Below are 461373 nucleotides of genomic sequence, written 5' to 3' on the forward strand. Positions count from 1 at the left end.
TGGGTTCGTCGTCCGCCATGGGCCCGAAGGTAGGCTGCCAGATCGTTTCTCGGCAACCGAGAACGGCCACGGGGAGAGGTGGGTGTCCTGCACGTGCCCGAGACGATGCGCGGCAAGCTCAGGTCGGTTCCGGTCTTCGCGGGCGTGGGCGGCGGCCGTTTCCAGGAGCACGCCCTCCCGGACAACCCGTTGTCCGCGATCGGCGAGTGGATCCTGGCAGCCGGCGCGGCGGGCCGGCCGGAACCGCACGCCATGAGCCTGTGCACGGTCGATGTGTCGGGGGTGCCGTCCAGCCGGGTCCTGATCGTCAAGGACATCGATGACGACCGCCTGTTCTTCGCGACCCCGCCCGACAGCCGCAAGGGCCTCGACATCGCCGCGAATCCGCACGTGGCGGCCCATTTCCACTGGCCGGTGACCGGTCGGCAGGTACGGATCGTGGGCACCGCGGCCGGCCAGGGCCGCACCGCTTCGGAGACGGACTTCGCCGAGCGGGGGCGCGGTTCCCGGCTCGCCGCCCACCTCCACCGACCCGGTCCACCCCGGACCGGCAGGCGGCGCCGGACGAGTTCGAACGGCTCGACGCGCTCTACCCGGGCGAGGTCCCGTGCCCCCCGGCCTGGACCCTCTACGCCATCACCCCCACCGAGGTGGAGTTCTGGGAGGCGAGCGTCGACCGGGTCCATCACCGGGTGATGTACCGCAGGGACACCACCGGCACCGGCTGGCGGCACGAGCTGCTCCGGCCCTGAAAGACGAGGCCAGGGGCTCAGGAGAGCAGGATCAGCGGCACCGGGTCGCCGGCGCTCCAGTGCGGGGGTACGGCGGCCAGCGCGTCGGCGAGGGCGGCGCCGTGCAGGAAGGCGGGGCGGTGGCCGCCGACGGGGCGTGCGGTGGCGCCGTCCCAGGTGACCGGGAGGAGGCGGGTGCGCCCGGAGGCGGTGCGGATGTCGCCGGTCAGTGGGATGCGGGGCAGGGCGGGCAACGGGCGTCCCGTCAGGCCCGCGAGGAGCGGGGCGAGCAGGGTGTGTGCGGCGGTCAGGGCGGCGTACGGGTTGCCGGGCAGGCCCAGGATCCAGTGGCCGTCCGGGAGTTGGGCGAGCAGCTGCGGATGACCGGGGCGACAGGCAACCGCGTCCACGATCCACCGGGCGCCGCTCTCTCCCAGCAGCACCCGCAGGTGGTCGGTGGCACCGACCGAGGTGGAACCGGTCACCACCGTGACGTCGGCGCCTGGCGTGGCGTGGACGGTGGTGGCCAGTGACCCGGCGGGATGGTCGGGCACATGGCGTACGTCGGTCGTCTCGCCACCCATCGTGTCGATCAGCGGGGGCAGCAGTGGGCCCAGTGCGTCGCGTACCCGGCCGGGGTCAGGACGGCCGGTGTGGACGAGTTCGTCGCCGGTGACCAGGACACGCACGCGGGGGCGGGGCCGTACCGGAAGGGTGTCGTGGCCGCAGGCGGCGGCCAGGCCGATGAGGGCGGGGCCGATCCTGGTCCCGGGCGGTGCCAGGCACGCCCCGGCCGGAGCGTCCTCGCCCGCCCGCCGGATGTGCTTGCCCTCGCCCGGAGCCGGGCCGCGCACCCTCGCCGCGTTGCGCAGGGCATGCTCCAGCGGCAGCACGGCTCGCGCACCGGGCGGCACAGGCGCGCCGGTGGAGATCTCGACGGCCTCTCCCGCGGCCAGCGCCCCGCCCTCCCAGGCGGCACCCGCGCGCACCACGCCCTCCAGCCGCCAGGGACCAGGACCGGGGCCGACTGCGTAGCCGTCCATCGCCGCGGTGTCGAAGCCGGGCAATGGCTGCGGCGTGCACAGACCCTCGGCCAGCGTCAGTCCGGCGGCGTCCGCGAACGGGACCTGTCGTACGGGCAGCGGGTGAGGGGCCGCATGGGCCAGTTCGCGTGCCCGCGCCCACGGCACGTCACGGCACGAGACGGTGGCAACCGGTTCTGCGGCAAGGAGGGTCATGCCACCCACCGTGCAGGCGTGGCTTTTCTCCCGACGGCACCTCAGGTTGCCGATGTGCTCCCGTCCGCTCACCGGTGACCGCATCCGGCGGTGAGGGCCGGCGACGCACCATCGGGCGCGCACCGGCGGTGGTACCCGCGTCGCACGCGTGGGCCCCTGCCTGGGGGACGCTGGGCGCGTACCGCCGGCGACGGTTCCACCGGAAGGACGTGCGGGTCGAAATTCGGCACGCCGCAACCCCTCCGCGAGGTTCCCATGAGCCTGAGCATCCGCAACCAAATCGCCGGCAGGGTCACCGCCGTCACTGGTCTCCCTCTCCACCGCCTGACTCTCACCTGGGGACCTGCCGTCAGCATCGCCCTGCATGAGCACATACGCTGCTCAAGGAGGAAGTACCGATGGGGCGAGAGGGAGTGGACAGTGGCAGGTGAGCGTTCCGGCCCGACCGGCACACCCCACCACGTTCCTCCCGGCCAGCGTCGCGTGAACGGCTGGCCCGTCTCCCACTACGGGCCCGTCCCACGGTTCCGCCCCGACCGCTGGAATCTCCGTGTCCACGGCGCCACCGCCGCCGGCACCGAGCACAGCTGGACCTTCGACGACCTCACCACGCTCCCCCACCTCACGGTCGTCGCCGACCTGCACTGCGCGACCGGGCCCACCTCCACCGACCACGAGTGGTACGGGATCCCCGCCGCTGCCGTACTGGACCTGATCCCGCCTCGTCCGGAGGTCACGCACGTCATGGCCTGGGCGGAGTACGGCTACTCCGCGAATCTCCGCCTCTCCGACTTCGCCGCCCCCGACACCCTCCTGGCCACCCACCACAACGGCGAGCCCCTCACCGCCGAACACGGCTTCCCGCTCCGCCTGGTCGTGCCCCACCTGTACGGCTACAAGAGCCCCAAGTGGCTGCGCGCCATCGAGTACCTCACCGAGGACCGCCGCGGCTTCTGGGAGGAACGCGGCTACCACAACGTCGGTGACCCGTGGAAGCAACAGCGTTACTCCCACCAGGAACACGAAGGCGACGGTCCTGCGCTGTAGCCGTCCTTGCCGAGTGTGGCGCGAGTGCTGCGGTGCTGGTCCTCGGGCCCGTTCTCATGATCCGGGGCGCTTACGGGCTGCCCCGCGATTGATCTCGGGGCGGGCCGGCCTGGCGGTCCGGCTGGCCAGCGGTTCAGCAATCGCAGGTCGGCCCGTTACTCGTACCGGTACTTCAGCGAGTCCGCCTCCGCCTGCTCGATGTCGGCGATCGTCAGCTCCGGCATCCGCAGTTGGGCCAGCGTCACCTCGGCCGAGGCCGGCTGGGCGTCCGCCGACAGCCACTCCTCCGGCTTCCAGGCCCCGCTGCGCAGCAGCGACTTGGGGCAGTGCGGGTAGACCTCCTCGATCCCCAGCACCAGCGCACTGGCCGGCGGCTTGCCCACGGCGGTCAGCCGCGACAGGAGCTCCGGGCGGGTGGAGACGCAGGCCCGGCCGTTCACCCTGAGCGTCGTGGTGCGCCCCGGGATGACGAACAGCAGCCCGGCCCGTCCGGTGGCGACGACGTTCTGCAGGGTGTCCAGACGCTTGTTGCCGGTCGCGTCCGGTATCGCCACCGTCCGTGCGTCCAGGACGGCGACGAACCCGGCGGGGCCGCCGCGCGGGGAGACGTCACAGTTGCCCTCGGCATCCGCGCTGGCGACCAGGACCAGTGATGAGCAGCCGATCAACCGCCGGGTCTGCTCGGTGAGTTCGGTCATCTGCTTGCGCACGGCCGCGTCGCCGGGGAGTTCGTAGACCCGGCGCAACGCCTCCTGGTCGGGCACGGCGTCGAGGCGGAGCGCGTCGAAGGCACTGCCGGCAAAGGGTGTCGTCATGCCTCCGACCCTATTGGGCCGACCAGCGATTGATCTTGGCCGGTGAGTGTGGGGACATGGAGACGGCCTCGCGAGTTGTCTGATGCGTGAAGATCAAACAGGTCTGCGCGGCCATGTCCCATCCTGCCTTACATCCACATACCGCCTGCATGCCGTACTCGCCCGCGATGAGGATCATCGGAGTCACCGCGCTGAAGGTCGCACCGGCGACAACCGGTAGCCGCTCACCCAGCACCTTGCCCATGCCGAGCGCCTGCAACAGCGTCACCAGGCCTGCCACCAGCAGCTCAGCGTTGATCAGCAGGCCGATGGTGGACGTGTCCAGCCTGGCCGCAGCTCCGAAGACCAACGGACGGTGAGGCAGCCGGTGTACATGACCAGCACATGCCGGATGCGTCGTGCTCGCAGCGACAGTGACGCACCACCGCGACGTCGGCATTCCATGGCTGGTAGCAACAGCCCATTGCCCCGCATGGTGCCGAAACGTGTCGGAACTGGGCAAGCCCCAGGAGGTACGCAGTTCTTCCCGATCACGCGGATGAGGATCCACTGCGGCGCGCGGTGTGGCTCGCGCCGCACCTCCCCTGAGCTCCGCCCGTCCCCTCGGCACGCGAGCGGAATCCGCTGCCGCGGCGCAGGTACACGTTCCCGATGTGGTGCTCTTCGCACGAACGGACTCATTGGGGACTCAACCCGGCTGAATGGCAGCAGGCACCGAGGACCTGCCCTACCAGGACGCCCCTCCCGGATGATCCCCGTCCGAGGCCAGAAGGGTTGTCTCCTCGGTCCAGCTCCCTGGGCACGCAGCCGCCATGCCGTGTGAGCCGTCTCGGCGCACCCCGAGTGTCCCTCGGGCAGTTTCCTGTACGGGCCGTTTTCCCCGCACTGCGGTCGGCGCTTGCCCCTGAGGGAAGGAACGCTTCATGGGTGTCGTCGAGTGCTTTCCGTGGATTTGCAGATAGCGGAACCGGTGGATTCCAGCTCCACGCGCCAACGTTGTGCCCTGCTCGGTACAACAGCGGGCGATCAGCGACTTCCAGGTCCCAGACCGGGCAGCGGTACTCATCCTGGTTGCAACTGCGATCGCTCAGCGCCATGTCCGGATCAGAGGCATGTCCGCGCCGAAAACGGTGTATCGGGGCGCCGTCGCGCTGTGATACTGCTCCGATGATCAATCTTCCAACAGCTGCGCTGGATTCGTTGCAGGGGCTTGCCTTCGGTGACGCCTTCGGTGACCGCTGGTTCGGCATCCTGCGCGGGGACGGTTCGGCAGCCTTGGAGGCGCGGACACTGCCCCCGGAGCCGCTGTGGCAGTGGAGTGACGACACCGTCCAGGCGCTTGTTCTCGTCCGGGAACTCGCCGAGGGGGGCGGCACCGTGGACCAGGACCGCCTCGCCCTGGGCCTCGCGACGGCCTACGCCGAGGACACGCACCGCGGCTACGGAGCCTCGATGCATGACGTGCTCCGTCGGATCGGCGCGGGCGAGCCCTGGCGGGAGGTGGTCGCCGGACAGTTCGGCAGCCAGGGCTCCTGGGGCAACGGCGCGGCCATGCGCGCCGCCCCGCTCGGCGCCTGGCACGCCGTCGACCTCGACGTCGTCGCCGAGCAGGCCGCCTGCCAGGGCGCGGTCTCGCACCACCACCCGGAGGCGATCGCCGCGGCGGTGGCGGTCGCCCTTGCCGCGGCGCTGGCAACACGCAGCCGGGGCGGGCCTGCCCCAGCACGCCCGGACTTCCTTCAGGCAGTCGCCGAACGACTCCCCGAAAGCGACGTCCGGTCGGGAGTGCGGATCGCGGCCCGGATGCCGGAGCACACCTCGGTTCGGCACGCTGCGGAGGTCCTGGGCTCCGGCTACAGGATGTCTGGGCCTGACACCGCCCCTTACGCCCTGTGGTGCGCGGCGGGGCACCTCGGCGACCTGCACGAGGGCCTGTGGCTCACGGTCGCCGGGCGCGGTGACATCGACACCACCTGCGCTATCGCGGGCGGGGTGATCGCCGCTCGCACGGGCGTCGCTGCCCTCCCCCCTGCCTGGCACGCAGCTCGTGAACCGCTGCCACCAGTCGTGCCGGAGAAAGAACCTCTATCCGGATGAGTTCAGGCGTCTCCAGCAGATCAGTGCGCATCCGAGGGTGAGGAAGGCTTCGTGGATGTCGTCGCGGATCTCCCAGCGGATCCGCAGGCGGCGGAACCAGTGCAGGTGGGCGAATGTGCGCTCGACGACCCAGCGTTGGGTGCCAAGTCCGGAGCCGTTCGGTGCCTCGGTGGGCGATCACCGGTTTCACTCCGAGATCCCCGGCCAGACGGCGGTACTTGTCGTGGTCGTAGCCACGGTCGCCCAGCACGATGTCCGGGCGGCACCGGGGCCGGCCTCGCTTGCCCCGCACCGGTGGTACCGCCTGGAGTAGTGGGATCAACTGGGTGACGTCGTTGCGGTTTCCGCCGGACAGGGTGGCGGCGAGCGGGATGCCGGTGGCAGCGGTGATCAGGTGATGCTTGCTGCCGGTTCTGCCTCGGTCCACTCGGCCAGGCGGCGCCAGCAAGTCGTGCCCGAGCCGAAGCCGAGTTCCTGCGGCAGGTGTTCCCAGGAGATCCCGGTGTGCAGCACGAACAGGATGCCCTGGAAAACCAGCCGGTCTGGATGCCGCTTGCGCCCGGGATTCCGGGCCCGACGCCCCACCTTGGGCAACAGCGGCTCGACCACCGCCCGCAACTCGTCAACTTCCCACGGCTTCGGCCGCGCCACCCCAGATCGCCAGGCCCAGAGCGATCCAACCATTTCGAAGATCATTTCGTTAGGAGTTCTAAGCCGCCAAGGTCCCTTGGGGGATCTTGGCGGGCCTTGCCGATCCACGTTCTTCCTTGACGTTTTCGCTGGTCGGACTGGCCGCAGAGGCTCTACCCCCGGATGAGTAGAGCCTCTGCGGCCGTTTTCGCGGGCAAGGACGTCTACGTACAGGTCACCAACCGGTGACAGACCACGCCAGGGCGGGGCCGCCCCGGGGAGCCGTTCGCGGTGATGGTGATCTGATCTGACAGCTGCTGGACCACGCGCGGCCCAGGGCATCCAGTACCGCATGACCGTCCGTGCTCTGCGCCAGCCGCCGGCGCGTCCAGTCCCTGCGGGCCGAGGCTGAGGATCTCGGAAGGGAGATCCTCAGCCTCGGCCCGATCACCACGGCACAGGTTCTGGTCGGCTGCCGCCGAAGGCGGTGCTCAGTCCGCCTGTCACCGCTCCGTGCCGGTCGTCGGCGGGACCACTCGGAGGTTCGCCATGGGCTGCACCCAGGACAGGTCCATGCCCTCGAGTTCGACGACGGCGCTCCAGCCGGGGGTCAGTTCGGTGAACTCCCCGAAGGGCTGTCTGTATATCCGGAGCACCCGGGCCGGGGAAGTCCGGTCATCCGGTGGGCTGTCCTCCGGAAGCACTGAATCGCCGGGGAAGACGCTCTTCCCCACACTGATGCAGCGGGCGTGACAGACCACCTTGTGCGCCGAGGGCCGCTCGTACACGATCGCCACTTGCAGTAGTCCGACAGGCTCGGTGCTACTCATGCTGAGGATGCCTCCATCCAGGGTCAGAACCAATTCATGACCTTGTCGGCCACGTCGGACGCCGCACCGCTGCCGATGATGCCTCCGACGACACCCCCGACGACACCGCCCACGACGGTACCCACACCAGGAAATGCCGAGCCGATCGACGCACCCACCTCCGCGCCGTAGGCGGCGCCCGCGAGGCCGCCCGCAAGGCCCGCGGCGTCCCGCGTGGCGGTGTGGAGCCTCTGGGCCGGCGGCGCCTTGGCGACGTCGTAGGCGGAGAGAGCCACCGCGCCGACGAAGAGGCTGCCCTTCAACGCGCCTCCGACCGTGATGAAGCCCGCGTCGCTGCCCGCCGAGTCCGCCAGCTTGCTCGCGGTCGAGGCGGCCCCGCTGCCCGAACCACCGGTGGCCCCGGCGCTCTTGGCGAACTCCTCGATCTGATCGGGAGTCATTTTGGGGGTCATTTTAAGGTTGCCGTTCAGGTCCGCGAGCCTGGTGGACGGATCGACGTCGACACCCATCTTGGACAGCATGCTGCGCGCCTGCTCGACCGGAATCGTCACCCGGGCCCGCTTGGCGATATCGGTGGCGGACCCCCCGACCAACACCTCGCTCTCCTGCGGGAGCGATTGGTAGTAGTTGTCTACCACTTCCAGATCGACGAGGTCCTGCCTGTTCAGGATGTGGAGCACACCCTGCCCGTGATAGTCGTTCGCGGCCTGGGTGGCGAAGTGGGTGGAGACACCGGGGTCCGAAGAGGTCGGTGTGAATCCGGTGGACTGAATGTTCTCCGAACCGCCGAAGCCCACGGTGGAGCCGCGGAAGAGCCAGTCCGTCGCGTCCGTCGGCGGGCGGTAGGACGGCCCGGGGCCCATGTCCGCCGGGTACATCTGGCCACTGGGGTCGGCGTTGGTGACGGGGTTGTCACCGGAGTAGGCGTAGCCGCCGAGCTGCTGCGGGTCGGTGGCCTCGAACTTGGGGTCGACGCTGATGAAACGTCCCAGCGCCGGGTCGTACTTGCGGACGCCGACGTCGGTGTAACCCGTGGCGGCTTCCTGGGACTTGCCGAGGTACGAGTGGGTGGGGTCGGGCCACGCGGTGTCGTTGGCGTTGGCCCGCTGCTGCCCGTACGGCGTGTACTGCTGACGGGACACCTTCTGTGTGGTGGTGTCCATGGCAATGGTGCCGGTGCCGTGCGGGTCGTCGAAGAGGTAGTCGATGCCTCCGCCGGGCAGGCTGGAACGGACCGCCACCGCGCTGCCGGCGCCACCGTGCGAGTAGGTGCGAACGGCGCCGAGCAGGACGTTCGGAGTGACGCCGGTGTTGACGACGATCTCGGTGTCGCCCGCGAACAGCGTGGTCTTCCCGGGATCGCGGCGTATCAGTTGGTTGCCGTCGGCGTCGTAGACGTATTTGGTGGTGGTGGGGCTGCTTCCGGTGGTGTCGACCTGGGCCAGATGGCCTTCGTCGTCCCAGGTCAGGTTCTGGCCCGCGCCGCTGCCGGTGGGGGTGCGAGTGAGCAGGTTGCCCGCGGCGTCGTAGACGAAGTCGGCCGGGTTGCTGCCGCCGGTGGTCTTGGTGAGGGTGTGCGGCTGGGTGCCGGTGGCATTGCAACCGGTGGTGCAGCCTTCGACGTAGCCGGTGGTGACGTCCGCCCCACCGGTGGTGGAGTGATCGACCACCTGGGTACGGTCACCGATGGTGTTGTAGTTGTAGGACTGCCAGTACGACCCGGCCGTGCCGGCGACGGTCGCGGCGGTGGGGTCGGTGCCCTGCGCCGGGCAGGCGGCCTTCGCGGTCCATGCCTGGGACAGTCGGTCCAGTGCGTCGTACTGGTAGCACTGGGTGTCCGTGGCCGTGTTGCCGGTCTACGGGAGGGTGTCCTACGAGGTGGCCTACGCCACCGTCCTCGGCGCCGACTTCGTCTTCGACCGCTGGCAGGCACACGCAGCCGCCTGACCGGACGTCTACGGCCCCGCTCTTCATCGGAGGGCGGGGCCGCCTTCGTCATGTCCGGGGTCAGTGCAGCGCCTCGATGGCCCGGAGGATCAGGGCGCGCGCCTCCGCCCCGTACACCGCCAGCTCCGTTAGCCGTGCGAACGCCCGGAGATAGATGTCCAGTTCGCCGGGGGCCGTGACGGTCACCTTCGCGGCGAGCAGCTCCACGTGGATGCGCACGTCGTCGAAGACGGTGAACTGCTCCAGCGGCCACATGATCTGTTCCCGGGGCGCTGCTGCGGGGATGATCCCGATCGACATCGCCGGCAGTGCCATCGCGGCGAGGAGACTGCCGAGCTGGCCGGCCATCACGTCCGTGTCGCCGACCTGGTGGTGCAGGACGTTCTCCTCGATGAGCGTCGCGAACCTGTGGTCGCCTTCGTGGACGACGCGGGAGCGGCGCATGCGGGCCTCGACTGCCTCGCTCACGTCGTCCGGGGTGCCGCGGAAGCTCGCGATCGTAATCATGAGGGCGGTCGCGTAGCCGGGCGTCTGCAGGTAGCCGGGGATCACGTGGGAGGCGTACACGCGAAACAGGCGGGTCTGCTCGTACCGCGGGGTGGACGCCTCCTGCAACTGCTTCATGCCCGTGCGCTGAAGCCGCTTCCACTGGACGTACATGGAGTCGGCCTGCCGGTTGGCAGCGACCAGATCCGCCGCCTGACCGTCTGCGCCGCAAGCCGTGCACCAAGCGCGGATGTCCGCGTCGGACGGGGCGGTGTGCGCGTTCTCGATGCGGGACGACTTGGCGACGGACCAGCCGCAGCGCCCCGCGAGTTCCTTGCCGGTGATGCCCGCGTCCAGGCGCAGCTCTCGCAGGCGTGCGGCGAGAGCTGCGCGTGCTTCCTGCACGCTGGACGTCGGGAAGGAGGGCATGTCGGGCTACTTGATCTCGTACTCGTCGTGCGGGATGGCGCGGCTCCAGACCCGCTCGAACGCTGCGGCGTGCTGCGTGACTACGGCTGGATCGTCGCACAGCTCTTTGCTGTTCCACTCGCCGTCGCCGGAGAAGTGATGGACGCGCATCATCTGACCGTCGAACACCCACAGGTCGCTGCCCGGCAGCAGGAGATCCCACGCCTGGTGCCGGGGCAGCCACCGCACCTGTTCGCCCGCCTCGACGTTGGCGCGGGTCTGGTAGTGCTCCCAAGCGATGTAGTCGGTGACCGGCTCCGAGATCACACGGGCCCTGCGGACCTGGACGCCGCGGGCCACAGCGTCTGCGATGTCCTGGTGGTACGGACGCCACCAGGCCGACCGGTCGTCCCAGTTGATGCGCTCATCGTTCTGCCAGGCCTCGAAGCGGGGGTTGCTGAAGTAGGCGTCCCGCATCTCCAGGTGGACTGCCGTCTTCGCAGCGCCGGCGAGGAGTTCAGCGAACTCCGGGGTCGAGCTCATCGCACGCCTTCCTGATGATCGGGACCAGACGGGCCGGAATCCTGATCACGGTCTCGCCGGGCGGGATCGGTGCCCTGGCCGGAGAGAGTCCGTCGCACATCGCGGTCGTCTCCTCGTCGGCCCGGTAGCTCTGGATCAGCAGGTCTGCTGTGTCCGCGTCCACCCAGACTGTCGGGCATCCGTCCTCGTCCGTGTCGGGGTCGATCCCAACGAAGTGAATGCTCATGGGTGCTGGCCTTCCGCGCTAGTCGGTTGCAGCGATTTACACCCCCGTCATGCCCACGGGTCACGGGGTCAAGAGGGCATGCCAACCACACCCCGGACGGGTAACTGCCATGTAATTCGGTGCAACTTCGTGGCGCTTGCGCGGTGCGCCTTCCTAGCGTCGGGAGACACGACAAACCCCGGCGACCGCGTGAACGGCCCCGGGGCGCGGCCAACGCTTCGAGGAGCGCCGACGTGAGAACTTCTACCACCCCACCGCCGACTCCGGCAGACCGGGACCAGCCGCCGTCTGACCCCGGCTCATACGAGCCTCGCATCGACGACATTGCCGTCGATGCGGGAGCGAACAAGACCGGCCGGGTGGTGGACTTCGTCGGCTCCCGCGTCTGGCTCCGCCCGGTCGGGGGCGGCATCGAATGGAACGCCCGCCCCGAAGACCTCCGGCCCGCCACCACGGCGGAGACCCTCAGCAAGGACGTGGCCGCCGCCAACGCCCGCTCGAGGGGCGAGTGCCCGTGACAACCGCCGCCGACACTCTGTCGGCCGAGTGCGCGGTGGCACGCAGGCCCGGCTGGGAAGACCTGCACGACCGGTGTCGGCAGACCCGGGACATTCCTCTGCCGTATTCCAGTGGCGTGGTGCTCATGCCCCGCTGCCGCTGCACCTGCCACCAGCGCTCGGAAAGGACACAGTCGTGAGGAACCACGTCGACCGCCTGTTCCCGCCCCAGCCGCCCGAGCCCGCGCCCGAGTGTGCGATCTGCGCCGACCTGGACCGTAAGCGGGCCACGGCGAACGCCGAGGGCGACTACTCACGGGCGTCCGACTGCAACGTCCTGCTGCGCCAGCACGGGAAACACGCCCGATAGCCCACTGATCTCCCGCCCGCCCCGTACCCCGTACTTTCGGGGGCGGGCGGGATCCTGGCCCCGGTCGTAGCGCGTCGCGACCGGGGCCAACCCGTGCCACTCTCCGGGAGATGGGCCAGTGTCTTACTGGTCCATCCCCCTGACCAGTGCTTTCGGTTGACCCTCTTCCGCCAAGTTGGCGGCAGAGGTGCGCGGAGGACGCCCCGTCGCCGGCCGGGGCCGCATCACGTCTACTCCGGTTCGTACTCTCGGCCAAGGTGAGGGTCGTCGAACACGCGGACTTCCCACCACTCCTGGAAGACGTAGGGATCGCTGTGCCCCACCGGGATTGCGACCCGTCGCACCTGGAGGCCGGTGCCGAGCATCTCGGCGCCTTCCATGAAACGGGTAACGTCCTCGACGCTCTGGGTCATGAGGAGCTTGGTCTCTCGCGGGTTAGTGACGTAGCCGCCGGTGGGGTCTTCGGGCATCAGTGCCTCCTGATCGTGAGCCGAGCTCGCCAGGCTGCCAGAACGGCGTACCCGCGGCGGGCAGCTTCGGGTGATCAACTGCACCTCGGTTGAGCCCCGGCTGAGCTAACGATCTTCGGAGACGAAGAAAGCCCCTCCGCTCGGAGGGGCTTGATGCTCTGCCGCAGGTGAGAACGTTCCTGCACTCGACCGTGAAAGTGGGGCGGGTGGGACTCGAACCCACGGCCGACGGATTATGAGTCCTTTGGAGATCTTGGCGGGCCTTGCCGATCATTGCCGATTCACGCCGTTCTTGCAGGTCAGACGTGCTGATCTGTGTCAGCCTTGTGCAGTGCTTGTCGGTCTGTTCCTGTCCTTGTGGCCCCTCAATGGCCCCTGGGGGGGCGATGAGTTGGACGCTTACCACACCAGCAGCCGCGTCCGCCCAGTTCAGCCAAGAGGATGGAACCCTCGCACAGCGGAGTCCTCTACCGACGCGACGATGCTCCGTCCCAGGTACCGGGGCGGAGCATCATCCCTGCCTTCAAGAGGCGAGCTTGTCCATCAGAGACGCATGGACCTGGGTCCCAACCTGTCGATCAGGTCAGCCGAGGACGTAGGTCTCATCACCGAAGTCAGCGACGATCTTCAGCTTGCCGCCGAGCGCCTTGACGTAGGCAGCGAGGGCGTCGACCTCGCTGCGCTCCAGTTGGCCCTTCTCGATGCGTGAGACGCGGGCCTGGGTGACGCCCATCGCTTCGGCAACCTGGACCTGTGAGCGGGTACCTCGCCCAGATCGCGGGGGCAACGCCAGCTGGATTGTCTACGCCCACGTCCGACTCCAGCGCGACGCCATTGACCTGCCGTCGGCGTCGTACAGGTAAGTGAGGGCCTTGCAGCTGGATCGGCATTGCCCCCTATTAGCCCATCTTCAACGAAAGGAACTTTTCTACTTCACTAATATCGGTTGACCACTCAGAAATTCGATCGCCATACTCACTCACTGCGCGACGTGGGCCAACAAAGCGCCACGGCTCCTCGACGTTAAATGTCTCGACTAGTTCATCGAGAAATATGACTGAATTCTGAACAAATACCTTTTCCCCTTCACGGTAGAGCGGCCAACAAAAGAGAAAATTACTCACCTCTGGGTCCGTTATGGACGCGACAAGGCATGAAGTCACTGCCGTTCCACTGCCAAGCTCCCGAAGAGCGCGGCACCACGACTGGAGGTAATCTGACTCACTCCAGAATCCCAAGGCCATGCGGAAGGTCTCATTGAAGTCACCAACTACGATCCGGCCAACCGCCTCGGAGGAATCGGTACCACCCTCCGAGGCCGGGGCCACCATCTCAATCGCGAAGGACTCACTCCTTGAGGTACTTGAGACCCTCGTCATAGGTTCCAATTCGACTCAAATCACATCCAAAGGCGGAACTCGCCCGCACTTACCCAGCTGCCGCGGAGCGCCAATCCCAAAGACGTTCACGACGAAAGCGCGCCAAAACCTCCTCATACTCAATGATTTCACCGTAATTTGTATCCATCAAGCCCGACACTCCCTGAATCACCTCACCCAAGAGATCGCGAATACAGAAAACTCCGGAATATTCGAGTAGAATCGCCTGAAATTCGCCAATCCGGCGGCCGATTTCATCCAATTCCTCTTCGTCGAATTCACCTAGAACGCCCCCGGACACGTCTACCCCGAAGCTGCATTCCCCTCGATCGAGCCGATCGAGGATCGCCTCCTTTTTATAGGTCCCAACTTGTTGAAGTCGGGCCACAATCCGCTGATGATCCTCCGGGGGGCTGAGGAGAACGATGGTAGGTCGCATGGGTCCTTCCTATCTCGATAGACAACTAGACCCCAACTTGAGCTATGGGGCCAGAACGTCCAGCAGAACATTTTTGTCGCGAGTAACCATGATGCCATTCTCTTCCAAGCTCTTGATCACACTTCCGCGACCTTGCGGGAGGTAGACAATTACCGGATAACCCGTCAATTCCTCAGTCCTTTGGGCCTGTTTCAATGCACCCTTGCCGGAGCCCGACTTGACCTGAACCACCGCGTTCCGAGTCACAATATCGAAATCTGTGAGCACCCGCCCATCTGCTCCGAAGATATCAATACCCTGAGCCCGGACGTGCCCGGGGTATCTGGCATTGATATCGTCAACCAATCCAGGAACCAGGGGGTCGTCCCCCTTCCCGACCGCGTGCCCAGAAGCGCCCGGCCCCTCGCCGCCGCCCCCGGTGAGGGCGAATATCGCCGCTGCGGCCACCCCGACGGAGGTACCTGTCTTGCCCAGGCATCCGGTTCCGTGGCCGAGTGCCATGCAGGTGAGGAACTTCAGATGGGTAATGATGTGTTGGTCGGCCTCAGCCTCTGAAGCGTCCTGCGGGTCAGCCAGGCAGTCCCAACCGAAGTCCCGGCACGCGGTGTCGGTCTCTTGGTTGAAGATCTTGGCGAACTGGTTGGCGTATTTCCATTTGCGAGGGATGAAGACCTGCGGGTAGATCTCCACGTATTTCTTGTGGAAAGCGGGGCTGAGAACGTTGCCCTGGCCCAGGGCTGCCTGGTAATTCTGGGAGTTCCTCCTGGGGCCCGGTGCGTGTCCCGGTGTGGTGTTCTCGGCGTTCGGGTCGGGGCGGGTCGGGCAGTCGATGTCAGGGCACAGTCCGGTGGGATCTGAAGTGGTGACAGGGTTGTCGTCGGCGTAGGTGTAGCCGCCGAGTGACTGCGGGCTGGTCGGCTGGAGGATTGGGTCGGCGCTGATGAAGCGGCCCAGGGTGGGGTCGTACTTGCGGGCGCCGATGTCGGTGTAGCCGGTGGTGGTGTCCTGGGGTTTGCCGAGGAATGAGCGGGTGGGGTCGGGCCAGGTGGTGGTGTTGGCGCTGGCTCGTTGCTGGCCGTAGGGGGTGTACTGCTGGCGGGCGACTTTCTGGGTGGTGGTGTCCATCGAGAGGGTCGCGGTGCCGTGCGGGTCGTTGAACAGGTACTTCAGTCCCCCGCCCGTAAGGCTGGAGCGGACGGCCACGGGGGTCCCGGCGCCGCCGTGGGTGTAGGTGCGGACGGCGCCGAGGAGGACGTTGGGGGTGACGCCGGTGTTGGCGACGATCTCGGTGTCGCCGGCGAAGAAGGTGGTCTGTCCGGGGTCGCGGCGGATGAGCTGGTTGCCGTCGGCGTCGTAGAGGTATTTGGTGGTCGTGGGGCTGGAGCCGCCCGTGTCCACCTGGGCCAGGTGGCCTTCGTCGTCCCAGGTCAGGGTCTGGCCAGGTCCGGTGGTGGGGGTGCGGGTGTGCAGGTTGCCGTTTTCGTCGTAGCCGAAGGTCGTGGGGTTGGTGCCGCCGGTGGTGGCGGTGAGGGTGTGGGGCTGGACGCCGGTGGCGTTGCAGTTGGCGGTGCACCCGTTGGTGTAGGTGGTGGCGGTGGTGCCTGAGCTGCCGATGGCGTGGTCGACGCTCTGGTGGCGGTTGCCTATGGCGTCGTAGCTGAAGGACTGCCAGTAGGAGCCGGGCGTTGTGGTGAGGGTACCGGCCGTGGGCGGGTTGGCGGAGCAGTTGTCATTGGCCGTCCAGGCGTCGGTGAGCCGGTCGAGGGCGTCGTAGTTGTAGCACTGCTGGTCGGTGACGGTGTTGCCGGTTTCCGACTGCTGGTCTGTGGTGGAGGTCGGATTGCCGGAGGCGTCGTAGGCGTACTTGGTGTCATCGACTGTCGGGCCGGGCGCCTGGGTCCGGCTGATGACGCGTTCCTTCAGCCGGAGGGTCTGGTCGTCGTAGTCGTAAACGGTCGTGGCCGGGTTGGTCGAGGCGCCCTGAGTGACCCGGGACAGCGCACCGAAGTCCGTGTAGACGGTCGCGGCGACGTAGATGTTGGCGCTGCTGCTCGTTTCCGTCGGGTTGCCCAGCACGTCGTGGTCGTAGGTGATGCCCTCGCTCGTCAGCCCCTGGGTACGTGGGTCGCTCTGGGTCTGCAGCAGCTGGTTGTTGATGGTGTAGGTGTAGGTCGTCGTGTAGGTCGACGGCAGCGGCGCCTCGGAGGCCGGCAGGGTGATCGTCGTGCCGGTCGGCTTGCCGAGGGCGGTGTAGCCGGTGGCGGCGACCGTGTAACCGCCAGTGGTGCCCTGGACGTAGCGGGTCGATGAGGTCGGCAGGCCGATGCGCTTCGTGTCGTACAGCCAGGAGGCGAACTGGAAGTTGCCCTTCGACTTGTCACTGCCGGTGAGTTTGCGGCCCAGGAGGTCGTAGGTGTAGTCGAGTTCGGTCTGCTTTGCGTCGTCGGTGGTGGACACGAGGTTGCCGGCGTCGTCGTAGCCGTAGCTGCTCTTGCCCACGTCCGGGTCGTTCTGCGACGTCTTGCGCCCGAGCAGGTCGTAGTTGAACGTCCATACCGTCTGATCGGGGCCGGTGACCTGGTGCTGCTGTCCGGCAGCGTCGAAGCCGTAGGCGGTGGATGAGGTGGTGCCGCCGGTGACGGTGAACCCGTTGGCCGCGGTGCCGGAGAGGGCGGGGGCGGCGGTGTACTGGTCGAGTTCGGTGCTCTGGCCGCGTGCGTTGACGACTGTGGTGGTGGCCACGCCGCCCTTGGGGGGCAGGACGGTGGTCTTGTCCCCGGTGTAGGCGGTGGTCGTGGTCCAGGTCTTGAGGCCGTTGTGCTCCTCGGTGACCAGGTCTGCGCGGCCCATTCCGTCGTGGTCGGTGACGGTGGTGTCGGGGATGGTCACCTGGGAGACGGGGACCGGGACGCTGCGAGGGCTGCCTGCGACGTTGTAGGCGTTGTTGGTGACAACGGTCCAGCCGTGCGAATCGTACTGGGTATCACTGACCGTCATGCTCGAGTTCTCTGCGGTCGCCTGCGTCTGCAAGGGGCGCAGCATGGCGTCGTACAGAGTTTCGCTGGTCGCGTAGCTGCCGTTGTCCAGGAGGGAGTTGGCGGCAACGAACGAGGGCCCTGTCTGGGACAGGCTGTAGGTGTAGGTCGTGTTCGCGGGGGCGCCGTTGATCTTGCTCTCGTTGGGTAGCCATGCCCCATTGAGGCGGCCGAGCGCGTCGTATGTAAGTGAGGTGAGTCGGCCGGCCGCATTTGTCTGGGTGGTGGGCTGGGCGCGAGCCGGGTCCATGGTGCTGCTGGCGACCTGGCAGTCCTTGGAGCTGGTGGTGGCGGTGGTGCAGGTGGCTCCGGGGGTGACCTGAGTGGCTGTGACGATGCCCGTCGGGAGCTCTCCCGTGGCCGGCGTGTAACCGGTGGCAGTGTTTTGGGACAGGCTGGCGCCGTTGGGGGCGGTGGAGTGGGGCGTGCGTGTGGTCAGTGTGACGCGGCCGTAGCCGTCATAGGTGACCGAGGACTCGTCGACGAACGCGGTCGCGGTGGCGCCGGTGGAAGCGGACGCTTTCTGGACCAGGGTGACGTCACCGTTGTTGGGAAGCGCCGGGTTGTGCTGGCCGTCCCCGTCGTAGGTGAAGGCGTTGCTGTCGTAGGAGGTGCGGACGTCGGAGATCAGTGTGCTGCCGGGAGTCGCTCCGGCTGCGGAACAGTCCTGGTCGGTGGCGATGGTCTCGGCAGGCAGCACGAGGGTGTCCACGCTGCCGGTGACGTAGCGGTTGTACGTGCAATTGGTGACGTTGTTGCTGTCCGCGGTTTCGCCGCGGTCGTCGACCTGTACGGGCATGCCGGTCGTCAGCTTGCCCAGGGTGGTGTTGTAGAAGGTGTCGGTCTCGGTCTTGCGCCAGCCGGAGGAGACCGCCTGCCGAGTGAGGCTTTTGGCGGTGCGGACCATCTGCCCGGTGAGGTCCGGTAGGCCGCTGCGGGACCGGGAGGCCGTGGGCCCGAGGATCGTGGGCACGGTGACGGTGGCTGTGTTCAGGCTGCCGGTGGCGCTGGCGTAGGTGTCGGACTCGAAGACCCGCCCGGCCAGCGCGTTGTTGTCCGCCACACTGACGGTGCTGTCCTGGCTGGTCAGCGCCGGCACTGAGCGTGTCTTGCCGCCGGGCAGGGTGTCGCCGTTCATGCCCAGGAAGTAGTAGGTCTTGCTCAGGGTCTTCTGGTCGTAGACGTTGGCGCCGTTGGTCTTGTGGAACACGCTCGGGTCACCGGTGGTGACGTCCACTTCGGGGTAGCCCCGGAACTGGCCCCAGGTGCGGTTCTTCGCTTTGACGACCTCGCTGTCGTCGTAGTGCCAGCCGGGGTTGCCCTTGTAGGCGTAGTCCGTTTCCAGCTTGGGCTCGGTGCCGTCCTGGTAGGAGTTGTGCGTATCTTCGGTCACGACCGCGGTGACCTTGTACTTGTAGAACCAGTCCATCCACGGCGCCGGCTGTCCGTCGGGTGTCCAGTACACGGGGAAGCAGGACAGCGTATTGGTCGACGCAAACGTCTTGGCGGCGGCGTCCGACGGGTCGTTGGGGTCGCTGGCCGGGGCACTGGAGCAGTTGGGCCGGTCGTAGGTGACGGTGGTCTGGGCGCCGGTTTCGCTGGTGACCGTCTGGATGCGGTCGTGGTACATCAGCGGCATCTGGGGGATGGTGCCGACGCGGTTGGGCAGTTGCAGCGGCGGGTCGAAGCTCACCGCGGGCGTGGAGGTGCTGCTCGACGCGCCGCCCAGGGTGTCCAGGCCGGTGCGCTTGATGGAGTCCAGCCACAGGGTGGGGGCGTGGTCTCCGCCGTCGGGGAAGGACTGGGTGAAGGTGTACTTGTCGACCTGCTTGGTTGTGCCGCCCGTCTGGATCTGGGTGGTGATCGCCGTGAGGCGTTTGCGTGACCAGAAGCTCGGACCGTGGTTGGTGCAGCTCGACGAGCCAGAGGTGCAGTTGAGGTCGACCGGCACATCCGGCCAGTACGCGGCATTGGCGGTGGTGAACTGGCTGTCCGCGCAGGTGTTGCCGGAGGGGGTGCCGGCGATGCAGCGTTCGGCGGAGGCGTCGAACACGATCTGTTCCGGCGCAGTGCCGGAGTAGATCGTTGTGGCGGTCATGCCGTAGTCGATGCGGGACAGGGTGCCGCCTCGGGTGTAGGACACCGCGGTGTCCTTCATGTCCGCGCCGTAGTAGCCGGTTTCCGGCGTGTAATACCAGGCGGTGGCGTTGCCGTGCAGGTCAACGGCGTAGTCCAGGTTGAAGCGGTAGCCCAGTGTGCAGGAGGTGGAGGCGAAGTCGGTGTTGTCCGGGCAGTCCGACACGGCGCTGTGCGCGTGGTACACCGGGACAGTCCACACGGACTTGGTCTCGTCTTTACCGCTGGACCAGCCCGGCAGGCGGTTGAGGCCGAAGAAGTACTGCACTCCGCCCTCAGTGACCTTGAAGTACTCCCCGTTCTTGGTGCCGTTCGTGCCGTTGCTCAGGTCCTCGATCTTGGTGGTGGAGTTGTCGTCGGCTGGACGGAAGGTCTTGGTCGCGTCGTCATAGACGATGTCGGTGGAGCTGCCGTTCAGTGACAGGGTCAGGATCTGTCCCGCCCAGCACTCGTCGCCGTCATTCTTCGGAGCGCCGGACGAGGAGTCGTCGTTGCACGACTTGTAGGTGCGTTCGACGAAGTTCTCCGTCGAGGCCCAGCCGTCACCCAGCCACGAGGACTGGTTGTTCGTCCCCTCGGTGCGCGCGTCCTGGCCGGCGGAGTTGTACGACAGGTCCACATTCGGGGCCGCTCCGCCAAGCGCCGACGGCACCGCGATCGGGTAGCTGTAGGTGAACGAGCCGGTGTTCCCCGAGGTCGACCAGGAGCCACCCGGCGTCAGGCTGGTCGCCGAGTAGTCACCGGACGAGCCGGAGGCGCCCGCGGTCGCAGCCAGAACAACCATGGCACCGGACGACGCCGTCACCAGCCGGGCAGAGCCGACGGCACCCGACGCCGCCGCACTCGGGCCCGGAACAGCGACCTGCGCGGACAGCGGCGTTCCAGGGACGGTGCGCACCGCAGTCTGAGCCTGGCACTTGGCCAGCTCTGGCGTGGTCAGCGCACAGACGGGCAGCTGAACCAGGTGCAGGCGCGAGGCGAAGTCACCGCCGAAGGCGTAGCGGAACGACGAGTCGTCCACTCGCAACGCGACCTCACCGCTCCCGAGGCTGATGCGCTGCAGCGTGAACAGCACACCGTGGACACCGGCCACGCGCGCGGACTTCTGGGCCAGCATCGTCACCCGTACCCGCTGCGACCGGGGGACAGCGGCTGACCGGGGCTGCGGACCCGCGGCAGCACCGAGCAGGACGGGCAGGCTTCCGGCCCGCACCTGAGTCGCCTTGGCGCTCAGGCTCGCGGAGGCAGCCGCGTTGGGCAGGGTCACCAGGGCGCTGCCCGGCGCGGGGAGCTTCATGTGCCCGCTGGGGTCAAAGTGCTTGAAATGCTTGGGAGATGAACTCCGCTTGGGCCAGGGCCGGGCCAAGGAAACCCGTTTGTTGTGCGGAGCGGCGGGAACCGCCACCTGCGGCTTCACCGGAGAGGCTGCCGTGGCCACACCGAAAGGCAGCAGGCCCACCACCAAGGCACCGGCCATCACCACTGCCGTGCGACGAACCCTCTGGGCAGCCCAGGCCGCTCGACCGCGTCTCCACCCCGAAATCCGCGCCATGCTGTGCGTCCCCTCCCCCGGCCCCAAACCGCCCAAGTTGCCTTGAAATACGGCTATTTGAGTGCACGTCAAAACGAGGGCACACGTCGATCAAGTCCCCCCGCCGGGTGATCACGCTACGGCCTGATATCGACCCCATACGCAAAGTGTCTCCACAGGAAGAACAAAGGCATTACCCAAACTGGAGCGCAAGTTGGCGCCAATGCGTCAAAAGCGAACTGCAGATGGGCGCTTGGCGATCCATTGACGATGGACCCCGCACACACCGGCCACACAGAATGCACAGCGGCGCGGGGCCCACGGGGGGAACCGCATGAACCCGCGAAGGACCCCAACCCCGATGTCCGCTCCTCACAAAACCGTGCGCGCGCCCAGACGCCCCGCCTCGAGGCCGATCGCCGCCGCCGTCGCCGCCACCCTGACTGCCGGATCACTGGCCGCTACGGCACCGGCGCACGCCGTATCCGGCGCGCCGGCCCCATCACACCAGGCCACTTCGCCTGGCGACGGAGCCCAGTCCGCCGCCAGGCCCCTCAACCCCACAGAGTCGGCCTCCGTGAAGGCGAAGGCGACCGGCAAGCCGGTGACCATCGACCAACTCACCGACACCGGCACCCAGGTGGTCGCCAACCCGGACGGCACCTTCACGCGGACCGACTCCTCGATGCCACAGCGTGTGCAACAGCAAGGAAAGTGGGTCCCCATCGACACCTCCCTGGTGCGGCGCGGGGACGGGACCTGGGCGCCCAAGGCCGCAGTTACGGACGTGGCGTTCTCCGGCGGCGGCTCCGGCGCGCTGGTCACGCTGCGCAGCGGGCCGGACAGGCTGGGATTCTCCTGGCCAGGCGCGTTGCCCGATCCAGTGGTCTCCGGTGACACCGCCACCTACCCGGAGGTGTATCCCGGAGTCGACCTCCAGCTGACCGCGGACGCCTCCGGCTACTCCTCGATCCTGGTGGTCAAGACCCCCAAGAGCGCGTCCGATCCACGACTGCAAAGCCTCGCGTGGAACACCACCTCGGCCAACCTCAAGCTGGCCACCACCTCGAACGGCGGTGTACAGGCCACTGACAAGGGCACCGGCAAGACGGTGTTCCACAGTGACACCGCGTTGATGTGGGACAGCACCGGCAGCGGGCAGAAGGCCGGCGCCACTGCCCTCGCCCGCACGGCAACCACCCCCACCGCCCTGGCCGAACACGCGGCAGCCGCCAAAGTCGGCAAGCACCGCGCCCAGGTCCATGTGACCCTCAAAGACGGCAAGCAACTGCTCGGCCTGGACAAGTCCCTGCTCACCGCGAAGACCACCACATACCCCGTCTACGTGGACCCGGAGTGGAGCGGCAGGCCCTCCCAGCTCGACTGGGCCCGGATCTCTGACAACGGGTGGAACGTCTACAACTCCACATCCACCACCGGTGCCACCAACGCCCGGGAAGGGTGGGACAACAACACCCCCGGCAATGGGGAACGGGCCCGCACCTACTACCAGATCAACACCAGCGGCATCAAAGGCGCTGTGGTCAGCCACGCCTCGCTGTATGTGAAGCAACTCTCCGCCGCCTCCTGCTCCGACACCCCGGCCGCCGTCTACGGCACCGACCGCCCCGCGGGATGGAGCTCCTCCTCGCTGTACTGGGGCCATGAACCCGGCGGGCGCACCGGCGCACTCGGCACCAACCCGATCAGTCACGAGGCCGGCACCTGCCCGGTCACCAACGGTGCCAACTCCTGGGTCAGCCCGCCGTCACTCGAATTCAACGTCACCTCCCGGGCGGTGAGCGCCGCGGCAGGCAGTTGGAGCAGCATGACGCTGATGGTCCAGTCGCCCAACATGAACGACGCCACCCAGTGGAAGCAGCTCGCCTACGGCGGCGGTGCCACACTCTCGGTCACCTACAGCTACCGCCCCAAGCTCAAGAACGGAACCGGCACACCCGCCATCAAGCCCTCCATCGTCAGCTCGGGCAAGACGATGACCACCACCCACACCCCGACTCTCTCCGCCCGCGCGGTCGACCCCGACCTCGCCGGCGGCAGCGAGCTCCTGCGCATCGAGTACAACGTCTACAACTCATCGGGCACCCTGGTGCACCAAGGCTTCGGCCCGAACCTCGACTCCAAGAAACGCGCCCGGTACAACACCAACGGAAGCGACTGGACGACACCGAGCCTGCCGGACGGCACCTACACCTGGAAAGCCACAGCCCAGAACGCCGCAGGCTACTGGGCCGGCACCGGCTCCGGCATCTGGACCAAGACCCAGACCTTCACCGTGGACACCAGCGCCCCGCCCTCCCCCACAGTGGCGTCCAGTCAGTTCCCCGCCAAGCAGATCGGCGCCGCCTTCGGCGACCAGGGCACCTTCGTTCTGGGCAACAACCGCACCAACAACATCACCGGCTACCTGTTCTCCCTGGACGCCACACTCGGCAGCACGGTGTACACCAGCAGCGGCGTCATCCACCTGGCAGCAGGCACGAAGATCGCACAGGGCAAGATCTACTACGCCACCTCCGACAACGGCCCCGGCACCGGCACTTCGGTCATCAACGGAAGCGCCTCCCCTGCCTTCGCCCCTGGCGTGGTGGGGCCCCACACGCTGTATGCCAAGGCGGTGGACCAGGCAGGTTCGACGTCCATCTCCCAGACGGCCTACGCCTTCTACGCCGGGACCAGCACCCCGACGTACGCCTACGGCGACAAGATGATCAGCGGCTGGACCGCGACCAACACCGACGGCACCACCAACGCCGTGCCCAAGGCGACGACCACCAGCACGGGCGGCCAGCTGGTCAGCCAGGCCGCCGGCAGCGGCTACGAGTTCGCCGACGGCTACCAGGCCGTGATCGGCAACAAGAGCACCACCTCGAAGGCCGTCAGCGGTGACAGCGCCACCTTCAGTTTCGACGTCCCCAAGGACGGCCCCTGGAGCTTCGGGGCCAACCTCACCAAGGCCAAGGACTACGGTATCTACGGCCTGGTCCTGGACGCGGGCAAGAGCACCCAGTCCACCCTGATCGGCGGCTTCGACGCCTACAACTCCTACACGACCACCCAGTTCGTCAACCTCGGCATCCCCAAGGACGCCGGCGGGCACCTGCTCACCCTCAATCAGGGCGTACACACCGTCACTCTGACCCTGGACGGCAAGAACCCCAGCTCGACCGGCTACCAGGCGGGCATCGACGTGCTGCGCCTCGGGCCGGCGCTGACCTGCGCGATCAACGCCACCAGCGCCTGCCAGAACAACACGGCCACCAGCACGTTCACCACCACGACCAGTCCGGCCGACGCCGACGGCTCCGGCAGCAGCATCAACTCCGCCGACCTGACGAGCACGGCCGGCTGGCAAAGCAACAAGACAGTCACCGTCAACGGCGCCACCATCACGTTGCCGAAGTTCGGCACCGGCACCTACGACAACATGCTGGCCTCCGGGCAGACCATCACCCTGCCGGGCAGCGGCGTGGTGAACACCGGCGACGCCCTGGTCTTCCTCGCCTTCGCCACCGGCGGCGCCGCCAAGGGCGCCAAGGGCGCCCTCACGTACGCCAAGAACAACTGCCTGAGCAGCGATCCCGCCGACCAGGACTACCAGCTGGACACCGTGCCCGACTGGCTCTCCGGCCCGACCTCCGCGGCCTCGGTCACCCTCGTCCACGAGAACCACAGCAACAACACCCAGACCAGCCCGGCCTCCGGACCGAAGCTCTACGCCATCAGCGTCCCGCTGCAATGCCCCGGCTCGGTCATCAGCAGCATCTCCCTGCCGCTGTTCACCAACGGCGTCCAGACCGGCCAGCCCGCCCTGCACGTCCTCGGACTGGGCGTGCGGCCGATGACCCTCACGGGCAGCGGATCGAGCGCCAAGCACTGGGTCGGCACCTGGGCCTCGGTCCAGGACACCGCCAAAGTGCAGCTGTCCAGCGGCAGCACCGCCACAGTCAACGGACAGACGCTCCGTGTCCCCGCGCACGTCAGTGTCGGTACCGATGACGGCAACGGGGTGCGTATCCACCTGTCCAACGCCATGGGCACCAACCCGGTGACCTTCGACGCGGCATCCGTCGCACTGCAGGACACCACGGCGGGCGGCGCCACCGCAGCCGCGGCACCCACAGCACTGGCCTTCGGCGGTTCCGCCTCCGTCACCATCCCTGCAGGCGGCGACGCCACCAGCGACCCGGTGACCCTGGCCGTCGCGCAGCAGGCGACCGTCCTGGTCAGCCTGCAGGTGCACGGCGCAGTGTCCGCCATGCCCGGCCACGCCACGGCCCAGACCCCCGTCTGGACCAGCGACGCCGCCAACCGAACCGGCGACACCGCCGCCACCAACTACACGCAGACCACCTACACCGGTCTGCCCTACCTCGCCGGCATCGACGTCACCACCCCCACCGCCGCGCCCACCGGCTCGCTCGTCCTCTACGGCGACCAGACCGTCAACGGGGACACGGCAAGCGGCGACGGCCAGCACCACCTCAGCGACGCCATCACAGGCGCCCTGGTCAGCGACTCCAACGGGGACAACTCCGTCGACTACGGGGTCCTCAACGCGGGCACCAACAGCACCAGCCTGAGCAACAACCTGCTGCCCCAGATCACCAACAGCGCCACCCCGAAAAACGCGCTCAACCCCGTGGACCACAACGTGCTGGCCCAGGGCAACGTACGCACCGTCCTCATCTCCACCGGCGCCGCCGACCTGCTCAACTGCACCAGCGACGCCGGCACCTGCGCCACCAACGTGGAGAACGGACTGGGCTCCCTCAACAGCCAGTTGAGCTGGTACTTCACCGACGACAGCCAGACCTACGACGCCTCCGGCCAGCCGATCACCCAGAACTCCAACATCACCGTCTACCTCGCCACCATCCCGCCCTTCACCGCCGCCCACCCGGGCACGGCAACCCAGGAATCCGCGCGCGAGCAGGTGAACAGCTACCTGCTCGACAACTTCCCCAGCCAGGTCATCGACTTCGCCGCCGCGGTCTCCACGGACGGCACAGCCACCTCCTCGACCGTGAAAGCGGCCGACCTGTCCGGCGGCAACCCGTCCAACGCCTACTACACCGACCTCGCCGGCCGGTACCTCAACGACACCAACACCGTGGTCGGCATCGCGCCGAACCTGATCGTCCCGCTCGCCACGGGCAGTGACACCCCCGAGGACGATTGGGAGCTGGCCACCGACGGCACCGACAGCAATGGAGACAACCCGCTCACCGCGGTCGGCGGTACGACCTTCGGCTCCGACGGCCCGGACGCGGTCAACGCCGGTGCCGGCACAGCGTCCTTCGACGGCAGCACCGGATTCCTGGAGAGCGACCACACCGCCGTCAACACCTCAGGGGACTACACCATCTCCGCCTGGGTGAAAATCAACTCGTCCGTCGACGCCACCGCCATCTGCCAAGGCACCAGCCAGCACCAGGCGTTCTACATCGGCTACGACAGCGCCAACCAGGGCTGGATGTTCCAGACCACCACAACCAACGACGCCAGCTCCGGCTTCCCCACCGCGGAAGGCGACAGCAACACCGGCGCCGTTGGCACCTGGGCCCACCTTCTGGTCACCTACACGGCCCCGGTCGACGGGGACACGAGCACAGGCGTGATGTCGATCTACCAGAACGGCAGCCTGATGGGAACGGCCACCAACCTCACCCCTCAGTACGACTCTTCCCTCCCGCTGACCATTGGCGGCTGCGTCAACAGCGTCGATGCGACCAGTCCGTACGCCGCCTTCCCCGGCTCCGTGGCCGACGTCCACACCTACCCGTACGCGATGCAGGCGAGCCAGGCCGGCGCAGACAGCGTGATCGTTCCCATGGGCTGGAACAACGGCATGCCCGAGGACGAATGGAAGCTCGCCGCCAACGGGGCCGACACCGCCGCCCTCAACCCGCTCACCGCTTCCGGCAGCGCCGCCTTCGGCACCGACGCACCGAGTGGGGCCGCCGGCAGCGTGGCCTTCGACGGCAGCACCGGCTTCCTCAAGAGCAAGCAGAGCGCGGTGAACACAGCCGGTGACTACACGGTCTCGGCCTGGGTGAAGATCAACTCAGCTCTCGGCACCACCGCCGTCTGCCAGGGCACCACCCAACATCAGGCGTTCTACCTCTCGTACGACAAGCCCAGTAGGGCCTGGATGTTCCAGACCACCACCACCAACGACGAGAACTCCGACTTCCCCACCGCAGAAGGAGACCCCGACACCGGCCCCATCGGCACCTGGACCCACCTCGTCGCCGCCTACCGGGCACCCATCGCCGGAAAGTCCGGCACCGGCTCGATGGCCCTCTACCAAAACGGAACCCTGATGGGGACCGCCACCAACCTCAGCCCCCAGTACGACTCCTCACTCCCCCTGACCATCGGCGGCTGCATCAACAGCGCAGCAGCCGCCAGCCCGTACCTGGCCTTCCCCGGCTCCGTGGCCGACGTCCACGTCTACCCACGGACACTCTCGGCGACCGAAGTCGGCGCGCTGCACTGACCCCATCGCCGACCAGGGCCCCGCCGCACCCGCCAGTTGCGGCGGGGCCCTGCCGAAGGGCCGGGAAGACCTTGCGCCCTACGGCAGGCGCGAGCCGCATCGGCCTCCTCGTACGCCGAAGGGCCGCTTTCTGTTCGGGCCGTTTCGGGACAGCCCAAAACGCTCTACGCGGGGATAGCTCCGGGACCGTCAGGGTCTTCATCGGGATCAAGTGATCGGCCCCGCGCACGCGGGGCACCTCAGGACCAGTGAGCACGGATGGACTGCTGCCGCCGGACACCACGGTCCTGCTGCACCTGGACTGACGGACGGCGACGGGATCGCCCCAGCTGATCTCCCCCGCAACCAGTGGACCCCGAATACGCCAGGGCCTGTCCGGTGTCATCCCCGCTGACCGGATGGGCCCTGGTCTCCATCTACAGGAGCCCATTGGATGTGTCGAAGCCGAGGGCGCGGAGCGCAGCCACGAGAACGGTCGCCGCGTAGGGTCCGCAACCTCGTCGTACCTCGCGGCCACGACTCGAGCCCCGTGACACGACTCATCGAGAAGTCTCTGGACCGTCTCCAGTACGGGCTGTAAACCCTCGCTCCGGCCGACCTCAGCAGCGGCTCTGTGATCAGGAAAGCCCAGACACAACGTCCTGCCACCCGCCATTCCAATGCCCCTGCCTACCCCTGGCAGGGGTTGAAGGCACGCAGCGGATCAGTGGCTTCCGTTTCCTTGCGTCCTGCGAGCGTCCCGAATTCGACATCCAACCGCCCGCACCAGCCGCACTCGGCGCCTTCCCGAACCGCGACGCCAGCGCATCTCTGCAGGTCAGGCCAGCTCGGCCGCCCACAGACGGCAACGACACCAAACCCACGAGCAGCGGATTCAGTCCGTTCAGGCAAAGTTGACGCCCCGACACCCAAAAACGAACGTTTCCGCAGGTCAGAAGCCTGCACAGGTGGGGCGGGTGGGACTCGAACCCACGGCCGACGGATTATGAGTCCTTTGAGGATCTTGGCGGCCCTTGCCGATCATTGCCGATTCACGCCGTTCTTGCAGGTCAGGCGTGCTGATCAGTGTCAGACCTGTGCAGTGCTTGTCGGTCTGTTCCTGTCCTTGTGGCCCCTCAATGGCCCCTGGGGGTTGATGAGTTGGACGCTTAGCACAGCAGCAGCTGCGTCCGCCCAGTTCAGCCAAGGGGATAGAACCCTCGCACAGCGGATTTCCCTTCCAACGCGCAGAGGCTCCGCCCCTGAGTCGGGGCGGAGCCTCACGGCCGTTTTCGCAGGCCAGCACGTCCGGCTTCAGCCTATCTCTCCCAGCCCTCCGCAACAGCGTCGGATTGTCAGCCGCTGATCATCCCTGCGATGTTCGTCAGCCCGGCGAGGATCGCCTCGACTCCGACGGCAGTGCCGCCCTGGATGAGCGCAGCCTTGATGCGCTGTCCGGCGCTGAGCCGTTCCTGCGGATCCTGGTCCGAGTCTTCCAAGACCTCGACATCTTGCAGGAACTCATCCCGCGCCGGCTGAGCCAACTCAAGCCGAGGAGCTACGTCCCGGAGCTGACGGACCAGGTCGGCCAGTTGTGCGGGTTGGACACCCACATTCTGGGTGACGCTCATCCCCTGAGCCCCAGCCCCGCCTGCCGAGATGTACTGGTTGAAGGTCGGCCCTGTCGCCGACGTATTTTGATCACTCACGAACTTCCTCACTTTCGTACCAGCCAGCGCACAGTCGATACCGCGCGATGTCAGGGTCAACGTCTCCGGCTGGCCGCCGGCACCCGAACCGATCACTGCCAAACCGTGGTCGTGCAGGTAGCGGGCTGCGCGCAAGACCTCGTCGATCTTCAAGTGCTCGCCCAGGAACATTGCGGTGGCAACGAAAAGGCCCAGCCGGAGTCCGTCGGCCGGGTCGGCATACGCCGTCTTCACCAACCCGCCGAGTGCGTGGTCGAGCCGGGCCACGGGATCGGCGCGCTCCGCAACAATCCGCTCCGCCTCCGACACTCCCTCCGCGGTCAGCCGGGCATCGATGGTGGGGCCGGAAGCTACATACAGCGTGACGTAACCACGGGCTTCGAGGAGCTGCGCAGCGCCCTCCAAGAGTCGAGCGGCTCGCTCTTCTTGCGCCACGGGCAGATTCTCCACAGCAGCGAATTCGACAATGTTGACCACCTGGTAGGTGTCCCGACCGGTGTGGTCAGCGAGCCAGACTAGAAGCCGGTACGCGTAGATCTCGGTCGTCACGATGCCCCTGCTCCTTGGTCCCCTGAGTGCTGGTGGACGTCGAGGCCCTGGGCTCCGACTCCGCCAGAGTGGATGTTCTGGATCAGCTGAGTGCCCTGGGGACGCATGTACTCCCGCACGGGCTGGCCGGACATCACGCAGGCGCGGCCTTCCGGCGCCAGCCAGACTCCGGTGAGCGGCCCGCCGGTGGTGGTGAGCATCTTCAGCTCGACCAAGCTGGTCGCGGCCTCGGTAACTTCCTCTGCGGTGAGCTTGCTGGCGTAGAAGTAGCCCGCCGGGGAGCCGATGAAGTCGATGAGTTCCACCGGACGACTGGGCAAGACCGTCTCGAACACCCAGGCCAGGATGGCGTTCTCGGCGTATGCCAATCGCTCCCGGCGACTGCGGACCGCTTCGAATCGGCGTCCCGCTTCCCGTACCCCGACAGGGGTCAGTGCAAATTCCACGACCTCGTGGGTAATCGCCCGCTTCCCGACAACCAGCTCCTGCCCCATCAGGATGGAGACAGCCCGTTGGCCGGCGTCCTCCGAAGCATCAAGAGTCGAAGGCACCCACGATTGGATCCTCATCCAGTACGTGGTGTCACCTTCGCTCGACTCCAACGCCCAGAACAGCAGCTCGTCGACGAGCCAGTCCGTTGCCATGGCGAGAGCCTAGTGGGCAACATGCCCTACTTCTTGGCGCTCCGGAGGGGCGCGGAAGTTGTCCGCGCCCCTCAGCCGGTTCAGGACTCAGGTTCGGTGGCCGTGGCTGTTGCCGGGCGCTTCGGGCTTCGCCTGCGGGGGCGCCGACCGAGGGCGGGACTCGGCTCGGGGGCGGGCTGATCTTCCATGCCGATGTCAGCGCCTTCGCGTGTCGGTTCCGGGGCGACTTCGATGTCGGAGACCGCCTCGGGGCTCGGCGGCTCCTCGGGGGCGGCATCCAGCTCCTGCGGCGCAGATTCCTCGAGGTCCTGGTCGTGGCCATCAAGGGCCAGCGGGGCTTCCCGTTCGGCGGCTACGGCGGCAAGGGCGTTATCGAAAAGGGCTATCCATGGCCGGTGGCCGACGTAGCGGGGTTTGTAGTCGAAGGCGGGGAGGAGATCGTCTTCGAGGATGCGCAGGATGATGAGTTCCGGATCTTCGTCGGCTTCGGTGACGAGGGTGGTCGCCTTGTTGTAGCGGTGACCTTCAGGGAGGCGTGCAGTGACTTGCGCTTCATAGAGGGCGTGGTCGGCCAGGGTGGCGCTGTCGGGGGGCGGGGGTGCGGCGCTGCCGGTGATCCAAAGTTGGACAGTGGTTCCGCCGAAGATGGGGCGGAAGCTGATGCCTCGTCCGTCGCTGCAGAGGAGGTGGGCTGCGCCGTCGGCGGGCGCTTCGGCGTCGATCGCCCACTCTCCGCCGAGGCTTTGGGCGAGGTGGGCCGCGGCTTCTCGAACTGCGGCGTCGGTGATGAGCATGTGTGGTTCTCCAAGAGGTCTGCGGGTGAAGCGGCGGGCCCGCCCCCGCGGGGGCGGGCCCGGTATGGCTATGCGGGGCGTACTTCGTCGCCGTCGTCGAGGAGCATCGAGAGGGTGGAGCCGCTGTCCCAGCTCACGGAGAGGATGGAGAGGTTGGCGTCGAACCGGTGGACGGTGCCTTCATCGCCGGGCTTGAGTTCAGTGTGCGAGTCGGTGGTGTGTACGAGGGCGATGCGGTCGCCCCTTTTGTAGGTCATCTGCGCTCCAGTCGTGATGTGTTGTGGAAGTCCTGGTGGGCCGACTGCTAGGCGTCGTGGTCGCATACCTCGGTGGGGCAGGCTCCGCAGTCGAAGCAGTGGTCGCATGCACAGGCGTCGCAGCCCGGTTTCTGGCACCGGACGTCGTGGCTTCGGCAGTACGGGAATGTGAACGGTGGCTCTTCCATGACTCCCCTCCCCTTTAGTTCTATTCTATATGCATTAAGGGGAGAGTTCAAGATCGGATAAGGCAATTTCCGCAGGTCAGGCCGCTACATCGCGTATCAGAGCTTCGACCTTCTGGATGGCCGCGAGGAAGACGGCCTGCGAGTGCAGTCGATCGCGCCGCTCCAGGGACTCCAGTGCCTCCCGGGCAGCCCTGGCGGGCACGTTGCCTTCGTGCAGGGTGTCGCCGCACCCGATGAGCACGTGCGGGCCGAGGTCCCAGAGGATCGCGTTGACGGCGGCGCCCGCCGCCGCGAGGGGGTCGATGTCCGTCAGCGACCATCCGAACTGGTGCGGGTCGATGCCGCGTTCGCGCATGACCTGTACGGCGGCGCGGTACATGCCACCGGTCCCGCCCGCGGGCTCGTCGAACTTCATGCCGGGCTCAAGCCGCATGTCGTCGAGCAGCATCCTGGCCATCAGGTAGGCGACATCTGGCGGCGTGTGTATCTCCGCGAGTGCATCGTGAGCGCCTTCGGAGCGCATGACGGCAAGCAGGGTTCCGATCACGTCGGTGGTGGAGCGGAGATCGGGGTCATCGCTTGCGGTCAGGTGCAGGAGCCCGTTGGTGAGCGCGGCCTCGACGACGGCTCGTACGGCAGCGGCTCGCCGAACATCGGGCTTCTCGTCGTCGACCCACTTGTGGAGAGGTGTGGCTCGGTCGATGAGGTCGGGTCGCGTGATCCACACGCGGGCCCAGCACTCGCGGAAGGCGGCCAGCAGCTCGGTGTCGTCGAGGCTGAGCCACCAGTCGGCGGCAAGGTGGGCGTCCGGGCCGCGCAGGGGCCACAGGGCGAGCGCGGCAACCGTGCCGATGGGAATTTCGATGCTGCTCCCCCCGTGCGCGTGGTGCCAGGCGTAGCTGACGGCTTCCGCGATCTCGAATGCGTGCGCGTGCGGGTTGCTCTGCGCCGGGCGGTAGTGACCCAGCTTGGGCTTGACGACCGCGAGCGAAGGGCGAGGCATGGCGGCGGGGATGGTTACGGGCGCGGGGGCCGGCGGCAGATTGGTGAGGTACTTGCGGGTCGGGGCGGCAGGGGTGGGCGGCGCGGGTGGCTGGTCGGGCTCGTCGGGGTCGGCGAACAGATCGAGTTGGCTCATGCTGGTCCTCCTGGCTCGTAGGTCTGCGCGCGGCGTCGCGTGTCGGCCCGCGGGGGTGCTGGCCGACACGCGTCGCCGTCAGGGGGCGTGCTGGATACGGCGGAGCAGGATGGCGGCTTCCTCGGCGCGTCCGGCGTCGACGAGCGCGGCGTGGTGGAGCAGCTCGGTCAGGTCCTCTGCGGTGAGCTGCGCGAGGACGTCGGTGAGACTGAGGTGCCGCATGTCTGCGGAGCGGTAGGGGTAGCCGGTCGCGATGGTGAAGACCAGCCCGGGTATGAGCCGGTCGGTGTGCTCGTCGGTGAGGCCGAGTTGGCGGCCGACGCGGTGGATGGCGTCCGGGTCGCCGAGGATGGCGTTCGCCGGTACGGCCTGATGGGCGAGCCTGGTGGTCTCCATCTCCCGGTCGAGATAGGCAGTCCAGGTGAGGCGTGCGTCGGCGTCCCGGCCAGCGGCCGTCAGGGTGGCGGCGATGAGCAGGGCCTTGAATCGGTCGCTCTTCAGCGCGAGGGCGAGGTATTCGGCCGGTGTGATGCCGGCGTTGACGATCGCGGGGTGGTGGGCCTGGGCGCGGAAGAGGCCGAGGGCGGCGCGCAGTGCGCGAACGGCGGCGTCCGGGTGAACACCCAGTTCTTCGGCGACGCGGAGGGACAGGGTGTGCAAGACGGTCGGGCTCATGTGGTCTCCAGAGGTCTAGTCGGTGGACTGGTTGAGGGTGGCGAGGTAGGCGTTGGCCGCCGCCAGACGTGTCGGGCTGTTGACGAGCTCTTCCGACCAGATCCGCAGGGCGACGTCGCCCGCCACGTCCTTGTCGGGTGCGGTGATGACGTAGGCGGCCTGGCCGGATGCCTCCAGTTCGGCGCACCGTTTGTCATGGGCGGCGTCGTCCTCGGGAGGGGTTTCGACGGCAACGACTTCTATCTGTGCAGGGTTCGGCTCCTGGTAGATGACCCACCACTGCCGTGCGGGTGGACTGGGCATAGCTCTCCTTTGGTGTTCAGGGGCGGGCGTCAGACCTGGGGGTCCGGCGCGGAGTAGTGAGTGAGGAGTTCCGCGATCTCTCGGCCGATGTGGTCCATGAGCGTGCGGATGTGCTTCCTGTCGCCGCGCAGGTAGAGGGCCAGGTCGAGGACTTCGGGAGCGGCGGCGTAGGCGAGCAACTCCCGGTACTGCTCGACGGTGAGGGGTTCGAGGTCGTCGGGGCGCAGCGCCCAGGCGGCGACGGCTGCGCTGTCGGCGAGGCGCGTGGCGGCGCGGAGTGTGGCGGTGTCGGGCGCGCGGGCGAGAAGGATGAGGAACATCGCAGCGAAGTGGTGGTCCGGCGTGTTGATGACCGGTACCGAGGGGCGAGCGGGCACGGATGCCTCCGGTTGAGGATGAACGGGACCCCGAATGCTTCTTTTCTATATGCATTCAGGGGATACTGCGGCCCTGCCGCGAGCGAGCGCGGAGGGGGTCAGCCCTGACTGATGTCGACCACGAGCGCCACTCCGCCAACGGGGCGGTCACCCTCACCGACGGCTACCACCGAAGGTGACCGATCTCGCGAGGAGGGAGGCCGCGAGGGTTGGCGGGGAGAGGGATGGCGATGTCGCGCTCGTCGGTCAGCGGGTGGACGAAGTAGTAGCCGGGCGGGTGCGTGCGCAGGTCCGCGAGCCGAGCGAGGAAGCACAGATCGGCGGTGAGCTTGACCCAGATCGGGTCCGGCTGCTTTTGCAGGTCGAACCGGAGAAGGAGTCGTCCGTCGTCGCCGTGCAGACTCCATAGGGCATAGCCGGGGTCGTCGCGGGTGGCGACGAGAGTCCTGATGCGCGGCTCGATCGCCACCGCCGTCACGGCCATGCGCCTCAGTACGGCGCGGGCGAGGTTGCGGGTGGCCTCACACACCCGCCGGTCCGCGAGCGGGCAGGGATCTTGCACTTCACGTGCCTCCTTGACATAAGGCCGCCCGGCGGCCGGGATGCGGTGGTCACCGGTCGCCGGACGGAGTCGCCGACGGCGTCAGCCGACGGGGATGGGACGGTTCTGCAGATCCAGGAAGATGCAGGTAGCTGCGGCGGTGGGCCTGTAGTCGGCCACGATTCGACCGTCCTTGTCCCAAGTGAGGAGTTGGACCAGGACGTCGAGCAGCGGTTCGGGGAGCATCTGCCGCCAGTTGCCGTAGTCGGTGCCGGGGAACCACTCCTTGCAGGTCCGCTGGAGGGATTCCACGATGGCTTCGGCCAGCCGGTCCGCCTGGGCGGGGCTGATCTGCTCGGCACTCAGGCGCTGGCGGATGCCCTCGGGACTGAAGGGGTCTGTCACGGTCTCTCCTGACGGTTCAAGAAGGGGGCCGCCCCCCCTTCCTTCTAGTTCTATTCTATATGCATTTGGTAGGGAGGCAAGATTTCCGGCAGATTTTCTTGATCACCGGAGGACTTTATTTCCGCAGGTCAGCAGCCAAGTCCGCAGGGGTGAGGTCGCGTATGTGGAGGACTAGCCGCGCGCCCTCGACCACGTGCCCCATGCGCATGTCCGGGCCGACGACGCGCGTGTGGTCGTCGTCGTCCAGGACGCCTTGGTCCACCAGCCCGTCGATGCACGCCTTGAAGCTGGGATACCAGTTGGCCGGGTCTCTCCTCTGCCTGTCCTCGGGGTGCAGAACGCCGATGACGTGGACCCGTTCCAGGTGCGGCACTGCGCGTGAGGCGGCCCAGGCCGCGCGTCGCAGCACCCTGGTGATCTCCGCGCGCTTGTGGTGGTGGAGCCGCTGGTTGGCGTTCAGGAGCGTCAACCGGGGCGGTAGCGCGACCCTGAACTGGCGGCCGGGCATCCCCTCGAACCAGTCCGGTTCCTCCTCACCCAGAACTCCGACCGGGGGAACTGCTGTGGGCGTTGCCAACTCCGTTGCGTCGGGGGCGTATCCGCTCCGGCGGGGCACGCCGGCGTTGGTGAAGGCCGACGCGTGCAAGGCGGAGATCAGCATGAGGCGGCGTCTGCGGCCGGTCGCGGCGTCTGCGACCAGGGCGCGTATGTCCCCCGGCTTGTACTGCTCGATCCGTATGCGGATGCTGTCCCGCGGGTCGCAGGCCGCGAAGATCCGTCCGGGCTTGATATGGGTCACCCGCGCCCCCGGTCGACGAGATGCGACAGGGCCTTCGCCGCCACCGCCGCCGGCCACGCGACGATGACCACCGCGAGGTACAAGGCGACGGCGCCTGGGCGCAGTTGGCACACAAGTCGCAGGGTCGGGTCGTAGGCGAGCAGCCTCCGGAAGGCGTCCGCCAGGATCACGGCTCCCGCTGCCCACGCGAGGAGGACGAGCAGGGCGAGCGCACTGGTCACGACTCCACTTTTCTGGTGTCGACGTGAACCCAGACGGTACGAAGGACGCGGGCTCGGGCCAGGCGCAGGGCAAGGGAAGCTGCACGGCCGTTCCGGTGCGCGGCGAAGCCCGCGCAGATGGCGGGGGAATCGGTGCCGAGCGTGGCGTGGCAGACAATGTGCCCCTCCTCGGCGATGGCGTTGGCGATCATCTCTGCCACGCGCCCCTCTTCCAGGCGCATCAGGTTGCCCGGCCGGAAGATGCACGTGCCGCATCGCCCCGCGCAGATCCGGACGCTCCATGTCGCCGGGTCGGCAACGTCGTGGCGCAGCCCGTCGGACGAGTAGGTGGCAGAGCTGGTCATCGATCGGCCCCCGGAGTGGCGGCACGAACTGCCTCACCGGTCGCTGCCAGCAGCATCTCCAGGCAGTGGGAGAACAGTTCGGGGTCCGGCGCGGTGAAAGCGGCCCCGTAGAGGGCAAGCGTGGTCGCGGTGTCCCCATTGGCGAACGCGGTGATGAAGCGTGCTGCGAAGAGATGCGGCTGCGGGACGATGTCCTCGGGACGGCTGTCGTCGGAAGTCAGAATGATCCAGGACGCCGTGTCGGCATCGAGTCCCTGCATCTTCGCCAAGGCTGCCTTCGCCATAACGGCGAGCCCCGTCGCGACGCCGTACATCAGCGAGGGTGTCCCGTTCCGTGCGAGGTCCGCCAGGATCTCCTGGGCCTCGTCGTGGCGCCCTTCCGTCCAGTGGGTGACCGCCTCGACGAGGCGCTCGCTGACCATCGGGTGCGTCACTGGGGCGCCCCCGTTCGTCGGCATGACCGGCACGGACCAGGTTCCGGGCTGGCCCGGAACCTCTCTCCAGCCGTTCACCGCCTCCGGAGTTCGGGCGTCGGGTCGAATCATGTAGCCGTGCTCGATCAGCCGGTGCCCGGCGCTGGCCGGGCGGAAGCTGTCCCAGTCGAAGACGAGGTCCACCAAGTCGCCGTCGTGGTCCTCGGCCAGAACTCGAATCCGGTAGCCGTCCGGCGTTCCGGTGCACATTGCGGTCAGGTGCTTCACTGCGATTCCTCTCGGTTGGTCAGGGAGCGTCGGGGAGTTCGAGCTGCTGCGCGGCCTGTTCCTCCGCGTCGAGTGGGTTCGGTCCGGGGCGGTAGTAGGGCAGGCACCGGGGGCACTGCTGCTCCACAGCCCGGCGGTGAGCGCGCGATCCGGCGGCCGTGCCGCACGACTTGCGGATGACCGGGACTGGCAACTCGCTGGGGTCGGCGTCCGGCAGCTCGTGGATGATCACGCCGTTGAGCCAGATCCGGCCGCCGCAGATGCCGGTGAACAGGCTTTTGGCTGGGACGACTTGGCGGATGCAGGCGGCCCGGTAGGGGCAGCCGCCGCAGACGTAGAGGACGGGTTCGCAGATGGCGACCAGTTCGATGCCGTTCTTCCATCTGTCGTCGGCAACGGCGAAGTCCTCGTCGCCGAAGCACGGGGCGTGGGAGGTGACGTGGGTGCCGATCAGGGTTCGTGATCCGGTCACAGGACGGGCTCCAATCGCTGGCCGATCCACCGTGCGACGTTGACCGAGACCGCGTTGCCTGCCTGCGCGGTCTGCTCGGCCTGGTTGCCGTAGACGACGTACTTCTTGGGGAACCGCTGCCCTTCGAGCTGTTCGCGGGGCTTGAGCATGCGGAAGTAGCAGTCATTGATGTCCGGGGCGTTTTGCACCAGGGCAGCTGAGTCGCGGGTGGAGAGGGTGTGGACGGGTTCGGCGGCTGTCTTCACCGCGGCCTTGCGGTACGGCACGACGAGGGTGTTCCGCGCACGCTCGGGGGCTGTGCCGGCGTGCGTGACGAGGCCGTGGTGGTTGCCCTGGGCGGTGACGACGCTGAGTGGGTCGCTCGCGGGGCTGGCGGTGGCGTGGTTGCGGTACTCGATGATGAACGGGTCCATCGTCAGCAGGGCTTCGCTCTCGCGGGTGGTGCGAGTACGCATCGGCACATCGAGGGGGACGGCGTCGGTGTTCCACGAGCCGCCGGTCGGCACCAGAAGCGCGTCGCCCTGCTTCACCGTCCGCGCGGGCAGCGGCCGGTCCTCGACAGCGAACGCTCTGTCCCCGCCGTCCTTGCCGTGGGTGAGCGAGATCGAGTAGGGACGCCAGGGGAACTTGAGGCGGCCCGCGCGGATGCGGTCCATGGTGGTGTCGGCGAGGGGCTTCTTGCGGTCGCCGATCCGCTTCCCGAGGTCGCTCCAGTCGATGATGTCGCTGGCCGGGCGTACGTACGGCTCGACCATGGCGTGGCGGCAGCGGGTGTTTGGGCAGCGGTAGATGTAGTCGCGCCGGTACTTCCCGATGCGCAGGCCCTCGGTCTTGGTCCACGACTGGACCGCATGAACGTCCTCACCGCAGTCGACGCAGGGAGCGAGCGGCCTGGGTTCCAGGTCGGGCTTGCGCATGGTCTTGAGCGTGAAGACCACGTACATCCGGTCACGCCACTGCGGGGCGCGCAGGTTGACCTCGTCGCCGACGTGGGCGCTGCTGACGCACACGATCTGGTACCGGTATCCGAGCACCTCCATGGATTCGAGCCACTTCTCGAACAGGATCCAGTCGAGCCCGAATTCGACGACGTTCTCAACAACGACCGCCTTGAACCGCTTCGCCTCAGCGGCACGCAGGACGCACCAGGCGGTGACCCGCGTCGCCTCGAAGGCATCCTTCGAAAGGGCCTCCCAGTCGCCGCGTTCCTCTTCCAACAGGTCAAGCAGGTCAAGCTGGTTCGTCTCCCGGCGCCGCCCGCCCGCAGGGCTGATCTCGGTGCAGATGACAGACGCCCACAGGGCATCGGCCTTGGGCAGCATGCGCATCGGGAAGGCGTCGGTGAGGGTCATGACGGCGTGCTCGCACGTGGGGTGGTTGGCTGCGTGCGTCTCAATCGCCAAGTCCCAGTGGTTGATGCCCAGGATCAGTTCGTGCCCGGCTTCGACGAGCCCGGTACTGCTGCCGCCTGCGCCGCACAGCAGGTCGATAAAGGTGGCCATGGTGGTGGTCGGGTCTCCAAGAGGTCTTTCAGGGCCCGGCCCCGCGTCGCGGGGCCGGGCGACGGCCGAGATCAGTAAGTGCGGAGGCCGCCGTGCGCCTGCGCGCGGCGCAGGAAGGCGATCCAGTACCCCCACATCGGGTCGCCCACGGGCATCTCGGCGATGGCCACGCCCGGGTGGGCGTCATAGGCGGTGAGGGCAGCAGTGATCTCGGCGACCGTCACGAGGAAGCCGTCGTTGTAGTCGAGCTTGTACCTGGGTATGCCGGTCGGCACCGTCTCGGAGGCGTCCTTAACGGCCTGGTACGCGGTCCGGAACTCGGCGATGCGGTTCGCCGTGCTCTCGTCGTGCTTGATGCCGGGCCGGTGATCCACGCCCGCCAGCCCGTAGGCGGTCAGCTGGGGGTATGACGGTATGGGCGGCTCGACGAGCATCCCGAAATTGTTCATCGTGTCGAGGGTGCGCGGCATCGCGGTGTAGGCGAACCGGAAGTAGTTCTGGTCCCCTTCGGCGGGCTTACCGTCGGAGTTCTGGATGTAGATGTCGTATCCCACGGGGGTGTTCTCCAAGAGGTCTGCGGCTGCCCGGCCCGGAGTCGGGCCGGGCAGCGCGATCAGCGGTGGGCGGCGTGGCGGTGGTGGACTTCGCCGTAGGTCTTGCGGCGCGGGACCCGGCTGCGGGCCTCCCAGCGGAGCTCTTCGATGACGATCACGGTGAGGCCGGCACCGACACCGAGAGCGAGCACGAGCAGCGCGTACAGCACGTACAGCGCGGTCACCGCGCCACCACCTCGTAGCGAGCCGGGCAGGGCTGAAGGAGCTGCATGCAGGCGACGAACACCCCGTGGGCGTCGTTGGTCGCGAGTCCGTTGTCCAACGCGGCCTGGGCTCGGGCTCGTTCGGCGTCGCCCTGCGGGTGCGCGATGACGCAAGCGCAGGGACGCTTGCCGGTCTCCTCCGCAGGATTCGGCGGGGCCGCTTCGGTGTCCGCCATCAGACGATCACCTGCCCGGCGGACGCGAGGTAGAGGATGCCGACCTCGTCGTTCAGCTCCCACACAGTGAGCGGCCAGTCCGTGCCACCTTGCGCGTGGACGCACGTCCAGCCCTTCTCCGCCATGGCGCGCACGACGTTGCCGTACTCCTTGATGGCCGCGTCGTTGTCGGTGAGAGGGCCGTGGAGCAGCTTGGACAGCGGTAGGCGCTGCGCTGTCACGCCCCGAAGCCGGACGGAGACCAGGTCGATGACGCGTGGCGCGAGGCACCGCTCTGTGACGAAGGCCGTGATGGCCTGGATGAGCGGGACGGCGTTGTTGCCGTGTTCCGACTGCTCTCCGCTGTCGGTGGAGTCGTAGAACACCTCGTCGATGTTCGGGTTGTCGTCGTGGAGGCGCTTGACCTGGAAGCCCTCCAGCGCGGCCGGGTCCATGGGCAGGTCCTCGACCGAGGAGATCCACAGATACGAGCCGTCGGTGAGCTCGGCGGTGATGGCGAACATGTTCCCGGACTCGACGTTGGTCACGAGCGGGATGCGGCGCAGCGCGGTGATGACCGGCTCGTACGCGCTCCACAGGGCCAGCCAGAGCGGGTCTTCGGTGTTGTTGTGCACGGTCATCGGGGCCAGCGGCGCCAGGTCGTTGCTCACAGTTCCTTCTCCAAGAGGTCGTGTGCCAGTCAACACTACAGAGTTGGGATCTATCTCAGGGCAAATTGATGCACGTGGACGGACTCACCACAGGCGGGTGACGAACACCAGGCGGGGGGCCTTGCGCCGTTCCTCTCGGGCCTGCCGGGCGAGGGCGGTCGAAGCCTCCAGCTCGTCGGCGCGCTGGATGGCGACGTCGGCGATGTCCAGCGCCTGGTGGGCGAGGTCGCGGGCCTGCATGAGCGCCCGGTGGTTCTCGCGGTGGTCGAGGTGGATCTCAGAGCCGCCGACGTCGTCGAGGAGTTCGCCGACGATCTCGTCTCGCACCAGCTTGGCGCGCCCGAGCCCGCCGAGGTGGCGCTCACAGTCGACCAGGTCCTTCAGGTCGGCGATCTGGATGAGCATGCCGCCGACACCCTCGGGGTCTTGACGGAAGAGGTCAGCGAGGCCGTGGATCTGCTCGCGGGCGGCAGCGCCATTGTCGAGCACGAGCGCGCCCCTGTGGCAGCGGCGAAGGATGGGCAAGTAGTTCATGTCGTCCTTCCGATCAAGAGGGGGGCTTCTCTCCCTCTTTCTGGTTCTATTCTATATGCATTGCCAGGGATGTCCATATTCCTGGTGAAATTTTCTTTCGGGTGTCTAAGTTTTTCGCTGACTGCCGCCCTTTCGTGCTCGTACGGCCTCGCGCGCAGCTCTGCGCGCCTCTTCGGTCGCCTCCGGGTGCTCCTCGACCCGTTGGCGGCGCCTGGCGGCGTCCTCGTGCCACTCATCCCAGAAGCGCCCGTGCTCCCGGTGTTCCTCGTCCTTGGCCTCCGCCTGTTCCCTCCGGCGGCCTGCCCGCGGGTTGGTGCCGCACCCACGGCAGGAGGCAGCAGGGCGCCCTCGGTGCTTCGTGCAGCCCCTGCGCGGCTCCCCGCGCTCGTCGGCGGAGCCGTCTGGCGGAGCGGACGCGGGCTCCCCTGCGGCGTCAGCCGTGGGGGTAAGGGGGGAAGGAAGGACAGAGGAAGAACCAGGTAAGGAAGGGGTTCCACCGCTGGAACCCAGTGGGTTCCCCCCGTGAAACTCACCGGGTTCCACCGGTGGAACCCGGCTGTCCTCCCCATCTGGGTTCCCTCCGTGGAACCCTGCTTCCTCGCCTGGGTTCCCCGCGTGGAACCCAGCCTCGACCTGCGACGATTCGGTCTTCTCTCGGCGAGCAACCTCGCGGTCTTCGACGTCCTGATAGGTCATCGCAGGCTTGGCGGGGGCCGACCGCGTGACTCCGGGGCGGGCTTTGTTGGGGTTCTTCGGAGCAGCCTTGCGGGCCTCCAGACGCTCCTTGAGCTCCGGCGTGGTCGGCGTGGGCGGTACCCCGAGGGGGAAGACCCGGTAGACCGCCGAGCGTCCCGCCTTGCCTACCTCCACGCGCTCGACAAGCCCTTTGGCTATCAGCTCCGTGACGATGGTGATGGCGCGTTTGTCGGTCACGCCGACCCAGGCCGCGAGGCGGGTGATGCCGGGGCGCGCGAGTCGCGTCTCGTCGTCGGCGCTGTCCGCGATCTTCATGAGGGCAAGTTTCTGGCTCTGGCTGAGCACGTCAGGCGGCAAGTAGGCCGCAGCGATCATCAGTTGGATGGACACGGTTCCCCTTGGGCGGTACAGGCACGGCGGCAGGACGGGGTGCCCCGCCCGGTCGCTCCCGGGCGGGGCTGAGACTCATCGAGTCGGGTCAGGCCGGCGCGATGTTGATGACCGCGGGCGTCTTCTTGCCGGTCTTCCGCCGGGGGATCGCCAGTCCTGCGTCCTTGAGGTTCTTGACCATGCGGTTGACGTCCGGCGTCATCGGGACCGGGATTCCGGCGACCTCATGCAGGTCGACCATCGCCTCCACGTCGTCCTTCTCCTCGTCGTTGCCTCCGCGCCAGGACAGCTTGTTGGGGCCGTAGATCCCCTCCGGGGACTGGTCGAGCTTCTTGCGTGCGAACTTCTTGGTCCTGTCGCCCTCGCTGGCGAGTTCGTGTCCCTTCACGTAGTCGATGAGCGCCTGTTCGCGGTCGGCGTCGCTGCGGATGAGCGCGGTCTGCTCGGGCACGCCCGGAGCTGTCCCGGGCCAGCACAGGGAGCGGAACGGGCAGTAGTCGCAGATGGCGTCCAGACCGGGGCCGTTGAAGTCGCGGGGCATCTCTTCGGGATTGCCAGTCTCGCGCACACGTTCCACCCACCACTGGGCCTCCGCCGCGCGCTGCGGGTCGAAGTCGATCTCCTGGACGTGCTCCGCGCCGGAGTCCCGGTTGATGAACCGGAAGCGAATACGACCGATGTTCAGTGGCCCCAGGCGGGACAGGTACCGCTGGCCGGGAACGTCCTCGAACCCGACCTCGAACAGCGCGCCCGCGTACAGCTGGACCTGCCGCAGCTCGGCGGCCGTGGCACCGTAGCGAAGAACGCGGTCCCACAGATACGTGGACTTGGTCTTCACGTCCTCCACGGTGAGGACGTCGGCGGGTATCGCTGGCCTGTGACGAGCGGGCAGGCGAGCGGCGGTCGCCGCGTCGAGCTGTACAACGTCGACATGCCCCCGGATCAGGTTGTCCTGGACGCTGCGTTCCACCAGCCATCTGTACTCCGTGCGCGCGGACTCAAGCAGCCCGTGGTGAATGAACGTTCCGAGGATCGCCGCACGCTTGTCGGGGTGATCGGTCGGTGTGGTGCCGTGCAGGATGTAGGCGGCGCGTCGACCGCACACGGTGTCGGACGCGCCGAGCTGGGTCTGACGAGAGCGGGGGCGGCGGGCGTCCACGTCGTGTGCGGCATCCCAGATGGAAGGTGCGATGCCGTCAACGGTGGCTACGGACATAGGGGAGTTCTCCAAGAGGTCAGCGTGGGCGGTCACTGCTCGGCGTCCGCGTCCTGCTCGTCGGCCTTGCGCTGGGCGGCGGCACGGAGCTTGTCGGCGTCGGACAGTGGGCCCTCCCCCATCTCCCGCCGGGGGCTGTCGAGTTCGGCGGCGCGCTGCTCGGCGGCGGCCCGGATGGTGAGGATCTCGTCGTGGCTCAGGCGGTTCACCGGATCTGGGACGGCCCGCCACAGCGCCTCAAGGAGCTTCTTGTCCGTCAGGCCGGCGATGCGGGCGAGCCAGGGCTGTACGAGATCGCCGACGAGCGCGGGCATGATGCGCGGCTGGGACTCGACGGAGCAGCCCAGTTTGTTGAAGACCAGGTCCTCGATGGTGAAGTCCCGCAGCGGCAGCGGTTTGTTCCGCTCGACGCGCATCCGCAGTGATCGGACCTTGATGACCTGCGGGTCGGTGTTGCGCTTCATGCGCACCCAGCACGACGAGTCGAAGCCGAGGTCTTTCTGAGCCGAGACCTTCCACTCGCTTTTGTTCTGGATCGGCTGGCCGTTGTCGTCCGTGGCGCTGACCTGCTTGCCGCGGGCCAGCACGATGGCAATGCCGGGCAGTGTGCGCAGCAGGTAGATGATCCTGTTCCACCGCTCCGTGGCGTCGTTCCACAGATTCCGGCCGATGTCGAACGCGGCGTCCGGGTCCTCCTGGAGCAGGGCGCGGTTCTTGCGCGTCCGGCGACCGCGTTCGTAGGTCCAGTTGGTGAGCATCCGCCAGAGGGCGGATCCCGAGTCGATGGTCAGGACGACCGGGGGCTCTCCGGCTGCCGCCGCGCGCCTGGCCTCGGCGTGCACGGCCTCAACCTGTTCGAGAATGTCTCGGTAGGTGCCGTCGTGCTCGATGATCAGATAGTTGGCGCCCTCGATGGCCGCGTACTCGTCGGCCGATCCCTCGTCGAGGTCGATCCAGTACATCTGGCCGATGCGGTCGCTGCTGGAGAACTGTGCGGCTGAGTAGGTCTTGCCCGCGCCCTCCTCGCCCTCGATGAGGAGGAGGGGCCAGGGGACGATCCCTGTCGGCTTGCGTGTTTTGAGTTGGACTGCGGGCGGCATCGCGGTGCCCGCTGGTGCATTCACGATCTGGCTCCAAGAGGTCGTGGTCAGTCCGTGCGCAGGGCCCGGACTTCGAAGAGGGCTGCCCACTCCGGGTGTTCGGCCAGCAGGAGCCGTACGTACCGGGAGCGGTAGTCGTTGTTCAGCGCGAACTCGTCGCCTCGGGTCGCCGCGCCGTACTGGTAGCGCAGGAGCTCGAAGAGCATCCCGATGCCGATGCGGCCGAATCCCTTCTCTGCGCAGTCGGCGGTCATCCGGATCAGCGCCCTGAGAACCCAGGGGTTGAGCGCGTGGAACGCCTCGAATCGCTGCTGGATGGTCAGGCTGCCGACATCGGCGGGGTGGCGAACGGGCTGGATGGTGCCGAACAACGGTGGCTGTTCGATCAGCAAGGCTCCCCCCTCAGAGATAGACCTAACACACTGGAGTGTTGGAATCTATCTCTGGATAGAGGGATTGTCGATCGACAACACCACCAATGACCCCTCGGCGGCCCCCTGGATCGCTGCACGACCCCCCCCCTTGAACGAGTGAAGCGCACCCCCCTGGATGCGCTTCCATTCTATATGCAATTAGGGGTTAGATCAAGGCGCGCAAGCCTCTGACCTGGGGTTATTCGGCGGTCTTGTTTGCCGCCTTACCTCGCGGCACAATCCTGGATCCGGGCCCGTCGTAACTGCCGTCACGCAGGGCAGCCAGGACTTCCCCATCGACCACCCAGTCCACTCCACGCGCACCCGCCTGTAGCGCGGGTGCGTCTGCAACGACCGGCTCCAAGAGCCAGATCGGTGATCCGGACAGGTTGTAGTCAGCGGGCCGGAACCGGCCCGTACCCATGGCCTTCCGCAGGAGCGCGCCGGACGGAAGCCGGAACAGGGCCACCAACTCGGCCTGACCTACCAACGGGGGGAGTTGCTCAACCTCCCGCACCCAATAGCCCGGGTCCTGCTCCTTGGTCAGCCGCTCAAGCTCCGTCTGATTGAGGTGCTTCGGGCGCGGGGTCGTCTCTCCGAAGCCCTTCACGAACTGGAGGAGCCAGTACGGCGACCCGCTGATGATCTTGGCGTAGCGGTAGTCGAGGGTGTGGTCCCTGCTGATCCACTGGCTGACTTGGAGCCGCTTCACGTCGTACAGCGCGGCGAACTCAGCTCCGCCGGCCAGGTACGGCTTCCTTCCCGCCGGCGCCTTGTCCTCTGCCACTCCATCGCCTCCAGCTCACGTCACGTCTGCATATAGATTGTAACCAACGTGGAAGCAGAGTCCGAACCCTCCACAGAGGCGATAAGGTGGAGTCTCCAAGAGGTCGAAGGCCCCCGTCGCGAGACGGGGGCCTTCTTCCATGCTGGGCTCTCTGGCTGCTCGACGTCACCTCATCGTGGGTCAGGTACGCGGCAGGGTGAGCGACGTGTTCTCGTACTTCGGGGGACGGGCGTAGCCGAGCAGCCAGCCGAACCGAGGCGACAGGTGCTCCTCGGCGAACCGGAAGACGCCGTAGTAGGAAAAGGTGGCGACCGGGGTCAGGACTCCCGTGACGGCCGTGGCGTCGAGATCGAGTCCGTGGCGGAGTGCCACCGCGACGAGCCAGCCGACCGCGGCCGGGACTCCCGTGCGCAGCAGCGAGGCATAGAGGTTCATGGGGATGTACTCCTTGGGCTGGTCAGAGGGATCAGGCGAAGAGACGGCGCCAGGTCTCCGGGCCGGGGTAGCCGTCGGCATCGGAGCCGGTCCACTTCTGGGCGTGCTGGAAGTCGACGACGTTGAGGCGGTCCGCCTCACCCCAGTCGCGGGACGGGCCGACGCGGTAGTGCTTGCCGTAGCCCTTGCGCACGAGCTGCTGGCCCAGCAGGAGAATCGAAGCGTTCGACTTGCCAGGGCCGAAGGCGCTTCGGCCGGGGAACGCCGGCGGGCCCGGCTTGGGCGTCGTCGACGTGGTGGTCGGCCACTTCGGCATAGGGCCCGGGTCGGTGTGCTGGTTCTCGGGCGTCTGGCCGTGGCCGTAGTGCCCGCCCTCCGTCTCCCAGGTGTGCTCGCTGCGGTTCGCCTTCCAGGTCGGGGCGCCCATCGGCCAGGTGTCCAGCACCCCCCAACTCCGGGCCCAGGCGAGAATCTTGTCGAGACCCTTGGCCGGGGTGTCCCGGACGGTCGCGTACGACTTCCCGTTCACGCGGCAGTATGGGAAGAACAACGTCTCGACTTGGAGACACACCTTCCCGGTGCGGTTGGTCCGGGTGCCGCCGGCGGTGTCGACGACCGACTTGGACCGGCTGTTCGCCGGATAGAACTGGGCGGTCCTACCCGTGAAGGGATCCCAGAGCAGATGCGGCGCGACTCCCTTGCCGCCGCCGGTGAAGTACCGCACGAGCTTGTCGAATGCCACGAGATCGGCGGGCTTGGCCACCGTGGCGTTCTTGTCCCACGTGATGTGCCAGATGACGCGTGGGTCGTACTGCGTGTCGGTGGGTGCGGTGTCGCTGAGCGGGTGCCGCTCAGCTCCAGGCAGCCAGAGATCAGGCATGGCGCGTTCCTTGTTCTCCCCCGCGCCTGCTGTTCCGAGCCTACAGTCCGAGCTTGCCGGTCACGATCGCGACGATCACGCCCACCACGACCGGGGCCACGAGGGCGGTAAGAGCCAACCGCCGTACGCCCCGGGCCTCTTGACGCTCCGTCTCGCGCTCGCGCCGCATCTGGGCGATGTCGTCCTCGACGGCTTTGATCCGCACTTCGTCGGTCCGCCGGTCGGCGTCGTACTGGATCTTCGTCACCATCTCGGCCAGCCGCGCGCTGAAGGCAGCGAAGTCGGCGCGCAGGTCGTCGCGCATCTGCTGCATGGCCCGCAGCAGTTCCCACGGCGTGGGGTCCTGTCCCGGCGGCGCGGTCACGGCGCTCCCTTCGGCAACCCCGCGCCGCTGACGACCAGTCTATGAGACACGAGGCAGTCCTGAACTGCCGTGCCTACCTGCTTGATGCTCTTGCATGGTGCTGCGCAGCTACCGCTCCAACTCGACGTCGAAGAACTTCAGCACCGACGTGACGAGCATGAGCCCGTAGACCGCGTTGATCCGCGAGTACTGCGTACGCGACACACCATGGGCACTCGGGTGCCTGCCGAACACGCGTGGGATCGGGTCGCCGTTCTTCGGCCAGTACTCGGCGTGCGCGTACCAGACCGGGGCGAACGTCAGGGCAACCCGGAGCTGGTAGTCGTTCAGGTCGAACTTCGCCTGGCCCTTCTTGTTGAACGTGATCTTCTTCCTGGCTGGCTCATCGAAGTGGGCGCGCATCAGGCTGTCGAGCAGGTTGGCAGCGAGCGCCTGGGCCGCGTTGTTGTGCCCGTCGCGCAGTGCCGCCACGCAGTCAAAGGCGAAGCTTCGCGACTCCTGTAGGTCGGGAAGGTCAACGTCCTCGATCACGGCTTCGCAGTCGTTGACGATGCCCTTCCACCGACGCCCGATGATCTCGCGGCGACCAACGGCGTCGGGCGCGTCCAGGAGGGCACGAACGACCTTCGGGCCAGGAACCCACATCAGAGGTATGCCCTCTTCAAGCAACAGCTGCTCGAACTCCTCGACCGACGGCGTAGCGTCGTGCAGGTTGGGCGGGTAGATGCGCTCCTTCAAGGAGCCAAGCCCCTCGAAGACGCCCGCCCAGTACTCCCGGAAGTGCTCGTGCAGCGGTTCAAAGGTCTCGCGGAGCATCGCGTTCACCCCTGCCGCTTCGGCCAGTTGCTTGCCGATCGCTTCGCCAATGCGGTTCGTCGAAATGACCATCTCGGCCAACGGCCTCAATATCTCAGCCATCGTGGTGCGGTAGTAGTCCGTCAGCGGCTGGAACGCGCGAACCAAATCGAAGGGGTCGACCGGCCCCGGCTCGGAACCCTCCTCGGGCTCCTCAACCTCGTTGCTCATGGTCTGCATGCTGACACGCGACTGATCGTAAGAGCGACCGATTACATCGGTTCGTCCACCTTGCACCGCGGTGCCGCCTTGATGGCCGCGACCTACAGTGACCGCCGACGCGGGTTGGGTACGCGGCCACCAGACGCACCGCGCCTGTTGATGGTGCTGCTCGCTGTCAGGCGTCAGGCGTGAACGTCTCTTGCGTGCCGTCAGCTCGGGTGATGGTGATCGTCACCGACTCCGTAACCCGCACCGTGTCAGACACACCAACGAACACCTCCTTGAGGAAGCGGAACATGTAGTCGGTGCGAGTGCTGTTCTCGTCCATGTGCACGGAGCGGATGTTCTCGGCCTCCGCCACCTTGGCCGCGCCCTCTTGGAGTCCTAGGGGGCTCACGATGATGCCGCCCGCAGCACCAGTGTCGATGATGCGGTAAGCCAGTCCGCCCATGTGTTCCTGCTTCAGCTTGGACGTGGTGTAGCGGCGGCACTCGATAATAACGAAGCCTTCGTCACCAACCTTGACACCTTTGCCGTCGATCTCCCAAGTGGTGCCAGTGCGCCGGCCGATCACGCCTTGCTTCTCCTCGACTCGATCGAGCCCAAGCTTCTCAGCGATCTGGTCGAGAAGGTAGACGGCTACCTCCTCGTACGACTTCCAACCCTTTTCCTCATCCGTCATATGAACCCCTGCTTCGTGAGCGTAGAACGACGCACTACTTGCATCGGCACTCCCTGTCGTAATGTTTAACAGCAGTCGGACGACCCGCAGGACTGCGAGCAATATGCCGCACCCATCCATGATGATGTAGCACTTTGGCCGGAGACCGCTCTTGGTCGACGGCTGCGGGCCAGGCGAACAGAGCCAATCCGGTCAGGTGATGGCCTGGCCGATGTAGTCGTCGGCGGACCCGCAGTCCTCTACCAGCAGGTAGGCGACGTTGCTGCTGCTGGCGGCGAGCGTCCACGTCTGTGCGACTCCCCCTTGAGTCCCGGTCCAGCACAGTGCGGCTGTGACGTCGCTGCCGGTGGTGTTGGTCAGGATGGTCTGGACGGAAACGGCTGCGTTCGCTGTGGAGGCTTGCAGATTGTTGACCCGCATCTGGTCCTTGTAAATCGTCCCGGACACGGTGTTCTTGCGAATTCGATATAGCGCATAGCTGTCGCTGGCCGCACTATGCAGCGCCCAGAGGGAGACACGGTAGGCGCGGCCGGCCTTGAACGTGATGCTGCCAGTTGTGATGACGGCCGTCTCCGTGCTGGAGAACGTGACGTTCGCGGTCAGAGTCTTCTGCGCGACGAATCCGCGACCCTGGGATTTGCCGTAGACGCTGAGGTCTCGGTCAATCGCGAATCCGCTGGATGTGAGCTTGGCAGTGGACGGGGCCGATGCGGACGGCACATCGCGAACGTGCAGCTCGATGGACGATCCGGCGGCCGAGGTATCAGCTCCGTATCCGTTGATGTAGGCAACTCCGTTGCCGCTCAGATCGTTTGCGTAAAGGTTGAAGACTGCTCCCGAATAGCCCGGAACGTGGCTTTGCAGGAACACCCCTGTTTCCTGGCTCGAACCAGTCACCTTCGGGGCGCTCAGCGAAACGCTCGGAACTTCGTAGGTACCGGAGGAATCTGAGGCGTACCCGATGGCGGTATTGAGTTCTGCCGGTGCTGACTCATCGGCGCTGCCGGAATAGAACTCAATCGATCCAGTCTCCGGATTGGTGTTTCCGGGGCTGATGACAACTCGCTGTCCACTCACGGCAGTTTGGAGGGTGCTACCGGTGAGGACGGCTCCGTTGATCGTCTTGCCGTTGATGGCGTCCGCGTCAAGTTTGTCCGCCGTAATTGCCCCGGCCTTGATATGGGTCGCTTCGATCGCGCCCGCCGAGATCTTCGTTGCCGTCACGGCGTTGGCCGCGATCTTGTCCGCTGTGACGGACAGTGCGTTCAGCTTGTCCGTGGTGACGGACAGCGCCGCGATCTTCTCGGCCGTGATGGCCAAGGCCGCGATCTTCTCTGCCGTCACCGCTCCCGCGAGGATCTTGGGCGCGGTGACTGCGCCGTCGGCGATCTGCACGCCCGGCACCACTGGACGGACGACTGCGTTGTCCCACAGCACGGCTCCGGCGGTCGACTGGTACGTCTCCACCCAGACCGTGGCCGCGGTGGTGTTGGCCGGCGCCGTGACCGTGGCGGCAAGGCGCTGCCACGAGCCGCGAGCTGGGACGTCCACCTGGGCGACACCGAAGCCGACGGTCGCGCTTGTGCCGTCCAACCACCGGGCGTAGAACTTGAGCGCGCCTCCCGCCCAGTCGGCGGACGCGTTGGCGTCGATGGCGAGGTAGACCTGCTCTCCGCTCAGGATCGGCATCGACGTGAGGTTCAGGGACCGTGTCGTGGCGACCGTCGCCGTGGCGTCGACGCGGAGCGCCTTCGCGGAGCCGTTGCCGCCGGAGACGACGGACCATACGGTCGTGGCGATCGCCGCGGTGTAGGCACCTTCGAACGATGGGTCGCCGAGGACGTTAGTGCCGCCCGCGACGACCAGCTTGTCCGTGGAGATCGAGGCCGCCGCGATCTCGGTCGCCGTGACCGAATTCGCGGCGATCTCGCGGCCCGTGATCGCGTCGGCCGCGACCTTCCCGGCGATCACCGAGTCAGCCGCGAGCGCGGCGGCGGTCACCGAACCGCTCACGAGGTTGGTTGCGTCGACGATCCCGGTCTTCAGCGCCTCGATGGCAACGGCGTCGACCTGCATGACGGCCGGGGAGCCGGAGACGCCCATCGAGGCGTAGTTGAGCCACAAGTAGGGGGTGATGAAGCGGACGGCGTCGTGCACGGTGCCGGGCGAGCGCGGGTCGTTGTTGGGACCGGCGGAGCCCGCGGCTGCGCGGTCCTTGAGGTAGCCGACGACCGTGACCCAGCCGTCCGTGGTCGGCAGCGATCGATACGACGCCGCGATGTAGTAGTGGCTGTTCGGGGTGTTCGCCCCGGCGCGGTTGACCAAGGTGGTCTGGTCTGCGCCCACGCCGAGCACGCCGACGTAGAACGCGTCCGGGCCGGTGGCGAGTTGGGCTGTGGCCCGGATCCGGGCGCTGATCCGGTACAGGACACCGGGCTCGTACGGGACGAGGGTCGTGCCACGAAGCCGGATGAAGCCGCAGGCCTCACCGACGTTCCGGCCGGTGGGCGCATCCAGTACGCCGGTGAGGTGCGCCCACGTGGCGCCGCTGCCCTGGTCGGTGGTCTGCCAGGCGGCGGCCTCGCCCATCGTGTCGACGAGGCGCTGGCTGGTGGCGTCTGCGAGCGCGCCGCCGAGCGCGCTGAGGGTGATCGCGCCGCTCGCGACCTTGCCCAGCGTCACGGAGTTGGCGGCGAGCTTCTCGGCGAGCACCGCGCCGTCCGCGAGCGCGGTGGAGTTGACGGCCCCGAGGGCGAGCGCCGCGTCGGTGACCGCGCCGCGTGCGAGTTTGGTTTCGTCGATGATCGCGTTGACGAGGTCGTCGGGGACGGCCTTGCGGGCCTGTCCCTGCACAGCGGTCGAGGGCTGTCCGGCCGTGCCGGAGGTGTTGACCGCGATCAGACGCACCCACAGCGGGGTGTAGGTGTCGGTGGCGAGGGTGATGCTTCCGCCGGCGGCCGTGTGGAAGGCGGCCACGGGGCTGGTGGTGTCCGGTTCGACGTCGGCGGTTGTCGACAGGTGGACCTGGACTTCGGCCAGATCGAGCGGAGCGGTCTCGGCGTCTGTCCACGTTCCGGGCCAGGTCACGGTGAGCCCGGACAGCGCGGACTCGACCACGGGCGGCGTGGGTGTGGGGGGCGGCGGCCCGTTGTGGGCGATGAAGCCGACGGTGCCGTCGTCCTGGAGGCCCATGCTGCCGCGCAGGGTGCCGTCCTGGTCGTAGACCTCGATCGCGCCGTCCTCGATGGACGAGTACGCCATGCGGGCGGTGCGGGTGGTGCGGGCCAGTTGCCGTTCCAGGACGGCGACGCGTGCGGCCAGTCGGGCGATGTCGCTGCTCACGCGGTGCCTCCCCCGTAGGTGAAGCGGTCCGCGCGCTGGAGTTGGATGACGGCCTGCTCGGGGGTGTCGCCGGAGGCGGGCTGGATCTGCCAGCCGACGATGCGGGACCATGCGTCGAAGTCGGTCCACTGGTCGTGGACCCGGGCCCGTACGTCGTCGCCGATCTGCCAGGAACCGAAGCGGGCCGCGGGGTGGTCGCGGACGGTGATCTCGGTGACTTCGCCGATGACCTGGCGGGAGATGCGTTCCGTGCGGGCGCGTGCGGCCAGCCGGTCGTTCGCCTTCTCCTCTGGTACTTCGAGGAGGTGCTCCAGGCGGAGCCGACCGTCACGTACGGCGTCGACGGCGCGGCGCCGGTTGCGGCCCTCGCCGGCGCCGAGCGCGATGACGACCTGGGCCAGGTTGTCGGCGTCGTACTCGACCGGGACCGCCTTGACGACGTTCACGCCGGACTCGAAGTGGATGTCCGTGCGGCGGCGGCCGAGGCGGGGCCAGCCGATTCGGACGCGGCCCTGCGGCGTGCCGTTCTGCCAGGTGGCTTCTTCGGTCCACTCGGGGCCGCCTTCGACGGCGACCATGTCCGAGATGACGTCCCCGAGCGAGGGGGTGTCCCACCAGTCGATCCGGTAGGGGTCCTCCGGAGTACCGACGGTGACCTTCGAGGTGGTGTCGTCGACCTGGATGCCGAGCTGGCCGTCCGGCGTCTCCTGGCAGTACGCCCACACGTCGCGGATGACCTTGCACGGGTCCGCGTAGGTGTAGGGGCCGCGTGCGTTGAGCTGACCGTGGAGGTCGTAGCGCCGGTAGGGGTAGGAACCCCAGCCGGATGCCTCGATGTTGAGCTGCTGGCCCTGGGGGTCGGCTCGCCAGATCAGGCCGCCCCACAGCAGCCGACCGTCACGCTCGGCGTAGATCTTGGTGTTGCCGGGGTCGAGCTGGGAGCGGACGAGGTGGGCAAGGCGGGGTTCGACCGCGCCGGTGAGGCTGCCGGTCGCGGACAGTGCGGGCCCGAACTCGACGCCGGTCAGGGGCAGGTCCCAGGCGAGGACCTTGTTGGTGAGTGCGTCGGTGGTGAGGTAGCGGTACGACGGCGACGCCATCAGGCGCGATCCTGCTTCTCCCCCGCGCCGTGGTGTGGTGGTGCCGGTGTCGTCTCAGACGACGCCTTCGGTGAACTCCACGTCGGCGATCAGGGAAGTCGCGGCGTCGACGCCGAGGTTGCCCCACTCGGATTTGGAGGGCTGGGTGCGCACGAAGAGGTCCTGTGTGGTGCCGCGCAGGACCGCAGAGAGGGTGATGGTGTCGGCGAGGACGACGGTGTTGCGGCGGATGTTGGCGCCCTGGTCGTCGTCGATGGCGGTGGTCTGCCCCGTGTCGGTGCCCAAGGAGGTCTGCATGTTGGCGAACACGTCGGATTCCGAAAGGCGCAGGCCCGCGAGCGTCACCAGCAGCTTGGCGCTCGTCGCCCAGCTCGGGATCGGGACCTTCCAGCGGGCGGCGGCTGGCCAGTTGTACCACTGGCCGTTCTGCGCGGTCAGCCTGTTCAGCGCGCTGGGATAGGCGGTGTACAGCGTCCGCTCGCGTCGAGGGTTCGCGATCAGCCGCAGATCCGTGACCATGGCGTTGGTGATGGTGGCGGTGTTCGCCGGTATGTCGAGGCGCGCCAGCGGGATCGCCGTCATTCCGGACGGGACTGCCTTCGCGGTCGCGGAGACACCGGACACGACGTGGAAGTAGCCGATCTCGTCGGCAGCAGGGTCACGGTTGCCTTCGTACTCGGGATCCTCAACGCGAAGGCATATGAGGTCGGACCGGGCCGAGGAGCCGGTGGGAGCGATCGGCACGATGGCGTCGCCCACGTTGTACTGGGTGTAGGAGCCCTGGCCCCACGCAGCTCCGGTCACGACCGCCGAGCCGTCGCCGACTCGGACGCCGGCACCGGGAGTGGACCACTCTCTGACCTTCAAGTCGTTGCCTTCGGTCACGCCCTGGTTCCCGGACGCGAGGTCCCGCACCATCATCCGGAAGGCGCGTGCGGGGTGGGTGCCGCCGTGGGTCAACATGGGCGGCTGGATCAGTGCCATCTGCTCTCCTTTACAGGGCGGTGTAGGCGTCGCGCCACGACACCGCGAGGCGGGTGGAGTTGGTGTAGTCCGCGCCGGTCCACCGGACTTCGCTCGTTCCGGGCGGGACCTGGAAAAGGTCCAGGCGCGACACGGCGGACAGGGCGTACGCGGCGTTGGCGCCGTTGCGCAGCACCCAGCGCGTGCCGGGGCGCGTGTCGATCTGAAGGGTGTCGTTCTCGCCGAGGGTCAGCGACAGGTCGAGGACGCGGCCTGTCTCGGTGATCCATATGCGGGGGTTCACGACCGGGCCCTTGATCTTCAGGGAGGGCCAGGCGGGGAGGTCCCCGGCGTTGGTGACCCAGCCTCTGCGCTCGGTCGGGTCTGCCACACCGGTGGTGATCGGAGCAGTGACGGGGGCCTTGAAGCCTGTGCCGCCCGTGAAGGACAGGGGCAGGGTGACCTGCTGTTCAACCTCTCCGTGCCATCGCGGGTCGGTGGCCGCGAATTCCAGGGTCACGGGGATCCAGCCGTAGACGGCCTGCGCCATGGACACGGCCTCGACTCGGCGGACCCTGCCGTAGAGCCGCTTGGCGCTGTCCCGTCCGGGCCAGAGCAGCCGCAGTGTCTGCAAGGCACCTGCTGTCTTCCGCACGGCCGGGTCGGAGGCTGCCTGGTCGAGTGCGGCGAGCGCGTCGGCGGCGGCCTGCGGGTCACCCGGGGTCCGGATGCCGGCCTCGATCGTCACCGTGCGAGGGCTGTAGTAGTCCACGCCGGGGAATGAGCCGTCCTCTGTGGGCAACTCGACGTCCTGGGCGCGGACTTCGGGCGTGCCCAGACCGGTGATCTCGCTGATCGGGTACGACGTTCCGGGGCCCATGAGGACACCGGCGAAGTCGACTTGCCACTCCTGGGTGATCGTGGCCATCAGATACGGCCTCCTCTCTGGGCGTTCCGCAGCCGCCGCATGATCTCCGTGCCGACCTGGTCGGCCGCTTTGGCGTCAGCGCCGCCGTTGACGGTCACGGGCATGGACCCGACGAGCGCGGCGGGCCGCTCTTCTCGGACGACGACGACTTGGACCGGGGCGGGCCGGGCGTCGACGAGTCGTACGAGGCCGCTGTCGCCCGCGGGGGTGAGCTGGTAGCCGAACCTGTTCGCCACGTCCGCCAAGACGGCCGTCGCCGATCGCCGCTTGTTCACGCCGAGCGGCAGGTATGCCTCTCCTCCGGTGGAGGGCTCGGCGAAGCGGATGATCCCGTTGTTGGTGGCATACAGGCCGGTACGGATGCCGCCGTCCTCGTACGCGAGTTGCTTGTTGGCCTTGTCCAGGTCGGACAGGAAGCGCGTGGCCTTCTTCCCCAGCGCGTCCTTGATACGGGTCCGGCCGAGCGTGGCGATCTCGATGATTCGGTCCTCGCCGAGTTCTGTCGTCTCAGCGACATCGTGGATACCGGTCTTGCTAGAGGTGATCGCGGAGATGATCGCCACGAGGTCCGGAAGGTCGTCGTTCGGGATGGCCTTCGAGGCAGCCTTGGCCTGGGTGTTGGCCTTCTTGGCCTTGCTCGGGGACTTGGCGGCTTCGGCGGCGAGGTCCTCCGCGTCCTTGTCTCCCTGCTGGGCGAGCATCGTCGCCAAGTCGCCGTAGCCCATGGCCGCGAGCTTGGAGAGGTTCTTCTCGAACGCGGCCTGGTCCTTGATGGCCTGCTTGAGCTGGGCGGTGTAGTCGGACAGCGTGGCTCGTGCGACCACGCCCAGCTTCTCCAGGTCCTTGGTCATCTCCGTGACGTACTTGGAGCTGCCGGTGGCCATCTTGTGGGTGAGCTCCACGCCGTCCTCGCCCATGTCCTTCAGGGCATCGGCGACATCCTGGCCAGCGCGCCGGGCGACGGTGGCGAGGTCCTTGCGCCACCGCTGGGCTCGCTTCACCGCCTTGTCGAGATTCTTCTCGAAGAGCTTGAGGTCGAAGACCTCGGTCTCCTTTCCGCCCTTCTTCACGGTGCGCATGGAGTCTGAGCGGATAGACGAGACAGAGATCAGCTCCGTCGAGCCGGAGGGACTGTAGGACCAGCCGGTCAGCCCTCCGTCGGCGTACCATTCGACGCCCTTGCCTCCCAGACGTCGTACGACTTCCTCGGTGATGGCGCGGGAGCGAGCGCGCTTGTTGTGGGCCAGGGGTACGTAGGCCTCCCCGCCTGTGGCTTCTTCCGCCCATATCCGCCAGGTTCCGGCCTTCGCGATCTGCGCCATGTGGTCTTCCCGCCTGGCGGTGACACCTCCGTCTGCGAAGAACGACAGGATGCCTCCGTCCTTCCACTGCGGCTTGTTCGCCCACGGCAGGTCGGTGCCGGGCGCCACGCGCGGAATCACGGACACCGACACGGGAGCGGGAGGGGTCACGGAGATCGCGATGCTCTTGGAGCCGGGGATGTTGGTGACGCTGACGCCGATCGCGTCCAGCTGTGCCTGCACCGCGGCCATGTCGCCCGACAGGAGTGCGGAGGTGAGCGCGCTCGCTGCTTCCGTGCCCTTGGACTGTGCGACCTGCCGGATCAGGTCGAGGGCGCCGGACCATTCGGCGTTCGCGTCCTTCCCCGCCTGGGAGAAGGCGGACACGACCTTCGACAAGTCGGGCGCGGTGATCGGTACGTCGGCTCCCCAGATGCTCTTGAGGGAGTCCATTGCCCGCTCCACGTCGCCGGACAGCAGCGCGTCCTGGAACGCGCCGGCGGCATCCTTCCCCTTCCTCTTGGCGACCTCTGCGAGGAGTTCCATGCCGCGGTCGAACTCGCTGCGCGCGTCGCCCACGGACTTCTTCACGGCCTTGCGCAGATCGATCAGCGCCATCTGCTCCGTGACCTTCTGAAAGGCGGCCGGGTCGTTGCGCTCCGACGCCTTGGCCCAGGCGCGGCCGATCTCCTTGCCGTACTTCTCGGTGATCTCGGCGGTCTTCTGCAGGCCGAGCCGGTACGCCTCCGTCGACCGTTCCGCGTCCTCGGTCACGATGTCGCGCAGTTCGTCGGCGACCTTCGTCTTGCCCTTCTTCAGCTGTCCGACGAGTTCGTTGAGCATCGGTGCGGCGTCCACGCCGAGTTCCGCGAAGTGGTCGGCCAGGTCGTCGTAGCCGAACACCGCGAGTTCGGACAGGTTGCCCTGGAAGTCGCGTTGCGCCTGGAGCTGCTTGTGCAGCTCCTTCATGTAGTCGGACAGCTTGACCTTGGCGGTGTCGGCGTCCTTCCCGGCTTTGCGCATCGCCTCGGCCGCCGCGGTCTGCGCGTCCCTGAAGGCTCGGGACGGGTCGACGGCGTCGCCGACGGCCTCGGCGAGTGCCTTCATCTCGTCGGTGATCTCGGGCGCACCGGTGCGGTCGATGTCCGCGAGGGAGAAGAGGTCGAAGATGCCGCCGCTGGTCTTGGCCTGCTGTTTGATCTTCGCCTCGACGATCGCCTTCTGCTGGGCGATCTCGGCTTCCTTTTTGACCGCCTCGGACCACATCTTGTGGCGGTCTTCGAGGGTCTTCTCTGCTTTGGAGTACTGGGTGATGCTCTCGTAGTCGCCGGGTGCATCACCGGATTTCGCCTTGCGGGCGTACTCGTAGGAGTCCTGCTGAAGGCGGCTCTGGAGGATGGCGAGCTTGGCCCCGCCGGAGGTGATCGCGTCGATCGCTTCGGTGGTGCCGATGCCGACCTTCTCAAGGTCCTTCAGCGCGCCGTCGGCGGTGAGCTGGTCGTACAGCTTGTTGATGCTGGCACCGGTCGTCGCCTCCTCGCGCTCCTGCTGCAAGGCTTGGACCAGTTCATTGGTCGCGTCCTTCGCCTTCTGTTTGGAGGCGGTGTAGGCGGCGTATCCGGCGATGCCGAGGGTGAGGACAGCGGCAAGTCCGGTGACCGCGAGGCTGGTACCCGCCAGCACGGCGGGCATCACGGCCCCGCCCGCCTGAGCGGCGGCCAGGGCGGTACGGAACGCGGCGATCTGTACGGTGACCTTCGTGTAGGCAGCCCGGAGCAGCAGCAGTCCCACGATGGACGCGGTGACCATCGTGAGGACGGACTTCATCGGACCAGGGAGGTCCTCGATGCTGCCGACGACGGTGTGGACGACGGACCCAACGGCCTTGAGCGCCGGCAGCAGGGCTCGGCCGACGTCGATGGCGAGCGCACGGGCCTGGTTGGAGGCCAACTGCCACTGGCCAGTGACGGTGTCGGTCTGGAGGGCGTACGCCTTCTGCGTGGCTTCGGCACGCGACACTTCGTTCGCGATGCCCGCGTAGGTGTTGGCGTAGTTCTCGCCCCCGGCGGAGGCCAAGGCAAGGGCCGCGCGTGTGGCGCGGATGTCCTTCCACATGTTCGAGATGCCCTCGGCGGTGTTGCCCGCCGCCCCGTTCAGCTTGTTCACGACCACGTACAGGCCGTCCTGTTCGACGGCGGAGGCGGCCGACTCGTAGCCCAGGTCCTTGACGGCCTGCTTGAGGTCCTGCGTCGGCTTCATGACGCGGGTGAGGAGCATGTTCAGGGCCGTCACGGCCTCGGCCGCGGGGATGCCGGTCAGCGTGATCGCGGCGAGCGCGGCGCTCATGTCGTCGAACTCGACGCCGGCCGCCGCCGCCATCGGTACGACGTCGCCCAGCTGTTGCGCGAGTTCCTCGAAGGAGATGACGCCGTAGTTGACGGTCTGGAACATCACGTCCATGACGTCGTTGGCGTCGGACGCCGACATGCCGTAGGCGTTCAGCACCCCGAGAACAGCGCGGGCAGAAGTCTCCGTCGTGGTCAGGCCCGCTGCCGCGCCCCGAGCCGCGACTTGGAGGATCTCCATGGCGTCCGCGCCGTCGAAGCCCGACGAGACGATCTGATAGAGGCCGTCGGCGAGCTGGTCGGCGGTCTGCGGCAGCTCGGTGGACAGCTCGACGATCTGATCGGTGAAGGCTCCGACGTTCTCGGAGGTGATCTGCTGGGAGATCGTCAGTACGTTGGCCATCGCCCGCTCCAGCGAGATCGCCTGAGCCACGCCGACACCAAGAGCGGCACCGATGAGTAGGCCGTTCTTCGCGGTCCGCGCAGCCTGGGCGCTCCGCGCGGCGGCCAACTGGGCTTCGGCCCTCGCGACTTGCTGCGCCTGTCGCTGCGCGTTGCGCGCGGCAGTGGTCTGCACCTCGTCCCGCATCCGGACTGCGGACAGGGCACGGGCATCGGCCGAAGCCGCGAGGCCAGTGGCGCGCGTCGCCGTGGCCTGGGCCGCAGCCGCACGCCGTTGGGCTTCGGCGTGCTCCTGGGCGGCGCGGGCGGCGGCCGTCTCAGCCGCAGCGGCGGTACGTGCGGCGGCTGCGGCCCCGGCGCCCGCCGTGGCCTGGGCGCGGGCGTTCATCGTCTGCGCCAGCGCCTGCGCCCGTGCGGCTCGCTCTCCCGTCGCCGCCACCGCAGTCTGTTCCGCTGCCGTACGACGAGCCGCTGTCGCCGCCACCGCCTGTGCACGGCCAGCGCGTTCCTGGAGCACGGTAGTCCGCTGCACAGCCTGAGCCACCTGCGCCTGGGAGCGAACCATCTGCGCGGACGCGGCAACTTGGGCGCGGGCCAGATTGTCACCGGCCAGGCGCACCTGGTTCAGCCGGGCGGCCGTTCCGTCCAACTGCCCGTCAAATGCGCGGAGTTGCGCAGCTCCCTGTCGCAGACCGGTGGACAGCCCACCGGTTGACGCGAGCAGGTTGACGTACAGGGTGTAGGCACCAGCCACGTCAGGATGCCTCTCTGGGCCTCAGCCCGATCTTGAGCCCCCGCGCATCTGGTCCATCAGGAATGTGTTCGCGCTCCATCTCGATGACCTCGCAGCCCACACAGCGGTAGGGCTCGGCCACGTACGCGAAGCGATCGCCGCCCTGGCTCTCGTCCCACTCCGCCGCCCGGGTCCCGCAGGTCTCGCAGACGCTGCGCTGGTACGCGAGGTAGGCCATCGCCTTCGCCCGGTCCAAAGCCGTCCACCGGCCGTCCCCCGCACCCGTGAACTGCGAGTGCGGGAGTCCGTAGGCGTGGCACAGCTCCATCTCGGCCCTGAACTGGGCGTCGACGATCAGCCTTTTCCCAGGTCGGCCCTCATGGTCTGGTTGACCAGCAGCGCGGCCGTGAACAGGGCCTTGGCGTCCGCGTCGCTCCAGCTGTCGAGGAGTTCCTGCGCCTCCGCCTCACTCATGCCGTCCACCGAGGAGGCCGAGACGAGAGCGGCGGGGAAGGTCTCGACGTTGTACTCGTGGCCGAGATCCGCCTGCTCCTCCGTGGGGGCGTGCTCGCGAAGCAGTTGCTCCCAGGCGGGTCGCGGCAGAGCCCGGAAGGTGAGCTTGAGGGTCCCGGCTGCCAAGGCTCGCCGGGCCTCGTCCAGCGCGGCCTGGGCGGCCAGCACTTCCGGTTGGGCGAGCGCCCAGCTCTCACGCTCGTCGGCTGGTACCTCCATCTCGGAGGCCCGGCCAACGGCGCTGGTGCGTGCCTTGGCCATGTCGAGCGCCGCGTCGGTCACGCGCTGCTTCAGGTCTTGGTCGTCGAGGAAGGAGACGGCGCGCTCGGGAAGTCGACGGGCCCGCAGACGGGCCATCTTGGCCGCCCAGTGCGGATCGCGGGCGACGGCATCGGCCGGCGGTTCAACGAAGGTCGTAGTCATGCAGCACCCCCGCCGATCAGGCCGCGGCCGGGACGGCTACGTCCTGGACGGGCTTGCCGGTCACGTTGAAGCTGACCTTGAACTTCGCCGGCTCGGAGGCGGTCGTGTACGTGCTCGACCTGGAGCCGACGCGCACCGGGAAGATGTCCATGGACTGCGACGCCGGGATGTCGCCCTTGCGGAGGATGACCACGTAGCCCTCGGTCCCCTTGGCGAGGAGCGTCTCCAGGGCGTTGTCGACCTTGTCCTCGTAGAAGGTGAGGCTGGAGTTGTCGGCCTTGTCCTCACCAGGGATGTTGCCGGTGAACTCGGTCGCCAAGTCCGGTGTATCGATGGGGGTGTTCTCGACGGCGAAGCCCTCGATGTCGCTGATGGCCGGGGACAGGTCGGTCCCGTTGGTGCCGCCGAGCTCCGGACGGATCGGGATCAGTTCCTTCGAGACGATGTCCTTCAGGAAGAAGAACTTCGTGGTGCCGCGACGGGTGAACCGCTGCTGTGACACTGATTCTCGCTCTCCGGGAACCGGTGTTCCGGAGCGCGCACACGCCGGGCCGGTCCCCATGAAGGGGGAATCGGCCCGTGCCGGGTGGCCGGGCGTCCGCGAGATGCCTCCGCGGTGAGGTAGCTGGAACGTCAGGACCCGAGAGTGGTCACAGTAAGGACGTACCGCTGCACATAACTGTATACGCCACCGCTGACAGACATCCCTTCCTCCTTGTCCAGCTCGCGGTCGATCACGATGTAGCCGGTGATGGTGATGGTGTTGACGTAGGACCCGCTCAAGCGCGCCAGGAGCGCGGTGCGGACCTTGTCGGCCATCCACTCGACCTGTTCGGCGGTTGAGGCGACCGAGGTGACCTGGACGAGCACGCGGGCGTCAGCGTCGCCGTCACCGTAGGGCGGGCCGCTCGTAGTCACGCCCAGCGGGTAGAGGACGCTGTAGGGAATCGTGGCGCCGGTGGGCGTACTTGATGCCGTGGGGGCGGTCCCGTACCCGCAGCTTCGGGCGGTTGCTGTGGCCAGTGTCTTCTGGATCGCGAGGGACACTTCTCTGCCGGAGACGGGCACTACTCCTCCTCTACTCCTGCGGGGCTGGTGATCCGTCGCCGGGCGGCGTGGCGGTCGCTCACGAGTCGTCGTCGATCGTGTCGCCGAGCGCGGCGATGAACAGCGGCCGGATCTCCTCGACAGCTGGCCCGACGTGCGGGTAAGGGGGCTGGTTGTAGATGCGCCCCAGGCTGTCGGCGCCGACGAAGCCGTACTCCAGGCGTCGGGCCTGGGGCTTGTTCGTGCCGACGACCGCCGTGACGGAGAGCCCGTCCGTGGACACCTCGTGCGTCCAGGAGCGCCGGTAGTCGCCCGTGGGTGCGTTGGGGCCCGGCCTGCCGCTGGCCTTGGCCTTGATCCTGGTCTCCAGCAGCATCGCGTAGTGCTGGACGGTCGCCGTGACCTCGGGCAGAGTGCGCGCCGCCCTCGCGTCGAGCTGCGCGGCGATCTGGAACGCATTGGAGTAGGCGCCCGCAAGAGGGTGGGCGTTGGGGTGCGGGTTCAGCGAGGACGCCACTGGCTCACTGCCCGTCTTCCGGTTCCGGCTCGCCCCACTGGCCAAGGGCCCATTCCCGCAACAGGGCGAGCATGGCGCGGGTCAGCTCGTGCGGGCGGCCGTCCATGAGGTCGTGACGGTCGAGCGCGACCTTCTCCAACTCGGCGGGACTGATCGCGGACAGGAAGGCAGCCGCCGCCGGGCCAGGGTCCGGCGGATCGCCGATGACGACGTGCGCCAGGCCATCGAACACACCGGTCGCCGTGGATCTCGGGGAAAGCTCGATGACCATCTGCGGTACGTCGCCCGCTCGGTGGGCCAGTGAATAGGCAGCGAGGTCTCGGGAGACGTCATGGCCGCCGATCTCCACGACGGCGGTACGCCCCTGCCCGGTGACGCGCACCGACAGGGGCTCACCCTCGGGAGAGATAGGTTTTTCACTCTGATATGTTGGCACCTATCTGAGGTTACGGGTATCCGCTGACAGTCCAGCTCGCCCGGCGTCTACGGAGGGGTGATCTCGTCGAGACGGGTCACCCGAACGATCTCGACCGTGGACGCCTCCGATGGGTCGAGGACCTGCCACACCCGATTCGCTGTCGCTGCGTGCTCGCCTGCTGCGGCCACAACTTCCACGCGGTCGTACCGCACGGGAACGGGCGCCGAAATCGGCGTGAGGAGCCGATACCAGCTGACCGTGTCGTCCAGCCATTCCCGCCCGAGAACGTGCTGCGCGGTGACCTGGCCATGGCCGGACAGGACAGCTCCCGGCCCCTCGTAGACCGACTCCGCCGGCATGGACCCCAGGAGGCCGGTCGCGGGGTCGAGTTGGGGAGTTCCCGTTGGGCGGGTGATCCGTACTGTGTCCACCAGCAGCGTCGACTCCAGCTTCTCCCGTTCCGCCTCGGTGTCGATCGGCGTGCTCACGAGGTGCTGCCCGAAGTGCTGGACTGGGTGTTCTGATCCAGGAACGTCGTGCGGACCACGGCCAGAGTGGAGGTCTGCCCGACATCGAGGACGCGCCAAGTACGGCCGATCGCTGCCGGGTCGGCGGCGTTGACGACGCTCACCGTGTCCTCGCGCGAAGCCACCGGGGCGTCCAGAGGCGTGATCAACTTGTACTTCGAGGTGGAGTCGTCGACGTACGCCTGGCCTTCCAGGTGCAGGACGATCCCGGGATCTCCATTCGGGAAGACCCCGCCGTGCCCTTCGTAGATGATGACGGGCGGGCCGGGCTCGTACTGGCCTGTGTCCGGATTGAAGACCGGCTCGCCGTCCCTGCTGATTCGTACGGTGTCGGTAAGGATCTTGCGTTCGACCAGGGCGCTTACGGCCCCCAGCGTCAGCCCTTCAGTAGGTACGCTCATACGTTCGAGCGTAGCGCCGCTGGCGAACCGCCCGACTTCCCAACAACTGCTGCCCTGCGCCATCGATAGTTAATCTTTGCTCCCCAAGAGCATCGCAGCGAGATCGCGCTATGGGCTCATGGCGGGCTAAGGGTGCCGAGTAGCACCATGCCGAGCGTCGGCCGGCCATCGTCACCGACATCATGGACGCCCCTCAGGCTGGCTGCGATGATGACGGTCAGCCTCTGGCCCGGGCGCCTCCGTTCAGATGCTCAGACCAGCCAGACGACCGCGAACCGAGGGCTTGATGACACATCCGCCGAGTGCTGGAGGACAGCAGCTCAGGCCGAGCCAGACGGCACAAGGCGGAGCCTGGCTATCCAACTTTAGGCCCGACGACGCCCCCGCCGCGCAGCAGCTGATCGACAGCCTGCACTTCTTCTCGTCAACCACGTTCCGGCAGGGCCTGACGAAGCACCTGCACTCGGTGCTCACACACACGGTCCCAGCGGAGCGACCCGCGGCGCTGTATAGCGTCCACTCCTCCGATACGAGCGGCACCATGTTCACCGGCTGCCTGGAACCGCTGGTCCCCAGCGCGGGGGGCAGCGAACTGATCGTGCAGAACATCGTGCGCGCGACGGAGCGGGAGTTCGACAACACCGTGGTGTCAAAGCAGACGACGTCCTTGGAGCTACTGAAGGACCGTCGGGTTCGCCGTCTGGTGTTCTTGTCCGACTACGCCGGATCAGGCGACGAAGCAATCAACTACGCGCGGACCTGGCTGCGCAACCCCACAATCCGCAGCTGGCGCTCCCTCAAACTCGTCCAGCTGCACCTGGTGTTGTTCGCCGCCTCCACGACCGCCCTCAAGCGCCTCGAAGCGGGCTCCTGGTACGACGGCGTACACGTCCTCCACTACGGCATGGACTTCCCGTCTGTCGACTGGGAACAGTCCGAGCGCGATCACATCAGGACGGTATGCAACACGTACGCACCTTCGATGAACGCTGCCCGCGGCTGGGGAGACAGCGAAGGCCTCGTGGTGTTCGAGCACACCATCCCGAACAACCTCCCGATGATCGTGCGTCAGACCAAAGGGCGGTCTCCGTACGGCAAGTGGGTACCGTTCTTCAGTCATCGCACGGCGCCGCAGGAGCTGATGAAGTCGCTGGCGGACTACCGGCCGGACTTTGACCGGCAGCGCCGACTCCGGGCCATCCGGCAGCCGCGTCTGGCTGCAGCGAGCCATCTCCAGACGATGGAGCGGCCGGAACTGGCGCGGATCATCGACGTCCTCGCCCATGTCGCCGGAAGGCGGCGCAACCCGGCCCAGCTGGCGGCAGCCCTGGGCATCTCTATCCCAGCTGCCATGGAGATCACCCTGCTGGCGCAGCATCTGGGTCTGCTGGACGAGCAGACGCGACTGACGGACGCTGGTTGGCAAGAGCTACGCAAAGCGAAGGCCAGGCCCCGGCGAGTCGCCAGCGGATTGCAGGGCAGCACCGAGCCCTACTATCCTCGCCAACTGAAGGGGAGTCGGTGACGCCTAGAGCGATCGGCGAGGTTCTCGTCGAGGCAACGGCCCACTCGTTGTGGGTCAGGCCGTAGCTATGAGTTGCGGCTGTGAGCAAACTGGCGATCGCATGGGACTTGGAACGCGCCAGCGCCTACGTGAGCCTGGTGGCCCGTCCCAAGGCCCTAGCGGGATACGACCAAAGGTAGGCCGTCATCGACTCCCCCCACGCCTACCGAAGGCAGGGCCTGGACAAGCAGATCGATGCTCAGGTTCTGGACGAGGCCCTGACACAGATCCGGCGGGCCGAAGGCTACTCAGTCACACCGATTCTGACCCTGCGGCATCTGGCGCATCTGACAGGCGCGGACTACCTGTACCTGCGTAGCATCGTGCAGCGGCAGATCGACCCCTATACCGTGTTCTCACGGCCAAAGCGCGAGCCGGGCAAGGTCCGAACCATCGCGTCGCCAGGTCCCGTGCTGATGGATATCCAGCGGTGGCTACTCTCCAACCTTTTCGAGCGCGTCCGCCCCCATCGGGCCAGTTACGCCTACCAGCCGGGACGCTCTGCTGTCCAATGCGCGAAGCGACACCTGGGCGCCACCTGGCTTTTGAAGTTCGACCTCCACGACTTCTTCCACTCTGTCGACGAGCGGGCGGCGTACCGCGTTCTACAGACCGTGGGGTACAACAAACTGATCTCCTTCGAGATCGCGCGGATGTGCACCCGGCTCCCCGATGGGGAGGCGCGAGCCTTCACCAGGTTCAATTACCCGACCATCGACTCCTATCCCGGACGGGCTCCCGGCTTCCTGCCGCAGGGTGCCCCGACGAGCGGCGCCATCGCGAACCTGGCCGCCCACGCGCTGGACGACCGGCTGTGGGAGGTAGCCGATCGGTACGACCTGGTCTACACCCGCTACGCGGACGACATGACGTTCTCAACACTGGGCCACCTGGACCGCGTCACCGTAACCCACTGCATTGCGGACATCACCAAAGCGGTGCACCAGTCGCACTTCAGGGTGCACCGCAAGAAGACCCGCATCATCCCGCCCGGTGCCCGAAAGGTTGTCCTAGGGCTGCTCGTGGATGGCGACAGGCTACGGATCCCCGTGCCGGTACGCCAACGGCTGGAAGCCCACATTCGGGGCGCTGCCACCTTTGGGCTTGCTCCGCACGTCGAACATGCCCGCTACAGCTCGCTCGGCGGCTTCGTCCGCCACGTCGACGGCCTGCTGCGGTACGCGCAAGGAGTCGACCGTGCCTGGGCAGGTCCGCTGACCGAGCGATGGGAGACGGTCCTGAAAGCAGAGGGCGTCACCGCGCTCGACCGCGAGCTCTGGTAGCGCCTGAGGCTTCACGACGGCCGAACAGCCCTACCGGATACGCTCACCAACAACGACTCACAAGATCGCGTTACGGGCTCTAAGCACCATCTCACCGCTGCCCAGAGCGGTTGCGAGGTCCCGGCGCAGCCCTTCTGGGAGTACCCCAGAGCCGAGCGCGCAGCTCCGAAGCAAGTCCTCGCAGTCCTGCCACTGGGTGTCCTTGGCGAGCGCGTCGAACAGAGGGTGGGCCAGGACCTCGCGGGCCGCATACCCGTTGCGCGCTTCCACTGTTCGCCGACACAGATCGTCGAAGAGAAGGCGGGCACCAGGGTTTTTGGCTGATCCGGCGGCGTCCAGGACGGTGAGTCCGAGACGGACGTCGAAGACGGTCATACCCGCGTTCGCCTCGTGGCTCAGGAAGGTGTTCGTCAACGACGCCAAGGAGTCGTCGACTGGTTGGCCTGCGTCGCGGCGGCACAGCGTCGTTAGGCAGGCAGTGACGGCCTGTTCCCACGGCTCCCCCGGTGCTGTAGAGGCCAGGAGCTCGTGAGCAGGGCCGGTCTGGCCAGAGGTGAGAGCCGCGATGACGGCGACTTGGCGCCCGTCCAGCATCCTGGTGCCCACACCCCGGTGTTGTTCGATGTGGGCCAGCGCCTCGGACCATCGCCCTGTGGTGGTGAGGCTGCGTGTGCCGTCAGCCAGGACGACGCGCCATAGCCATGCTCGTACTTCTCGTCGGTCGCCCTCGGTGCAGATAAGGTCGGCCGGCACGGTGATGCCCTCGAAGGAGACTGCGTCGGCGGCGCCGACAGCCTCGTACAGGTCCAGCAGCCGCTGACGGCCTTCATCGGTTCGGCCGGCGCGGATCTGCAAGCGGGCGAGGTTGACCAGGGGCTCCAGCGCGCGGATGGCAGCCATGGCGGGGAGCGGGCAGGCATTCAGGTAGGCCGCCGCGTGCCGGTGGCACATCGCTCGGGCGAGATCAGGAAGGCCGAGGTCGGAGGCGATGAGCGCCGTCTGGTTGAAAACGGTGGAGGCCAGTCCCTGGTCGCTCCGCTCAACGGCTCTTGCGGCCAGCTCGGTCACGGACCGTACCCGGTCGGGCAGCGGCAGGCAGGCGGGCCGAAATCGGGCGACAAGCGGGAAACGCCTTGCTATCGGGCCGTGCGGGTCCATGGGTCCCCCTGGGGGTGACGGTGTTGGTCGGGACCGGTGGAGCCCGTGGGCGTTACCCACGGGCTCCACCCCCTTCACGTCCGGGCTGGCGTCACCGCCAGTCGACGACGATGCGGTTCAGCGGAGTGTCGAGGGAGAAGAGGCCGGGCTGCTGCTCGATCGCGGGTGCGTCGAGACGCTGGATGCCGAAGGACGCTTCGCGTCCCCGGTAGTTGCGGTCCCAGCTGCGGATCGCCTCGGCGACCTTCGCAGCCAGTTCGTCGCCGCCGGGCCCGTGGCCGATGACGCCGAACTCCCAGAGCTTGCCGCCCTCGGGGGTCTTCTCCTCCGACAGGCGGCGGGCGAGGTACGTGACGGCACCCTTGTCGACGGCCGCGGTGGAGGACGGGTAGGGGTCCTCGGTGAGCAGCGTGCCCTTGGCATCCTGCGGGAACAGCATCCGGATCAGACCGCTGGGCAAGGAGCAGGAGACGAACAGCTCCATCCACTCCGGCGACTCCATGGCGCGGACCGTCATGCCGGTCCACTCCTCGGTGCGCGGCTGCTCCAGCACACCGGCCAGTGCCTCGGCGTCGATGGGCTGCCCGGCGGGGGCCTGGAGCCGTACGGAGCCGTCCGTGCTGAGCGGGATGACGCGGCGGTCGTCATCGGCGATTCCGCGTCGTAGCGGCATGAAGGTGTTCATCTTGCTGCCGACGCTCGTCCAACGGCCGTCGCGCTGCTCGTAGGCGATGGAGCGGGACACACTGCCCTTGAGACGCTGGGGAACGACGAGCCGTCCGCCGGGCGCGAGTTGGTCGAGCCAGGCGTGGGGGACGCCGTGCGCGCCGACGGTAGCGATGATCCGGTCGTACGGGGCGCCCTCGGCATGGCCGACGGCGCCATCCCGGGTCAGTGCCTCCACGTTGGAGAACCCCGCCGCGGCGAGGTGTGCGCGGGCTCCTTCCACGAGGTCCTCGTCGACGTCGATCGTGGTCACATGTCCAGCCTCGCCGACCAGGTGGGCGAGCAGGGCGGCGTTGTAGCCGGTGCCGGCGCCGAGTTCGAGGATGCGTTCGCCGGGCTGGGCCTCCAGTTGGTCCAGCATGAGCGCGACGATTCCGGGCTGGGAGGCGCAGGAGATTGATGTGCCGTCGGTGTCGTACTTGATGTTGACCGGCACGTTGGCGTACGCGTCTTCGAGCGAGGCGTCGGGCACGAACAGGTGCCTGGGCACGGTGCGCAGAGCGGCCTCGACGGCGGGCGTGCGGGCGTACCCGGCTTCGCGGATCTGGTCGACCAGGGCGTTGCGGAGTCGTTCGGCCTCGGCCCCGGGGGTGGCGATCGTGTCGGTATTCACCGTCCTGACGCTAGTGGTTTCCGACGTGCCCTCGGCGGGCGACGCGGTGTTGTCACTCGATCCCATGACTGCCTCTCGTGCGGTGTTGAACAGGGCGCTTTGGTCGTCCGGGCGGAGACCTGCGCGGTTGGAGTGGAAGATCACGTGGTGGGCGATGACTGCTCGCAGACCGCGCGAGAGCCCGCCCCCGGTGGCGAGGTAGGCGAGAGTCGTACCGGCCCGCTCGAAGGCGGCCACCCACTCGGCGTGCCCGTCGAGCGGGCCGTCCGTTCGGCAGAGACTGCGAGCGTCGACGGTCATCAACGTGCGCATTGCGGGTATCAGGACGGCGGCCCGCTCCGGGGTGAGGGCTTCGGTTGCTGGTCGCATCTGGGCGGCTTTCGCCCACACGTCGCCTTGCTCGAACCAGTCCAGATTGGCGGCCCGCATCAGGGAGCTGAAAAGGAGGACGGCGGTCTCCCGGCGCCCCAGTAGCCCGGGGCCGGGTTGATAGGTGAGCAGGTGCCGACTGTCCTCATGGAACAGGTCATGTGCGGCTTCCATGGCCTCCGTGCCGCCGAAGGCAGTGGTCTCCGGCTCGTAGATGCCGTAGGTCCACGATCGAACCGTGCCGTCGAAGACCAGGTCGCTCAGCAGGGACTCAACCAGCGGGGATGGCCCCGCAGCGCGGTACCGCAGTGGCCAGGGCTGCTTGTTCATGAACCACCAGCCGGTGAGCTGGCCCTCTTCCTCTGCTGCAAGCAGGATGGGGCCGAGTCGTTCGGCGATAGCGCGCTTGCCGGTCGCGCGGTCGGCGAAGGTGACGTTGTGCTGGTGCCAACGGTCCGGGGGCATGGCGGTGGTCCTTCGATCGGGGGTCAGGCGATGAGCAGGCAGGAATCCCAGGCCGATTGGGGCGGCGTGGCGGTGGCAGGTGCGAGGAGCGCCAGGGCTATACCGGCGGCACCGTTGAGGAACCCGGGCCCCACTTCCTCGTCCCGCACCAAGGCCGCGGCCGCGGTTGCCGGGTCGGTGCCCGGAGGACACACCGCGGTCAGGAGTGCCGGGATCGCCGCCTGGAGCTGGCCAGCGGTCGTGAGGTGCGCGTCGGTGCCGGTCCGGGCGGCGATGTGGGCGAGGCCGGCGAAGCCGTGGCACAGGCCGTTGTCCGTGGTCGCCTTGAGCTGAGTGCGCTCGGTGAGGGCGGCCACGAGCGCGCTCCCCGCCTCGACTTCGCGGACGGTGTCATCGAGGACGAGGGCAGCGAGCTGCTGGGCGCGGACGAGGCCAGCGGTGCCGTAGCACCATGAAGGGCGGCGCGGTGCGGAGGGGGCGAGGTGCCCCTGCCTAAGTTCGGCACGCGTGACCCAGTACGGCCAGGCAACGCCGAGGTCGGTCTTCTCCTGCCAGCGGTCCAGCCACGCCACGATGGTGCGCATGGCGTCGTGGTGTCCGCCAACGACGGTGCCGTACCGGGCGGCAAGTGCCAGCAGCGCGAGCACCCCGCCGATTCCATGCGCGAGACCGCTGTTGGCGTGCCCGCCGGGGAACCGCTCGTCAGCTCGGCCGGAAGGCCCTGTCTCCGTCCACCACCCCGGCAGAGCCTCGCCGTCGGCACTGAGCGGTTCGGCGAGGCGTGCGCAGTAGCCGAGGACCGCGTGCAGGTCGGAGCTGGACGGGTCCCGGCGGAGAAGGTAGGCCCCGTAGCCGGTGAGTCCACGGATCACGTCGAACTCCGCCAGTTGTGGCAGGTGGCCTGCATCGATACGGCGGTGCGCGGCGTCAAGGCGCGTGCGGATGTCGGTGATGATCTGCACGTCGAGGGTGTCCAAGGCGCCCTGGTAGGTACCGGGGAGGTGGTCGGCCGCGCAGGCCACGGTGTGAGCGAGGGCGGGGGCGCCGTAGAACGGGTGGCTGTCGGGTCCGCTGGTGAACGGTTGCCGGGTAGCGGCTGTGAGCCAGTCGTGGGCGCGTTGCCACGGTCCGAGGCTGCGCGCGGCCCGTTCGATGTGCAGCAGCGCAATTCCCAGGGGACCGTAGGCGAGTTGCTGCCGTTCGGTGGTTGTCGTGCGGGGACTCACGGGCGCTGTGGCGGGGTCGGCCAGGAGGTCGGCGACGGCGTCCGCCATCTTGAGCGCGAGAGGGTGGGTCACCGTGTCCTCCGGGAGATCCGGGCCAGGGCAGCGGCGCGTGTGAGATACAGGCAGATCGCTTCCTCAGGGAAGTCCACTGCCAGGTGCCGTACGAAGTGGACGTGCAGGAGCGAGGAGAGGACGTCGTCCAGGCGGATGCCCTGGGTATCCGGGCCGGGGAGATGGGGTCGGTAGGCGGCGAGCGTGGCGTCCCGGTCCGCCCATGCCGCCACGATGGCCTGTCCGCCGGGTGCGTCGCGCAGTGCCGCCCAGTGGTCGGTCGGATCGGCCAGCCGTACGGTCTCGGTGAACTGGGGACGCGGCACCGGTGCGGGCGCGGTGGGCGGAATGTTGTCGATCAGCCAGCTCATGGCGGCCTCGGTACTGCCGAGGAACGAGGTGGCGATGGCGATGGTGTGCGCGGCTACCAGGGCGCGCGGATGCGGACGCCGGGGTTGGGAGAGCTGGGTGGCGACAGCTCGCGAGTCAGCGCGGAACACGTTCTCAGCGGCATCCCAGGCGGCGCCGGAGCCCCAACGGCCCATCTCGCGGTAGGAGGTGGGAAAGCGCACGTCCGACAGCAGCCCGGCGCTGCGCAGTTCGTTGGCCCAGATGCCGACGGTGCGTGCGGTCGCGGCGAAGGCTTGGGGATCGGGCAGAGCGATGCGTACCCGGAGGTGATGGTTGGGGTCGCGGAAGCGGATGAACCACCACGGTGGACTGCCGAGTTGGTCCAGCAGGTCAGGGATGTGCTGGGTGAGGAGGGTGTCTTGACGGCGCAGGTCGCCGTACAGAGTGGCCAGCAGCAGGGATGAGACTCCGGGCGTCTGGATCTGCGCTGGGGAGAACGTGCGGGCCGGTGCGGGGGTCGGCAGGAGCGGCCACGCCGGAGGCCGCCTGGCCTTGAGCGGTACGACGACCTCGTGCGCGCGGCCGTCGCACCAGCCGTAGGCGTCGGCGTCCGGGCCCTCGACGAGGACGGCCAGGCTGGCGCGGTTGAGGTGCTCGCGCAGGAGGGTTCGGTGGGCGGCCTGGTCGAGATCGAGGAGCAGACGACGGTCCTCCTCGGCCAGGCTGACCCGCTGAGGCATCCGCCGCCGGGTCCGCCACTCCTCCAGGGCGGTGTCCCACTGGGCCTGGGGGCGGTCGCGGCGGGGCAGTTCGGCTGCTTCCAGCCGCCACCGTGCAGAGGCGAGCACCGTACGCCCGTAGCGCAGCCGGGGCAGGAACGGCATCGCGGTCGCGGCGCCCCAGTTGAACAAGGTGACCTGCGCGCACTGAGCGCGCGAGAGCTCGGTGAGGAACCGGACCAGCGGCGGGGTGTGCTCCTTGAGATTCAGCGCGTGCATTCCCACGGCCTCGATCCGCTGCCCGCGCTCAGGCGCGGCCAGATACATGCGGCGCCCGTCGCATGCCACCGCCAAGTCGTCAGGCGTGAGCACGTCGCTGCTTGCGGCACGGTGCTCCTGCACGCTGATCACGGTGGACAGAACCTGCGGAGCGCGCGTGACATGGGCGCTCGTGGCTAGCAGCGGCGGGAACGACAACTGGGCGGGGACGGTGCCGGCGTCTGCGCTCGGGAGGTCGGCCAGTTCCGCTGACAGACTCTCGCGGTCCTCAGGTGCCAGCACGCCGAGGAACCGGCCGGTCGTGACACCGACGCCACGGGACACGCTCGCAATCTCCAGCCGGAACCGCCCGCGCTGCAGTTCCTCGGTGCTCGCAGCGTGCACCCGGACACCGACCTCCAGGTGCGGCGGCACCCTTGGACGCTCGGGTCCCAGATCCATCGCCGCGATCAGCTCATCAGTGAGAACCACCTCGTCGCGGCCGTCGAGGACAGCGGCCTGCGCCAGCCGCACCAAGGTGTCGTCTCGTACAGAAAGGCGGGAGCGGCGCCCGTCGGCCGGGGCGCCCGGATACCCGTCGGGGAAACCAGTGCCGCTGTCGGCGACGACTTCGTTGAGAGGCACCATCGTGCCGATGCCGTACCGCTCGTAGAACCGCCGCTGGTACGCCTTCCACGCCGCGGTCCCGTACGGGAGGGCGCTGACCCGGGCCAGGACGCTGGCTGCACGCTCGACCTCGCGGGCAACCGCTTCAGGCAGCTCCACCTCGGCGTCCAGACGAAGGTCGAGGGCGAGAGGGTGACGGCGCAGGCGTGGGACCAGAGCCCGCATCCGCGCGGTGGCACGGGCCCGGCCGCTTCCGGAGCCACAGCCGCGCAAGTCGCTCTGTACGGCGCGGAGTTCGCGGATCATATCGGCGACCTGGGTTACGGCGTCTGCCTCCACGGCGTCCAGTTGCGCCAACAGGTAGTCCAGGGCATCGGTCTCGGTGCTCGGTGCGTGCAGGCTGGTGATCAATACCTCGTTCCGGATCAACCCCTCCACGAGCCGCTGCGCCTTTCCCTGGCCTGCTGTGGGGAAGTCCGCAGCCAGCTTGTCCGCGAGAGCACCGGTGCAGATGGGCTCTCGGGCTGCCTCCAGGACCACCTGCACCGGTTCGGTCAGGGCCACGGATGCCTCGACCGCACGCCTCCGGTCGCTTTGGGTGTCGGCCTTGTACGGCACAATCAGCCGGTCACCGCGTCTCGTCGCGGTGTTGTTGAGGACCACCGGAAGGCGCTCCAGCAGTTCGGGGCACGACTCCAGCCGTTCGACAACGGCCGTCAGCCACTCCGCGCCCGCACGACCGATGACGACGTGGTCCGGACCCCAATTCGCGCGCGCCTGCCCGCCGATGACGGCCGAGGCCACGCCAGCAAACAGGCCGAACGGAGTTGCCCGCTGTTCGGCACGCAACACGTAGCGGGCCACGGAGGAGACAGCGCGCCGCACATCACGCGCGGCCGGGGTGCTGGAGGAGCACAAGGCCCGCACCTGGGAGGCGAGGACAGGACTGGCGTGCTCCAGGGCCTCGGCAACGTCCTCCTCGGACCACAGCTCCCGCAACCATGCGAGCCGGGCCGCCGCGCCACGGGGGGAAAGGTCGTCGAGGCCGGGACACGGGGAGACAGGAAGCTCCGGCCGAGCGACCGCACGGACGAGCGCGGTCGTACCGGCATGGAACGCGGTGCTCGAAGCCATCACACTCTCCTGGTCCAGACGGGCGGCCGGTGCCTTCGCACTGCGGGTCACGAAGACACCGGCCTGGGTACCGTGCGCCTTAGGTCAGGCCACGTTGGTGGTGCAGGCGCCGCAGGTCTCGCCGCAGCCGTCGTCCGTCAGGTTGACCAGGCCGGCGGAGTCGCCTATCTCGACCAGCGTGACGTCGAGGTCGAAGCCGTCCGAGGTGGTTGCCGGGCTCGCCTTGGTGGTGTGGTTGATGTTGGGGCTCATGCCAACTCCTGTTCGTCGAGTGCGAGTTGCGAATGGTGGTACGACCAGGCGTCTACGTGCGGAGCGTATTGAGGGAGCTACGTCACGGAGGCAGTTCCCGGCCACCGACCCGAGGCGCTGTGAGGCCGATTCCTCAGGCCGCGTGCCGCCCCGATGAACCCGGCTCGAAGCAGCCAGCTCATCAGCGCGGCCGTCTATCAAGCCGCGATCTCTGCGGCTTGCTGATTGAGAACGTCCGAGATGCAGTCGGCATCGAGCGTGACGCGGACGATGTGGTGGTCCGACACGTCTTCGGGCACCTCAACCACGTCCACACCGGTCACCGCGGTCAGCAGGTCAGTAGTGCCGTAGACGCGGTCGACGCGGGAGTCCGGGCCGTGCGTCGCACAGGCGTTGACTGTCCGAGACACCGCCCTTCTGTTCCCCTGTCTCGCCGTCGCCCAGTAGCGGGCCAGGTCCTCCAAGCCAGCGGTGCGCAGCGCCTCGTCCGGGCGGGTATCCATCACCCGGGTGCCGTTCGCTCCGACGTACGAGCGATGCAGCCTGTGGGGCCTGTCGTCTATCTGCTCAAGCACCGGCAGCGCCGGGTCGCCCTCGACGCCAGGACCCGGATAGCTGTTGTTGTCTCCAGCAGCCAGGCATGGCATCCGTACGATCTCGCCCTGCGGCCCGGTCCACTTCTTGTCGGCCCAGGTCGAGACCCATTCCGACTCGGCTACCCGGTTCGTGCCGGACGCGTAGTTGAGGTGGTAGGAGACCAAGGCAAGCGGCATCGCCTCGTCACCGGCAGGCAGGTAGCGCATGACCAGTGCCGTGGGCGGCAGCACCCACATGGGGGCGGCCTTGTCCCACTCCCGCACCGGCCGGAATACGCGCGGGTCGGCGAAGATCGCGGTGCACGACTCGGGGCCGAGCCAGCCTCGCAGGCCGAGCACGTGCTCCAGCTCGTACAGGATCGCGTTGCCGTTGGCGTCCGCTCCCCACATCTCCTGACGGAACACGATGTGAGGGTTGAGGGAAACCAACAGCTCTTGTGCCTTCAGGCGCTTTGCCGGGTCGTTCCCGCCGTTGTTCTCGAAGTTCCAGGACAACAGAGTGATCTCGCTCATCGGTTCCTCTCTTCGTCGCGGCTCTGCTGTGGCATCGCTGTCCGTCCCGGTTCAGGCGGCGAGTGCAGGTTCGACGGACAGGGCACGGCGCAGCGCCGAGAGACTGAAGGTGGCGACCACCGGGGGGTGGTCGGATGCCTCGGTCACCTCATCGGTGACGATGACCTCCAGCCCCGTCAGGGCACCGGCGACCTGCGGCGTCGCATACAGCCGGTCGATCCGCTGCCTCGTGCCCTGGTCCGTGCGCCACAACGACGCGGTCGGTTCGAGGGCTCCCTCCAAGCCGAGTTCGGTCGCGGCGTAGTGCCCCAGTTCCACGAAGACGGGCGGTCGCCCCTCGAATTCGCCCGCGAGGATTTCGTCCGGCAGCGTGTCGGAGACCCGCTTGCCGTCACGCTCGATCGTGCGCGCCTCGAAGTGGGCCCGGTCCTTGATCTGGCTCCAGTCGGGCAGCGGATGCCCGTTGCTCGGCCGGTGCGGGTACGAGTTCATGTCGCCCCCGACGATCGCCGCCATGCCCGGCCGGCCCAGCGTGGCCACTCGTTTCGCCTCGCTCGCCCGCGTGGCGGGGTCGAAGGAGCACAGATGTACCGACGCCAGACTCAGCTTGTTCAGTGCGCCCTTGATTCGAACCACCGGGTTGCATACCGGGTGCCACATCCCGGTGCGGTGCTCGAAGAACTCGGTCGGCTGGCACAGGTCTCGGTCCACATAGACGCCGGTCGGGTTGGCCGACTCGGGGGTCGCGCTGGCAAGGAATGCGGCGTGGCCGCCGAGCCGGGCGGACTCCGCCCAGACCGCACGCCCACCGAACATGTCCGCACGGGTCAGCTCCTGGCGGAGGAGTACGTGCGGCTGGAGGGTGGCGAGAACGTCCATGGCCAAATGCCATCGTGCGTCGTCACCGCTGTTGGTGATGCCGTTGTGCTCAACGTTCCACGTGACCACGCGGAATGCGTCGTCCTCGGACGGCCTGGTCAAGAGGTTCTCCCTCAGGAGTTGGAGTTGTTCGGGCATGCCCAGCCCTGCGAACAGGGCGGGGCCGTCTAGGCGGCGGGCGCGAGGTCGTCGAGGTCGTCGAGGTCTATGACCGTGAAGGCTCGTAGGGTGCGTACGAGTTGCGAGGCCAGGAACCAACGCAGGTTGGGGCTGCCGTACGGCAGGGGTATGTCGTCACCTGCCAGGGCCCGCACACCGTCACTACCCCACTGGTACGGGGTGCCGATAACGCCGTAGAGCGGGGCACTCTGCACCATCAAGGCGATGTGTCCGTGCCGGACCAGGTTGGGACACAACTTGGCTGCGGCGCGCGCGTGCTTCAGACAGACCGGAGGCTGTGCAGTGCGTACGGTCGCGCTCGGCCCGGGAACGGTGCCGCTCTCCAGGAACAGGTATCCGTCGGGGGTCTTGGTCGATCCGACACAGACCTGGCAGAGGAGGTTCATCATCGTGTGCCGCTGCCGGGCAGGGTGCACTAGCCGCCACCGCGGCGAGCCCTCCGGCATCCCGTCCCGGCCTATCGACTGGGACGTCCGGGCCCACAGAGTGCCACGCACGTCCCGGTCGTCTCGGGTCTCGTCCCAGTAAGAGAGGCGGGAGCGGCCGTCGGCGCCGAAACTCGCACGCAGGGCCAGGAAAGTATCAGCCTCCTCACCCTCACGCGCAGTGATGTACGGAACCATGCGGCTGGCGGTCGCGGTCATACGGCTGCTCCCGTCGGCACGGCGGGACGGTGAGGAGCGATGATCCGGCCGTCCGGCAGCAACTCGCCGGTGTCCGCGAAGAGCAGCACACCGTTGCAGAGCAGAGTCCAGCCCAGCACGTCGTCCCGCAGGACGGTCCTGGCCGCCTCGCGGTCGGATGCCTCAGCCGCTGGGCATGGGGGGTCGTGCCGACACATGAGTGCTCTTCCTCTCGAATCTGCTCGTACGGGGTAGGGCCCCTCTTCGACGTCACAGCCCCGCGGGGGAACGGGGGGACGTCGAAGAGGGAGTCGTGGGTCTGCGCGCGGTGGAGCGGAGAAACTTGGAGATCGCGGTGTCGCTGTAGCCGTAGAAGCGACCGCGAGCCACGTCATCCTCGGCCGGTGGTGCATCGCCCCACTCGACCAGGAGGCAGACGTCGCGATCCAGCGACCAACGAAGCCGCGGCTGAATGAAGCCCGGTCGGCCTTCGAGCAGGTCGCACACTGCGAGGCCGATGAGCATGTTGTGTACGGGGAAGTAGCCACCACGGCGCGGGCCGCCGGCGGGCACCGCCAGGAACGGCATCCGGAGGGCGCGGACGGCGACGCTCTGCTCCAGCACGCAGGGATGCGCGAGCCGGGCGCGGTAGTAGTCGTAGTCGTACGCTTCCGCCGCGGGCAGGGCGGTTGCGGTCAGCAGGGTCGGAGTTCTGGCGGCAGTCGTCATGCGGCGTCCTTGAAGTGCCCGGTCCTGGACAGGAGTTCCACCAGCTCGCTGGTGACCCACCCCAAGCGGCGGAGGTGACCGAGCGCCATCCAGTAGTTGCCGGGCAGTTCCACAGAACGCAGGGTCCGGGCCCGCGCGATCAGCACGGCTGCTTCCTCGTCCTCGTCCGCGAGTCCGGCCACGGCGATGGTGACGATCTGCATGAGGGCACCGCGTAGGCGCTGGGCGAGTTCTTCGAGCTCGTCGTCCAGAGGTGCCTGGCAGTCCAGGACGCTGGCTAAGGCGTCGAAGGTCGCGTCCCAGTCGAGCGGTTCCCAGTCCCGGAGCTTGGCTACGAGGCGGACCATGGTGTCCGCCGTCGTGCTCGCGGAACCTCCACACGGCATCAACATACGGCTCCACCTGCCTCGGAGGAGTGCGAGAAGAGGCGCAGGGCACCGCCCAGGAAGGGCCCAACCACGTCGGTGCTGTGGAGCTTCACCGGCACCCGCTCGCTACGTCGCCACGGCGGCGTGTCCCAGCGTGCCCCGGCCGTCGGCGGCAGGATCATGCGAGCGGCGTCCCCCGCGGCGACTTCGACACCACCGAGTGCCGCTACGCGGTGGCCACTGCCGGCCTCGACCAGGAAGGTGCCCCTCTCGCCGCTCAGCAGGCAGGGCACTGAAAGCTCCTTCCGTTCGAGCCTGATGAGCGCCTCCATGGCCGCTCTGTACGGGATCGATACGGCGTCGAAGGAAGAGCACGACGCGAGCAAGACGGTGTGCGGGTTGGAGGTGAAGGCGTCCTCCATCTCACGCGGTTGGACCGGGTCAGAGCCGACGAAGAGCGTCCACCCCAGCAGATCGACGTACGCGTGAAACAGAGCAGACCGGTCGCGCGTTCTCGGAGGCCATAGGGAGGTCGTCATCACCGTGTCCTCCAGGAGCCGGGCAGGACCGATCGAACCCGGTGGGCTCTGCCGCGATGCTCCGGTCGCTGCTGCACCTCGGCCCTGGCTTCGGCGAGGCAACGGGCCAGCGGGACCGGGCTGGTCAGGTGGGGAGGGAATTCGTCCGACACCTCCGGCTCCTGCAACCACCCGACCGAGGAGGCGGATGCGGGGGCCGGAGCAGGAACTTGGATGGCGTGCCCGTTGCCCAGGCAGGCAGGTCGGGACACTCGCTCTGGCCACTGGGTCGCAGCGATCAGCTCGGGCCACCGCGCATCGGTGCCGCGAGGAACGAGGATCGCTCCCGCATCCAGCTGAGGAAGGATCAGGGCTGGCCCGAGGGGCTGCTCGTATCCCGCGAGGATCCTGTACGCCGCTTCAACGAGGATCCGGTGGCACAGCACCACATCGAAGACGACTCCGCAGTGCAACCGCCGAGGAAGCGTCGGGCGGAGACGCCAGACATCCGCCGCCAAGTCCGGGTGAGGCGCTGCCTTGGCGAGCCAGGCGCTGAGCACGTCGGCTTCCATCAGCGGCGTCGCCATCGGTGTCACCATCGAGCCCTCCCTGGTCTGAATCGCCCTCAGCCGACACGCATGGTGTGCGTCGTGTCACCAAGTGCAGCGAAGTTCGGGTGGCATGACCAGGTCCTTTGGCCGGACCTCTGTGGGCCCCCTACCGGCCTCTGACCGGCCCTTTTGCGGCCCTTTTGCGGCCCTTCTGCACGTCGACGGGGCAATTCGAGGAAGACCGCTCCCGCCGTGCCTGACACAGCCACTACGGTGAAATCAGAAGGAGAGACCGAGAGGCGTCCATGTCCGAGCTGGAGCGCGTGAACACCCATCTGTGGCGGCTGCGCCTCGACTTGGCGCGCTCGCAGGAAGAGATCGTTCAAGATCTCAGGGACTGCGCTGTTCGCATGCACGCACAGGGCAAGCTGGACAAGCGCGTGGACTTCAGCGTCCGGCAGTGGCGGAAGTGGGAGGGCGAGAACCCTCCGTGGCCGCACCCTCCCACTCGCCGTGTTCTCGAAGAGTTCTTCGAGCGGCCGATGGTCGAACTCGGCTTCGCACCCCCGCGCGGAGAGCGACCGACACCTACCAAGGCGGCGCCCTTAACCCGACTCGCGTCCGCCGCTCAGGAAGCTCTTACGGAACTCGTACCGGTATCGGCTGGCCCAGCCGCCGGCCAGAGCCTTCCATGGCTCATGTCCCCAGGCACCGGCTCAGCCAGCGCATCAGAGTGGCGGATCGGCGAAGCCGAAGTCGAACTCCTGCGCACGGCCGCTGACGACATGGACGCCATCGACCAGCAGTTCGGCGGAAACCGCCTGTGGCGGCCCACTCGCGCTCACCTGATGTGGGTCCATCAGATGATCGACCGTGGCATCTACGACGACAAGCTCGGCCGACAACTCCACACTGTCGCCGGAAAATTCACGACCAGCTTGGGCTGGTTCTGCTATGACGCCGGACTCCAACCGGAGGCCCGTGCGTACTTCTCGGAAGCTCTGAACACTGCCAACTTCACGGGCGACGACGCGCTTGCCAGCCGCACCCTCAGCAACATGGCGCGCCAGGCCGTGGACCTGAGCAAGGGCCGGGAGGCCGTACGCTTCGCGCGGCTCGCACAGGCTCACGCCCAGGAATGGTCCGCGCCGCCTCGCGTAGCGGCGCTCCTCGCTATCCGGGAGGCCCAGGGCCACGCGACGGTGGGGGATGACATCTCCTGCGAGGCGAGCATCCGGCGCGCCTGGAAGGAATGGGAACGCGGGCTGGATGACCGCGACCCGGACTGGACGACCTTCCTCAACGAAGCCGAACTGGTATGCCTCGAAGGAATGTGCCGACTCGACCTCGGACAGAACCTCCGGGCACAGAAGCTCCTCGCGCGATCCGAGGCGTTGCAGGACATTGCGCATTCCCGGAACCGGGGGATGTGCCTCGGCCGACTGTCCGCCGCCGCTCTGTCGACCGGAGATCTCAACCACAGTGTCGACGCGGCAGCGGAGTCGCTCCGGCTGATCCAGGGCGGCATGCGCTCGGCGCGCACGGTCCAGCAGCTGACGATCGTCCGGGATGGACTGGCCCCGCACCACCGAAGCAGCGAGGTACGGGACCTGTTGGAGCAGATCCGCGAATGCGTCGCGTGATCACCGCATTGAAGGGAAGTCGCAAAGAGTGGACGCGCAGTTTCAGCGGCATGACGGGACTACGGCCAAGGCCGTCTTGGAAGAGCTGGTCGACGTCTACGCGGAGGTGTACAACGTGCCTCCGTACATCGGAGACCCGTTCTTCTCCGTCCAGTCGTACCGTGACCGTCTGCTCGCTGCTTTCGACATGCCCGGCTTCGAGACCGTCACCGCGAGCCAGGACGGGCAGATCATCGGCTACGTCCATGGCGTGACCTTGGCATCGGACAGAGCCTGGTGGGTGTCACTCGGCAACGACCGCCCTGAAGAACTCCGCCGTACCGCCGAGGATGGACAAATCTTCTGGCTCCGGGAGCTGATGGTGCGTCCCGACCACACCAATCAGGGCCTCGGCAGGCAGCTGCACGACACGGTCATCGCCGGGCGCGCGGAGACGGTCACGACTCTCACCTGCATCATCGACAACCAGCCTGCCCACGACGCATACCTTCGCTGGGGCTACAGCATGATGGGACAGATCAAGCACGCGCCGGAGAGCCCCGTCTACGACGCGATGTTCCTGCCCTCTAGCTGATCCAGGAAGACCTGTATGCGCCACCCTCACTCTGAGGCCCCGGTCGCCCTGACCGCGGGTTCTCGGGATCGCCTCGCCTCCGAGCCAGGCGCTCTCTTCGTATATGGAACGCTGCAATTCCCGACGGTCCTGGAAGCACTGATCGGCCGAATACCGTCTGGCAGGCCAACGGCCGCACCCGGATGGCGCGCCGCCGCGCTCGAACGCCGGGTCTACCCCGGCCTGGTCGCGGCTCCAGGGTCCACCGCGACCGGCCTCCTCATGGAGGATTTGACACCGACCGAGTGGAAGATCCTCGACGACTTCGAGGACGACCGATACGACCTTCGGGAGATCACGCTCGCGGAGGGCCTGACGGGATGGGCCTACGTCTGGCCCGAAGGCGAGGTTCTCCCCTACAACTGGCAGGCCGACTACTTCGCAGATCGTCACCTCGCGGCCTACACCGCTCGATTCAAGGCCCGCGTCGCACAACGGGAATCGCCTGCTTGCTGATCAACTCCATGGTTCGGCCTCCCCAGGTGGAGGCCGAACGCATCGGGGAGCCGGGCGCCGCCGTAGCCGGTCCGGGATCCGTCCAACTCAGTCCAAATTCATGCCGAGTTCGGTGTCCGGGCGGCAGAATCCGCATGCCTGCACCATCGGGTCGAGCAGCGCCGCGCGGGCGTCGTGCGCGGTGATCGGATGCGTCGGGCCGGCGCTCCGACAGTCGTCGGTGTGGATGCGGGCTGGCTCGGGCCCGATCGCCCTCGGCTGCCTCTCCACACTGAAGCCGGTCGCCTTCGGCCCGCGCTGGCTCCCTGCGAAGGCAGGCAGGGCGGCCGGACGCTGCCGGGGCGTCTGGGCAGGCTGAGGCGTTGCGTGGCCTTCGGCGCGACCCAGAGCCTTGGAGACGGCATCGCGCTGAAGCCGCAGGTAGAGGCCCACGGTCTCGTTGTCGGTGATCTGCTGGTCGAGGTGCCGCAGGATCGCCCGGAGGCGAGGTGTATCAGGCGGTAGCGCGGACATGGCCTGTACCGCTGACCACGTCAATGCCTTTCACCTTCAGCTCCTTTCTTCCCGTCCGACACTGCGCAGCTGCTGCCAGGCTGCCGGAGTCAGGCCGCCGCGCTCTGTCCAGTGCGGATGGAAGAGCACCGCGGTCGACAGCTGGTACAGGCGACGCCGCAGCCCTGTGTGGCCGGGCAGGTCGGCGAGCTGACGGTAGGCGGAGATCCACTCCTGCCGTGCCTGAACGAGGTCGTCGGGGAACGGTCGCATGACCGGATTCAAGCATGTGTTCGATTTTCTGCACCACTGGGAACTCACCCCCGCACCCAATGTGACTGGCACCAGAGTTGGAGAGCGGGCTACCTGGCCACTTGAGTGGCTGTTGGCCACCATGTCTTCGCAGTTCCCCGGGACAGCCTGGACGGCGCTCTTGGTCGCGATGAACACGTAGGCAGACATGCCGCACAGGGTGAACGGGCCAGGCGGCCTGCGCCCCCGACTTCGCGGCCGCGTACGCGGCCGTCCGGATCCAGCGCGGAGGAGAGACGCATCATGGCGGACGAGCCCATCGAAACTGCAGTGAGCCGCTGATACTCGCTGAGCGAAGGCTGTGCGAGGAATCAGTGAGGAACCACCAGGGTATTTTTATCCCAGTGCAAATTCAGTAGATCAATGTTCGAGGATGCCCACTCGTTCACCTTTCCCGCATTCCAGTTTCCTGACAGATAGAAGCGGGTCGCCGAATAGTCGAATACATTCCTGGCCTGCTCTATTCTTCCTCGACGCAAATATTCGAAGGCGAGTACTTCGGTAAACTCTCCAACACCGGCCAGGTCGCCGCCATAGAACGGCGGCATGAAATATTCATTCGGATCAATTGGTGCACTGCTACCTGCAACGAAGTTCTGATATATTCTGGATCTTCCGAGTATCGTGCCCGGGCTTGTCATAGCTGCATCAATCGGATTCGTGCCTTCTGAGCACTTCTTGGCCGCCTCTCGCGAGCGGTCAAGGAGTCCTGAGATGACGGCACTCGGCAGCTTTTGGGTCCGCAGAAGGTATGCAAGCGCCGAGATCCAGACCTGTTCTGAATCCCGGAAATATGATGCCATCATGAGAGCGGGAAATATTCCCGGGTGGCTGACTCGATTTCGGATATGCCCCATGAGGCACCGCATGATCATGCAGTAGCGAATAGTACCTTCCATACCCGAGGAGAATGATAGGAGGCTGGAAGAGAGGGCATTCAGGCAGACATTCGGATCCACGGAGGAAACTAGGACGGTCGCGAGAAGATCGACCAATTTCTCTGGAACCTTCGACTTCAACTGCAAGTAATTACTTTTAAGGGCTACCTCGGTGTCAAGGAGTCCTAGAGCTGCTAGTAGCTCTCGCAGATCACCTTCGTAGACAAAAACACCGGGTCGACAGAGAAGCCTGCGCTTGGCTGGTATCTGCATGTCGTATTCGAGATCTTTAACGCACCAAAGCTGTGCATTGCCTCCGTGCAGATGATCGTAGAGGCTCGGCTCGTACCCTGAATATCCCAGAAAGGCTACCGGATGATCCAGCCAATGCGGCGCGACAGGCAGCTGGATCACCTCACGCGTGTAGGAGCAGACCACGTCCCTTGTCTGAAACGAGCCGTGTGGATGGAAGACGGTTATCGCGTCGGCTTGCGTAAAGGACTCGCCGTTCCCTTTGACGCGCTGGCTCGGGCTCGCGACAAGAGCTTCGTAACCTAGTTCTCCGAAGGCGCGCTCCTGCAAAGTGTCCCAATTCACCGTGAAGCACAGTGGTGAGGAGGCAAATCCATCGTGGTAGTACCTCGCGACAGCTCGGTGCAGATCGTTTGGCCTTGCCTCCCCATTCACGTCATTGAAAAAGGAGAGCAGAGACGCCGAGAGATCAAATCCCGCCAATTCGAAGAGATCCAATAGACTCTCAAGAGGCCAGCGAGGCTGGATTGTCTCGATCAGCTGCTGGCGCACGTCGCCTGTGAAGGAACTAGGAATCAGGAGATCGAGGATCGATTCGGTAACGGCCGCGCCGGAAGGAAACCCTGACGGATCCGGCACTGAGAATATGGATCCAGTCCAAAGTAGGGGTTTCTCCTTTCTGATCCAGTCGGCCGCACTTTTCGCGTTTTCGAGTATGGTCGGACTAGACGTTCGCTGCACTTTCACGTCTGGGTTCTTCGCAAATACCCATTCGGCGGGAGGAATTCCTAGTCGAAATTCTCCCTCTTCGCCGTCGCTCGCCATTTTGCCTCCCATAGGAGCCTTCTCAGTGGATGGGTATGGCGGCTCCTGATGGATCTGGTGACATACACTTCCGCAGGCGGCATGAGTACAGTAGACCGTCGCGAGCACAGGGACTCAGTCAGTCGAAGTTCTTGCTCTCCGCCTGCCGCTTTGCCGTTTACCTCCGGTGGTCGACTTGCGACGCCTCTGCAGATGCCTGCGTGTCTATCGTCTACCGATCTGGGCGGCCTGTCGCGCGGAGTCGGCGTGCGGTGGTGCGTAGCGTCCGGAAGATTCGGCTCACGCCCCCTACGGAGTCTGGCGGAGCTATCGTCGGCGGTGCCTACGGCGTTCAGTCACACCCACACGGACGCCGAAGCTGACTACCCGTCGCTGATGTCCGGACGCGGACCAAACCCCCGCCGACAGCGCGGATGGGAGATCGGCCACTCGGCAGCATCTTCGACGCTCCGCACTGTGCGGTTGGCCTTGTCTGTGTCCTGATGGGAGGTCCAGCCGCAGTCGAGGCCGTCGAAGACCTCGACCATGGCGACGCCCGCCTGGCGGGTTTGGTTGAGGGTGCCGGCGTTGTAGGCGACGGCCGACTTGGCGAGGGTGGCGGCCTCGGCCCAGGCACGGACCGGGACGCGAGCACCATTGCGGTAGACGACGTGGGTCAGCTTGTGCTCGGCGGCGAGCCTGGCCGCCAGATTCTTCGCGGCCTGCTTCACTGTCATGTTGCCCGCCGCGAGCAGCGGGACCTCTCGGCGGGCCGCCTCTCGCGCCGCCCGATAGAACTGGTTCGCCATTCGCTCGGCTTCCTGTGAACGGCGCAGGAAATCAGCGTAGGAGTCAGCCGCGAGCGACTGTAGGGCGTCGCGGTGGAACGCGGTCCAGGAGAAGGTCACGTCGAGGGCCTCGGCGGCGGATTCAGCACCAGAGGCGTACAGGTGAGGAAGCTGCCGCTGGACGAACTGCCGGGCCTCCTGGTCTACGCGCTGGCGGAAGGCGCGGATCGCCTGCTTGAACTCCTCCAACGTCGCAACGGTGTGCGGCGTCCTCGGGTTGTCGGCGAACTGGGTGATGACGGCGCGCTGTTTGGCGGCGAGTCGCTGCCAAGCGTCCTCGAGTACCGCCGCAACGCGGCGCGCGATCTCGTCCGAGTCTCCGGGCACCAGCGGTGGCCACTCGTACGGCATGCCGGTCTACCGGCCCCGGCGAGTGCGCAGCAGCGGCGCGGTCACGAGGTCAGTGCTTTCCTCTCCTGCTGCCAGTTCGTCCGGCGCGACCAGGTCCACGAGCGCGGTGATCTGGCGTTCGAGCCCTGCGAGGTTGTTGCTCTGGTCGATGGTGACCACGCCGTCCACGGTCATGCGGAGCGGGTCGGCGAGCAGCTTCGCGCGCCGCTCGGCCAAGACCTCATTCGCGACAGCGCGAGCGGAGGTCAGCCGCGCGTAGCGTGCTTCGAGGTCGGAGGTGTCAGTGGTGGGGCCGAGCTGAGCCAGCAGCCAGGCGCGTACGGCGTTGTCCACGAGGTGCTCCTGTCGTACGAGGTGAGGCCCGGCACCGTGGCGGTGCCGGGCCTCCCTGGTCGTGTGCTGCTACTCGATGTTGGCGGCCGCCATCTTCGTCGCGCGCCGCCTCGGGGCCTTGGCCGGCTCCGAGGCAGGATCCGCCACGGAGGGCGTCTCTCCCGCCTCACCGTCTGCGCCGATCGGGTTCGGGGTGTCCTCCTCCGCAGAGGGAGCCTCCCCTGACCACGCGGCCGGGTTCGGGATGAGTAGGGCGAGCCGCTCGGGAACCTCCTCCCCCGCTTCCAGCCGGATCGAGCCCTGCTCGGGGTCTCGTACGAACACCGTGCGCGCCAACTTCGCCATGACCAGCTCCTTTTAGAAGACCGTCGCCGCGATGTGGATGTCCGGCACGTACAGCACGGGCATCGCAGCAGCGGCGGAGATCGTGGATAGCTGGACTGGGGTACGCGTCTGCACGTGGGTGGTGATCACGATGCCGGGGGCCTCCTCGGCAGTGATGACTCCCTTGCCGCGCAGCTCGATCGCCTCGGCGGTCAGGCCGTACTGCGTCTCCCCCCACTGTTCGCGGCGCGGCGGGATCATTGCCCACAGCGACTCCGGGGTCGTGCGCACCAGGTTGTCGCTGCTGTCGTACGCCTGCACGTCGTAGGTGGTCACGGGCGGCAGGTTGTATTTGGCGCGGACCCGGTTGACCTCCTCCGGCGCGAGCATCCCGGTCGGGATCTGCTCGGTGGATGGCGAGTTGTGGAACGCGGCCCGGTACTCCGCCGTGGCCCCGAGCAGCGACAGCGCCTTCTCCGAGCTGATGACCCGCTCCGGGCGCGGCGCGCCGATGCTCTTCAGGTACTGGATCCACGCCAGCTCGTCGGTGATCGGGGCGGCTGCATCCGATTGGGACCACGGCACCGCCACCGTCGGCCGGTTGGCGGCTGGCACCTTCCAGTCCACATCGAGGGCGACCCCGGGCAGGGACACCACACCGGTGGACAGCATCTGTCCGGCGGCGATCTCCATGGCAGCCTTCGTGGCCTCCACGTGCTGTTCGAGGTCGTCGTACAGCAGGTCGAGGAACTCGCTGGTGTCCTGGCCGCGGTCGACGGCAGCCAGGATGATCTGGAGCTCGGAAAAGGGAAGTTCCTGGCCGACCCAGGGCAGCATGCCTTCGTTGATGACCTGCTCGGCACGCCGCCTGGCGAGCGTCGGCGCGGCTTCCCATGCGCGGAACTTCGCCGCGTTGACGCGCCGCTTGCTGCTCTTCGTACGGAACTTGACGTTGTCGATGTTCCGTTCGGCGAACACCTCGCGGGTGAGGAGATAGTCCTCCGGCGTGGTGATCGCTCGGATGAACGCTTGGATGTCCTCGGGGACGATCGCCTCAAGAAGCTTCTCAAGTGCCATGGGGTCTGCCTCCTTACCGGTAGTGGATGAACGCGGTCGTGTTCGCTGCGGCCGGGGGCGCGAAGGTGACGGGCAGCTTCGACGTCTGCACCTCGCCGCGCCACAGCAGTGCGCCCGCGGTCTTCGCAGAGCCGGGGGTGAACGCGGTCTCGGCAACGAGGAATCCGGCGAGGATCTGGGTGCCGTCGCTCGCCGCGGAGTTGTACGGGGCGTACAGGCCAGATGCGGTGATCTTCCCCAGTGGGATGCCGGACTTGATGATGTTGCGGGGCTGGTTGAGCGTGCCCGCCGTGTAATGGGTGCCTGACGTCAGCTTGCTGGTGTCGACGGTGATCGTCTGGGCTTCGTGGACGCCGTCCAGCGAAGTCAGCCATGTGCGGTCGTCGGTGACCGTCGTGGCAGTGGTGAGGACCTGGTAGTCGCTCACGATGTCTCCCTCTTGGGTGCGGATCGGATTCCTCCCGCACCCGGCGCGAGCGGCAAGGGGCGGTGTCCACGAAACGACGACGGCCGAGCCGCGCCAAGGCGTGGTCCCTGATCAAGCCCGACCGGCGTCCGGAAGGGCGTCCACGTTTTGAGGGGGCGTGGTCCCAGAGCCATGTCTCGTTGACGTGGTCAGTCGCTGATGAGCCCTCGTCGCCGGGCCATTTCGAGACCCGCCGCTCCGCGCCTGGGCGGAATGCCTCCGCGCTTCGGCGGACCGCCGGCGGGAGATCCGCCCGGAGCGGGCGGCACGGTCTCCCGGGCCAGGCTGAACAACTCGGGGCGCCGCCCTTTCAGTTGCTCAGCGGCAGCGACGACAGCCTCCTCGCCGGCGTCGGGCTGGTCGTGAAGGGCTCGGTCGATCAGGAGCACCGCGTCATCAAGGTCGTCCCCGGCCGCGCCGAGTCCTCCGAGGGCGGCACGCCGGATGGCGGCGCGCTCCCTGGCCAGGGCCTGCGCCTCGCGCGTCTCGGCTGACCTCAGTTTCTCCTCGGCGGCCTGCTCACGGCGTTCGACCTCGGTCAGCGCGGCCTGGTCAGCGTCGCGCTTCGTCGTGATGAACTCGGTCAGCGCCTCGGAGTTGTCGAAGCCGAGGTCGCCGAGCAGCTTCTTCACGGCAGCCCGGCCGCCCTGGGTCTTCTCGCGGGCCAGCAGCCGCGACAGGTCTTCCTGCGTAACGCCGCCGCTCGGGGCGTCGCCCTCGTCGCCGGGCTTGTTGGAGTCGTCGTCGGACGAGGCCCCGAGGATCGGATAGATCGGCCGCCCGTCACGGCGGTGCCCCACCGGATCGAGCGGGTTGGGGAGCGAGGGGCGAGTCATGCGTGAACCATCCACAGGTCTCCAGCGCCCCCGCGCCGATGATCAGTGTAACAGTGCTGCCGCTCCCCCCAGCTCCACCGACACAAGGAGTGCTTGAGCAACGGATGCACAAATTGACAGCTGAACGACCTCAACAGGACAAGCGACACAGGCAGACCTACGCTTGATTCGTCACCATAAGCCTCATGCATTGATCCGTGCCCGTGGACTGGAAGTCGCACCTACGACCAAGGGGCGCTGCAAAATGGGCTGGCAATTCGAGCTTCGCGACGCCAACATCGTGGCATACCTTACGCGATCAATATCCGAGGAGCCTCCTCGCACCAAGGGCGAGGACCTGGTGCGATTCCTGGGAGCGTTGGGGCATAACCCACAATCTCTAATATCAAGTGACCCCGTCTGGATCGAGAGAATATCGGCGAGTGCAGGAGAATCGAGCCGACGCCTCGACCGCAGCCTCCGCGGCAAAAGTTGGAGTGAGTTCATCAGCCCACCTTTGATCAAAGAGGCACTTTCGGACGTGCGTCGGATTTTCGAAAACTTTGACCTGTACGCCCTCGTGGCCACAGGAGATCAACATAGTCACGACCGAGAGGACGCCTTCTTTCGGCACTCTGCTTACAGAACTGGACACAATGCACTGATCCTGAGTCCCCATGATGGAATGGGGGCAGATAGCTTGGATTTTTTCGACCCACTACCTCCTGTGCAGCTAATCGCCAACCATCCGGAAAATTTCCCTGGTGTGCTCTTTTGGTTGAGAACAGGAGAATCAACATTTGCTCCGCTTCCTGAAGCAGAATTCCTATTTCATCAACTCGCAGGAGAGCTTGATTCAGGCACCATTGGACTGTCCAGGATCATCAATGACTACAACCGTAAAATCTCGGGAGTTCGACGCAGCCGCATCTTGCATCTCAGCGACCTACATTTCGGCAACCGTAACGCGCTGGACAAAGAACCGTACTTGGAAACATGCCTTCTGAGCAGGCGGGGCGACTTCGACCGGATCGTCATCACAGGCGACCTCTTCGACAATCCGAGAACGGACGACTATAGAGCGTTCTACCGGTTCTTGACCTCTCTGAAAAATTGGAATCCGAAGGATCCAGTTCTGGTGCCGGGCAATCACGATCAGCGAGTCTTCGGCAATAACTTTGGGAGGATAGGTGAACAGTATCAGCAACTAGCCAACATGAAGTGGGGGCCGGGAGTTGTAATCGATAAAGACCTGCATTGCGCATTCCTCTGTTTCAATTCGTCAGAGGAGGGAGATTGGGCGCGCGGGAAAATCTCAGAATCGCAACTGCGGAGCGTGGCTACAGATCTCCAGATTGAACTGAGCCGTAACGAAGAGCTGAACGACTACGAGCGAATCGCGGTAATCCATCATCACCCCTTCCCCTATGCTCCGGAAGAGCTACCGGTTCAGAGGGGGCGCAAGAAGCTCTTCAGAGGCAATGAACGATTCATCCAGATGGAGGATGCGGATCGATTTCTATCGTGGTGCGCAGCCCGTCAGGCACCACTTATTCTGCACGGCCATAAACACATCTCCAGGCATCGATCCGAAACCGTACATCCTGGACATGCACCCCCCAGGGAAATAACAGCTGTTGGCTGCGGCACTTCACTTGGGGTAGGGGGAAAACCGCTCTCCTACAATATAGTCAGCTGGACCCCTGGCGCGGAAAGGTGGTCTGCAAGTTTCTTCAGCGACCCAGGTGATGGGAGCGGCTTCCGTCAAGATTACCTCACCCTTTATAGAGGCCCCCTGCGTGATATCGCGTAACGTCAATCTTGGGCAGGCGGAAGCAACGACACAGGGTGGACTTCGCTATCTACCTCGGGCATTCCCAGGTACTCACGCACTGCGGCGTTGTCGCCTGTGGCATCGGCAAGGCGGGCAGCGGCCTCAAAGGCGCGAGACTGGATACGCTCGATCTCGGCCTTTACGTCGTCGATGGGGTATCCGACGTCGATCAGCATTCGGATGCCGGTCTCCACGGACAAGACGCCAGCGCCGACGCCCTTGATGACTTCGTCGAGAACGGCGGCTCGGTCGGTCGGGGTGTGCGGTCCCCACATCAGGCGCGCGGGCAGCGACTCCCCCGCGGGCCAGCCTTCGGCCTGTCCGGCTTGGTGGAGACGCTGCACCATGCGCAGCAGGACGATGTACTTGTGGTTGCGGGCCAGGCGCATGGCGGCGACAAGCGAGTCGAGCGGACCGAGTGCGAGCTGTAGCGCGTAGCCGGACGGTAGGGCGGTCGGGTCGAGGGTGCCGAGGCCGGCGGCGGTGAGACGGCTGTTCGCGGCTATGCGGTCGAGGATGTGGTCGACGCGGGCGCGCAGTTCGGCGAGTTGCGCCGCGGTGTTGAGGACATCCATGCGCCCGTTGTCGTTGAGCTGCCACACCGTCCCGGCCCGCACCCTGACCGGGAGCGGCTGGCCGGTGGAGCGGTCGATGGGCAGTCGGGCGCCGGCCAGACCGATGATCGGCGAGCCGGTGGTAGCCGAAGCGCCAGAGCTGTCGGTGTCCGTGGCGGACAGTTCGTCGAGGGCCTGGAGGACGGTGGCGACGGTGGGCTTGCCCCAGTGCTCTCCGCTGGCGGGGATGCTGTTCGTGATGTGGACGACGGGTATGAAGTCCGCCATCAGGTCGAGCCTGTCGAGGACTTCTCCGTCGGAGCGGACCCGGTATCGGGCCTTGTGCATCGGCAGGTCGTACAGCAGGTCGGCGTACTTAAGGTCGTCCAGGTCCCATTCCGCGTCGGTGAGATGGCACGTCCACGGGGAGGGCCGGTTGGGCGCCCACGGGTAGGCGCGGGTGATGAGTCCCGTGTCGGCGTTGAGCGCATCGCCCTTGCCCAAGATCGGGTCGCCGCTGTCGGTATACAGGTACTCCCGTGCTGGGTTTCCGTCCTTTGCTGCAGCGCGCCGGCTGGCCGGACCGATCGGACCGAGTTCGTAGGTGACCCGCCGAAGCCTCGCCTTGAGCCCGCGCCGTTTGTCCTCAGGCAGCTCCCAGGCCAGGTGAACGCGCAGCGGGAACTCGGCACCGTCCTGCTCCCCGTCCTCCGGCCACTCGGGGAAGTACAGGCCCGGGTCCCAAGTACGCAGTAGGACTCGGCCCTTCGCGGGATCCCACGCCAGGGTGTAGACGGCGTCGCCCAGTAGGATCGCGGTTCGCTCGGCCTGCTGAAGGCGCAGCGGCAGCATTTCCTTCTCCGCCCAGGTTCTCAGCTTGTCCTGTGCGGCCAGCGCCGCGGCCGCCTCAGGGGTCGGCTCGTCGTCGGTGTGCTCTGCTCCGGCGACGCTGATGACCTGCTGGGAGCCAAGAAGGTAGCCGAGCGCGGTGTCGACCAGCTTTGAGGCGTCGCCGAGTTCCCTCCGCTCGATGCCCGCCTCGTCATCGCCCGTCACGGCGGCGACCTGGCCTGCCTGGTTGGAGTCGTACGCGGCCAGGAGCCGGTAGGCGGCCAGGCGTCGCAGATCCTCGTCTGGCATCCAGGAGCGGGTCAGTTCCGCCCAGGTGTTACGGCCGGGTCGGCGCGGGTCGGCCATGGCTGGCTTGTAGTCCAGCCAGCTCCAGACGTCGGTGATCAGCTCGCGCAGGCCCACAGTGCCCCTCCAGCAGTCGGCCCCGCGCCGCAGACAGCCACCCTACGTGCCCCACACCCACGCCAAGAGTCACACATAACGAATAGATAACGGCAAGCAGAGGCAGGTGAAGGGTTTCGTGCATATTTCAGCCGATATATGCCATCTGAGCACCGCCCCTGTTCACGTGACCGACTAAAGTCACCATCTCCAGTCAGGGTGACCGAGGTAGTCTTCACGGCATGGGAGGTGAGGAGATGTCCGAGGATGAGCTGAAGCTAGGCGAGGTAATAGCGCGGCACGATCTGCATGCTCGGTTCGGCGGTACCCCCCAAGGCGGTATCTCACCATCGACCCAAGCTCAGATGGTCATGGCCTTCGTCACCGAACGGCCAAACCCAGATGACTTCACAGGGTGGGGGGAGGACGGAATCTTCCACTTCTCGGGCGCCGGTATTCACGGCGACCAGGAGATGACAAGGGGGAATCTGGCACTACTGCGCCACAAGGAGCAGGGTCGCGCGGTGCACCTGTTCCACCAACTCCACAAGCAGGCACACAAGCCCGGTCGGCTCTATCGCCACCTGGGCCGCTTCGAGGTCGACGCCGAGCAGCCGTACTACATCGCGGACGCACCAGACGCGAGCGGCCACATGCGGAACGTGATCGTCTTCCGGCTGCGACCAGTAGGCGCTAGCGTCCCTGAAGGGCCCCGCTTGCCAGTCACTCCGCTTACTGAAACACGCATCACCCAGGCACCCGAGATCACCGTTGCCGGCGTGCGCCGACTGCCTCAGGAATCCCCAGACGGCATCGTCGGACGCTTGACCGCCGATTATGCGAGCCACCTGCGCGGTCTCGGACGGGAGGCCGTCAGCGCACAAGTGCGGGTGAAGGGCGAGACCAGGATTGCCCGCGTCGATCTTCTGGATGCCACCAAGAACAGGCTCATCGAGGTGAAACACAACTCCACCCGGCAGTCAGTTCGAGGTGCGATCGGCGCTCTGATGGACTACCGGCGCTTTTTCCACCCGACGCCCACCCTCACGCTGCTCGTGCCCGCAGCGCCGAGAGAAGACCTCCTCGACCTCTGCGCGTCCCTGTGCATAGAGGTCGTATGGCCGAACCCAGAAGGAGGCTTCACATCCACCCATGACTAACGGCTGAGGCAGTACGCGCACTGCAATGCGCCGCCGCCTCAGCCGCCGTCTGGTTACCACAGGGGTCCTAGTCGCTGTGAGTAACCGTGTGCCCATGTCCAGCAAAGAACAGGAGCTACTCCATTATGTGCGAAAACAACGCCGTACCCGAAGTCACCAGCGGCCACGACGCCGCCGCGGCCCGAATGTACGGGCTCGCCCTGGTGGCCGGCGTGCTGCTGATCGTCTTCGGGAACACCAGCCCGGTCGAGGCCACCGGGTTCGTTTCACCGTTCCTGGTGATGTTCGAGCAGCGCCGCTAGCTTGACCGTGTCGGCTGCCCCACCCCCCGGGGCAGCCGACGCCACACCCCGACGGCTGGCTCGCGCAGGCCCACAGTGCCCCTCCGGCTGTCGGCCCCGCGCCCCGCCTACGGGACGTCTCTCCTACGTCGGACCTCCGCAGTCCCCAGCGCCTCGGTCTGGAAATTCCGAGCAGCCGAACGCTCCGGGGTCGAAGATTCCGTCATGAACAGCAACCTGCCGGATGATTGGTCCCCAGCGGACAATCCGTACTCGATCGCGCTCTCGGAATCGAGCTGGCTGCGTGCCACGGTCGCCTTGACCGTGGCACGCATGCACGGTGACGACGTCCAAGTCGGCTGGTTCAGCTCCCGGCAGATCGACGCACGAACACTGGTCGTCGCCCTGCGCCAGCTCCTCGCCGCGGTCAAGCTCGAACGGATCGCCCTCACAGACCTCGGCATGGATCCCGCGGTGATCACCGCATTCGATGACGCCGAGCAGGTCTTCCTTGACGCCCTGCCGAACATCAAGCACGTCCGCGACGGCCTCACTCACTTCGAGGACTGGGCCCGCGGCAGGGGCGGCGGGCCGCAGAAAGACGCCCGCAAGACCGCTGACCCACGCGACGTAGCCCGCGACTTCTGGAGCTTCGGCTACGACCCGCTCACCGACACCGTCACCATGGGATCGTTCACCCTCTCCGTCAGCGCGGCAGTCCCCGCTGCCAATGCACTGTGCGATGCGATCTACGCCGCGACACGCGCGGTCGACCAGCGGAGCACGGCCGAACTACGGGACCAAGTCGTCCAGGCGCTGACCGACGCGACGATTCCCTGTACTCCCCCACAGGACCCGGTCCTCGTCTCGCAGGGTCACGACATGCGTGTCTGGCTCTCCTTCAATCTCAGCAGCGTTCCGGGCGGAGAACACAAGGAACTGGCAGAGCGTGTCGCGACGGTGATGGCTCACGCCGGGCTGCGGCTGACGTCGTCGGCGTTCCCGGAGGCACAGGACATCGCTGACCGCCTGCTCGCTGGTGAGCCGCTGCGTGTAGAGAGGAATGGCCCGTAGATCGGCAAGTCCCCAGGTAGGCCACCGGGGGCCATATCCTCCTGGGCAGTTTCCTCTTGGGGCCGTTTCCGGTCGTGCGTCTGCCCTCGCCAGTTCAGCGGCGGCCGTCGAAGCGGTCGTCATCGGTGTCGGTGGGCAGGGTGTCGAGCTGGTCGGGGTCGGCCAGTTCGGTCAGTCCGTGCACGGCAGCGTCCATGCGGTCGGGGCTGTCCATTCCCTCGACCCAGGTGACCATCTGACCTTCCAGCTCGGGGTATTCGCCGACGTGGTGCACGAGCTGCTGTTCGTACAGCTGGGCTACCGGAGCGGCCCGCAGGCGTTTACCGACCTTGGCGGTGACCTCCAGGATCATGGGCATGAGAAGCCCCTTGGTCACGCCCTCGCGGCGCAGCTGCTCCCACGCCTGGGTGACGATCTGCCGCGCCATGTCTCCGCCGTAGTTCTTCTCGACCACGATCGCGTCGGCCTTGAGTTCGAGGGCTAGACGGCATGCGGCCAAGCCCCAGTCGTTGGCGCCCATCGAGCCGGATCGGTCGGCCAGGACGTACAGCTGCCGGTCGAAGTCGCGGCCGACGCCGATGACGCCTGTCTCGTCGCCGACGGTGGTCTCTCCGCCGGCGGGGTCGACGGCTACGACAATGCGTGCCATGTCGAGGCCGGAGAACTGGACGGCGTTGATGCGGGCGGTCTCGATCCACTCCCGCTTCCAGACGCCTCCCTCCGGCGGCCGGGGCTTCTGCAAGTAGAGGGCGGCCCAGACGCGTTCGCCGACTCGCTTGCGGGTCTTGGCGTGGTGGGTGACGTCGAAGCGTACGGGCCACAGCGCCTCGCCAGGAGCGCGGCCGAGCGGATCGTCGGGACTGTCGGCGATGGCGGGCAGGTCGATGACCCGCCAGGCGTCGCGCTCGGTGGCGAGGATGCGTCCGGCGAGGTCGTCTTCGTGCCAGCGGGTCTGGATGAGGCAGATGGCGCCGACGGGTTCGAGTCGGGTCTGCAGGACGGAGGTCCACCAGTCCCAGGCGCGCTTGCGCATGGTGGGGCTGTCGGCGTCGGCCATGTCCTTGACCGGGTCGTCGACGATGGCGATGTGTGCTCCGCGTCCGGTGAGGCCGCCACCGATACCGGCCGCGAGGAGGCCGCCTTCGCCGCCGACTATGTCGAAGCGGTTGGCGGCCTGGCTTCCTGCCTTGAGCTGGATGCCGAGGTCGTCGCCCCAGGTGTTGATGGCGTCCCTGATCCACCGGCCGTGGTCGTCGGCCAGGTCGGCGGAGTAGCTGGCGATCATCATGCGGTGGCCGGGGTTGCGCCGCAGGTACCAGAGGGGTGCCCAGCGGGAGGCGCGTCGGCTCTTACCGTGCCGCGGGGGCATGGTCAGCATGACGCGGTCGCACCGGCCTGCGGCCATGTCGATGAACGCCTGGTCGATGAGGTCCAGGTGCGGCGCCTGCATCTCGCGTCCGTCGGTGAGGACGGCGGCGAGCGCACCTGGCGAACGGTCCATGGCGAGTTGGCGTTCGGCGCGTGCCAGCTCGGCGCGCAGCGTGGGAGATGCGACCCGTGCGATCGTGCGGCGCCGCGCTGGCGGGAGGGTCTTGTACTGGGCGATGACGCTCTCTTGGTCTCGCGGGGTCATTCCCTGTCCGCCTCGGTGAGCGCGATCAGGGCGTCGAGTTCGTCCACGGTCACGCTCTCGACCTGGACCGGTCCACCGTCCGGGCCGGACAGTTCCGCTCGGACAGGCACGTCGAGGCCGAGCAGCCGTGCGCGGCGCTCCATGATCCGTAGGGTGCGGTCGATGGCGGCGAGGTCCTGGTCGCGGACGGCCTTCTTGTAGGCGACGAAGAACAGCCGGTCGAGTCGGTCGGCCTCCAGCGCGCGCAACTCGTCAACGTCGTCTTTCAGTTCGGCGCGGCGGCCGGCGAGCGCAGTACGGACGTCCCGGCAAGCGGCATGAATCAGGGCCTCGTTGGTGGGCGAGTCCTGGTTCTTGCGGTACCGCTCGATCCCATACCCCTGCGGGTAAGCGATGCCGTCGGAGTTGACGGTCGGGTCGGCAGCGAGCTTGCGAGCGATCGTCAACCAGTCCACGCCCGCGAGGCGTAGATCGATGGCGTCCGAGCGGCGGCGCGCGATGGCCGCACGCGCGGCTTTGTCGGGGCGTCCCACGGCGGGGGTCCTCCACAGCTCGGGTGCGCCCCCGCGCCCGCCACCATGATCGCACTGTGCGCTTGCCTTCCACACCAGCGGCCGGGCGCAGGAGCTGAACACTCGGTGGGTTGTCGTCCGCGCATGGGCTTGTCCAGGAACACTCGGGCCTACGGCCAATGGCTCCAGTACCATCGGTTTTGGGTGGGGGCCTGTCGTGTGCGACAGACTGAGTGCGCGGTGGGGCGTCCCCCGAATCTGGAGTGCTCGCCCGCTCGGTTCCGCTGGATCTCCCGGACGACTGCACTCCGAGCAACGCTCGTAACGGGGAAGCAGGGCTGGAACCACCCATGACGTACGACATCGCGGCCCCCGAGCCCGCGGGAATGGTGGCTTCGCTCAGCTCCCTGGGGTACTCACTGCCGGCAGCCGTCGCGGACCTCGTGGACAACAGCATCTCGGTGGAAGCCCGGAACATCGACGTCGAGTTCGCCTGGTCAGGACGGGACTCCTGGATCGCGGTGGTCGATGACGGCTGGGGCATGACCGCTGAGGAGCTCGTCACGGCGATGACCGTGGCGGCTCGTGGGCCTGCGACGTCGCGTTCCTCCGCAGATCTGGGCCGCTTCGGCGTCGGCCTGAAGTCGGCCTCGTTCTCCCAGTCGAGGCAACTCACCGTGGCCACCGCCAAAGCCGGTGGTGAATGGCACACACGCACCTGGGACCTCGACGTCGTCGAGGAGTTCGGCGAGTGGCGACTGCTCCATGGAGCCGACGACGACACAACAGCCGTGCTGGACAGGGTCCGTAGCGCCACCGGCCATGGCACGATCGTGCTCTGGCGACGGCTCAACGGCTACCACGGCGGAGACGTCAGCGAGGACGACGAGCGCACCCAGAAGCAGTTCTACGCCGAGGCGGCCCGCACGGAGTTGCACCTCGGAATGGTCTTCGCCCGCTTCCTCACCGGGACCCGACGTCGGAACCTGCGAGTGTCCGGGACCCCGGTGGAACCCTGGGATCCGTTCATGGGCAACCACCCCTCGGTCCAGCGGCTCCCCATTGAGGAACTGCCTCTCGGTGGCAGTTCCATACGGGTCGAGGCATTCATCCTCCCCAGCGCCCACCGGCTCACGCCGGAGGAGTACGGCAGGGCCGCGGGGCCGCAGGGGTGGCTCGACCAACAGGGCTTCTACGTCTACCGCCGGAACCGCCTGATCCTGGCGGGCGACTGGCTGGGGCAGAGAGGCATGCGCCGCGAGGAGAAGTACAACCTGGCGCGCATCGCCGTCGACATCCCGGCCGAGACGGACGCCGAGTGGGGCGTTGACGTGAGGAAGTCGAGCGTCGTCCCGCCAGTCGGTCTGCGTCCGCACCTCCACCGCATCGCGCGGCAGGCCCGGGCGAAGGCCGCGGACGTACTGCGGCACCGCGGACAGGTCGCTGCGCGTACCCACGGTGATCCTCTGTCGTACGCGTGGAACGTGCGCCGACCGGACGGGAGGGTCACCTGCAAGATCAATCGCAGTCACCCACTGGTCCAGGCTGCTCTGAGACCTGGCGGCAACAGCACTGCAGACGTACGAGCGTTGATCCGGCTCTTGGAGGAGACGGTGCCTGTCGCCGCCCTCCGTGTGATGCACGAGACGGACACCAGCGACGACCCGGAACCGTTCGGTGGACCGGGGCCCGCCGACGAGGCAGCGAACGAGGTCGCACAGCGCATCTACCAGTCGCTCGTCTCGGGCGGCCGCTCGCCGGCCGCCGCGCGCGAGAGGTTGCGGACTATGCCTCCCTTCGACCAACTGCAGGGCTTCTGGAGCGGATGAGCCCTGAGCCATTGTCAGTGGTCGCCCCTACCCTGCTCGATACCGTTCCAAGTTCCGCTGGAGGTCCCACGTGAGCGCCGTTCCCGACGAACCCATGGCCAAGGCCACACGCCTGGTTCTCGGATTCCTGCCACAGGACCGTCAGCCGAAGCCGGAGGAGGTGCAGAACGCGGTCAACGCCATCTTCGGGATGCTGGCCGCGCAGGGAGAGAACCTCGACCGGGACCGGCTGGCCAAGGAGATCGAGGCCATGACCGCCGTGTTCCAGGAGCGGTCCCTGGCACTCGTCGACCCCAAGGGCCACGAACCGTGGCTGCCCGAGGCGAAGAACGACCGTGCCTGGGACTTCTGGGAACGCTACCGGCGCTACCTCGAAGACGTCGCGAACCTTCCGCCGTGGGTCGTGAGGCGCCTGGACCAGAGCTCGGATGAGGTGCTCAGCCAGCTGGAGGACCCTCGCCGCTCCGGCCCCTGGCGCCGGCAGGGTCTCGTGATCGGCCAGGTGCAGTCGGGCAAGACCGGCCAGTACATCGGGCTCGCCGCGAAGGCCGTGGACGCGGGATACCGGTTCATCGTGGTCCTAGCCGGCATCCACAACGACCTCCGAAGCCAGACACAGCTGCGGATCGACGAAGGGCTCCTCGGGTTCGACACCCAGCACCAGAACCGGTCGAACGAGGACGGTCGTTCCCGCGCGATCGGTGCGGGAGCCATGCCCCTTGCCAAGAAGCTCGACATCGCGTCGCCGACAAGCAGCGCCGAGAAGGGGGACTTCGGCCTCGCGACGGCCAAGGCCATCAACTTCCCCCTCGGCAGCTTCCCCGTCGTCCTCGTAGTCAAGAAGCACTACAAGATCCTCGAGTACCTGCGTAACTGGGTGATAGACGTCCACGGCACTGAGGACGAGAACGGCGAGAAGGTCGTGAAGGACCTCCCTCTGTTCGTCATCGACGACGAGGCCGACAACGCCTCGATCAACACCGTCCGTGACCCCGAGGCAGACCCGACCAAGACCAACGCCGCGATCCGCAAGCTCATGAAGAGCTTCGACAAGGCCGCGTACGTCGGGTACACGGCCACCCCCTTCGCCAACATCTACATAGACCCGGACGTGGACCACGACGTCGCTGGAGAGGACCTCTTCCCCGCCAGCTTCATCCGCAGTCTTCCCTCGCCGTCGAACTACCTGGGTCCTGAGCGGGTCTTCGGGCTCCAGGTCGACGACGAGGACGAGGCGGACGTGCAACCGCTGCCACTCGTGCGCCACGTGGACGACGCGGACGCCTGGCTCCCCACCAAGCACAAGTCCGGTGACAGCCCCGGCGACAAGCTCCCGCAGTCCCTGCGCGACGCCATCTTCTCCTTCGTGCTCGCCTGCGCGGCCCGCCGGGCGCGCGGGCAGACGAAGGTCCACAACTCCATGCTGGTGCACGTCACCCGCTTCACCGCGGTGCAGACCCTCGTACGCGACCAGGTCGACGACCACCTGCGGCTCATCGTGGACATGATCCGAGACCGGTACGGGAAGGGCCCCGAACTCCGTGCCGAACTCCGGGCTCTCTGGGAACGGGACTTCGTTCCCACCACGGACAAGTTCCCGGCTGACGAGGCGGAGCCCCTGACCTGGGAGCAGGTCTCCGAACAGCTCCTTCCTGCCCTCAGGAAGATCCAGGTCAAGACGGTGAACGGCACCTCCAAGGACGCGCTCGACTACTACGAGAACCGGAGGAACGGCCTGTCCGTGATCGCTATCGGGGGGCAGAAGCTCTCCCGCGGCCTCACCCTGGACGGTCTGACCGTCAGCTACTACCTCCGCGTGTCCAAGACGTACGACACCCTCCTCCAGATGGGCCGGTGGTTCGGATACCGCCCCGGCTACGAGGACGTGTGCCGTCTGTACACCACGCCCGCGCTCGAGGACGCCTACGTGGAGGTCACCGCCGCGACCGACGAACTCCGCAGGGAGGTCGAGGAGATGGCGGCGCTCAGCCTCACCCCGAAGGAGTTCGGCCTGAAGGTCCGGTCCTCTTCACTGGGTCTCACGGTGACCGCGGCAAACAAGATGCGGCAGGGAACGAAGATCCTTCTCAGCTACTCCGGTGAGGGTCCCGAGACGGTGATCTTCAAGCTCGCAGCCATCGAGAAGAACTACAAGGCCCTCGAGACCCTCGTCCGTCGGCTGGACGGCGTAGCCGAGCCGGCCGTGGGAGCTCCGGGCGGCAATGTGCAGTGGGGGGCGGTGCCGCCCGAGATCGTCTCCGAGTTCCTTGCCTCCTACGAGGCTGACCGCATGGCTCAGCGGGTTCGCCCAAGGCTCATCGCGAAGTACGTGGAACAGTGCGCGAGAGTGGGCGAACTGGGCAACTGGACCGTGTGTCTGATCGGTAGCACGACGTCGAAGGCACCACGGGACATCGCCGGACACACTGTCGGCCTCGTGACACGCAAGGCGCTCAACGACGCCTTCAAGGCCGAGGGAAGGTACACGATCCGCCGGGTGCTCAGCCCGCCGGACGAGCTGATCGGCCTCGACGATGCGCAGGAGGCTGCGGCACGTGAGGCCGCGAGGAAGGCCGCGGAGCAGAAGGAGAAGGCGTCGGCCCCGAAGACGCCGGCGGGCCCGCACATCCGGCGGCAGAGGCGAACCGACCAGGGCCTCCTGCTCATCTACCCCATCGAGCTGCCGCAATCGGCCGACGGCGAGTCGACGACCCCCCTCGTTGGCTTCCAGGTGAGCTTCCCGCACTCCGAGTACCAGTCCAAGACCGAATACATCGCCAACACCGTCTGGCTCCAGGAGGACATCTACACCATCGACGAGGAGGACGAGGCGTGACGGTCACCGAGGACGAGTGGCGTGAGCTGGAGAGCCCCCAGGAGACCCCGGGGCGGTCCAGCCTCCGTCTGCACCCAGAGTCCCCGCTCGACATCTTCCTCTCCGTCTCCCACCCCGGCCGACAGCGCATGCTGGTCCTCCGGGCGGACGCCCGCTCCGCAGATCCGATCGTGCGCTCGGTGGGCCGTCTTCCCAAGGCAGCCGGGATCGAGATGAACCTCAGTGCGGTGTCCCGGGTCGAGTACGAACTCCAGGTGATCCTGACCGCGAACGAGCTCCGCGAGGTGTTCAACCCGCTCGTCGCCGACGTCGCCGAGACCGCCAAGGCCGCTCCGGCCGCCGCAGAGGCCCTGGCAGCCGCGGTGGACAGGTTCGGGAGGTGGCAGGACCTCCTGCGTGCCGTAAGCAGGGACGGGCTGAGCGCCGAGGCCCGTCGTGGACTCTACGGCGAACTCCTGGTACTGGGTGACGTCCTCCTGACCTCGCTGGCCCAGTCTGAGACGGTCGAGGCATGGACCGGTCCCACGGGGACCAACCAGGACTTCCAGCTGCCCGAGGTGGCGATCGAGGCCAAGGCCAGCGTCGCGAAGCGCCCCCGGAGCATCCGGATCGCCAGCGAGCGACAGCTGGACGGGACCGGGACCCCTGCTCTGCTTCTCGCCCTCGCGCAGCTCGACGAACGACGCGGTGGATCGGGAGAGAGCCTGAACACAAGGGTGGAGGGCATACGGCAGCAGCTCACGAGCCCCGCCGCTCGCGTCCGGTTCGACGGTCTACTCATCCAGGTCGGCTACCTCCCCGGACACCATGACCTCTACGAAGAACCCCGGTACACCCTCCGCGAGCTTCGGTTCTGGCATGTACGGGAAGGCTTCCCCAGGCTGGTCGAGTCGGACCTGCCCGAAGGAGTCGGCGACTGCACGTACAACGTGAGCACCTCGGGTCTGGACGCCTACCGCGCCACGGCCGACGAGGTGAGGGAACTGATCGGGGGGTCCCATGGCTGAGCTCGACCTGGCCGAGTTCTCGCGGAGCCTTGTCGCCGATGTCCAGGCGACAGCTGACGCCGAGGGGACGACCACCCCAGAGGCGTTCACTCGTCGGGTCTTCGAGGACCTGGAGCAGGCCGGCGTCGTGTCCAACACCTTCACCGCCTACCACAAGATGCACGGCCACGAGGTACACGGTTACGGCATCGGCGAGTCAGGCGAGTCCCTGGACCTGTTCGTGACCGACTTCCAGCTGGCACCGCTGGAGACCAAGCTCACGAAAGCCCAGACCGAGACGTCCTTCAGACGGCTTCTGGCATTCGTTCAGCGTTGCCGGGACGGGCTGCAGCAGCACATCGACGAGTCCTTCGACGTGTACGACATGTGTGCGGCGGTCGAGAAGGCCCTTACCGAGGTACAGCGGATCAGGCTCTTCCTGCTCAGCAACCGGGTGAGCACCTCGACCGAGCTCCCGGTCTCGCACTTCGACGGCCTGCCGGTGACCCACGAGGTGTGGGACCTGGCACGCCTGCACCGTCACGCGACGTCGGGCGCCCTCGGCGAGCCCATCATGGTGCCCTTCAGCCCCCCGCTTCCCTGTGTCTCCGCCCCTAGTTCGGAAGAGGACCACTCAGTGGTCCTGGCGGTCATACCCGGAGAGTTGCTCGCCGAGTTGTACGCGGAGTACGGCACCCGGCTCCTCGAACTCAACGTCCGTTCGTTCCTCCAGACCCGCGGAGCGGTCAACCGGGGTATCCGGGAGACCCTTCTGCACGCACCAGGCAGATTCCTGGCCTACAACAACGGGATCACCGCGACCGCGTCGCAGGTCGACTTCGTGAGGGGCCCGGACGGCGAGCCGACCCACATCTCCGGAGTACACGGACTCCAGATCGTGAACGGCGGTCAGACGACAGCCTCGCTTCACTACGCGCGGAGCCGCGACAAGGCCGATCTGTCCCACGTCCGGGTCCAGATGAAGCTCACGGAGGTGGCGCCCGAGCGGCTCGCGGAGATCGTTCCGAAAATCTCGGAGTACTCCAACACGCAGAACCGAGTGACCCAGGTCGACTTCAGCTCCAACCACGACTACCACGTGGACATGCAGCGCATCACCCGCTCCCTGTGGGCTCACGCGACGGACGGCAGCGGCCAGGAGACCCACTGGTTCTACGAGCGTGCACGCGGCCAGTACACGGACGAGCTCGCGAAGGCCCGCACCCCCGCCAGGCAACGGCAGTTCAAGAAACTGAACCCGACGAAGCAGAAGTTCACGAAGGCGGACCTCGCCAAGTTCGTCCACTCCTGGAACCAACTGCCGTACCACGTGAGCCGCGGAGCACAGAAGAACTTCGTCGAGTTCATGGTCAACCTCGACGAAGCGCCGCCCCGCGTCGACGTCCAGTACTGCCAGCGGGTGATCGCAATGGCCATCCTGTTCAAGGCAGTGGACCGGATCGCCGCCATCCACGGAGCCGGCAGCCACAAGAGCATGATCACCACCTACACCGTGGCTCGCCTGTCCCTGGCGACGGACCGAAGGATCGATCTCGACCGGATCTGGCGAGAGCAGGGCGTCTCACTAGTGCTGGAGGCCGCGATCCACGATCTCTGCCCTCGCGTCATGCGGGCGGTGACCACGCCGCTTGAGGGGAACCACGTGGGCGAGTGGGCCAAGAAGGCGGCCTGCTGGGACGCTGTGTCAAGGGTGCCCTGGACGATTCCTCGTGCTCTGGTGTCGGAGTTGTTGGACCATTCGCTGGACGAGGCGGCACTCGCCGGCGGCGACGGTGATCACGAGGGGGCGGCCGAGGCGGTAGCACTGATCCCCTCCGACGAGTGGTTCGCGATCGAGCGATGGGCCAAGGAGACCCGCAACCTCGAACCCTGGCAGCGACAGCTGACCCAGTTCGTCGGCAGGCGCCTCGAACTGGAGCAGGAAGTTCCCGAAACGCAGGCCGTCCAAGCCCTGCACGCTCGTACCGAGGCACTGCGGCTGGGATTCACGCCCAGCCGTAGCCGGTGGTTCGCACCTCATGCGAGAACCACTGACATGTCAGAAGGCAGTTCGCCAAGATAGAGCCATGATTCCCGAGTTCGATGTGGACATCCGTCGCGACTACGACCTGAAAACGCTACTCACGGGCCTGAGCGCAGAAGACGTGGCCAGAGGCTTCACGGAACACCACGAGTACGAATGCCTGGGGCTCCCGAGCTGGGAGGAGGCCGCAGAGTGTCTGACGGAGGAGGCCGCATTCCTCGAACGGGCGGGAAAGTCTGACGCGCCCGACGGGGTGGAGGCGCTCCTTGACGAGTTGCGGGACGCTGACGACATCGGCTACGCCGAACTGATGGCGTACACGTTCCGCTGGAACGATGTCGGGGTGGCAGGGCTCAGTTTGGCGCTCAGTGCCGCCCGGATTGCCACCTTCTACTCCTGCTCGAGCGGGCTCGACAAGCGTCATCACGCCTACCATCCGATGGTGGGTGCTGTGCCCGATCCTGAGCGCGCCGGTCTGCTCGTCCGGCTGATCGAGACACACGGCTGCGGCGTCGGTCAGAAGTACGGGCGTTGGTATATCAACGGGAGCTCCATCAAAGACATGCATGCTCTCGGTAGGGCGGTCCTACTTGCGCGCGATACCTTCGATGCACTGCCCCAGCCAGCGTGGACCGAAGGGCTCACCGAGCTGCTCGAGGAACTCGCCGACGAGTAGAACCGCTGATGGCCTTTGGCAACCCTGGCAGCGGCAGCTGGCCCGTTCGTCGACAGTCTCGAACCGGAGTGGCAAGGTCCCGAGACGTGGGCCGTTCCGGCCAGTGGTTCGCACCTCAGCAGCGCGCCACCACTCAGAGTGTTCCCTTCTCGATCAGGTCCTTGATCGCGTCCTCGGCCCTCTTGAGCACGATACGCCCGTCGCCATCACTGAAAGCAACGAGACCGGTGCCGGGTGTGATGCCGGCTTCTGCGAGCAGGCCGAGTGGCAGCTCTACACGTCCCTGGTCATCGACATGAAGTTCGGCTGGTTCTCGGATCATGAGGAGAGTGTGGCACTCTCCCTATCGGAGAAGGTCGACAGGCTGGGGCTGTGAACATGGCCGGAGGCAGCAGGACACCGGACCAGCAGTGGGTTGCCACTGCGGAAGGGGAGCACCTTCGCGGCCGGCGCGTGAGGGACACCAAGCCGGAAGTGGCACTCAGGAAGGCAGTACACCGGCTGGGCCTCAGGTTCCGTCTCCACAAGCGGGTGGCGCCACGGTGCACTGCCGACTTCGTGCTTCCCCGATATCACCTAGCGGTTTTTGTCGACGGTTGCTTATGGCACGGCTGTCCGGATCACTCTCCTGCGGAGTTCCGAGGGCCAAACGCCGCCCTGTGGCAGGAAAAGATCGAGACCAACAAGAAGCGGGACCGGCGCAACACCGAGCAGGCTGCGGCCGCCGGGTGGACTGTGGTCCGCGTCTGGGAGTGCGAGATTCGGCGTGATGTCCAGGGGGCGGCAGAGCAGGTGGCGGCGATCGCCGGCGCCGACAGGGCGGCGTCCCGAGGGCCGGTTACGCCTCGGTGACGGCTGCCAGTGTCAGCAGATCGTCTGCTTCCCGCCGGGGACAGTACGCGGCGAGCGGACATCCCGAGCACATGGGTTGCTCTTCCCGACAATGGTCCAAACCGATAAGGCGGATCGCCCCCATGCGGAGCGGTGCTTCCTCGCCCGCCCCCACGAGCTTCACCAGGTTGACGCGGCCCTCACTGAGCCGGTTCGGGTGATCCGTGTCCACGTCGTTTATCCGCGCAGCGACCCGCAGCGTCCCTTGCGCGACCAGCATGAGATCCTCTCCGATCAGCAGTCGGTAGAGGGATGCCTCGGCTGGCTTCATGGCCAGCTTGGCAGGTACGTCGAACCGCTTGTTCCACTGCCAGTCGTAGGGCTTGTCCACCAGCGGCGCCAAGCGGTCGACTCGGGCTCGGACAGGTGCCGTTGGCGCTGCGTCGACCAGCTTCTTGAAAAGAGTCGCGGTGAGCCGCTTCGACTTTCTGACCAAGGCCATCATGTCGGCCATCACGGCCGGCTTGGCCTTCGCTCCGGAGAGTATGGCCACGATGGCGGCATGAAGCGACACAGGGTCCTCGCTGGGGAGCTGATACCAGTCCCTGCTGTCGCGCCGCTGTTCCGCCCACACGGTGAGGGCGCTCCGGACCTCCCGCCAGTGTGGCCGGAGCCCGACGGTCTCCGGAGCCTCGTCACCAACGGGCTTCAGTACCGACGCGGCAGCTGCCCCCAGCAAGGGAGGTACGGCGTTCCCGATCTGCCGGAAGGCGTCACTCCGGGTACCGGCGAAACGGAACCGGTCCGGGAACGTCTGAACGCGTGCCGCCTCGCGCACGGTGAGGGTCCGCAGCTGCTCCGGGTGGATGTACCAGTAGCCGTCCTTGGCGATGTGCGCGGTGATCGTACGGCTGAGTTCGTCCCAGGCCAGCTTCTTGTACTTGTCCGTATAGTTTGTTGCGCTGTACCGCTGGTACTCCATCTCCTGCTTGGTCAGCTTCTTGTGGAGATCCGAGTACTTGGTGTCGGACTCCATGACCTCGAAGATCCGATGGTCGTCTTTACGGACTCTCCGGGTCATGTGGTCCCAGATCACTCCACGAGGCGCGTCTTCCCGCATCCTCGTGGCGAAATCGGACAGATTGCGCGGCTTTCGGTACGTCAGGACCCGCTGTCCAACTCGCTCGGTGGGGACGACCTCCAGCTCGGGCAGGTCCCCGATGGCGTCGCGAAGGGTGGTGCGCTGCAGGTCGGGCTTCTGCCAGGCGAACTGGTCGACGTCGTTCCGGGCCAGGAGAATGAGACGCTTCCGATGCTGGGGGACTCCGTAGTTCCACGCGTCGACAAGTCGCACCTGTGTCGCGTAGCCCAGGTCCTCCAGTTCATCCTCGATCGTCCGGATGACGAAGAAGTCGTCGTGCAGTCCCATGTCGGGGACGTTCTCCATGAGGACCGTCCGCGGGCGGATCCGCTTGACCATGTCCAGGTAGGCGCTCCAGAGCTCCTTCCGGCGGTCCTCCGGGTCACGGCCGTGGTTCTTGACGAGGTCGCGAATCTTGTTACGCCCGGCCCGACTGAAGGGCTGGCAGGGAGGCCCTCCCGCCACAAGGTCGATCTTGGCAGGCTTGAGGATCTCCTCGAGCCTGTCGCGCTCAGCAGGGTCACCGAGGTCCATCTTCAGGCTGAGGCCCGAGAAGTTCGCCCTGTGGGTGTCCAGCGCCGGGTCGTCGAAGTCCACGGCGGCCGCGATGGTCCAACCTGCCTGCTGGACGCCGGAACTGAGGCCGCCGGCACCCGAGAAGAGGTCGACAGCCAGCCTCTTGCCCTTACCGAAGCCTTCAAGCCACTCCGGGAAGCCCTCGGGATCGCAGCTGTTCTCGTCTGGATCGAGCTTGAGGTAGTCGCTGCGTTCAAGGGGTACGCCGTACCATCCCTTCTTCACAGCACAGCCCTTCGTACGCCTGACATGAACGAGCACCAGGAGATCACAGATGCCCTGGTGGAAGCAACGATTCCGGCATGTTGATCAACGGAACTACCTGGGGTGACTGTCCTTGTTCCTCTCGGGCGCCTGCGACGAATGTGCAGACTCCCAGGCAGTGACTCTCGGACCGGCGTTCCGTTGCACTCCGCAGCGGTCGATCATAGTGGTCCCCGCCGACAGTGTTGCAGGCAGGGTCGGTTCGGGACGCTACCGCCTTCACTCGATCTAGCTAACGACACCGAGGGGCTGAAGACACCTTCGAGTCGTTGCCACGTCATCGCAAGGACCGGGTAGACGCTGCCGCCGCCCGTGGAGCGCCGGATCCTACTCGGGGGACCGCTCGCAGACCCCGTTGAGACCTCTGGTCACGGGACGCGAACGAGCCAGAGACGGAGAGGGCCCGGAGTCGGAATCCGACTCCGGGCCCGAACGGATGTCACAGCAATGACATCTGCTCACCTTCTCCGGGACGCCGCGGCGGCACGTACTCGGGTGGGGCGTTCGGCGCGTTGCGCTCCGTCCGTAGCCACCAGGCGAACTGGTAGTTGCGGCAGGTGCGGAATCGGTAGGACTTTCGGCGTGGTTCGCTCTCTGGGATGTTGTGCTCACCCCATCCGGTGATGGGGCGAGCATTGTCGAGGTGCACGTACAAGCCGGGAACCAGGGCGGGCCCGTCCCACTGTTCTCCGGGTGCGCCTTCGAAGGCAAGGTGCGCGTTGTCGCTCCACTTCCAGGGGTTGGGCAGCGCGCACAGGTACCAGGCCAGGGGCGGGTTGCGCTCGGGGAGTTCGAGAGTCTGGTGCCGGCGGCTGATGTCGAGCCGGGGGCGGTCGGGCTGGCCGAAGCTGCGCAGGCAGTGGTGGTCGAGGGCTACGTGCCGCACGCCTGCCAGCCACATAATGTGGTATCGAGTTCGAGATTCAATTTGGACCTGTATTCGCTGCGACATCCGTTCCCCATTTACCCGTTTAATTGGCGAGAGATTCATTTCTCCCTACTACCAATTTTATCAAATTTTCCACCAATTCCAGATGCCTGTCATGCCGGAAGCCATTCGGGTAAGGCATGTTGAATTCCTCTTCAAATGCCTTCTCGTATTCCTCCTTGGGGAGCGCGATGGGGCGGCGGCAGGTGGCCTTGATGTTGGAACCGCTGAGGTCGGTAACCTGCACGTCCTCGAAGTAGCGGCGGAGCAGCGGCTCCAGGGTCTCGGGGGTGTGGAAACGCAGCTTCTGCCACTTCCCCTTGACGAAGTTCATCTCGACGTTGTCCTCGTCGAGGAAGCTCATCTTCGTGGTGGCTGTCTGGGAGGTGACCCGCTTGGCCTGCTCGTCCCGGAGTTCGCGGGCGAGGTTGCGGGTGCCGAGGCACACGACCCCGTCCGTCGAGCAGAGGGCGTTGACGGTGGTCATCACCCAGTGCTGGTAGTCGAGGGAGGTGGTGGCGTTGATGACGGAGTCGAGGACCACCACGTCGTACAGGCCGTTGGCCTGGATGTCCTTGTCGATGTCGCGAATCATGCCGACGACGGCCCGGATGTCGACGGCGTACGAGCCGTCCCGGCAGCGGTAGGGCTCGTAGTCGTGGATATTGAAGCCCTTGGCGCGCAGGTGCTTGGCGTAGTCGCCGTACCCGGCGCCGAAGTCCACGACGCGATGGGTGGGCTTGAGCCAGGGCGTGACCAGCTGGTCCCAGGTCTCGGAGCCGTAGGCGAGCTTTCCGGCCTTGGCCTTGGAGGAGAACTTGCGGAGCCTCTTGGGCTGCACGATGTGCTGGTTCCACACCGGGGCCTTGCTCTCGATGGCCGTCCAGTCGTAGACGCCGTACTCGCCCGTGAGGTCGGCGTGGAGCTGGGCGGCGTCGGCCGACGTGACGGTCCAGGCGAGGAGGTCGAAGCGGTTGATGGAGGCAACGACGGCGTATTCGGCGTTGAGGACGATCCGGCCCTGGTCGTCGATGACCACGCTCCCCCAGGGGCCGTGGCCGGCGGTCATGTGCCCGATGGCGTTGACGAAGGAGAGGTTCTTCCGTTCCGCGACCCGGATGGACTGCCATGGAATCCACGACCAGGCGCCGATGACGCCGGGCTCGGCGTAGACGATGCTGGCCTCGGTCTCGACCCGGTTGTGCAGCAGGTTGAACTGGATCTCGTCCTGCAACCTGACCTTCGTGCCGAGCATGACCGCGGGCGTGTGCGTCAGGCCGATGGCATGGAGGCCCTTGGTTCTCTGGTGGCCTGCGACCAGCGTGCCGTCTGCGTTGAGGATGACGGGCTTCACAACGCCGTGGCGACGCAGCGACGCCTGAAGCCGGACGAACGCCTCCTCGCTGAGGCGGCGCGGGTTGTAGTCGGCGGGGCGAAGTCGGTCGAGCGGGTACGCCTCGTAGAACGTCGTGGTGGGGGCGCTGCTCATGCCGCGTCACCCTCCTCATGGGCCTGCTGCAAGACGTGCCAGCCGAAGCCGAGGTCGCTGTTGGTGTCGTCCACGAACTTCGTGTAGATGGCGTTGAGGGCTTCGACCTCTTCGGAGGTGATCCGGACCCGCTTGGACTCCCACTGGAGGTAGCCCCACTGGAGGTAGTCGACGGTGGCTGCGGCACCGGTGCCCGCGCCGTCGGAGGTGAGTTCCAGCGTCTCGGGAAGGGAGGTGTCGTCGAGAAGCCGGTCCACGCTCTCGCGGTCGTAGCCGGTACCGGCCAGGTCCGGGATCTCCGAGAGGATCTCGGCCAAGAGCACGCTGTCGTATCCAGCGAGGTCGTTGGTCCGGTTGTCTACGATGACGATGCGAGCCGCCGCGTCGTCATCGACGTTGACCCAGGTGACGGCGATCTGGTCCCAGCCGAGCTGCTGCGCCGCCGCGTAGGTGTGGTTGCCCGCCAGGATCTCGTTGTGGCGGCCTGTGTGCGTGCCCTTGTTGACGACGATCGCGCGGTACTGGCCGTTGACGGTCAGCGATTCGGCGATCGAGGGGAGGTCACCGTTGCGGGGGTTCCGGTAGTACGGAGTGAGGTCCGCGGTGGGGACTGCGAGCGGCAGGAGCAGTTCGGGGATGTTGGCGGGCGTCGGGGTCACTGGGCTTCCCTTGTGTAGGCCGTTCCCCGCGCCCTACAGCTAGTTCAGACTAGACGATCACGCCGGGCCGCGGCGGTCGCCGGAGCGAGGGTTCAGCTGGTGCGTCAGTCGCCGACCGCGCACCCATCGCTGAACGTGATGAATGGCGGCGGCCACCAGCCCACAGCCGGGGAAGGCCAAGAGGCTGGCGAGAAGGATCCCGCCGTCGCCGAGCTGCACAACGACCCAGGCGACAACGGCGATGGCCGCCATGAGCAGGACGGCCATCGCGTCGGCGGCGAGGCGAAGGAAGGCGCGCATCACCGGTTGTTGCAGCGGCAGATACCGGATGGCAAGCACCACGAATCGCAAGATCGGCACCACACTGCCCCAGGTACGGGAGGCGTCCGGCGCTCCGGCTCTGCGGGCGGTGTCTGCTTGGCGGTCATGCTCTATGTCGCTTTCGTCGTCGGGGAGTTGCGGCGGCTTCGAGATCCGCGAGGTGCAGGGCCGCGTCTGGATCCGGGCCTCCTCGGACTTCGAGGCCCGGGTCCCGTTCAGCGAGGGCCCTGGTCGGCGTCCCATCCCGCTCGACGAGGAGACGTTCGTACAGCTCGCGATCCTCTGGGTCCCCGGCGAAGTCCTCTGTGTTCATGGCGCTCCTGAGTGCACGGGGACCCGCCCCCGACGTGAGGCGGGGACGGGTCCGGTCGTGATCGTGGATCTTGGCGGCGCTCCGGCGGCTCCGCTCAGTCGCGGGGCCGGTGCCTGGCGGGTAGGGCGCGGGGGATTGGCCACCCGCCAGGCACCGAAGGGGAGTGCCGCATGCCACGGCACGTTGGTGAGCCGGTTCCTCGGCTGAGGCCGCCCCCACCAACGAGATAGACCGTATCACGCACCAGTGTTGGGATCTATCTTTGGCCATGGTGCAGCCCCGTACTCGAACCCGTCGAGGGGCGCTGTGCCGTGGGCTGTCGGCTCGTCCGTGAAGAACAGCCCCTGCTGGGCCGCCGCGGGCTTTGCAGTGAAGTCCTCGGGCCTGGGTGCCTGGGGGTTGAACCGAGAGGGCGGCGCGGGCTCACGGACCGGGATGACAGCGACCACCGTGGACACGCCGATCGGGAATGCGTCGTCGGGCAGTTCCGTGATAGTCCCTCGCGCCTCCCGAACCCGTGCCCGGAAGTCCTTGGCCTTACGGTCGCTCCGGTAGGGGAGGCTGCCGTACATGACGGCCACGACCAGGCCGCCCGGCTGGACGAAGCGCAGCGCCCGCTGGACGTGCCGGATGTCCTGCCGGTCAGCGAACGGCGGGTTCATGATGACCCGCTGGTAGCGGCGCCGCACCTTCACGTTGAAGAAGTCGGCGGCCGTGATCTCGCGGGCGTAGCCGCCGGCGCGGATGTGCTCGGCGCGAGCGGTGTCGAGTTCGATGCAGTCGACTACGGCACCGCGGGCAGCTGCGGCCTCAGCGATGGCGCCGCGTCCGGCCGACGGCTCCAACACCTCACAACCGGCTTCGAGTTCCGCCAGGTCTAGGAGCTGTTCGACAAGGGGCTTCGGCGTGGGGAAGTACCCGCGGTCGACATCGGTGATCACCTCGCCCGTGGCAAGCAGTCCCGCGATGGCGTCGGCAGCGGCGAAGGGGAAGATGTGGGCGCGTTGGTAGCGGTTCCAGGTGCCGCCGACCGCCTGAAGGGCCAGGTTGACCCGGTCGTACAGTGTGCGGTCGAGCTTGCCGTTGAGACGGAGCGTCAGACCGTCAACCGTGGCGGAGCGGATGACCTTGAGAACGTCGGTATCTATCTTCACGGTTGTTTCCTCACTCGCTGGCGGTCTTGGCCTCGGCGGCGAGCAGCGCCGCTTCGAGCTCGACCAGTCGGGCCGTGACCATGAGGTGGGTGCGCACGTACACCGAACTACCGGCACCCTTCATGAGGTCGGAGGCGGCGAGCAGGGTGAGGTTGTACGCCTCATTCAGGGCGGCCCCGTCGTTGTCACGGCGCGCCTTGAACAGGTGCGTCGCAGCCTCGCGGACGAGTTCGGCCACGTCGGAGTCGTACTCCTCAAGGGCGTTGGCCGAGGCCGGCACGTCGAACAGGTTGTGGTTGATGTTGCGCATGGCCTGGATGTCGTTCATCGCTGTGGGGCTCCATAGAGAAGGGGGCGGCCCGCTGAGGGCCGCCCCGGGATGGGCAAGTCAGAGTCAGGCTGCGACGGCGACCGGCTCGGCCGCCGCCTCGGCCTCGATGTCGTCCCCCTCCGGCTCCGCCGGGCTCTCGGGCTCCACGTCAGCGGCAGGGGTGGCCTCGGTCTCCGCGTCGGCGTCGGCGGCCGGGGCGGCCTCCAGCTCCGGGGCAGGCTCGGCCTGCGTCTCCGGCTCGGCGTCGCCTGCAGCCGGGTCCAGCTGGGCGAGTACGGCATCGGCCTCGGCCACCAGGTCGGGCGCTGCGGCGGCGGGGTTGACCATGATCTCGCTGGCGTCGGCGTGAGCCTTCGCCTGGCGGAGCTGGAACCGGGCCTTCTGCACGACGTCCGCGACCCGGTCCATCTGCTCAAGCCGCTTGCCAACCTCCCCCGCCAAGGCGCGGGCCAGCTCCATGGGGTCCGCCTTGCCGATGCCGTCCAGCAGCGCCCACATCCCCTCGATCGCGTCGAGGTCGCTCTTGGTCTTGGCCTGCGCGCGGCTCCGCTCGGCCTTCTCCTCGGGGGTCATCTCGTCGACGTCGACCATGGAGTCCTGCGTGGCCGCCTTCTCCTGCTTGCGCATGGCGTAGGCGATGTGGACGAGCTGGTTGTCGTTCTTGTCGCCCTTCTTCCAGTCCTGGAAGACCGCCTTCTGGTTGTCCTTCGAGAGTGCGGCGATCTGGACGGCCGCTTGGGTGCCGATGTGCCCGAGGTCGACGGCCGCCTGGATCTCGGGGCGCAGAGCGAGCAGGGCCAGGCGCTGGTTGACGAACTGGACCGACTTGGAGAAGGTCTTCGCGACGCTGGCGGGCGTGGCGCCCTCCTTCTCGTCCAGGACCTTCTTGAAGCCGCGCGCCTCCTCCAGCGGGAGCATGTCCTCGCGGTTCAGGTTCTCGGCCATGGCCTTCTCGAAGGAGTCCATGTCGCTGATCTCGGACTCGCCCTCGGCCAGCAGGATCTTCGCCTCGATGGTGATGTTGTCCGCGAGTTCGTTGGCGCGGAAGCGGCGCTCGCCGGCCACGAGCTCGTAGCCCTCCTCCACCTTCCGGACGACGATCGGCTGGAGGAGGCCGTGTTCCTTGATCGACTCGGCCAGCTCGTTCAGCGCGTCCTCGGCGAAGGCCTTGCGGGGCTGGTTCGGGTTGCGGTGGATCTGGCGCATCTTCAGGGTGGCGTACTTGTGCGACATTTCGAGCTCCAAGAGGTGAGTGGGGGCTTCTTCTTTCCCCCTCCTTCTGGTTCTATTCTATATGCATTCGAGGGAGGGGTCCACAATTTTCGAGAAGTTTTTGCAGGTCAGCGACCCAGGGCGACTCCGCCGCCCACCGTGGGGCGGGCAAATCGAAGGCGTCACGGCCTTGATGACCTTGGAACGAATCTATTTGCGCGTCAGACCCGTGAGAGCGGGCCCCTCACGGGGCCCGCTCTCGGCTACTCGCGTAGATCAACTCGCGGCAGCGCCACTCGCACGCTCCATGTCGCAACCGACGCGTTTCGCGTCAACGATCGCTAAAGCCCCCAGTGCGGCGAACGCAGCCTCGTCATCCAGGATGACGTTCTCCGTGCCGCCCGACTCCTCCAGCCGGGCCAGCACTCGATCCAGCTCGATCCCCACCCGTACCCTCCCCGCGTTACAGCGTTCCGCCCCCATAACGAGCCGCGGCCCACTTAGATCCCCACACAGGCGAGTTAGCGGCACACATCGAGGCCCATTTGGGTGCCCGTCGCGATCTTGCACCCAAGGAGGCGGTAGAGGGGTGGCGGCCCCGCATGCCGAGCACACGCTTACTACGCCTGACTTATAGATCTTGCTTCGAGCGTTACCTAATGTCAACCAACATAGACATTGTGCTGCCTCACCAGTCACTGCCGCCTCACAGGGATACTGAGTGCGCACCACATCCACCGTCCAGCGCCAGGTCGGGCCTGCCGCATCACTAGGAGTAGCCAGCACCATGCCGCTCGGCCCGGACACCCCTCTCTCCAGCAAGCTCGCTGTCCTGATCGGCAGGAAGCTCAGGGCGGATGGGAAGACCCTGAGCACGCGCGACATCGCTGCCGCCACAGCCGAGACTCCCGGCGGCAAGCCCGCGATGACGCACCAGGTCGTGAACGACCTCCTGAACGGCGTCAAGTCGAACCCTTCGAGCGCCCAACTCTGCGGCCTCGCACGGGCGTTGAACTCTCCGGTAGCTTACCTACTCCCCGGTTACAACGGATTGACGTCCCTGTCGGTCTACGAGGAGTACCAAGACGCGCGCGAGGCACTTCGGCTCATCCATGACCTGGGCGACGCCGGAGCTGCCGAACTTCTGGAGGCCGCACGTGAGATCCGTCAGCGACACGGACACAGCGATCTCGCCGTCCCAGAGGTGCCCGAGCCTCTTCCGCCTGCCCCGGAACCACCGCGGCCAGGCCGGCGGAGGCGTCTCAGCTTCACCGAAGCGGCTGAGCGCGCCGTCTCCGACCTGGAAGGAACCTGAACCAAATGGACGGCATAGTCTTCGGCCTGTGCGCTCTGATCGGCCTGGCGGGCACCGTGCTCTCGGCTCGGGAAGCCTGGCGTCAGCGTGACCGAAGCGACTACCGCGTAGCCCGTTTCACCCGAGCCGTGGCCATCGGCATCTGCACGGTGGGCGTCACCCTCGCCGTCCCGGCGATAGAGGACGTGATCGAGTCTGCGACCGGAATGAACAACGCCGCCAAGCTCGGGGCGCACATCTGCGCAGTCGTATGGTGCGGAAGCCTTCAGCTGATGCTCGTGGACTGGTCCTACAACCACGAGGTGTTGAAGGCCAGCTTGTACGCACGTGTCGCCTTCGCGGCGTGCGTCCTAGCGGCGATGCTGCCACTGTTCGTCGGCACCACCAACGAGACAGTGGAGTTCACGACCGAGTTCGCCACGGTGCCAGGCGTCACCGTCTACCTCATGGTCTATCTGGCCTACGTGGCGATCACCTGCGGCGAGATCGCGTTCCTGTGCACCGGGATGACTCTCGTTGCCCGGCGCGCAGGACACGCCTGGACGGCTCGCGGCCTCGCCCTGTCGTCGATCTCCGCGCTCCTCGGAGTGGCCTACGCCGCCAGCAAGGGGTCATACCTGGTGACCCACTACCTGGGCCACCCGTGGCCGCTGCGGTACGAGGAGATCATCTCCCCACTCCTGGCCGGGCTCGCCGTGATCTCACTGATCACGGGGCTGACCATGGCGATGGTAGGCAGGCGGCTCGCATCGCGGGTGGCGGCCTCAGCCATCTGACATGCCGGACAGCTTGCGCCAGTGAAGGACGACTCGTCCCGGCTCGATTGTCCGGACGCCGCGGGCGCTCGCGGGGAAAACCTCGATCTTCTCCAAGAGAAGCAGCGTGATGGCTCTCTTCGACGCGGTGGGTGCAGTGTTCCACCACTTCACCAGGTCCTTGGCATGGCCGAGTGAGAAGTTCGCCATCTGCTCCGCGTACCGAAGGCGCGGACGGATGTCCTTGAGGTTGGCCGCGATCTCGCGCTCTCCGGCTACCAGTGCCTCGCTGCTGATCTCGCGGTTGCCGTAGAGCCTCCCGAGCTCCGACTGGCGGCCCTCCAGGTCCGTGATGTCCCGCTTGAAGTTCTCAACCTGCTTGCGCACAGCGGCCTGGGCCTTGGCGATCGAGGCTCGGATGCCGGGCTTGAGGAGTTCCGCCACGACGTTCTCTCCGACGTAGTCCTCCAACAGCTCGGCATCAATCCTGACCTCACCACAGCCACCGTGCCCGTTCTTGTCCTTCGGGCGACAGCGGTATCCGGGCGTACCCGAATTGGTACGGGCGCCCCCGAGATCCTGTGTGCACTTGCCGCAGGTGCTGCCCCCGCCAGTCAAGAGATAGTCGTACGCGGGCTCCGCATCCTTCGTACTGCGAGCCTTCTCCCGCTCTAGAAGAGCCTCGAACTCTTCGCGCGTGATAGCTCCGGGGTGACCCGCGTCGACGAGTTCGCCGTCATCGTCGTAGCGCAGTCCGGCGATCGCCGGGTTGCGGAACAGGCGTCCAACCGACGCGTCCTTCCACTCCCCTCCGAGCGTTCCCCGGTAGCCCTCACCGTTCGCCCAAACCGCAACGTCCTGGTTGGACTGATTGCTCAGCGCCCGGCTCACCATCTGGCGGAGCGGGTCCACTTCGTCGTCACGTAGCCGACGACGTGAGGCGTCATCGAAACCGTAGAGCCGTGGCATGCGGTGGTCCGTTCTCGTCTCGTGCGCCCGTAGCCGCCTGATCCTAGGCCACGGCACATGTCCGAGCTATGGCCCAGCGAGACCGCCAGACTCAGGGCTACACAGATCACTGCACCAGTGGCGTCACCCCGAGCACTTGCCAGAGTGCAGCAGTGGGGACTCTCACCGTGCCGCCCAGGGGGAGCGTCTGCACGGGGAAAGACCCCTCCTTGATCAAGTTGTAAGCCTTGTGCGTGCCGATCCCGAGTGCTCGCGCAGCCGTCACAACGTTCACGGTCGGCGGCAGCGCGAGTAGTTCCTCCAGGGTCATCGAACTGACCCCGGCGTCCGTAGCTACAGATGCGTCCTTCGTTGTCATTCCCGTTGTCGCGTTCTCCCCCACGCCAACGTGCCATAAGGATACGCCAACACTGGAGTGTTGGGGCAAGATAGGCATCGGTTCGACAAGGACCGACACAAAAGATCCACATGCCACCACGCGGGGAGAAGCGTGTCAGACATCAGCTACTTCAAACGCTGCCAGTGCAAGGCTCCGGCGACAGACGACGCCGGGGAGCCCATATTCAAGATCGACGGCTCACAGAAGATGAAGGACATCGGCCAGACCTGCCCCAAACTCATGAGTAAGGGCCACGGGACGTGGTACTTCGCCTTCGACGTAGATCCCGGAGAGGGGGGCAAGCGGCAACGCGCGCGGCGGGGCGGGTTCGCGACCAAGGACGCAGCGAAGGACAAGGCCGTCAAGGTCTACCGCGACGCCTTCGGCGGGACCGACGTGCTCAGCGATACCACCGTCGGTGAGGACCTGCGGTCCTGGCTCAAGCGCAAGAGGAGCCTGGCCCGTACCACGCGCCACGGCTACGAGGAGCACATCGACCTCTACCTCGAACCGCACCTCGGTCACGTCAAGCGGCGCGACCTCAGGCTGCGCCACATCGAGGCCATGTACGACGCGATTGAGCGTCAGAACGCCTTGCGCCTCATCCACCACGCCCAGGTGGTCGAACTGCAGGATGCTCGCGACGCCGCCTACACGACCTGGGTGCGCGCCGCAGGCAAGAAGGAGGACCGCCGTGCCGCACGCCGGGCCTACTTGGATGCCAACGCCGCCCTGCGGGAGGAGCGCAAGGGCAAGCGGAAGATCACCAGCGCCGCGACCATGCACCGGATCAACGCCACCCTCAGCTCGTTCCTGGGAATCGGCATCAAGCGAGGCGAGTACTCAACCAACTGGGCCCAGTTCGTCGAACTTCCGGCAGCCAAACGGCCCAAGCCGCTGGTGTGGACACCAGAGCGAGTTGAGCAGTGGAGACAAACGGGCGAGAAGCCAGGCCCGGTCATGGTCTGGACCCCCGAGCAAACTGGCCAATTCCTGGACTTCGTGAGCGACGACCGGCTCTACCCCCTGTGGCACACCTTCATCTTTCTCGGCCCTCGACGCGGTGAGATGTGCGCCCTGCCGTGGCCGGAGGTGCATCTGACGAGCCGATGGCTCCGCGTCTCCGCCCAGATCGTGGAAGTCGCCTACCGGCTGTACGGAGAACCCCCGAAGGCCGACAGCGTCCGCACGATCTCTATGAGTGCGGAGTCGGTAGAGGTGCTTCGCGCATGGCGGACCGCCCAAGAGCAGGAACGGACTCAGTGGTCCGGCGTGCGGGCCTGGACCGAGTCGGACCGGGTCTTCACCCAGGAGAACGGCGAGCCCTACCACCCGGACTGGATCAGCCGACGCTTCAAGCGGCTGGTCGAGCTGTCCGGGCTCCCGCCCGTCCGCCTGCATGACCTGCGCCATATCTCCGCCACGCTGTCGCTGCTTGCGAAGAACGACATCAAGGTGGTGCAGGAGCGTCTGGGCCACAGCTCCCGTCAGATCACATCGGACACGTACACCAGCGTCCTGCCGCAGCTGATGACCGCCGAGGCAGAGTCGACCATCGCCACGGTGCCGCGCGCCGAGCGCAAAGCCAGTCCCAAGAAGGATGAGGAGGGGGCTGAGGAGCCGGCCGAGGACTCCACGGCAACATCCGAAGTGGGCGACTCGGCCCCTGACGAGGGCCCCGCGCAGGCGGCATGACCCCTCTGGCCCCTGGCTGGCCCCTGGATCATGTTTTCTTGATCCACTAGATCCGCCAAGATCTCTCAAGTCACCCGACCCGCCAGCTAAGTTGCTGGTCAGAAGGTTTCTCCTCGCGTAGCGAAGAGTGGGGCGGGTGGGACTCGAACCCACGGCCGACGGATTATGAGTCCGCTGCTCTAACCGGCTGAGCTACCGCCCCATAGCGGCGTGTCGCGTACATGTGTGCGCGCCGTCTGCCGCAGCATAGCCGCTCATACGATCTCACGCTTCGGCTGGTCGACCTTGCACGACCATGGGGACCGCGCCCTGGCCTGCACGGTTCCCGCCGACATGAAAAAGGACCCCCACGGGGCCCTCGTTCACGCTGCTCTCCCGACTGGACTCGAACCAGTAACCTGCCGGTTAACAGCCGGCTGCTCTGCCAATTGAGCTACAGGAGATCGAAGCTCCCCCGACTGGACTCGAACCAGTAACCTGCCGGTTAACAGCCGGCTGCTCTGCCAATTGAGCTACAGGGGAATGCCTCGTTGCATCGAACGTACCTACCTGGGTAGTGGCCAGGAAGCGCTCGCTCGCTGCGACACATACATTAGCGCAAGCTGGGGGGTGCTCCGCCAATCGGTTCCCCGGCGCCGGCCGTCATGCCGGGGACGTACACGAGGGAAAGGGTGGCCGTCATGCGCTACAAGCTCACGTTCGCCGTCGGGCTGGCTGTGGGGTACGTACTGGGCACGCGTGCCGGACGCGAGCGGTACGAGCAGTTGAAGAAGTCCGCTCGGCAGGTCGCCCAGAACCCGGCCGTGCGCAACACCGCCGAGACCGCGGCCCACCAGGGCCGTGAGTACGCGGGCAAGGCGTACCACGCGGTCAGCGAGAGGGTCGGCGACCATATGCCCGAGTCGGTGGCCGGCCGGGTGCGCTCGCTGAAGGAGCGCAGCGCCCACAACGGTCGGGGCGACGACTGGGGTACCAGTAACACCTGAAACACCTGAGCGCCCGCCCAGTCCGGCTTCCAGTCCTCATCAGTTCCTCATCAGTTCCTCATCAGTCCGGCCGGCCCACCCCGTCGTCTCAGTCCTCCCGCTGCGTTTTCTCAGGGGTGCGACCAGGCACAACGTGGCCGTACCCGCCCGGCGGCACCCGCCCCGGCGGTCTCCACGGCCGCATCCGAGCGGAGCGTGCGGCAGAATTTTCGCCATGGGGATAGTCGCCGGGTTGGACAGTTCGCCCGATTTCACTCGTATCGTCGTCTGCGACGCGGACACCGGAGCCGTGCTCCGGCAGGGGTATGCGCCGCATCCGATGGAAGGCGCCGAGAGCGGTGGGCGGCCCTCCGATGTCGATCCGCAGGCCTGGCTGCTGTCCCTGGGCGAGGCCGCGGGGGGCGGGCTGCTCGAAGGTGTGCAGGCCATCGGGGTGTCCTCGCAGCAGAACGCCGTCGTGCCGCTGGACTCGCAGGGCAACACCGTGCGCCCGGCGATGGTCGGCGGCGACAAGCGGGCGCAGGTCGCGGCGGCCGATCTGCTCGACGCGCTCGGCGGGCGCGAGGCGTGGGCGCAGGCGGTCGGCTGCGTGCCGCAGGCGGCCCAGCCGGTGACCAAGCTGCGCTGGCTGGCGAAGAGCGAGCCGGAGGCCGCCGCGCGGACCGCCGTGCTGCTCCAGGCCCACGACTGGCTGGTGTGGCAGCTCCTGGGGCGGCCGGTCCGCAGGACCACCGACCGGGGTGGGGCCTCCGGGACCGGGTACTGGTCGGCCGCCACCGGCGGGTACCGGCCCGACCTGGTGGAGCTGGCGCTCGGCCACCAGGCCATGCTGCCGGAGGTGATCGGGCCGTCCGACGCGGCCGGTACGACGCCGGAGGGGCTGCTGATCTCCGCCGGCACCGGCGAGACCATGGCCGCCGCCCTGGGGCTCGGGATCGGGCTCGGCGACGCGGTCGTGTCGCTCGGCGCCTCCGGGTCGGTGATGGCCGTGCACCGCGAGGCGCTCGTCGACCAGAGCGGGATGATCACCTCCCTGGCGGACGCGACCGGCATGCACCTGCCCGTCGTCACCACCCTGAACGCCGTACGGACCCTGCGCGGCGCCGCCGAGCTGGTCGGGGCGGCCGATCTGGAGGCGCTGTCGGACCTGGCGATGAAGTCGACGCCGGGGTCGCACGGGCTGGTCATGCTGCCCTACCTGGAGGGTGAGCGGACGCCGAACCTGCCGCACACCGCCGGGACGCTGGCGGGGCTGCGGCGCGAGTCCATGAAGCCCGAGCACTTCGCGCGGGCCGCGTTCGAGGGCATGCTGTGCGGGCTCGCGGACGCGCTGGACGTGCTGCGCGGCCGGGGCGTGGACGTGCGGCGGATCTTCCTGCTGGGGGCGGCGGCCGAGCTGCCGGCCGTGCAGTCGGCGGCGCCCGCACTGTTCGGGGCGCAGGTCGTCGTACCGCAGCCGGCGGACTACGCGGCGATCGGGGCGGCCCGGCAGGCGGCGTGGGCGCTCGGGGTGTCGCAGGGCACCCTCGACCCGCGGAACCCGCCCGCCTGGCAGGGGCCGGCGGCGCAGGTCCTGGACCCGGGCGAGGAGCTGGCCGTGGGGCAGGCGGTGCGGCAGCAGTTCGTGTCGGTGCGGGAGCAGACGCATCCCGGGGCGTTTCGGGCGTAAGGCCCGCTCGGGGGTTCGGGGCGCCCACCCGTAAGGCCGGAAAAGCACTGCCCCTTGGGTTAATCATTGGGGTAACACGGGCGAGGTGTTCGACGATAGGGGCCAGGGGCAACCGAATGCCCGTGCCCCGCCCGCCGACCCCGAGAGACGTAGCGTGCTCATACGACTGCTGAGGACCTACCTCAGGCCCTACCGAAAACCCATCACCCTGCTGGTGCTGCTGCAGCTGCTGCAGACCTGCGCCACCCTCTACCTGCCCACACTCAACGCCCACATCATCGACAAGGGCGTCGTCGAGGGGGACACGGGATACATCCTGTCCTTCGGCGGCGTGATGATCGGCGTCTCGCTGGCGCAGGTGGTGTGCAACATCGGCGCCGTGTACTACGGCGCCAGGACCGCCTCCGCGCTCGGCCGGGACCTGCGGGCGGCCGTCTTCGACCGGGTGCAGTCCTTCTCCTCCCGTGAGGTCGGTCACTTCGGCGCGCCCTCGTTGATCACACGGACGACGAACGACGTCCAGCAGATCCAGATGCTCGCCCTGATGACGTTCACGCTGATGGTGTCGGCCCCCATCATGTGCGTGGGCGGCATCGTGCTGGCGCTCGGACTCGACGTGCCGCTGTCCTCCGTGCTGGTCGCCGTGGTGCCGGTGCTGGGCATCTGCGTGACGGTGATCGTGCTCCGGCTGCGGCCGCTGTTCCGGTCCATGCAGGTGAAGCTGGACACCGTGAACCGGGTGCTGCGCGAGCAGATCACCGGCAACCGGGTCATCCGCGCCTTCGTCCGCGACGAGTACGAGCAGCAGCGGTTCCGGAAGGCCAACGCCGACCTCACGGACATCTCGCTGAAGTCCGGCAACCTGCTCGCGCTGATGTTCCCGGTGGTCATGACCACGGTGAGCCTGTCGTCGATCGCGGTGGTCTGGTTCGGGGCCCATCGGATCGACGCCGGCGGGATGCAGATCGGTGATCTGACCGCCTTCCTCGCCTATCTCATGCAGATCGTCATGTCCGTCATGATGGCCACCTTCATGTTCATGATGGTGCCGCGCGCGGAGGTGTGCGCCGAGCGCATCCAGGAGGTGCTGGACACGTCGTCGAGCGTCGTGCCGCCGCTGGCGCCCGTCACCGAGCTGCGCCGGCACGGGCATCTGGAGATCCGGGGGGCGGGCTTCCGCTATCCCGGCGCCGAGGAGCCCGTCCTGAAGGCCGTGGAGCTCGTGGCGCTGCCCGGTGAGACGACCGCGGTGATCGGCTCGACCGGCAGCGGCAAGTCCACGCTGCTCGGGCTGGTGCCCCGGCTGTTCGACGCCACCGAGGGCGAGGTGCTCGTCGACGGGGTGGCCGTCGCGGACGTCGATCCGGTGCTGCTGGCGAAGACCGTGGGGCTCGTGCCGCAGAAGCCGTACCTGTTCGCGGGGACGGTCGCCACCAACCTGCGCTACGGCAATCCGGACGCCACCGACGAGGAGCTGTGGCACGCGCTGGAGGTGGCGCAGGCCAAGGACTTCGTGAGCAAGCTGGAGAACGGGCTGGACTCCCCCATCTCGCAGGGCGGGACGAACGTCTCCGGCGGTCAGCGGCAGCGGCTCGCGATCGCCCGTACGCTCGTGCAGCGGCCGGAGATCTACCTCTTCGACGACTCCTTCTCCGCCCTCGACTACGCCACCGACGCGGCGCTGCGGGCGGCGCTCGGGCGGGAGACCGCCGAGGCGACCGTCGTGATCGTCGCCCAGCGGGTGGCGACCATCCGCGACGCCGACCGGATCATCGTCCTCGACGAGGGCCGGGTCGTCGGCACGGGCACGCACACCGCGCTCATGGCGGGCAACGAGACCTATCGGGAGATCGTCCTCTCCCAGCTCACGGAAGCGGAGGCAGCCTGATGGCCGGGCCCATGGGGCGCATGATGGGCGCCGCCGGTCCCGAGAGCCGCACGCTGGACTTCAAGGTGTCCGGCAGGCGGCTGCTCGCGTACTTCAAGCCGGAACGGTTCACCCTCTACGCGATGCTGGCCAGCGTGGTGCTCAGCGTCGGCCTCAGCGTGGTCGGGCCGAAGATCCTCGGCCAGGCCACCGACCTGGTCTTCGCGGGCATCATCGGCCGGGAGATGCCGGCCGGGGCGAGCAAGGAGCAGGTGCTCGACTCGATGCGGGCGCGCGGCGAGGGCAGTGTCGCCGACATGCTCCGCAGCACCGACTTCACGCCGGGCCAGGGCATCGACTTCGACCAGGTCGGCCGGGTCCTGCTGTTCGCGATCGTCGTGTTCCTCGTCTCCGGTCTGCTGATGGCGGTGGGGACGCGCCTGGTCAACCGGGCCGTCAACCGGACGATGTTCCGGATGCGCGAGGACGTGCAGACGAAGCTGTCGCGGCTGCCGCTGTCGTACTTCGACAAGCGCCAGCGCGGCGAGGTGCTGTCGCGCGCGACGAACGACATCGACAACATCGGGCAGACGCTCCAGCAGTCGCTGGGCCAGCTCGTCAACTCGCTGCTGACGATCATCGGCGTGCTGGCGATGATGTTCTGGGTGTCGTGGATCCTCGCGCTGGTCGCGCTGGTGACGGTGCCGCTGTCGGCGGTCGTCGCCACGCGCGTGGGCAAGCGGTCGCAGCCGCACTTCGTGCAGCAGTGGCGCACCACCGGCAAGCTCAACGCCCACATCGAGGAGATGTACACCGGTCACACGCTGGTGAAGGTGTTCGGCCGCCAGGACGAGTCCGCCGAGCAGTTCGCCGAGCAGAACGACGCGCTGTACGAGGCCGGGTTCAGGGCGCAGTACAACAGCGGGGTCATGCAGCCGCTGATGATGTTCATCTCGAACCTCAACTACGTGCTGGTCGCGGTCGTCGGCGGGCTGCGCGTCGCGTCGGGCGCGCTGTCCATCGGTGACGTGCAGGCGTTCATCCAGTACTCGCGCCAGTTCTCCATGCCGCTGACGCAGGTCGCGTCGATGGCGAACCTGGTGCAGTCGGGCGTCGCCTCGGCGGAGCGGATCTTCGAACTCCTGGACGCGGAGGAGCAGGAGGCGGATCCGGTGGCGGCGCAGCGGCCCGCGGAGCTGCGCGGGCTGGTGTCGCTGGAGGGCGTGTCCTTCCGGTACGACCCGCAGAAGCCGCTGATCGAGGACCTGTCGCTGACGGTGGAGCCCGGCCACACGGTCGCCATCGTCGGCCCGACCGGCGCCGGCAAGACGACGCTGGTGAACCTCCTCATGCGGTTCTACGACGTCTCCGGCGGGCGCATCGCCCTCGACGGCGTCGACATCGCCACGATGTCCCGCGACGACCTGCGCGCCGGCATCGGCATGGTCCTCCAGGACACCTGGCTGTTCGGCGGCACCATCGCGGAGAACATCGCGTACGGGGCGTCGCGGGAGGTCACCCGGGGCGAGATCGAGGAGGCGGCGCGGGCCGCGCACGCCGACCGGTTCGTCCGCACCCTTCCCGACGGCTACGACACCGTGATCGACGACGAGGGCAGCGGGGTCAGCGCCGGTGAGAAGCAGTTGATCACCATCGCGCGGGCGTTCCTGTCCGACCCGGTGATCCTGGTGCTCGACGAGGCCACCAGCTCCGTCGACACCCGTACCGAGGTGCTGATCCAGAAGGCGATGGCCAAGCTGGCGCACGGGCGTACGTCGTTCGTCATCGCGCACCGGCTGTCGACCATCCGGGACGCCGACACGATCCTGGTGATGGAGAACGGCTCGATCGTCGAACAGGGCGCCCACGCCGAGCTGCTCGCGGCCGACGGGGCGTACGCGCGGCTGTACAAGGCGCAGTTCGCGGAGGCGGTGGCGGAGGTCGACTAGCGGTCGGTCAAGCCCGGGGGCCGCTCACGCGAACGTGAGCGGCCCCTTTTTCGGCCCGGTGCTCAGTCCAGGTAGCCCCTCAGCTGGTCCGCGAAGGCGTGGTCGCGCAGCTTGTTGAGGGTCTTGGACTCGATCTGCCGGATCCGTTCGCGCGTCACGCCGAAGATGCGGCCGATCTCCTCCAGGGTGCGCGGGCGGCCGTCCGCGAGGCCGTAGCGGAGTTGGACGACCTTCCGCTCGCGTTCGCCGAGTGTGGAGAGCACGGCCTCCAGGTGTTCGCGCAGCAGCAGGAAGGCCGCCGACTCGACGGGGCTGGCCGCGTCGCCGTCCTCGATGAGGTCGCCGAGGGCCACGTCGTCCTCCTCGCCCACCGGGGCGTGCAGGGAGACCGGCTCCTGGGCGAGGCGCAGGACCTCGCCGACGCGTTCGGGCGGCAGGTCCAGTTGGGCGGCGACCTCTTCGGGGGTCGGTTCGTAGCCGCGTTCCTGGAGCATGCGGCGCTGGACCCGGACGACCCGGTTGATGAGCTCGACGACATGGACCGGGACGCGGATGGTGCGTGCCTGGTCGGCGAGCGCCCGGGACATGGCCTGGCGGATCCACCAGGTGGCGTACGTGGAGAACTTGTAGCCGCGGGCGTAGTCGAACTTCTCGACCGCCCGGATCAGGCCGAGGTTGCCCTCCTGGACGAGGTCGAGCATGGTGAGCCCGCGCCCGATGTACCGCTTGGCGACGGAGACCACGAGCCGCAGGTTGGCCTCGATCAGCCGGCGCTTGGCCATCCGGCCCATGACGACCAACCGGTCGAGGTCGAGGGCGAGTTCACTGTCCAGGTCGGGCGCGCCGGCGAGTTTCTCCTCGGCGAACAGGCCCGCCTCCACGCAACGCGCCAGCTCGACCTCCTCGGCCGCGGTGAGCAGCGGGATGCGGCCGATCTCGCGCAGGTACTGGCGGAACAGGTCCGAGGAGGGGCTGCTGTTGTCGACGACGCGGGCGCGGGGCCGGGCCTCGGCGGGTTCGGGCTCCGGGCCGTCGTCGAGCGCCTCGGCGGGCGGATCGGCGGGTTCCGCCTCTGCCTCCGACTCCGTGTCCGACTCCGGATCCGTCTCCGGGTGGCGCGTGGCACGGTGCTGCGGCGGGACCGCGGCCAGGACGTCCGTATCGGCGTCCGGATCCGTACCGTCGGCGGCGGTGCTGTTGCTGGTGCTGGTGGTGCTGTCGGTCGTGCGGTCGGTCTGCGTCAGAGTCTGGGTCTGCACGGGGGCGACCTCCAGGATGATCGCTGCTGAGGTGAGCGGCAGCGGTGCTCCGTGGGCCGCTCCGAGGACTCAGGCACCGGACCCAGTGTGGCGTACGACACATCCCTCCCACGAGGGGCGTGCGGTGACTTTTTGAGTCCGGGGTGTGACGGCCTGTTCAGAGGGCCGAGGCGCCGTGTGTCTGGAGGGCCTGGTCGTACTGCTGAAGGACCCACAGTTCGTTCTGCACGGCGGCGAACCGGGCCTGGTCGCCGGCGGCACCGAGGCGGGCCAGTTGGGAGTTGGCGTCGCGGATCCGGCGTTCCACGGCGCGGCGGCGGACGGTCACCAACTGGAGCCCCGCGTAGATCTCGTCGACCGCCTTGCGCATGATCGCCTCGACGGCCAGCTCCGTGACCATGGAGCGGACCGTGTCGTCCGGCGCGGCCTCCCGGACCCGTACGAGGTACTCCTGTTCGTCCTGTACGCCCCACTCGGCGCCGCCCGCGTCCATGATCGCCTGGCGTACGGCGGCGTAGGGGGCGGCGGTGAACTCGTCGATGCCGTACGCGTCGAAGGCCGGGGCGACCAACTGGGGGCGCTGGAGGGCGAGTTTGAGCAGCTCGCGTTCGGTCGCGTAGACGGGGTTGCGCAGGGTGAGGGCGGGGCCGCCGCCGGCGGGGCGGGGGGCGGCCTCGTACTGCTGGGGGGCGCGGTTGCCGCCGGGGGCCGGGGCCTTGCCGCCGCCGCGCCGGTGAAGGTGGCCGACGCGGTCCACCACGAACTCCGGGTCCAGGATGCCGACCAGGCCGGCGAGCTCGACGGCCATCTCGCGCCGCGCGGTGCGCTCCTTGATCCGGGCGGCCACGGGGGCCGCCTCGTCCAGGGCCGCCGCGCGGCCCCCGGGGGTCTCCAGGTCGTAGCGCTGCACGATCTGCTGGAGCGCGAACTTGAACAGCGGGGTGTGCGGCTGGACCAGTTCGGCGACGGCGTCGTCGCCCTTCGCCAGGCGCAGTTCGCACGGGTCCATGCTGTCGGGAGCGATCGCGATGTAGGTCGAGGCGGCGAACTTCTGGTCGTCCTCGAACGCCCGCAGCGCGGCCTTCTGGCCCGCCGCGTCGCCGTCGAAGGTGAAGATGACACGCGAGGTGCCGTTGTCCATCAGCAGGCGGCGCAGCACCTTGATGTGTTCGCTGCCGAAGGCCGTGCCGCAGGTGGCGATCGCGGTCGTCACCCCGGCGAGGTGGCAGGCCATGACGTCGGTGTAGCCCTCGACGACGACGGCCCGGCTGGCCTTGGCGATGTGCTGTTTGGCGAGGTCGATGCCGTACAGCACCTGGGACTTCTTGTAGATCGCCGTGTCGGGCGTGTTGAGGTACTTGGGGCCGTTGTCGGCCTCGTAGAGCTTGCGGGCGCCGAATCCGACGACCTCGCCGCCGATGTCGCGGATGGGCCACATCAGACGGCCCCGGAAGCGGTCGATGGGGCCGCGCCGGCCCTCCTGCGCGAGCCCCGACAGGAACAGCTCCTTGTCGGTGAAGCCCTTGCCGCGCAGGAAGCGGGTGAGGTGGTCCCAGCCCTGGGGGCTGTAGCCGACGCCGAAGTGGACGGCGGCGGCCTGGTCGAAGCCGCGCTCGGCGAGGAAGATCCGGCCGGTGTCGGCCTCGGGGCCGCTGGCGAGCTGTTCCGCGTACCACTCGGCGGCGATCTTGTGGGCCTCGACCAGGCGGATGCGTTCGCCGCGCTGGTGGGCGGGGTTGTAGCCGCCCTCCTCGTAGCGCAGGGTGATGCCGGCCTGGGCGGCGAGTCGCTCGACGACCTCGGAGAAGGTGAGGTGGTCGACCTTCATCACGAACGTGATGGTGTCGCCGCCCTCCTGGCAGCCGAAGCAGTGGAAGAGCCCCTTGCTCGGGCTGACCTGGAAGGACGGCGACTTCTCGTCGTGGAACGGGCACAGCCCCTTGAGGTTGCCGCCGCCCGCGTTGCGCAGTTGGAGGTACTCGGACACCACGGCGTCGATCGGGACCGCGTCCCGTACCGCCTTCACGTCCTCGTCGTTGATCCGTCCTGCCACGTGGCGATTCTACGGGGCAGGACCGACGCTCCCGGAGCGTCTAGGAGACCAGGTCCCCGAGCGGAACGTGGGGGTCCGCCAATGCCTCCGTGTTCACGGGGGTTCGGGACGTGATCAGCTTCTGGATCGGCTCTGTGACGTCCCACACGTTCACGTTCATCCCGGCCAGGACGCGGCCCTCCTTGAGCCAGAACGCGATGAACTCCCGCTTGCCCGCGTCGCCCCGGATCACCACCTCGTCGTACGTCCCCGGCGGGGCCCAGCCGCTGTACTCCATGCCCAGGTCGTACTGGTCGGAGAAGAAGTAGGGGACGCGGTCGTAGGGGATGTCCTTGCCGAGCATCGCGCGGGCGGCGGCCGGACCGCCGTTCAGCGCGTTGGCCCAGTGCTCCACGCGCAGCCGGGTGTCGAAAAGGGCGTGCGGGAAGGACGCGACGTCGCCGGCGGCGTGGATGTCGGGGTCGGAGGTGCGCAGCCGGTGGTCCACGGCGATGCCCCCGCCGTGGGCGCGCTCGGCCAGCAGCAGCCCCGCCGCCTCCGCGAGGGAGGTGCGCGGGGCCGCGCCGATCGCCGCGAGGACGTCGTGCGCCGGGTGTTCCTCGCCGTCGTCGGTGCGGGCGGCGAGGACCATGCCGTCCTGGCCGACGATCTCGGTGAGCCTGGCGCCGAAGTGGAAGCGGACGCCGTGCTCGCGGTGCAGGTCGGCGAAGATGCCGCCCAGTTCCGGGCCGAGCACGCCGTGCAGCGGGGTCGGCTCCGGTTCGACGACGGTGACCTCGGCGCCGTACTCACGGGCCGCCGCCGCGACCTCCAGGCCGATCCAGCCGCCGCCGGCGATCACGATGTGGCCGTTGTCCCGGCCGAGGGCGGCCAGGACGCCCTTGAGGCGCTCGGCGTGCGAGAGACGGCGCAGGTGGTGCACGCCCGCGAGGTCGGTGCCGGGGATGTCCAGCCGGCGCGGTTCGGCGCCGGTGGCCAGGAGCAGCTTGTCGTAGTGGACGAGGGTGCCGTCGTCGCCGAAGCGGACCGTCTTCGCGGTGCGGTCGATCGCGTCGACGGTCTGGCCGAGGTGCAGCTCGATGTCGTTCTGCGCGTACCAGGCGGGCTCGTGCACGAAGACGCTCTCGCGGGGCTTCTTGCCGAGCAGGTAGCCCTTGGAGAGCGGCGGGCGCTCGTAGGGGTGGTCGCGCTCGTCGCAGATCAGTATCACGCGGCCGGTGAAGCCCTCCGCCCGCAGCGTCTCGGCCGCCTTCGCGCCGGCCAGGCCTCCTCCGACGATGACAAATGTCTGATCCGCGTCGACCACGTGATGCCTCCTCGTAAGCGTTTCGCCACATGCGAGCGTCCCGCACGCGGCGCGGTGGGGGAAGGGGGACGTGCCCGATCAGCGCATGCCGGGCCGGGTTCCGGCCCGTTTGGGTGCACGGGGCGGGGCCGGGGTGCGGAGTTGAGGGCGGCTGGTGTGCGGGTTGGCGTGCGGGCGGGGGTGCGGGTCGGGTGCGGGTGCAGGTCGGGGTGCGGGTGCGGGCCCGGGTGCGGGTCGGGGTGCGGGCCCGGGTGCGGGCTGGGGTGCGGGTGCGGGCCCGGGTGCGGGTCGGGGTGCGGGTGCGGGTCCGGGGTGGGGGTGCGGGTGCGGGCGGGGGTGCGGGCGCCCGGTCAGCGTCTCGTCTGTGCCGTCAGGCGGGTGTGCAGCGAGCGGGCCGAGGCGTCGGTGAGGGAGGCGATCTGGTCGACGACGACGCGCTTGCGGGCCCGGTCGTCCGGTGCCCGGTCGAACAGGGCGCGGAACTGGGGGTCGAGGCCGTCGGGGGCGCGGACCGTGAGGGCCTCGGCGAGCTCGCTGATGACGACGCGCTGGTCGGCGCGCAGGAGTTCCTGTTCGGCGCGCTGCATGACGTACCGGTCGGCGACCGCCTTGAGGACCGCGCACTCCAGGCGCGCCTCGTCCGGGACGACGAGTTCGGCGTCGTAACGGGTCAGACGGCCCGTGCCGTGGCGGGTGCGGGTGGCGGCCTCGGCGGCGAGGCAGAAGCGGCCGATGAGCTGGCTGGTGGCGTCCTTCAGGCCGGCCTGGGCGACCGCCGTGCCGTCGTAGCCGTGCGGCCACCACTCCTGGTCGAGGAGGCGGTCTAGGGCGGCGGCGAGTTCGGCCGGATCGGTGTCGGCGGGGACGTAGCGGCCGATGGCGACCCGGAAGACCTCCTGGCGTTCCGGTTCGGCGTGCAGGCAGTTGGGGTCGATGTGTCCCGCGTGCAGGCCGTCCTCCACGTCGTGCACCGAGTACGCGACGTCGTCCGCCCAGTCCATGACCTGCGCCTCGAAGCAGGTGCGCGTGCCGGGGGCCTCCTTGCGGACCCAGTCGAAGACGGGCCTGTCGTCCTCGTAGACGCCGAACTTGCCGGACGCCGGGTCGGTGGGGTGGGCGCCGCGCGGCCAGGGGTACTTGGTGGCGGCGTCGAGGGTGGCCCGGGTGAGGTTGAGGCCGACGGAGCCCTCGTCGGTGAAGCGCTTGGGCTCGATGCGGGTGAGCAGGCGCAGCGACTGGGCGTTGCCCTCGAAGCCGCCGCAGTCCCGCGCGAAGTCGTTCAGGGCCTGTTCGCCGTTGTGGCCGAACGGGGGGTGGCCCAGGTCGTGGGAGAGGCAGGCCGCCTCGACCAGGTCGGGGTCGCAGCCGAGGGCCGCGCCGAGTTCGCGGCCCACCTGGGCGCACTCCAGGGAGTGGGTGAGGCGGGTGCGGGGGGTGGCGTCCCACACCTGGCTGCGGGTGCCCGGGGTGACTACCTGGGTTTTGCCCGCGAGTCTTCTCAGCGCCGAGGAGTGCAGGATTCTCGCGCGGTCGCGTTGGAAGGCGGTGCGGCCGGGGCGCTTGTCGGGTTCCGCCGCCCAGCGTTCGGTTGACGGCAAGTCGTAGGGCATGTCTCGACAGTAGGCGGCGGTACTGACAAATGGGTGCCTACTCGTCTGCCGGGTTCTGTGTGTGGGCGCGTGCGGGCCGGATGTGGTCGCTCGCGCCCACGCGGCGCAGCCGCAAATCGATACAGCCCCGCGCCCCTTCAGGCGGCGTTGGTCCCGGCCCCCATTGCAAGTGACTGGTCGTAGCGGTGGAGGAGGAGGTCGGCCATTGCCTGGTGGGTGCCCAGGGGGGCCGAGGCGATCCAGGGGGCTGCCTGCGCGCACTCCGTCGCGAAGCGGCCCGGGGCGGTGAAGCAGGAGGCCACGGCCACCCGGTCCCGGCCCCTTGCCGCCAGTGCGCGCAGCGCCGTCGGGACGGCCGGGGTGGCCGTCGAGGCGTACGCGGGGATGACCGGGACGCCCAGGCGGCGGGCCAGGAGGCGGGCGGTGCGGCGAGTGTCCACGGCCGAGTCCGGGTCGCGGGAGCCCGCCGCCGCGAGGACCACCGCGCTCGTCCGGCGCTCCGCCGCCGTCAGGTCCGTGCGCCAGCCCGCCTCGACCAGACGGGTGTGGAGCGCCTCCACCAGCAGGGGGTGCGGGCCCAGCGGGGCCGCCACGCGCGCGCGTACCCGTGCCTTCGCCGCCATCTCGGGGATGTCCCGCTTGACGTGGTAGCCCCGGGCCAGCAGCAGGGGGACGAGGACGGCGTCCGGCGTGCCGTGGGCGTCGAGGTCGGCGAGGGTGTCCGTCAGCAGGGGCTCGTTGAGCTCGATGTGGCCGAGGTGGACCGGCAGGCCGGGGCGCTGCTCGCGGACGCGGTCCAGGAGCGTGCGGACGGTGCTCAGGGCGCGCGGGTCGCGGCTGCCGTGGGCGACGACGACCAGCGCGGGCGGGCCGGGACGCCGGCGGCCGTCGAGGTGAACGAGGCTTGGCTGGCTCATGGACCGATCCTGACGGCACGAGGTTGCACTCCGGTTGCCTGACCGTCACGAGTCTTTTCCGGTCGTTCACCGTGGGCGGGGCGGCGGTGTGAGATGCGATGTGAGATGCGGCTCGGCAGGCCGCTCGGTGAGGGGGCGAACCGGATCGGCGTCGGGTGCGTCTTGCGAGGCCGGAGGGGTTGTCGATCCGGGGGGACACCGTATGAACATCCGTCTGAACGTCCGTCGACCGCGACTGCCGCGCACCCGTGCGGGGCGGCGCCGGCTGGTGCAGGGCGTGATGGCGGGGTGCGTGCTGGCGCTGCTGCCGGCCACCTGGCTGTACGTGTCCACGGCCGACCGGCTCGGTACGACGGCCGACGCGCCGCGCACCGACGTCGCCGTCGTCTTCGGCGCCGGTCTGTGGGACGGCGAGCCGTCGCCGTATCTCGCGCACCGGCTGGACGCGGCGGCCACGCTGTACCGGGAGGGCCGGGTCAGGGTCGTGCTCGTGACCGGCGACAACAGCCGCGAGGACTACGACGAGCCCGACGCGATGCGTACGTACCTGACGAAGCACGGGGTGCCGGACGCGCGGATCGTCAGCGACTACGCCGGTTTCGACACCTGGGACTCCTGCGTCCGCGCCAAGAAGATCTTCGGCGTCGACCGGGCCGTACTGATCAGCCAGGGCTTCCACATCCGGCGCGCCGTCGCCCTGTGCCAGGCGGCGGGGGTGGACTCGTACGGCATCGGCGTCGCCGCGAAACATGACGTGACCTGGTATTACGGCGGCGCCCGGGAGGTCGTCGCGGCCGGCAAGGCGGCCCTGGACGCGGTGTTCGAGCCGGAACCCCGGTTCCTGGGGCCGAAGGAACCGGGCGTGACGCGGGCGCTGGGCGGCGGGGGCGGCGGCGACCGGTAGGGCCGGCCGGGACACGAAGGGGATCGGCTACGTTCGGCGTGGCTGTCGTCAGCCGGCGGCCGTCCAGCCGGGGATCGCGGGCAGCACCTTCGCCGCGACGCGGAGCAGGGCCGCGTCGTCGGGCGGGACGCTGTCCTGGCGCCAGATGGCGAGTTCGTAGGAGCCGCCGCCGTCCTTGGTGTCCGGGGCGACGATCAGGGTGCGGGCGATGCCGCCGGGGCCGGTCTCGGACTTGCCGCCGCCGAGGTTGAACTGGATCGCGAACGTCTGACCCGAGTAGAGCACCGCCGGGTGGCCCAGGATCGTCTTCTTCGCCCCGTCGTTCAGCAGGTCCTCCAGCCCGGCGACCGGGAGGTCGTCGTAGGACCGCGAGAGCTTCACGGTGTAGGTGTCCAGTTGGACGTTCCCCTCGGGTGTGGGGGTCTTGGCGCCGCCCGCCGACTCGACCGAGCCGTCGCTCGCGTAGGCCGTCAGCGCGTGCTCCTGCGGCGTGCCGAGGAGTGTCGGCAGGTCCGCGCGGTTCAGCGCCGTGCACAGTTGCGTCCCGGAGACGCGGTGCGCCGCCTTCGCGGCCTTGTCGGCCTTCTTGTCCTCTTCGTCGGGCGAGCAGGTCGCCGGTTTGTCGGCGGCCTTGGCCTCGTTCTTCTGGATCACGTACAGCCCGCCCCCGAGCGCCCCGACCACGACCAGCGCCGCGATGGCCTGAGCCCACGCGTTCGGGCCCTTCTCCGGCGCGCCAACTACCTCTGCCATGTGCCCCGTTACCCCCGGTACCCCCTGCTCGCGCCGGATGCGCGCTGGGGGAGCGTAACGGGTGATCCAGCCACGGGGAAGCGAGATTCCTCACCAGTAGGTCGCGTCACCAGTAGGTCACGTCCAGTACCCGCGCACAGTGCGGATCCCCGTCGTCCGCCGCCATCTGCTCCCCCTCCCCTTCGAGCAGCGAGGGGAGCGCCGCGATCAGCGCGGTGAGCGCCCCGGTCGTCCGGACGTCGGCGGCGGTCACGCCGGGCATCCCCGCGACACGGAAATAGAGCCGCACCCGGTCCTGGTCCAGGAAGAGGAAACCGTGCAGGAGGGGATCGCCCCAGGTCTCGTCGTACGGGCGGACGAGGGTCCGCAACAGCCGCAGCCCACGGTCGGCGTCCGTCTCAGGGGCGCGGGCCACGGCCGCCGGGTCCACGGCAACGAGCGGCATCCCCATCACCGTGCGACCCCTCCCGGACGGCCGACTGCCGCCCGCGCCGCCGCCCGCGCCGCCGCACAGGCTGCGCAACATCCCGATGACGTCGTACGCGGTCACGCTGTCCTCGCCTACGACGAGCGGGAACTGATAGAGCGTCAACTCGCGCGTGCATACGGCGTTTACGGCCCCGACGGCTACTCGTACGGCGTCGGCGCCGCCGGGGGCGGGCAGCACTCCGCGCAGGTACGACGTCCCGGTGAGCGGGGCGTGGAGGTGCTGGAGCAGGAGGGGGATCAGGTCGGCCTGGTCGTGTTCGGTGTCGTCATGTTCGGTGTCTTCATCCACGGGGCCATTGTGAATGGCGCGCCGGACGGAAAATTCCGCCGCGTCAGATCTGACATTACGTTAACTGCCCATATTGGCAGGCTATTTCTCACAGGAGAATTTCCCCTTTCAACGCACTGTCATCTGCCTTCGGATGACGCCGTCCGGTTTCGCAGATTCGATTCCTACGACACTCCACACCCCGTCGAATACGCGGCCGGCCGGCCCCGTGGCCGCACCGGAACGGGGCGTGCAGCCGCGGAAGCCTTCGTAACCGCCGGCCGTCAGTAGCGGTGGCCAGGCCAGTGCGGATCCGTCCAGCGGTCCTCACCGGTGAGTCCGAGCAGCCGTATCCGGTGCCGCAGATCCGCCGATGCGCCCGATTCGCGGAGGCGCACCGCAGCGTGGCCGAGGAGCCAGGCGACCAGCTCGGCCCGCAGCGCCTCCTCGTCGTGCTCGTGCCCGTACCAGCCGACGCTCCACGGCAGACCGTCTCCCAGGAGCTCGTACGACCATTCCGCGGCCGCCTCGGCGAGACGTCGGTCGCTGAGGTACCCGGTCTGCCCTTCCCAGTCTGCAAGCCAGGGGCCGAGCGTTCCGGACGCCTCGGCGCACATCACGAAGACCTGGTGCGCCGGGACGGCCGCGTCCGGATCGGTGAGGCTCTGCACCCACCAGGCATGCAGGAACTCGCCTACCGGACCAGCCTGTTCGGCAGGCCATTGTTGCCAGCCGCCGAGGGCGAAGGAGTGTCCGGCCTCTTCCAGCCCGAACAGGGGGTCCACGCGACCGGCGACCAGGGCCGTGGCGAACTGCGGCAGGACGCGGCGCAGCACGGCCGCGTGATCGGTCCAGTCGACGGCCTGCCAGGCCCGGCGCAGGAGGTCCGGCTCCAGTTCCACGTCCGGCGTCTTCAGAAGGTCGACTTCCTCCCGACTGCCCCAGTGGCACTCGCAGTTGTGCTCGTCCGGATGCGCGGTCATGCCGCGGAAGGTGACGGAGAGGTTCTCCAGGGCGGCGCTGAGACGGCGGCGCGCGGGACGGTCGGCGAGATGCAAGATGTGCCCGGCCTTCGAGGACTCCGTACGGCTTCCGCCGGCCGAAGATCGCTACGTTACCCGGTGAGACGGGGCCTTGGATCATCGCCCACAAGCGCGGCCTGGAAGGCCAGCCATCCGCGGGGCGTGACGCGGAGGTTGGGGCCGGTGGGGTGCTTTGAGTCGCGTATGGAGATGGTGGTGGGGATGTTGGTGGCTACTTCGACACACTCTTCTTTGTCGTCGCTGTAGGTGGACTTGCGATAGTGGAAAACGGGCACGGCTCAGAGTTCCTTGCAGAGGTGGTGGAGGAACGACAGGGATTCTCGCTCATCGAGTGCGCGGGTGGCGATCAGCTCGAACAGATCGTCATAGCCTGCCGCCCCTTCCCCACCTTCGACCCACGTCTGCTTGAACGCGGCCTCGGAGTAGGCCACATCCATGGCCCCCGGTTCGGCGAAGGAAATGATGTTGAACGAGCCGTTCAGGCCTTGATGCGTGCCGTTGCGGAACGGGAAGACCTGGATCGTGACGTTCGGCAGGTCGGCCATCTTCGTGAGGTGGTCGAGTTGGCCGCGAGCCGTCTCGACTCCGCCTGGGAAGTTCCGTAGCACCGCCTCGTAGAGCACCGCGTACAGGGCGAGCGGCGGATCGTCGGTGAGCCGCCGCTGTCGCGCCAGGCGCGAGGCGATGAACTCCTCGTCGGGGTCATTGCGACGGGCCACTGAAGCAGCGTTGGCGGGAGTGGCCCTCAAGCCCCGTACGTAGTCCGGGGTTTGGAGCAACCCGGGCACGTACGCGGGTTGCCACGCCTTGATGGACGTTGCCGCGCTCTCCAGCGTGACGTACTCCTGCATGGTGCCGAGCATCGCGTAGTCGTCCCACCAGCCCTTCGCCTTGCGGCGCTCGCGGTCGAGTCTCGCCAGTTCCTGGAGTCTGCCGACAGTGCCGGGGTCGTGGACTTCGTACAGCTCGCACAACGCTCGGATGTCCGGGTCTCGCATGGGGACCCAGCCTCGTTCCATCTTGGTGACCTTCGTGATGGACGAGGTCAGCGCCTTGGCCGCGTGGCTCTGTGTCAGGCCGGCCGCAGTTCGCAACTTGACGAGTTCGCCGCCCAGTCGACGCCCCAGTACCGAGGATGTGCTGTTGCCCAGCATCGGTTGACTTGCTGTCACGTTGCGCTCCTCCTGGCATCAGTGCGCTGCCAGTTTCGCGTGACGTCGATCCACCCCACAAACCCTGTAAGGATTAATTGTTCCGAGACTAATTTGCCCACGGCTGGGCGAGCCTCTACCGTCAGTGATGCATCGATCACAGAGCAGTGGAAGTGAGCGGCATGACCGCCCCCGATGAGCCCGAGCCCCTCGCGTACGACCGTCTCGACTACACCCCGCTCCCCAAGAGCGTCAGCCTGGCCCGGCGCAGAGCGCAGCGTCTTCTCACCGAGTGGGGGCACCCCGAACTCGCCGCCGACACCGCTCTGCTGGTCTCCGAGTTGGGCGGGAACGCCGTACTGCACGGCTGCCTTCGTGACCGGCTCTTCCGGGTGGAGCTCGCCCTCACCGAGCGCTTCCTGCGGATCGCCGTGTCCGACCCGAAGGGTGAGTTGCGGCCGTACCTGCGGGAAGCGACCGCCGACGACATGTCGGGCAGGGGCTGCTGATCGTCGGGCGGGTCGCCGATCGGTGGGGTATCCGCGAGCTGACCGTCGGCAAGGTCGTGTGGTGCGAGCTGGAACGCCGCGACGGCGCCACGGAAGGCCGCCGAGACCACCACGGGTGATATCTTCTTCTGGAATCGTATATACAGGCCAGGGAGGCGCCATGTCTCGCACCGTGATCGACCTCGACGACGAGGCGCTCGCCGAAGCGGCCCGGCATCTGGGCACCACCACGAAGAAGGACACCGTCAACGCCGCGCTCCGGGAGATCGCGGACAAGCGGCGGCGAGCGGCTGCCGTGGAGCGGATGCGGCAGATGGTCGCAGAGGGGGAGATCGACCTCTCCGCCATCGAGAAACCCGTCCGGAAGCCCTGCTCCGACCACGATTCCGGCTCCGGCTCCGATGCCGGGCATCACGCGGCATGAGCGAGGCTTTCCTCATCGACACCAGCGCCCTGATCCGCTTCTACCGGAGGCAGACAGGCCCGCACTGGGACCAGCTCGTGACCTCCGGCCTGGTCGGACTGTGCGAACCCGTGCGACAGGAGTTCCTGCGCGCGGTCGGCGGGCGGCCTGCGTACTACGAAGCGGACGGGCTGTTGCGGGAGACCTTCCCGTACCACCCGATGCGCGACTCCGTCTGGGACGACACCGCCGCGCTTCAGCAGACCCTCGCCGATCGTGGCTGGCACCAGTGCGCGAGCCCCGTCGACCTGCTGGTGGCCGTCACCGCGCAGCACCACAAGCTGACCCTGCTGCACGAGGACGCGGACTTCGAGACCATCGCCCGCCTCACGGGCCAGCCGGTTCGCCGCCTCAGCGAGTGACGTATGCGTCGCGACCGCCCCGGTCCCGGCGTTCCGGGGCCGAGGCGGTCGTGTCATGTGGCCTTGTGGTGAGATCAGTTCACGTTGACCGCGCTCCATGCCGCCGCCACCGCGTTGTACTCCGTGGTGCCGGAACCGTAGAGGTCACGGGCCGCGTTCAGGGTTGCTGTTCTTGCTGCCGCGTAGTTCGTGGATGACGTCATGTAGACCGTCAGCGCCCGGTACCAGATCGCGCCCAGCTTGTCGCGGCCAATGCCGGTGACCGTGGAGCCGTTGTACGTCGGGGAGTTGTACGTCACGCCGTTGATGGTTTTCGTGCCGCTGCCCTCTGCCAGGAGGTAGGCGAAGTGGTTGGCCACGCCTGAGGAGTAGTGGACGTCCAGGTTGGCGACCGAACTGCTCCAGTAGTCGGCGGAGTTGGCGTCCTTGCTCGGCTTGTCCATGTAGCGCAGGGCGTCCCGGCCGAAGCCGGAGCGGACTATCTTCTCGCCGATCAGGTAGTCGCCGGGGTCGGAGGCGTTGCCCGCGTAGAACTCGACCAGCGATCCGAAGATGTCGGACGTCGCCTCGTTCAGGCCGCCCGACTCGCCCGAGTAGGTCAGGTTGGCCGTCTTCGACGTCACGCCGTGGGACATCTCGTGGCCGGCGACGTCCAGGCCTACCAGCGGGCCGAGTTGGGTGGCGTTGCCGTCGCCGTACGTCATGCAGAAGCAGCTGTCGTCCCAGAAGGCGTTCGCGTAGTTGTTGCCGTAGTGGACGCGGTTGTAGGAGCCCTTGCCGTCGTTGCCGATGCCGTTGCGGCCGTGGACGTTCTTGTAGTAGTCCCAGGTGGTGTCGGTGCCGTACTGGGCGTCCACGGCGGCCGTCGAGCGGTCCGAACTCGCCCCCGTTCCCCAGTGGTTGTCGGTGTCCGTGAAGAGCGTCGCGGGGGCGCGGCTGATGCAGATGCCGAAGATGCACAGGTCGGTCTTGTTGGCCGCGTCACCGGTGTACGTGTTGCCGCGCGTCGGGTCCTTGAGCTGGTACGTCGATCCCGAGAGGGTCGTCTCCAGCGGGACCGTGCCGCCGTACAGGGAGTTGCCGTCGCCCGTCGCCGTCTCGATGGTGTCCCAGGCGTCGATCTGGGCGCCGGTGCGGGCGTCGGTCAGCACCGCGCGGGCGACCGGGTTGCCGAGCGGGTCGAGGGCGACGACGTTCGTCTGCCAGGCCAGTTTCGGGGCGCCGTGCAGGGCGTCGACCACCAGTTGCGGCTTGGCTTTCACCTGCTTCAGAGTCTCACCCAGGTTGGCCGCGCGCAGGGCGTTGACGGCCGCGTCGGCGGCCTTCGGGGCTGAGAGGGCCGGGGTGATGCTCGGCAGCGAGATCGCCGCCCGCGTCGCCCGGTTCGCGCTTCGGTACGTACCGTCGGGGGCCAGATGGACGACGAAGTCGCCGCCCAGGACGGGGAGTTGGCGGTACGTACGGTCGTAGCGGACGTGCTGGGCGCCGTCCTTGTCGACGACCACGTCACGGACGGAGGTGCCCTGCACGGAGGTGAGGCCCAGGGCCGTCGCGTGGTCGGCGAGGGCCGTCGCCGCGTTGTCCAGGGCGGTGGCGCGGGTCGGTCTGTCGGCCGCGTCGGCGACCGGGGAGAGTACGGCGGCCAGGAGCGTGGCCGTGGTGGCGGCTATGCCGGCGGTGGCGAGACGGGAACCTCGGACGTGCTGCCGTATCCGACTCATCAGTGTCTGAAGTCTCCTCGGGAAGGCGCCCATGAAGGGCGCGTGTGGGGGCGGAGGCGAGGTGCGGTGCGGTGGCGCTGACTTCGTCCTGGCATTTAAGTGGGCATGACATGTCGTGTCCATAGCGCCTACACAGGGAGCCTGCGTGGGGCGATGAGGGGGTGGTGAGGGTAGGCGAGGGTCGGTGAGGGCTGGTGAGGGTCGGTGAGGGGAGAGAATCGGTTTCGTGACCGGCCCTGGACTCCCCTCACCAACCCCCGAACTCCCCTTCTTCGTCTACGGCACCCTCCGCCCCGGCGAGGTCAACCACGACCGCTTCCTGCACGGCCGCACCCTCCGCGAGGAGCCGGCCCGCCTGGCGGGCGCGGTGCTGTACCACGGGCCCGGCTATCCCTACGCGGTCGAGGTGCCGGGGGGTGGACTCGGGCTGGCCGTCACCGGGGATCTCGTGACGGCCCGTCCGGCGGCGTACGCACGGCTGCTCGCCGAACTCGACCGGCTGGAGGAGTACCGGCCGGGCGACCCGCGCAACCTCTACGAGCGGGTCGAGCGGACGGTGCTTCGTGGGAACCGCTCGTCGCCCGCGCGTGCCTGGGTGTACGTCGCCGCGCCCGCCGTCGCCGCCCGGCTGAGGGCCCGGGGAAAGCTGGTCGAGGGCGGCGACTGGCTCTCGCGGCCCGACGACGGCCGATGACGACCGATGACGGCTGATGACGGCTGATGGCGGCTGATGGCGGCTGATGGCGGCTGATGACGCCCGGCGAGGTCCCTTTGGCCCGTCCCGGCAGGTAGGTCACCCGTTCACACCCCCTGCGGGCCGTTTTCCGCACTGTGCCGTCGCCACGGCGGTGACCTGCTGAAACACCGTCACCGACGCGCGCGCCGCACCGCCATCTGACACCCATTCATCCCATTCCTGACGTGGCACCAGGAAGCGCGCTCGCGCCCCTGCGACTTACCTCGGATCAGAAGGGCAGGGAATCTCGAAGAGCTCGAAGGAGCATCCATGCGACGTACCGTCCGGCTGCTGACCGGTACCGCGCTCGCCGTCGTCGCCGCGGCCGGGTTCGCCGTACCCGCTCACGCGGCCGGTTCCCGGGGCGGAAGCCTGGACGTGTACCCCTCCAGCGCGGTGCCGGGCGGGCAGGTGTCGGTGAACACGGCCGCGTGCGGGGACGGCGGGGCGGCGACGGGCGACGCCGGGGCGGTGGGCGCCTCTCGTTTCACGCTCGCGCCCAGCGCGCACGAGGGTGAGGCGATCGGGCAGTTCCTGGTGCCGCCGAGCGCGCAGCCGGGGACGTACGAGATCGTCGCGCGGTGTGCCGGGGACGGGCGGCGGATCACCGGGGACCTGGTGATCACGCTGGCCTCGGACCGGCAGCCGGTGCTTCCGCGAGGAAGTGTGAAGACGGGGGTCGGCGGCGCACTGGGCCCCGACCCCGTACAGACCGCGGCCGGTGTGGCGGCTCTCGCCGTCGCCGCCGCGGGCGGTACCTGGCTCCTGCATCGCCGGGCGAGAGGCGACGGGTTCTGACGGACACCCTCCGCTGTCCGTCAGCCGGTACCGCATGTCCCCGCCCCCTCCGGGTCCGACGCCCCTCGCGGCCCGGAGGGGCACGGGGATCCCCCTCGACACCGCTCATCACCGTTCGTCCCGCCCATCACCGCCCAGCACCGCTCATCAGGCGTTCACGGAGAGGGGTTCCGGCATGCGCAAGGTCGGCAACACCGCCATAGCGGCCGTCACCGCGGTCGCCCTCTGCTGCGGCGCGTGGCTGCTGCACAGCGGTGCCGAGACGCACCCCCCGCCGCAGCCGTCCGCGGCCCAGGCCCACTCGGGCGGCTCGGGCGGCGCGGACATGTCGACCCGGTCGGCGCGGTCCGCCCCGGCGCTGCCGCCCTCCCCGCCCGACCGCGTCCGTATCCCCGCGATCCACGTGGACGCCCCCCTGACGGGCCTCGCCCTCACCTCCGCCGGCAGCCTGGACGTCCCGCCCGCCGAGAAGAAGAATCTCGCCGGCTGGTACGAGGCCGGTACCACCCCCGGCGAGACGGGCACCGCGATCGTCGCCGGCCACGTCGACAACGCCGACGGCCCCGCCGTCTTCTACGACCTGGGCGCCCTGCGCAAGGGCAGCGCCATCGAGGTGGACCGGCGCGACGGAAGCGTCGCCGTGTTCACCGTGGACGCCGTCGAGGTCTACCGGGCGCGCGCCTTCCCCGACGAGAAGGTGTACGGGGCGGCGGGCCGGCCCGAGCTGCGGGTGATCACGTGCGGTGGGGGGTATTCGCGGTCGACCGGTTACGAGGGGAACGTCGTCGTGTTCGCGCATCTCACCGGGAGCCGCTGACCGCTGACCACCGACCGTTGATCACCGACCGGGCGATGGCCCGCGCGCACTCCAGCGCCTCGGTGTGCGTGGTGTCGACCTCCAGGTCGTAGTCCACGCCCCGGTGCACCGGCTCCGCCTGCCGCTCGGCCATCCCCCGCACCCGGTCGCCTCGTACGATCTCCCGGCCCGCGGCCACCGCCGCCTCGCAGCGGACGCCGACCCAGAGGACGTCCAGCCCGTCGAGGACCTTGCGCCACCGTTCCTGGGTGGCGGCGCCGCCGAGGAAGACGTCGTCGACGATCACCCGGGCGCCGGCGTGGACCATCGCGGCGATCCCCGTCGCCCACGCCGCCTCCAGGGTCATGAACTCCTCGCCGACGCTCACCCCGCCGTCCGCCGCGAACTCGATCCCCGTGCCCGCACCGGGCATCGCCTCGATCAGCGAGTCGACCCCGAAGGCCAGCCAGGGTTCCGGCAGAACCTCCTGCAGACACCGCACGATCCCGGACTTGCCGGAGCTGGAGCCGCCGTTCAGCACGATCACCTGAGTCGTCACGCGGGTCACAGTAGGGGGCTACGTGACGAACCCCCCCCACAGGTTTTCAGGCGACCCACTGCTCGTAGGCCAGGTTCGCCACCAGCGCGAACACCACTGTCAGCAGGACGACGCGGACGAAACCGCTGCCCTTCTTCAGGGCCGTGCGCGCGCCCAGCGTGCCGCCCACGAGGTTGAAGACGGCCATCAGCGCCGCCAGCTTCCACAGCACGGCCCCCTGCCAGGCGAAGGTCGCGAGCGCGCCCGCGTTGGTGCAGCAGTTGACGATCTTCGCGGTGGCCGAGGCGGTGACCAGGTCGAGGTGGAGGACGGCGGTGAGGGCGAGGACCAGGAAGGTGCCCGTGCCGGGGCCGATGAGGCCGTCGTAGAAGCCGATGCCGAGGCCCGCGAGGCCGATCGCGGCGAGCATCTGGCGGCGGGTGGCCGGGCCGGGGGCGGGCGCGGTGCCGAAGGCGGGGCGCAGGATCACGAAGGCCGCCACGCACACCAGCACCACCATGATCACCGGCTTCAGCACCTCGGTGCTCATCCCCGCGGCGAAGAAGGCCCCGCCGGACGACCCGGCCAGCGCCGCCAGCCCGATCCGCACCGCGAGCCGTACGTCCACGGGTGCGCGGCGCGCGTAGGTCACGGCCGCGCCCGAGGTCCCGACGATGGCGACGGCCTTGTTGGTGCCGAGCGCGGTCGCCGCCGGGGTCCCGGCCGGGAGTCCGAGCAGCATCGCGGGCAGGAGCAGCAGGCCTCCCCCGCCGACCACCGCGTCGATCCAGCCGGCCGCGAGCGCGGCGAGGCAGAGCAGCACGAGTGTGGCCAGGGATATGTCGGGCATGGTCAGGAACCCTATGCGACGGCGGCCGGGGCCTACGTGCGGGACCTCCGCGCAGAACTTACGTGTGGGGCCCGCGTGTGGGGCCCGCGTGTGGGGCCCGCGTGTGGGGCCCGCGTGTGGGGCCCGCGTGTGGGGGACCTCCCCACCGGACCTATGCGCCGGAAAACTGTGACAGTCGCCAGGCCATGTGTCACCTTTCCGCGGGACAACCCTCACACCCACCCCCCGCCCCCGCTGAGGGCAGCGTTCCTCGCGGGAAACAGCGGTGATGCGGCTGGGTAACGTCCGCGTCGCACGCTCCTGGACATGACCTCGAATGCGCGTGTGGTGGTGATCGGCGAGTACCGGCGACCGGTCGGCCGCCGGCACGTCCCCGAGGTGATCGCATACGAAATCGGCCCCGACGGCGGCCCCCGCTCCACCTGCTCACCTACGACGGAGGCTCCTGAATGACCGCCACCGAAGGGGCCACCCCGGCCACTCCCACGATCGTGCTCGTCGGCCACGGCATGGTCGGCCAGCGCTTCCTCGAAGCGCTCGCCGAGCGCGGCCTGACCGCCACGCACCGCGTGGTCGTGCTGTGCGAGGAGCCGCGTCCCGCATACGACCGCGTGGCCCTCACCTCGTACTTCTCGGGGAAGACCCCCGAGGAACTGTCCATGACCGACCCGGAGTTCATCGCCGCGCACGGCATCGAGCTGCACGTCGGCGACCCGGCGGAGACCGTCGACCGCGAGGCGAGGAAGGTGACGTCGCGCTCCGGTCTGGTCGTCGGCTACGACGTCCTCGTCCTGGCCACCGGCTCCTACCCGTTCGTGCCGCCGGTCCCCAACAAGGACGCCGAGGGCTGTTTCGTCTACCGCACGATCGAGGATCTCCTCGCCATCGAGGCGTACGCGAAGGCGCGTGCCACGACGGGCGCGGTGGTCGGCGGCGGACTGCTGGGTCTGGAGGCGGCGGGTGCGCTGAAGGGGCTCGGACTCACCAGCCACATCGTGGAGTTCGCGCCGCGTCTGATGCCGGTGCAGGTCGACGAGGGCGGCGGCGCGGCCCTGTTGCGCACCATCGAGGACATGGGCCTGTCCGTGCACACCGGTGTGGGCACGCAGGAGATCGTGGTCGACGAGTCCGGCGCGGTCACCGGCATGAAGCTGTCCGACGGTTCCGAACTCGCCACGGATCTCGTGGTGTTCAGCGCCGGTGTCCGGCCCCGCGACCAACTGGCCCGTGAGTGCGGCCTGTCGGTGGGCGAGCGCGGCGGCATCTCGGTCGACGAGCGGTGCCGTACCGTCTCCGACCCGCACGTCTTCGCGATCGGCGAGTGCGCGCTCGCGGCGGACGGCCGGGTGTACGGCCTGGTCGCCCCCGGCTACGAGCAGGCCGAGACCGTGGCCGCCGCCATCGCCGCCGACGAGAGCGAGCAGCTGTCCTTCACGGGCGCCGACCTCTCCACCAAGCTGAAGCTGCTCGGCGTGGACGTGGCATCGTTCGGCGACGCGCACGGAGCGACCGCGGACTGCCTGGACGTCGTCTACTCCGACGCCCGCTCGGGCCTGTACAAAAAGCTGGTCATAGGTCGCGACGGCACCCTGCTCGGCGGCATCCTGATCGGCGACGCGGACGCCTACGGCACCCTGCGCGCGTTCACCGGGTCCGTACCGCCCGTCGCCCCCGAGTCGCTGGTCCTGCCGGCCGGCGCCGGGGACGCCGTACAACTCGGTCCGTCCGCGCTGCCGGACGAGGCGATCGTCTGCTCCTGCCACAACGTGTCGAAGGGCACGATCCGCGGGGCGGTGACGGAGCACTCCTGCACGACCGTGCCCGAGGTGAAGAAGTGCACCAAGGCCGGTACCGGCTGCGGGAGTTGCGTGAAGGTGCTCGGCCAGCTCGTCACCGCCGAGCTGGAGGCGAGCGGCGTCGAGGTCGACAAGGGCCTGTGCGGCTGCTTCACGCAGACCCGCGAGGAGCTCTACGAGATCGTCCTCGCCCTGCGCATCAACACCTACCAGGATCTCCTCGACCGCTACGGCCGCGACGACGCCCGGGGCGGCGACGGCTGCGACGTCTGCAAGCCGGCGATCGGCTCGATCATCGCCTCCCTCGCCCCGACGATCGGCGCGAGCGGCTACGTCCTGGACGGCGAGCAGGCGGCCCTGCAGGAGACCAACGACCACTTCCTCGCCAACCTCCAGAAGAACGGCTCCTATTCGGTCGTCCCGCGCATCCCCGGCGGTGAGATCACCCCCGAGGGCCTCATCGTGATCGGTGAGATCGCCCGCGACTTCGGCCTCTACACGAAGATCACCGGCGGCCAGCGGATCGACATGTTCGGCGCGCGGGTCGAGCAACTCCCGCTGATCTGGACCCGGTTGGTCGACGCCGGCTTCGAGTCAGGACACGCCTACGGCAAGTCGCTGCGCACGGTGAAGTCCTGCGTCGGCCAGACCTGGTGCCGCTACGGCGTCCAGGACTCCGTCCGCATGGCGATCGACCTGGAGCTGCGCTACCGGGGGCTCCGGTCCCCGCACAAGCTCAAGTCCGCCGTGTCCGGCTGCGCCCGCGAGTGCGCCGAGGCCCAGTCGAAGGACTTCGGCATCATCGCCACCTCCAACGGCTGGAACCTCTACGTCGGCGGCAACGGCGGCGCCACCCCGCGCCACGCCGACCTGCTCGCGCAGGACCTCGACGACGCCGAACTGGTCAGCCTCATCGACCGGTTCCTGATGTTCTACATCCGCACCGCCGACCGCCTGGAGCGCACCTCGACCTGGCTGGAGCGGATCCCCGGCGGCCTGGACCACGTACGCGACGTGGTCGTGGAGGACTCCCTCGGCATCTGCGAGGAACTGGAGTCCCTGATGACGGACCACGTGGCGCACTACGCCGACGAGTGGGCCACCACCATCAACGACCCCGAGAAGCTCGCCCGGTTCGTGTCCTTCGTCAACGCGCCGGACACCCCCGACCCGGTCGTCGGCTTCGTCCCCGAGCGCGACCAGATCAAGCCCGACCTGCCGCTGCTGACCATCGGCACGCGTCCCATGGAAGCCCTGGAAGGGAGCACCCAGCGATGACCCTGGCACCCGAGACCACCGACCTCAAGGTCCAACTGCGGCTGAAGGAAAGCGGATCGGAGGGTGGGGAGGAAGTCGGAGAGGGCTGGTTCACGGTCTGCGACCTCACCCATCTCCTCCCCGGCAGGGGCGTGGCCGCCCTGCTGCCCGACGGCCGCCAGGTCGCCCTGTTCCGCGACCGGGCGGGTGAGCTGTACGCCGTCGACAACCGCGACCCGTTCGGCGGCGCGGCCGTCCTCTCCCGCGGCCTGACCGGCACCGAGCAGGGCCGCCCGTTCGTCGCCTCCCCGCTCCTCAAGCAGCGGTTCGACCTGCGCAGCGGGGAGTGCCTGGACGACGAGACGGTGCGCATCGCGACGTACGAGGTGCGGACGGCCTGACGGCCGCGCCCCCGTTTCACCGTCACCGTCGACCGGTTACCGCCGGCCGGTTGCCGTGGTCTGCAGCGGTCTGGCCGGTGACCGTGGTGTCGGCACGCCGGGCAGGGACGGTACCGCCGGGAGGCGGACCACCGCGTCGAGGCCGCCGCGCGGTGCGGGCCGCAGGACCACCTCGCCGCCGCTCGCGTGCGCGAGGCGCTGCACGAGGGCGAGGCCCAGGCCGGTACCGCCCTTGGGGGCGTCCGGGGCGCGCCAGAAGCGGTCGAAGGCGCGGCGGCGCTGCTCCTCGGTCATGCCGGGGCCCTCGTCCATGACGTGCAGTTCGACCCACGCCGGGCTCGCCGGGCGGTTCGGATGCCGGTGCGGGAAGCGGCGCTCGTGGGGTGTGCGGGGGGTGTGGTGGCGCGGGTCGATCGAGACCGTGGAGCCGGGGGGCGCCACGCGCAGGGCGTTGGAGAGCAGGTTGTCGAGGATCTGCTCCACCGCCCCGGGCAGCGCCAGCACCTCGCCCTCGTAGTCCCCGGCCAGCGCCAGCCAGACGCCGTGCTGCTCGTACAACGGGGTCCAGGCGCGGTGGCGTTCCGCGCACACCCGGCCCAGGTCGACCGTCTCGCGTTCGGCGGCGCTCTCGTCGAGCCGGGCCATCGCGAGCAGCCCCTCGACCATCCGGGCCAGCCGGTCGGTCTCGGTCAGCGCGGCGGTGAGCGAGCCCCGCGCGTGCAGGGCGATGTCGTTCTCCAGGTTCTCCAGCCGCAGCCGTAACGCCGCGAGGGGGGTCTTCAGTTGGTGCGACGCCTCACCGGCGAAGGCCCGTTGGGAGGCCAGGAGGTGTTCCAGGCGGGCGGCGGTGCGGTTGAAGGTCGCGGCGAGACTGCGGACCTCCGGCGGCCCGTTGGTGATCGCGACGGGGGTGGCGGTGCCGCCGACGGCCAACTCGTGGGTGGCGTGCTCCAGTTCGCGGATGGGGCGGCCGGTCCAGCGGGCGATGACGAACCCGAGGGCGGCGACCGCGGTGAGCGTCGCGAGACCGCCCAGCGCCAGCAACAGCCAGACGTGGTGCACCCGTTCGTGCACCATCCGGGTCGGCACGGTGATGCGTACGGCGCCCTGTTCCGCGACGCCGTGCCGGACCGGGGTGGCCACCGCGAGGTACTGCACGCCGCCGATGGTGGAGGTGCGCACGTCCGCCGTGGCGGTGCCCCGCAGTGCGGCGGCGACGCCCGGCGAGGAGGCGAGAGTGCGCACCTCGTCCTCGGACAGCGGGTGCGAGGAGGCGAGCAGCGCGCCCGCGCTGTCCACGATCAGCACCTTGCCGCCGATGCGTGCGGCGCAGTGCGCGGCCCGCTCGGGCAGGTCCTGCGCCGCCCGGCCGGCCGAGATGGACAGCGAGGCGAACGCCGACACCGACTCCGCCTCGTCCGTCGCCGCGTTGATCACCCGCTCCCGCTCGCCCCGCGAGTACACGAAGCCCAGCGGGATCTCCAGGCAGAGCAGCACCAGGGCGGCGAGCGTGAGGTAGCTGAGCAGCAGCCGACGGGTCATCGGTAGGCCGCCGTGTGGTGGTGGGACTGGTAGGGCTGGTGGGTTCGGGTGAAGTCGTGGTCCTGGGTGAAGTCGTGCGTCTCGTGGGGGCGGATGGGCGGCCGCTCGTACGACGACGGCGACGGCGGCTCGTAGGGCGTCGTCTCGTAGAGGGGCGGCGCGGATGCCTGCGGCGCGGGGGACTGCGGGGCGGGGGACTGCGGCGCGCCCGGTGAGGTGGTGTGCACGGCCAGCCGGAAGCCCACTCCCCGCAGGGTCTGGATCCACGCCGGGTTGCCCAACTTGCGGCGCAGGGTGGCCACATGGACGTCGAGCGTCTTCGTCGGGCCCTGGTAGTGCGGGTCCCACACCCGGTCGAGGATCTGCTGCCGCGAGTACACGGCCCCCGGGTCCTCGGTGAGCAGCGCGAGCAGCTCGAACTCCTTGGGCGTCAGCGTCACCGTCTCCGGCCCGACCCAGACCTGCCGGGTCCGCCGGTCGACGACGAGGGGGCCGGCGGCGCCGGACGAGGCGGGGGCAGCGGCCACCGGGGGCGGGGACAGGAGCGGGGGTGCGGGGTCGTAGTACGCGGCGGCACCCGCGAAGGCCTCGCCGCCGACCGACGTCGCCGCCGCCGGAGCCGGAGCCGGAGTGTAAGTCGGAGCTGGAGTGTAAGTCGGAGTATGAGTCGCCGTCGGCATCGCGGCCTGCGCCGGCTCCCCTCCCCCGAACTCCCGTTCCGGCAGCCCCCGTTGGGTCCGCCGGGTCACCGCGCGCACCCGGGCCACCAGCTCACGCATGCTGAAGGGCTTCGCCAAGTAGTCGTCGGCGCCAAGCTCCAGGCCCAGTACGCGGTCGGCCTCCTCGCCCCGCGCACTGAGGATGATGATGGGGACGTCGGAGTTCTGCCTGATGCCCCGGCAGACGTCGATGCCGTCGATGTCGGGCAACCCCAGGTCCAGCAGGACCACATCGCCGTACGGACCCCTCAACCCCTCGCTGCCCGTGCTGACATGATGCACCGTCAGCCCGAAGTTACCGAGGCCCTCGACGAGCGGTTCGGCGATCGTCCGGTCGTCCTCGATGAGCAGGACTCGTACACCCATGCGTTCCCGTCTCTCCCGCTGAACCGAATTCGCGTGTTCCGTGGATCCGTTGTCCCGTCACGCTACAAGAACGGTCGGGAAAACACCCCACACCTCTCGGACAATGTGAGCAGCGGCTCAACTCCGGACGAAAACTGTCCCATTCTTGTCGGCGGTTTAGTGTTCCTCTAACCTTCGCCTGGCAAAGGCTCCTCTACGGTGATGAGGAACTGGTCGGACCCCCACGCCGACCAGCTCTGAACTGGGAGGATCCACGTGAAGGCATTGCTGGACCGCGCCCGCTCGTTCAAGCGGCGGGTCGATTTCGAAAGCGGCGAATACCGGCGTCTGGCCGAGGGCCAATATCCCGAGGCATTGTTCATCACCTGCTCGGACTCACGGGTGATACCCGCCCTGATCACGGGCGCACGGCCCGGTGAGATATTCGAGTTGCGGAACGCGGGCAATATCGTTCCGCCGCACGGCCGACAGGGCGCCTCGGGCGAGGCCGCCACCATCGAGTACGCACTGGAGGTGCTCGGCGTTCAGGACATCGTGGTGTGCGGTCACTCCTACTGCGGGGCGATGGGCGCCATCAAGTCCGGCGACGATCTGTCCGCCCTGCCCGGCGTGGACGCCTGGCTGCAACTGGCCCGCCCGAGGCTGGCGCCCGTCCTGGACGGCCACGTCGAGGACCCGTCCATGCCGGACGTCGCCCAGCTGAACGTCGTCAACCAGCTTGCCGTGCTGCGGAGTTACCCGGCGACGCGGCGACGTCTCGACGCGGGACGGCTGCGGCTGCACGGCTGGTACTACGAGGTGGACACCGGCCAGGTGCACGAGCTGGACGAGGACGGCCTGTTCCGGGTGCACGCGGCATGAGCGGCGCACACGCCACCAGGATGCGAGGCTCCAGGGCCCGCGACCCGAGGTCCGGCGACACGAGGTCCCACGATACGAGTGCCTACGGCACGAGCGCCCGCCCCCCTTCCGACACGGCGATGGACACGGCGAGGCCCCGAAAGGGCGGCTCGAAGGAAGGCAAGGGAGGGAAGGGAGGCAAGGGCGACAAGGGGCCGAAGGTCGATCTGGCCACCGAGATCACCGCGTCCCTCGTCGTGTTCCTGGTCGCGCTGCCGCTCTGCATCGGCGTGGCCGTCGCCTCCGGTGTCTCCGCCGAACTGGGCATCATCTCGGGTGTCATCGGCGGTCTGGTGGTGGGTGCGGCACGCGGCAGCACGCTCCAGGTGAGCGGTCCGGCCGCCGGTCTGGCCGCGCTGGTCGCGGAGACCGTGCTGGAGTACGGCGTGGCCATGCTCGGCGTGATCGTGCTCTTCTCCGGCCTCCTCCAGATCGTCCTCGGCCTGGTGAGACTGGGCCGGTTCTTCCAGGCGATCTCGCTGGCCGTCGTCCAGGGCATGCTCGCGGGCATCGGTCTGCCGCTGATGTTCAGTCAGGCGTACCCGGCGATGGACGCGAAGGCCCCCGGCACGCCGCTGGAGAACATGGCCGGCATCCCCGGCCTGCTCGCGGACACGTTCGCCGACCCGCAGGCTCTGATCGCGGCCGGTCTGGGCGTCGTCACGGTCGTCCTGAGCTTCCTGTGGAAGAAGGCGCCGGGGCCGGTCAAGAAGGTGCCCGCGGCGCTGGTCGCGGTGGGCATCGGCATCGCGGTGGCCGCGCTCCCCGGCGTGGACGTCAAGACGCTCCAGGTCGGCAACCTGCTGGCCTCGGTCGACGTACCCGGCGCGAAGGAGTTCGCGGGCCTGGCGGACGCCGGGATCATCACCGCGATCCTGACGTTCACGGTGATCGCCTCGGCGGAGTCCCTGTTCACGGCGGCCGCGGTGGACCGTATGCACGACGGGGCGCGCACCCGCTACAACCCCGAGCTGATCGCCCAGGGCGCCGGCAACACCCTCGCCGGACTGCTGGGCGCGCTGCCCATCACGGCGGTGGTGGCGCGGAGTTCGGCGAACGTCCAGGCGGGCGCCAAGACCCGGCTCTCCCGCACGCTGCACGGCCTGTGGCTGCTGGCCTTCGCGATCCTGCTCCCCCAGGTGCTGGCCCTGATCCCGATCTCGGTCCTCGCGGGCGTGCTCGTCCACAGCGGCTGGAAGCTCTTCGCGCCCGACGAGTTCCCGAAGATGTGGCGGCAGGACCGCGGCGAGTTCGCGGTCATGACGCTCACCACGCTGGTCATCGTGGCGACGGCGCTCCTGGAGGGCGTCCTGATCGGCCTCGCGGCGGGCATCCTGCTGGCCGCGGTGCGCATGTCGCAGACGGTCATCCGGCAGCACATCGAGGACGACACCGCGAAGGTGGTCATGGCCGGCAACGCGACCTTCCTGCGGCTGCCCCAGGTCATCGAGGCCCTGGAGTCCGCCGCCGAGGCCGGCAAACCCCGCATCCGCCTCGACCTCACCGGCGTCACCCACCTCGACCACGCCTGCCGCAGCCAGGTGGAGGAGTTCACCGCCCAGCAGCGCGGCAAGGGCCTACGGGTGGAACTCCTGCTGCCGGGCCCGGCGAAACGCCCGCCCGCCGGCGCGGGGCCTGTCGCGGACGAGGACACGTTCCCGTCGGCCGACCGCCCGATTGTGGTGCCGAAGCCGATACCGATGCCGATGCAGTCCGACCAGTTCGACCAGTTCGACCAGTCCGACCCACTGCCCCGCCGCGCGCCCGCGCCGGCCAACGCCTCCGTCGCAGCCCCGGGCCCCACCGCCGAGTGGTTCTACCTGGACACCACACCGATGCCGGAGGACTTCGCACAGCGGTACGCGGAGGAGTACTCGGGCGAGTACTCGGGCGAGTACGCGGGCGAGCACTCGGGGAACTACGTGGACGGGTACACGGACGGATACGCCCCGCAGTACACGCAGGGCTACGGCCAGGGTCAGACCTACGGCGGCCAGGGCCATGGGCACGGGTACGCGCAGGGCTCACAGGGCGCGCAGGGCTACGCCTCCTACTGAGGCGGCGACGAGACGGTACGGGCGGCGGCTCAGGCCTGGCTCAGGCCTGGCTCAGGCCTTGAGAGCGGCGGCGTAGGACACGCCGGTCAGCCGCTCCGAGGCGGCCCACAACCGCTCCCCCGCCCGGTCGTCGAGGGTCCAGGACGCCCGCCGCGACGGTGCGGGCGCCCCGCGCCACATCGCGAGGGACGGCCCGGTGAACGAGTCCGGGCGGACACGGGGCGCGGTCGCCGCGTACAGGGCGGGCAGCGCTCCGGCCTCCGCGGACTGGGCGATCACCCGGTTGCCGAGCGCCATCAGCCGCTCGGCGACCCGGCGCCCCGCCGCGCGCGGCCCGGCCGTCTGGAGGTTGGTCGCCGCGTACCCCGGGTGCGCGGCCGCCGCCACAACACCGGACCCGGCCGCCGCGAGCCGGCGCGCCAGCTCGTGCGTGAAGAGCAGGTTGGCGGTCTTGGAACGGCCGTAGGCACTCCAACGCCGGTACTGCCGCTCGGAGTTGAGAGCACTGCTGTCGTTGCCGTCATTGCTGCCGTCGTTGCCGAGGTCGCCCGCTTCGATGTTGCCGAGCAGGTGGGCCATGCTGGAGACGGTCACGACCCGCACTCCGGACGACCGTTCCTCCGCCGCGAGCAGCGCGGGCAGCAGCAGCCCGGTGAGGGCGAAGTGCCCGAGATGGTTCACCCCGAACTGCGTCTCGAACCCGTCGGCGGTGGTGCCGTACGGCATCGCCATCACGCCCGCGTTGTTGACGAGCAGATCGAGCCGCTCGTACGGCAGCGAGCCCGCGAACTCCCGTACGGAGGCGAGGTCCCCGAGATCGAGCCGCCCCAACTCCACGTCCACACCCGGCACTTCACCACGCAGCCGCTCGACGGCGTCCCGCCCCCGCGCCTCACTCCGGCAGGCGAGCACGACCCGTGCCCCCTTCCGCGCGAGCTCCCGCGCCGTGACGTACCCGAGCCCGCTGTTGGCCCCGGTGACGACGGCGGTACGACCCCGCTGATCAGGGATGTTCTGCACACTCCAGCCGGACATGCCCGTACTCCTTCCACTGCCCCCACGCCCCCGGGGCAGCCTACGGCGACTCCCGGAGACGACGTTCACGGCGGTGGCGGTGTCGCTCTGACGAAACTCAACGGACAACAAGGGGGCGGAGGATGAAATGATGACCGGATGACAAAGACCACCACTGCCTCGGCTGTCTCAGCCGCCTTGGCCGCCTTGGCCGCCTCCGCTGTCTCGGGTGTCTCCACCTGCCGAAAGGCAGATGCCGCGTAACCGCCCCGGCGCCCTGCGCGCCGACCGAACCCCCGGCCCACACGCCCGGCCCCGCACCCGCGACGTCCCCCAGCCGCCACGCATCCGCGGCCTCTCCGCCCGCACCAGCCTCGCGATCCACCACGTCGAGTACGAGGGCGGCGACCGCCACCTCTTCGCCGGCGCGACCGCACTGGCCCTGCACCGCTACCGCGAGTTCCTGAGTTCCCCCGGACGCCACACCCTCTACCCCCGTACGTCCGTGTGCCCTGGCTGCCCCGGCTGCGGCCTGGACGACGTCCGCCACGCCCGCGACGTCCTGGACGAGACCCTGCGCCTGCTCCCGCGCAGACCCCGAGCCGAACTGGCCCGCACGCTGTCCGCGCTGGACCGCCGCTACCTGGACCGCACCCTCCCCGACCCTCGCCCGCACCCGGCGACTTCGGCGGCCCCGGCGACCCCGGCCCCTTGGTGGCATCGCCGCCTGGGAGAGGGAGCGGAAGGCTGGTGACGCCGACACCCCCAGGTGACGCACACATAAAAGTCACAGAACGGCCACACCGCATCCACCACCGGCAAATCGGCCATACCGTCGTCCCCTCACACCACAGTCCAAGCAGCCCCGGGGGACACCATGAGCAACCCGTACACCACACCGCCCACACCTCCCACGTCGCCCACGCAGACCCCCGCCCCCCGATGGGCCAGAAAGAGATACGTCCTGCCCGCCATCGCCCTGGCCCTGTTCATCGGCGCGGGCATCGGCGCCGGCGACGAAACCTCGAAAGCCAACGCGAAGACGACGCCCGCCAAGCCCCAGCCGACGGTGACCGTGACGACCACGACGACGGAAACCGCCATACCCAAACCGGCGGGCACGGTGACCGCGACGGTGACGGCGACGGAAACGGTGAAGGTCACGAAGACGGTGACGGCGAAGGCGGACACCGCGAACGAGGGCACCACGGAGGACAACTCGGCCGACGACGACTCCGGAAGCGTCTACTACGAGAACTGCACAGCCGCCCGAGCGGCCGGCGCCGCCCCCGTACACGTCGGCGACCCCGGCTACGGACGCCACCTCGACCGCGACGGAGACGGAGTCGGCTGCGAATAGAACAACCGCCGCCGTTTGCCGAACCGGCAACAGAACTCGCGACAGCCGACCCAGCCCCAACATGCTCGGTGACAAGGACTCACGGATTCACAGATTTCACGGAGTCACGGAGCCCTGGAGGGCTGACTGATGTCGTCGTCGCAGCAGACCACGACCAACGCCGAACACCGCCTGCTCCCCTCGCCCGCAGGCCGTGTCCACGTGGTGGAACAGGGCGAGGGCCCGCTGGTCCTGCTCGTGCACGGCTTCCCGGAGTCCTGGTACTCCTGGCGCCACCAGCTCCCGGCCCTGGCCGCGGCCGGCTACCGCACGGTCGCCATCGACGTACGCGGCTACGGCCGCTCCTCGAAACCCCGCGCCACGGACGCGTACCGCATGCTGGAACTGGTCGAGGACAACGTCGCCGTCGTGCACGCGCTGGGCGAACGTTCCGCGGCGATCATCGGCCACGACTGGGGCGCGACGATCGCGTCCCACTCCGCCCTCCTCAAGCCGGACACCTTCCACGCGGTGGCCCTGCTGAGCGTCCCCTACACACCCCCCGGCGGCCCGCTCCCAAGCGAGCTGTTCGCGCAGATGACCGGGGCTGACGGCGAGGAGGAGTTCTACGTCTCCTACTTCCAGGAGCCGGGCCGGGCCGAAGCCGAGATCGAACCGGACGTACGAGGCTGGCTCGCGGGCTTCTACGCCGCCCTGTCCGCCGACACGATGCCGCCCCCGGACGCCCCCAGCCCCCACTTCGTCCCCCGCCCCGGAACCATGCGAGACCGTTTCCCCACAGACGTACTCCCCGCTTGGCTCAGCGAGCAGGACCTCGACGTCTACGCGGGCGAATTCGAGCGAACGGGCATGACGGGCCCCCTCAACCGCTACCGAAACATGGACCGAGACTGGAAGGACCTGACGCCCCACCACGGCGCCCCGCTCACCCAGCCGTCCCTGTTCATCGGCGGCACCCTGGACGCCTCCACCACCTGGCTCGCCGCCGCGATCGAGGCATTCCCCACCACCCTCCCGGGCCTACGCTCCGCACACCTCCTCGAAGCCTGCGGCCACTGGCTCCAACAGGAACACCCCACCCAGACCAACCACCTCCTGATCAACTGGCTGAACTCCCTCCCAACCTGAACCCTCCCCAACCGCCAGGACTACCAGGAGCATCAGGACCGCCAAAAGGGGCGGCATCCCATACCCGGGATACCGCCCCCTTCCTGAAACCCCGACCGTCAATCCCGCCGAATCAACTCCGGGTCGATGCGCCGCCCGATCAGCGGCAGGGATCCGAAGGCGGCGACCGCCACGACCCCAAGAGCGCAGGCCAACAGCAACGGCACGCCGGCTCCGTCCCAGAAGACCTCACCGCCGCCGGTGACGAGATAGCTGGATTCGGCCGCCTTCCCGGCAACGATCGCCAACACCAGGCCTACCGCCAGCGGCAGGACAACCTGCACCACCTGCACAGCCCGCAACGTACGAGGCCGCGCGCCGAGCAGAGAAAGAGCGGTCACCTGCGGTCGGCGTTCGACCGCGCGGTCGGTGGCAGCCACAAGGTAAGCGGCTACGCCGATGACGAGGCCGAGGACCATGCCCATGGCGAGGATCGTCTTGACGACGGTGATCTGCTGGAGGGCGGTGACCACCACGCCGGGCGTATCCACGTCGGCGGTCGGATCGACTCCGCCGAGGTCGTCGAGAACGCCCCGGACGGTATCGGGCGCTGAGTTGCTGACCAGGGTGAGGCTGGCGTCCTCAGGCCGGAAGCCGACAGGCAGGAGAGACGGCGGGATCACGACGTCGCCACTGCTCAACGCCGAGAGTCCTGGTTCGGCCCGGAAGATCACCTCTTGCTTCGGCACTCGAACCGTCATCACACGCCGTTCGCCCCTGTCATTCCCGAGGTGGAAGGGGAAGCTTGCACCGGGCTTGCTGTCCTCGTCGTAGGACTCCCGAGGGTTGACGGCCCGAAGAGGCCGCCCATCCGTGCATCGCCCGATTTCAGGCACCATCCCCCGAAGTTGACTGCACGTGGCGATCACGGCGCGGATCACCGGTGGAAACTCGCCTTGCCCGTCCTTCCACGAGCTCGCCTCCATGCCATACCCACGGACACCCGGCACCGCCTCGAACGCCCGCTGCCGATCTTGGGTGACGCCGTCAAGAGACAGCGTGTACAACTGCACAGGTGACGTGTTCTTGGAGACCTGGTCCAGCTCGATGAGCACTCCTTGCGCGAGCGACGCCGCGTAGACGAGCAGCACCAGACCCGTCGCGACGCGCAGGGCCCCGCCTGGTTCCATCTCGTTACGCCTCATCGCCAGGCCGAGAGACAGCGAACTGGTGCGTGCCGCCCTCCGGGACAGGCTCCGCGAGAGGATCGGGAGAGACAGTACGAGCCCGACGCCCACCAGCACGACGGCGAGCGGCATCAGGATCGACGAGATCGAGGTGTCCCGGGGCACGTGCCCCGTCGCACCGGCCACGCAGTACCCGGCGACGATGCCCAGTCCTGGCAGGAGCGGCAGCAGCCCCCACTTCGCGGGCGGTTTCTCAACCGCACTGCGCCTCACAGCCAAGGGGTTGGCGGCAGCCTTCCTGGCTCCCACCGCCCCTGCGAACCAGGCGAGCGCCGGACAGCCGATCAGGCAGATGAGGGTGTCGGACAAAGACAGCGATCCGTCAGACGGATACCACCGGAACCCGGGAAGACCGACACGGGAGATGAGTTGGTTGGCCACCGCGTAGACGCCCAGGCCGAGCACCGCTCCGAGCAGCGCCGCAGCAACCGTCTCGGCCGCGTTGACACGCTGAACACCCTTCTTGCTCAATCCGACCAGCCGAAGTGCGGCGAGCCGTCGGGCCCGCGCCGCGGCCGACAGCCGCGCGCACACCGACAGATAGACGGCCAGCGGAAGCAGGACGACACCAGACAGCGTGAACCGCACGATTTCCAGTGTCGAGGGCTCCACCGTTTCGTGGTTCGTATAGGGCCACCCGTAGGACGTGACGGGATCACCGCCCTTCAACTGGTCCCGGGCGACGCCGATGTACGCGTACAGCTCATCGGGGTGAGCCAGCCCCTGAGGGCCGATGAGTCCCCTTTCCCGCCCCGGCACGAGCTGGGCCAGACCTGGCTCCTTCTTGAGCTCTTCATGCAGCCGCGGCGACACGAACATCTCGCCGGGAGCGGGCAGTTCACTCAGACCTGGTGGAGGGTCGATCGCGAAGGAGCCTGGCGAGTGGAAGACGCGGGTCATGGGGCGGGACCCGTACGGGTCCGTCAGACTGAGCTCGTGGGGTGCTCTATCAGCGCCGATACAGAGTTGGCGATCGCCGATGGAGCATTCGCCCTCACGCGCCGCCTTACGTCCGTCCTGCGCTGCCAGGATCCCGGGAATCGCGAGGACCATGGCCAGGCAGCAGACACCGACGGCGCTGCCTCCGGCCATGAGGAAGAAACGCACACGGTTGCCACGTCCACTGCCCAGCAACAGCCGCAGGCCCAGCAGGAGTTCCGTCACGTCGTCTCCCGCGCCACGGCCGAGAGGACGCCGTCGCGCATCGCGAACTGGCTGTCGGCGCGGGAGGCCACCTGAGCATCGTGCGTGACGAGCACCACGGCCGTCCCCTGGGAACGCGCAAGGGTCAGGAACTCCTCCAGCACAGCGGTGGCGTTGGCGCTGTCCAGCGATCCCGTCGGCTCATCAGCGAACACCACGGCCGGCCGATGCACCAACGCCCGTGCGACCGCGACGCGTTGACTCTGCCCTCCGGACACCTGCGAGGGCCGACGCTGTCGCAGGTCGGCGAGACCCAGGCGGCCGAGAACCTCCCCTGCGGCGGTCAGCGCCTCGGCCTTGCGCTGCCCGGCCAGACGCAACGGCAGGGCGGTGTTCTCCTCCACGGTCAACTCCGGGAGCAGTTCGCCGTACTGGAAAACGAAGCCGAAGCGCTCACGGCGCAGTGCGCTGAGTTCCTCATCGTCGAGTTCGCCGAGGACGCGTCCCTCGAATCGGACTTCACCGCGCGCCACGGGCAGGACCCCGGCAAGGCAATACAGCAACGAGGACTTGCCGGAACCGCTCTGCCCGGTGATCGCCGCGACTTCACCCCGGCGCAGGCTGATGTCGGCGTTCCTGACGGCGGGCGTCTCGCCGTAGAAGAGGTCGACACCCGTGGCGGACAAGACTTCTGACGTGTTGATGATGCTTCCCCTATGACGAGAGGGAGCCCAGACGCGGACATCTGGGCTGTGGAGTGCAGAAGGCTTCTAGCGACCGCTCGGGTAGCTCTTTGTGCGCGAGCAGTTGTCCGGGTGCAGACTGCCGCGGTTTCGGCATGCCTTGATATCGGCATGGCTGGTGTAGCGCTGGGCGCCATCCCAGTTCGAGTGGTGCAGGGAGACGGTCTTCCCCTGCTTGCCGTTGTAGCGCACCCAATCGTGCCCCTCGACACGTACCAGCATGTAGACGTTGTGGCCGTCTTCCGGGTCAGCGTCCTTCAGTTGGCCTTTCCACTCGAAGGCACCGTGGTTCTGGCCTGCGGGATTGAAGCGGTACTCGCCCTCCAGAAAGTCGACGCCAGACGAGTGCAGCTCCGGCATACCGTGCCAGCCCGCCGTACCAACTGCCGTACCCGCACCCACGAGAAACGCCCCCGTTGCCAGCACTCCGACCAATAGCTTCCGCATAGCGCACCTCTCTGACGGCCAGGCAGCCCCTTCGGCCACCACAGGCAACAGAAAGTAGTCGATCGATCACGTGCTGAAACCTTCAGTCATCCACCCACCATCACATCAGGTGATCGAAATCCAGACACCGCCGCACAGGCCATCGACCAGCACAAGAGGACGGCACCCCCGCACAGGGCGCCGTCCTCCATGGTGCTCCGGAGCCGCCGCCGATCGGTGAGGGTCGGGGACCGGTGGCGGCTCCGGGGTTCAGTGGCCCGTCATGGGCCAGTGGCCCCTCGTACGCTCGAAAGCGGGAGCGGGCTCAGCGATGGTCGCTGCCCGCCGACTGCGTGGCCGCCCGCCCCGCCTCCAGTCGGGCCACCGGGATGCGGAACGGGGAGCAGGAGACGTAGTCGAGGCCGACCTCGTGGAAGAAGTGGACCGACTCCGGGTCGCCGCCGTGTTCGCCGCAGACGCCGAGTTTGAGGTCGGGGCGGGTTCGGCGGCCCGCCTCGGCCGCGGACTTGACCAGGGAGCCGACGCCGTCGCGGTCGATGGTCTCGAACGGGGAGACGCCGAAGATGCCCTTCTCCAGGTAGGCCGTGAAGAAGCTGGCCTCGACGTCGTCGCGGCTGAAGCCCCACACCGTCTGGGTCAGGTCGTTCGTGCCGAAGGAGAAGAACTCCGCGGCCTCCGCGATCTGGCCCGCGGTGAGGGCCGCGCGCGGGAGTTCGATCATCGTGCCGATCGCCAGTTTCAGTTCGACGCCCGTCGCCGCCTCGACCTCCGCGACGACCTGGTCGGCCTCCTCGCGGACGATCTCCAGCTCCTGCACGGTGCCGACCAGCGGGATCATGATCTCGGCGCGCGGGTCGCCCTTGGCGTTCTTGCGTTCCGCCGCCGCCTCGGCGATGGCGCGGACCTGCATCGTGAACAGGCCCGGGATGACGAGGCCGAGCCGTACGCCGCGCAGGCCCAGCATCGGGTTCTGCTCGTGCAGGCGGTGGACCGCCTGAAGCAGGCGCAGGTCGTTCTCGTGGGACTCCTGGCGGGACTCCGCGAGCGCCACCCGCACCGACAGCTCGGTGATGTCGGGCAGGAACTCGTGCAGCGGCGGGTCCAGGAGGCGGACCGTCACCGGGAGGCCGTCCATCGCCTCGAAGAGTTCGATGAAGTCCTTCTTCTGGAGCGGCAGGAGCTGCTTCAGCGACTCCTCGCGCTCCGTCTCCGTGTCCGCCAGGATCAGGCGCTCCACCAGCTCGCGCCGGTCGCCGAGGAACATGTGCTCGGTACGGCACAGGCCGATGCCCTGGGCGCCGAAGCGCCGGGCGCGCAGCGCGTCCTCGGCGTTGTCGGCGTTCGCGCGCACCCGCAGCCGCCGCTTGCGGTCCGCGAAGGCCATGATGCGGTGGACGGCCTCCACCAGTTCGTCGGCGTCGTCCGCACCCGCGTGCATCCGGCCTTCGAAGTACTCCACCACGGGGGACGGCACGACCGGGACCTCGCCCAGGTAGACCTTTCCGGACGAGCCGTCGATGGAGATGACGTCGCCCTCCTCCACCACGTGGCCGCCCGGGACCGTCATCCGGCGGCGCTTGGTGTCGACCTCCAGCTCCTCCGCGCCGCAGACGCAGGTCTTGCCCATGCCGCGCGCGACCACGGCCGCGTGGGAGGTCTTGCCGCCGCGCGAGGTGAGGATGCCCTCGGCCGCGATCATGCCGTCGAGGTCGTCGGGGTTGGTCTCGCGGCGGACCAGGATGACCTTCTCGCCCGAGCGCGACCACTTCACGGCCGTGTACGAGTCGAACACCGCCTTGCCCACCGCCGCGCCCGGCGAGGCCGCGATGCCCCGGCCGACCTTCTCCACCTTCGCCTGCTCGTCGAAGCGAGGGAACATCAGCTGGGCGAGCTGGGCGCCGGTGACGCGCTGCAGCGCCTCCGTCTCGTCGATCAGGCCCTGGTCGACGAGTTGGGTGGCGATCCGGAAGGCCGCGCCCGCCGTGCGCTTGCCCACGCGCGTCTGGAGCATCCACAACTGGCCGCGCTCGATGGTGAACTCGATGTCGCAGAGGTCCTTGTAGTGGTTCTCCAGCGTCTCCATGATGCCGAGCAACTGGTCGTACGACTTCTTGTCGATCTGTTCCAGTTCGGCGAGCGGGACGGTGTTGCGGATGCCGGCGACGACGTCCTCGCCCTGGGCGTTCTGGAGGTAGTCGCCGTAGACGCCCTGGTGGCCGGAGGCGGGGTCACGGGTGAAGGCCACGCCCGTACCGGAGTCCGGGCCCAGGTTGCCGAAGACCATCGAGCAGACGTTGACGGCCGTGCCCAGGTCGCCCGGGATGCGCTCCTGGCGGCGGTAGAGCTTGGCGCGGTCGGTGTTCCAGGACTCGAAGACGGCCTTGACGGCGAGGTCCATCTGCTCGCGCGGGTCCTGCGGGAAGTCGCGGCCGGCCTCGGTCTTGACGATCTTCTTGAAGCGGGTGACCAGCTTCTTCAGGTCCGCCGCCTCCAGCTCGGTGTCGACGTGGACCTTCTTCGCCGTCTTCGCCGATTCGAGGGCGTCCTCGAAGAGTTCGCCGCCGACGCCCAGGACCGTCTTGCCGAACATCTGGATCAGCCGGCGGTAGGAGTCCCACGCGAAGCGGTCGTCGCCGGACTGCCTGGCCAGGCCCTGGACCGACTTGTCCGACAGCCCGATGTTCAGGACCGTGTCCATCATGCCCGGCATCGAGAACTTCGCGCCCGAGCGGACGGAGACCAGGAGCGGGTCGTCCGACTGGCCGAGCTTCTTGCCCATCCGCTGTTCGAGGGCGTCGAGGTGCGCACTCACCTCGTCACGCAGTGCCGCCGGCTCCTCGCCGCTGTCGAGGTAGACCTTGCAGGCCTCGGTGGTGATCGTGAAACCGGGAGGGACGGGAAGGCCCAGGTTGGTCATCTCGGCGAGGTTCGCACCCTTGCCGCCGAGGAGGTCCTTGAGGTCCTTGTTGCCCTCGGTGAAGTCGTAAACGAACTTCACCACGTGGGAATCCTGGGGATCTTTGTTTTCCGACACGGGTCTCGACTCCTCGAGGACGCGGTGGCTGCCCTGACGGCCAGGAACATACCCAGATCGAAGGCTCCTGGGTACGTCCACTTGCGCGTCATGTGCCTGTAACCAGCAGTCCGCCAGCGGATTGAAAGTCAAGGCTTGGCAAGTCCAGGGCAGCGGATGTTTTCACTTCTTGAACGCGAGCACCCCTCTCTCCGCCCCACCATCGCTCACATGAGCATAGAGTGCCACGTTTGATTTCGATCGATGAACGATCAAGGGGTGGCACCCAGTGCCACCCCTTGGAGAAGTGCAATCGATCGCAGGTGCGCTCATCTGAGCATTACCCCCCTCAAGGGTGGCGAGAATCACGCCGCCGCACGGCCCCGGATTTCACCATGCGGACGCCGTCCCGGACAGGAAAGCCGAGGGAAACACCCTCGTCACGCAGAGGGAGACACCCTCATCACACGCAGGGAGGCACCCTCGTCACCCGGAGGGAGACCCGCCACAACAAGCGTCCCTCGTCACAACGAGCGTCCCTCACACCCCCAGCGCCAGCAACCGCTCCTCGACCCGCTCCGGCGCGTACAGGTGCTCCACGACCAGCGCACCCGCCCCCACCAGTGCCGCCCGCTCCCCCAGCCGCGAGGTCACGACGTCCAGATGGGCTGTGGAGCGGGGCAGCGCCCGCTGGTAGAGCAGCTCGCGCACGCCCGTGAGGAAGGCGGTTCCGGCCAGATCCCCGGCGATCATCAGGACCCCGGGGTTCAGCAGCGTCACGACCGTCGCCAGTACGTCCCCGACCCGGCGCCCCGCCTCCCGGGCCAGCGCCGCCGCCTCGGGGTGCCCGGCGGCGAGCAGATCACGCACGTCCGAGCCCGAGGACGCCGGAACGCCCGACTCCGCGAGCCGTCGCGCCACGGCGCCACCACTGGCGACGGCCGCGAGACAGCCGTAGGAGCCGCAGCGGCACAGCGCCTCCGCGCCCACCCGGATGTGCCCGATGTCGCCGGCGCCGCCGTCGACGCCCCGGAAGATCGAGCCGTCGACCACGACCCCGGCGCCGATGCCCGTGGACACCTTGACCAGCACGAACGCCGAGCAGTCGGGGTGCCCGGTGCGCTGTTCGCCGTACGCCATGAGGTTCGCGTCGTTGTCGACGAGGACGGGCACGGGCCGGGCCCTCGCACCCTCGCCCGTGTGCTCGGTGAAGGCCCTGGCCAGGCGGCTTCGTATGTCGTAGCCGTCCCAGCCCGGCATGATCGGCGGCTGCACGACCCGGCCCGTCTCGCTGTCGACGGGGCCGGGGACGGCGAGCCCGATGCCGCAGACCTCGTCCGGCCGGTGGCCCGCCTTCTCCAGCAACTCGGCGAACCAGCCGCCGAGTTCGCCGAGTACGGCGTCCGGGCCGTCCTCGATGACGAGCGTGCCGCCGTGCTCGGCCAGGATCTCGCCGGTCAGCGTCAGGACGGCGGCGCGGGCGTGCCGGGTGTCCAGGTCGGCCGCCAGGACGACCGCGTGGGCGTCGTCGAACTCCAGGGTGATCGAGGGGCGTCCGCCGAGCGGGGAGTCGACCGGGCCGCCGGCGCCCTCGCGCAGCCAGCCCGCGCGGAAGAGGCGGTCGAGGCGCTGGCCGACGGTGGCGCGGGACAGTCCGGTGGCCTGCTGGAGGGCGCCGCGCGTGGTCGCCCGCCCGCTGCGCACCAGTTCGAGCAGATCGCCGGCACGAGCCTGGCCGCGTCCGGTCATGCGCACCCCCTTGTGTTTCTCAAGCTTGCATTACATATTGAGTTTTGCGTGTTAAATAGACGTAACCCTACGGTAGCCACTGCCGAACCAGTCGGCCTTGTCGTCTTCGGGGAGCCCCGAGTGGATCGCACCGCCCAGCTCATCGCCCGCCCGGCGGAGTACGCCGTTGCATACGATCCGGCGGTCGATCCGGCGGCTCCGCCAGGTCCGTCGGGTCCGCCGCACGTCAGGACACCGCACCTCAGGGCGCTGCACACCGGCGCGGTGGACGTGCTGGAGGGCAACTGGACGGGGACGTCGACGGTCCCCTCCCGCCATCTGTACCCGCACCAGTGGTCCTGGGACTCGGCGTTCATCGCGATCGGGCTGCGGCACGTCTCGCCGCACCGGGCGCAGACGGAGCTGGAGACGCTGCTGGCCGCCCAGTGGGGCGACGGGCGTGTCCCGCACATCGTCTTCAACCCCTCCGTACCGCTCGACGCGTACTTCCCGAGCCCCGACTTCTGGCGCTCCTCGACCGCGGGCCGCGCCGCGGGCGCCCCGCGCACCGTACAGACCTCCGGCATCGTGCAGCCACCGGTGCACGCGCTCGCGGCCTGGCTGGTGCACCGCGCCGACCCGGGGCTCTCGCGGGCGCGCGGCTTCCTGGCCCGGGTCTACCCGCGGCTGGCCGCCTGGCACCGCTATCTGCTGCACCGGCGGGACCTGGGCGGCGGCGGGCTGGTGTCGGTCGTCCACCCGTGGGAGCAGGGGATGGACAACGCGCCGTCCTGGGACGCGCCGCTCGCCCGGGTCACCCCGGCCCCGACCCGCTCCTTCCGGCGCGCCGACCTCGACCACGGGGCCGCGGACGACCGTCCGACGGACCTGGACTACGGGCGGTACGTGCGACTGGCGACGGAGTACCGGGACGGCGGCTACGCCGACGGGGGCGAGGGCGGGGGCCGGGAGTTCGCCGTCGAGGACCCCTCCTTCAACGCGCTGCTCATCGCCTCCGAACACGCCCTCGCGCGCATCGCGCAGGAACTGGGCGCACCGGGCACGGCCCGCCACGCACGCGCGGAACGCCTGACGGCGGCGCTGGTGGAGCGGCTGTGGGACCCGACGGAGGGCATGTTCTTCTGCCGCGACGTGCGAGACGAACGAGGTGGGCGGGGCGACCGAGGCGGGCGAGATGAACGAGGTGGGCGGGGCGAACAGGGCGGGCGAGATGAACGAGGTGGGCGGGGCGAACGGGGCGGGCCGGGCGGCGGGTTGATCCCCGAGCGCGGGGTCTCCGGGCTCGTCCCGCTCCTCCTGCCCGGGCTGCCGCGCGAGGTGGTGACGGCCCTCGTACGCACGCTGCGCGGCCCGCACTTCGGTCTCGGTACGACGACCCGACTCGTCCCCAGTTACGACCTGCTCGGCGAGGCCTTCGACCCGCACCGCTACTGGCGCGGCCCCGCCTGGTTCAACACGAGCTGGCTGCTGGAGCGGGGCCTCAGGCTGCACGGCAAGCAGGCCGACGCGGACGCGCTGCGCCTGGCCGTGCTGGACATCGCGGCCGGCTCGGACTTCGCGGAGTACGTCGACCCGTACACCGGCGAGGCGTGCGGCGCGACCGGCTTCAGCTGGACCGCCGCACTCACGCTCGACCTGCTGCACGGCGGCGACCCGCCGCACGGCAGCGACGTACCGCACGGCGACGACCTGCTGCACGGCAACGACCTATCGCACAGCGGTGACCTGTCACACGGCAGCGACTCGCCGCACAGCAGCGACCTGCCGCACCGCAACGAAGCGATCGCGCTCAAGGGAGGGGACCAGGGATGACCGACCGGCATCATCTGCTCGTGTACGGCGGGACGTTCGCCGCCGTGGGCGACCGCGGGGACATCAGCGGCGTAGGGGGCTCCGGCGCGGCCTCCGGATCCCCGGAGGGGTTATTCGTCCGGGACGCCCGGCACCTCAGCCGCTGGCAGTTGACCATCGACGGCGCCGTACCGGAGGCGCTCTCGCCGGTCGCGGAGGGGGACACCACGCGGTGCGTGCTCGTGCCGCGCGGCGGTCGCAACGAGCCGCCGTCCTGCACGATTTTCCGTGAACAGGCCGTCGGGGACAGCTCGTTCGTGGAGTCGCTGCGGGTCGTCAGCAACCGTCCGGTGCCGACGACGGTCCGCCTCGCGGTCACCGCCGACGCCGACTTCACCGACCAGTTCGAGCTTCGCTCCGACCACCGTACGTACGCGAAGACCGGGGTCGTCCGCCGCCGCCAAGTCATGGACGACGGGGTGGAGTTCACGTACCAGCGCGGCGAGTGGATGTCCCGCACGACGGTGACGGCCGAGCCCGCGCCGGACGGCGTCGAGGAGACCGGCACCGGCGCGCGTCGTCTGGTGTGGAAGCTGGAGCTCGAGCCGCACGGCTCGGCCGAGTTGACCCTGCGGGTGATGGCCCGGCCGCACGGTGAGAAGCGGGCCCTGCGGGTGCCCCGCTCCCCGGCCGCGGTGGCCGATCAACTCCGGGCGCTGGAGGGCGAGTTCGTGGAGGGCGTGGCCTTCCCGACCGGCTGGCCCGAACTGGCCGCCGCCTGCGCCCGCGGTCTCGCGGACCTGGCCGCGCTCCAGGTCCAGGCGACCGGCCCGGACGGCGAGGAACTGCGCGTCCCGGCGGCGGGCGCCCCCTGGTTCCTGACCCTGCTGGGCCGCGACGCCCTCCTCACCTCCCTGTTCACCCTCCCCTACCGGCCCGGTCCGGCCGCCGCCACGCTGCGGGCGCTGGCCGCCGGCCAGGCGACCGAGACCGGCCGGGAGTCGGTGTCCCAGCCCGGCAAGATCGTGCACGAGGTGCGGCACGGCGAACTCGCCCACTTCGGGCAGGTCCCGTTCGGCCGCTACTACGGCTCGGTGGACGCGACGCCGCTGTTCCTCGTCCTGCTCGGCGCGTACGTCGAGCAGACCGGCGACACGCGGCTGGCCCGCCGCCTGGAGCCGAACGCGCGGGCGGCGATCGGCTGGATGCTGGACCACGGCGGACTCACCTCCCGCGGCTACCTGGTCTACCGCGCCGACCAGGGCGGCCTCGCCAACCAGAACTGGAAGGACTCCCCCGGCGCGATCTGCTCCGCCGACGGCACCCGGGCCGGTGGGCCGGTGATGGCGGCGGGGGCTCAGGGGTACGCGTACGACGCGCTGCGCCGCACGGCGTGGGTGGCGCGGACGGCGTGGGAGGACGAGAAGTACGCGGCGCTGCTGGAGCAGGCCGCCGCCGACCTCCGCGACCGCTTCCAGCGTGACTTCTGGATGCCGGGCCGCTCCTTCCCGGCGCTCGCGCTGGACGGCCAGGGCCGCCAGGTCGACGCGCTCGCGTCGGACGCCGGCCACCTGCTCTGGTCGGGGCTGCTGGACAAGGAGTACGGCGAGATCGTCGGCCGGCGTCTCCTGGAACCCGACTTCTTCTCCGGCTGGGGCGTCCGCACCCTGGCCTCCGGCCAACCGGCGTACCACCCGCTCTCCTACCACCGCGGTTCGGTCTGGCCGCACGACAACGCGCTGATCACGCTGGGCCTGGCCCGCTACGGCCTGCACGACGAGGCCCGCACGGTCGCCCACGCGCTGGTCGACGCGGCGACGGCGACCGGCCACCGGCTCCCCGAGGTCCTCGCCGGCTACGGCCGCGACACCCACACGGAGCCGGTCCCGTACCCCCACGCATGCGTACGGGAATCCCGCTCGGCAGCGGCCCCGTTGGCACTGCTCACGGCGGTCGGCGGAGCGTAACGCTGCGCTCGGCTCGGGCGGGGCTTGGCTTCGGCCTGGCTTGGTGCTTGGCTTGGGCCTGGCTCCGTGCTCGGCGTGGTGCTTGGTCTGGGCTCGCTTGGTGCTTGGCGTGGCGTTTGCACGGTGTTTGCCGAGGCCTGGCCGGGGCCCCTGAACGCGGGCCGAGGGCAGGCCGTACGAAACTGTGGCGGATCCACCCCACACCGGATCCGCCGAACCGCCGGGCTTCGTACGGAAGGACCCTCGGGTGCCTGTCTCCACTCACTCATCCCACCTGCCTGAACCGAAAGACCCCGAGGACAACACCGCGACGGGTACGGCGACGCCGGAAACGGGGGCGCCGGAGGTGGCCGAGCCGGTGACGGGAACCCCTGAGGCCCCGGAGGCGGAGACCCCGGAGGCGCAGGCCCCGGAGGCGACGGCTCCCCAGCCGGTGGCCGCCGAGGCAGAAACGCCGGGGACGACGGACCCGGAGACCTCAGCAGAGGCCCCGGAGCCGGCAGTCTCGGAGACGGTGGCCCCGGAGACGGTGGCCCCGGAGACGGGCGGCGCTGAGGCGGCTCCCCCGGAGCCGGCGTCCTCCGAGTCAGCGGCCGTCGGGCCAAAGGCGGCCGCCGTCGGCGAAGGGGAGCGGGACCGGCCTCGTGGGGTCAAGGGGCGTGTTGCGTACTGGCGGGGGTGGCGGGGGCGGCATCCGCAGGCCGCTCGGGCGGTGCGGTGGGGGGTGACTGTTCTGTGTCTGGTGCTTGTGCTCGGGGCGCTGGTGTTGCCGAACCGTCTCTTCTCGGTCCACGTGAGCCGGTTCCTGCGGCTGCCGGGTGAGGCGATCATCGGCGCGGCCGTGCTGCTGGTCCTGCCGCGCCGGCCGCGGGTGGCGCTGGCGGCGCTGGCCGGCGCCGCGCTCGGGGCGCTGACCGTGCTGAACCTGCTCGACATGGGGTTCGTGGAGTACCTGGGCCGCGACTTCAACCTCGTCCTGGACTGGGGTCTGCTGGACGACGCCCAGTCGTACGTGGCGGACTCGATGGGCGGGACGGTCGCGATCGCCGCGGCGGTCGGCGTCGTCCTGCTCGTCGTCCTGGTCATGGTGCTCATGGCGCTGGCGACGGTCCGGCTCAGCGGGCTGCTGGCGAGTGACACCCTGCGGGCGACCCGGGGCACACTGGTCGCGGGCACCGCCTGGATCACCTGCTCGGTGCTCGGTCTGCAGTTCGCCGGGGCGCCGGTCGCCTCCGACCAGGTCGCGCACACGCTCGCCTCCGAGGCCAAGCGGGTCCGCGACACCCTCCGGGACGAGGCCGCGTTCGGGAAGGTGGCGCGCAGTGACACGTTCGGGGCCACGCCGGCCGATCAGCTCGTGCCGGATCTGCGGGGCAAGGACATGATCTTCACGTTCATCGAGAGCTACGGCCGCAGTGCCATCGAGGACCCGGTCATGGCGCCGGGCGTCGACAAGACCCTCGACGCGAGCACGCAGGCCCTGGCGAAGGCCGGCTTCCACGCGAAGAGCGGCTGGCTGACCTCGGCGACGTACGGCGGCAGCAGTTGGCTCGGCCACTCCACCACCCTGTCCGGGCTGTGGGTCGACAACCAGCAGCGCTACCGCACGGTGATGGCGAGCGACCACCTGTCCCTGACCAAAGCGTTCCAGAAGACGGGCGCCTGGGACACGGTGGGTGTCATGCCGGGCGTGCAGAAGGGCTGGCCGGAGGCGAAGTTCTACGGCCTGGACAAGGTCTACAACGCGTTCCAGATGGGTTACCAGGGACCGAAGTTCAGCTGGTCCACGATGCCGGACCAGTACGCCCTGGAGGCGTTCCAGCGGCTGGAGCACGGCCGCGCGAACCGTGACAAGCCGCTCATGGGGGAGATCATCCTGACCTCCAGCCACCAGCCCTGGGCGCCGATCCCGAAGATGGTCGGCTGGGACGAGCTCGGCGACGGTTCGGTCTTCGACGGCATCGAGAAGGCCGGCAAGAAGGCGTCCGACGTCATCGCCGACAGCGCCAAGTCCAAGGAGGAGTACGGCAAGTCGATCCAGTACTCGGTGACCGCCCTCACCCAGTGGCTGGAGCGCTACGGCACCGACGACACCGTCCTGGTCTTCCTCGGCGACCACCAGCCGATAGCGCGGGTCAGCGGCGACAACGCCAGCCGTGACGTGCCGATCTCGGTCGTCGCCAAGGACCCGAAGGTCCTCGACAAGATCGCCGCCTGGAACTGGACGGACGGCCTGAAGCCGGCCCACAACGCCCCGGTGTGGAAGATGGACGCGTTCCGCGACAAGTTCCTGACGGCATACGGCTCGACCCCGCACCCGAGCAACGGCTGAGCTTCTTCAGGGGCGTCAGCCCCCGGAGGTGTCCAGTTCCGCGTCCTCGCTCACGCCCGCGCAGTCGTACGGGTCCTTGAGCCAGCCGTCCGGGAGGACGACGCGGTTGTTGCCGGACGTGCGGCCGCGGGGGCCGTCGGCGCCGGTGGGCCAGGGCTGGGCGAGGTCCAACTCGTCGAGGCCGGTGCGGAGTTCCTCCAGGGAGGACGTGATGGCCAGGCGCTTACGCATCTCGCTGCCGACCGCGAAGCCCTTCAGGTACCAGGCGACGTGCTTGCGGAAGTCGATGACCCCGCGCGCCTCGTCGCCGATCCACTCGCCGAGGAGGGTGGCATGGCGGACCATGACGTCGGCGACCTCCCCGAGGGACGGGCGCGCGACGTCGTCCGTACGGCCCTCGAAGGCGGCCACCAGGTCCGCGAACAGCCATGGCCGGCCGAGGCACCCGCGCCCCACGACCACCCCGTCGCAGCCGGTCTCGCGGACCATCCGCAGCGCGTCCCGCGCCGACCAGATGTCGCCGTTGCCGAGGACGGGGATCTCCGGGACGTGCTCCTTGAGGCGGGCGATCGCCTCCCAGTCGGCCGTGCCGCCGTAGTGCTGGGCGGCGGTGCGGCCGTGCAGGGCGATGGACGTCACGCCCTCCTCGACGGCGATGCGGCCGGCGTCGAGGTAGGTGATGTGGTCGTCGTCGATGCCCTTGCGCATCTTCATCGTCACCGGGAGGTCGCCGGCCCCGCTCACCGCCTCCCGCAGGATGGCGCGCAGCAGGTGCCGCTTGTAGGGGAGGGCGGATCCGCCGCCCTTCCTGGTCACCTTCGGGACCGGGCAGCCGAAGTTCAGGTCGATGTGGTCGGCGAGGCCCTCCTCCGCGATCATGCGGACGGCCTTGCCGACGGTTGCCGGGTCGACGCCGTACAGCTGGATCGAGCGCGGCTTCTCGGTCGCGTCGAAGTGGATCAGCTGCATGGTCTTCTCGTTGCGCTCGACCAGCGCCCGGGTCGTGATCATCTCGCTCACGAACAGCCCCTTGCCACCGCTGGCTCCATCCTTTGATTCGCCTCCGGCGAAGGACCTGCACAGCGTGCGGAAAGGCGCGTTGGTGATCCCGGCCATCGGGGCCAGGACGACGGGCGGCTGGACGGCGTGCGGGCCGATCTGGAGGGTCCGGTGCTCGGTGGGCGCGGTCGTGGGCATTGCCCCATTCTCACTTACCGGACCGACTGCGGCGAAATTCATTAGTTAGGCGTACTATTCACGCATGCCCGAGCTCAGCCCCCGTCGGCGGCTCCTCGTTCTCGCGATCTGCTGCATGAGCCTGCTGATCGTGAGCCTGGACGTCACCGTCCTGAACGTGGCCCTGCCCGCGATGCAGCGCGACCTGCACGCCACCACCGCCGGCCTCCAGTGGACGATCGACGCGTACACCCTCGTCCTGGCCGCGCTGCTGATGCTCGCGGGCTCGACCGCCGACCGGATCGGCCGCAGACAGGTCTTCATGGCCGGCCTGGTCGTGTTCTCGCTGGGCTCGCTGCTGTGTTCCCTCGCGCCGAACCTGGAGCTGCTGATCGCGGCACGCATGGTGCAGGCGGTCGGCGGTTCGATGCTGAACCCGGTCGCCATGTCGATCATCACCAACACCTTCACCGCCCCGCGCGAGCGCGCCCGGGCGATCGGGGTGTGGGGCGCGGTCGTCGGCATATCGATGGCCGCGGGCCCGCTGCTGGGCGGACTGCTGGTGGAGTCCGTGGGCTGGCGCTCCATCTTCTGGCTCAACCTGCCGGTCGGCCTGGTGGCCCTCCTGGCGACCCTGCGCTACGTCCCCGAGTCCCGCGCGCCGAAGGCCCGCCGCCCCGACCCCGTCGGCCAGTTGCTCGTCATCACCCTCTTCGGCTCCCTGACGTACGCGATCATCGAGGCGCCGGAGGCGGGCGCGACGACCAGCGGCCCCTTCGCCGCCGTCGCGCTGGCCGCGCTGCTGGGCCTGCTCCGGTACGAGCCCCGGCGCGACGAACCCCTCATCGACCTGCGCTTCTTCCGCTCGGTTCCGTTCAGCGGGGCGACGGTGGTGGCGATCAGCGCGTTCGCCGCGCTCGGCGGGTTCCTCTTCCTCTCCACCCTGTACCTGCAGAACGTACGGGGCCTGGACGCCCTGCACGCGGGCCTGTGGATGCTGCCGATGGCCGTCCCGACGTTCCTGTGCGCCCCGCTGTCCGGCCGGCTGGTCGGCACCCGGGGCCCACGGCTGCCGCTGCTCATCGCGGGGATCGCGATGACGGCGAGCGGCGTGCTGTTCGCCGCCTTCGACGCGGAGACGTCCGACACGACCCTGTTCCTCGGGTACGTCCTGTTCGGCATCGGCTTCGGATTCGTGAACGCGCCGATCACCAACACGGCGGTGTCGGGCATGCCTCGCAGCCAGGCGGGCGTCGCGGCGGCGGTCGCCTCCACCAGCCGCCAGCTCGGCCAGACCCTGGGCGTCGCGGTCGTCGGCGCGGTCCTGGCGGCGGGCGTGAGCACGTCGTCCTACCGCGACACGTTCGTCTCCGCCGCCGTCCCCGGCTGGTGGATCCTCACCGGCTGCGGCCTGTCCGTCCTGATCCTGGGCGCCGTCACCACGGGGGCCTGGGCCCGGCGCACGGCGGAACGCACCGCACGGCAACTGGAGGCACCGGAGATCCGGGAGACGGCGCCGAGCGTCAGCGCGTGACGCCGCCGCTGTCCCCGGCGGCGGCGTGGAGCACGTCGTCGCCGTGAAGCGCGTACAGCTTCTCCAGGCGCGCCCGGGTCTCCGCGTCCACCGGTACGTACGTCACCATGCGGGCTTCGCATTCCGGGGTCAGCCACATGTCGGTGTGAGTGAGGGTGAGGAGGCCGACGTCGGCGTTGCGGAACTGTTTGGTCCTGTTGCGGGTCGCGACGACCTCGTAGCGCTCCCAGTTCTCGCGGAACTCCGGGGACTCCGTCTGCAGGCGCTTGACCAGCATCTTCCAGGCCGGCTCGGAGAGATGGCCGCCATGGAGGCGCGGAGTTCGGCGGCCATCCCAACAGGCCTCGCTGGCACTGGGCGTGGCGACCCTCGGCACCCTGTTCCTCTCCCTGGTACCGGGGTCGGGCATGCGGGACGCCCTGGTGACCACGATGGCCGTGCAGTTGGGCGGGGTGGTCGTGACGGCACTGCTGAGCCTGCGACTGCCGCGCAAGGTCGGCTGAGGCAGGCCGCGTTGGGGGACGGCTCGGACAACTCGTCGGGCCGGAAGCCCTGTTGATGTTCGGCGTGCCGCACACTCGTCGAATGCCAGAGATCAGCACGAGCAAGGTGAGCCGCTGGGACCAGCACGGGCGGCAGCACGTCGTCCGGGTGCGGCGCGCCGGAGTACAGCGCACGATCAGGTGTGACACGTGCGGCTGGCGCAAGGGGGCGCAGTTCCTGCCCTGGCTGAAGGCGGAGGAGCATCTCGCCGAGGCCCACCAGGCGACGGTGGACCCCTCGGAGGGCCGCGAGTCGCGGTGACTCCCCGAGCGGAACTCGCGCCGGAAGGCCGGCGGCCCATGAGTACGTCGCCGACGGCACCGTCCCGGGGGCGGTGGGCCCGGTGGCCCCGGCGTGGTGCGGAACTCCGCTGAGATCTCCCGTTTCCGGGCGCACATGACGCGGCCGTCCTTCACGTTTCGAACCCCGGAACGGCCCGGCGCGCGTGCGCGTGCCGGGCCGTTCCATGAGCTGTGGAGGTGTTACCCCCTCCTGTCCAGGTAGATCTGAAGGATCATGAGGAGCAGCGTCACGAGGCTCAGGAACCTGTCGAAGTCGATGCTCCTGACGCTCCTTCCGAAGCCCCTCAGCCGGGTGTCGTCGGGGGGTGACCAGGTCCCTTGCACCGGGGAGAGCCGCAGCCGGGTCGCGGTGTTGTGCCATTCGTGGATGTAGCGCTGGTCGACATCGCAGGCCACCAGGAAGGCGTGCAGTGTCTCGGTGGTGGGGAGAGCCGGGCCTTCCAGGACGGAACGGATGTCCCGTAGGCCCAGGGTGCGTTTTTTGCGGCGGGCGGTGGCCTTTATCTGGTCGTCCGACAGGTCCCTCCGGAGATCGTTCAGGAGATCGCGGAATTCGGCGGCCGTAGTGCACAGGCCGAGAGCCATGCGTCCCGCGTCGACGTCGAGCGCGCCCGGGACGGGTGCCTGCTGCTGACGGTTCAGCTCGTCCTGGACGAGTTGCCTGATGGAGAGACGGCGTTGCTGTTCAGGATCGAGCGCCGGCTCCTCATCGGTCGTCGAGTCGGAGGCACGGGCCGCAGCGAGATCGGCCTGTGCCTGCGCGGCGCTCTCATACAGGGATTTCCAGTGGTTCCAGTGGTGCTCGCGGTTCTCTTCGGTGATCTCGACGCACGCCTGCACGAACGCCCAGGTGATCTCCCACGTCGGCAAGCTCTTGCCCGAGGCGGCCTTGGACAGAGAAGCGGTGGAGCAGTGGGCCAGAGGGGCGAGCGCCCGGTAGGACAGCCCGGCGGTGTGCTTGATCTCCCGGAGCGAACTGGCGAGCTGCGCCAGTTGGACCGTGGCCTGAGGGTGGATGGGGTCGTCAGCTCGAGGCATCTGCGGCCGTCCCGAGCTCGTTGGCGGGCCGGGCGGGCGAAAGCGGGACGGGCGAAAGCGGCCAGAGAGCCGCGGTCGCACCGGCGACGTTCAGCCCGAGGGAGACGGCCTCCACCGGGGACAGACCCGCGGTGAGGCCGACGCAGCCGGTGCCGACGCCGGTCGCCGTGTAGATGGAGAGTTTGCGGACGGTCCCGGCGTGACGCCGGGCCGCGCCCGCGAGACGGCGAGCCGTCCGGCGAAGCGCGGCGGGCCACTGGGGGACCGGCCAACGGGGAGAGGGGAGACAGATCCCCCCGAGGGGATGAAGCAGGTACTGCATGCTCGTTCCTCCGTGATCGCGCGGAGCACGGGGCCCTTGAGCTGGCTGCGATCACAGATCTGCGCAAGGACCCCGTGTACCTCGGATGCGCCACCGGGAGCGCCAACTCCCTTGCGGTGGTGCGATGTGACGGTCACTAGTGTTGCGGGGCCCCACATACCTGTACAGAGTTCTATGTCCGTCCTTCGACCACCCTTCCCGCCGCGGATGCTGAACAACGGGTTCACGCAGCTCACAGCCCTGCCGACCCCCTCGACGGGGTTGTTAACGAACTAACATGGCCTTCGCTCCCCTGAACGGCCATGATGGAGACCAGTCAGCCTCGTGCTGGCATCAGCGCTGGTCCCTACCTCGGACACGCTGTGACAAGAAGTCCGCGCCAACGGGCTTCTACGGGCCCGCCCTGCTTTAAGAACACTCGCGGTCAGCCACCGAGTGTCCTTAAATCAGGGCGGGCCCTTCCCGTTGCACTCCGGCCATGGCGTACCCGCGCCACCAGGTCACCACCGCCGTTCGTGGGGCAGGCTGGAGAAAATCCGGAGAGTATGGGACCCCGTCTGGCGACGCACGGCGGAGTAACCCGGGAGGAAAAGTGCGAAACCTCCCCTTACTCTCCGAATATGCCCCCTACGCGTGCCCGCTTCAGCATCATGGCGACGGTCCTCGGCCTGGTGGCGGTGCTCGGCATCGTGTGGCTGGTCAGATCCGCCACCACCAACAGCGAGAACACCGCCGGCGTGGACACCACCAACTCCACCGACACGCCGGACGGCACCGCCACGGACGGCGGCGGCACTCCGGACGGGGGCAGGGACAGCGGGGGGACGCCGAACGGCGGTAAGTCGCCTGGGGGCGGTAAGACGCCGGGAGGCAGTCGGCCTGCCGTTCACCTGAACGGCGTAAATCTTCAAGGCGGCGGAGACCTCGACGGCTGTGTGACCGTCATCAACAAGACGTCCACCCCTGTGGACATCGAGAGCGTCTCCTTCGTCATCGTCCACGGGCCGCCGGGGAAGGCGACAGTCGGCTCCGACAACGGCGCGCACTGCTTCAACGAGGAAGGGGACGAGAAGCCCGGCCCTCCCTGCCTCGGCCACCGGCTGATCGAGGGCAAGCAGTGCCTGACGGGCGCGGTCCTCGCACCAAACGCAAAGCCAGGCGAGTACACGATCGACACAGTGATCGACGCAAGCGTCCTGTGCGACAACGACCAGATCAATCCGTGCAACTACGTGAAGGACTGGCACGGTCCGCCGCCCACCCCGCAGGCCCCTGTGCAGGTCCAGATCTCAAGGTTCACCAGCGAGAGACTCCGGTCGACGATCGTGGTCGAGGGCACAGGCCCCTCCCCGTCCGAGGACTCGTCCTCGCCGGACACCCCATCCGTCCCCGAGATCTCCCCCTCACCCGAGGTCGACAACCCGCCGCTCCCCGACACCTCCCCCTCCCTGGGGGACGAGGAGGACGAGGGGGAATGACGGACACGGACCCGCCGGAACCCGGGTCCGCCGTCGCGGCCCGCGTTCGGCAGCTCGCGGAGGCGCTGGGCCCGGCGACGCTGGCGACCGCGCTGCTGTTCTACTTCGGCTACGTCGCCACCCGCGCGCGGTACGCCTACTTCGGCGTGCCCGTGGACATGACCGGCCGGTCCAACCAGGATCTGATGCTGGACGGCCTGGAGGTGGTCTTCGTCCCGGCGACCATGATCTTCCTCGGCATCATGACCCTCATCGGGATCCACGCCCTCACCCTGTGGCTGCTGTCCCGCGACGCCGACGCGGGGGACGACACCTCCGCCGCCACGTTTCTCGCGTACGGCTTCCTCCTCGTCGGCGTCCTGCTGATCGGCAGGGCGCTGATCGGCATCTTCGTCCAGGGCCCCGAGGTCAGCGTGATCATCGGCGCCACCCCGCTGTCGCTGGCCTTCGGGCCGGCGGCGGTGGCGTACGGCGTCTGGATCCACGGACGGCGGCGCGGGCGTCCGGTGCTGCCGCTGCACCTGGCCAGGAACGGCGTGATGTGCGCGCTCGCGCTGGGCGTGGCCGGGCTGTTCTGGGCGTCGACCCAACTGGCGTGGGCGTACGGCACGGGACGGGGCAAGCAGGACGCGGCCGCTCTCGCCGACCGCCCCGAGGTCGTCGTCGACACCAAGGAGCCGCTGGACGGTCTGCCCACGGGCGTGACCGCCGCCCGGCTCGGAACGGCCGGGGAGAGCGTGCGGACGTTCCGCCACCGGTACCGGGGCTTCCGGCTGCTGATGGCGTCCGGCGGACAACTGTTCCTGGTGACCCCGCAATGGATGTCCGGCCGGGACCAGACCGTCGTCCTGCCCTACGGGGACGACATCCGGGTGCAGCTCATCCCTCAGAACTGAAGTCGGGACTGTCAGGGCTGCTGCTGGGCCCGCAGCCCCAGCAGCAGCAGTTCCACCAGCGCCCTGAAGTCGTCCTGCGCGCCCGGCTGTTCCCACTCCTGGGAGTAGGAGGGGTCGTGGAAGCGGCCGGTGGCCTGGAAGACGGCTCGGGCGGTGGCCGGGGGGTCGGGGGTCGCGAAAGTGCCCGACTCCACGCCTGCCTCGATGATCAGGGTCAGCTGGCCGGTGAGGTCGTCGATGTGGTCGGTGACCGTCGAGCCGATCTCGGGGACCAGGACCATGTACGTGGCGAACAGTTCGGGGTCGTCGCCCGCCTTGCGGCGCTTGGCGTCGAAGAGCTCCGCGAGCCAGTCGCGCAGCCGGGCGTCGGGGGCGCGGGTCTCGTCGGCGGTGATGCCGGAGAGGGTCTGCGAGGTGCGGTCCAGCCACCGTTTCGTGACCGCCTCGCGCAGCGCCGCCTTCGTACGGAAGTGACGGTAGACGCTGCCGTGGCTGACGCCGAGCGCGCGGGCCACGTCGACCACGGTGGCCTTGGCGGGGCCGTGGCGGCGCAGCACCTCCTCGGTCGCCTCGAGGATGCGCTCGGCGGTCAGGGTCTCGGTGGTCGGTGCCATGCTCAGACCGTACCTGGCATGGGGATCACGCTTCGAGGTGAGCCATCTGGGCCGCCGGGTAGCGGTCGCCGGCGGCGGCGTCGGCCGGGACCGCCTCCTCGATCGCGGCGAGGTCGGCCGCGTCGAGCGTGACCTCCAGCGCGCCGAGCGACTCCGCGAGCTGCGCGCGGGTCCGCGCGCCGACGAGGGGCACGATGTCCTCGCCCCGGCTGAGCACCCAGGCGATCGCGATCTGCGCGACGGAGACGTCCTTCTGCTCGGCGATCTTCCGCAGGGCGTCCACCAGGGTCAGGTTGTGCTGGAGGTTGTCGCCCTGGAAGCGCGGGGACACGGCCCGCCAGTCGTTCGCCGCGAGCTGCCGGCCGGCCGTGAAGTGGCCGGAGATCAGACCCCGGGAGAGGACGCCGTACGCGGTGACGGCGATGCCCAGCTCACGCGTGACCGGCAGGACCTCCCGCTCGATGTCCCGCGAGATCAGCGCGTACTCGAACTGGAGGTCAGAGATCGGCGCCGTGGCGGCGGCCCTGCGGATCGTCTCGACGCCGACCTCGCTGAGGCCGATGTGCCGGACGTACCCCTGCTCGACCAGTTCGGCGATCGCGCCGACCGTCTCCTCGATCGGTACGGCCGGGTCGAGCCGGGCGATGCGGTAGACGTCGATGTGGTCGACGCCGAGGCGCTGGAGCGAGTAGGCCGCGAAGTTCTTCACGGCTGCCGGACGGCCGTCCATGCCGTTCCAGCCGCCGTCCGGGGCGCGCAGGGCGCCGAACTTCACGCTGACCTGCGCCTGTTCGCGGCGGGCGGCGGGAGCGGAGCGCAGGGCTTCGCCGATCAGCAGCTCGTTGTGACCCATGGCGTAGAAGTCGCCGGTGTCCAGCAGCGTCACGCCGGCCTCCAGGGCCGCGTGGATCGTCGCGATCGACTCGGTCCGGTCCGCGTCGCCGTACATCGGGGACATGCCCATGCAGCCGAGGCCGAGGGCGGAGACCTGGGGGCCGGTGGTTCCGAGAGTGCGCGTGTGGATCGTCATGCCCATCAGCATGGCATGACAGGTGACAGATTTCAATATCTGTCACCTGTCAGCCGTCGTCTGCCATCCGTCATCCGTCATCCGATAGTTGTCAGCAGGACACGGTTCGTGTCCGCTCGGAGAATGTGAGGTACCGAAGAGGAGGTACGTCATGACGATCCGTATCGCCACGTTCAACATGGAGAACCTGTTCCGCCGGCCCACGGCCTTCCGCCTCGCGGACCCGGTGGAGCGCAAGGACATCCTCGACGACTTCGCCGCGCTGGCCGCGCTACTCGACCTGCCGGTGTACCGGGACCAGGACAAGACGGAGATCGCCCGGCTCATCAAGAAGCACCGGGCGTACGACACCGACCCGAAGAACCCGCCGCCGCCGATCTTCGTCAACCAGTCCCGCCCGGGTAAGGACTCCGGGCTGTTCAAGACGTCCGGGTCGGGACGCAGAACCAGTGTCGAGGTCACCGCCAAGGGCCGTGGGGCGTGGGCGGGTTGGGTCGAACTGGGGCAGGACGACCTCGACCTGGACGTGGTGCGCAACACCGGCCGGGTGGTCTCGGAGGTCGACGCCGACATCCTGCTCACCGTGGAGGTCGAGGACCGGCTCGCCCTTGAGCGCTTCAACACGCAGGTACTGGCCGGGGCGCTCGGCCGGCGGCCCTACCCCTACGCCCTGCTGATCGACGGCAACGACAGCCGGGGCATCGACATCGGGATCCTCAGCCGGCACCCGATCACGTCCGTCCGGTCCCACCTCTTCGACACCAACCCGGACCGTCCCGACCAGCGCCTCTTCAGCCGGGACTGCCCCGAGTTCGAGATCCAGCTCAACGGCACGCCCCTGGTGATCCTCGGCAACCACCTGAAGAGCAAGTCCCACGACGATCCGGAACTGCGGCTGGCCCAGGCAAGGCGGGTCGCGGAGATCTACCGGGCCGCGCTGGAGCGCACCCCGCACGTCATCGTCGCCGGGGACCTCAACGACGACCCGGACAGCGACACGGCCAGGACGCTGGAGGGCACCGGGCTGCGGGACGTGATGAGTCACCGGTCCTACCGCGGCCTCCCCGGCACGCACGGGGAGTGCGAGAGCGAGCGGGACAAGCTCGACTACCTGCTGCTGGCACCGGAGTTGTGGCAGGAGGTGCAGCACGTCGGCCTGGAGACCCGCGGCATCTTCGCGGACGGCATCAAGGCCTTCGACACCGTGACGTCGAAGGCCGACGCGGCGTCCGACCACGCGGCGCTCTACGCGGACGTCGACCTGTAGGAACCGATGAAGGCCCCCCAGGCCGCCGCCCCGAACACGAGCGCGGCCCGGGCGGGTGCCTTGCTGTCCCGGACGGGGACGAGGGAGGGGAGGTTGTCGGCGAATTCGAGGCACTGGCCGCCGTCCGAGTTGCTGTGACTGCTCTTACGCCAGGCCACAGTGCGGAGGAGGTCGTCAGAAACTTCTACGCAGTTACCGCCGTCGGTGTTGCTGTAGGAGCTCTTGCGCCACGTCACGCTGCTCAGGTCGATGGCTCGCACGGCAAATCCTCCAACATACGCAAGATGAACGACCGCGACTCGGCTGGGCTCAACGCCAGGTCACGTACCGCATCATATGTGCGGTGAAGACGCTCAACCTTGCCTGATTCCTCGATCAGTTCGCCGCGTACGTCGTTTTCGGTATAGGCCACGGTCCGACCATCCAGCAGCCGCAGGAACATCGTGTCCGTGTTCATCAGACCGTGCGGGCCGGTACCGAACGGCAGCACATGGACAGTGGCGTTCGGGCGTTCCGCCACCTCCAGCAGGTACTCCAACTGACACCGCCATTCCCGAGCGTCACGCAGCGACATCCGCAGCACAGCCTCGGAGAGGATCGCCCGGAACGGAGGGGCTTCGTCCCCCTCCAGCAGCTTCCGCCGACTCGTACGCGCCTCGATCTGCTGCTCCAGTTCCGCCCCTTTGAAGCCGCCCGCCACAAGCGCTTCACGCACGTAACCATCTGTCTGAAACAGACCCGGGGGCGCGCTGACCGAGTACTGCCACAGCCCGACGGCCTCCCCCTCGAAGTTCATGTACCGCCGGTACTGCTCTTTGAACTGCGACAGGTCCGCGATCGCCAGCTCCCACAACGTGAGCAGCATCGGCCCTGTCCCGTAGTACTGGTCCAGGGCCTCCACGACCTCCGGACTCCCCAGGTTCTGCCCGCTCTCCATCTTCCCGAAGGTCGACGCGGTCCAGCCCAGCACCTCTTCCAACTGCCGCAGGCTGTCCCCCTTCTCGGCCCGGAGTAAGCGCAGTTCCTCCGCGAACCGTCGCCGAGGGTCCTGACTCCGTCCCGTGACCGCACGCCTCGCCGGCATCTCACTCCTCTTCGCGTTTGTGGATTTTGCGCCGCCGGATGAGCCCCTAGCCCCCGCCCACGGCATGTCGCACCTGCGCCGGGGTCATTCTTACGACGACCCCCACCACTCACAGTAGCCCAACTATCACATTTCGTATGTAAGTTGGGTGAAAGGAGCAAACGACATGCAGCACGAAAGCGGCACCCTCCTCTACGACCCCGCGACGGACAAGGTCGGTGAGTTCCAGGCCCGGTCCGGCCCCTACGCGATGCTGCGGCCGGTCGGCGGCGGACGGGAATGGCAGGCCGACCCCACCGCCGTACGCCCCGCCACCCCGCAGGAGCGGATGCGCGCCGGAGTGCGCGCCGCGAACCAACGGCCCCGGACGGACGCGCCGTTCCTCGTCGGTGTGGGCATCGGCCGTCCACCCGCGCCGATGCCCGACTGCGTCGAGTGCGAGGACCTGGCGACGCAGCGCGCCGACGCGCGGGCCGAACACGACTACAGCGCCGAGACCGACGCCAACGTGCTGCTGCGCCGCCATCAGCGCCAGGACCACCAGGCCTGACGTCCGCCCGACGTCCACAGGGGACCCGTCGCGAAAACGTGACACTCCGATCACCAAGTGTCACATTCCCACGGAGAAGCCCCCCTGGTCTCCGCGGTACACCGAAGGGCCGCACCGCTCACCTTCGAGGACACCGGCCCCTCGGCCCTCCACCGCCCCGACAGCAAAAAGCTGACGGGGGACCCCGCCCCGGAGTCCCCCGTCAGCTTCAGTTTTTACCGGCCAGCCGACCGGCCAGGTGCTACGCGCCGATGAGACGCGCCGCGAGGTAGCCCTCGATCTGGTCGAGGGACACCCGCTCCTGCTTCATCGAGTCGCGCTCGCGCACCGTCACCGCGTTGTCGTCCAGGGTGTCGAAGTCGACCGTCACGCAGTACGGCGTGCCGATCTCGTCCTGGCGGCGGTAGCGGCGGCCGATGGCGCCGGCGTCGTCGAACTCGATGTTCCAGTTCTGGCGCAGCGCGGCGGCGAGGCCCTTGGCCTTCGGGGACAGCTCCGGGTTGCGGGACAGCGGCAGGACCGCGACCTTCACCGGGGCGAGACGGTGGTCGAGGCGCAGGACGGTCCGCTTCTCCATCTTGCCCTTGGCGTTCGGGGCCTCGTCCTCGACGTAGGCGTCGAGCAGGAACGCGAGCATCGCGCGGCCGACACCGGCGGCCGGCTCGATGACGTACGGCGTCCAGCGCTCCTGGGCGTCCTGGTCGAAGAAGAAGAGGTCCTGGCCGGAGGCCTTGGAGTGCGCGTTGAGGTCGTAGTCCGTGCGGTTCGCGACGCCCTCCAGCTCACCCCACTCGTTGCCGCCGAACTGGAAGCGGTACTCGATGTCGGCGGTGCGCTTGGAGTAGTGGGAGAGCTTCTCGGCCGGGTGGTCGTACCAGCGCATGTTCTCCTCTTGGAGACCAAGGCCCGTGTACCAGTTCCAGCGCTGCTCCATCCAGTATTCCTGCCACTTCTCGTCCTCGCCCGGCTTGACGAAGAACTCCATCTCCATCTGCTCGAACTCGCGGGTGCGGAAGATGAAGTTGCCGGGCGTGATCTCGTTACGGAAGGACTTGCCCATCTGGGCGATGCCGAACGGCGGCTTCTTGCGCGAAGTGGTCTGCACCTGGGCGAAGTTGGTGAAGATGCCCTGGGCGGTCTCGGGGCGCAGGTAGGCGATGGAGCCGGTGTCCTGCGTCGGGCCGAGGTGGGTGGAGAGCAGGCCCGAGAACTGCTTGGGCTCGGTGAACTGGCCCTTGTTGCCGCAGTTGGGGCAGTTCACGTCCGTCAGGCCGTTCTCCGGCAGGCGCTTGTGCTTGGCCTCGTACGCCTCTTCCAGGTGGTCCGCGCGGAACCGCTTATGGCAGGAGGTGCACTCGGTCAGCGGGTCGGAGAAGGTGGCGACGTGACCGGAGGCCACCCAGACGTCGGGGGCCAGGATGACGGACGAGTCGATGCCGACCACGTCCTCGCGCGACGTCACCATGTAGCGCCACCACTGGCGCTTCAGGTTCTCCTTCAGCTCGACACCAAGGGGTCCGTAGTCCCAGGCGGCACGCTGTCCGCCGTAGATCTCACTACAGGGGAATACAAAGCCACGGCGCTTGCTCAGGCTGACGATGGTGTCGATCTTGTCGGCGGCCACGGTGCTCTCTTCATAACGACGACGGGCGACGAAGCGAGGTGCTTCCAGCGAAGCCTTCAGGGTACCGGCGGGGCCTCCCCCTCGACCAAATCGGGACCCCGTCCCCGAGGGCTATACCGCTGCTCTTCGGTGTTTACCAGGCCCATACCCGAGACCTTGTTGACAACGGTTTCCATATTTGTTGAAAATGAGTGTCATGAACGCACGACGACTCATATCCGGCACCGCGATCGCCGCCGCCACCGCGCTGGGCCTCGGCACCCTCTCCGCCTGCTCCCCCGACAGCGCGGCCGCGGCCAACACGGACAAGTTCGACGTCGTCGCGTCGTTCTACCCGATGGCCTTCCTCGCCGAGCAGATAGGCGGGGACCATGTGCACGTCACCAGCCTGACCCAGCCCGGCCAGGAGCCGCACGACCTGGAGATCAGCGCCAAGCAGACCGCCGCGCTCCAGGAGTCCGACGCGGTGCTCTACCTCAAGAACCTCCAGCCCTCCGTCGACGACGCGGTGGCCCAGTCCGAGGTCAAGACCAAGATCGACGCCGCCTCCCTCACCACGCTGGAGAAGCACGGCAACGAGGTCGGCGGCCACGCGGCCGAGCACGACGACCACGCGAACGAGGAGCTGGCCGGCCTCGACCCCCACATCTGGCTCGACCCGGTGCGCTACGCCCAGGTCGCCGAGGGCGTCGGCAAGGCCTTCGAGAAGGCCGACCCGGCCAACGCGGCCGACTACACGAAGAACACCGCGACCCTCGTGGCGAAGCTCGAGGCTCTCGACACCGGGTTCAAGACCGGGCTGGCGAACACCAGGACGAAGGTCTTCCTCACCACCCACGCCGCCTTCGGCTACCTCGCCGAGCGCTACGGCCTGACCGAGGAGGCCATCAACGGCCTCGACCCCGAGTCGGAGCCCAGCGCCGCGCGCGTGAAGGACCTTGAGAAGATGGCCAAGGCCGACGGCGTCACGACCGTGTTCTACGAGACGCTCGTCAGCGACAAGACCGCGAAGACCATCGCCTCCGACGCCGGCCTGAAGACGGACGTCCTCGACCCGATCGAGGGCATCACCGCCAAGTCCAAGGGCACGGACTACTTCTCGGTCCAGGAGGCCAACCTCAAGGCGCTGAAGACGGCCCTGGGAAGCAAATGACCAGCTCGATGATCAGTTCAGCTCGATGATCAGCATGGAGGACGACGACATGGCCGAGCCCGAGCCCGTCATCTCGCTGCGCGGAGTCCGCGCAGACCTGGGCGCACGCCCCGTCCTCCGGGGCATCGACCTCACCGTGCGGCGCGGTGAGGTCGTCGCCCTGCTCGGCGCCAACGGCTCCGGCAAGTCCACCGCCGTACGCAGCGTGATCGGTCAAGTGCCCCTCGTCGAGGGCGAGATCGAGCTGTTCGGCACCCCGCGCCGCCGCTTCCGGGACTGGTCGCGGATCGGGTACGTCCCGCAGCGCACGACCGCCGCGGGCGGGGTCCCGGCCACGGTGACGGAGATCGTCTCCTCGGGCCGCCTCTCCCGCACCCGCTTCGGCGTCTTCCGCAAGGCCGACCGGGACGCCGTACGGCGCGCCCTGGAGCTCGTCGGCATGGCGGACCGCGCGAAGGACAACGTCGACGCCCTCTCCGGCGGCCAGCACCAGCGCGTGCTGATCGCCCGCGCCCTGGCCTGCGAACCCGAGCTGCTGATCATGGACGAGCCGATGGCGGGCGTCGACCTGGCCAGCCAGGAGGTCCTGGCGCGGACACTGCGCGAGCAGGTCGCGGCCGGTACGACCGTCCTGCTCGTCCTGCACGAACTGGGCCCCCTGGAGCCCCTGATCGACCGGGCGGTCGTCCTGCGCGACGGCTGCGTGCTGCACGACGGCCCACCCCCACAGGCCGTCGGTCAGCATGCCCTCCCCGGCCACGACCACGTGCACCCGCACGCACCCGCGGGCGCCGAACCGATCCGCACGGGACTGCTGAGCTGATGGACCTCCTGAACTACGCCTTCATGCAGCGGGCGCTGCTCGCCGCGGTCCTGGTCGGCATCACCGCCCCCGCCGTCGGCATCTACCTCGTCCAGCGCCGCCAGGCCCTCATGGGCGACGGCATCGGCCACGTCGCGATGACCGGCGTCGGCCTCGGCTTCCTGCTGTCCTGGTCCCCGGTGTGGATGGCCACGGCCGTCTCGGTCCTGGGCGCGGTCGTCATGGAACTCATCCGCTGGTACGGCAGGACCCGCGGCGACATCGCCCTCGCCATGCTCTTCTACGGCGGCATGGCCGGCGGCGTGATGTTCATCAACCTCGCGCCGGGCGGCTCCAACGCCAACCTGACGTCGTACCTCTTCGGCTCGCTGTCGACGGTGTCGGATTCGGACGTCACGGCGATCTGCGTGCTCGCCGCCTTCGTCATCGTGGTCACCCTCGGCCTGCGCCGCCAGCTCTTCGCCGTCAGCCAGGACGAGGAGTTCGCGCGGGTGACGGGCCTGCCGGTGCGGGCGCTGAACCTGCTGACGGCGATCACGGCGGCGGTCACCGTGACGGTCGCGATGCGCGTGGTGGGCCTGCTGCTGGTGAGCGCGCTGATGGTGGTCCCGGTGGCCGCCGCCCAGCAGCTCAGCCGCAGTTTCGCCGCCACCTTCGCCATCGCGGTGGCGATCGGCGTGACCGTGACCATCGGCGGCACGGTCACCTCGTACTACCAGGACGTCCCGCCCGGCGCGACGATCGTGCTGCTGACCATCGCCGCGTTCGTCGCGCTGAGCCTGCTGGCCGCGCCCCTGACCCGCCGCCGCGCCCGCGCCCTGGCCGCCGGGCAGCCCGCCGGCGACCCTGCGGAGTGTGCGATTCCGGCCACCCGGGGGTCGGGGGACGGGACCGGCGTCTGACCGCGCACAGTCCGGGCTGGCACAATGGCCCGGCAAGCCGCAGACGTGAGGAGGCAACGGTGACTACCGCTGGACCGCCCGTGAAAGGCCGCTCCACCCGGCAGCGGGCCGCCGTGGCAGCGGCGCTCGACGAAGTCGACGAGTTCCGCAGCGCGCAGGACCTGCACGACATGCTCAAGCACAAGGGCGACTCCGTCGGCCTGACCACGGTCTACCGCACCCTTCAGTCCCTCGCCGACGCCGGCGAGGTCGACGTCCTGCGCACGTCGGACGGCGAGTCGGTGTACCGGCGCTGCTCCACCGGCGACCACCACCACCACCTCGTCTGCCGCCTCTGCGGCAAGGCCGTGGAGGTGGAGGGGCCTGCGGTGGAGAAGTGGGCGGAGGCGATCGCCGCGGAGCACGGGTATGTGAACGTGGCTCATACGGTGGAGATCTTCGGGACCTGCGCGGACTGCTCCGCAGGGTGAGCCGTGTGTTCGGTGCGGGTGGGTCTGGCGGTTGAGCGGGGGCTTCACCGGCCACGGTGGGCGCGGTTGAGGGAGAGGGTTGTCTCGCCGCCTCGGTTACGGCTGGCCAATTGCGGCGAGGGGAGATTCTTGGCCCGAAGCCGCTGTCGTACCGCGCTGTACAGCGAATCCACGGAAATCAGCTCAGGTCCGTCGCTCAGGCCCTCACGCAGGACGTTGATGAGTTCTCCGGTGAACGCCGTGTACCTCCCTCCAGCCGGAGCCATCGCGCTCCGGTCGGTCGCCGCCATCACAACAGTGTCAGCGGTGTCCACATCGATGACGAGGGAACCACCGGACTCAGTGCGCAGGGCTGAACCGCTGTAACAACAGTCCAGGATGACGATCTTGTTGCGGGCTCGGCTGTTGCGCAGCACACTTCGGATGTGGTCGTACGGCAGCGCTGTGTAAGTCCGGTCCGGATGGGTCCGGCCCACCGCCAGACTCAGTCCTCCCGAATACGGTTGGAGCAGACTGTGCCCGGCGAAGTACACCAGCAAAGTGTCCCTGGCAGACTCGGCCGCCTCGTGGACGGCATCCAGGATCACCATATCGCTCGCCGGATTCTCCAGCACGGCGGTGCGGTCCGGGGCAAAGGCCCCTCCCCACGGATCCGTCAGCAGTGCTGCCAGGTCACGGAGCCCGCTCACCACCTGCGGCAGGTCCGGCAGCTCTTCGTAGACTCCGGCTCCGATCAGGACCGCGTTCGAGCCGTCGCGGGCGGGAAATCCGGAAGGCAGGGGGCGTTCGGGCAGGGACGGTTGCAGCCAGGCCCAGGCCCGGTAGTTCTTGAGGTCCACCCGCACGCGCTGGAGTCGTCCGTGCAGGGCGGGCACGCTCTCGTAGAGCGGCTCGGACACGATGAGCGCGAACTCCTCCGGGGCGTGCGGGGTTTGCGTCGTCTCTCGCAGCAGGGGCGAGTCGAGGAGCCGACGAGTGCGGTGCACCACCTCCCCCACGAGACCGTCCGTGTGCGGGGCGACCGTGCCCTGATCCATGGCCACCCGCAGACGCATGAGTGGTCGCTCTCCTCCAGACCTGTTTCTCAGGCCCTCGCGCAGGCCATCGAGGAAGCCGGGGACGGCTGTTGTCTCGTCCGCTCCAAGGGGCAGAACGAGGAGGACGCCGTCACCGCCGTCCGTCAGGACACCCGCATCAGGGGAGACTCCGGCCGCCCGCAGCGCGTGGGTGACGACCGTCAGCATGGCCTCCCGCTGTCTGGGCTGCTCCTCAGCAGCCAGCAGCCCGAACCCCGCCACGTCGACGGCGACGCACACCCGTCGGGCGGCGCTTGTCCGCATGTCGGGCAGCAGCATCGGCTGGAAGCGCAGCCCGATGACCGGTGCCGCGCCCGATTGCCAGGTGGGGGGAGCCCAGTAGGCGACGCACTCGTCGATCGGCACCGGCCCGCCACGGTTCGCGCCGTCGTCCAGGGCCACGAGGAAGGCCACCGGAGCGAGCTCTCCCGGCTCGCCGAGAGTCCGTGGGGTATCGGTGAAAGCCGACCATGTGAAAGGGGAGCTGCTGCGCTCGACGTCCACGGGGTAGCAATGGCCGTCGGCGCGCCACACCAGGTCGTTCCGAGGCACGTCGCGTGGCCCACGCGGGATCTCACGGTCGAGGGCGAGCCCTCGCGCGTCGAGGAAGTGCCCCAGATCCTCGACGAGCGCTCTCTCGAACCGCCGTTGCTCGGTCGGTCTCTGGAGGTACATGAGCAGGTGCAGGAACAACAGCTCCGCGTCCTGCGGAACCTCCCACGACCGCAACGCATCGCGCACGCGGTTGAACACCGACGTGAAGGCCGGCGGGGACAGCAGCAACGCCGCTTCGACGTACTGCTCACTCAGGCGTCCTCTGGTGTCGGCGGGCGGCTCCTGCCTGAGGTCGGCGACCATGCCCAGGAGGTCTGTGACAAAACCCCACCAAGGAATGGCGATGCCGTTGAAGTAGCGGGCGAGTTCATCAGGCGTCAGGGCGTGCCGGACGGCGAACCCGTGCTCATGGCTGCCCAACGCCTCGTACAACAACCGCAGCGACTCGCCCAGCCCCTCGCTCGACACCCACCCGGAGGTCTCGCCGGCGGAGGGCGAGAGGACCACCGAGTCGGAGACGTCAGGGGCGGCCGGCCAGGTCGGCAGCAGCCCCAGGCGTGCCTGAAGCGCGGGGCCGAGGTACGCGAACGGCAGGGCGGACCCGGGACCTTCTCGGACTCCCCTGGGGTCCACGGGCCACGCGGGGAAGTCCGAGGACAGGCCGACCAAGGACTCGATGCGTTTTCCCACCCGACGGCTGCAGTCGATGAGTTCGGCGGTGGGGACCGCGTCGAGGAGCAGATCCTTCGCCTCCGCTGTGAAGTCGAACAAGGGGTGACGCCCGGTGAACTGGGCGCCCCGGGTCGGCGGAAGCGGCCGCATCAGCCCGCCGAGCATCACCTCGGCCAACGGAGCCGCCCCACGGCGTTGATCGAGGCAGGCTTGGACAAGTTGCATCACCGGCACGGTCACCGGGGCCATGGCCGCCAGATGCGCGGCCAAGCGCAGCGCCTCGGGTGAGGCGGCCCGGCCGAAGCCGTCTGCGGAGACGGCCGTGTCGTCGGCGCGGGTCGAGGTCCGGTGAGGTGTCCACAGGCGCACCGGGACGGGCCGTCCGACGATGGTGTTCACGGCTGCCCAGGTGGCGAAACCGGCTGGTGTGAGCTCCAGAACGGGGACGGGGACCGCCGGGGCGGGCGCGACGCTCGGAGGCAGTACCTGATCCGTCGGCTGCCAGTGATGGTTCGGTGCGCCCGGCCGGGGTGAGGTGACCTGCCAGGTCTCCGCCCGTACACCGGATCCGGCCCAGAGCCGCCGCGGCAGCGTGTGGATCACGGCCGTCGGGCCCTTTCTGGCCCACCCCTCCAGCACAGGGCGCATGCGTCCGTCACGCCACGCGGCCGCCGCGCCGTCGGTCACCACGAGCACCATGGTCCGCCCGGAAGTGTCCGACAGGGACCCGGTCGCCCGGGTCGCCGAGGCGGTGGTCCACGGGCGTCCGAGCCGCACCGCGGTACCGGGCCCGTAACGGATCTGGTGGGTCTCCACCTGCCGGAACGCCCCGCTGCGCTCGAAGAGGCCCTTGAGCTCGGCGCACTGGCGCTCCCACAGGAGCATCGACATGCCGCCGTCGATGACCAGGGCGAGCCGCAGCCATCGCTCCGGCTGTGGCCGCAGGACTATGTGCCGAGTTCGGGTGTCCGCTTGCACGGTGACCGTCGCCGCTTCGTCGAGTTCGCTGTGCCGATGACTCGGAATGGTCCGCTTCAGCGGTCGCAGGGCCCTGCCGAGCGCCAGTACCGAGGCCAGTGCCCTGTCCCCGGGCGCCCACAGGGCCTCGGCCGGCACTTCGCCGGCGCCGGGACCGGAGGTCACGCCGATGTACTGCGCCCGCTCGCGCACGGGCTTCGCCCCCGCTTCCGGATCCTCGCTTCCGGAAGGCGGGGCGGTGCGGGCGGACGGCTCCCGCTCCGGCTCGGCATGGGCGTCCGGCGGCACGGCGTCGGCCTCACGGATCGGCGGGACCAGGTCGGGAGGGGCATGGGCGGCGAGGGGCGCGGCCGAGCCGGACGGGATCCGTGGGGCGAGCCAGAGAACGTCGAGGAGATCCTCCTGATCCATCGGCAGGCCGGCGGCCGCGAGGACGTCCCGCAGTTCCTGGAACATGGCTCAGCGGTCCGCGTTGAGCCGGTGCAGCACGGTCCCCAACAGGCCGTCGGTGGCCAGCCGGGCCCCTCCGTTGCGCAGGAACACCGCGTTGAGAAGCTGATCGGTGGCGAGTTCTCCCACGGCCCGCTGTTCCAAAAACTTCCCCACCAGATCGTCGGCGTCGGCGAGGGCGTCCGGACCGAGGTGCCCGGTGATGATCTTGCGCAGGCGGGTCCTGTCCGGATCGCCGAGGTGCAGGGGCAGGCACCGGCGCCGGAACGCAGGGGGAAAGTCCCGTTCACCGTTGCTGGTGATGACGACGAGGGGGAACTGCGTGCACCGCACCATCCCCCTTCGCACCCTCGCCCGCTGATGCCGGTCGGCAGTGAGCACGTCGACAACCGACTGCTCATCGCGCAGCCTGGACAGTTCCGGGATCTCGAAACTGCCCTCCTCGAAAACCGTGAGGAGGTCGTTCGGCAGGTCGACGTCCCCCTTGTCGAGTTCGTCCACGAGCAGTACCCGGGGGCGTGGAGTGGGGACGAGCGCCGTGCCCACCGGACCCAGCCGGAGGAAGGAGCCGATGTCGGGCGGAGTCGCCTTGGAAGCCCCGGGCAGACTGCTCTCCTGGAGCCGCCCGATGGCGTCGTAGCGGTACAGCGCCTCCTGGAGCGTGGACCGGCTGTTGACGGGCCAGTGAAGAACCGGTCCCAGCTCCAGCTCGTACGCGATGGCGGCCGCGAGCGAGGACTTGCCGGTTCCTGGGTGTCCGGTGACGAGCAGGGGCCGACGCAGGTGAATGGCCGCATTGACCACGTCCGTGTCCGCCCGGTCGATCACGTAGTGGGGTGGGGTCTCACCCCCCGGAGCAAGCTCGCCCTCTGCGTCCGCGAAACGGCGCCAGGGCGGGGCGTCGGGAATCCTGGCGCGGTGCTGCCTGCCATCCCCTCGAAAGATCTGCCAGTCCTCGTCCTCGAAGACAGGACCGGTCACCGTGGAGGCGTCCGCCTCAGTCGGCTGCTGCGTCATCAGGAACTCGCTTCATCGGAGGCGGACGGTTCGGTCAGTGACAGCACAGGCGGCAGCGGGCGGTCGGCGTCCTCCAGCAACACGGCCGGGCGTACGGGGTGAGCCGCGCCGTCTCTACAGGCCCTCGCGCGGTAGTCACGCACCCGCCAGGGCAGCCCGTCCACGGGCGCCTGGGGGCTCAACGGGTCGAAGTGCGCGTTCGGGACCTGTCCCGGTGCCTCTCGGTCCCACAGCACGACGGGGTAGCCGAGGAGGAGTGCGGCCCGGACCAGGCGGTCCCGGTTGGACGGGCCTGCCCGCACCACGGCACGGGCCGCGTCGATGTCCTCCTTCAGCGCCCCGTAGGCCGCGTAACCCTCGGCGTGCCGGTCGTCGAGATAGATCACCGTGTCGTTGTGGCGCCCGGCCCAGCGGCGTTTCAGTTCCGCCCGACGCTGCTTCTCACGCTCGGGCGAGGCCAACGGGAAGGAGCGCAGCACCGTTTCCCACTCCACGCCGAGCAGAAAGGGCAACAGATCGTCGTCATCAGCGCCGTCCCAGGAGCCGACGGGCAGTTGCATGGCGTCCGGCTGCAACACGATCTCGACGACCGGAGTCATGTCGGTGATCGCGCCCAGTCTGTGTACGGCCGCCTCGATAAGGCGCACCACACCCCGAGGAGGCGTGGGCGCGCCGCTCTGGTCGGGGGCCTGCATCAGCTCACCGGCACCCGTGTCGATCCAGATCACGCAGGCGAAGTGCGGTCCTTCGTCGCCGGCGGCGGTGTCCGACGTCTCGACGTGCACCTGGGCCACTACACGGGGCCGCCTCGTGGTCCCGCCCAGCGAGTCGGCCCAGGTCGTGGCATCCGCGCGCCGCTCGGCGAGTCCACCGTCGTCGACGCCCAGCCTGCGGGCCACGCGGTCTCCCCACTCGCGCAGTCCCGACCGGGCGACCGGCGTGGCCGCGGCGAGCAGCTCGGTGAAGCGGACGACGGCGGGAACCAGCTGTCTGCCGGGACGCACCATGCTCTGGCCGCCCGTGTACTCCTCGAAATGCGCCACACACGCCATGAGCTGGCCGACGGTGGGACCGTCCGGATCGGTCGGCGGCAGCCACGCCCGTTCTCCCGGCAGGGCGGCGCGTACCGCGGCGACCACGTGGGACGTCGGCGGCAGCACCGACGCCCCGTCCAACAGTGCGCGCAGGGAGTCGTACTCCAGGGGAGACAGCAGACCGGGCACCCCGAGCGAGCGGGCCAACGCCAGAAACTCGTTCGCGGCCTCCCGGTCCTGGAGGTGGACCACCTCCACCACGGCCGCCATCGCCCGCTCCACCGTGTGCAGCGCGTGGGCGAGTTGATCGTCGGAGGGGCACTGCCCGAGTCCGGCATCCGGACACGCCGATGCGAGGTGCTCGACGCACCGCGCCCGCAGGTCCGCGTCGGTGAGCGTGTTGCGCAGGGCGATCCGGTCCCGTTCGGTCGACGCGGGCAAGGGCGGAGGGCACGGCGCAGCCAGCGACTCTTCGGAGCCGCCGAAGGTGCGAATGTGGAGACTGACCGGCGTCTGCCGGGGACCGCCCGCGCTGTGCAGGCCGCCGAACCGTACCTTGACGTGCTGGACGAGAGCGGTCAGATCCGGTCGCAGATCAGTGGCGTGCGCCTCCAGCCAGTCGAGTACGACGCGGGAGAAGACCCCACTGCCCAGCGCCGCGTCGTTCTCCGCGACCTGGCCGGGGGCAGCGGCGCACAACAGGAACTGCTCGACGCCGCGCCGGGGAGCGGTGGGGAACGCGGCGACCGCGGGCCCGGTCGGCTGGTGATAGTGCTCCAGGAACGTCGCGCACGCGTCGAAGATGAGCACCTGCTGCTTGAAGCCGAGCAGATCGTCGCGCTGGAGGTACTCGGTCAGGTTGGCCGTGTCGATGCAGCGTTTGTCCTTCATGGAGGCGTCGGGACACAGCAGCAGGCGACGGTCGCCGTGGTCCAGGATCCCGTGGCTGCCCCAGAAGACGTACAGCAGATCACCGGCCCGCCCGTCGAGGCCGCTGGTGAAGGCGTCCATGAGCTCGTGCCGTGACGAGATCGAGCACCAGGTGAATTCGCCGGGCTCGCTGTGCGCCTCCAGCAAGCGCAGGCCCTCCTCCCCCGGTGCCAGGAGCAACTGGATGTTGGCGGCTGGCACACCGCCCTTGCTCAGCCACCGGGCGAAGCGCAGGCCGTCGCCCACGGCGCCGGGCAGATCCCAGTCCGGATGCCGGGGATACCGTTCCACGCCGACCACGACGGCGTGGATGCGCTCCGGCTCGACGACATTCAGCCCATCCATGTGCCGATGGCGTCCCAGACTCTACGGTTGGACCAGTACGCGCTGTGCGAGAACGGGAACGGTTGGCGGTTGTCGACCTCGTGGTCGGAGGCGTGTGCGGGGAACACCCGGGCGGCACTGAACGACAGCAGGTCGCGTCTGTCGTACAGATTCAACCAGCGCCTCGGAAAGTGCTCGGGCGGCATCTGCGGATGTTCGAGTGAGACCAGGGCGCCCGTCTCGTAGAAGAACGGTGCCTGCGAACCGACGGTGATCAGTTGGTCGACCCTCTTGATCTCCTCCTGCATCATGAGGTCGACGCAGGCCACACCGCCGAGGCTGTGGGCGATCACGGTGACGGCGTCCCCGGGCGCATGCTCGATGGTGCGCTTGATCAGCCGGCGCAGGGCGTGGCCACGGGCCTGGTAGCGCAGGATGTCGCCGACCGCAGGCAGGATCAGGCCGTCGTTGAGCGCGCCTCGTCGCCGCCGGGCCTGCCAGGACAGCGCGAGCAGGGCCGGCGTTGCGGCAGCCCTGGCCACTGTTCCGGCAAGGGTGCGTCCCTGGGTGTGGAGATCGGCGCTGACGAAGGAGAGCAGGGCATCCCGCTCGATGCCGTCCACGGAGTCGGCCCCGCGCTCCACCGCCGCTGCCAGCGTCGCGGCCACCACAGCTCGCGCGAAGGCATGCCGGTGCTCATAGCCGCCTTCGTCCGCCGTGGCGGCGGCATCACGTAACTCGGGCGACTCGGCGACCGTCCGGACGGCGGCGTCGAGGGCGCTGCTCATGCCTCGTTCCGCGAAGGCGGCACGCACCTCGGGGGACGGAACATAGGCGGAGAGCTGTTCGAAGAGCTTCTGAGCCGGGCTCTGTCCCCGCCCCATCCCCGAGACGACGGCCGTACGAAGGCTCAGCAGGCGCAGTTCGTAGCCGGGGTCCCGGTAGAGCACCCCCCAGACGGCCACGTCCTCGTCCTCCTTGCGACCTCCGCCGGAGCCGGTGTAGTCAGGGATGCTCGCGCCGTCCAGGGCCAGCCCGGCGCCCGCCTCACGTCCCCAGAAACAACCGCGCACGTCGACACCGGGCCGCAGTCCTGCCAGTGCCGACCGCACGGTCTCCAAAGTGGCGTTGTACGACTCTTCGCGCACACCCGTGCCATGCACGAAAACCACTGAGCGCTGCATGTTCCCCACCCCGCAGACACGTGACCGGGCATCCTCGCGTGACCCTCGCCCGATGCTAGTGGGGACTGCGGCCCCGAGCGCCCGATTCGCACAAGTCCGCCGTCCACCCTGTTCAGCTACGCCCGAAGCAGCGCTCCAACTCGTCCAAGTCGTAGAACTTGCTGCCCTTCGAGACGGGCTTGCAGCTCGCCTTGAAGGCGGTCTCCTGCTCGTTGTAGAGCATGCGGAGCAGGTAGCGGCCGTTCTTCTCGTAGACGTCCCACTGGATGTTGGAGCCCAGGGGGGCCACGTCGGCGCCGCGCCACGGGTTGGCGGGGTACGTGTACGGGTGCTTCGGGGTCGCCGGGGTCGTGCTGCCGGGGAGGCCCATCAGGGCGCCCAGGGGGATGATCTCCTCGGCGTGGGTGAAGCGGAGTTCGGCACCCAGGGTGCTGGTGCCCGCGCGCTTGGCCTCCACCTGCTTGAAGAGGTCGTCGAGCAGGACGCCGGCCATCTTGTACGTGATGTCGCTGCCGGCGAAGCCGGGACCCTTCTCGTAGAAGTCCTCGGTGTCGCTGAGGTACCCGAACCAGGCGGCGTCGGAGGTGGAGATGTACCGCTGCATCCCCCAGCCCTTGCCGTCCGGTGACTCGTCGGCCATCGCGGGGGCGATCGCGTACAGGTTGTAGACGGCCGTCGCGGCGGCGACCCGGTCGGCGGCGGCGAGCTGCTCGACGAACGCGGCCTTGAAGAGGCGGCGCAGGACGCTGTCGGCGGCCTTGTGGGTCTTCGGCTGGTCGGTGATCTTCGCCAGGGTGTCCGCGAGACGCTGGTCGTTCGCGATGTAGTCGCGGTAGGCCGCGCCGCCGTCCGCCTTGTGGAAGTACAGCAGGTCCTTGTCGGTGCGGGTCGCGCCGATCAGCGGCTTCAGGGCCGGGACGGCGCGGGCGAGGGCGCCCGCGTAGAGGTTGGCGCTGTCGACGGCCCTGCCCTGCCCGGAGCTGACGACGTCGATCTTCTCGCCCTCGCGGGCGATCCCGGCGAACAGGGACGGCAGGCGGTCGGCCATGCGGACCGCCGTGTCCTGCAGTTCCTGCTTGCCGAGACCGCTCAGATTGCCGTAGCCGACCTTCGCCATGGCGGCCTGGAGCGCACGCACCTTCGGGCCGAACTCCTTGCCCTTTCCGGTGAGTTGACCCGCCGCCTGCGCCTTGTCCCACAGGGCGAGGATCAGGTCGCCGTCCTCGCTGTCGGTGGCGGAGCGGGAGCCGTGCCGGGAGACGTTCTCCGTGAAGACGGGAGTGAAACCGGCCGGGGCCTTCTGGTAGGTCCGCGCGCTCTGCTGAGGCGCGTACGTGGCCTTCGTGCCGTAGCTGTCGCGGTGTGCCGACTGGTCTCCGGCCTGCGCGGGCAGGGCCGTGACCAGCACGGTGCACGTGGCGAGGGCCAGGACGGGGGTGAGGCGGGTGCGGTGGGTGAGGCGGTTCATGAGCGGATCGTCAGCGACCGTCGTGAACCGCCGGTGGCTACGAGGTGGCCGGATTCCCCGCGATGTCCCGCTCCATGGCCAAGAGTTCCTCATTCGGCACGGCCCCGCCGAAGCGGCGGTCGCGGGAGGCGAACTCCATGCACGCCCGCCACAGGTCGCGGCGGTCGAAGTCCGGCCACAGCACGTCCTGGAAGACCATCTCCGCGTACGCGCTCTGCCAGAGCAGGTAGTTGGAGGTGCGCTGCTCGCCGCTGGGGCGCAGGAACAGGTCGACGTCCGGCATGTCCGGGTAGTACAGGTACTTCGCGAGGGTCTTCTCATTGACCTTGGACGGGTCGAGGCGGCCCGCCTTCACGTCCTCCGCGAGCGCCTGCGCGGCGTCGGCGATCTCCGCGCGCCCGCCGTAGTTCATGCAGAAGTAGAGCGTGAGGCGGTCGTTGTCCTTGGTCTGCTCCTGGGCGATCTGGAGCTCCTTGGCTACCGACTTCCACAGCTTGGGCATCCGGCCCACCCAGCGGACGCGGATGCCGAGCTCGTCGAGGGTGTCGCGGGTCTTGCGGATGAAGTCGCGGTTGAAGTTCATCAGGAAGCGGACCTCGTCGGGCGAGCGCTTCCAGTTCTCGGTGGAGAAGGCGTACAGCGAGATGTTCCGCACGCCCATCTCGACCGCGCCCTGCAACACGTCGAGCACCTGCTCGGCGCCGACCTTGTGCCCCTCGGTGCGCGGCAGGCCGCGCTCCTTGGCCCAGCGGCCGTTGCCGTCCATGACGATCGCCACGTGCTCGGGCACCAGCTCGCCGGGGAGCTTCGGCGGACGAGCGCCGGACGGGTGCGGCTCCGGCGTCCTGTACTCCCGACGCTGCCGCCCCAGGAACCCGCGTACGACCATGTCTTTCTCGTCTCCCTCGGTCTTGCAGTCTTGCTTTCGGCGTTCTGTGTCTCTGCCGCGTTCTGTCTCTCTGCCTGCGTTCTATTTCTCCACGTACCGGAGTGAGCGCAGGCCGCGCTCCAGGTGCCAGTGCAGGTAGGCGGACACCAGCCCGCTGCCCTCCCGGACGTGGCGCGGCTCGCCCGCGTCCGCCGTCTCCCAGTCTCCCGTGAGCAGCGCGCCCAGGTGGACCAGGGTCTGCGGCGACGGTACGACGCTGCCGGCCACCCGGCAGTCGACGCAGACGGAGCCGCCGGCGGCGACGGAGAAGAACCGGTTGGGGCCGGGCATGCCGCACTTGGCGCAGTCGCCGAAACTGGGGGCGTACCCGTTGACGGCCAGCGACCGCAGCAGGAACGCGTCCAGGACGAGGTGCGGGGCGTGCTCGCCGCGGGCCAGGGTCCTGAGCGCCCCGACGAGCAGCAGGTACTGCTGCACGGCCGGTTCGCCCTCGTGGTCGGTGAACCGCTCGGCGGTCTCCAGCATGGCCGTACCGGCGGTGTAGCGGGCGTAGTCGGTGACGATGCCGCCGCCGTACGGCGCGATGGTCTCGCTCTGCGTGCACAGCGGCAGCCCGCGCCCGATCAGCTCGCTCCCGCGCGCGAAGAACTGCACGTCGACGTGGGAGAAGGGCTCCAGCCGGGCCCCGAACTTGGACTTCGTCCGCCGCACGCCCCGTGCCACGGCCCGCACCCGGCCGTGCCCGCGGGTCAGCAGCGTGATGATGCGGTCGGCCTCACCGAGCTTCTGGGTCCGCAGGACGACACCGTCGTCCCGGAAGAGACTCATCCCACACCGCCGATGCCCTGGCCTTCGCCCGCCCGCACCACGAAACGGCCCGCAGCACCCGGCCTCCGGCTGCGCGGCCCGCCGTCGTCGTCGCGGAACAGGCTCATGGCACCCATTCTCGCCTACCCGGAGTGGGTGGTGTGCCGGGCGGTTAGGATCCGCCGGGTGGTGCGGCGGGCGCTGGGGCGCGATTTCGGGTGGTTGTGGGGGGCGTACTCGGTCAGTGCGCTCGGGACCGGGCTGGCGTTCAGCGCGTTTCCGTTGATCGCGGTGCTGGTGTTGCACGCCGGGCCCGCCGAGGTGTCGGTGCTGGCGGCCGTGGGGCCCGCGGTGGGGGCGGTGCTGGCGGTGCCGCTCGGGCCGTGGGTGGAGTTCCGCCGGAAGCGGCCGGTGATGGTGGCCGCGGACCTGCTGCGGTGTGGGGCGCTGCTGAGCGTCCCCGCCGCCTACGCGCTCGGCGTCCTCGGCCTCGGGCAGTTGCTGGTCGTGTCGGTGATCGTCGCCGCGGCCGACATCTCTTTCACGGCGGCGAGCGGCGCGTTCCTGAAGTCGCTGCTGCCGCCGGAGGATCTGCTGGCCGCCAACGGCCGGTTCGAGTCGACGATGTGGACGACGACCATGCTGGGGCCGCCGCTCGGCGGGGCGATGATCGGCCTGTTCGGGCCGGTGGTGACGGTCGCGGCGGACGCGGTCAGCTACCTCCTCTCGGCCGCGGGGCTGCGTGCGATCGGCGGGCGGGAACCGGAGCCGGTGCGTCCGGCACATCCGGTACATCCAGCACATCCGGGTCGTAAGAGCTCCGCGGGGCGGCTGACCGGCGGGGACCTGCTCGCGGGCTGGCGGCATCTGCTCACCCATCCCGGGCTGCGCCCCCTGTTCCTCAACGCGGCGCTCGTGAACGGTCTGATCATGGCGGGCGCCCCGCTGATGGCCGTGCTGATGCTCGGCCCGCTGCACTTCGCTCCCTGGCAGTACAGCCTCGCCTTCGCCGTGCCCTGCACGGGCGGCCTGCTCGGCTCCCGGCTGGCCCCGCACCTGGTCGCCCGGTACGGACGCCGCCGGGTCCTGCTGACGGCGGGGACGCTGCGCGTGTGCTGGCCGCTGGGGCTGGCGTTCGTCGGACCCGGCGTGGGCGGGCTGGCGCTGGTGATGGTGGTGGAGTTCGGGCTGATCGCCTGTATCGGCGTCTACAACCCCGTCCTCGCCACGACCCGCCTGGAGCTGACGCCGACGGACCGGGTGGTGCGTACGTTGTCGGCGTGGTCGGTCGGCACCAAGGCGTCCATCGCCTCGCTCACCGCCCTGTGGGGCGTCCTGGCCGGCGTCACCGGGCCCCGCACCGCCCTCGCCGTCGCGGGCGGCCTGCTGCTGGTGACACCGGTGCTGCTGTTCGCGGTGCGCGGGAGCGTCAGCGGGCCCGGGGCCGCCACGACGGTTCCGGTCGATCCGGTGGATCCGGAGGATCCGGGCGGGGAGTCGGCTCGGCGGCGGCCTCTCACAAGCCCCGCACACCCCCGCCGACCGAACACACCCCCGCACACCTCACCGCACACCTCGCCGGACCCGGGCAACCGATTCGGCCCGGCCGGTGGTCTGGAGGGCGAGGAGGGTGGTTGATGCAGGCCGAACAAGAGGAGCGGTTCCATGAGTTCGTCAGAGCACGGTGGTCGCGGCTCGTACGGACCGCGTATCTGCTCACGGGGGACGTCCACCACGCGGAGGATCTGACGCAGACCGCGCTGGCCAAGGCGTACCGGTCGTGGTGGCGGATCTCGCGCACCGACAACCCGGAGGCGTACGTCCGGCGGATGCTGGTCAGTTGCAACAGTGACCGGTTCCGCAAGCGGCGGGTCGCGGAGGCGCTGACCGCGGCGCCGCCGGAGCGGGCGGGGCGGGACGAGGGTGCGGGGCGGGTGGAGGAGCGCGGCTCGCTGCTGGCCGGGCTGGCCCAACTGCCGCCGAGGCAGCGGGCGGTGGTGGTGCTGCGGTACTGGGAGGACCTGTCCGAGGCGGAGGTGGCCGAGGTGCTCGGCTGCTCGCCGGGCACGGTCAAGAGTCAGGCGTCGAAGGGGCTGGCGAAGTTGCGTACGTATCCGGGACTGACCCCCGTCGGTCGGGCGGCGACCGGTGGTCAGGGGCAGGGGCGGGGTGGCAGCCGGTGAGCGGGGCAGGGGATCAGGACGATGTCAGGGACGACTTCAGGGACGGCTTCGGGGACGACTTCGGGTTCGAGGAGCGGATGCGTGAACTGCTTGCGGAGGACGCGTACACCATTCGGCCCTCGCCGGCGCCGTATCCGGCGATCCGGCGGCGTGGACTGGCCGAGCGGCGGCGGCGCGCGGCGGTGACCGGGGCGGCGCTGGCGGCGCTGGCCGCGGTGCCGGTGGGGGCGTACGCCGTGGCCGGGGGGAACGGGGGGCGGGGCGCCGACACGGCGGTGCCGAAGCCGTCGGTCAGCGCCCCGCGCAGCCCGGCCGCCACACCCGTCACGCCGGCCGGACCCGCGCGGCCGGCCACCACCGGGCAGTTGCTCGACGGGATCACGTTCACGCAGGCGGCGGACGGGCTGCGGAAGTGCATCGACCGGTACGGGCGGAACACGGCGACCGGGACCGGGTTGCCCGGCTCGGATCTGGGTGACACCGCGGACTACCGGATCATCCTGGCGATCAGCAGCACCGGCGACTCCAACGCGCCCGGCGACGGCATGTACGTCGTCGCGACCAAGGAGCGGCCGGCCGGCTTCCGGGTGATCTGCAACGTCAAGGACGGCCAGGGGGAAGGGCTCAACTCCGGCTCGAACGGGGGCGATTCACCGGACGCGGGGCCGGTCTTCGCCGACATCAACGGCGGCAAGCTGTACCAGCAGTCGTTCCTCGACAAGGGCGACTGGAAACTGCCGTTCCGCTGGGGGTTCATCGGCACGGTCGAGCCGTCGGTCGCCGAGGTGACCGTCTCCTACGGCGACGGCGACCCCGTGACCGCCGCCCTGGACCACGGCTGGTTCGTCGCCGCCGGCATCCTGCGCCGCCAGGTCACCCTGGCCCCGCACATCAAGGGCTACGACGCGGCCGGCAAGCTCGTCTACGACTCCGACGACGACAAGACGTACGAACGGACGCTCCCCTAGGGGACGTTACGTGCGTCAGGACGGGGTGCGGGCCGAGACCAGGAGGCGGGTCACGTCGTCCGCGCAGATCGTCAGGGCCGCGCCCACCGTCGCGAGGACCTCGCGCTCGGCGGGGGTGTACGGGCCGTCCGCGAGGGCGATGCGGGCGCCCTGCAGCAGGATCGATTCGCGGCCGACCGGCGCGAGGTGCGGGGCGAGCGGGTCGAGGGCCTCGTGCAGCTCTATGGCGAGGCCGGCGCCGTACGGTTCGCCGTAGCTGTGGCCGGTGTCGCCGGCGAGGGCGTCGACGAGCGCGGCGAGCTGCTCCTCCGTGCAGTCGGTGAAGCCGGCCGCGCGCACCGCGCCCGCCGCCGTCTCCAGGGACGTCCGCGCGCAGCCGCCGCCCGCGGACAGCACCGCGAGGGCGACGGTGTGGACGGCGTCGCGGAGCATCGCCGAGAAGCGGATGGTGGTGGGGTGGCCGAGGACGTCGGTGCCGAAGTGGCGCTGACAGGCCGCGCACTCGACGACCGGGCCGGTCTCGCCGCGCGGCACGACGGGCACCCCGAGGACGGTGAAACGGCGCTGGCCGGTCAGCCGCTGGTAGTTGCGGTCACCGCCGCACCCCGGGCAGTAGAACTCGCCGTCGCCCACGGGCGTCCACGCGGTGCGGGTGCCCAGGATGCGGGCAAGCCCGTTGACACGGCCGTCTCGTCCCCGTACAGGCAGCACGTCGCACCTCCGTAACCGCGCGGCAACATCGCCGCACGTCCCGTGATGTTAGCCACATCCATGAGCCGTAGTCAGCACCCAGGACGAGACCTTCCCGTGACCTCCACGCAGGGATGGCCGATATACGACGGAGCCCCGGCCCGTCGCATACGGCTGTATACAACGGGCCGGGGCCTCAGACCACCGATAAACCACCGGTCAGGCTGGTCAGCGGGTCGCGCGGTTGACGGCCGAGACGACCGCCTTCAGGGACGCACGCGTCGTGTTCGCGTCGATGCCGATGCCCCACAGAACCTTGTCGCCGATCGCGCACTCGATGTAGGAGGCGGCCTGCGCGGAGGCGCCCTCGCTCATCGTGTGCTCCTGGTAGTCCAGCAGGCGTACGTCGATGCCGACGCTCTCCAGGGCGTCGAAGAAGGCCGAGATCGGACCGTTGCCGGTACCGGTCAGCACCGTGTCCTCGCCGTCGACCGTGGCCTCGACGGTGAGGGTGTCCACGCCGTCGGTGTCGGTCGTCGACTGGCCCGTGCGGACCTGGATGCGGCCCCAGGGGTTCTCGGGGTTGGGCAGGTACTCGTCCTGGAAGACGGACCAGATGGCGCCGCCGGTGACCTCTCCGCCCTCGGCGTCCGTCTTGGCCTGGATCAGCTTGGAGAACTCGATCTGCATCCGGCGCGGCAGGTCCAGCTTGTGGTCGTTCTTCAGGACGTACGCGATACCGCCCTTGCCGGACTGCGAGTTGACCCGGATGACCGCCTCGTAGGACCGGCCCACGTCCTTCGGGTCGATCGGCAGGTAGGGGACGGCCCACTCGATGTCGTCGACCGTGACGCCCTTGGCCGCCGCGTCGGCCTCCATCGCGTCGAAGCCCTTCTTGATGGCGTCCTGGTGGGAGCCGGAGAAGGACGTGTAGACCAGGTCGCCCACGTACGGGTGGCGCGGGTGGACCTCCATCTGGTTGCAGTACTCCCACGTACGACGGATCTCGTCGATGTCGGAGAAGTCGATCTGCGGGTCGACGCCCTGCGAGAACAGGTTCATGCCCAGGGTGACCAGGTCGACGTTGCCGGTGCGCTCGCCCTGCCCGAACAGACAGCCCTCGACACGGTCGGCGCCGGCCATCAGCGCCAGCTCGGCGGCGGCGACGGCCGTACCGCGGTCGTTGTGCGGGTGGACGGAGACGACGACGTGCTCGCGGCGGGAGAGGTTGCGGCTCATCCACTCGAAGCGGTCGGCGTGGGTGGACGGCGTCGAACGCTCCACCGTGGCGGGCAGGTTGAGGATGATCTCGCGGCCCGGACCGGGCTGGTAGACGTCCATCACCGCCTCGCAGACCTCCAGCGCGAAGTCCAGCTCGGTGTCCGTGAAGATCTCGGGGCTGTACTGGTAGCCGAACTCCGTCTCCGGGCCCAGATGCTTCTCCGCGTACTCCATCACCAGGCGGGTGCCGTCCACGGCGATCTGCTTGATCTGCTCCTTCGAGCCGCGGAAGACGACCCGGCGGAAGACGGGCGCGGTCGCGTTGTACAGGTGGACGGTCGCCCGCCGGGCGCCCTTCAGGGACTCCACGGTCCGCTCGATCAGGTCCTCGCGGGCCTGGGTCAGTACGGAGATCGTGACGTCGTCCGGGATCGCACCCTCTTCCTCGACGATCGAGCGCACGAAGTCGAAGTCGGTCTGTCCGGAGGCCGGGAAGCCGACCTCGATCTCCTTGTAGCCCATCTTGACCAGCTGGTCGAACATCCGGCGCTTGCGCTCGGGCGACATGGGGTCGATCAGGGACTGGTTGCCGTCACGCAGGTCCGTGGAGAGCCAGCGCGGGGCGGCGGTGATCCGGTTCTGCGGCCAGGTGCGGTCGGGGATGTCGACCTGCTCGTACCGGCCGTACTTGTGGATCGGCATCTGGCTGGGCTGCTGGCGGTTCGCCATGGTGCGGTGGCTCCTCAGAAGGACCGGAGAATGTCCGGACGGAAGGACGGCCGACGCGCAACACCAAGCTCCGCGGGGAGGGGGTCGGCCTCGACTACAGGCCCTCGCCGCGGCAGCTAAGGAGAAGCAGCCCGAAATGCATAGTGCTGCGCAGCCTAGCCGAGCCGCTTCGGTCACGCGGGTCCGTATCAGTATGCGGGACCGTCGGGACCAAAGGGACGAAACGTGCTCCATACCACTCGAAGCCATGAATCGGCCATGTTTGTCACTGTTTTTCACCGATCATGGTTGCCGATGGTGACATCGGCATGACGCAGTGCAAAGGTGCCGGTCATGACGACTCACGGGGGCTTCGAGCCCGTCTTCTGCACCGTCGTACCGCCGCACATCCTCGACCGGCTGGCCAGGAGCGACAACCCGGCACTCTCCGGTCCCGCCCAGCGCACCCTGGTGCGCGACGGAGAGCTGCGCGCCCGCCGCCGGGTGACCACCGAGTACGGCCTCGCCGCCGCCCCGACGGCGAAGGCGCCGTCGGACCAGCCGCTGCGCACCATCTACGACGCCGGGCACGGCACCGACCTGCCCGGCGCCAAGGTCCGCGCCGAGGGCTCCGACCCCGGCCAGGACGCCACCGTCAATCGCGCCTACGCCGGTCTCGGCGCCACCTTCGACCTCTACCTCAAGGCGTACCAGCGCCACTCCATCGACGGCGACGGCCTGCCCCTCGACGCCACCGTGCACTACGACGAGGGCTACAACAACGCCTTCTGGAACGGCGAGCAGATGGTGTTCGGCGACGGCGACGGCGAGATCTTCGTCGACTTCACCAACTCGATCGACGTCATCGGGCACGAACTCACCCACGGCGTCACGCAGTACACGGCGAACCTGACCTACTACGGCCAGCCGGGCGCGCTCAACGAGTCGATGTCCGACGTCTTCGGCTCGCTCATCAAGCAGTACACGCTCGGCCAGACCGCCGCCGAGGCCGACTGGCTGATCGGCGCGGGCCTGCTCGCCCCGAACGTCACGGGCACCGCCCTGCGCTCCATGAAGGCGCCGGGCACCGCGTACGACGACGACGTCCTCGGCAAGGACCCGCAGCCCGCGACGATGGACGACTACGTCCGCACCGGCCGCGACAACGGCGGCGTCCACATCAACTCGGGCATCCCGAACCACGCGTTCTACCTGGCCGCCACCGCCCTCGGCGGCCACGCCTGGGAGAAGGCCGGGCAGGTCTGGTACGACGTCCTGACCGGCGGCGAGCTCACCGAGAAGGCCTTCTTCACCGACTTCGCCAAGCTGACGGTGAAGGCCGCGCGCGAGCGCTTCGGCGACGGCGGGGACGAGTTCCAGGCCGTGGAGAAGGCGTGGGAGCAGGTGGGGGTGCGGATTCTCTGAGTCCGTAATAGACAGGGACCCATGCGTATCCAGGTGAGTCGCACGGGCGGTTTCGCGGGCATCGAGCGCCGTGCCGAGGTGGACACCTCGGGACGGCCCGATGCCGACGAGTGGCACGCCCTGGCCGAGCAGGCGGTCGCCGCCGGCCGGGGCGCGCCCGCGATCGGCGTCCCGGACGGCTTCAGCTACGAGATCACCGTGGACGGGAGGACGGTGTACGCCGCCGACCCCCGGCTCACGGACGAACAGCGGAGACTGATCTCCCGGGTGCTGAAAGAAGGGGCGTGAGGAAGGGGGCGCGGGAGGGCATGCGGGAGGGGCCTTGAGAGGGGCGTGAACTGGCAATTCATGTCCGGGCGTTGACTTCCTTACCGATCGGTAAGGATGATCCCGCCCATGGCGAACGATCCGCGCGACGCGGCGCACCCGATACCCCAGTTCCCGGCCGGCTTCCTGTGGGGCGTGTCCACCTCGGCGCATCAGATCGAGGGCGCGGTGGACGAGCGCGAGCCGTCCGTCTGGGACACCTTCACGGCCGAGCCGGGCCGGGTGAAGGACGGCTCGACGGCGGCGCGGGCCTGCGACCACTTCCACCGCTACCCCGAGGACGTGGCCCTGCTGAAGGGCCTCGGGGTGGACGCGTACCGCTTCTCGATCTCGTGGCCCAGGGCCGTCTTCGACAACGGGCGCGGCCTCGACTTCTACGACCGTCTCGTCGACGAGCTGTGCGCGGCCGGCGTCCGCCCGGTCCCCACCCTCTTCCACTGGGACCTCCCGGCGAACCTGGACTGGCTGGAGCGCGACACGGCGTCCCGTTTCGCCGAGTACGTGTCGGTGGTCGCCGACCGCCTCGGTGACCGCGTCAAGAAGTGGATCACCATCAACGAGCCTGCGGAGCACACCCTGTTGGGGCACGCGCTCGGCACCCACGCCCCCGGCAGGCAGCTCCTCTTCGACGCGCTCCCGGCCGCCCACCACCAACTCCTGGGCCACGGCCTCGCCGTGCAGGCCCTGCGCGCGGCCGGCGCCACCGACATCGGCATCGCCAACTCCCACGGCCCGACCTGGCCGGCCTCCCGGGAGCCCGCCGACCTGGAAGCCGCCGCCTTCTACGACGTCCTGCTGAACCGGCTCTTCGCGGAGCCGGTGCTGCTGGGCGAATACCCGGAGGGACTCGGCGAGTTGATGCCGGGCGGCGATGTGCAGGCCGACCTCAAGGTGATCTCCGAGCCGCTCGACTGGTACGGGATCAACTACTACGCCCCGACGAAGGTGGGCGCCCCGCAGGGCACCGAGATCGAGTTCGGCGGGATCACCATGCCGGCCGAACTCCCCTTCTCCGTCCAGCAGATCGAGGGCGTCCCGGTGACCGACTTCGGCTGGCCGGTGGTCCCCGAGGGCCTCACCGAGCTTCTGACGACCTTCCGCGAGCGCTACGGCGACCGTCTCCTGCCGGTCGTCATCACCGAGAACGGCTGCTCCTACGACGGCGTCGACGACCAGGCCCGTATCGCCTACCTGGACGGCCACCTGCGCGCCCTGCACCGGGCGTCGGAGGCCGGCGTCGACGTGCGCGGGTACTTCGTGTGGTCGCTGCTGGACAACTTCGAGTGGGCGGAGGGGTACGAGCAGCGGTTCGGCCTGGTCCACGTCGACTACGAGACGCAGACCAGGACCCCGAAGGCGTCGTACGCCTGGCTGCGGGACGTGCTGCGGGACCAGAAGTCACAGGCGCAGAGATCACAGGCTCAGGGATGACGGCCACTCCCCGGGCGGCCTCCTCGGCAGCCGCTCTGGCCGAGCCCGTCGAGCGGGTCGGCCGGGGCTGGACGTCGGCGCTCTCCCTCGCCAACGGGGCGATCTGGGTGGGCTGGTACGGCCCCCTGCAGATCCTGCTGGCCTCCCAGGCCGAGGACTTCGCGCCCGGCTCCGGCATGTCGAAGGAGACGATGCTGGCCTGGGTGACGGGCCTCGGCGCGGTGGTCTCGCTGGCCGCGAACCCGCTGGCCGGCGCGCTGTCGGACCGTACGACGTCCCGGTGGGGCCGGCGTACGCCGTGGATCGTGGCCGGGGCGGGGGGCGGCGCGCTGTCGCTGCTCCTGCTCGCGGGCGCGGGCGGGGTCTGGACCATGGCGGCGGGCTGGTGCCTGGTCCAACTCACCCTGAACGCGGCCTTCGCGGCGGTGACGGCGGCCGTCCCGGACCGGGTGCCGCGCCTCCAACGCGGCTCGGTGGGCGGCTGGTTGGGGGCCGCGCAGATCCTGGGCGTGGTCGGCGGCACCGGGCTCGCGACGGCCGCCGGGGGCGTCGGGGCCGGGTACGCGGCGTGCGCGGTGTTCACGGTGGTGGGCGTGCTGCCGTACGTCCTGCGGTACGAGGATCTGCGGCTCGCGGTCGCGGACCGGCCGGCGTGGTCCTGGCGGGGCTTCGCGGCCGGGTTCTGGCTGAGCCCGCGCAGGTATCCCGACCTGGGGTGGGCGTGGCTGACCCGGTTCCTGATGAACCTGAGCAACGCGCTGGTGCTGCTGTACCTGCTCTACTACCTGCGCGACCGGCTGCACTACGCCGACCCCGAGGGGGGCGTGCTGATCCTGACGGCGGTGAACGGGCTGACGCTGCTCGCCACGGTCGTCGTCGGGGGCGTCTGGTCGGACCGGGTCGGCCGGCGCAAGCCGTTCGTGATCTGGTCGGGCGTGCTGATGGCGGTGGCGACGGCGGTGCTGGCGGGCTGGCAGACCTGGCCGGGGGCGATCGTCGCGGCGGCGGTGCTGGGGGTCGGCTTCGGCGTGTTCACCTCGGTCGACTTCGCCCTGATGACGGACGTACTGCCGAAGGCCGGCGACCGGGGCAAGGACCTGGGCATCATCAACGTGGCCAACGCCCTCCCCCAGGTCGCGGCCCCCGCCCTCGCCGCCCCGATCGTGATGCACCTGGGCGGCTACCGGGGCCTGTACCTGGTGGCGGCGGCGATCGGCCTGGCGGGCGCGGTGCTGGTACGGCGGATCAGAGGGGTGGACTGACCCACCGGCCCACAGCGCTCCCGCGTCCCGGACATGTCCCCGCAGGCCCTTGGAAGCCTTTAGAAGCCCAGCTTGCGGAGTTGCTTCGGGTCGCGCTGCCAGTCCTTCGCGACCTTCACGTGGAGGTCGAGGAAGACGGGGGTGCCGAGGAGGGCCTCGATCTGCTTGCGGGACTGGATGCCGACGTCCTTCAGGCGCTTGCCCTTGGGGCCGATGATGATGCCCTTCTGGCTGGGGCGCTCGATGTAGATGTTGGCGTGGATGTCGAGCAGCGGCCGGTCCGCCGGACGGTCCTCGCGCGGGAGCATCTCCTCGACGACCACCGCGATGGAGTGCGGCAGCTCGTCCCGGACGCCCTCCAGCGCCGCCTCGCGGATCAGCTCGGCGACCATCACCTGCTCGGGCTCGTCCGTCAGGTCGCCCTCGGGGTACAGCGGGGGGCTCTCCGGCATCATCGGGATCAGCAGGTCCGCGAGCAGCCCGACCTGCTGGTCGCCGACCGCCGAGACCGGCACGATCTCCGCCCACTCGAACCCCAGCTCCTTGCTGAGCTGGTCGAGCGCGATGAGCTGCTCGGCGAGCGTCTTGGAGTCCACGAGGTCGGTCTTCGTGACGACGGCGACCTTCGGCGTCCGCTTGATCCCGGCCAGCTCCTTGGCGATGAACCGGTCGCCGGGGCCCAGCTTCTCGTTGGCCGGCAGGCAGAAGCCGATGACGTCGACCTCGGCCCAGGTGGCGCGCACGACGTCGTTCAGCCGCTCGCCGAGCAGCGTGCGCGGCTTGTGCAGGCCCGGGGTGTCGACCAGGATCAACTGGGCGTCGGGGCGGTGCACGATGCCCCGGACCGTGTGCCGCGTGGTCTGCGGACGGTTCGAGGTGATCGCCACCTTCTTCCCGACCAGAGCGTTCGTGAGGGTGGACTTGCCCGCGTTGGGGCGGCCCACGAAGCAGGCGAAGCCGGCACGGTGTACGGACTCGGCCGACTGCTCGGATGACTGGTTACGAACGCTCATGGCCCCCATTCTCCCTGATCCACGAAGCCCCGCCGTACACACGAGCGGCAACGCCCTCCACGGTGGGCTCCCGGAAACACGAGCACACCGGCCTGGACCTGGACCTTACGGTGCACGCCGAGAGCGCATACGATCGCGGCGTCCTGGGCCATGGCGCCCCGGTCGGCTCGCACCCCGCCCTCTCCGCCCAGAACCAGAAGGTCAAGCCACCGGCATGAAGCTCATCACCGCGATCGTCAAGCCCCACCGCCTCGACGAGGTCAAGACGGCCCTGCAGGAGATCGGCGTGCACGGGCTGACCGTGACCGAGGCCAGCGGGTACGGCCGGCAGCGCGGCCACACCGAGGTGTACCGGGGGGCCGAGTACCAGGTCGACCTCGTGCCCAAGGTGCGGATCGAGGTCGTCGTCGAGGACGCGGTCTCCGAGGCCGCCATCGACGCGATCGTGCTTGCCGCACGGACCGGGAAGATCGGGGACGGGAAGGTGTGGGCGGTGCCGGTGGAGAGTGTGGTGCGGGTGCGGACTGGGGAACGAGGCCCCGACGCGCTCTAAGCGTCGATCGTCGTCTGCGGGTGCGTTGCGGCTGGTCGCGCCCCGCGGCGGAGCCGCATGATGTGAGCGCCCCGCGCCCCTAGGGGGTTGCTCCGCCGCCTGAGCAGTAGCCACCCCCCTATCGCGATCCCGGCCACTACGAACGACACCGCCAGCCACGGCACCGCCACGAACGTCGCCGTTGCCGACTCGGTTGTGTTCTTGGCGGTTGCCGTCAACTTGACGTCTGTCCAGTCGAGTTGGGGGGCGTCGGTCCAGCGTTCGGTCAGGCTGACGCTCTGGCCCGGGAGGAGTTGGGAGGGGAGCTTCCTCAGGTCTCGGGTCAGGAGGGTGCGGCCGAAGAGGCCCCGCGCCGTCAAGGCGGCCTTGGGTTCGAGCGTGACGTTTCCCGTGTTGTGCAGGGTGTAGGAGATCGTCGCCGTGCTGTCGCCGAGGCCGGGGATCAGGGGCTGGTGGTGGCTGATGTGGACGTTCTCGACGGCCAGGGCGGGCACCGTGGGACCGCCGACCGTGAGGTAGACGCGAGCGCCGACCGCCCGCTGCACCCCGAGCGCGACCGAGCCGTCGCCCTGGTCGACCCGCTCGTCGAGGGCGACGATCGCGCCCGGATGGTCGCCGGGTTCCGCGCCCTCGGGCACCTTGACGGTGAACGGCACGGTGACCGTCTGCCGGGCGGGCACGGTGACCCGGTCCTTCGGCAGTTCGGCCCACGCGCCGACGCCCCGCATCCTCTCCCCCACCGACTTCACGGCGAACCCGCCGTCGCGCGCGGTGTTGTAGGCGTCGGCCGCGTACAGCCGGAAGGTGAGGGGCTGGTCGGTCTTGTTGGCGACGACGACCTTGTCCTCGATCGTCTGACCGGGGTCGGCGGAGACGTAGAAGTAGGGCCGCGCGGCGACGGCCGAGGAGGCGGGGTAGACGGACCAGTCGCCGTTGTCGGCGGCCCGGGCGGCGGGAGCGGCGAACAGCAGGCAGAGGAGGAACGGCAGGAGGAGGACGTACGGCTTGCGCATGGGTGCGGACCCCCCACGGGCGGGCTTCGGCGTACGGGCCGGCGCGTACGGATTGCTGGCGCGTACGGGCTGTGGTGGCTCGGGTGGGGACGGGCGGGTGCGGACCTGTGGGGCGGGCGCCCGGCCACCGGTGGACGTGGTGCGTCGGCTCAGGTGAGCGTCAGGGTCAGGACGCCGGCGTAGCTGCCCGGAGGCGTGAACGCCGGTACGCCGAGGGAGAGTCGGGCGTCGGCGGTGAACTCGCCGCCGGTGGCCGTGCCGTCGGGCGTGGACGCCAGGGTCGCCCCCGAGGCGCCGACCGTGCCCGCCGAACCGGCCTGACAGGTGCTCGGGCTGCCCGCCTTGGTCGTGCACGCGGGCGTCCAGCTCAGCAGCTCGCCGTCGATCTTGGCGCCGGGGCCGCTGAAGTCGGTGACCTTGCCGGTCAGGGACCAGCCGGCGGGGCCGCCGCGGAAGTCCTTGACGGTCACCGCGTTGAGGCCCCCGGTCGAGGCCTGACCGGAACCGAAGTCGACCGCGGACATCGCCACGGCGTCCCCGGCCTGGGACATCGACAGGGTGCCGGCCTTCACGGTGGCCGTCAGTTTCTGACTGCCCGCGGGTACGGGCGTGTCGTCGACGACGACGTACGCGGCGGGCGCGGTGCCCAGGTCGGAGGTCCAGGCGCCGCCCTCGTACGCCACGATGCCGGTGGTGGCGAGGTCGTTGACGGCGAGCGACCCGGAGATGTTCCCCTGCGCGCTCGCGGTGAGGGTCGCCCTGTCCGCGGTCTGGCCGGACCCGGACCGTCCGGCGACGGTGACCGAGGCGCCCGCCGTGAAGCCGCCGCCGCTGACGGCGACGCTCGCGCCCGGGCTTCCGGAGGCCGAACCCAGGCTGATGGCACGGGTGTTGGCCGGCGGGTTGGCGGCGGCGGTGACCGTCTCCGACACCGGGGCGGGCGGGTTGGTCACCGTGCAGGGGGTGTCCAGCTCGAGGATGTAGCTGGTGTGGATGTTGTAGTCGCCGGGCGAGAGGGTGATCGCGCCGGGCGAGGTGACCGTGAAGGTGCCGGTCATGGAGAACGACGGGAAGACGCCCTTGCCGGGCACCGGGTCGTTCTTCTTCGGCCCCGTGACCGTGACGGTGCCGGTCTGCGCGCCGCCGAGGGCGACCTTGCCCGTCGGCGTCATGATGTCGGCCGGCAGGGCCAGGTCGGTGGGGTTGTTGGCGGCGGGCGTGACCACCGTGTACGTGACGGTGACGGTGTCGCCGACCTTGGGACTGGTGTTGTCCGCCGTGACCTTGGCGGTGGTGGTGCCGTCGATCGGCGGGAGTCCCGCGATGGCCGGCGGGATGCAGTGCGTCGGGAAGTTCACGTTGGTCGCGGCGCCCGCCGGACAGGCCAGCGCCCCGCCCGCGGTGACCGCGAGCGCGGTCACCCCGAGCAGCGACGCCCAGCGCCGTCTTCGGGAACCTCGGGAACTTCCGGAACCTCGGGGTGAACCCATGATTGCCCCCTCCTCCGGGGTGCGGGCGCAGCGGCTCTTCTGCGCCGACAGGGGGCATTGACGTGCGGATCGCACGAGAAGTCAATGGACACGGCAGAGCGAACTGATGGACCGTCAGTTTCCTGGTCCCGTAAGGAAACTGACGGCCCGTCTGCTCAGTTTCCAACCGCTATCAGTCGAACACGAAGGGTCCCGGCGACTGCGGCCCGGCCGCCGTGCAGGTGACGGTGATCCCGAAGATGACCATCTTCAGCGAGCCTCCGTTGAAGTCCAGCTTGTCACCGGAGGCCACGGTCCCGTTGAGCGGACCGACCGTGATCGAGGCGCCGGTGGCCATGGCGGGGTTCACGGTGCCGCTGAAGACCCGGGCGGCACCGGTCGAGTTCGCCATCGTGAGCGTGGAAGCGATGCTGTTCGCGCTGATCGGGATCGGCGCGGTGATCGCGGTGGACGTGAGGGTGAGGGTGGCGGCCGTGCCCGTCTGGGTGGCCGTGAGGGTGGCGGCACCGCCGCCGAACAGACCGCAGTTCGCGGTCACGGCCGCCGTCGTCGGGGTGACGGCGGCGGCAGACGGTGCGAATGCCAGCCCGGTGACCGCGAGGGCCCCTGCCAGCAGTGCCGCACCTGATCCGATTCGCTTGCCTCTCATGGGTGTTCCGGCTCCTTCCCGGATGTGGGGAGACGGACTGCCGGAGCGGGACGGGTGGGTGCGGACACCAATGCCGGTGGGGGGTGAATCTGACGGTCCGTCGGAAATTACGGTTCCATTGACGCGTCAGGGACGGGAGAAGGGCAAGGTTGAATTCCGGCCTAGTTCGGCGCGGTCAAGCAGGCAGGCATCGGTCAGGCATGACTCAGGGCTCAGCCCGCTGTCACCGTGTCGCGGAGCGTTCCGTCCGGCCCGGCCACCAGCACCGGCGTGCCCGCCCCGCCCAGGTCCGCGACGGCGGCCCGGTCCGCGTCGGCGGCGCCCGCCGCCTCCGTCACCACGGCCGCCGCCTCCAGCGACTTCGCCCCCGAGGCCACCGCCATCGCCACCGCCGTCCGCAGCGCGCTCAGCTTCAGCGACGGCAGATCCACCGTCCCGGCGACATACGTACGTCCCGTCTCGTCCCGTACGGCGGCCCCCTCGGGCACACCGTTACGGGCCCGCGCGGAACGGGCCAGGGTGACGATCTTGCGGTCCTCGGGGTCGAGCGCGTTGCTGTCGGTCATACCCCGAGCATACGAAGACCCGGGCCGCTCACCCCGCCACGGGGTACCCGGCCCCGCGCCGCCCGTGCCTGGTGGCGCCACCACCACCATTGCCCCCGACTCCCACGCGCGCTCCGATGGCCGCAAGCTCGACGCCATGGCGAACGACACCGGCACGAACGACACCAGCGCACAGAGCGACAGACTTGTCCTCCTGGTCCTCTGCGCGGCCCAGTTCATGGTCGCGCTGGACTTCTCCGTCCTGAACGTCGCCCTGCCGGTCCTCGGCGCGGACCTCGGCATGAGCCGGTCGGCGCTGCCGTGGGCGGTCACGGCGTTCGCCCTCCCGTCGGGCGGCTTCCTGCTCCTGTTCGGCCGCGTCGGCGACCTGTACGGCCGTCGCCGGCTGTTCCTGACCGGCCTGGCCCTGTTCGGCGCGGCCTCACTGCTCGCGACGCTCGCCTGGGACCCGGCGTCCTTCCTCACCGGGCGCGCGTTACAGGGGCTGGGCGCGGCGGCGATCGTCCCGACCGGCATGTCCCTGCTGACGACGACCTTCCCGGAGGGCCCGGCCCGCGACCGCGCCCTCGGCATCTCGGGCACACTGCTGTCGCTGGGCTTCACCGTCGGCATGGTGAGCGGCGGCGTCCTGACCGACGTCCTCGGCTGGCGCTCCACGATGGCCCTGCTCGCCGTCTTCGCCCTGCTGGTGCTCCCCCTCGCCGCCGCCCTCCTGCCGGAGTCCCGCACCCCGGAGCGCCCGCGCCTGGACCTGCCCGGCGCGATCACCGTCACCGGCGGCCTCCTGGCCCTGATCCACGCCCTGTCGACGGCCGCCGACCGGGGCTTCGCCCACCCCGACGTGATCGTCACCCTGATCGCCGGCGTCGCATCGCTGACGGCGTTCGGCGTCGTCGAGTCCCGGGCGAGGACCCCGCTGGTCTCCCTCCCGATGCTGCGCCGGCGCACGGTGGCGTGGGGCAACCTGGGCGGGCTGGTCACCTTCTCGATGATGTCGACGGTCCTCTTCGTCCTGACGCTCTACCTCCAGGACGTCCTCGGCCTGTCGGCGTTCGAGACGGGCCTGGTCTTCGGCGTCCAGGGCGTGCTGTCGACGGTCGCGGGCACCTTCATCCCGAGGGTCATCGGCCGCGTCGGCGCCCGCCGCGCCCTGGTCGGCTCCCTCGCCGGCCAGGGCGCGCTGACCGCCGCCCTGCTCGGCCTGAACACGCACCCCTGGTCGGTCTGGCTCGCCACGGCCGCGGTCTCCCTGGCCGGCATGTGCCACCTGGGCGCGATCATCTCCTACGGCCTGACGGTCACCTCGGGCGTCCCGGACGGCGAACAGGGCCTCGCCACCGGCCTGGTCACCTCCACCCAGCAGCTCGGCGCCACCATCGGCATCCCCCTCCTCGGCGCACTGGCGACGACCTCGGACGCCCTGCTGCCGGGCATCCGCACCGTCCTCGCCCTGAACGCGGCGATCGTGACGGCGACGGCGGTCCTGGTCGGCCTGGGCCTGCGCCCGGGCCGCACCGCCTCAGGGCCGGTCGAGACGGAGTCGCTCGGCGCGCGGTAGGCCGGCGACGACCAGGTCGTACGAGTCCTCGACCAGCTCCCGGAGCAGCCCGTCCGGGAGGTCCGCGTCGGCCGTCACCGTGTTCCAGTGGCGTTTGTTCATGTGATAGCCGGGGGTGATCAGGCCCGGGTGCTCGGTGCGCAGGCGTACCGCGTCGTCCGGGTCGCACTTGAGGTTCACCGTCAGGGGCCGGGCGTCCAGGGTCGTCAGGGCGAACAGTCTGCCGCCGACCTTGAAGACCGAGGTCTCCGGGCGGAAGGGGAAGTCCTCCACCGCCGCGCCGAAGGAGAGGCAGAGGGCGCGCAGTTCCTGTGGGGTCACTCCGGTTTCTCCTGCTCGGGCGGGCCGGCCGCCGGGTCCACCGGCTCCACCAGCACCGTCACGATCTTGTTGCGGCGGCCGGCCGCCGCCTCCGCCGTCAGGCGCAGGGTCCGGCCGTCCGGGAGGTCGACCGTGCTCGACGCGCCGGCGATCGGCACCCGGCCCAGGGCCTTCGCGAGCAGTCCGCCGACGGTCTCCACGTCCTCGTCGTCGTACTCCTCCAGGCCGTACAGCTCGCCGAGGTCGGTGATGTCGAGACGGGCGGTCACCCGGTGGCGGTCGTCGCCGAGCCGCTCCACGGGCGGGAGTTCACGGTCGTACTCGTCGGTGATCTCGCCGACGATCTCCTCCAGGATGTCCTCGATGGTGACGATGCCGGCCGTGCCGCCGTACTCGTCGATGACGACGGCGACGTGGTTGCGGTCCTGCTGCATCTCGCGCAGCAGGTCACCGGCGTTCTTGGTGTCGGGGACGAACGCGGCCGGCCGCATCGCCGTCGACACCAGCTCGCCCTCCGCGTCCCGGCTGATGTGCGTCTTGCGGACCAGGTCCTTCAGGTACACGATGCCGACGATGTCGTCCTCGCTCTCCCCGCTCACCGGTATGCGGGAGAAACCGGAGCGCAGCGCCAGCGTCAGGGCCTGGCGGATGGTCTTGTAGCGCTCGATGACGACGAGGTCGGTCCTCGGGACCATGACCTCCCGTACGAGGGTGTCGCCCAGCTCGAAGACCGAGTGCACCATGCGGCGCTCGTCGTCCTCGATCAGGGACTCCTTCTCGGCGAGGTCGACCAGCGCCCGCAGCTCCGCCTCGGAGGCGAAGGGGCCGCGGCGGAAGCCCTTGCCGGGCGTGAGCGCGTTGCCGATGAGGATGAGGAGCGACGGGATCGGGCCCATGATCCGCGCCAGCGGCAGCAGGACGTACGCCGCCGCCGTCGCCGTGTTCAGCGGGTGCTGGCGGCCGATGGTGCGCGGGGAGACGCCGACGGCGACGTACGACACCAGGACCATGACGCCGATCGCGGCGAACAGGGCCGGGGTCGTGCCGTCGATCTCCTGGAGGCAGGCGTAGGTGACCAGCGCGGCGGCGGCCATCTCGCAGGCGACGCGGACCAGCAGCGCCACGTTCAGGTAGCGGGTGGGGTCGGCGGCGATCTGCGCCAGCTTGGCGCTGCCGCGCCGGCCGGACCGTACGGCCTCCTCGGCGCGGAAGCTGGAGACGCGCGCGAGGCCCGCCTCCGCGCAGGCGGCGAGCCAGGCGACGACGACCAGGGCGATCGCGCCGGAGACGAGCGCGGGGCTCATGAGACGGTCGGGGCCGGAGACGGGCCGGTCATGCCCTTCTCCGCGCGCCAGCCATCCACGATGGCCTGCTGGAGGCCGAACATCTCGGCCTTCTCGTCAGGCTCCTCGTGGTCGTACCCGAGCAGGTGCAACGCCCCGTGGACGGTGAGCAGTTGGAGCTCCTCGTCCATGGAGTGCCGCGTCGCCGCCTCCTTGCCCTGCCGCTCGGCGACCTCCGGGCACAGCACGATGTCGCCGAGGAGGCCCTGCGGGGGCTCGTCGTCGTCCTTCGACGGCGGACGCAGCTCGTCCATCGGGAAGGACATGACGTCCGTCGGCCCCGGCAGGTCCATCCACTGGATGTGCAACTGCTCCATGGCGTCGGCGTCCACGACGATCACCGAGAGCTCGGAGAGCGGGTGGATGCGCATCCGCGCGAGCGCGTAGCGGGCGATGTCGAGGATCGCCTGCTCGTCGACCTCGGTTCCGGACTCGTTGTTGACGTCGATCGACATGGTGCTGGTTCGTCTACTTCCGCTTGTCACGGCCGCCCTTGTGGGTGCCGTTCTCCGTACCGTTCTCGCTGTCGTACTGCTCGTACGCGTCGACGATACGGCCGACGAGCTTGTGCCGGACGACGTCCTGCGACGACAGGCGGGAGAAGTGGACGTCGTCGAGCCCCTCCAGAATGTCCTGAACCTGCCGCAGCCCCGACTTCGTGCCGTTCGGCAGGTCGACCTGCGTCACATCACCCGTGATCACGATCTTCGACTCGAACCCGAGCCGGGTGAGGAACATCTTCATCTGCTCGGGGCTCGTGTTCTGAGCCTCGTCCAGGATGATAAAAGCATCATTAAGGGTCCTTCCTCGCATATATGCGAGGGGTGCTACCTCAATCGTTCCCGCCGCCATCAGTTTCGGGATCGAGTCCGGGTCGAGCATGTCGTGCAGGGCGTCGTAGAGCGGGCGCAGGTAGGGGTCGATCTTTTCGTAGAGGGTGCCGGGGAGGAAGCCGAGGCGTTCGCCGGCCTCTACCGCCGGGCGGGTCAGGATGATGCGGTTGACCTGCTTGGACTGGAGGGCCTGGACGGCCTTGGCCATGGCCAGGTAGGTCTTGCCGGTGCCGGCGGGGCCGATGCCGAAGACGATCGTGTGGGTGTCGATCGCGTCGACGTACCGCTTCTGGTTGAGGGTCTTCGGTCTGATGGTGCGGCCGCGTGAGGACAGGATGTTCTGTGTCAGTACCTCGGCCGGGGTCTCCTGGCCGTCACTCGTCCCGTTCTCACTCGCCCGCAGCATGGCGATCGAGCGTTCCACTGCGTCCTCCGTCATCGGCTGCCCGGTGCGGAGCACCAGCATCATCTCGTCGAACAGGCGCTGGATGAGGGCGACTTCCCGTGCGTCGCCGACCGCGCTGATGTCATTGCCCCGGACGTGGATGTCGGCCGCCGGGAAGGCCGTCTCGATCACGCGCAGGAGGGAGTCTCCGGATCCCAGCAGCGCCACCATGGTGTGCTGGGCGGGAACGGTGAACTGTGCTCTCGCCTTGCCCTGCGCGGGCGTGTGAGCTGTCGGTGTCTGAGTCATAGGCCGGCCCGAGGGCCTCTACGTCCTCCCGGATGCGTCTCGCCTGCCACGAGGGCGGCCTGGCGTGTTCCAGCGTACGCCAGGGGGGTGACAACGCCGTAGGGCTTTTCCCTGGGTCGCCGCAGGGCTTTTCTCTGGGCTGGTACAGGGCTTTTTCTTTGGGCTGGCGCAGGGCTTTCCTCTGGGCCGGTGACTATGCCGAGCGGCCGAAACCGATCGTCGGTACCGCTCTGCGCAGCGGCCACGGGGCGGCCTCCTCCTGCGCCGAGAGCAGTGTCGGGAGCAGGTCGTCCAGGAACGTGTAGCGGCGCAGCGCCTCGGGGGTCTGGCCCTCGACCGACTGGACCCTGCGCCACCAGGCGGCGATCTCGGACCAGCCGGGGGCGGAGAGCGAGCCGCCGAACTCCTGGACGGACAGGGCGGCGGTGAGGCCGGCGAAGGCGAGGCGGTCGGCGAGGGGCCAGCCGGCGAGCGTGCCGGTGACGAAGCCGGCCACGAAGACGTCCCCGGCGCCGGTGGGGTCGAGGGCCTCGACGGCGATGGCGGGGACCTCGGCGCTCTCGCCGGTGCGGCGGTCCACGGCGTACGCGCCCTCCGCACCGAGCGTGACGACCGCGAGCGGTACGTGCGCGGTGAGGGCGTGGGCGGCGGCGCGGGGGCAGGTGGCGCCGGTGTAGCGCATGGCCTCCTCCGCGTTCGGCAGGAAGGCCTCGCAGTGCGCGAGGTCGGTGAGGCCGGAGAGGTCCCAGGCGCCGGTGTCGTCCCAGCCGACGTCGGCGAAGACGCGGGTGCCGCGGGCGGCGGCCTGGGCGATCCAGGGAGCGCGCTTGCCGGGGGTGAGGGAGGCGACGGCGGCGCGGGCGGGGGGCGGGCAGGCGGGGGCGCCCTCGTGCAGCGGTACGGCTTCCGGGGGCGGCTCGTGGCCGTGGGAGACCATCGTGCGTTCGCCCTCGTAGGCCATGGAGACGGTGACCGAGGAGTGCCAGCCGGGGACGGTGCGCGAGGTGCTGAGGTCGATGCCCTCGCCCCGTTCGAGGGCGTCCCAGCAGTACTCGCCGTAGTGGTCGTCGCCGAAGGCCGCGGCGAGGGCGGTGCGCAGGCCGAGGCGGGCGAGCGCGGTGGCCATGTTGGCGACGCCGCCGGGGCTCGACCCCATCCCGCGTGCCCAGGACTCGGTCCCGCGCACCGGGGCGGAGTCGAGCCCGGTGAAGATGATGTCGAGGAAGACGGGGCCGGTGAGGTAGACGTCCCACGGCGGGTCGTCGGAGGTGCGGTGGGCGGCCAGCGGGTCGACCCCGGCGGCCTGGCCGCTACGACCGGCGTGTCCGCCCTGGCCGGCCTGTCCGCCCGGGCCGCCCTGTCTTCTCTGGCTGCTCGGGCCGTTCTGGCCGGTCGGGCCGGTTCGGTGGTGGTGTCCCTCTCCGGTGGACGCGTGGGACGCGGTCACGGTGTGCTCCCTGACGTGGTGCCGATCCGGCCAGTGTGCACCACACCGCCGACGACACGCCGTCCGTCACACGCGCCACGGGGGCACTTACCAGCGCGGCACCGACGGCGTCACCCAGTCGGGCTCGGCGACCCGCATCGCCGCCGCGTCGTCGCGCTCGCGCAGGGCGCCGTCGTCGTCCAGCCAGCGTTGGTGGAGGAACGCGAGCTTGTCGCGGTCGAGTTCGACGCCGAGGCCGGGCGCGTCGGAGACGGCGAGCCTGCCGTCGGTGAAGGTGAGGCGCTCGGTGAGGACGTCCTCGGACTGCCAGGGGTAGTGGGAGTCGCAGGCGTGGTGGAGGTTGGGGACGGTCGAGGCCACGTGGGTCATCGCGGTCAGGCTGATGCCCAGGTGGGTGTTGGAGTGCATGGAGACGCCGACGCCGAACGTGCGGCAGATCGCGGCGAGTTGCTGCGTGTTGCGCAGTCCGCCCCAGTAGTGGTGGTCGGACAGGACGACCTGGACGGCGTCCTTGGTGAACGCCTCCTTGATCTCGGCGAACGTCGTCACGCACATGTTGGTGGCGAGCGGCACGTCGGTCTTCGCGGCGACCTCGGCCATGGCCGGGGTGCCGAGGGCCGGGTCCTCCAGGTATTCGAGGATGCCCCCGATCTCCTCGGCCACCCTCAGTGAAGTCGCCACGGACCAGGCGCCGTTGGGGTCCAGGCGCAGGGGGTGGCCGGGGAACGCCTCGGCCAGGGCGCGGACGGCGGCGATCTCCTCGTCCGGCGGGAAGACGCCGCCCTTGAGCTTGAAGGAGGTGAAGCCGTAGCGCTCCTTGAAGCGGCGGGCCTGCTCGACGACCCCGGCCGGGTCGACGGCGGCGCCCCAGTCGTCCTTCTCGGCCGCGACGCCCTCGGGGTGGTCGGCCCACTTGTAGAACAGGTAGGCGCTGTACTCGACGGCGTCGCGCACCTTGCCGCCGAGCAGCGCGTGCACGGGCAGGCCGAGCGCCTTGCCGAGGGCGTCGAGGCAGGCGACCTCGAAGGCGGAGACGACGGACAGGCGCAGCTTGTCGGCGGTCTGGACGCCGCGCAGTCCGCCGACGTCCACCTGCCCGGAGACCCGGGAGCTGTCGACGCTCACCTCGTCGGCGACCGTGAACAGTCCGTTCAGGTCGCTGACTTGACGGCCTGTCAGCTTCTCCGCGAACGGGCGGGCCAGTTCCAGGTACTTGGTGTCGCCGTAGGTCTCGCCGACGCCCGTGGTCCCGTCGGCCGTCACGACCTCGACGATCAGCCGGGGGGTGTAAGGCTGGTGCACGCCCTGGGTGTTGAGCAGGGGCGGGTCGGCGACCAGGATCGGGGTGAGGCGGACGTCCGTGATGGTGAGGTCGGGGCTCACAGGGCGGCTCCTACGAGGTCGAGGCCTGCGGTGAGGACGGTCGTGAGGTCGGCCAGGTCGGCGGGCGAGGGGTCGGTGAGCGGGGCGCGGACCGGGCCGACGGGGCGTCCGCGCAGCCGGGCCGCGGCCTTCACCAGGGACACGGCGTAGCCGGGCACCCGGTCGCGGAGCTCGACGAGCGGGACGTAGAAGTCGCGCAGCAGCCGCTCCACCGTCTTGTCGTCGCCGTCGCGCAACGCGCCGAAGAAGGCATTGGCGATCTCGGGGGCGAAGGCGTGGACGGCGGAGGAGTAGGCGGGGACGCCGACGGTGGCGTAGGCGCGGGCCTGGATCTCGGCGGTGGAGGCGCCGTTGAAGAAGAGGAAGCCCTCGGGGGCGGCGAGGGTGAGGCGCTGGAGGCGGTCGAGGTCGCTGTGGCCGTCCTTGACGCCGATGACGGTCGGGAGGGCGGCGATGCGTCTCAACGAGGCTGCGGTGAAGGTGACCTGGCCGCGCTGGTAGGCGATGAGGGGCAGCGGGGTGCGGGCGGCGATCTGCTCCAGTTGGGCGACGAGGCCGTCCTGCGGGGCGGCGACGAGGTAGTGCGGGAGGACGAGGAGGGCGTCGACGCCGGCCTCCTCGGCGATGCGCGCGAACCGCACGGCCTGCGCCCAGCCGTAGCCGACGCCGGCGACGACGGGCACGCGGCCGGCCGCCTCCTCGACGGCGATCGTGACGACCCGGCGGTACTCGTCCTCGTCGAGGGAGAAGAACTCGCCGGTGCCGCAGGCGGGGAAGACGGCGCCGGGGGCGGTCGCGATCTGGGCCGCGACGTGCGTGCGGAAGCCGTCCTCGTCGAGGGAGCCGTCGTCGTGGAAGCTGGTGAGCGGGAACGACAGCACCCCCTGCGCCATGCCGTCCCGCAGCCGCCGGACGGTCTCCCGAACGGTGTCCGGAGCTGTTTCCTTGTCGAGGCCCACCTCGTCCATCTCCCTATGTAGACGTCATCCATGTATGAAGATGGAGATTAGATACGCGAACGCCGACCGTCAATGGATGCGCGCACACCCGTACGATCGGCACATGTCGGAGACAGGCGGCGTCCGCGCGGTGAAGTCGGCGGCGCGCACGGTCGAGCTGCTGGAACTGCTCGCGGCGCGCGGGGACCGGCCGGTGCGGCTGCAGGAGCTGGCGGACGAGCTGGGCGTGCCGCGCAGCTCGATGTACGCGCTGCTGCAGACCCTGATCGGCCGGGGCTGGGTCCGCACGGACGTCACCGGCTCGCTCTACGGCATCGGCATCCACGCCCTGCTGACCGGCACCAGCTACCTCGACTCCGACCCGCGCGTCCGGCTGGTGCGGCCCTACCTCGACGAGGCGTCGGAGGCGCTGGGCGAGACGATCCACCTGGGGCGGCTGGACGGCCGGAGCGTGGCGTATCTGGCGACGCGCGAGTCGCACGAATACCTGCGCACCATCAGCCGGGTCGGACGCCGGCTGCCCGCGCACGCCGGCGCGCTCGGCAAGGCACTCCTCGCCCAGCGGCCGGACGAGGAGCTGCCCGAGGGGCCGTACGAGGCGCTCACCCCGCACTCCCACACCGGCCGGGAGTCGCTGCGCGCCGACCTCGCCGAGGTGCGGGCGCGCGGGTACTCCGTGGACCGCGAGGAGGGCGTCCTCGGCATCGTCGGCTTCGGCTTCGCCCTGCGCTACGACACGCCCGCCCAGGACGCGGTCAGTTGCTCGGTGCCGGTGGCCCGGCTGACGCCGGAGCACGAGGAGCGGATCGTCGCGGTGATGCGGGAGATCCGGGCGAAGATCGAGACGACGGCGACGGGGACGGCGACTCGGGCTGCGCCAGGCTTCGGCGGGGCCGTCGACTGGCGTTAACGCGCCCGGGCGCTCTCCTCAGAACGCGTACGCGGCCACCTCGGCGAGATACCGCGCCCGCCGCTCCTCGTCGTCCTCCAGGAAGGAGGCGACGAAGGAGTTGCGGGCCAGCTCGCGCAGTTGCTCCGGGCCGAGCCCCAACTCCCGCCGTACGGCGTCGAAGTTGTCGCCGGCGTACCCGCCGAAGTAGGCGGGATCATCGGAGTTGACCGTGCACACGAGGCCCGCGTCGAGCATGGCGGGCAGCGGGTGGCCGGCGAGGACGTCGACGGTCCGCAGCCGTACGTTGGACAGCGGGCACAGCGTCAGCGGGATCCGCTCGCGCACCAGCCGCTCGACGAGGGCCGGGTCCTCCATGCAGCGCAGCCCGTGGTCGACGCGCTCCACGCCGAGGACGTCGAGGGCCTCGGTGATGTACTGCGGCGGCCCCTCCTCGCCGGCGTGCGCGACGCGCCGCAGTCCCAGCGCGGCGGCGGCCTCGTACACCTCGCGGAACTTCGCCGGCGGATGCCCGACCTCGGCGGAGTCCAGTCCGATGCCGGTGATCCGGTCGAGATAGGGCCCCGCCGCCTCCAGCGTCCGCAGGGCCGACTCGGCGGACTCGTCGCGCAGGAAGCAGAGGATGAGGCGGGTGGAGACCCCGTGGCGGGCCTCGCTGCCGCCCAGCGCGCGCCACAGCCCCTCCACGACCGTGCCCATGCCCACCCCCCGGGCGAGGTGGGCCTGCGGGTCGAAGAAGATCTCCGCGTGCCGCACGCCCTGCCCGGCGGCCCGGGCGAGGTAGGCATTGGCGAGATCCTCGAAGTCCCGCTCGGTGCGGAGCACCGCCATCAGCTCGTAGTAGAGGTTCAGGAAGGACTGGAGGTCCGCGAACTCGTACGCCTTGCGGAGCTCTTCGGTGTCGGCGTACGGCAGGGCCATCTTGTTGCGGGCGGCCAGCTCGAACGCCAGCTCCGGTTCCAGGGTGCCTTCGATGTGCAGGTGAAGTTCGGCTTTGGGGAGGGGCATCAAAGCATCGTACGGCCGCTTTACCGCCGTTTCGGAACCGGCACCCGCAGGAGGTCGTGGGCCACGGTCAGCTCCCCCTCGAACCCGGCGGCCCGCGCCTGCCGTTCGAACTCCTCCGGCTGCGAGTAGCGCTGGCTGAAGTGCGTGAGGACGAGATGGCGTACGCCGGAGTCGCGGGCCACGCGGGCCGCCTGACCGGCCGTCAGATGCCCGTGGTCGACGGCGAGTCGCTCGTCCTCGTCGAGGAAGGTCGACTCGATGACGAGCAGGTCGGCGCCCTCGGCGAGCGCGTACACCCCGTCGCACAGCCGGGTGTCCATGACGAACGCGAACCGCTGTCCGCGGCGGACCTCGCTGACGTCGTCGAGACGGACGTCCCCCACCGCCCCCTCCCGCTGGATCCGGCCGACGTCCGGGCCCCTGACGCCGTGCGCGGCGAGGCGGTCGGGCAGCATGCGGCGGCCGTCGGGTTCGACGAGCCGGTAGCCGTAGGACTCGACGGGGTGGGAGAGCTTGCGGGCTTCGAGGGTGTAGGAGGCGGTGACGGCGAGCGGGCCGTCCCGGTCCACCGGGACCTCGGTGACGCCGACGGTCTCCCGGTAGGCCGTGGAGTAGCGCAGCCGGTCGAAGAAGCGCTGCCCGGAGCGCGGGAAGTGCGCGGTGACCGGGTGCGGGACCTGGTCCAGGTTGATGCGCTGGATGACCCCGGCGAGGCCGAGGGAGTGGTCGCCGTGGAAGTGCGTGACGCAGATCCGGTTCAGGTCGTGCGCGGCGACGCCGGCCCGCAGCATCTGGCGCTGGGTGCCCTCGCCCGGGTCGAAGAGGATGCCCTCGGCGTCCCAGCGCAGGAGGTAGCCGTTGTGGTTGCGGTGCCGGGTCGGGACCTGGCTGGCGGTGCCGAGGACCACCAGTTCTCTTACGGACACGGCGGGTTATCCGGGGGGCCAGTGCATGCCGCGGCCGCCGAGGACGTGCGCGTGGGCGTGGAACACGGTCTGGCCGGCGCCCGCGCCGGTGTTGAAGATGACGCGGTGGCTGTCCAGCTTCTCGTCGTCGGCGACGGCCTTGGCCTCGCGCAGGACGTCCGCGGCGATCGCGGGTTCCGCGGCGGCGAGGTCGGCGGCGTTCGCGTAGTGCACGCGGGGGATGACGAGCACGTGCGTGGGGGCCTGGGGGTTGATGTCCCGGAACGCGACGGTCGTCTCCGTCTCCCGCACGATCGTCGCCGGGATGTGCCCCCCGACGATCTTGCAGAACAGGCAATCGTCCTGCGCTTCCCCTGCCATGCGGGTCTCCTCTTCGCCGGTGATCTCTTGCGGGCATCGTATCGATCCCAGGGGGCTCTGCCCCCTGGGCCCCCGATCGGCCTGAACGGCCTCGTCCTCAAGCGCCGGACGGGCTAAAAGGGGAGCGGGGGTGCCGTCTTCGCCGGGGTCTCCTCCAGGGACGTCAGCGCGAGCCTTACCGCCTCGTCCAGTTGGACGTCCCTCCCCGCCCCGTAGTCCTGCGGAGCGCAGATCACCTCCACGTCCGGGTCGACGCCGTGGTTCTCGACGCCCCAGCCGTATCCCTCGAGCCAGATCGCGTACTTGGGCTGGGTGATGAGGGTGCCGTCGACCAGGCGGTAGCGGCTGTCGATGCCGATGGTGCCGCCCCAGGTGCGGGTGCCCACCACCGGCCCGATGCCGAGCGCCTTGATCGCCGCGTTGACGATGTCCCCGTCCGACCCGGAGAACTCGTTGGCGACGGCGACGACGGGCCCCCGGGGCGCGTCCTCCGGGTAGCTGGACGCCCGCATGCCGCGCGGCACGTCCCAGCCGACGATGCGCCGGGCGAGCTTCTCGATCACCAACTGGGAGGTGTGCCCGCCCCGGTTCTCCCGGACGTCGACCACGAGCCCCTCCCGCGCGACCTCGATCCGCAGGTCACGGTGGATCTGGGCCCAGCCGGGCGCCTGCATGTCCGGGACGTGGAGGTAGCCGAGCCGGCCCCCGGACGCCTCGTGGACGTAGGCCCGCCGGTCCGCGACCCACGCGTGGTAGCGCAGCGGCTCCTCGTCCGCGACGGGGACCACGACCGCGTGCCTCGGCTCGCCCCCGCCGGACGGCGAGATGGTCAGCTCGACGACCTTGCCCGCCGTGCCGACGAGCAGCGGTCCGGGGCCGGTGACCGGGTCCACGGGATGGCCGCCGACGGCGACGATCGCGTCCCCGGCCCGCACCGCGACGCCGGGGGCGGCCAGCGGGGAGCGGGCATGGGGGTCGGAGGTCTCCGAGGGCAGGACGCGGTCGATACGCCAACTGCCGTCCGGATGACGGGAGATGTCCGCGCCCAGCAGACCCTGCCGGGGGGCGCGCCCGCCGTGGCCGCCGCGGGGCGTGACGTAGGCGTGCGAGGTGCCGAGTTCGCCGTGCACCTCCCACAGCAGGTCGACGAGGTCGTCGTGGGTCGCGACGTGCTCCAGCACGGGCCGGTAGCGGTCGAGGACGCCGTCCCAGTCGACGCCGCCCAGGTCGGGCCGCCAGAAGTTGTCCCGCATGATCCGGCCGGTCTCGTCGTACATCTGCCGCCACTCGGCGGCCGGGTCGACGCTGCGGTGGATCCGGGCGAGGTCGACGGTGATGTTGCTGTCGCTGTCCTCGTCGCCGGAGGCCCGCCGGTCGCTGGGGACGACCTTGAGCTTGCCGTCGGTCCACAGCAGCAGCCGCTTGCCGTCGCCGCTGACCTCGAAGCCGTCGGCGTCGGAGGCGAGGTGCTCCAGGCGCTGCTGGGCGAGGTCGTAGCGCTCCAGCTCGGTGTCGGGATCGGGGTCGTCCGGGGTGGCGCGGGAGGCGCCGAGGACGCCGTGCACCGGGTGGCGCAGCCACAGCACGCCGTCCTTCGCCGCGGCCAGCCCGGAGTAGCGGCCGGCCTCGACCGGGAAGGGCACGATCCGGTCGGCGAGCCCTTCGAGGTCGATGCGGGTGGTCGGGGTGCCCTCGCTGTCGGGCGTCTCCTCCTTGTCGGGGGCCTCGAAGGGGCGGCCGTGGCGCTGCGGGCCGAACGGGGACGGGGTCGTCGCCGCGAGGGTGACGAGGTGCGGGCGGGCGCCGGCCACGAAGGACAGGTCGAAGACGTGCTGGTCGTAGACCGGGTCGAAGGCGCGCGTGGAGAGGAACGCGAGGTGCTTGCCGTCGAGGGTGAAGGCGGGCGCGTAGTCGTGGAAGCGCAGCGGGGTCGCCTCGGTGACCGACAGGTCGGTGACGTTGGCCAGCTTGATCTGGGCGAGCGGGCGCGGGCCCGGATGCGACCAGGCCAGCCAGCCCGAGTCAGGTGAGAAGACCAGGTCGGACACCTCGCCGTCGGGGCTGCTGTCGACCTCGCGGACCTCGCCGGTCTCCCGCTCGACGAGCAGCAGCCGCCCGTCGTGCGCGGCGACGGCGGCCCGGCTGCCGTCGGGCGCCATGGCCAGCTCCAGGACCCGCCCGAGCCGTCCGGCGGCGAGTCGGCGCGGGGTGGCGCCGGGGGCCGCACCGGTGGCCGGGGCGAACTCGAGCGCGTCCTCGCCTTCCGCGTCCGTCACCCACACCACCCACTCCTCGCCCTCCGTGCGGAAGGTGCGCGGCAGCCGGGCGCGGACACCGGGTTCGGCGGCGAGCGCGCGGGCGGGGCCGGCCCGGTGGGTGATCCAGTGGACGGCGCCGCGCACCTCCACGGCGCTGCCGCGCGCGGTGTGGTCGGGGGCGGCCCCGCCCAGCCAGCGGGCGGCGGTCACCTGGTAGGGGCGGCGGTCGGTGCGCTGGCCGCCGAGACGGACGTCGAGGCGGCGCGGTTCGGCGCCGTCCAGGTCGTCCAGCAGCCACAGCTCACCCGCCGACATGTACACGATCCGCGTACCGTCACCGGCGGCGTGCCGGGCGTAGAAACCTTCGAGGGGCGTGTGGCGTCGCAGGTCGGACCCGTCGGCGAGGGAGGAGTACAGCGCGCCGGTGCCCTCGTGGTCGGAGAGGAACGCGATCCGGTCCCCCGCCCACACCGGGTACTCGATGTTCCCGTCCAGCTCCTCGTGCAGCCGGACGAACTCCCCCTGCCCCTCCCGGTCGATCCACAACTTCCCCGCCGTGCCGCCCCGGTAGCGCTTCCAGTGGGCGGCCTCGCGGCCCATCGGCGCGGACAGCAGCACGGTGTGCGGCCCGTGGGCGACCGCGCCGACCGGCCCGTACGGCAGGGTCGTCGCCGGTCCGCCGTCGACCGGGACGGCGCGGGCCCAACTGCGGCGCAGGGTCGCCTGGTCGTAGGTGCTGACGGCGAGGACCTGGCCGTCCGGGGTCCACCCGCGCACCCGGGTCTGCGCGCAGCCCCAGTACGTCAGCCGGGTCGAGGGGCCGCCGTCGACGGGCGCGATGTGCACCTCGGGGGCGCCGTCGCGGGTGGAGGTCCAGGCGACGGTGGTGCCGTCGGGGGAGATCCGGGGCAGGGACACGGGCATGTTGTCGGCGCTGACCCGCCAGGCACGGCCCCCGTCGAGGGGCGCCAGCCACACGTCGTCCTCGGCGGCGAAGGCCACCAACTCGCCGTGCAGGTGCGGGAATCTGAGGTACGCGGCAGGCATCGCGGGCTGAGTCACCCGATCACTGTATTCAGCAACGGCACCGCAGGTCAGGGGTTTCCGTCACTTCTTTACGCCGCCGCCGTCCCCGTCCACGGTCTCGGTGACCGTGACGGTGACGGTCACCGTCGGCCCGGCACCGGGCCGCTCGGAGGACCCGGAACCAGAACCGGAGCCCGAGCCGGAACCGGAACTGGGCGCCTCCACCGGCGACGGGGTCGCGGACTCGCAGTCGCCGAGCCCGCTCACCCGGAACAGCTCCTTCTTGCCCACGTCCGCCGACAGGTCCCCGCGCACACACGCGCCGTCGACCGCCCGCGCGACCTTGCCGGTGACGGTGATGTCCTTCCCGTCGCCGGTCTCCCCCTGGCAGTCGACGGAGACCAGGTCGTCCTGCCGCTGCGCGGTGCAGGTCAGCCAGCGCACGTCCACGTCCCGGCGCCCGATCTCGGCCGTGGCGGCCTGGTCCGTCGTGTACGCCACGGACATGCTGCTCACCCCGCCGCCACCCGGTTCGCAGGCCACCGCCGCGCCCAGGACCACGGGAACGAGCCCGAGAAACCAACTCCGCCTCAACGCCCCCATGAAGGGCAGCGTGCCACTCGGGCACGCGGCACGGAAGCCCGTATGCGGCCACGTTCCACACCCGCCGCCCGAGGATCCTCGTCGTGGACGGAGTCGAGCGGTGCGCGGGCACGCCGGGTCCCCGGTAGGTGAGCTGCAAAAAGGTGACACTCCCGCACCTGAGTGTCACCTTCCTGTGCGGACCACCCCCCGGACAGGCACCCGGCAGAGAGCCACACCACCCAAGTCCGAAGCCCCGCGAACCGGGAACTCCCGCCCCTGGTCGCACTCAGCCGCGCAGCAGCAGCCACTCCTGGAGTTCCACCAGGTTCCCCTCCGGGTCCTTGAGGTGGGCGACGCGCATCCGGTCGGTCATCGGGGCGGGGCCGTGCAGCAGGGTGGCGCCACGGGCGGCGAGCTGCGCGCAGTAGGCGTCCAGGTCGTCGACGCGCAGCACCACCAGCGAGCGGTGGCCCGTCGCCGCGTCGGCCAGTTCGCCGAGGACGGCGGCCATCATCGCCCGGTCCTGGAGCGCGATGCCGGCCGAGCCGGTGGCGGGGCTGAACTTCTCGTACGGCCCGTTCATCGCGCCCGACTGCGGCTTGAGGCCGAGGACTTCGGCGTAGAAGCGGTAGCAGGCGGCGAAGTCGGTGACGAGCAGCCGTACTTGGGCGAGTTCCACAGCGGTCTCCCTGGGCTCAGGACCAGCGTCCGGTGCGGCCGAGGAGCAGGGCGGTCGCGGCCGTGCCGGCGGTCGACGTACGCAGCACGGTACGGCCGAGGCGGTACGCCTTCGCCCCCGCCTCCTCGAACAGGGCCAACTCCTCGGGGGAGACGCCGCCTTCGGGGCCGACGACGAGCACGATGTCACCGGAGGAGGGGAGTTGGGCCGTCGCGAGGGGTTCGCTGCCGTAGGCGCGGTCCTCGTGGAGTACGGCGGCGAAGTCGGCCTGGGCCAGAAGTGCCGCCACCTGCTTGGTCGTTGCCGCCTCGGCGACCTCGGGGAAGCGGACCCGGCGGGACTGCTTGCCGGCCTCGCGGGCGGTGGCCCGCCACTTGGCGAGGGCCTTCGCTCCGCGCTCGCCCTTCCACTGCGTGATGCAGCGCGAGGCCGCCCACGGCACGATCGCGTCGACGCCGGTCTCGGTCATCGTCTCGACGGCCAGCTCACCCCGGTCGCCCTTGGGGAGGGCCTGGACGACGGTGATCCGGGGCGACTCGACGGACTCCTCGACCACCTCTCCCAGGCGCACGACCAGCCGGTCCCTGCCCTCGGCGGCGACGACCTCGCCGTCCGCCCAGCGCCCGGCGCCGTCGGTGAGGACGACCTCCTCACCGGCCCGCAGCCGCTTCACGGACACGGCGTGCCGCCCTTCGGGACCGTCGAGCACGAACTCCCCGCGTCCCGGTCCCGGCAGCTCGTCGACGACGAACACCGGCGCGGTCATGCGGCGCCGCCGTCCCCGAACTCCGAGAACTCCGAGAACTCCGAAACTTCCGACAACGCTGTCCACGCCTCGGTGAGTTCGGACATCAGGACCTCCACCAGTTGCCCGGCGGGCAGGTCCCGGGCCAGCCGGTGGCCCTGTCCCGCCCACAGCGCCATGCCCTGCGCGTCGCCCGCCTTGGCGGCCGCCTTGCGCAGCGGCGCGGTGAGGTGGTGGACCTCCGGGTAGGCGGCGGGCGCGTACGGGCCGTGCTCGCGCAGGAAGCGGTTGACCAGGCCACGGGCCGGGCGGCCGGAGAAGGCTCGGGTCAGCTCGGTGCGCACGAAGAGGGGGTTGGTCAGCGCCTGCTTGTGCACGGCGTGCGCACCCGACTCGCGGGTGGCGAGGAACGCGGTGCCCAACTGGGCCGCACTCGCGCCGGCCGCGAGGACCGCGGCGATCTGGCTGCCGCGCATGAGGCCTCCGGCGGCGACGATCGGCAGGTTCACGGACGCCCGGACCTGGGCGATCAGGGCGAGCAGTCCGATCCCGGAGTGGTCGTTCTCCGGGTTGTCGCGGTGGGCGCCCTGGTGGCCGCCGGCCTCCACGCCCTGCACGATCACCGCGTCCGCGCCGGCCCACTGCACCGCGAGGGCCTCGTCGGCGGTGGTCGCCGTGGCCAGGGTGAAGGTTCCCGCGCGCCGCAGGGACTCCAGCACCTCGGGGCGGGGCACGCCGAAGTGGAACGACACCACCGGCACCGGGTTGTCCAGCAGCACCGCGAGCTTGGCGTCGTAGCCGTCGTCGCGGCCGCTCTCCGGGTCGCCGAGTTCCGTCTCGTACCAGGCGGCCTCGCCGGCCAGCTGATGTGCGTAGACCTCGACGGCGCCCGTCTCCGCGTTTTCGGGCTGCGGCATGAAGAGGTTGACGCCGAAGGGGCGGCCGGTGAGGCTCCGCAGTTGCTTGATCTCCTGGTACAGGCCGTCGGCCGTCTTGTACCCGGCGGCCAGGAAGCCGAGCCCGCCGGCCTCGGCCACGGCGGCGGCGAGCTGCGGGACGGAGACACCGCCCGCCATGGGGGCCTGCACGATCGGGTGCGGGAAGAGATCGGTCAGCGCGGAGGACGACATGACGGCATGTTGTCACGCCTTCAGAACAAGTCCGAATCGGCCCGTCTCATTGGCACATGCCAGTGCTTCACAACGCCGGTCAGGGCACTTTCAGCCTGTCTGGGGGAGCTTGAGGACGAGGCCGTTCAGGCCGATGGCGGGGGCCTGGGGGCGGCAGCCCGCAGCGAGGCCCGCACCAGCGCCGGGTACCTTCCGACGCCGGTACGGAAAAGGCCTCAGCGCCCGTTGAACGCGTCCTTCAACCGCGAGAACAACCCCTGCTGCCCCGGCTGGAACTGCCCCAGGGGCCGTTCCTCACCGCGCAGCTTGGCCAGCTCGCGCAGCAACCGCTCCATCTCGGGATCGAGCTTCGTCGGCGTCTGCACCTCGACGTGGACGATCAGATCGCCGCGCCCGCCGCCCCGCAGATGCGTGACGCCCCGGCCGTGCAGCGGGATCGACTGGCCGGACTGGGTGCCGGGCCGGATGTCGACCTCCTCCAGTCCGTCCAGCGTCTCCAGCGGCACCTTCGTGCCGAGGGAGGCCGCCGTCATCGGGAGGGTGACCGTGCAGTGCAGGTCGTCGCCGCGCCGCTGGAACATCGCGTGCGGCAGCTCGTGGATCTCGACGTACAGGTCGCCGGCGGGGCCGCCGCCGGGGCCGACCTCGCCCTCGCCCGCGAGCTGGATGCGGGTGCCGTTGTCGACACCGGCCGGGATCTTCACCGTCAGCGTGCGCCGGGAGCGCACCCGGCCGTCGCCTGCGCACTCCGGGCACGGGGTCGGCACGACGGTGCCGAAACCCTGGCACTGCGGGCACGGCCGGGACGTCATGACCTGGCCCAGGAAGGACCGCGTCACCTGCGACACCTCACCGCGACCGCGGCACATGTCACACGTCTGGGCCGTGGTCCCCGGCGCCGCGCCCTCGCCGCTGCACGTGGCGCAGACGATGGCCGTGTCGACCTGGAGGTCCTTGGTCGTGCCGAAGGCCGCCTCCTCGAGGTCGATCTCCAGCCGGATCATCGCGTCCTGGCCGCGCCGGGTCCGCGAGCGCGGCCCGCGCTGCGACGCCGTACCGAAGAACGCGTCCATGATGTCCGAGAAGTTCCCGAAGCCGCCCGCGCCGAAGCCGCCCGCGCCACCGCCGCCCGACTGGGACAGCGGGTCGCCGCCGAGGTCGTAGACCTGCTTCTTCTGCGGGTCCGACAACACCTCGTAGGCGGCGTTGATCTCCTTGAACCGCTCCTGGGTCTTCGGATCCGGGTTGACGTCCGGGTGCAGCTCGCGTGCGAGCCGACGGAAGGCCTTCTTGATCTCTTCCTGCGACGCATCGCGGCGCACGCCGAGAACGGCGTAGTAGTCCGTGGCCACTTACGACTCCGCCAGGATCTGTCCGACGTACCGTGCCACCGCTCGTACCGCTCCCATCGTTCCCGGGTAATCCATGCGGGTCGGTCCGACCACGCCCAGTTTGGCGACTGCCTCGCCGCCCGAACCGTAGCCGACCGACACCACCGAAGTGGAGTTGAGTCCCTCGTAGGCGTTCTCGTGACCGATCCGTACGGTCATGCCCGAATCCCCCGCCTCGCCAAGGAGTTTGAGGAGCACGACCTGCTCCTCCAGAGCCTCCAGGACGGGGCGGATCACGAGAGGAAAGTCATGTCCGAAGCGGGTGAGATTGGCGGTTCCGCCGATCATCAGCCGCTCCTCGTTCTCTTCGACGAGCGTCTCCAGCAGGGTGGAGAGCACCGTCGTGACCGTGCCGCGGTCCTCGGACTCGAAGGCGTCCGGCAGATCCTCCACCAGACGCGGCACGTCCGTGAACCGGCGGCCCGCGATCTTGCTGTTGAGCCGAGCCCGCAGATCCGCCAGCGACGATTCCCCAAAGGGCGCCGCGCAGTCCACCAACCGCTGCTCGACCCGCCCGGTGTCCGTGATCAGCACGAGCATCAGGCGCGCGGGCGCGAGCGAGAGAAGCTCCACGTGCCGCACGGTCGAACGGGTCAGGGACGGGTACTGCACGACGGCGACCTGCCGGGTGAGCTGCGCCAGCAGCCGTACCGTACGGGCCACCACGTCGTCGAGGTCGACGGCGCCGTCGAGGAAGTTCTGGATGGCCCGCCGCTCGGGACCGGTCATCGGCTTGACGCCGGCGAGCTTGTCGACGAACAGCCGGTACCCCTTGTCCGTGGGGATCCGCCCGGCGCTGGTGTGCGGCTGGGCGATGTACCCCTCGTCCTCCAGGGCGGCCATGTCGTTGCGGACCGTCGCCGGGGACACGCCGAGGCTGTGCCGCTCGGTGAGCGCCTTGGAGCCGACGGGCTCCTCGGTGCCGACGTAGTCCTGGACGATGGCGCGCAGCACCTGGAGCCTGCGTTCACTCAGCATCCGCGCACACCTCCAGCTGTCGTCCCCAGTCCCCTGGGCGCCTCGCCTGGCACTCTTCACATCCGAGTGCCAGCGTTCCCCGGCCCAGTGTACGGCCGTGGGGTGCGCGAAGGGCAAGGTCGGTCCATCGCGAGCGTGCTACGACTAGCGTCGCGGTATGACGGTGACTTGGGAAGAGCTCGGGTGGGAGCGGGTCGCGGCCGGGGTCGGGCGGTGCCGGCTGCCGGGCTGGGACTGCACGGCGGGGCTGGTCGTCGGGGCGGGCGCGGTGCTGATGGTCGACGCGGGGTCGAGCCTCGCGGAGGGGGCGCTGCTGCGGGCGCGGGCCGAGGAGCTCACCGGCGGACGTGTGACCCATCTCGCGCTCACCCACCCCCACTTCGACCATGTCTTCGGCGCCGCGGCGTTCGCGGGCGCGGAGGTCTTCGGGGCGGTGGGCGTGGACACCGTGCCGGGCGAGGAGCTGCGGGCGGACGCGGTACGCAACGGTCTGGACGGGGCGACGGCGGCGGAGGCCGCGGACGCGCTGGTGCGGCCCCGGCACCTGGTCTGCGGCGAGTGGACCCTCGATCTGGGCGGCGGCCGGCAGGTCCTGCTGGCGAACGTCGGCCCCGGCCACACCGCGCACGACCTGGCGGTCCTGGTCCCGGGCGACCCTGCGGACCCCGGCTCGCCGGAGGTGGTGTTCTGCGGGGACCTGGTCGAGGAGTCCGGCGAGCCCCAGGCCGGGCCCGACGCCGTCCCGTCCCGCTGGCCGGCCGCCCTCGACCGGCTCCTCGAACTCGGCGGCGAGGACGCGCTGTACGTGCCCGGTCACGGGGCGGTGGTGGACGCGGCCTTCGTACGGGCGCAGCGGGACGCGCTGGCGGCCCGTTTCGGCGTGTCGCGCTGATCGTGTGTCCGTAGGCCCGGCGCTTCTCCTATCGTCATCCGAATGCGCCCACCCGTCTCCCACCACCGCCCTTCCAACGAGGGCCCTGCGGGCCCGCACCCTCGTACGTACTCCGCCGACCTGACCCCTCCGTGGAAGAAGCCGAAGCCCGTCCCCGAGGTGGCGGCGGATCCCGGCCTGGTGGTGGAGGAGCCCGGCACCGGGTTCTGCGGCGCGGTGATCCGCTGCGAGGCGGGCACGGTGACCCTGGAGGACCGCTTCGGCAAGCACCGGGTCTTCCCGCTGGAGCCGCGCGGCTTCCTCCTGGAGGGGCGGGTGGTGACCCTGGTCCGCCCGCCGTCGTCGTCTCCGGTACGTCCCACCCGTACCGCCTCCGGTTCGGTCGCCGTCCCCGGCGCACGCGCGCGGGTCGCCCGCGCCGGGCGCATCTACGTCGAGGGCCGGCACGACGCCGAGCTGGTCGAGAAGGTGTGGGGCGACGACCTGCGGGTCGAGGGCGTCGTCGTGGAGTACCTGGAGGGCGTGGACGACCTGCCGTCGATCGTCGCCGAGTTCGCGCCGGGCCCGGACGCCAAGCTGGGCGTCCTGGTGGACCACCTCGTGCCCGGTACGAAGGAGTGGCGCATCGCACAGTCGGTGACCAGCGAGCACGCCCTCGTCGTCGGGCACCCGTACATCGACATCTGGGAGGCCGTGAAGCCGTCCGCCCTCGGCATCGCCGCCTGGCCGCGCGTACCGCACGGCCAGGACTGGAAGACGGGCGTGTGCCGGGCGCTGGGCTGGCCGTCGGAGAACACCGGGGCGGTGTGGCAGGCGATCCTGAAGCGGGTGGGCTCGTACAAGGACCTGGAGCCGGAACTGCTGGGCGCTGTGGAGCGCCTGATCGACCACGTGACCGTGGCCTGAGGCCCGGTCCGCCCCCTCAGTGCTCTCGGCCCCCTCAGTCCACCAGGTCCCGCACGACCGCGTCCGCCAGCAGCCGGCCCCGCAGGGTGAGTACGGCGCGGCCCTGTTCGTAGGGGCCGGTGTCCAGGAGGCCGTCCGACAGGGCACGCCGGGAGGCCGCCAGGCCGTCCGGGCGCAGCAGGTCCAGCGGCGCCCCCTCGCGGAGCCGCAGCTCCAGCAGGATCCGTTCGACCCGGCGGTCCTCCGCCGACAGCAGCTCGCGCCCGGCACCCGGTGAACGGCCTCCCGCGAGCGCCGCCGCGTACGCGCCGGGGTGCTTGACGTTCCACCAGCGCACCCCGCCGACATGGCTGTGCGCCCCCGGTCCGGCGCCCCACCAGTCGGCGCCGCGCCAGTACAGCTCGTTGTGCAGGCAGCGGCCCGCCTCCGAGGTGGCCCAGTTGGAGACCTCGTACCAGTCGTAGCCCGCGGCCGACATCACCTCGTCCGCGATCAGGTAGCGGTCGGCGTGGACGTCGTCGTCGGTCATCGGGACCTCCCCGCGGCGGATCCGGCGGGCGAGCCGGGTGCCCTCCTCGACGATCAGCGCGTACGCCGAGACGTGGTCGGGGCCCGCGCCCAGGGCCGCGTCCAGCGAGGCCCGCCAGTCGTCGTCCGACTCGCCCGGGGTGCCGTAGATCAGGTCCAGGTTGACGTGGTCGAAGCCCGCCGCCCTGGCCTCCGCCACGCAGGCCTCGGGGCGGCCGGGGGTGTGGGTGCGGTCGAGGATCTTCAGGACGTGCTGCCGGGCGCTCTGCATGCCGAAGGAGATCCGGTTGAAGCCGCCCTGGCGGAGGGTGGCCAGGTAGGCGGGGCCGACGGACTCCGGGTTGGCCTCCGTCGTCACCTCCGCGTCCGCCGCGAGGCCGAACTCGTCGCGGATCGCGCCCAGCATCCGTACGAGGTCGGACGCGGCCAGCAGGGTCGGCGTGCCGCCGCCGACGAAGACCGTGCGGACCTCGCGCGGGTCGTCGCCGAGCACCTTGCGGGCGAGGCGGACCTCGTCGATCAGGGTGTCGGCGTAGTTGTCGCGGGAGGCGAGGACCCCGCCCGTGCCGCGCAGCTCGGTGGCGGTGTAGGTGTTGAAGTCGCAGTAGCCGCAGCGGGTCGCGCAGTACGGGACGTGCAGATAGAACCCGAGGGGGCGGTCGGCGGCGCCCGCGAGGGCGTGCGGGGGGAGCGCGCCGTCGTCGGGGACCGGCTCGCCGTCGGGAAGTACGGAAGGCATGCCGCCCATTATCCCGCACGTCCGTCACGTACGTCCGTCCCGTGCGTCCGTCCCGTACGTCTGCGGCACGAGACCCGGTACCGAGCGCGTCCTCAAGCCGGGCACCCTCGGGCCGACAGCCCTCAGGCCAGCAGCTCCGCCCCCAGCGGCAGTCCCGGACGCGCCCCCGGCAGGACGTACGCCACCGCCGAGCCCCGCGCCTCGGTGAACCCGCTCAGCTCGTCCCGCGCGGCCATCCGCCGCTGCACCCGGGTGAACAGCGCCGGGTCCCGCATGAAGGCGAGGAACAACAGGCCCTGGTCGGTGGGGCCGTCGGCGTAGGAGTAGTTGCGGCGCAGCATCCGGGCGCCTCCGTCGAGGCCGGGGCCGGCGGCGCGGACGTGGGAGCGCAGCGGGGTGACGTACCGGCCCTGCGGGGTCTTGGCGAAGATGTCGACGTCGGCGTCCTCGGGGCCGCCGTCCAGCGGGCCGCCGGACGCCCGGCGGCGGCCGACGATCTCCTCCTGGCGGTGCACGGCGAGCCGCGCGAAGTCCTCGACGCGCAGGTGGATGCGGCGTACGACGAGGTAGGTGGCGTCGTCCGACCACACCCAGCGTTCGCACTCCTGGCGGGTCGGGTTGGCGGTGCCGTCCTTGAAGCCGAGCAGGTTGCGCGGGGTGGCGCCGGCGTCGGGGGCCGGGGGCAGGAAGCCGGCCTGGCGCCAGCGCGGGAAGAGGGTGTCCCCGGCCAGCCGGGTCAGGGTCGCGGCGGTCGTCCCGGTGGCGTCGGCAGTGTCGGCGCGGAGCTGGAGCAGCAGGTCGCCGCCGCAGCGGGCGGGGTCGAGGCGGTCGCCGGGGAAGGCGGGCAGGTCGCGCAGGGCGGCGGGGGCGGGGAGGCCGAGGCGGGCGGGCAGTCCGGGGCCGATGCCGAGGGTGGCGGTGAGACGGACGGCGCGGGAGCCTTCCGAGTCCAGCGTCCTGGCGAGGGCGTGCGTCCACGCCCCGAGCGCCGCCTTCAGCGCCCGCGCGCCCGCCGCTCCGCGCAGGGCGGGGTCGAGGTCGTAGGCGAGGAGCAGTGCGGTGGCCTGCTGCGGGGTCGTGACTCCGGCCTGGCGTGCGCCGTGGAAACCGAGTCCGTGGGAGCCGGAGGCGGGGGCGCCGGGTCCGTGGGCGTCTTGCTGCGGATCGCTGTCGCTGTCGCGGGTACAGGCGGTCGCGGCCAGCCCGAGGCCCGCGCCGGCGATCAGGACGCGTCGACGGATGGACGTGTCATATACGACATTCGTTGCCTTAGGCACGAACGGGACGATACATCTGCGAGGTGCGACCGGACCGTTTCCCCCGCCCCGTCCGACAGTTCGCGCCCCCGTCAGCCATTCTCCTGGCCGTCCTCACCGCTCTGGCCGCCTCGCCGCTCGCGGGCCGGACGGCCCTGGCCGGACTCCCTGGACTTCGGACCAGGGAGCACGTCAATCCGCCTGAAGTACCAGCAGCGCCAGATCGTCTTCCGGCGGCAGGTCCCCGAAGTCGTGCACCAGCCTCCGGATCCGCTCCGCGATCAGCTCCGCGTCGAGCCCGGCGCAGCCCGCCAGCGCGGTGGCGAGACCGTCCTCGTCGTCGAACTGGCGCAGGCCCGAGCGCCGTTCGGTCACCCCGTCGGTGACGCACAGCAGGCTGTCGCCGTGCCGCAGCTCCAGGCTGTCGCAGGTGTACGTGACGTCCTCGATGACCCCGAGGAGGGTCTGCGGGTGGGCGGCCGTGGCGACCGAGCCGTCCGGCCCGAGCAGCAGCGGCAGCGGGTGACCGGCGGAGGCGAGGGTGCAGCGGACACCGCCCTCGAAGGGGGCCAGTTCGCCGTAGAGGAGGGACAGGAAGCGGGTCTGCGGGCCGTCGCCCGGTCCGGCGGGGCCGACGAAGGCGCGGGCGGCTGCGTCGGCGGCCTCGGTCGCGTCGTCGAGGAGGAGCTGGTTGAGGCGGTCCAGGACGTCGGCGACGCCGTAGCCCTCACGGGCCAGCAGCCGCAGCCAGGGCCGGGCGAGACCGATGACGACGGCCGCCTCCGGACCCTTGCCCTGCACGTCGCCGATCGCGAAGCACCAGCGGCCGTCGCCCGCCGGGAACAGGTCGTAGAAGTCGCCGCTCGGCCCGCCCCGCTCGCGCGGCTCGTGGACGAGGGCGCTGCGCACCCCGGGGATCTCCGCGACCGCGCCGGGCAGCAGCCCGCGCTGCAGGACGGCGCTGATGGTGACCTGACGGGCGTACTGGCGGGCCGCTCCGATGGCCAGCGCCACCCGGCGGCCCAGATCCTCGACGAGCCCGGTGACCTCGTCGGGGAAGGCCCTCAGCCCGGCCCGCCCGATGACCAGCGTGCCCAGCGGACGGCCGCCGGCGATCAGCCGGTAGACGAGGGCCGCGCCGTGCGCGCCGAGCACCGCGCCGGGCCAGGGGAACGGCTCGGGCCCGGAGTGCGGCATGCGCAGACCACCGTCCGGCGGATACGACGGACCCGGCGGATCCTTCTCCAGGGCCCGGCGCAGCTCCTCGATGCGGTTCTCGCTGGCGTGCCAGACCCGGGCCAGCCGCGGCCCCGGCCCACCGGCCCACTCACCGCGCCCGCTGACCTCGTCCTCCAGCCACACCGCGCACCAGTCGGCGAGCCTCGGCACCAGCAACTGGCCGGTCAACGCGGCCACCAGATCCTCGTCGAGCTGCCCGGCGAGCAGGTCGGAGGCCTCGGCGAGGAAGGACAGAGCACCCCGGTTGAGCCACTCCCGCTCCTCGCAGCCGACCGGCTGCGGTGCGAGCGACTGCGGCCGCGGTTCGGGGGCGAGGGCTTCGAGGAGACCGGGGGCGGAGGCAAGGAGGCCGTCCGAGAGGTCCGCAGGGTTCGCGTGGTCGTGCTCGTGGCCGGAGTCGTCGTCGTAGGGCTCGGCGGTCGGCAGCAGGCGCGCCCAGACCGTCTTCGTCCCCCTGCGGTACGTCACCCCCCAGGCGTCGGCGAGCCCGGCGACGATCCGCAGACCACGGCCGTACTCCGGTGTCTCGTACGGCGGTTCGGGGGCGCCGTCGCGCGGGGCGCGGGAGGGGTGATGGTCGCAGACCTCGACGACGACCGCGAGCCGGCCGCCGGGATGCCCGGGCTCCTCCTCCAGCCGGCAACCCAGCTCGACGTCGGTGCCGGCGTGCACGACGGCGTTGGTGACCAGCTCGCTGACGACGAGTGTCGCGTCCTGCGTGAGGCGCTCGCCGAGGGTGTCGGCGCCGGGCAGCGCGAGTCCGGCCCACTCCGTCAGCGCGGCGCGGACCAGGTCGCGGGCGGCGCCGGGCGCGAGGGGGCTGCCGGCCAGCTTGGCGCTCGTGTGCGGGAGCGCGCCCGGGCGCGCGGGCGCGCCGCCGGCCCGGAAGGCGGTCTCCCGTTGCGTCGGAATGGCCCCCATGCGCAGCTCCCCGGACGGTTCGAATGCCCACAGGGTGACAGACGGATCCCAGCCGTGAACGCTGGGTTACCGAACTGGCCCGCCAAGAGCGGGAACCGTGCTACGCAGGGGTGCGCGCGTGTACGGGTGTGCCCGATGACGCTCGGTTGAGGGGCGCAATCCGAACATCCGAGCATGCGCGCATGCGCGCATCCATGCCCACGAACTCCGCCCCGACCCCGCGCGCCCGCGCTACGCCTCGCGCGCTCCGGCGTACATCTCGTCGATGAGGTGCTTGTACTCGCGCTCCACGACGGGCCGCTTCAGCTTCAGGCTCGGCGTGATCTCGCCGTGCTCGATGTCGAGGTCGCGGGGCAGTAGCCGGAACTTCTTGATGGTCTGCCAGCGCTGGAGGCCCGTGTTGAGCTGCTTGACGTAGCCGTCGATCAGCTCGACCGTCGCGGGCGCGGCGACGACGTCCGCGTACGGCTTCCCGGCCAGCCCGTTGTCCTTCGCCCAGGCGAGGATCGACGGCTCGTCCAGCGCGATGAGCGCCGTGCAGAAGTTCCGGTCGGCGCCGTGCACGAGGATGTTGGAGACGTACGGGCACACCGCCTTGAACTGTCCCTCGACCTCGGCGGGCGCGATGTACTTGCCGCCGGACGTTTTGATGAGGTCCTTCTTGCGGTCGGTGATGCGCAGGTAGCCGTCGGGCGAGAGCTCGCCGATGTCGCCGGTGTGGAACCAGCCGTCGGCCTCCAGGACCTCGGCGGTCTTCTCGGGCAGCCCGTGGTAGCCCTCCATGATGCCGGGGCCGCGCAGCAGGATCTCGCCGTCGTCGGCGATGCGCACCTCCGTGCCGGGCAGCGGCTTGCCGACCGTGCCGGTGCGGTAGGCCTCACCGGGGTTGACGAAGGAGGCGGCGGAGGACTCGGTGAGGCCGTAGCCCTCGAGGATGTGGATGCCGACGCCGGAGAAGAAGTACCCGATCTCCGGCGCGAGCGCCGCGCTGCCGGAGACGGCCGCGCGCAGGTTCCCGCCGAACGCCTCGCGGATCTTGGCGTAGACGAGCGCGTCGGCGACCTTGTGCTTCGCGGAGAGGCCGAAGGGCGCGGAGGCCGTCCCGGTGCGCCGGAAGTTGTCCTGCGTCTCCTTGGCGTACTCCCGGGCGACCTCGGAGGCCCACTGGAAGATCTTGTACTTGGCCCCGCCGCCCGCGCGGGCCTTGGCGGCGACCCCGTTGTAGACCTTCTCGAAGATGCGCGGCACGGCCGCCATGTACGTCGGCCGGACGACCGGCAGGTTCTCGATGATCTTGTCGACGCGGCCGTCGACGGCGGTGACGTGACCGACCTCGATCTGGCCGGAGGTGAGGACCTTGCCGAAGACGTGCGCGAGCGGCAGCCACAGGTACTGCACGTCCTCGGCGCTGATCAGCCCGGTCGCGGCGATCGCCTTCGCCATGTACGACCAGTTGTCGTGCGGGAGGCGGACGCCCTTGGGGCGGCCGGTGGTGCCGGAGGTGTAGATGAGGGTGGCGAGCTGGTCCCTGGCGATCGCGCCGACCCGCTCCTTGATCAGCTCGGCCTCCTTCTCCAGCCGGGCCGCGCCGCGCTTCTCCAGCTCGTCGAGGGTGAGGATCCAGTCCTCGCCCGCCTCCACACCCACAGGGTCGATCACGACCACATGGGTGAGGGCGGGCAGCTCGGCACGCTTCTCGGCCACCTTGGCGAGCTGGGCCGCGTCCTCGGCGATCAGGATCCTGCTCTCGGAGTCCGAGAGGATGAACGCCGACTCGTCCGCGTTGGTCTGCGGGTAGACGGTGGTCGTGGCGGCCCCGGCGCACATGATGCCGAGGTCGGCGAGGATCCACTCCAGCCGGGTGGCGGAGGCGAGCGCGACGCGCTGTTCCGGCTGTACGCCCAGCTCGATGAGGCCGGCCGCGATCGCGTAGACCCGTTCGGCGGCCTGCGCCCAGCTCAGCGACTTCCAGTCGTCGGGGCCCTGGCCGGACGCGGCCGGCACCGGGTACCGGTACGCCTCCGCGTCGGGCGTGGCCGCCACGCGCTCCAGGAAGAGGCCCGCGACGGACGGCGGACGGTTCTCGATCAGGGTCTGTGTGTCGCTCACGACATCCTCCGGGCCCGCGGCGATGCGGCTGGCTTGGGCTTGGGTCAAACGGCCGGCTTCGTCGAACGGCCAGCTTGTTTAACTCACGAGTAACTATCCGGGCAGGGTTCAGATTAGAGGGCGACCGCCCGGCGCGTAAGGGGCGACAGAGGGTCACTTTCACCTGAACACAGGCACGGGTTCACCTGAACACAAGCACGGGGTCCGGCACGCCGCAGCGCGCCGGACCCCGGAAACCGGCGGTCGTCCCGGCTGGTACCGGTATCCCGTCCCGGCTACTTCTTGCCCTTGCCGGAGCCCGCGTTCTCGTCGCTGCTCAGGACGGCGATGAAGGCGTCCTGCGGAACTTCCACGGAACCCACCATCTTCATCCGCTTCTTGCCTTCCTTCTGCTTCTCCAGCAGCTTCCGCTTCCGGGAGATGTCACCGCCGTAGCACTTGGCGAGGACGTCCTTGCGGATGGCGCGGATGGTCTCGCGGGCGATGACCCGGGAGCCGATGGCAGCCTGGATCGGCACCTCGAAGGCCTGCCGCGGGATGAGCTCGCGCAGCTTGGCGACGAGCCGCACACCGTAGGCGTAGGCCGCGTCCTTGTGGGTGACGGCGGAGAACGCGTCGACCTTGTCGCCGTGCAGCAGGATGTCGACCTTGACCAGGCTGGAGGCCTGCTCGCCGGTGGGCTCGTAGTCCAGCGAGGCGTAGCCGCGGGTCTTGGACTTGAGCTGGTCGAAGAAGTCGAAGACGATCTCCGCGAGCGGAAGCGTGTAGCGGATCTCGACCCGGTCCTCGGAGAGGTAGTCCATGCCGAGCAGGGTGCCGCGCCGGGTCTGGCACAGCTCCATGATCGACCCGATGAACTCGGAGGGCGCGAGGATCGTGGCGCGTACGACGGGCTCGTACACGTCGTCGATCTTCCCCTCGGGGAACTCGCTCGGGTTGGTCACCGTGTGCTCCGCGCCGTCCTCCATGACGACGCGGTAGACCACGTTGGGCGCGGTGGCGATCAGGTCGAGCCCGAACTCGCGCTCCAGCCGCTCACGGATCACGTCGAGGTGCAGCAGGCCGAGGAAGCCGACGCGGAAACCGAAGCCGAGGGCGGCGGAGGTCTCCGGCTCGTAGACCAGCGCGGCGTCGTTGAGCTGGAGCTTGTCGAGGGCGTCGCGCAGCTCGGGGTAGTCGGAGCCGTCCAGCGGATACAGGCCCGAGAAGACCATCGGCTTGGGGTCCTTGTACCCGCCGAGCGCCTCGGCCGCGCCCTTGTGCAGGGTGGTGATGGTGTCACCGACCTTGGACTGACGGACGTCCTTCACGCCGGTGATCAGATAGCCGACCTCACCGACCCCGAGGCCGTCGGCCGGCGTCATCTCGGGGGACGAGACACCGATCTCCAGCAGCTCGTGGGTCGCGTTGGTGGACATCATCCGGATCCGCTCACGCTTGTTGAGCTGCCCGTCGATGACACGTACGTACGTCACGACACCGCGATACGAGTCGTACACCGAGTCGAAGATCATGGCCCGCGCGGGAGCATCGTGGACGCCGACCGGGGCGGGGACCTCGGCGACGACCTTGTCGAGCAGCGCCTCGACGCCCAGGCCCGTCTTCGCGGAGACCCTGAGGACGTCCGCGGGGTCGCAGCCGATGAGGTTGGCGAGCTCCTCGGAGAACTTCTCCGGCTGCGCGGCCGGCAGGTCGATCTTGTTCAGTACGGGGATGATCTTGAGGTCGTTCTCCATCGCCAGGTAGAGGTTGGCGAGGGTCTGCGCCTCGATGCCCTGAGCCGCGTCGACGAGGAGGACGGTCCCCTCGCAGGCCGCGAGCGACCGCGAGACCTCGTACGTGAAGTCGACGTGCCCCGGGGTGTCGATCATGTTGAGGATGTGCGTGTTGCCGGGCTCATGGGTCGGAGCCCAGGGCAGACGCACGGCCTGGGACTTGATCGTGATGCCGCGCTCGCGCTCGATGTCCATCCGGTCGAGATACTGAGCACGCATCTGCCGCTGGTCGACCACGCCGGTCAGCTGGAGCATGCGGTCGGCGAGCGTGGACTTGCCGTGGTCGATGTGCGCGATGATGCAGAAATTGCGGATCTGAGCCGAGGGGGTACGGCTCGGCTCGGGCACATTCTTAGGGGTCGCGGGCACGCAGGGTCCTGATTCTTGAGATATCCGCAGGGTCAGCGGCTCGGGTCGGATCGATACGTAGGCTCCATGGTCCCACGGGCGGCGACCGGGGGCCGGTTTGGGCCACTCGCGGGGCCGCTGGTAGTCTGGGCAGCTGTGTCTCGTGCCCTCTCAGCGTGAGGCACATCGGAAACCTGAAAAGAAGAGGCTTACTTCGTGGCGAACATCAAGTCCCAGATCAAGCGGAACAAGACCAACGAGAAGGCTCGGCTGCGCAACAAGGCCATCAAGTCCTCTCTGAAGACCGCGGTCCGCAAGGCCCGTGAGGCTGCTGCCGCGGGTGACGTCGAGAAGGCCACCGAGTACCAGCGCGCTGCCGCGCGTCAGCTCGACAAGGCCGTCTCGAAGGGTGTCATCCACAAGAACCAGGCCGCCAACAAGAAGTCGGCGCTTGCTTCCAAGGTCGAGTCCCTCAAGGTCTGAGCTTCTCAACTGATCCGACTCTGATCTGATCGCCGGAGGGGTCCAGCGGGCCCTCTCTCATCCGCTCCCGTCCGGCACCCTCGAGCCTGTGCGCGACTGCGTTCGCCACGCGGGTACGGGCTCACACCAGCTTGATCAGCGTGAACCGGAGGCCCCGGTGCCGCCCTTCCCAAGGCGGCACCGGGGCCTTCGGCATGCGCTCACCGGGCTGCGGCATTCTCCGGGGCTTCGGCACTCTCCGGGGCTGCGGCGCTCTCCGGGAGCTTGGCGCGGCTCACGACCGGTCACGCTCACGCCCAGAACGTGTTGGCCTTGTCGATGTTCGCGACGCACTCGTCGAGGTCGGTCATCTTGTCTCCGACGATCCGGAAGACGATGCCTCCCATGTCGTCGATGTGCTTGCCGTTGCGGTCGGCGGTGAAACGGTGCAGGGAGATCGCGTGCCCTCGGCCGTCGACGAGTACGTTCTGCAGCTCGACGCGCATCGACCCGCCCGTCTCCGAGAAGAGCCGGCCGTACATGCCGATGATGGCGTCGAGGCCCTTGAAGTCCCCGGACAGCGAGTGGGAACCGGGCACGTGGTGCGTACAGTCCCCCGTCATCATTCCGCGCAGGGTGTCCATGTCTCCGCGCGTGAAGGCTTCGTATCCCTTGCGGACGAGCATTGCGTGCGGGTGTTCAGCCATGTCGATCGCCACCTTTCGCATGCGTCGGCGCTGTGCGGCCGCTAGGTCCGATTCTCCTCTCCGACGGGGGAACGGCGACTGGATCACACGACCGCATCGCCCCCAGGGGCGCCTTGCAAAGCCCCGGGAAGGGCTCGGGCAACCCCTGGGAAGGACCCGGGCAAGCCCCGGGAAGGGTCGCTATCCGCGGCCCCCGGACCGGGCCGCCCGCGCGACCGCAACGACGGCCTTCTCAAGGGCGTACTCGGGATCGTCGCCCCCGCCCTTCACCCCGGCGTCCGCCTCGGCCACGGCGCGCAGCGCGACGGAGACGCCGTCCGGCGTCCACCCCCGCATCTGCTGCCGCACCCGGTCGATCTTCCACGGCGGCATGCCCAGCTCCCGCGCGAGGTCGGCCGGCCGGCCGCCGCGCGCGGAGGACAGCTTGCCGATGGCCCGTACGCCCTGGGCGAGCGCGCTGGTGATCAGCACCGGCGCGACGCCGGTGGCCAGCGACCAGCGCAGCGCCTCCAGCGCCTCCGCCGCGCGCCCCTCCACCGCCCGGTCGGCGACGGTGAAACTCGACGCCTCGGCCCGCCCCGTGTAGTACCGCCCGACGACCGCCTCGTCGATGGTCCCCTCCACGTCGGCGACCAACTGGGTCACCGCCGACGCCAGCTCCCGCAGATCGCTGCCGATGGCGTCGACGAGCACCTGGCAGGCCTCGGGCGTCGCGGACCGCCCGGTCGCCCGGAACTCCTGCCTCACGAAGGCCAGCCGATCAGCCGGCTTGGTCATCTTCGGGCAGGCCACCTCGCGCGCCCCAGCCTTGCGCGCGGCGTCCAGCAGCGCCTTGCCCTTGACCCCGCCGGCGTGCAGCAGCACGAGCGTGATCTCCTCGGCGGGCGCGCCGAGGTACGCCTTGACGTCCTTGATCGTGTCGGCGGACAGGTCATGCGCGTTGCGTACGACCACGACCTTGCGCTCCGCGAAGAGCGACGGGCTGGTCAGCTCGGCGAGCGTGCCGGGCTGCAACTGGTCCGAGGTCAGGTCACGTACGTCCGTGTCGGCGTCGGAGGCCCGGGCGGCGGCCACCACCTCCTGCACGGCACGGTCGAGCAGCAGGTCCTCCTGGCCCACGGCAAGCGTCACCGAGGCGAGAGGGTCGTCATTCGCAGTCTTCCTGGCCATTGCGCCAAGCATGGCACGGCCCACTGACAACGCGGCCCGCTGAGCCAAGGGGCCACTGAACGACTGCGCCACTGCGCGACTGCGCCACTGCAGACGCGGCTCACTCGACGACGAGGCCCCGAGCGGCTGCCCTACGGCTCCTCCCGCCAGCCCTCCCACTCACCCGCGAACGCGTCCAGCGCCGCCGCGTCGAGCCGCTCGTCCTCGTCCCGCAGCAGGACGAGCCACTGCGCGTCCTCCGCGTCGTCCTCCCCGGCCAACGCGTCCCGGACGATCTGCGGCTCCTCTCGCACGCCGAAACGCTCGGCGAGCTCCTGCGCCGCCTCCTCCGCGGCATCGCGATCGGGCAGCACCAGCACATGTCTCACATCGCTCACGGGCCCATCTTCAGGCACGCGCGAAGGGGACGGACCGCCGGGTCAGCCGGCAGAAGGGCAGGAGGGCAGATGCGCAAACGGGCAGTGGGGCAGACGGGCAGTCGGGCGGACGGGCAGTCGGCACGGACCGCAGCTCAGCCCTTGGGGACGATCTGCACGTCCAGCTCGATACGAATACTGGGCCCGACCACCGCGATGCCCCGCGCCAGCATCGACTGCCAACTGACGGTGAAGTCGTCCCGGTGCAGTTCGGTCCGCGCCCGACAGGCCGCCCGCGCCTCGCCGCCCATGCCGTTGCCGATCCCGAGATACTCCGTGTCCAGCGTCACCGTCCGCGTCACACCGTGCAGCGACAGCGCCCCGGTGACGGCCCACCGGCTGCCGCCCTTGTGCACGAACCGCTCGCTGTAGAACTCGAGCGTCGGAAACCGCCCGACGTCCAGGAAGTCCGGGGACCGCAGATGGTCGTCCCGCATCCTGACGTTCGTGTCGATGGACGCCGCGTCGATCACCACATGCATCGCCGACTGCTCCACCCGCTCGGCGATCCGCACCGCCCCCGCGAACGAGTTGAACCGTCCGTGGATCCGGGCGAGCCCGATGTGCCGCGCGGTGAACCCGATCGAGGAATGCGTCTGCTCGATCTCCCAGTCCCCCGCCGCCGGCAACTCCGGCGGCCGCGCGACCTGGAGCGTCACATCACCGAGCGACGCCAGCGCGTTCTCCCCGACCGTCGCGGTCACCCGGTAGGGCGTGTAACCCTCGGCGGACACCGCGAGCCGGTACTCCCCCGCCGGCACCGTCGTCATGAACGCCCCGAAAGGATCCGTGCCGCCGCTGACGACCTTGCGGCCCCGCGCGTCGCTCACCGCGAACTCCGCGTGCGGCACCGGCTCCTTGACCGGGTCGAGCACCCGGCAGCTCAGCACTCCGGCGTTCGCCGGGGTGTGGACCGCAGCGAGGGGACTCGTCCGCTGCGCCCGGTTCGTGCGGTTTTCCAGCCAACGGCCCAACATCCACGACACCCCTGCGCGACTTGACATCACCTGCTGTCGAAGAAGCATTCGATCACCGATGCGGCATACGAGGCAAGACAAGCCCACATCGCGGGAAACCAGCAGATGTGCTGGTACTACGCACGAGTAGCCCCGTCTGGCCGGAATCTACCCCTCCGATCACCGACCCCGATCCGCCGCCTGTCCCACGGCCCGCACCGTCGGCACCCCCTCCAACTCGATCCCGAACACCTCCCGATACACCCCCAACACCTCGTCATCGCTGCCCAGCTCTCTCTCCTCGCGCTCGCCGCCGCTCCCGCTCTCCCCGCCGCCGTACGTCACCTTCAACCGGCGTCCGCTGAGTGTGATCCGCCCTCCGTCCTCCGTGACCCGCGAACAGATCAGCGACCGCGTGAAGTGCGACTCCGGCGAGGTGCTGTGCCACCAGGCCCCCGCCACGAAGTCACCCAGCACCCGGGGCCGCACCTCCAGCCGGTACACCCGCACCCCGTCCCGCAAGACGTCCAGGTCCCCCGCCCCTGCCACCAGCCCGGCCCCTCCCCTCGTCGCCCCGGCCGGGTCCGGACCGGCCTCTACGATCCGGAACACCCCGCCGGGATCCCCCTGTCCGCCACCGCGCTCCCACCGGAGCGGGTAGTGGCTGTGCGCCCCGAACCCCACATCGGCCAGCCACTCCCCCGCGTCCACCGTCCCCACCAGCAGCGCGAGATGGTCGTACGGAATCCCGAGCCGCCCCTCCTCTCCGTACACCCGCCCCGCCAGCAACGTGACCTCGAACCCCAGCCCCGCGAGCAACGCCCCGAACGCCCCGTTCAACTCGTAACAGAACCCTCCCCTCCACGCCCCGACGACCTTCTCGACCAGCCTCCTCTCCTCCAACACGATCTCCTCCCCGAGATGAACCGCCAGATTCTCAAACGGCACAGCCCGCAGATGCCGCAGATGCAGATCCCGCAGGAGTTCGGCGGTGGGGGCGAGGGCGCTGACGGGGGTGGCCACGCCCCTGGCTGGGGCCGTGCCGGTGGCCGGGTCCATGCCGGTGCCGGTGCCGGTGCCGGTGCCGGTGGCTGTGGCTGTGGCTGTGGCTGTGGCTGTGCCGGTGCCGGTGGTGGGGGCCGGGTGATCGAAACCGAGGCGGCGCAAGTAGGCGTCGATCAGTCGGGCGTCCAGTGGAGCGGCGTGCGGTCCAGGAGCATGCACCGGAGGGTCGTGCGTCGCAGGGGCGTGCGTCGCATGCTCCTCTGGCGGAGCGGCGTCGAGCTGGGGTGCTCCGTGTGCGGAGGTGTCGAGCCGGGTGGCGGGTGCCCGGGGCGGCTCGCCCTCGGCGTGGGCATGGGCCTGGGCCTCGGCATGGGCATGGGCATGGGCATGGGCATGGGCGGGGTTCATGACCTCAGTCTCGCGCCACTCGCACCTCCCCGCCCGGGCCCGCGACGACCGCCAGCGCGCCGTCCCGGTCCGTCCGCAGCACCACCGCGCCTCCCGCGCGCAGTGCCGCGACCGTGCTGGGCGCGGGATGCCCGTACGGATTGTCCGCGCCACACGAGATCAGCGCCAGCCGTGGCGCCACCGCGCGTATGAGCCCCGGGTCCTGGTAGGCCGAGCCATGATGGGCCACCTTGAGGACGTCCACTCCGCGCAGCAACGCAGCCGCCGGGGAACGCAACAGGGCTTGCTGGGCCGGGGGTTCGAGGTCGCCGAGCATCAGCATCCGCAGCCCGGCCGACCGGACGAGCAGCGTCACGCTCGCGTCGTTCGGCCCGTCCGGTTCCGGCGCCGGGCGCGGTGGCGGCCACAACACCTCCCAGTCGAGAGCACCGGCCCGCCGCTGCTCCCCGGCCACGGCACGCACCACGGGAACGCCCCGCGCCTGAGCCTCCTTCCGTACGAACTCCACCTGGTCCACGGGCTGCTCGAACCCCGTCGTCTCGATCGCGCCCACCTCTCGTCCACGCAGCACCCCCGGCAGTCCGGCCACATGGTCGGCGTGGAAGTGGGTGAGCACTACGAGCGGCACCCGGGTGATGCCGAGCGCGCGCAGGCAGCGGTCGACCAGCGTCGGATCCGGCCCGGCGTCCACCACCACGCCGGCTCCCTCGCCCGCCGCGAGGACGGTCGCGTCGCCCTGTCCCACGTCGCACATCGCCAGCCGCCAGCCCGGCGGCGGCCAGCCCGTGAGCACCCGGGTCAGCGGCGGCGGTTGCACCACCACCAGCAGGAGCAGCACCCCGCAGACCCCGCACAGCCACGGATGCCTCAACAACCGCCGCCCGAGCATCACCACCCCGGCCGTGACAAGGGCGAGCAACAGCGCCCCACTCCAACTCCCGGGCCAGTCCACTCCCCCGCCGGGCAGCGCCGCCCCGCTCCGCGCCACGCCCGCGATCCACCCGGCCGGCCAACTCGCGCACCACGCCAGCGCCTTGGCCACCGGCATCGCCACGGGCGCCGTCGCCAGCACCGCGAAGCCCAGCACCGTCGCCGGCGCGACCGCGAACTCCACAAGGAGATTGCAGGGCACCGCCACCAGACTCACCCGCGCCGACAGCACAGCGACGACCGGCGCACACAGAGCCTGCGCGGCTCCCGCGGCCGCCAACGCCTCCGCGAGCCTCGGTGGCACCCGGCGCCGGCGCAGCGCGGCACTCCAACGCGGCGCCAGCGTCAGCAAGGCCCCGGTGGCCAGGACGGACAGCAGGAACCCGTAACTCCGGGCCAGCCACGGGTCGTACAGCACGAGCAGCAGCACCGCCGTCGCCAGCGCCGGGATGAGGGATCTGCGGCGGCCGGTCGCCAGGGCGAGCAGCACGATCGCCCCGCAGGCCGCCGCGCGCAGCACACTCGGGTCGGGCCGGCACACGACCACGAAGCCGAGCGTGAGCGCTCCGCCGAGCAGCGCGGTCGCTCGCAGGGGGACGCCGAGCCGGGGCGCCAGGCCGCGGCGCTCGACATGCTGGGCCAGCCCTGGCGGGCCGAGGAGCAGAGCGAGGATGATCGTGAGGTTGCTCCCGGAGACGGCGAGGGTGTGCGCCAGGTCCGTCTCCTTGAAGGCCTCGTCCAGTTCGGGCGTGATCCGCGAGGTGTCCCCGACGACCAGCCCCGGCAGCAGCGCCCTGGCGTCCGCCGCCAGTCCGTCGGTGGCCGCCCGAAGTCCCGCCCGCAACCGCCCCGCCAACCGCTGCGCAGCCGACGGTTCCCGCACGACCGACGGCACCGCACGATCCCGCACCCGCAACACAGCCGCGATCCGGTCCCCACCGGCCAGCGCGGGCACCAACCGCCCGGTCACCTGGACCCGAGTCGACGGCAACAACCCCAGCCACGACACCGCCCCGGACCTCACCCCGGCACCCCGCCCACCCCCGAACGGCTCCCGCCCACCCGACTCCGCACGCCCACCCCCGAACGGCTCCCGCCCACCCGACTCCGCACGCCCACCGCCGGACAGCTCCCGCCCATCGAGCGCCGCACGCGGCCCACCCTCGCCCCGGCTCGACCCGACGTCCACTACCACCAGCACCGGGGCCCGCGTCGCCACCGCCGTCCCGGCCGGCCCTTCGACGCCGCGCACCTCCGCGTTGATCAGGACGGAGTCCGGGGTCACGTGGTCGCCTCTGACGCGGGGCCGGGTGAGCCGTGGGTCGGAGGTGATCTCGACCTCGGCGGTGACGGTCGCGTACTCCCGCGCCAACGCCGGCACCGGCCCCCGTCGCAGATCGGCCCCGTGCAGCCCGGCCGACGCGGCAGCGGCGGCCACGCAGAGCAACGAGGCGGCAAAGGTGACACGGGGCCAGATCTTCCGGCCACCACCGGACCGAACGCCGGGAGACCGGAAACCGCCCGCCCCGTGCCCCACTCCCTGCCCCGCTCCATGCCCTGCGCCGCGCACCCCACCACGCCTCGCGGCACGCTCTGCACCGCGCCCCGCACTTCGCCGCCCCACGATCAGCAGAGCACCGGCAGTCACCAGGCAGACGATCACGATGCCGCCGACCAGCCCCGGCGGCGCGTCCAACGTCAGCGCCGCCGTCGCCCAGGCCGCGAGCGCGGGCGGTACGAGCCGTAGGTCCACCGGCCCTTCCTGACGCGGGTTCGCATCACCCAGGCGCCTCCCGGAGGCTGCGTGCACGGCTTGGCGGGCGCGGGAACCAGATGCGGCCCGAACACCGACGACCTCAGCGTCTTCGCTGTCTTCGCTCCTCATGGCCGCACGAGATTCCGCAGGTCGGCGAAGCGCCGCTCGCCGATGCCGTTGACCTCGCGCAGCTCGTCCACCGACCGGAAACCGCCGTGCTGCGCGCGGTAGTCGACGATGTGCTGCGCCAACACGGGCCCCACACCGGGCAAGGTGTCGAGTTGATCCACAGTGCCCGTGTTGAGAGAGACGGGAACCGGCGGCCCGGCCCCCATACCGGCACCGGCGGAACCCGCTGTCCCCGTTCCCGCCCCCGTCCCGGCAGCCCCAGCCAGCGTTGGGCCGCCGACGACGACCTGCTCCCCGTCCACAAGGAAGCGGGCGCGATTGAGACCGTCGGTGTTGGTCCCCGGCCGCACTCCACCGGCCGCGCCCAACGCGTCGACCACCCGTGAACCAGCGGGGAGGCGGTGGATCCCGGGCTTCCGCACCTTGCCGCTGACGTCCACCACGATCTCAGCCCCGGCCGTGCTCCCCATACCCGGCGGGCCGACGGAAGCGGCGGGCTCGGCAGCCCGGTTCTGCTCACCTGCCTCGTAAGGGGCCGCAGCTCGCACCACCTCCGGCGCCCTTACCGGCTGAGCCCGGCCGACCCAGAAGTGCTGCACGGCGAAGGCAGCGGCGGCGACCAGCAGCGCCGTGAGCGCGAGCACGCTCCTGCGCTCCAGGCCGCAGCGCGCCTGCAACCACACCGGCATCCGCTCCCGCAGAGCCAGCCCCGCCCGCTCCTGCCAGGCCCCAGCAGCGCGAGGAGCCGTCCCGTGACGATCCTCACCGTGGCCGAGGCCGAGGCCAAGTTCGGGGTCGACGTCGAGGTCAAGGTCGACGTCAACACGCTGCTCACCCGAACCACCGACCCCACCCCCGACTTCCCCCACATCGGACGCCTTCAGCGCACCCGACCCAACCGACCCAACCGGCGCACCCGCCACCCCCGTCGTCGCCGACGCACCCACCCCCGAATCCACACCCCCACCCCCGCCATCACCACCCCCACCCGGCGGCCCCATCCCCAATTCCCCCCGCTCCCGCTCCCGTTCGGCGAACAACACCCGCGCCCGACGACGAACCTCCTCTGCCGAGGCATGCCGCTGTCCGGCCCGGCCGGCGACAGGTGGACGGAGACGGTGGGAGCGGCCGTCCGAGCCGGGAACCCGGCCGGGGCCGCTGGTCGCGTTCGTGCTGCGTGAGCGTGATCGAAGTGCCATGCGACGAGGATCGGACACTTCACCGAACTGCGATGATCTTGCTCAATTTCCGGGGATTACCGCCCAGTTGTGGATAACTCCGCCACCCATACGAGTGAGGGAAACCGGGAGCCGGAAGCCGAGAACCGGAAGTTGGGAACCGGTGGCCGGTAGCCGAGAACCAGGAGCCTTCAGCGCGGCGAGACCACGACGCCCAGCAACCCCGGCCCGGTATGCGCCCCGATCACCGCGCCGACCTCGCTCACGTGCAGGTCGACGAGCCCGGGCACGCGTGACCGCAGACGGTCCGCAAGGGCGGACGCCCGGTCGGGGGCGGCGAGATGGTGCACGGCGATGTCGACCGGCGCGCTGCCCGCCCGGTCGGCCACCAGCTCCTCCAGGCGGGCGATCGCCTTCGACGCCGTCCGCACCTTCTCCAGAAGGTCGATGCGCCCCCCGTCCAACTGGAGCAGCGGCTTCACCGCGAGCGCCGAGCCCAACAGGGCCTGGGCGGCACCGATCCGGCCGCCTCGGCGCAGGTAGTCCAGGGTGTCGACGTAGAAAAAGGCGGAGGTGCCCGCAGCCCGCTTCTCCGCCGCGGTGACCGCCTCGTCGACCGTGCCGCCCGTCTCGGCAGCCTCGGCCGCCGCGAGCGCGCAGAAGCCGAGCGCCATCGCGACCATGCCGGTGTCCACCACCCGCACCGGCACCGGCGCCTCACGCGCCGCGACGACCGCCGCGTCGTACGTGCCGGACAACTCGGCGGAGAGGTGGAGGGAGACGATGCCGGTGGCGCCGGACTCGGCGACCCTGCGGTACGTCTCCGCGAAGAGCTGGGGGCTCGGGCGCGAGGTGGTGACGGGGCGTCGCTTCTGCAGTGCCTGGGCGAGGGACCGGGTCGAGATCTCGGTGCCCTCTTCAAGAGCCTGGTCGCCGAGGACGACGGTCAGGGGCACCGTGGTGATGCCGTGACGCTCCATCGTCCGCTGCGGCAAGTAGGCCGTTGAATCCGTGACGATCGCGACATGGCGGGACATGACCTGGAGGTTACCTGGCGTAGCCCCCGTGTGGCAGCCCGGCCCCTCACAGTCGGTCCGCCCTTGACCGAATCACATACACCACCAGGCAGCACCTGCCCCAGGACACATCAGGTAGTGCTCTCAGGCCGCCGTTTCTTCTGCCAAGGGTAGGTAGGTCGCGGTCCCGGTGGGGTAATGGCGGGCCGGCTCGGCTCCTCCGGGGTGTCCGGAGTGCGGGCGCCGGGGGTCTCAGGCCAGGTCTGTCCGGCCGCCGCGCTGTCGGCGGCCGGTGCCTCGGGCCACGGGGGCGGTGTCCGGACAGGGTCCGACGTGGAGTCGGCCGTGGAGTCCGCCGTCGTCCAGTGCCGCAGGGCGCCGGCCTCGACGTCTATCTGCGCGCTGAGGGTGTCCAGGTCGTCGTCGGCGAAGCGGTGGGCGCGGTCCTGGGCCGCCCAGCGCAGCGAGTCCGCCGATCCCGTGATGCGCTCGGTGCGCTCCCGCAGTGAGGGCAGCCGCTCGGCGAGTTTCGCCCGGTCCGGCTCGGACTCCAGGCGCTTGAGTTCGCCGTCCAGTTCGTAACCGTGTGCGCTGAGCCGCTGGAACAGGCCGAGGGACTCCCTGAGGGATTCGTCCTCGGCGACTCCCGCGTGCAGCGCGTCCTGCGTGGCCCGCATCGACGTGCGCAGCTTGAGCCGCAACTGGGCGATCTCGCCGGCCGGGCCGAGCTGGGCGAAGGACTTGGCCCGCAGGGTGTGGTCCTCGACGGTGCGGCGGGCCTGGGTGATGGTGCGGTCGACGCCTCGCTTGGCGGCGCGGACCACCTTCACCGTGGCGTAGGCGCCGAGCGCCAGGAACAGCACGAAGAGCAGGGCGACGACTGTGATCACTGCTTCCACCAGCTCCTCCTTCGACCCGCCACGACACATCCGGCGTCACACCCGGCACGCCTCACTTAAAACCGTAAACGACGCGGGCAGGCCCGGAGTTCCAGAAGAACCCCGAACCTGCCCGTAGGGGACTACCCGGAGCCGTACTCACGGCTCGCGACGGTCACGGCCCGCGACGGTCACTTACGCGTGGCGGTCACACCGTCCCTTGATCACCACACACCCGTGATCGCCACGCCCTCGTGACCGTCACCCCATGCCGCTCCCGATGCCGATCACGCCGGAACGATGTTCACCAGCTTCGGCGCCCGCACGATCACCTTGCGGATCCCGGCCCCGCCCAGCGCGCTCACCACAGCCTCGTCGGCCAGCGCCACCTTCTCCAGCTCCTCGTCGGAGATGGCCGGGGACACCTCCAGGCGCGCCTTGACCTTGCCCTTGATCTGCACGACGCAGGTCACGCTCTCGTCCACGACGTACGCCGGGTCGGCGACCGGCAGATCCTGGTGGACGACCGAGTCGGTGTGGCCCAGCCGGCGCCACAGCTCCTCGGCGATGTGCGGGGCCAGCGGGGCGACCAGCAGCACCAGGGCCTCGGCGACGGAGCGCGGCACCGGGCCGCCCACCTTGGTCAGGTGGTTGTTCAGCTCGGTGATCTTGGCGATGGCGGTGTTGAAGCGCAGGCCCTCCAGGTCCTGGCGCACCCCGTCGATCGCCTTGTGCAGGGCACGCAGGGTGTCCACGTCGATGTCGGCGTCCTCGGCGTCGACAACGGTCACCTCGCCGGTGGCCTCGTCGACGACGATGCGCCACAGCCGCTGCAGCAGGCGGTACTGACCCACCACCGCGCGCGTGTCCCAGGGCCGCGAGACGTCCAGCGGGCCCATCGCCATCTCGTACAGGCGCAGCGTGTCGGCGCCGTACTCGGCGCAGATCTCGTCCGGAGTGACCGCGTTCTTCAGGGACTTGCCCATCTTGCCCAGCAGCCGGGAGACCTTCTCGCCCTGGTGGAAGTACGCGCCGTCGCGCTCCTCCACCTCGGTGGCCGGCACCGCGATGCCGCGGCTGTCACGGTAGACGTAGGCCTGGATCATGCCCTGGTTGAACAGCTTGTGGAACGGCTCCACGGAGGAGACGTGCCCCAGGTCGAACAGGACCTTGGACCAGAAGCGCGCGTACAGCAGGTGCAGCACGGCGTGCTCGGCGCCGCCGACGTACAGGTCGACGCCGCCGTGCGGCTGACCCGCGCGCGGGCCCATCCAGTACTGCTCGATCTCGGGGTCGACCAGCTGCTCGCTGTTGTGCGGGTCCAGGTAGCGCAGCTCGTACCAGCAGGAACCGGCCCAGTTGGGCATGGTGTTGGTCTCGCGGCGGTACTTCTGGGGGCCGCGGCCGTCACCCAGGTCCAGGGTGACGTGGACCCAGTCCCCGTTGCGGGACAGGGGCGTCTCCGGGGACGTGTCCGCGTCGTCCGGGTCGAAGGTGCGCGGCGAGTAGTCCTCGACCTCCGGCAGCTCCAGCGGCAGCATCGACTCGGGCAGGGAGTGCGCGATGCCGTCCTCGTCGTAGACGATCGGGAAGGGCTCGCCCCAGTAGCGCTGGCGGCTGAACAGCCAGTCGCGCAGGCGGAAGTTGACGGTGCCCTCGCCGATGCCCTTGCGGGCCAGCCACTCGGTGATGCGGGCCTTGGCGTCGACGACGCTCATGCCGTCCAGGCTGATCTCGTCGTTCGACGAGTTGATGATCTTCGCGTCGTGCGCCCCGAAGGCGTTCTCCCACGTCGACGTGTCTGTGCCCCGGCCGTCGGTCGGCTCGACGATGCAGTGGATCGGCAGTTCGAAGGCGCGCGCGAACTCGAAGTCGCGCTGGTCGCCGCACGGGACGGCCATGATCGCGCCGGTGCCGTAGCCCATCAGGACGTAGTCCGAGATGAAGACGGGGATCTGCCCGCCGTTGACCGGGTTGGTCGCGTACACGCCGGTGAAGACGCCGGTCTTGTCCTTGGCCTCGGCCTGGCGCTCGACGTCGGACTTCGAGGCGGCCTGCGCGCGGTACGCGGCGACGGCCTCGGCCGGGGTCGCGTGGCCGCCGGTCCAGACGTCGTGCGCGCCCTCGGGCCAGGCGGCCGGGGTGAACTTGTCGACCAGCGGGTGCTCGGGCGCCAGCACCATGTAGCTCGCGCCGAACAGGGTGTCGGGGCGCGTGGTGAAGACCGTGATGCGCTCGCCGTCCACGGGGAAGTCGACGCGGGCGCCCTCGGAGCGGCCGATCCAGTTGCGCTGCTGCAGCTTGATGGCCTCGGGCCAGTCCAGGGCGTCCAGGTCGTCCAGCAGGCGGTCCGCGTAGGCGGTGATGCGCATGTTCCACTGGCGCAGCTTGGCCTTGAAGACGGGGTAGTTGCCGCGCTCGGAGCGGCCGTCGGCGGTGACTTCCTCGTTGGCCAGGACGGTGCCCAGGCCGGGGCACCAGTTGACCGGCGCGTCGGAGGCGTAGGCCAGGCGGAACTCGCTCAGGACGTCGGCGCGCTCGGTGGCGGTCAGTTCGTGCCACGCGCGCGTGTGCCCCGGTACGGCACGGTCACCGGACTCGAACTGGGCGATCAGCTCGGCGATCGGACGGGCCTTGTCCGCCTCGTCGTCGTACCAGGAGTTGAAAATCTGCAGGAAGATCCACTGGGTCCACTTGTAGTACTCCGGGTCGATCGTGGCGAACGACCGGCGCCTGTCGTGACCCAGACCCAGCCGGCGCAGCTGGACCTTCATGTTCTCGATGTTGGCCTCGGTGGACACGCGCGGGTGTGTGCCGGTCTGCACGGCATACTGCTCGGCGGGCAGACCGAACGCGTCGAAGCCCAGGGTGTGCAGGACGTTGTGGCCGGTCATCCGCTGGAAGCGCGCGAAGACGTCCGTCGCGATGTAGCCCAGGGGGTGGCCGACGTGCAGGCCCGCACCGGAGGGGTAGGGGAACATGTCCATGATGAACTTCTTGGGGCGGGCGACCAGCTCGGGGTCACCGGCCAGGTCACCCTTGGGGTTGGGAGCCGCGTACGTGCCCTCGGCGTCCCAGAAGTCCTGCCAGCGTGCTTCGATCTCGGCGGCCATGGCCGCCGTGTAGCGGTGCGGCGCTGCCTCCGCCGGGACAGCGGCGGCAGCGGGGTTCGTCTCGCTCATGGTCCTCAAAGCTCCATCGATCGTCTCTGCCAGCGGCTTGGCGTCCGGCCTGTCGTCCAGGAAACGAAAAATCCCCTCGCACAGGAGGGGACGCCGCGCCGATTCCGAACCGTCCGTTCACCGGAGGTCGGGACTGATCAGCGCGGCTCGCTAAGCAGAAGGCGTACAGCACGCATGGCGCTAGGGTACCGCAGGCCTTGAGCACGCCGCGACGCGCTTACGTATGCATGGTCGCGACAACGTTGCTGCGATCAGAACAGGCCAACCGGAACTGAATAAAGGTCAAGGGTTACTTCGCATAACGGTCACCAAGGGACATCACACCAGCCACATCGTCGTTTCATAACAACGCAATAACTCAAACCTCGTACCCATCGGTATGGAGCCACTTAGAGTTCGGCAGCGGGACCGCTTTCCCGAAACTGCTCGGAGTTGCCCCCATGAACCCTCGTCGTAGTAACAGCTCGCTCCCCAAGCCCGGCCGGTCGGCCTACGGGGCGGCGACAGCTGTCGTCCTGCTCCTCATACCCGTGGTCGTGCTGGTCGGAGGCGACCAGTTCCAAGCCTTCCTGAACTTCGGCGCGGGTGTGCTCTCCCTCGTGTCGCTCAGTTGCTCGGTGATCTGGGGCCTGGTCGCCCAGGACCGGATCTTCCTCAACACCCGCCAGCGGATCATCGGCCAAGCGGTGCACCGGACGACGGCGGTCGCCTCGATCGCGTTCCTGCTGCTGCACATCACCACGAAGATCGCGCTGGACCACACCCAGCTCATCGCCGCGATCATCCCGTTCTCGCTCGGCGTCACCGGAACCGCCGGCCTCATCGGCCTCGGCTCCCTGGCCGGCCTGCTGATGATCTTCGTCGGCATCACGGGCGCCCTGCGCAGCAACTTCGCCACGCCGGCCGAGAGCGCCGCCCGCTGGCGTGCCATGCACATGCTGGCCTACCCGGCCTGGTGCGCCGCACTCGTGCACGGGCTCTACGCGGGTCGCCAGGCCAAGCCGATCTTCACGATCCTGTACAGCCTGTGCCTGCTGGGCGTCATGGCCGCCCTCGCCCTGCGCGCCGCGCCGCGCCCGTTCAAACGCCAGGTCGCCGACCAGTTCGGCTCGTTCCTGGGCGGCGGCGAGGACCGCTCGACCATGGACGGCCTCGAGGCGTCACGCGCGCGCGTGACGGAGACCGGATCGTCGGCGCTGCCCGGCTACGAAGGCCGCTCGGGCCGCTCTCCGCTGACCGACACCATGGGCGCCACCCGGATGGCACCGCCGTCGGCGTCGCCGCTGTACGACACCCCCGCCACCCCGGAGCCCGCCAATGGCTTCGCGGCCGCCTACCGGGCCGTCAACACGCCGCCGCGCGGCCAGCAGCAGCCCTTCGCGGCCGACCAGACCGCGCGGATGAACATGCCGTACGACATGCAGGCCACGGAGGCGATCCAGCGGGTCGACAACGGCGGCAGCACCTCGGGCACTTGGCCGGTCCCGTCCCCGCCGCCGCTCGGCGAGGCGCCCCCGTCGGCCTATGACCCGCTCCAGGACACGGGATTCAACATCCCGGTCTATGGCAATTCGGGCAATCCCGGGTACGGCGGACGTGACGTGTACGACACAGGTGAGACGAACCCGGCTTACAACACGTACAACCAGAACGACACGTACAACAGCGGTCCCGCCAATGAACCATCGCCCGGCGCGTCCTTCGACGCACCGGGTTCGGGCGAACCTTGGAACACGCCTTCCGGAGGCTATAGGTGAACGAGGCCCTGCCCGACGTCCCAGAAGTCCGCGTGGTCGGCCTTCCGCAGCTCACGTCCGGCTTCGACCTTGTCGAGAGACTCGACCTGCCCATGCACCTGAAGGTGCACGGGCCGCTCGAACCCCTGGGCGGAGAGGCCCTCGCGAAGCTCTCCGAGAACATCAACCTGAAGGGCCGCGGCGGCGCGGGCTTCCCCTTCCACAAGAAGCTGCGCTCGGTCGCCGAGGCCGCGATCAAGCGCGGCGTACGGCCGGTCGTCGTCGTGAACGGCAGTGAGGACGAACCGGCCTGCCGCAAGGACACGGTGCTCATCAACCGTGCCCCGCACCTCATCCTGGACGGCGCGCTGCTGGTCGCGGAGGCGCTGGGTGCCCGCACGCTCGTGGTGGGGGTCACCCGCGAATCCACCCAGCGCTCCATGGAGGCCGCGCTCGCCGAACGCGGCCTGAGCAACGGCCGCCGTTCGGCGCTGAAGGCGTTCGTCCAGCGCAACCCGATCCGCATGGTCACCGGCGCCGCCGCATCGCTGATCCGCTCCATCGACGGCGGCCCGCCGATCCCGCCCGGCCGTAAGGTCAGCGCCTCGCAGAACGGCGTCGGCGGCGCGCCCACCCTGCTGTCCAACGCCGAGACGTTCGCCCAACTGGCCATCGCCGCCCGCATCGGCCCGGAGCGCTACGGCAACACCGGCCTCTACGACGAGCCGGGCACCGTCATGCTGACGGTCTCCGGCGCGGTCGCCCGCCCGATGGTGATCGAGGTTCCCACGGGCGTGCCGCTGCGTTACGTCCTTCAGCTCGCCGGCGCGCCGCCGGTGCCCCAGGGTGTGCTGACCGGCGGTTACCACGGCAAGTGGATCGACGCGGCGACGGTCAACGAGGCGATCGTCTCCCGCAACTCCCTGGACGCGGTGGGCGGGGCGCTCGGCGCCGGCGCCATCCTGCCGATCAGTCAGGAGACCTGCCCGCTGGGCGAGTCGCTGCGTGTGGCGCAGTGGCTGGCCGACGAGAGCGCCGGACAGTGCGGTCCCTGCTACCTCGGTCTGCCGGCCGCCGCGCGCGGCATGGAGGACATCCTCAACGGCGGCGGCCCGGCCGCCCTGGAGGCGCTCAAGCAGGTCGCGAAGAACGTGAAGCGGCGCGGTGCGTGCTCGCATCCGGACGGCTCCGCGATGTTCCTGGAGTCGACCGTCAAGGCGTTCACCGACGACCTGGCCGCCCATGTCCTCGGAAATGGCTGCGGACGGCCCGTGGAGGGCGTTCTGCCGCTCTTCGAGGCCGGTATGGCCCCGGCGGCCATCACGAGCGGCATCCCGCCGCAGGAGAGCGGCTCGAGCCGTCAGAAGATCTTCGTCGACTGGACGCTGTGCCGCGGGCACGGCCTGTGCGCCGACATCCTCCCGGAGGTCTTCCAGCTCGGCGCCGACGGCTTCCCGACGGTGGCGCAGGCGAAGGTGCCGCAGAACGCGGAGGCGAAGGCGCTGCGCGCGGTGCGCCGCTGCCCGGCGCTGGCCCTGCGCGTCGAGGAGGACACGCGCGCGCAGGCGCCCGCCCGCAACCTCCCGGTCCTCTCCCAGGGCCGCGGCCGCCGCGCCCTGGGCCGCTGACCGAGTACGGCGAAGAGACGACGAGACGAACAGGACAGACAAAGCCGGACGTGACGACGAAAGGGGCCGCCTGAGAACAGGCGGCCCCTAATCCCTTGCCCGGCTCCTCCGGAATACAAAAAGATCCCGCCGGATCGAATCCGATCCGGCGGGATCTGCTGTGGAGCTAAGGAGAATTGAACTCCTGACCTCCTGCATGCCATGCAGGCGCTCTACCAACTGAGCTATAGCCCCTCGTGGTGTTCCACCGGGCTTCCCCGGCGGCGACGCCAACATTACCAATCCCTGCCGTGGACCACCAAATCGTTTCCCCCATGCCCGATTTCACCCGATATGCAAGATCAAGCCATGCAGGGCAGGGTCAAGCGGTGACGAACGAATAGAACCGTTTGAGCGTGCAGTGCTCTTCGAGGAGCCGCCCGTAGATCGGCTCGCCCTCCAGCTCGCGGTACGTCTCGATCGGGTCGCCTTTTATGATCAGCGCCCGCGCGCATTCCTCGCACCAGTACTGGTAGTCGGGGTTGACCGGCTCCATGTCACGGACGATCGGGGTGCCGCTGCCGCACCAGTCGCACTTTCGCCTGTGTGCACCCATCGATCAGCTCCAGCTGTGGCCGCAGGCCGTGCACACGTAGGAAATCCCGCCGTTGTCGCCGAGCACTTGGGCCACATGGCCGGAACCGCAGGAGGGGCAGCTGAGCCGGGTGGCCTTGTCCCGTGTCAACGCCGCTTCGGAGAGGTGGCCGACCTCTCCGAGGATGCTCGCAGGCATCGCTACTCCCTCCCGTCGGGCCGCGCCCCCTTCCGGCCGTTTGATTCTGCCACGGCCGGGCCAATACGGTCAGCGACGCCTCAGTACCAGTCCGGACACGGCACCGAGGACGGCTGTCGTAGCGAGCGCGAACATGCATGTGAGAAGCGCTTCCGAAGAGGTATACGCCTCCGGTGCCCCAAGTGACTCAAGCCGTTCGAAGAACAGTGTGCCGAGGACGGCCACGCCGTACCCGCTGCCAGGAGGCGGGGCACCCCCCGCGCCGGGCGACCCGGTCCTCGCGACAGCCGAACACGACAGCGGAACGCGACAAAAAATCCCGCCCCCTGAGGGGCGGGATCTTCGTGAAACGGTCTCAACCGACCGGCCGTTCTGTGGAGCTAAGGAGAATTGAACTCCTGACCTCCTGCATGCCATGCAGGCGCTCTACCAACTGAGCTATAGCCCCTTGCGTTCTTCCCGCTCGGCGGGGCGAACAAGAAGAACTTTAGCCTGCGACCTGCCGGAAAGTGAAATCCGGGTCCCGGCTGCCCCACGGCGGTCAGTCGTCGTCGCCGAGCACCGGCTCGGGCAGGGTGCCGGCGTTGTGCTCGAGCAGCCGCCAGCCCCGGGCGCCCACGCCGAGCACGGACCAGCAGCAGTTGGAGAGACCGCCGAGGCTCTCCCAGTTGTGCGCCTCCAGGCCGAGGAGCCGGCCGATGGTAGTGCGGATGGTGCCGCCGTGGCTGACGACGACGAGCGTGCCGTCCTCGGGCAGCTTCTCGGCATGCCGCAGCACCACGGGGGCGGCGCGGTCGGCGACCTCGGTCTCCAGCTCGCCGCCGCCGCGGCGCACCGGCTCACCGCGCTTCCACGCGGTGTACTCCTCGCCGTGGCGGGCGATGATCTCGTCGTGCGTCAGCCCCTGCCACACGCCCGCGTACGTCTCGCGCAGGCCCTCGTCATGGGTCACCGTCAGGCCGGAAAGCTCGGCGAGCTCGGCGGCCGTGTTCGCGGCCCGCGACAGGTCCGAGGCGACGATGGCGTCGGGCTGGAGGGAGGCGAGCAGCCGAGCGGCACGGCGGGCCTGGGCCACGCCGGTCTCGGTCAGCTCGACGTCCGTCGTGCCCTGGAAGCGGCGCTCCACGTTCCAGGCGGTCTGGCCGTGCCGCCAGAGGATGACGCGGCGGCCACGGCCCGGCGTGCGGTCGGCGGCCGCCTGGGCGGGGTCACTCACCGCAGCTCCCCGAACTCGGCGGCGTCGTCCTCCTCGGCCTGCAGCTTGGCGTGCTCCTGGGCCTTGCCGCGGGTGGCCTTGGCGTCGGCGGGCAGCTCCAGCTCGGGGCAGTCCTTCCACAGCCGCTCCAGGGCGTAGAAGACGCGCTCCTCGCTGTGCTGGACGTGGACGACGATGTCGACGTAGTCGAGCAGGATCCAGCGGGCGTCCCGGTCGCCCTCACGGCGTACCGGCTTGACGCCGAGCTCCTTCTGGAGGCGCTCCTCGATCTCGTCGACGATCGACTTGACCTGGCGGTCGTTGGGCGCGGAGGCCAGCAGGAAGGCGTCCGTGATGGACAGCACGTCGCTGACGTCGTAGGCGATGATGTCGTGCGCGAGCTTGTCGGCGGCCGCCTGTGCGGCGGCGGTGATGAGCTCGATGGAGCGGTCAGTGGCGGTCACTACATGGCTTTCCGTCGGCGGACTTTTGTCCTCAAGGGTCTCACGGACCGCCGACGGCACCCCACGTCATGAAGGGATCGCCCGGATCACTGGGATCATCCGGACGAGGAAGGCTTGTAGTCCTCCCCCAGGACGACCGCCACGTCCGCGCTCCCGGAGACCGTGCCCTTCTTCACCGCGCCGCTGTCCAGGCCCAGGGTCTTGGCGACCTCGACGGCGTTCTCCTTGTCGGCGGCGTCCGCGTAGAGCACCTGGGAGGTGGCCTTCGTGCTCGCCGGGGTGCCGCCCTCCAGGAAGGTGAAGCCGCCGTTGAGGAGCACCACGCGCGCGTCCTCGGTGTTCGCCTTGGCGCCGCTGGCGTTCTGCACGGAGACGCTGACGGCCGCGTCCTTGTCGGGGCTCTTCGCGGTGCCGCCGAGGACGTCCTTGACGACGCTCGCGCTCGCTTCGGCGCTGAGTGTGCCGTCGGTCTGGACGGGCAGCAGGGCGGTCTTGTAGTCGCCGCCCTTGGCGAGGTCGGCGAGTTTGGCGAGGAAGGCGCCGAGGTCGGTGTCGGTCAGCGAGGGGTCGAGGATCTGCGCCAGGGTCTGGACGGTGACGGTGGCGCCCTGCGCGTCGGAGGACACCTTGCGCAGCACGCCCTGCATGACCTGGCCGAACCGCTCCAGTTGGGCGTTCTGGGCCTCGCCCGCGGCGCGGTACGTGGCGTAGGCGACGGCCATCTTGCCGCTGAGGGTCTGGCCCTCCCCCTTGGTGACGAGCGGGGCCTCGCCCTTCTTGGCGTCGGGCGCGGGCACGGCCGTATTCGTGTCGACCTCGATGTTGCCGACGAGGTCGACGAGGTTCTGCAGGTAGGGGGTGTCGAGGCGCCAGGTGCCCTGGATCCGGGTGCCGAGGACGGTGTCCAGGGCGTCGCGCGTGCCGGCCGAGCCGTCGTCGTCGACGGACTTGGCGAGGGTCGTCGTGGTGCCGTCCTGGTCCGTGAGGACGAGGGAGTTGGGCAGCAGGACCGTGGTGGCCTGCTTGGTGGTGGTGTTGTCGACGAGCAGCGCCGTGGCGGTGCCGCCTCCGGCCGTGTTGTGCAGGTGGACGACGACCACGTCACGCTTCTGGGCGGTGGTGGCGGTCGTGGTGCCGGTGCCGGAGTCCGAGGACGACGACAGGCCGGGCAGCTTCCCGGCGTACCAGAGGTAGCCCACTCCGCCGACCGCGAACACCGCCAGGGCCACGACGAGGGCGACCATACGGCCGCGGGCGCGGCGCTTGGCCTCCTCGCGGCGCTCGGTGCGGTTCTCGGTGAAGTTCAGCCAGTCGATGACGTCCTCGGAGTCGCCGTCGGGCACCTCCACGAACGCGAACTGCTCGGTGTGGTACTCCCGTTGCCCGTCAGCCGCCGTCGCGTCACCGGACTCGGACGCGGACTCGGACTCGGCTTCGGTCCCGGCCCCGGTCCTGCGCTCGGTCCCGTTCTCGACCGGACCGGCCTGTTGCGGGATGTAGGCGGTCTGCTCGGCCACGCGGGGCTGTTCGACCCGCGGCTGCTGTCCGCCGGCGGCGGTCTGCCCGTAGGGGTCGTACGGGGCCTGCGGGGCGGTCCCGTAAGGGTCGTACGCGGGGGTGGGCGGCTGCTGACCGGTGTCGTACGGGTCGTAGGCGGGCGGCGACGACTGCTGCTGCCCGCCCATGGCGTACGGGTCGTAGCCGTAGCCCTGCCGGCCCTGACCGTGCCCCTGGCCCAGGTCCTGGCTGTGCCCCTGGCCCTGGCCCTGGTACGGCTGCCCGTACGGGTCGTAGGCCTGCTGCGGGACCTGCTGGGGCGGGACCTGCTGGTAGACGGGCTGGCCGTACTCGTCGTAGCCGACGAGTTCGTACTGGTCGGCCCCGTACCCCGCGTCGTATCGGTCGTTCACCGGTACCCCTCTCGGCTCACTCGCCGCGGTACAGCTCGCGCTTGTCGATGTAGCGCACGACGCCGTCCGGCACCAGATACCAGACGGGGTCGCCCTTGGCGACTCTCGCACGGCAGTCTGTGGAGGAGATTGCGAGCGCGGGGACCTCGACGAGCGAGACGCCGCCCTCGGGCAGGCCTTGGTCGGACAGGACATGGCCCGGCCTGGTGACCCCGATGAAGTGCGAGAGGGAGAAGAGTTCCTCGCTGTCCCGCCAGGTCAGGATCTGGCCGAGGGCGTCGGCGCCGGTGATGAAGAAGAGGTCGGCGGTGGGGTTGAGGGACCGCAGGTCGCGCAGGGTGTCCACGGTGTAGGTAGGGCCGCCGCGGTCGATGTCGATACGGCTGACCGAGAACTGCGGGTTCTCGGCGGTCGCGATGACCGTCATCAGGTAGCGGTCCTCGGCCGGGGAGACACTGCGGTGGGTCTTCTGCCACGGCTGCCCGGTCGGCACGAACACGACCTCGTCCAACTGGAACTGCGCGGCGACCTCGCTGGCCGCCACGAGGTGTCCGTGGTGGATCGGATCGAACGTCCCGCCCATGACACCGAGGCGGCGCTTGCCGGGGTTCGACGGGCCGGTAGGCATGTCCTGCTCTCCCATGCGTGCAGACCCTACCGGCCCGGCCTGAGGGCCCCGGCCGACGGATGCCCGGAGCGCCCCGCTATGCCGGAACCCCCGTCGGTGAACGCGGTGAACACTCCGAACACAGTGGACACGTGGTGTCTCAGCGGTCGCGGTTGAAACGGGTGGTGATCCACAGCAGGAGCAGCAGGATGAGGAAAGCGCCGCCGCCGGTGATCAGCGGGTTGAGGCTCTCGTGGTTGCCACCGTGCTCCTCGCCCTCGGCGGCGAGGGTGACCAGCTGGGCAGCGGCGCTGTGAAGGCTCATCTTCGGCAGGACCTATCCGGTGTGGGCGGAATAAAGACGTCGGCCCATCGTAAGCGGGCGGCTCGGCGGCGATCACGCCGACTCCGCCATCGGGAACCTTCCCGACGGCTCAGTCGTCCTTCCGCTTGTAGCCCCGTAGCAGGAACCACGCGGTGAGCACACAGCCCAGGATCATCACGACCAGTACGACGCGGAGCAGATTCCCCGCCCCCTGCTGCTGGGCGGCGCCGGCGGCTTCGGTGAGCCAGGCGGCTGTGGGACGGTGCTCCATGGTGTGGGACTCCTTCGGTGTAGTGCCCGTCCACGGTAACGCCGCCTAGGCTGGGCCCTGCTTCGGGGGCGCAAAGGGCCGCACAAGGGTCCGTAAAGGGTCAGGACAAGGGTCAGGCAGAGGGCCACAGAGACGCACATGGGGGAAGACATGTCCGACGACGCCCACGAGAACGACGGCGCGGGCCATGAGCACGTGCCGAGCAGGCAGCGCAGGCGCTTCCCCGGAATCTCCTCGCGAGCCTACGAGCACCCGGCCGACCGTTCCGCCCTGGTGGCGCTGCGCAGGCTGAGCGGTTTCGACACGGTGTTCAAGGCGCTCAGCGGGCTGTTGCCCGAGCGCAGTCTCCGGCTGCTGTTCCTGTCCGATTCGGTGCGGGTCTCCGACCAGCAGTTCGCGCACCTCAACGACATGCTGCGGGACGCCTGTCACATCCTGGACCTGGAGAAGGTCCCGCCGATGTACGTCAACCAGGACCCGCAGCCCAACGCGATGTGCATCGGTCTGGACGAGCCGATCATCATGGTCACCACCGGGCTCGTCGAGCTGCTCGACGAGGAGGAGATGCGGGCGGTCATCGGCCACGAGGTGGGTCACGCCCTGTCCGGGCACGCCGTGTACCGCACGATCCTGCTGTTCCTGACCAACCTGGCGGTCCGGGTCGCCTGGATCCCGCTGGGCAACCTCGCGATCATGGCGATCGTGACGGCGCTGCGCGAGTGGTTCCGCAAGTCGGAGCTGTCCGCCGACCGCGCGGGGCTCCTCGTCGGCCAGGATCTGAAGGCGTCGATGCGGGGGCTGATGAAGATCGCCGGCGGCAACCATCTGCACGAGATGAACGTGGACGCGTTCCTGAAGCAGGCCGAGGAGTACGAGGCCGGCGGCGACCTGCGCGACTCCGTGCTGAAGATCCTCAACGTGCTGCCCCGCACCCACCCCTTCACCACCGTGCGTGCGGCCGAGCTGAAGAAGTGGGCCGAGTCCCGCGACCACCAGCGGATCATGGACGGCCACTACCCGCGGCGCGACGAGGACAAGGACACCTCGGTCACGGACTCCTTCCGCGAGTCCGCCGCCCACTACGCGACCAGCGTCAAGAGCTCCAAGGACCCGCTGATGAAGCTGGTCAGCGACATCGCGGGCGGGGCGGGCGACCTGGGCGGCCGGGTACGGCGCGGCTTCGGCGGCTTCGCGACTCCGACCTCTCCCCCGCCGAACGACCAGCCGCCCCGGAACGGCTCGGCCGACCCGACGGACCCCCCGCCGCACGACGAGCACTGACGACTCCCACCACCGGCCCCCAGCCCCTCACAACCCCTCACACCTTCGGCTGCGCGCTGGTCGACAAGGCGCCGCACAAGGGTGTCGTGCCGCCGGTCGCGTAGGGGTCCGTGCCGGCCGGGCCGCCCGTTTTGGCGGTCTCGCCGGCCAGCAGGGGGCGTAGGTGGTTGGTGGAGTTCTCGGCGCAGGACAGGGGGCCGGCCTGGACGTAGGCGACGATCAGGTGGAGCTGGTGGGTGCGCAGGTCGTCGCGGTCGAAGCGGAAGTGCAGCTCACGGCGGACGGTGAAGAGGGAGGCCGGGGCCGTGGCGGCGGCGCCGGTGGGCCGTAGCGCGTAGACGAAGGTGTGGTCGGCCGTGACCTCGAGGGTCGAGGCGTCGGTCTCGGCGGCCTGCAGGGTCCCCTGGACGCGGATGCTGCTGCCGGCGAGCTGGGCCTGGGTGGGGTCGAAGCGGACCAGCCAGCCGGTCGGCGCGTGCCTGCCGTCGGCGGCCGGGTGACTGAAGCTCTCGTCGAACTGGTCGAGCTGCTCGGCGTCGATCAGGGCGCGCACGGGCCGCACCTGCTGCCCGGTGAGCACCTCCGGGTAGAGGGAGGAGTGCACGATGTAGTCCTTGGCCGTGGTCAGGGCGGTGACGACCTGGCTGTCGGAGAAGTGCGCGGTGCGCCGTGAGGCGGGCAGCGGAATGCCCTCGGCGCCGATGCGGAACCGCGCGGCGGGGCTGTGCGCGAACAGCGACTCGGGGTCGGCCGCCCCGGGCACGGCGCCCTGCGGGGAGAGCGGGATGACGGTCATCCGCAGGGGCTCCACGGGCCCGCGCAGCACCGAGTCCTGGTACGGGCTGCGTACGCCCATGTAGACGGCGGTGCCGAAGGCGACGGCGATCAGCAGGACCAGGATCAGCACCTGCCGGGACAGCCCCCGGCGCAGGGGCGGGCGGCGGCGGACGGCGGGCGCGTGGTCGGCCAGGCGCTCCTGCGCGGAGTACTCCTGGATGCGGGCAGCGCGAACGAACGATTCGTCGAAGACGACGGATCGGTACTCGTCCTCTCCGCCTCCGGAAGTGCTCTCGGGTGTCCCCTCGGGTGGGTCTCCAGGCCCGGCCATACTTTGAGAGTAGGTCGCACGGAGCCCAGGTAAACGCCCTGCTGTACGACAAGTTCTGACAGGTTCTCACCGGCTTCGGCCGCGCGCCCGGAGCCTTCGCACAGCCGTGCGTCACACATCCGTCAAACGTGTGTTCAGGGCGTGTGCGGGAACGCCGAGACGGGTGGCTGGGAATAGCTGGCCGACGCCGACGGGGGCGGCACGCTCCCCTGCTCGAGACCGGTCGTGGCGGGCAGCGGCACCTGGTCGCGGCTGCCGGAGGAGGACGCGCCCCGGTAGACCGCGGCGAAGGCCAGCGCCACCATGCCGACGCCCATGATCACGGCGAGCATCCAGGCCACCGGGCGATGCCAGCGGACGTGCCTGCCGTAGGTCCCGGGAGCTCCGTAGCGGCCTTCGAGGAGGTCGGCGTCGTCCAGGTCGTCGAGTTCCGGATCATGGCCGAAATCGCCGGGTCCGTCGGGGCCGTAGGCGTCGTCGTAGCGGTCGCCCCGGGCGCGGGCCCGGCGGGCCTCCGCCTCGGAGGCCTCGGCTCTCGCCTCCGCGGCGGCCAGGAGGCGTTCGACGGCGGTCGGCTCGTGCACCACGGCCGCCTGTACGAAGGCCTCGTCGAAGACCACGGATGCGAACTCTTCGTCCGACACCCCGCGGTCGTGTTCGTCGTCGGGCTCCCAGCCGTCAGGGAACGGCATACCCCCCACGTCCTCCGGCACGAGTCCAGAGTAGACCTGGAGGGTCAATTTGGGCAGGCGGTACGGAAATTCGTCAGCGGCGCACGTGCCCGTCGCCCGTGACGATGTACTTGGTGCTGGTCAGCTCCGGCAGGCCCATCGGGCCCCGGGCGTGCAGCTTCTGGGTGGAGATGCCGATCTCCGCGCCGAAGCCGAACTGGCCGCCGTCGGTGAAGCGGGTGGAGGCGTTCACGGCCACCGTGGTGGAGTCGACCAGCTGGGTGAAGCGGCGGGCCGCCTGCTGCGAGGTGGTCACGATCGCCTCGGTGTGACCGGAGGTCCACAGCCGGATGTGCTCGACGGCCTTGTCGAGGGAGTCGACGACCGCCGCGGCGATGTCGTACGACAGGTACTCCGTCTCCCAGTCCTCGGGCGTGGCCTCGACCACGGTCGCCTTGGAGTCCTTGGCGTAGGCCAGCACCCGCTCGTCGGCGTGCACGGTCACGCCCGCCTCGGCGAGCGCGTCGAGGGCGCGGGGCAGGAACTCGGGGGCGATGTCCTGGTGGACCAGGAGGGTCTCGGCGGAGTTGCAGACGCTCGGCCGCTGCGCCTTGGAGTTGATCAGGATGTCGATCGCCATGTCGAGGTCGGCGTGAGCGTCGACGTAGACGTGGCAGTTGCCGACGCCGGTCTCGATGACCGGGACGGTGGACTCGGTGACGACGGTCTGGATGAGCGAGGCGCCGCCGCGCGGGATGAGGACGTCGACCAGACCGCGGGAGCGCATCAGCTCGCGCACGCTGTCGCGGCCCTCGCCGGGCACGAGCTGTACGGCGTCGGCGGGCAGCCCGGCGCCGCCGACGGCGTCGCGGATCACCCGCACGAGGGCGGTGTTCGACTCGTAGGCGGAGGACGAGCCGCGCAGCAGGACCGCGTTGCCGGACTTCAGGCAGAGGGCGGCGGCGTCCACGGTGACGTTCGGCCGGGCCTCGTAGATGATGCCGACGACGCCGAGCGGGACGCGGACCTGGCGCAGGTCGATGCCGTTGGGGAGGGTGGAGCCGCGGACGACCTCGCCGACCGGGTCGGGCAGCGCGACGACGTCCCGCACGTCGGAGGCGATGGCGCGGACCCGCTCCGGGGTGAGGGTCAGCCGGTCGACGATCGACTCGCTGGTCCCGGCCTCGCGCGCCTTGGCGATGTCCTTGGCGTTGGCCTCGACGATCTCACTCGTACGGACCTCCAGCGCGTCCGCGATGGCGAGCAGCGCGTCGTCCTTGGCGGCCCGGGGCAGCGGCGCGAGGTCGGCGGCGGCCGCCTTGGCCCGGTAGGCGGCGCGGGTGACCGGGGACATGGAGTCGTACGGCGAGAGCGTGGTCATACGGGAAGGGTAGTGCGCCGCGCGGGCCCCTTCACCCCTCGTTCCAGCCCCCGAGACCCCCTTTGCGCCTAAACCGGCGCCGCTCTCGCGGACGTGGTTGCTCGCCGTGGGGGTTCCTCAATCAATGGTCACGGTCCGTGGTCGCTATCAATTCCGTGACCGCTGTCAATAGGGATGTACACCCACCGGCGTCGCCGGGGCCGGGCCGTAGCCCTCCGCGATGCGCTGGTGGTAGGTCTGGCGGTCGATGACCTCCAGGCCGACGATCTCCCAGGGCGGCAGGCCGGCCGTCTGGCGGTGCTCGCCCCACAGGCGCAGGGCGACGGCCGCCGCGTCGTGCAGGTCGCGGGCCTCCTCCCAGTACCGGATCTCGGCGTGATCGCCCGCGTATCTGCTGGTCAGGAGGAAGGGGTGGTCGTGGGCGAGTTGTTCGAGCGCGCGCCGGACCTCCGCCACCGGGGCCTCCTCGCCGGAGACGCTGAGGGTGACATGCCACAGCCGGGGAAGGTCCGCGGGCCGTCCGCCCTTCGACTCGGCGTCCTCCTGGGCCTGGGCCTGGGCCCGGTACCGCTCGCCGGCCGCCACGCTGGTCAGGGCGCGCTCCTCGCCGGGCGCCCGCGCCGCCGACGAACCCGCCGCGCGGGACGCCGTCGCCGACGACGATGACGCCGATGACGTGGAACCGGTCCCGCCGGTACTCCCGCGGGCCGCTGCCACCCCAGGGCGCACTCGTCTCACGACGGCCTCCTTTACGCAGCGCTCGTGCGGGGATGTGTCCGGCGGTGACCCGCCGGACTCCCGCAGCCTGTCCCTGAGACAAAGTTGAGCAGGCCGCACGGCTCCGTGGGGCGGTTTCACGGAACGTCCCCCACCGGTACGGACCGTTCGAGCGGGTTTACGGGTTCAGGATCACCAGGTCGTCCCGGTGGACGACCTCGCGCTCGTACTCCGCGCCCAGTTCCCGCGCCAGATCCCGGGTCGACCGGCCGATCAGCTGGGGGATCTCCTTGGCGTCGAAGTTGACGAGGCCGCGGGCCACCGCACGCCCCCGGGTGTCGCGCAGTTCGACGGGGTCGCCCGCGCTGAACTCGCCCTCGACGGCGGCGATCCCGGCCGGCAGCAGCGAGGTGCGCCGCTCGACGACCGCGCGCACGGCCCCGTCGTCCAGCGTGAGCGACCCCTGCGGGGTGGACGCGTGCTGGAGCCACAGCAGCCGGTCCGCGGAACGTTTGCCGGTGGGGTGGAAGTAGGTGCCGGTGTCCCCGCCGGTGAAGGCGTCGGCCGCGTGGACGGCGCTGGTGAGGACCACGGGGATGCCCGCGGCGGCCGCGATCCGGGCGGCCTCGGCCTTGGTGGCCATGCCGCCGGTGCCGAGGCCCGCCTTGCCGGCGCTGCCGATCTCGACGTGCGCGAGATCCTCGGGGCCCCGCACCTCCGCGATCCGCGACGTGCCGGGCCTGCTGGGGTCGCCGTCGTAGACGCCGTCGACGTCGGACAGCAGGACCAGCAGGTCGGCGTGGACGAGGTGGGCGACGAGGGCGGCGAGCCGGTCGTTGTCGCCGAAGCGGATCTCGTCGGTGGCGACGGTGTCGTTCTCGTTCACGATCGGGAACGCGCCCATCGCGAGCAGCATGTCCAGGGTGCGGGAGGCGTTGCGGTGGTGGGCGCGCCGGCTCATGTCGTCGCTGGTCAGCAGCACCTGGCCGACGCGGACGCCGTAGCGCGCGAAGGAGGCGGTGTAGCGGGCGACGAGGAGGCCCTGGCCGACGCTCGCGGCGGCCTGCTGGCGGGCGAGATCCTTGGGGCGGCGGCGCAGTCCCAGCGGGGCGAGGCCGGCGGCGATGGCGCCCGAGGAGACGAGGACGACCTCCTTCTCTCCCCCGCTGCGGCTCCTGGCGAGGACGTCGACGAGCGCGTCGACCCGGTCGGCGTCGAGCCCGCCGGCGGCGGTGGTCAGCGACGAGGAGCCGACCTTGACGACGATCCTGCGGGCCTCGCCCACGGCCTGCCTGACCTCTGCGGCCTGCCTTGCCCCTGCCACCTTGTTCTGCGCCCCTTGCGTAGGTCCACGGCTGCCCGCCTGGCAATCTACGCGAACAGGGGCGGAGGCCGCGCGGGGGTTTCACTTCGCGGACGGTGCCGGCGTCGTGACCGTTCGCTCATGCTTTGCGTACGGCACGAAGGGCGGTCCCGGTCTGGCTCACACCGCCGCCGTACCGCCCGGTCTCATCGTCCGCCGGCGGAGTCTGCTGAGCTTTCGGCGGACCTTGCGGGTGAAGCCGCGCAGGAAGGTCTCGGTGGTGTCCTTGCGCCAGCCCGGGTAGGCCTTGGCCTCGCGGGGTTCGGCGAGGTAGACGCGGTCGGGGATGCCGGCCGTCTGGGAGCCGTAGTGCGGGTAGGCCAGGAAGAGCTGGGTGTTGCGCTTCTTCAGGACCGGCGTCGGCTCGGTCTTGGCCTGGATGAACTCCAGGACGTCCACGAGGAGGTCGGGGCGCTGCCGGGCGACCAGCTCCAGGCGCAGCCGCTCGTGGACGTTGAGGCGCTGGGCCACGCCCTCGTTCCAGTACGCGTCCATCAGGGGCTTGGCCAGCTCCAGCTTGGTGCGCCGGATCTCCTCGTCGTTCCTGAGGAAGACGGGCCCGAACTGCGGCAGCACGGTGACCAGGAACGGGCGGACCATGAGCACGTCACGCTTGGCGCCGGGCGGGAGCAGCCGCTCCAGCAGGCCCATCAGGGCGCGCGCGGAGTCGAAGCGCAGCGTGTAGCTGCCGCTCTTCGTCACGTGCTTGCCGTCGCTGCGGCCGACCAGGTAGTAGCAGGTGTAGTCGGCGACCACGGAGACGCCGTCGGCCCGCAGATAGGCCTCCATGGTGAACAGCGCGTCCTCGCCGGTCCACAGGGACTCGTCGAAGCGCATGCCGTGGCGCTCCAGGAACTCCCGGCGGAACAGCTTCTGCGCGCTGAGCGTGAACTTGATGTTGGAGGAGAAGACGTCCGTCCGCTCGAGCGTCTTGCCCCACATCGACTTCGGAGGGTTGCGGTTGATGCCCTCGACCCGGCCCAGGACGACGTCCGTGCCGTTGCGGTCGGCCATCGCGACCATGCGTTCCAGGGCCTCGGCGCCGAGCCGGTCGTCGGCGTCGAGGAAGAAGACGTAGCGCCCGGTGGCCTTGGCGAGGCCGACGTTGCGTGGGCCGCTGGGGCCGCCGGAGTTCTCCTGGCGGATCACCGTGACGGCCATGGGGACGCGGGCGGCGAACTCCTCCAGGTACTCCCCGGTGCCGTCCCGTGAGCCGTCGTCGACGGTTATGACCTCCAGGCGTGCCGGGTCCAGCGTCTGTGCCTCGACCGACGCCAGGCACTCCACCAGGTACGGCATGGCTTCGTACGCCCCGATGACCACCGTGACGTCAGGCTGCACAACGGTCACTGTTCCCTCTCACCACGCAACGGTCCCCTCTTGAATGCTCAGGAATCCTCTGGATATCCGATAGACGGCCGATGAACAGGAAGGGTTGCTTCGGTTCTGTCACGTGTTCCACATCACAGGATGCACGAAAAGCCGGGCCCCCGGAGAGTTCACTCCGGGGGCCCGGCCGGGGAGAACGCGGACGTCAGGCGGTCGTGACCCCGTTGGTCAGGGCCGGCTCGTCATCCGGCGGCCCGTCCAGCGGGCCGCCCGGCGCGGCGCCGTGGGACTCCTGGCCGGCATTGCGGGCCTCGGCCTTCAGCGCGAGGGCGGCGAGCGCGGCGTCGAACTGTTCGAGGGACGTCGGCTCGTCGGGCCCGAGCAGGTACTCCTTGAGTTCCCTGCGGTCCTTGGCCAGCGGATCGGCGGCCGGGTCGCGCACCGCGTCCAGCAGCCGGTCCAGCTCGGCGGCGCCGTTGCCGAGCAGCACGGCCGCGCGCACCGCGGTGTTCTGCCGCCGGAACTCCTCCGCGCCCAGCTCCGCGGAGTCCGTGACCGCGTAGGGCTTACCGCTCGCGATGAAGTCGGAGACGACGCTGGAGATGTCGGAGACCATCGCCTCGGAGGCGTTGAAGCAGTCGTACAGCCGCGGTCCGGCGCCGGTGATCACCCGGTGCTCGTAGGACGGGAAGGAGCGCCAGTAGGTCTCGTTCCACTCGGCGCGCAGCCGGGCGGCCTCCTCGTGCTTGCGGACGTCGACGATGCCGTCACGGCTGGTCACGGCCTCGTCGGCGCGCTCGTCGAAGGCCAGCGAGAGGCCGTCCAGGCGGGCCTTGAGGCGGGCCAGCTCCGTCTTGGCCCGGGCCTGGGCCGCCGGGTCCGCGGTGAAGCGGGCGTCGGCGGCGCGCTGGGCCGCGGCCTTCTTGATCAGGGCGGTGACCCGCCGGTGCGCGGCGGCCGCCTTGGCGCTGCGGTTGCCGGTGAAGGGGTGCGGCTTGTAGAGGACGCGGACCGGGGGCTCGGCCGCGACCAGCTTCCTGACGATGTTCTCGCCGGCCAGGATGAGCGAGGTGTTGCCCGGGTTGTCGTCCCAGCCCTCCCAGGTGGGCGCGTACAGGACGGTGGGGATGCGGTCCTGCGGCGGGGCGTCCCGCGCGGTCTTGATCGGCGCCAGTTGCGGGCGGCCGACCTCGACGACGTCCTCGTCGCGGATTCCGACGTCGGCGATGGCATACCGGTCGCGGCCCGCGCGGCCGGCGGTCCAGACCTCGTCGTAGGCCTTGCTGAACGGGTTGACGCTGGCGGCCTTGTCGCTGTCGCCGTGGCCGATGAAGACGTGCTTCATGGTCGGCACGCGCAGCAGGTGGATGTTCTTGCCGACGTTGGCGCAGTACAACGCGACCCGCACCATGGACAGGTCCAGGTTCATCAGGTGCACCCCCCCGGGCACGCAGATGACCGGGACCGAGGTGGGCGCCATGTTCTCCAGGACGTCCCGCTCCCGCAGCAGGATCAGGGGCCGGGCCTCCATCTGCTCCATGGTCTCCAGCCACATGTTGACCTGGTAGGCGGAGTCGTCGCCGCCGGAGAAGTACAGCACCGTCTCCGGCCGGTACTCGCGCAGCCAGGCGCTGACCGTGCCCAGGACCTTGGGGGCCCTCGGCGGGAGCCGCTTCGCCCGCAGGTGCGGCACCAGTACGACGACGTACAGCGTGCCCAGCGCGAGCGTGACCGCGATGCCGGCGTAGCCCGGGCGGACCGCATCGGTGAACGCGCAGACGAGCAGGCCCACGACGGCCGCGAGGTCGAGGTGGAGCATCTTCACGGTGGCGCGGTTGAGCAGGAGGCGCGGCGGGGCGTCCGGGATGGTCAGCCGGGAGGCCACGTCGACGTTCCTGGTCACGACCGGCATCTGACGGCGTTTGCCGATCAGGGTGACCAGCGCGCCGTGCGGGGCCTGGAGACCGAAGAACACCGTGAAGCACGCGATCGCCGCGTAGAAGACCGGCTCCTGGGAGAGGTCGAGTCTCGCCAGCAGCAGGATCAGCAGCAGTTCGCGGACCAGGAACCGGGTGGACAGACCGGCCCGCACCTTGCCCAGGAGGCCGATGAGGCGACTGCGCTTGCGGTGGAGGTAGAGGTCCGCCAGGTACGTCACGGCGGCCGCGGCGGCGAAGGCGGGGGCGCTCGGGACGAGCGCGGCCGCCATGAGGCCGGGGTAGCCCAGCATCATGAGGACCGCCGCGGCCAGCTCGGCCACGGAGCCCACCCGGGCTACGCGAATAGCGGTGGATATCACGGAGAAACCTGCTCTGGGAGGGGGCCGGTCATAAGTGCTAAAAGTCCGGAAAATCCTTTGTGAAGATTTCGGGAGTTTTGCTGGAGTTTTACGCTTCAGGCCTCTGTGAATTCTCCGTAAACAGGGAGTCACAGAGGCCTGAAAATTCAGTGGCTATTTACGCTCGATTATGCCACGCCATCCTGTACGTCGAGGACGCCGGCCAAGGCCTGCTCGAAGCCGGAGGCCTTGCCCGCGGCCGCCGTCGGGTCCTGCTGGCGGACGTCGATGACATGCCCGGTGAGTTCGGAAAGCAGCACGTCGAGCGAGGTGCGGGCGACCGCCTCGGAGGAGAGCAGGCTGCCCGCGGGCTCCTGCCCGAAGGCCTTGGTGCGCATCGGAGTGGCCGTCCGCTCCGGGTTGACGCAGTTCACCCGGATGCCGTCACCGGCCCACTCGTCGGACAGGGCCTGGGTGAGGTTCACCATGGCGGCCTTGGTCGAGGAGTAGAGGCTGTACTCGGCGCGGCCGCGGGTGTAGCTGCTGGAGGTGTACAGCAGCAACTGGCCCTTCGTCTCCGCCAGGTACTTGTAAGCCGAACGTGCGATCTGCACCGGCGCGAGGTAGTTGACCTTCAGCGCTTCCTCGATGGTCGCGTTGTCGGTCTCGGCCAGCTTGCCGATGCGCAGCACGCCCGCGGTGTTGACGACGTAGTCGATGCGCCCGGTCTCGCTGTACGCCTTGGACAGGGCGTCGTCGACCTCCTCCGGGTTCTCCACGTGCGTGCCGGTGGTGGAACGGCCCAGGGCGTAGACACTGGCGCCGTAGGACCCGGCGAGTTCGGCGATGTCCTTGCCGATGCCGTACGAACCGCCGAAGACGACCACGGTCTTGCCGGTGAGCAGGTCGCGGTAGACCTCCTCGCCGTACGGCTCGGGCGTGGCGGTGGAGGCCAGCTGGAAGAGCTTGTCGGCGATGAAGACGTCGACGGGCTGGGTGACCTTCATGTTGTACTCGTCGCCCGCCACGACGTGGATCGGCACGTCCGGCAGGTAGCGCAGGACGACCGTGCAGTCGTCGGTGGCCTGGAAGTTGGGGTCGCCCGCCGCCACCTCGTAGGCCCGGCGGATGGTGGACAGCTTGAACGCCTGCGGGGTCTGGCCGCGGCGCAGCCGGGAGCGGTCCGGGATCTCCGTGATGAACTCGCCGTCCTCGCCGTGCGTACGCGTGACGATGATGGTGTCCGCGGACGGGATGGCGACGTCCACGGCCTGGTAACGCTCCAGCGCCACCACGCAGTCGTCGATGACGCGCTGCGACAGCAGGGGGCGTACGGCGTCGTGGAAGAGGACGTTGAGGTCCTCGCCGTCGGCCAGTCCCTCGCCCAGGGCGGCGATGGCGCGCTCGGTGGTCTCGTTCCGCGTGGAACCGCCCTCGATGATCGCCCGGACCTTCTTGAACCCGGCCTTGGACACGATCTTCTCGACGTCGGGCACATAGCCCGGCGCCATCAGCACGATGATGTCGTCGACCGAGTCGGCCTTCTCGAAGGTCGTCAGGGTGTGCTCGATGACTGCCTTGCCGGCGACCTTCAGCAGTTGCTTGGGAATCGACAGACCCACCCGCTGGCCGGTGCCACCGGCCAGGATCACTGCGGTGGTACGGGGCTTGGCTATGTGCTGGGACACGGAGGACCTACCTTGTGGCGACAGGGACGAAGAAAGGGTCCCACTTGCGGTTACCGCGATGCAAGGCGAGCGCCGTTCGCTGCAAATGTGCTCGCAACCTGGCATTCACCTTGCGTCGCCGGCGATTGCTAAGACATCGACGCGGCTTCCCCGGATGCTGCCTGGAAATCCTGTGAGTAACTGCACAGGGAGTCGCGCATTGCCGAGAGTGACGAGCTGACTCTAACGTCTGCCGACCGCTGCCAGCGCCGCCACGGGCGTTCGAGCCGCCCGTGTCCGGGCCCGTATCCGGGTACGGGCAGCCGCCCCGACCGCCCGGTCCGGTGTGGAGATCTTCACGTCCTTTGAGGCGGGACTACAGCGGGACCGCACCGTTCTTCATATCGGGCAGCCCATTACCGCGGAATTCGTTGTCGGGGTTCACGGCATTCGGCGCACAGCGAGGAACAAAGAGGGACCCGTTGCGGAGCTGGCCGCAACGGGTCCGGAACTGCGGGACTGGGACTGGGACTGGGACTGTCCGACAGAACTTGCAGGAGTTGTGGGACTAGAAGGGCTCGAAGCCCTCGAACTCCTCGGTCGCCTCGTCCCGTTCGGCCTGCTTGTCGCGGCGGCGGGTGGTCGCGGGGCGCGGGGCCTCGAAGCGGTGGTCCTCGCCGCGGCGGCCGAGCATCTCGGCGCCGGCCGTCACCGACGGCTCCCAGTCGAAGACGACCGCGTTGTCCTCGGGACCGATGGCCACGCCGTCGCCGCCCCGGGCGCCCGCCTTCATCAACGCGGCCTCCACACCGAGGCGGTTGAGCCGGTCGGCGAGGTAGCCGACGGCCTCGTCGTTGTTGAAGTCGGTCTGCCGCACCCAGCGTTCGGGCTTCTCGCCCCGGACGCGGAACAGGCCGTCCTCCTCCATCGTGACGGTGAAGCCGGTGTCGTCGACCGCCTTCGGGCGGATGACGATCCGGGTCGCCTCCTCCTTCGGCTTGGCCGCGCGCGCCGCGCCCACCATCTCGGCGACGGCGAAGGAGAGCTCCTTCAGACCCATGTGGGCGACGGCGGACACCTCGAAGACGCGGTATCCGCGAGCCTCCAGCTCCGGCCGCACCATCTCCGCGAGGTCCTTGCCGTCCGGGACGTCGATCTTGTTCAGCACCACGAGGCGCGGCCGGTTGCCGAGACCGCCGTACTGCTTGAGCTCCTCCTCGATCATGTCGAGATCGGAGAGCGGGTCGCGCTCGGATTCGAGGGTGGCCGTGTCGAGGACGTGCACGAGGACGCTGCACCGCTCGACGTGGCGCAGGAACTCGAGGCCGAGCCCCTTGCCCTGGCTGGCGCCCGGGATCAGGCCCGGCACGTCGGCGATCGTGTAGACCGTGGAGCCGGCCGTCACCACGCCCAGGTTCGGGACGAGGGTGGTGAACGGGTAGTCCGCGATCTTCGGCTTGGCGGCGGACAGGACGGAGATCAGCGACGACTTGCCCGCGCTCGGGTAGCCGACGAGGGCCACGTCCGCGACCGTCTTCAGCTCCATGACGATGTCGTGGAAGCCACCGGGCTCGCCGAGCAGCGCGAAGCCGGGCGCCTTGCGGCGGGCCGAGGACAGCGCCGCGTTGCCGAGCCCGCCGCGACCGCCCTGGGCAGCGACGTACGAGGTGCCGTGGCCGACCAGGTCCGCCAGCACGTTGCCGGCCTTGTCCTGGATCACCGTGCCGTCCGGGACCGGCAGGATCAGGTCCTGGCCGTCCTTGCCGGAGCGGTTGCCGCCCTCGCCGGGCTTGCCGTTGGTGGCGCTGCGGTGGGGCTTGTGGTGGTAGTCGAGGAGCGTGGTGATCGACTGGTCGACGACCAGGATCACATCGCCGCCGCGCCCGCCGTTGCCCCCGTCGGGGCCGCCGAGCGGCTTGAACTTCTCACGGTGGACGGAGGCACAGCCGTGGCCTCCGTTACCCGCGGCGACATGCAGTTCGACGCGGTCCACGAAGGTGGTCATGGGATGTGCCTCCAGTTACGTACAGGAAAGTCTTTTAGGTACAGCCAGGTGCTGCGCTAGTAGAAACACGCGAAAGGCGGACCCGCTTCCCGTAGGGGAAGTGAGGTCCGCCTCGCGAAAGCTTCCGGTCAGGTGCCTCAGGCGGCGACCGGAACGATGTTCACGACCTTGCGGCCACGGTGGGTACCGAACTCCACCGCACCGGCGTTCAGCGCGAACAGCGTGTCGTCGCCGCCACGGCCGACGCCCGCGCCGGGGTGGAAGTGCGTGCCGCGCTGGCGGACCAGGATCTCACCCGCGTTGACGACCTGACCGCCGAAGCGCTTCACGCCGAGCCGCTGGGCATTGGAGTCGCGACCGTTCCGGGTGGACGATGCGCCCTTCTTGTGTGCCATCTCTCCTCAGTCCCTTACTTCGCAGCCGCGGGGATCTCAGTGACCTTGATCGCCGTGTACTGCTGGCGGTGGCCCTGACGACGGCGGTAGCCGGTCTTGTTCTTGTAGCGAAGGATGTCGATCTTGACACCCTTGTGGTGGTCCACGATCTCGGCCTGGACCTTGATGCCGGCCAGGACCCACGGGTCGCTGGTCACAGCGTCGCCGTCGACAACGAGCAGGGTCGAGAGCTCGACCGTGTCGCCAACCTTGGCAGTGGGAATCTTGTCAACCTCAACGGTGTCGCCGACAGCAACCTTGTGCTGGCGACCACCGCTGCGCACGATGGCGTACAAAACGGATCTCACTCTCTCGCTCGGGACGGCATCCCCGCAGTCCAGCCACCCGGCAACAGACACGGACGGCCTCTCCCGGCCACCGAGGTACCGGCATCCGGGAGGAAGAGGTTTACGGGAATGTGGCGTGTCAACCGACACGCCGAGGGTCAAGGCTACGGGGCGGCAGTTCGGGGGTCAAACCGGGCCGGGCCCGCCGCTCACCTCTGCTCGTCTTCCGGGTTCTCGGCCTCCTCGACGGCGAACCCGGACGTGTCGAGGTCGAAGTCGAAGGGTGCGGGGATGCGGACGGGCCGCCCGAAGGGGACGTTGGTCCGCGACCGGTACCCCTTGGGAGACGGATCCCACAGCACGTTGATCTCCCCGACCCGCATGTCGAGAAGCAGATACACGGGGACGACCCGCCCGTACGTCTCCATCTTGTCGAGCCAGTCGACGTCCTTGGTGGAGTCGGAGGTCAGCTCGGCGGCGAGGGAGAGGGCGGTGCCGTCGGCGTGACGGCCTTCGGCGTCGAAGGCGGATTCGTCGGCGACGTGGAGATCGGGCCCGTATCCCCGCTCAGACCCGGGGAAGGTGAAGAGAAAGGGGGCCACGTCCACGTCGTGCCCTTCCGGAGCATGCGGCTCCAACTGAAGCCGGAGCGCTTTCATGACCTTCTTGTAGCGCAGCTTCGACCACGGCGACACGACGATCTTCCCCCGGATGAGCTCGGCCTTGCAGCCGGCAGGTGTGTCCAGTCCTTCGACGATCTGGAGCAGGTCCTCGAAGGCTCCGCTCGGAGGGGTGTCTATGGCCCGGGGGCGCTCGGTCATGACGGTCACCACGATCCTCCACTGATTACAGAGCGTGTCACCTGAACCACGATAGCGCCGGGCTGTGACAGCCGCCCGCCCCTCGGCAACGCTCACCCGCCGACCTCGCACCACAGGAGCTTCCCGCCACCCCCGGAGGGGCTGCCGCCGAGCGGATACCCACCCCACGTCTCGGCGTAATGACACACGAGGAAGAGCCCACGCCCACCCTCCGCTTCGACACTCGCCGAGGCGGGGAGGTGGATGGACCCGGACCGCTTGTCGAACGGGGGCGGGATGTGGGGATTGGCGTCCCAGACGCTCACCCGCAGCCGACTGCGACCGAGGCCGCGGAGGCGGAGGGTGGCGGGGCCGGTGGAGTGCCGGTAGGCGTTGGTGACGAGTTCGGTGGCCAACAGTTCGGCGGAGTCCTGGAGTTGGACCATGCCGTGTCCGGCGAGGACGGCCCGGAGGGTGACGCGGGCGATGCGGGCACCACGGGGATCATGGGGCAGTTGAAGCACGTACGCCCAAGTTGGAACTGCTTCGCACTCCGACGGGGATACGGTGACCATGAACGCCTCCTGCGGTGGGGGAAGTTGGCTCTTCGGTCCGCTCGACGGCCTGGCCCGGCCGGGCGGTGGCAGTGCCACGCACACGTGACGTGCTGCGCGGTGCGCTTCCGGGTTATCGGCGGGGCGGTTGAGCGGCTCGAGACTCACCGTAGAGCAGTTCATGGACTACATTCCATGAACCGACGGGAATACAGCCCCCATTACCTTCGTATGGGTGACTTGCGCGACGTACGTACGAACGGGAAGTTCCAGCCGATGCCGCAACCGAACCCCCTCCCCACCGCCCGGCGCCGACGCCTCGGTGTCGAACTGCGCAGGCTGCGCGAGCGGGCCGACCTCTCCGCCACCCAGGCCGCAGCACTCGTCGGAGCAACGCAGTCACGCGTGAGCAACATCGAAGCGGGACGCTACGGAGTGAGCGCCGACCGCGTCCGCACCATCGCCCGGCACTACGACTGCACCGACGAACCCCTGATCGACGCCCTCACCACCCTGACCGGCGAACGTCGGCGCGGATGGTGGGAGGAGTACCGGGACATCCTCTCCCCCCGCGTCCTGGATCTGACCGAAGTCGAACACCACGCCACCGCGCTACGCGTGGCCCACGTCATCAACATCCCGGGCTTGCTCCAGACCCCCGACCACGCCCGCACCCTGTTCAACCACACGGTCCCGACCCTCAAGCCGCACGAGATCGAGCACCGCGTCTCACACCGCATCAAACGCCAGGAAATCCTGCACCGCGAACAGCCCCCGCCCTACACGGCGATCATCCACGAAGCCGCACTCCGCATGCACTTCGGCGACCGCGCCACCGTCCATGCACAGCTCCACCACCTCAACGAGATCAGCGAACTGAACCACGTCACGATCACCGTCATCCCCTTCGAGAACGGCCCCTTCCACACCTCGGGCCAAGGCATCGACTACTTCCACGGCCCAGTACAACAACTGGATACCGTCCAGCTCGACACCGACCATGGCGCGGAACTCATCGACTCCCCCGCCCAATTGGAGCGCTATCGCCTGATCCTGGACCGCACCGCCCAGGCAGCCCTCCCCCCACCCAATTCCCGCGACTTCATCTCCCAACTCGCCCAAGACCTCTGAAGGAGCCGTCCATGCCAGAACTGCACTGGCAGAAGTCCACATACAGCCAGGAGGCCTCCGCCTGTGTCTACGTCACTGCCACCCACGCCGGAACGGTTCTCCTCCGCGAAAGCGACGAACCGGAAACCATTCTCGCCACCGATTCACGCCCACTCGCCGCACTGATAACCATGCTGCGAGCACCCGCATGAACAAGGCGAGGCTCAACGGTGCGGTACCCGTTGAGCCTCGCCTTGCTTATGCTGTGAGCGGAGTTGTCCAAGTCGGCATGCATTACGAAGATGGCAGCGACACCAGTTAGTGAGGCTTCGCAGCACAGACCTGCACCCGTCGCGTTAGACCCGAATTCCAACAGAGCGGAAATTCGGAAAATGCAAGGCTCGGCCCATTTTCACCAACGAAGGCTACTCACCAATCAAGGCAACATGCCGCCGTGACTCTCAGTGAAACTGCGAGAAACTTCCCGGATTTCAGGATCGCCACTCTCGGCAGCTTTGCCAATCACGGCACTCAGAGCCTCCCACGCTTCAACCTCGGCCAACACGTCAGCCAGTCTGAGATAGTCTTCGACTTCACCGTCAGATAGGCAGTCCAGCGCTACCCGCACGAATTGCGATGGCTCAATTCCTTTCCGAGCTGCCCGGATCGCCTCGAGGGCGGGCTGCGCCCACCCGGTTGACAAGGAAAGGTCAACCAGTAGATCGAGCAGCTTCGGAACGTCTTCAGGGAAGAGGCGCAGGAAATCCAGAGCGCCAGACCGATCCCACGCCGAACTACTTGAAAGTGCCTTCGCCAGCAAGTCCATACGTGAGGGCAACTGGTTCACCTCGGCACGACATCGAGCGACCTCTTGCTCGGCTGCCACCAAAGCACGCCATTCCTCCATCCCCAGGGCATCTCTTTCTGGACTCACAGCTTCTTTCCTATGTTCTGCCAGTTCATCCCTTGGATGAGCCCTACATACTCATCGAACGACATGCGACGCGTCGGGTAGATGGTGTGGTGACCAAGTGCGCGCGGACCTCCGACCCCTCTGCCGTCGGCGATAACACCCAACCCGTCAGGAAGTGGACCCGTAGGGGTACGAACCTGCCCCTTCAGTCCGATACGGCTGGCGTTCTCCACCGAATCAAACGTCGAGAGCCCCTGCACATCCAGAGATTTCAGTTGCTCAGCAGTAGACCCATTGACGAAGCCATCCGCATCCACATCGATATCTTTCCCTGGGCGAACCCTCGGCCCACCCACCGTGTGCAGAGGACAGTTGTTGTTGTGAACGAGGACCGGAGTCGCCCCCGCCAGCACATAATACGTGTGCAGGTCGCTGACAGTCAGGTTGTGGACCGTTGACTGCTGGGTCCAGCGTTGGACCGCGGTGATCTGGACGAGCGTGCCGGCCGAGGTGCGGAGCCGTTCGCCCGACTTGAGGTCTGTCGCGTCGATCCACTCGCGCAATTCAGGAACCCAGAACGGGTGGCCGTCGGTCGCGGTGACCGATGCGGTCTTCGGGCCCTTGTCGCCATCGGTGTCGATGGTGACCTTGACCAGGTGCTTGGTTCCCTTGCCCTTGATCTCCGCCGTGACCGTCTGGACCTGGGTCTTGCCGGTCTCCGAGTCGGTGGCGATGACACGGTCGCCTATGTCGATGTCCTCGATCGACTTCTGACTTCCGTCAGCCATCAGGACTTTCGTCTTCGGCACGAAGCTGTTGCATTTCTCGCCGGCTTCGACTGCTGCTTCAGCCTCTTTCTCTGCCTTCTTCGCCAGCTTGCTGGACTTGTACCAGTCCTTGGCCGCGGAGGTCAGCTTGCTGCCAAGGCCCCCGATCCGCTTGGCGAGGGCCCATGCCTTGTCCCACTTCAATGGGGAGGCATACTTCGTCGCCAACTTGCCCACCAGGCCTCCGGCGAAGCTGGTGGCGATGTTGAATGCCGTCGCCCCGCAGGCGCCCAGGTTGCCCGTGGTGAAGCAGTCCAGCCCGTCCGTGATGCCGAGCTCGTCCATCGCGATCTTGGCGAGTTCCCTGGCGACGGACTTCACGCGCTGCTTGGCGTCGTCCGCCTGCGCGCGGGCATCCTCCGCCTTCGCCTCGGCGACGGTCCTCGCGCTGCCGCTGCTGTTGCTGCTGGGAGAGCCACCGGTGCCAGCGGTGGACCCACTGGAGACAAACGACGAACCGGGTCCGCAATCGCTCCAGCCGCCCACGCAGTCCGCGAGTCTCAGCCCCGTCGCGTCGACGAAGGCGATCGGGTTGTTGTTGGCGTACGAGTAGCCGTTGATCTGCTGCGGGTCGGAGAAGTCGATGATCGGGTCGGCTGAGATGAACCGGCCGTTCTCCACTTCGTACTCACGGGCGCCGACATTGACCAGGCCGGTTGACTCGTCGACGGTCTTGCCGAGGAAGCCCTTGTCGTTGACCCAGGTCTTGCCGTCGTCGCCCCGCTCGTTGCCGTAGGGATCCATGCGGCGGCGGGTGGTCTCACCCGTGGCCGCGTCGACGGCTATCTCGGCCGTGCCGTGCGAGTCGGCGGACAGGAACTGGACTCCGCTCGCCGTGCGCATCGCGACGGTGAGGGCGCCGAATGTGTAGTACCGGGTGCCGGTGACCGCCTTCGTCGTCGGGTTCAGGCGCAGTTCCATGCCCGGCAGGTACAGCGTCTTCTCGCCGCCGACGTTGCGCAGCAGGCGCTGGCCCGAGGCGTCGTACACGTAGTCCGTCGTCTTGGCGCCGGTGACCTTGGAGAGCTTGCCCTGGGAGTTCCAGTCCAAGGTCTGGGTGTTGCCGCTCAGGACACGTGCGGTCGTGTTGCCCGTGCTGTCGTACTTGTACGTGTCCTGGGACTTGACCTGCGGGTTGCCCTGGTAGGCCGGGGTGAGCGTCTCGACCTTGGTCAGGGCGTGCGGGCCGCCGTCGCCGGTCTCGCCTGTCGTGCCGTCCTGGTCTGCGTCACCGTAGGAGTAGGTGCGGGTGACGTCCGGCGTGGTGGTCGTGCCGAAGCCGTGGGCCGTCTCCTTCTTGCGGTTGCCCGTCACGTCGTCGAACTCGTACGAGCGCCAGTACGGGGCCGGGCCGCCGACGGTGGACGTCGACGGCGCTGCGGCGCAGGACGCGTTCGTCGTGCCCGTGCCGATCGCGCTGTCCGGCGTCGTCGTGCTCGTCCATGCCTGGGTCATCCGGCGCTGGTAGTCGTACTGGAAGCACTGGGCGTCCGTCTGGCCGCCGGTCGGCTTGTCCGTGATCGACGTGACGTTGCCGACCTGGTCGTAGGTGTAGCGGGCGTCGTAGGTGACCGCCGTGGCGCCTTCGCGGTCGACGCGTGAGCTCGTCAGACGATTCGTGCCGCGCTCGTAGCCGTACGTCAGCCAGGTTTTCTTAGCCCCGTTGGTGTTGCTGTTCAGTTCCAGTTGTTTCAACTGGCTGGTGTTGGAGTAGCTCGCCAGGTTGACGATCGTGTTGTTGTCGAACGTCGAGCCGTAGGCGCTGTGGAGTGCTGTCTGACGCTGAAGCCCGTCGTACTCGGGGAACAGGCCCTCCGACGACAGCCCTCCGGCCGCCGGCATCCTCGTGGACTGGACGGTTCCGTCGGTGTTGTAGGCCGTGTTGTACTCGTACGCCCCGCCCAGTTCCGGTTCGGCCGTCTTGGAGACCGAATAGCGCACGGTCAGGGGCTGGTAGGTGGTGTCGAGTTGGGTGACCAGCCTGACGGCGTAGACCGCACCGTTCACGTAGGTGTAGGTGCCGTAGGCCTGCCCCTTCGCCACCACGTCGTAGTTGAAGGCGCTCAACTGCTTTCCGGTGGTCGGCTCGCCCTCCCACGTGGCCGTGGTGCGGCCGAGCTTGTCGTAGACCGTGGAGGTCTTCTTGCCGCGTGAGTCCGTGGACGACGTCAGGCGGTCCAGGATGTCGTAGGCGAAGTCGGTGTGGCCCGTGTCGGGGTCGTCGGCGCTGATCTTGCGGCCGCGCTTGTCGTAGCCGTAGGACCAGAGGTTTCCGCTGCCGTCCTTCACCGTCCCCAGCAGGCCGGCCTTGTTGTACGTGTACTTGGTGGAGACGTAGTCCGCCGAGGTGCCGGTGGGCAGGGGGGCACTGCCCTTGTACTGGCGTATCTCCGCCGTCTGGTCACGGCCGTCGGTGATCGTCGTGGTCGGTGCCTGGCCGTTCGGCGGGTCGGTGTGGACGCGGTCGCCGCCGTACGCGTACGTGGTCCGCCACCGCTCGTCGCCGGCCACCGCGAAGATGTCGGCGGTCTTGCGGCCCGCGCCGTCGTACTGCGTCAGGTTCTGGGTGTCGACGTCACCGTTGACCACCGCGAAGGGCGTACCGCTCGGGGCGCCGGTCGTGTAGTAGTCGCCGTTGGTCTTCACGACGCGGCCGAGACCGTCGTAGAACGTGTCCGCGATCATGCGGCCGCTGTTCGGGCCCTCCGTCTGGACCTGGATCGGACGCAGGTTCCCGTCGTAGAGCGTGTACTCGGGAATCGTGTATCCGCCGCCCACCTGGACCTTTTGTGTCGTCACGACGGACGGCGCGTTCTTGCGGACGGTGTACGCGTACTTGATGCTGGGTGAGGAACTCGACTTGGGAAGGTCCGGGAGCCAGACGCTGGTGAGGCGGCCCAGGCCGTCGTAGTCGAAGTCGGTGCGCTTGCCGTTGGGGTCGGTCTGGCCCGTCGGGCTGCCCCAGGCCGGGTTGTAGTCGGTCGTGGTCTGCCAGCCCAGCGTGTTCGTCTCGACCTTCTTGGTGGCCAGGCCGTTGGTGTCCGTGTAGACCATCGAGGTCTCGGTGCCCGCGGCGTCCTTCACCTTGAGCGGGCGGCCGTTGGCGTCGAAGTCGGCGGGGGCGAGGTCGGTGATCGTCTCGTAGACGGGGGTGTTGTCGACCGTCAACGAGGCGAGGCGCTGGACCTTGGTGGTGTCGCCCTTCGTCGGGCCGGTGCCGAGGGCCTGGCCGTCGTAGAGGGTGAGGTCGTCGGAGAGCGTCTCCTTGCCGTGGTTGGCGGTGTCGGCGCAGGTGGTCGCCGTGGTGTGCACCCGGTACGGGAACGCCAGCATGTTCTTGTCGGCGTTGTCCGCGTAGTACGTGAGGGTGCACTGGTTGTCGGTGGCGTCGCCGTCGACTCCGAAGTCGTCGACCTTGGTCGCCCGGCCCGTGACGGTGTCGTAGGTGTTGGTGCTCTTCGTCACCCGCCACTTGGGGCTCTGCGCGGTGTGACCCTCCAGCGCCGTGTAGCTGTTGGTGTCCTTCGGGCGCAGGTACCAGGACTCGGTCGTGCCCCAGTCCTGCTTGCGGGAGCCGGTGCGCTGGGTCCAGGGGGTGCTGATGCTCTTGGAGACGACCGCGTCCGCGCTGAAGGAGCCGTTGTACGTGGTCGTCTCCAGCTCGAAACCGGAGAGGTGGTCGGCGTCCGTGTACGTGGTGCCGGTCGAGTCCTTGAGTGTCTCGGTGCGTGTGCCGCCCGCCGCCGTCGCGTCACCGTTGAGACCGCGGAAGAACGCGTGCTCGGTACGGGTGTTGTTGGCCGCGGCGACGCCGCCCTCCGAACCCGTCACCCGCACCTTGGCATAGCCGCGCCAGTCGCCCCACGTCAGGTACTTCGCCTCGGTGACGCCGTCCGCGCGGGACTTCCGCCAGCCGGCGTCGCCGATGTAGTCGTACGACGTGGACATGTCCGGGGTGCCGCCGACCAGGTCGGTCTGGGTGACCATGCTGACGACGTACTTGTGGAACCAGTCGGTGATCGGCTCCTCGACGCCCGGCGGATTCCACTTCACCGGGTAGCAGCGCTTGGCGGACTCGCCCTCCTTCGGCCGCGCTCACCCACCGACCTCGCACCACAACAACTTCCCGCCACCCCCGGAGAGACCGCCGCCGAGCGAATACCCGCCCCACGTCTCGGCGTACTGACACACGAGGAAGAGCCCACGCCCACCCTCCGCTTCGACACCCACCGGGGCGGGGAGGCGGATGGACCCGGACCGCTTGTCGAAGGGCGGCGGGATGTGGGGATTGGCATCCCAGACACTCACCCGGAGCCGACCGCGACCGAGGCCACGGAGGCGGAGGGTGGCGGGGCCGGTGGAATGCCGGTAGGCGTTGGTGACCAGCTCGGTGGCCAACAGTTCAGCCGTGTCCTGGAGTTGGGCCATGCCGTGTCCGGCGAGGACGGCCCGGAGGGTGACGCGTGCGATGCGGGCGCCACGGGGATCATGGGGCAGTTGAAGCACGTACGCCCAAGTTGGAACCGCTTCGCACTCCGACGGGGATACGGTGACCATGAACGCCTCCTGCGGTGGGGGAAGTTGGCTCTTCGGTCCGCTCGACGGCCTGGCCCGGCCGGGCGGTGGCAGTGCCGCGTGCTCGATGGGCGGCGCGGTGCACTTCCGACTTACAGGCGGGGCCGGTTGAGCGGCTCGGGTCTCACCGTAGACTGCAATCCCTGAAGGTTTTGCACTCACGAGCAAAACCTTCAGGGATTTACCTCGTGTGGGTGACCTCCACACCAGGTGTACGGAACGGAGCGAGGACTTGGCACCACGAAACGCCCCCACTGCACGCCGCCTCCGCGTCGGCATCGAGCTGCGGCGCCTGCGGGAACGCGCCGGCATGACCGCTGCCGAGACCGCCCGCTCTCTGGGCACCACTCAGGCGCAGGTCAGCAACATCGAGGCCAACCGCTTCGGTGTCAGCGCGGAACGCGTGCGCACGCTCGCCCACATCTACGGCTGCACGGACCAGAGCTTGGTCGACGCCCTCGCGGGCATGGCGGCGGACCGAACGCGTGGCTGGTGGGAGGAGTACCGGGACACGCTGCCACCCCGCCTTCTGGACCTCGCGGAACTGGAGCACCGCGCCACCGCTCTACGCGTCACCCAGGTCATCAACATCCCGGGCCTGCTTCAGACCCCGGAGCACGCCCGCGCGTTGTTCCGCGAGGCGGTTCCGTCCCTTCGGCCGCACGAGATCGAGTACCGCATCTCCCATCGCATCAAGCGCCAGGCCATCCTCCACCGCGAGCAGCCGCCGCCGTACACCGCGATCGTCCACGAGGCCGCCCTGCGGATGCAGTTCGGCGGCCGCGAGGTGGCCCGGGCCCAACTGGAACATCTGGCCGGAGCCAGCGAGCAGGCAAACGTCTCCCTCCGCGTGATCCCGTTCAACGGCACGTCGTTTCCCACCACAGGCCATGCCGTGGACTACTTCCACGGTCCGGTACCGACCCTCGACACGGTGGAGGTCGACACCGCCCACGGCAGCGAACTCGTCGACGCCGCCGGACAACTGGAGAAGTACCGCCTCGTCCTGGACCGTATGGAGGCAGTCACCCTGAAGCCCACCGCCTCCCGCGACCTCATCCACCGCATCGCCCAAGACACCTGAGAGAGACGAGACATGGCCGAACGGAACTGGCAGAAGTCGACGTACAGCGAAGAGGGCTCCGCCTGCGTCTACCTCACCACCACCCCCACCGGAACGATCCTCCTCCGCGAAAGCGACGAACCGGAAACCATCCTCACCACCAGCCCACGCCAACTCAGAGCCCTGATAACCACCCTGCGCCACAGCTGAAGCAGCGCACTGCTCACAGGAGTCACGGAAACGCTCGGCCGAGAGAACCCCGCTGAGCGCTTACGCAAACGGTTCGCGGCCTGATCGTGCATCAACCACCAGCCCCTCTGTCAGCATTCTCCACATCTCGGGGCGGTGGATCTTGGCCAGGACACCGTCTACGACGAGCTACTTCGTCAACTCTCACCAGCCCAACCAGCACGCCCTATTGGCAGGCTGAAAGGGAGTCATGTGACACGCAACACCATTGACCAGCATGTTCGATCAACACATGATCCCCATAGCTTGTGTAATGAAAAACTAAAGGGGACGGGTGGGGCGTGTTTACGCGGCAACGGGGGCACAGTTGGCGGCAGGCGGTACGGAGTGCGGCGATAGCCGTCGCGCTCCTGGCGGGCGCGGTCCAGACGATCGGGGCCGGGGCGACTCCAGCACTCGCCGAGGACGGGGCGGCTTCGGCAGCGGCTGACAGGAGTCCGGAGTCGCAGGCGAGCGCTCTCGCGGCGAAGACCGGTGAGCGGGTGGCCGTGGACGCGGTGACCACCGATTCGTCCCAGGTCTTCGCCAACCCGGACGGCACCTTCACGCAGGAGACGAACGCGGCCCCGGTCCGTGCCCGGAAGGACGACGGCACCTGGGCCTCCATCGACACCACCCTCGTGCGTGAGTCCGACGGCTCCGTGCGGGCGAAGAACACGACGGCAGATCTCACTTTCTCGGGCGGCGGCAGCGGGAACGGACTGGTCACGCTGGAGGACGAGGGGCACGAGCTGAAGCTCGGCTGGCCCGCCGCGCTCCCTGAGCCCCGGCTCGACGGCGCCACCGCCATCTACGCCAAAGTCCTCCCCGACGTCGATCTGAAACTGACCGCGCTGAGTTCCGGCTACACGTCGGTGCTCGTGGTCAAGACCGCGGAGGCGGCGAAGAACCCGGCGCTCGCGACGATCCGGATGACCGTCTCCGGCGGAGGCCTGGACATCTCCCCGACGGCCGATGGCGGTTTCGTCGCGCGCGACGGCGACGGCACCCCGGTCTTCGAGAGCCCGGCAGGGCGGATGTGGGACTCGGCCGGTGACACCACGGCCACCGCCACGGCCGGGGTCTCGACGCAGCTGGCCCGCACCGCTTCGGCAGAGGCGGAGACGGAGGCCGAGCCGGAACCGACAGAGGCGGCCCCGCTGCCCGCCGCCGGGGGCGAGCCGGCTTCTTCGGAGGGCCCGGGCATCGGTGACGCGGCGGCCGAGATCCCGCTCAAGGTCACCGGCACCACCCTGGAGATCACGCCCGATCCGGCTCTCCTCCACGGCGAGGACACCGTCTTCCCGTTGTACATCGACCCGCCGACCAAGGGCATCGCACTGGGCGACTGGACGGCCCTCGCCTCCAACGGCACCAAGTACTGGGAGTTCGACGGGGACAAGGGCGTGGGTCGCTGCTCCAACTACGCCGGCTACCTCTGCGCCAGCATCCCGTACACCCAGCGCATGTACTTCGAGTACCCGCTCTCGTCGATCCACGGCAAGAAGATCCTGGACGCGACGATGGAGGTGTACCAGCTCTGGACGTTCAGTTGCGATCCGCACTGGTACGACCTGAGCCGCGTGGACAAGGGCATCTCCTCCAGCACCACCTGGTCGTCCCGCCCCGCCGGCGTGGATCTGATGGGCGACCGGGAAGTGGCTTACGGGCGAGGCACCCTGTGCAGCCCGTCGCAGCCGGCGAACTGGGTGCGCTTCAGCGACAACGTCTCCGGCGGGGAGACCAACGAGAACCTGACGACCACCCTCGCGTCCTACGCCGCGAGCAAGAAGGCCGAGATCACCTTCTCGCTGACCGCGCACGACGAGTCCGACGCCGGCGCCTGGGCGCGGTTCCGCAACGACGCGAAGCTGTCGGTGACGTACGTCTCCTACCCCTCCGCGCCGACCGAGGCAAAGGTCCAGGACGGCACCAGCGGCAAGGCGTGCGGGACTTCCGCCGTACCGCAGGTCACCGGCGACACCACACCGAAGGTGTACGGCACGGTGCAGTCGGCGGACGGATCGCAGGCACAACTGCGTGCGGCGTTCGAGATCTGGAAGGCGGACGGCACCAGCCGTGCCTGGGCGGCGAACTCTCCCGCCGGCGCCTGGGTGGCGGACAACGCGGTGCGTGACGCCACGTCGCCCGCACTGACCCCGCAGACGGACTACAGACTGCGGGTCAAGACACAGGCCTACTACATGACTGACCGAGGCGCCACCGGTGTTCTGGACTCGGCCTGGTCGTCCTGGTGCTACTTCCGGGTCGACACCGATTCCCCGCCGCCTCCGGTGGTGTCCAGCTCGGACGGCCGCTACCAGCCCGCCGAGACGAACCAGGCCGCGGACGGTGTGGGTGTGACGGGCGAGTTCCTCTTCACCCCCGCTGACACCAACCCCGCCACGGCCGGCATCCAGTCCGACGTCGTCAGCTACAAGTGGCGGCTGAACAGCGGCGCGGTGTCCGCACCGATCACCGTTGCGAAGGGCACGGCCGCCAAGGCGAACATCACGCCGAACCAGGTCGGTGAGAACACCGTCCAGGTCTGGGGCTACGACGCGGCCGGTCACAGCTCACTCACGGGCTACTACAGCTTCCTCGCCAACTCCGGTGCGAAGCCCTCCGGCATGTGGCACTTCGACGGCAACGGCAACGACTCCACGACAACAGCCACGCCCCATGCACTGTCCACGGGATCAGGGGCTTCGTACGACGGCCCAGGCCGTGGAGGAGCGGCTTCGCTGAAACTGGACGGCACGGCGGGCTATGCCCAGTCGTCCGGGCCAGTGGTGGACACGACCAAGTCGTTCAGTATCTCCGCCTGGATCCGGCTCTCGGACGCCTCCCGCAACCAGACCGTCGTCTCTCAGCAGGCCACCACGCTGTCGGGTTTCGCGCTGCACTACTCGGCCACCAGCAAGCGGTTCGTATTCTCCCGTTACCACACTGACGTGGCTGCTCCGACGGCGAGCCGCTCCATCTCTCTCGCCGCCCCCGCGGCAGGGGTGTGGACCCACCTCACCGGTGTGTACGACGCTGTGGGCCAGACCGTGCTGTTGTATGTGAACGGCCGTCCCCAGGGTTCTCCCGTGGCCTTCACCACGCCGTGGGCGGCGGCCGGACCACTCCAGATCGGTCGGTTCCACAACAGCGTCGGCTACGCCGAGCAGTTCAACGGGCTCATCGACGAGGTACACGTCTGGTCCCGGGTGCTCGCCGATTCGGAGGTCGTACAGGACGCCGGCCTTGAGGACGAGGACAGCAGCGACGGCACTTCCGGTGATCCGGTGTCGACGCTCGTCGCCAAGTGGGACGCCACGGACACGGTGAACGCGACCGGCACCACGATCAAGGACAACACCAGCGGATTCGCCCGCGTTCTGACCCTCAGCGGGGCGACGCTGACCCAGATCACCACCGGTGCGGATCCGGACACCGGCGAGACCGGCACGACCAAGCAGACGATGCAACTGAACGGCACCCAGGCCTACGCCTCGGCGACCGGCCCGATCGTGGACGACACCGGCTCGTTCACGGCCACCGCCTGGGTGACGCTGGACCCCGCCAAGTTCACCGACACCACCAAGTCGTACGCGGTGCAGGTGTTCGGTCAGTCAGGGGCGACGCAGTCTTCCTGGGGCGTCTGGTACGAGCAGCCGGCCGGGAGCAGCCAGGGTCGTTGGACCTTCGGCCGCCCCGACAAGGACGGCACCGGTGCGGTCTGGACGAAGAGCGAGTCCGACGCCGTCAGCGCCGCTGAACTCAACGGCGATCCGGTCATGCTGACGATCGTGTACGACGCGCAGACGGCAGTCGACACCGCCAACGGCCCGAAGCTCGGTTCGCTCATCCTCTACGTCGACAGCGCACGCATGGGCAGCGAGGACGACGTGTCCTTCCCGGCTCCGTGGCAGGGCAGCGGGGCGTTCGAGGTTGGACGGGCGAAGATCGACGGCGCTGCCACGCGCTACTTCCCCGGAACGGTCGACAGCGTCCGGGTCTGGTCCGGCGCCACGCCCACCAGTGTGATCGCCGACCGCTGGAACACCGAGCAGTAGTCAGTTCCCGGGTGGCCCGGCGGGACCTCCGCCCGGCCACCCGGCCTCTCCGCACCTGCCAGATCTCCGCTCCGGTATCGGTCCTGCCCTCGGAGCGGCTCCTACTCGTTCTCGAATCCAGGGAATCACGTGTCCCCATCCCCCTTCCGCACACGCTTGCCAGGGGCGGTCGTACGCCGCTGGCTCGGCCGTGGCGCGCTTGTCGCCTCTCTCTCCGTCCTGCCCCAAGTCGTGGTTCCCACGGGCTACGACTTCACCGCCCAGGCCCAGTCCCAGGCGGCTCGCAAGCAGCTGGAGGACCAGCCCGACGCGAAGATCGACAAGGTGGGCGTGCTCAAGCCCGGCACGTCCAAGGCCCCGAAGGACAAGGCCGCCTCCGCCTCCCGGGAGACCCGTGAGCGGCTGAAGAAAACCGCGTGGCCGAAGGCCGGCCAGGCCGCCGCCGAGGTCGCGGCGACCGGTAAGGCCGCTGTCACCGTCGGTGGGCTCGGCGTCAAGCTGGCCCAGGAGCCCGCCACCCCGGCACCCGGATCGGCCATGAGCAAGACGGCGGCCAAGGCCACCGGTCCGGCCGAAAAGGTGACGCTCAGCGTCCACGCCCAGTCGGCCGCGAAGAAGGCGGGCGTCAACGGCGTCCTGCTCACCGTCGACCCGGCGGGAGCCGCATCCCGAGACTCCGCCGGTGACACCGACAAGCTCCGCGTCTCCCTGGACTACTCGTCCTTCAGCGATGTCTACGGCGGCAACTTCGGCCCCCGTCTGCACCTGGTGACGCTCCCCGCGTGTGCGCTCACCACTCCGCAGAAGGCGTCCTGCCGCACCCAGAGCACGGTGGCGGGCGCGGGCAACGACGCGAAGTCGCAGACCCTAACCGGCACCGTCTCCGCCCGCGCCCTTGCCGCCGGCACCCCGATGCTGCTCGCGGCAGCGGCCGAGAGTTCGGGCGGCGGAGGCGACTACTCCGCCACCTCGCTGTCCCCGACCGCGACCTGGGAGGCCGGCGGCAGCACGGGCGACTTCACCTGGAACTACCCGCTGCGCGTCCCCCCGGCGACCGCCGGCCCGTCCCCGAACCTGTCGATCTCCTACGACTCCGCCTCGGTGGACGGCCGTACGGCAGGCGAGAACAACCAGACCTCGGTGGTCGGCGAAGGCTTCTCGATCACCGAGTCCTACATCGAGCGCAAGTACGGCTCCTGCAAGGACGACGGCCAGTCCGGCAAGGGCGACCTGTGCTGGAAGTACGCCAACGCCACCCTGGTCCTCAACGGCAAGGCGGTGGAGCTGGTCAACGCCTGCGCCGACAAGGCGGCCTGTGACACCGCCGCCCTGTCCGAGGCGTCCGGCGGTTCATGGAAGCTGAAGAACGAGGACGGCACCCGCGTCGAGCATCTGACCGGCGCCACCGGCAACGGCGACAACAACACCGAGTACTGGAAGGTCACGGACGTCTCCGGCACCCAGTACTTCTTCGGCAAGCACCGCATGCCCGGCTGGAGCGACAAGGGCACCACCTCCACCGCCGACGACGACCCGGTCACCAACTCCGTGTGGACCGTCCCGGTCTTCGGCGACGACTCCGGCGAGCCCTGCCACAAGTCCACCGGCTTCGCCGACTCCTTCTGCAACCAGGCCTGGCGCTGGAACCTCGACTACGTCGTGGACACCCACGCCAACGCCTCCACCTACTGGTACACCCCGGAGACGAACTACTACTCCAAGAACGCCGACACCACCGTCAACGGCACCGGCTACACCCGCGGCGGCTACCTCGACCGCATCGACTACGGACTGCGCAGCGACCTGATCCACACCAAGCCCGCCGCCCAGCAGGTCCGCTTCACCTACGCCGAGCGCTGCGTCGTCTCGGGCGGCTGCTCCAGCCTGACCGCAGCCACCAAGGCCAACTGGCCCGACGTGCCCTTCGACATGATCTGCGCGGCCAGTACCAAGTGCACCACCCAGATCGGCCCGTCCTTCTTCACCCGCAAGCGCCTCACCGACGTCACCACCTCGGTGTGGACCGGCACCGGCACCACCCGCCGGGACGTGGACACCTGGCACCTTGAGCAGGACTTCCCCGACACCGGCGACGCCTCCTCGGCGAGCCTGTGGCTGAAGTCCATCCAGAACACCGGCAAGGCCAACACCACCGCGGCCGCCATGCCGCCGGTCGTCTTCGGCGGCATCCAGCTGCCCAACCACGTCGAGGGCAGCGGCCCGGACACCCTGCGCTACATCAAGTGGCGGGTACGCACCATCAAGTCCGAGACCGGCTCCACCCTCACCGCCAACTACTCCGACCCCGACTGCGTCTGGGGCTCGAGCATGCCGGCGGACGTCGACAAGAACACCCGCCGCTGCTTCCCGGTCAAGTGGTCCCAGTCCGGGGCGACTCCGACCACGGACTGGTTCCACAAGTACGTGGTGACGTCCGTCTTCCAGGACGACCCCTACGGCCACGGCGACACCGGCGAGACGTACTACGACTACCAGGGCGGCGCCGGATGGGCCTACGCCGACGACGAGGGCCTGACCAAGACCTCCAACCGCACCTGGTCACAGTGGCGCGGCTACGGCAAGGTCGTCGAGACCTCCGGCGACTCCGAGGGCCCGCGCTCCAAGAAGTCCACCCTCTACATGCGCGGCCTGAACGGCGAGAAGGAACTCGACGGCACCGCCCGCGCCGAGAAGGTCACCGACTCCACCGGCACAGCCATCGACGACTCCCGCCAGTACACCGGCTTCGTCCGCGAGACCATCGTCTACAACGGCACCGAAGAACTCAGCGGCACCATCAACACCCCCTGGTCGTCCAAGACCGGCAGCCACACCTACACCTGGGGCACCACCGACTCCTGGATCGTCCAGGCCGGTGAGACCGCCACCCGCACCAAGACCTCCACCGGCACCCGCACGGTCAAGCAGAAAACCACGTACGACACCACGTACGGCATGCCGATCACCGTGGAGGACAGCGGCGACGCCGCCAAGACCGGCGACGAGTCATGCGTGCGGACCAGCTACGCCCGTAACACCTCGGCCTGGCTGGTGGCCAAGGTCAGTCGCGCCGAGGTGTACTCCGTCTCCTGCGCGGCCACTCCGGTGGTTCCCGGGGACGTCGTGTCCGACGTCACCACGGCCTACGACGGCCAGGCGGTCGGCGTAGCGCCCACCAAGGGCGACGTCACCGCCTCCTACCGGGTGGCAAGCTACGACCCGGTGAACAAGACGCCCGCCTACCAGAAAGTCTCCAGCTCCACATACGACAAACTGGGCCGGCCGCTCACCGAGACCAACGCCCTGAACCGCACGGTCTCGACCACCTATGTCCCCGACGACAACGGCTACGGCCCGCTGACGTCCAAGACCTCCATCGACCCCAAGCTCTACACCTCCACCACTCAGGTGGACCCGGCCTGGGGCACGGCCGCCAAAACCACCGACGCCAACGGCAACGTCACCGAATGGTCCTTCGACGCGCTCGGACGCCTGGTCTCGATCTGGAAGCCGGACCGCTCCCGCAAGCTCGGCGACGCCGCCACCACCGTCTACGCCTACAGCGTCAACAACGACAAGGAGACCTGGGTCCGCACCGACGCCCTCAAGGCCGACGGAAAGACCTACAACAGCTCCTACGAGATCCTCGACGGCCTGCTGCGCTCCCGCCAGAAGCAGGTCCCCGCGCCGAACGGCGGCCGGGTGATCTCCGAAACCCTCTACGACGACCGCGGCCTGGCGTACGTATCCAACAGCCAAGTGCACGACAACAGCGCCCCCTCGGGCAGCCTGGCCAACACCTACCCCGGCTCCGTCCCCGCCTCCACCGAAACGGTCTTCGACGCCGCTGGCCGCGCCACCGAATCGATCTTCCGGGTCTACGACCAGGAGAAATGGCGCACCAAGACCGAATACCAGGGCGACCGCACCGCCGCCACCGCTGCCGTGGGCGGCACCGGCACCCTGAGCATCACTGACGCCCGCGGCAGGATCATCGAGCGCCGCGAGTACGGCGGCCCCGACCCGACCGGCAGTGACTACACCCGCACGCTCTTCGAGCACGACGCCTCCGGCCGGCTGACGAAGATGACGGGCCCGGACAACGCCGTCTGGTCGTACGGCTACGACCTGCGCGGCCGCAAGACCACCTCCACCGACCCCGACAAGGGCACCGTCACCACCGCCTACAACGATGCCGACCAGCCGGTGACCACCACGACGACGCTCGACCAGGTCACCCGTACCGTGATCACTGACTACGACGAGCTCGGCCGCAAGACCGGCACCTGGGACGGGGTGAAGGACAACACCCACCAGTTGACCAAATTCACCTACGACTCTCTCGCCAAGGGACAGGTGACCGCGGCCATCCGGTACGTCGGCGGCACCACCGGCAAGATCTACTCCCAGGCCGTCACCGGCTACGACGCGCTCGGCCGTGCCAAGGGCACCAAGACCGTCCTCGCCGCCACCGACCTGCTGGTCGTCGCAGGCGCGCCGCAGACCTTCACCACCTCCACCGTCTACAACAGGGACGGCACGGTCCAGTCCACCTCGATGCCCGCGGTGGCCGGCCTGCCCGCCGAGACCGTGGCCAACAGCTACAACGACCTCGGCATGCTCACCGGCACCGACGGCATGACCGACTACGTCCAGAACATCGGCTACTCCTCCTACGGTGAGATCGAGGAGACCCGCCTGGGCACCTCCACCGGCGCCAAGCAGCTCCAGATCCTCAACCGCTACGAGGACGGCACCCGCCGGCTGGCCAACACCCACACCGTCGACCAGACCAACACCGGCTACACCAGCGACGTCGACTACGCCTACGACGCCACCGGCAACGTCAAGTCGATCGCCGACAGCGCGGGCGGCAAGGACACCCAGTGCTTCGCCTACGACGGCTACCGCCGTCTGACCGAAGCCTGGACCCCGTCCTCCAACGACTGTGCCACCGCCCGCTCGGCGAGCGCCCTCGGCGGGCCGGCCCCGTACTGGACCAGCTGGACCTACAAGCCCGGCGGCCTGCGCGACACCCAGACCGACCACAAGGCCACCAGTGATGCCGAGACCGACTACGGCTACCCCGTGGTCAATGCCTCCGGCACCGGCCAGCCACACACCCTGACCTCGCTCACCGTCGACGGCAGCACCGCCAAGGCGCTTACGTACGACGAGCAGGGCAACACCACCAAGCGCTACGGCCCCACCGGCATCGCGCAGAGCCTCACCTGGGACATCGAAGGAGAACTCACCCACCTCGCCGAGGGCACCAAGGCCACCGACTATCTCTACGACGCCAATGGCGACCTGCTGATCCGCCGCGGCCCCGACAAGAGCGTCCTCTACCTGGCCGGCCAGGAACTCCACTACGACACCGCGGCCAAGAAGTTCAGCGCCCAGCGCTACTACGCGGCCGGTGACGTCAGCGCCGTCCGCACCGAGACCAGCCTGACCTGGATGGTCGACGATCACCACGGCACCGCCTCGATGACAGTGGACGCCACCACCCAGGCTGTGACCCGCCGCTACACCAAGCCTTTCGGCGAGACTCGCGGAGCGGCACCGTCGGCCTGGCCCGACGACAAGGGTTTCCTCGGCAAACCCGCCGACGCCGACACCGGACTCACCCACATCGGCGCCCGCGAGTACGACCCGGCCACCGGACGCTTCCTCTCCGTCGACCCCGTCCTCGCTCCTGAGGACCACGAGTCCCTCAACGGCTATGCCTACGCCAACAACACCCCCGTCACCAAGTCCGACCCCACCGGCCTACGACCGATCACGGGCTGTGAGCAGGGGTGCAGCGACGGCAAGGGCGGTACCTACCGGGACCACATGACGATGGGCGCCAACGGGACGTGGGTCTACCACTCCACCAAGACCTACGTGACCAAGGTCCCCGGCACGTCGAGCACGTACATCAGCGCGACGGTGCAGACCCGCGGCGGAAAGACGACCTCGGTCAACGTCGCTGTCTTCAAGAAGGGGCCGAACCCTGCGCCGGATCGGAAAGACGGCAAGAAGGGGCCCGACGGTACCGAGACCACAGACCTCTCTGCCGAGGAACTGGTCGCGGTCTGGGCGATGGGCGGACCGACGGAGATCACCCTTCCTCCGGACGGCGAATTCGTCAGACAGCTACGCACGGAGGACCACTTCAGATCATTCACCAGAAAGATACAGGGCCTGATCAAGGACGGAGTGTATCGCACGAACAAGGAGTCGTTCGATAAGTCTCACGCCAAGCGCAGCGATTTCGAAAAGGCATGGGAAGGACTTACTGACTTGACTGGGTTCTTCACTGCGGGAATCTACGGGGCCAGCCCCGCAAGCCTTGCGCTCGGCTCCTACAACCTCGACTACGAACTGCTCGGGGTGTCCTGCCGGCCGGCTCAGACGGATTCAGAGTGGGACAAGGGAGCTCTTGTCGGCCAAGTGCAGGTGGAGGTGTCCAACCGCATGACGGTAGCCTCGGCCACGCGCAGCCTTTCGGACGACGGGTACAAGAACGGAAGCAGCAACCCTGTCATGAAGGCGGGTTCGGACGCCGTCAAGCGGATCTGGCCTGACGGCCAGAGAGACATAGAAGTGAAGATCTCCTGGGTCGAGGAAGTATATGTACCGAATTAAGCGAAGCCGACGGGACCTACTCGCCGTTGCCCTCTTCACTGCCCTCGTGACCGGTGTGTCCGGATGTGGAAGTGAAGAAGAGCTCCCCGTTCCCAAGGAAAGCCAGATCGTCGGTCTGTGGAAAAATCCCGGAGGGGATTGGATCGACTTCAAGAAGGATGGGACGGGTACCATTTCCCCAGGGGCACAACTACAGCTAAACTCACTGGTGAAGGAATCCGAAACCGAAGAATTGTGCATGTTTTCCTGGAGAGTGGACACTGTACCCGCAGGGGGGAGTAAATGGGTTTCCCTGACCTTCAAGGAAGGGCAGTGCGGATCCTCAAAATTGGGGAGTTCCGGCCTCAACTACTACTATGGGGATCCCTCCGGCGAACTACTCCTGGCGAATCCTGTCGATTCCCCGGATCCCGGCGAGGTCTATTCTCTATCGAGCGCGACTTAGACTGCCGCCCCGGCAGGAAAGTCGCAAATCCAGGCCGATAGGCGACCGAGGGGCACCCACCGCCTGCCTCGGACCTCAGATAGGTAGAAGTCCGCCATGCCTCACGGGGTCCCTCCGAAACCGCAGAGGGACCCCGGTTCGGCTCAGCAGCCTGATGGAGGGAACTGATTTCTTCACCAACGGCGTCGCCGGCACCCTCAAGACGCTGAAGTACCCCCAGCCGCGCACCCTCCAGTTCGACCGCAGGGCGGTCGTGAACGGGCGGCCGATGGTGCGGATCACCTCGGAGGAGTTCGCCGGGTGCTGGATTCCGGCCAACCAGGTCACCACCGACGGGCACTGAGCACAGCCGTTCTGGAGGGAGGGGTCGCCGGGCGTCATGCCGGCACCCCCTCCCCGTATGCTCGCGATGCGTAGCCAGACACCGGAAGGCGGAGAAGTGAACTACAGGGTCCAGCCCAGTGCGCAGGTCGACGCGAGTGCCGAGATCGGCGCCGGGAGCAGTGTGTGGGACCTCGCGCAGATCCGGGAAGGCGCGCGGCTCGGCGAGGGCTGTGTGGTCGGGCGTGGCGCGTACGTCGGCTCCGGGGTGCGGATGGGCGACAACTGCAAGCTGCAGAACTACGCGCTCGTCTACGAGCCGGCCGAGCTCGGTGACGGTGTCTTCATCGGCCCCGCCGTGGTCCTCACCAACGACCACAACCCGCGTTCCGTGGACCCCGAGGGCAAGCAGAAGCGCGGCGGCGACTGGGAGGCCGTCGGCGTGAAGATCTCCGACGGGGCGTCCATCGGGGCCCGCTCGGTGTGCGTCGCGCCGATCACCATCGGCCGCTGGGCGATGGTCGCCGCGGGCGCCGTCGTCACCAAGGACGTGCCCGACTTCGCGCTGGTCGTGGGCGTGCCGGCCCGTCGGGTCGGCTGGGTCGGACACGTCGGCGTGCGGCTGGTCGAACGCGACGGCGAGCCGGGGGTGTGGGAGTGCCCGCAGACCGGTTCCCGGTACGAGGAGAAGGACGGGGTGCTCACCGAGCGCGCCGTGTGACAGTCGGGTGACAGCCGCGTGGCAGCCCTTACGGAGCTGTCCGGGTTGACCCTTTTTCTACACGTGCAGGCACAAGGTTCACGGAATCGTTACCCGAGCGAGTCGAAGCCCGAAAGCCGTGTGCTGACCACGGCATGGACACGACGCGCTCGCCCCAGGGCAACCCCGCGCGGACCTGGTGCGTCCAACGCTCTGCCTACCATTTCCTTGTCCGTTCTTTTCCCGTAGTCGACGCAGTCACCGCAGCCGTCTTACCCAGCAGGCCCAGTCCCAGCACCAGCAGCCCGCCGCCCCCAGAAGAAGAGTGCTCTGTGAAAGTCATCAGCATCGTCGGTGCCCGTCCTCAGTTGGTGAAGCTCGCGCCCATCGCGGCGGCCTTCGCCGAGACCGAGCACGAGCACGTCATCGTGCACACCGGGCAGCACTACGACGCCGACCTCTCCGACGTCTTCTTCTCGGGACTCGGCATCCCCGACCCCGACGTCCACCTGGGCGTCGGCTCCGGCAGCCACGGCGTGCAGACCGGCGCCGTCCTCTCCGCGCTCGACCCGGTCCTCGAGCGTGAGCAGCCCGACTGGGTGCTCGTCTACGGCGACACCAACTCCACGATCGCCGGCGCGCTGTCCGCGGTGAAGATGCACCTGCCGGTGGCGCACCTGGAGGCGGGCCTGCGCTCCTTCAACCGGCGGATGCCGGAGGAGCACAACCGCGTCCTCACCGACCACAGCGCCGACCTGCTGCTCGCGCCCACCGAGGAGGCCGTGCGCCACCTCGCGAGCGAGGGCCTCGCCGACCGCACCCGGCTGGCCGGCGACGTGATGGTCGACATCTGCCTGCGCATCCGCGACCAGGTCCGCGCCGGCGAGTTCGCCGCGCCGGAGCTGCCCGAGGGCATCGACCCGGCGAAGCCCTTCCTGCTGGCGACCCTGCACCGCCCGGACAACACCGACGACCCCGAGCGGCTCGCCGCGATCGTCGGCTCGCTCGCCAAGCTGCCGGTGCCGGTGGCCCTCGCCGCCCACCCGCGGCTGGTCGCCCGCGCCCAGGAGCACGGCATCGACCTGGCCCAGGGCAACCTGCACGTCTGCCGCCCGCTGCCGTACGCGAGCCTGGTCGCCGCCGTGCTGGCCTCGGTCGGCGTGGTGACGGACTCCGGCGGTCTGCAGAAGGAGGCGTTCCTGCTGGAGCGCATCTGCACCACCATCCGCCCGGAGACGGAGTGGGTGGAAACCGTTCACACCGGTTGGAACGTCCTCGTACCCGACCCGCACACGCTGTCGCCCCAGGAGTGGGCCGAGACCGTGACCCGTGCCGTGCCGACCGACGACCCCGGCACGCCGTACGGCGACGGCCGCGCGGCGCACAACGTCGTCCGTCTCATGGAGGAATGGAAGGGGGGCAGCCGGCCCGCCTGACATGAGCACCGGAACCGGGGCCCTCGGCGGCCGCCTGCGGGCGGTCGCGCAGAGCCACGGTCCGCGCATGTCAGCGTGCTAGCGTCAACCGCTATGTCATCGTCTCCCCCGTCCGGGCCGCCTGCGGAAGGCAAGCGACCGCACGTCATCTACCTCGCCATCGGCTTCCCGCCCGCCGCCAAGAGCTCCACGTACCGGATGCGCGAGACCGCCAACCAGTTCGTGAAGGCCGGCTGGGACGTCACGGTCGTCAACATCGCCCGGGAGTCCTGGGAACTCGACTCGGGCATCGACCTCTCCCTGCTGGAGCAGGTCGACCCCCAGGTCAAGATCGTCGAGCTGCCGCTCGCCCGCGAGGACCTCGAGACGGACATCCGCCTCTTCGACGAGGCGCGTGCCCTGGATCCCAACGGCTGGGTCGCCAAGCTGCGCCGCCGCCACACCGAGACGTTCCCGGAGCCGAACTTCGGCGAGTGGCGCGACGACCTGGAGCAGGCCGTGCTGCGCATCCACCGGGAGCACCCGGCGGACCTGCTGCTCGCCAGCTGCGTGCCCTACGTGAACCTCGCCGCGGCCTGGAAGCTGTGGGAGGAGGCGAAGGTGCCGTACGCGGTGGACTTCCGCGACGGCTGGTCCATCGATGTCATCGACGGCGTCGAGGCCTTCGCCCGCGACTCCTCCGAGGGTCGCTGGGAGCAGAAGATCCTCGACAACGCGGCCTCCCTGTGGGTCGTCAACGACCCCATCGCCGAGCACTACCGCAAGCGCTACCCGCAGTTCGCGAGCCGGGTGCACGTGGTGCGCAACGGGTACGACGCGGACAGCTCGCCGGGCCGGGCGCACAACCCGGACCCCGAGGCAGGGCTGGTCTTCGGCTACCTCGGCACGGTCAACTTCACCGTCCCGCACCTGGAGACGGTGCTGAACGCCTGGCGGGCCGCCCGTGCGAAGGAGCCGCTGCTGGCGAACGCGCGCTTCGAGCTGCGCGGCCACCTCGGCAACGGCGCCACCCGCGGTGCGAACCGGCACGCCGAGGTCTTCAAGGAGGCCGAGGCCGACGGCGTCGTCTTCGGCGGTCCCGCCGCGAAGGCCGAGGTCTCCTCGATCTACGCGAGCTGGGACGCCATGGTGCTGATCCTCATCGGCGGCCGGTTCGTCACCTCGGGCAAGGTGTACGAGTACATGGCGACCGGCCTGCCCATCGTGTCGGCGCACGCCGCCGAGCACGACGCCTCCAACGTGCTGCGGGGCCACCCGCTGTGGACGGGCGCCCCCGGCATCGACGAGGCGGGCCTGACCGAGTCGTTCATCAAGGCCGCCCACATGGCGGTGGAGACGACCGACGAGGAGCACGCCGAGGCGATGGCCCACGCCGACCAGTTCACTCGTGAGGCGCTGATGTCCGTCGCCGTCAAGAACCTTGTCGAGGAGCTCGCCAAGTGACCGAAGTCCTGCTCGTGGCGTACGTCCGGCCGCAGCTCGGCGTCCTCGCCGACGCGGTACGCAAGTTCAACGCCCAGGGCGCGCGCGTGCATCTGGCGGGCATGTTCGACCTGGAGGCCGAGGGCCTCCCCGAGGAACTCGCCAAGGTCGGGCTGGCCAGTGCGCACCAACTGCCGCGCACCCTCAAGCACCGCAGCCAGGCGGTCCGCCGCCGGCTCGGCAAGGCCCCGCGCGGCCTGCGCAACTGGACGCAGATCAAGGGCGACTCCTGGCTGCGCTCCCACGGCCGCAAGGCCGACGTGCTCGTCGCCCTGGACGTGGCCACCGTGTACACGGTGTGGCGGCTCGCCGAGTACAACCGCTCCGCCCCGGCCAGGTTCGGGCTCGCGCCCGCGCTGAAGGCCGTCGAGGAGCTGAAGGCGCAGGGCGGCGTCACAGTCCGCCGATCCTCCGTCCTGCCGCCGCTGCACGCGATCACCCGTGACGTGAAGCGCAGCGTCGACCGTCTGCCCGCCCAACTGGTGCGGACGGCGACCCCGCGGCCCCTGATGCGGTCCGGCGTCGGCGCCCGGCTGTGGCGCTCGGCGGTGACCGCGCCCGGCATGCCCATAAGGGTGCGCGCCGCGACCTCGCGGTACGTCGCCGAGGGCATGCAGTGGGCGGGCCGCACCAGCGGTGCCGCGCTCACCCTCGCGGACGCCGCCACGAAGATCCCCGATCCCCAACTGCGGGCGGACCTCTACTACGAGGGCGTCATGCAGGAGCTGAAGAAGGGCATCAGCCCCCGGCATCTCGGCAAGGCGGTCGAGGCGCAGCTCGCCAACGCCGACGCGCTCTACGCCCGGGGCAAGAGCGACGACTCGGCCGAGGCGATCAACCGCGCCCTGTTCCTGCACTTCCACCGGGTGCTGCACATCGACCAGCTGTCGTCGCCGCTGGCCAAGGACGCCGAGGGCTTCGTGGCCCCGCTGCACCGCTCCAAGGCGTTCCAGGCGCTGAGCCGCCCCCGCGGCCGCAAGATGCCCGCCGCGCCCGCCCCCACCGACCGCCCGCTGCGGCTGCTGGTGACGACGAGCGCCAACGACAACTTCCTGCACCTGGTCAAGGAGCACTTCGCCGACTACCCCGGCGTCGAGCTGCGCTACCTCGACCTGGACTCGAACAAGCACCTGAAGCGGATCTCCTGGGCGGCCCCGCGCATGGTCAAGGACCGCCTGGCGGACGGCACGAGCGACTACCAGGAAGAGGTGGAGCGCCTGATGCGCCCCTACCTCGACTGGGCCGACACCGTCTTCCTGGAGTGGGCCGCGGGTCCGGCCGGCATGCTCACCGCGATCGACCCGGGCGACACCCGGATCGTGGTGCGCCTGCACAGCTACGAGGCGTTCACGCGCTGGCCGCACATGACGGACTTCTCCCGGGTCGACGACCTCGTGTTCGTCGCCCCGCACGTGAAGGACCTGAGCGCCTCGCTGGTGCCGACGCTGCGCGGCGAGCAGGCGCCGCGGTTCCACCTCATCGACAACGCCATGGACCTGTCGGGCTTCAACCGGGCGAAGCCGGCCGAGGCCCGCTTCAACCTCGGTCTGGTCGGCATCAGCCAGGTCGCGAAGGACCCCAAGTGGGCCCTGGACGTCCTGGAGCGGGTCCGCAAGCACGACGACCGCTACCGGCTGCTCCTGGTCGGCGGCGACATGGACCCGAAGACCAGCCAGGCCACCCGCCAGTACCTGAACGAGTTCGAGGAACTGCTGGCCCCGCTGGAGGAGTCCGGCGCGGTGGTCCGGCTCGGCGCGACGGACGACGTCCCGTCCAAGCTCGTCGAGTTCGGTACGATCCTCAGCTCCTCGGTGCGCGAGGGCTGCCACGTCGGTCTGATGGAGGGCGCGGCCAGCGGCGCCGTCCCCGTCGTCCGCGACTGGCCGTTCTACGCGGGCAAGCCCAACAGCGCCCGCACCCTCTACCCCGAGGACTGGGTCGTGGGCTCCCCCGCCGAGGCGGCCGAGCGGATCCTCAAGGTCACGGCCACGGAGGAGTCCTGGCGGGGCGCGGGCAAGCTCGCCACCGAGCACGCGCTGACGGTGTGGGACTGGCCCGTGGTGCAGAAGCACTTCGAGAAGCTGATCCTCGACGAGAACTAGCCGCACCTGCACCACTGAGTGAGGGCCCCCGGGACACGTTCCCGGGGGCCCTCACTCATCTGTGCACGTGTGGCTCAGGGGTGCCGCAGCCGCCACCCCGCCCACGCGGACTCCACCATCTCCCGCACCCCGCGCCGGGCGCTCCAGCCGAGTTCCTCGCGGATGAGGTCGGCGGAGGCCACGACCCGGGCCGGGTCGCCCGGGCGGCGGCCGGTCACGTCGGGCGCGGCGTCCGCGCGGCCGGTGACGTCCTGGATGACGTCGATCATCTCGGCCACCGAAACGCCCTCGCCGCGGCCGATGTTGAGGACCAGCCTGGCCTCCGGGTCGGCGGCCAGCCGGCGGACGGCGGCGACGTGCGCGGACGCGATGTCCTCGACGTGGATGTAGTCGCGCACGCAGGTGCCGTCGGGCGTCGCGTAGTCGGCGCCGAAGATCCGCGGCGCCTCACCCGCCTCCAGGCGCTCGAAGACCATCGGGACGAGGTTGAAGACGCCGTCGTCGCCCAGCTCGGGCGTGGCCGCGCCCGCCACGTTGAAGTAGCGCAGCGAGGCCGTCGCCAGCCCGTGCCGGGCGCCGGCCGCCGCCACCAGCCACTCGCCGGCGAGCTTGGTCTCGCCGTAGGGGTTGATCGGCGCGCACGGCGTCTTCTCGGTGACGAGGTCGACGTCCGGCATGCCGTACACGGCGGCGGACGAGGAGAACAGGAACCGGCCGACCCCCGCGGCGACGGCCGCGTCGAGCAGGACCCGCATGCCCTCGACGTTCTCGCGGTAGTAGTACAGCGGCCGGTCCACGGACTCGGCCACCTGCTTCTTGCCCGCGATGTGCACGATGCCGCTCACGCCGTGCTCGCGCAGCACCCGCGCGACGACGTCGCCGTCGAGCACCGTGCCGACCTCCAGGACGACGCCGTCCGGGAGCCGCTCGGCGCGGCCTGTGCTCAGGTCGTCGAGGACGACGACCCGCTCACCGGCGTCCGTCATCGCCTTCACCACATGCGAGCCGATGAAACCGGCACCGCCCGTGATCAGCCAGGTCATGGGAAACCTTTCTGCACCAGGGCCCCGCACCCGGTCACGGGGCGGGGCCACGGGGTTGTTCGCGTACGAGTGCCTCAGCCGCCGATGACGACCCGGCGGACGCCCTTCCAGGCCTCCGGGTCCGTCGTACGGCGACCGTCGACGAGGACGGTGACGTCGGGCAGGTCGGCCGGGGTCAGCGTGCGGTACTCGGCGTGGTCGGCCTGCAGGACCGCCGCGGTGACCTTCTCGCCCGCGTGCGGGGCCAGGCCGTGGGCGGTGAGCTCCTCGTCCGTGTACATCGGGTCCGAGACGAACGGGACCGCGCCGCGCGCCTTGAGGGCCTCGACGGTCGGGAAGACGCCCGAGAAGGCCGTCTCCTTCACGCCGCCGCGGTAGGCGGCGCCCAGCACGAGGACGTTCACGCCGGTCAGGTCGCCGTAGGCGGCGGCCAGCAGGTCGACGGCGTACTCGGGCATCGCGGCGTTCGCCTCACGGGCGGAGCGCACGACGGTGGCCGCCGGGTCGTTCCACAGGTACATCCGCGGGTAGATCGGGATGCAGTGGCCGCCGACGGCGATGCCCGGCTGGTGGATGTGGCTGTAGGGCTGCGAGTTGCAGGCCTCGATGACCTTCTTGACGTCGATGCCGTTGCTGTCGGCGAACCGCGCGAACTGGTTCGCCAGGCCGATGTTGACGTCCCGGTAGGTCGTCTCGGCGAGCTTGGCGAGCTCGGAGGCCTCGGCGGTGCCCAGGTCCCAGACGCCGTTGGCCTGCGGCAGGTCGGCGCGCTCGTCGAAGTCGAGGACAGCCTCGTAGAACTCCACGCCGCGGGCGGCGGACGCCTCGTCGACGCCGCCGACCAGCTTGGGGTAGCGGCGCAGGTCGGCGAAGACCCGGCCGGTGAGGACGCGCTCCGGGGAGAACACCAGGTGGAAGTCCTCGCCCGCGGTCAGGCCCGAGCCCTCGGCCAGCATCGGCGCCCAGCGGGTGCGGGTGGTGCCGACCGGCAGGGTCGTCTCGTACGAGACGAGGGTGCCGGGCTTGAGGCCCTGGGCGATCGCCTTCGTCGCGGAGTCCATCCAGCCGAAGTCCGGGGTGCCCTCGGCGTCCACGAACAGCGGGACGACCACGACGACGGCCTCGGACGCGGCGACCGCCGACGCGGTGTCCGTGGTCGCGCTGAGCAGCCCGGCGTCGACGGCCTGCTTCAGCTTGACGTCGAGGTCGTGCTCGCCGGGGAACGGCTCGACGCCGGCGTTGACCAGCTCGACGACCTTCTCGTTGACGTCCGCGCCGATGACCCGGTGGCCCTTGGAGGCGAACTGCACGGCCAAGGGCAGGCCGATCTTGCCGAGTGCTACTACACAGATGTTCATGGAGGGTCGCTACTTCCTTTTGGAACCGGTCGGCTTCTTGAGACCGGCGGACTTCAACTTCCTTACACCGACCGCCCGCGCGCGGACGGCCAGGGACTTCAGCTTCCGGAAGGGAGCTGCCACCGCCCGGAGGACCAGGGCCCTCTTCGGCGGATACATCCGGGCCGTGTCGATCACGACACGCCCCTTGTCGTTCACGATGGCCGACGCCCGGTAGGGGTCCCCCTCCCGGCCCCACCGGCGGGCCAGCGGCATGGGCAGGTCCGTGCCCCGCACGGGCACCTCGTACGTGGCGCCGGCCACGTCCAGGTATACCCGCACCCCCCGCTTCGCGGTGACGTACTCCAGCGGAACCCGGGCGTGCAGCACCGTCGAGGCGCCGTCCGCACCGGGCTCCCGCCGTATCTCGCCCACCGGCGCGGGCAGGGCGTGGTCCGCCTTCAGCCTGCGCGCGCCGGGCTTGTCCGCCGACTTGGGCATGGCCTTGCCGGCCAGCCGCAGCACCGCGCCGTCGATGTCGCCGAGGACCGGCACCCGCACGGACACCGTGTAGGTGAGCGCCTCGCCCTGCTGCTCCCAGTCGGAGGCGAGCAGCAGGGTGCCCTGGGCCAGCGGGGCGGCGACCGACTCGCCGAACACCTCGTAGACCCGGTCGGACAGGCCGATGCGCGGGTCGCGGAAGCCGGGGTAGCGGGCGTGGGCCCGGCCGCCCTCGACGACGAACGGGGTCGCCCCGTCCGCCTGCGCCGACTCCGCCGAGATCGCCTCGACGAGTTCGTCGATCGCGCCGGCCTGCGCCAGCGCGATGCGCACCCGGCGCTTGACGTCCATCGCGTCACGGATGCCGTCGGTGAAGTAGGCGTCGGCGAGCCGCGCGACGCCCGCGCAGATCTGCCGCTGCAACTCCCGCTCCAGGCCCGGGAAGTCGTCTTGGACGAGCTTGGCGAGCTCCCAGGTGAAGTGCCGGCGCAGCACGTGGTCGCGCTCGGGGCCCGCGTCGATGAGACCGGCCGTGAAGTCCATGATCTCGGCCGTGGCGCGCAGCCGCGCCAGGTGGTCGGCGCGGTAGGTGATGTTGCTGGCGTCGCCGCGCTTGACCGCGTAGTAGCAGGTGTAGTCGGCCACCACCGAGATCTTCTTCGCGCGCACGCACGCCTCGATGGTGAACGGCTGGTCGCTGCCCACGGGCAGGTGCTCGGGGAAGCGCAGCTTGTACTTCTCGACCAGGTCCCGGCGGAACAGCTTGGTGTTGGCCAGCGTGAAGGGCAGCGCGGAGTCGTAGAGGCTGACGTCCCGGTCGTTCTCCTTGTACAGCGCCTGGTGCACGTAGCGGCCGTTGGTACCGACCATCTTGCCGACGACGACGTCCGAGCCGTGCTTGTCGGCGACCGTCACCATGCGCTCCAGGGCTTCCTCGCCGAGGTGGTCGTCGGCGCCGATGAAGTACACGTAGCGGCCGGTGGCGGCCTCCAGCGCCCGGTTGCTGGGCGCGGCCGGGCCGCCGGAGTTCGGCTGGTGGATCACCTTGACGGTGTCCGGGTACAGCGCGGCGAAGCGGTCCAGTTCGCGGCCGCTGTCGTCGGTGGAGCCGTCGTCGACGGCGACGATCTCCAGCCGCTCACGGCCGATGCTCTGCCCGACCAGCGAGTTCAGGCACTCCGTCAGGTACGGCATCGTGTTGTACACGGCGACGACGACGCTGACGTCAGGCGCAGCACACATTCTCCGGCTCCTGGTCTCCGACAGCCGACGGCCGGCTGGGTCCTGCGGGGAAAGTCTCACAGAACATAGGAGTCCCGCCGAGCACGCACCGTTCCCCCGATGTGTGATGCTCAGCTGCCATGTGCGGCCAGGTCCTCCGGCTGAAGGGACACACTGCGACCGGTCGTCGCCGACTCGAGCACCGCGGCCGCCACCTCGACGGTACGCATCCCCTGGCGCAGGGTACAGATGTCGGCGGCCTTGCCGAGCACCGCGTCCCGGAACAGCTCGTGCTCGACCTGGAGCGGCTCGCGCTTCGGGATGGCGTAGCGGATCATGTCGCCCTCGGACACACCGCGGAACGCCTGAAGGGCCTCCCACTCGGTGGTCACGGCGGCGTTGGAGTGGAACGTGAGGTCGGCGGTGAGGGTGTCGGCGATGAAGCAGCCGCGCTCACCGGTGACCGAGGTGAACCGCTCCTTGAGCGGGCTCAGCCAGTTCACCAGGTGGTTGACCATGGTGCCGTCGTCGAGCCGGCCCACCGCGGAGACCATGTCCTCGTGCGCCCGGCCGCTCTTGGAGACGGTGTGCGCCGCGATCGACAGGTACTGGCGGCCGGTGACCCAGCCGGTGAGGTCGATGTCGTGCGTCGCGAGGTCCTTGACCACGCCGACGTCCGCGATGCGGTGCGGGAACGGGCCCTGGCGGCGGGTGACGACCTGGTAGACGTCACCGAGCTCGCCGGCCTCCAGCCGGGTGCGCAGCGACATCAGCGCCGGGTTGCAGCGCTCGATGTGACCGACGCCGGCCACCAGCCCCCGCGACTCGAACGCCTCGACGAGACGGCGGGCGCCGTCCACGGTCTCCGCGACCGGCTTCTCGATCAGCGCGCAGACGCCGGCCCCGGCGAGCGCCAGACCGACCTCCTCGTGCAGGTGCGTGGGGCAGGCCACGACGGCGTAGTCCACGCCGAGGGCGATGAGCTCCTCGACGGTGTCCAGGATCGGCGCGCCCTGGGCTGCGCCGAACTTGTCGCCCATCGGGTCGACGACGGCGACGAGGTCGACGCCGTCCAGACCGGACAGGACACGGGCGTGGTGACGCCCCATGGAACCGAGGCCGACGAGTCCCGCCCGCAGCGACTTCCCGGTGCTCACAGCTGCTCCCCCAGAGCATTGACGGCGGTGACGATGCGCTCCAGGTCCTGCGTGGACAGGGCCGGGTGCACGGGCAGCGACACGACCTCGGCGGCCGCGCGCTCCGTCTCGGGCAGGTCCCAGGTGCGACCGGCCTTCTGGTCCGGCTCCCAGTACGGCTTCAGCCGGTGGATGGGCGTCGGGTAGTACACGGCGTTGCCGATGCCGGCCTCGGTGAGCTTGGCCATGGCGGCGTCCCGGTCGCCCTGGATGCGCACCGTGTACTGGTGGTAGATGTGCCGGGCGCCCTCGGCGACCTTCGGCGTGAGCACGTTCGGCGCGGTGATGTGCTCGGTGAGGTACGCGGCGTTGGCGATGCGCTGCTCGGTCCAGCCGTCCAGCTTGCGGCGCTGCACGCGGCCGATGGCGGCGGACACGTCCGTCATGCGCACGTTGACGCCGACGATCTCGTTGGCGTAGCGCTTCTCCATGCCCTGGTTGCGCAGCAGGCGCAGGGTGCGGGCGGTCTCCGCGTCGCCGGTGGAGATCATGCCGCCCTCGAGGCTGTGCATGTTCTTCGTCGGGTAGAAGCTGAAGGTTCCCGCCGCGCCGAAGGCGCCGACCGGAGTGCCGTGCAGCGCGGCCGCGTGGGCCTGGCAGGCGTCCTCGACGACGGCGAGCCCGTGCCGGCCGGCGATCTCCATGATCTTGTCCATGGCGGCCGGGTGGCCGTACAGGTGCACCGGCATGATCGCGGCGGTGCGCGGCGACAGGGCCGCCTCGACGGCGGCCGGGTCCAGGCAGAACGTCTCCGGGTCGATGTCGACGAAGACCACGTCGGCGCCGACCAGCCGCACCGCGTTGGCGGAGGCGGCGAAGGAGAACGACGGCACGATGACCTCGTCGCCCGGGCCGAGACCGAGGGCGAGGAGCGACAGGTGCAGCGCGGAGGTGCCGGAGTTGACCGCGACGCAGTGGCGTCCGTCGACCAGCTCCGAGAACTCCTCCTCGAAGGCTGCCACCTCGGGACCCTGGACGACCATGCCACTGCGCAGCACGCGCACCGCGGCGTCGATCTCCTCCTCGCCGATCACGGGTTTGGCTGCCGGAATGAACACATGGGCGTCGGTCATCGACATCCCCTCCTCTACGGCGACCTCGAAGGCGCACCACGTCATACATGGCCGGGAAGGCACCGTGTCGATGCTCAGCACGGCCGCATCCCCGTTGTCCGCCGGCGCCGGTGGGCGGGCGGACGGCTTGTACACAGGACCCCGCCCCGTGAGGGTTCCTTGCGGGAAGTCAGCCGTGTCCGGCTGCAAGACCGGATGTGCTCATCGGCTGCGGTCACGGTGTGCATGCCTTTGGCCACCGGGACCAGAGTGCACGTTACCAGCCCGGAGAAGGCGATTTTCCCTAGGGTTACCACAGCGAAACCCACCGCGCGGGTGCCCTCTATCACAAGCGAGACACAGAGTAACGCCCCGATGAACCCAAGGCGACGCGAGTACACAGGGCGTCTGTGGAGGGCCTGTGTGGGTCGGGTACGACACGGGCGCGGGCGCCCGGATGCATCATGCACCGGACGCCCGCGCCACCGCTGTCAGCCCTCGCCGACGTCAGTCCTCCGTCGAGGCCGAGGCCGAGACGGACGGGGCGCTCTGCTGCGCCGCCACCGTCTTCTTCGCCACCGACTTCGTCGCCTTCTTGGCCGTCGTCTTCTTGGCGACGGTCTTCTTCGCGGCCGTGGCCGTCTTCTTGGCCGCCGCCGTCTTGGTGGTGGCGGCCTTCTTCGCCGTGGCCTTCTTCGCCGTCTTGCGGGCGGCCGTCTTCTTCACCGGAGCGGCCTCCGCCTCTTCAGCGGCGGGCGCCTCGGCCTCAGGGACCTCGGCCTCCGCGGTGGCCGACGGGACGACCATGACGGCCGTCTCCTCGGACGCGGTCGGCGCGGTGGCCTTGCGCACGGCACGACGCCGCGGGCGGGCCGGAGCCGCACTCTCGACGACGGGCTCGGCGACCTGCCCGGCCTCGGGCTGCTCCACCGGAGCGACCTCCGCCACAGCAGCCTCCACGACCACCGGCTCGGCGACCGTCACCACGGCGGCCTCCGCTCCCGCGGGCGAACCGGCCGGCGCGGACACCTTGCGGGTGGCGCGACGGCGCGTACGGCCCTTGGGCGCGGCCTCGTCGACGGCCGGAGCCTCGACGACCGGGTCCTCGACGGCGACCGGCTCGGCCTGCGCGACGGCCGCCTCGACGACGACGTCCTGCACGGCGGGCGTCTCCTCGACCGGCTCGGCGGCCGGCGCGGCGACCGCCTCGACGGCCTCGGCCACCTCGGCGGGCTCCGCCGCGGCGAACGACTCGGAGCCGCCCGACCTGCGCGACGCACCGCCGCGCGGCGCACCCGCCGGGGCGGACGCCCTGCGGCTCGCCCGGCGGCGGCCCCGGCCACGGCCGGCAGCGGCCTCCGCCTCGGCGATGCTGCTGTACAGCTCCTCGTCGGGCGTGAACTCGGGGGCGGCGAGCGCGACCGGCTCGGCGACCTCGGCGGCGACCTCGGCCTCGGTCTCCGCCTCCTGCTCGACGCTCACGAGGGGCTCGACGAGGTCGGCCGACCCCGTCTCGAACTCGTGGTCGTGATCGTGGGCCTGCCCGTCGCCACCGCGGCCGCGCTTCTTGCGCTTGCCACCGCCGCCGACGGCGGTCGGCTGCTCCATGTGGACGATGACCCCGCGCCCGTTGCAGTGCACACAGGTCTCGGAGAACGACTCCAGCAGCCCCTGGCCCACCCGCTTGCGGGTCATCTGGACCAGGCCCAGCGAGGTCACCTCCGCCACCTGGTGCTTCGTACGGTCGCGGCCCAGGCACTCCAGCAGGCGGCGCAGCACCAGGTCCCGGTTGGACTCCAGCACCATGTCGATGAAGTCGATGACGATGATGCCGCCGAGGTCGCGCAGCCGCAGCTGGCGCACGATCTCCTCGGCCGCCTCCAGGTTGTTCCTGGTGACCGTCTCCTCCAGGTTGCCGCCCTGGCCGGTGAACTTGCCGGTGTTGACGTCGACGACGACCATCGCCTCGGTCCGGTCGATCACCAGCGAGCCGCCGCTGGGCAGCCAGACCTTGCGGTCCAGCGCCTTGGAGAGCTGCTCGTCGATCCGGTACGTGGCGAAGACGTCGACCTCGGAGGTCCACCTCGACAGCCGGTCGGCGAGGTCGGGCGCGACGTGCGAGACGTACCCGTGGATCGTCGACCAGGCCTCGTCACCGCTGACGATGACCTTGGTGAAGTCCTCGTTGAAGATGTCGCGCACGACCCGGACGGTCATGTCCGGCTCGCCGTACAGCAGCGTCGGGGCGTTGCCGCCCTTGGCCCGCTTCTGGATCTCCTCCCACTGCCCCTGCAGCCGCTCGACGTCGCGGCGCAGTTCGTCCTCGCTCGCGCCCTCGGCGGCGGTGCGCACGATGACGCCCGCGTCCTCGGGGACGATCTTCTTGAGGATCGTCTTCAGCCGGGCCCGCTCGGTGTCGGGCAGCTTGCGGCTGATGCCGGTCATCGAGCCCTCGGGCACGTACACGAGGTAGCGGCCCGGCAGGGAGACCTGGCTGGTCAGCCGGGCGCCCTTGTGTCCGATCGGGTCCTTCGTCACCTGGACGAGGACCGGCTGGCCCGACTTCAGGGCGGCCTCGATGCGGCGCGGCCCGTTGGCCATGCCGAGCGCCTCGAAGTTGACCTCACCGGCGTACAGGACGGCGTTGCGCCCCTTCCCGATGTCGATGAACGCGGCCTCCATCGACGGCAGCACGTTCTGGACCTTGCCCAGGTAGACGTTGCCGACGTACGAGGTCGCCTGCTCCTTGTTGACGTAGTGCTCGACGAGCACGCCGTCCTCCAGGACGCCGATCTGGGTGCGCTCGCCGCTCTGGCGGACGACCATCACCCGCTCGACGGCCTCGCGCCGGGCCAGGAACTCGGCCTCGGTGATGATCGGGACGCGCCGGCGCCCCTGCTCGCGGCCTTCCCGGCGGCGCTGCTTCTTGGCCTCCAGACGCGTGGAGCCCTTGATGGACTGCACCTCGTCGGACGGCTCGGCGGGCTTGCGCGGCTCGCGGACCTTGACGACCGTGCGCTCGGGGTCGCCGTCGCCCGGCTGCTCGGCCTCGCCCGAGGAGTCACCGGCACGGCGACGGCGACGACGGCGACGACGGCTGCCGGCGGTGGAGCCACCGGCCGCGTCCTCCGCGTCCTCGTCCTCGTCGTCCTGCTCGGCGGCGTCCTCGGCGTCCTGCGCGGTCTGCTCGGCGGCGAACTCGTCGGCGCCATCGTCTCCGGACTCGCCCTCGCCGTCGGCGGTATCGCCACGGCGACGGCGACGGCCGCCACGGCGGCGACGGCGACGCGACCCGGTCTCCTCGGCGTCGTCGTCACCCTCGACGACGTCCTCGGCGTCGGCCTCGTCCGGCTCGGTCTCCGACTCGTCCTCGACGACGGGTACGGCGGCCTGCGCGACGGGCGCGGCAGGCGCCGCGGCGCGGCCGGTCTCGGCCTCGTCGCCGAAGCCACCGGCCCGGCGCCGACGGCGGCGGGAACGCGACCCGGTCGGCTCCTCGGGAAGCTCCTGCACCTCCTCGGGCTCCTCGACCTCCGTGACCTCCGCCTCAGCGGCGGCGGCCTCGGCGGCGGCCCGCTGCGGCGTCTGGAACTGCGGCTCGGCGAACACGGGCGCCTGGAACACGGCGACCGAGGGGCGCGCCGGACGACGCGGCGCGTCGTCCTCGCCGCTGCCCTTCGCCGGCTCGGGCGCGGAGAAGCCACCGGCGGCCCGACGGACCACCCGCCGCCGACCACCACGCCGCGGACCGGCGTCCTCATCGGCCTGAGCAGCCTGAGCAGCCTGGGCGGCAGGCTCCTCGGGGGCCTTGACCTCTTCGACAGCGGCGACGACCGGCTCCGCGGCGGCCGGCTCGGTGACCTCCGCCACTTCGGTCGCCTCGGCCTCGGCGGGCGCGGAGACGCGGCGCGTGGCGCGACGACGGCCACGGGGAGCAGCCTCGGCGGGCGCCTCTTCGGTCACGGCGGCGACGTCGGGCGTCGTCTCGGCCTCCGGCGCACCGGCGGGCGCGGTCGCCCGACGGGTGGCCCGGCGGCGCGCACGGGGCGCGGCCTCGACGGGCTCGGACGCGGGCTCGGACTCTGCGGCGGGCTGTTCCACGACGGCGGCCTCCTGGGCGGCGGTCTCGACGACCTCGGCCGGAGCGGCTCCGGCGGGCGCGGACACGCGACGCGTGGCCCGGCGGCGGGTACGGCGAGGAGCGGCGTCCTCGTCGGCGGTTTCCTGGACTGCGGCGTCCTCGACGGCGTCCTCGACCGGGATCTCCCCGGCGGCAGCCACGGGCACGACCGTCTCGACGATCTCGGCGGCCTCGGCGACGGCCGGCGTACCGGCAGGCGCGGAGGCACGGCGGGTGGCCCGGCGCCGCGTACGGGGCGCGGCTTCGGCGACCTCAGCGGCCTGTTCGGCTGCCTCGGTCTCAAGGCCGTCTGCGGGCTGGGCGGACTGGATGTCCTCCTCCGCCAGTTCCTCGACGGATTCCACGGCCGGTATGGCCGGCGTGGTGATCTCGGCCGAGGCGTCGCCGGCGACCGGCGGACCCGCCGGCCGGGAAGCGGCACGGCGCCGACGACGCGGCGGCAGGGTGTCGCTGGGGGTGTTCGCTTCGGAGTCCGGCGCGGACCCTGTCACGGATTCGGTGGATTCGGTTGGCTCGAGCATGCGGGCGTTTCTCCCGTCAGGCTCCCGGGCGCCGCGCCTGGTCCGGCGTCGATCACGGGGGATCGATCGCCGTTGACGTCCGCGGCTCGCGCGATGCGCGGTGCCGCCGTCCGGGGCGCGGGCGCCGCACGGGAGCTCTCTGTGTCCTGTCTCGCCGGTTCCGTACGCCGAATGCGTACGGCCTGGCGAAAGTCTTCTGGTCGGTGCGCTGCCCGACCCAGGTGGCTCCCGAGTACGAGGGCGGCGCTACGACATCCGTCCCTTCGCGGAACTTCCCTACGCGGGCGCCTTCGCGGCGGCAGCGGGATCGGCCGTTGTGGGGGCCTGAGCTGCCTCGCGGTCGGGCGCGAGCGGGTCGGTCACCGTGCCGGTCTCTTCATCGAGCAGCCCCTGCGCCAGCCTGGTCACCGCAGCGGGGACCGGCGGCGCCAGGTCGGCCACGGCGCGAAGACCGGACAGGACGTCGTCGGGTCGTACGGCAGGCGTCACGTGCCGAACAACCAGCCGCAGTATCGCACAGGGCTGGTCGGTAGGCCTATCAGCAGGTTCACTGTGCGTTTCCAGGTGGACGACCGCGGCCCTGGCGTCGAAGGTGCGGACGCCGTTCTTGGCCATGCGCTGGACCTCCACGGCGTCGGCCTCGTTGAAGGCGGCCACCGCGCGGTCGGCGTCGGCCGGGTCCACCCCGGCAAGCCGCAGCTCCCACACGGAGGCCGTCAGCCGGTCGGCGAGCCCCGAGGTCCGGACCTCGACCGCGTCGACGATGTCGAGCCCGGCGGGCAGCGACTCGTCGAGGAGGATTCTCAGCTTCTCCGGGTCACGCGCCGCGGTCAGCGCGATCTCCAGGTACTCCGCCTCACTGCCCGTGCCGGTGGGTGCGGCATTGGCGTACGACACCTTCGGGTGCGGTGTGAACCCCGCCGAGTACGCCATCGGCACCTCGGCACGGCGCAACGCACGCTCGAAAGCGCGCTGGAAGTCACGGTGGCTGGTGAACCGGAGGCGGCCGCGCTTGGTGTAGCGCAGTCGGATGCGCTGCACCGCGGGTGCGGGCGGCGGGCCTTCGGGCTGTCGCTTGCCCAGTGTCGTCAGTCCTTCGTGAGAGCGGTCGTACTTCTACCAAGAGTACGTGTCTCGCCCGCCGATGGTTCCCGCCGGACGACCGCCTCCCGCTCCCCCGGCTCCTTCGGCTCCCCGAACAGCATCCGGCGGACGTCCGCGCGGGTCTGCCGGGCCGTCTCCCGGGCGGCGGTCAGCGCCTGCCGGGCGGTGCGGCCCACGCTGCGCGCGGCCCGGGCGGCGGGGCGCAGCACCGCGTCGCGGACGACGTGCCCGACCGGGGTGAGGACGGCCCGGTACACCCAGCGCACGGGCTCGACGAAGATCCACCGGAAGAGCGTCCCGAGGAACCGGCCGACGGCGAGCGAGATCCGTCCGGCGATCCGCCAGGCGTGCCCGAGGGCGTCCCCCACCTCGCGCGCGAGGACCGCGAGGAAGCGGCCGACGGGGGCGAGCACCCAGCGCCACAGGGCGAGCGCGGGCAGCACGACGAGGATCCGGCCGGTCCAGTACAGGACGAGGCCGATCCCGCTCGCCAGCATCCCCAGGAGCAGCCACGCCCCTCGCGCACACCAGGCGATCCCCCGCCCGGCCGGCGCGAGGAACCACGCGTAGACCCAGCCGGCCGGAACGACGACGAGGTAGCGCACCAGCCACGCCACACCGGTGTACGCACCGACGCCGACGGCCCCGAGAACGGTCCCGATCCCCCTCAGGAGCCACAGCGCCGCGAGCCCGACCGGCGTCAGCACGCGCGCGTACACCCACGCGAGGCCGTGCCCGGCCGGAGTCAGGAGGTACCGGTAGAACCACACCGCCGGCACGACGAGCAGCACGTGCCCCAGCCACCCGAGCGCCCTGCCCCCAGGGACGACGGCGTACCGCCACAGCCCGATCAACGGCCGGACGAACAGCGCCTTCCCGAGCCACGACAGGCCCCGCCCGAGCGGCCGGAGCACCGCGTCCCCGAGGAACCGTCCCCCGACGACGAGCGCGTCCCACACCATCCGCACGGGCAGCACCAGCACGAGCACGACGATCCGCACCGGCAGCCGGATCGCGACGACGAGACACCCCTCGGGCGATCGAGCGGGCGGCGGCTGCACGGGCGGCGCGGCGGGCGGTTTCTGCAGGTCCATGTCGTCGTAGACGCTACAGGCACCCCGGTGGATGCATTGCTGAGCAGCCGTCAGGGAGGTGCTACCTCTTGCGCTTCTTCCGGCTGTTCTGGCTGTTCCGGCTGTTCTGGCTGCTGCGGGGCTCGGCGTGCGGGGCGGAGAACTCGCGGTTGGTCTCGGTCTGACGGCGGATCGGCTCGGGCAGGTCCGGCATCGCCAGCAGGGCGTCGCAGGCCCGGACGGCGGCCGTGTGGTCGCCGACCCAGTAGGCGCAGATGGAGAACTCGAAGAGCAGACCCCACTGGTACACCCAGGACCTGGTGAACAGCAGGTCGTCCGGCTCGGGTGCGCCGACGACCCCGCCGAGCAGGGCGTACGCGGTGTGATAGCGGCTGCGCAGCCGCAGTCGCGAGGCGAGTTCGTAGACGGCTTCGAGGCGGGCGGGGCGGGACTCCCAGGCGCGGGAGAACGCGTCCAGGGCGCCGGGGAAGTCGTCGGTCTGCTCCGCTCTGAGGATCCCGGCCTCCAGGAGCGAGCAGTAGACCTCCTCGCCCCAGCCGCCCAGTTCGGCCCGCCGTTCGTACAGCGCGATCGCCTCGTCCGCGTGCCCGAGGTCGCGCTCGGTGTTGGCGAGGTAGAAGACGGTGCGCGCATTGGCGGGGTCGCGCTCCAACTCGCCCCGCAGCAGGCGGGCGTCGCGCTCGAACTTGTCGCTGCGGCAGCCGCCGTCCGCGTGGTCCTCGATGACGAGCGCGTCCAGGTTCTCCTGCTGGTCGCTCTCGTCGGTGCACGGGTACTCGTGGGTGACGCCCTCGTAGCGCCACGCCCGGTCGCCGCGCATGAGGTGCTTGAAGCGGTGCTGGGTGCCCGGGGTGTCGTAGCGCAGCATGTACGAGCCCGCCGTCAGCCGGGGCAGCGGGGCATCCTGGCGCATGACGTGGTCGGCGTCGAGGGTGAGCAGGTAGTCGGCCTTGCCCCGGGCGTGCCGGATGTTCCGCGTCCGGTTGTGCCCGAAGTCGACCCAGGGGTCCTCGTGGAGCTCGCCCGGGATGCCGTCGAGCACCTTGCGGACCAGCTCCTGCGTGCCGTCCGTCGACCCGGTGTCAGAGATCACCCAGTAGTCGATGAGGGGGCGTACGGACTCCAGGCATCGTTCGATCACCTGCGACTCGTCCTTGACGATCATGCACAGGCACAGGGTCTGCTGTTTCACGGTCGTCAAGGTGGCACAGGCCCGATCCCGGGCCGTCCATCCCACGCGAGGAATGACCCAACAGTACGTATCAATTAGTCCGATACGTTCATAAACATACTCATTCGGCCTCTACGCCTCGCTCGACCCCGTTCGGTCAGGTCAAGCTCGCCCTCAGGTTGGGAGACCTCCCGTACCGGTCAAGGCAAGGAGCATGTAGATGCGCCCTCAGTTCGGACCGTACTCACTTCTCGGGCCCGTGGCCCGGCACCGATGCAAACAGGCCGGCATGGTGGCCTCGCTCGCCGTGATCCTGTCGGCCGGCGTGATCAGCCCGGCCGCCGCGGCGGCGCGCAACGTCACCGACCACGCGAGGGCGCAGGCCCCCAGCCCCGGCGACAAGTGCAGGCCGGGCAAGCCGGGCCACCACGAGTCCCGGGCGATCGAGTCCGGCGACAAGGACAAGTGCAAGGGACCGAAGGGCCCCACCGGCCCCAAGGGTCCCAAGGGCGACAAGGGCCCGAAGGGCGACAAGGGAGCCACCGGCGCGACCGGCCCGACCGGGCCCACGGGTGGCACGGGCGCGACGGGTACCCAGGGCGTGACGGGCGGGACCGGCCCGACCGGGGCCACGGGCGGCACCGGGGCCACAGGCGCCACCGGAGCCACGGGCACGGCAGGCACCAACGGTGTCACCGGGGCCACAGGAGCCACGGGAGCCACGGGCACGGCAGGCACCAACGGTGTCACCGGGGCCACAGGAGCCACGGGAGCCACGGGCACGGCAGGCACCAACGGTGTCACCGGGGCCACAGGAGCCACGGGAGCCACGGGCACGGCAGGCACGAACGGTGTCACCGGGGCCACGGGAGCCACGGGCACGGCAGGCACCAACGGTGTCACCGGGGCCACAGGTGCCACCGGAGCGACCGGCCCCTGCTCCGACATCGACGCCATGCAGGAGTCGAACACCTTCGAGCTCAGGGTCGCGCTGACCGGCGGCCGTACCTACGCGGGCATCCACGACCTCCGCGCCGCCGGTGCGCCCCACAATTTCCTGTGGACCGACCTCAGCACCCACGACAACTACCCTGCGGGCGGCTCGGATCCCGACGGACGTGACGTCGGCTTCGTCTGCGGAGCAGCCGTCAACGGGCACAACGCCAACATCGGGGAGCCCATCAAGTTCGACGTCATGACCACCACCGGGCAGGTCTGGGAGACCACCTGCGTCGCGGTCGGCACCACCAACCCGGCCACCCTGAACTGCAACGACGCCCTGGGCATCCCCATCCCGTGGACCAAGGTGACACTGCAGCCGGCGCCGAACGCCGTCAACGGCGGCACGTGACGGACCCCGTAACACCCGAGGACGAGTAGAGGGCGCCCGGAGGTCAGCCGACCGGCCTCCGGGCACCCCTTGCGACACGGGAGCGCCCCCTCAGTGACTGTGCGCCGCGCTCCCCGCCGACTGCTTCACCGTCAGCGGCAGCAGCGTCTTGCCGGTCGGCCCGATTTGAATGGTCGTGTCCATGGCAGGACACACCCCGCAGTCGAAGCAGGGCGTCCAGCGGCAGTCCTCGACCTCTGTCTCGTCGAGAGCGTCCTGCCAGTCCTCCCAGAGCCAGTCCTTGTCGAGGCCCGAGTCCAGGTGGTCCCAGGGCAGGACCTCCTCGTAGGTCTTCTCGCGGGTCGTGTACCAGTCGACGTCCACGCCGAAGGCGGGCAGCGTCTTGTCCGCGCAAGCGATCCAGCGGTCGTAGGAGAAGTGCTCGCGCCAGCCGTCGAAGCGGCCGCCGTCCTCGTAGACGGCCCGGATGACCGCGCCGATGCGGCGGTCGCCGCGCGACAGCAGGCCCTCGATGATGCCGGGCTTGCCGTCGTGGTAGCGGAAGCCGATCGAGCGGCCGTACTTCTTGTCGCCGCGGATCTTGTCCCGGAGCTTCGTGAGGCGCGCGTCCGTCTCCTCGGCGGAGAGCTGGGGCGCCCACTGGAACGGCGTGTGCGGCTTCGGCACGAAGCCGCCGATCGACACCGTGCAGCGGATGTCGCCCTGGCCGGAGACCTCACGGCCCTTCTGGATGACCTTCATCGCCATGTCGGCGATCTGCAGGACGTCCTCGTCGGTCTCCGTCGGCAGACCGCACATGAAGTACAGCTTCACCTGCCGCCAGCCGTTGCCGTACGCGGTGGAGACCGTCCTGATCAGGTCCTCTTCGGAGACCATCTTGTTGATGACCCTGCGCATGCGCTCCGAGCCGCCCTCGGGCGCGAAGGTCAGGCCGGACCGGCGGCCGTTGCGCGTCAGCTCGTTCGCCAGGTCGACGTTGAAGGCGTCCACGCGGGTGGACGGGAGGGACAGGCCGATCTTGTCCTCCGTGTAGCGGTCCGCGAGGCCCTTCGCGATCTCGCCGATCTCGCTGTGGTCGGCGCTCGACAGCGACAGCAGCCCGACCTCCTCGAAGCCGGTCGCCTTCAGGCCCTTCTCCACCATGTCGCCGATGCCCGTGATGGAGCGCTCGCGCACCGGGCGCGTGATCATGCCGGCCTGGCAGAAACGGCAGCCGCGTGTGCAGCCGCGGAAGATCTCCACCGACATGCGCTCGTGGACCGTCTCGGCGAGCGGGACGAGGGGCTGCTTGGGGTACGGCCACTCGTCCAGGTCCATGACCGTGTGCTTCGACACCCGCCACGGCACGCCCGACTTGTTCGGTACGACACGGGCGATCCGGCCGTCCGCCAGGTACTCGACGTCGTAGAACGCCGGGATGTACACCCCGCCCGTCTTCGCGAGGCGGAAGAGGACCTCCTCGCGGCCGCCGGGCCGGCCCTCCGCCTTCCACGCGCGGATGATCTTCGTCATGTCCAGCACGGCCTGCTCGCCGTCGCCGATGACCGCCGCGTCGATGAAGTCGGCGACCGGCTCGGGGTTGAACGCCGCGTGGCCGCCCGCCAGGACGATCGGGTCGTCGATCGTGCGGTCCTTGGCCTCCAGGGGGATCCCGGCGAGGTCGAGGGCGGTCAGCATGTTCGTGTAGCCCAGCTCCGTGGAGAAGGACAGGCCGAACACGTCGAAGGCCTTCACGGGACGGTGGCCGTCGACCGTGAACTGCGGGACGTCGTGCTCCCGCATCAGCGCCTCCAGGTCCGGCCACACGCTGTACGTGCGCTCGGCGAGGACGCCCTCCTGCTCGTTCAGGACCTCGTAGAGGATCATGACGCCCTGGTTGGGCAGCCCGACCTCGTACGCGTCCGGGTACATGAGCGCCCAGCGGACGTCGCAGGACTCCCAGGGCTTGACCGTGGAGTTGAGCTCGCCGCCCACGTACTGGATCGGCTTCTGCACATGCGGGAGCAAGGCTTCGAGCTGCGGGAAGACCGATTCGACAGACATCGCGGCGTTACCTTCGTGAGCTGACAGGGGTGGCCATCTAGCCTAACCCGCCCACAGCCCCTCCCCCGCCCGCGAAAAACCCGCCGCAGACCGCCCCGAAACTCTGTCCTCCAGCCCTCTGTCCTCTGTTCTCCAACCCGCCGTCCTTCAGCCCCGGTCCTCCGACCTCCGACCTCCGACCCGCCGTCCTCACACCTCCATCGCCCCCTGAGTCGTCTCCCACTGCACCGGCAGCTCCGCCTCCACGGCCGCCGCCCGCTGCTCCTCGCGCCCGTACAGCACGCCGTACGTGAAGGCGCTCTCCCCGGCCGCGTGCGCCACGGCCGACAGCTCGCGCAGCGTGACGCGGGCCATGAAACTGTCCTGGTGCTCGCCGAGCAGGCTCTGCAGCGACTTCATGGACTTGGTGAGGGCCTTGGCGGGGCCGCCGAGCGCCGGGTTGGCCGTCTCGGCGGCGTACCGGGTCCGCTTGGCCTTCTTGCGGGCCTCGTGCAGACCGAGGTCGCGGTCGGTGCCGGGCGGCTGCCGCATGGCCTCCTCGACCAGCGCGGACACCTTCGCGAAGTCCTTGCGTACGGCCTTGGCGAGCACCTTCTCCGGCTTGCCCCCGGCCGCCTTCAGCAGCGGCGGGCCGGCGACCAGGGCGTCCAGGGTGTCGAGCAGGGTCAGGTAGCGCTTGGAGTCCAGGACGCCGAGCAGCCGGCGGCGCGAGCCGTGATGCTGCGCCTTCGCCCAGCTCTGCAGCCGTTCACGGACCGGACCGGAGACGAGGGGGTGGGGCAGGTCGTCGAGGCCGGCCGCCAGACGCTCGCTGAGCACCTCCGAATCGCGGCCCACACCCAGCTCACCCGCGAGCCACTTCAGCTCGACGGCGATCGGGTCGGTGACGGTCCGGTCGAGAACCTTGCGGAAGGAGCGGAAGGTGCTGCGCAGCCGTCGGGTGGCGACGCGCATGTCGTGCACGGACTCCTCGGCCTCCAGACGGACGGCCGGATCGAGCTCGACGATCGCGTCCCGCTGGGCCCGGACGTACGCCAGCACATGATCGCCGGCGGTGCCGCCCTCGACGCCGTCCTCGGCCCCGGCGTCACCGGCGAAAGGTCTCTCCCCCTTCGCCTCCCCCTGGCCTTTTCCCTTCGCCTCCCCCTTCTTCTTGGACTTCTTCTTGGACGCCGTCTCCGTCAGCGCCCGCGCCAGCTTCGACGACGACTTCGACGGCCGTACGCCCGCCTTGCGCAACCGCTTCTCCACCTTGTCGAGGAGGGCCGGGTCGCCGCCGTCGGCGAGCTCCACCTCGATCTCGGTCCACTGGGCGCTGCCCGTACCGCCGAACAGCCGGTCCGCCCGTACGGCGTCCACGCTGGCCTCGGCGAGCAGCCGGCCCTCGGCGTCGACGAGGTCCCGGACGTCCCGGCTGGAGCGCAGCCGCACCACGGGCACCAACTGCCCCTCGCGCACGCGGGCGCGGACCAGCCCGGCGAGTTCCTCGGGCATCGTGTCGGAGAGCGGGGCGTGGATCTCGTCCCGGACGCCCGGACTGACCGGCAGTTTCAGGTGCCAGCCGGCGTCGGAGCCTCCGGTACGGCGGCGCAGCGTGATCGAGGCCGCGGCCAGGCGCAGGTCGGAGGTGTCGTAGTAGGTCGCGTCCAACTCGGCGACGCCCTTGTCCAGGACGGACACGACTCCGGCGACGCCGGTGAGGTCGGGCAGCCCACTGTCATCGGATTCGTACTTGCGTTCGATCTCGCGTTTCGTCTCCGCCATGAATCGAATTTAGTCGCATTCGGGCCCGAACGGCAGTGCGCGCCGGACCCGAATCACGGCTGAACTCCAGGAAACCGCAAGGTGTCCGGGGCCCGGCCGGGCCTGCCCGGGCCTTACGCCGACATGGGTCTCTGCACCCGGATGGACTGCAACAGCCCGACCGCCACCCACACCGAGAACATCGACGTGCCGCCGTACGAGACGAAGGGCAGCGGCAGGCCCGTCACCGGCATGATGCCGAGCGTCATCCCGATGTTCTCGAAGGACTGGAAGGCGAACCAGGCCACGATGCCGGCGGCGACGATCGTGCCGTACAGCTCGGTCGTCTCCCGGGCGATGCGGCAGGCGCGCCACAGGACCACGCCGAGCAGGACGATGATCAGGCCCGCGCCCAGGAAGCCCAGCTCCTCGCCCGCGACGGTGAAGACGAAGTCCGTCTGCTGCTCGGGGACGAACTGCCCCGTCGTCTGCGAACCGTGAAAGAGCCCGGCTCCCGCGAGGCCGCCGGAGCCGATGGCGATGCGTGCCTGGTTGGTGTTGTAGCCGACGCCGGCCGGGTCGAGGCTGGGGTTGGCGAAGGCGGCGAAGCGGGCGATCTGGTACTCGTCCAGGATGTGCAGTTGCCAGACGGCGATCCCGCCGGCCGCGCCCGCGCCGAGCAGCCCGAAGACCCAGCGGTTGGACGCGCCGGAGGCCAGCAGCACACCCAGCACGATCATCACCATCACCATGACCGACCCGAGGTCGGGCATCAGCATGACGATCAGCATGGGGACGGCCGCGAGACCCAGTGACTGGATCACCGTGCGCTGGTCGGGGTAGAGCTTGTCGCCCGCGTCGACCCGGGCCGCCAGCAGCATCGCCATGCCCAGGATGATCGTGATCTTCACGAACTCCGAGGGCTGGAGCGAGAAGCCGCCGCCGAGCACGATCCAGGAGTGCGCGCCGTTGACCGTCGAGCCCAGCGGCGTCAGCACCGCCAGGATCCCCATGAGCGAGAGGCCGTACAGCACCGGTACCGCGTTGCGCAGGGTGCGGTGGCCGAGCCAGACCGTGGCGATCATCAGGGCGAGCCCGATGCCCATGTTCATGAGGTGCCGGATGAGGAAGTAGTACGGGTCGCCCTGGTTGATCTCGGTGCGGTTGCGGGTCGCCGAGAAGACCAGGAGCGAGCCGATCAGCGACAGGGCGATCGCACACAGCAGTATCGGCCAGTCCAGCCGCCGGGCCAGCGAGTCACGGGCGAAGACCCGCGTCCAGCCGGCCCGCTCGGGCCCGTACCCGGAGACGGAGAAGCTGTTCACGCCGGTCATGTGCACATCCTCCGGCTTCCCCGCCTCCGCCGTCGCCTGCGGGTGTCGCGGTTGGTGTCCGTGTTCTGCTGGACGGTCGCCCCCGGCTGCGTCTCGCCCGGCTTCGGCGCGCCCTCCTGGACGACGCGCTGCTCCTTCCCCGGGTCCTTGGAGATCTTCGGTGACTTGATCGTGCCGTCCGCCTGCACCTTCGGCAGGCTGGTCTGCGGGGTGGGCAGCAGGGCGTTCTTCTTGTCGATCTTGCCGTCGTCGGAGACGCCGTACATCGCGTTGTAGATGTGCCGCACGGCCTCACCGGAGGCGCCCGAACCGGTACCGGCCTGGGCGATCGTCATGACGATCGTGTAGTCCTTGCTGTACGTGGCGAGCCAGGACGTCGTCTGCTTGCCGTAGACCTCCGCGGTACCCGTCTTGGCGTGCAGCGGGATCTTGTCCTGCGGCCAGCCGCCGAACTTCCACGCGGCCGTACCGCGGGTGACCACGCCCTCCAGGGCGGCGTCCATGCCCTTGATCGTCGCCTGGTCGACCGGCAGCCTGCGCTGGACGTGGGGCTTGATCTCCTGGACGGCCTTGCCGTCGGCGCTGACGATCGCCTTGCCGATGGTCGGGGTGTACATGGTGCCGCCGTTGGCGAGCGCCCCGTAGATCACGGCCTCCTGGATCGGGGTGACGAGGGTGTCGCCCTGGCCGATGGAGTAGTTGATCGAGTCGCCCTCGCGCATCTTGTTGCCCTCGAGGCAGTTCTCGTACGCGATCATCTCGACGTACGTGCCGCCCTTCTTGCCGTACTTGCACCAGGCGTCCTTGTTGGCCTTCCAGTAGGACTCCTTCCACTGGCGGTCCGGGACGCGGCCGGTGACCTCGTTCGGCAGGTCGATGCCGGTCTCCTTGCCGAGGCCGAACTGGTGCGCGGCCTTGTAGAAGTAGTCCTTGGGCTCACCCTTCTTCGGGTTGATGCCGCCGTCCCGCTTCCACTCCCGGTCCGCGAGACCGTAGAAGACGGTGTCGCAGGAGACCTCCAGAGCGCGCCCGAGGGAGATGGGGCCGAAGCTCTCCCCTTCGAAGTTCTTGAAGACCTGGCCGCCCACCGAGTACGAGCTCGTGCACGGGTAGCCGCCGTCCCACTCGTAGCCGGCCTCGACCGCGGCGGCCGTGGAGACCACCTTGAACGTCGAACCGGGCGCGGACTGACCCTGTATGGCCCTGTTGAGCAGCGGGTAGTCCGAGTTCTTCCCGGTGAGCTTCTTGTAGTCCTTGGCGGAGATGCCGCCGACCCAGACGTTGGGGTCGTAGGCCGGGGCTGACGCCATGGCGACGACCCGGCCGGTCTTGGCCTCCATCACCACGACCGCTCCGGAGTCGGCCTTGTAGTTCTCGCCGGTGATCTTGTCGAACTGGGTGCGGGCGATCTTCATCGCGTTGTTCAGCTCGTACTCGGCGACCCGCTGGACGCGGGCGTCGATGCTGGTGACCAGGTTGGCGCCGGGCTGCGCCGCGTCCGCCTCGGCCTGGCCGATGACGCGGCCGAGGTTGTCGACCTCGTACCGGGTGACGCCCGCCTTGCCGCGCAGCTCCTTGTCGTACTGGCGCTCCAGACCGGAGCGGCCGACCTGGTCGGAGCGCAGGTAGGGCGAGTCGCTGTCCTGGGCCTTGGTGATCTCCTCGTCGGTGACCGGGGAGAGGTAGCCGAGGACCTGGGCGGTGTTGGCGTTGCCCGGCGCCGCGTAACGGCGCACGGCCTCGGGCTCGGCGGTGATGCCGGGGAAGTCCTCGGCGCGCTCGCGGATCTGCAGGGCCTGCTTGGCGGTGGCCTCGTCGGTGATCGGGATCGGCTGGTACGGCGAGCCGTTCCAACAGGGCTGCGGGGTCTGCGCGTCGCACAGGCGCACCTTCAGCGCGACCTCCTCGGGCTTCATGCCGAGGACGCCCGCGAGCTTGGCCAGGACCGCCTTGCCGTCGTCCGGCTGCTTCAGCAGGTCGGTGCGGGAGGCGGAGACCACGAGCCGTGTCTCGTTGTCGGCGAGGGGCACTCCGCGCGCGTCCAGGATCGAGCCGCGCACGGCGGGCTCGACGACCTGTTGGACGTGGTTGCCGGAGGCCTCCTTGGCGTACGCCGCGCCCTCCCTGATCTGCAGGTACCACAGGCGGCCGCCGAGGGTGCCCAGCAGGGAGAGGACGAGGATCTGGATCACGACGAGCCGGATCTGAACCCGTGGTGTCCGGCCGGTCTCGGGAATATTGGTCACTGCGGCTGCCTCCCCCTCTCAGTGAGCGGACGTGTGTGCGCGGCTGTGCGTGCGGCTGTGGCTGCGTACGAATGATGAACGTCCGGCCTGTGAGCCCGCGTTCCGCCGGAACTTCCCCGTTCGAGTGAACCTTCGAGCGAACCCTCGAGCGAACCTGCCCGCCTTCACAGCCGCTTGACCCCCTTGATGCGGCCCGCCCGGGTCGCCCGTGACTTGGCCGCCTTCAGTTTCAGGCCGCCGCGCTGGCCGCCGATCCGCAGGCCCGTCCCGGAGGAGAGCCAGCCGGAGGAGATGTCGGTGCCCTTCCCGGCGGAGTTGGTCTCCGCGAGCGGGTCGTTGTCGGCGCGCCGCGCCAGGAACATGACCGCGGGCACCACGAACGGGGCGAGCAGCAGGTCGTACAGAGCGGCCGTGAACAGCAGCCCGGTGAGGCCGACATGACGGGCGGCGGTGTCGCCGACGAGGGCGCCCACGCCCGCGTACAGCAGGGTGGAGCCGAGCGCCGCGCCGACGACCACGACCATCGGACCGGTGGCCGACTTGATCTGCCCGCTCTCGGGCTTGACGAGCCCGGCGAGGTAGCCGATCACGCACAGCACGAGGGCGTAGCGCCCGGCGGCGTGGTCGGCGGGCGGGGCGAGGTCGGCCAGCAGACCGGCGCCGAAGCCGATGAGGGCGCCGCCGACATGGCCGTAGATCATGGCGAGGCCGAGGACGGTGAGCAGGAGGAGGTCGGGGACGGCGCCGGGGAGGTGGAGGCGGGCGAGGACGCTCACCTGGACGACCAGGGCGACCACGATCAGCGGGACGGAGAGCAGGATCCGGTTGACGCGCATGGGGGTTGTCAGCTCCTACTGCTGCTGGCCGTCTACGGGTGCGTTCGCGTTCGGCGTGACCGTGACGGTCACCGTCGGCGTGGGGACCGGTTTGGGCTTCGAGGGGAGCACGGTGTCGCGCGGATCCTTCGTCGGGGCCTGGACGACGACGCCGACGATGTCGAGCTTGGTGAAGCTGACGTACGGCGTGACGTAGAGGGTGCGGGTGAGGTCGCCGCCGGAGGGGTCGACGCGGGAGACCACGCCGACCGGCACACCCGGCACGAAGGGCTTGTCGGCCTGCGAGCCGAAGGTGACCAGCCGGTCGCCCTTCTTCACGTCGGCCTTACCGTTGAGGAGTTCGACGCGCAGCGGCAGGTCGCCCTGCCCGGAGGCGAAGCCGAGCTCGTCGGACGCCTCCATGCGGGTGCCGACGGTGAAGTCGGGGTCGCTGGCCAGGAGCACGGTCGCCGTGTCGGGCCCGACGGTGGTGACCCGGCCGACCAGCCCGTCCCCGTTCAGGACCGTCATGTCGCGGCGGACGCCGTCGTTCGCGCCGACGTCGATGGTGATGGTCCAGGAGAAGCCCTGGGCCGCTCCTATCGCGATGACCTCCGCGCCCTTGATGCCGTACTGGCCCGCGCCGGCGATCTTCAGAATCTTGTCGAGCTGCGCGAGGCGGCTGCGGTTGCGGTCGTCGCTGCCGAGTTTCGCCTTGAGGGCCGCGTTCTCCTTCTCCAGCCCGGCGAGCCGGTCATGGCGTTCACCGGAGTCGCGGACGGCGGAGACGGCGTTGCCGACGGGGTCCACCGCCGACGCCACACCGTCCTCGATCGGACCGAAGGCCGCGGCCGCGGCCTGCCGGGCGCCGTCGACCGGGGAGTCCTCCCCACCGCGGATGTCCACCGTGATCAGCGCGAACGCGACGGCGATCAGCAGCACCAGGAGCAGCCGGCTCTCTCGTGTGTCCCTCACGTGCGGCGGCCGTGCCCTTCCTCGAGAGAAAACATGAACAGGAATCAGAAACAGGTTCAGGAACCGCGATCGGGAAGTGGGATCGGAACCTGGATCGGGAAGTGGGATGGGATCGAGATCGGATCGGGATCGGGAATTCCGGTAGCCCCGGGCCAGGATGACCAAGGGCGCTTTGTGGGAGCTTATGCCGAGATATCAACGATCCGCCGCACGAGAGGAGATCATCCCGTACGGCGGAATCGAAGCGTCACGTCATCTGCGGGGCGCGGCGTCCAGCACCTGCTGGAGCGCCTCGAACTCCTCGACGCACTTGCCGGAGCCGAGCGCCACGCTGTCCAGCGGGTCCTCGGCGATGTGGATGGGCATGCCGGTCTCCCGGCGCAGCCGCTCGTCCAGACCGCGCAGCAGGGCTCCGCCGCCGGTCAGAACGATTCCGCGGTCCATGATGTCGCCGGACAGCTCCGGCGGACACTTGTCGAGGGTGGTCTTCACGGCGTCGACGATCGCGTTGACCGGCTCCTCGATCGCCTTGCGCACCTCGGCGGCCGAGATGACGACGGTCTTGGGCAGTCCGGAGACGAGATCGCGGCCACGGATCTCGGTGTGCTGGTCGTCGTCGAGGTCGTACGCGGAACCGATCGTGATCTTGATCTGCTCGGCCGTCCGCTCACCGAGAAGGAGCGAGTACTCCTTCTTGATGTGCTGGATGATCGAGCTGTCCAGCTCGTCACCCGCGACACGGATCGACTGGGCGGTGACGATGCCGCCGAGCGAGATGACCGCGACCTCCGTGGTGCCGCCGCCGATGTCCACCACCATGTTGCCCGTGGCCTCGTGGACCGGCAGGCCGGAGCCGATGGCCGCGGCCATGGGCTCCTCGATGATGTGCACCTGACGGGCGCCGGCCTGGGTCGACGCCTCGATGACGGCGCGGCGCTCGACGCCCGTGATGCCCGAGGGCACACAGACGACGACCCGCGGCCGAGCCAGATACCGGCGCTTGTGGATCTTCAGGATGAAGTAGCGCAGCATCCGCTCGGTGATCTCGAAGTCGGCGATCACGCCGTCCTTCAGCGGGCGCACGGCAACGATGTTGCCGGGCGTGCGCCCGATCATCTTCTTCGCTTCGGCGCCGACCGCGAGGATGCCACCGGTGTTGGTGTTGATCGCGACGACGGACGGCTCGTTGAGTACGATCCCGCGACCCCTGACGTACACCAGCGTGTTGGCGGTCCCGAGGTCGACAGCCATGTCACGGCCGATGAACGACATTGAGTTCCCCATCAGGATTCGACTGGCCTTCCATGGGCTTTTGAGGGCTTTTCAGGTCGGCGTGGTGGGTGCTGTGACGTGAAGGCTTCCATCGTAAACGCGCCTGCACGAACACTGCGGAGCGGTCTCCGCCATTGTTTGCAGATGCTGTGTGGGTTCGCTTCTGGAGACGGGCGTTCGGGGGCACACGTTCCCTCGATCGCCCGCTTCAGCCGCTTTCGACCGCGCCGATCGCGTCGGCCGTCGCCGGCCGTCGTCGGGCCGCCGCCGGTCTCGGACGGGACTTCGGACGCGACCTCAGACGCGGCCTCAGACGCGACCGGGGAAGAAGATCTTCACCTCGCGCTCGGCGGACTCCTCGGAGTCGGAGGCGTGGATCAGGTTCTCGCGGACGATCACGCCGTAGTCACCGCGGATCGAGCCGGGGCCGGCCGCGATCGGGTCGGTCGGACCGGCGAGCGCGCGCACGCCCTCGATGACCCGCTCGCCCTCGACGATCAGCGCGACGACCGGACCGGACGCCATGAACTCGACCAGCGGCTCGTAGAAGGGCTTGCCCTTGTGCTCGCCGTAGTGCTGCTCCAGCGTGTCCTGGTCCAGCGTGCGCAGCTCCAGCGCGGTGATCTGCCAGCCGGCCTTGCGCTCGATACGGCTGATGATCTCGCCGGTCAGGCCACGACGGACGGCGTCGGGCTTGAGCAGGACGAGGGTGCGCTGGCTCACGAGGTGACTCCTTCTACTGCGGCTTCTGCTGCGGCTTCTGCTGCGAGTTCTGCTGCTGCGGTTCTACTACGGCAGCTCTTACCGGTACTACTACCGGTTCGGCTGCCGGTGTGTGCGGTGGGATGAGGTTACAGGGCGTGTCCGGGCGCCTGTTACGCAGCGTCAGCGGTATCCGGAGAGGCCGCGTCGGCCTGCGCGGCGAAGCGTGCCTTGGCCTCGTCGACCTTTCTGCCGAAGTGCACGGACGCCCACCACAGGGCCCCGAAGAGCACCCCCATGAAGAACATGACCGGGACGAAGAAGCCGGACGCGACGAGGGCGATCTGCAGCGCCCAGCCGAGGGCGACACCCCCGGGCCGGGTGACCACGCCGCACAGCAGCAGGCTGAAGAGCATGGCGATGCCGCAGACCGTCCACACCGTGGACGTGGACAGGTCGGCGTCCTTCATGGCGACCAGACCGGCGAAGCCGATGACGAAGAACTCGCCGATCAGGGTCGAGGAGCAGAGCGTACGCATGGCGAGACCTCAGCCCTTCCCGAGGAGCAGTCGGGCCTCGCCGACGGTGATGACGGAACCGGTGACCAGTACGCCGCCGCCGGTGAACTCGCCGTCCTCCTCGGCGAGCGTGATCGCCGCCTCCAGGGCGTCGGGCAGCCGCGGCTCGACCTGGACGCGGTCGTCGCCGAACACCTCGACGGCGATCGCGGCCAGCTCGTCGGCGTCCATCGCGCGGTGGGTGGAGTTCTGGGTGACGACGATCTCCGCGAAGATCGGCTCGAAGGCCTCCAGGAGCCCCCGTACGTCCTTCTCGCCGCTGGCCCCGACCACGCCGATCAGCCGGCTGAAGTCGAAGGCCTCGCCGACCGCTTCGGCGGTGGCGCGGGCACCGGCCGGGTTGTGCGCGGCGTCGAGGACGACGGTCGGGGAGCGTCGTACGACCTCCAGGCGGCCCGGCGAGGTGACGGCCGCGAAGGCCTTGCGGACCGTGCCGATGTCGAGCGGCTCGGGCCGCTGGGAGCCGACGCCGAAGAACGCCTCGACGGCGGCGAGCGCGACGGCCGCGTTGTGCGCCTGGTAGGGGCCGTGCAGCGGCAGGTACACCTCGGGGTACTCGCCGCCCAGCCCGCGCAGGGTGAGCACCTGCCCGCCGACGGCGACCTGCCGGGCGACGATCCCGAACTCGAGCCCTTCGCGGGCCACGGTCGCGTCGACCTCGACGGCCTTCTTCAGCAGCACCTGCGCCGCGTCGACGGGCTGCTGGGCCAGGATGACCGTCGCGTCCTGCTTGATGATCCCGCCCTTCTCGGCGGCGATCGCGGCGGGCGTCTCCCCGAGCCGGTCGGTGTGGTCCAGGTCGATGGGCGTGACGACGGCGACGTCACCGTCGATGACGTTGGTGGCGTCCCAGACCCCGCCCATGCCCACTTCCACGACGGCGACGTCGGCGGGCGCGTCCGCGAAGGCGGCGTACGCCATGCCGGTGAGCACCTCGAAGAAGGACAGCCGGTACTCCTGCATACCGTCGACCATCTCGACGTACGGCTTGATGTCCTGGTACGTCTCGATGAAGCGCTCGGCGGAGACGGGCGCGCCGTCGAGGCTGATCCGCTCGGTGATCGACTGGACGTGCGGGGAGGTGTACCGGCCGGTGCGCAGCTCGAAGGCGCCGAGCAGCGCCTCGATCATGCGGGCGGTGGACGTCTTGCCGTTCGTCCCGGTGATGTGGATCGAGGGGTACGAGCGCTGCGGGTCCCCGAGCAGGTCCATCAGCGCGGCGATGCGGGTGACGGAGGGCTCCAGCTTGGTCTCGCCCCAGCGGGTGGCGAGCTCCGCCTCGACCTCGCGCAGGGCCTTGTCGACCTCGGGGTCCTCGGGGCGCCCGGGGACGTCGCCCTGCGGCGCGCCGCCCTGGGTGCGGAGGGTGCGGCTGCCGGCCTCGATGACCGCGAGGTCGGGGTCGCGGTCGGTCTCGGCGGCGACGATCTCGTCGAAGGGGTCGCTTTCACTCACGGGGCCAGTCTACGGACGACCACTGACGTAGGCGAAGGCCCCCGGAACCGTACTGGCAGTACTGGTCCGGGGGCCTTCGTCGACGTACAACCGGCCGCTTACGCCTGCGGGAGGCGGTCCAGTTGGGTCTGGATGCGGGTGATGTCCTCGTCCGCCTTGGTGAGACGGGTGCGGATCTTTTCGACGACGTTGTCCGGGGCCTTCGACAGGAACGCCTCGTTGCCGAGCTTGGCGTTGGCCTGGGCCTTCTCCTTCTCGGCGGCGGCCAGGTCCTTGGCCAGGCGCTTGCGTTCCGCGACCACGTCGATCGTGCCGGACAGGTCCAGCGCGACCGTGGCGCCGGAAACGGGCAGGGTCGCCGTCGCGGAGAAGGCGTCGCCCTCCGGCTGGAGGCGCAGGAGCTGGCGGATGGCGGCCTCGTGCGGGGCGAGCGCGGTGCCGTCGAGGTCCAGGCGGGCCGGGACGCGCTGGCCGGGCTGGAGACCCTGGTCGGCGCGGAACCGGCGGACCTCGGTGATGACCGACTGGAGGCTCTCGATCTCCCGCTGGGCGGCCGGGTCCCGGAAGCCCGAGTCGGCCGGCCACTCGGCGATGACGACCGACTCGCCGCCGGTCAGCGTCGTCCAGAGGGTCTCCGTGACGAAGGGGACAACCGGGTGCAGCAGCCTCAAGGTGACGTCGAGGACCTCGCCCAGGACGCGCTTGGAGACCTCGGCCGGATCACCGCCCGCCTGGAACGTCGTCTTGGACAGCTCGACGTACCAGTCGAAGACCTCGTCCCAGGCGAAGTGGAACAGCGCGTCGGAGAGCTTCGCGAACTGGTAGTCCTCGTAGAACGCGTCGACTTCGGCGACGACCGAGTTGAGGCGGGAAAGGATCCAGCGGTCCGTCGCCGACATCTTCGAGGCGTCCGGCAGCGGGCCGTCGACCGTCGCGCCGTTCATCAGCGCGAAGCGCGTCGCGTTCCAGATCTTGTTGGCGAAGTTACGGGAACCCTGGACCCAGTCCTCGCCGATCGGGACGTCGACACCGGGGTTGGCACCACGGGCGAGCGTGAACCGGAGGGCGTCGGAGCCGTACTTGTCCATCCAGTCCAGCGGGTTGACCGCGTTGCCGAAGGACTTCGACATCTTCTTGCCGAACTGGTCGCGAACCATGCCGTGCAGGGCGATGGTGTGGAACGGCGGGGTGCCGTCCATCGCGTACAGACCGAACATCATCATCCGGGCGACCCAGAAGAAGAGAATGTCGTAGCCGGTGACCAGGACGGAGTTCGGGTAGAACTTCGCGAGCGACTCGGTCTGTTCGGGCCAGCCAAGCGTCGAGAAGGGCCACAGACCGGAGGAGAACCAGGTGTCGAGGACGTCGGTGTCCTGACGCCAGCCCTCGCCGGTCGGCGCCTCGTCGTCGGGTCCGACGCAGACGACCTCGCCGTTCGGCCCGTACCAGACCGGGATCCGGTGGCCCCACCACAACTGCCGTGAGATGCACCAGTCGTGGAGGTTGTCGACCCAGTCGAAGTACCGCTTCTCCATCTCCTGCGGATGGATCTTGACGCGACCGTCGCGGACGGCGTCACCGGCCGCCTTCGCCAGCGGGCCGACCTTGACCCACCACTGCATGGACAAGCGCGGCTCGATGGTGGTCTTGCAGCGCGAGCAGTGGCCGACGGAGTGGACGTACGGCCGCTTCTCGGCGACGATCCGGCCCTCGGCGCGCAGGGCGGCGACGATGGCGGAGCGGGCCTCCAGCCGGTCCAGGCCCTGGAAGGGACCGTGGGCGGTGATGACGGCGTGCTCGTCCATGATCGTGAGGGACGGCAGGTTGTGGCGCTGGCCGATCTCGAAGTCGTTCGGGTCGTGCGCCGGGGTCACCTTGACTGCGCCGGTGCCGAACTCCGGGTCGACGTGCGTGTCGGCGACGACCGGAATGGAGCGCTCGGTCAGCGGGAGGCGAATCTCCTTGCCGACCAGGTGCTTGTAGCGCTCGTCGTCGGGGTGGACGGCGACGGCCGTGTCGCCGAGCATCGTCTCCGCGCGCGTGGTGGCGACGACGATGGTGTCGTCCCCCTCGCCGTACTTCATGGAGACGAGCTCACCGTCGTCGTCCTGGTACTCGACCTCGATGTCGGAGATCGCGGTCAGGCAGCGCGGGCACCAGTTGATGATGCGCTCGGCGCGGTAGATCAGCTCGTCGTCGTAGAGCCGCTTGAAGATGGTCTGGACGGCCTGGGAAAGACCCTCGTCCATGGTGAAGCGTTCGCGCGACCACGCGACGCCGTCGCCCAGGCGGCGCATCTGGCCGCTGATCTGGCCGCCCGACTCGCCCTTCCACTGCCAGACGCGCTCGACGAACGCCTCTCGGCCCAGGTCGTGGCGGGACTTGCCCTCCTTGCCCAGTTCACGCTCGACGACGTTCTGCGTGGCGATGCCGGCGTGGTCCATGCCGGGCTGCCACAGCGTCTCGTAACCCTGCATGCGCTTGCGGCGGGTGAGGGCGTCGATGAGGGTGTGCTCGAAGGCGTGCCCGAGGTGCAGGCTGCCCGTGACGTTCGGGGGCGGGATGACGATCGTGTACGGGGGCTTCTCGCTCTTCGCGTCCGCCTCGAAGTAACCGCGCTCCACCCAGCGCTCGTACAGCGGCCCCTCTACGTCGGCCGGCGCGTACTGGGTCGGCAGTTCGATGGGGGGCGCTGATGGCTGCTGCTGAGCGTTCTCGGTCACGGGGCCAGTTTAGGGGTGTCACGGCGCCGTCCCGAAACGTGTTTGCCGTGTAACGGTGGGGCCCCCGCCGCCGTGCAGGTGTTGGCTTTGAGCCAGGATGTGAAAATCCCATAAGCATCTGGAGGGGAACCCAGAAATGAGTCACAACCAGCCGGGCCCGTACGGCGGGCAGCCTCAGCAGCCCGGACCGTACGGCCAGCCCGGCCCGTACGGCCAGCCGCCGCAGGCGCCCCAGCCCGGCTACGGCTACCCCCAGCAGCCTCCCGCCCCGCAGCCCGGCTACGGCTACCCGCAGCAGCCCCCGCAGGGCGTCCCCCCGCAGACCCCGCCCTACGGCCAGCAGCCGCCGTACGGTCAGCAGCCGACCCCTCCGTACGGCCAGGCCCCGTACGGTCAGCAGCCGCCCTACGGCCAGGCCCCCTACGGTGTCCCGCAGCCCCCGGCTCCGAGCGGCGGCGGCAAGAAGGCGGGGATCGTCATCGGCGCGGTGGCGGTCGTGGCGGCGATCGGTGTGGGCGCGTACTTCGTGATCGGCGGGGGCGGCGGCGCGGGCGGTCTGCAGGACGACGGCGCGCACAAGCTGGACACCCCGGCGACCGTGCTCACGGACTACAAGCGGGCCTCCAAGGAGGGTGCGAGCGCCGGCGACGACTCGGCCGCGGACCTGGAGAAGAGCGGCGTCAAGAACGGCACGTCCGTGATCGGCTTCTACACGACGGCGGACCTGGCCGGGTACGACCCCGACGACCCGAGCACCGCCCCCGACGCGGCCGCGCTCGCGACGGCCAAGGGCATCACCTACGCCGGGGCCTACGGCACGATCGCCGACCCTGAGAAGGCGTTGGACGTGTTCTTCGCCAACTTCAAGAAGTCGTCCGCGGAAAGCTCCTCCGGCAGCAGCGGCAGCAGCAGCGCCTCGAAGAGCAAGCTGGTCGGCGAGCCCGAGGCGGTCGAACTCGACGGCGCGGTCATGAAGTGCCAGGCGGCCGAGGGCGTCAACTCGCTCACCAAGCAGGAGAAGACCGACTGGTTCTGCGCGTGGGCCGACTACAGCACCATCGCCATGGTGTCGCCGGGTGACACCACGAAGGGCGTCACCAAGGACGTGGCGATCGACCTCACCACGAAGCTGCGCGACGAGGTCCGCGTCAAGGCGTGACGGGACCTGATGTGACATGACGTGACCCGGCCGAGCGTGCTCGGGCGTTCAACACCGAAGGGGCCCCGGTCAGTTGTGACCGGGGCCCCTTCGGTTTCGCCGAAATACTTGCGCAGTCGCTGAAGCGCTTACGCCGTCTTCTGCTCGCCCGGGCCGCGGCCGCCGCGCGCGTCGCGCGGGATCAGGGTCGGATTGACGTTGGAGAGGACGACGTCCGCGGTGATGACCACGCGGGCCACGTCCTTGCGGGACGGGACCTCGTACATGACCGCCTGGAGGACCTCCTCCATGATGGCGCGCAGGCCGCGGGCGCCGGTCTGTCGCAGGATCGCCTGGTCGGCGATGGCCTCCAGGGCCTCGCGCTCGAAGTCCAGCTCCACGCCGTCGAGTTCGAAGAGCCGCTGGTACTGCTTCACCAGCGCGTTGCGCGGCTCGATCAGGATCTGCAGGAGCGCCTCGCGGTCCAGGTTGTGGACCGAGGTGAGGACCGGCAGACGGCCGATGAACTCCGGGATCATGCCGAACTTGACCAGGTCCTCGGGCATGACGGCCTCGAACTGGTCCTTGGACTCCAGCTCGCGCTTGGAGCGGATCGTCGCGCCGAAGCCGATGCCCTTGGCGCCGGCCCGGGTCTCGATGATCTTCTCCAGGCCCGAGAAGGCGCCGCCCACGATGAACAGGACGTTCGTCGTGTCGATCTGGATGAACTCCTGGTGCGGGTGCTTGCGGCCGCCCTGCGGCGGGACCGAGGCCGTGGTGCCTTCCAGGATCTTCAGCAGGGCCTGCTGGACGCCCTCGCCCGACACGTCGCGGGTGATGGAGGGGTTTTCGCTCTTCCTCGCGACCTTGTCGATCTCATCGATGTAGATGATCCCGGTCTCGGCCTTCTTGACGTCGTAGTCGGCGGCCTGGATCAGCTTCAGCAGGATGTTCTCGACGTCCTCGCCGACGTACCCCGCCTCGGTCAGCGCCGTGGCGTCGGCGATGGCGAACGGGACGTTCAGCATGCGCGCCAGGGTCTGGGCGAGGAGCGTCTTGCCCGAGCCCGTGGGGCCGAGCAGGAGGATGTTGGACTTCGCCAACTCGATGGCGTCCTCGCGGCTTTGGCCGCCGCCGTTCTCACCGGCCTGGACGCGCTTGTAGTGGTTGTACACCGCGACCGACAGGGCCTTCTTGGCGGGCTCCTGGCCCACCACGTAGCCCTCGAGGAACTCGTAGATCTCGCGCGGCTTCGGGAGTTCCTCCCAGCGGACCTCGCTCGTCTCCGCGAGTTCTTCCTCGATGATCTCGTTGCAGAGGTCGATGCACTCGTCGCAGATGTACACACCGGGCCCTGCGATGAGCTTCTTGACCTGCTTCTGGCTCTTGCCGCAGAACGAGCACTTGAGCAGATCGCCGCCGTCACCGATGCGTGCCACGGTGTGCTTCCCCTTCGCCTGGGAGACGCCTGGACGCTTTCGAATCCAGCGGCTCCTGGTGCTGCCTTATTCCGACGGTACCTTGCCTGGGCCCCCGTTCGGGTCCCCCTTGGCACGGTTCACTGTGACGTGGACCGTGTCACACCGTGCCGAGGAGGGCCCGAACGGGACGAACCCGTGGGTCAACGCAGAGAGCCGTTGTTCATCTTCCGGGTGGAGATGATCTGGTCGATCAGGCCGTACGCCAACGCGTCCTCGGCCGTGAGGATCTTGTCGCGCTCGATGTCCTCGCGGATCTTCTCGATCGGCGTGGTGGAGTGCTTGGCCAGCATGTCTTCCAGTTGCGCGCGCATCCGGAGGATCTCGTTGGCGGCGATCTCCAGGTCGGAGACCTGACCGCGGCCGGTCTCGCTGTAGGGCTGGTGGATCAGCACGCGCGCGTTCGGCAGCGCCATGCGCTTGCCCGGCGTACCGGCCGCCAGCAGGATCGCGGCGGCGGAGGCCGCCTGGCCCATGCAGACCGTCTGAATGTCGGGCTTCACGAACTGCATCGTGTCGTAGATCGCCGTCAGCGCGGTGAAGGAGCCGCCGGGGCTGTTGATGTAGACCGAGATGTCGCGGTCGGGGTCCATCGACTCCAGGCACAGCAACTGCGCCATGACGTCGTTGGCGGAGGCGTCGTCGATCTGCACGCCGAGGAAGATCACGCGCTCCTCGAAGAGCTTCGCGTACGGGTCGTACTCGCGCACACCCTGGGAGGTGCGCTCGACGAAGCGCGGGATGACGTAGCGGGATTCGGCGCGGGGGCCGGTGTATTCGGCCTCGGTGCGGGCGAAGAGGCCGCTGCCGGGGAAGTCGTTCACGGTGTCTCCTGGAGAGAGGGCTGGGGCGGTGGGCTGGAGGGGCTGGACGGGGCGCTGACGGCTTCCGAGACCCTGGGTGGCCCCGGGGGGCCTGAGAGTCCTCCGGGGCCCTGAGAGGCCCCGAGGGGCTTCCTGGAACTCCCGGAGGGCCTCAGAGCCCCGGAGCCTTGATCCCTTGAGCCCCATGGGGCTGTCGGGCCGGGCTCCTGGGCTCAGGACTTTCGGATTCCGGACTCCGGACTGCTCCGGGCTTCGGAAGAGGGCTCGCGGGGCGGGGCTCCGGGGAGCTCCCTGTGCGGCCCTGCTGCCGTCAGCGGCCCTCAGGCCGCCCCGGTACCGCCGCCGCCCGGCATGCCGGCCGCGGTCGGGATGACGTCGTCGATGAGGCCGTACTCCTTGGCCTCGAAGGCGTCGAACCAGCGGTCGCGGTCCGAGTCGCGGGTGACCTGCTCGACCGTCTGGCCGGTGTGCTGCGAGGTGAGTTCCGCCATGCGGCGCTTGGTGTGCAGCAGCCGCTCGGCGTGGATCTTGATGTCCGAGGCCGAGCCGGCCAGACCCGCGGAGGGCTGGTGGATCAGGATCTCGGCGTTCGGCAGCGCGAAGCGCTTGCCCGGGGTGCCCGCGCTGAGCAGGAACTGCCCCATCGAGGCCGCGAGGCCCATGGCGATGGTCACCACGTCGTTCTTGATGAACTGCATCGTGTCGTAGATCGCCATACCGGCGGTGATCGAGCCGCCGGGGCTGTTGATGTACAGGAAGATGTCCTTGTCCGGATCGGCGGCAAGGAGCAGCAGCTGTGCGGTGATCTTGTTGGCGATGTCGTCGTCGACCGCCTGGCCGAGGAAGATGATCCGCTCGCCGAGCAGCCGGTTGTAGACCTGGTCGCCGAGGCCACCGATGGAAGGCTCGCCGGCGGCGTAGGGCATCAGATTCGTCACGTATCCACCTGCTCGTCTTACGACGGCGCCGGGCCGTCTCACGTGTACTGCGGGGGGCAACGGGGACTCCCCTGCCCTCGTACTCATGGACCCTAACGCGCGGGTCCCTTCAGGGAATCCCGGAGAGTGGAGTGTTCGCCGGGGGCGTAGTCGCCGGCGACGCAGCGTGTTCCCCGCACCTCTGGGCTTCGGCGCCCTGGCCCCGTGGGCTCGGGCACTCCGCACCCGTGGGTTCGGGCGCTCCGTACCCCTGGGTTCGGGCGCTCCGTACCCCTGGGTTCGGGCACCCACGCGCGTGGGTTGCGGGAGGCCCCGCGTGAAGCACGAGGGGCCCCGGAGCGACTACCGCCCCGGGGCCCCTCGTGTCTACATCGGATCTACGTCAGAAGTACCGCGAAGCCGCTCAGGCCTCGGGCTTCTCCTCGGGCTCGCCGGCGCCCTCGACCGTCTCCGTGGCGGCCTCGACCTCGTCCTCGTCCTCTTCGTCGTCCAGGTCGATGACCTCGCCGTTGGTGTCCTTCACGATGGCGGACTCGACGACCGTGGCCAGCGCCTTGCCGCGGGCGACCTCGCCGACCAGGAGCGGAACCTGGCCGCCTTCGACGACCGCCTGGGCGAACTGGTCGGGCGACATGCCGGAGGAGGCGGCGCGGCGCATGAGGTGCTCGGTGAGCTCCTCCTGGTTGACGTTCAGCTTCTCGCGCTTGACGAGCTCGTCGAGCACGAACTGGGTCTTGATGCCCTTCACCGCGGCCTCACGGGTCTCGGCGTCGAACTCCTCGGCGGTCTTGCCCTGGATCTCCAGGTACTTGTCGAGGTCCAGGCCCATCTGACCGAGCTGGTGGTGCTCCAGGTTGTGCTTGCGGGTGTTGACCTCGTCCTCGAGCAGCTTCTCGGGGACGGGCACCTCGACGAGCTCCAGCAGCTTCTCCAGGACGCGCTCCTGGGCCTGCGTGGCCTGGTCGTACTGCTTCATGTTCTCGAGGCGCTTGCGGCTGTCGGCCCTCAGCTCGTCGAGGGTGTCGAACTCGGAGGCGAGCTGCGCGAACTCGTCGTCCAGCGCGGGCAGTTCACGGGCGGCGACCTGGGTGACCTTGACGGTGACCTCGGCCTCCTTGCCGGCCGCCGAGCCGCCCTTGAGCTCGGAGGTGAAGGTGGTCTCGCCACCGGCCTCCAGGCCCTTCACGGCGTCGTCGATGCCCTCGAGCAGCTCACCGGAGCCGATCGTGTAGGAGACGCCGCTCGCGACGCCGTCCTCGAGGACCTCGCCGTCGACCTTGGCCTCCAGGTCCACGGTCACCACGTCGCCGTCCTCGGCGGCGCGCTCGACCGGGGAGGTCGAGGCGAAGCGCTCACGGAGCTGCTCGACCGACTTGTCGATGTCCTCGTCCGACACCTCGACGGCGTCGACCTCGACCTCGATGGAGGAGAAGTCCTCGGGGAGCTCCAGGGCGGGACGGACGTCGACCTCGGCGGTGAAGTTCAGCGTCTCGCCGTCCTTCAGCTCCGTGATGTCGACCTCGGGCTGGCCGAGGACGTCGATCTCGGCCTCGTTGACCGCCACGGTGTAGAACTTCGGCAGCGCGTCGTTGACGGCCTCCTCCAGCACGGCGCCACGGCCGAAGCGCTGGTCGATGACCCGGGCGGGGATCTTGCCCTTACGGAAGCCCTTCACCGTGACCTGCTGGTTGATCTTCTTGTACGCCGCGTCGAGGCTGTCCTTGAGCTCCTCGAAGGGCACCTCGATGCTGAGCCGAACCCGAGTCGGGTTCAGGGTCTCCACGGCGCTCTTCACGGTTCGGTCTCCTTGGGGGCTGACTTCTTGAGTTTCTGCCGGAGCCAGACTGGCCCGGCGGATTTCGCCGCCCGGAGGACTTCAGTGGATGAGGACGCACGGGCGTGCAGCTTGCATAGTAACGGCAGCGACGACACGCCCCAAAGGCGATCAAGCGAGCTGACCGCACAAGTGGCCGGTCACGGCCGGTGAGGGCCCTTCCATGACCGGTGAGGACCGGTCGACGGCCGATGGTGTCGGCCGGTGGTGCCAATCGATGCCGTTCGGTGTCGTTCGTCGACCGACACGACCGGCGGCCGATCGTGATGGTGTCGGTCAGTGGTCGGGGTGGCGGGATTTGAACCCACGGCCTTCCGCTCCCAAAGCGGACGCGCTACCAAGCTGCGCCACACCCCGTCTGGTGCGACACGTAGGGTACATGCCCGCAGCCCGTCTGACCGCCTCTTTTGCCGAGCGCCGGGGCGGGCCGCGGCGGGGCCGGGAAACGGGGTGTGCGACACAGGGGGCCGACCCGCTACGATGCTGACAGTGCCGCGGTCGGCTGACCTGCGGCGCGTCCTGTGCGGGCGTAGCTCAATGGTAGAGCACTAGTCTTCCAAACTAGCTACGCGGGTTCGATTCCCGTCGCCCGCTCTGTACGACCCGGGCCGGGTCGGAGACCAGTTCTCCGACCCGGCCTTCGTCGTGTTCGGCGCACGCCGTGTCGGCGCGCGCTCCTCACGACCCGGGCCGGGGTCAGAAGTTGATCGAGTTGAGCGTGTCCGCGAGGGAGTTGAGGAAGCGGTTGATCGACGGGGCCATGCCGGTCGACGCGAGGAAGAAGCCGAACAGGATGGCGACTATCGCCGGGCCCGCCTTGATCGACCCTCCTCTGATCAGTACGACCAGGATGATCGCCAACAGCAGCACTACTGACAGTGAAATTGCCACAACTGATCACACACCCTCGATTGGTCCGCACTCCCGAGACCATCGTGCCACCAACCCGGCCTCCCTATGCGGCCCGTGACGCATCATCGCGCGAGTCTCTCGGGCGCGGCCGCACCGCAGGGTAATTCGAGCGTGTATCCGCACCGGGAATTGGGGCAGTTGGTTTCCATGTCCACACAACGTGTGCGCAGGTAATTCGAATTATGGCCGCGGGCACGTCAACTACAGGCACACAATCGGCGTTATGCACCTTTTAGTCGGGATGAATCGTGACATCAAGGGCAGTTGTGAGGTGGGTGAGGTGTTCGCAGCTCAATAGCAAAGGGGGCGGCAAGGGGGGCAACGAGGAATGACCTGGGGTGTTTTACGAATGCGCGCACGGGACGTAGGGTGCCTTGGATGTTCCCCGCCGCCGCGTCTCTCGTTCCGAGTCAGAACGATCAGCAGCACGACCAGTCCTTGGACAGATCCGAGGAGCGGCCGTCCCCGCGGCCCGTCGCGCAGCGTGACGCGTTCTTCGACAACGCCAAGTATCTGGCGATCGTGCTGGTGGCGGTGGGCCACTCGTGGGAACCGCTCAAGGGCGACAGCCGGCTGCTGCAGGCCGCCTATCTGCTCGTGTACTCCTTCCACATGCCGGCGTTCGTCGTCGTCTCCGGTTACTTCTCGCGCAGCTTCGACGCGAGTCCCGGTCGGCTCAAGCGGCTGATCACGGGAGTCGCCGTGCCGTACGTCGTCTTCGAGACCGCCTATCCGCTCTTCCGGCGTGTCGTCGACCACAACCCCGCCCAGGAGATCAGCCTCCTCGACCCCTGGTACCTGACCTGGTTCCTGTGCGCGTTGTTCGTCTGGCGGCTCACCACGCCCGTCTGGAAGCTCGTCCGGCATCCGCTGCCGCTCGCGCTGGGCGTGGCCATGCTCGCGACCGTCACCCCGGCCATCGGGGACGACCTGGACCTCCAGCGGGTCCTGCAGTTCCTGCCGTTCTTCGTCCTGGGGCTGTGCCTCAGGCCCGAGCACTTCCGGCTGGTGCGCCGCCGCTCGGTGCGGATCGCGGCGGTGCCGGTGTTCGCCCTCGCGCTGGCCTTCACCTGGTGGGCGGTGCCGCGGATGAACGTCTCGTGGCTCTACCACCGCGACTCCGCACAGGAGTTGGGCGCGCCCTGGTGGGCCGGACCCGTCATGCAGCTCGCCCTGTTCGGCTGCTCGCTGCTGCTGACGGCCTGCTTCTTCTCCTGGGTGCCGGGCCGCACGATGTGGTTCACGGCACTCGGCGCGGGCACGCTCTACGGCTATCTGCTGCACGGCTTCCTGATCAAGGGCGCCGACTACCGCGGCTGGTTCGACCACCCCGCGCTGCACCGGCCGCTCGGCGAGATCGCCGTCAGCGTCACGGCTGCCGTGGCCGTCACCCTGTTGTGCACCGCGCCCGTGCGGCGGGTCTTCCGGTTCGCGGTGGAGCCGAGGATGGAGTGGGCGTTCAAGCGGGACGCCGCAGCCCTCGCCCGCGAGCGGGAGGAGCACGAGAAGCGGGAGAAGCGGGAGAAGCGGGAGAAGGCCGGCGTCGTCTAGGTCCGGTCACTGCTCCGGTCATCGCTCCGGTCACTGCTCCGGTAAGGCAGGCCGAGCAGTGCGTGCATGTGCGCGTACTTCTCGGTCAGTCGGGTCCGGGTCGGGGCGTCCAGGGCTGCCAGGCGGGCCGGGTTCGCGTTGTGCGCCAGGTCCGCCTGCTTCACCAGCAGTGCGCCCGGCGTGGCCAGGATGCGCCCCGCGTACGCCTCCGGTGTCTCCCCCGGGCGCTTGGTGACCGCCAGGACGACCGTCTTCGTGCGGTCGCTCAGCGCGGCCTCGTCGAGCCAGGTCTCGGACAGGGCGTCGTCCTCGACGGCGTCGTGCAGCCAGGCGGCGGCGATCTGGTCGGCGTCGCCGCCACGCGCGCGTACGCCCTCCGCGACCGCTTGGAGGTGCTCGGCGTAGGGCCTGCCCGCCTTGTCGCTCTGGCCCTCGTGGGCGGCGCGGGCCAGGGCCTCGACCTCGGACAGGGTGAGCATGCGTGTCCCCCTTGCTCAGGTACTTACAGACTCGGGTACTCGGGTGCTCAGGCGAGGCTTGCTCAGGCGAGTGGGTTCATCTGGGACGTCGGGCCCTCGCGGCAGACGAGCAGCAGGGCGCGGTCGTCGTTGACGTCCTTCGCCACCGCCTCGATCAGGTGCCAGGCGGCGCCCTGGAAGCCGCCGGCCACATAGCGGTCGGCCTCGCCGGTGAGGCGGTCGATGCCCTCGACGATGTCCCGGTCGGAGGTCTCGACCAGGCCGTCGGTGAAGAGCATCAGCACGTCACCCGGGCGCAGCGAGCCCTTCACCGGGTCGAACTGGGCGCCGTCGTACACCCCGAGGAGGGGGCCTTCGGCGGCCTTCTCCTCCCAGCGGCCGCTGCCCGCGCTGAGCTGGAGGCCCGGCGGGTGGCCGGCGGAGTAGAGCTCGTAGTCGCCGGAGTCGAGGTCGAGGACCAGGTGGATGGAGGTCGCGAAACCCTCGTCCCAGTCCTGGCGGAGCAGATAGCCGTTGGCGGCCGGGAGGAAGGCGTGCGGGGGCAGGGAGCCGAGCAGGCCGCCGAACGCGCCGGACAGCAGGAGGGCGCGCGAACCGGCGTCCATGCCCTTGCCGGACACGTCCGTGAGGACGACCTCCATGGTGCGGCCGCCGTTCGTGCGGGCCGCGACGACGAAGTCGCCGGAGAACGACTGGCCGCCCGCCGGCCGCAGCGCCATCTCGCGGTGCCAGCCGTGCGGCAGGCTCGGCAGCTTGCTCTGCACGCGGATACGTTCGCGCAGGTCGAAGAGCATGGTGCCGCCGCGCCGCCAAGGCACGCCGACCCGGCTGCGGAACTGGGCGATGAGCAGCCCGAAAAAACCACATGCCGCGACGACCAGGACCACGCCCGGGGTAACCCGTGAGGGACCCTGGGTGTACGGGCCGAGCTGCACGGACTCCACGATGAGGGCCGTGGCGGCCGCCGCGTACAGGCCGAGCAGGCTCGACGGGCGCAGCAGCAGGCCGCCGGCGACGATCGGCAGGACCAGGGCGGCCGGCGAGCACCACACCGAGTTGGCGAGCGTGGTGACGGCGATGAGCGGGACGGTGAGCAGCAGGAAGGCCAGCGCGATCCAGTCCGAGCCGTCGCCCCGGAAGTAGTCCACGGCACTTCTGCGCACGCCGGTGCGGACCCGGTGCATCCAGTGCTTCAACCGGGCCGCCAACGTCTCGGCTTCCGCGCGCCGCTGTCGTCCTTCTGCCATTAGTTCGGGACCCTATCCATCGAACCCGCCGCTTGGCACGGGAGGTCCCACTTGTCCCCCGTCCGAGGCCCAACTTCACAGTGAACTTCACGGAAAGCGCTCGCGCCGCCAGGAGGGCGAAATTGCCTGGCTCGTCCCGCACCGGGCTGCTAGGCATGTGCCCATGACGAGCGAGGCGAGTGAGGCGAGGAGCGGCGGGTCCCGGCCGGCGGACGGCCTGCGGACGCTGCGGCGGGACGAATGGGACGAGTGGTACGACACCCTGATCCGCGCCTTCGGCGGGGTCGGGGAGCCGGCCGAGGAACGGGAGCTGTTCAGGGCGCTCACCCCGTACGAGCGCTCCGTCGGGGTGTGGGACGGCGGCGCGTGCGTGGCGACGTCGGGGGCGTACGACTTCCGGCTGACCGTGCCGGGCGGGGCCTCGGTGCCGGCGGCGGGCGTGACGATGGTCGGCGTGAGCGCGACGCACCGGCGGCGCGGGCTCCTGACGTCGATGATGCGGCGGCAACTGGACGACGTGCGGGCGTGGGGCGAGCCGCTGGCCGTCCTCACCGCCTCCGAGCCCGCGATCTACGGGCGGTTCGGGTACGCGGCGGCGAGCTTCGGGCTGCACGCCGAGATCGACACGAGTCGGGTACGGCTGTCCGTCCCGGCCGGCACGGACGACGTACGGCTGCGGTACGTCGACCCCGGCGCGGAACTCGACGTGTGCGAGGCGGTGTACGCGCGGACCGTGCCCGGGCGGCCCGGGATGCTCGCGCGGCGGCCCGGGTGGGAGCGGCTGGGGCTGCTCGATCCGGAGAGCGGGCGGGGCGGGGCGTCGCCGTTGCAGTGCGTGCTCGCGGAGCGGGACGGGGAGGTCACCGGGTACGCCCGCTTCCGGGTGCGGCCCGAGTGGACGGACAGCGGGCACGACGGGCGGGTGCTGCTCCAGGACCTGGCGGGGCTCGATCCGGTGTCGGAGGCGGCGCTGTGGCGGTTCCTGTTCGGGATCGACCTCACGCACACGCTGAAGGTGCGGGGGCGGCCGGTGGACGAGGCGTGGCAGTATCTCGTGTCCGACATCCGGCGGTGCGAGCTGCGGGTGCGGGACTCGTTGTACGTGCGGCTGGTGGAGGTGGGCGCGGCGCTGGAGGCGCGGACGTATCAGGCGCCGGTGGATGTGGTGTTGGCGGTCGAGGACGTCTTCTGCCCCTGGAACTCCGGGCGTTGGCGGCTGTCCGGGGACGCCAAGGGGGCGGTGTGCGAGCGTACGTCCGACGCCGCCGATCTTTCCCTGTCCGTACGGGAGTTGGGGGCGGCGTATCTGGGTGGGGTGAGCCTCGGGGCGCTCGGGGCGGCGGGGCGGGTGCGGGAGTTGCGGCGGGGGGCGCTGGCTGGGGCGGCCGTGGGGTTCGGGGCGGGGGCGGCGCCTTGGTTGCCGCATGGGTTCTAACGGAACGGGTTGGAATGGTTTCTGAAGGTTCCAACGGGGGGCGGTCTGGCGGCTGTCAGGGTTTCTGGCAGGTCGGGCACCAGAAGAGGTTGCGGGCGGCCAGGTCGGCGGTGCGGATGGTGTCGCCGCAGAGGTGGCAGGGCTGGTGGGTGCGCCGGTAGACGTACACCTCGCCGCCGTGGTCGTCGACGCGGGGCGGGCGGCCCATCGCCTCGGGGGTGTGTTCCGGGCGGACGGTGTCGATGCGGTTGTTGCGGACGCCCTCGCGCATGAGGGCGACCAGGTCGGTCCAGATCGCGTCCCACTCGGTGGGGGTGATGGTCCTGCCGGTGCGGTACGGGTCCATGTGGTGCCGGAAGAGGACTTCGGCGCGGTAGACGTTGCCCACGCCGGCGATGATCTTCTGGTCCAGGAGGAGGGCGGCGATCGTCGTACGGCTGCGGGAGACGCGGGTGTACGCGGCGTTGGGGTCGGCGTCGGCGCGGAGGGGGTCGGGGCCGAGGCGGGCGTGTACGGCCTGCTTCTCCGGGTCCGTGATCAGAGCGCAGGTGGTGGGGCCCCGGAGATCCACGTACCACGTGCTGTCGGCGAGGCGGAGCCGGACGGTGTCCGTGGGAGGCGGGGCCGGGGCCGGGCCGAAGGTGACCTTGCCGAAGAGGCCGAGGTGGATGTGGACCCAGACGTCGCCGGTGAAGCCGAGGAAGAGGTGTTTGCCGTGGGCCTCGGTGTGGGTGAGGGTGGCGTTCCCGAGGAGGGCGGCGGAGTCGGTGAACTTGCCCTGGGGGCTGGTTACTTGTGTGGTGCGGTGGGCGAAGCGGGCGTAGTCCTGCGCCAGTCGGTGAATCGTGTGGCCTTCCGGCACCGGCGTCTCCTCATCGTCACACTCTGCCCACCCGCCCATCCACCCACCCGCCCGACTCGCTTGGACGGGAAGTGACCCCACCCCGGGGCTCCGCCCCGAACCCCGCGGGGGCTCCGCCCCCTGTACCCGACGCCGTCGGCGAATCCACGGGCGGCCGGGGGTACCAGTTCCACGAATGTGACACCCCCGGTAGGAAGTGTCACAGTTCGCGGCCGACAACACCCCCGGTCTCCGGCACGGACTCACCTGGCCCGGATCGCCCAGGCGGAAATTCACCAACAGCATCCCTGCGCCCCGTCAGACCCTCGGGCCTGCGCCCGGCGTCCGGCGTCCGCGCCTCAGCCCTACGCCCCCAACCGACCCTTCGCCCGCGCGCCCCCGTCAGGCGCGCTTCGTGCCTGCGTCCGTGGTGGGGGGGGTTGTGGGGTAGTCGGGCGTCAGGGCTGGGGGTGGTGAGCGGGGATGGCGGGGAGGGTGCCGGTGGTTTCGTAGGTCGCCAGCATGTCGATTCGGCGGATGTGGCGCGCGTCCTCGGAGAACGGGGTGGCCAGGAAGGTTTCGACGAACTTCGTCGCCTCGTCCTGGGTGTGCATGCGGGCGCCCACCGCGACGACGTTGGCGTTGTTGTGCTGGCGGCCGAGGGACGCGGTCTCCTCGCTCCAGGCGAGGGCGGCACGGACGCCCTTCACCTTGTTGGCCGCGATCTGCTCGCCGTTGCCGGAGCCGCCGATCACGATGCCGAGGGAGTCGGCGTCCGCGGCCGTCCGCTCCGCGGCGCGGAGGCAGAAGGGCGGGTAGTCGTCCTGGGCGTCGTAGATGTGGGGGCCGCAGTCGACCGGGTCGTGACCCGCCTCCTTCAGCCATTCGACGAGGTGGTTCTTGAGTTCGAAGCCGGCATGGTCCGAGCCGAGATACACGCGCATGGGACGAGTGTGACACGGGTGTTGCCGGGCAGCAGCGCCGGGTATCGCGGCCGAGAACCGTCAGCGATCCTGTGAAGCTCAGGGAAACCTCAAGTAACGATCTGAAATCAAAGGTTCCCGAATTCATTCACCTCGGATTCACTGGACCGGCCCGTGCGCTCCCCAGCACTGGCCAGCGTTCCCCACGCACGATTCCCATCACGCGGCGCAAAGGAAGACCGTCCCCATGACTTCGCAGCCGACCCTCACCAAGGCCGAAAGCGGCCCTGGAGGTCCCGGACAACCCGGTTCCGGACTTCACGCAGGTCTCAAGAACCGGCATCTTTCGATGATCGCCATCGGCGGTGTCATCGGTGCCGGGCTGTTCGTAGGTTCCAGCTCCGGTATCGCCACCGCCGGACCCGGCATTCTGCTCTCCTACGCCCTCGTCGGCACGCTCGTGGTGCTGGTGATGCGGATGCTGGGGGAGATGTCGGCGGCCAATCCGACCTCCGGTTCGTTCTCCGCGCACGCCGACCGGGCGCTCGGCCGCTGGGCCGGGTTCTCCATCGGCTGGCTGTACTGGTTCTTCTGGGTCGTCGTGCTCGCCGTGGAGGCCACGGCCGGCGCCAAGATCCTCGAAGGGTGGATTCCCGCCGTCCCGCAGTGGGGGTGGGCGCTCATCGTGATGGTGGTGCTGACCGCCACCAACCTCGTCTCCGTCGGCTCCTACGGCGAGTTCGAGTTCTGGTTCGCCGGCATCAAGGTCGTCGCGATCGGCGCGTTCATCGTCGTGGGCGGGCTCGCCGTGTTCGGCGTGCTGCCCGGTGTCGACAGCGCCAAGGCCGGACTCGGCAACCTCACGGACCACGGCGGCTTCCTGCCCAACGGGCCCGGCGCCATCCTCACCGGCGTGCTGCTCGTCGTCTTCTCCTTCATGGGCAGCGAGATCGCGACCCTCGCGGCCGGCGAGTCCGAGGACCCGCAGCGGGCCGTCACCAAGTCCACGAACAGCATCATCTGGCGGATCGGCGTCTTCTACCTCGGGTCGATCTTCGTCGTCGTCACGCTGCTGCCCTGGAACGACCCGGCCATCAAGGAGCAGGGTTCCTACGTCGCCGCCCTCGACTCCCTCGGCATCGCGCACGCCGGTCAGCTCATGAACTTCATCGTGCTGACGTCCGTGCTGTCCTGCCTCAACTCCGGGCTCTACACGGCCTCCCGCATGGCCTTCTCGCTCGGTGAGCGGGGCGACGCGCCGAAGGTCTTCGCCCGGACGACGAACCGTGGCGTTCCCCTCGCGGCGATCATCGCCTCCGTGGTGTTCGGGTTCGTCGCCGTCTTCTTCAACTACCGGTTCCCGGACTCCGTCTTCCTCTTCCTCGTGAACTCCAGCGGGGCCGTGGCCCTGTTCGTCTGGCTCGTGATCTGCCTCTCGCAACTGCGGATGCGGAAGATCATCCAGGCCGAGACGCCGGAGAAGCTGGTCGTGAAGATGTGGCTGTACCCGTACCTGACCTGGGCGACGGCCGCGCTGATCGTCTTCGTGCTCGGTTACATGCTGACCGACACCGAGGGTGAGAGCAGCGGGCGGACGACCGTGCTGCTGTCGCTGGCCGTCGCGGCGGTCGTGGTCGTCATCGCCTTCGTGAAGGAAGGCCGGATCAAGAACATGGCCAAGGCCAAGGCCGACGCCGACACCGACGCCGTCCAAGCCGAGGTCAAGTAGTCAGCTCTCCCTGGCGTGTGAAAGGGGTCCGCTTCGGCGGGCCCCTTTCCCTTTGCCCTTTCCTCCTCCGCCTTCCCCCCATCTCTCACATCACCGTGAAGCCGGCCTTCACCCTCTCGTACGTCTTCAGGGCCGTCGTCTCGGTCCCGGGCTGGTACCAGGTGTTGATCTGGTACGACTTCCCGCTCTCGTTGAAGCCCAGGAGGCGGGCGTGCCAGGGGGTGCCCTGGAGGGTGAAGGTGTACTCCCAGACGACCGCCGGCCGGCCTCGGAACGTCGTCTCCTCCAGACGGATCTTGCGGTAACCCTGGCCCTGGTGGGCGTTGAGTTCGGAGGTCTGCCAGGTGTCCATGAGGTCGCCGCGGGCCAGGGAGGACTTGGCGACGAGTTCCTGGGTGCCGTCGGGGGACGTGTAGTGCACCTCGGCGCCCGTCTTCACGTCCCGCCGCCAGCCCTTGGGCGTCGCCCACGCGAACCCGCCGGCCTCCTGATGCGCACCCGGGGGCAGGCTCGGCGGCCTGAACGTCCCCTCGACCGTGGGCGACGTCGAGGGGGTGGGGGTGGGGGTGGGGGTGGAACCGGGGGTGAGGGTGGGGCTGGTGATGGGGGTGGGGGCCGTGGCCGTGGCGGGGGATGGGTTGGGCGAGGAGCCGTTGGCCTGGTCTACGGCGTCGTGCGAAGCAGGGGGTGACGCCAGCACGATCGCGACGACCGTGCCCACGGCGACGACACCGAGGGCGGCCATCACACCGGTACGACGTCCCGGACGGTCGCTGCTCCTTCGTCGCCGGGCAGTGGACGGGACGGCCGGGCCGGGCAGTTCGCCGCCCGGCGGTATCTCGCTCGGCCGGGTCTCCGAGTGCGGGTACGCCGGCGGGTACGCGTGCGGGGTGGGGGTGCCGTCCGGAGCCGGCCTGCGTTCGGTCAGTGCCTGGGCTCGGGTGAGGGAGACACCGGAGCGGGGGCGAGGGCGGGGGGTCAATGTCGGTGTCGGTGGCGGTGGCGGTGGCGGTGGCGGTGGCGGTGGCGGTGGCGGTGGCGGGTGGGCGATAGGGGCGAGGGCGGTCTCCAGGTCCGTGAGGGAGGCGCGGACCGTGGGTTCCTTCTGGAGGAGGGCGGTGAGGATGTCGTACAACGGGCCTGCGGCGGCGGGGAGTCGGGGTTCCTCGTAGAGGACCGCGTGCAACGTAGCCAGGGTGGTGTCGCGGGAGAAGGGGGAGTGGCCTGCCAGGGCGGCGCAGAGTGTCGCGCCCAGGGACCACACGTCGGACGGTGGGCCCTGCGGGTGGCCCGAGATGCGCTCGGGGGCCATGTAGTCGGGGGAACCGACCAGCATGCCGACCATCGTCAACGCCTTCGCGTCCTGGATCGCGGCTATGCCGAAGTCGGTGAGGACGACGCGCCGTTCGGCCCTCTCCCCGCCCCGCCCGCCGGCCCCCTCCCTACGTCCCTCCTCACTCCCCGCGTTCTCCACCAGCACGTTGCCCGGTTTGATGTCGCGGTGCAGGACCCCCCTCGCGTGGACCTGGCGCAGTGCCGTGACCAGGCCCAGGCCGATGCGGGCGGTCTCGTGCGGGCCCAGTGGTCCTTCCTCGGCCATGATCTGTTCGAGGGAGCGGCCGACGACCAACTCCATGACGATCCAGAGGCGTTCGCCCTCGTCCACGACGTCGTAGACGCGCACCACGTTGGGATGGTCGATGCGGGCGGTGGCCCTGGCCTCGCGCAGGGTGCGTTCGCGACGGGTGCGGGTGTCCTCCGGGTCGAGGCCGTCGATGCGCATCTCCTTCACCGCGACCTGCCGGTCGAGCACCTCGTCGGTGGCTCGCCACACCCGTCCCATTCCCCCCTGGCCGATACTCTCGACCAGCCGATAGCGCCCCGTCACCAGTAACCCCGGAAAACCGCCACTCCCGGGATTCCCCGCGCTCCCCATATTCCCCGAGTTCCCGGGATTCCCCGCGTCCCCTGTGTTTCCCGAATTTCCCGGCAATCCGCTGCACCCCCTCGACCGTTCTCCATTACCCGACCCCTGAAACACAATAGTCACACTTACTGCCGTACCAGCATAGTGTGGAGAAATCTTGTGGTACCTCTTCAAGTACTGCGAATTCAGGCGCAGCCAAGGGGGACGAACATGAGTTCTCGTCGTGCGACGACCATCGCCGGATCGCTGGTCATGGCATCTTTCTCGGCAGTGTTGATCCTTTCCTTCCCTGCCGGGGCGGATGACCAGGGACCCGGCAGCAGCAAGGGGGGAAAGCCCGTCGACGAGGCGCCTGCGGGCGTGAAGACGACGACCCTGCTGCCGGAGCGGATCTCGGTCGACAACAGTTCCAGGAAAACGGCGATCACCGCCACGGTGAAGAACGAGGGGACCAAGGACAGCGGGCAGATAAGGCTTTTGGTCGTCGGGTTCGACGGACTCACGGTCAAAAGCGTTCAGGGATGTTCCGCGATTGCGGAGAAAGATCTTCCGGAAGGATCCAACAGCGGTTTCTCCTGCCCCATCGACAATCTCGCGGCCGGGGCGTCGAAGTCGTACGCCGTCGACGCGACCTTCGATCTGAGCAAGACCGGGAAAATCTGTCTGCCCGTCCAGACCAGTGACGGGAAGAAGACGTTCTGGCAGCAGGGCCCGGTGCCGTTCGGTACGACGAACCCGTCGCCGAACGCGCCCGCCACCCCCCTGCTGCTCGGCACCGACAACACTCCCGCGGCCCCCGGCGGCGACGAACTGCCCAAGACCGGCGTCGGACGGGACCTGCTGCCGCTCGGCGCGGCCGGGGCGACGCTGCTCGCGGCGGGCACGGCCGGGCTGTGGTGGTCGCGGCGGCGGCCGGGATCCGGAGAGCTGATCCCGCACGGAAAGTGAGAGACGCGGAAACTCGGAAGAGGCTCGTCGGGGCACTTCGCAGTGCGGGACCCGGCGAGCCTCTTCGGCAGCGGCTGAAGGCGGTTGCGCGGCTAAAGGCGGTTGAAGGAGCGTTACCGCTGGACGAGCTTCCACGTCGTCGGCAGCAGCCCCATCGCCAGGATCGCCTTGACGGCATCGCCGATCAGGAACGGGGTGAGGCCGGCCGCGAGCGCCGCGGAGGCGGACATTCCGGCGGCGTAGGCCAGGTACGGGACGCCGACGGCGTAGATGATCGCCTCGCCGATCAGCATCGCGCCGGCCGTGCGCAGCATGGAGCGGTCGGCGCCCCGGCGGGCCAGGGCGCCCACGGCGGCGGACGCGAGGATCATGCCGAGGATGTAGCCGAAGGAGACGGAGATGCCGGAGGCGCCGCCCGCGAACCACGGCACGCCGGCGAGACCGGCCAGCGCGTAGACGGCGAGCGCGGAGACTCCGCGGCGGGCGCCGAGGGACGTGCCGACGAGCAGTGCGGCGAAGGTCTGGCCGGTGACCGGGACCGGGCTGCCGGGTACCGGGACCGCGATCTGGGCGGCGAGGCCGGTGAGCGCGGCGCCGCCGAGGACGAGTGCGACGTCCCGGACCCGGGAGGCGGGGAGCAGGTCGGCGAGGACCTGCCCGGGGCGGGCGGGGTTGGCGACGGCGGTGCTGCTCATGGGGACTCCGCAAGGTCGGGACGGGTGCCGGGACGGATCGGGACACGGCGACGCTATCCCAGGGGCATGCGGCCGATCACCGTCGGTGTTCGACAAACGGGCGTTCGGGGGTTTGGTGGGCTCCGGACAAAGCGTGGGGTCTACACGCGGTACGAGGTGATGCCGGTCACTGAGGTGGCGTGGTTTCGGATACGGGAGCGTCCTGAGCGGTCTCTGTAGGGTTTCGCCAATCGCGCAGCCGCCCCGTCTCGCCCGTCGGTCGCCGTCTGGGCAGGGCTGGTCCGCTTTGCTAGCTTCGAGCCATGGTTGCCCAGGCCCAGGCCCTGAACTTCTCGTCGCGTCGCCATGTCGACCTGCGACGCGTGGGCGCGTCCGCCTGTCGCCCTCCGGTGTGAGGCGGGCGGAGCCGATCATCCGGCGCGCCGCGCTCCACAGACGGCGCAGTGTCGGACCGGCTCCTGACTTCCGAGGAAGTTCCCCATGCCCCGTACCGCGGCTCCCCCCTCCCCTCTGGCCTCCTCTGCTTCTCGTGTCTCGCCCGTCGCCCGGGTCGCCGACAGTGATCGGCGGCGGACCAGTGCCCGTGTGATCCTGCGGTCCGTGCTGGAGCACGGGCCCGTCGCGCGTTCCACCATCGCCCGGCTGACCGGGCTGTCGCCCGCGTCCGTCACCGAGCACTGCGCCCGGCTGGCCGGGCTCGGGCTGATCCGGGAGGCGGCCGTGCCCCGGCGCAGCAACGGGGTGGGGCGTCCGCACGTTCCCGTGGATCTGGACGACTCGCGGTTCCTGGTGGGCGGGGTGCATGTGGCGGTGCCGTACACGACCGTCTCGCTGCTGGATCTGCGGGGACGGGTGGTGGCGCGGCGGGAGTTGAGGCACCGGAGCCTCGACCCGGACGAGGTGCTGGCGCGGGCCGCCGACGGGCTCGGTGCGCTGCTGGACGAGGCTCCCGGCTGCCGGGCCCTCGGGGTGGGGGTCGCCGTGGGCGGCTGGGTGGACCGGGATTCGGGGACCGTCGTCGAGCATCCGCTGCTGGGCTGGCGGGACGTGCCGGTGCGGGAGGCGGTCGGCGCGCGCGTCGGGCTGCCGGTCCATGTGGACGGGCACGCACGGGCGTTGGTCAACGCGGAGCGGTTGTTCGGGCGGGCGCGCGGCAGCCGCAGTGTGCTGCACCTGTTCGTGGGGAACGTGGTCGACGCGGCGTTCGCCACCCACGACGAGGTGCACCACGGGCCGCGTTCACAGGCGGGGACGATCGCGCATCTGCCGTTGGCCGGCAGCACGGAGCCCTGCGACTGCGGACGGGTCGGCTGCCTCCAAGTCGAGCTGAGCGAGCGGACGTTGTGCCGGCGGGCCCGGGAGGCCGGGGTGATCGACGGGGTGGTTGACGGCGTGGTCGACCGGGTGAACCCGATGCACGTCCTCGCCGCGGCGGATGCCGGAAACCCTGTCGCCGTACGGCTGTTGCGGGAGCGGGCGCGGATGGTGGGGCGGGCGGCCGGGCTGCTGCTGGACGTGCTCAATCCGGAGCGGGTCGTCGTCACCGAGCTGGGCGTGCTGTTCCGGGAGGACTGCCTGGCCGCGCTGCGGGAGGAGGTCGGGGCGGGGCGGTCCGCCGCGGTCTCGCCGAGCAGCTTCCCCGACTCCGTGCTCGCCGTGGCGGGCGGGGCGGTGGCGCTGGACGTGCTCTACCGGGATCCGCTGGCCGCGTCCGCCGGCCTCGTCCCCGGGCGCCTCACCGGAACCTCTCACCTGAGCGTCTCGCCTGAGGCGAGTTAATTCAGAAACTCCGAATGTTGACAGACCTTGCACGCGGACGGGAACATTCATCTCATGAGCTGTCGCACCTTCTGTTGCTGACGCCCCGGCGCGCCGGGAGCGCGCCCCTTCTTCTGCCTTCGTCGCGTGAATTCTCTGTGAATTACCCGCGCGAAGCCTTTTTCTCGGGCTGGTTTACGTCTGGCTTCTGCCTGCCTTCTGCCTGCCTTCTGCCTGCCTTTTCGCCGCCGTTTTCCCTGGGGGTTCTCCCATGCCTGTTTCCCGTGTGCCCGGTGTCGACCGGCGCCTCTTCCTCGCCTCTCTGCTCGGCGCCGCCGCCGGTGTCGCGGGGCTCAGCGGCTGCGCCGAGAGCAGTGCCGCCACCGGTGGCGAGGGCGCCTCGGCCGCGCCGCTCGCCGACAAGGTGCCCGCCGGCACCAGCCTGAAGATCGCCTCCTACCAGAATGTCCAGCAGTTGCAGTTCGAGCTGGCGAAACTTCCCGAGCTGCCGTTCACGGTGTCGAGTTGGGTGAACATCGGGGCGGGTCCCGACGTCATCAACGCCTTCCGCTCGAAGTCCCTCGACCTCGCCAACAACGCGGGTATTCCGCCGATCCAGGCGTATTACCAGCGTTTCGACGCGAAGATCGTCGCCATCAACGTCACGCGCAAGCCGAACTATCTCTTCGCCACCAAGCCCGGCAGCGATATCCGGAGCGTCGAGGACTTCCGGGGCGCGAAGCTGGCGTTCTCGCAGGGGCAGGCGCAGGGCGTCGTCCTGTTGCGGGCACTGAAGCAGGCGGGACTGGAGTACGACGACGTGACGCTGGTGCCGCTGACCAGCAACCAGTTCCTCACCGCCCTGCAGTCGGGCCAGGTGGACGTCGCCCCGCTCGCCAACCAGCAGGCCCCGGCCTATCTCAAGCAGTACGAGTCCAAGGGCGCCCGCGCCATCACCACCGACGTCGTCGACCTGCTCAACCTGCTGTGGGCGCCGGTGTCCGTACTGAACGACAAGGCGAAGGCGGCTGCGGTCGCCGCGTACATCCCGCAGTGGGCGCAGGGCCAGGTCTGGCAGTACGAGAACCCGGACGTCTGGAACGAGGAGTTCTACGTCAAGACGCAGAACCTGACCCTCGACCAGGCCAGGTCGATCACCGCTCTCGCCAACAAGCCGCTGTTCCCGCCGAGTTGGGACGAGGCGATCAAGTGGGAGCAGGAGACCGCCGACCTGCTCGCGGAGGGCGGCTTCGTGAAGAAGTTCGACGTCTCCTCCCTCTTCGACCACCGCTTCGAGGGCATCGCCGCGAAGTCCGTCGCCGCCGAGTACCGGAAGTGACGGCCATGACCACGAGTGCGAGCGTGACCGTGAGTGCGGCCGGCCCTGTCGCCGTCGACGACGACGTGCCCCTCGTCCGGCGTCGCCGTCGGCGCCGTGGACTCGCCCCCGGCAGGCGGCTGCCCGCCGCCCGGCTCGCCGGGCCGCTGCTCCTCGTCGCCGTGTGGGCGGTCGCCTCGGCCGCCGGACGGCTGGACACCGGGGCGGTCCCCGCGCCCTGGACGGTGCTGGAGACCGGCGTCCGCCTGTGGACCGAGGGGACGCTGTCCACCGACGTCCTCACCTCGCTGGAGCGCGCCGCGTCCGGCTTCGCGATCGGGCTGGTCGCCGGGGTGGCGCTCGCGCTGGCGTCGGGGCTGACCCGGACCGGGGAGGCGTTGATCGACGGGACCGTGCAGCTCAACCGGGCGATCCCGACCCTCGGTCTGATCCCGCTGTTCATCCTGTGGCTGGGCATCGGCGAGACCTTCAAGGTCGCGATCATCGCCATCGTCGTCTACATCCCGATCTACCTCAACACGCATGCCGCGCTGTCCGGCATCGACCACCGGTTCGTCGAACTCGCCGAGGTGCAGGGGCTGTCCCGGCTCCAGTTCGTCCGGCAGATCGTGATCCCGGGTGCCCTGCCCGGGTTCTTCGTGGGACTCCGGCTCGGGGTGACCGGCTCCTGGCTGGGCCTGGTGGTCCTGGAGCAGATCAACGCCACCAGCGGCCTCGGCTACCTGATGTTCCAGGCCCAGAACTACGGCCAGTCGGACGTCATCCTCGTCGGCCTCCTCATCTACGGCGTCTTCGGCCTCGTCTCCGACAGCGCGGTCCGTCTCATCGAACGGAGGGTGCTGTCATGGCGCCGCACACTGAGCAACTGACCCGACCGGCCGCCGCCGTCCAACTGCGCGGCCTGACACGGTCGTTCGAGGGACGTACGGTCCTCGACGGCATCGACCTCGACATTCCCGACGGGCAGTTCGTGGCGCTTCTCGGGCACAGCGGGTCGGGCAAGAGCACCCTGCTGCGGGCGGTCGCCCATCTCGATCACGAGGTCGTCGGCAGTGGTCAACTCACGGCGTCCGAACGGGTGTCGGTCGTGTTCCAGGACTCCCGGCTGTTGCCCTGGCGGCGGGTGCTGGACAACGTCCTGCTCGGGCTGGACGGCAAGGAGGCCGAGCAGAAGGGGCGGGCGGCTCTCGCCGAGGTGGGGTTGGAGGGGCGTGAGCGGGCCTGGCCCAACGAGTTGTCCGGCGGTGAGGCGCAGCGGGCCGCGCTTGCCCGGTCGCTGGTCCGTGAGCCCGAACTTCTGCTCGCCGACGAGCCGTTCGGGGCGTTGGACGCGCTCACCCGGATCAAGATGCATGTGCTGCTGCGGGAGTTGTGGGAGCGGCATCGGCCGTCGGTGCTGCTGGTCACGCATGACGTGGACGAGGCGATCGGGCTTGCCGATCGGGTTCTCGTGCTCGAACGCGGTCGGATCGGCCTCGATCTGACCGTCGACCGGGGGCGCGCGCACGGCGAGTACCGGGCGCGGTTGCTCGCGGCGCTGGGTGTGGACGGTGACCCTCGGCTGTCGTGACCGTCCCTGGGGGCTGCGCCCCCAGACCCCGCTGTCGGCTCTGAAGGGGCCTCGTCCTCAAACTCCCCCAGAGGGGGACCCCCAACAGGCTGAATTTCCGAACCGGCGCTCGAAAGTAACCGACCGGTTGAAGGCAGACACCCCACCGGCTCTTGAAAGAACCCGAAAGAAACCGGCCGGGCTGAAAGTCAGACACCCGACCGGGCCCAAACAGGCACCCCACCAGCCCCCCAAGTCACCCTCCAAGGACACCCCATGCCCCGCAAGCTGCACCTCAACGCCTTCCTCATGAACACCGGGCACCACGAGGCCTCCTGGCGGCTTCCCGAGAGCGATCCATACGCTCACGTGGAGTTGGATCATTACGTCCACCTGGCCCGGACCGCCGAGCGCGGCACCTTCGACTCGCTCTTCCTCGCCGACGGGCCGCAGCTCTGGGGCAACGTCTCCCAGCGGCCGGGCGGCGCCCTGGAGCCGCTCACGCTGCTCACCGCCCTCGCGACGGCGACCCGGCACATCGGGCTGATCGCCACCGCGTCCACCTCCTACAACTCCCCCTACAACCTGGCCCGCAAGTTCGCCTCGCTCGACATCATCAGCGGCGGCCGGGCGGGCTGGAACATCGTCACGACGGCCGGGGCGGAGGCCGCCCGGAACTTCGGGCTGGAGGCCGAGCCCGCGCACGCGGAGCGGTACGCCCGTGCCGCCGAGTTCCTCGATGTGGCGCTGAAGCTCTGGGACAGCTGGGAGGACGACGCGATCATCGCCGACAAGGCGTCCGGGGTCTGGGGCGACGACGGCAAGATCCATCCGCCCCGGCACCAGGGGACGTACTTCAGCGTCGAGGGCGCCCTCAACGTCCCGCGTTCGCCGCAGGGTTACCCGCTGCTCGTGCAGGCCGGCTCCTCGGAGGACGGCAAGGCGTTCGCGGCCCGGTACGCGGAGGCGGTGTTCACCGCGCAGCAGACCCTCGGCGACGCGCAGGCCTTCTACGCCGACCTCAAGTCCCGTACCCGGCAGGCCGGTCGGGATCCCGAGCACCTCAAGGTGCTGCCCGGCATCGTCCCGGTGCTCGGCTCCACGGAGGCCGAGGCGCGGGCCAACGAGCAGATCCTCGAGGACCACATCGTGCACCGGCACGGGGTCGCCAACCTGGAGCGTCTGCTGCAACTGCCGTCCGGTTCACTCGAATTGGACGCCGAGCTGCCGGACGGGCTGCCCTCCGAGGACTCCATCGAGGGCGCCAAGAGCCGCTACACCCTGGTGGTGGAACTGGCCCGGCGTGAGCGGCTCACCGTGCGGCAACTGATCGGGCGGCTGGGCGGCGGGCGCGGGCACCTCACCTTCGCGGGCACGCCCGAGCAGGTCGCCGACGCGATCGAGACCTGGTTCACGCAGGGCGCCGCCGACGGCTTCAACATCATGCCCGCCGTCCTGCCCTCCGGCCTCGACGCCTTCGTCGACCACGTCGTCCCGCTCCTGCGCGCCCGTGGCCTGCTGCGCACCGAGTACGGCCCCCGCCAGACCCTCCGGGACCGCTACGGCCTCCCCCGCCCCGCCAACCAGTACGTCACCGCCGAAGAAGCCACCCCTCCCCCTGCCCCCACCGCCACCCCCACCCCCACTCCCACCCCCACCCTCGCCCCCGCCCCCGCCCTCGTCTGAAAGGACGCCCCCCATGAGCACGCTCGACATCCGCAAGGTCACCGCCCACATCGGCGCGCACGTCTTTGGCGTGGACATCTCCCAGCCCCTCGACGACAAGACCGTCGCCGCCCTCCGCGAGGCCCTCAACGTCCACAAGGCGCTGGTCTTCGACGACGTGCGCCTCGACGACGCGGGCCAGCAGGCCTTCGCCCGGCGCTTCGGCGACCTCACCACCGCCCACCCGACGGTCGCCGCCGTCGACGGCGCCCCGAACGTGCTGCCCGTCGACAGCGAGCAGGGCAGCGCCAACCAGTGGCACACCGACGTCACGTTCGTCCTCAACCCGCCGCAGGCCAGCACCCTGCGCAGCATCACGCTCCCGCCGTACGGCGGCGAGACGCTGATCGCCAACTCGGCCGCCGCCTACCGTCAACTGCCCCAGCCGCTGCGCACGTTGGCGGACACCCTGTGGGCCGAGCACACCAACGACCACGACTACGCGGTACCGGTGGAGGAGGTCGACGAGGTACGGGCCGCGCAGCGCGCCCGGTTCACGTCCATCAAGTTCCGCACCGCCCACCCCGTCGTCCGCGTCCACCCGCTGACCGGTGAACGCGGCCTGTTCATCGGCGGGTTCGCTCAGCGCCTGGTGGGGCTGTCGGTCGGCGAGTCCCGCAGGATCCTCGACCTGCTCCAGTCGTACGTCGTCCGGCCGGAGAACATCCTGCGGCACCGCTGGTCGCCGAACCAGCTCGTGCTGTTCGACAACCGCATCACCCAGCACTACGCGGTCGCCAACTACGACAAGCTGCCGCGCCGCCTGCACCGGGTGACCGTCGCCGGGGACGTACCGGCCGGCGTCGAGGGCAAGGAGAGCCACTCGATCGAGGGCGACGCGGCGCACTACACCCCCGTAGCGGCCTAGGCACTCCTGGTAGCCGGTCCATCCACATAGTGGGCAGGCCCTCCGCTCGCCCGGAGGGCCTGCCCAGAATGTGGGCGTTTTTGTCCATCTCACGCATTGGACGAGCCGCGCCCATGCCCAGCACCACCAAGGCGGAGACGTCCCACGAGGACGCCGTCGCCCCTCTCACCCACGGCCTCAAGCAGCGCCACCTGTCGATGATCGCCCTCGGCGGCGTCATCGGCGCGGGTCTCTTCGTCGGTTCGGGGGCGGGAATCGCCGCCGCCGGGCCGTCGATCGTCCTCGCCTACACCGTCTCCGGTCTCCTCGTGATGCTGGTGATGCGGATGCTGGGCGAGATGTCGGCCGCGCATCCCTCGTCGGGCTCGTTCTCGGCGCATGCCGAGCGGGCGTTCGGGCCCTGGGCGGGCTTCACCGTGGGCTGGGCCTTCTGGGTCCTGCTGTGCACGGCCGTCGGCCTGGAGGGCATCGGCGCCGCGAAGATCGTCACGGGCTGGCTGCCGGGCACGCCCGAGTGGGCCTGGGTGGCCCTGTTCATGCTCCTGTTCTGCGGGGCGAACCTGGCCGCCGTGAAGAACTTCGGCGAGTTCGAGTTCTGGTTCGCGGCCCTGAAGGTCGGTGCGATCACCCTGTTCCTGCTGCTGGGCGTGCTGGCCGTCGTCGGCGTCCTGCCGGGCACGGACTCGCCGGGGACGTCCAACCTGGGCGACCTCCTCCCGCACGGCAGCGAGGGTCTGGTCGTCGGCCTGCTCGCCTCGGTCTTCTCGTACGGCGGCCTGGAGACGGTCACCATCGCCGCCGCCGAGTCCGAGGACCCGGTCAGGGGCGTGGCGAGCGCGGTCCGTACGGCCATGTGGCGCATCGCGCTGTTCTACATCGGCTCGATGGCGGTCATCGTCACGCTCGTGCCCTGGGACTCGGCGGCGGTCGTGGAGAAGGGCCCGTACGTCGCAGCCCTCGACCATCTCGGCATCCCGGGCGCCGGTCAGGTGATGAACGTGGTCGTGCTGGTCGCGCTGCTCAGCGCCATGAACGCCAACATCTACGGCGCCTCGCGCATGGTGCACTCGCTGGTGGAGCGGGGTCACGCGCCGAGGACGCTGGGCCGGGTGTCGGGCGGCGCGCCCCGCGTCGCGGTGCTGGCCTCCTGCGTCTTCGGCTTCGTGTGCGTGGTGCTCAGCTACTGGCGGCCGGACGACGTCTTCCCGTGGCTGCTGAACATGATCGGCGCGGTGATCCTGGTCGCCTGGATCTTCATCGCGCTCTCCCAGTTGCGGCTGCGCCGCCGGCTGGAGCGGGAGTCGCCGGAGAAGCTGGTCGTGCGGATGTGGGCGTTCCCGGTGCTGACGTGGGTCGCGCTGGCGGGCATGGCGGCGATCCTCGTCCTGATGGCGCGGGAGCCGGGCACCCGGGTGCAGTTGTACTGGTCGGGCGGGATGACGGCGTTCCTGGCGGCCGTCGGGTACGCGTGGCAGCGCAGGCGGACCAGAGGCTGACCCCGGCCCACGTGCACGGAAAGGCCCTCACGCGGGAAGGACACGTGAGGGCCTTCCTGTCGCTATCCTGCACTTGCGACCAGCTTGCAATAAGCTGGCGAAGTCCTGCACGGACGTGTTGTGCCGGCGCCCTGAGACAGACATGAAGCGTCCTGCCTCGTGATCGTCTTCTCACCCTTCACGGCGGCGGGCGGAATGAAGGAGCGGCCCCGCGAGGACATGACTCGCGGGGCCGCTCCCGTATGCGCGGCGGTCACCCGACACGCGCGCGGGTGGCGGAGGCTTCCCTTCGACGCGCGTTCCGGGCGACAGTGGCCCGCATGGGTCTTCCGACGAGGCGGTGCCCCAACTGCGGGGACACCGACCAGGGCTTCCGGCCGCTGCACGGCAACGAGACGGTCTTCGCCCTGACGCGGGTGGAGCGGGCCGATCTCGGCAAGTACCGGCGCTGCACCCGCGAGGGCTGCGTACGCGTGCAGTCCTACTTCAACTGGCGGTCCGGCTTCGACCTGCCGGAGGAGTTCCGGACGCCCCCGCCGCCGCCCCCGCCGCCTCCGCCGTCGTCGGACAGGTAGTCCGGCGAGGCCCTCGCGTAGCGGCCGACGTGCGGGGGTTTTCCCCCTCCTCCGGGTCAACCGATCGGTGGACGCCAAGTTCCACCGGATACCCGTGTCCCTCAACTGCCCTGCTCGGCAAGGCTTTTGGGCATGAAATCACTCACTGTGCACTCACTCGCCGTGCACTCGGTCACCGTGCGCATGGCGCGTTCCAGCGCGCGGCACCCGTGGCGGGCGATCGTCGGCTGGCTGGTGTTCGTGGCGCTGTGCCTGGCGGTCGGCGGTGCCGTCGGGATGAACAGCGCGCGGACGGCCGACTACCGGGTCGGCGAGGCCGGCCGGGCCGAGGCCATGGCGGCCGAAGGGGACCTGGCCCGCCGGTCCACCGAGCAGGTGCTGATCTCGGCCCGGGCCGGGTCCCTCGACGCCTCGTCCGCGTCCGCCGGGTCCCTCGACGCGTCCGCCGCCCAGGCCGCCGTACGGGATCTCACCGCCCGGATGGAACGACTGCCCAAGGTCGCGGAGGTCGCCGCGCCGGTCCGCTCCGCCGACGGGCGGATCCTCATGGTCGAGGTGGCCCTGAAGGGCGAGGAGCGGGACGCCAAGGACAAGGTCGACGCGCTCACCGCGCAGACCCGGGCCGTGCAGCGGGCCCACCCGGAGCTGCTGCTCCAGGAGACCGGAAGTCCCTCCATCAGCAAGGGAGTCGACGAGCAGCGCGGTGACGATCTCGCGCTCTCCGAGAAGATCACCCTGCCGGTCACGCTGCTGACGCTGCTGCTCGTGTTCGGCTCGCTCACCATGGCCGCCGTGCCGCTGCTGCTCGCGCTGTCGTCGATCGCGGCGGCCGTCGGACTGTCGATGGCGGCCTCGCACGTCACCCCCGACACCGGGGTCGGCACGAACGTGATCCTGATGATCGGCCTCGCCGTCGGCGTCGACTACACGCTCTTCTATTTGAAGCGGGAGCGTGAGGAACGGGCCCGCAGTGGGGGCCTGTTGAGTCCGGAGGCGCTGGTGGAGCTGGCGGCGGCCACCTCCGGGCGGGCCGTGGTGGTCTCCGGGTTCGCGGTCGTCGCCTCGACGGCCACGCTGTATCTCGCCTCGGACGTCGTCTTCTCCTCGCTCGCCACCGGCACCGTCCTGGTCGTCCTGGTCGCGATGGCCAGCTCCCTGACGGCGCTGCCCGCGCTGCTGACCGTGCTGGGGAGGCGGGCGGAGCGCAGGGCCGAGCGCAGGGCCGAGCGGGCAGCGGAGCGGCGGGCGGCTCGGGGGAAGCCCGCCCGGCGCACCCGCGACGGCGAGAGCGGCGAGCGCGGAGGCGGCGAGAGCGGTGGCAGCCGGGTCTGGACCGCGCTCCTGCGGCCCGCCGCCCGGCACCCCCTCGCCACCCTCGGTGTCTCCGTCCTCGCCCTGCTCGCGCTCGTCGTCCCGCTGGCCGGTCTGCACATCACGGAGATGAGCCGGGACACGCACTCCCGCGAGATCCCCGCGATGCGGGTGTACGACCGGCTCAACGCGGCGTTCCCGCAGCAGCGGGTCACCCATCAGGTCGTCGTGCGCGCCGACGCCGCACAGACCGGCCAGGTCGGCGACGCGCTGGACAGGCTGGCCCAACTCACCGACTCCGACCGCCTGTTCACCGGAACGACGCGGCTGCGCACCTCCGCCGACCACCGGATCAGCACCCTCGAACTGCACGTGCCGTACCTGGGCGACTCCGACCAGGCCCGCGACTCCCTCGACCACCTGCGCCACGACTACCTGCCCGCCACCGTCGGCCGGATCACCGGCGCCGAGTACGGCGTGAGCGGTGACGTCGCCCGGTACACCGACTATCCGGCCCACCAGAACGCCAAACTCCCGCTCGTGCTCGGGGCGTTGCTGCTGGTGACCTTCCTGATGACGGTGTACGCGTTCCGCTCCGTGGTCCTCGGTCTGCTCGGCGTGGCACTGAACCTGCTGTCGGCGGCGGCCGCGCTCGGGCTGCTGGTGCTCGTGTTCCAACACACGTGGGCCGAGGGACTGTTGGACTTCCGCTCCACCGGTTCGATCGGGTCGCGGGTGCCGTTGTTCCTGTTCGTGATCCTCTTCGGGCTCTCCATGGACTACCAGGTGTTCGTCGTCAGCCGGATCAGGGAGGCCGTGCTCGCCGGGACACCGACCCGGGAGGCGGTGCTCGACGGGGTCCGCCGGTCGGCGAGCGTGGTGACCAGCGCGGCGGTCGTGATGACGACCGTGTTCGTGAGCTTCGTCTTCCTCCACATCATCGAGATGAAGCAGATCGGGTTCGTGCTCGCGGCGGCCGTCCTGCTGGACGCCTTCGTCGTACGCATCCTGATCCTGCCGTCGGCGATGCTGCTGCTGGGCGAGCGGAGCTGGTGGCCGTCGCGGCCGGTGCGCGAGGCGGCGCCTGCGCAGACCCCGGTGCCGCCCGACCGGCCGGTGGTCGACGTACGTTGAGTCGGCGTACGTCGAGTCCGCGTACGTTGACCGGCGTGACCGCTCTCGTCGGGCCGCTCGCCGGGCCCTCCGCCGACCCGTTCCGGGCCACCTCGCTGCGCCGCTGGAACGCGGTGTGCTGGGTGCTGTTCGCCGCGATGGCCGTCGGGATCGCGGTGATGGGCCGGCCGGGCGGGGGCATGTACAAGGCGCTCGGGCTGCTGGGCTGCGTGGTGCTGAGCTACGCGCTCGTGGACCGCTTCCCGGACAACCCCGTCGTACGGCCGCACGGTTACCTCACGGTGTTGGTGCTCGCGCTCGGCGGGCTGGCGTATCTGCGCACCAGTTACGCGGCGCTGTTCATGGTGACGCTGCCGCACTACTGGATGTTCGGGCGGACCCCGAGGATCTCCATGTGGTTCCTCGGACTCGCCACCGCCTCGACGCTGCTGGGGAGTTGGCTGCTACAGGGCTGGACGGCGGAGTTCCTCGGCGAGACGGCCGTGTCCACCCTCATCGTCGTCGCGGTGGGGGTGCTGATCGGGCTGTGGGCGCACTCGGTGGTCGAGCAGAGCGCCGAACGGGCCCGGCTGATCGATGAGTTGGAGCAGACGCAGGCCCAACTGTCCGAGGCGCACCAGCGGCAGGGCGCGGCGGACGAGCGGGAGCGGCTGGCGCGCGAGATCCACGACACCCTCGCCCAGGGCTTCGCGTCGATCGTCGTGCTCGCGGAGGCGGCCCGGGCCGGGATCGCCGCCGATCCGGCGCGCAGCGCCCAGCAGTTGCGGTCGATCGAGTCGACGGCGCGCGAAAACCTCACGGAGGCACGGGAGTTGGTCGGCTCGGGCGGGCGGCCCGGCGGGCTGGCGGCGGGCTCCGTGGCCGTGACCCTGCGGCGGATCCTGGACCGATTCGTCGAGGACACCGGGCTCACCGTGGACGCCGACCTCACGGACCTCGACTGCGACCAGCAGACCCGCATCGCGCTGCTGCGCTGCACGCAGGAGTCCCTGGCCAACGTGCGCAAGCACGCGCGGGCCTCCACGGTCGGCGTGGTGCTGGCCCGGCGGCCGTACGCGGTGGAGCTGGAGATCACCGACGACGGCGCCGGGTTCGCGGTGGAGGAGTCGACGGGCTTCGGACTGGACGGGATGCGCAAACGGGTGGCGGAACTGGGCGGACGGCTGACGGTGACCAGCTCGGTCGGGGACGGGACACGGGTCCTGGCGATGATCCCGCAGGAGACTTCGGGAGAGGGGCCGGCATGAGAGGGGTGGGCATGAGCGAGAGAACGACTCTGCGGGTCGTCGTGGTCGACGATCACACCGTCATGCGGGCCGGGGTGGTGGCCCTGCTGGCCTGTGAGGACGGCATCGAGATCGTCGGCGAGGCGGGCGACGGCCGTGCCGCCCTCGACCTCGTCGCGCGGCACGACCCCGACGTGGCCCTCGTCGACCTGCGGATGCCGGTCCTCGACGGGGTCGCGACGACGGCCGAGATCGTCGCCCGGCATCCGCGTACCAGGGTGCTGATCCTGACGACGTACGACACGGACGCCGACATCGAGCGCGGGGTGGAGGCCGGCGCCATCGGCTATCTGCTGAAGGACACCACGCGCGAACAGCTCGTCGACGCGATCCGGGCGGCGGCGCGCGGGGAGACGGTGCTCGCGCCCCGGGTGGCGGAGAAGCTCGTCGCCCGGCTGCGGCGGCCGGTCCAGGAGGCGCTGACCGCCCGGGAGACGGACGTCCTCGGCGCGGTCGCGGACGGGCTGACCAACGCCGAGATCGGCCGGCGCCTCGTCATCTCCGAGGCCACCGTCAAGACCCACCTGCTGCGCCTGTTCGCCAAGCTCGACGTGAACGACCGGACCCGGGCGGTGGTGGTGGCCATGGAGCGGGGGATGCTGCGCCGGCCGTAAGACGGCCTGCCGGCGGACCGGGGACCGGGGACCAAAAGGTCAGGGCTTGCGGCCCAGGCCTCCGTGCTGGCCGATCGGGGGCGGGGCCGTGCCCGGCTCCGGGCGCCACAGGGGGACGGAGACGACGCCCGGATCCACCAGTTCCAGTCCCTCGAAGTAGCCCTCGATCTGCTCGACCGGGCGCAGGAAGTACGGGACCGCGCCGGTCTCGTTGTAGGCGTCCTGGGCGGCCTCGTAGGCGGGGTCCGTGCCACGGGAGCCGTCGTTGACCGACAGGTAGCTGCCGGCGGGCAGGCCGGACAGCAGGGCCCGGACGAGGTCGCGGGCGCGGTCGTAGCCGTCGACGTGGCCGAGGATGCCGCTGAGGATCAGCGCGGTGGGGCGGTCGAGGTCGAGGGTCGCGCCCGCCGCCTCCAGGATGCGCTCGGGTGCGTGGAGGCTCAGGTCCTCGTACGCCGTCACGCCCTCGGAGGTGGAGGTGAGCAGGGCGCGGGCGTGGGCCAGGACCAGCGGGTCGTTGTCGACGTAGACGATCCGTGCCTCGGGGGCCAGGCGCTGGGCGACCTCGTGGGTGTTGTCCACGGTGGGCAGCCCGGTGCCGACGTCGAGGAACTGGCGGACGCCCGCCTCCTCGACCAGGTACCGGATGCTGCGGCCGAGGAAGGCGCGGCTGCTGCGCGCGACGGTGACGATGCCGGGGAAGACGGCGGTGTAGGCGTCGCCGGCCGCCTCGTCCACCGGGTAGTTGTCCTTGCCGCCCAGCCAGTAGTTCCAGATGCGGGCCGAATGCGGCACCGAGGTGTCGATCTTCGTCATGGGAACCATGGTGCCCCCGCGAGGCCGGCTCGCGGGGGCCTTGCGGCGCAGAATTTGTTACAGATTGCTGAAGTCAGGGCCCTTGGTTCGGGTGCGCTTGATCTCGTAGAAGCCGGGGACCGAGGCGACGGCCAGGGTGCCGTCCCAGAGGCGCGCGGCCTCCTCGCCCTTGGGGGTGGGGGTGACGACGGGGCCGAAGAAGGCGATCTGCTCGCCGTCGGCGCCGGGGACGGCGATGACCGGGGTGCCGACGTCCTGGCCGACCTTCTCGATGCCCTCCTTGTGGGAGGCGCGCAGTTGGGCGTCGAACTCGAAGTCCGACTGCTCGGCGTACTCGATGAGGGACGCGGGCAGACCGACGTCCTTCAGCGCGCCCGCGATGGCCTCCACGGTCGGGCCCTCGCCGTTGTTGTGGAAACGGGTGCCGAGCGCCGTGTAGAGCGGGCCGAGGACGTCCTCCCCGTGCAGCTGCCAGGCGGCGGTGACCACGCGGACCGGCGGCCAGGCCTTGACCGCGAGCATCTCGCGGTACTCCTCGGGCAGCTCGTCGAGCTTGTTCTCGTTGAGGACGGCGAGGCTCATGATGTGCCAGCGCACCTCGATGTCACGGACCTTCTCCACTTCCAGGACCCAGCGGGACGTCATCCAGGCCCAGGGGCACAGCGGGTCGAACCAGAAGTCGACGGGGGTCTTCTCCGACATGTCTCTCCTCAACGGGAAGTCTTTCCCCACTGAACACCGCCGCCGGTGCCGGTCATTCCCGCCGGTCATTCCCGCCGCCCGTTCCCGCCGCCCGTTCCCGCCGCCCGTTCCCGCCGCCCGTTCCCACCGCCCGTTCCCACCGCCCGTTCCCACCGCCCGTTCCCACCGCCCGTTCCCACCGCCCGTTCACTGCTGCCGGGCTTGACGGGCGCGTGGCAGGATCGCTCCTGTTCACGAGACCCGTGAAACCCGTACACACCCTGTTACACACCCCTGTACATCGCAGCCTGAGGGAGTACCGCCCGTGCCCGGTGAGAACCTGTCCCGCGACGAGGCCCGGGAGCGGGCCGCCCTGCTGTCCGTCGACGGGTACGACGTGTCACTCGACGTGCGTTCGGCTGTCGGCGACCCGGCCGTGGGCGACCGGGCCGACCGGGCCGGGGACGGGCCGCGCACCTTCCGGTCGGTCACCACGGTCCGCTTCCGCTGCAACGAGCCCGGCGCGTCGAGCTTCGCGGACCTGATCGCGCCGAGTGTGACGTCCGTCTCCCTCAACGGCCGCGATCTCGACCCCGGCGAGGTCTTCGACGGCGTCCGGATCCTCCTGGAGGACCTGGCCGCGGAGAACGAGCTGGTCGTCGACGCGCAGTGCGCCTACTCCCGCACCGGCGAGGGCCTGCACCGCTTCGTCGACCCGGAGGACGGCGAGGTGTACCTGTACACGCAGTACGAGCCGGCCGACGCCCGCCGGGTCTTCGTGAACTTCGAGCAGCCCGACCTCAAGGCCCCGTTCCGGTTCGAGGTGCGCGCGCCCGAGGAGTGGGTGGTGTGGAGCAACGGCGCCGGGGAACCGGCCGACGGCGTATGGCGGTTCACGGAGACGAAGCCGATCTCGACGTACATCACCTGCGTCGTGGCCGGCCCGTACCACTACGTGACGGACTCGTACACGCGCGACCTCGGTGACGGTACGACGCTGGAGATCCCCCTCGGCGCGATGTGCCGCAAGGGTCTGGCCCCCTACTTCGAGGCCGACGACGTCTTCCTGATCACCAAGCAGGGCCTGGACTTCTTCCACGACCACTTCGACTACCCGTACCCCTTCGGGAAGTACGACCAGGCGTTCGTCCCCGAGTACAACCTCGGGGCGATGGAGAACCCGGGCCTGGTGACCTTCCGCGAGGAGCTCGTCTTCCGCGGCAAGGTGACGCGGGTGGCGTACGAGGGGCGCGCCAACGTCATCCTGCACGAGATGGCGCACATGTGGTTCGGCGACCTGGTCACCATGGAGTGGTGGGACGACCTGTGGCTCAAGGAGTCCTTCGCCGACTTCATGGGCACGTTCGCGAACGTCGGCGCGACGCGCTTCACCGACGCCTGGATCACCTTCGCCAACCGCCGCAAGGCGTGGGCGTACCGGGCCGACCAGCTCCCCTCCACCCACCCCGTCACCGCCGACATCCGCGACCTCCAGGACGCCAAGCTCAACTTCGACGGCATCACCTACGCCAAGGGCGCCAGCGTGCTGAAGCAGTTGGTGGCGTACGTCGGGCAGGACGCGTTCATGGAGGGCGCCCGCCGCTACTTCAAGCGGCACGCGTACGGCAACACGCGCCTCGGCGACCTGCTGTCGGTGCTCGGCGAGACCAGCGGCCGGGACATGGGCGCGTGGGCCGGGTCCTGGCTCCAGACGGCCGGCGTGAACTCCCTGACGCCGCAGGTGCTGCTGGACGCGCAGGGCCGTGTCGACGAGCTGGCGGTCCTCCAGGAGGCCGCAGAGTCGCACCCCGAGCTGCGCCCGCACCGCGTGGCGATCGGCCTCTACCGTCTCGAAGAGGGCCGTCTCGTGCGGTACGCGCGCGCCGAGGCGGACGTCGACGGGCCGCGCACGGTCGTGCCGGAGCTGGTGGGCGAGGCGGCCCCGGAGCTGGTGCTCGTCAACGACGACGACCTGACGTACTGCAAGATCCGCTTCGACGAGACCTCCCTGGACACCCTGCGGGAGCACCTGGGGGCCATGACCGACCCGCTGGCCCGCGCCCTGTGCTGGTCGGCGCTGTGGAACCTGACCCGGGACGCGCTGCTGCCCGCGCGGGACTTCGTCGACCTGGTGCTGCGGTTCGCGGGGCGCGAGTCCGACATCGGGGTCCTGCAGATGCTGCACGCGTGGGCGGACTCGGCGCTGGTGCACTACGTGACCCCGGAGGCGCGGCCGGACGTCGGCGCGCTGCTCTCCGAGGGCGCCGAGCGCGAGTTGCGGCGCGCCGAGCCGGGCAGCGAGCACCAGTTGGCGTGGGCCCGCTTCTACGCCCAGAAGGCCGCCGACCCGGCCGCCTTCGAGCTGCTCCAGGGTCTGCTGGACGGCACGTCCGGCGTCGACGGCCTGGACGTCGACCAGGAGCTGCGCTGGGTGTTCCTGGAGCCGCTGGTCGCGCACGGGTTCGCCGACGAGAAGGCGCTGTCCGCCGAACTGGCCCGCGACGACACGGCGTCCGGCAAGCGGCACCAGGTCCGCTGTCTCGCCGCCCGCCCCTCGGCGGCGGTCAAGGCGCAGGCGTGGGCCCAGCTCGTCGAGTCGGACGCGCTGTCCAACGCGCTGGTGGAGGCGACGATCGCCGGGTTCGACCAGCCCTCGCAGCGGGAACTGCTCGCGCCGTACACGGAGAAGTACTTCGCGTCGATCGAGCGGATCTGGGCCGAGCGGTCCATCCAGATCGCGATGAACACCGTCAAGGGCCTGTTCCCGTCGCTCCAGGACTCTCCGGGGACGCTGGAAGCGACGGACGCGTGGCTGGCGGCGCACGAGTCGGCGGCTCCGGCGCTGCGGCGGCTGGTGCTGGAGGCGCGGGACGATCTGGCGCGGGCGCTGCGGGCGCAACATCGCTAAAAACCTTGGCCAAGGATTCCGCTGACGGTCACCGTTACGGAATTCAGTCAATCGGAACCGTAACCCCTGGCTCCCCCATTCGGGACCAGGGGTTTTCGGTGCCTACTCGGCATCCGAACACCCGTCCTTTAGGGCGAGCTTGTCCGGATTTGTCGACGGGCGTGTAACAGCGGTTATGCGGCGGTCCGGGTGCGGAATCCCCGTTGCATGAACCCCAACACCCCGCTCCCCCAGGTTCCCTCGGCGTCCCCCCGCCCGGTCCGCCACCTGTCCGACGTCCAGCGCCGCGTGACGACGGCGGCCCAGCTCCGCGCGCAGGGCGTGGCACCGGCCGAGGCGAACGATCAGTGCCGTCCCGGCGGCCCCTGGCAGCAGCTCCTCCCCGGCGTCTACCTGCTCCACCCGGGGCCGCCGACCAGCGAGGAGCGGCTGCACGCGGTGCTGATGTACGCGGCCCGCGAGGCGGCGGCGCCCGCCGTGCCGGCCCAGCCGGGCGCCGGGGGACCGCACCGGCAGGTGTACCAGGACGCGATGATCACGGGCCTGGCCGCCCTGAACCTGCACGGCCTGTCGTCGGCTCCGCCACTGCTGTCCCTGGAGCACATCGACGTCCTCGTCCCGCGGCTGCGCCGGCTGCGCTCGACGGGCGACGCGCACATCGTCCGCACGGCGGCCATGCCCGCTCCCGAGCTGGCCACCGGCATCCCGGTGGCGCCGGTACCGCGCGCGCTGGCCGACGCGGTGGCCCAACTGACGGACGCGGGGGCCGTCCGGCGGCTGCTGTCGGAGGCGGTACGCGGCGGCCACTGCGAACCGGCGGCGATCGTACGGGAGTTGAACGACGCGAAGCTGCTGAACCGCCCGCACGTGGTCGACGCGGTGGACTCGCTGCTCGCCGAGGGCCGCGCGATCGCGGAGGACCGTCTCTACACGATGGTGTGCGAGTACGGCCTCCCCGACCCGGTGTGGAACGTGGACCTCCGCCTGCCGGGCGGCCCCCACCTGGGCGGCCTCGACGCGTACTGGCCTGAGCAGGCGGTGGCGGTGGAACTGGACACCCGGGCGCCGAGGCAGGACGAGGACGCGCTGTGGTCCGAATACGCCCGCAAGCGGGAGCACTTGGAGCGGCTGGGCATCACGGTCGTCCACATCACCCCGAGGAAGCTGAGGGACTCGATGGAACAGCAGGCGGCGGTGGTCCGTACGGCCCTGATGGCGTCGGGCGACAGGGACCCGGCGGCGTATGTCGTGGTGCTGCCCCGGTAGGGGGACCGGGGCCGGGGGGCCTGGATCCGGGGCGGCGGCCGGGGTGCTGTCGGCCGCGAATGGTGACACTTCCTACCGGGAGTGTCACCATTCGCGGAACTGTGACCCGGCGGCGCCAGGAGGGGAGAGGAGGGGTCGTCGGGGCCGCTGGGGGGCGGCAAACCCGGCGGCCCCTCCTCGCGTCCGCCATGTGTACGTTGGCCGAAGATCCGCGCCGCGCTTCGAGGCGTCGGCAACAGTTGTCGGCACAGCTACCGGCAACAGCTACCGGCATCAGCCAGGGAAGGCACACATGGCACGCGTCGCCGTCATCACCGCGCCCAACATCGGGTACCGCAACACAGGAATGCTGACCGTCGACCTGGCCTTCGAGTCCCTGCGGCGGCGGATGGGCGCCGGGATCGACGCGACCTGGTACACGCTGCACACGCCGGAGACCGTGCCGCTGCGCGCGGGTGTGCGGGGCGCCGATCTCCCGTTCCGGTTCCGTTCGCTGATCGAGCACCCCGACGAGCACCTCGCCGAACTCCGCGACCACGACGCCGTCGTCTTCTGGGGCGACTTCCTCCACACCCGGCACTATCTGGCCCAGGACGCGACCAACCGCCTGCTCGACTTCGGCTTCGCCGAGGACCGCGACGCCGCCCGCGTCCTGCTCAACCGCACCCTGCTGCTCGCGGACCAGCCGGACGAACTCCTCGCCCGCACCCTCAGCTACGGCGGCACGATCCTGCACAACACGCAGTCCGACTACGAGGACAAGGAGTACGGTCCCCTGTTCGCACGCCTGATGACGCGAAGTCACCGGGTCTGGATGCGGGAACCGCTCTCGGCGGCCAAGCTCGCCCACTTCCGCGGGGACGACCCCACGACCGAGTACTTCGGCTCGGACGCGGCGCTTCTGTCCCGCCCCGGCGACCTCGACGACCATCTCCCGACCACCCAGTGGTCCCAGGAGGTCCCGGACGGCGGTGCGATCGGCGTGTTCCTCGGCGCCCGTACGGCCGTCCCCGCCTGGCTGCCCGCCTTCTGCCAGGGTCTGTCCGACCGGCTCGGCGCCCCGTTGGAGTGGCTGCCCTGGTTCGACCGCGACGTCCCCTCCCAGGTCGGCCACATCGGGCGGCGCCCGGGTGACCACACCGTCGGCGACCTGGTGGGCGTACTCCCCCGGTACCGGCTGGTCATCACCGACACCTACCACCTGTGCGTCAACTCGTGGGGCGCCGGTACCCCGGTGGTGTGCGTCGGCGCGCCCGAACCCGTTCCGACGACCGACGACGACTATCTGACGCTGAGCGACGTGAAGAAGCACGTGTTCCACATGGCGTACGACGCGGCGGACTTCTACCTGTCCACCCTCCCCGACACCGAGGAGGCCCACGCGCGCCGTGCCGACCGGCTCGTCCACCTCGTCGAAGGCGGCGGGGCCGATGCGATCGCCGCGCGGATACGCGCACACGCCGACCGTTCGGGGGCCGCCTTCACCGAGACGCTCACGTCACTGCTCGGCACTGCCTGCCGTTGAGGCGGGCGCGGACCGTCTTGCCGACCTCGGCGCGCAGGAACCAGTCCAGTTCCGTGGCGATGGAGGAGACGACGAGGAGGCCCCGGCCGTTCTCCCCGGTCGTGTCCTCCCTGATCTCCGGGATCTCCGGGAACGCCCTCAGCGGGTCCGACACCTCGATGCTCAGCGTGCGGTTCTCTTCCAACTCGTGGATTCTCAGCCACAGTTCGTGACCGGGGACCCGGCCGTGCCGTACGGCGTTGGCGACGAGCTCGGAGGTGACGAGCACGGCTTCGTCAATGTCGCCGGGCCACAGCCACATCGTCAGCCGACGACGGACGTGGAGCCGGGTGAGGCGGACGGTGCGGGCAGTCATGGGGTAACCCATCGACCAGTCGGGGGCGAGGAGGGTGGGGGGCATGAGGTTCCCTTTCACGCTTGGGTTGCACACCCCACGGTGACGGGACCTGCCATTCGACTTCAATCGAAACGCCGCTGATTAATCAGTCGGTTGAGAAGTGGACTATGCCCAGTTCTGCGCAATCGGCTGCGCGGGCCGCACACGCGGTGTCACACTCTGCACACGGGGGTTCACCACACGTACTGGCGCGCAAAGGAACGCACATGGCAGCAAAGCGTGGACGCACGGCCCAACGGCTGGAACTTGGCCTTCAACTCCGTCAGTTGCGCGAGAACTGCGGTCTGGGCGAGCGGGGCGGGGGCTACACCCGCAAGCAGGCGGTTGTCGGACTACGCATCTCCGAGGCCTCGTTGCAGAGGATCGAGTCGGGATCGCTGAACTTCCGCAACATCGGCGACCTGCGCAAGCTGCTCGCCAAGTACGGGGTCACCGACGAAGAGGTCGTCGAATCACTGATCAACCTCAACAAGGACTCGAACCAACAGGATTGGCTCACGCAGTACCGGGGGCTCATGCCGGCGGGGATGCCCGGGTTCGTGGGACTGGAGCCCGAGGCGCGCAGCATGAAGGCGTACCACCCCACGCTGATCTACGGCCTGCTACAAACGGAGCAATACGCTCTCGTCAAGAACGAGGTGGACAAGCCGATCGAGGAGTACACGACGGAACTCATCCGAAGCAGCGTCGAGGTGCGGATGAAGCGCCAGGACGTGCTCACTCGGGAGAACCCCGTCAAGCTCCATGTCATTCTCGGCGAAGCCGCCTTGCGCTATGTGGTCGGAGGCACCGATGTGATGCGCGAACAGTACGTGAAGATCGAGAAGTTGTCGGGCTGGGATCACATCACCATCCAGGTGCTGCCGTTCCGCCGGAGCTACCGCTCGACCCACGACTTCGCCATCCTTGAATTCGGCAACGCACTGCCTCCTCGTGTACAGGCTGACAGTGCCTGGGGTTCCGTATCCACCTCGGACAAGCCACGTGAAGTCGACCGGTTCAACCGCCGGTTCGACGCCATGGCAGCATCGGCACTGCCACCCGAGGACACCCCTGAATTCCTCCACCGCCTAGACCGAGAGCTGTAGGCCCATGCACCCGCGCTTCACCGCACCGGAACTCGCCCCTGAGCACGCCTGGTTCAAGTCGTCCTACAGCGACTCCGGCGGCCAGAACTGCCTCGAAGCCGCCTGGATCAAGTCCTCCTACAGCGATGCGGGCCAGAACTGCGTCGAGGTCGCCCTCGTAGCCCCGGCCGTCGGCGTCCGCGACTCCAAGAACCCCGCCGGCCCCGCCCTGCTCCTCCCCGCGCCCGCCTGGGCGGAGTTCCTCAGTTCTCTTCCGGGGATGTGAGGGAAAGCGGCGCGCCCGCGTAGACGCGGTCGATCAGGGCCGCGTAGGACGCGATCATCCGTGTCCTGCTGAAGCGTTCGCGGCTTGCGGTGAGGGACGGGGTGTAGGTCGCCCGGTCCGTCACCGCCGCCTGCCAGGCCCCGGCGATCGCCTGCGGGTCCGGCGGGGTCACCAGGCCGTGGCCCGCGACGATCGCCGCGCTGTCGCCGACGTCCGTGGTCACCGGGACGGCCCCGCACATCATGCCCTCGATGAGGCAGAGCGGGGCCGCCTCGCCCCACGCGGAGGTGAGGGAGACGACGTCGGCGGCGGCGTAGACCGTCTCCATGTCGTGGCGGACGCCGAGGAGGTGCAGGCCCCCCGGCTCCGGGGCGCCGAACGCGTCCGCGATGTCACCCGCCAGGCCCGGGTTCGTCGTCGTCATGCCCGCCCCGCACATCAGGACGTGCCCGTCCGGTACGGCGTCCAGCCATGCCCTGGCCGCCGCCAGGAACAAGGGGACGTTCTTCATGCCGTCGTAGCGGGCCGCGAAGACGATCACCGGGGCGGCGGGTGAGATGTCCAGGGACGTGCGCAGGCTCAGCCGTCTCGCCGCGTCGGGGCGGAAGCGGATCAGGTCGACGCCGTTCGGGATCACGTGCAGCAGAGCCGACGGGACGCCCGCCGCCTCGTACGCCGCCCTCGTCGACTCCGCGCAGCACACCGCCGCCGCGACCGTGCCGTCGGCGATCGCGGCCTTGAGGTCGTCGAGGGCGCGGCCCTGGTTCTCGGGGTCGGAGCGGTGCAGGCCGACCACGACCGGGCGGCGCGGCAGGCCCGCCTGGCGGAGGAGGGCGAGGGGCTGTTCCTTGAGGGACAGGATGACGTCCGCGTCGGCCGTCGCCCGAGCGGTATCAGCCAGCTCGGGGCCGGTGAAGACGGCCGGATCCGTACCCCCCGTGCCGAACGTACGGCCGAGAGACGTGACGCCGACGTCCGCCGCCGTCAGCTTGCGGTAGCAGGCGTCGTCCTCCATCCGCTGGCGGGTGGCCTCGCGGTGCACCTCGCCGTGGATGCTCAGCACCCGGTGGTGCTGGCCGCCTTCGCGCAGGCCAAGCACCACATCGCTGTGCACGATCCGGGCCCCTCCGGAGAAGAACCCCTCGTAGACCGAGAGCACCCGCAGCCCGTTGCCCCTGCGCACGTCATTGCGCATACGATCACCCGCCTTGCACCGATATCAAGCCATCCCCGTGAAGTGCGGGTTAGCCGATATGAGGCGGTACGGACATTTCACATGGATGAACGTGGCGTCACATGTCCGCGCATGCTGTGTGACGTGCGGGTCACACCTTCGGCGGCACGTGGGCCCTGCCGTTCGCCGGGCGGTCGCGCCACAGTTTCAGGGCCACGTCGATCAGGCGTACGTGGGTCAGGGTCGGGACCTCGTCCAGGTCGTGCCAGGCGGCCAGGTCGGTGGAGCCGTTCACCTCGTTGCGCAGTTCGCCGCCGACGATCCGGGCCTCGTAGAGGATGCGGAGGGCGTGGTGGTCCGAGGGGCCGCGCAGGCCCTCGCGGGGGAGCGTGCGGCGGGAGGAGTCGATGCCGAGGAGGCCGGTCACCTCGACGCGGTAGCCGGTCTCCTCGTCCAGTTCGCGGACGACGGTGTCGAGCGGGTCCTCCCCGTGTTCCATGCCGCCGCCGGGCAGCACCCACTCGGGAGTGCCGTCGGGAGCGGGTGAACGGGCGAGCAGAATCCGGTCGTCACGGACACAGACGGCGTAGGCCGCCACCCTCAACTTCTTGCGCATACAGGGACGTTAGCCGTTCGAGGGCGGATCGGGAGAGGGGAAAACCGGCATAACCCTCACAAGAAGCACACCGTCTTCACACAGGGGGCTCGTAGAGGGTTTTCCCCATCCGTCCATATCGATTCGGTCAACTCTCCCCAAACAGCTGTCCCTTAGGCAAAACTTTGCGGTCATCCGGGATCGCATTCCGGACGACCGTGATCAGGCAGGAACGTACTGATCATGTGCTGCTCGTTCCTTTACCTACAAGGGATGCCGATGACCCTCACCCCCCAGCCCGAGTCGACGTCGGGCGCGAGACGCGTGGTGCGGATAGCCGTGGCCGCGGGCCTGGTGGCCGCGCTGTCCGCGGCCGGTCCGATCCCGCTGGCCTTCGCCGCCGCCGGCTCGACCCCGGCCGCGGCCGACCCGGGCGTGAAGTCCGCCCACGACAAGCTCGGCGCCGACGACGCCGACCTCCTCGCCGACGCCAAGGCCGACGGCGACAAGAACGTCACGATGATGATCGCGACCGCCCCCGGCCAGACCGAGCAGGTCGCCAAGGAGCTGGACGCGGTCAAGGGCGGCTCCGTGGGCCAGTCCTACGACAAGGTCGGCTACGTCCGCGCCACCGTCCCGACGGGCAAGGCGGACTCGGCGATCGCCGCCGCGGCCAAGCTGACCTCGGTGCACGCCATCGACCTGCGCCAGGACATCGCCCTCGACGACCCGACGCCGAGCGCGGACACCGCGACGGGCGCCAAGAGCGCCGCGTCCTCCGCGAAGGCGAAGACGTACGCGGCGCCGAACAACAAGACGCCCGCCGAGAACCCGTACAACCCGTCGTTCGAGACGGGCGCCGTCGACTTCGTGAAGAAGAACCCGAAGGCGGACGGCCGCGGCGTCACCATCGGCATCCTCGACTCGGGTGTGGACCTGTCGCACCCCGCGCTGCAGAAGACCAGCACCGGCGAGCGCAAGATCGTCGACTGGGTCACGTCGACCGACCCGATCATCGACAACGACGCCTCGTGGCGTCCGATGACGACGTCCGTGTCCGGGCCCAGCTTCACCTTCGGCGGCCGGACCTGGACGGCGAAGGCCGGCTCGTACCAGATCAACCTCTTCCGGGAGTCCGCCACCGCGGGCGGTGACGCCAAGGGCGACGTCAACCGCGACGGCGACACCACCGACGCGTGGGGCGTCCTGTACGACGCCGCGGCCGGTACGGTCACCGTCGACGTGAACAACAACGGCGACTTCAGCGACGACACCGCGATGAAGCCGTACAAGGACGGGTACCAGGTCGGGTACTTCGGCACCGACGACCCGAAGACCGACGTCGCCGAGCGGCAGCCGTTCGTCGTGCAGATCCGCAAGGACGTGCCGATGGACCCCTTCGGCGGCGACTGGGTCGGCAAGAAGGCCGACTTCGCCAACATCGGGCTCATCGCCAGCGAGCACGGCACGCACGTGGCCGGCATCACCGCCGCGAACGGCCTGTTCGGCGGCAAGATGAACGGCGCCGCGCCCGGCGCGAAGCTCGTCTCCTCCCGTGCCTGCGTCTTCGGCCCGGGCTGCACCAACGTCGCGCTCACCGAGGGCATGATCGACCTCGTCGTCAACCGCGGCGTCGACATCGTCAACATGTCGATCGGCGGCCTGCCGGGTCTCAACGACGGCAACAACGCGCGCTCCGAGCTGTACACGCGCCTCATCGACACCTACGGCGTCCAGCTCGTGATCTCCGCGGGCAACGAGGGCCCCGGCGCGAACACCATCGGCGACCCCGGTCTGGCCGACAAGGTGATCTCGGTCGGCGCGGCCATCTCCAAGGAGACGTGGGCCTCGAACTACGGCTCGCAGGTGGAGAAGAAGTACGCGCTGATGCCGTTCTCCTCGCGCGGCCCGCGTGAGGACGGCGGCTTCACGCCGACGCTCGTCGCGCCCGGCGCCGCGATCAACACGACGCAGACCTGGCTGCCGGGCTCCCCGGTCGCCGACGCGGGCTACCCGCTGCCGGCCGGCTACTCCATGCTCCAGGGCACCTCGATGGCCTCCCCGCAGGCCGCGGGCGCCTCGGCGCTGCTGATCTCCGCCGCCAAGCTGAACAAGGTCGCGCTCACTCCGGCGATCCTGCGCACGGCGCTGACCTCGACCGCCGACCACATCAAGGGTGCGCAGGCGTACGAGGAGGGCGCGGGCGCCATCAACATCGTGGACGCCTGGAAGTCCATCAAGAAGGGCGCCACCGCCCACGACTACACCGTCAAGGCCCCGGTCGACACCGCGCTCGACCAGGCGCTGAAGACGCCGGGCTTCGGCACCGGCATCTACGACCGCGAGGGCGGCCTGAAGGCCGGGCAGAAGAAGACGTACGACGTCACCATCACCCGTACGTCCGGCGCCGACAAGGCGATCCGCCACGAGCTGCACATCGAGAACAACGCGGGCGGCACCTTCAAGATCCTCGGCTCGGACGAGGTCAAGCTGCCGCTGAACAAGCCGGTCACGGTCAGGATCCAGGCCAAGGCGGGCTCCGCGGGCCTCAAGAGCGCGATCCTCGAGGTCGACGACCCGAAGACCGTGGGCACCGACAAGCTGATCCTCAACACGGTCGTCGTCTCGACCCCGGTGAGCCACACCTTCGCCGCGAAGGCCAGCGTCCAGCGCAACAGCTCGCAGTCCTACTTCCTGACCGTGCCCGAGGGCGCGAAGTCGTTCGAGGTCGGGATCAGCGGTCTGAAGGACAAGAGCCAGACCCGGTTCATCTCGATCCACCCGTACGGTGTCGCGGTCGAGGACACCGGCACGCCCTACTGCTACAGCAACTACCCGATCACCAACGGGTGCAGGCCGGACGCCCGTTCGTACCAGAACCCGCAGGCCGGGGTCTGGGAGATCGAGGTCGAGTCGCGCCGCACGTCGCCGCTGCTCGACAACCCGTACAAGCTGGACGCCACCGTCTACGGCGCGGCCTTCGCCCCGGAGACCGTGACCCTGCCCGAGGCGAAGGTCGGCACCCCGGCCCCCGTCTCCTGGAAGGTCACGAACAAGTTCGCCGCCATCGACGGCAAGCTGGTCGGCGGCCCGCTCGGCTCGTCCAAGAAGGACCGTCCGACCATCGCGAACGGCGTGACCCAGACCAGCACGGTCGAGGTCCCGGCCGGCGCCAAGTCGCTCGACGTCTCCATCGGCAACGTCTCCGACGCCTCCGCCGACCTGGACCTGACGGTCTACGACGCGAGCGGCACGCAGGTCGCCCAGTCCGCCGACGGTGACTCGGAGGAGGCGGTCTCCATCCCGTCGCCCGCCGCCGGCACGTACACCATCGAGGTCGCGGGCTACTCGGTCCCGGCCGGCACGACGGCGTACGACTACCTGGACGTGTTCTTCTCGTCCACGCTCGGCACCGTCAACGTCGACGAGTCGACGCCGGTGAAGCTCGGCACGGGCGCCTCGGCGCCGGTCTCCGCGACCGTCACCGCCGCGGCCGCCGCGCCCGCGGGCCGCGCCTTCTTCGGCCAGGTCCAGCTGGTGAACGCGCGGGGCACCGTCGCGGGCATCGGCAACGTGGCCATCCAGAAGGTCACGCCGTAACCGGCACCGGTTGAGCAGTGAGGGCGGGCGTCCGTACGGGCGCCCGCCCTTCGCCGTTCCCGGCCTATTCGCAGGTGAGGCCCGGCGTCTCGGGCAGTGCGCGGGTGAGCGCCTCCCGCTCGGGGGCGATGCCGGGTTCGCCGACCGCCCACACGTCGGGGGTGTCGGACCCCTTCGCCAGCGCCACCAGGACGTGGTCGCCCGCGGCGAGCAGCGGGTCCATGTCGTCCTCCATGACGAAGTCGACCTCGGGGGCGGTCGTGGCCGGCCGGTACGCGTGCGTGACGCGGAGGGTGACGCGTTCGCGGGTCGTACCGGGCAGCCGGTGGACGTCCGTCACGTCGCCCTCCACGACCAGCCGGGCGCAGACGAGGTAACCGGGGTCGCCGAGGAGCCCGCCGTCGCCCCCGGACGCCTTGCCGCCCGCCTCCTCACCACCGACGCCACTGTCGGCACCGGCATCACCGGCGTCACTGGCGGCGGACTTGCTCGCCGCGCTGTCGGACACCCCCTGCCCGGCCTGGACGACGACCCACCTGGCCCCGAACACCAGCGCGCCGGCGGCGGCCACGCCCACGGCGCCCAGCGCGAGGGGGCGCAGGCGGCGCAGGCGGCGCAGGGGCAGCCGCAGCACGGCGGGAGCGGTGCCGTGCTCCCGGGCGGGCTCGCCGGCCGGTCGCGTCGCCGGTTCCGTCGCCGGTTCGGTCGCCGGTTCCGTCAGGGCGTCCGCGACGACGCCGAGCTGCTCGCGCAGCAGTGCGAGGTCGGCCGTGGCCGAGCGGTACCCGGTCATGAAGGCGTCGTCGGCGAGGCTCTCGTCGGGCGGCCGCTCGTCGGTGATCGCCGCCATCAGCGCGTCGTCCGGTCCGGCGCGGTCCTCGAATTCCGTGCTCACGTCACACCACCTCGTCCTCGTGCAGGCGGGCGCGCAGGGCCCGTACCGCCGTGTGCAGGCGGCTCTTGACCGTGCCCTCCGGGACGCCGAGCTCGGCGGCTATCGAGCGCACCGGCAGATCGGCGTAGAAGCGCAGGACGACGACCTGACGCTGGGCGTCGGGCAGGTCGTCCAGGCCCTGGGCGACGGCGAGGGACAGCACGCTGGTGTCCTCGCCGGAGGGGTGCTCGTGCTGGCGCAGCGAGGCCAGCCGCTCCCCCAGCCGCTCCTGGCGGCGCTTGGCGCGGTGCCAGTCCATGGCGAGGTTGGAGGCGACGACGGCCGCCCACGCGGAGACGTCGCGCGGGGCCTCGTACCCCTTCGCGGCGCGCTCCAGCAGCCGCAGCCGGACCTGCTGCACCCCGTCCGGCAGGTCCGCCTGCGGCACCCCGCCCAGCGCGAGCACCGCCCGCACCCGGCGTTCCTGGGCCGCGTCGAGCGGATCAGCGCTCTTTCTGCGCAGCAAAGCCACCCCTCCCCCCTCCCCGCGTTTCCTCTACGACGCCGTAGCGCGCGGAAACGTTCGACGGAACGGTCTTCGCATGTTCGGAGGCGTACGTCACACCGTTCCGTGTTCCACTCCTCGGGCATGGTGCCCAAAGAATTGGACAAGTGGACCGGGATCGGTCTCATGATGGAGAAAACCACGTTGTAGGGAGTCGCTGTGAGGGTCGGAATCGTCGGAGCCACCGGTCAGGTCGGCACGGTCATGCGCGGGATCCTCCAGGAGCGCGCCTTCCCGGTCACCGAGCTGCGCCTGTTCGCGTCGGCCCGTTCGGCGGGCACGACCCTGGACGGAGTGATGGTGGAGGACGCGGCGCTTGCCGACTACACCGGCCTGGACATCGTGCTCTTCTCGGCGGGCGGCGCGACGTCGAAGGCGCTGGCCGAGAAGGTCGCCGCGCAGGGCGCGGTCGTGATCGACAACTCGTCGGCCTGGCGCAAGGACCCGGAGGTCCCCCTCGTCGTCTCCGAGGTGAACCCGCACGCGATCGCGAACCGCCCCAAGGGCATCATCGCCAACCCGAACTGCACGACGATGGCCGCGATGCCGGTCCTGAAGCCGCTGCACGCGGAGGCGGGGCTCGAGGCGCTGATCGTCGCGACGTACCAGGCGGTGTCCGGGTCGGGTGTCGCGGGCGTGGCGGAGCTGCACGGGCAGGCGCAGAAGGTCGTCGCCGACGCGGACAAGCTGACCCACGGCGGCGAGGCGGTCGACTACCCCGAGCCGCAGGTCTACAAGCGCCCGATCGCCTTCAACGTCGTCCCGCTCGCCGGCTCGATCGTCGAGGACGGCCTGAACGAGACGGACGAGGAGCAGAAGCTCCGCAACGAGTCCCGCAAGATCCTGGAGATCCCCGGCCTCAAGGTCTCCGGCACCTGCGTCCGCGTCCCGGTCTTCTCCGGCCACTCCCTCCAGGTCAACGCCCGCTTCGCCCGCCCCCTGTCGGTGGAACGCGCGACGGAGCTCCTCGCGAGCGCCCCCGGCGTGGAACTGTCGGAGATCCCGACCCCCCTCCAGGCAGCGGGCCAGGACCCGTCCTACGTCGGCCGCATCCGCACCGACGAGACGGCCGACAACGGCCTGGCCCTGTTCATCTCCAACGACAACCTCCGCAAGGGCGCGGCGCTGAACGCGGTACAGATCGCGGAACTGGTGGCGGCGGAGCTCACGTCCGACTGACCTCGTAGAGGAAACAGCCGTACTCGACGGCCCTGACGTGCACGAACTCCACGTCCGGGTCGTCGAACGCGTCCCGGAACGCCGCGTCGAGCCCGCCGACGCCGACGAGCGCGCCGCCCAGGATGCGGCCCTCGGCGGAGTAGCGCCGCACGGTGCGATGCGCCTGGGCGAAGGGATACCCGTCCCCGGCGAACCCCGCGCAGTCGCCGGCGTGGACGAACACGGGCCCCTGCTCGTCATAGGCCCCGGGGTCGACCCCCGCCCCGGCCGCCCAGCGACGCAGCGGCGCGTACGAGACGAGCGCGATCCGCTCCCCCACGGCACTGCGCCGCAGACAGCACCGCAGTGGCGCTCCGCCCTCCTCGTCGACGAATGGCTCCGTCCTCCGTCCGGCGTCGTCGACGACCCGAAGCTCGTCGAGCACGCCGAACGGGATGGCCCGTGGCCCGCAGACCACGTCGTTCGCTGTGCAGGTCATCCCTCCACCCTGACGGCCGGCGCCCGAGGGGACCGGCGGTTTCCGGACGCCGTACTCGAGAGCACCGCGACCCTCACCGCGCAGACGGCGCAAGCCCTCATCGCCCAGGGCGTCGCCTGACGGTCGGCCATAAGGTCGTCGACCCAGGCAGCCGCCCCGTGGAAGGATGGCGCAACCCACACATAACGAGGAGATGACCGCGTGCCTGGCACAAACCTGACTCGCGAAGAGGCGCAGCAGCGGGCGAAGCTGCTGACCGTTGACTCGTACGAGATCGATCTCGACCTCTCCGGCGCGCAAGAGGGCGGTACCTACAGGTCCGTGACCACGGTGCGTTTCGACGTCGCCGAAACCGGTGCCGAGTCCTTCATCGACCTGGTCGCCCCGGCCGTCCACGAAGTGGCGCTGAACGGCGACGCGCTGGACCCGGACGACGTCTTCAAGGACTCCCGGATCGCGCTCCCGGGACTGCTCGAAGGCCGTAACGTCCTTCGTGTCGTCGCCGACTGCGCCTACACCAACACCGGTGAGGGCCTGCACCGCTTCGTCGACCCGGTCGACGAACAGGCCTATCTGTACACGCAGTTCGAGGTGCCGGACGCCCGTCGCGTGTTCGCGTCGTTCGAGCAGCCGGACCTCAAGGCGACCTTCCGGTTCGCGGTGAAGGCCCCGAGCGGCTGGACCGTCATCTCCAACTCCCCGACGCCGGAGCCCAAGGACGACGTCTGGGCGTTCGAGCCGACCGCGCGGATGTCCACCTACGTCACCGCGCTCATCGTCGGCCCGTACCACAGTGTCCACAGCGTGTACGAGAAGGACGGGCAGTCGGTGCCGCTCGGCATCTACTGCCGGCCCTCCCTCGCCGAGTTCCTCGACTCGGACGCGATCTTCGAGGTCACGCGGCAGGGCTTCGACTGGTTCCAGGAGAAGTTCGACTACGCGTACCCGTTCAAGAAGTACGACCAGCTCTTCGTGCCGGAGTTCAACGCGGGCGCGATGGAGAACGCGGGCGCGGTGACCATCCGCGACCAGTACGTCTTCCGGTCCAAGGTGACGGACGCGGCGTACGAGGTGCGGGCCGCCACGATCCTGCACGAGCTGGCCCACATGTGGTTCGGCGACCTGGTCACCATGGAGTGGTGGAACGACCTGTGGCTGAACGAGTCGTTCGCCACCTACGCCGAGGCGGCCTGCCAGGCCTACTCTCCGCAGTCGCGCTGGCCGCACTCGTGGACCACGTTCGCCAACTCCATGAAGACGTGGGCGTACCGGCAGGACCAACTGCCCTCCACGCACCCGATCATGGCCGAGATCGGCGACCTGGACGACGTGCTCGTCAACTTCGACGGCATCACGTACGCCAAGGGCGCGTCCGTGCTCAAGCAGCTCGTGGCGTACGTCGGCATGGACGAGTTCTTCGCGGGCGTGCAGGCGTACTTCAAGCGGCACGCGTTCGGCAACACCCGGCTCTCCGACCTCCTCGGCGCGCTGGAGGAGACCTCCGGGCGTGACCTGAAGACCTGGTCGAAGCTGTGGCTGGAGACGGCCGGCATCAACGTCCTGCGCCCGGAGATCGAGACGGACGCCGAGGGCGTCATCACGTCCTTCGCGATCCGCCAGGAGGCCCCGGCGCTCCCGGCCGGCGCGAAGGGCGAGCCCACGCTGCGCCCGCACCGCATCGCCGTCGGCCTGTACGAACTCGACGAGGACAGCGGCAAGTTGGTGCGCGACGAGCGCGTCGAGCTGGACGTCGACGGCGAACTGACCGCCGTACCGCAGCTGGTGGGCAAGCGCCGTCCGGACGTCGTCCTGCTCAACGACGACGACCTGTCGTACGCGAAGGTCCGTCTCGACGAGCAGTCGCTCGCGTTCGTGACGGAGCACCTGGGCGACTTCGAGTCGTCGCTGCCCCGCGCGCTGTGCTGGGCGTCGGCCTGGGACATGACCCGGGACGCCGAACTGCCCGCCCGCGACTACCTGTCCCTCGTCCTGTCGGGCATCGGCAAGGAGTCGGACATCGGCGTGGTGCAGTCGCTGCACCGTCAGGTCAAGCTCGCCGTCGACCTGTACGCGGCCCCGGCGACGCGCGAGGCCCTGCTGACCCGTTGGACCGACGCCACGCTGGCCCATCTGCGGTCCGCCGAGGCGGCCGGCGACCACCAGCTGGCGTGGGCCCGGGCGTTCGCCGCCACGGCCCGCACGCCGGAGCAACTGGACCTCCTGGAGGCCCTGTTGGACGGCTCGCAGACGATCGAGGGCCTGGCCGTCGACACCGAGCTGCGCTGGGCGTTCGTGCAACGCCTCGCGGCGGTCGGCCGGTTCGACGAGGCGGAGATCGCCGGCGAGTACGAGCGCGACAAGACGGCCGCCGGTGAGCGTCACGCGGCGACCGCCCGGGCCGCTCGTCCGACGCCGGAGGCCAAGGCGGAGGCGTGGGCGCGGGTCATCGAGGACGACAAGCTGCCCAACGCCCTCCAGGAGGCGGTCATCGGCGGCTTCGTCGACACCGACCAGCGGGAGCTGCTCGCGCCGTACACGGACAAGTACTTCGAGGTCGTCAAGGCGATCTGGGACGCCCGTTCGCACGAGATCGCCCAGCAGATCGCGATCGGCTTCTACCCGACGATCCAGGTCTCCCAGGAGATCCTGGACAAGACGGACGCCTGGCTGGCCTCCGCCGAGCCGAACGCGGCCCTGCGCCGCCTCGTCTCCGAGTCCCGCTCGGGCGTGGAGCGCGCACTCCAGGCCCAGGCGGCGGACGCGCAGTAGTCCGCAGTCGGTAGTCAGCAGTCGCCAGTAGTACGTCGATGGGGGCGCCCGGCATGGTCGCCGGGCGCCCCCATCGGGCTCAGCCCGGGAACATCCCGCCGGTGACGTTGACGAAGGTGCCGACGGGCCTCGCCGTCCAGACAGAGGTCCTGTCCGCCGCCCTCACCGCCGAACAGTCCGACCAACTGGCCGACCTGCTAAGGCAGTTGCTGACGGAGACGGAGACGCCGGGGAGTTGACCGAGGCGTCGACGAGGAGTTGACCGGCCTCGGAGTCGGTCAGTCGTCTTCGGGCGGCCAGGGGAACCCGAGTTGCTCGGCGCGTTCGCGGCTGCCGCCGCAGAACCGGCCGTAGGTTCTCGGGTCCTCCTCGGCCAGTCGGCGCAGGGCGGCGGCGGCCTGCGCCTCGGGTGGGGTGCCGTCGTCCGGGACGGTCCAGCGGAACTGGAGCGGGTCGCCGTCCGCCTCCCCCGTACGGGGTCCCGGCGACCACCAGAAGTTCACCACGGCGGTGTCCGGGTCGGCGAAGCCGCTGCCGATCCAGCCCGGGCGCGCGTCCCACCGGCCGAGCAGCTCCGGCCGTTCGACCAGCCCCGCCTTGATCAGACGGGCCACGGTCCGGGCCGGCCACGACCAGTCGGCGTCGGTCTCCGCCCGGGCGATCTCCGCGTCGTAGGCGGCGGCGTCGAACCGTTGCGCGGGCAGCTCGGGTGCGGGTCCACGGGTGCCCGGCGGGGCCGGCCGCCGCCAGTCCTCCCATACCACCTGGTCGCCGTCGCGGCGGATGGTGACGTACAGCGCGCCGCAGCAGCCCTCGGTGCACCAGGCCTCCGCGAGTTGCACCCGGCGGGGCTCGGGACCGGCCCGGAGCAGGCCGTCGTCCAGGAGGCGTTCGGGGCTGTGCGCGGGACCGTGCGGGAAGACGGCCGGGACGAGGGGACGTCCGTCGAGGAGGATGCGGGTCTCGACGGGCTCCCCGTCCACGGGGTCGCCGGCCACGACCTCGATGCGCAGCCTGCCGCCGGACGAGGCCGGACGGGTGAACGGCCGCCGCCCGGTACGCCGGATCCAGCCGGCCCACAGCCGTCGGGCCGTGGTGTCCGCGCCCTCCGCGCCGTCCCTGCCGGGTTCGGCCGGAGGGGTCCGGGAGGGCTCGGCCAGGAGTCGGCCGAGGGAGGCGAGGAGCGTCTCGTGGTAGCCGGAGCCGGAGGGCCAGTCCAGCAGCGCTCCGGTTCCGCTGCTCAGGCCGAGGGCGAGGGAGAGGAGGGTTGCGTGGTGTTCGAGGGTCGGGGGCAGGAGACCGGCCCGGCCGACGACGGTCTCGTAGACGCCGGGCGCGTCGCGGTAGGCGAGGAGTTCGGTCGGGTCGTCGCGGGTGGACGCCATCCTGATCAGGAGGCGGCCCGCACGGGCGAGCAGGACCGGGTCGGCGGGGTGTTCGGCGAGCAGTTCGGGCAAGCGTGCGGCCTCCGAGATACGGCGGGCGATGGTGCTGCTGACAAGACGGGGCTCGGCGGCAAACGCCACCAGCTCCCTGTGGACGGCTCGCCCGTCCCCCGCGGCCAGGGCGCGCACGAGCGGCCGTAGTTCGGCACGGCGGACGGAGATCACGAGCCAGACGACGGCGGCGGACCGGCGGTCGAGCGCGTCCAGGGCGTGTACGGCCGGACCGGTGAGCGACCGGAGCAGGCCGAGGGCGGAGAGGTACGGGACGTCCTCGGGCTCGCCGAGGCGGGAGAGGAGGGCGAGGCCCGTGGTGACGGCGGGCACGGTGGTGCCGGTCCGGGTCAGCCGTCTGGCCAGTGTGCGGACGGTGGCGTGCTGCTCGGCCGGCAGCGGCAGGCCGGCGACGGCGGACTGGATCAGGTGCCGGTGACGGCCCCGCACACCGAGTTCGGCGAAGCGGCGGTGAAGGGCGGCCGAGTCGTCCGGCAGGGGGTGCAAGGCCTCCGCGATGACGGCCGCGAGTTCCTTGCGGGACAGCGGCGTCTCGTTCTCGTTGCTGTTCTTGCTGTTGTTCTCGTAGTTGTTCTCGCCGGCGTCGGGGAGGCCGAAGCCGCGGCCGGGCGGGAGCCCGTCCGGGGACTCGCGCAGCAGGCGCAGTACGTGGTCGTACAGGGCGGCGGGCCCTTCCTGGGCGCTCACCGAGCGGTGGGGAACTCGATTCCGTAGGTCATGCGCGGCAGCCTGCCAGCCGGGCTCACGGCCTGTCGACGGAATTACCCGCCAGGGAAGACCAGGAACACCAGGGAACACAACGAGGGCGTCGGCCTCACCCACGTACGGCGTGCGCGTACGCGGGCGAGGCCGACGCCCTCGGAGAGCGTGCGGCGGCTACACCAGACCAGAGGCTTGGCGCTGGCCCTCGTGCCTTGAACTCAGGCCTTGGCCCGTGCTTTGGTGTCGTCCCGGTCCGTCGAACCGTCGAGGACCCACACCAGTCCGGAGATCAGCAGGAAGAGCCCGATGGGGGCCACGACGTAGAGGCCCAGCGTCTCGACGACGCTGAGACCCGGACCGGGGTCGTCGCCGTCGTCGCGGGTCAGCGCGAGGGCGGGGGACGACATGAGCAGCATCATCAGCGTCGTACCGGCGGCCAGGGCGCCGGCGCGCAGGGCGTTCTTCTTGTCCACGGTGCCAAGTTAGCGAACGGTGTCGGCGGGCGCGCGCCCGGGGTGCCGTATGAGGTGCCCTACCCGGTGTCGTACGAGGTGTCGTGCGCGGTGTCGTACCGGGTGCGGAGCCGGGATCACGGGCTGCCCCGCTCCCGCAGGACGTCGATCAGCGCCCGCAGTCTCGGCGAGGCCGCGAGCTGCTCCAGGGTGACCGGACGGCCCTCCGCGTCCGCGATGGGCAGGCGCCAGTTCGGGTACTGGTTCCAGGTGCCGGGGAGGTTCTGCGGGCGGCGGTCGCCGACGCCGTCCGGGAGCCAGACGCCGATCATGCGGGCGGGGGTGCCCAGCAGGAAGCGGTGGACGGCCTGGACCTCGGCCTCCTCCGAGGAGCGGTCGCTGCCGCCGGCGGACCCGGCCAGCAGTCCGAGGCGGGTGAGCAGCCCCAGCCACTCCGCCGTGTCGTTGGTCGCGTCGGCGCGCTCTTCCTCCACCGGCCGGGTCAACAGGCCCAGCCGGTCGCGGAGTTCGACGTGTTCGCCGGTGAGGCGGGCGGCGGTGGACGGCAGGTCGTGGGTGGTGACGGTGGCCAGGCAGTCGGCGCGCCAGCGGTCGGGGGGCAGGGGCCGTCCGTCGCCGTCCCAGTCCCGCTCGAACCACAGGACGGACGTGCCGAGCACCCCGCGTTCGCGCAACGACTCCCGCACACCCGGCTCGACGGTGCCGAGATCCTCGCCGATCACGACCGCCCCCGCCCGCGACGCCTCCAGCACCAGGACGGCGAGCATGGCCTCGGCGTCGTAACGGACGTACGTCCCCTCCGTGGGCGGCTGTCCCTGCGGCACCCACCACAGCCGGAACAGGCCCATGACGTGGTCGATGCGCAGGGCGCCGGCGTAGCGGAAGAGGCCGCGGAGCAGTCGCCGGTAGGGCGCGTAGCCGGAGTCGGCGAGCCGGTCCGGGCGCCAGGGCGGCAGGCCCCAGTCCTGGCCGCGGGCGGTGAAGGCGTCCGGCGGGGCGCCGATCGACATGCCGGCGGCGAAGTACTCCTGCTGCGCCCACGCGTCGGCGCCCTCGGGGTGCACGCCGACGGCGAGATCGTGCACGATCCCGATATCCATCCCCGCCTCGCGCGCGGTGCGCTGGGCGGCGGTGAGCTGGGTGTCGGTGAGCCAGGCGAGGCGGGAGTGGAAGTCGACGCGGTCCATCAACTCGCCGCGGGCGCGGGTGGTTTCGGCGGACCGGGGGTCGCGTAGCCCGCTCGGCCACTGCCGCCACTGAGATCCGTGCACCTCGGCGAGGGCGCACCAGGTGGCGTGGTCCTCCAGGGCCTGCCCCTGCTCGGCGAGGAAGTCGCAGTAGGCGGCGCGCCGGCCGGGCCCGAGCGGCACACGGACAACCGCTTCGAGCGCCTCTCGCTTGACCGCCCACACGGCGTCCCGGTCGATCAACTCCCCCTTTTCCAGCACGGCTTGACGCAACCGCGCGGCGCGTTCGAGAAGCGCTGCGACGCCTTCGCGATCGTCGACGTACGCGTACTCGGGAACGTCCTCGACGCGCAGGTGCACCGGGTCGGGGAAACGCCGCGAGGACGGCCGATAGGGGGACGGGTCGGTCGGCGCACCGGGCACCGCCGCATGCAACGGGTTGACCTGCACGAACCCGGCCCCGAGAGCCCGCCCGGCCCAGGCGGCCAGCTCCCCCAGGTCGCCGAGGTCACCCATGCCCCAGGAGCGCCGGGAGAGGAGGGAGTACAACTGGACGAGAAGTCCGTACGAGCGTCCCGTGGGCATGGGCGTACCCGTGGGCCTGGGCAGACGGGCCGGGGCGACGACGAGGTGGGCGCGGCCGGTCCGCCCGTCGGGCGCGGTGACCGTCAGCTGATGCACCCCGGGCGGAAGCCCCTCGACCGCGTCACGGCTCTCGCCCTGCTCGGTCTCGACGAGCAGCCGGCTGCCCTCGGGAAGCACGGCAAGCGCCTCCGCCCGGCTCTCGCCCCCGCCCCCGCCCCCGCTCTCGATCCCGCTCCCGCTCCCGCTCCCGCTCCAGCACACCACGGTCGGCGGCAGCAGCCGCTCGCGCAGCTCCGCCTCCCGGGTGACGAGCGCACCCCGCACCGCCTCCGGGGTCCCCGCGTCGACGCCGAGGGCGGCCAGGGCGCGGGTGACGGCGGCGGCCGAAGCCGTGACCGTACGGTCCGGGGAGGGCTGGTAGGAGGTGCCGACGCCGTGCAGCGCGGCAAGCCGGGCGAGCTCCTCTCCGGGCGGCGCGGCCACCGCTACGGCCTCGTGGATCCGGAGTCCGCGGCGGCGAGCGGCGGCTCACTGGTCAGCGGCTCGGCATCGGGCAGCGGGGGTTCGCTGGTCAGCGGCGGTTCGGCGCAGGTTCCTTCGGCACGGGTCGGCTCCGCCAGACGTTTGGACTGGACCGGAAGCGGGGGATATGCCGGTGCGACCACGGTGGCCTCCTTGTGGGGGGGGTACGGCGTCGGTTACCGCTACCGCAGGCCTACCCAGCGAGCGCGACGACAGACGTCCGACGAACATCCGTCATCGCAACACACGCTGCCATAGCCTCGCTCGACCCGCTCAGGCCCGCGCAGACCCGGCAGACCAGCAGCCCGGCCGTAATTCGGTTGACCCGGCCACGGGGCGTCGCTGCACTGTGGCGGGTACCACGCGTCGTGGTGCCGGCATCCCGGAAAGGCGGCAGCGGCAGCGATGGAGATCCGTTCCACGACCGAGCAGGACCGCGAGGTCTTCGTCGACACGCTCCATGCCGCGTTCGGACGCTTCCCGGAGACCCCGGCCGAGGGCGGCGGCGGGGTCTGGTGGGCGGCGCTCGAAACGGACCGCGGCCTGCTCGCCACGACGGCGGACGGCCGGCCCGTCGGCACCGCCGGTGCGTACTCCTTCGAGCTCACCCTGCCCGGTGAGATCCTCGCCCCGGCCGCCGGGGTGAGCTTCGTCGGCGTCCTGCCCTCGCACCGACGCCGGGGCGTGCTCAGCGCGATGATGCGGCATCAGCTCACCGAGCTGCGGGCCCGGGGGGAGTTCCTCTCCGTGCTGCTGGCCTCCGAGGCCCTGATCTACCAGAGGTTCGGCTACGGACCGGCGACCTACACACAGCAGCTGACGGTGCCCCGCCGCCAGGCCGCCCTCGCCCTCCCCCGCGCACGCGGAACGGCCGACACCGCAGCGACCGGCTCGGACACAGGCTCGGAAACCGGCACGATCGAGGTGCTGCGGCGTGCCGAGTGCGGCGAGATCCTGGAAGAGGTCTACGACCGGTACCGCCGCGCACAGCCCGGCGCGCTGTCCCGGCCGCACCTCTGGTGGGCCTCGGGCGCGGGGCACCCCCCGGTCGCTCCGGCACCGCGCTACGTCGCCGTCCACCGGGACGCCGACGGCGTCCCGGACGGGTACGCCAGCTACTCGATCGGCGAATCCGACGCCTTGACGGTCGACGAGACCATCGCCGCCGACGACGCCGTCTTCACGGCTCTGGCCCGGTTCGTGCTCGGGCACGACCTGGTCCCTCAGGTCGTGTTCAAGCACGTCCCGCCCGGGCACCCGCTGCGCTGGCAGCTCGCGGACTTCCGCGCCGGCCAGGTGAGCGGCGACACCGACTGGCTCTGGGTGCGGCTGCTGGACGTCCCGCGTGCGCTGACCGCGCGCGGCTGGTTCACGGACGGCGAGCTCGTCCTCGACGTCGACGACCCGTTCCTCGGCGAACACGGCCGCCACCTGCTGACCGTCCGGGACGGCAAGGCCGACTGCGTCCCGACGGGCCGGGAGCCCGACCTCTCCCTGGACGTGAGCGACCTGGGCTCGATCTACCTCGGCGGCACCACCCCGAGCACCCTCGTACGCGCCGGACACATCACAGCCCACCACCCAGCCGCGGCCCCCCTCGCCGACGCCCTCTTCCGCACCGACCGCGCCCCACACTGCCTGCACTGGTTCTGATCGCAGGTCCGGCCGCCGGACACCTCGCGGTGCGCCGCTGACACCGCCGCGCCCGACGCCCGCCCCACAGAAACGTGACACTCTGCCCGCGAAGTGTCACATTTCCACAGCCACACCCACCCAGCCCCAGCCCCAACGCCGCACGAGAAGCCCGCACAGGCGCCTCCTGACGTGAACCGGCTGCCCCGGGCGCTGCCAATGACCAGCGCGAACCTGTACGCCCCGGCCGTGCGCGTCCCGAAGGGCCCCGCGGCCGGGCTGGGGGTGGTGCCACGGGGCATGCAAAAGCCCGGATCGTCTAGGCGGAGATGCCGTCGATCCGGGCCAGGGCGTCGTCCGCGCCGTACGGCTGCAAGTACGGCAGCCAGCGCGGATCCCTATGGCCCGTGCCGATGATGCGCCAGGCGAGGCCGGAGGGAGGGGCGGGTTTGTGACGCAGCCGCCAGCCGATCTCGACGAGGTGCCGGTCGGCCTTGGTGTGGTTGCAGCGACGGCAGGACGCCACGACGTTGTCCCACACGTGTTTGCCCCCGCGGCTGCGCGGGATGACGTGGTCGACGCTGGTTGCGACGCCACCGCAGTACATGCACCGGCCCCCGTCCCGCGCGAACAGCGCCCTGCGGGTGAGAGGAACGGGCCCCCGGTAGGGAACCCGGACGAATCGCTTGAGCCGGACCACGCTGGGTGCGGAAACCGTGACGGTCGCGCTGTGCATGAAGGCGCCGGATTCCTCCAGGGAGATCGCCTTGTTCTCCAGGACGAGGACGAGCGCGCGGCGGAGCGGTACGACGCCGAGCGGCTCGTACGACGCGTTGAGGACCAGGACATGCGGCACGGATGCCTCCTTGGGCGTCGGCGGCGCGTGGCTCGCGCCGGGACGATCTGCAGTCAGTCTCTCCTCTTGCCTGGTGGACGCGCCACCATGTCCCGGTAACGGGCTGGGAGTGTTTTCGACCACACCCTGATTCATCCCCCGGATCATGGCCGGTTCAAGCGCAGGTGAGGACCGTCTCTCCTTCACGCATCTCGCCGAACCACTCCCAATGCCCCGTTAGTGTGGTGGTTCTGTCTGTCCGGTGACCTTTTCGTGACCTTGCAGCGCGTGTCGCCCTTGACCGCCGCACCGGATGGAGCAGTGCAGCACCTGGAGGTACCTGCCGTGTCCTTGCCCGCCGTCCTACTGGCCGCCGGTCCGTCGCCGTCGCCGACTCCCTCGGAGTCGCCGACCACGGTGACGGTCCCGTCCCTCCAGGACGCCCAGGAGAGCGCGACGAACGCGGCCAGCTGGGTCGAGGAGAACTGGTCGACGTGGCTGGCGATCGGCCTGCGGGTCCTGCTGATCCTGGTGATCGCGGTGGTGCTGAGAGTGGTGGTGCAGCGGTCGATCACCAAGCTGATCGACCGGATGAACCGTACGGTCGGGTCGGCCGACGGCACCTCGCTGGGCGGGCTGCTGGTCAACAACGAACGGCGCCGGCAGCGCTCGCAGGCGATCGGCTCGGTGCTGCGCTCGGTGGCGAGTTTCCTGATCCTGGGCACGGCCGCGCTGATGGTGCTGGCCACCTTCGAGATCAACCTGGCCCCGCTGCTGGCCTCCGCCGGCGTCGCGGGCGTCGCGATCGGTTTCGGCGCGCGCAACCTGGTCACGGACTTCCTCTCCGGCGTGTTCATGATCCTGGAGGACCAGTACGGCGTCGGCGACCAGATCGACGCGGGCGTGGCCTCCGGCGAGGTCATCGAGGTGGGGCTGCGCGTGACCAAGATGCGCGGCGACAACGGCGAGATCTGGTACGTCCGCAACGGCGAGGTCAAGCGGATCGGCAACCTCTCGCAGGGCTGGGCGACGGCCGGCGTCGACGCCACCGTGAAGGCGTCCGAGGACCTCGACCGGGTCAAGGCCACGCTGGACGAGGTCGCCGAGAAGATGAGCAAGGAAGAGCCCTGGAACGAGCTCCTGTGGAGCCCGATCGAGGTGCTCGGCCTGGACAGCGTCCTGCTGGACTCGATGGTGGTCCGCGTCTCCGCGAAGACGATGCCGGGCAAGGCCCTGACCGTCGAGCGGGAGCTGCGCTGGCGCGTCAAGCGTGCCTTCGACGCGGCCGACATCCGCATCGTGGGCGGCGCGACCGCCCCCGCCACGGAGGACCCGGCCGACCCGACGGCCGCGGTCGCGGCGCCCTCCGTCTTCGCCAACGCGGACTCCCCGCAGTCGGCGGCGGCGACGCCGATCGCTCCCCAGCGGGTGACGACGCCTCCGGCGAAGTAACCCGCACGAGGAGGCAGGCAGCGCCTGCCCCCGCGCCCCTGCGCCCTCGCACCCCTGCGCCCTCGCATCCCTCTCCGCCCCTGCGCCCCTGCGCCCTCGAGGTAACGACTCTGTTGCCTCGGGGGCGTTTGCCGTTTCGCGCCTTGACGCCCCCTTCGCGCCGGGCTTACCTTCCCCTTCATTGATAGGAAACTTTCCTAACAGTGACCGGAAGTGGACTTGTGTCCCGCGTCACTGAAAAGCTGTGCAGTTCAGAAAGGCAGGTGTCGACCCCATGGCAGCAACCGCAGGAACCGCCGGAACGCCGGGCACCCCGCGCGTCCTGCGCGCCATGAACGACCGCGCCGCCCTGGACCTCCTGCTGACGCACGGCCCCCTGTCCCGCACCCGCATCGGCAAGCTCACCGGGCTCTCCAAGCCCACCGCCTCCCAGCTCCTGGCCCGCCTGGAGGCGGCGGGACTGGTCCTGGCCACCGGCACCACCGAGGGGCGACCCGGCCCCAACGCCCAGCTCTACGAGGTCAACCCGGCCGCCGCGTACGCCGCCGGGCTGGACGTCACCCCCGAACGCATCCTCGCCGCCGTCGCCGACGTCACCGGCCGGACGGTGGGCACGTACGAGGTGCCCACCCCCGGCAGGAAGACCGCCGGGGCCGTCGTACGGCAGGTCACCGACGCCCTCGACGGCGCGGTGAAGGCCGCGGGCCTCACCCGGGGCGACGTGCGGCGGCTCGTCGTCGCGACCCCCGGCGCCTTCGACCCCACCACCGGTCGTCTGCGCTACGCCTCCCACCTGCCCGGCTGGCACTCCCCGACGCTGCTCGACGACCTCGCCGCAGCCCTCCCGATGCCGGTCGAGTACGAGAACGACGTCAACCTCGCCGCCGTCGCCGAACAACGGCTCGGCGCGGCCCGCGGCCACGAGGACTTCGTCCTCCTGTGGAACGAGGGCGGTCTCGGCGCCGCACTCGTCCTCGGCGGCCGGCTGCACCGCGGCTGGACCGGCGGCGCGGGAGAGGTAGGTTTCCTTCCGGTTCCGGGCGCACCCCTCGTGCGGCAGGTAACGAAAGCCAACAGTGGCGGCTTCCAGGAGCTGGCCGGCTCGCAGGCCATCCCGCAGCTCGCCCTGGAGCTCGGCATGAACGGCATCCCGACCGGACCGTACGCCGAGGTCGCCGCCGCGCTCGTGCAGCGGGCCGTCACCGAGGACACGGTGCTGAACCGGCTGCTGCTCCAGACGTACGCGACCCGGCTCGCGACCGGTCTCGCCTCGCTCGTCTCCGTGCTCGACCCCGAACTCGTCGTCCTCAGCGGCGCCAGCCTGACCGCCGGCGGCGAGGTGCTGCGCGCCCTCGTCCAGGACGAGCTGGAGGAACTCGCCGCGTCCCGGCCCAAGCTGGTCGTGGGCGACGTCACCGAACAGCCCGTGCTGCGCGGCGCGCTGGAGAGCGCGCTGGCGGCCACCCGCGACGAGGTCTTCGACACCACCTCACGCTGACCGGCGCCCCCTCCCCCTAGACCCCCTTCGCCTCACCTCTCACCTCTCACCGCACCTCTCTCCTCACCTCCCCTGTCCCTGGAAGGCTCCGCCATGCCCACACGCATACCCGAAGTCGTCCGAAAGGCGGCTTTTGCCCTCACCGCCTCCACGGCCCTGCTCCTGTCCACCACCGCCTGTACCGGCCAGGCCGCGTCCTCCGGCGCGGGCGACGACGCGTCGAAGGAACAGACCATCACCTTCTGGCACGCCTGGAGCGCGCCGAGCGAGGTGAAGGCCGTGAAGGCGCTGGTCGCCGGCTTCGAGAAGGCGCACCCCACCATCCACGTCGACGTCGTCGGGAACATGACCGACGACAAGATCAACCAGGCGCTGCGGGCGGGCGGCAGCACGGCGCCCGACGTGATCTCGTCGTTCACCACCAACAACGTCGGCAAGTTCTGCTCCTCCGGCGCGCTGGTCGACCTCAACCCGCTCTTCAAGAAGGCGGACATCGACCCGGGCACCACCTTCCCGAAGGCGATGAGCGAGTACACCGAGTACGACGGGAATCGCTGCGCCGTGCCGCTGCTGGGCGACGCCTACGGCCTCTACTACAACAAGACCGCGTTCCAGAAGGCCGGCATCACCGCCCCGCCGAAGACCTGGTCCGAGTTCGAGGCCGACGCCAAGAAGCTGACGATCACTCAGGGCGACACGTACAAGCAGCTCGGATTCATGCCGAACTACCACGGCTGGGAGACGACGACCGAGCACTACATGGGCCAGTTCGGGCCCACGTACTTCGACTCGTCCGGCAGGTCGACGGTCGCCACCGACCCGGCCGTCGCGGGCGCCTTCACGCTCCAGAAGAAGCTGGTCGACGAACTCGGCGGCTTCAAGAAGCTGGAGAGGTTCCGCGCCGGCCTCGGTGACGAGTGGGGTCCCAAGCACCCCTTCCACACCGGCCAGGTGGCCATGCAGCTGGACGGCGAGTGGCGCCTCGGGATGGCCCTGGACGCCAAGCCCGGCTTCGACATCGGCGTCGCCCCGCTGCCCGTGCCGGACGACCAGGCCGACCGGTACGGCCGGGGCTACATCACCGGCACCATCGCCGGTATCGCCGCCACCAGCAAGAAGCAGGCCGCGGCCTGGGAACTGGTGAAGTACATGACCACCGACACGGCCGCGGTGGTCGCCTTCTCCAACGCCATCCACAACGTGCCGTCCACACTGGCCGCGCTGAAGTCACCCGACCTGAAGTACGACCCGCGCTTCAAGACCTTCCTCGACATCGCCGCGAACCCGAACTCGACCACCTCCCCGGCCTCGGTCAACGGCGGCGTCTACCTCACCACGATCCAGCAGCTCGGCTACGACTACGAGAGCGGCAAGGTCACCGACCTGAGGGCGGGCCTGACGAAGGCGGGCGCGCAGATCGACACGGACATCGCGCAGGCGAAGTAGCGATGAGCACCCTCACGTCGACGCCGACGTCGAAGCGCCGCTCACCCGGCCTCGCCGCGAAGCAGCGGAAACAGGCCCTGCGCACGCTCGCCTTCCTCTCGCCCTGGCTGATCGGCTTCACGGTCTTCTTCGCGTACCCGATGATCTCGACGGTCTACTTCTCGTTCATGCACTACGACGGCTTCAAGCCGCCGACCTGGAGCGGGACGAAGAACTGGACGTACGTCTTCGAGCACTACCCCTTCTTCTGGCCCGCCCTGCGCAACACCCTCTGGCTGGTCGTGATCATGGTGACCACGCGGGTCCTGTTCGGGCTCGGGATCGGCATGCTGATCACGAAGATCAAGACCGGTACGGGCGTCTTCCGGACCCTCTTCTACCTGCCCTACCTGGCCCCGCCGGTGGCGGCGACCATGGCGTTCGCGTTCCTCCTCAACCCCGGTACGGGCCCGGTCAACTCCATCCTGGAGAAGATCGGCATCCCGGCCCCGGGCTGGTTCAACGACCCGGACTGGTCCAAGCCGGCCCTCACCCTGATGTTCCTGTGGGGCATCGGCGACCTGATGGTCATCTTCATGGCCGCGCTGCTCGACGTACCGAAGGAGCAGTACGAGGCGGCGGAGCTGGACGGCGCGTCGGCGTGGCAGCGGTTCCGGTTCGTCACCCTTCCCAACATTTCGCCGATCATCATGTTCGCGGTCGTCACCGGTGTGATCGCGGCGATGCAGTGCTACACCCAGCCGCTCGTCGCCGGAAAGGTCGCCTCGGGCGTGATCCAGGGCGCGGGCACCATGTTCGAGCCCGGCTACCCCGACCACTCCACGCTCACCCTCCCCCAACTCGTCTACAACCTCGGCTTCCAGCGCTTCGACTACGGCTCCGCCTGTGTCGTCGCCCTGGTCCTGTTCGCCCTGTCGATGGCGTTCACCGCGCTGTTGATGCGGCGCCGGGGCGGCCTCATCCAGGCAGGTGACTGACATGGCCCAGGACACGGCCCAGGGCATGGCCCCCGTACAGGAACGGCCGGTGGAGTCGAAGAACCCGGCCACGCCCGCCGAGCGCACCGCCCGCCGCAAGGCGCTCCTGGAGTGGATCGGGATCCACTCCCTCGGCGTCGCGGCGGCCCTCTTCTTCGTCCTGCCCTTCGTGTTCGTCTTCCTGACCTCCCTGATGAGCGACTCGCAGGCGCTCAGCCGGGACCTGATCCCGCACACCTGGGAATGGGCCAACTACCGGAAGGTCTTCGACACCCCGGGCTTCCTCACCTGGTGGAAGAACACGCTGCTCTACGCGGGACTGGGAACAGTCCTTACAGTCGTGTCGTCCGTCCCCGTGGCGTACGCGCTGGCCAAGTTCCGCTTCCGGGGCCGCAATCTGTCGCTCATGCTGGTGATCTCGATGATGATGCTGCCTCCCCAGGTGGTCGTCATCCCGATGTACCTGTTCTGGGCGAAGCAGCTCGACCTGTCGGGCACCCTGTGGCCGATGATCATCCCGCTGGCGTTCGGCGACGCGTTCTCGATCTTCCTGCTGCGCCAGTTCCTGATGACCATCCCGGGCGAGTACCTGGACGCGGCGAGGGTGGACGGCTGCGGTGACCTGCGCATCCTGCTGAAGGTCGTGCTGCCGATGGCGAAGCCCGGCATCGCCGCCGTCGCCCTCTTCCAGTTCTTCAACGCCTGGAACGACTACTTCGGCCCGCAGATCTACGCCTCCGAGAACCCGGGCGCGTGGACCCTCTCCTACGCGCTGGAGTCCTTCAAGGGCGCGCACCACACCGACTGGAACCTCACCATGGCGGCCACCGTGCTGGTCATGGCCCCCGTGATCCTCGTGTTCTTCTTCGCGCAGAAGGCGTTCGTCGAAGGTGTCACCCTCACCGGAGTAAAGGGTTAACAAGCCATGAAACTCACCGTGGTCGGCGGCGGCTCGACCTACACCCCCGAACTCATCGACGGCTTCGCACGCCTACGGGACACCCTCCCCGTCGAGGAACTGGTCCTGGTCGACCCGGCGGCCGACCGGCTGGAGCTGGTGGGCGGTCTGGCCCGGCGCATCTTCGCCCGCCAGGACCACCCCGGCCGGATCGTCACCACCTCCGACCTGGACGCGGCCGTCGAGGGCGCCGACGCCGTCCTGCTCCAACTCCGCGTCGGCGGCCAGGCGGCGCGCCAACGGGACGAGACGTGGCCCCTGGAGTGCGGCTGCGTCGGACAGGAGACGACCGGCGCGGGCGGCCTGGCCAAGGCGCTGCGCACGGTCCCGGTGGTCCTCGACATCGCCGAACGGGTCCGCCGCACCAACCCCGACGCCTGGATCATCGACTTCACCAACCCGGTCGGCATCGTCACCCGCGCCCTGCTCCAGGCCGGCCACAAGGCGGTCGGCCTGTGCAACGTGGCGATCGGCCTCCAGCGCAAGTTCGCGGCCCTCCTCGGCGTCGCCCCGGCCGACGTCCACCTGGACCACGTGGGCCTCAACCACCTCACCTGGGAGACGGGGGTGCGCCTGAACGGCCCCGACGGCGAGGACGTCCTGCCCGGCCTCCTCACCGCCCACGGCGACACGATCGCCGCCGACCTGCGGCTGCCCCGCCCGCTCCTGGACCGCCTGGGCGTCGTCCCGTCGTACTACCTGCGCTACTACTACGCGCACGACGAGGTCGTACGGGAACTGCGCACCAAGCCGTCCCGGGCCGCGGAAGTGGCCGCCATGGAGCGCGAGTTGCTGTCGCTGTACGCCGACCCGGCCCTGGCCGAGAAGCCGGCGCTGCTGGCGAAGCGCGGCGGCGCCTTCTACTCGGAGGCGGCGGTGGATCTGGCAGCCGCCCTGCTCACCGGCTCCGGCAGCCCCCACCAGGTGGTGAACACCCGCAACAACGGCACGCTCCCCTTCCTGCCGGACGACGCCGTGATCGAGGTCCAGGCGGCGGTGGGGTCCAAGGGCGCGTCCCCCCTCCCCGTGGCGCCGGTGGACCCGCTGTACGCGGGCCTGATGGCGAACGTCACGGCCTACGAGGACCTGGCCCTGGACGCGGCCCTGCGCGGCGGACGCGACCGCGTCTTCAGGGCCCTCCTCTCCCATCCCCTGATCGCCCAGTACGAGTACGCCGAGCAACTGACCGACCGACTCGTCTCGCACAACCGGGAGCACCTCGCGTGGGCCTGACGGCAAGTGTGCTCGCCATCGACGCGGGCAACAGCAAGACCGACGTCGCGGTCGTGGCGCCCGACGGGAACGTCCTCGCCACGGCCCGCGGCGGCGGCTTCCGCCCGCCCGCCGTGGGCGTGGAGGCGGCGGTGGACGCCCTCGCCGACACCGTCACGCGCGCGTACCGGGCCGCCGGCGTCACGACGGCGGCCCATGTCTCCGCCTGCCTGGCCAACGCCGACCTGCCGGTCGAGGAGGAGCAGTTGGCGGCGGCCCTGCACGCGCGCGCGTGGGGCGATTCCGTGGACGTCCGCAACGACACCTTCGCGATCCTGCGGGCCGGCGTGGCCGAGCCCCGGGGCGTGGCCGTGGTCTGCGGCGCCGGCATCAACTGCGTGGGCATGCGCCCCGACGGCCGCACCGCCCGCTTCCCGGCCCTCGGCCGCCTCTCCGGCGACTGGGGCGGCGGCTGGGGCCTGGCCGAGGAGGCCGTCTGGCACGCGGCGAGAGCGGAGGACGGCAGGGGCGGCCCCACGGCCCTGACGCACACGCTCCCGGCCCACTTCGGCCTCCCGACCATGTACGCCCTGATCGAGTCCCTCCACCTGGAGCACATCCCCCCGTCCCGCCGCCACGAACTGACCCCGGTCCTCTTCGCGACGGCCACCGAGGGCGACCCGGTGGCCCGCACCATCGTCGACCGCCTGGCCCGGGAAGTGGCAACCATGGCAACAGTGGCCCTGACCCGCCTGCACCTACTGGAGGAGGAAACACCGGTACTGCTGGGCGGCGGAGTCCTGACTGCGGGCCACAACCAGTTGGACGACCAGGTGAGGGACCTGCTGGCGGCCAGGGCGCCGAAGGCGGTGCCGAGGGTGGTAAGCGCACGTCCAGTGCTGGGCGCTGCGCTCCTGGGCCTGGACAGACTGGGGGCGGGGGCGGAGGTAAGGGAAAAGGTACGGAGCCATTTCACCGCAGGCTGAGTGCAACCCGTTAGGGGCGCGGGGCCGCATCGATGTGCGGCTCCGCCGCGTGGGCGCGACCAGCCCCCACGCACCCGCGCCCCGAACACAACCAAACCCCCCGCGAAGGAACCGATCTCACACCCCAGACGTATTCATGAGCAGGGCTGACTGCGATCTGATCAAGATCCAGTGAAGGCCGGTGCGCAGCACACCTCCCGCCAGCGATACTTGCCGACGGGAGATGACCATGGGGGAGGTCAAAGAGTGGCAAACCTGGCAAGCCCGCCAACCGGCACGACACCACCGCCGACACGCCGTACGGCATTCGCCGAGGGCGTGGACAAGGCGCGCGCGGCGGCGACCACGGAGCCGGGCCGACTCCGCATCGTCGGCGCCCTCCTCGCCCTCCTCGTCCTCGCCTTCGGCGCGGTGACGGCCTGGCAGACGACCGACCGCGAGGCCGCCGCCGACGACGTGCTGCACAAGAGCCAGCCGCTGAGCACGGCCGCCGCCGACATCTACCGTTCGCTGGCCGACGCCAACACGGCCGCCTCCAGCGGCTTCCTGGCGGGCGGCCAGGAGACGGCGGCGTCCCGGCAGCGGTACGAGGACGACATCGACACGGCCGCCGCCAAACTCGTCACCGCGGCCAACAACGCCGACCCCGGTTCCCCCTCAACGGCGGCGATCACCAAGCTGAACACGCTGCTGCCCGAGTACAAGGGCCTGGTGGAGCGCGCGCGGACGTACAACCGGCAGGGCTTCCCGGTCGGCGGCGCCTATCTGCGGTACGCGAACCAGAAGATGCAGTTGGAGATGCTCCCGGCGGCCGAGGATCTCTACAAGAAGGAGAACCAGCGCCTCGACGACGACTACGGCGACGCCACCCCCTACCCGTGGGCGGCGATCGCGCTGGGCGTCCTCGCGCTGGCCGGCCTCGCCTGGGCGCAGCACCGCAACTACCGCCGTACGAACCGCCTCCTGAACCACGGCCTGGTGTCGGCGACGGCGGCCACCACCGTCGTCCTGCTCTGGCTGGTCGTCGGGCACACCGTGGCCCGCGCGGGTCTCAACGACTCCTACGACGACGGCGTCCGCTCGCTGACCGTGCTGCACGACGCCCGGATCGCCTCCCTGAAGGCGCGCGGCAACGAGAACCTGACGCTGGTGGCGCGCGGCGCGGAGACGGTGAAGGTGACGGCCGACGGCGAGGACGTCACGCTCGACAAGTACGACCACGACTTCACCACCGACATCACCGCCCTCGGCAAGGGCCTCGCCCTGGCGGCGAAGTACGCCGACGACCAGTCGGGCGAGAAGCCGGTCGCGTCGGCCGAGAGCAACATGGCGGAGTGGAAGAAGCGCCACACCGCGGCCCGCGCGCAGGACGACAACGGCAACTACGAGCAGGCGCTGTCCCTGGTCATCGGCGGCAAGGACGCGACCGGCGCGTGCTTCGACAACGTCGACGAGAACCTCGCGGACGCCCTCGCGCACGAGCAGGCCGAGTTCAAGCGGGCGGCCGGGGACGGTCTGGACGCGATGAGCGGCCTGGCCGTCGGCGCCGCCGTGCTCGCCGTGCTGGGCGCCGCGGGCGCGGTCCTCGGCATCGGCCGCAGGCTGTCGGAGTACCGGTGAAAGGGGGCGCGCCGATGCGTGCGCAGCGTGTGCGGGCCGGTCTGAGGGGCTGGGGCGGCGTAGGGGCGATGGCGGTCGCCTGCGCGCTCGCGCTGACCCTCGTCCTGCTGCTGCCGTGGGCGCGGTCCCACGGCGACGGAAGCACGGGCCGCGGCGGCCCGGGCGTCGCCGAGGGCAGCCCGGTGGCCGACGCCACCTGCACGGCCCCCGAGAAGCAGACGCTGGCGCCGTCGAGCGCGGACGGCCCGACGATCGCCGCGATCAAGGCCCGGCAGGGCGAGAAGCGCAAGCTGATCGTCGGCGTCGACCAGAACAGCTACCGCTGGGGCTACCGCGACCCCAACAACACCGGCGCGGAGCTGGAGGGCTTCGACATCGACCTGGTGCACCGGATCGCTCAGGACATCCTCGGCGACCCGGACGCGGTCCAGTTCAAGGCCATCCCGACCAACCAGCGCGTCCCGGCCATCCAGGAGGGCCGGGTCGACATGGTCGTGCGCACGATGACGATCTCGTGCAACCGCCTCACCGACGTCGCGTTCTCCGCGCCGTACTTCAAGACGGGTCAGCAGGTGCTCGCCCCCAAGGCCTCGACGATCACCGGCTACAACGACACGCTGGCGAAGAAGAAGGTCTGCACGGCGACCGGTTCGACCGCCAACACCAAGCTCGACGACGACAAGAAGGCCGACCGGCTGCCCGCCACCGTCGACATCCGCACCACCGTCCCCAACCAGCTCGACTGCCTGGTGCGGTTGCAGCTCGGCGAGGTCGACGCGGTGGTCACCGACGGCGCGCTCGCGGCCAGCCAGGCCGCCCAGGACCCGACGGTCGAGCTCAAGGGCGCCCCGTTCACGGCCGAGTACTACGGCGTGGCGATGAAGAAGGACGCGAGCGATCTGGTACGCCGGGTCAACCAGATCCTGGTGGAGTACCGCGCGAGCGGCTGGCAGGCCTCGTACGACAAGTGGCTGTCGGCGACACTGGGCAGCGACGCGACGACGTCGAAGCCCCCCGCACCGCAGTACCTGCGCACGAGTTGACGAACGCCGAGGAGCGTCGAGCAGAACGTCAGGCAGGCAGCGCACCGAGCGAAGATCCGACAAGGCAGCGAGAGGTGATCGATGGGCGTCACGGGACCCCCCGGGCCGGTGATGGACCGGGACGAGGTCGACCGTGCGCTGGCGCGGCTCGGCGCGGAGCACGAGGCGATCGAGACCTCGCTTCTCGCCCTGCAGGACCACGCGGGCCGCAGGCTGCTGGAGGGCGCCGAACTCACCGGTTTCACCAAGGAGCGCTGGGCGTCTGCGGACGCGTCGATCACCCTCCTGTGGGCGTACTTCGACGCGTACACGGACGCGTTGCGCGGCGCCCGTGACATCCGTTCGCGCCGCCGCTGGTCCAGCCGCGAGGACCTGGTCGAGCTGACGGAACTGCTGCGCGGCGAGTCCGTCACCATCGCGGGATCCGTCACGGGGTCCATCGCCGGACCGGCCGCCGCCAACGCCAACGCGCCGACGCTGCACGGCACGGCCAAGCTCAGCGAGAGCTTCTCCCTCGTCGCGCTCGTCGACCGGATGAACGAGCTGTACGCGTCGTCGCTGGACATGGTCGTCGCCGCCGACGCGGTGTGGTCGGCGCTGCCCGCGCGGATCGATTTACTGGCCGCGGAGCTCCAGCGCACCCGCCGGCTCGCGCATTCCGTGGGCGTCCGCCCGGGCGAGCACCCGGCGGGCGACGACCTCGAGCAGATCACGCACACGCTGACGCGGCTGCGCGAGGAGGTCGTCTCGGACCCGCTCGCGTACTGGGTGCGCGCGCAGGGCAGTTCGGCGCCGGGCGGCGGCCGTCCCGACACCACGGTGTACGACCGTGAGGCGCGCGCCCTGGAGGACGTACGCCGGGAGATCGACGCGGTGCTGACGGTCCGTCAGGACGCGGAGCAGCGGCTGCTGAAGCTGCGGGACATCCTCAGCCGCGCCGACCGGACGCTCGCCGAGGCGCGCACCGCGCGCGGTGAGGTGCTCGCGAAGATCGCCGCCACCGAGGTGCCGGTGGTCGGCGGACCGCCGACCGCGCTGCAGGAGCAGTTGGCGACGGCCGCCGAGTACCGCCGGTACGCCCAGTGGCACCGGCTGTCCCCGCTCCTGGAGTCCCTGGAGGAGAAGGCCGAGGACGAACTGCTGCGTGCCCGCGAGTCGTTGAGCGCGGTCACCCAGCCGCTGGCAGTCCGCGCGGAGCTGCGCGGGCGCCTCGACGCGTACAAGGCGAAGGTCGCGCGGCACGGGCTCGCCGAGGACCCGTTCCTCATCGAGCGCTACGACGCGGCGCGCCGCATGCTGTGGAGCGCGCCCTGCGATCTGCGCGTCGCCGAACAGGCCGTCCTGCGCTACCAGCGGGCGGCGGCCGAACTGCTCGCCGCCCCGCGCGTGCCCGAGCAGGGCGGACCCGAGGACCACAGGGGGGAGCGGTAGCCATGAGTCAGGCAGGGCAGTCGTGTCAGCGGCCGGGCTGCGAGGGGTCGTACGAGGACGTGGGCGGCGGCGAGCTGTACTGCGACACCTGCGGTCTGGCCCCGGTCGTCTCGTCCGGGGGTCTCCCCTCCGGGGGAGGGCTGGTCGGCTCGCCGCCGACCGGGGTGACCGGCGGGGGCGGCAAGGGCTCGTCGGGGAGCGGCAGTTCGCGCTCCAGCGCGCACACCGGGCACAGCGCCCGCAGTGCGGGCAGCTCCCGTACGTCGTCGCAGTCGTCGAAGTCGCGCCGCTCGGTGTCCGGGCGGCTGTCGCGCTCGCTGTCGGGCAGTTCGACGGGCCGCTCGGTGTCGGTGCGTTCGTCCGGCACGTCGGCCGGCTCCTCCGGGCGGGCCCGGCTCGGCGTGGGCCTGGTCTCGGTGCCGCAGGTGCCGCGTCCCGACCCGCGCGCGATGGTCCTCGACAACCCCGAGGTGCCCGAGCGCAAGCGGTTCTGCTCGCGCTCCGACTGCGGGGCGCCGGTGGGCCGTTCGCGCGGTGAGCGGGAGGGCCGTACGGAGGGTTTCTGCACCAAGTGCGGCAACCCGTACTCGTTCGTCCCGAAGCTGAAGTCCGGGGACGTCGTGCACGGCCAGTACGAGGTCGCGGGCTGTCTCGCGCACGGCGGCCTGGGCTGGGTCTATCTGGCGGTGGACCGCGCGGTGTCCGACCGCTGGGTGGTCCTCAAGGGCCTCCTGGACACGGGCGACCAGGACGCGATGGCCGCCGCGATCTCCGAGCGGCGCTTCCTCGCGGAGATCGAGCACTCCAACATCGTGCGGATCTACAACTTCGTCGAGCATCTCGACCAGCGCACCGGCTCGCTCGACGGCTACATCGTCATGGAGTACGTCGGCGGCAAGTCCCTCAAGGAGATCGCCAACTCCCGCCGGACGACCGGGGGCAAGCGGGACCCGCTGCCGGTCGAGCAGGCCTGCGCGTACGGCATCGAGGCCCTGGAGGCGCTCGGCCACCTGCACAGCCGCAACCTGCTGTACTGCGACTTCAAGGTCGACAACGCGATCCAGACCGAGGACCAGCTCAAGCTGATCGACATGGGCGCGGTCCGCAGGATGGACGACGACGAGTCGGCCATCTACGGCACGGTCGGCTACCAGGCGCCGGAGGTCGCGGAGGTCGGCCCGTCGGTCGCCTCCGACCTGTACACGGTGGGCCGTACGCTCGCCGTCCTGACCTTCGACTTCCAGGGTTACACGACCGTCTTCGTCGACTCCCTGCCCGACCCCGACAACATCGAGGTCTTCCGCCAGTACGAGTCGTTCTACCGGCTGCTCGTCCGCGCCACCGACCCGGATCCGGCCCGCAGGTTCGCCTCCGCGCAGGAGATGGCCGAGCAGTTGACGGGCGTGCTGCGCGAGGTCGTCTCGCTGCAGAGCGGCCGGGCCCGGCCCGCGCTGTCGACCCTGTTCGGCCCCGAGGTCAAGGTCACGGACACCGAACTGTTCCCGAAGCTGGACGGGGAGGTGTCGCGGCTGGGGGCACGGGTCGCGGCCGGGGTCGGGATCGAGGGCGGGGTCGGGGGCGGGGTCAAGTCCCGGCGGCTGTTCGGGGGTTCGGGACGTTCGGGGGCCGCGACGGCTCTCGGCGGCGGTGCTCCCGCCCTGCCGGGCGCCGCTCCCGCCCCCGCCCCCGCTCCTGTTCCCGCGCTCGCCTTCGCGGGCGGCGGCGGACTGCCTAGTGCCGGCGCTGGTGTTGTTGCTGGTGCTGGTGCTGGTGCTGGTTCCGGTGCCGTCGGCGGTACCGGTGGCGTCGTGGCCTCGCCCGGTGTCGGATCCACCCTCGGGGCCGCCCTCGTCCCCGGCGGGCTGGTGAAGATCGTCCCCGCGTCCGCCGCGGGTCTCGCGCTGCCCGTTCCGCACGTCGACCCCGCCGACCCCAACGCGGGCTTCCTCGCAGGTCTGTTGGCGTCCGCGCCGGGCGAGCTGATCACGGCTCTCACGGCCGCGCCGGCGCCGTCGGTCGAGAGCCGGCTGCGGCAGATCCGCGCCTGGCTGGAGAACGGCGACCATCAGGCGGCCCTCATGTCCCTCCAGAAACTGGAGGGCGAACGGCCCGACGACTGGCGGGTGGTCTGGTACCGGGGCGTGGCCTCGCTGGTCACCGGCGACCACGAGGGCGCCGCGCTCGCCTTCGACGCGATCTACGACGCCTTCCCGGGCGAACCCGCGCCCAAGCTGGCGCTCGGCCTGTGCGCGGAGGTGCTGGGGCAGCTCGACAACGCCGCCGAGTACTACCGCCTGGTGTGGTCGACCGACCCGAGCTATGTGAGCTCGGCGTTCGGCCTGGCCCGCGTACAGCTCGCCGCCGGGGACCGCCAGAGTGCCGTACGGACACTGGAGTCGGTGCCGGAGTCCTCCATCCACTACACGGCGGCCCGGGTGGCGGCCGTGCGCGCACGGCTCCGGCAGCGGACGGCGCTCGCCGCCGACGTACCCTTCCAGGAGGATCTCACCGCCGCCGCGGCCCAGGTCGAGGCGTTGGACGCGTACGGTCTGGATCCGACGCGGCGTGAGCAGTTGTCGGCGGAAGTCCTCGGCTGCGCCCTCGACTGGATACTCTCCGGAGGCCAGGGCGCGGGAGCGGACACCCGGCGGGTACTGCTCGGCAGCGAACTGGACGAGCGGGGCCTGCGCTTCGGCCTGGAACGCTCGTACCGCACGCTCGCCCGGTTGGCGACCGGCGGTGAGGAGAGGATCGACCTGGTGGAACGTGCCAATCGCTACCGCCCCCGGACGTGGGTGTAGTTGATGTCCCAGATGCCCCGGCAGGCCGCCCTGCCGACGTGTCCGAGCTGCGCGGAGCCGCTCGACGCGGGTGACCGTTTCTGTGGTGCGTGCGGATGCGACCTGTCCGCCGTACCGCCCCGCCCGGACGACCACCCGACCCTCACCATGAACGGCTCGGCGCAACCGGCTCCCCCGGAGGGGGCCCCGGCGAGCGGGACGACCGTGTCGGGTACCGGTGTGAGCGGCGTCGCCGGTGTGCCAGGTGCGGCGAGTGCGACGGGTGCGCCCGGTGTGACCGGTGCGCCCGGTGCGGCGGGTGTGACCGGTGCGGGATCGCCCGCGCCCGGTGCCCCCGGACCCGCCCCCGCCTCCGCTGCCCCCGCCGCCTCCGGTGTGCGGTTCGACCGGCCCGCGGAGCCGGACGAGTACGCGCTCCAGGCGCCGGATCCCCGGGTGGCCGCCGAGGTCGCCCCGGTGGCCGAGTCCGCCAAGGTGTGCGTGGCCTGCCGCAGCGGCCGGGTCGACGGCGACGGGTACTGCGAGAACTGCGGGCACGCCCAGCCGCGCGAACGCGACCACATGGAACTGGAGTCGGGCCCGATGGCCGCCGTCAGCGACCGCGGGCTGCGCCACCACCGCAACGAGGACGCCTTCGGCCTCGGCCGCGCGGTCCTGCCCGACGGCACCCCCGCGCTGGTGGCGATCGTCTGCGACGGCGTGTCCTCCGCGACCCGCCCCGACGACGCCTCCCTCGCCGCGTCGAAGGCGGCCGGCGAGGCGCTGCTGGCCGCCCTGCCGCAGGGCACGCACCCGCAGCAGGCCATGCACGAGGCGATCATCGCCGCCTCGTACGCGGTCAACGCGCTGGCCGACGAGCCGGCCACGGCCCGCGAGCACGCCCCGCACCAGAACGCCCCCGCCTGCACCCTGGTCGGGTCGGTCGTCACGCCCGGGCTGCTGGTCGTCGGCTGGGTCGGCGACAGCCGCGCCTACTGGGTGCCGGCGGACCGCAGTTCACCCCCGGCCCGGCTCACCGAGGACGACTCGTGGGCCGCGCAGATGGTCGCCGCGGGCCTGATGAACGAGGCGGAGGCGTACGCCGACGAGCGCGCCCACGCGATCACCGGCTGGCTCGGCGCCGACGCCTACGAACTGGAGCCGCACACCGCTTCGTTCAAGCCGGACCGGCCCGGTGTGGTGGTGGTGTGCACGGACGGCCTGTGGAACTACGCCGAGGCGGCGGAGGAGATGGCCGAGGCGGTCCCGCCGGACGCCGCCGCACGGCCCCTGCACTGCGCGCGCGTTCTGGTCGGCCACGCCCTCGACGGCGGGGGCCACGACAACGTAACAGTGGCCGTCGTGCCGTTCCCCGCCCCCGCACAAGGGGCAGGATCGGCCTGAGGCCCGCAAACCGGAAACGCGGGAAAACACAGGCACAACACAGGCAACAACACGGGGAAACAGGGGCACGGACCGGTGGGGACCGGTCCGGGTCCGGACGGACATCGCTCCACGAACGTGGGGTTTTCAAGGGGGATTTGAGTAGGCATGGCCATTTTCTCGAAGTCGAACGTGCCGCAGTTCTCGGTGGACGTCTATCAGAACGAGTACCTGCCGGAGGGCGGGCGCGAGGTCAGCGCGATCGTCACGGTGAGCGCCACCGGCGGCGGCACGGTGGGCAGCGCGGTCGCCGCGCCGCACCTGTACTCGACGAGCCAGGGCCCGTCCGCCGCCGTGGCGATCATGGTGGACTGCTCCGGCTCGATGGACTACCCGCCGACCAAGATGCGCAACGCCCGCGACGCCACCGCCGCCGCCATCGACACCCTGCGCGACGGCGTGCACTTCGCGGTGATCGGCGGCACGCACGTCGCCAAGGAGGTCTATCCGTGCGGGGGCCGGCTGGCGGTCGCCGACGCGACCACCCGTGAGCAGGCCAAACAGGCGCTGCGCCGGCTGAGCGCGGGCGGCGGCACGGCGATCGGCACCTGGCTGCGGCTGGCCGACCGGCTGCTGTCCACCGCCGACGTCGCCATCCGGCACGGCATCCTGCTCACCGACGGCCGCAACGAGCACGAGGCGCCGCAGGATCTCAAGGCCGCCCTCGACGACTGCGCCGGACGTTTCACCTGTGACGCCCGTGGCGTGGGCACCGACTGGGAAGTGAAAGACGTCACAGGGATCGCCTCCGCCCTGCTCGGCACCGCCGACATCGTCGCCGACCCGGCCGGCCTCGCCGCCGACTTCACGCAGATGATGGAGACGGCGATGGGCAAGGAGGTCGCCGACGTCGCCCTGCGGCTGTGGACCCCGGTCGGCACCGCCATCAAGTTCGTCAAGCAGGTCGCGCCGACGGTCGAGGAGCTGACCGGGCGCCGTACGGAGGCGGGCCCGCGCGCGGGCGACTACCCCACCGGTTCCTGGGGCGACGAGTCCCGCGACTACCACGTGTGCGTCGAGGTCCCGATCGCGAACGTCGGCCAGGAGATGCTGGCCGCGCGGGTGTCCCTGGTCATCCCGCAGCCCGACGGCACCGTCCAGAACCTGGGCGCGCAGGGTCTCGTACGGGCCGTGTGGACCGACGACATGGCCGCCTCCACGTCGATCAACCCTCAGGTCGCGCACTACACCGGCCAGGCAGAACTGGCGCAAGTCATCCAACAAGGTCTGGATCTTCGCAAAGCGGGCGATATGGATGGAGCAACGGCCAAACTGGGCCGGGCCGTTCAGCTCGCGAGCGTCTCGGGGAACGGAGATACTGCGAAACTGCTTGCGAAGGTGGTGGACGTCGTCGATGCGACGACAGGTACTGTGCGACTGAAGGCGAAGGTCACGGACGCCGACGAGATGACGCTCGAGACCCGGTCCACAAAGACTGTTCGTGTAAAGAAGTGACCTGAACCAGCCGTGAACTGAACAAGTTGTACGACGTTTTGGGACACCGAAGGAGAGAGGGGGACGCGCCGACATGCCGACCTGCCCGAACGGACACCAGTCGGGTTCCGACGACTGGTGCGAGGTCTGCGGTCACCGCATGGCCGGTTCCGTACCTCCGCTCCCTCCCCCACCGCCCCCGACCGCCGGCTACGGCTTCCCGCCGCCCCCGCCCGGTCAGGGCGGCCAGCCCGGTGGACAGCACCTGTCCTCCGTACCGGATCACGAGCCCGAGCTCTGCCCGCAGTGCCGTACGCCCCGTGAGGGCGGTGCGCCGTTCTGCGAGGAGTGCCGGTGGAACTTCCTGACCAACACGGCGACCTCGTACACCCCGGCCGCCCCGCGCCCGCCGGCGCCCGGCCAAGGCCCCGGCCAGGGTCCCGGCGGCCCCGACGCCCGCTTCCAGCCGCCGCCCCCGTCCTACGGCGGCGGTGACTCCTTCGAGTACCAGGGTTCCCGTCCGTCGCAGGTGAACCGCCCCGCAGAACCGATCCCGCCGTTCGGCGGCGACCCGTCGGGACGGCCGGGCGGCCCGGGTGGTCCCGGTGGTCCTGGTGCGCCGGGCAGGCCCAGTGGGCCCCCGCCCGGTCCCTACGGGCGTGACCCCTCCCGTCCTGCCGGTCCGGGCGGCGACCCCTTCGGGCAGCCTCCCGGTCCTCCCGTGGACCCCTACCGGCGTGAGCAGAGCGGGCAGTCCTCCGATCCCTTCGGACGCGAGCCTTCCGGTCCGGGTCCGGGTGGTTTTGGTGGTCCGGGTGGTTTTGGTGGTCCCGGCGGTCCTGGTGGCCAAGGTGGCCAGGGTGGTCCGTCCGGCTACGGCGGCGACCCGTCGCGGCAGGCTCCGCCGCCGCCCGGGCCCACGCCCACGGCCGGACCCGGCTTCCCGGGTCAGGGCGGCTACGGCGGTCCTGGGGGGCAGGGCGGTCCCGGCGGTCAGGGTCATCTCGGAGGCCAAGGTGGTCCCGGCGGTCAGGGTGGTCCCGGGGTTCCGCAGGCGTTTCAGCCGTCCGGGCCGTCCGGTCAGTCGGCCCCGCCCGGCTATCCGCAGGAGACGGGCCGTCCGCAGCCGGGCGGTCAGCCCTTCGGCGGCGGTGACGACGACTGGGTCATCTCCCCGCCGTCCAACACCGACCCCCGCCAGGGCGGCCCCGGCGGTCCCGGTAACACCCAGGGTCGGGGCCAGGGCGGCGGCTACGGCTACCCCCAGCCCGGCGTCACGCAGGCACCGCCCCCACCCGGCCCGGCGTTCCCGCAGCAGCCGGCGACCTGGACGGCGACCATCGGCCCGGACCGCGGCTACTTCATGGCGATGATGCACCGCTCGGGCCCCGAGGCCGCCGGCCTGAACCTGCCCGCGTACTCGCCCGAGCAGCAGCGCACCCTCACCGGCAACCAGATCACCATCGGCCGCCGCCGCCACTCCACCGGCGAGACCCCCGACATAGACCTGTCGGTGCCGCCGGAGGACCCGGGCGTCTCGCACCAGCACGCGGTGCTGGTCCAGCAGCCGGACGGCAACTGGGCCGTCGTCGACCAGAATTCGACGAACGGCACGACGGTCAACGGTTCCGAGGAGCCGATCCAGCCGTTCGTCCCGGTGCCGCTACAGGACGGCGACCAGGTGCACGTGGGCGCCTGGACGACGATCACGGTCCGACGCGGCTGAACAGCGGGGCAGCCGCTCAGCCGGGCAGCCGGGTAATCGGGTAATCGGGTAATCGGGTAATCGGATGCCGGTCGGCCAACCCCCGGCTAACCCGGCAGGGGCCACGCGTACGGCCCCTCCGGTTCGTCCAGCCACGCCCACGCGTGTTCGGCGCCGACCGTGATGCCGTAACGCTCCCGTCCCGGCATGCCCTGGCGCTCCCACAGGGCGCACGCCTCCTGGGGGTCGAGGGTGCCGCGGGTCAGGGCCAGCAGAAAGCGGAACCGTTCGCTCTCCCTGGCCCGGCGTGGCACCCCGGCCAGCGCCACCGGCTCCGGCTCGGCCCGGTCCGACCCGCGCAGCGGCACGAAGTAGGCCGCGGTGTGCAGGAAGTGGCCCTCCGCGTGTCCGGCGTCCCGGACGGTCAGCGCGATCAGTCCGGTGGCCAGCGGCGCCAGGATCAGCGCACCGGGGACGCACTGGGCGAGCCAGGCGCGCGGGACCGCCGTCACCGTGCAGGTGGCGATGATCCGGTCGAAGGGGGCGCGTTCGGGAACCCCGCGCGCCCCGTCCCCGGTGACGACGGTCGGCCGGTACCCGGCGGCGGCGAGGTGCCGGCGGGCGGACTCGGTGATCTCGGGGTCGAGATCGACGGTGGTGACGTTCTCCGCGCCGAGCCGGTACGACAGCAGCGCCGCGTTGTACCCCGTCCCCGCGCCGATCTCCAGGACCGTGTCGCCGTCCTCGACCCGCAGCTCGGCCAGCATCAGCGCCATCAGCGAGGGCTGGCTGCTGGAGGAGAGCAGCACGCCGTCGCGCAGCCGGGTGGCCAGCGGGACGTCCTCGTACGCGCCGCGCATCCACCGCTCCCGGGTGCGCGGGTCGGGACTCTCGCCCCAGCGCCGTTCGTATCCTCCGACGCCGCCCAGGCCGCCTGTGCCGTCGCCGCCGCCGGCGCTGGCGTAGTAATACGGCACGAAGAGGTGGCGCGGGACCGTTGCGAAGGCCTCCCGCCACCCCGGGTCGGCCGCGAAGGCCCCGCTCGCCTCGATCTCGCGGACCAGCTCGGCCCGCGCGACCCGCGCCGAAACGGCGAGGCCTTCCGGATCCCTGTCGGCGGCGTGGGTGCCCATGACTCAACTGTGCGGCGGAACGCGCCCCGAGGCGAACGTGGGTGGTCCTAAGCCTCAGGTCCTCCGTCTCCCCGTCTGAGACCATGGGAGACGTGAAAGAGATTCGGCGCGGCACGCTTCAGGAGCAGACCTTCTACGAGCAGGTCGGCGGGGAGGAGACCTTCCGCCGACTGGTCCACCGTTTCTACGAGGGAGTCGCCGGGGACCCGATCCTGCGGCCCATGTATCCCGAGGAGGACCTGGGCCCGGCCGAGGAGCGTTTCGCGCTGTTCCTCATGCAGTACTGGGGCGGTCCGACGACTTACAGCGACAACCGCGGCCACCCGCGCCTGCGTATGCGGCACGCCCCGTTCGCGGTGGACCGGGCCGCGCACGACGCCTGGCTGAAGCACATGCGGGACGCGGTCGACGAGCTCGGCCTGTCCGAGGAGCACGAGCAGACGCTGTGGAACTACCTGACGTACGCGGCGGCGTCCATGGTGAACACCCCGGACTGACTGCCGCAGGCTAACCACCGCGGGTCAGGGTGTTGACGCACCCCAAAACCCGCTGCCATGGTACGAGACATCAGACGTCTGACGTCAGATGCCCAGCCCCCATGCTTCCTGCTCCCGCCCGCCCCCGGAGGATCGATGTCGCTCTCCGAAGACCTCGCCGAGCGTCTGCTCAGCGAGATCATCGACGGCACCCACCAGCCGGACGCCGCGCTCCCCCCGGAGGCCGAGCTCGCCGAGCAGGCGGCCGTGAGCCGGCTCACGGTGCGCGAGGCCGTGAAGCAGTTGCGCGCGAAGAACGTCGTCCGGGTGGTCCGCGGCCGCGGGACCTACGTGAACCCGCCGGACCGCTGGACGGCCCTCGAGGCGGTGGTACGCGCCGCGTCCCACTCCTCGCACACCTCCCGCTCCTCCCTCTCCGAGCGGCTGATCGAGGCCCGGCGCCTCATCGAGAACGGCGCGACGGAACTGGCCGCCCTGCGCCGCGACGAGACCCACCTCGCGGAACTGCGCGAGCACCTCGCCACCATGCGGGACGCCGCCGGCGAGGCCGACACGGAGAAGTTCGTGCAGGCCGACATCGACTTCCACGCCACCGTGATGCGGGCGACGGGCAACCTCTTCGTCCCCCTCCTCTTCGAGCCCTTCGGCGCCCTCCTCGCCGAGGGCCGACGCGAGACCTGCGCCGTCCCGCAGATCCGCGTCAACGCGATCGCCCACCACGAGGAGGTCCTCGCGGCCCTGGAGTCCGGCGACCCGGACCGGGCCCGCGAGGCGATGAACGCCCACATGAACCAGACGGCGACGGACTACCGCACACACGTGGTCAAGTCCGCCGAGTGACTGAGTGACCGAGCAATCGAGTTACTGAGTAGCCGCGCAGCCGAGTAGCACTCCCCCCACCACACCCCACCCCAGGAACCCGCCATGCCCCTGCCTCGCCATGCCCTCCCCGAGTCCGAAGTGCTCGCCGGCCTGCCTCCCGTCAGGGAGATCGCACCGTCCTAGGTGGCGGCCCGCATGGAGTCGGCCCCCCGCCTCGCCGTCCTCGACGACGACCCCACCGGCACCCAGACCGTCAAGGACATACCCGTCCTCACCACCTGGACGGTGGACGACCTCCGCTGGGCCCTGCGCCAGGACAGCCCCGCTTTCTTCGTCCTCACCAACACCCGCAGCCTGGCCCCCCAGGACGCCGCGACCCGCAACCGCGAGATCGTCCGCGCCCTGCACGAGGCCTCCGAGGCCGAGCAGGTCCCGTACGTCGTCGCCTCCCGCGGCGACTCCACCCTCCGCGGTCACTTCCCGCTCGAAACGGACGTCCTGGCCGAGGAGTTGAGCTCTGGCCTTTGGTGTAACCCTGGACAGGCGACGGGGGGTGACGGGGATGGTCAGCGGACGCTGAGGAGCGGCATTCCCAGCCCCGCCCGCCGTACGGCGATCGACCCGTACGGCGTGCGCAGCCGCAGCCAGCCGCCGAGGGAGAGCAGCGCGAGATCTCCCGAACTCGCCGAAGGGCGAAGGAAACCGAGTGACTGGGCCGCGTGCACGGCCCGTACGGGAAGGCCGGTGTCCCCGACCGTCCGGGACCAGATCTCCCGCCCGATCCGGTCGAGTTCGGCGCGCGTGCGCAGCTCGTCCGCCAACTCCTCGCTGCGGGACCGGAATTCGGCGACGACCGCACCGACCATCGCCCGCAGCGCGTCCGGCGCGGGCAGCCCCGGCTCGGGCCGCCAGCCACCGCGCGGCGGCAGTACCCCGGCCCACGGCGGCCCGGTGACGGCCCCGGGAACGGCGGCCGTCGCGGCGCTCTCGTCGACGGCCTCCAGCAGCTCACCCGCCGACACCGTCACGTCCAGCGTGACGTCGAGGCCGTTCTCGTACGGCTTGGCCAGCCGGACCGCGCGGATCGCGAGCACCTCGAAGGACGGCGGGCGCCCGAAGACGGCGAGCGCGGTGCCGGCCGCCTGGAGACGCACCGCCGCTCCACGGTCGTAGTGGAGCAGCCGGGAGAGGAAGGCCGCGAGGTCCGCCGCCTCCCCCTCGTCGGCGAGGTGGAGCACCGTCATGCGGCGACGGCCTTCTCGGCGTCGTCCCGGTACTCCTGGAGGAACTCGCGCTCCTCGCCGGTGAGCCGGCGCGGTCGCTCGGTCTCGAAGTCGTACGGCACGACCACCGTCGACGCCCGTACGTAGACCAGGTCGTCGTCCTTCACCTCGTAGGCGATGGTGAAGGACGCCGCCCTTATCTCCGTGATCCACAGCTCGATGTCCACGGGCGTGTGGCGGTGGACGAGCTGCCGCTTGTAGTCGATCTCATGGCGCGCCACCACGGACCCCTGCTTGAAGTTCTTCTCCGGACGGAACAGGAAGTCGATACGGGCTTCCTCCAGGTAGCGGAGGAAGACCACGTTGTTGACGTGGCCGTACGCGTCCATGTCCGCCCAGCGCAGCGGGCAGCGGTAGATGTGCCGCAAGATCGATCAGCCCCGGGTCAGCTTCTTGTAGGTGGCACGGTGCGGACGAGCGGCGTCCGCACCGAGCCGCTCGATCTTGTTCTTCTCGTACGCCTCGAAGTTGCCCTCGAACCAGAACCACTTGGAGTCGCCCTCGTAGGCGAGGATGTGCGTCGCCACCCGGTCCAGGAACCACCGGTCGTGGGAGACGACCACGGCCGCACCCGGGAACTCCAGCAGCGCGTTCTCGAGGGAGGACAGCGTCTCGACGTCGAGGTCGTTGGTCGGTTCGTCGAGGAGCAGCAGGTTGCCGCCCTGCTTGAGGGTGAGCGCGAGGTTCAGCCGGTTGCGCTCACCACCGGAGAGGATGCCGGCGGCCTTCTGCTGGTCCGGCCCCTTGAACCCGAAGGCGGAGACATAGGCGCGGGAGGGCATTTCAACCTGCCCGACCTTGATGTAGTCCAGCTCGTCGGAGACGACGGCCCACAGCGACTTCTTGGGGTCGATGTTCTCGCGGCTCTGGTCGGCGTACGAGATCTTGACGGTCTCGCCGACCTTGATGGAGCCGGAGTCCGGAGTCTCCAGAGCCTGGATCATCTTGAAGAGGGTGGTCTTGCCGGCGCCGTTCGGACCGATGACCCCGACGATGCCGTTACGCGGCAGCGTGAAGCTGAGATCGTCGATGAGGACCTTGTCGCCGAAGGCCTTGGAGAGGTTGGTGACCTCGACGACGATGGAACCGAGCCGCGGACCCGGCGGGATCTGGATCTCCTCGAAGTCCAGCTTCCGCATCTTGTCGGCCTCGGCGGCCATCTCCTCGTAGCGAGCGAGACGCGCCTTGGACTTGGCCTGACGCCCCTTGGCGTTGGACCGCACCCACTCCAGCTCCTCCTTGAGCCGCTTCGCCCGCTTGGCGTCCTTCTGCCCCTCGACCTTGAGGCGGGACGCCTTGGTTTCGAGGTAGGTGGAGTAGTTGCCCTCGTAGGGGTGGGCGCGACCGCGGTCGAGCTCCAGGATCCACTCGGCGACGTTGTCCAGGAAGTACCGGTCGTGGGTGACGGCGACGACGGTGCCGGGGTACTTCGCGAGGTGCTGCTCCAGCCACTGCACGGACTCGGCGTCCAGGTGGTTGGTGGGCTCGTCGAGCAGCAGCAGGTCAGGGGCCTCGAGCAGCAGCTTGCACAGCGCGACGCGGCGGCGCTCACCACCGGAGAGGTTGGTGACCGGCCAGTCGCCGGGCGGGCAGCCCAGGGCGTCCATGGCCTGCTCGAGCTGGGTGTCCAGGTCCCACGCGTTCGCGTGGTCCAGGTCCTCCTGGAGCTTGCCCATCTCGTCGAGCAGCGCGTCCGAGTAGTCGGTCGCCATCAGCTCGGCGACCTCGTTGAACCGCCTCAGCTTGCCCATGATCTCGGCGGCGCCGTCCTGCACGTTCTCCAGCACGGTCTTGGCCTCGTCGAGCGGCGGCTCCTGCAGCAGCATGCCGACGCTGTACCCGGGCGACAGGAACGCGTCACCGTTGGAGGGGTGCTCGAGCCCCGCCATGATCTTCAGAACGGTGGACTTACCGGCACCGTTCGGCCCGACCACACCGATCTTCGCGCCGGGCAGGAAGCTCAGCGTCACATCGTCAAGGATGACCTTGTCGCCGTGCGCCTTGCGCGTCTTGCGCATGGTGTAGATGTACTCAGCCAAGAGAAACCGTCCGGCAGCTTGAAATCAGGCAGTGGGCAGATACACCCCATCTTGCCTGAGGTCCAGCCCTGGGTGGTAACCCGTTTGGTCGGGGGGCTGTGAGCTGGGGGTTCGGGGTGGACGGCTGGGGCTCGGAACGTTGGGGAACGTCGGCCGGGAGTCAGCCGAGGATTTCATGGTCAGCCGGGGCCTTGTGAGGACCGTATGGCAGGCCCCTTCGGGCTTCCCTCCTGGCGTGAGGTCACTGACGTGCGTCGCGGATGCTGTTTCTTGCTGTCGTCGTGAAACTTCGCAGCGAGTCCCAGAACGCGTGGTAGGCCGTGTCGAAGTCGGGGCTGTACACGGCGGAGGTTTCGGCCATGGCCTCGATGGCGACGTAGACGTCCTTGGAGGTTGCCTCCAGGCGGCCGGCCGCCTGCGAGACATCGTCCGGGCCCTCCAGGTTCGCCGTGTAGATCGCGAGGGTCATCTCCGCGTGCAGTCGGAGGTGCTGACGAAGGACTTCTCTCAGCGCTGATGTTCGCTCTTCCGGGTCGGTCAGTTGCACCGCCGGCAGGATGCCGAGGAACGAGTCGCCCACGACGTGTGACTTGTGGACGACCTGGGCGTATGCGGACCGTCGTGAGGCTCGTATGTTCTCCGCCTGTTGTGCGGCGCGGGCCGTCTCGGCCTGAATCCGTGCGGCCCGTGTGCTGCCCCGGTTGCCCACCCAGCTCGCGAGGATCGCTGTGGCGCCGGTGACTGCGGCGACGAGGAACCCTAAGTCCGGCATGGGGAGATGCTGCCAAGTGGCGAGTTGACACAAACGTCGGAATCTTGCGCTCCGGAACGGCGCGGGGTCGTCGTGCCATCGGCCATCCCGGCCTGCGCCCGACGTCCTACGCATCTCCCCTCTCCCCCTTCTCGTGGGCGCCGGTGAGGTGTCTTCGGGCGGGTGTAACGGTGGTGATCGCCGACGACGCGGGAGCCCTCCCGGGCGGACCAGCGGTACGACGACACGGTCCTCTGGCGATTGCACGGCACCGGAGAACCCTGACCCCGAGGCGCGCGGGGCGCGAGCCCGACAGGATCGACGCTTGGCGGATCCATGGGGGGGCAGGGTCACAGTTCCGCGAATGTGACACATCCCCGGCGATGTGTCACATTCGCGGCCGACTGCACCCCAGGGTCAGGCTACGAAGGCGTGCGACTCGCCGGCGCCGGTGACCGTGTCCCAGCAGCAGATCAGGTCGTGCAGACCGTCCGCGTTCACCATCTCGGTCGCCTCCAGCATCTGCAGGTCCTCAACCTTGTCCGTCATCGTGCTCACCTTTCTGTCGTGTTCCTGTCGTATTCCTGTCGGGTTTCTGTTGCGGACGGTCCTGCCCGCGGCCGGGTGCCGCCGGCGTGGAGTCGTCCGCCATCCACCAGCGGTCACCGCCGTGGCGGAAGCGGTGGAGGAATCCGATCGGTCCGGCCATGCCCAGGTTGTAGCTGTGGAGCAGGTCGGTGATCCCGGTGGCGGATTCCGCCACGACGACCCACCGGTCCTCGTGCAGCGCACAGAACCGGTGCAGCGCCGTGACGTGTTCTGCGGCCCAGTCCCGATAGCAGGACTCACCGGTGACGGCGGCCATGTCCAGCAGGAACTCCCCGTTTCCGGCGAGCCCGTGACAGTGCGAAGGGCCCAGCAGCCATTTCTGGCGGCGCGCGCTGACCGCGGCCCGGTGCGCGGCCTCCCGCAGCCGGTCGTCACCGGTGACCTGCCACAGCCGGATCAGGAAGGTGCCGATTCCCGGCGCCCCGTTGCACCACCCGCACCCGTAGGCCAGGCGCATCGCCATGTCGTCCGTGGGGCCGCCGCCCCGGGCCAGGTGACGCCGGCGCCGTCCTCGCGGGCCAGCGAGACCAGCAGCTCTCCGCTGCGCACCGCCGCGTCGAGGAGGTCCGTACGGTCCAGGTCCCGCGCCGCGGCCAGGACGAAGGTGGCGATTCCGGCGATCCCGTGAGCGAAACCGAGGTCACCGGGGTTGGGCGTGCCGCGTAACTCGTCCGGTTCCAGCCACCTCCTCCCCTGTGCCGTACGGGCGTCGAGCAGGGAGGTGACGCACCGCTCCACCCGGTCCCGGAACTCCTCGTCCCCGGTGCGGCGCCACAGGTGCGACTGCGCGAGCCCGTTCCCGGCGAGGCCGTGGGTGACGTCGGCCACGGGCCACACCGTGGGCAGCCGCTTGGCACGCCGCGCGCTGCGCTGCCGGATCTCCTCCTCACCGAGGGTGTCGGCGGCCTCGTACATGGCCCAGTAGGTGCCCGCGCGGCCGAAGTGGAGGCCGGGCAGTTGGCGCGGCTCCCGGTCGACGTGCCGGTCCAGCCAGGTCAGAGCGGTGCGCAGGGCGGAGAACAGTCTCTCTCCGCCGTGCCCGGTCAGGGCCCCGCGACGCAGTACCTCGAGCGTCCCCGCACCGCCCGCGTGCACGGCGAACGGGTCGAAGCGCTTTCCGCCGACCGCCGGAGCGGACCACGGGGCGAGCCCGGACCGCGGGGTCAGGGCGGCGGCGAGTTCGTCCCAGCCGTCGGCGAGCAGCCGTTCCGCGTCCACGGGTACGAGGGGCTGCCGCGGCTCGACGACCACCCGAGCCGCGGGCGGTGCGTGCAGGGCGTCCCTCGCCTCGGCCGGCGCGGGCCGCCGCGCCGGCCGCTCCCGCATGAGTGCGGTGACGAGCGGGGCGAGGGCGGCGAGCGCCGGGTTGTCGGCGGCGACGGCGCCCACCAGGTTCCGCACCCGCTCGTCGTGCGGGCGCGGCTGCGGGCGCGGCCGTGGCCGCGGGCCGTCGGCGGGGCCGGGCCGGTCGTCGGTGAGGTGGGGGACGCTGCCGGTGCACAGGTAGAAGAGCGTCGCGCCGAGGCTGTAGAGGTCGGCGGCCGTTGTCGCCACGAGCGTGCGATCCACTCCGGTGCGGGCCGCAGGGGGACGGACCGCAGGGGTACGGTCCTCGCCGGTACGGACCTCGGGCGCCATGAATCCGGGGGTGCCCACAGGGGTCACCTGCTCGCCGGCCACCGCCACGAACTCGGTGTCGATGAGGAGCAGCGCGCCCTCCGGAGTCACCATCACGTTGCCGGGGGTGAGGTCCCGCAGCACCAGCCCCTTGTCGTGCACGGCGGCGACGAGGTCCACCAGACGCCGGGCCACGGGGCGCACCTGCTCGGGGGTCAGGAACCGGCCGGGTTCCGCCTGGACCCGGTCCCGCGCCCAGGTCCGCAGACTCGCGCCGGGCACCTCCTCCTCGGCGAGAAAGACGTGGCCCTGATACTCGAACAGGCCCACGGGCCGCACCGCGATACCCAACGGCTCCAGCACGGTCAGGACCCGGTGCTCGTTCCAGAGCTGGTCACGGATGTCCGTACCGTCCGGCTTCGCCTCGATGTGGGGACGCGCCTCCTTCAGCACCACCGTGCGGTCGCCGTCGTGCCGGTCGAGCGCACGGTAGACGCCCCCCTTGTTGGAGTGCCGGATGGCCTCGCGCACCAGGAAGCGACCGCCGAGAAGAACGGGAGACGGGGTCGTGCCGCCCGAGGACGAAGCCGAGGGCGAGGCCGAGGCCGACGTCCCGGCCCGCGCGGGCGTCTCGACCTCAGCCTCGGTCTCGGCCTCGGTCTCGGTCTCGGCCTCGGTCTCGGCCTCGGCCTCGGCCTCGGTCTCGGCCTCGGCCTCGGTCTCGGCCTCGGTCTCGGCCTCGGTCTCGTCGCCGGGCAGCGGCGGCAGCACCGCCCAGGACGGGGGCGCGAACCAGGCGTTGCGCTCGTCGGGAGTCCAGCCGCCGTCGGGCGCGACGAGGACGGGCACGTAGAAGCCGTCGTCATCGAGCCTGGGCGGAATACCGCCGAAGCCTCCGTAGCGGTAGTGCACGACGCTGTCCGGCCGGTAGCGGCGGTCGGACAGGACGGCCGGCCCCTCCATGCCCTCCGTGGCCCGGTGCAGGGCATCGAGAAGCCGGACGAACTGCGTGTCGTCGCCCGGGCAGACGGTGACGAACTTGCCCGCCGAGCCCCGGTCCGTACTCCTGGACAGCAGACTCCGCAAGCGGCTCGGGTCCCGGGCGAACTTGAAGACGACCCGCTCCCGCAACAACACCCGGGCGGCAGCGCCCAGCACCTCCTCCGCGGAGCCCGGGGTCGCCGACAGATGGATCTTCCAGCCCTGCGTACGAAGCGCGGCGCCGGGCGGGCTCATGACGCACCAGATGTCGCGGACGTCGCTCCGCCAGTCCTCCCCCGCTGCCGCCGCCGCGCCGAGGCGGGTCACGATGTCCCGGTAGGTGCGGTCGTCGTCACCGGGCCCCCCTGGGCCGACCTGAACTCCGTGCGCTCAAGCCCGGGTTCGGGGCGACTCGTGTTCATTCCGCACCTCCGCGTTCGTCCCACCCCACGCTAGGACGCCCGCACGGCAGCCGGTGACGGCCGATCGACCCACCTGGCGTTGCCGTGAAAACGTGGCACCGCACGACCTTCGGCGTCTGCCGGGAGGCCGTGCGGGGCGGATGTGGCGGGGGTGGGGCGGGGGTGGGGCGGGGGTGGGGCGGGGGTTACGAGGAGGCGGTCCAGGAGTGGGCGACGTCCACGATCAGGTGGTCGCCCGACTGGGTCACCCGGAACGGCAGTCGTGCCCGCACGCCGACTCCCACCAGTACGTCGTCCTCCAGGGCATCCACGTAGCGGGTGTCCTGGAACGTCCTGTAGCCCGTGATGTCCACTCCGGGGAGCGGCTGCGCGTGCTGCGCCGGGTAGGACTCCGCGCCGGTGGCCGGGTCGTAGTTCGGACTCACGGAGATCTGCAGGATCGCCCCGCCGGAGACGGGGATCTCCCCCGTGCCGGGCGTGGTCAGTTTGTCGACGTACTTGACGCGGTAGCCGAGCGCGCCCGGTGTCGAACCGCCCTTGAAGTCGAGGACCATGCGGTCGAAGCACTCGTGCTGGCCGGTCCTGATGTTCGTCAGCGGGGGCTTGTGGTCGTCCGTCGGCGCGACGCGCTTCTCGAGGCTCCCCCACCCGGTCTCACACACTGCCGACGCGGCGGTGCGGGCCTGCGCCGTCCCCACCGCTCCCGCGATGCCGGTTCCCGCCAGCACGAGCACTGCCAGTGTGGTTCCAAGTCGTCGCATGCATGCTCCCCATGATCGAGTACGGGTGGACTTGGTGATCCAGACTGGGTTCACGATGTGACCGGACCTGGCCCGGACGATCACGAAACGGCAACGGACGGGCGGACTCCGCACCGGCCTCATCGACCGTCATCGGCCGTCAGGTTTTCGACGGCCCGTCGTCGGCGCAGGCAGCCGCGTGGGCGGCGACGTGTGCACCTCCGCCGCTGAAGCGGCTCTTGTTCTCAGCAGTCGTTCTAGACACCGCAGTTGATCCAGTTCACACCGCGGGGATAGATGAATGCGACCTGTCGGCAGTCGAGGCCCGTGTCCGTACGGTCCGAGTTGGCCGGAAGCCGGTAGGCGGCCGCGCCGGAGACCTCGGCACCGGAGCAGTCGGTGCTCCGGTAGGTCCTCAGCGTGTACACCAGGTCGGCGCGGATGGTGGCCCTGAAGTTGAAGTTGCTGATGACACCGTCGCGATTGATCGTGGAGCAGGCACTGCCCCCACCCTCGCTGATCCGGACGCTGTTGGTTCCGGACGGAAGTCCGCGGTTGGTGACCTGCCCGGTCCACACAGTCGCGGCCGACGCCGTGCCCGCGCCCACGGCGGTCGCACCGACAACTGTCGCGAGAACAAGACCGGCGCTGACGCCGGCACCGAGGGCCCGACTGCGGAGAAGACGACCGGATGAAAGCATGGTGGAACCTTTCGGATGGTGCGAGGGGGGTGGCCGCCAAAGGATTCGTCAGCAGAAGTCCCGCCGCTCTCCTTGGCTTTCCGATTGTCGAGGTCGAACGCCCGACCGGAATAGAGCAAAACGTCACCGACTCGGCGTCGAATCCCGTCAGCTACGGCAAGTTGCCGTCGACGCTCGTGTCCCCTCGTACCCTCCCCGCTCTCAGTCCTGGGCCCCGTTCTCCTTTCGGCCGACGAGGAGCAGGGCCGCGCCGCCGATGACCACCAGGCCGATGGCCGTGCCCGCGATCAGCGGGGTGGCGCTGCTGCCGCCCGTCGCCGCGAGGTTGGTGTCGTCCACCGTGGAGGTGCCGCCCACCGTGGCCGGGCTCGGCTCGCTGAGGGTCTGGGTGGTCAGGCCGGCGGTCTCGTCGGCCTGGGTCTTGCAGTCCAGGACGCCGGTGAAGCGGTACTCGGCGCCTTGCGGGCCGTTGATCGTGAAGTCGTAGGCCTGGTCTTCCTGGAGGGGGATCGTCACCGTCTGGGACGCGCCGGCCGGGATGGTGTGCCGGGTGCCCATCAGCCCGAAGTCGAAGGCCGCGTCGCCCTGGTTGGCGGCGGTGATGTCCACGCCGCTCTTGGCGCAGTTCTTCGCCGCGGACAGTGCCGGTATGGCACCCTGCTTCGCCCAGGTCGCGCTCGCCGTCGCCGACACCGTCGACTCGCTGGAGCCGGCCAGGATCTGGGTCTGGCTGCGGCTCTCGGAGGTGAAGGCGCGGCCGACGGGGACGGTGGTCGAGGCCTGGACGGTCAGCTCGGCCGAGCCGGCGACCGCGTCGGCGGGCACGTCGAAGAACAGCTGGCTGCCGTCCGTCACGGACGTGACCACCGTGCCGTCCTTGCCGACGATCCGTACCCCGCTGGTGGCGGCGTCCAGCGGCGGTGTCACCGTCACGCCGGTCGCGTCGGTGTGCACCGTCACCGGGCCGAGCAGCTCGCCGGGGTGGCCGGAGACGGCGGACGCGTCGAGGGTGAGCGACGCCTTGGGCTCCGCCACGGTGCGGGCGGCCTTCTGGAGGTAGTCCGCGAGCCGCTCGGCCTGCGGGTCGACGGCGTCGACGTCCGCGCCGTCCGAGTAGCGCCAGATGGCCACCTGGGTGCCGGCGGCCGCGTCCTGCTCGGTGAGACCGGCGTCGATACCGGCCTTGTCCGCGAGCGCGGCGAGGTCGTTGACCTGGGGGTAGGAGTTCTGCAGGATCCAACGGATGCGGCCCGCGTCCTGGTTGGCGCCCAGCGAGGTGCCGCTCCAGGGCGTCTCGTGGTACTTGGCGTCCTTCTGCGTGGGGTTGTAGAGGTCGACGCAGTAGGTCTGCAGGGTGCCGCCGCCCTCGACGGACATCTCGAACAGGCCGGCCGAGACCTCCTGGTCCCCGCCCTGGCCCTCACCCTCAACCCGGCCCTCGCCCTGCTCCCCGCTCCGGTCCCCGCCCTCGGCGTGGATCACCGCGGCGCCGTAGGTCTTGAGGCCGCCTATGGTCGCGGTCGCTCCGCCCTGACTCTGTGTCATCTCGGTGGCGGCAGCCGTGCCCGCACCGGCGATCACGCCGGCGGCGACGAGGCCGGACACCAATGTCGCCGCGGCGAGACGGACCACCCCTCGTCCGCGCGCGAACGGCGCGGAGAACGAAGAAATCACGCAAATCCCCTTCGAGCAGGACACGTTGACGTGGGGGGTACGGTCCCACCAGCAGAATCAGAAGCCCCGTGGGCCACGTCCGGCATCCTAGAGACGCCACGCACCACGCCTACCGGTCATCTCATCGGATCGCCGATCCGACTCGTAATCGTTATCCCCAAGATCGACTACGAGTCGCCCGCGAATTCGGCTTATCGACAAATCCACTCAGTCGTTCGGGGCGCATCCGCTGATAAGCCTCAGTTCGGTCAGCGGTTGAGCGGGGTGGGGCAGGAGTGGGGCGGAGTGACCGCTGACACTCCGTCACCACCCTCCTCCGTTCACGTCACCTCCATCGGCTCACGTCACCGCCACCGGCTCGCCTCGCTGCAACGTGTCTGGCTCCCGCTCCCGATCCCGATCTCGCCCCGGCTCCCGTGCCGGGGAAGTCGCGGCCGGTGTCTCCCAGTTGGGCTCGGGCTGCGCCGGTGCGCCGGCGGTCGTCGGCTCGGGGCGGCCCGAGCGCCGGAAGGCGGACGTGCCCCTCGCGATGTCATGGCCGATCGCCACGGCGTCGATGTCCGCCGACGTCCAGCCCTGCTGTCCCTCGCGCTGCTCCGTGCGCACCTTCAGCCTGCCCTGCACGATCACCGGGTCACCGACGCTCAGCGAGGCCATCGCGTTCGTGGCCAGGTGACGGTTGGCCCACACCGTGAAGAAGTTGGTGTGTCCGTCGGTCCAGGCGCTCTTCTCGCGGTCCCAGTAGCGCGAGGTGACCGCCAGCCGGAACCTCGCCGACGCGCCCGCCGCCAGGTCCCGGTAGACCGGCGTCGTCGCCACGTTGCCCACCGCGCAGATCGTCGTCTCGTTCACGCGAACCCCTCCCTCGCCGGACGGTCGCGCCGCCCGGATACGCGTACGGGCCCGTCCCGTACGGCTGCGTCCGTCGCGGCGGTCGCGGTCGTGATCGCCGCGATCGCCGTGAAGCCAGACTGCCTCCGCCGGGCCGGGCCCGCCGAGCGCTGTGGATCACCGTCCGCCTGTGGAAAACTCCACCACCCGGACGAGTGACCACCGTCCCCGCCACCTGTGGATCACCCCACCCGTGCCCGCCCGTACCCACCTGTGGATCACCCCCACCGGTGGATCACCCCTCGCCCAACAACCGCACCGCACCTCACCGCACGCTCCCCCAGCTCACCGCACCCCGGCCCCGGCCCCAGCGCCGGCCCCTGTCTCCACCCCCGCGCCCGTGACCCGCCCGTACTGCTCCCGGACCTCCCGGTACCGCAGCAGCTCCGCGGCCACGGGGTCCAGTACGCGTGCCCGGCCGCAGCCGGCCGCCGCCTCCCGCAGTCGGCGTTCCGCGTCCTGCCCGTACCGCCGGGCCGGTCCCCGGGCCGCCATCCGGCAGCTCCACTCGACGAGCGGGCCGCCGATGATGCCTGCCACCATCAGCAGCACCGGAACTCCGAGGTTCGGCGCCATGAACCCGACGATCTGGCCGATCAGCCACAGCCCGCCGACGACCTGGAGCAGGGTCATGCAGGCCTGCGCCAGGACGGCCACCGGCCACCAGCCCGGTCGGGGCGGCCGTCCAGGCGGCAGCCCGGCCCGCGCCGCCAGGTCGTCCAGCGCCTCGGGCAGCCCCTGCGCCCCGCGTACGGCCGCCTCCCGCACGGCCTGCGCCCACGGCGTGGGCAGCCCCGCCGAGGCCCGCTCGGACACCGTGCGCACCGCCTGCTCGACGCGCTGCCGTGCCGTGGCCTCCTCGTCGGCCTGGGCGCGGACCGAGAGCCGTCCGGTGGGCGGTTCGCACCGGTCCTGCTGCCAGCGCCACAGCCGCAGCCACGGCGTCCCGCACGCGCGTCCCGCGTGGCGCAGCCAGGCGCGTTCGGCGGCCTCGCCCGCCGCGGTGGCGCCGACGGCGTCCGCGAGCCGGCCTGCGAACTCGTCCCGCGCCTCCTCGCTGAGCCCGCTGCGCCGACCGGTGGCGTAGACGGGCCGCAGCCGCCACGCGGTGGCGTCGACATCGGCCGAAATCCGCCGTGCCGCGGCGCCGCGCTCCGCCACGAACTGGCCGAGCACTTCGCGCAGTTCCCCGACGCCGTCCCCGGTGAGCGCGGACAGGGCGAGCACGGTCGCGCCCGGTTCGCCGTACTCCCCGAGGGCTACGCCGTCCTCGTCCAGGAGGCGACGCAAGTCGTCGAGGACCAGCTCGGCGGCCTCTCCGGGCAGCCGGTCGACCTGGTTGAGGACGACGAACATGACCTCCGCGTGCCCTGCCATGGGCCGCAGATAACGCTCATGGAGGACGGCGTCCGCGTACTTCTCGGGGTCGACGACCCAGATGACCGCGTCGACGAGCCCCAGCACGCGGTCGACCTGCTCGCGGTGCTGCACGGCCGCCGAGTCGTGGTCGGGCAGGTCGATCAGCACGAGCCCGCGCAACTGCGCCTCCGCGTCCGGGCTCTGCACCGGCCGCTTGCGCAGCCGGCCCGGGATGCCGAGCCGGTCGACGAGGGTCGATGCGCCGTCGCTCCAACTGCACGCGATGGGCGCGGCGGTCGTCGGACGGCGTACGCCCGTCTCCGAGATGGTCACGCCGGCGAGGGCGTTGAACAACTGCGACTTGCCACTCCCGGTGGCGCCCGCGAGGGCGACGACGGTGTGCTGCCCGGAGAGCCTGCGCCGGGCCGCCGCCTCGTCGAGGACCCGGCCGGCCTCGGCGAGCGTCCTGCTGTCGAGCCGGGTCCGGGAGAGCCCCACGAGCTCGCGCAGCGCGTCCAGCCGGGACCGCAGGGAGCCGTCGTACGCGAGCGGGGTCGCGGGCAGAGCACTGCCGCCCGCACCCGTGCTACCAGCCCCCGCGCCACCACCGCCTGCGCCGCCGCCGCTCGCACCCCCGCCACGGATCCTGCTCGCCATGACGGCGGCCTGCCCGGCGGCGGAGTTCTCGCTCACCCGGCGGGCGATGAGCCCGTCGTCCCAGGCTCCGGCGGATTCCGTACGCGAGTCCGGAGGCGAGGAGGGCGGCGAGGAGGGCGAGGAGGCGTCCTTGCCCTCCTCGGGCAGCGCCTGCGCCCCCGCCTCCGGGTTCTCCTCCACCCCCGGGCTGCTGCTCTCCGCCTGTTTCTTCCGCTCCGCCTGTGCCTGCTGTGCCTGCTGTTGCGAGTGTCGCTGCTGTTCAGGCTGCTGCTGCTCTTGCTGTTGCTGTTGCTGTTGCTGTTGCTGTTGCTCTTGTTGCTGATCCCTGTTGCCCGTGTGGTCCTGGTCAGTGACGGCGGTCACCGGTCACCTCTCCTTCTGCAGTACGGACAGCGCGGCGATGAGTTCGGCCTGGGGTTCGGGGTGGACATCGAGTCCGTCGAGGGGGGCGAGGCGGCGCTCGCGTTCGGTGCGCATCACGCGGTCGAGGTGCTCGGTGAGCAGCCGTCCGGCCCGGTCGCGCAGGCGTAGCGCGCCGTGGGCGCCGATCCGCTCGGCGAGTCCCTCGCCCGCGGAACGCGCCCTGCGGCCGCCCAGCAGGGCCGTGGCGACGAGCGCGGCGACCGGCTCCGGATCGGGCGCGACGCCGCGTTCCAGGCCGCGTACCTCGTCCTCGGCGTACTCCTCCAGCTCGCGCCGCCACCGTCGTACGGCCAGGCCGATCCGGTGTTCGGCGTTCTCCGGGGAGGTGTCCGGGCCGGTCAGCTCGGGGGCGCTCGCCGCCGGTTCGCGCCGCCAGGCCTCGTCGACGCGCTCGTCGGCGGCGGTGACGGCGCACAGCAGGAGCGCGCCGAGGCTCTCCACCAGGGCGTCGAGGAGTTCGCCGGCGGTGCAGTCCAGCGGGAAGGCCCGCCAGCGCTTGAGCGCGTCGCCGGCGAGCACGGCGCCGCCCTGCAGACGGCCCCGCACGCGCGCGTGCTCGCTGTCGTACGCCCCGTCGACGGCCGAGGTGAGCCGGAGCGCGGCCGCGTACTGCGCGGCGGTGGCGCCGGCCAGTTCGGGCAGCCGGGCCTTGAGGGAGTCGAGGACGCCGTGCGCCGTGCGGGTCAGGGCGTAGCGGCGGGAGTTGGAATCCTGGACGTGGTGGACGAGCCAGGTCCGCAGCGGCGCCACGGCGGTGGCCGGAAGCAGCCCGCCGCCCCAGGCGGACTCGGGCAGCTCGGGCACCGTGAAGCGCGGTACGTCGCCCAGCCCGGCCTTGGTCAGCAGGGCACCGTACTGCCGGGACACCTCGCCGACGACCTGGTGGGGGACCCGGTCGAGGACGGTCACGAGCATGGCGTCGTACTCCTTGGCGGTGCGCAGCAGATGCCAGGGCACGGCGTCGGCGTAGCGGGCGGCCGTCGTGACCATCACCCAGATGTCGGCGGCGCAGATCAGTTCGGCGGCCAGGACGCGGTTGTCGGCCACCAGGGAGTCGATGTCGGGTGCGTCGAGGAGGGCGAGGCCCGGTGGAAGGGTGTCGGCGGTCTCGATGCGCAGCACGCGTCTGCCGTCCTCGCCGGGGAGCAACAGGTCGTCCGCCGACTCCTGATGGGGTGCCCACACGCGCGTGAGGCCGGGCAGCACCCGCATGCCGCTGAACCAGTGATGGTCCTCCGGGTGGCATACGAGCACCGGCGTTCGTGTCGTCGGCCGCAACACGCCCGCCTCGCTGACGCGCTGTCCCACCAGGGAGTTGACGAGCGTCGACTTGCCGGCGCCGGTGGAGCCGCCCACGACGGCCAGCAGCGGCGCTTCGGGCTGCCTGAGCCGGGGCACCAGATAGTCGTCGAGCTGGGCGAGCAGTTCGTCGCGGTTGGCACGCGCGCGTGGAGCACCCGCGAGGGGCAGCGGGAAGCGTGCGGCGGCGACACGGTCGCGAAGTGCGGAGAGTGCGTCGAGCAGCTGAGGCCGTACGTCCAAGGTCACCACATGCGAAGAATGCCCAATTTTAGGGGATTTATGAAGCATATAGGCATGCCTGCGCGCCGATAGGACACAAGGGATGGAAGGTGCGACTGGGACAGAGGCACAGCCCAGGCATAACGAGTGCACAACACCCGTGGCCGTGGACGCCAAAAGCGATGCACGATTCGCACCTGCCTGCGATTATCAGGACCGCTTCACCGAACCTCCACATTGAGCCACGGAGGTGAAGGAACCAGGACAAGGAACCGGGAGCCCTATCCTTGTCCCCGGCAACGTCACGGATCAGCCCACACCCGGGCAGCACGTACGAGGCCACCACACCCGGCCCCCGTAGCTCAGTGGATAGAGCAGGCGCCTTCTAAGCGCTTGGCCGCAGGTTCGAGTCCTGCCGGGGGCGCAAGTCTCCGCCCTCCCCCGGGAGGGCGTTTTTGCTGTTCAGGGCAGGTGCAGCCACACACAGAAGAGTGCCGGGCCGCCCCGGTGATCATGGGGAGAGTCCGACGCTGTCCGGCTGTCACCGGGTTTCTGCGGGTGGCTGCGGTGAATAGGCGGTGACGTCACAGCCCACCGAGCGAGGGAAACGCCGCAGGAACGGCACTGCGCGCTGGCAGGATGGGGCGATGGTTCGCAGGCCGTACCCGACATACCGTGACCAGTCCCATCCCCCGACGCCAGCAGTGTGGCGGGCCCTACGGGAGCTCCGCGCAGCCCCACCCGGCTACGCCGGCAGCGGCTCGCGCCAGAAGTTGTTCAGTGCGGCACTGGAGCAGTCTGAGCAGCTGTTCACCGCAGCAGCCTCGGTTGGGCCGGCTTCCCAGCCCCTCATGCTCTTCTACGGCCTGAGCCAGGCAGGCAGGGCCATCGCGGCGTGCGCCCCCGTCCCCTTGGACAAGTGCCGCTTGAACGGCCATGGCATATCTGCCACCCATATGGATCAGCCCGGCCTGGGCTCCGTGATCATCAAGGACAAGGGTAAGGCGGGCGCTGAGTCATTCACGCAGGTTGCGGCGATGCTCGGGTCGCGATCTCTACCTGAAGAAACCCGGCTCGCTGACGTGTGGGCCGCAATCTTGGAGGTCAGCCTCTGGCCCTTGCAGTCGCCATCCCGTCCGCAGCTTCCGATCAGCCGTGCGACTCGCCAGGTGACTCCCAACACCCTGGAGGCCATGGTCTCCGGCTTGCCCGGCGAGCTTCAGCGGCATAAGGACCCGAGTGACCGTGAACAGGCCGTGCGCACGTGGCTTGCTGACTATCCAGCGTTGAGGGGTTATCGCTTCTGGTCGAGAGGTGCCATTCCCGAGAGCGGGCCGGAGAGCCGGGATGAGAGGCAAGGCACCATCGGCTGTCGGCTCACATGGCAGATCGAAGACGCCGAGACATACGCGCACGGCCTCGAATGGGGTTACGAATGGGAGGATTACGGCGAGGGGGTCGCGAAGCGTCGATTTGAAGAAATAGCCCCCTGGAAGGGGCGTAGCTTGACCGATTCCGCGCGAGTGATCCACGCGCGGTTCGGCGGTGACGACCGTCAGCTTCACCCGTTGCTGGCCTGGTGGGCAGTACTGTTCGCACTTTCGATGCTCGCTCGCTATCAACCGGGACAGTGGACAGCGCAAATCGATGTCAACCGCAGCAAAGACGCTGTAGCGATCGAATATCTGCTGGACAGCGCTCTCGCGGCCGTGCCTGAGTTGATCCTCGCCGCCATCGCCGAGGTGACGGCCTGACCCCGTCCACCAGTTCCGCCGGCCCGCATTGAGGCCGGCGGAAATCCTCGCATGTCAAACTTCGGGTAGGTCTCCGCGCGCCAGGATCCGCTGTCCGAGGTCGCGCAGCTGCCCGGAGATGCACCCGGCGTAGATGGCCAGCAGCACGGCCGTCCTGTGCCTTGCGCCGTGCCGTACGTCGTGGACCGGGTCCGCGGACAGCGCCACAGTTCCTCGGCGTACGGCATGACGACCCCCGTCGCGACGACGCCGGCGATTCGACGCCCCACGGGAACGCGCCGGGTCAGAAGGCCGCGGTGTCCGGGCCCTGCCGCGTTCACACTCGTATCGTGGGACAGCACAGTGACGCTCGACCGAGGCAGACGGGCAGGACATGAGGAAACCGCAGATCGACTACACGGCGGTCTTCCGGGCCCTCCCCGGCATGGTGGCGCTGCTCACTCCCGATCTGGTGTACGCCGACGCCAACGACGACTTCCTGCGGCTGGCCGGGCGCACCCTCGAGCAGTTGCTGGGCCGCTACATCTTCGACGTCTTCCCCGAGAACCCGAACGACCCGGCCGCGGCCGGCATGCGGGAGACCCGGGCGTCGATGCTGCGGGTGGTGGCCACGGGCGAACGGGACACGATGGCGCTGCTCCGCTACGACATCGAGGATCCCCAGCGGCCCGGCGTATGGCGGGAGCACTACTGGAGCCCGGTGAACGCGCCCGTCCTCGGCTCCGACGGGCGGGTGGCGCTGGTCGTGCACCGGGTGGAGGAGGTCACCGAACTCTTCCACGCGCGCGGCGGCCCGAACGGCGACAGCCGGGCGCGCGTGCTGGAGGCAGAGCTGTACACGCGAGCCCGCGAGCTGCAGCAGGTCAACGAACGGCTGCGCCAGGCGCACGCCCGCGAACGCGAGGTCGCGCTGGCCCTGCAGGCGGCGATGCTGCCGGCGCCCGGCCCGACCGGACCGCACGAGGCAGCCGTGCGCTACCGGCCCGCCGTCGGCGCGCTGAACGTGTGCGGCGACTGGTACGACCTGGTCGACCTGCCCGGCGACAACCTCGCGGTCGCCGTCGGCGACGTGGTGGGGCACGGCCTCGCGGCCGCCGGTGTCATGGGGCAGTTGCGCAGTGCCCTGAGCGCGGCCTGCCGGGTCGCCGACGGCCCGGCCCAGGCTGTGGAGGCGCTCGGCCTGTACGCCCGCTTCGTCGACGGCGCCGAGGCGACGACCGTCGTGACGACCTTCATCGACTGGGACAGTCACACCATCACCTACAGCTGCGCCGGCCACCCGCCGCCTGCTCTCGTGCGCCTCGACGGCACCGTCGTCTTCCTCGACCAGGCCACCGATCCCCCTCTCGTCGCCCGCCCCGAACACCTCCCCCGCCCTCAGGCCCGCACTCCCTTCGCCGAAGGCGACACCCTCGTTCTGTACACCGACGGCTTGATCGAGCGCCGCGACGAGGACATCGACACCGGCCTGGGCCGCCTCGCCGACTCCCTCACCCACCATCGGCACGCCGCCCCCGAGACCCTCGCCGACGTCCTCCTGGCCGAACTCCTTCCCTCCACCGGCAACACCGACGACACCGCCCTGATCGTCCTGCGTCTCTGACCCGCGGCGCTCGACTTCCGGTTTGGCACGTTCGGGCAGGGAAACCCGGACCGCATGAGGCTTGCGCGGACATTGCAGAGTCCCGGTTCCCGTCATGCTTCGGTGGCCCCGCCCCTGGCGGCCGCGCTGGACGCCGTAGAGCGACTGGAGTGGCTGGACGGGGCCGTCGGCGGGGTGCGGTGGGCCGTGCGGTCCCTGCCGCTGGGAAAGGGGCGAGACGTCCTGCGGGGGCGGTGGCTCGGCCACCCGCTGCATCCGGCGCTGGTGCAGGTGCCCATCGGGGCCTGGACATCGGCGGCGGTGCTCGACCTGGTGCCCGGCCAGAGCCGTGCGGCCCGCCTGATGGTCGCCCTAGGCCTGGCCGGTGCCGGGCCGGCGGCGCTGGCCGGGTGGGTGGACTGGGCCGAGCAGCGGCCGCCGCAGGCCCGTGTGGGCCTGGTGCACGCCGCCGCCAACATCACGGCCGTCTCCGTGTACGCGGGCTCGCTCGCCGCCCGGCTGAAAGGCCGCCCGGTCCTCGGACGCGCGCTCGGCTTCACCGGGCTCACCGTCGCCACGGTCGGCGGCATCCTCGGCGGCCATCTCGCATACCGTCAGGCCGCGGGCGTCAACCATGCCGAGGCGGTGCCGCTGCTGGTCGAGCCCGGCTGGCACCGGGTGGGCGCGCTGACCGGGTTCCCCGCCGGGGAGCCGGTCCGCCGCATGGCCGGCGAGGTCCCTGTGCTGGTGGTCGTCGTCCCGGCACCCGACGGCGAGGCGGACCAGGTGCACGCCCTGGCCGACCGCTGCAGTCACCTGTCCGGACCCCTGTCGGAGGGCAAGGTCCTCGCCGGGTGCGTCGAGTGCCCCTGGCACGGCAGCCTGTTCCGGCTCTCCGACGGCGCCAACCTCAGCGGCCCGGCGACGGCCCCGCAGCCCGCCTTCGACAGCCGCGTCACCGCCGACGGCCAGGTCGAGGTACGTATGACGCCGCCCCGGTGACCCACGTCCGCCTGTCGGTGACCCACATCCGCCTGATGGCCCCCGTGCCGCGCGCGCCCACCCGTAGCGGTGGGAGTACGTCGGCGTGGGTCAGTCCCGCCGCAACAGGGGCCCGAGCGGTCCGAGGTCGATGTTCAGATCGTCCTCGGACAGGCCGAAGTGCTCACGCAACTCGGCCATCCGGTCTTCCAGCGCCATCAGGGTCAGTCCGAGCTGTTCCACCTGATCGTCGCTGAGACCACCCTCGTCCACGCGGCGCAGCGCCTGCCGCTCCATCAACTGACGCAGCAGCTCGACGACGGTGAGCACCAGGCCCGCCAGACCGCGTTCCACCGACTCCGGATCCATCGTGACGCGCCGCGTCGGGAGCGGGGCTCTGCCGGTGCGGGTCCGACGGGTTTCCCCCGCGGGGGCGGCCGCCGCCGCCCTCCCGTACCGCCTGTAGTGCCGCGTCCGCCACACAACCGGCTCACCGTTCCGCCGTGGGCGACGCTCAGCAGGGCGGTGGCCGGTCATCGGACCGTCTCCTCGGCGTCGAGGCTCCCGACACCGGAGTCCCACTCAGAGCGGACCGAAGCCACCAGCGCGCGCAACGAGATGCGGACCAGGTCGACGTCGGCGATGCACAAGGTCACCTCACCGGTGATCACCACACCTCCGGCCAGCACCCGGTCGAGCAGGTCCACCAGCGCGATCCGCCGGGAGTCGAGCGCGGGTGCGGTCCTGCGCGCGGGCTGTTCGTCGAGCACGGCGCTCATCCCTTCCGTCCGCTGTCGCCGCTCCCGGTGAAGGAGTACGCCGGCCAGGGGCCGCTGAGTTCCAGCCGGATCTCCGGGAACCGCAGTTCGAGGGAGGCCACCGCGGCGGCGAACTCCCGCGCGCGGGAGTCGGGCACCAGATAGGAGTTGTTGAGGAGCATCCATCCCTCGTACTCGGCGAGCCGTGCGTCCTGCGGCGGATGCTCCGCCGTCCTCACGGCCAGCTCGGCGAGGGCCGCGTGGATCGCTTCCGCGCACTCCGCCGCACGCAGGTGCGCGGTCTCCCGTCCTCTCCGCTGCTCTCTCCGGCGCAGCAGATAGGCGGTGCCAGGGCTGTCCTGTTCGCTGGTCCGGGCGCTGGTCCGGTCGCCAGGGGGGTCCGCGACGAACGCCTGCGGATCCGCGTACGCCTTCACGCCCCACTCGGTGCGGCCGGCCAGCAGGTCCAGCGCGGAATCGAAGTCGGCTCGCCGCTCGTCCAGAAGGAAACGGATCCGTGCGTCGTCGTGGTAGACGGTCGCGAAACGCAGCGGGACGACACATCCGCCGCGGGCCGCCGTGTCGATCACCCGGTGGTGAGCGCGGACAGCCGCCTCCAGCCAGGCCAGATCCTCCAGGTGGGCGCCGAGTTCCTCCTCCCCGAAGTCACTCAGCGGCACCGACCCGACGACGGCCGAGAGCCCCGCGCCCTCGACGATGCGCACGGGCTCGCCCGCGACGCCCTTCAGGCCGGCCGGAAGACCGGGCCTCTTCCCGGACGCCACGGCATAGAGCCAGGCGGCCGACGCGCCGTTCATGGCCCTGGCTCCCTATCGCCCTCGGAACGCCGCCGATCCGGTGGACGCCGTCGCGGCTCCTCATGCCGGGGCCGCGGCTCCTCCCGCCGGGACTCCTTCTGCCGGGACTCCTCCTGCCAGGGCTCGGCGGTCCCGGGTCCGGCCGCTTCGGGAGGCGAGCGGCGTCCGGCCTCCAGCTCACCGATACGGCGGCGCAGGCGCTCGTTCTCCTCGACCACGTCCCGCTTGCCCACCGACAGGGTCGGATCGTGCTCCCACCAGTCGATGCCCATCTCCCGGGCACGGTCGACGGAAGCGATGACCAGCCGGATCTTGATCGTGAGCAGTTCGATGTCCAGCAGGTTGATCCGGATGTCACCCGCGATGACGATGCCCTTGTCGAGCACGCGCTCCAGGATGTCGGCCAGGTTCGCCGGTTCGGAGGGGGCAGGACGGCGCGCGGGGCTCAGGCCGCCCCTGCTCGAACCGGCCCAGCCCGGACCCTGGCTCATCGTCACTGGTCATCCGCCCTTCCCCGGTAGTACCGGCGGTCGCGGTGGTACGAGACGAGTTCTCCCTCGCCGTCCACCTCGACGCGGTAGACGGCGAGGATGTCGGTGGAGTCGGGTATCCGGTGCGTCTCGACGACCTCGATGCCCACCTCCCAGCCGTCCTCGCTGCGCTCCAGGGAGGTCACGCCCTCGGCCGGTTCGCCGGTGAGTTCCTGCACATGCTGCGCCGCGTACCGGGCGGCCTTGCGCGCGGTGACGCCCGGGCGCCGACGTGACTCCGGCTCGCGTGCCTCCGGCTCGCGTGACTGCGGCTCGCGTGACTGCGGCTCGCGTGACTGCGGCTCGGGCGCGCGCCGACGGCTTCGCGACTCGTCCGCCTCACCTTCGTCATCCTTCGGGCGGGACCGCCGGGGCGTCCCGCTCTTCGTCCCGTGGCTCGTCCCCTGACTCATCCCGTGGCTCGTCCCGTGGCTCGTCGCGTGGCGCTCCGGGGCCGCCCGTTCGTGGGCCCGGCGCCGTGGCGCTGACTCCTCGGGCACGGGGCGGTCGCGTCCTGTCCCGGGCATGGCTCACACCTCCAGGCCGCCGCTCGGAGGCCCCGCCTCCATCAGACGGCGAACGTATTCCTCCTCCAGGTCCGCCGCCTCCTCCTCCGTGATCTCGCCGCTCTCCCGCGATTCCTGGACTTCCTCCAGCCGCTGACGGATGACCACGGGATCAGCGAACTCCCGGTTCGCCTCCTCGTGCACCCGCTCAGCGATCCACGCCACGCCGCGGACCGGCGCGAGCGGCAGGGTCAGCAGTCCGGTGAAGAGTCCCATCGCTAACGCCTTTCCTCGAAGCCGGCCATCGCCTCGGTCACGAAGGCGTACGGAGCCACCGGCCCGAGCAGGCGCAGCCGGATCCGGCCGTGCCAGCGCCGGGCGAGGTCCTCCGCCGCCTGCTCGAAGGCCGGACGCCGCTCCCGCTCGACCAGGAAGGAGACATCCGCGACCGCGTCGGCGGCAGCCGGTTCGTCCGGTGTCACGGCGACCGAGAGCGGTGCCAGACAGCGGTCGATCTCCACGGCGTCGCTGTCCCGTTTGTCCGCGATCGCCTCGGCCACGAGTTGACCGAGCTGGATCCTCCGGTAGTAACCGGCCTCCTCGGGCATGCCGTTCAGCTCGTCCCGCAGCCGCTGGGCCTCCGGCCGCTCGGCGAGCACCTCCCGCAGCACTTCGTCCTGTACGTACCGGGCCTTGAGTGTGAACTGGGCGGAACCTTCCAGCCGGTCGAGAGCGGTCACGAAGTCGTCGTAGCCGCCCGCCAGCAGCTCATCGGTCACCGCGTTCTCATCGGGAAGCACCGTCCCGAACCGGAAGGGCAGTACCGTCGCGGCCGCGGCCGCGAGCGAGTCCAGCACCTGAGCGTGGGCGCGCAGGTCGTCCGGCGTCCCCAGCGGCCGGTCGGCGGACACCGCACTCACGACGGCCGCGATGCCGCGATGCCTGACGTGGGTCACCCTGGCGTCGGCACTCCCCACCGCAGGCAGCCCCTCCACCACCGTGGTGGCTGCGGACCCCCGGACGACTCCGTAGACGTACCGGCCGCTCTCCGCCCCGGGCGTTTGCGATGCGGCCCCCGTCATGGCCCCCGTCATCGGTCGCGTCCCTTACGACCGGCGGTGCGCGAGGTGCGTCGGGGCTTCGTCTCCGCCGGCTCCAACTGCTCCTCGTCCTCTTCCTCGCCCTCTTCGTCGTACGCACCCTCTTCGTCCTCGGGCTGCTCCTCCTCGTCCTCGTCGCGCCCGCCGAGGATCTCCTGGGCCTTGTCCTTCGCCCCCTCCAGGACACCCTTCGTCTTGTGCTCGGCGCCCCCCTCGTGGATCTCGTCCATGATCCCGGGCAGGCCACGCGTCTCGGTTCCGCTGCGGGCGAGGTCGAGACGGTTCACCGCCTCCGCGAAGCGCAGATACGTGTCGACGCTGGCGATCACTATGCGGGCGTCGATGGTCAGCAGCTCGATGCCCACCAGTGACACCCGGACGTAGATGTCGATGACCAGACCCTTGTCAAGGATCAGGTCGATCACCTCGACCAGACCGCCCGAGGAGGGCCGGTCCAGGTAACGGTTGCGTTGGCCGGCGACGGTCATCACGCTCACCTCGCCTTCGCCGAGGACCGCCTGCGCCGATGGCCGGCCGGTTCCTCGTCCTCGGGTTCGTCTTCCTCAGGTTCCTCGTCCTCCGCCGCGGGTTCCTCTTCCTCGGGTTCCTCTTCCTCCTCGTCGCGCGGCTCTCCTTCCTCCCCTTCCGCCGCCTCGTCGTACGCGTCCTCGGGCTGCTCCTCGGGCTGCTCCTCGCCCTGCTCTTCCTCGTCCGCCGTCTCCTGGTCGCGCACCTCCTCATCGCTGCGCACCACCTCGCCGTCGCGCACCTCGCCCCGCCACCCCTCGACCTCCTCGGGGTGCAGAAGTACCTGGCTCATCGCGTGCCGGCGGAAGTGCTTCAGTTCGAGCCGGGCCCTGCGGCCCTGGGCACGCCAGAGGTTCCCGGTCCGCTCGAACATGCCCTGCGGGTAGTACTGCAGAACCAGCAGGATCCTGGTGAGGCGCGGCCCGACCTCATGGAAGGTCACCGCCCCGTCGACATGGCCCTTGTCGCCCTTCGACTCCCAGACGATCAGCTCGTCCGGCGCCTGCTCGATGACGGTCGCCTTCCACTTGCGGTGCGAGAGGAAGATCTGCGCCTTCCAGTTCGTCTCCGTCTCGGATTCCTGCTCGACGTCCTCCACCTTCTTCATGAAGCCGGGGAAGTCCTCGAACTGCGTCCACTGGTTGTAGGCGTCGGAGACCGGAAGACCCACGTCGATCTGTTCGACGATGTTGACGACCGTGATCTTCTTGTTCTTCTTGTCGCCGTCACCGCCGCCCAGGCCACCGGAAACCGTCTCCTTGGCCTTCTCCGTCACCTGGGAAATGCCGCCGCCGACGGCGGACTTCAACTGCGAGGCGCCCTCGGACAGAAGGTGTTTGCCCCCCGCGAGCGCCACTTTGGGCCCGAGACCGCCGCCCAGTCCCCCGCCGTGAGCCAGATCCTCGACCTTGTCGGTCACATTGGCGACCGCTCGCTCTCCGAGGGCGGCGAGGAGGTTCTGCGCTTCCGCCAGGAAGCGGTCGGTAGGCAGTTCTCTGGTCAACGTGCCCAGGCCGCCCGAAGTCTGACCGTCCGATCGTTCAGTCATACGTCATCACCCTCGGCCTCGCCGTGCGGTCCCGCCACCCCCGGACGACCCGGAACTCGCGGTCCTGCGACTACTGGCGGTCTTCCGGCTCGCGCTCTTGCTGCTGCTGCCGCTCGTCTTCTTCCTGTCCGCGGCGGAAGTGGACGGCGCCCTCGTACGGCCCTTGGCGCTGGGGGCCCGACTCCGCGCCGGGCGCCTCCTCTCCCGCTGTCCGGCCTCGGCCGGCTCTTCCTCCTCGCCGGGCTCCTCTTCCTCTTCGTCCTCGTCCTCGTCGCGAGGCTCTTCCTCCTCGTCGCGAGGCTCTTCCTCCTCGTCGCGAGGCTCTTCCTCCTCGTCGCGGGGCTCTTCGTTCTCGGGCTGCTCCTCCGCCTCCGGTCCGGTGCGGAGCGACGAGGCTCGTCGTTGCATCCGGTCACTCAGCGAGTCGATGCGATTGCCGGCGGCGGCCACGGCGGCGGCCTTGCCCGCCGACAGCACCTCGTCGCGCAGACTCTGCGTGAGCTTGTTGATCTCGGGGGACTTCAGGAGTTTCGTCCCCGCCCCGCCGCCGCCAGGACGGAGGCGACTGCCCGCCGCCGCGCCCGCAAGCGCCAGCGCCCACCGCATCTTGTGCGAGCGCCCGAGGAAGTAGCCGCCGGCGAGGGCTAGTGCTACCTGGCCGTTCTTCATGATCTCTGTCTCCTCCTGCATCGAATCGATGCACTGCCGGAGACCCCGCACTCGCGTCGGATCGTTTCAGACTCTGGCCACGTTCTGCGCGAGGTCTTCCCGAGGCGTCCCGGATCTCGTCCTGCCGCCTCCCGGCCCCTACCCACAGGAGGCGGCACTTATATACCATTATTCAGCATTGGTCACATTTGTAACACTTGGGCCCGACAGGGTGGTGGTCTTCCTGCGTGTGATCGCGGGGGCCGGCGGGCAAGCCCTTCCACGCTTGAGCCCTGGTCAATGCACACCAGCACCAGCGCCATGGAGGACGGGTTTTCTTGGCGTGGGCGAACGGTGACGCTCCGCGGCGGCCGACGTCGTCGCCCTCGGCCTGGGTGCCACCCATTACGCCGCGTTCCGCGGCCTCGAAGCCCCCGCCGAACACCACGGAATGACCAGAGCCCCCTGCTCAGCCCCGCACGGGCCGTGCATGGGCTTTTGTCGTGCCCGCCCTCGTCACGCAGTCCGCCCCCACCCCCGCCCCCTCTGCACCACCCGCGTGATCTCGAACCGAACCCTCGGCTCACCGGCACCGCCCACCAGCCGGACGCGGGCGGTGCCGGTGAGTTGGAGTGTCGCGCCGCTGTGCTCGTCGACGAACAGCGCGCCGGCGCGTGGGTTGAGGGCGAGGTTGCCGAGGGTCATGAGCATCGAGTTGCCGGGGTATTCCGGCCACATCAGCTCGGTCGATGACAGCACCTCGACGAAGCCGGGCTCGCCGCCCCGGTGACTGGCGTCGGCGGCGCCCGTGTCCGAGGCCGTGGCGATGAAGAACGTGTCCGCCGCCGTGATCCAGGCCCGCTGGTCCGGGGTGAGCGACTCGCCGGAGGAGGTCGGTCCGCAGGCGAGGGGAGGGCGGGCCGGGCCGGTGCGGCGGCGCAGTCGCCCCGGGCAGTTGGTGAAGACCTGGGCCGTTTCGATCGCAATCCCCCGCGCGGTGGAGCGGGCGATTCCGTTGACCCTGAGCCGCAGCCGCGTGCGCCCGTCGGGAAAGAGCAGACCGATCTCGAATGGTCCGTCCCCGAGTCTCAGGGACAGAGGCAGCGGCAGTCGCTCCCGGTCCAGGGCCAAGGAGAGCGAATGCGGGCCGGTGCCCTTTGCGAATCCCGGCGGACCTGTCACGGCCGAAGCCCAGATCAGGCCGTCGGAATCCGCCGATCCGATTACCGCCAGAGTCTGCATTCCGACAAAGGCCGCGAGAACCTCCGTCAGGCCGCTCCGGATCACTCGGGAAGATCGGTCGGCCTCGGCCGACCGACCGAGCATCTCCTGCATTTCACGTTCACCTCGATGGTAATTCACCCTGATGACAACTCCCTTTCGGTCCCTTCCGGCCCTTCCGAAGATTACGGAATGCCGCACTCCACCCTCGTGACAAGTCGAACGAAAAGCAAACAGATCGTCAGCGGCTGCCGGCTCCCTGGCTCTTCACCACACGTCACCATGGCACCGGCCCGGCCGGGTCGCAGCCATCCAGACGGTATACAGGCTTCATCCAGAGAGGCCCCCGCGGAATGGCCGAGGCCTGCCGCCCGTCCGGGCTCCGTCGACACAGAGGGGCCGGGAACAAAGGCCGGATCACGTCTTGTGTCTCCGTTCTGTCGGGCACTCCCCGTATCAGGAACGGCAGGCCGGAGTCACGTTCACGGCACGCTGACAAACAGGGGGAGGGCGTTCCGGAACCATGCCGTCGGACCGACCGCAAGATCTGCCGACCGAAAGCGGTCGGGACCGCGAACTGGCGTCCACTGCCGCCCGGAGCCGCCTTCCGGCGCTGACATCTGGCGCTGACATCTGGCGTCGGCTTCCGGCGCCGGCCTCAGGCACCGACTTTCGGGCGACGGCTAATAACTTGACGACGACATTCCATTCGTCCTGTGAATGAATCCAAGTGAATCCGTAGGGGGAAAACTCATGCCACAAGTCGGCAGTTCCAAGGGTCGGGCGGCAACCGGCGACCCGTTCCTGGCCACCGTGGACACGATCGGCTCATGGCTCGGTTCCGCACCCGGGAAGGTCGACTCCGTCCTGTCGGGCGACGAGCGGGACCGCATCCTGGGCGAGGTCGCCGACATGAACAGAGCGGCAGCCACGGGCGACAAGAGCGCCCTGTACGCGCAGCAGTACCTGCTCGACCGGATCTACCAGCTCTACACCAAGATCCCGCTGGGCGAGACCGCCGAGGGCTCCGTCGTCGTGTACGAGATAGGCCGGCTGCTGGAGACCGCCACCGCCGAGGCGCAGGACCGGCTCATCGATCCGGGACTGCTCGACGAGGCGCCCGCGGAACCGCGGGAGTACCTGTCCTGGCTGAAGCAGATGGCCCGTGGGCACCGGGTGTACAAGCACCCCTACTACCACGAGTTCATCCGCAACACGGCGACCGAGAGCGACCTGCGCAACTACGTGATGCAGGAGTCGGTGGTCGACGGCCGCTTCGACGACCTGCTCGCGCTGATGCAGGTGGGCACCGCCGGCGAGGCCAAGATGGAGATCGCCTCCAACTTCTGGGACGAGATGGGCAACGGCAAGCCCGCCGAGGTCCACACCACCCTCTTCAACAAGATCTTCGAGGTGTTCGAGATCTCGGAGGAGGAGCTGGAGCGCTCGCTCACCGCCACCTCGCTGCTCAACGGGAACCTCGCGGTCATGCTGTGCCGCCACCGCTCGCTGTACCCGGAGGCCGTGGGCTTCCTGGGGATGACCGAATGGATGGCGCCGGACCGGTTCGTCCAGGTCGTGCACGCCTGGGAGCGCCTCGGGCTGCCGGAGGTGGGGATCACCTACCACCGGCTGCACATCACCATCGACTCCCAGCACGCGCAGGGCTGGTTCCACAACGTGGTGCTGCCCGCCGCCGAGTCGGCGTACATGCGCCGCGCCATCGCCCGCGGCATCCTGTGGCGGCTCAACTCCTCCGCCGCGTACCTGGACGAGCGCATGCCGTCCGCCGCCGTCTGACGTCCCACCACCTCACTCCTTTCACCTCACTCCTTCCACCCAACTCCGTCCGCCTCACTCCGTCCACTCCCACTTCGTCTGGAGGACAGACATGCCGCTTGGCAGTGAAGGGTTCGTCATCATCGACCTGCCGGATGTCTCGGCCGACATCCTGCCCAGTTACGACGACTGCCCGGTCGACGAGTACATGGGCAACGGCACCCGCTTCAAACGCTTCTCCCAGTACCGGCTGAGCCCGCAGGGCGAGAACGCCTGGTCGTTCGACCGGCTCGCGCACCGCGACTACACGACGTACAAGAAGTTCAACTCGGTCGGCGGCGGCATCCGCCGCGTCTACGAGCCGATCAAGGTGGACTTCACCCCGCTGATCGAGGCCGGCATCCGGGAACTCGGCCTCGACCGGTCCGAGGACTGGCAGATCAACGTCCACCAGAACCGCACCCGGGCCGACGGCGGCAAGCCCGGCCCGCTCACCCCGGAGGGCGTGCACCACGACGGGCACGAGTTCGTCATGATCGCGATCCTCAACAAGGTGAACGCGGCGGGCGGCACCACCCGTCTGTGGCACCCCGGGGCCGACGCGCCCTTCTGGTCCGGCACGCTCGAACCGGGGCGGGCGGTCCTGCTGGACGACCGGGCGCTCGCCCACGACGTCACCGACGTGCTGTCCGGCGACGGCGGTCCGGGCCACCGGGACATCGTCATCATCGCGTTCTCGCGGTGGGCGGAGAAGTGGTACGGCGAGGAGCACGACGCCGCCGCCCTCTCCCAGACCGAGAACACGCTCGAGACCGAGACCGCGAAGTAGCACCCGCTCTCGCCGAGAACCAGAACCAGAACGAGAACCGGGTCTCGGCCGAGAAGCGGAACCGGAACGCGGTGGAGCCCCGGGGCGGTCACGACGCCCCGGCGCTCCGCCGCGCCCAGCAGCGGAGGGAGATCAGCCATGACCGACTTCTTCAAGTACCAGGCGGCGGGCAACGACTACCTGGTGATCGATCCCCGCCACACCGACTTCGCCGTGAGCCCCGAGGCGATCCGGCTGGTCTGCGACCGGCACCGGGGCATCGGGGCTGACGGTGTGCTGTACGGGCCGCTGGAGCAGCCCCGGGCCGGCGTGCCCGTGCCGCTCGCCCTGTACAACGCCGACGGCTCCGACTGCGGCCGCAGCGGCAACGGCCTGCGGATGTTCGCCCTGCACCTGGCCGCGCAGGAGCCGGGCGGCGAGTCGCGGGACGGCCGGGAGTTCACCCTGCGCACGACCGCGGGCGAGTGCCCGGTACGGATCCTCGACGCCGCCGCGGGGCGTGTGCGGGTCGGCATGGGCCGCCCGAGCTTCGACGGCGCCGATCTGCCGCTGCTCGCCGAGGACGGCACCCCGTACCGCGGCCGGGCGGTGTCCGTCCCGCTGACGGTCGACGGGGAACGGCTGATCGTCACCTGTGTGTACAACGGCAACCCGCATACCGTGGTCCTGGTGGACGAGCCGACCCCACGGCTGGCCCGTCTGCTCGGCCCGAGGATCGCCCGGCACCCCCGCTTCCCGCAGGCCACCAATGTGCAGTTCGCGCGCATGGTGGACCGGAACGTGATGGAGCTCGAGGTCTTCGAGCGCGGCGCCGGCTATGTGACGGCGTCCGGCGCCGGCGCCTGTGCCGCGGCGTCCGCCGCGCGTGAACTCGGGCTGTGCGACGAGCGGGTGGAGGTCCGGATGCCGGGGGGCGGCGTGGAGATCACCGTGGGGGCGGACGGCCGGGTCACCATGACCGGCGACGCCGAGCAGGTGGCCGTCGGCACGTTCGCACCCGCGCTGCGCGCCCGACTCGACCGGCTCCACGGGCTCGACCAACTCGACCATCTCGACCGACCGGCGACGCCGACCGTTCGAAGCGCGACGGAGACGGAAACGGCTACGGCCACGGCCACGGCCACGGCTACGGCTACGGAGACAGCGGCGAGAGCGGCGGTGGCCCGGTGACCACGTCCGCCGAGCGCTCACGCGACTATCCGATGCAGCGGTGGGTGTTCGAGGACGCCGCGGGGCGCTTCGACATCGACCTCGGCGACAGCAACATGCTCCCCGGCCTCCTCGACGACCTCACCCTCCCCGCCGGTCTGGAACTGGACTACGGCCACGACCACGGCCTGGGCTCACTGCGCGAGGCGGTGGCCGGACTGTACGGCGGACGGCCCGAGTCGGTCCTCATCACCCAGGGCGCCCAGCAGGCCCTCTACCTCGTGTACGCGACACTGCTGGCCCCCGGCGACCGGGTGATCGGCTTCCGGCCGGGCTGGCAGCAGTCCTGGGACGTGCCGGCCGCGCTGGGCTGCGAGGTCGATCTCGTCGGGTTCCGCCCCGACCTGAGTTTCGACGTCGAGGCCGCCGAGGCGGTCGCCGGGCCCGACGTGAAACTGATCGTGGCCAACAGCCCCTGCAACCCGACCGGTCGGCGCATCGCTGAGCGCGACCTGCGCGCACTGCGCGCCCTCGCCTCGCGGACGGGCGCCCATCTGCTGCTCGACGAGGAGTACGCGCTCGACCTGTCCCGGTCCGCCGCGCTCGACGACGGCGGCCGGGTGATCTCCGTGTCCAGTCTGTCCAAGGTGTACGGGTTCCCGGGGCTGCGGGTGGGCTGGCTGTACGGTCCGCCGGCCGTGGTCGAGGGCTGCGCCGAGCGCAAGTTCCTGTCCACCATCTCCAACTCGGTGCTGTGCGAGACGCTGGCCCGCGAGGTGCTGGCCGACCGCGACCGCCATCTGCGGTCCTATCACGAGCTCACCGGTCAAGGGCTGTCCCTCGTCAGGGAGTTCGCCCGGCGCAACGCGGACGCGGTGACCCTCGTGGAACCGGAGGGCACCCCGTTCGCCTGGCTCTGGCTCGGCACCGGCGAGCAACCCTTGACCATGTGCCGCCGGGCGCTGGACCTGGGCGTCCTGCTCATGCCCGGCGAGACGCTCGGCGCCAGCGACGGTTTCCGCGTCTGTTTCGCCCGCTCTCCCGAGGCGGTGACCGAAGGCCTGCGCCGCGTGGAGACCGTACTGAGGCCCAACTCCCTTGAACAGCCGATAGGAGTCCGACGATGAGCGCCTCGCTCCCCGCCGCCGAGTCACGTATCCAACTGTCCTTCGGGCAGGAGCAGTTGTGGTTCCTGGACCAGATGAGTCCCGGGGAGACCACCTACAACGTCATCCAGGCCTACCGGCTGCGCGGCCCGCTGGACGTGCCCGCGCTGGAGCAGTCCCTCAACGTGCTGGTGGCGCGCCACGAGCAGTTGCGGGTGACCTTCCACTCGGCGGACGGCGTCCCCTACCAGGTCGTCTCCCCGGTCCAGCACCGTCCGCTGCCGCTCCAGGACCTCTCCGGACTGGCCCCCGAGGAGGCGGAGCGCGCGCTGGGCACCGCGCTCCAGACCGAGGCCGACACCCCGTTCGACCTCGCCGCGGGGCCCGTGTCCCGGTTCCGGCTGCTCCGGCTGGCCGCCGAGGAGCACGTGCTCTGCCTCGGCTTCCACCACATCGTCACCGACGGCTGGTCCGGCGGCGTGATCAGCCGCGAGATATCCCAGGCCTACGGGGATCTCGCCGCCGGCCGCACCCCCGAACTCCCGGAGCTGACGGTCGGCTACGACGACCACGTCAAGGGGCAGCGGCAGCAGCGGGCCGAGGGCGTCTGGGAGGAGGAGCTCAAGTACTGGCAGGAGCGGCTGGCCGGACTCGAAGCGCTCGAACTGCCCGCCGACCGGCTGCGACCGGCCGAGCCCACGCAGGGCGGCGAGACCTTCGTCGTCGACTTCCCCGCCGAACTCCTCACCAAGGCACGCGCGTTGGCGCACGAGCGGGGCGCGTCGCTGTACATGGTGGTCGCCGCGGCGCTGAACGTCGTACTGAGCCGGTACAGCGGCCAGGACGACATCGCCCTCGGGGTGCCGATGCTCGGCCGTACCGACCCCGAACTCGAGGACGTCGTCGGCCTGTTCATCAACATGACGGTGCTGCGCTCCGACCTGTCCGGCGGCGTCACCTTCGCCGAGCTGCTGGAGCGCATCACCGACGCCAACCTCGACATGTACGACAACCAGGACGTGCCGTTCGACCATGTCGTGGACCGGGTACAGCCGGTCCGGGACGCGGGCCGCAACCCGCTGTTCCAGATCGCCTGCCAACTGCTCGGCGAGACGACCACCGGCGACGCGTTCCAACTGGCGGGCCTGACGGCCGAGACGGTCGCGGTGTCCGGCACCCGCTCCCGGTTCGACCTGTCGTTCAGTTTCGTCGAGGGCGCCGAACGGCTGCGCCTGGTCGTCGAGTTCGCGACCGACCTGTACGACCGCTGGCGCGTCGAGGCCCTGATCGCGCACTTCCAGACGGTGCTGACGGCTGCGGCGGACGCCCCGGACACCCCGGTCTCGGCGCTGCCGCTGCTGTCCGGGGCGGAGCGCGAGGAACTGCTCGCGGTGGGGCGCGGAGCCGACTTCGACTATCCGACGGAGCCGGTGCACGCGACGATCGCCCGGATCGCCGAGGAGCATCCGGAGCTGGTCGCGGCGGTCTGCCGCGGCGTGGAGCTGACGTACGGCGAGCTGATGCGGCGGGCCGGCAAACTCGCGCGCCACATCCGTTCCCGGGGCGTGGAGCGCGAGCAGGTCGTGGCCATCGCGATGGACCGCGATCTGGACGCGCTGGTGGCGATCCTGGGCGTCATGGTGTCCGGCGCCGCGTACACGATCATCGACCCGTCGCACCCCGACGCCCGGCTGGACCACATGCTGCGGGACACCGCGACCCCGCTGGTCATCACGCGGGAAGCGGCGCTCGGGGACCTGCCGGACTCGTGCGGCTGGGAGAGCCTGCGCATCGACGCCGACTGGGACGTCGTCGAGGCGCAGCCGGACGACGTCCCGCTGGCGGAGTGGGCGGAGCCGACCTCCCTGGTGTACGTCCTCTACACCTCGGGGTCGACCGGGCGGCCCAAGGGCGTGATGATCGAGCAGCGCGGTCTGCGCATGTTCATCGAGGCGTACCGGCGCAGCTTCGGCGAGTGGGACCACACCGACCGGCTGCTGCAACTGCCGGCGCTGACCTTCGACATGTCGCAGGGCGAGATCTTCGCCGGTCTGATCAGCGGCTCGGCGATGGTGCTGGTGGCGCCGGAGGACGCCTCGTCGCCGGAGTCCCTGGGCGGTCTGATCCGGGATCAGCGGGTCACGTACGCCGGTCTGTCGCCCGCGATCCTGTCCGTGGTGGAGGCGGGGCCGTACCCGGACCTGAAGTACATCATGGGCGGCGCGGAGGCCCTGCCGGCCGAGCTGGTCAACAAGTGGAACCTGCCGGGCCGCAAGTTCGTGAACCTCTACGGGCCCACCGAGGCGTCGGTCGCGACCACCGAGTACCTGTGCGAGCACCGGGAATGGCAGTCGTCGCCGCCCATCGGCCGGCCCGAGTTCAGCCGGCTGCACTACGTGGTCGACAAGGAGTTCAACCTCGTGCCGGTCGGCGTGCCGGGCGAGCTGCTGATCGGCGGCGACGAGGGGCTGGCCCGCGGCTATCTGAACCTGCCGGAGATGACGGACGAGAAGTTCGTGCCCGACCCGTTCCTGGGCGAGGGCCGGGTCTACCGCACGGGTGACCTGGTGCGCTGGACGCGTGATCTGCAGATCGACTTCATCGGCCGCCTGGACAACCAGGTGAAGCTGCGCGGCCTGCGGATCGAGCTCGGGGAGATCGAGTCGGGGCTGCTGACGCACCCGAGGATCCGGATGGCCCTGGTCCTGCTGCGGGAGGACGGCGGGGAGAAGCAGCTCGTCGCCTACTACACGGTGCTCGGCGACACCTCGCCGACCGTGGCCGAGCTGCGGGAGCACCTGGGCCGCACGATGCCCGAGTACATGGTGCCCACGGCCTGGGTGGAGCTGACGGAGTTCCCGCTGACCCCGGCCCGCAAGATCAACCGCGGCGCGCTGCCCGCTCCGGTGTCCGCGGCGGCCGACGGCGAGGCGAGT

The 461373-nt window shown here is 69.7% G+C and carries 400 protein-coding genes, 8 tRNA genes and 4 pseudogenes (2 of these 412 running past the window's edge); 141 read left to right on the plus strand and 271 right to left on the minus strand.

What is annotated here, in order from left to right; all coding sequences use genetic code 11:
- On the minus strand, positions 1 to 19 hold the start of the coding sequence (locus OG352_RS13355; protein ID WP_329216950.1) for a M24 family metallopeptidase. The gene continues 674 nt to the left of window position 1, outside the view; only the first 19 of its 693 coding nucleotides appear in the window; it begins with the start codon at positions 17 to 19; its stop codon lies off the left edge, out of view.
- 59 nt (positions 20 to 78) lie between these two features.
- Between OG352_RS13355 and OG352_RS13360 the strand changes: the two genes are divergently transcribed.
- Both OG352_RS13360 and OG352_RS39980 read left to right on the plus strand, forming a co-directional pair.
- Complete coding sequence (locus OG352_RS13360; protein ID WP_329216951.1) at positions 79 to 696, plus strand: pyridoxamine 5'-phosphate oxidase family protein; 618 nt, start codon at positions 79 to 81, stop codon at positions 694 to 696.
- Positions 651 to 752 carry a pyridoxine 5'-phosphate oxidase C-terminal domain-containing protein gene (locus tag OG352_RS39980; protein WP_443072246.1) on the plus strand — a complete coding sequence of 34 codons (102 nt, stop codon included), beginning with the start codon at positions 651 to 653 and terminating at the stop codon, positions 750 to 752. The genes OG352_RS13360 and OG352_RS39980 overlap by 46 nt, the downstream gene beginning before the upstream one ends.
- Positions 753 to 769: 17 nt before the next feature.
- Here the strand turns inward: OG352_RS39980 and OG352_RS13365 are convergent, their stop codons facing one another.
- Complete coding sequence (locus OG352_RS13365; RefSeq protein WP_329216952.1) at positions 770 to 1969, minus strand: molybdopterin molybdotransferase MoeA; 1200 nt, start codon at positions 1967 to 1969, stop codon at positions 770 to 772.
- Positions 1970 to 2389: 420 nt separating this feature from the next.
- On the opposite strand from OG352_RS13365, the gene OG352_RS13370 reads away from it, so the two are divergent.
- Positions 2390 to 3016 carry a molybdopterin-dependent oxidoreductase gene (locus OG352_RS13370; RefSeq protein ID WP_329216953.1) on the plus strand — a complete coding sequence of 209 codons (627 nt, stop codon included), beginning with the start codon at positions 2390 to 2392 and terminating at the stop codon, positions 3014 to 3016.
- Between the two features lie 155 nt (positions 3017 to 3171).
- Here OG352_RS13370 and OG352_RS13375 read toward each other — a convergent pair whose 3' ends face one another.
- Both OG352_RS13375 and OG352_RS13380 read right to left on the minus strand, forming a co-directional pair.
- Entirely contained in the window at positions 3172 to 3831 is a 660-nt protein-coding gene (locus OG352_RS13375; protein ID WP_329216954.1) for an MSMEG_1061 family FMN-dependent PPOX-type flavoprotein, read from the minus strand.
- A 10-nt stretch (positions 3832 to 3841) separates the two neighbouring features.
- On the minus strand, positions 3842 to 4180 hold the full coding sequence (locus OG352_RS13380; protein WP_329216955.1) for a solute carrier family 23 protein: 339 nt from the start codon (positions 4178 to 4180) through the stop codon (positions 3842 to 3844).
- An 818-nt stretch (positions 4181 to 4998) separates the two neighbouring features.
- Here OG352_RS13380 and OG352_RS13385 point away from each other — a divergent pair.
- Positions 4999 to 5928: an ADP-ribosylglycohydrolase family protein gene (locus OG352_RS13385; protein WP_329216957.1), complete on the plus strand. Its 930-nt coding sequence runs from the start codon at positions 4999 to 5001 to the stop codon at positions 5926 to 5928.
- On the opposite strand, the pseudogene OG352_RS13390 reads toward OG352_RS13385, so the two are convergent.
- From OG352_RS13390 to OG352_RS13415, 6 genes and pseudogenes are all read right to left on the minus strand, one after another.
- Positions 5917 to 6612, minus strand: a pseudogene (locus tag OG352_RS13390) (IS5 family transposase). The gene OG352_RS13385 and the pseudogene OG352_RS13390 overlap by 12 nt on opposite strands.
- 449 nt (positions 6613 to 7061) lie before the next feature.
- Positions 7062 to 7388, minus strand: coding sequence for a hypothetical protein (locus tag OG352_RS13395; RefSeq protein WP_329216959.1), 327 nt, complete (start codon positions 7386 to 7388; stop codon positions 7062 to 7064).
- Between the two features lie 23 nt (positions 7389 to 7411).
- Positions 7412 to 9058, minus strand: a complete 1647-nt coding sequence (locus tag OG352_RS13400) for an RHS repeat-associated core domain-containing protein (RefSeq protein ID WP_329216960.1) — start codon at positions 9056 to 9058, stop codon at positions 7412 to 7414.
- 337 nt (positions 9059 to 9395) lie between these two features.
- Positions 9396 to 10250 carry a helix-turn-helix domain-containing protein gene (locus tag OG352_RS13405; protein ID WP_329216961.1) on the minus strand — a complete coding sequence of 285 codons (855 nt, stop codon included), beginning with the start codon at positions 10248 to 10250 and terminating at the stop codon, positions 9396 to 9398.
- 6 nt (positions 10251 to 10256) lie between these two features.
- A complete protein-coding gene (locus tag OG352_RS13410) occupies positions 10257 to 10772 on the minus strand; it encodes a DUF6879 family protein (RefSeq protein WP_329216962.1) in 516 nt (171 codons plus the stop codon).
- A complete protein-coding gene (locus OG352_RS13415; protein ID WP_329216963.1) occupies positions 10747 to 10998 on the minus strand; it encodes a hypothetical protein in 252 nt (83 codons plus the stop codon). The genes OG352_RS13410 and OG352_RS13415 overlap by 26 nt, the downstream gene beginning before the upstream one ends.
- Before the next feature lie 233 nt (positions 10999 to 11231).
- Here OG352_RS13415 and OG352_RS13420 point away from each other — a divergent pair, with 233 nt between their 5' ends.
- Positions 11232 to 11516, plus strand: a complete 285-nt coding sequence (locus tag OG352_RS13420) for a hypothetical protein (RefSeq protein WP_329216964.1) — start codon at positions 11232 to 11234, stop codon at positions 11514 to 11516.
- A 175-nt stretch (positions 11517 to 11691) separates the two neighbouring features.
- Entirely contained in the window at positions 11692 to 11865 is a 174-nt protein-coding gene (locus OG352_RS13425) for a hypothetical protein (RefSeq protein ID WP_329216965.1), read from the plus strand.
- A 230-nt stretch (positions 11866 to 12095) separates the two neighbouring features.
- Here the strand turns inward: OG352_RS13425 and OG352_RS13430 are convergent, their stop codons facing one another.
- The 5 genes from OG352_RS13430 to OG352_RS13450 all read right to left on the minus strand — a co-directional run bounded on the left by OG352_RS13430 (position 12096) and on the right by OG352_RS13450 (position 20621).
- A complete protein-coding gene (locus OG352_RS13430) occupies positions 12096 to 12335 on the minus strand; it encodes a hypothetical protein (protein ID WP_329216966.1) in 240 nt (79 codons plus the stop codon).
- Between the two features lie 583 nt (positions 12336 to 12918).
- The gene (locus OG352_RS13435; RefSeq protein ID WP_443072249.1) at positions 12919 to 13122 is read right to left on the minus strand and encodes an XRE family transcriptional regulator; all 204 of its coding nucleotides are present in this window, start codon (positions 13120 to 13122) and stop codon (positions 12919 to 12921) included.
- Between the two features lie 112 nt (positions 13123 to 13234).
- The gene (locus tag OG352_RS13440; protein WP_329216967.1) at positions 13235 to 13714 is read right to left on the minus strand and encodes a hypothetical protein; all 480 of its coding nucleotides are present in this window, start codon (positions 13712 to 13714) and stop codon (positions 13235 to 13237) included.
- A 49-nt stretch (positions 13715 to 13763) separates the two neighbouring features.
- Positions 13764 to 14153: a hypothetical protein gene (locus OG352_RS13445; protein ID WP_329216968.1), complete on the minus strand. Its 390-nt coding sequence runs from the start codon at positions 14151 to 14153 to the stop codon at positions 13764 to 13766.
- 42 nt (positions 14154 to 14195) lie between these two features.
- Positions 14196 to 20621, minus strand: coding sequence for an RHS repeat domain-containing protein (locus OG352_RS13450; RefSeq protein ID WP_329216969.1), 6426 nt, complete (start codon positions 20619 to 20621; stop codon positions 14196 to 14198).
- An 811-nt stretch (positions 20622 to 21432) separates the two neighbouring features.
- Here OG352_RS13450 and OG352_RS13455 point away from each other — a divergent pair.
- The gene (locus tag OG352_RS13455; RefSeq protein WP_329216970.1) at positions 21433 to 27378 is read left to right on the plus strand and encodes a LamG-like jellyroll fold domain-containing protein; all 5946 of its coding nucleotides are present in this window, start codon (positions 21433 to 21435) and stop codon (positions 27376 to 27378) included.
- Between the two features lie 1334 nt (positions 27379 to 28712).
- On the opposite strand, the gene OG352_RS13460 is transcribed toward OG352_RS13455, so the two are convergent.
- From OG352_RS13460 to OG352_RS13675, 44 genes are all read right to left on the minus strand, one after another.
- Complete coding sequence (locus tag OG352_RS13460; protein ID WP_329216972.1) at positions 28713 to 29615, minus strand: hypothetical protein; 903 nt, start codon at positions 29613 to 29615, stop codon at positions 28713 to 28715.
- Positions 29612 to 30259 carry a hypothetical protein gene (locus OG352_RS13465; RefSeq protein ID WP_329216974.1) on the minus strand — a complete coding sequence of 216 codons (648 nt, stop codon included), beginning with the start codon at positions 30257 to 30259 and terminating at the stop codon, positions 29612 to 29614. The genes OG352_RS13460 and OG352_RS13465 overlap by 4 nt, the downstream gene beginning before the upstream one ends.
- A gap of 80 nt (positions 30260 to 30339) precedes the next feature.
- Complete coding sequence (locus tag OG352_RS13470; protein ID WP_329216975.1) at positions 30340 to 31053, minus strand: hypothetical protein; 714 nt, start codon at positions 31051 to 31053, stop codon at positions 30340 to 30342.
- Between the two features lie 68 nt (positions 31054 to 31121).
- Positions 31122 to 31310, minus strand: a complete 189-nt coding sequence (locus tag OG352_RS13475) for a DUF4314 domain-containing protein (RefSeq protein WP_329216976.1) — start codon at positions 31308 to 31310, stop codon at positions 31122 to 31124.
- Positions 31311 to 31574: 264 nt separating this feature from the next.
- Positions 31575 to 32636, minus strand: a complete 1062-nt coding sequence (locus OG352_RS13480; RefSeq protein ID WP_329216978.1) for a hypothetical protein — start codon at positions 32634 to 32636, stop codon at positions 31575 to 31577.
- 78 nt (positions 32637 to 32714) lie between these two features.
- Positions 32715 to 33311: a hypothetical protein gene (locus tag OG352_RS13485; protein WP_329216979.1), complete on the minus strand. Its 597-nt coding sequence runs from the start codon at positions 33309 to 33311 to the stop codon at positions 32715 to 32717.
- Between the two features lie 15 nt (positions 33312 to 33326).
- The gene (locus OG352_RS13490) at positions 33327 to 33614 is read right to left on the minus strand and encodes a hypothetical protein (protein ID WP_329216980.1); all 288 of its coding nucleotides are present in this window, start codon (positions 33612 to 33614) and stop codon (positions 33327 to 33329) included.
- A gap of 29 nt (positions 33615 to 33643) precedes the next feature.
- Positions 33644 to 33991, minus strand: coding sequence for a hypothetical protein (locus OG352_RS13495; RefSeq protein ID WP_329216981.1), 348 nt, complete (start codon positions 33989 to 33991; stop codon positions 33644 to 33646).
- Between the two features lie 163 nt (positions 33992 to 34154).
- Entirely contained in the window at positions 34155 to 34553 is a 399-nt protein-coding gene (locus tag OG352_RS13500) for a hypothetical protein (RefSeq protein ID WP_329216982.1), read from the minus strand.
- Between the two features lie 81 nt (positions 34554 to 34634).
- On the minus strand, positions 34635 to 34937 hold the full coding sequence (locus OG352_RS13505; RefSeq protein ID WP_329216983.1) for a hypothetical protein: 303 nt from the start codon (positions 34935 to 34937) through the stop codon (positions 34635 to 34637).
- A gap of 115 nt (positions 34938 to 35052) precedes the next feature.
- Positions 35053 to 35736: a hypothetical protein gene (locus OG352_RS13510; RefSeq protein ID WP_329216984.1), complete on the minus strand. Its 684-nt coding sequence runs from the start codon at positions 35734 to 35736 to the stop codon at positions 35053 to 35055.
- On the minus strand, positions 35733 to 35957 hold the full coding sequence (locus OG352_RS13515; protein WP_329216985.1) for a hypothetical protein: 225 nt from the start codon (positions 35955 to 35957) through the stop codon (positions 35733 to 35735). The genes OG352_RS13510 and OG352_RS13515 overlap by 4 nt, the downstream gene beginning before the upstream one ends.
- Positions 35954 to 36301, minus strand: a complete 348-nt coding sequence (locus OG352_RS13520; RefSeq protein WP_329216986.1) for a hypothetical protein — start codon at positions 36299 to 36301, stop codon at positions 35954 to 35956. The genes OG352_RS13515 and OG352_RS13520 overlap by 4 nt, the downstream gene beginning before the upstream one ends.
- Entirely contained in the window at positions 36298 to 37002 is a 705-nt protein-coding gene (locus OG352_RS13525; protein WP_329216987.1) for a hypothetical protein, read from the minus strand. The genes OG352_RS13520 and OG352_RS13525 overlap by 4 nt, the downstream gene beginning before the upstream one ends.
- A gap of 19 nt (positions 37003 to 37021) precedes the next feature.
- A complete protein-coding gene (locus tag OG352_RS13530) occupies positions 37022 to 37474 on the minus strand; it encodes a hypothetical protein (protein WP_329216988.1) in 453 nt (150 codons plus the stop codon).
- Positions 37471 to 38976, minus strand: a complete 1506-nt coding sequence (locus tag OG352_RS13535; protein WP_329216989.1) for a DNA cytosine methyltransferase — start codon at positions 38974 to 38976, stop codon at positions 37471 to 37473. The genes OG352_RS13530 and OG352_RS13535 overlap by 4 nt, the downstream gene beginning before the upstream one ends.
- Positions 38977 to 39047: 71 nt before the next feature.
- Complete coding sequence (locus tag OG352_RS13540) at positions 39048 to 39530, minus strand: hypothetical protein (RefSeq protein WP_329216990.1); 483 nt, start codon at positions 39528 to 39530, stop codon at positions 39048 to 39050.
- 59 nt (positions 39531 to 39589) lie between these two features.
- The gene (locus OG352_RS13545) at positions 39590 to 39754 is read right to left on the minus strand and encodes a hypothetical protein (protein ID WP_329216991.1); all 165 of its coding nucleotides are present in this window, start codon (positions 39752 to 39754) and stop codon (positions 39590 to 39592) included.
- Positions 39751 to 39969: a hypothetical protein gene (locus OG352_RS13550; protein ID WP_329216992.1), complete on the minus strand. Its 219-nt coding sequence runs from the start codon at positions 39967 to 39969 to the stop codon at positions 39751 to 39753. Before OG352_RS13550 ends, OG352_RS13545 begins: the two co-directional genes overlap by 4 nt.
- Positions 39969 to 40619, minus strand: coding sequence for a hypothetical protein (locus tag OG352_RS13555; protein WP_329216993.1), 651 nt, complete (start codon positions 40617 to 40619; stop codon positions 39969 to 39971). The genes OG352_RS13550 and OG352_RS13555 overlap by 1 nt, the downstream gene beginning before the upstream one ends.
- 84 nt (positions 40620 to 40703) lie before the next feature.
- A complete protein-coding gene (locus OG352_RS13560) occupies positions 40704 to 41153 on the minus strand; it encodes a hypothetical protein (RefSeq protein WP_329216994.1) in 450 nt (149 codons plus the stop codon).
- 105 nt (positions 41154 to 41258) lie between these two features.
- Positions 41259 to 42239, minus strand: coding sequence for a helix-turn-helix domain-containing protein (locus tag OG352_RS13565; RefSeq protein WP_329216995.1), 981 nt, complete (start codon positions 42237 to 42239; stop codon positions 41259 to 41261).
- A gap of 88 nt (positions 42240 to 42327) precedes the next feature.
- Positions 42328 to 43470 carry a PD-(D/E)XK nuclease family protein gene (locus tag OG352_RS13570; protein WP_329216996.1) on the minus strand — a complete coding sequence of 381 codons (1143 nt, stop codon included), beginning with the start codon at positions 43468 to 43470 and terminating at the stop codon, positions 42328 to 42330.
- Positions 43471 to 43487: 17 nt separating this feature from the next.
- On the minus strand, positions 43488 to 44579 hold the full coding sequence (locus OG352_RS13575) for an AAA family ATPase (protein WP_329216997.1): 1092 nt from the start codon (positions 44577 to 44579) through the stop codon (positions 43488 to 43490).
- A 23-nt stretch (positions 44580 to 44602) separates the two neighbouring features.
- Positions 44603 to 44947 (minus strand): hypothetical protein, encoded by a 345-nt coding sequence (locus OG352_RS13580; protein ID WP_232838217.1) that lies wholly within the window; start codon positions 44945 to 44947, stop codon positions 44603 to 44605.
- Positions 44948 to 45167: 220 nt separating this feature from the next.
- Positions 45168 to 45755 (minus strand): hypothetical protein, encoded by a 588-nt coding sequence (locus OG352_RS13585; protein WP_329216999.1) that lies wholly within the window; start codon positions 45753 to 45755, stop codon positions 45168 to 45170.
- Positions 45756 to 45935: 180 nt separating this feature from the next.
- A complete protein-coding gene (locus tag OG352_RS13590; RefSeq protein WP_329217000.1) occupies positions 45936 to 46190 on the minus strand; it encodes a hypothetical protein in 255 nt (84 codons plus the stop codon).
- A gap of 31 nt (positions 46191 to 46221) precedes the next feature.
- Positions 46222 to 47070: a peptidoglycan-binding protein gene (locus tag OG352_RS13595; protein WP_329217001.1), complete on the minus strand. Its 849-nt coding sequence runs from the start codon at positions 47068 to 47070 to the stop codon at positions 46222 to 46224.
- A 40-nt stretch (positions 47071 to 47110) separates the two neighbouring features.
- The gene (locus OG352_RS13600; RefSeq protein ID WP_280875206.1) at positions 47111 to 47434 is read right to left on the minus strand and encodes a hypothetical protein; all 324 of its coding nucleotides are present in this window, start codon (positions 47432 to 47434) and stop codon (positions 47111 to 47113) included.
- 108 nt (positions 47435 to 47542) lie between these two features.
- Positions 47543 to 48460 carry a hypothetical protein gene (locus OG352_RS13605; RefSeq protein WP_329217002.1) on the minus strand — a complete coding sequence of 306 codons (918 nt, stop codon included), beginning with the start codon at positions 48458 to 48460 and terminating at the stop codon, positions 47543 to 47545.
- 166 nt (positions 48461 to 48626) lie between these two features.
- Positions 48627 to 49133: a hypothetical protein gene (locus OG352_RS13610; RefSeq protein WP_329217003.1), complete on the minus strand. Its 507-nt coding sequence runs from the start codon at positions 49131 to 49133 to the stop codon at positions 48627 to 48629.
- 192 nt (positions 49134 to 49325) lie between these two features.
- Positions 49326 to 52325 carry a hypothetical protein gene (locus OG352_RS13615; RefSeq protein ID WP_329217004.1) on the minus strand — a complete coding sequence of 1000 codons (3000 nt, stop codon included), beginning with the start codon at positions 52323 to 52325 and terminating at the stop codon, positions 49326 to 49328.
- Positions 52326 to 52471: 146 nt separating this feature from the next.
- On the minus strand, positions 52472 to 53575 hold the full coding sequence (locus OG352_RS13620) for a hypothetical protein (RefSeq protein ID WP_329217005.1): 1104 nt from the start codon (positions 53573 to 53575) through the stop codon (positions 52472 to 52474).
- A gap of 54 nt (positions 53576 to 53629) precedes the next feature.
- Positions 53630 to 54559 (minus strand): hypothetical protein, encoded by a 930-nt coding sequence (locus OG352_RS13625; protein ID WP_329217006.1) that lies wholly within the window; start codon positions 54557 to 54559, stop codon positions 53630 to 53632.
- Between the two features lie 10 nt (positions 54560 to 54569).
- Positions 54570 to 55466, minus strand: a complete 897-nt coding sequence (locus OG352_RS13630) for a phage distal tail protein (protein WP_329217008.1) — start codon at positions 55464 to 55466, stop codon at positions 54570 to 54572.
- Positions 55466 to 60268, minus strand: coding sequence for a phage tail tape measure protein (locus OG352_RS13635; protein WP_329217009.1), 4803 nt, complete (start codon positions 60266 to 60268; stop codon positions 55466 to 55468). The genes OG352_RS13630 and OG352_RS13635 overlap by 1 nt, the downstream gene beginning before the upstream one ends.
- A gap of 1 nt (position 60269) precedes the next feature.
- Positions 60270 to 60575, minus strand: a complete 306-nt coding sequence (locus tag OG352_RS13640) for a hypothetical protein (RefSeq protein WP_043684329.1) — start codon at positions 60573 to 60575, stop codon at positions 60270 to 60272.
- A gap of 26 nt (positions 60576 to 60601) precedes the next feature.
- Positions 60602 to 61183 (minus strand): hypothetical protein, encoded by a 582-nt coding sequence (locus OG352_RS13645; RefSeq protein ID WP_329217010.1) that lies wholly within the window; start codon positions 61181 to 61183, stop codon positions 60602 to 60604.
- Between the two features lie 16 nt (positions 61184 to 61199).
- Entirely contained in the window at positions 61200 to 61685 is a 486-nt protein-coding gene (locus OG352_RS13650; protein ID WP_266856262.1) for a phage tail tube protein, read from the minus strand.
- Positions 61686 to 61816: 131 nt separating this feature from the next.
- Entirely contained in the window at positions 61817 to 62251 is a 435-nt protein-coding gene (locus OG352_RS13655) for a hypothetical protein (protein WP_329217012.1), read from the minus strand.
- Positions 62252 to 62309: 58 nt separating this feature from the next.
- The gene (locus tag OG352_RS13660; RefSeq protein ID WP_329217014.1) at positions 62310 to 62747 is read right to left on the minus strand and encodes an HK97 gp10 family phage protein; all 438 of its coding nucleotides are present in this window, start codon (positions 62745 to 62747) and stop codon (positions 62310 to 62312) included.
- Positions 62748 to 62751: 4 nt separating this feature from the next.
- The gene (locus OG352_RS13665) at positions 62752 to 63129 is read right to left on the minus strand and encodes a hypothetical protein (protein WP_329217016.1); all 378 of its coding nucleotides are present in this window, start codon (positions 63127 to 63129) and stop codon (positions 62752 to 62754) included.
- Between the two features lie 101 nt (positions 63130 to 63230).
- Positions 63231 to 63653 carry a DUF6093 family protein gene (locus OG352_RS13670; RefSeq protein WP_329217018.1) on the minus strand — a complete coding sequence of 141 codons (423 nt, stop codon included), beginning with the start codon at positions 63651 to 63653 and terminating at the stop codon, positions 63231 to 63233.
- Positions 63650 to 64093 carry a DUF6093 family protein gene (locus tag OG352_RS13675; RefSeq protein ID WP_329217019.1) on the minus strand — a complete coding sequence of 148 codons (444 nt, stop codon included), beginning with the start codon at positions 64091 to 64093 and terminating at the stop codon, positions 63650 to 63652. The genes OG352_RS13670 and OG352_RS13675 overlap by 4 nt, the downstream gene beginning before the upstream one ends.
- A gap of 286 nt (positions 64094 to 64379) precedes the next feature.
- Here OG352_RS13675 and OG352_RS13680 point away from each other — a divergent pair, with 286 nt between their 5' ends.
- On the plus strand, positions 64380 to 65618 hold the full coding sequence (locus OG352_RS13680; RefSeq protein ID WP_329217020.1) for a phosphoribosyltransferase-like protein: 1239 nt from the start codon (positions 64380 to 64382) through the stop codon (positions 65616 to 65618).
- Positions 65619 to 65980: 362 nt separating this feature from the next.
- Positions 65981 to 66940 (plus strand): reverse transcriptase family protein, encoded by a 960-nt coding sequence (locus OG352_RS13685; protein ID WP_329217021.1) that lies wholly within the window; start codon positions 65981 to 65983, stop codon positions 66938 to 66940.
- Positions 66941 to 66997: 57 nt separating this feature from the next.
- Here the strand turns inward: OG352_RS13685 and OG352_RS13690 are convergent, their stop codons facing one another.
- The 13 genes from OG352_RS13690 to OG352_RS13750 all read right to left on the minus strand — a co-directional run bounded on the left by OG352_RS13690 (position 66998) and on the right by OG352_RS13750 (position 79894).
- Positions 66998 to 68098, minus strand: coding sequence for a hypothetical protein (locus OG352_RS13690; RefSeq protein ID WP_329217022.1), 1101 nt, complete (start codon positions 68096 to 68098; stop codon positions 66998 to 67000).
- Between the two features lie 91 nt (positions 68099 to 68189).
- A complete protein-coding gene (gene fxlM / locus OG352_RS13695; RefSeq protein ID WP_329217023.1) occupies positions 68190 to 70271 on the minus strand; it encodes a methyltransferase, FxLD system in 2082 nt (693 codons plus the stop codon).
- A 23-nt stretch (positions 70272 to 70294) separates the two neighbouring features.
- A complete protein-coding gene (locus tag OG352_RS13700) occupies positions 70295 to 71569 on the minus strand; it encodes a lanthionine synthetase C family protein (protein WP_443072256.1) in 1275 nt (424 codons plus the stop codon).
- The gene (locus tag OG352_RS13705; RefSeq protein WP_329217024.1) at positions 71566 to 74637 is read right to left on the minus strand and encodes a lantibiotic dehydratase; all 3072 of its coding nucleotides are present in this window, start codon (positions 74635 to 74637) and stop codon (positions 71566 to 71568) included. The genes OG352_RS13700 and OG352_RS13705 overlap by 4 nt, the downstream gene beginning before the upstream one ends.
- Positions 74638 to 74721: 84 nt before the next feature.
- Positions 74722 to 74889: an FxLD family lanthipeptide gene (locus OG352_RS13710; protein ID WP_329217025.1), complete on the minus strand. Its 168-nt coding sequence runs from the start codon at positions 74887 to 74889 to the stop codon at positions 74722 to 74724.
- Positions 74890 to 75086: 197 nt separating this feature from the next.
- Positions 75087 to 75998 (minus strand): endonuclease/exonuclease/phosphatase family protein, encoded by a 912-nt coding sequence (locus OG352_RS13715; RefSeq protein ID WP_329217026.1) that lies wholly within the window; start codon positions 75996 to 75998, stop codon positions 75087 to 75089.
- A 51-nt stretch (positions 75999 to 76049) separates the two neighbouring features.
- The gene (locus OG352_RS13720; protein ID WP_329217027.1) at positions 76050 to 76979 is read right to left on the minus strand and encodes an endonuclease/exonuclease/phosphatase family protein; all 930 of its coding nucleotides are present in this window, start codon (positions 76977 to 76979) and stop codon (positions 76050 to 76052) included.
- A 65-nt stretch (positions 76980 to 77044) separates the two neighbouring features.
- Entirely contained in the window at positions 77045 to 77701 is a 657-nt protein-coding gene (locus OG352_RS13725; RefSeq protein ID WP_329217028.1) for a hypothetical protein, read from the minus strand.
- Positions 77698 to 77898, minus strand: coding sequence for a DUF5999 family protein (locus OG352_RS13730; protein WP_329217029.1), 201 nt, complete (start codon positions 77896 to 77898; stop codon positions 77698 to 77700). Before OG352_RS13730 ends, OG352_RS13725 begins: the two co-directional genes overlap by 4 nt.
- Before the next feature lie 52 nt (positions 77899 to 77950).
- Positions 77951 to 78409, minus strand: a complete 459-nt coding sequence (locus OG352_RS13735) for a DUF6302 family protein (RefSeq protein WP_329217030.1) — start codon at positions 78407 to 78409, stop codon at positions 77951 to 77953.
- On the minus strand, positions 78406 to 78756 hold the full coding sequence (locus tag OG352_RS13740) for a DUF6415 family natural product biosynthesis protein (RefSeq protein WP_329217031.1): 351 nt from the start codon (positions 78754 to 78756) through the stop codon (positions 78406 to 78408). The genes OG352_RS13735 and OG352_RS13740 overlap by 4 nt, the downstream gene beginning before the upstream one ends.
- Before the next feature lie 38 nt (positions 78757 to 78794).
- On the minus strand, positions 78795 to 79316 hold the full coding sequence (locus OG352_RS13745) for a hypothetical protein (protein ID WP_329217032.1): 522 nt from the start codon (positions 79314 to 79316) through the stop codon (positions 78795 to 78797).
- Positions 79316 to 79894, minus strand: coding sequence for a hypothetical protein (locus tag OG352_RS13750; RefSeq protein ID WP_329217034.1), 579 nt, complete (start codon positions 79892 to 79894; stop codon positions 79316 to 79318). Before OG352_RS13750 ends, OG352_RS13745 begins: the two co-directional genes overlap by 1 nt.
- A 257-nt stretch (positions 79895 to 80151) precedes the next feature.
- On the opposite strand from OG352_RS13750, the gene OG352_RS13755 reads away from it, so the two are divergent.
- From OG352_RS13755 to OG352_RS13765, 3 genes are read left to right on the plus strand one after another with little or no spacing between them, the layout of a single operon-like run.
- Positions 80152 to 81489: a hypothetical protein gene (locus OG352_RS13755; protein WP_329217035.1), complete on the plus strand. Its 1338-nt coding sequence runs from the start codon at positions 80152 to 80154 to the stop codon at positions 81487 to 81489.
- A gap of 28 nt (positions 81490 to 81517) precedes the next feature.
- Positions 81518 to 82063, plus strand: a complete 546-nt coding sequence (locus OG352_RS13760; protein ID WP_329217036.1) for a GNAT family N-acetyltransferase — start codon at positions 81518 to 81520, stop codon at positions 82061 to 82063.
- Between the two features lie 15 nt (positions 82064 to 82078).
- On the plus strand, positions 82079 to 82558 hold the full coding sequence (locus OG352_RS13765; protein ID WP_329217037.1) for a gamma-glutamylcyclotransferase family protein: 480 nt from the start codon (positions 82079 to 82081) through the stop codon (positions 82556 to 82558).
- Positions 82559 to 82645: 87 nt separating this feature from the next.
- Here OG352_RS13765 and OG352_RS13770 read toward each other — a convergent pair whose 3' ends face one another.
- The 9 genes from OG352_RS13770 to OG352_RS13810 all read right to left on the minus strand — a co-directional run bounded on the left by OG352_RS13770 (position 82646) and on the right by OG352_RS13810 (position 89531).
- Positions 82646 to 83095 carry a DUF6233 domain-containing protein gene (locus OG352_RS13770; RefSeq protein WP_329217038.1) on the minus strand — a complete coding sequence of 150 codons (450 nt, stop codon included), beginning with the start codon at positions 83093 to 83095 and terminating at the stop codon, positions 82646 to 82648.
- Between the two features lie 12 nt (positions 83096 to 83107).
- Positions 83108 to 83323, minus strand: a complete 216-nt coding sequence (locus OG352_RS13775) for a hypothetical protein (protein ID WP_329217039.1) — start codon at positions 83321 to 83323, stop codon at positions 83108 to 83110.
- A 350-nt stretch (positions 83324 to 83673) separates the two neighbouring features.
- The gene (locus OG352_RS13780) at positions 83674 to 85317 is read right to left on the minus strand and encodes a hypothetical protein (RefSeq protein WP_329217040.1); all 1644 of its coding nucleotides are present in this window, start codon (positions 85315 to 85317) and stop codon (positions 83674 to 83676) included.
- A gap of 362 nt (positions 85318 to 85679) precedes the next feature.
- Entirely contained in the window at positions 85680 to 86495 is an 816-nt protein-coding gene (locus OG352_RS13785; protein ID WP_329217042.1) for a hypothetical protein, read from the minus strand.
- Between the two features lie 6 nt (positions 86496 to 86501).
- Positions 86502 to 86828: a hypothetical protein gene (locus tag OG352_RS13790; protein ID WP_329217044.1), complete on the minus strand. Its 327-nt coding sequence runs from the start codon at positions 86826 to 86828 to the stop codon at positions 86502 to 86504.
- Between the two features lie 69 nt (positions 86829 to 86897).
- Positions 86898 to 87173: a hypothetical protein gene (locus OG352_RS13795; RefSeq protein ID WP_329217045.1), complete on the minus strand. Its 276-nt coding sequence runs from the start codon at positions 87171 to 87173 to the stop codon at positions 86898 to 86900.
- A 12-nt stretch (positions 87174 to 87185) separates the two neighbouring features.
- A complete protein-coding gene (locus OG352_RS13800) occupies positions 87186 to 88229 on the minus strand; it encodes a major capsid protein (protein ID WP_329217046.1) in 1044 nt (347 codons plus the stop codon).
- A 13-nt stretch (positions 88230 to 88242) separates the two neighbouring features.
- A complete protein-coding gene (locus tag OG352_RS13805) occupies positions 88243 to 88656 on the minus strand; it encodes a head decoration protein (protein ID WP_329217047.1) in 414 nt (137 codons plus the stop codon).
- Between the two features lie 188 nt (positions 88657 to 88844).
- Entirely contained in the window at positions 88845 to 89531 is a 687-nt protein-coding gene (locus OG352_RS13810) for a hypothetical protein (protein WP_329217048.1), read from the minus strand.
- Between the two features lie 244 nt (positions 89532 to 89775).
- On the opposite strand from OG352_RS13810, the gene OG352_RS13815 reads away from it, so the two are divergent.
- The gene (locus tag OG352_RS13815) at positions 89776 to 91323 is read left to right on the plus strand and encodes a metallophosphoesterase family protein (RefSeq protein ID WP_329217049.1); all 1548 of its coding nucleotides are present in this window, start codon (positions 89776 to 89778) and stop codon (positions 91321 to 91323) included.
- A 2-nt stretch (positions 91324 to 91325) separates the two neighbouring features.
- Here OG352_RS13815 and OG352_RS13820 read toward each other — a convergent pair whose 3' ends face one another.
- On the minus strand, positions 91326 to 93152 hold the full coding sequence (locus OG352_RS13820; RefSeq protein ID WP_329217050.1) for a hypothetical protein: 1827 nt from the start codon (positions 93150 to 93152) through the stop codon (positions 91326 to 91328).
- 236 nt (positions 93153 to 93388) lie between these two features.
- Here OG352_RS13820 and OG352_RS13825 point away from each other — a divergent pair, with 236 nt between their 5' ends.
- The 3 genes from OG352_RS13825 to OG352_RS13835 all read left to right on the plus strand — a co-directional run bounded on the left by OG352_RS13825 (position 93389) and on the right by OG352_RS13835 (position 95646).
- The gene (locus OG352_RS13825; protein ID WP_329217051.1) at positions 93389 to 94291 is read left to right on the plus strand and encodes a restriction endonuclease; all 903 of its coding nucleotides are present in this window, start codon (positions 93389 to 93391) and stop codon (positions 94289 to 94291) included.
- Between the two features lie 125 nt (positions 94292 to 94416).
- Entirely contained in the window at positions 94417 to 94593 is a 177-nt protein-coding gene (locus tag OG352_RS13830; protein ID WP_319671755.1) for a hypothetical protein, read from the plus strand.
- A gap of 204 nt (positions 94594 to 94797) precedes the next feature.
- The gene (locus OG352_RS13835; protein ID WP_329217054.1) at positions 94798 to 95646 is read left to right on the plus strand and encodes a hypothetical protein; all 849 of its coding nucleotides are present in this window, start codon (positions 94798 to 94800) and stop codon (positions 95644 to 95646) included.
- A 94-nt stretch (positions 95647 to 95740) separates the two neighbouring features.
- Here OG352_RS13835 and OG352_RS13840 read toward each other — a convergent pair whose 3' ends face one another.
- Both OG352_RS13840 and OG352_RS13845 read right to left on the minus strand, forming a co-directional pair.
- Entirely contained in the window at positions 95741 to 97279 is a 1539-nt protein-coding gene (locus OG352_RS13840) for a terminase large subunit domain-containing protein (RefSeq protein ID WP_329217056.1), read from the minus strand.
- Positions 97276 to 97812 (minus strand): hypothetical protein, encoded by a 537-nt coding sequence (locus OG352_RS13845; RefSeq protein ID WP_329217058.1) that lies wholly within the window; start codon positions 97810 to 97812, stop codon positions 97276 to 97278. Before OG352_RS13845 ends, OG352_RS13840 begins: the two co-directional genes overlap by 4 nt.
- Positions 97813 to 98141: 329 nt before the next feature.
- Here OG352_RS13845 and OG352_RS13850 point away from each other — a divergent pair, with 329 nt between their 5' ends.
- The 5 genes from OG352_RS13850 to OG352_RS13870 all read left to right on the plus strand — a co-directional run bounded on the left by OG352_RS13850 (position 98142) and on the right by OG352_RS13870 (position 106162).
- Complete coding sequence (locus OG352_RS13850; RefSeq protein WP_329217059.1) at positions 98142 to 99620, plus strand: ATP-binding protein; 1479 nt, start codon at positions 98142 to 98144, stop codon at positions 99618 to 99620.
- Positions 99621 to 99690: 70 nt separating this feature from the next.
- A complete protein-coding gene (locus OG352_RS13855; RefSeq protein WP_329217061.1) occupies positions 99691 to 102456 on the plus strand; it encodes a Z1 domain-containing protein in 2766 nt (921 codons plus the stop codon).
- Positions 102453 to 103463: a PD-(D/E)XK motif protein gene (locus tag OG352_RS13860; RefSeq protein ID WP_075662451.1), complete on the plus strand. Its 1011-nt coding sequence runs from the start codon at positions 102453 to 102455 to the stop codon at positions 103461 to 103463. Before OG352_RS13855 ends, OG352_RS13860 begins: the two co-directional genes overlap by 4 nt.
- Complete coding sequence (locus OG352_RS13865; RefSeq protein WP_329217062.1) at positions 103456 to 105525, plus strand: AIPR family protein; 2070 nt, start codon at positions 103456 to 103458, stop codon at positions 105523 to 105525. The genes OG352_RS13860 and OG352_RS13865 overlap by 8 nt, the downstream gene beginning before the upstream one ends.
- 4 nt (positions 105526 to 105529) lie before the next feature.
- Complete coding sequence (locus tag OG352_RS13870) at positions 105530 to 106162, plus strand: hypothetical protein (RefSeq protein ID WP_329217064.1); 633 nt, start codon at positions 105530 to 105532, stop codon at positions 106160 to 106162.
- Between the two features lie 133 nt (positions 106163 to 106295).
- On the opposite strand, the gene OG352_RS13875 is transcribed toward OG352_RS13870, so the two are convergent.
- The gene (locus OG352_RS13875; protein ID WP_075662457.1) at positions 106296 to 106484 is read right to left on the minus strand and encodes a hypothetical protein; all 189 of its coding nucleotides are present in this window, start codon (positions 106482 to 106484) and stop codon (positions 106296 to 106298) included.
- 56 nt (positions 106485 to 106540) lie between these two features.
- Between OG352_RS13875 and OG352_RS13880 the strand changes: the two genes are divergently transcribed.
- Positions 106541 to 107014 (plus strand): very short patch repair endonuclease, encoded by a 474-nt coding sequence (locus OG352_RS13880; protein WP_329223818.1) that lies wholly within the window; start codon positions 106541 to 106543, stop codon positions 107012 to 107014.
- Here the strand turns inward: OG352_RS13880 and dcm are convergent.
- The 9 genes from dcm to OG352_RS13925 form a co-directional block, all read right to left on the minus strand.
- A complete protein-coding gene (gene dcm, locus OG352_RS13885; protein ID WP_329217066.1) occupies positions 107001 to 108935 on the minus strand; it encodes a DNA cytosine methyltransferase in 1935 nt (644 codons plus the stop codon). The genes OG352_RS13880 and dcm overlap by 14 nt on opposite strands.
- 478 nt (positions 108936 to 109413) lie before the next feature.
- Positions 109414 to 109860, minus strand: a complete 447-nt coding sequence (locus OG352_RS13890; RefSeq protein WP_329217068.1) for a hypothetical protein — start codon at positions 109858 to 109860, stop codon at positions 109414 to 109416.
- 85 nt (positions 109861 to 109945) lie between these two features.
- Positions 109946 to 111391: a methyltransferase domain-containing protein gene (locus OG352_RS13895; protein ID WP_329217069.1), complete on the minus strand. Its 1446-nt coding sequence runs from the start codon at positions 111389 to 111391 to the stop codon at positions 109946 to 109948.
- The gene (locus OG352_RS13900) at positions 111388 to 112050 is read right to left on the minus strand and encodes a ParB/RepB/Spo0J family partition protein (protein ID WP_329217071.1); all 663 of its coding nucleotides are present in this window, start codon (positions 112048 to 112050) and stop codon (positions 111388 to 111390) included. Before OG352_RS13900 ends, OG352_RS13895 begins: the two co-directional genes overlap by 4 nt.
- Before the next feature lie 57 nt (positions 112051 to 112107).
- Positions 112108 to 112392 (minus strand): hypothetical protein, encoded by a 285-nt coding sequence (locus OG352_RS13905; protein ID WP_329217073.1) that lies wholly within the window; start codon positions 112390 to 112392, stop codon positions 112108 to 112110.
- Positions 112393 to 112920: 528 nt separating this feature from the next.
- Complete coding sequence (locus OG352_RS13910; RefSeq protein WP_329217074.1) at positions 112921 to 113838, minus strand: class I SAM-dependent methyltransferase; 918 nt, start codon at positions 113836 to 113838, stop codon at positions 112921 to 112923.
- A 10-nt stretch (positions 113839 to 113848) separates the two neighbouring features.
- Complete coding sequence (locus OG352_RS13915; protein WP_329217075.1) at positions 113849 to 114166, minus strand: hypothetical protein; 318 nt, start codon at positions 114164 to 114166, stop codon at positions 113849 to 113851.
- Between the two features lie 66 nt (positions 114167 to 114232).
- Positions 114233 to 115402, minus strand: coding sequence for a ParB/RepB/Spo0J family partition protein (locus OG352_RS13920; RefSeq protein ID WP_329217076.1), 1170 nt, complete (start codon positions 115400 to 115402; stop codon positions 114233 to 114235).
- A gap of 255 nt (positions 115403 to 115657) precedes the next feature.
- Positions 115658 to 115828 carry a hypothetical protein gene (locus tag OG352_RS13925; RefSeq protein WP_329217079.1) on the minus strand — a complete coding sequence of 57 codons (171 nt, stop codon included), beginning with the start codon at positions 115826 to 115828 and terminating at the stop codon, positions 115658 to 115660.
- A gap of 340 nt (positions 115829 to 116168) precedes the next feature.
- Here OG352_RS13925 and OG352_RS13930 point away from each other — a divergent pair, with 340 nt between their 5' ends.
- Together OG352_RS13930 and OG352_RS13935 are read left to right on the plus strand one after the other, a co-directional pair.
- Positions 116169 to 116696: a hypothetical protein gene (locus tag OG352_RS13930; protein ID WP_329217081.1), complete on the plus strand. Its 528-nt coding sequence runs from the start codon at positions 116169 to 116171 to the stop codon at positions 116694 to 116696.
- 5 nt (positions 116697 to 116701) lie between these two features.
- Complete coding sequence (locus tag OG352_RS13935) at positions 116702 to 117472, plus strand: hypothetical protein (RefSeq protein WP_329217083.1); 771 nt, start codon at positions 116702 to 116704, stop codon at positions 117470 to 117472.
- Here OG352_RS13935 and OG352_RS13940 read toward each other — a convergent pair.
- Positions 117461 to 118420: a recombinase family protein gene (locus OG352_RS13940; RefSeq protein WP_329217084.1), complete on the minus strand. Its 960-nt coding sequence runs from the start codon at positions 118418 to 118420 to the stop codon at positions 117461 to 117463. The two genes, OG352_RS13935 and OG352_RS13940, sit on opposite strands and share 12 nt — an antisense overlap.
- A gap of 490 nt (positions 118421 to 118910) precedes the next feature.
- On the opposite strand from OG352_RS13940, the gene OG352_RS13945 reads away from it, so the two are divergent.
- Positions 118911 to 120494: a tyrosine-type recombinase/integrase gene (locus tag OG352_RS13945; RefSeq protein WP_329217086.1), complete on the plus strand. Its 1584-nt coding sequence runs from the start codon at positions 118911 to 118913 to the stop codon at positions 120492 to 120494.
- 128 nt (positions 120495 to 120622) lie between these two features.
- Here the strand turns inward: OG352_RS13945 and OG352_RS13950 are convergent.
- The 3 genes from OG352_RS13950 to OG352_RS13960 form a co-directional block, all read right to left on the minus strand.
- Positions 120623 to 120696, minus strand: a tRNA-Ile gene (locus OG352_RS13950).
- A 168-nt stretch (positions 120697 to 120864) separates the two neighbouring features.
- Positions 120865 to 120937: transfer RNA gene (locus OG352_RS13955), tRNA-Asn, on the minus strand.
- A gap of 6 nt (positions 120938 to 120943) precedes the next feature.
- Positions 120944 to 121016: transfer RNA gene (locus OG352_RS13960), tRNA-Asn, on the minus strand.
- 158 nt (positions 121017 to 121174) lie between these two features.
- Between OG352_RS13960 and OG352_RS13965 the strand changes: the two genes are divergently transcribed.
- From OG352_RS13965 to OG352_RS13980, 4 genes are all read left to right on the plus strand, one after another.
- Positions 121175 to 121480 (plus strand): YtxH domain-containing protein, encoded by a 306-nt coding sequence (locus OG352_RS13965; protein ID WP_329217087.1) that lies wholly within the window; start codon positions 121175 to 121177, stop codon positions 121478 to 121480.
- Positions 121481 to 121694: 214 nt separating this feature from the next.
- The gene (locus OG352_RS13970) at positions 121695 to 123149 is read left to right on the plus strand and encodes a xylulokinase (RefSeq protein WP_329217088.1); all 1455 of its coding nucleotides are present in this window, start codon (positions 121695 to 121697) and stop codon (positions 123147 to 123149) included.
- A 154-nt stretch (positions 123150 to 123303) separates the two neighbouring features.
- A complete protein-coding gene (locus OG352_RS13975) occupies positions 123304 to 125037 on the plus strand; it encodes an ABC transporter ATP-binding protein (protein WP_329217089.1) in 1734 nt (577 codons plus the stop codon).
- Positions 125037 to 126965 carry an ABC transporter ATP-binding protein gene (locus OG352_RS13980; RefSeq protein WP_329217090.1) on the plus strand — a complete coding sequence of 643 codons (1929 nt, stop codon included), beginning with the start codon at positions 125037 to 125039 and terminating at the stop codon, positions 126963 to 126965. The genes OG352_RS13975 and OG352_RS13980 overlap by 1 nt, the downstream gene beginning before the upstream one ends.
- Positions 126966 to 127027: 62 nt before the next feature.
- Here the strand turns inward: OG352_RS13980 and OG352_RS13985 are convergent, their stop codons facing one another.
- From OG352_RS13985 to OG352_RS14005, 5 genes are all read right to left on the minus strand, one after another.
- Positions 127028 to 128266, minus strand: a complete 1239-nt coding sequence (locus OG352_RS13985) for an RNA polymerase sigma factor (RefSeq protein ID WP_329223819.1) — start codon at positions 128264 to 128266, stop codon at positions 127028 to 127030.
- Positions 128267 to 128381: 115 nt separating this feature from the next.
- Positions 128382 to 130277 carry a DNA primase gene (gene dnaG / locus OG352_RS13990; protein ID WP_329217091.1) on the minus strand — a complete coding sequence of 632 codons (1896 nt, stop codon included), beginning with the start codon at positions 130275 to 130277 and terminating at the stop codon, positions 128382 to 128384.
- Positions 130278 to 130317: 40 nt separating this feature from the next.
- The gene (locus OG352_RS13995; protein ID WP_329217092.1) at positions 130318 to 131583 is read right to left on the minus strand and encodes an NAD(P)/FAD-dependent oxidoreductase; all 1266 of its coding nucleotides are present in this window, start codon (positions 131581 to 131583) and stop codon (positions 130318 to 130320) included.
- A gap of 350 nt (positions 131584 to 131933) precedes the next feature.
- The gene (locus OG352_RS14000; RefSeq protein WP_329217093.1) at positions 131934 to 133193 is read right to left on the minus strand and encodes a deoxyguanosinetriphosphate triphosphohydrolase; all 1260 of its coding nucleotides are present in this window, start codon (positions 133191 to 133193) and stop codon (positions 131934 to 131936) included.
- Positions 133194 to 133330: 137 nt separating this feature from the next.
- Positions 133331 to 134110: a sirohydrochlorin chelatase gene (locus OG352_RS14005; RefSeq protein ID WP_329217094.1), complete on the minus strand. Its 780-nt coding sequence runs from the start codon at positions 134108 to 134110 to the stop codon at positions 133331 to 133333.
- A 202-nt stretch (positions 134111 to 134312) separates the two neighbouring features.
- Here OG352_RS14005 and OG352_RS14010 point away from each other — a divergent pair, with 202 nt between their 5' ends.
- Positions 134313 to 135014: a SanA/YdcF family protein gene (locus OG352_RS14010; protein ID WP_329217096.1), complete on the plus strand. Its 702-nt coding sequence runs from the start codon at positions 134313 to 134315 to the stop codon at positions 135012 to 135014.
- Between the two features lie 48 nt (positions 135015 to 135062).
- Here the strand turns inward: OG352_RS14010 and OG352_RS14015 are convergent, their stop codons facing one another.
- The 5 genes from OG352_RS14015 to OG352_RS14035 form a co-directional block, all read right to left on the minus strand.
- Positions 135063 to 135767, minus strand: a complete 705-nt coding sequence (locus OG352_RS14015) for a DUF6215 domain-containing protein (protein ID WP_329217097.1) — start codon at positions 135765 to 135767, stop codon at positions 135063 to 135065.
- A 106-nt stretch (positions 135768 to 135873) separates the two neighbouring features.
- Positions 135874 to 136545: a hypothetical protein gene (locus tag OG352_RS14020; protein ID WP_329217098.1), complete on the minus strand. Its 672-nt coding sequence runs from the start codon at positions 136543 to 136545 to the stop codon at positions 135874 to 135876.
- A 263-nt stretch (positions 136546 to 136808) separates the two neighbouring features.
- The gene (locus tag OG352_RS14025; protein ID WP_329217099.1) at positions 136809 to 137582 is read right to left on the minus strand and encodes a hypothetical protein; all 774 of its coding nucleotides are present in this window, start codon (positions 137580 to 137582) and stop codon (positions 136809 to 136811) included.
- A gap of 56 nt (positions 137583 to 137638) precedes the next feature.
- Positions 137639 to 137842 carry a DUF397 domain-containing protein gene (locus tag OG352_RS14030; protein ID WP_329217101.1) on the minus strand — a complete coding sequence of 68 codons (204 nt, stop codon included), beginning with the start codon at positions 137840 to 137842 and terminating at the stop codon, positions 137639 to 137641.
- A 3-nt stretch (positions 137843 to 137845) separates the two neighbouring features.
- Positions 137846 to 138739, minus strand: a complete 894-nt coding sequence (locus OG352_RS14035) for a helix-turn-helix domain-containing protein (RefSeq protein ID WP_443072263.1) — start codon at positions 138737 to 138739, stop codon at positions 137846 to 137848.
- Between the two features lie 161 nt (positions 138740 to 138900).
- Here OG352_RS14035 and OG352_RS14040 point away from each other — a divergent pair, with 161 nt between their 5' ends.
- The 3 genes from OG352_RS14040 (at position 138901) to OG352_RS14050 (ending at position 140052) form a co-directional block, all read left to right on the plus strand.
- Positions 138901 to 139227 (plus strand): ATP-binding protein, encoded by a 327-nt coding sequence (locus tag OG352_RS14040; RefSeq protein WP_329217102.1) that lies wholly within the window; start codon positions 138901 to 138903, stop codon positions 139225 to 139227.
- 160 nt (positions 139228 to 139387) lie between these two features.
- Positions 139388 to 139651, plus strand: a complete 264-nt coding sequence (locus OG352_RS14045) for a type II toxin-antitoxin system VapB family antitoxin (RefSeq protein ID WP_329217103.1) — start codon at positions 139388 to 139390, stop codon at positions 139649 to 139651.
- Positions 139648 to 140052, plus strand: coding sequence for a PIN domain nuclease (locus OG352_RS14050; RefSeq protein ID WP_329217104.1), 405 nt, complete (start codon positions 139648 to 139650; stop codon positions 140050 to 140052). The genes OG352_RS14045 and OG352_RS14050 overlap by 4 nt, the downstream gene beginning before the upstream one ends.
- 74 nt (positions 140053 to 140126) lie before the next feature.
- Here OG352_RS14050 and OG352_RS14055 read toward each other — a convergent pair whose 3' ends face one another.
- Entirely contained in the window at positions 140127 to 141773 is a 1647-nt protein-coding gene (locus OG352_RS14055) for a M4 family metallopeptidase (protein ID WP_329217105.1), read from the minus strand.
- Positions 141774 to 141999: 226 nt separating this feature from the next.
- On the opposite strand from OG352_RS14055, the gene OG352_RS14060 reads away from it, so the two are divergent.
- The 3 genes from OG352_RS14060 to OG352_RS14070 all read left to right on the plus strand — a co-directional run bounded on the left by OG352_RS14060 (position 142000) and on the right by OG352_RS14070 (position 144124).
- Complete coding sequence (locus tag OG352_RS14060) at positions 142000 to 142467, plus strand: gamma-glutamylcyclotransferase family protein (RefSeq protein ID WP_329217106.1); 468 nt, start codon at positions 142000 to 142002, stop codon at positions 142465 to 142467.
- 312 nt (positions 142468 to 142779) lie between these two features.
- Positions 142780 to 143307 carry a hypothetical protein gene (locus OG352_RS14065; RefSeq protein WP_329217107.1) on the plus strand — a complete coding sequence of 176 codons (528 nt, stop codon included), beginning with the start codon at positions 142780 to 142782 and terminating at the stop codon, positions 143305 to 143307.
- A gap of 175 nt (positions 143308 to 143482) precedes the next feature.
- Positions 143483 to 144124: a class F sortase gene (locus OG352_RS14070; RefSeq protein ID WP_329217108.1), complete on the plus strand. Its 642-nt coding sequence runs from the start codon at positions 143483 to 143485 to the stop codon at positions 144122 to 144124.
- On the opposite strand, the gene cpt is transcribed toward OG352_RS14070, so the two are convergent.
- Both cpt and OG352_RS14080 read right to left on the minus strand, forming a co-directional pair.
- The gene (cpt, locus tag OG352_RS14075; protein WP_329217109.1) at positions 144108 to 144662 is read right to left on the minus strand and encodes a chloramphenicol phosphotransferase CPT; all 555 of its coding nucleotides are present in this window, start codon (positions 144660 to 144662) and stop codon (positions 144108 to 144110) included. The genes OG352_RS14070 and cpt overlap by 17 nt on opposite strands.
- Positions 144663 to 144708: 46 nt before the next feature.
- Positions 144709 to 145491, minus strand: a complete 783-nt coding sequence (locus OG352_RS14080) for a sulfite exporter TauE/SafE family protein (RefSeq protein ID WP_329217110.1) — start codon at positions 145489 to 145491, stop codon at positions 144709 to 144711.
- Between the two features lie 306 nt (positions 145492 to 145797).
- Between OG352_RS14080 and OG352_RS14085 the strand changes: the two genes are divergently transcribed.
- From OG352_RS14085 to nirD, 3 genes are read left to right on the plus strand one after another with little or no spacing between them, the layout of a single operon-like run.
- A complete protein-coding gene (locus tag OG352_RS14085; RefSeq protein ID WP_329217111.1) occupies positions 145798 to 145944 on the plus strand; it encodes a hypothetical protein in 147 nt (48 codons plus the stop codon).
- The gene (gene nirB / locus OG352_RS14090) at positions 145941 to 148565 is read left to right on the plus strand and encodes a nitrite reductase large subunit NirB (RefSeq protein WP_329217112.1); all 2625 of its coding nucleotides are present in this window, start codon (positions 145941 to 145943) and stop codon (positions 148563 to 148565) included. Before OG352_RS14085 ends, nirB begins: the two co-directional genes overlap by 4 nt.
- Positions 148562 to 148945 (plus strand): nitrite reductase small subunit NirD, encoded by a 384-nt coding sequence (gene nirD / locus OG352_RS14095; RefSeq protein ID WP_329217113.1) that lies wholly within the window; start codon positions 148562 to 148564, stop codon positions 148943 to 148945. The genes nirB and nirD overlap by 4 nt, the downstream gene beginning before the upstream one ends.
- A 36-nt stretch (positions 148946 to 148981) precedes the next feature.
- On the opposite strand, the gene OG352_RS14100 is transcribed toward nirD, so the two are convergent.
- Entirely contained in the window at positions 148982 to 150487 is a 1506-nt protein-coding gene (locus tag OG352_RS14100) for a HAMP domain-containing sensor histidine kinase (RefSeq protein WP_329217114.1), read from the minus strand.
- On the minus strand, positions 150484 to 151572 hold the full coding sequence (locus OG352_RS14105; RefSeq protein ID WP_443072267.1) for a winged helix-turn-helix domain-containing protein: 1089 nt from the start codon (positions 151570 to 151572) through the stop codon (positions 150484 to 150486). Before OG352_RS14105 ends, OG352_RS14100 begins: the two co-directional genes overlap by 4 nt.
- A gap of 255 nt (positions 151573 to 151827) precedes the next feature.
- Between OG352_RS14105 and OG352_RS14110 the strand changes: the two genes are divergently transcribed.
- Both OG352_RS14110 and OG352_RS14115 read left to right on the plus strand, forming a co-directional pair.
- Complete coding sequence (locus OG352_RS14110) at positions 151828 to 152433, plus strand: carbonic anhydrase (RefSeq protein WP_329217115.1); 606 nt, start codon at positions 151828 to 151830, stop codon at positions 152431 to 152433.
- Positions 152430 to 154529, plus strand: a complete 2100-nt coding sequence (locus tag OG352_RS14115; RefSeq protein WP_443072268.1) for a SulP family inorganic anion transporter — start codon at positions 152430 to 152432, stop codon at positions 154527 to 154529. Before OG352_RS14110 ends, OG352_RS14115 begins: the two co-directional genes overlap by 4 nt.
- A 51-nt stretch (positions 154530 to 154580) precedes the next feature.
- On the opposite strand, the gene OG352_RS14120 is transcribed toward OG352_RS14115, so the two are convergent.
- A complete protein-coding gene (locus OG352_RS14120; protein WP_329217117.1) occupies positions 154581 to 155564 on the minus strand; it encodes an oxidoreductase in 984 nt (327 codons plus the stop codon).
- 232 nt (positions 155565 to 155796) lie between these two features.
- Here OG352_RS14120 and OG352_RS14125 point away from each other — a divergent pair, with 232 nt between their 5' ends.
- From OG352_RS14125 to OG352_RS14135, 3 genes are all read left to right on the plus strand, one after another.
- Positions 155797 to 156297 carry a hypothetical protein gene (locus OG352_RS14125; protein ID WP_329217118.1) on the plus strand — a complete coding sequence of 167 codons (501 nt, stop codon included), beginning with the start codon at positions 155797 to 155799 and terminating at the stop codon, positions 156295 to 156297.
- Between the two features lie 123 nt (positions 156298 to 156420).
- Positions 156421 to 156903: an excalibur calcium-binding domain-containing protein gene (locus OG352_RS14130; protein WP_329217119.1), complete on the plus strand. Its 483-nt coding sequence runs from the start codon at positions 156421 to 156423 to the stop codon at positions 156901 to 156903.
- A 129-nt stretch (positions 156904 to 157032) separates the two neighbouring features.
- Positions 157033 to 158031, plus strand: coding sequence for an alpha/beta fold hydrolase (locus OG352_RS14135; protein WP_329217121.1), 999 nt, complete (start codon positions 157033 to 157035; stop codon positions 158029 to 158031).
- 98 nt (positions 158032 to 158129) lie between these two features.
- On the opposite strand, the gene OG352_RS14140 is transcribed toward OG352_RS14135, so the two are convergent.
- From OG352_RS14140 to OG352_RS14160, 5 genes are all read right to left on the minus strand, one after another.
- Complete coding sequence (locus tag OG352_RS14140) at positions 158130 to 160421, minus strand: FtsX-like permease family protein (protein WP_329217122.1); 2292 nt, start codon at positions 160419 to 160421, stop codon at positions 158130 to 158132.
- On the minus strand, positions 160418 to 161086 hold the full coding sequence (locus OG352_RS14145) for an ABC transporter ATP-binding protein (protein ID WP_329217123.1): 669 nt from the start codon (positions 161084 to 161086) through the stop codon (positions 160418 to 160420). The genes OG352_RS14140 and OG352_RS14145 overlap by 4 nt, the downstream gene beginning before the upstream one ends.
- An 84-nt stretch (positions 161087 to 161170) precedes the next feature.
- The gene (locus tag OG352_RS14150; RefSeq protein ID WP_329217124.1) at positions 161171 to 161590 is read right to left on the minus strand and encodes a hypothetical protein; all 420 of its coding nucleotides are present in this window, start codon (positions 161588 to 161590) and stop codon (positions 161171 to 161173) included.
- Between the two features lie 304 nt (positions 161591 to 161894).
- Positions 161895 to 164624 (minus strand): pyruvate, phosphate dikinase, encoded by a 2730-nt coding sequence (ppdK, locus tag OG352_RS14155; protein ID WP_443072269.1) that lies wholly within the window; start codon positions 164622 to 164624, stop codon positions 161895 to 161897.
- Between the two features lie 519 nt (positions 164625 to 165143).
- Positions 165144 to 166352 carry an ROK family protein gene (locus tag OG352_RS14160; protein WP_329217125.1) on the minus strand — a complete coding sequence of 403 codons (1209 nt, stop codon included), beginning with the start codon at positions 166350 to 166352 and terminating at the stop codon, positions 165144 to 165146.
- Positions 166353 to 166472: 120 nt separating this feature from the next.
- On the opposite strand from OG352_RS14160, the gene OG352_RS14165 reads away from it, so the two are divergent.
- The 3 genes from OG352_RS14165 (at position 166473) to OG352_RS14175 (ending at position 172442) form a co-directional block, all read left to right on the plus strand.
- Positions 166473 to 168164 (plus strand): MGH1-like glycoside hydrolase domain-containing protein, encoded by a 1692-nt coding sequence (locus OG352_RS14165; protein WP_329217127.1) that lies wholly within the window; start codon positions 166473 to 166475, stop codon positions 168162 to 168164.
- A complete protein-coding gene (locus tag OG352_RS14170) occupies positions 168161 to 170110 on the plus strand; it encodes an amylo-alpha-1,6-glucosidase (protein ID WP_329217129.1) in 1950 nt (649 codons plus the stop codon). The genes OG352_RS14165 and OG352_RS14170 overlap by 4 nt, the downstream gene beginning before the upstream one ends.
- Positions 170111 to 170468: 358 nt before the next feature.
- Positions 170469 to 172442 carry a CDP-alcohol phosphatidyltransferase gene (locus OG352_RS14175; RefSeq protein ID WP_329217130.1) on the plus strand — a complete coding sequence of 658 codons (1974 nt, stop codon included), beginning with the start codon at positions 170469 to 170471 and terminating at the stop codon, positions 172440 to 172442.
- 15 nt (positions 172443 to 172457) lie between these two features.
- On the opposite strand, the gene dusB is transcribed toward OG352_RS14175, so the two are convergent.
- A complete protein-coding gene (gene dusB, locus OG352_RS14180; RefSeq protein ID WP_329217131.1) occupies positions 172458 to 173639 on the minus strand; it encodes a tRNA dihydrouridine synthase DusB in 1182 nt (393 codons plus the stop codon).
- Between the two features lie 64 nt (positions 173640 to 173703).
- On the opposite strand from dusB, the gene OG352_RS14185 reads away from it, so the two are divergent.
- Complete coding sequence (locus OG352_RS14185) at positions 173704 to 175152, plus strand: MFS transporter (protein WP_329217132.1); 1449 nt, start codon at positions 173704 to 173706, stop codon at positions 175150 to 175152.
- Here OG352_RS14185 and OG352_RS14190 read toward each other — a convergent pair.
- On the minus strand, positions 175142 to 175429 hold the full coding sequence (locus OG352_RS14190; RefSeq protein WP_443072272.1) for an MmyB family transcriptional regulator: 288 nt from the start codon (positions 175427 to 175429) through the stop codon (positions 175142 to 175144). The two genes, OG352_RS14185 and OG352_RS14190, sit on opposite strands and share 11 nt — an antisense overlap.
- A gap of 40 nt (positions 175430 to 175469) precedes the next feature.
- Here OG352_RS14190 and OG352_RS14195 point away from each other — a divergent pair.
- Positions 175470 to 175655, plus strand: a pseudogene (locus tag OG352_RS14195) (MFS transporter); the annotation flags it as partial.
- Positions 175656 to 175737: 82 nt separating this feature from the next.
- On the plus strand, positions 175738 to 175956 hold the full coding sequence (locus OG352_RS14200; RefSeq protein WP_329217133.1) for a hypothetical protein: 219 nt from the start codon (positions 175738 to 175740) through the stop codon (positions 175954 to 175956).
- Between the two features lie 221 nt (positions 175957 to 176177).
- On the opposite strand, the gene OG352_RS14205 is transcribed toward OG352_RS14200, so the two are convergent.
- Positions 176178 to 177035, minus strand: a complete 858-nt coding sequence (locus OG352_RS14205) for a helix-turn-helix domain-containing protein (RefSeq protein WP_329217134.1) — start codon at positions 177033 to 177035, stop codon at positions 176178 to 176180.
- A complete protein-coding gene (locus OG352_RS14210) occupies positions 177022 to 177357 on the minus strand; it encodes a hypothetical protein (RefSeq protein ID WP_329217136.1) in 336 nt (111 codons plus the stop codon). The genes OG352_RS14205 and OG352_RS14210 overlap by 14 nt, the downstream gene beginning before the upstream one ends.
- A 620-nt stretch (positions 177358 to 177977) precedes the next feature.
- Between OG352_RS14210 and OG352_RS14215 the strand changes: the two genes are divergently transcribed.
- Together OG352_RS14215 and OG352_RS14220 are read left to right on the plus strand one after the other, a co-directional pair.
- Positions 177978 to 178835, plus strand: a complete 858-nt coding sequence (locus OG352_RS14215) for a hypothetical protein (RefSeq protein ID WP_329217137.1) — start codon at positions 177978 to 177980, stop codon at positions 178833 to 178835.
- Entirely contained in the window at positions 178832 to 179731 is a 900-nt protein-coding gene (locus OG352_RS14220) for a hypothetical protein (protein ID WP_329217138.1), read from the plus strand. Before OG352_RS14215 ends, OG352_RS14220 begins: the two co-directional genes overlap by 4 nt.
- 11 nt (positions 179732 to 179742) lie before the next feature.
- Here the strand turns inward: OG352_RS14220 and OG352_RS14225 are convergent, their stop codons facing one another.
- Entirely contained in the window at positions 179743 to 180345 is a 603-nt protein-coding gene (locus OG352_RS14225; protein WP_329217139.1) for a TetR family transcriptional regulator, read from the minus strand.
- Positions 180346 to 180370: 25 nt separating this feature from the next.
- A complete protein-coding gene (locus OG352_RS14230; protein ID WP_329217140.1) occupies positions 180371 to 181375 on the minus strand; it encodes an aldo/keto reductase in 1005 nt (334 codons plus the stop codon).
- Positions 181376 to 181526: 151 nt separating this feature from the next.
- On the opposite strand from OG352_RS14230, the gene OG352_RS14235 reads away from it, so the two are divergent.
- Positions 181527 to 182642 carry an endonuclease/exonuclease/phosphatase family protein gene (locus OG352_RS14235; protein WP_329217142.1) on the plus strand — a complete coding sequence of 372 codons (1116 nt, stop codon included), beginning with the start codon at positions 181527 to 181529 and terminating at the stop codon, positions 182640 to 182642.
- Here OG352_RS14235 and OG352_RS14240 read toward each other — a convergent pair.
- Positions 182621 to 182902 (minus strand): DUF397 domain-containing protein, encoded by a 282-nt coding sequence (locus tag OG352_RS14240; protein ID WP_329217143.1) that lies wholly within the window; start codon positions 182900 to 182902, stop codon positions 182621 to 182623. The genes OG352_RS14235 and OG352_RS14240 overlap by 22 nt on opposite strands.
- A complete protein-coding gene (locus OG352_RS14245; protein ID WP_329217145.1) occupies positions 182884 to 183726 on the minus strand; it encodes a helix-turn-helix domain-containing protein in 843 nt (280 codons plus the stop codon). Before OG352_RS14245 ends, OG352_RS14240 begins: the two co-directional genes overlap by 19 nt.
- A 166-nt stretch (positions 183727 to 183892) precedes the next feature.
- Here OG352_RS14245 and OG352_RS14250 point away from each other — a divergent pair, with 166 nt between their 5' ends.
- Positions 183893 to 184276, plus strand: coding sequence for a hypothetical protein (locus tag OG352_RS14250; protein WP_329217147.1), 384 nt, complete (start codon positions 183893 to 183895; stop codon positions 184274 to 184276).
- 241 nt (positions 184277 to 184517) lie between these two features.
- On the opposite strand, the gene OG352_RS14255 is transcribed toward OG352_RS14250, so the two are convergent.
- Complete coding sequence (locus tag OG352_RS14255) at positions 184518 to 185900, minus strand: glycine--tRNA ligase (RefSeq protein WP_329217149.1); 1383 nt, start codon at positions 185898 to 185900, stop codon at positions 184518 to 184520.
- 196 nt (positions 185901 to 186096) lie between these two features.
- Between OG352_RS14255 and OG352_RS14260 the strand changes: the two genes are divergently transcribed.
- From OG352_RS14260 to OG352_RS14275, 4 genes are read left to right on the plus strand one after another with little or no spacing between them, the layout of a single operon-like run.
- Positions 186097 to 187053, plus strand: coding sequence for a metal ABC transporter substrate-binding protein (locus OG352_RS14260; RefSeq protein WP_329217150.1), 957 nt, complete (start codon positions 186097 to 186099; stop codon positions 187051 to 187053).
- A gap of 34 nt (positions 187054 to 187087) precedes the next feature.
- Positions 187088 to 187876: a metal ABC transporter ATP-binding protein gene (locus tag OG352_RS14265; RefSeq protein WP_329217151.1), complete on the plus strand. Its 789-nt coding sequence runs from the start codon at positions 187088 to 187090 to the stop codon at positions 187874 to 187876.
- Positions 187876 to 188778, plus strand: coding sequence for a metal ABC transporter permease (locus OG352_RS14270; protein ID WP_329217152.1), 903 nt, complete (start codon positions 187876 to 187878; stop codon positions 188776 to 188778). The genes OG352_RS14265 and OG352_RS14270 overlap by 1 nt, the downstream gene beginning before the upstream one ends.
- Positions 188779 to 188837: 59 nt before the next feature.
- Complete coding sequence (locus tag OG352_RS14275; RefSeq protein WP_329217154.1) at positions 188838 to 189248, plus strand: Fur family transcriptional regulator; 411 nt, start codon at positions 188838 to 188840, stop codon at positions 189246 to 189248.
- A gap of 44 nt (positions 189249 to 189292) precedes the next feature.
- Here the strand turns inward: OG352_RS14275 and OG352_RS14280 are convergent, their stop codons facing one another.
- From OG352_RS14280 to recO, 7 genes are all read right to left on the minus strand, one after another.
- A complete protein-coding gene (locus tag OG352_RS14280) occupies positions 189293 to 192985 on the minus strand; it encodes a caspase, EACC1-associated type (protein WP_329217156.1) in 3693 nt (1230 codons plus the stop codon).
- Positions 192986 to 192988: 3 nt separating this feature from the next.
- On the minus strand, positions 192989 to 193996 hold the full coding sequence (locus tag OG352_RS14285) for an AAA family ATPase (RefSeq protein ID WP_329217158.1): 1008 nt from the start codon (positions 193994 to 193996) through the stop codon (positions 192989 to 192991).
- Positions 193996 to 196305, minus strand: a complete 2310-nt coding sequence (locus tag OG352_RS14290) for a VMAP-C domain-containing protein (RefSeq protein ID WP_329217160.1) — start codon at positions 196303 to 196305, stop codon at positions 193996 to 193998. The genes OG352_RS14285 and OG352_RS14290 overlap by 1 nt, the downstream gene beginning before the upstream one ends.
- Entirely contained in the window at positions 196293 to 197468 is a 1176-nt protein-coding gene (locus tag OG352_RS14295; protein ID WP_329217161.1) for a hypothetical protein, read from the minus strand. The genes OG352_RS14290 and OG352_RS14295 overlap by 13 nt, the downstream gene beginning before the upstream one ends.
- A gap of 112 nt (positions 197469 to 197580) precedes the next feature.
- On the minus strand, positions 197581 to 198936 hold the full coding sequence (locus tag OG352_RS14300; RefSeq protein WP_329217163.1) for a histidine-type phosphatase: 1356 nt from the start codon (positions 198934 to 198936) through the stop codon (positions 197581 to 197583).
- Positions 198937 to 198973: 37 nt separating this feature from the next.
- Positions 198974 to 199825: an isoprenyl transferase gene (locus OG352_RS14305; protein ID WP_329217164.1), complete on the minus strand. Its 852-nt coding sequence runs from the start codon at positions 199823 to 199825 to the stop codon at positions 198974 to 198976.
- An 81-nt stretch (positions 199826 to 199906) separates the two neighbouring features.
- Positions 199907 to 200653, minus strand: a complete 747-nt coding sequence (gene recO / locus OG352_RS14310; RefSeq protein WP_093778454.1) for a DNA repair protein RecO — start codon at positions 200651 to 200653, stop codon at positions 199907 to 199909.
- Between the two features lie 105 nt (positions 200654 to 200758).
- Here recO and OG352_RS14315 point away from each other — a divergent pair, with 105 nt between their 5' ends.
- From OG352_RS14315 to OG352_RS14325, 3 genes are read left to right on the plus strand one after another with little or no spacing between them, the layout of a single operon-like run.
- Positions 200759 to 202270, plus strand: a complete 1512-nt coding sequence (locus OG352_RS14315) for an MFS transporter (RefSeq protein ID WP_329217166.1) — start codon at positions 200759 to 200761, stop codon at positions 202268 to 202270.
- Positions 202270 to 202815, plus strand: a complete 546-nt coding sequence (locus OG352_RS14320) for a SigE family RNA polymerase sigma factor (protein ID WP_329217167.1) — start codon at positions 202270 to 202272, stop codon at positions 202813 to 202815. Before OG352_RS14315 ends, OG352_RS14320 begins: the two co-directional genes overlap by 1 nt.
- Positions 202812 to 203783 carry a hypothetical protein gene (locus OG352_RS14325; protein WP_443072273.1) on the plus strand — a complete coding sequence of 324 codons (972 nt, stop codon included), beginning with the start codon at positions 202812 to 202814 and terminating at the stop codon, positions 203781 to 203783. Before OG352_RS14320 ends, OG352_RS14325 begins: the two co-directional genes overlap by 4 nt.
- Positions 203784 to 203798: 15 nt before the next feature.
- Here the strand turns inward: OG352_RS14325 and OG352_RS14330 are convergent, their stop codons facing one another.
- A complete protein-coding gene (locus OG352_RS14330) occupies positions 203799 to 204494 on the minus strand; it encodes a TerB family tellurite resistance protein (protein ID WP_329217170.1) in 696 nt (231 codons plus the stop codon).
- Between the two features lie 207 nt (positions 204495 to 204701).
- Positions 204702 to 206423, minus strand: coding sequence for a 2-isopropylmalate synthase (gene leuA, locus OG352_RS14335; protein ID WP_329217171.1), 1722 nt, complete (start codon positions 206421 to 206423; stop codon positions 204702 to 204704).
- Positions 206424 to 206756: 333 nt separating this feature from the next.
- On the opposite strand from leuA, the gene OG352_RS14340 reads away from it, so the two are divergent.
- From OG352_RS14340 to OG352_RS14355, 4 genes are all read left to right on the plus strand, one after another.
- Positions 206757 to 207827: a M4 family metallopeptidase gene (locus tag OG352_RS14340; RefSeq protein WP_329217172.1), complete on the plus strand. Its 1071-nt coding sequence runs from the start codon at positions 206757 to 206759 to the stop codon at positions 207825 to 207827.
- Between the two features lie 21 nt (positions 207828 to 207848).
- Positions 207849 to 208115 carry a protealysin inhibitor emfourin gene (locus OG352_RS14345; RefSeq protein WP_329217173.1) on the plus strand — a complete coding sequence of 89 codons (267 nt, stop codon included), beginning with the start codon at positions 207849 to 207851 and terminating at the stop codon, positions 208113 to 208115.
- A gap of 108 nt (positions 208116 to 208223) precedes the next feature.
- Complete coding sequence (locus OG352_RS14350) at positions 208224 to 209585, plus strand: GH1 family beta-glucosidase (RefSeq protein ID WP_329217174.1); 1362 nt, start codon at positions 208224 to 208226, stop codon at positions 209583 to 209585.
- Positions 209582 to 210847: an MFS transporter gene (locus tag OG352_RS14355; protein WP_329217175.1), complete on the plus strand. Its 1266-nt coding sequence runs from the start codon at positions 209582 to 209584 to the stop codon at positions 210845 to 210847. The genes OG352_RS14350 and OG352_RS14355 overlap by 4 nt, the downstream gene beginning before the upstream one ends.
- A 59-nt stretch (positions 210848 to 210906) precedes the next feature.
- Here OG352_RS14355 and era read toward each other — a convergent pair whose 3' ends face one another.
- Positions 210907 to 211860: a GTPase Era gene (gene era / locus OG352_RS14360; RefSeq protein ID WP_329217176.1), complete on the minus strand. Its 954-nt coding sequence runs from the start codon at positions 211858 to 211860 to the stop codon at positions 210907 to 210909.
- Between the two features lie 74 nt (positions 211861 to 211934).
- Between era and OG352_RS14365 the strand changes: the two are divergent.
- Positions 211935 to 212078 (plus strand): annotated as a pseudogene (locus OG352_RS14365) (ammonium transporter); the annotation flags it as partial.
- Positions 212075 to 212413, plus strand: a complete 339-nt coding sequence (locus tag OG352_RS14370) for a P-II family nitrogen regulator (protein ID WP_329217177.1) — start codon at positions 212075 to 212077, stop codon at positions 212411 to 212413. The pseudogene OG352_RS14365 and the gene OG352_RS14370, both read left to right, overlap by 4 nt.
- Here OG352_RS14370 and OG352_RS14375 read toward each other — a convergent pair.
- The 4 genes from OG352_RS14375 to OG352_RS14390 all read right to left on the minus strand — a co-directional run bounded on the left by OG352_RS14375 (position 212410) and on the right by OG352_RS14390 (position 216131).
- On the minus strand, positions 212410 to 213426 hold the full coding sequence (locus OG352_RS14375; protein WP_329217178.1) for a WxL protein peptidoglycan domain-containing protein: 1017 nt from the start codon (positions 213424 to 213426) through the stop codon (positions 212410 to 212412). The genes OG352_RS14370 and OG352_RS14375 overlap by 4 nt on opposite strands.
- A 149-nt stretch (positions 213427 to 213575) precedes the next feature.
- Entirely contained in the window at positions 213576 to 214916 is a 1341-nt protein-coding gene (locus OG352_RS14380; RefSeq protein WP_329217179.1) for a beta-xylosidase, read from the minus strand.
- A gap of 172 nt (positions 214917 to 215088) precedes the next feature.
- A complete protein-coding gene (locus OG352_RS14385; RefSeq protein ID WP_329217180.1) occupies positions 215089 to 215565 on the minus strand; it encodes a hypothetical protein in 477 nt (158 codons plus the stop codon).
- 212 nt (positions 215566 to 215777) lie between these two features.
- Positions 215778 to 216131, minus strand: coding sequence for a cytidine deaminase (locus tag OG352_RS14390; RefSeq protein WP_329217182.1), 354 nt, complete (start codon positions 216129 to 216131; stop codon positions 215778 to 215780).
- A 136-nt stretch (positions 216132 to 216267) separates the two neighbouring features.
- Here OG352_RS14390 and OG352_RS14395 point away from each other — a divergent pair, with 136 nt between their 5' ends.
- Positions 216268 to 217689: an MFS transporter gene (locus tag OG352_RS14395; RefSeq protein ID WP_329217183.1), complete on the plus strand. Its 1422-nt coding sequence runs from the start codon at positions 216268 to 216270 to the stop codon at positions 217687 to 217689.
- On the opposite strand, the gene OG352_RS14400 is transcribed toward OG352_RS14395, so the two are convergent.
- From OG352_RS14400 to OG352_RS14430, 7 genes are all read right to left on the minus strand, one after another.
- A complete protein-coding gene (locus OG352_RS14400; RefSeq protein ID WP_329217185.1) occupies positions 217651 to 218010 on the minus strand; it encodes an MmcQ/YjbR family DNA-binding protein in 360 nt (119 codons plus the stop codon). The genes OG352_RS14395 and OG352_RS14400 overlap by 39 nt on opposite strands.
- On the minus strand, positions 218007 to 219314 hold the full coding sequence (locus OG352_RS14405; RefSeq protein ID WP_329217186.1) for a hemolysin family protein: 1308 nt from the start codon (positions 219312 to 219314) through the stop codon (positions 218007 to 218009). The genes OG352_RS14400 and OG352_RS14405 overlap by 4 nt, the downstream gene beginning before the upstream one ends.
- The gene (ybeY, locus tag OG352_RS14410) at positions 219311 to 219808 is read right to left on the minus strand and encodes an rRNA maturation RNase YbeY (protein ID WP_329217189.1); all 498 of its coding nucleotides are present in this window, start codon (positions 219806 to 219808) and stop codon (positions 219311 to 219313) included. The genes OG352_RS14405 and ybeY overlap by 4 nt, the downstream gene beginning before the upstream one ends.
- Before the next feature lie 13 nt (positions 219809 to 219821).
- Positions 219822 to 220880 (minus strand): PhoH family protein, encoded by a 1059-nt coding sequence (locus OG352_RS14415; protein WP_329217191.1) that lies wholly within the window; start codon positions 220878 to 220880, stop codon positions 219822 to 219824.
- A 193-nt stretch (positions 220881 to 221073) separates the two neighbouring features.
- Complete coding sequence (locus OG352_RS14420; RefSeq protein ID WP_329223823.1) at positions 221074 to 222165, minus strand: carbohydrate kinase family protein; 1092 nt, start codon at positions 222163 to 222165, stop codon at positions 221074 to 221076.
- 249 nt (positions 222166 to 222414) lie between these two features.
- Positions 222415 to 223710, minus strand: coding sequence for a glucarate dehydratase family protein (locus OG352_RS14425; protein WP_329217193.1), 1296 nt, complete (start codon positions 223708 to 223710; stop codon positions 222415 to 222417).
- Positions 223707 to 224678 carry a 5-dehydro-4-deoxyglucarate dehydratase gene (locus OG352_RS14430; protein WP_329217195.1) on the minus strand — a complete coding sequence of 324 codons (972 nt, stop codon included), beginning with the start codon at positions 224676 to 224678 and terminating at the stop codon, positions 223707 to 223709. The genes OG352_RS14425 and OG352_RS14430 overlap by 4 nt, the downstream gene beginning before the upstream one ends.
- Before the next feature lie 94 nt (positions 224679 to 224772).
- On the opposite strand from OG352_RS14430, the gene OG352_RS14435 reads away from it, so the two are divergent.
- Positions 224773 to 225579, plus strand: a complete 807-nt coding sequence (locus tag OG352_RS14435; RefSeq protein WP_329217197.1) for an IclR family transcriptional regulator — start codon at positions 224773 to 224775, stop codon at positions 225577 to 225579.
- 18 nt (positions 225580 to 225597) lie between these two features.
- Here OG352_RS14435 and OG352_RS14440 read toward each other — a convergent pair whose 3' ends face one another.
- The 10 genes from OG352_RS14440 to hrcA form a co-directional block, all read right to left on the minus strand.
- Positions 225598 to 226587: an adenosine deaminase gene (locus OG352_RS14440; RefSeq protein WP_329217199.1), complete on the minus strand. Its 990-nt coding sequence runs from the start codon at positions 226585 to 226587 to the stop codon at positions 225598 to 225600.
- Positions 226588 to 226607: 20 nt separating this feature from the next.
- Complete coding sequence (locus tag OG352_RS14445) at positions 226608 to 227513, minus strand: ribonuclease Z (RefSeq protein ID WP_329217201.1); 906 nt, start codon at positions 227511 to 227513, stop codon at positions 226608 to 226610.
- A 6-nt stretch (positions 227514 to 227519) separates the two neighbouring features.
- The gene (locus OG352_RS14450) at positions 227520 to 227873 is read right to left on the minus strand and encodes an HIT domain-containing protein (RefSeq protein WP_329217203.1); all 354 of its coding nucleotides are present in this window, start codon (positions 227871 to 227873) and stop codon (positions 227520 to 227522) included.
- A 113-nt stretch (positions 227874 to 227986) separates the two neighbouring features.
- On the minus strand, positions 227987 to 231178 hold the full coding sequence (locus tag OG352_RS14455; protein WP_329223824.1) for a S41 family peptidase: 3192 nt from the start codon (positions 231176 to 231178) through the stop codon (positions 227987 to 227989).
- 60 nt (positions 231179 to 231238) lie between these two features.
- Entirely contained in the window at positions 231239 to 231760 is a 522-nt protein-coding gene (locus tag OG352_RS14460; protein WP_329217206.1) for a hypothetical protein, read from the minus strand.
- Positions 231761 to 232028: 268 nt separating this feature from the next.
- Positions 232029 to 232421, minus strand: coding sequence for a VOC family protein (locus OG352_RS14465; protein ID WP_329217207.1), 393 nt, complete (start codon positions 232419 to 232421; stop codon positions 232029 to 232031).
- 16 nt (positions 232422 to 232437) lie between these two features.
- Positions 232438 to 233187: a 16S rRNA (uracil(1498)-N(3))-methyltransferase gene (locus OG352_RS14470; protein WP_329217209.1), complete on the minus strand. Its 750-nt coding sequence runs from the start codon at positions 233185 to 233187 to the stop codon at positions 232438 to 232440.
- Positions 233184 to 234296: a nitronate monooxygenase gene (locus OG352_RS14475; RefSeq protein ID WP_329217212.1), complete on the minus strand. Its 1113-nt coding sequence runs from the start codon at positions 234294 to 234296 to the stop codon at positions 233184 to 233186. Before OG352_RS14475 ends, OG352_RS14470 begins: the two co-directional genes overlap by 4 nt.
- Before the next feature lie 215 nt (positions 234297 to 234511).
- Positions 234512 to 235648: a molecular chaperone DnaJ gene (dnaJ, locus tag OG352_RS14480; protein WP_329217214.1), complete on the minus strand. Its 1137-nt coding sequence runs from the start codon at positions 235646 to 235648 to the stop codon at positions 234512 to 234514.
- Positions 235649 to 236665, minus strand: coding sequence for a heat-inducible transcriptional repressor HrcA (gene hrcA, locus OG352_RS14485; protein ID WP_329217216.1), 1017 nt, complete (start codon positions 236663 to 236665; stop codon positions 235649 to 235651).
- Positions 236666 to 236822: 157 nt separating this feature from the next.
- Between hrcA and OG352_RS14490 the strand changes: the two genes are divergently transcribed.
- Together OG352_RS14490 and OG352_RS14495 are read left to right on the plus strand one after the other, a co-directional pair.
- Complete coding sequence (locus tag OG352_RS14490; protein ID WP_329217218.1) at positions 236823 to 237557, plus strand: MBL fold metallo-hydrolase; 735 nt, start codon at positions 236823 to 236825, stop codon at positions 237555 to 237557.
- Between the two features lie 42 nt (positions 237558 to 237599).
- The gene (locus OG352_RS14495) at positions 237600 to 238463 is read left to right on the plus strand and encodes a DUF3097 domain-containing protein (protein ID WP_329217220.1); all 864 of its coding nucleotides are present in this window, start codon (positions 237600 to 237602) and stop codon (positions 238461 to 238463) included.
- 34 nt (positions 238464 to 238497) lie between these two features.
- Here the strand turns inward: OG352_RS14495 and hemW are convergent, their stop codons facing one another.
- From hemW to lepA, 5 genes are all read right to left on the minus strand, one after another.
- The gene (gene hemW, locus OG352_RS14500) at positions 238498 to 239730 is read right to left on the minus strand and encodes a radical SAM family heme chaperone HemW (protein ID WP_329217222.1); all 1233 of its coding nucleotides are present in this window, start codon (positions 239728 to 239730) and stop codon (positions 238498 to 238500) included.
- A 122-nt stretch (positions 239731 to 239852) separates the two neighbouring features.
- A complete protein-coding gene (locus tag OG352_RS14505) occupies positions 239853 to 241007 on the minus strand; it encodes a Dyp-type peroxidase (protein ID WP_329217224.1) in 1155 nt (384 codons plus the stop codon).
- A 171-nt stretch (positions 241008 to 241178) separates the two neighbouring features.
- Positions 241179 to 243146: a SpoIIE family protein phosphatase gene (locus OG352_RS14510; protein ID WP_329217225.1), complete on the minus strand. Its 1968-nt coding sequence runs from the start codon at positions 243144 to 243146 to the stop codon at positions 241179 to 241181.
- Positions 243147 to 243377: 231 nt separating this feature from the next.
- Positions 243378 to 245255: an AMP-dependent synthetase/ligase gene (locus OG352_RS14515; RefSeq protein ID WP_329217227.1), complete on the minus strand. Its 1878-nt coding sequence runs from the start codon at positions 245253 to 245255 to the stop codon at positions 243378 to 243380.
- A 275-nt stretch (positions 245256 to 245530) separates the two neighbouring features.
- Entirely contained in the window at positions 245531 to 247399 is a 1869-nt protein-coding gene (gene lepA / locus OG352_RS14520; protein WP_329217229.1) for a translation elongation factor 4, read from the minus strand.
- Positions 247400 to 247594: 195 nt separating this feature from the next.
- Between lepA and rpsT the strand changes: the two genes are divergently transcribed.
- Positions 247595 to 247861: a 30S ribosomal protein S20 gene (gene rpsT, locus OG352_RS14525; RefSeq protein ID WP_329217231.1), complete on the plus strand. Its 267-nt coding sequence runs from the start codon at positions 247595 to 247597 to the stop codon at positions 247859 to 247861.
- A 290-nt stretch (positions 247862 to 248151) separates the two neighbouring features.
- On the opposite strand, the gene OG352_RS14530 is transcribed toward rpsT, so the two are convergent.
- The 10 genes from OG352_RS14530 to leuS form a co-directional block, all read right to left on the minus strand.
- A complete protein-coding gene (locus OG352_RS14530) occupies positions 248152 to 248547 on the minus strand; it encodes a nuclear transport factor 2 family protein (RefSeq protein ID WP_329217233.1) in 396 nt (131 codons plus the stop codon).
- A gap of 180 nt (positions 248548 to 248727) precedes the next feature.
- Positions 248728 to 249717: a DNA polymerase III subunit delta gene (gene holA, locus OG352_RS14535; protein WP_329217235.1), complete on the minus strand. Its 990-nt coding sequence runs from the start codon at positions 249715 to 249717 to the stop codon at positions 248728 to 248730.
- Positions 249718 to 249848: 131 nt separating this feature from the next.
- Positions 249849 to 250094, minus strand: coding sequence for a hypothetical protein (locus tag OG352_RS14540; protein ID WP_329217237.1), 246 nt, complete (start codon positions 250092 to 250094; stop codon positions 249849 to 249851).
- Positions 250095 to 250228: 134 nt separating this feature from the next.
- On the minus strand, positions 250229 to 251110 hold the full coding sequence (locus OG352_RS14545; protein ID WP_329217239.1) for a YceI family protein: 882 nt from the start codon (positions 251108 to 251110) through the stop codon (positions 250229 to 250231).
- Between the two features lie 159 nt (positions 251111 to 251269).
- Positions 251270 to 252148 carry an arylamine N-acetyltransferase gene (locus OG352_RS14550; protein WP_329223825.1) on the minus strand — a complete coding sequence of 293 codons (879 nt, stop codon included), beginning with the start codon at positions 252146 to 252148 and terminating at the stop codon, positions 251270 to 251272.
- A 358-nt stretch (positions 252149 to 252506) separates the two neighbouring features.
- The gene (locus tag OG352_RS14555) at positions 252507 to 255242 is read right to left on the minus strand and encodes a ComEC/Rec2 family competence protein (RefSeq protein WP_329223826.1); all 2736 of its coding nucleotides are present in this window, start codon (positions 255240 to 255242) and stop codon (positions 252507 to 252509) included.
- A gap of 71 nt (positions 255243 to 255313) precedes the next feature.
- Complete coding sequence (locus tag OG352_RS14560; RefSeq protein WP_329217241.1) at positions 255314 to 256516, minus strand: ComEA family DNA-binding protein; 1203 nt, start codon at positions 256514 to 256516, stop codon at positions 255314 to 255316.
- A gap of 170 nt (positions 256517 to 256686) precedes the next feature.
- Complete coding sequence (locus OG352_RS14565; RefSeq protein ID WP_329217243.1) at positions 256687 to 257532, minus strand: DegV family protein; 846 nt, start codon at positions 257530 to 257532, stop codon at positions 256687 to 256689.
- A 110-nt stretch (positions 257533 to 257642) separates the two neighbouring features.
- Complete coding sequence (locus OG352_RS14570; RefSeq protein WP_329217245.1) at positions 257643 to 258410, minus strand: hypothetical protein; 768 nt, start codon at positions 258408 to 258410, stop codon at positions 257643 to 257645.
- Between the two features lie 266 nt (positions 258411 to 258676).
- A complete protein-coding gene (gene leuS / locus OG352_RS14575) occupies positions 258677 to 261571 on the minus strand; it encodes a leucine--tRNA ligase (RefSeq protein WP_329217247.1) in 2895 nt (964 codons plus the stop codon).
- A 440-nt stretch (positions 261572 to 262011) separates the two neighbouring features.
- Between leuS and OG352_RS14580 the strand changes: the two genes are divergently transcribed.
- Both OG352_RS14580 and OG352_RS14585 read left to right on the plus strand, forming a co-directional pair.
- On the plus strand, positions 262012 to 263328 hold the full coding sequence (locus OG352_RS14580; RefSeq protein WP_329217249.1) for a cytochrome b/b6 domain-containing protein: 1317 nt from the start codon (positions 262012 to 262014) through the stop codon (positions 263326 to 263328).
- Positions 263325 to 264935 (plus strand): NADH-ubiquinone oxidoreductase-F iron-sulfur binding region domain-containing protein, encoded by a 1611-nt coding sequence (locus tag OG352_RS14585; protein ID WP_329217251.1) that lies wholly within the window; start codon positions 263325 to 263327, stop codon positions 264933 to 264935. The genes OG352_RS14580 and OG352_RS14585 overlap by 4 nt, the downstream gene beginning before the upstream one ends.
- Positions 264936 to 265096: 161 nt before the next feature.
- On the opposite strand, the gene OG352_RS14590 is transcribed toward OG352_RS14585, so the two are convergent.
- The 10 genes from OG352_RS14590 to OG352_RS14640 form a co-directional block, all read right to left on the minus strand.
- Positions 265097 to 265169 (minus strand) — tRNA-Ala (locus OG352_RS14590).
- 127 nt (positions 265170 to 265296) lie between these two features.
- The gene (locus tag OG352_RS14595; protein ID WP_003976229.1) at positions 265297 to 265530 is read right to left on the minus strand and encodes a hypothetical protein; all 234 of its coding nucleotides are present in this window, start codon (positions 265528 to 265530) and stop codon (positions 265297 to 265299) included.
- A 3-nt stretch (positions 265531 to 265533) separates the two neighbouring features.
- Positions 265534 to 265707: a hypothetical protein gene (locus OG352_RS14600; protein ID WP_329217253.1), complete on the minus strand. Its 174-nt coding sequence runs from the start codon at positions 265705 to 265707 to the stop codon at positions 265534 to 265536.
- Between the two features lie 375 nt (positions 265708 to 266082).
- Positions 266083 to 266155: transfer RNA gene (locus tag OG352_RS14610), tRNA-Ala, on the minus strand.
- A gap of 93 nt (positions 266156 to 266248) precedes the next feature.
- On the minus strand, positions 266249 to 266923 hold the full coding sequence (locus tag OG352_RS14615; RefSeq protein ID WP_329217255.1) for a histidine phosphatase family protein: 675 nt from the start codon (positions 266921 to 266923) through the stop codon (positions 266249 to 266251).
- The gene (gene rsfS, locus OG352_RS14620; RefSeq protein ID WP_093778342.1) at positions 266920 to 267366 is read right to left on the minus strand and encodes a ribosome silencing factor; all 447 of its coding nucleotides are present in this window, start codon (positions 267364 to 267366) and stop codon (positions 266920 to 266922) included. The genes OG352_RS14615 and rsfS overlap by 4 nt, the downstream gene beginning before the upstream one ends.
- A gap of 95 nt (positions 267367 to 267461) precedes the next feature.
- Positions 267462 to 269276: an LCP family protein gene (locus OG352_RS14625; protein WP_329217259.1), complete on the minus strand. Its 1815-nt coding sequence runs from the start codon at positions 269274 to 269276 to the stop codon at positions 267462 to 267464.
- A gap of 16 nt (positions 269277 to 269292) precedes the next feature.
- Positions 269293 to 269919 (minus strand): nicotinate-nucleotide adenylyltransferase, encoded by a 627-nt coding sequence (nadD, locus tag OG352_RS14630; RefSeq protein WP_329217261.1) that lies wholly within the window; start codon positions 269917 to 269919, stop codon positions 269293 to 269295.
- A 124-nt stretch (positions 269920 to 270043) separates the two neighbouring features.
- Positions 270044 to 270208 carry a hypothetical protein gene (locus OG352_RS14635; RefSeq protein ID WP_329217263.1) on the minus strand — a complete coding sequence of 55 codons (165 nt, stop codon included), beginning with the start codon at positions 270206 to 270208 and terminating at the stop codon, positions 270044 to 270046.
- Between the two features lie 109 nt (positions 270209 to 270317).
- On the minus strand, positions 270318 to 270479 hold the full coding sequence (locus OG352_RS14640) for a hypothetical protein (RefSeq protein ID WP_329217265.1): 162 nt from the start codon (positions 270477 to 270479) through the stop codon (positions 270318 to 270320).
- 150 nt (positions 270480 to 270629) lie between these two features.
- Between OG352_RS14640 and OG352_RS14645 the strand changes: the two genes are divergently transcribed.
- Positions 270630 to 271760, plus strand: coding sequence for a M48 family metallopeptidase (locus tag OG352_RS14645; protein WP_329217267.1), 1131 nt, complete (start codon positions 270630 to 270632; stop codon positions 271758 to 271760).
- A gap of 37 nt (positions 271761 to 271797) precedes the next feature.
- Here the strand turns inward: OG352_RS14645 and OG352_RS14650 are convergent, their stop codons facing one another.
- The 13 genes from OG352_RS14650 to OG352_RS14710 form a co-directional block, all read right to left on the minus strand.
- Positions 271798 to 272868: an SCO2583 family membrane protein gene (locus tag OG352_RS14650; protein ID WP_329217269.1), complete on the minus strand. Its 1071-nt coding sequence runs from the start codon at positions 272866 to 272868 to the stop codon at positions 271798 to 271800.
- A 134-nt stretch (positions 272869 to 273002) separates the two neighbouring features.
- Positions 273003 to 273581 (minus strand): SCO2584 family spore wall biosynthesis protein, encoded by a 579-nt coding sequence (locus OG352_RS14655; protein WP_329217271.1) that lies wholly within the window; start codon positions 273579 to 273581, stop codon positions 273003 to 273005.
- Between the two features lie 52 nt (positions 273582 to 273633).
- On the minus strand, positions 273634 to 274920 hold the full coding sequence (locus OG352_RS14660; RefSeq protein WP_329217273.1) for a glutamate-5-semialdehyde dehydrogenase: 1287 nt from the start codon (positions 274918 to 274920) through the stop codon (positions 273634 to 273636).
- Between the two features lie 165 nt (positions 274921 to 275085).
- Positions 275086 to 275658: a hypothetical protein gene (locus OG352_RS14665; protein WP_329217275.1), complete on the minus strand. Its 573-nt coding sequence runs from the start codon at positions 275656 to 275658 to the stop codon at positions 275086 to 275088.
- A 157-nt stretch (positions 275659 to 275815) separates the two neighbouring features.
- Positions 275816 to 276922, minus strand: a complete 1107-nt coding sequence (proB, locus tag OG352_RS14670; RefSeq protein WP_329223827.1) for a glutamate 5-kinase — start codon at positions 276920 to 276922, stop codon at positions 275816 to 275818.
- A gap of 198 nt (positions 276923 to 277120) precedes the next feature.
- Positions 277121 to 278350 (minus strand): glycosyltransferase family 2 protein, encoded by a 1230-nt coding sequence (locus OG352_RS14675; RefSeq protein WP_329217277.1) that lies wholly within the window; start codon positions 278348 to 278350, stop codon positions 277121 to 277123.
- A gap of 184 nt (positions 278351 to 278534) precedes the next feature.
- Complete coding sequence (locus tag OG352_RS14680; RefSeq protein ID WP_329223828.1) at positions 278535 to 280598, minus strand: hypothetical protein; 2064 nt, start codon at positions 280596 to 280598, stop codon at positions 278535 to 278537.
- 197 nt (positions 280599 to 280795) lie between these two features.
- Complete coding sequence (locus OG352_RS14685) at positions 280796 to 282295, minus strand: bifunctional cytidylyltransferase/SDR family oxidoreductase (RefSeq protein WP_329217279.1); 1500 nt, start codon at positions 282293 to 282295, stop codon at positions 280796 to 280798.
- A gap of 547 nt (positions 282296 to 282842) precedes the next feature.
- A complete protein-coding gene (gene obgE / locus OG352_RS14690) occupies positions 282843 to 284279 on the minus strand; it encodes a GTPase ObgE (protein WP_329217281.1) in 1437 nt (478 codons plus the stop codon).
- Between the two features lie 137 nt (positions 284280 to 284416).
- A complete protein-coding gene (gene rpmA, locus OG352_RS14695) occupies positions 284417 to 284674 on the minus strand; it encodes a 50S ribosomal protein L27 (RefSeq protein ID WP_093778313.1) in 258 nt (85 codons plus the stop codon).
- Positions 284675 to 284688: 14 nt separating this feature from the next.
- Positions 284689 to 285009, minus strand: coding sequence for a 50S ribosomal protein L21 (gene rplU, locus OG352_RS14700; protein ID WP_329223829.1), 321 nt, complete (start codon positions 285007 to 285009; stop codon positions 284689 to 284691).
- A gap of 200 nt (positions 285010 to 285209) precedes the next feature.
- A complete protein-coding gene (locus tag OG352_RS14705; RefSeq protein ID WP_329217284.1) occupies positions 285210 to 285821 on the minus strand; it encodes a Uma2 family endonuclease in 612 nt (203 codons plus the stop codon).
- 92 nt (positions 285822 to 285913) lie between these two features.
- Positions 285914 to 286375 carry an ATP-binding protein gene (locus tag OG352_RS14710; protein WP_329217286.1) on the minus strand — a complete coding sequence of 154 codons (462 nt, stop codon included), beginning with the start codon at positions 286373 to 286375 and terminating at the stop codon, positions 285914 to 285916.
- Positions 286376 to 286630: 255 nt separating this feature from the next.
- On the opposite strand from OG352_RS14710, the gene OG352_RS14715 reads away from it, so the two are divergent.
- Entirely contained in the window at positions 286631 to 287485 is an 855-nt protein-coding gene (locus OG352_RS14715) for a helix-turn-helix domain-containing protein (RefSeq protein WP_329217288.1), read from the plus strand.
- An 11-nt stretch (positions 287486 to 287496) separates the two neighbouring features.
- Positions 287497 to 287676 (plus strand): DUF397 domain-containing protein, encoded by a 180-nt coding sequence (locus OG352_RS14720; protein ID WP_329217290.1) that lies wholly within the window; start codon positions 287497 to 287499, stop codon positions 287674 to 287676.
- A 224-nt stretch (positions 287677 to 287900) separates the two neighbouring features.
- Here the strand turns inward: OG352_RS14720 and OG352_RS14725 are convergent, their stop codons facing one another.
- The 3 genes from OG352_RS14725 to OG352_RS14735 are packed head-to-tail and all read right to left on the minus strand — an operon-like array spanning position 287901 to position 293761.
- Positions 287901 to 288371 (minus strand): hypothetical protein, encoded by a 471-nt coding sequence (locus OG352_RS14725; protein ID WP_329217292.1) that lies wholly within the window; start codon positions 288369 to 288371, stop codon positions 287901 to 287903.
- A gap of 23 nt (positions 288372 to 288394) precedes the next feature.
- On the minus strand, positions 288395 to 293257 hold the full coding sequence (locus tag OG352_RS14730; RefSeq protein WP_329217294.1) for a polymorphic toxin-type HINT domain-containing protein: 4863 nt from the start codon (positions 293255 to 293257) through the stop codon (positions 288395 to 288397).
- 42 nt (positions 293258 to 293299) lie between these two features.
- Positions 293300 to 293761 carry an ATP-binding protein gene (locus OG352_RS14735; protein ID WP_329217296.1) on the minus strand — a complete coding sequence of 154 codons (462 nt, stop codon included), beginning with the start codon at positions 293759 to 293761 and terminating at the stop codon, positions 293300 to 293302.
- A gap of 250 nt (positions 293762 to 294011) precedes the next feature.
- On the opposite strand from OG352_RS14735, the gene OG352_RS14740 reads away from it, so the two are divergent.
- From OG352_RS14740 to OG352_RS14785, 10 genes are all read left to right on the plus strand, one after another.
- Entirely contained in the window at positions 294012 to 294863 is an 852-nt protein-coding gene (locus tag OG352_RS14740; RefSeq protein WP_329217298.1) for a helix-turn-helix domain-containing protein, read from the plus strand.
- A gap of 12 nt (positions 294864 to 294875) precedes the next feature.
- Positions 294876 to 295052: a DUF397 domain-containing protein gene (locus tag OG352_RS14745; protein WP_329217300.1), complete on the plus strand. Its 177-nt coding sequence runs from the start codon at positions 294876 to 294878 to the stop codon at positions 295050 to 295052.
- Between the two features lie 320 nt (positions 295053 to 295372).
- Positions 295373 to 299131, plus strand: a complete 3759-nt coding sequence (locus OG352_RS14750; protein ID WP_329217302.1) for a LamG domain-containing protein — start codon at positions 295373 to 295375, stop codon at positions 299129 to 299131.
- A 1074-nt stretch (positions 299132 to 300205) separates the two neighbouring features.
- A complete protein-coding gene (locus OG352_RS14755) occupies positions 300206 to 305764 on the plus strand; it encodes an RHS repeat domain-containing protein (protein ID WP_329223830.1) in 5559 nt (1852 codons plus the stop codon).
- Positions 305765 to 305810: 46 nt separating this feature from the next.
- The gene (locus OG352_RS14760; protein ID WP_329217304.1) at positions 305811 to 306209 is read left to right on the plus strand and encodes a hypothetical protein; all 399 of its coding nucleotides are present in this window, start codon (positions 305811 to 305813) and stop codon (positions 306207 to 306209) included.
- Positions 306210 to 306363: 154 nt separating this feature from the next.
- Entirely contained in the window at positions 306364 to 306552 is a 189-nt protein-coding gene (locus tag OG352_RS14765; RefSeq protein ID WP_329217307.1) for a hypothetical protein, read from the plus strand.
- Between the two features lie 96 nt (positions 306553 to 306648).
- Positions 306649 to 307251, plus strand: coding sequence for an acyltransferase (locus OG352_RS14770; RefSeq protein ID WP_329217309.1), 603 nt, complete (start codon positions 306649 to 306651; stop codon positions 307249 to 307251).
- A gap of 311 nt (positions 307252 to 307562) precedes the next feature.
- Positions 307563 to 308666, plus strand: coding sequence for a non-hydrolyzing UDP-N-acetylglucosamine 2-epimerase (wecB, locus tag OG352_RS14775; protein ID WP_329217311.1), 1104 nt, complete (start codon positions 307563 to 307565; stop codon positions 308664 to 308666).
- A gap of 198 nt (positions 308667 to 308864) precedes the next feature.
- The gene (locus tag OG352_RS14780) at positions 308865 to 310109 is read left to right on the plus strand and encodes a glycosyltransferase (RefSeq protein WP_329223831.1); all 1245 of its coding nucleotides are present in this window, start codon (positions 308865 to 308867) and stop codon (positions 310107 to 310109) included.
- Positions 310106 to 312250 carry a glycosyltransferase family 1 protein gene (locus OG352_RS14785; protein WP_329217313.1) on the plus strand — a complete coding sequence of 715 codons (2145 nt, stop codon included), beginning with the start codon at positions 310106 to 310108 and terminating at the stop codon, positions 312248 to 312250. Before OG352_RS14780 ends, OG352_RS14785 begins: the two co-directional genes overlap by 4 nt.
- 74 nt (positions 312251 to 312324) lie before the next feature.
- Here the strand turns inward: OG352_RS14785 and galE are convergent, their stop codons facing one another.
- The 9 genes from galE to OG352_RS14830 all read right to left on the minus strand — a co-directional run bounded on the left by galE (position 312325) and on the right by OG352_RS14830 (position 326652).
- Positions 312325 to 313293 (minus strand): UDP-glucose 4-epimerase GalE, encoded by a 969-nt coding sequence (gene galE, locus OG352_RS14790; protein WP_329217316.1) that lies wholly within the window; start codon positions 313291 to 313293, stop codon positions 312325 to 312327.
- A 74-nt stretch (positions 313294 to 313367) separates the two neighbouring features.
- Entirely contained in the window at positions 313368 to 314651 is a 1284-nt protein-coding gene (locus OG352_RS14795) for a nucleotide sugar dehydrogenase (RefSeq protein ID WP_329217318.1), read from the minus strand.
- A gap of 9 nt (positions 314652 to 314660) precedes the next feature.
- Positions 314661 to 316373, minus strand: coding sequence for a glycosyltransferase family 2 protein (locus OG352_RS14800; RefSeq protein ID WP_329217320.1), 1713 nt, complete (start codon positions 316371 to 316373; stop codon positions 314661 to 314663).
- Positions 316374 to 316483: 110 nt separating this feature from the next.
- Positions 316484 to 317509, minus strand: coding sequence for a Gfo/Idh/MocA family protein (locus tag OG352_RS14805; protein ID WP_329217322.1), 1026 nt, complete (start codon positions 317507 to 317509; stop codon positions 316484 to 316486).
- A complete protein-coding gene (locus tag OG352_RS14810; RefSeq protein ID WP_329217324.1) occupies positions 317506 to 318621 on the minus strand; it encodes a DegT/DnrJ/EryC1/StrS family aminotransferase in 1116 nt (371 codons plus the stop codon). Before OG352_RS14810 ends, OG352_RS14805 begins: the two co-directional genes overlap by 4 nt.
- Positions 318622 to 319107: 486 nt before the next feature.
- On the minus strand, positions 319108 to 323262 hold the full coding sequence (locus OG352_RS14815; protein WP_329217326.1) for an Rne/Rng family ribonuclease: 4155 nt from the start codon (positions 323260 to 323262) through the stop codon (positions 319108 to 319110).
- Between the two features lie 276 nt (positions 323263 to 323538).
- The gene (locus OG352_RS14820; RefSeq protein WP_329217328.1) at positions 323539 to 324303 is read right to left on the minus strand and encodes a TIGR03936 family radical SAM-associated protein; all 765 of its coding nucleotides are present in this window, start codon (positions 324301 to 324303) and stop codon (positions 323539 to 323541) included.
- Positions 324304 to 324350: 47 nt separating this feature from the next.
- Positions 324351 to 325460, minus strand: coding sequence for a hypothetical protein (locus OG352_RS14825; protein ID WP_329217330.1), 1110 nt, complete (start codon positions 325458 to 325460; stop codon positions 324351 to 324353).
- Positions 325461 to 325521: 61 nt separating this feature from the next.
- Entirely contained in the window at positions 325522 to 326652 is a 1131-nt protein-coding gene (locus tag OG352_RS14830) for a glycosyltransferase (protein ID WP_329217332.1), read from the minus strand.
- 199 nt (positions 326653 to 326851) lie between these two features.
- Here OG352_RS14830 and OG352_RS14835 point away from each other — a divergent pair, with 199 nt between their 5' ends.
- Complete coding sequence (locus OG352_RS14835) at positions 326852 to 327982, plus strand: hypothetical protein (RefSeq protein ID WP_329217334.1); 1131 nt, start codon at positions 326852 to 326854, stop codon at positions 327980 to 327982.
- 90 nt (positions 327983 to 328072) lie between these two features.
- Here the strand turns inward: OG352_RS14835 and OG352_RS14840 are convergent, their stop codons facing one another.
- From OG352_RS14840 to OG352_RS14890, 11 genes are all read right to left on the minus strand, one after another.
- Positions 328073 to 330025, minus strand: coding sequence for a TIGR03960 family B12-binding radical SAM protein (locus OG352_RS14840; RefSeq protein ID WP_329217336.1), 1953 nt, complete (start codon positions 330023 to 330025; stop codon positions 328073 to 328075).
- 189 nt (positions 330026 to 330214) lie between these two features.
- On the minus strand, positions 330215 to 331789 hold the full coding sequence (locus OG352_RS14845; RefSeq protein WP_329217338.1) for a CYTH and CHAD domain-containing protein: 1575 nt from the start codon (positions 331787 to 331789) through the stop codon (positions 330215 to 330217).
- Between the two features lie 113 nt (positions 331790 to 331902).
- On the minus strand, positions 331903 to 333102 hold the full coding sequence (gene rodA, locus OG352_RS14850; RefSeq protein ID WP_329217340.1) for a rod shape-determining protein RodA: 1200 nt from the start codon (positions 333100 to 333102) through the stop codon (positions 331903 to 331905).
- Positions 333099 to 335348: a penicillin-binding protein 2 gene (mrdA, locus tag OG352_RS14855; protein ID WP_329217342.1), complete on the minus strand. Its 2250-nt coding sequence runs from the start codon at positions 335346 to 335348 to the stop codon at positions 333099 to 333101. Before mrdA ends, rodA begins: the two co-directional genes overlap by 4 nt.
- A gap of 164 nt (positions 335349 to 335512) precedes the next feature.
- Positions 335513 to 336184 (minus strand): rod shape-determining protein MreD, encoded by a 672-nt coding sequence (gene mreD, locus OG352_RS14860; RefSeq protein WP_329217344.1) that lies wholly within the window; start codon positions 336182 to 336184, stop codon positions 335513 to 335515.
- 15 nt (positions 336185 to 336199) lie between these two features.
- On the minus strand, positions 336200 to 337138 hold the full coding sequence (gene mreC / locus OG352_RS14865) for a rod shape-determining protein MreC (protein ID WP_329217346.1): 939 nt from the start codon (positions 337136 to 337138) through the stop codon (positions 336200 to 336202).
- A gap of 252 nt (positions 337139 to 337390) precedes the next feature.
- Positions 337391 to 338410 carry a rod shape-determining protein gene (locus tag OG352_RS14870; RefSeq protein ID WP_054244925.1) on the minus strand — a complete coding sequence of 340 codons (1020 nt, stop codon included), beginning with the start codon at positions 338408 to 338410 and terminating at the stop codon, positions 337391 to 337393.
- Between the two features lie 309 nt (positions 338411 to 338719).
- Positions 338720 to 339133: a nucleoside-diphosphate kinase gene (gene ndk, locus OG352_RS14875; RefSeq protein WP_329217348.1), complete on the minus strand. Its 414-nt coding sequence runs from the start codon at positions 339131 to 339133 to the stop codon at positions 338720 to 338722.
- Between the two features lie 152 nt (positions 339134 to 339285).
- Entirely contained in the window at positions 339286 to 339651 is a 366-nt protein-coding gene (locus OG352_RS14880) for a DUF4233 domain-containing protein (RefSeq protein ID WP_329217349.1), read from the minus strand.
- A gap of 9 nt (positions 339652 to 339660) precedes the next feature.
- On the minus strand, positions 339661 to 341145 hold the full coding sequence (gene folC, locus OG352_RS14885; RefSeq protein WP_329217351.1) for a bifunctional tetrahydrofolate synthase/dihydrofolate synthase: 1485 nt from the start codon (positions 341143 to 341145) through the stop codon (positions 339661 to 339663).
- A gap of 98 nt (positions 341146 to 341243) precedes the next feature.
- Positions 341244 to 343868, minus strand: coding sequence for a valine--tRNA ligase (locus tag OG352_RS14890; protein ID WP_329217352.1), 2625 nt, complete (start codon positions 343866 to 343868; stop codon positions 341244 to 341246).
- A 136-nt stretch (positions 343869 to 344004) separates the two neighbouring features.
- Here OG352_RS14890 and OG352_RS14895 point away from each other — a divergent pair, with 136 nt between their 5' ends.
- Positions 344005 to 345027, plus strand: a complete 1023-nt coding sequence (locus OG352_RS14895; protein ID WP_329217354.1) for a hypothetical protein — start codon at positions 344005 to 344007, stop codon at positions 345025 to 345027.
- Positions 345028 to 345155: 128 nt separating this feature from the next.
- On the opposite strand, the gene clpX is transcribed toward OG352_RS14895, so the two are convergent.
- The 5 genes from clpX to OG352_RS14920 form a co-directional block, all read right to left on the minus strand.
- Positions 345156 to 346445, minus strand: coding sequence for an ATP-dependent Clp protease ATP-binding subunit ClpX (clpX, locus tag OG352_RS14900; protein ID WP_329217356.1), 1290 nt, complete (start codon positions 346443 to 346445; stop codon positions 345156 to 345158).
- Positions 346446 to 346627: 182 nt separating this feature from the next.
- Entirely contained in the window at positions 346628 to 347308 is a 681-nt protein-coding gene (locus OG352_RS14905) for an ATP-dependent Clp protease proteolytic subunit (RefSeq protein WP_329217358.1), read from the minus strand.
- Positions 347309 to 347628: 320 nt separating this feature from the next.
- Positions 347629 to 348234 (minus strand): ATP-dependent Clp protease proteolytic subunit, encoded by a 606-nt coding sequence (locus OG352_RS14910; protein ID WP_266409263.1) that lies wholly within the window; start codon positions 348232 to 348234, stop codon positions 347629 to 347631.
- Between the two features lie 415 nt (positions 348235 to 348649).
- The gene (gene tig, locus OG352_RS14915; RefSeq protein WP_329217360.1) at positions 348650 to 350041 is read right to left on the minus strand and encodes a trigger factor; all 1392 of its coding nucleotides are present in this window, start codon (positions 350039 to 350041) and stop codon (positions 348650 to 348652) included.
- Positions 350042 to 350360: 319 nt separating this feature from the next.
- Positions 350361 to 350437 (minus strand) — tRNA-Pro (locus OG352_RS14920).
- A 166-nt stretch (positions 350438 to 350603) separates the two neighbouring features.
- Here OG352_RS14920 and OG352_RS14925 point away from each other — a divergent pair.
- Positions 350604 to 350674, plus strand: a tRNA-Gly gene (locus OG352_RS14925).
- Between the two features lie 102 nt (positions 350675 to 350776).
- On the opposite strand, the gene OG352_RS14930 is transcribed toward OG352_RS14925, so the two are convergent.
- Positions 350777 to 350971 carry a hypothetical protein gene (locus tag OG352_RS14930; RefSeq protein ID WP_329217362.1) on the minus strand — a complete coding sequence of 65 codons (195 nt, stop codon included), beginning with the start codon at positions 350969 to 350971 and terminating at the stop codon, positions 350777 to 350779.
- Positions 350972 to 351370: 399 nt separating this feature from the next.
- Between OG352_RS14930 and OG352_RS14935 the strand changes: the two genes are divergently transcribed.
- Positions 351371 to 352543, plus strand: coding sequence for an acyltransferase family protein (locus OG352_RS14935; RefSeq protein WP_329217363.1), 1173 nt, complete (start codon positions 351371 to 351373; stop codon positions 352541 to 352543).
- On the opposite strand, the gene OG352_RS14940 is transcribed toward OG352_RS14935, so the two are convergent.
- Together OG352_RS14940 and OG352_RS14945 are read right to left on the minus strand one after the other, a co-directional pair.
- Positions 352540 to 353022, minus strand: coding sequence for an HD domain-containing protein (locus OG352_RS14940; RefSeq protein ID WP_329217365.1), 483 nt, complete (start codon positions 353020 to 353022; stop codon positions 352540 to 352542). The genes OG352_RS14935 and OG352_RS14940 overlap by 4 nt on opposite strands.
- 62 nt (positions 353023 to 353084) lie before the next feature.
- On the minus strand, positions 353085 to 354269 hold the full coding sequence (locus OG352_RS14945) for a PP2C family protein-serine/threonine phosphatase (protein ID WP_329217367.1): 1185 nt from the start codon (positions 354267 to 354269) through the stop codon (positions 353085 to 353087).
- 163 nt (positions 354270 to 354432) lie between these two features.
- On the opposite strand from OG352_RS14945, the gene OG352_RS14950 reads away from it, so the two are divergent.
- Complete coding sequence (locus tag OG352_RS14950) at positions 354433 to 355704, plus strand: GNAT family N-acetyltransferase (RefSeq protein WP_329217369.1); 1272 nt, start codon at positions 354433 to 354435, stop codon at positions 355702 to 355704.
- Positions 355705 to 355759: 55 nt separating this feature from the next.
- Here OG352_RS14950 and OG352_RS14955 read toward each other — a convergent pair whose 3' ends face one another.
- Complete coding sequence (locus tag OG352_RS14955; RefSeq protein WP_329217371.1) at positions 355760 to 356566, minus strand: Fpg/Nei family DNA glycosylase; 807 nt, start codon at positions 356564 to 356566, stop codon at positions 355760 to 355762.
- A gap of 437 nt (positions 356567 to 357003) precedes the next feature.
- Positions 357004 to 357489 carry a ribose-5-phosphate isomerase gene (locus OG352_RS14960; protein WP_329217373.1) on the minus strand — a complete coding sequence of 162 codons (486 nt, stop codon included), beginning with the start codon at positions 357487 to 357489 and terminating at the stop codon, positions 357004 to 357006.
- A gap of 226 nt (positions 357490 to 357715) precedes the next feature.
- On the opposite strand from OG352_RS14960, the gene OG352_RS14965 reads away from it, so the two are divergent.
- Entirely contained in the window at positions 357716 to 359197 is a 1482-nt protein-coding gene (locus OG352_RS14965; RefSeq protein ID WP_329217375.1) for an amino acid permease, read from the plus strand.
- A gap of 85 nt (positions 359198 to 359282) precedes the next feature.
- Here OG352_RS14965 and OG352_RS14970 read toward each other — a convergent pair whose 3' ends face one another.
- On the minus strand, positions 359283 to 361040 hold the full coding sequence (locus OG352_RS14970; protein WP_443072276.1) for a protein kinase domain-containing protein: 1758 nt from the start codon (positions 361038 to 361040) through the stop codon (positions 359283 to 359285).
- A 294-nt stretch (positions 361041 to 361334) separates the two neighbouring features.
- On the opposite strand from OG352_RS14970, the gene OG352_RS14975 reads away from it, so the two are divergent.
- Positions 361335 to 362072, plus strand: coding sequence for an LPXTG cell wall anchor domain-containing protein (locus tag OG352_RS14975; RefSeq protein WP_329223832.1), 738 nt, complete (start codon positions 361335 to 361337; stop codon positions 362070 to 362072).
- Between the two features lie 113 nt (positions 362073 to 362185).
- Here OG352_RS14975 and OG352_RS14980 read toward each other — a convergent pair whose 3' ends face one another.
- Positions 362186 to 362767: a biotin transporter BioY gene (locus OG352_RS14980; RefSeq protein ID WP_329217379.1), complete on the minus strand. Its 582-nt coding sequence runs from the start codon at positions 362765 to 362767 to the stop codon at positions 362186 to 362188.
- 480 nt (positions 362768 to 363247) lie between these two features.
- Between OG352_RS14980 and OG352_RS14985 the strand changes: the two genes are divergently transcribed.
- The 11 genes from OG352_RS14985 to OG352_RS15035 all read left to right on the plus strand — a co-directional run bounded on the left by OG352_RS14985 (position 363248) and on the right by OG352_RS15035 (position 376422).
- Positions 363248 to 364546, plus strand: coding sequence for an ROK family protein (locus tag OG352_RS14985; RefSeq protein ID WP_329217381.1), 1299 nt, complete (start codon positions 363248 to 363250; stop codon positions 364544 to 364546).
- A 250-nt stretch (positions 364547 to 364796) separates the two neighbouring features.
- Positions 364797 to 365864: an ABC transporter substrate-binding protein gene (locus OG352_RS14990; protein WP_329217383.1), complete on the plus strand. Its 1068-nt coding sequence runs from the start codon at positions 364797 to 364799 to the stop codon at positions 365862 to 365864.
- Positions 365865 to 365869: 5 nt separating this feature from the next.
- Positions 365870 to 366733: an ABC transporter permease gene (locus tag OG352_RS14995; protein WP_329217385.1), complete on the plus strand. Its 864-nt coding sequence runs from the start codon at positions 365870 to 365872 to the stop codon at positions 366731 to 366733.
- A complete protein-coding gene (locus tag OG352_RS15000) occupies positions 366709 to 367434 on the plus strand; it encodes an ABC transporter ATP-binding protein (RefSeq protein ID WP_329217387.1) in 726 nt (241 codons plus the stop codon). Before OG352_RS14995 ends, OG352_RS15000 begins: the two co-directional genes overlap by 25 nt.
- A gap of 255 nt (positions 367435 to 367689) precedes the next feature.
- Positions 367690 to 369099, plus strand: coding sequence for an LLM class flavin-dependent oxidoreductase (locus OG352_RS15005; RefSeq protein ID WP_329217388.1), 1410 nt, complete (start codon positions 367690 to 367692; stop codon positions 369097 to 369099).
- Between the two features lie 13 nt (positions 369100 to 369112).
- A complete protein-coding gene (locus OG352_RS15010) occupies positions 369113 to 370006 on the plus strand; it encodes a TauD/TfdA dioxygenase family protein (protein ID WP_329217389.1) in 894 nt (297 codons plus the stop codon).
- Between the two features lie 113 nt (positions 370007 to 370119).
- The gene (locus OG352_RS15015; protein ID WP_329217390.1) at positions 370120 to 371502 is read left to right on the plus strand and encodes an amino acid permease; all 1383 of its coding nucleotides are present in this window, start codon (positions 370120 to 370122) and stop codon (positions 371500 to 371502) included.
- Positions 371503 to 371822: 320 nt separating this feature from the next.
- Entirely contained in the window at positions 371823 to 372077 is a 255-nt protein-coding gene (locus tag OG352_RS15020; protein ID WP_329217392.1) for a hypothetical protein, read from the plus strand.
- A 132-nt stretch (positions 372078 to 372209) separates the two neighbouring features.
- The gene (locus tag OG352_RS15025) at positions 372210 to 374522 is read left to right on the plus strand and encodes an MMPL family transporter (protein ID WP_329217394.1); all 2313 of its coding nucleotides are present in this window, start codon (positions 372210 to 372212) and stop codon (positions 374520 to 374522) included.
- Between the two features lie 35 nt (positions 374523 to 374557).
- Positions 374558 to 375769: a sensor histidine kinase gene (locus tag OG352_RS15030; protein ID WP_443072277.1), complete on the plus strand. Its 1212-nt coding sequence runs from the start codon at positions 374558 to 374560 to the stop codon at positions 375767 to 375769.
- Positions 375770 to 375780: 11 nt separating this feature from the next.
- On the plus strand, positions 375781 to 376422 hold the full coding sequence (locus tag OG352_RS15035) for a response regulator transcription factor (RefSeq protein ID WP_329217398.1): 642 nt from the start codon (positions 375781 to 375783) through the stop codon (positions 376420 to 376422).
- 39 nt (positions 376423 to 376461) lie between these two features.
- Here the strand turns inward: OG352_RS15035 and OG352_RS15040 are convergent, their stop codons facing one another.
- Together OG352_RS15040 and OG352_RS15045 are read right to left on the minus strand one after the other, a co-directional pair.
- Positions 376462 to 377238 (minus strand): SAM-dependent methyltransferase, encoded by a 777-nt coding sequence (locus OG352_RS15040; RefSeq protein WP_329217400.1) that lies wholly within the window; start codon positions 377236 to 377238, stop codon positions 376462 to 376464.
- A gap of 57 nt (positions 377239 to 377295) precedes the next feature.
- Positions 377296 to 377940, minus strand: coding sequence for a mycothiol-dependent nitroreductase Rv2466c family protein (locus OG352_RS15045; RefSeq protein ID WP_329217402.1), 645 nt, complete (start codon positions 377938 to 377940; stop codon positions 377296 to 377298).
- Positions 377941 to 378244: 304 nt separating this feature from the next.
- Here OG352_RS15045 and pepN (OG352_RS15050) point away from each other — a divergent pair, with 304 nt between their 5' ends.
- The 3 genes from pepN (OG352_RS15050) (at position 378245) to OG352_RS15060 (ending at position 383618) form a co-directional block, all read left to right on the plus strand.
- Positions 378245 to 380827 carry an aminopeptidase N gene (gene pepN / locus OG352_RS15050; protein ID WP_329217404.1) on the plus strand — a complete coding sequence of 861 codons (2583 nt, stop codon included), beginning with the start codon at positions 378245 to 378247 and terminating at the stop codon, positions 380825 to 380827.
- A 207-nt stretch (positions 380828 to 381034) separates the two neighbouring features.
- Positions 381035 to 382093, plus strand: a complete 1059-nt coding sequence (locus tag OG352_RS15055; protein WP_329217406.1) for a hypothetical protein — start codon at positions 381035 to 381037, stop codon at positions 382091 to 382093.
- Positions 382094 to 382385: 292 nt separating this feature from the next.
- Positions 382386 to 383618: a hypothetical protein gene (locus tag OG352_RS15060; RefSeq protein ID WP_329217408.1), complete on the plus strand. Its 1233-nt coding sequence runs from the start codon at positions 382386 to 382388 to the stop codon at positions 383616 to 383618.
- Here the strand turns inward: OG352_RS15060 and OG352_RS15065 are convergent.
- Positions 383587 to 384018, minus strand: a complete 432-nt coding sequence (locus OG352_RS15065) for an ATP-binding protein (protein WP_329217410.1) — start codon at positions 384016 to 384018, stop codon at positions 383587 to 383589. The two genes, OG352_RS15060 and OG352_RS15065, sit on opposite strands and share 32 nt — an antisense overlap.
- A gap of 203 nt (positions 384019 to 384221) precedes the next feature.
- Here OG352_RS15065 and OG352_RS15070 point away from each other — a divergent pair, with 203 nt between their 5' ends.
- Together OG352_RS15070 and OG352_RS15075 are read left to right on the plus strand one after the other, a co-directional pair.
- Positions 384222 to 385103, plus strand: a complete 882-nt coding sequence (locus OG352_RS15070; protein ID WP_329217412.1) for a helix-turn-helix domain-containing protein — start codon at positions 384222 to 384224, stop codon at positions 385101 to 385103.
- A 4-nt stretch (positions 385104 to 385107) separates the two neighbouring features.
- A complete protein-coding gene (locus OG352_RS15075; RefSeq protein ID WP_329217414.1) occupies positions 385108 to 385368 on the plus strand; it encodes a DUF397 domain-containing protein in 261 nt (86 codons plus the stop codon).
- Here the strand turns inward: OG352_RS15075 and OG352_RS15080 are convergent.
- Together OG352_RS15080 and OG352_RS15085 are read right to left on the minus strand one after the other, a co-directional pair.
- Complete coding sequence (locus OG352_RS15080) at positions 385346 to 386527, minus strand: glycosyltransferase (RefSeq protein WP_329223833.1); 1182 nt, start codon at positions 386525 to 386527, stop codon at positions 385346 to 385348. The genes OG352_RS15075 and OG352_RS15080 overlap by 23 nt on opposite strands.
- A 166-nt stretch (positions 386528 to 386693) precedes the next feature.
- Positions 386694 to 387158, minus strand: a complete 465-nt coding sequence (locus OG352_RS15085; protein WP_329217416.1) for an NUDIX hydrolase — start codon at positions 387156 to 387158, stop codon at positions 386694 to 386696.
- A 258-nt stretch (positions 387159 to 387416) separates the two neighbouring features.
- On the opposite strand from OG352_RS15085, the gene OG352_RS15090 reads away from it, so the two are divergent.
- Positions 387417 to 390737 carry a S8 family serine peptidase gene (locus OG352_RS15090; protein WP_329217418.1) on the plus strand — a complete coding sequence of 1107 codons (3321 nt, stop codon included), beginning with the start codon at positions 387417 to 387419 and terminating at the stop codon, positions 390735 to 390737.
- Between the two features lie 64 nt (positions 390738 to 390801).
- Here the strand turns inward: OG352_RS15090 and OG352_RS15095 are convergent, their stop codons facing one another.
- Both OG352_RS15095 and OG352_RS15100 read right to left on the minus strand, forming a co-directional pair.
- Entirely contained in the window at positions 390802 to 391632 is an 831-nt protein-coding gene (locus OG352_RS15095; RefSeq protein WP_329217420.1) for a hypothetical protein, read from the minus strand.
- 1 nt (position 391633) lies between these two features.
- The gene (locus OG352_RS15100) at positions 391634 to 392143 is read right to left on the minus strand and encodes a sigma-70 family RNA polymerase sigma factor (protein WP_329217422.1); all 510 of its coding nucleotides are present in this window, start codon (positions 392141 to 392143) and stop codon (positions 391634 to 391636) included.
- 192 nt (positions 392144 to 392335) lie between these two features.
- On the opposite strand from OG352_RS15100, the gene OG352_RS15105 reads away from it, so the two are divergent.
- Positions 392336 to 393355, plus strand: a complete 1020-nt coding sequence (locus OG352_RS15105) for an aspartate-semialdehyde dehydrogenase (protein ID WP_329217424.1) — start codon at positions 392336 to 392338, stop codon at positions 393353 to 393355.
- On the opposite strand, the gene OG352_RS15110 is transcribed toward OG352_RS15105, so the two are convergent.
- On the minus strand, positions 393342 to 393833 hold the full coding sequence (locus tag OG352_RS15110) for a DUF1203 domain-containing protein (protein WP_329217426.1): 492 nt from the start codon (positions 393831 to 393833) through the stop codon (positions 393342 to 393344). The genes OG352_RS15105 and OG352_RS15110 overlap by 14 nt on opposite strands.
- A 201-nt stretch (positions 393834 to 394034) precedes the next feature.
- On the opposite strand from OG352_RS15110, the gene pepN (OG352_RS15115) reads away from it, so the two are divergent.
- Both pepN (OG352_RS15115) and OG352_RS15120 read left to right on the plus strand, forming a co-directional pair.
- On the plus strand, positions 394035 to 396602 hold the full coding sequence (pepN, locus tag OG352_RS15115) for an aminopeptidase N (protein WP_329217428.1): 2568 nt from the start codon (positions 394035 to 394037) through the stop codon (positions 396600 to 396602).
- A 101-nt stretch (positions 396603 to 396703) separates the two neighbouring features.
- On the plus strand, positions 396704 to 396841 hold the full coding sequence (locus tag OG352_RS15120) for a hypothetical protein (RefSeq protein WP_329217430.1): 138 nt from the start codon (positions 396704 to 396706) through the stop codon (positions 396839 to 396841).
- A 39-nt stretch (positions 396842 to 396880) separates the two neighbouring features.
- Here the strand turns inward: OG352_RS15120 and OG352_RS15125 are convergent, their stop codons facing one another.
- The 4 genes from OG352_RS15125 to OG352_RS15140 form a co-directional block, all read right to left on the minus strand.
- The gene (locus tag OG352_RS15125) at positions 396881 to 398746 is read right to left on the minus strand and encodes a hypothetical protein (RefSeq protein ID WP_329217432.1); all 1866 of its coding nucleotides are present in this window, start codon (positions 398744 to 398746) and stop codon (positions 396881 to 396883) included.
- A 233-nt stretch (positions 398747 to 398979) separates the two neighbouring features.
- Positions 398980 to 399234 (minus strand): hypothetical protein, encoded by a 255-nt coding sequence (locus OG352_RS15130; protein WP_329217434.1) that lies wholly within the window; start codon positions 399232 to 399234, stop codon positions 398980 to 398982.
- 116 nt (positions 399235 to 399350) lie between these two features.
- A complete protein-coding gene (gene malQ, locus OG352_RS15135; RefSeq protein ID WP_329217436.1) occupies positions 399351 to 401489 on the minus strand; it encodes a 4-alpha-glucanotransferase in 2139 nt (712 codons plus the stop codon).
- A 2-nt stretch (positions 401490 to 401491) separates the two neighbouring features.
- Entirely contained in the window at positions 401492 to 401671 is a 180-nt protein-coding gene (locus tag OG352_RS15140) for a hypothetical protein (protein ID WP_329217438.1), read from the minus strand.
- A 262-nt stretch (positions 401672 to 401933) separates the two neighbouring features.
- Between OG352_RS15140 and OG352_RS15145 the strand changes: the two genes are divergently transcribed.
- Positions 401934 to 403181 carry a GNAT family N-acetyltransferase gene (locus OG352_RS15145; protein WP_329217440.1) on the plus strand — a complete coding sequence of 416 codons (1248 nt, stop codon included), beginning with the start codon at positions 401934 to 401936 and terminating at the stop codon, positions 403179 to 403181.
- A gap of 298 nt (positions 403182 to 403479) precedes the next feature.
- Here OG352_RS15145 and OG352_RS15150 read toward each other — a convergent pair whose 3' ends face one another.
- Entirely contained in the window at positions 403480 to 404016 is a 537-nt protein-coding gene (locus tag OG352_RS15150) for an HNH endonuclease (RefSeq protein WP_329217442.1), read from the minus strand.
- Between the two features lie 324 nt (positions 404017 to 404340).
- Between OG352_RS15150 and OG352_RS15155 the strand changes: the two genes are divergently transcribed.
- The 14 genes from OG352_RS15155 (at position 404341) to OG352_RS15220 (ending at position 424001) form a co-directional block, all read left to right on the plus strand.
- The gene (locus OG352_RS15155; protein ID WP_329217444.1) at positions 404341 to 405447 is read left to right on the plus strand and encodes a mechanosensitive ion channel family protein; all 1107 of its coding nucleotides are present in this window, start codon (positions 404341 to 404343) and stop codon (positions 405445 to 405447) included.
- Between the two features lie 274 nt (positions 405448 to 405721).
- Positions 405722 to 406945 (plus strand): ROK family transcriptional regulator, encoded by a 1224-nt coding sequence (locus OG352_RS15160; RefSeq protein WP_329217446.1) that lies wholly within the window; start codon positions 405722 to 405724, stop codon positions 406943 to 406945.
- Between the two features lie 93 nt (positions 406946 to 407038).
- Positions 407039 to 408391, plus strand: a complete 1353-nt coding sequence (locus OG352_RS15165) for an ABC transporter substrate-binding protein (RefSeq protein WP_329217448.1) — start codon at positions 407039 to 407041, stop codon at positions 408389 to 408391.
- Between the two features lie 2 nt (positions 408392 to 408393).
- Positions 408394 to 409368, plus strand: a complete 975-nt coding sequence (locus OG352_RS15170) for a carbohydrate ABC transporter permease (RefSeq protein WP_329217450.1) — start codon at positions 408394 to 408396, stop codon at positions 409366 to 409368.
- A gap of 25 nt (positions 409369 to 409393) precedes the next feature.
- On the plus strand, positions 409394 to 410287 hold the full coding sequence (locus OG352_RS15175) for a carbohydrate ABC transporter permease (protein WP_329223834.1): 894 nt from the start codon (positions 409394 to 409396) through the stop codon (positions 410285 to 410287).
- Positions 410288 to 410293: 6 nt separating this feature from the next.
- Entirely contained in the window at positions 410294 to 411559 is a 1266-nt protein-coding gene (locus OG352_RS15180; protein ID WP_329217452.1) for a 6-phospho-beta-glucosidase, read from the plus strand.
- Positions 411550 to 412524 (plus strand): N-acetylglucosamine kinase, encoded by a 975-nt coding sequence (locus tag OG352_RS15185; RefSeq protein ID WP_329217454.1) that lies wholly within the window; start codon positions 411550 to 411552, stop codon positions 412522 to 412524. Before OG352_RS15180 ends, OG352_RS15185 begins: the two co-directional genes overlap by 10 nt.
- A gap of 246 nt (positions 412525 to 412770) precedes the next feature.
- Entirely contained in the window at positions 412771 to 414144 is a 1374-nt protein-coding gene (locus OG352_RS15190) for a hypothetical protein (RefSeq protein WP_329217456.1), read from the plus strand.
- A 14-nt stretch (positions 414145 to 414158) separates the two neighbouring features.
- Positions 414159 to 415187 carry a glutamate ABC transporter substrate-binding protein gene (locus OG352_RS15195; protein WP_329217458.1) on the plus strand — a complete coding sequence of 343 codons (1029 nt, stop codon included), beginning with the start codon at positions 414159 to 414161 and terminating at the stop codon, positions 415185 to 415187.
- An 81-nt stretch (positions 415188 to 415268) separates the two neighbouring features.
- Positions 415269 to 416618, plus strand: coding sequence for a hypothetical protein (locus tag OG352_RS15200; RefSeq protein WP_329217459.1), 1350 nt, complete (start codon positions 415269 to 415271; stop codon positions 416616 to 416618).
- A gap of 2 nt (positions 416619 to 416620) precedes the next feature.
- The gene (locus OG352_RS15205) at positions 416621 to 419419 is read left to right on the plus strand and encodes a serine/threonine-protein kinase (RefSeq protein WP_329217460.1); all 2799 of its coding nucleotides are present in this window, start codon (positions 416621 to 416623) and stop codon (positions 419417 to 419419) included.
- Positions 419420 to 420802 (plus strand): PP2C family serine/threonine-protein phosphatase, encoded by a 1383-nt coding sequence (locus tag OG352_RS15210; RefSeq protein ID WP_329217462.1) that lies wholly within the window; start codon positions 419420 to 419422, stop codon positions 420800 to 420802.
- Between the two features lie 147 nt (positions 420803 to 420949).
- Positions 420950 to 422296, plus strand: coding sequence for a vWA domain-containing protein (locus OG352_RS15215; RefSeq protein ID WP_329217465.1), 1347 nt, complete (start codon positions 420950 to 420952; stop codon positions 422294 to 422296).
- Positions 422297 to 422369: 73 nt separating this feature from the next.
- The gene (locus OG352_RS15220) at positions 422370 to 424001 is read left to right on the plus strand and encodes an FHA domain-containing protein (RefSeq protein WP_329217466.1); all 1632 of its coding nucleotides are present in this window, start codon (positions 422370 to 422372) and stop codon (positions 423999 to 424001) included.
- A gap of 86 nt (positions 424002 to 424087) precedes the next feature.
- Here OG352_RS15220 and OG352_RS15225 read toward each other — a convergent pair whose 3' ends face one another.
- The gene (locus OG352_RS15225) at positions 424088 to 425113 is read right to left on the minus strand and encodes a methyltransferase domain-containing protein (RefSeq protein ID WP_329217468.1); all 1026 of its coding nucleotides are present in this window, start codon (positions 425111 to 425113) and stop codon (positions 424088 to 424090) included.
- 83 nt (positions 425114 to 425196) lie between these two features.
- On the opposite strand from OG352_RS15225, the gene OG352_RS15230 reads away from it, so the two are divergent.
- The 3 genes and pseudogenes from OG352_RS15230 to OG352_RS15240 form a co-directional block, all read left to right on the plus strand.
- Positions 425197 to 425610 carry a globin gene (locus OG352_RS15230; RefSeq protein ID WP_329217470.1) on the plus strand — a complete coding sequence of 138 codons (414 nt, stop codon included), beginning with the start codon at positions 425197 to 425199 and terminating at the stop codon, positions 425608 to 425610.
- Positions 425611 to 425745: 135 nt separating this feature from the next.
- Positions 425746 to 426450: a FadR/GntR family transcriptional regulator gene (locus OG352_RS15235; protein WP_329217472.1), complete on the plus strand. Its 705-nt coding sequence runs from the start codon at positions 425746 to 425748 to the stop codon at positions 426448 to 426450.
- 177 nt (positions 426451 to 426627) lie between these two features.
- Positions 426628 to 426945 (plus strand): annotated as a pseudogene (locus OG352_RS15240) (four-carbon acid sugar kinase family protein); the annotation flags it as partial.
- 53 nt (positions 426946 to 426998) lie between these two features.
- Here OG352_RS15240 and OG352_RS15245 read toward each other — a convergent pair.
- The 13 genes from OG352_RS15245 to OG352_RS15305 form a co-directional block, all read right to left on the minus strand.
- On the minus strand, positions 426999 to 427676 hold the full coding sequence (locus OG352_RS15245) for a hypothetical protein (RefSeq protein WP_329217474.1): 678 nt from the start codon (positions 427674 to 427676) through the stop codon (positions 426999 to 427001).
- Positions 427673 to 428083, minus strand: a complete 411-nt coding sequence (locus tag OG352_RS15250) for an acyl-CoA thioesterase (protein WP_329217476.1) — start codon at positions 428081 to 428083, stop codon at positions 427673 to 427675. Before OG352_RS15250 ends, OG352_RS15245 begins: the two co-directional genes overlap by 4 nt.
- Positions 428084 to 428089: 6 nt before the next feature.
- Positions 428090 to 429754 (minus strand): energy-dependent translational throttle protein EttA, encoded by a 1665-nt coding sequence (gene ettA, locus OG352_RS15255; protein ID WP_329217478.1) that lies wholly within the window; start codon positions 429752 to 429754, stop codon positions 428090 to 428092.
- 241 nt (positions 429755 to 429995) lie between these two features.
- A complete protein-coding gene (locus OG352_RS15260; RefSeq protein ID WP_329217480.1) occupies positions 429996 to 430526 on the minus strand; it encodes a hypothetical protein in 531 nt (176 codons plus the stop codon).
- 396 nt (positions 430527 to 430922) lie between these two features.
- Positions 430923 to 431054: a hypothetical protein gene (locus OG352_RS15265; protein WP_329217482.1), complete on the minus strand. Its 132-nt coding sequence runs from the start codon at positions 431052 to 431054 to the stop codon at positions 430923 to 430925.
- Complete coding sequence (locus tag OG352_RS15270; protein WP_329217484.1) at positions 431038 to 431577, minus strand: lanthionine synthetase LanC family protein; 540 nt, start codon at positions 431575 to 431577, stop codon at positions 431038 to 431040. Before OG352_RS15270 ends, OG352_RS15265 begins: the two co-directional genes overlap by 17 nt.
- Positions 431511 to 434039 carry a class IV lanthionine synthetase LanL gene (gene lanL / locus OG352_RS15275; protein WP_329217485.1) on the minus strand — a complete coding sequence of 843 codons (2529 nt, stop codon included), beginning with the start codon at positions 434037 to 434039 and terminating at the stop codon, positions 431511 to 431513. Before lanL ends, OG352_RS15270 begins: the two co-directional genes overlap by 67 nt.
- Positions 434040 to 434319: 280 nt before the next feature.
- Entirely contained in the window at positions 434320 to 434895 is a 576-nt protein-coding gene (locus tag OG352_RS15280) for an AMIN-like domain-containing (lipo)protein (protein WP_329217487.1), read from the minus strand.
- Positions 434896 to 435131: 236 nt separating this feature from the next.
- On the minus strand, positions 435132 to 435575 hold the full coding sequence (locus OG352_RS15285) for a hypothetical protein (protein WP_329217488.1): 444 nt from the start codon (positions 435573 to 435575) through the stop codon (positions 435132 to 435134).
- Between the two features lie 201 nt (positions 435576 to 435776).
- Positions 435777 to 437249: a TQXA domain-containing protein gene (locus tag OG352_RS15290; protein WP_329217489.1), complete on the minus strand. Its 1473-nt coding sequence runs from the start codon at positions 437247 to 437249 to the stop codon at positions 435777 to 435779.
- A gap of 339 nt (positions 437250 to 437588) precedes the next feature.
- Complete coding sequence (locus OG352_RS15295) at positions 437589 to 438101, minus strand: single-stranded DNA-binding protein (RefSeq protein WP_329217490.1); 513 nt, start codon at positions 438099 to 438101, stop codon at positions 437589 to 437591.
- A 324-nt stretch (positions 438102 to 438425) separates the two neighbouring features.
- Entirely contained in the window at positions 438426 to 440519 is a 2094-nt protein-coding gene (locus OG352_RS15300) for a YfjP family GTPase (RefSeq protein WP_329217492.1), read from the minus strand.
- A gap of 3 nt (positions 440520 to 440522) precedes the next feature.
- Positions 440523 to 442130, minus strand: a complete 1608-nt coding sequence (locus OG352_RS15305; protein ID WP_329217493.1) for a dynamin family protein — start codon at positions 442128 to 442130, stop codon at positions 440523 to 440525.
- A 321-nt stretch (positions 442131 to 442451) separates the two neighbouring features.
- Here OG352_RS15305 and OG352_RS15310 point away from each other — a divergent pair.
- Positions 442452 to 442524: transfer RNA gene (locus tag OG352_RS15310), tRNA-Arg, on the plus strand.
- Between the two features lie 223 nt (positions 442525 to 442747).
- Positions 442748 to 443854, plus strand: coding sequence for a YaaC family protein (locus OG352_RS15315; RefSeq protein WP_443072278.1), 1107 nt, complete (start codon positions 442748 to 442750; stop codon positions 443852 to 443854).
- Positions 443855 to 443908: 54 nt separating this feature from the next.
- Here the strand turns inward: OG352_RS15315 and OG352_RS15320 are convergent, their stop codons facing one another.
- On the minus strand, positions 443909 to 444061 hold the full coding sequence (locus OG352_RS15320; RefSeq protein ID WP_329217496.1) for a hypothetical protein: 153 nt from the start codon (positions 444059 to 444061) through the stop codon (positions 443909 to 443911).
- Positions 444062 to 444227: 166 nt separating this feature from the next.
- On the opposite strand from OG352_RS15320, the gene OG352_RS15325 reads away from it, so the two are divergent.
- Together OG352_RS15325 and OG352_RS15330 are read left to right on the plus strand one after the other, a co-directional pair.
- Positions 444228 to 445457, plus strand: a complete 1230-nt coding sequence (locus tag OG352_RS15325) for a PP2C family protein-serine/threonine phosphatase (protein WP_329217497.1) — start codon at positions 444228 to 444230, stop codon at positions 445455 to 445457.
- A 102-nt stretch (positions 445458 to 445559) separates the two neighbouring features.
- Positions 445560 to 446438, plus strand: coding sequence for a Rieske 2Fe-2S domain-containing protein (locus tag OG352_RS15330; RefSeq protein WP_443072279.1), 879 nt, complete (start codon positions 445560 to 445562; stop codon positions 446436 to 446438).
- Between the two features lie 90 nt (positions 446439 to 446528).
- Here the strand turns inward: OG352_RS15330 and OG352_RS15335 are convergent, their stop codons facing one another.
- From OG352_RS15335 to OG352_RS15385, 11 genes are all read right to left on the minus strand, one after another.
- Positions 446529 to 446786 (minus strand): gas vesicle protein K, encoded by a 258-nt coding sequence (locus OG352_RS15335; RefSeq protein ID WP_329217499.1) that lies wholly within the window; start codon positions 446784 to 446786, stop codon positions 446529 to 446531.
- A gap of 164 nt (positions 446787 to 446950) precedes the next feature.
- Entirely contained in the window at positions 446951 to 447196 is a 246-nt protein-coding gene (locus OG352_RS15340; protein ID WP_329217500.1) for a gas vesicle protein, read from the minus strand.
- Positions 447193 to 447993, minus strand: a complete 801-nt coding sequence (locus OG352_RS15345) for a GvpL/GvpF family gas vesicle protein (RefSeq protein WP_329217502.1) — start codon at positions 447991 to 447993, stop codon at positions 447193 to 447195. Before OG352_RS15345 ends, OG352_RS15340 begins: the two co-directional genes overlap by 4 nt.
- On the minus strand, positions 447990 to 448484 hold the full coding sequence (locus OG352_RS15350) for a gas vesicle protein (protein WP_329217503.1): 495 nt from the start codon (positions 448482 to 448484) through the stop codon (positions 447990 to 447992). Before OG352_RS15350 ends, OG352_RS15345 begins: the two co-directional genes overlap by 4 nt.
- 2 nt (positions 448485 to 448486) lie before the next feature.
- On the minus strand, positions 448487 to 448936 hold the full coding sequence (locus OG352_RS15355) for a gas vesicle protein GvpO (protein ID WP_329217504.1): 450 nt from the start codon (positions 448934 to 448936) through the stop codon (positions 448487 to 448489).
- A gap of 117 nt (positions 448937 to 449053) precedes the next feature.
- Entirely contained in the window at positions 449054 to 449305 is a 252-nt protein-coding gene (gene ccmI / locus OG352_RS15360) for a c-type cytochrome biogenesis protein CcmI (protein WP_329217506.1), read from the minus strand.
- Between the two features lie 2 nt (positions 449306 to 449307).
- Positions 449308 to 450111 (minus strand): GvpL/GvpF family gas vesicle protein, encoded by an 804-nt coding sequence (locus tag OG352_RS15365; RefSeq protein WP_329217507.1) that lies wholly within the window; start codon positions 450109 to 450111, stop codon positions 449308 to 449310.
- 8 nt (positions 450112 to 450119) lie between these two features.
- Positions 450120 to 450617 carry a gas vesicle protein GvpJ gene (gene gvpJ, locus OG352_RS15370; protein WP_329217508.1) on the minus strand — a complete coding sequence of 166 codons (498 nt, stop codon included), beginning with the start codon at positions 450615 to 450617 and terminating at the stop codon, positions 450120 to 450122.
- 5 nt (positions 450618 to 450622) lie between these two features.
- Positions 450623 to 451705: an SRPBCC family protein gene (locus OG352_RS15375; protein ID WP_329217510.1), complete on the minus strand. Its 1083-nt coding sequence runs from the start codon at positions 451703 to 451705 to the stop codon at positions 450623 to 450625.
- A gap of 6 nt (positions 451706 to 451711) precedes the next feature.
- The gene (locus tag OG352_RS15380) at positions 451712 to 452374 is read right to left on the minus strand and encodes a hypothetical protein (protein WP_329217512.1); all 663 of its coding nucleotides are present in this window, start codon (positions 452372 to 452374) and stop codon (positions 451712 to 451714) included.
- 495 nt (positions 452375 to 452869) lie between these two features.
- A complete protein-coding gene (locus tag OG352_RS15385) occupies positions 452870 to 453535 on the minus strand; it encodes a pyridoxamine 5'-phosphate oxidase family protein (RefSeq protein WP_329217513.1) in 666 nt (221 codons plus the stop codon).
- Positions 453536 to 454327: 792 nt separating this feature from the next.
- Here OG352_RS15385 and OG352_RS15390 point away from each other — a divergent pair.
- The 5 genes from OG352_RS15390 to OG352_RS15410 form a co-directional block, all read left to right on the plus strand.
- The gene (locus tag OG352_RS15390; RefSeq protein ID WP_329217514.1) at positions 454328 to 455374 is read left to right on the plus strand and encodes an iron-containing redox enzyme family protein; all 1047 of its coding nucleotides are present in this window, start codon (positions 454328 to 454330) and stop codon (positions 455372 to 455374) included.
- A 91-nt stretch (positions 455375 to 455465) separates the two neighbouring features.
- A complete protein-coding gene (locus tag OG352_RS15395) occupies positions 455466 to 456182 on the plus strand; it encodes a 2OG-Fe dioxygenase family protein (protein WP_329217515.1) in 717 nt (238 codons plus the stop codon).
- A 138-nt stretch (positions 456183 to 456320) separates the two neighbouring features.
- Positions 456321 to 457352, plus strand: a complete 1032-nt coding sequence (dapF, locus tag OG352_RS15400; protein ID WP_329217517.1) for a diaminopimelate epimerase — start codon at positions 456321 to 456323, stop codon at positions 457350 to 457352.
- Positions 457349 to 458458 carry a pyridoxal phosphate-dependent aminotransferase gene (locus tag OG352_RS15405; RefSeq protein ID WP_329217518.1) on the plus strand — a complete coding sequence of 370 codons (1110 nt, stop codon included), beginning with the start codon at positions 457349 to 457351 and terminating at the stop codon, positions 458456 to 458458. The genes dapF and OG352_RS15405 overlap by 4 nt, the downstream gene beginning before the upstream one ends.
- Positions 458455 to 461373, plus strand: the 5' portion of a protein-coding gene (locus OG352_RS15410; protein WP_329217519.1) for a non-ribosomal peptide synthetase. The gene runs 267 nt beyond the window's last position; only the first 2919 of its 3186 coding nucleotides appear in the window; the start codon lies at positions 458455 to 458457; the stop codon falls past the right edge of the window. The genes OG352_RS15405 and OG352_RS15410 overlap by 4 nt, the downstream gene beginning before the upstream one ends.

The sequence above is a fragment of the Streptomyces sp. NBC_01485 genome (assembly GCF_036227125.1).
In the GTDB taxonomy this organism is placed as follows: Bacteria; Actinomycetota; Actinomycetes; order Streptomycetales; family Streptomycetaceae; genus Streptomyces.

What these genes read in the sequence shown, in the direction of transcription:
- OG352_RS13365 (WP_329216952.1), bottom strand. Translation starts at nt 1,969, where the DNA reads ATGACCCTCCTTGCCGCAGAACCGGTTGCCACCGTCTCGTGCCGTGAC.
- OG352_RS13375 (WP_329216954.1), bottom strand. Translation starts at nt 3,831, where the DNA reads ATGACGACACCCTTTGCCGGCAGTGCCTTCGACGCGCTCCGCCTCGAC.
- OG352_RS13385 (WP_329216957.1), top strand. Translation starts at nt 4,999, where the DNA reads ATGATCAATCTTCCAACAGCTGCGCTGGATTCGTTGCAGGGGCTTGCC.
- OG352_RS13395 (WP_329216959.1), bottom strand. Translation starts at nt 7,388, where the DNA reads ATGAGTAGCACCGAGCCTGTCGGACTACTGCAAGTGGCGATCGTGTAC.
- OG352_RS13405 (WP_329216961.1), bottom strand. Translation starts at nt 10,250, where the DNA reads ATGCCCTCCTTCCCGACGTCCAGCGTGCAGGAAGCACGCGCAGCTCTC.
- OG352_RS13410 (WP_329216962.1), bottom strand. Translation starts at nt 10,772, where the DNA reads ATGAGCTCGACCCCGGAGTTCGCTGAACTCCTCGCCGGCGCTGCGAAG.
- OG352_RS13415 (WP_329216963.1), bottom strand. Translation starts at nt 10,998, where the DNA reads ATGAGCATTCACTTCGTTGGGATCGACCCCGACACGGACGAGGACGGA.
- OG352_RS13430 (WP_329216966.1), bottom strand. Translation starts at nt 12,335, where the DNA reads ATGCCCGAAGACCCCACCGGCGGCTACGTCACTAACCCGCGAGAGACC.
- OG352_RS13440 (WP_329216967.1), bottom strand. Translation starts at nt 13,714, where the DNA reads ATGACGAGGGTCTCAAGTACCTCAAGGAGTGAGTCCTTCGCGATTGAG.
- OG352_RS13445 (WP_329216968.1), bottom strand. Translation starts at nt 14,153, where the DNA reads ATGCGACCTACCATCGTTCTCCTCAGCCCCCCGGAGGATCATCAGCGG.
- OG352_RS13450 (WP_329216969.1), bottom strand. Translation starts at nt 20,621, where the DNA reads ATGAAGCTCCCCGCGCCGGGCAGCGCCCTGGTGACCCTGCCCAACGCG.
- OG352_RS13465 (WP_329216974.1), bottom strand. Translation starts at nt 30,259, where the DNA reads ATGGCAACGGACTGGCTCGTCGACGAGCTGCTGTTCTGGGCGTTGGAG.
- OG352_RS13470 (WP_329216975.1), bottom strand. Translation starts at nt 31,053, where the DNA reads ATGCTCATCACCGACGCCGCAGTTCGAGAAGCCGCGGCCCACCTCGCC.
- OG352_RS13475 (WP_329216976.1), bottom strand. Translation starts at nt 31,310, where the DNA reads ATGACCTACAAAAGGGGCGACCGCATCGCCCTCGTACACACCACCGAC.
- OG352_RS13480 (WP_329216978.1), bottom strand. Translation starts at nt 32,636, where the DNA reads ATGAGCCAACTCGATCTGTTCGCCGACCCCGACGAGCCCGACCAGCCA.
- OG352_RS13485 (WP_329216979.1), bottom strand. Translation starts at nt 33,311, where the DNA reads ATGAGCCCGACCGTCTTGCACACCCTGTCCCTCCGCGTCGCCGAAGAA.
- OG352_RS13490 (WP_329216980.1), bottom strand. Translation starts at nt 33,614, where the DNA reads ATGCCCAGTCCACCCGCACGGCAGTGGTGGGTCATCTACCAGGAGCCG.
- OG352_RS13520 (WP_329216986.1), bottom strand. Translation starts at nt 36,301, where the DNA reads ATGACCAGCTCTGCCACCTACTCGTCCGACGGGCTGCGCCACGACGTT.
- OG352_RS13535 (WP_329216989.1), bottom strand. Translation starts at nt 38,976, where the DNA reads ATGGCCACCTTTATCGACCTGCTGTGCGGCGCAGGCGGCAGCAGTACC.
- OG352_RS13550 (WP_329216992.1), bottom strand. Translation starts at nt 39,969, where the DNA reads ATGGCGGACACCGAAGCGGCCCCGCCGAATCCTGCGGAGGAGACCGGC.
- OG352_RS13560 (WP_329216994.1), bottom strand. Translation starts at nt 41,153, where the DNA reads ATGAACTACTTGCCCATCCTTCGCCGCTGCCACAGGGGCGCGCTCGTG.
- OG352_RS13590 (WP_329217000.1), bottom strand. Translation starts at nt 46,190, where the DNA reads ATGAACCTCTATGCCTCGCTGCTGCGCACGGGAGTCCCGGCCGCGGTC.
- OG352_RS13595 (WP_329217001.1), bottom strand. Translation starts at nt 47,070, where the DNA reads ATGCCTGATCTCTGGCTGCCTGGAGCTGAGCGGCACCCGCTCAGCGAC.
- OG352_RS13605 (WP_329217002.1), bottom strand. Translation starts at nt 48,460, where the DNA reads ATGAGCAACGAGGTTGAGGAGCCCGAGGAGGGTTCCGAGCCGGGGCCG.
- OG352_RS13610 (WP_329217003.1), bottom strand. Translation starts at nt 49,133, where the DNA reads ATGACGGATGAGGAAAAGGGTTGGAAGTCGTACGAGGAGGTAGCCGTC.
- OG352_RS13615 (WP_329217004.1), bottom strand. Translation starts at nt 52,325, where the DNA reads ATGGGCCTCCAGGACGACGGCACCGTCGGCTTCATCGCCCACAACGGG.
- OG352_RS13620 (WP_329217005.1), bottom strand. Translation starts at nt 53,575, where the DNA reads ATGGCGTCGCCGTCGTACCGCTACCTCACCACCGACGCACTCACCAAC.
- OG352_RS13625 (WP_329217006.1), bottom strand. Translation starts at nt 54,559, where the DNA reads ATGGCACTGATCCAGCCGCCCATGTTGACCCACGGCGGCACCCACCCC.
- OG352_RS13630 (WP_329217008.1), bottom strand. Translation starts at nt 55,466, where the DNA reads ATGGCCACGATCACCCAGGAGTGGCAAGTCGACTTCGCCGGTGTCCTC.
- OG352_RS13640 (WP_043684329.1), bottom strand. Translation starts at nt 60,575, where the DNA reads ATGGAGCTGTGCCACGCCTACGGACTCCCGCACTCGCAGTTCACGGGT.
- OG352_RS13645 (WP_329217010.1), bottom strand. Translation starts at nt 61,183, where the DNA reads ATGACTACGACCTTCGTTGAACCGCCGGCCGATGCCGTCGCCCGCGAT.
- OG352_RS13675 (WP_329217019.1), bottom strand. Translation starts at nt 64,093, where the DNA reads ATGAGCGTACCTACTGAAGGGCTGACGCTGGGGGCCGTAAGCGCCCTG.
- OG352_RS13680 (WP_329217020.1), top strand. Translation starts at nt 64,380, where the DNA reads ATGACACATCCGCCGAGTGCTGGAGGACAGCAGCTCAGGCCGAGCCAG.
- OG352_RS13690 (WP_329217022.1), bottom strand. Translation starts at nt 68,098, where the DNA reads ATGGACCCGCACGGCCCGATAGCAAGGCGTTTCCCGCTTGTCGCCCGA.
- fxlM (WP_329217023.1), bottom strand. Translation starts at nt 70,271, where the DNA reads ATGCCCCCGGACCGTTGGCACCAGCACAACGTCACCTTCGCCGACCGC.
- OG352_RS13705 (WP_329217024.1), bottom strand. Translation starts at nt 74,637, where the DNA reads ATGGCTTCGAGCACCGCGTTCCATGCCGGTACGACCGCGCTCGTCCGT.
- OG352_RS13710 (WP_329217025.1), bottom strand. Translation starts at nt 74,889, where the DNA reads ATGAGCCCCAACATCAACCACACCACCAAGGCGAGCCCGGCAACCACC.
- OG352_RS13715 (WP_329217026.1), bottom strand. Translation starts at nt 75,998, where the DNA reads ATGAGCGAGATCACTCTGTTGTCCTGGAACTTCGAGAACAACGGCGGG.
- OG352_RS13725 (WP_329217028.1), bottom strand. Translation starts at nt 77,701, where the DNA reads ATGACCGCGACCGCCAGCCGCATGGTTCCGTACATCACTGCGCGTGAG.
- OG352_RS13730 (WP_329217029.1), bottom strand. Translation starts at nt 77,898, where the DNA reads ATGTGTCGGCACGACCCCCCATGCCCAGCGGCTGAGGCATCCGACCGC.
- OG352_RS13735 (WP_329217030.1), bottom strand. Translation starts at nt 78,409, where the DNA reads ATGACGACTGCCGCCAGAACTCCGACCCTGCTGACCGCAACCGCCCTG.
- OG352_RS13740 (WP_329217031.1), bottom strand. Translation starts at nt 78,756, where the DNA reads ATGGTCCGCCTCGTAGCCAAGCTCCGGGACTGGGAACCGCTCGACTGG.
- OG352_RS13745 (WP_329217032.1), bottom strand. Translation starts at nt 79,316, where the DNA reads ATGACGACCTCCCTATGGCCTCCGAGAACGCGCGACCGGTCTGCTCTG.
- OG352_RS13750 (WP_329217034.1), bottom strand. Translation starts at nt 79,894, where the DNA reads ATGGTGACACCGATGGCGACGCCGCTGATGGAAGCCGACGTGCTCAGC.
- OG352_RS13755 (WP_329217035.1), top strand. Translation starts at nt 80,152, where the DNA reads ATGTCCGAGCTGGAGCGCGTGAACACCCATCTGTGGCGGCTGCGCCTC.
- OG352_RS13765 (WP_329217037.1), top strand. Translation starts at nt 82,079, where the DNA reads ATGCGCCACCCTCACTCTGAGGCCCCGGTCGCCCTGACCGCGGGTTCT.
- OG352_RS13775 (WP_329217039.1), bottom strand. Translation starts at nt 83,323, where the DNA reads ATGCGACCGTTCCCCGACGACCTCGTTCAGGCACGGCAGGAGTGGATC.
- OG352_RS13780 (WP_329217040.1), bottom strand. Translation starts at nt 85,317, where the DNA reads ATGGCGAGCGACGGCGAAGAGGGAGAATTTCGACTAGGAATTCCTCCC.
- OG352_RS13785 (WP_329217042.1), bottom strand. Translation starts at nt 86,495, where the DNA reads ATGCCGTACGAGTGGCCACCGCTGGTGCCCGGAGACTCGGACGAGATC.
- OG352_RS13795 (WP_329217045.1), bottom strand. Translation starts at nt 87,173, where the DNA reads ATGGCGAAGTTGGCGCGCACGGTGTTCGTACGAGACCCCGAGCAGGGC.
- OG352_RS13800 (WP_329217046.1), bottom strand. Translation starts at nt 88,229, where the DNA reads ATGGCACTTGAGAAGCTTCTTGAGGCGATCGTCCCCGAGGACATCCAA.
- OG352_RS13810 (WP_329217048.1), bottom strand. Translation starts at nt 89,531, where the DNA reads ATGACTCGCCCCTCGCTCCCCAACCCGCTCGATCCGGTGGGGCACCGC.
- OG352_RS13815 (WP_329217049.1), top strand. Translation starts at nt 89,776, where the DNA reads ATGGGCTGGCAATTCGAGCTTCGCGACGCCAACATCGTGGCATACCTT.
- OG352_RS13825 (WP_329217051.1), top strand. Translation starts at nt 93,389, where the DNA reads ATGTCCGAGGATGAGCTGAAGCTAGGCGAGGTAATAGCGCGGCACGAT.
- OG352_RS13830 (WP_319671755.1), top strand. Translation starts at nt 94,417, where the DNA reads ATGTGCGAAAACAACGCCGTACCCGAAGTCACCAGCGGCCACGACGCC.
- OG352_RS13835 (WP_329217054.1), top strand. Translation starts at nt 94,798, where the DNA reads ATGAACAGCAACCTGCCGGATGATTGGTCCCCAGCGGACAATCCGTAC.
- OG352_RS13840 (WP_329217056.1), bottom strand. Translation starts at nt 97,279, where the DNA reads ATGACCCCGCGAGACCAAGAGAGCGTCATCGCCCAGTACAAGACCCTC.
- OG352_RS13850 (WP_329217059.1), top strand. Translation starts at nt 98,142, where the DNA reads ATGACGTACGACATCGCGGCCCCCGAGCCCGCGGGAATGGTGGCTTCG.
- OG352_RS13865 (WP_329217062.1), top strand. Translation starts at nt 103,456, where the DNA reads ATGGCTGAGCTCGACCTGGCCGAGTTCTCGCGGAGCCTTGTCGCCGAT.
- OG352_RS13870 (WP_329217064.1), top strand. Translation starts at nt 105,530, where the DNA reads ATGATTCCCGAGTTCGATGTGGACATCCGTCGCGACTACGACCTGAAA.
- OG352_RS13875 (WP_075662457.1), bottom strand. Translation starts at nt 106,484, where the DNA reads ATGATCCGAGAACCAGCCGAACTTCATGTCGATGACCAGGGACGTGTA.
- OG352_RS13880 (WP_329223818.1), top strand. Translation starts at nt 106,541, where the DNA reads ATGGCCGGAGGCAGCAGGACACCGGACCAGCAGTGGGTTGCCACTGCG.
- OG352_RS13895 (WP_329217069.1), bottom strand. Translation starts at nt 111,391, where the DNA reads ATGAGCAGCGCCCCCACCACGACGTTCTACGAGGCGTACCCGCTCGAC.
- OG352_RS13915 (WP_329217075.1), bottom strand. Translation starts at nt 114,166, where the DNA reads ATGAACGACATCCAGGCCATGCGCAACATCAACCACAACCTGTTCGAC.
- OG352_RS13920 (WP_329217076.1), bottom strand. Translation starts at nt 115,402, where the DNA reads ATGTCGCACAAGTACGCCACCCTGAAGATGCGCCAGATCCACCGCAAC.
- OG352_RS13930 (WP_329217081.1), top strand. Translation starts at nt 116,169, where the DNA reads ATGCCGCTCGGCCCGGACACCCCTCTCTCCAGCAAGCTCGCTGTCCTG.
- OG352_RS13935 (WP_329217083.1), top strand. Translation starts at nt 116,702, where the DNA reads ATGGACGGCATAGTCTTCGGCCTGTGCGCTCTGATCGGCCTGGCGGGC.
- OG352_RS13940 (WP_329217084.1), bottom strand. Translation starts at nt 118,420, where the DNA reads ATGCCACGGCTCTACGGTTTCGATGACGCCTCACGTCGTCGGCTACGT.
- OG352_RS13965 (WP_329217087.1), top strand. Translation starts at nt 121,175, where the DNA reads ATGCGCTACAAGCTCACGTTCGCCGTCGGGCTGGCTGTGGGGTACGTA.
- OG352_RS13970 (WP_329217088.1), top strand. Translation starts at nt 121,695, where the DNA reads ATGGGGATAGTCGCCGGGTTGGACAGTTCGCCCGATTTCACTCGTATC.
- OG352_RS13980 (WP_329217090.1), top strand. Translation starts at nt 125,037, where the DNA reads ATGGCCGGGCCCATGGGGCGCATGATGGGCGCCGCCGGTCCCGAGAGC.
- OG352_RS14000 (WP_329217093.1), bottom strand. Translation starts at nt 133,193, where the DNA reads ATGCCCTACGACTTGCCGTCAACCGAACGCTGGGCGGCGGAACCCGAC.
- OG352_RS14005 (WP_329217094.1), bottom strand. Translation starts at nt 134,110, where the DNA reads ATGAGCCAGCCAAGCCTCGTTCACCTCGACGGCCGCCGGCGTCCCGGC.
- OG352_RS14010 (WP_329217096.1), top strand. Translation starts at nt 134,313, where the DNA reads ATGAACATCCGTCTGAACGTCCGTCGACCGCGACTGCCGCGCACCCGT.
- OG352_RS14015 (WP_329217097.1), bottom strand. Translation starts at nt 135,767, where the DNA reads ATGGCAGAGGTAGTTGGCGCGCCGGAGAAGGGCCCGAACGCGTGGGCT.
- OG352_RS14040 (WP_329217102.1), top strand. Translation starts at nt 138,901, where the DNA reads ATGACCGCCCCCGATGAGCCCGAGCCCCTCGCGTACGACCGTCTCGAC.
- OG352_RS14045 (WP_329217103.1), top strand. Translation starts at nt 139,388, where the DNA reads ATGTCTCGCACCGTGATCGACCTCGACGACGAGGCGCTCGCCGAAGCG.
- OG352_RS14050 (WP_329217104.1), top strand. Translation starts at nt 139,648, where the DNA reads ATGAGCGAGGCTTTCCTCATCGACACCAGCGCCCTGATCCGCTTCTAC.
- OG352_RS14055 (WP_329217105.1), bottom strand. Translation starts at nt 141,773, where the DNA reads ATGAGTCGGATACGGCAGCACGTCCGAGGTTCCCGTCTCGCCACCGCC.
- OG352_RS14065 (WP_329217107.1), top strand. Translation starts at nt 142,780, where the DNA reads ATGCGACGTACCGTCCGGCTGCTGACCGGTACCGCGCTCGCCGTCGTC.
- OG352_RS14070 (WP_329217108.1), top strand. Translation starts at nt 143,483, where the DNA reads ATGCGCAAGGTCGGCAACACCGCCATAGCGGCCGTCACCGCGGTCGCC.
- OG352_RS14080 (WP_329217110.1), bottom strand. Translation starts at nt 145,491, where the DNA reads ATGCCCGACATATCCCTGGCCACACTCGTGCTGCTCTGCCTCGCCGCG.
- OG352_RS14085 (WP_329217111.1), top strand. Translation starts at nt 145,798, where the DNA reads ATGACCTCGAATGCGCGTGTGGTGGTGATCGGCGAGTACCGGCGACCG.
- nirB (WP_329217112.1), top strand. Translation starts at nt 145,941, where the DNA reads ATGACCGCCACCGAAGGGGCCACCCCGGCCACTCCCACGATCGTGCTC.
- nirD (WP_329217113.1), top strand. Translation starts at nt 148,562, where the DNA reads ATGACCCTGGCACCCGAGACCACCGACCTCAAGGTCCAACTGCGGCTG.
- OG352_RS14100 (WP_329217114.1), bottom strand. Translation starts at nt 150,487, where the DNA reads ATGACCCGTCGGCTGCTGCTCAGCTACCTCACGCTCGCCGCCCTGGTG.
- OG352_RS14105 (WP_443072267.1), bottom strand. Translation starts at nt 151,572, where the DNA reads ATGGGTGTACGAGTCCTGCTCATCGAGGACGACCGGACGATCGCCGAA.
- OG352_RS14115 (WP_443072268.1), top strand. Translation starts at nt 152,430, where the DNA reads ATGAGCGGCGCACACGCCACCAGGATGCGAGGCTCCAGGGCCCGCGAC.
- OG352_RS14120 (WP_329217117.1), bottom strand. Translation starts at nt 155,564, where the DNA reads ATGTCCGGCTGGAGTGTGCAGAACATCCCTGATCAGCGGGGTCGTACC.
- OG352_RS14125 (WP_329217118.1), top strand. Translation starts at nt 155,797, where the DNA reads ATGCCGCGTAACCGCCCCGGCGCCCTGCGCGCCGACCGAACCCCCGGC.
- OG352_RS14130 (WP_329217119.1), top strand. Translation starts at nt 156,421, where the DNA reads ATGAGCAACCCGTACACCACACCGCCCACACCTCCCACGTCGCCCACG.
- OG352_RS14135 (WP_329217121.1), top strand. Translation starts at nt 157,033, where the DNA reads ATGTCGTCGTCGCAGCAGACCACGACCAACGCCGAACACCGCCTGCTC.
- OG352_RS14150 (WP_329217124.1), bottom strand. Translation starts at nt 161,590, where the DNA reads ATGCGGAAGCTATTGGTCGGAGTGCTGGCAACGGGGGCGTTTCTCGTG.
- OG352_RS14160 (WP_329217125.1), bottom strand. Translation starts at nt 166,352, where the DNA reads ATGACCGGACGCGGCCAGGCTCGTGCCGGCGATCTGCTCGAACTGGTG.
- OG352_RS14170 (WP_329217129.1), top strand. Translation starts at nt 168,161, where the DNA reads ATGACCGACCGGCATCATCTGCTCGTGTACGGCGGGACGTTCGCCGCC.
- dusB (WP_329217131.1), bottom strand. Translation starts at nt 173,639, where the DNA reads ATGCCCACGACCGCGCCCACCGAGCACCGGACCCTCCAGATCGGCCCG.
- OG352_RS14185 (WP_329217132.1), top strand. Translation starts at nt 173,704, where the DNA reads ATGCCCGAGCTCAGCCCCCGTCGGCGGCTCCTCGTTCTCGCGATCTGC.
- OG352_RS14190 (WP_443072272.1), bottom strand. Translation starts at nt 175,429, where the DNA reads ATGCTGGTCAAGCGCCTGCAGACGGAGTCCCCGGAGTTCCGCGAGAAC.
- OG352_RS14200 (WP_329217133.1), top strand. Translation starts at nt 175,738, where the DNA reads ATGCCAGAGATCAGCACGAGCAAGGTGAGCCGCTGGGACCAGCACGGG.
- OG352_RS14205 (WP_329217134.1), bottom strand. Translation starts at nt 177,035, where the DNA reads ATGCCTCGAGCTGACGACCCCATCCACCCTCAGGCCACGGTCCAACTG.
- OG352_RS14210 (WP_329217136.1), bottom strand. Translation starts at nt 177,357, where the DNA reads ATGCAGTACCTGCTTCATCCCCTCGGGGGGATCTGTCTCCCCTCTCCC.
- OG352_RS14215 (WP_329217137.1), top strand. Translation starts at nt 177,978, where the DNA reads ATGCCCCCTACGCGTGCCCGCTTCAGCATCATGGCGACGGTCCTCGGC.
- OG352_RS14220 (WP_329217138.1), top strand. Translation starts at nt 178,832, where the DNA reads ATGACGGACACGGACCCGCCGGAACCCGGGTCCGCCGTCGCGGCCCGC.
- OG352_RS14225 (WP_329217139.1), bottom strand. Translation starts at nt 180,345, where the DNA reads ATGGCACCGACCACCGAGACCCTGACCGCCGAGCGCATCCTCGAGGCG.
- OG352_RS14230 (WP_329217140.1), bottom strand. Translation starts at nt 181,375, where the DNA reads ATGACGATCCACACGCGCACTCTCGGAACCACCGGCCCCCAGGTCTCC.
- OG352_RS14235 (WP_329217142.1), top strand. Translation starts at nt 181,527, where the DNA reads ATGACGATCCGTATCGCCACGTTCAACATGGAGAACCTGTTCCGCCGG.
- OG352_RS14245 (WP_329217145.1), bottom strand. Translation starts at nt 183,726, where the DNA reads ATGCCGGCGAGGCGTGCGGTCACGGGACGGAGTCAGGACCCTCGGCGA.
- OG352_RS14250 (WP_329217147.1), top strand. Translation starts at nt 183,893, where the DNA reads ATGCAGCACGAAAGCGGCACCCTCCTCTACGACCCCGCGACGGACAAG.
- OG352_RS14260 (WP_329217150.1), top strand. Translation starts at nt 186,097, where the DNA reads ATGAACGCACGACGACTCATATCCGGCACCGCGATCGCCGCCGCCACC.
- OG352_RS14265 (WP_329217151.1), top strand. Translation starts at nt 187,088, where the DNA reads ATGGAGGACGACGACATGGCCGAGCCCGAGCCCGTCATCTCGCTGCGC.
- OG352_RS14270 (WP_329217152.1), top strand. Translation starts at nt 187,876, where the DNA reads ATGGACCTCCTGAACTACGCCTTCATGCAGCGGGCGCTGCTCGCCGCG.
- OG352_RS14280 (WP_329217156.1), bottom strand. Translation starts at nt 192,985, where the DNA reads ATGTTCCAGGAACTGCGGGACGTCCTCGCGGCCGCCGGCCTGCCGATG.
- OG352_RS14285 (WP_329217158.1), bottom strand. Translation starts at nt 193,996, where the DNA reads ATGACGCAGCAGCCGACTGAGGCGGACGCCTCCACGGTGACCGGTCCT.
- OG352_RS14290 (WP_329217160.1), bottom strand. Translation starts at nt 196,305, where the DNA reads ATGGATGGGCTGAATGTCGTCGAGCCGGAGCGCATCCACGCCGTCGTG.
- OG352_RS14295 (WP_329217161.1), bottom strand. Translation starts at nt 197,468, where the DNA reads ATGCAGCGCTCAGTGGTTTTCGTGCATGGCACGGGTGTGCGCGAAGAG.
- OG352_RS14300 (WP_329217163.1), bottom strand. Translation starts at nt 198,936, where the DNA reads ATGAACCGCCTCACCCACCGCACCCGCCTCACCCCCGTCCTGGCCCTC.
- OG352_RS14305 (WP_329217164.1), bottom strand. Translation starts at nt 199,825, where the DNA reads ATGGTCGTACGCGGGTTCCTGGGGCGGCAGCGTCGGGAGTACAGGACG.
- recO (WP_093778454.1), bottom strand. Translation starts at nt 200,653, where the DNA reads ATGAGTCTCTTCCGGGACGACGGTGTCGTCCTGCGGACCCAGAAGCTC.
- OG352_RS14315 (WP_329217166.1), top strand. Translation starts at nt 200,759, where the DNA reads ATGGCACCCATTCTCGCCTACCCGGAGTGGGTGGTGTGCCGGGCGGTT.
- OG352_RS14320 (WP_329217167.1), top strand. Translation starts at nt 202,270, where the DNA reads ATGCAGGCCGAACAAGAGGAGCGGTTCCATGAGTTCGTCAGAGCACGG.
- leuA (WP_329217171.1), bottom strand. Translation starts at nt 206,423, where the DNA reads ATGGCGAACCGCCAGCAGCCCAGCCAGATGCCGATCCACAAGTACGGC.
- OG352_RS14340 (WP_329217172.1), top strand. Translation starts at nt 206,757, where the DNA reads ATGACGACTCACGGGGGCTTCGAGCCCGTCTTCTGCACCGTCGTACCG.
- OG352_RS14345 (WP_329217173.1), top strand. Translation starts at nt 207,849, where the DNA reads ATGCGTATCCAGGTGAGTCGCACGGGCGGTTTCGCGGGCATCGAGCGC.
- OG352_RS14350 (WP_329217174.1), top strand. Translation starts at nt 208,224, where the DNA reads ATGGCGAACGATCCGCGCGACGCGGCGCACCCGATACCCCAGTTCCCG.
- OG352_RS14355 (WP_329217175.1), top strand. Translation starts at nt 209,582, where the DNA reads ATGACGGCCACTCCCCGGGCGGCCTCCTCGGCAGCCGCTCTGGCCGAG.
- era (WP_329217176.1), bottom strand. Translation starts at nt 211,860, where the DNA reads ATGAGCGTTCGTAACCAGTCATCCGAGCAGTCGGCCGAGTCCGTACAC.
- OG352_RS14370 (WP_329217177.1), top strand. Translation starts at nt 212,075, where the DNA reads ATGAAGCTCATCACCGCGATCGTCAAGCCCCACCGCCTCGACGAGGTC.
- OG352_RS14375 (WP_329217178.1), bottom strand. Translation starts at nt 213,426, where the DNA reads ATGCGCAAGCCGTACGTCCTCCTCCTGCCGTTCCTCCTCTGCCTGCTG.
- OG352_RS14380 (WP_329217179.1), bottom strand. Translation starts at nt 214,916, where the DNA reads ATGGGTTCACCCCGAGGTTCCGGAAGTTCCCGAGGTTCCCGAAGACGG.
- OG352_RS14385 (WP_329217180.1), bottom strand. Translation starts at nt 215,565, where the DNA reads ATGAGAGGCAAGCGAATCGGATCAGGTGCGGCACTGCTGGCAGGGGCC.
- OG352_RS14390 (WP_329217182.1), bottom strand. Translation starts at nt 216,131, where the DNA reads ATGACCGACAGCAACGCGCTCGACCCCGAGGACCGCAAGATCGTCACC.
- OG352_RS14395 (WP_329217183.1), top strand. Translation starts at nt 216,268, where the DNA reads ATGGCGAACGACACCGGCACGAACGACACCAGCGCACAGAGCGACAGA.
- OG352_RS14405 (WP_329217186.1), bottom strand. Translation starts at nt 219,314, where the DNA reads ATGAGCCCCGCGCTCGTCTCCGGCGCGATCGCCCTGGTCGTCGTCGCC.
- ybeY (WP_329217189.1), bottom strand. Translation starts at nt 219,808, where the DNA reads ATGTCGATCGACGTCAACAACGAGTCCGGAACCGAGGTCGACGAGCAG.
- OG352_RS14415 (WP_329217191.1), bottom strand. Translation starts at nt 220,880, where the DNA reads ATGACTCAGACACCGACAGCTCACACGCCCGCGCAGGGCAAGGCGAGA.
- OG352_RS14430 (WP_329217195.1), bottom strand. Translation starts at nt 224,678, where the DNA reads ATGGACGAGGTGGGCCTCGACAAGGAAACAGCTCCGGACACCGTTCGG.
- OG352_RS14435 (WP_329217197.1), top strand. Translation starts at nt 224,773, where the DNA reads ATGTCGGAGACAGGCGGCGTCCGCGCGGTGAAGTCGGCGGCGCGCACG.
- OG352_RS14440 (WP_329217199.1), bottom strand. Translation starts at nt 226,587, where the DNA reads ATGCCCCTCCCCAAAGCCGAACTTCACCTGCACATCGAAGGCACCCTG.
- OG352_RS14450 (WP_329217203.1), bottom strand. Translation starts at nt 227,873, where the DNA reads ATGGCAGGGGAAGCGCAGGACGATTGCCTGTTCTGCAAGATCGTCGGG.
- OG352_RS14455 (WP_329223824.1), bottom strand. Translation starts at nt 231,178, where the DNA reads ATGCCTGCCGCGTACCTCAGATTCCCGCACCTGCACGGCGAGTTGGTG.
- OG352_RS14460 (WP_329217206.1), bottom strand. Translation starts at nt 231,760, where the DNA reads ATGGGGGCGTTGAGGCGGAGTTGGTTTCTCGGGCTCGTTCCCGTGGTC.
- OG352_RS14470 (WP_329217209.1), bottom strand. Translation starts at nt 233,187, where the DNA reads ATGACCGCGCCGGTGTTCGTCGTCGACGAGCTGCCGGGACCGGGACGC.
- OG352_RS14475 (WP_329217212.1), bottom strand. Translation starts at nt 234,296, where the DNA reads ATGTCGTCCTCCGCGCTGACCGATCTCTTCCCGCACCCGATCGTGCAG.
- hrcA (WP_329217216.1), bottom strand. Translation starts at nt 236,665, where the DNA reads ATGCTGAGTGAACGCAGGCTCCAGGTGCTGCGCGCCATCGTCCAGGAC.
- OG352_RS14490 (WP_329217218.1), top strand. Translation starts at nt 236,823, where the DNA reads ATGACGGTGACTTGGGAAGAGCTCGGGTGGGAGCGGGTCGCGGCCGGG.
- OG352_RS14495 (WP_329217220.1), top strand. Translation starts at nt 237,600, where the DNA reads ATGCGCCCACCCGTCTCCCACCACCGCCCTTCCAACGAGGGCCCTGCG.
- hemW (WP_329217222.1), bottom strand. Translation starts at nt 239,730, where the DNA reads ATGCCTTCCGTACTTCCCGACGGCGAGCCGGTCCCCGACGACGGCGCG.
- OG352_RS14510 (WP_329217225.1), bottom strand. Translation starts at nt 243,146, where the DNA reads ATGGGGGCCATTCCGACGCAACGGGAGACCGCCTTCCGGGCCGGCGGC.
- OG352_RS14530 (WP_329217233.1), bottom strand. Translation starts at nt 248,547, where the DNA reads ATGGCTGAACACCCGCACGCAATGCTCGTCCGCAAGGGATACGAAGCC.
- holA (WP_329217235.1), bottom strand. Translation starts at nt 249,717, where the DNA reads ATGGCCAGGAAGACTGCGAATGACGACCCTCTCGCCTCGGTGACGCTT.
- OG352_RS14545 (WP_329217239.1), bottom strand. Translation starts at nt 251,110, where the DNA reads ATGTTGGGCCGTTGGCTGGAAAACCGCACGAACCGGGCGCAGCGGACG.
- OG352_RS14550 (WP_329223825.1), bottom strand. Translation starts at nt 252,148, where the DNA reads ATGGACCCGGCCACCGGCACGGCCCCAGCCAGGGGCGTGGCCACCCCC.
- OG352_RS14560 (WP_329217241.1), bottom strand. Translation starts at nt 256,516, where the DNA reads ATGGCACTTCGATCACGCTCACGCAGCACGAACGCGACCAGCGGCCCC.
- OG352_RS14565 (WP_329217243.1), bottom strand. Translation starts at nt 257,532, where the DNA reads ATGTCCCGCCATGTCGCGATCGTCACGGATTCAACGGCCTACTTGCCG.
- leuS (WP_329217247.1), bottom strand. Translation starts at nt 261,571, where the DNA reads ATGAGCGAGACGAACCCCGCTGCCGCCGCTGTCCCGGCGGAGGCAGCG.
- OG352_RS14580 (WP_329217249.1), top strand. Translation starts at nt 262,012, where the DNA reads ATGAACCCTCGTCGTAGTAACAGCTCGCTCCCCAAGCCCGGCCGGTCG.
- OG352_RS14595 (WP_003976229.1), bottom strand. Translation starts at nt 265,530, where the DNA reads ATGGGTGCACACAGGCGAAAGTGCGACTGGTGCGGCAGCGGCACCCCG.
- OG352_RS14600 (WP_329217253.1), bottom strand. Translation starts at nt 265,707, where the DNA reads ATGCCTGCGAGCATCCTCGGAGAGGTCGGCCACCTCTCCGAAGCGGCG.
- nadD (WP_329217261.1), bottom strand. Translation starts at nt 269,919, where the DNA reads ATGGGAGAGCAGGACATGCCTACCGGCCCGTCGAACCCCGGCAAGCGC.
- OG352_RS14635 (WP_329217263.1), bottom strand. Translation starts at nt 270,208, where the DNA reads ATGAGCCTTCACAGCGCCGCTGCCCAGCTGGTCACCCTCGCCGCCGAG.
- OG352_RS14640 (WP_329217265.1), bottom strand. Translation starts at nt 270,479, where the DNA reads ATGGAGCACCGTCCCACAGCCGCCTGGCTCACCGAAGCCGCCGGCGCC.
- OG352_RS14645 (WP_329217267.1), top strand. Translation starts at nt 270,630, where the DNA reads ATGTCCGACGACGCCCACGAGAACGACGGCGCGGGCCATGAGCACGTG.
- OG352_RS14650 (WP_329217269.1), bottom strand. Translation starts at nt 272,868, where the DNA reads ATGGCCGGGCCTGGAGACCCACCCGAGGGGACACCCGAGAGCACTTCC.
- OG352_RS14660 (WP_329217273.1), bottom strand. Translation starts at nt 274,920, where the DNA reads ATGACCACGCTCTCGCCGTACGACTCCATGTCCCCGGTCACCCGCGCC.
- obgE (WP_329217281.1), bottom strand. Translation starts at nt 284,279, where the DNA reads ATGACCACCTTCGTGGACCGCGTCGAACTGCATGTCGCCGCGGGTAAC.
- rpmA (WP_093778313.1), bottom strand. Translation starts at nt 284,674, where the DNA reads ATGGCACACAAGAAGGGCGCATCGTCCACCCGGAACGGTCGCGACTCC.
- OG352_RS14705 (WP_329217284.1), bottom strand. Translation starts at nt 285,821, where the DNA reads ATGACCGAGCGCCCCCGGGCCATAGACACCCCTCCGAGCGGAGCCTTC.
- OG352_RS14710 (WP_329217286.1), bottom strand. Translation starts at nt 286,375, where the DNA reads ATGGTCACCGTATCCCCGTCGGAGTGCGAAGCAGTTCCAACTTGGGCG.
- OG352_RS14715 (WP_329217288.1), top strand. Translation starts at nt 286,631, where the DNA reads ATGCCGCAACCGAACCCCCTCCCCACCGCCCGGCGCCGACGCCTCGGT.
- OG352_RS14720 (WP_329217290.1), top strand. Translation starts at nt 287,497, where the DNA reads ATGCCAGAACTGCACTGGCAGAAGTCCACATACAGCCAGGAGGCCTCC.
- OG352_RS14725 (WP_329217292.1), bottom strand. Translation starts at nt 288,371, where the DNA reads ATGGAGGAATGGCGTGCTTTGGTGGCAGCCGAGCAAGAGGTCGCTCGA.
- OG352_RS14735 (WP_329217296.1), bottom strand. Translation starts at nt 293,761, where the DNA reads ATGGTCACCGTATCCCCGTCGGAGTGCGAAGCGGTTCCAACTTGGGCG.
- OG352_RS14745 (WP_329217300.1), top strand. Translation starts at nt 294,876, where the DNA reads ATGGCCGAACGGAACTGGCAGAAGTCGACGTACAGCGAAGAGGGCTCC.
- OG352_RS14765 (WP_329217307.1), top strand. Translation starts at nt 306,364, where the DNA reads ATGGAGGGAACTGATTTCTTCACCAACGGCGTCGCCGGCACCCTCAAG.
- OG352_RS14780 (WP_329223831.1), top strand. Translation starts at nt 308,865, where the DNA reads ATGCGCGAGACCGCCAACCAGTTCGTGAAGGCCGGCTGGGACGTCACG.
- galE (WP_329217316.1), bottom strand. Translation starts at nt 313,293, where the DNA reads ATGACCTGGCTGATCACGGGCGGTGCCGGTTTCATCGGCTCGCATGTG.
- OG352_RS14795 (WP_329217318.1), bottom strand. Translation starts at nt 314,651, where the DNA reads ATGAACATCTGTGTAGTAGCACTCGGCAAGATCGGCCTGCCCTTGGCC.
- OG352_RS14800 (WP_329217320.1), bottom strand. Translation starts at nt 316,373, where the DNA reads ATGTGTGCTGCGCCTGACGTCAGCGTCGTCGTCGCCGTGTACAACACG.
- OG352_RS14810 (WP_329217324.1), bottom strand. Translation starts at nt 318,621, where the DNA reads ATGACCGACGCCCATGTGTTCATTCCGGCAGCCAAACCCGTGATCGGC.
- OG352_RS14815 (WP_329217326.1), bottom strand. Translation starts at nt 323,262, where the DNA reads ATGCTCGAGCCAACCGAATCCACCGAATCCGTGACAGGGTCCGCGCCG.
- OG352_RS14825 (WP_329217330.1), bottom strand. Translation starts at nt 325,460, where the DNA reads ATGGACCTGCAGAAACCGCCCGCCGCGCCGCCCGTGCAGCCGCCGCCC.
- OG352_RS14835 (WP_329217334.1), top strand. Translation starts at nt 326,852, where the DNA reads ATGCGCCCTCAGTTCGGACCGTACTCACTTCTCGGGCCCGTGGCCCGG.
- OG352_RS14840 (WP_329217336.1), bottom strand. Translation starts at nt 330,025, where the DNA reads ATGTCTGTCGAATCGGTCTTCCCGCAGCTCGAAGCCTTGCTCCCGCAT.
- OG352_RS14845 (WP_329217338.1), bottom strand. Translation starts at nt 331,789, where the DNA reads ATGGCGGAGACGAAACGCGAGATCGAACGCAAGTACGAATCCGATGAC.
- rodA (WP_329217340.1), bottom strand. Translation starts at nt 333,102, where the DNA reads ATGACCGGCGTGAACAGCTTCTCCGTCTCCGGGTACGGGCCCGAGCGG.
- mreD (WP_329217344.1), bottom strand. Translation starts at nt 336,184, where the DNA reads ATGCGCGTCAACCGGATCCTGCTCTCCGTCCCGCTGATCGTGGTCGCC.
- OG352_RS14870 (WP_054244925.1), bottom strand. Translation starts at nt 338,410, where the DNA reads ATGTCGTTCATCGGCCGTGACATGGCTGTCGACCTCGGGACCGCCAAC.
- OG352_RS14880 (WP_329217349.1), bottom strand. Translation starts at nt 339,651, where the DNA reads ATGCGTACGCTCTGCTCCTCGACCCTGATCGGCGAGTTCTTCGTCATC.
- OG352_RS14895 (WP_329217354.1), top strand. Translation starts at nt 344,005, where the DNA reads ATGAGTCACAACCAGCCGGGCCCGTACGGCGGGCAGCCTCAGCAGCCC.
- OG352_RS14910 (WP_266409263.1), bottom strand. Translation starts at nt 348,234, where the DNA reads ATGCCCTACGCCGCCGGCGAGCCTTCCATCGGTGGCCTCGGCGACCAG.
- OG352_RS14935 (WP_329217363.1), top strand. Translation starts at nt 351,371, where the DNA reads ATGTTCCCCGCCGCCGCGTCTCTCGTTCCGAGTCAGAACGATCAGCAG.
- OG352_RS14940 (WP_329217365.1), bottom strand. Translation starts at nt 353,022, where the DNA reads ATGCTCACCCTGTCCGAGGTCGAGGCCCTGGCCCGCGCCGCCCACGAG.
- OG352_RS14945 (WP_329217367.1), bottom strand. Translation starts at nt 354,269, where the DNA reads ATGGCAGAAGGACGACAGCGGCGCGCGGAAGCCGAGACGTTGGCGGCC.
- OG352_RS14950 (WP_329217369.1), top strand. Translation starts at nt 354,433, where the DNA reads ATGACGAGCGAGGCGAGTGAGGCGAGGAGCGGCGGGTCCCGGCCGGCG.
- OG352_RS14960 (WP_329217373.1), bottom strand. Translation starts at nt 357,489, where the DNA reads ATGCGCGTGTATCTCGGCTCGGACCATGCCGGCTTCGAACTCAAGAAC.
- OG352_RS14965 (WP_329217375.1), top strand. Translation starts at nt 357,716, where the DNA reads ATGACTTCGCAGCCGACCCTCACCAAGGCCGAAAGCGGCCCTGGAGGT.
- OG352_RS14970 (WP_443072276.1), bottom strand. Translation starts at nt 361,040, where the DNA reads ATGGGACGGGTGTGGCGAGCCACCGACGAGGTGCTCGACCGGCAGGTC.
- OG352_RS14975 (WP_329223832.1), top strand. Translation starts at nt 361,335, where the DNA reads ATGAGTTCTCGTCGTGCGACGACCATCGCCGGATCGCTGGTCATGGCA.
- OG352_RS14980 (WP_329217379.1), bottom strand. Translation starts at nt 362,767, where the DNA reads ATGAGCAGCACCGCCGTCGCCAACCCCGCCCGCCCCGGGCAGGTCCTC.
- OG352_RS14985 (WP_329217381.1), top strand. Translation starts at nt 363,248, where the DNA reads ATGCCCCGTACCGCGGCTCCCCCCTCCCCTCTGGCCTCCTCTGCTTCT.
- OG352_RS14990 (WP_329217383.1), top strand. Translation starts at nt 364,797, where the DNA reads ATGCCTGTTTCCCGTGTGCCCGGTGTCGACCGGCGCCTCTTCCTCGCC.
- OG352_RS14995 (WP_329217385.1), top strand. Translation starts at nt 365,870, where the DNA reads ATGACCACGAGTGCGAGCGTGACCGTGAGTGCGGCCGGCCCTGTCGCC.
- OG352_RS15000 (WP_329217387.1), top strand. Translation starts at nt 366,709, where the DNA reads ATGGCGCCGCACACTGAGCAACTGACCCGACCGGCCGCCGCCGTCCAA.
- OG352_RS15005 (WP_329217388.1), top strand. Translation starts at nt 367,690, where the DNA reads ATGCCCCGCAAGCTGCACCTCAACGCCTTCCTCATGAACACCGGGCAC.
- OG352_RS15010 (WP_329217389.1), top strand. Translation starts at nt 369,113, where the DNA reads ATGAGCACGCTCGACATCCGCAAGGTCACCGCCCACATCGGCGCGCAC.
- OG352_RS15015 (WP_329217390.1), top strand. Translation starts at nt 370,120, where the DNA reads ATGCCCAGCACCACCAAGGCGGAGACGTCCCACGAGGACGCCGTCGCC.
- OG352_RS15020 (WP_329217392.1), top strand. Translation starts at nt 371,823, where the DNA reads ATGGGTCTTCCGACGAGGCGGTGCCCCAACTGCGGGGACACCGACCAG.
- OG352_RS15025 (WP_329217394.1), top strand. Translation starts at nt 372,210, where the DNA reads ATGAAATCACTCACTGTGCACTCACTCGCCGTGCACTCGGTCACCGTG.
- OG352_RS15035 (WP_329217398.1), top strand. Translation starts at nt 375,781, where the DNA reads ATGAGCGAGAGAACGACTCTGCGGGTCGTCGTGGTCGACGATCACACC.
- OG352_RS15040 (WP_329217400.1), bottom strand. Translation starts at nt 377,238, where the DNA reads ATGACGAAGATCGACACCTCGGTGCCGCATTCGGCCCGCATCTGGAAC.
- OG352_RS15045 (WP_329217402.1), bottom strand. Translation starts at nt 377,940, where the DNA reads ATGTCGGAGAAGACCCCCGTCGACTTCTGGTTCGACCCGCTGTGCCCC.
- OG352_RS15055 (WP_329217406.1), top strand. Translation starts at nt 381,035, where the DNA reads ATGAACCCCAACACCCCGCTCCCCCAGGTTCCCTCGGCGTCCCCCCGC.
- OG352_RS15060 (WP_329217408.1), top strand. Translation starts at nt 382,386, where the DNA reads ATGGCACGCGTCGCCGTCATCACCGCGCCCAACATCGGGTACCGCAAC.
- OG352_RS15065 (WP_329217410.1), bottom strand. Translation starts at nt 384,018, where the DNA reads ATGCCCCCCACCCTCCTCGCCCCCGACTGGTCGATGGGTTACCCCATG.
- OG352_RS15070 (WP_329217412.1), top strand. Translation starts at nt 384,222, where the DNA reads ATGGCAGCAAAGCGTGGACGCACGGCCCAACGGCTGGAACTTGGCCTT.
- OG352_RS15075 (WP_329217414.1), top strand. Translation starts at nt 385,108, where the DNA reads ATGCACCCGCGCTTCACCGCACCGGAACTCGCCCCTGAGCACGCCTGG.
- OG352_RS15085 (WP_329217416.1), bottom strand. Translation starts at nt 387,158, where the DNA reads ATGCGCAAGAAGTTGAGGGTGGCGGCCTACGCCGTCTGTGTCCGTGAC.
- OG352_RS15090 (WP_329217418.1), top strand. Translation starts at nt 387,417, where the DNA reads ATGACCCTCACCCCCCAGCCCGAGTCGACGTCGGGCGCGAGACGCGTG.
- OG352_RS15110 (WP_329217426.1), bottom strand. Translation starts at nt 393,833, where the DNA reads ATGACCTGCACAGCGAACGACGTGGTCTGCGGGCCACGGGCCATCCCG.
- OG352_RS15145 (WP_329217440.1), top strand. Translation starts at nt 401,934, where the DNA reads ATGGAGATCCGTTCCACGACCGAGCAGGACCGCGAGGTCTTCGTCGAC.
- OG352_RS15160 (WP_329217446.1), top strand. Translation starts at nt 405,722, where the DNA reads ATGGCAGCAACCGCAGGAACCGCCGGAACGCCGGGCACCCCGCGCGTC.
- OG352_RS15165 (WP_329217448.1), top strand. Translation starts at nt 407,039, where the DNA reads ATGCCCACACGCATACCCGAAGTCGTCCGAAAGGCGGCTTTTGCCCTC.
- OG352_RS15170 (WP_329217450.1), top strand. Translation starts at nt 408,394, where the DNA reads ATGAGCACCCTCACGTCGACGCCGACGTCGAAGCGCCGCTCACCCGGC.
- OG352_RS15175 (WP_329223834.1), top strand. Translation starts at nt 409,394, where the DNA reads ATGGCCCCCGTACAGGAACGGCCGGTGGAGTCGAAGAACCCGGCCACG.
- OG352_RS15180 (WP_329217452.1), top strand. Translation starts at nt 410,294, where the DNA reads ATGAAACTCACCGTGGTCGGCGGCGGCTCGACCTACACCCCCGAACTC.
- OG352_RS15195 (WP_329217458.1), top strand. Translation starts at nt 414,159, where the DNA reads ATGCGTGCGCAGCGTGTGCGGGCCGGTCTGAGGGGCTGGGGCGGCGTA.
- OG352_RS15200 (WP_329217459.1), top strand. Translation starts at nt 415,269, where the DNA reads ATGGGCGTCACGGGACCCCCCGGGCCGGTGATGGACCGGGACGAGGTC.
- OG352_RS15205 (WP_329217460.1), top strand. Translation starts at nt 416,621, where the DNA reads ATGAGTCAGGCAGGGCAGTCGTGTCAGCGGCCGGGCTGCGAGGGGTCG.
- OG352_RS15215 (WP_329217465.1), top strand. Translation starts at nt 420,950, where the DNA reads ATGGCCATTTTCTCGAAGTCGAACGTGCCGCAGTTCTCGGTGGACGTC.
- OG352_RS15220 (WP_329217466.1), top strand. Translation starts at nt 422,370, where the DNA reads ATGCCGACCTGCCCGAACGGACACCAGTCGGGTTCCGACGACTGGTGC.
- OG352_RS15225 (WP_329217468.1), bottom strand. Translation starts at nt 425,113, where the DNA reads ATGGGCACCCACGCCGCCGACAGGGATCCGGAAGGCCTCGCCGTTTCG.
- OG352_RS15230 (WP_329217470.1), top strand. Translation starts at nt 425,197, where the DNA reads ATGGGAGACGTGAAAGAGATTCGGCGCGGCACGCTTCAGGAGCAGACC.
- OG352_RS15235 (WP_329217472.1), top strand. Translation starts at nt 425,746, where the DNA reads ATGTCGCTCTCCGAAGACCTCGCCGAGCGTCTGCTCAGCGAGATCATC.
- OG352_RS15245 (WP_329217474.1), bottom strand. Translation starts at nt 427,676, where the DNA reads ATGACGGTGCTCCACCTCGCCGACGAGGGGGAGGCGGCGGACCTCGCG.
- OG352_RS15260 (WP_329217480.1), bottom strand. Translation starts at nt 430,526, where the DNA reads ATGCCGGACTTAGGGTTCCTCGTCGCCGCAGTCACCGGCGCCACAGCG.
- OG352_RS15265 (WP_329217482.1), bottom strand. Translation starts at nt 431,054, where the DNA reads ATGACGGACAAGGTTGAGGACCTGCAGATGCTGGAGGCGACCGAGATG.
- OG352_RS15270 (WP_329217484.1), bottom strand. Translation starts at nt 431,577, where the DNA reads ATGGCGATGCGCCTGGCCTACGGGTGCGGGTGGTGCAACGGGGCGCCG.
- OG352_RS15280 (WP_329217487.1), bottom strand. Translation starts at nt 434,895, where the DNA reads ATGCGACGACTTGGAACCACACTGGCAGTGCTCGTGCTGGCGGGAACC.
- OG352_RS15285 (WP_329217488.1), bottom strand. Translation starts at nt 435,575, where the DNA reads ATGCTTTCATCCGGTCGTCTTCTCCGCAGTCGGGCCCTCGGTGCCGGC.
- OG352_RS15315 (WP_443072278.1), top strand. Translation starts at nt 442,748, where the DNA reads ATGGTTCGCAGGCCGTACCCGACATACCGTGACCAGTCCCATCCCCCG.
- OG352_RS15325 (WP_329217497.1), top strand. Translation starts at nt 444,228, where the DNA reads ATGAGGAAACCGCAGATCGACTACACGGCGGTCTTCCGGGCCCTCCCC.
- OG352_RS15335 (WP_329217499.1), bottom strand. Translation starts at nt 446,786, where the DNA reads ATGGATCCGGAGTCGGTGGAACGCGGTCTGGCGGGCCTGGTGCTCACC.
- OG352_RS15340 (WP_329217500.1), bottom strand. Translation starts at nt 447,196, where the DNA reads ATGAGCGCCGTGCTCGACGAACAGCCCGCGCGCAGGACCGCACCCGCG.
- OG352_RS15345 (WP_329217502.1), bottom strand. Translation starts at nt 447,993, where the DNA reads ATGAACGGCGCGTCGGCCGCCTGGCTCTATGCCGTGGCGTCCGGGAAG.
- OG352_RS15350 (WP_329217503.1), bottom strand. Translation starts at nt 448,484, where the DNA reads ATGAGCCAGGGTCCGGGCTGGGCCGGTTCGAGCAGGGGCGGCCTGAGC.
- OG352_RS15355 (WP_329217504.1), bottom strand. Translation starts at nt 448,936, where the DNA reads ATGAGTCAGGGGACGAGCCACGGGACGAAGAGCGGGACGCCCCGGCGG.
- ccmI (WP_329217506.1), bottom strand. Translation starts at nt 449,305, where the DNA reads ATGGGACTCTTCACCGGACTGCTGACCCTGCCGCTCGCGCCGGTCCGC.
- OG352_RS15365 (WP_329217507.1), bottom strand. Translation starts at nt 450,111, where the DNA reads ATGACGGGGGCCGCATCGCAAACGCCCGGGGCGGAGAGCGGCCGGTAC.
- gvpJ (WP_329217508.1), bottom strand. Translation starts at nt 450,617, where the DNA reads ATGACCGTCGCCGGCCAACGCAACCGTTACCTGGACCGGCCCTCCTCG.
- OG352_RS15375 (WP_329217510.1), bottom strand. Translation starts at nt 451,705, where the DNA reads ATGACTGAACGATCGGACGGTCAGACTTCGGGCGGCCTGGGCACGTTG.
- OG352_RS15380 (WP_329217512.1), bottom strand. Translation starts at nt 452,374, where the DNA reads ATGAAGAACGGCCAGGTAGCACTAGCCCTCGCCGGCGGCTACTTCCTC.
- OG352_RS15390 (WP_329217514.1), top strand. Translation starts at nt 454,328, where the DNA reads ATGCCACAAGTCGGCAGTTCCAAGGGTCGGGCGGCAACCGGCGACCCG.
- OG352_RS15395 (WP_329217515.1), top strand. Translation starts at nt 455,466, where the DNA reads ATGCCGCTTGGCAGTGAAGGGTTCGTCATCATCGACCTGCCGGATGTC.
- dapF (WP_329217517.1), top strand. Translation starts at nt 456,321, where the DNA reads ATGACCGACTTCTTCAAGTACCAGGCGGCGGGCAACGACTACCTGGTG.